The organism is Pseudomonas sp. QE6 (assembly GCF_041379005.1).
In the GTDB taxonomy this organism is placed as follows: domain Bacteria; phylum Pseudomonadota; class Gammaproteobacteria; order Pseudomonadales; family Pseudomonadaceae; genus Pseudomonas.
In genome coordinates this window covers 176,393-631,390 of sequence record NZ_CP166873.1, presented here as the reverse complement: position 1 = coordinate 631,390, position 454,998 = coordinate 176,393, and the positions used below count along the sequence as shown (strand labels likewise).

The 454,998-nt window shown below is 65.1% G+C and carries 402 protein-coding genes, 5 tRNA genes, 2 pseudogenes and 2 riboswitches (2 of these 411 only partly in view); of the genes and pseudogenes, 210 read left to right on the top strand and 199 right to left on the bottom strand.

Annotated features, from left to right (window positions below):
• Window positions 1-251, top strand: the 3' portion of a protein-coding gene (locus tag ACAW63_RS02860) for a hypothetical protein (protein WP_371231553.1). The gene continues 64 nt to the left of window position 1, outside the view; 251 of the gene's 315 nt are visible here — the last part of the coding sequence; its start codon lies off the left edge, out of view; it ends in the stop codon at window positions 249-251.
• Between the two features lie 173 nt (window positions 252-424).
• On the opposite strand, the gene ACAW63_RS02855 is transcribed toward ACAW63_RS02860, so the two are convergent.
• Both ACAW63_RS02855 and ACAW63_RS02850 read right to left on the bottom strand, forming a co-directional pair.
• Entirely contained in the window at window positions 425-1,621 is a 1,197-nt protein-coding gene (locus ACAW63_RS02855; protein WP_371231552.1) for a class I SAM-dependent rRNA methyltransferase, read from the bottom strand.
• A 92-nt stretch (window positions 1,622-1,713) separates the two neighbouring features.
• Complete coding sequence (locus ACAW63_RS02850) at window positions 1,714-2,253, bottom strand: type 1 glutamine amidotransferase domain-containing protein (RefSeq protein WP_371231550.1); 540 nt, start codon at window positions 2,251-2,253, stop codon at window positions 1,714-1,716.
• Window positions 2,254-2,448: 195 nt separating this feature from the next.
• On the opposite strand from ACAW63_RS02850, the gene ACAW63_RS02845 reads away from it, so the two are divergent.
• Entirely contained in the window at window positions 2,449-3,273 is an 825-nt protein-coding gene (locus ACAW63_RS02845; protein WP_371234556.1) for an HDOD domain-containing protein, read from the top strand.
• A gap of 164 nt (window positions 3,274-3,437) precedes the next feature.
• On the opposite strand, the gene ACAW63_RS02840 is transcribed toward ACAW63_RS02845, so the two are convergent.
• The 36 genes from ACAW63_RS02840 to ACAW63_RS02665 form a co-directional block, all read right to left on the bottom strand.
• Window positions 3,438-5,336, bottom strand: coding sequence for a beta-ketoacyl synthase (locus ACAW63_RS02840; protein ID WP_371231548.1), 1,899 nt, complete (start codon window positions 5,334-5,336; stop codon window positions 3,438-3,440).
• Window positions 5,337-5,596: 260 nt separating this feature from the next.
• Complete coding sequence (arcC, locus tag ACAW63_RS02835) at window positions 5,597-6,529, bottom strand: carbamate kinase (RefSeq protein WP_371231547.1); 933 nt, start codon at window positions 6,527-6,529, stop codon at window positions 5,597-5,599.
• A 72-nt stretch (window positions 6,530-6,601) separates the two neighbouring features.
• Window positions 6,602-7,612, bottom strand: coding sequence for an ornithine carbamoyltransferase (locus tag ACAW63_RS02830; RefSeq protein WP_371231545.1), 1,011 nt, complete (start codon window positions 7,610-7,612; stop codon window positions 6,602-6,604).
• Window positions 7,613-7,720: 108 nt separating this feature from the next.
• The gene (arcA, locus tag ACAW63_RS02825; RefSeq protein ID WP_371231544.1) at window positions 7,721-8,977 is read right to left on the bottom strand and encodes an arginine deiminase; all 1,257 of its coding nucleotides are present in this window, start codon (window positions 8,975-8,977) and stop codon (window positions 7,721-7,723) included.
• A gap of 16 nt (window positions 8,978-8,993) precedes the next feature.
• Window positions 8,994-10,442 (bottom strand): arginine-ornithine antiporter, encoded by a 1,449-nt coding sequence (arcD, locus tag ACAW63_RS02820; RefSeq protein WP_371231542.1) that lies wholly within the window; start codon window positions 10,440-10,442, stop codon window positions 8,994-8,996.
• A gap of 593 nt (window positions 10,443-11,035) precedes the next feature.
• Complete coding sequence (gene dctD, locus ACAW63_RS02815; protein WP_371231540.1) at window positions 11,036-12,427, bottom strand: two-component system response regulator DctD; 1,392 nt, start codon at window positions 12,425-12,427, stop codon at window positions 11,036-11,038.
• Window positions 12,424-14,235 carry an ATP-binding protein gene (locus ACAW63_RS02810; RefSeq protein WP_371231538.1) on the bottom strand — a complete coding sequence of 604 codons (1,812 nt, stop codon included), beginning with the start codon at window positions 14,233-14,235 and terminating at the stop codon, window positions 12,424-12,426. Before ACAW63_RS02810 ends, dctD begins: the two co-directional genes overlap by 4 nt.
• A 113-nt stretch (window positions 14,236-14,348) precedes the next feature.
• On the bottom strand, window positions 14,349-14,894 hold the full coding sequence (rfbC, locus tag ACAW63_RS02805; RefSeq protein WP_371231536.1) for a dTDP-4-dehydrorhamnose 3,5-epimerase: 546 nt from the start codon (window positions 14,892-14,894) through the stop codon (window positions 14,349-14,351).
• Window positions 14,891-15,775, bottom strand: a complete 885-nt coding sequence (rfbA, locus tag ACAW63_RS02800) for a glucose-1-phosphate thymidylyltransferase RfbA (RefSeq protein ID WP_371231534.1) — start codon at window positions 15,773-15,775, stop codon at window positions 14,891-14,893. The genes rfbC and rfbA overlap by 4 nt, the downstream gene beginning before the upstream one ends.
• Window positions 15,772-16,698 carry a dTDP-4-dehydrorhamnose reductase gene (gene rfbD / locus ACAW63_RS02795; RefSeq protein WP_371231532.1) on the bottom strand — a complete coding sequence of 309 codons (927 nt, stop codon included), beginning with the start codon at window positions 16,696-16,698 and terminating at the stop codon, window positions 15,772-15,774. The genes rfbA and rfbD overlap by 4 nt, the downstream gene beginning before the upstream one ends.
• Entirely contained in the window at window positions 16,674-17,732 is a 1,059-nt protein-coding gene (gene rfbB / locus ACAW63_RS02790) for a dTDP-glucose 4,6-dehydratase (protein ID WP_371231530.1), read from the bottom strand. The genes rfbD and rfbB overlap by 25 nt, the downstream gene beginning before the upstream one ends.
• Window positions 17,733-18,005: 273 nt before the next feature.
• Window positions 18,006-20,006, bottom strand: coding sequence for a polysaccharide biosynthesis protein (locus ACAW63_RS02785; protein ID WP_371231528.1), 2,001 nt, complete (start codon window positions 20,004-20,006; stop codon window positions 18,006-18,008).
• 28 nt (window positions 20,007-20,034) lie between these two features.
• Window positions 20,035-20,586 (bottom strand): sugar transferase, encoded by a 552-nt coding sequence (locus tag ACAW63_RS02780; protein WP_371231527.1) that lies wholly within the window; start codon window positions 20,584-20,586, stop codon window positions 20,035-20,037.
• A 112-nt stretch (window positions 20,587-20,698) separates the two neighbouring features.
• Complete coding sequence (locus ACAW63_RS02775; protein WP_371231525.1) at window positions 20,699-21,652, bottom strand: UDP-glucose 4-epimerase family protein; 954 nt, start codon at window positions 21,650-21,652, stop codon at window positions 20,699-20,701.
• A gap of 33 nt (window positions 21,653-21,685) precedes the next feature.
• Window positions 21,686-22,429 carry a glycosyltransferase family 2 protein gene (locus tag ACAW63_RS02770; RefSeq protein WP_371231524.1) on the bottom strand — a complete coding sequence of 248 codons (744 nt, stop codon included), beginning with the start codon at window positions 22,427-22,429 and terminating at the stop codon, window positions 21,686-21,688.
• 9 nt (window positions 22,430-22,438) lie between these two features.
• Complete coding sequence (locus ACAW63_RS02765) at window positions 22,439-23,713, bottom strand: hypothetical protein (protein ID WP_371231522.1); 1,275 nt, start codon at window positions 23,711-23,713, stop codon at window positions 22,439-22,441.
• A complete protein-coding gene (locus tag ACAW63_RS02760; protein WP_371231520.1) occupies window positions 23,700-24,845 on the bottom strand; it encodes a glycosyltransferase family 4 protein in 1,146 nt (381 codons plus the stop codon). The genes ACAW63_RS02765 and ACAW63_RS02760 overlap by 14 nt, the downstream gene beginning before the upstream one ends.
• A 55-nt stretch (window positions 24,846-24,900) precedes the next feature.
• A complete protein-coding gene (wecB, locus tag ACAW63_RS02755) occupies window positions 24,901-25,986 on the bottom strand; it encodes a non-hydrolyzing UDP-N-acetylglucosamine 2-epimerase (RefSeq protein ID WP_371231518.1) in 1,086 nt (361 codons plus the stop codon).
• 81 nt (window positions 25,987-26,067) lie between these two features.
• Window positions 26,068-27,300: a lipopolysaccharide biosynthesis protein gene (locus tag ACAW63_RS02750; RefSeq protein WP_371231517.1), complete on the bottom strand. Its 1,233-nt coding sequence runs from the start codon at window positions 27,298-27,300 to the stop codon at window positions 26,068-26,070.
• A 157-nt stretch (window positions 27,301-27,457) separates the two neighbouring features.
• Window positions 27,458-28,576 (bottom strand): DegT/DnrJ/EryC1/StrS family aminotransferase, encoded by a 1,119-nt coding sequence (locus tag ACAW63_RS02745; RefSeq protein ID WP_371231516.1) that lies wholly within the window; start codon window positions 28,574-28,576, stop codon window positions 27,458-27,460.
• A complete protein-coding gene (gene wbpD / locus ACAW63_RS02740) occupies window positions 28,577-29,161 on the bottom strand; it encodes a UDP-2-acetamido-3-amino-2,3-dideoxy-D-glucuronate N-acetyltransferase (protein WP_371231514.1) in 585 nt (194 codons plus the stop codon).
• Between the two features lie 7 nt (window positions 29,162-29,168).
• Complete coding sequence (gene wbpB / locus ACAW63_RS02735; protein ID WP_371231512.1) at window positions 29,169-30,119, bottom strand: UDP-N-acetyl-2-amino-2-deoxy-D-glucuronate oxidase; 951 nt, start codon at window positions 30,117-30,119, stop codon at window positions 29,169-29,171.
• Between the two features lie 72 nt (window positions 30,120-30,191).
• On the bottom strand, window positions 30,192-31,496 hold the full coding sequence (gene wbpA, locus ACAW63_RS02730) for a UDP-N-acetyl-D-glucosamine 6-dehydrogenase (protein ID WP_371231511.1): 1,305 nt from the start codon (window positions 31,494-31,496) through the stop codon (window positions 30,192-30,194).
• 97 nt (window positions 31,497-31,593) lie between these two features.
• Window positions 31,594-32,658: an LPS O-antigen chain length determinant protein WzzB gene (locus ACAW63_RS02725; protein ID WP_371231510.1), complete on the bottom strand. Its 1,065-nt coding sequence runs from the start codon at window positions 32,656-32,658 to the stop codon at window positions 31,594-31,596.
• Window positions 32,659-33,265: 607 nt separating this feature from the next.
• A tRNA-Thr gene (locus ACAW63_RS02720) sits at window positions 33,266-33,341 on the bottom strand.
• Between the two features lie 73 nt (window positions 33,342-33,414).
• Window positions 33,415-34,947 (bottom strand): DHA2 family efflux MFS transporter permease subunit, encoded by a 1,533-nt coding sequence (locus ACAW63_RS02715; protein WP_371231509.1) that lies wholly within the window; start codon window positions 34,945-34,947, stop codon window positions 33,415-33,417.
• Window positions 34,948-34,960: 13 nt separating this feature from the next.
• Complete coding sequence (locus tag ACAW63_RS02710; protein ID WP_371231507.1) at window positions 34,961-36,145, bottom strand: efflux RND transporter periplasmic adaptor subunit; 1,185 nt, start codon at window positions 36,143-36,145, stop codon at window positions 34,961-34,963.
• A 14-nt stretch (window positions 36,146-36,159) separates the two neighbouring features.
• The gene (locus tag ACAW63_RS02705) at window positions 36,160-37,641 is read right to left on the bottom strand and encodes an efflux transporter outer membrane subunit (protein ID WP_371231505.1); all 1,482 of its coding nucleotides are present in this window, start codon (window positions 37,639-37,641) and stop codon (window positions 36,160-36,162) included.
• Complete coding sequence (locus tag ACAW63_RS02700; protein ID WP_371231503.1) at window positions 37,638-38,117, bottom strand: MarR family winged helix-turn-helix transcriptional regulator; 480 nt, start codon at window positions 38,115-38,117, stop codon at window positions 37,638-37,640. The genes ACAW63_RS02705 and ACAW63_RS02700 overlap by 4 nt, the downstream gene beginning before the upstream one ends.
• 388 nt (window positions 38,118-38,505) lie before the next feature.
• Window positions 38,506-39,726, bottom strand: coding sequence for a methyltransferase (locus ACAW63_RS02695; protein WP_371231502.1), 1,221 nt, complete (start codon window positions 39,724-39,726; stop codon window positions 38,506-38,508).
• Window positions 39,727-39,792: 66 nt separating this feature from the next.
• Entirely contained in the window at window positions 39,793-40,485 is a 693-nt protein-coding gene (locus ACAW63_RS02690; RefSeq protein ID WP_371231500.1) for an ABC transporter permease, read from the bottom strand.
• Window positions 40,482-41,177, bottom strand: a complete 696-nt coding sequence (locus ACAW63_RS02685; protein WP_371231498.1) for an ABC transporter permease — start codon at window positions 41,175-41,177, stop codon at window positions 40,482-40,484. Before ACAW63_RS02685 ends, ACAW63_RS02690 begins: the two co-directional genes overlap by 4 nt.
• Window positions 41,178-41,233: 56 nt before the next feature.
• Complete coding sequence (locus ACAW63_RS02680) at window positions 41,234-41,986, bottom strand: ABC transporter substrate-binding protein (RefSeq protein ID WP_331319686.1); 753 nt, start codon at window positions 41,984-41,986, stop codon at window positions 41,234-41,236.
• Window positions 41,987-42,000: 14 nt separating this feature from the next.
• Window positions 42,001-42,774, bottom strand: a complete 774-nt coding sequence (locus ACAW63_RS02675) for an ABC transporter ATP-binding protein (RefSeq protein ID WP_207886302.1) — start codon at window positions 42,772-42,774, stop codon at window positions 42,001-42,003.
• 275 nt (window positions 42,775-43,049) lie between these two features.
• Entirely contained in the window at window positions 43,050-45,380 is a 2,331-nt protein-coding gene (locus ACAW63_RS02670; RefSeq protein WP_371231496.1) for an LTA synthase family protein, read from the bottom strand.
• 342 nt (window positions 45,381-45,722) lie between these two features.
• A complete protein-coding gene (locus ACAW63_RS02665) occupies window positions 45,723-46,025 on the bottom strand; it encodes a DUF4224 domain-containing protein (protein WP_371231495.1) in 303 nt (100 codons plus the stop codon).
• Here ACAW63_RS02665 and ACAW63_RS02660 point away from each other — a divergent pair.
• Window positions 45,972-46,184, top strand: coding sequence for a helix-turn-helix transcriptional regulator (locus ACAW63_RS02660; RefSeq protein WP_371231493.1), 213 nt, complete (start codon window positions 45,972-45,974; stop codon window positions 46,182-46,184). The genes ACAW63_RS02665 and ACAW63_RS02660 overlap by 54 nt on opposite strands.
• Here ACAW63_RS02660 and ACAW63_RS02655 read toward each other — a convergent pair.
• The 19 genes from ACAW63_RS02655 to ACAW63_RS02565 all read right to left on the bottom strand — a co-directional run bounded on the left by ACAW63_RS02655 (window position 46,168) and on the right by ACAW63_RS02565 (window position 59,857).
• Entirely contained in the window at window positions 46,168-46,779 is a 612-nt protein-coding gene (locus ACAW63_RS02655; protein ID WP_371231491.1) for a recombinase family protein, read from the bottom strand. The two genes, ACAW63_RS02660 and ACAW63_RS02655, sit on opposite strands and share 17 nt — an antisense overlap.
• Before the next feature lie 313 nt (window positions 46,780-47,092).
• Window positions 47,093-47,542: a DUF2280 domain-containing protein gene (locus ACAW63_RS02650; RefSeq protein ID WP_371231489.1), complete on the bottom strand. Its 450-nt coding sequence runs from the start codon at window positions 47,540-47,542 to the stop codon at window positions 47,093-47,095.
• On the bottom strand, window positions 47,539-48,168 hold the full coding sequence (locus ACAW63_RS02645) for a hypothetical protein (RefSeq protein WP_371231488.1): 630 nt from the start codon (window positions 48,166-48,168) through the stop codon (window positions 47,539-47,541). Before ACAW63_RS02645 ends, ACAW63_RS02650 begins: the two co-directional genes overlap by 4 nt.
• A gap of 187 nt (window positions 48,169-48,355) precedes the next feature.
• Complete coding sequence (locus ACAW63_RS02640) at window positions 48,356-49,123, bottom strand: hypothetical protein (RefSeq protein ID WP_371231487.1); 768 nt, start codon at window positions 49,121-49,123, stop codon at window positions 48,356-48,358.
• A 20-nt stretch (window positions 49,124-49,143) separates the two neighbouring features.
• Complete coding sequence (locus ACAW63_RS02635; protein ID WP_371231485.1) at window positions 49,144-49,944, bottom strand: hypothetical protein; 801 nt, start codon at window positions 49,942-49,944, stop codon at window positions 49,144-49,146.
• 16 nt (window positions 49,945-49,960) lie between these two features.
• Complete coding sequence (locus ACAW63_RS02630; protein WP_371231483.1) at window positions 49,961-50,140, bottom strand: hypothetical protein; 180 nt, start codon at window positions 50,138-50,140, stop codon at window positions 49,961-49,963.
• Window positions 50,141-51,185: 1,045 nt separating this feature from the next.
• The gene (locus ACAW63_RS02625) at window positions 51,186-51,584 is read right to left on the bottom strand and encodes a hypothetical protein (protein ID WP_371231482.1); all 399 of its coding nucleotides are present in this window, start codon (window positions 51,582-51,584) and stop codon (window positions 51,186-51,188) included.
• 52 nt (window positions 51,585-51,636) lie between these two features.
• Entirely contained in the window at window positions 51,637-51,909 is a 273-nt protein-coding gene (locus tag ACAW63_RS02620) for a hypothetical protein (RefSeq protein WP_371231481.1), read from the bottom strand.
• A complete protein-coding gene (locus tag ACAW63_RS02615; protein WP_371231479.1) occupies window positions 51,906-52,193 on the bottom strand; it encodes a hypothetical protein in 288 nt (95 codons plus the stop codon). The genes ACAW63_RS02620 and ACAW63_RS02615 overlap by 4 nt, the downstream gene beginning before the upstream one ends.
• The gene (locus ACAW63_RS02610; RefSeq protein ID WP_371234833.1) at window positions 52,190-52,363 is read right to left on the bottom strand and encodes a hypothetical protein; all 174 of its coding nucleotides are present in this window, start codon (window positions 52,361-52,363) and stop codon (window positions 52,190-52,192) included. The genes ACAW63_RS02615 and ACAW63_RS02610 overlap by 4 nt, the downstream gene beginning before the upstream one ends.
• A gap of 269 nt (window positions 52,364-52,632) precedes the next feature.
• Window positions 52,633-52,980, bottom strand: coding sequence for a hypothetical protein (locus ACAW63_RS02605; RefSeq protein WP_371231477.1), 348 nt, complete (start codon window positions 52,978-52,980; stop codon window positions 52,633-52,635).
• On the bottom strand, window positions 52,980-53,195 hold the full coding sequence (locus ACAW63_RS02600; RefSeq protein WP_371231476.1) for a helix-turn-helix transcriptional regulator: 216 nt from the start codon (window positions 53,193-53,195) through the stop codon (window positions 52,980-52,982). Before ACAW63_RS02600 ends, ACAW63_RS02605 begins: the two co-directional genes overlap by 1 nt.
• A gap of 103 nt (window positions 53,196-53,298) precedes the next feature.
• Window positions 53,299-54,141 (bottom strand): hypothetical protein, encoded by an 843-nt coding sequence (locus ACAW63_RS02595; protein WP_371231474.1) that lies wholly within the window; start codon window positions 54,139-54,141, stop codon window positions 53,299-53,301.
• Between the two features lie 10 nt (window positions 54,142-54,151).
• Entirely contained in the window at window positions 54,152-55,360 is a 1,209-nt protein-coding gene (locus tag ACAW63_RS02590) for a tyrosine-type recombinase/integrase (protein WP_371231473.1), read from the bottom strand.
• A gap of 208 nt (window positions 55,361-55,568) precedes the next feature.
• A tRNA-Phe gene (locus ACAW63_RS02585) sits at window positions 55,569-55,644 on the bottom strand.
• Window positions 55,645-55,722: 78 nt separating this feature from the next.
• A complete protein-coding gene (locus ACAW63_RS02580; protein WP_371231471.1) occupies window positions 55,723-55,995 on the bottom strand; it encodes an oxidative damage protection protein in 273 nt (90 codons plus the stop codon).
• The gene (gene mutY, locus ACAW63_RS02575) at window positions 55,992-57,059 is read right to left on the bottom strand and encodes an A/G-specific adenine glycosylase (RefSeq protein WP_371231469.1); all 1,068 of its coding nucleotides are present in this window, start codon (window positions 57,057-57,059) and stop codon (window positions 55,992-55,994) included. The genes ACAW63_RS02580 and mutY overlap by 4 nt, the downstream gene beginning before the upstream one ends.
• Window positions 57,056-59,284 (bottom strand): AsmA family protein, encoded by a 2,229-nt coding sequence (locus tag ACAW63_RS02570; RefSeq protein ID WP_371231467.1) that lies wholly within the window; start codon window positions 59,282-59,284, stop codon window positions 57,056-57,058. The genes mutY and ACAW63_RS02570 overlap by 4 nt, the downstream gene beginning before the upstream one ends.
• A 174-nt stretch (window positions 59,285-59,458) precedes the next feature.
• Complete coding sequence (locus tag ACAW63_RS02565; RefSeq protein ID WP_371231465.1) at window positions 59,459-59,857, bottom strand: acetyl-CoA sensor PanZ family protein; 399 nt, start codon at window positions 59,855-59,857, stop codon at window positions 59,459-59,461.
• Window positions 59,858-60,007: 150 nt separating this feature from the next.
• Here ACAW63_RS02565 and hisB point away from each other — a divergent pair, with 150 nt between their 5' ends.
• The 7 genes from hisB (at window position 60,008) to ACAW63_RS02530 (ending at window position 64,950) form a co-directional block, all read left to right on the top strand.
• Window positions 60,008-60,601, top strand: coding sequence for an imidazoleglycerol-phosphate dehydratase HisB (hisB, locus tag ACAW63_RS02560; protein WP_152226950.1), 594 nt, complete (start codon window positions 60,008-60,010; stop codon window positions 60,599-60,601).
• A complete protein-coding gene (hisH, locus tag ACAW63_RS02555) occupies window positions 60,601-61,239 on the top strand; it encodes an imidazole glycerol phosphate synthase subunit HisH (protein WP_371231463.1) in 639 nt (212 codons plus the stop codon). Before hisB ends, hisH begins: the two co-directional genes overlap by 1 nt.
• A gap of 3 nt (window positions 61,240-61,242) precedes the next feature.
• Window positions 61,243-61,503 carry a DUF2164 domain-containing protein gene (locus tag ACAW63_RS02550; protein WP_371231461.1) on the top strand — a complete coding sequence of 87 codons (261 nt, stop codon included), beginning with the start codon at window positions 61,243-61,245 and terminating at the stop codon, window positions 61,501-61,503.
• A gap of 40 nt (window positions 61,504-61,543) precedes the next feature.
• Window positions 61,544-62,281: a 1-(5-phosphoribosyl)-5-[(5-phosphoribosylamino)methylideneamino]imidazole-4-carboxamide isomerase gene (gene hisA, locus ACAW63_RS02545; protein ID WP_043256078.1), complete on the top strand. Its 738-nt coding sequence runs from the start codon at window positions 61,544-61,546 to the stop codon at window positions 62,279-62,281.
• A gap of 23 nt (window positions 62,282-62,304) precedes the next feature.
• Complete coding sequence (gene hisF, locus ACAW63_RS02540; protein ID WP_207886296.1) at window positions 62,305-63,075, top strand: imidazole glycerol phosphate synthase subunit HisF; 771 nt, start codon at window positions 62,305-62,307, stop codon at window positions 63,073-63,075.
• A 208-nt stretch (window positions 63,076-63,283) separates the two neighbouring features.
• The gene (locus tag ACAW63_RS02535) at window positions 63,284-64,042 is read left to right on the top strand and encodes a substrate-binding periplasmic protein (protein WP_371231459.1); all 759 of its coding nucleotides are present in this window, start codon (window positions 63,284-63,286) and stop codon (window positions 64,040-64,042) included.
• Between the two features lie 152 nt (window positions 64,043-64,194).
• Window positions 64,195-64,950, top strand: coding sequence for a substrate-binding periplasmic protein (locus ACAW63_RS02530; protein ID WP_371234554.1), 756 nt, complete (start codon window positions 64,195-64,197; stop codon window positions 64,948-64,950).
• Window positions 64,951-65,071: 121 nt separating this feature from the next.
• On the opposite strand, the gene ACAW63_RS02525 is transcribed toward ACAW63_RS02530, so the two are convergent.
• From ACAW63_RS02525 to gpmI, 4 genes are all read right to left on the bottom strand, one after another.
• Entirely contained in the window at window positions 65,072-65,857 is a 786-nt protein-coding gene (locus tag ACAW63_RS02525; protein ID WP_371231457.1) for a divergent polysaccharide deacetylase family protein, read from the bottom strand.
• Between the two features lie 3 nt (window positions 65,858-65,860).
• A complete protein-coding gene (locus tag ACAW63_RS02520; protein ID WP_371231456.1) occupies window positions 65,861-67,174 on the bottom strand; it encodes a S41 family peptidase in 1,314 nt (437 codons plus the stop codon).
• 29 nt (window positions 67,175-67,203) lie between these two features.
• A complete protein-coding gene (locus ACAW63_RS02515) occupies window positions 67,204-68,496 on the bottom strand; it encodes a murein hydrolase activator EnvC (RefSeq protein WP_371231454.1) in 1,293 nt (430 codons plus the stop codon).
• 138 nt (window positions 68,497-68,634) lie between these two features.
• The gene (gpmI, locus tag ACAW63_RS02510; protein ID WP_371231453.1) at window positions 68,635-70,170 is read right to left on the bottom strand and encodes a 2,3-bisphosphoglycerate-independent phosphoglycerate mutase; all 1,536 of its coding nucleotides are present in this window, start codon (window positions 70,168-70,170) and stop codon (window positions 68,635-68,637) included.
• Window positions 70,171-70,316: 146 nt separating this feature from the next.
• Here gpmI and ACAW63_RS02505 point away from each other — a divergent pair, with 146 nt between their 5' ends.
• The 3 genes from ACAW63_RS02505 to secB are packed head-to-tail and all read left to right on the top strand — an operon-like array spanning window position 70,317 to window position 71,518.
• Entirely contained in the window at window positions 70,317-70,739 is a 423-nt protein-coding gene (locus ACAW63_RS02505; protein WP_371231451.1) for a rhodanese-like domain-containing protein, read from the top strand.
• A 1-nt stretch (window position 70,740) separates the two neighbouring features.
• Window positions 70,741-70,995: a glutaredoxin 3 gene (gene grxC, locus ACAW63_RS02500; protein ID WP_275609056.1), complete on the top strand. Its 255-nt coding sequence runs from the start codon at window positions 70,741-70,743 to the stop codon at window positions 70,993-70,995.
• Between the two features lie 37 nt (window positions 70,996-71,032).
• Window positions 71,033-71,518, top strand: a complete 486-nt coding sequence (gene secB / locus ACAW63_RS02495) for a protein-export chaperone SecB (protein ID WP_275609055.1) — start codon at window positions 71,033-71,035, stop codon at window positions 71,516-71,518.
• A gap of 715 nt (window positions 71,519-72,233) precedes the next feature.
• On the opposite strand, the gene ACAW63_RS02490 is transcribed toward secB, so the two are convergent.
• Complete coding sequence (locus ACAW63_RS02490) at window positions 72,234-72,686, bottom strand: hypothetical protein (protein WP_371231449.1); 453 nt, start codon at window positions 72,684-72,686, stop codon at window positions 72,234-72,236.
• Between ACAW63_RS02490 and trmL the strand changes: the two genes are divergently transcribed.
• Complete coding sequence (gene trmL / locus ACAW63_RS02485) at window positions 72,685-73,146, top strand: tRNA (uridine(34)/cytosine(34)/5-carboxymethylaminomethyluridine(34)-2'-O)-methyltransferase TrmL (protein ID WP_371231447.1); 462 nt, start codon at window positions 72,685-72,687, stop codon at window positions 73,144-73,146. The two genes, ACAW63_RS02490 and trmL, sit on opposite strands and share 2 nt — an antisense overlap.
• 421 nt (window positions 73,147-73,567) lie before the next feature.
• On the opposite strand, the gene ntrC is transcribed toward trmL, so the two are convergent.
• From ntrC to ACAW63_RS02465, 4 genes are all read right to left on the bottom strand, one after another.
• Entirely contained in the window at window positions 73,568-74,998 is a 1,431-nt protein-coding gene (gene ntrC / locus ACAW63_RS02480; protein WP_371231445.1) for a two-component system response regulator NtrC, read from the bottom strand.
• Between the two features lie 2 nt (window positions 74,999-75,000).
• Window positions 75,001-76,077, bottom strand: coding sequence for a nitrogen regulation protein NR(II) (gene glnL / locus ACAW63_RS02475; protein ID WP_343578027.1), 1,077 nt, complete (start codon window positions 76,075-76,077; stop codon window positions 75,001-75,003).
• A gap of 207 nt (window positions 76,078-76,284) precedes the next feature.
• Window positions 76,285-76,863, bottom strand: coding sequence for a DUF4124 domain-containing protein (locus tag ACAW63_RS02470; protein WP_371234552.1), 579 nt, complete (start codon window positions 76,861-76,863; stop codon window positions 76,285-76,287).
• A gap of 11 nt (window positions 76,864-76,874) precedes the next feature.
• Window positions 76,875-77,420: a DUF4124 domain-containing protein gene (locus ACAW63_RS02465; RefSeq protein ID WP_371231443.1), complete on the bottom strand. Its 546-nt coding sequence runs from the start codon at window positions 77,418-77,420 to the stop codon at window positions 76,875-76,877.
• Between the two features lie 195 nt (window positions 77,421-77,615).
• Between ACAW63_RS02465 and ACAW63_RS02460 the strand changes: the two genes are divergently transcribed.
• The gene (locus tag ACAW63_RS02460) at window positions 77,616-79,820 is read left to right on the top strand and encodes a mechanosensitive ion channel family protein (protein WP_371231442.1); all 2,205 of its coding nucleotides are present in this window, start codon (window positions 77,616-77,618) and stop codon (window positions 79,818-79,820) included.
• A 294-nt stretch (window positions 79,821-80,114) separates the two neighbouring features.
• Here ACAW63_RS02460 and glnA read toward each other — a convergent pair whose 3' ends face one another.
• On the bottom strand, window positions 80,115-81,524 hold the full coding sequence (glnA, locus tag ACAW63_RS02455; RefSeq protein WP_371231440.1) for a glutamate--ammonia ligase: 1,410 nt from the start codon (window positions 81,522-81,524) through the stop codon (window positions 80,115-80,117).
• Between the two features lie 330 nt (window positions 81,525-81,854).
• On the opposite strand from glnA, the gene thiI reads away from it, so the two are divergent.
• The 10 genes from thiI to ACAW63_RS02405 all read left to right on the top strand — a co-directional run bounded on the left by thiI (window position 81,855) and on the right by ACAW63_RS02405 (window position 95,960).
• A complete protein-coding gene (gene thiI, locus ACAW63_RS02450; RefSeq protein WP_371231438.1) occupies window positions 81,855-83,309 on the top strand; it encodes a tRNA uracil 4-sulfurtransferase ThiI in 1,455 nt (484 codons plus the stop codon).
• 168 nt (window positions 83,310-83,477) lie between these two features.
• Entirely contained in the window at window positions 83,478-85,298 is a 1,821-nt protein-coding gene (gene typA / locus ACAW63_RS02445) for a translational GTPase TypA (protein WP_275609047.1), read from the top strand.
• A 233-nt stretch (window positions 85,299-85,531) separates the two neighbouring features.
• Complete coding sequence (locus ACAW63_RS02440) at window positions 85,532-89,257, top strand: DUF2339 domain-containing protein (RefSeq protein ID WP_371231437.1); 3,726 nt, start codon at window positions 85,532-85,534, stop codon at window positions 89,255-89,257.
• Complete coding sequence (locus tag ACAW63_RS02435; RefSeq protein ID WP_371231435.1) at window positions 89,254-90,615, top strand: DUF3999 domain-containing protein; 1,362 nt, start codon at window positions 89,254-89,256, stop codon at window positions 90,613-90,615. The genes ACAW63_RS02440 and ACAW63_RS02435 overlap by 4 nt, the downstream gene beginning before the upstream one ends.
• A 105-nt stretch (window positions 90,616-90,720) precedes the next feature.
• Entirely contained in the window at window positions 90,721-92,628 is a 1,908-nt protein-coding gene (estP, locus tag ACAW63_RS02430; protein ID WP_371231433.1) for an esterase EstP, read from the top strand.
• A gap of 120 nt (window positions 92,629-92,748) precedes the next feature.
• Entirely contained in the window at window positions 92,749-93,279 is a 531-nt protein-coding gene (gloA, locus tag ACAW63_RS02425) for a lactoylglutathione lyase (RefSeq protein WP_371231431.1), read from the top strand.
• A gap of 144 nt (window positions 93,280-93,423) precedes the next feature.
• Window positions 93,424-94,437 (top strand): class 1 fructose-bisphosphatase, encoded by a 1,014-nt coding sequence (locus tag ACAW63_RS02420; protein ID WP_275609042.1) that lies wholly within the window; start codon window positions 93,424-93,426, stop codon window positions 94,435-94,437.
• Window positions 94,437-95,045, top strand: coding sequence for a DUF924 family protein (locus ACAW63_RS02415; RefSeq protein ID WP_371231429.1), 609 nt, complete (start codon window positions 94,437-94,439; stop codon window positions 95,043-95,045). Before ACAW63_RS02420 ends, ACAW63_RS02415 begins: the two co-directional genes overlap by 1 nt.
• Before the next feature lie 73 nt (window positions 95,046-95,118).
• Window positions 95,119-95,373 carry an outer membrane protein assembly factor BamE gene (gene bamE, locus ACAW63_RS02410; protein WP_243804161.1) on the top strand — a complete coding sequence of 85 codons (255 nt, stop codon included), beginning with the start codon at window positions 95,119-95,121 and terminating at the stop codon, window positions 95,371-95,373.
• Window positions 95,374-95,408: 35 nt separating this feature from the next.
• A complete protein-coding gene (locus tag ACAW63_RS02405; protein WP_371231428.1) occupies window positions 95,409-95,960 on the top strand; it encodes a lipocalin family protein in 552 nt (183 codons plus the stop codon).
• Between the two features lie 143 nt (window positions 95,961-96,103).
• Here the strand turns inward: ACAW63_RS02405 and ACAW63_RS02400 are convergent, their stop codons facing one another.
• On the bottom strand, window positions 96,104-97,468 hold the full coding sequence (locus tag ACAW63_RS02400) for a formimidoylglutamate deiminase (RefSeq protein ID WP_371231426.1): 1,365 nt from the start codon (window positions 97,466-97,468) through the stop codon (window positions 96,104-96,106).
• A gap of 232 nt (window positions 97,469-97,700) precedes the next feature.
• On the opposite strand from ACAW63_RS02400, the gene hutC reads away from it, so the two are divergent.
• A complete protein-coding gene (gene hutC / locus ACAW63_RS02395; RefSeq protein WP_371234551.1) occupies window positions 97,701-98,411 on the top strand; it encodes a histidine utilization repressor in 711 nt (236 codons plus the stop codon).
• Entirely contained in the window at window positions 98,408-98,998 is a 591-nt protein-coding gene (locus tag ACAW63_RS02390) for a HutD family protein (RefSeq protein ID WP_371231424.1), read from the top strand. Before hutC ends, ACAW63_RS02390 begins: the two co-directional genes overlap by 4 nt.
• A gap of 137 nt (window positions 98,999-99,135) precedes the next feature.
• On the opposite strand, the gene hutH (ACAW63_RS02385) is transcribed toward ACAW63_RS02390, so the two are convergent.
• Window positions 99,136-100,665, bottom strand: a complete 1,530-nt coding sequence (gene hutH, locus ACAW63_RS02385; RefSeq protein WP_371231422.1) for a histidine ammonia-lyase — start codon at window positions 100,663-100,665, stop codon at window positions 99,136-99,138.
• 732 nt (window positions 100,666-101,397) lie between these two features.
• Here hutH (ACAW63_RS02385) and hutU point away from each other — a divergent pair.
• From hutU to ACAW63_RS02335, 10 genes are all read left to right on the top strand, one after another.
• On the top strand, window positions 101,398-103,065 hold the full coding sequence (gene hutU, locus ACAW63_RS02380; protein ID WP_371231421.1) for a urocanate hydratase: 1,668 nt from the start codon (window positions 101,398-101,400) through the stop codon (window positions 103,063-103,065).
• 112 nt (window positions 103,066-103,177) lie between these two features.
• Window positions 103,178-104,590, top strand: coding sequence for a cytosine permease (locus tag ACAW63_RS02375; protein WP_371231420.1), 1,413 nt, complete (start codon window positions 103,178-103,180; stop codon window positions 104,588-104,590).
• Window positions 104,591-104,664: 74 nt separating this feature from the next.
• Window positions 104,665-105,636, top strand: coding sequence for an ABC transporter substrate-binding protein (locus tag ACAW63_RS02370; RefSeq protein WP_371231418.1), 972 nt, complete (start codon window positions 104,665-104,667; stop codon window positions 105,634-105,636).
• 65 nt (window positions 105,637-105,701) lie between these two features.
• Window positions 105,702-106,556: an ABC transporter permease gene (locus ACAW63_RS02365; RefSeq protein WP_371231416.1), complete on the top strand. Its 855-nt coding sequence runs from the start codon at window positions 105,702-105,704 to the stop codon at window positions 106,554-106,556.
• Window positions 106,553-107,368, top strand: coding sequence for a glycine betaine/L-proline ABC transporter ATP-binding protein (locus ACAW63_RS02360; protein ID WP_371231414.1), 816 nt, complete (start codon window positions 106,553-106,555; stop codon window positions 107,366-107,368). Before ACAW63_RS02365 ends, ACAW63_RS02360 begins: the two co-directional genes overlap by 4 nt.
• A gap of 49 nt (window positions 107,369-107,417) precedes the next feature.
• Window positions 107,418-108,950, top strand: a complete 1,533-nt coding sequence (hutH, locus tag ACAW63_RS02355; protein ID WP_371231412.1) for a histidine ammonia-lyase — start codon at window positions 107,418-107,420, stop codon at window positions 108,948-108,950.
• Window positions 108,947-110,143: an imidazolonepropionase gene (hutI, locus tag ACAW63_RS02350; RefSeq protein WP_371231410.1), complete on the top strand. Its 1,197-nt coding sequence runs from the start codon at window positions 108,947-108,949 to the stop codon at window positions 110,141-110,143. Before hutH (ACAW63_RS02355) ends, hutI begins: the two co-directional genes overlap by 4 nt.
• A gap of 111 nt (window positions 110,144-110,254) precedes the next feature.
• Window positions 110,255-111,058, top strand: coding sequence for an N-formylglutamate deformylase (gene hutG / locus ACAW63_RS02345; RefSeq protein ID WP_371231408.1), 804 nt, complete (start codon window positions 110,255-110,257; stop codon window positions 111,056-111,058).
• A gap of 324 nt (window positions 111,059-111,382) precedes the next feature.
• Window positions 111,383-113,677, top strand: a complete 2,295-nt coding sequence (locus ACAW63_RS02340) for a M23 family metallopeptidase (protein ID WP_371231406.1) — start codon at window positions 111,383-111,385, stop codon at window positions 113,675-113,677.
• Window positions 113,674-114,255: a hypothetical protein gene (locus ACAW63_RS02335; protein WP_371231405.1), complete on the top strand. Its 582-nt coding sequence runs from the start codon at window positions 113,674-113,676 to the stop codon at window positions 114,253-114,255. The genes ACAW63_RS02340 and ACAW63_RS02335 overlap by 4 nt, the downstream gene beginning before the upstream one ends.
• 54 nt (window positions 114,256-114,309) lie before the next feature.
• Here ACAW63_RS02335 and ACAW63_RS02330 read toward each other — a convergent pair.
• Window positions 114,310-115,289: pseudogene (locus tag ACAW63_RS02330) on the bottom strand (LysR family transcriptional regulator).
• Window positions 115,290-115,353: 64 nt separating this feature from the next.
• On the opposite strand from ACAW63_RS02330, the gene ACAW63_RS02325 reads away from it, so the two are divergent.
• Genes ACAW63_RS02325 through ACAW63_RS02315 form a run of 3 tightly spaced genes read left to right on the top strand, consistent with a single transcriptional unit; the run spans window position 115,354 to window position 117,911 of the window.
• Window positions 115,354-116,598, top strand: a complete 1,245-nt coding sequence (locus tag ACAW63_RS02325) for a D-amino acid dehydrogenase (protein ID WP_371231403.1) — start codon at window positions 115,354-115,356, stop codon at window positions 116,596-116,598.
• A gap of 24 nt (window positions 116,599-116,622) precedes the next feature.
• Window positions 116,623-116,973, top strand: a complete 351-nt coding sequence (locus ACAW63_RS02320) for a RidA family protein (RefSeq protein WP_371231401.1) — start codon at window positions 116,623-116,625, stop codon at window positions 116,971-116,973.
• Window positions 116,974-117,011: 38 nt separating this feature from the next.
• Window positions 117,012-117,911 (top strand): transporter substrate-binding domain-containing protein, encoded by a 900-nt coding sequence (locus ACAW63_RS02315; protein ID WP_371231399.1) that lies wholly within the window; start codon window positions 117,012-117,014, stop codon window positions 117,909-117,911.
• Window positions 117,912-117,917: 6 nt separating this feature from the next.
• Here ACAW63_RS02315 and ACAW63_RS02310 read toward each other — a convergent pair whose 3' ends face one another.
• Together ACAW63_RS02310 and ACAW63_RS02305 are read right to left on the bottom strand one after the other, a co-directional pair.
• Window positions 117,918-118,394: an NUDIX domain-containing protein gene (locus tag ACAW63_RS02310; protein WP_371231398.1), complete on the bottom strand. Its 477-nt coding sequence runs from the start codon at window positions 118,392-118,394 to the stop codon at window positions 117,918-117,920.
• Window positions 118,391-118,819 carry a hypothetical protein gene (locus tag ACAW63_RS02305; RefSeq protein ID WP_371231396.1) on the bottom strand — a complete coding sequence of 143 codons (429 nt, stop codon included), beginning with the start codon at window positions 118,817-118,819 and terminating at the stop codon, window positions 118,391-118,393. Before ACAW63_RS02305 ends, ACAW63_RS02310 begins: the two co-directional genes overlap by 4 nt.
• A gap of 178 nt (window positions 118,820-118,997) precedes the next feature.
• Here ACAW63_RS02305 and pip point away from each other — a divergent pair, with 178 nt between their 5' ends.
• From pip to ACAW63_RS02270, 7 genes are all read left to right on the top strand, one after another.
• On the top strand, window positions 118,998-119,969 hold the full coding sequence (gene pip, locus ACAW63_RS02300; RefSeq protein WP_371231394.1) for a prolyl aminopeptidase: 972 nt from the start codon (window positions 118,998-119,000) through the stop codon (window positions 119,967-119,969).
• Window positions 119,966-120,403 carry a D-aminoacyl-tRNA deacylase gene (gene dtd / locus ACAW63_RS02295; RefSeq protein WP_207882060.1) on the top strand — a complete coding sequence of 146 codons (438 nt, stop codon included), beginning with the start codon at window positions 119,966-119,968 and terminating at the stop codon, window positions 120,401-120,403. Before pip ends, dtd begins: the two co-directional genes overlap by 4 nt.
• Before the next feature lie 201 nt (window positions 120,404-120,604).
• Window positions 120,605-122,167 carry a glucan biosynthesis protein G gene (locus ACAW63_RS02290; RefSeq protein WP_371231391.1) on the top strand — a complete coding sequence of 521 codons (1,563 nt, stop codon included), beginning with the start codon at window positions 120,605-120,607 and terminating at the stop codon, window positions 122,165-122,167.
• Window positions 122,160-124,736 (top strand): glucans biosynthesis glucosyltransferase MdoH, encoded by a 2,577-nt coding sequence (gene mdoH / locus ACAW63_RS02285; protein WP_371231389.1) that lies wholly within the window; start codon window positions 122,160-122,162, stop codon window positions 124,734-124,736. Before ACAW63_RS02290 ends, mdoH begins: the two co-directional genes overlap by 8 nt.
• 237 nt (window positions 124,737-124,973) lie before the next feature.
• The gene (locus ACAW63_RS02280) at window positions 124,974-125,771 is read left to right on the top strand and encodes a transporter substrate-binding domain-containing protein (RefSeq protein WP_371231387.1); all 798 of its coding nucleotides are present in this window, start codon (window positions 124,974-124,976) and stop codon (window positions 125,769-125,771) included.
• 72 nt (window positions 125,772-125,843) lie between these two features.
• Window positions 125,844-126,806 carry an amino acid ABC transporter permease gene (locus ACAW63_RS02275; protein WP_371231385.1) on the top strand — a complete coding sequence of 321 codons (963 nt, stop codon included), beginning with the start codon at window positions 125,844-125,846 and terminating at the stop codon, window positions 126,804-126,806.
• Complete coding sequence (locus ACAW63_RS02270) at window positions 126,799-127,533, top strand: amino acid ABC transporter ATP-binding protein (RefSeq protein WP_331317927.1); 735 nt, start codon at window positions 126,799-126,801, stop codon at window positions 127,531-127,533. Before ACAW63_RS02275 ends, ACAW63_RS02270 begins: the two co-directional genes overlap by 8 nt.
• Before the next feature lie 226 nt (window positions 127,534-127,759).
• Here the strand turns inward: ACAW63_RS02270 and ACAW63_RS02265 are convergent, their stop codons facing one another.
• From ACAW63_RS02265 to ACAW63_RS02245, 5 genes are all read right to left on the bottom strand, one after another.
• A complete protein-coding gene (locus ACAW63_RS02265) occupies window positions 127,760-129,778 on the bottom strand; it encodes a DEAD/DEAH box helicase (RefSeq protein WP_371231384.1) in 2,019 nt (672 codons plus the stop codon).
• Window positions 129,779-129,932: 154 nt separating this feature from the next.
• Entirely contained in the window at window positions 129,933-130,778 is an 846-nt protein-coding gene (gene metF, locus ACAW63_RS02260; RefSeq protein WP_207882072.1) for a methylenetetrahydrofolate reductase [NAD(P)H], read from the bottom strand.
• A 98-nt stretch (window positions 130,779-130,876) separates the two neighbouring features.
• Window positions 130,877-132,286, bottom strand: coding sequence for an adenosylhomocysteinase (ahcY, locus tag ACAW63_RS02255; RefSeq protein WP_275609016.1), 1,410 nt, complete (start codon window positions 132,284-132,286; stop codon window positions 130,877-130,879).
• A gap of 22 nt (window positions 132,287-132,308) precedes the next feature.
• A riboswitch (S-adenosyl-L-homocysteine riboswitch) is annotated at window positions 132,309-132,421 on the bottom strand.
• Between the two features lie 193 nt (window positions 132,422-132,614).
• Window positions 132,615-133,838, bottom strand: a complete 1,224-nt coding sequence (locus ACAW63_RS02250) for a CaiB/BaiF CoA transferase family protein (protein WP_371231383.1) — start codon at window positions 133,836-133,838, stop codon at window positions 132,615-132,617.
• A gap of 126 nt (window positions 133,839-133,964) precedes the next feature.
• The gene (locus ACAW63_RS02245; RefSeq protein ID WP_371231381.1) at window positions 133,965-135,146 is read right to left on the bottom strand and encodes an acyl-CoA dehydrogenase; all 1,182 of its coding nucleotides are present in this window, start codon (window positions 135,144-135,146) and stop codon (window positions 133,965-133,967) included.
• Between the two features lie 226 nt (window positions 135,147-135,372).
• On the opposite strand from ACAW63_RS02245, the gene ACAW63_RS02240 reads away from it, so the two are divergent.
• Complete coding sequence (locus ACAW63_RS02240; RefSeq protein WP_371231379.1) at window positions 135,373-136,281, top strand: LysR family transcriptional regulator; 909 nt, start codon at window positions 135,373-135,375, stop codon at window positions 136,279-136,281.
• Between the two features lie 105 nt (window positions 136,282-136,386).
• Window positions 136,387-136,794, top strand: a complete 408-nt coding sequence (locus ACAW63_RS02235) for an acyl-CoA thioesterase (protein ID WP_015479269.1) — start codon at window positions 136,387-136,389, stop codon at window positions 136,792-136,794.
• Window positions 136,795-136,808: 14 nt separating this feature from the next.
• On the opposite strand, the gene ACAW63_RS02230 is transcribed toward ACAW63_RS02235, so the two are convergent.
• Window positions 136,809-137,792 (bottom strand): YgcG family protein, encoded by a 984-nt coding sequence (locus ACAW63_RS02230; protein ID WP_371231377.1) that lies wholly within the window; start codon window positions 137,790-137,792, stop codon window positions 136,809-136,811.
• A complete protein-coding gene (locus ACAW63_RS02225; protein WP_371231375.1) occupies window positions 137,789-138,403 on the bottom strand; it encodes a LemA family protein in 615 nt (204 codons plus the stop codon). The genes ACAW63_RS02230 and ACAW63_RS02225 overlap by 4 nt, the downstream gene beginning before the upstream one ends.
• A 144-nt stretch (window positions 138,404-138,547) precedes the next feature.
• Between ACAW63_RS02225 and ACAW63_RS02220 the strand changes: the two genes are divergently transcribed.
• Together ACAW63_RS02220 and ACAW63_RS02215 are read left to right on the top strand one after the other, a co-directional pair.
• Window positions 138,548-139,378 (top strand): EamA family transporter, encoded by an 831-nt coding sequence (locus ACAW63_RS02220; protein ID WP_371231373.1) that lies wholly within the window; start codon window positions 138,548-138,550, stop codon window positions 139,376-139,378.
• Window positions 139,379-139,519: 141 nt separating this feature from the next.
• Window positions 139,520-139,987: a cytochrome c gene (locus tag ACAW63_RS02215; RefSeq protein WP_371231372.1), complete on the top strand. Its 468-nt coding sequence runs from the start codon at window positions 139,520-139,522 to the stop codon at window positions 139,985-139,987.
• Between the two features lie 210 nt (window positions 139,988-140,197).
• Here the strand turns inward: ACAW63_RS02215 and ACAW63_RS02210 are convergent, their stop codons facing one another.
• Window positions 140,198-140,584, bottom strand: a complete 387-nt coding sequence (locus ACAW63_RS02210; protein WP_371231371.1) for a DUF1090 domain-containing protein — start codon at window positions 140,582-140,584, stop codon at window positions 140,198-140,200.
• Between the two features lie 139 nt (window positions 140,585-140,723).
• Here ACAW63_RS02210 and ACAW63_RS02205 point away from each other — a divergent pair, with 139 nt between their 5' ends.
• Window positions 140,724-141,692: a PHB depolymerase family esterase gene (locus ACAW63_RS02205; RefSeq protein ID WP_371231369.1), complete on the top strand. Its 969-nt coding sequence runs from the start codon at window positions 140,724-140,726 to the stop codon at window positions 141,690-141,692.
• 3 nt (window positions 141,693-141,695) lie between these two features.
• On the opposite strand, the gene ACAW63_RS02200 is transcribed toward ACAW63_RS02205, so the two are convergent.
• Window positions 141,696-142,439 (bottom strand): metallophosphoesterase, encoded by a 744-nt coding sequence (locus ACAW63_RS02200; RefSeq protein WP_371231367.1) that lies wholly within the window; start codon window positions 142,437-142,439, stop codon window positions 141,696-141,698.
• A 175-nt stretch (window positions 142,440-142,614) separates the two neighbouring features.
• On the opposite strand from ACAW63_RS02200, the gene ACAW63_RS02195 reads away from it, so the two are divergent.
• Window positions 142,615-143,919: a ferric reductase-like transmembrane domain-containing protein gene (locus ACAW63_RS02195; RefSeq protein WP_371231365.1), complete on the top strand. Its 1,305-nt coding sequence runs from the start codon at window positions 142,615-142,617 to the stop codon at window positions 143,917-143,919.
• Between the two features lie 5 nt (window positions 143,920-143,924).
• Here ACAW63_RS02195 and ligB read toward each other — a convergent pair whose 3' ends face one another.
• The 3 genes from ligB to ACAW63_RS02180 form a co-directional block, all read right to left on the bottom strand.
• Complete coding sequence (gene ligB, locus ACAW63_RS02190; RefSeq protein ID WP_371231364.1) at window positions 143,925-145,592, bottom strand: NAD-dependent DNA ligase LigB; 1,668 nt, start codon at window positions 145,590-145,592, stop codon at window positions 143,925-143,927.
• A 148-nt stretch (window positions 145,593-145,740) separates the two neighbouring features.
• The gene (metK, locus tag ACAW63_RS02185; protein ID WP_371231362.1) at window positions 145,741-146,931 is read right to left on the bottom strand and encodes a methionine adenosyltransferase; all 1,191 of its coding nucleotides are present in this window, start codon (window positions 146,929-146,931) and stop codon (window positions 145,741-145,743) included.
• 17 nt (window positions 146,932-146,948) lie between these two features.
• Window positions 146,949-147,950: an ArsR/SmtB family transcription factor gene (locus tag ACAW63_RS02180; RefSeq protein WP_371231361.1), complete on the bottom strand. Its 1,002-nt coding sequence runs from the start codon at window positions 147,948-147,950 to the stop codon at window positions 146,949-146,951.
• A gap of 223 nt (window positions 147,951-148,173) precedes the next feature.
• On the opposite strand from ACAW63_RS02180, the gene tkt reads away from it, so the two are divergent.
• The 8 genes from tkt (at window position 148,174) to ACAW63_RS02140 (ending at window position 156,008) form a co-directional block, all read left to right on the top strand.
• The gene (gene tkt, locus ACAW63_RS02175) at window positions 148,174-150,171 is read left to right on the top strand and encodes a transketolase (RefSeq protein ID WP_371231360.1); all 1,998 of its coding nucleotides are present in this window, start codon (window positions 148,174-148,176) and stop codon (window positions 150,169-150,171) included.
• Between the two features lie 90 nt (window positions 150,172-150,261).
• Window positions 150,262-151,308 (top strand): erythrose-4-phosphate dehydrogenase, encoded by a 1,047-nt coding sequence (gene epd, locus ACAW63_RS02170; protein ID WP_371231359.1) that lies wholly within the window; start codon window positions 150,262-150,264, stop codon window positions 151,306-151,308.
• A 28-nt stretch (window positions 151,309-151,336) separates the two neighbouring features.
• On the top strand, window positions 151,337-152,500 hold the full coding sequence (locus ACAW63_RS02165) for a phosphoglycerate kinase (protein ID WP_371231357.1): 1,164 nt from the start codon (window positions 151,337-151,339) through the stop codon (window positions 152,498-152,500).
• A 160-nt stretch (window positions 152,501-152,660) separates the two neighbouring features.
• Window positions 152,661-152,996, top strand: coding sequence for an MliC family protein (locus ACAW63_RS02160; RefSeq protein ID WP_371231355.1), 336 nt, complete (start codon window positions 152,661-152,663; stop codon window positions 152,994-152,996).
• Between the two features lie 105 nt (window positions 152,997-153,101).
• Window positions 153,102-154,166, top strand: coding sequence for a class II fructose-bisphosphate aldolase (gene fba / locus ACAW63_RS02155; protein WP_371231353.1), 1,065 nt, complete (start codon window positions 153,102-153,104; stop codon window positions 154,164-154,166).
• A 69-nt stretch (window positions 154,167-154,235) separates the two neighbouring features.
• Entirely contained in the window at window positions 154,236-154,655 is a 420-nt protein-coding gene (locus ACAW63_RS02150; RefSeq protein WP_371231352.1) for a hypothetical protein, read from the top strand.
• A 36-nt stretch (window positions 154,656-154,691) separates the two neighbouring features.
• Window positions 154,692-155,462 (top strand): methyltransferase domain-containing protein, encoded by a 771-nt coding sequence (locus ACAW63_RS02145; RefSeq protein WP_371231351.1) that lies wholly within the window; start codon window positions 154,692-154,694, stop codon window positions 155,460-155,462.
• Window positions 155,463-155,513: 51 nt separating this feature from the next.
• Window positions 155,514-156,008, top strand: coding sequence for a M48 family metallopeptidase (locus tag ACAW63_RS02140; protein ID WP_371231350.1), 495 nt, complete (start codon window positions 155,514-155,516; stop codon window positions 156,006-156,008).
• On the opposite strand, the gene ACAW63_RS02135 is transcribed toward ACAW63_RS02140, so the two are convergent.
• Complete coding sequence (locus tag ACAW63_RS02135; protein WP_371231348.1) at window positions 156,002-156,331, bottom strand: hypothetical protein; 330 nt, start codon at window positions 156,329-156,331, stop codon at window positions 156,002-156,004. The two genes, ACAW63_RS02140 and ACAW63_RS02135, sit on opposite strands and share 7 nt — an antisense overlap.
• A 319-nt stretch (window positions 156,332-156,650) precedes the next feature.
• Complete coding sequence (locus ACAW63_RS02130) at window positions 156,651-159,089, bottom strand: penicillin-binding protein 1A (protein WP_371231346.1); 2,439 nt, start codon at window positions 159,087-159,089, stop codon at window positions 156,651-156,653.
• A 185-nt stretch (window positions 159,090-159,274) separates the two neighbouring features.
• Between ACAW63_RS02130 and ACAW63_RS02125 the strand changes: the two genes are divergently transcribed.
• From ACAW63_RS02125 to hemE, 11 genes are all read left to right on the top strand, one after another.
• The gene (locus ACAW63_RS02125) at window positions 159,275-160,339 is read left to right on the top strand and encodes a pilus assembly protein PilM (RefSeq protein ID WP_207882126.1); all 1,065 of its coding nucleotides are present in this window, start codon (window positions 159,275-159,277) and stop codon (window positions 160,337-160,339) included.
• A complete protein-coding gene (gene pilN / locus ACAW63_RS02120) occupies window positions 160,339-160,932 on the top strand; it encodes a type 4a pilus biogenesis protein PilN (RefSeq protein ID WP_275608990.1) in 594 nt (197 codons plus the stop codon). Before ACAW63_RS02125 ends, pilN begins: the two co-directional genes overlap by 1 nt.
• Window positions 160,929-161,579, top strand: coding sequence for a type 4a pilus biogenesis protein PilO (pilO, locus tag ACAW63_RS02115; protein WP_371231343.1), 651 nt, complete (start codon window positions 160,929-160,931; stop codon window positions 161,577-161,579). The genes pilN and pilO overlap by 4 nt, the downstream gene beginning before the upstream one ends.
• Window positions 161,576-162,100 (top strand): type 4a pilus biogenesis lipoprotein PilP, encoded by a 525-nt coding sequence (pilP, locus tag ACAW63_RS02110; RefSeq protein ID WP_371231342.1) that lies wholly within the window; start codon window positions 161,576-161,578, stop codon window positions 162,098-162,100. Before pilO ends, pilP begins: the two co-directional genes overlap by 4 nt.
• 53 nt (window positions 162,101-162,153) lie before the next feature.
• Window positions 162,154-164,292, top strand: a complete 2,139-nt coding sequence (pilQ, locus tag ACAW63_RS02105) for a type IV pilus secretin PilQ (RefSeq protein ID WP_371231341.1) — start codon at window positions 162,154-162,156, stop codon at window positions 164,290-164,292.
• A 35-nt stretch (window positions 164,293-164,327) separates the two neighbouring features.
• The gene (gene aroK / locus ACAW63_RS02100; RefSeq protein WP_371234550.1) at window positions 164,328-164,819 is read left to right on the top strand and encodes a shikimate kinase AroK; all 492 of its coding nucleotides are present in this window, start codon (window positions 164,328-164,330) and stop codon (window positions 164,817-164,819) included.
• A 50-nt stretch (window positions 164,820-164,869) separates the two neighbouring features.
• Window positions 164,870-165,976 (top strand): 3-dehydroquinate synthase, encoded by a 1,107-nt coding sequence (gene aroB / locus ACAW63_RS02095; RefSeq protein WP_371231339.1) that lies wholly within the window; start codon window positions 164,870-164,872, stop codon window positions 165,974-165,976.
• 6 nt (window positions 165,977-165,982) lie between these two features.
• On the top strand, window positions 165,983-167,668 hold the full coding sequence (locus ACAW63_RS02090; protein ID WP_371231338.1) for an AAA family ATPase: 1,686 nt from the start codon (window positions 165,983-165,985) through the stop codon (window positions 167,666-167,668).
• Between the two features lie 462 nt (window positions 167,669-168,130).
• The gene (gene gltB / locus ACAW63_RS02085) at window positions 168,131-172,576 is read left to right on the top strand and encodes a glutamate synthase large subunit (protein ID WP_371231337.1); all 4,446 of its coding nucleotides are present in this window, start codon (window positions 168,131-168,133) and stop codon (window positions 172,574-172,576) included.
• A gap of 27 nt (window positions 172,577-172,603) precedes the next feature.
• A complete protein-coding gene (locus ACAW63_RS02080) occupies window positions 172,604-174,022 on the top strand; it encodes an FAD-dependent oxidoreductase (RefSeq protein WP_088416086.1) in 1,419 nt (472 codons plus the stop codon).
• 205 nt (window positions 174,023-174,227) lie between these two features.
• Window positions 174,228-175,292: a uroporphyrinogen decarboxylase gene (hemE, locus tag ACAW63_RS02075; protein ID WP_371231335.1), complete on the top strand. Its 1,065-nt coding sequence runs from the start codon at window positions 174,228-174,230 to the stop codon at window positions 175,290-175,292.
• A 153-nt stretch (window positions 175,293-175,445) separates the two neighbouring features.
• On the opposite strand, the gene gabP is transcribed toward hemE, so the two are convergent.
• Both gabP and ACAW63_RS02065 read right to left on the bottom strand, forming a co-directional pair.
• Window positions 175,446-176,837 carry a GABA permease gene (gene gabP, locus ACAW63_RS02070; RefSeq protein WP_371231334.1) on the bottom strand — a complete coding sequence of 464 codons (1,392 nt, stop codon included), beginning with the start codon at window positions 176,835-176,837 and terminating at the stop codon, window positions 175,446-175,448.
• A gap of 244 nt (window positions 176,838-177,081) precedes the next feature.
• Window positions 177,082-178,401 (bottom strand): MFS transporter, encoded by a 1,320-nt coding sequence (locus ACAW63_RS02065; protein ID WP_371231332.1) that lies wholly within the window; start codon window positions 178,399-178,401, stop codon window positions 177,082-177,084.
• A 172-nt stretch (window positions 178,402-178,573) separates the two neighbouring features.
• Here ACAW63_RS02065 and ACAW63_RS02060 point away from each other — a divergent pair, with 172 nt between their 5' ends.
• Together ACAW63_RS02060 and ACAW63_RS02055 are read left to right on the top strand one after the other, a co-directional pair.
• The gene (locus ACAW63_RS02060) at window positions 178,574-179,482 is read left to right on the top strand and encodes a LysR substrate-binding domain-containing protein (protein ID WP_371231330.1); all 909 of its coding nucleotides are present in this window, start codon (window positions 178,574-178,576) and stop codon (window positions 179,480-179,482) included.
• Between the two features lie 77 nt (window positions 179,483-179,559).
• Window positions 179,560-180,327 carry a ParA family protein gene (locus ACAW63_RS02055; RefSeq protein WP_371231329.1) on the top strand — a complete coding sequence of 256 codons (768 nt, stop codon included), beginning with the start codon at window positions 179,560-179,562 and terminating at the stop codon, window positions 180,325-180,327.
• A gap of 50 nt (window positions 180,328-180,377) precedes the next feature.
• Here the strand turns inward: ACAW63_RS02055 and ACAW63_RS02050 are convergent, their stop codons facing one another.
• The 10 genes from ACAW63_RS02050 to ACAW63_RS02005 form a co-directional block, all read right to left on the bottom strand.
• The gene (locus ACAW63_RS02050) at window positions 180,378-181,184 is read right to left on the bottom strand and encodes a universal stress protein (protein WP_371231327.1); all 807 of its coding nucleotides are present in this window, start codon (window positions 181,182-181,184) and stop codon (window positions 180,378-180,380) included.
• A gap of 77 nt (window positions 181,185-181,261) precedes the next feature.
• Entirely contained in the window at window positions 181,262-181,705 is a 444-nt protein-coding gene (locus ACAW63_RS02045; RefSeq protein ID WP_371231326.1) for a YiiD C-terminal domain-containing protein, read from the bottom strand.
• A gap of 105 nt (window positions 181,706-181,810) precedes the next feature.
• Window positions 181,811-182,245, bottom strand: a complete 435-nt coding sequence (gene trxC, locus ACAW63_RS02040) for a thioredoxin TrxC (RefSeq protein ID WP_371231325.1) — start codon at window positions 182,243-182,245, stop codon at window positions 181,811-181,813.
• A gap of 74 nt (window positions 182,246-182,319) precedes the next feature.
• Window positions 182,320-182,568, bottom strand: a complete 249-nt coding sequence (locus ACAW63_RS02035) for a BrnA antitoxin family protein (RefSeq protein ID WP_371231324.1) — start codon at window positions 182,566-182,568, stop codon at window positions 182,320-182,322.
• On the bottom strand, window positions 182,546-182,824 hold the full coding sequence (locus ACAW63_RS02030) for a BrnT family toxin (protein ID WP_371231322.1): 279 nt from the start codon (window positions 182,822-182,824) through the stop codon (window positions 182,546-182,548). Before ACAW63_RS02030 ends, ACAW63_RS02035 begins: the two co-directional genes overlap by 23 nt.
• A 360-nt stretch (window positions 182,825-183,184) precedes the next feature.
• On the bottom strand, window positions 183,185-184,462 hold the full coding sequence (locus tag ACAW63_RS02025; protein WP_371231320.1) for a bifunctional O-acetylhomoserine aminocarboxypropyltransferase/cysteine synthase: 1,278 nt from the start codon (window positions 184,460-184,462) through the stop codon (window positions 183,185-183,187).
• A 123-nt stretch (window positions 184,463-184,585) separates the two neighbouring features.
• A complete protein-coding gene (gene selO, locus ACAW63_RS02020) occupies window positions 184,586-186,046 on the bottom strand; it encodes a protein adenylyltransferase SelO (protein WP_371231319.1) in 1,461 nt (486 codons plus the stop codon).
• Between the two features lie 58 nt (window positions 186,047-186,104).
• Window positions 186,105-189,461, bottom strand: a complete 3,357-nt coding sequence (gene mscK, locus ACAW63_RS02015; protein ID WP_371231318.1) for a mechanosensitive channel MscK — start codon at window positions 189,459-189,461, stop codon at window positions 186,105-186,107.
• 83 nt (window positions 189,462-189,544) lie between these two features.
• On the bottom strand, window positions 189,545-191,287 hold the full coding sequence (locus ACAW63_RS02010) for a potassium/proton antiporter (protein WP_371231316.1): 1,743 nt from the start codon (window positions 191,285-191,287) through the stop codon (window positions 189,545-189,547).
• A gap of 347 nt (window positions 191,288-191,634) precedes the next feature.
• Window positions 191,635-193,437 (bottom strand): acyl-CoA dehydrogenase, encoded by a 1,803-nt coding sequence (locus ACAW63_RS02005; RefSeq protein ID WP_371231314.1) that lies wholly within the window; start codon window positions 193,435-193,437, stop codon window positions 191,635-191,637.
• Between the two features lie 133 nt (window positions 193,438-193,570).
• Between ACAW63_RS02005 and ACAW63_RS02000 the strand changes: the two genes are divergently transcribed.
• Window positions 193,571-194,407, top strand: coding sequence for a 23S rRNA (adenine(2030)-N(6))-methyltransferase RlmJ (locus ACAW63_RS02000; RefSeq protein WP_371231313.1), 837 nt, complete (start codon window positions 193,571-193,573; stop codon window positions 194,405-194,407).
• A 189-nt stretch (window positions 194,408-194,596) separates the two neighbouring features.
• Here ACAW63_RS02000 and msrA read toward each other — a convergent pair whose 3' ends face one another.
• The 4 genes from msrA to aceE all read right to left on the bottom strand — a co-directional run bounded on the left by msrA (window position 194,597) and on the right by aceE (window position 202,661).
• Window positions 194,597-195,244: a peptide-methionine (S)-S-oxide reductase MsrA gene (msrA, locus tag ACAW63_RS01995; protein WP_371231311.1), complete on the bottom strand. Its 648-nt coding sequence runs from the start codon at window positions 195,242-195,244 to the stop codon at window positions 194,597-194,599.
• 132 nt (window positions 195,245-195,376) lie between these two features.
• Entirely contained in the window at window positions 195,377-198,076 is a 2,700-nt protein-coding gene (locus ACAW63_RS01990; protein WP_371231309.1) for a putative bifunctional diguanylate cyclase/phosphodiesterase, read from the bottom strand.
• Window positions 198,077-198,354: 278 nt separating this feature from the next.
• On the bottom strand, window positions 198,355-200,001 hold the full coding sequence (aceF, locus tag ACAW63_RS01985) for a dihydrolipoyllysine-residue acetyltransferase (RefSeq protein ID WP_371231308.1): 1,647 nt from the start codon (window positions 199,999-200,001) through the stop codon (window positions 198,355-198,357).
• Between the two features lie 11 nt (window positions 200,002-200,012).
• On the bottom strand, window positions 200,013-202,661 hold the full coding sequence (aceE, locus tag ACAW63_RS01980; protein ID WP_371231306.1) for a pyruvate dehydrogenase (acetyl-transferring), homodimeric type: 2,649 nt from the start codon (window positions 202,659-202,661) through the stop codon (window positions 200,013-200,015).
• 244 nt (window positions 202,662-202,905) lie between these two features.
• Here aceE and glnE point away from each other — a divergent pair, with 244 nt between their 5' ends.
• From glnE to ACAW63_RS01895, 17 genes are all read left to right on the top strand, one after another.
• The gene (glnE, locus tag ACAW63_RS01975) at window positions 202,906-205,851 is read left to right on the top strand and encodes a bifunctional [glutamate--ammonia ligase]-adenylyl-L-tyrosine phosphorylase/[glutamate--ammonia-ligase] adenylyltransferase (protein ID WP_371231304.1); all 2,946 of its coding nucleotides are present in this window, start codon (window positions 202,906-202,908) and stop codon (window positions 205,849-205,851) included.
• A gap of 308 nt (window positions 205,852-206,159) precedes the next feature.
• Window positions 206,160-207,203 carry a lipopolysaccharide heptosyltransferase II gene (gene waaF / locus ACAW63_RS01970; RefSeq protein ID WP_371231302.1) on the top strand — a complete coding sequence of 348 codons (1,044 nt, stop codon included), beginning with the start codon at window positions 206,160-206,162 and terminating at the stop codon, window positions 207,201-207,203.
• Entirely contained in the window at window positions 207,200-208,270 is a 1,071-nt protein-coding gene (gene waaC, locus ACAW63_RS01965) for a lipopolysaccharide heptosyltransferase I (protein ID WP_371231301.1), read from the top strand. The genes waaF and waaC overlap by 4 nt, the downstream gene beginning before the upstream one ends.
• On the top strand, window positions 208,267-209,388 hold the full coding sequence (locus ACAW63_RS01960; RefSeq protein WP_371231299.1) for a glycosyltransferase family 4 protein: 1,122 nt from the start codon (window positions 208,267-208,269) through the stop codon (window positions 209,386-209,388). The genes waaC and ACAW63_RS01960 overlap by 4 nt, the downstream gene beginning before the upstream one ends.
• Window positions 209,385-210,191 carry a lipopolysaccharide core heptose(I) kinase RfaP gene (gene rfaP, locus ACAW63_RS01955; protein WP_371231297.1) on the top strand — a complete coding sequence of 269 codons (807 nt, stop codon included), beginning with the start codon at window positions 209,385-209,387 and terminating at the stop codon, window positions 210,189-210,191. The genes ACAW63_RS01960 and rfaP overlap by 4 nt, the downstream gene beginning before the upstream one ends.
• On the top strand, window positions 210,191-210,925 hold the full coding sequence (locus ACAW63_RS01950; RefSeq protein WP_371231295.1) for a lipopolysaccharide kinase InaA family protein: 735 nt from the start codon (window positions 210,191-210,193) through the stop codon (window positions 210,923-210,925). Before rfaP ends, ACAW63_RS01950 begins: the two co-directional genes overlap by 1 nt.
• Window positions 210,922-211,677 (top strand): lipopolysaccharide kinase InaA family protein, encoded by a 756-nt coding sequence (locus tag ACAW63_RS01945; protein ID WP_371231293.1) that lies wholly within the window; start codon window positions 210,922-210,924, stop codon window positions 211,675-211,677. Before ACAW63_RS01950 ends, ACAW63_RS01945 begins: the two co-directional genes overlap by 4 nt.
• Window positions 211,674-213,152, top strand: coding sequence for a lipopolysaccharide kinase InaA family protein (locus ACAW63_RS01940; RefSeq protein ID WP_371231291.1), 1,479 nt, complete (start codon window positions 211,674-211,676; stop codon window positions 213,150-213,152). The genes ACAW63_RS01945 and ACAW63_RS01940 overlap by 4 nt, the downstream gene beginning before the upstream one ends.
• A gap of 15 nt (window positions 213,153-213,167) precedes the next feature.
• Window positions 213,168-214,925: a carbamoyltransferase gene (locus ACAW63_RS01935; protein WP_371231290.1), complete on the top strand. Its 1,758-nt coding sequence runs from the start codon at window positions 213,168-213,170 to the stop codon at window positions 214,923-214,925.
• On the top strand, window positions 214,909-216,039 hold the full coding sequence (locus ACAW63_RS01930; protein ID WP_371231288.1) for a glycosyltransferase: 1,131 nt from the start codon (window positions 214,909-214,911) through the stop codon (window positions 216,037-216,039). Before ACAW63_RS01935 ends, ACAW63_RS01930 begins: the two co-directional genes overlap by 17 nt.
• Window positions 216,040-216,070: 31 nt before the next feature.
• Window positions 216,071-217,669 (top strand): aldolase catalytic domain-containing protein, encoded by a 1,599-nt coding sequence (locus tag ACAW63_RS01925; protein WP_371231286.1) that lies wholly within the window; start codon window positions 216,071-216,073, stop codon window positions 217,667-217,669.
• Window positions 217,670-217,676: 7 nt separating this feature from the next.
• Window positions 217,677-218,420, top strand: coding sequence for a 3-deoxy-manno-octulosonate cytidylyltransferase (locus ACAW63_RS01920; RefSeq protein WP_371231284.1), 744 nt, complete (start codon window positions 217,677-217,679; stop codon window positions 218,418-218,420).
• The gene (locus tag ACAW63_RS01915; RefSeq protein WP_371231283.1) at window positions 218,420-219,091 is read left to right on the top strand and encodes an HAD family hydrolase; all 672 of its coding nucleotides are present in this window, start codon (window positions 218,420-218,422) and stop codon (window positions 219,089-219,091) included. The genes ACAW63_RS01920 and ACAW63_RS01915 overlap by 1 nt, the downstream gene beginning before the upstream one ends.
• The gene (locus ACAW63_RS01910) at window positions 219,088-219,990 is read left to right on the top strand and encodes a lipopolysaccharide core biosynthesis protein (RefSeq protein WP_371231281.1); all 903 of its coding nucleotides are present in this window, start codon (window positions 219,088-219,090) and stop codon (window positions 219,988-219,990) included. Before ACAW63_RS01915 ends, ACAW63_RS01910 begins: the two co-directional genes overlap by 4 nt.
• A complete protein-coding gene (locus tag ACAW63_RS01905; protein WP_371231279.1) occupies window positions 219,987-220,943 on the top strand; it encodes a glycosyltransferase in 957 nt (318 codons plus the stop codon). Before ACAW63_RS01910 ends, ACAW63_RS01905 begins: the two co-directional genes overlap by 4 nt.
• 15 nt (window positions 220,944-220,958) lie before the next feature.
• On the top strand, window positions 220,959-221,840 hold the full coding sequence (locus ACAW63_RS01900) for a glycosyltransferase family 2 protein (RefSeq protein ID WP_371231277.1): 882 nt from the start codon (window positions 220,959-220,961) through the stop codon (window positions 221,838-221,840).
• Window positions 221,841-221,854: 14 nt separating this feature from the next.
• Complete coding sequence (locus ACAW63_RS01895) at window positions 221,855-223,078, top strand: O-antigen ligase family protein (RefSeq protein WP_371231275.1); 1,224 nt, start codon at window positions 221,855-221,857, stop codon at window positions 223,076-223,078.
• Here ACAW63_RS01895 and ACAW63_RS01890 read toward each other — a convergent pair.
• Window positions 223,062-223,712, bottom strand: a complete 651-nt coding sequence (locus ACAW63_RS01890) for a lipopolysaccharide kinase InaA family protein (protein ID WP_371231273.1) — start codon at window positions 223,710-223,712, stop codon at window positions 223,062-223,064. The two genes, ACAW63_RS01895 and ACAW63_RS01890, sit on opposite strands and share 17 nt — an antisense overlap.
• Window positions 223,713-223,811: 99 nt before the next feature.
• On the opposite strand from ACAW63_RS01890, the gene msbA reads away from it, so the two are divergent.
• From msbA to ACAW63_RS01860, 6 genes are all read left to right on the top strand, one after another.
• Window positions 223,812-225,638, top strand: coding sequence for a lipid A export permease/ATP-binding protein MsbA (msbA, locus tag ACAW63_RS01885; protein WP_371231272.1), 1,827 nt, complete (start codon window positions 223,812-223,814; stop codon window positions 225,636-225,638).
• 10 nt (window positions 225,639-225,648) lie between these two features.
• The gene (locus ACAW63_RS01880) at window positions 225,649-226,545 is read left to right on the top strand and encodes a GNAT family N-acetyltransferase (protein ID WP_371231271.1); all 897 of its coding nucleotides are present in this window, start codon (window positions 225,649-225,651) and stop codon (window positions 226,543-226,545) included.
• A 109-nt stretch (window positions 226,546-226,654) separates the two neighbouring features.
• Complete coding sequence (locus ACAW63_RS01875) at window positions 226,655-228,067, top strand: PIG-L deacetylase family protein (RefSeq protein WP_371231270.1); 1,413 nt, start codon at window positions 226,655-226,657, stop codon at window positions 228,065-228,067.
• Window positions 228,068-228,154: 87 nt separating this feature from the next.
• A complete protein-coding gene (hldE, locus tag ACAW63_RS01870) occupies window positions 228,155-229,579 on the top strand; it encodes a bifunctional D-glycero-beta-D-manno-heptose-7-phosphate kinase/D-glycero-beta-D-manno-heptose 1-phosphate adenylyltransferase HldE (RefSeq protein WP_371231269.1) in 1,425 nt (474 codons plus the stop codon).
• A gap of 219 nt (window positions 229,580-229,798) precedes the next feature.
• Entirely contained in the window at window positions 229,799-231,082 is a 1,284-nt protein-coding gene (locus ACAW63_RS01865; RefSeq protein WP_371231268.1) for an acyl-CoA dehydrogenase family protein, read from the top strand.
• Between the two features lie 9 nt (window positions 231,083-231,091).
• Window positions 231,092-232,297: an acyl-CoA dehydrogenase family protein gene (locus tag ACAW63_RS01860; protein ID WP_371231267.1), complete on the top strand. Its 1,206-nt coding sequence runs from the start codon at window positions 231,092-231,094 to the stop codon at window positions 232,295-232,297.
• Between the two features lie 59 nt (window positions 232,298-232,356).
• Here ACAW63_RS01860 and ACAW63_RS01855 read toward each other — a convergent pair whose 3' ends face one another.
• The 4 genes from ACAW63_RS01855 to ACAW63_RS01840 form a co-directional block, all read right to left on the bottom strand.
• On the bottom strand, window positions 232,357-233,268 hold the full coding sequence (locus ACAW63_RS01855; RefSeq protein ID WP_371231265.1) for a metal ABC transporter ATPase: 912 nt from the start codon (window positions 233,266-233,268) through the stop codon (window positions 232,357-232,359).
• A 331-nt stretch (window positions 233,269-233,599) separates the two neighbouring features.
• Window positions 233,600-234,403, bottom strand: a complete 804-nt coding sequence (locus ACAW63_RS01850) for an aldo/keto reductase (protein WP_371231263.1) — start codon at window positions 234,401-234,403, stop codon at window positions 233,600-233,602.
• Window positions 234,400-235,575, bottom strand: a complete 1,176-nt coding sequence (locus ACAW63_RS01845; protein ID WP_371231262.1) for an NAD(P)/FAD-dependent oxidoreductase — start codon at window positions 235,573-235,575, stop codon at window positions 234,400-234,402. Before ACAW63_RS01845 ends, ACAW63_RS01850 begins: the two co-directional genes overlap by 4 nt.
• Before the next feature lie 170 nt (window positions 235,576-235,745).
• The gene (locus tag ACAW63_RS01840; protein ID WP_275608940.1) at window positions 235,746-236,078 is read right to left on the bottom strand and encodes a multidrug efflux SMR transporter; all 333 of its coding nucleotides are present in this window, start codon (window positions 236,076-236,078) and stop codon (window positions 235,746-235,748) included.
• 138 nt (window positions 236,079-236,216) lie between these two features.
• On the opposite strand from ACAW63_RS01840, the gene ACAW63_RS01835 reads away from it, so the two are divergent.
• Window positions 236,217-237,101, top strand: a complete 885-nt coding sequence (locus tag ACAW63_RS01835) for a LysR family transcriptional regulator (protein WP_275608939.1) — start codon at window positions 236,217-236,219, stop codon at window positions 237,099-237,101.
• Between the two features lie 179 nt (window positions 237,102-237,280).
• The gene (gene waaA, locus ACAW63_RS01830; protein WP_371231260.1) at window positions 237,281-238,552 is read left to right on the top strand and encodes a lipid IV(A) 3-deoxy-D-manno-octulosonic acid transferase; all 1,272 of its coding nucleotides are present in this window, start codon (window positions 237,281-237,283) and stop codon (window positions 238,550-238,552) included.
• A gap of 313 nt (window positions 238,553-238,865) precedes the next feature.
• On the opposite strand, the gene ACAW63_RS01825 is transcribed toward waaA, so the two are convergent.
• The 3 genes from ACAW63_RS01825 to ACAW63_RS01815 all read right to left on the bottom strand — a co-directional run bounded on the left by ACAW63_RS01825 (window position 238,866) and on the right by ACAW63_RS01815 (window position 242,099).
• Window positions 238,866-239,459: a helix-turn-helix domain-containing protein gene (locus tag ACAW63_RS01825; protein ID WP_371231258.1), complete on the bottom strand. Its 594-nt coding sequence runs from the start codon at window positions 239,457-239,459 to the stop codon at window positions 238,866-238,868.
• Window positions 239,460-239,634: 175 nt separating this feature from the next.
• Entirely contained in the window at window positions 239,635-241,584 is a 1,950-nt protein-coding gene (locus ACAW63_RS01820) for an FAD-dependent oxidoreductase (RefSeq protein ID WP_371231257.1), read from the bottom strand.
• A 164-nt stretch (window positions 241,585-241,748) separates the two neighbouring features.
• Window positions 241,749-242,099 carry an AraC family ligand binding domain-containing protein gene (locus tag ACAW63_RS01815; RefSeq protein WP_371231256.1) on the bottom strand — a complete coding sequence of 117 codons (351 nt, stop codon included), beginning with the start codon at window positions 242,097-242,099 and terminating at the stop codon, window positions 241,749-241,751.
• Between the two features lie 314 nt (window positions 242,100-242,413).
• Between ACAW63_RS01815 and ACAW63_RS01810 the strand changes: the two genes are divergently transcribed.
• Window positions 242,414-243,457, top strand: coding sequence for an ABC transporter substrate-binding protein (locus ACAW63_RS01810; RefSeq protein WP_371231254.1), 1,044 nt, complete (start codon window positions 242,414-242,416; stop codon window positions 243,455-243,457).
• Between the two features lie 70 nt (window positions 243,458-243,527).
• On the top strand, window positions 243,528-244,325 hold the full coding sequence (locus tag ACAW63_RS01805; RefSeq protein WP_371231252.1) for a class II aldolase/adducin family protein: 798 nt from the start codon (window positions 243,528-243,530) through the stop codon (window positions 244,323-244,325).
• Between the two features lie 363 nt (window positions 244,326-244,688).
• Here the strand turns inward: ACAW63_RS01805 and ACAW63_RS01800 are convergent, their stop codons facing one another.
• On the bottom strand, window positions 244,689-246,143 hold the full coding sequence (locus tag ACAW63_RS01800) for a TolC family outer membrane protein (protein ID WP_371231250.1): 1,455 nt from the start codon (window positions 246,141-246,143) through the stop codon (window positions 244,689-244,691).
• A gap of 173 nt (window positions 246,144-246,316) precedes the next feature.
• A riboswitch (TPP riboswitch) is annotated at window positions 246,317-246,423 on the top strand.
• Between the two features lie 111 nt (window positions 246,424-246,534).
• On the opposite strand from ACAW63_RS01800, the gene thiC reads away from it, so the two are divergent.
• Window positions 246,535-248,415, top strand: coding sequence for a phosphomethylpyrimidine synthase ThiC (gene thiC, locus ACAW63_RS01795; RefSeq protein WP_371231249.1), 1,881 nt, complete (start codon window positions 246,535-246,537; stop codon window positions 248,413-248,415).
• Between the two features lie 137 nt (window positions 248,416-248,552).
• Window positions 248,553-249,839 (top strand): putative hydroxymethylpyrimidine transporter CytX, encoded by a 1,287-nt coding sequence (cytX, locus tag ACAW63_RS01790; RefSeq protein ID WP_371231247.1) that lies wholly within the window; start codon window positions 248,553-248,555, stop codon window positions 249,837-249,839.
• A gap of 104 nt (window positions 249,840-249,943) precedes the next feature.
• On the opposite strand, the gene ACAW63_RS01785 is transcribed toward cytX, so the two are convergent.
• Window positions 249,944-250,696 carry an RsiV family protein gene (locus tag ACAW63_RS01785; RefSeq protein WP_371231246.1) on the bottom strand — a complete coding sequence of 251 codons (753 nt, stop codon included), beginning with the start codon at window positions 250,694-250,696 and terminating at the stop codon, window positions 249,944-249,946.
• Between the two features lie 207 nt (window positions 250,697-250,903).
• On the opposite strand from ACAW63_RS01785, the gene ACAW63_RS01780 reads away from it, so the two are divergent.
• The 11 genes from ACAW63_RS01780 (at window position 250,904) to ACAW63_RS01730 (ending at window position 263,366) form a co-directional block, all read left to right on the top strand.
• Entirely contained in the window at window positions 250,904-251,521 is a 618-nt protein-coding gene (locus ACAW63_RS01780; protein WP_275608927.1) for an NUDIX domain-containing protein, read from the top strand.
• Window positions 251,512-251,970: a DUF1249 domain-containing protein gene (locus tag ACAW63_RS01775; RefSeq protein WP_331317751.1), complete on the top strand. Its 459-nt coding sequence runs from the start codon at window positions 251,512-251,514 to the stop codon at window positions 251,968-251,970. Before ACAW63_RS01780 ends, ACAW63_RS01775 begins: the two co-directional genes overlap by 10 nt.
• A 158-nt stretch (window positions 251,971-252,128) precedes the next feature.
• Window positions 252,129-252,947 carry a 3',5'-cyclic-AMP phosphodiesterase gene (cpdA, locus tag ACAW63_RS01770; protein WP_371231243.1) on the top strand — a complete coding sequence of 273 codons (819 nt, stop codon included), beginning with the start codon at window positions 252,129-252,131 and terminating at the stop codon, window positions 252,945-252,947.
• 79 nt (window positions 252,948-253,026) lie between these two features.
• Window positions 253,027-253,650 (top strand): YqiA/YcfP family alpha/beta fold hydrolase, encoded by a 624-nt coding sequence (locus ACAW63_RS01765; protein WP_371231242.1) that lies wholly within the window; start codon window positions 253,027-253,029, stop codon window positions 253,648-253,650.
• Between the two features lie 11 nt (window positions 253,651-253,661).
• Window positions 253,662-255,560, top strand: a complete 1,899-nt coding sequence (gene parE / locus ACAW63_RS01760; RefSeq protein WP_371231241.1) for a DNA topoisomerase IV subunit B — start codon at window positions 253,662-253,664, stop codon at window positions 255,558-255,560.
• The gene (locus ACAW63_RS01755) at window positions 255,560-256,564 is read left to right on the top strand and encodes an esterase-like activity of phytase family protein (RefSeq protein WP_371231239.1); all 1,005 of its coding nucleotides are present in this window, start codon (window positions 255,560-255,562) and stop codon (window positions 256,562-256,564) included. The genes parE and ACAW63_RS01755 overlap by 1 nt, the downstream gene beginning before the upstream one ends.
• Window positions 256,565-256,599: 35 nt before the next feature.
• Window positions 256,600-257,085 carry a TIGR02281 family clan AA aspartic protease gene (locus tag ACAW63_RS01750; protein WP_371234548.1) on the top strand — a complete coding sequence of 162 codons (486 nt, stop codon included), beginning with the start codon at window positions 256,600-256,602 and terminating at the stop codon, window positions 257,083-257,085.
• Window positions 257,086-257,092: 7 nt separating this feature from the next.
• The gene (parC, locus tag ACAW63_RS01745) at window positions 257,093-259,357 is read left to right on the top strand and encodes a DNA topoisomerase IV subunit A (protein ID WP_371231237.1); all 2,265 of its coding nucleotides are present in this window, start codon (window positions 257,093-257,095) and stop codon (window positions 259,355-259,357) included.
• Between the two features lie 150 nt (window positions 259,358-259,507).
• Window positions 259,508-260,227 carry a membrane integrity-associated transporter subunit PqiC gene (locus ACAW63_RS01740; protein WP_371231235.1) on the top strand — a complete coding sequence of 240 codons (720 nt, stop codon included), beginning with the start codon at window positions 259,508-259,510 and terminating at the stop codon, window positions 260,225-260,227.
• 248 nt (window positions 260,228-260,475) lie between these two features.
• Window positions 260,476-262,050: an ArnT family glycosyltransferase gene (locus ACAW63_RS01735; RefSeq protein ID WP_371231234.1), complete on the top strand. Its 1,575-nt coding sequence runs from the start codon at window positions 260,476-260,478 to the stop codon at window positions 262,048-262,050.
• Complete coding sequence (locus ACAW63_RS01730; protein WP_371231232.1) at window positions 262,047-263,366, top strand: calcineurin; 1,320 nt, start codon at window positions 262,047-262,049, stop codon at window positions 263,364-263,366. Before ACAW63_RS01735 ends, ACAW63_RS01730 begins: the two co-directional genes overlap by 4 nt.
• Here the strand turns inward: ACAW63_RS01730 and ACAW63_RS01725 are convergent.
• Both ACAW63_RS01725 and ACAW63_RS01720 read right to left on the bottom strand, forming a co-directional pair.
• Window positions 263,280-263,816 carry a metal-dependent hydrolase gene (locus ACAW63_RS01725; RefSeq protein WP_371231230.1) on the bottom strand — a complete coding sequence of 179 codons (537 nt, stop codon included), beginning with the start codon at window positions 263,814-263,816 and terminating at the stop codon, window positions 263,280-263,282. The two genes, ACAW63_RS01730 and ACAW63_RS01725, sit on opposite strands and share 87 nt — an antisense overlap.
• A 36-nt stretch (window positions 263,817-263,852) precedes the next feature.
• Complete coding sequence (locus ACAW63_RS01720) at window positions 263,853-265,415, bottom strand: AhpA/YtjB family protein (protein ID WP_371231229.1); 1,563 nt, start codon at window positions 265,413-265,415, stop codon at window positions 263,853-263,855.
• Window positions 265,416-265,626: 211 nt separating this feature from the next.
• On the opposite strand from ACAW63_RS01720, the gene serB reads away from it, so the two are divergent.
• Window positions 265,627-266,847 carry a phosphoserine phosphatase SerB gene (serB, locus tag ACAW63_RS01715; protein ID WP_371231227.1) on the top strand — a complete coding sequence of 407 codons (1,221 nt, stop codon included), beginning with the start codon at window positions 265,627-265,629 and terminating at the stop codon, window positions 266,845-266,847.
• 179 nt (window positions 266,848-267,026) lie between these two features.
• On the opposite strand, the gene ACAW63_RS01710 is transcribed toward serB, so the two are convergent.
• The 6 genes from ACAW63_RS01710 to ACAW63_RS01685 form a co-directional block, all read right to left on the bottom strand.
• Window positions 267,027-269,099, bottom strand: a complete 2,073-nt coding sequence (locus ACAW63_RS01710) for an EAL domain-containing protein (RefSeq protein ID WP_371231225.1) — start codon at window positions 269,097-269,099, stop codon at window positions 267,027-267,029.
• A 64-nt stretch (window positions 269,100-269,163) separates the two neighbouring features.
• Window positions 269,164-270,960 (bottom strand): molecular chaperone, encoded by a 1,797-nt coding sequence (locus ACAW63_RS01705; RefSeq protein ID WP_371231223.1) that lies wholly within the window; start codon window positions 270,958-270,960, stop codon window positions 269,164-269,166.
• 128 nt (window positions 270,961-271,088) lie between these two features.
• Window positions 271,089-272,066 carry an HPP family protein gene (locus ACAW63_RS01700; protein ID WP_371231222.1) on the bottom strand — a complete coding sequence of 326 codons (978 nt, stop codon included), beginning with the start codon at window positions 272,064-272,066 and terminating at the stop codon, window positions 271,089-271,091.
• Between the two features lie 76 nt (window positions 272,067-272,142).
• Entirely contained in the window at window positions 272,143-273,012 is an 870-nt protein-coding gene (gene asd, locus ACAW63_RS01695) for an archaetidylserine decarboxylase (protein ID WP_275608911.1), read from the bottom strand.
• 3 nt (window positions 273,013-273,015) lie between these two features.
• Window positions 273,016-273,831: a thiosulfate sulfurtransferase gene (gene rhdA, locus ACAW63_RS01690; RefSeq protein ID WP_371231221.1), complete on the bottom strand. Its 816-nt coding sequence runs from the start codon at window positions 273,829-273,831 to the stop codon at window positions 273,016-273,018.
• Between the two features lie 136 nt (window positions 273,832-273,967).
• Entirely contained in the window at window positions 273,968-275,494 is a 1,527-nt protein-coding gene (locus tag ACAW63_RS01685; RefSeq protein ID WP_371231220.1) for an HDOD domain-containing protein, read from the bottom strand.
• A gap of 121 nt (window positions 275,495-275,615) precedes the next feature.
• Between ACAW63_RS01685 and motA the strand changes: the two genes are divergently transcribed.
• The gene (motA, locus tag ACAW63_RS01680) at window positions 275,616-276,467 is read left to right on the top strand and encodes a flagellar motor stator protein MotA (protein ID WP_275608908.1); all 852 of its coding nucleotides are present in this window, start codon (window positions 275,616-275,618) and stop codon (window positions 276,465-276,467) included.
• A gap of 3 nt (window positions 276,468-276,470) precedes the next feature.
• Window positions 276,471-277,532 carry a flagellar motor protein MotB gene (motB, locus tag ACAW63_RS01675; RefSeq protein WP_371231219.1) on the top strand — a complete coding sequence of 354 codons (1,062 nt, stop codon included), beginning with the start codon at window positions 276,471-276,473 and terminating at the stop codon, window positions 277,530-277,532.
• 423 nt (window positions 277,533-277,955) lie between these two features.
• Here motB and rsgA read toward each other — a convergent pair whose 3' ends face one another.
• Window positions 277,956-278,987, bottom strand: coding sequence for a small ribosomal subunit biogenesis GTPase RsgA (rsgA, locus tag ACAW63_RS01670; protein ID WP_371231217.1), 1,032 nt, complete (start codon window positions 278,985-278,987; stop codon window positions 277,956-277,958).
• Between the two features lie 89 nt (window positions 278,988-279,076).
• Between rsgA and orn the strand changes: the two genes are divergently transcribed.
• Window positions 279,077-279,619: an oligoribonuclease gene (orn, locus tag ACAW63_RS01665; RefSeq protein WP_371231216.1), complete on the top strand. Its 543-nt coding sequence runs from the start codon at window positions 279,077-279,079 to the stop codon at window positions 279,617-279,619.
• 84 nt (window positions 279,620-279,703) lie between these two features.
• Here orn and queG read toward each other — a convergent pair whose 3' ends face one another.
• Entirely contained in the window at window positions 279,704-280,765 is a 1,062-nt protein-coding gene (gene queG, locus ACAW63_RS01660; protein WP_371231215.1) for a tRNA epoxyqueuosine(34) reductase QueG, read from the bottom strand.
• Window positions 280,766-280,868: 103 nt separating this feature from the next.
• Between queG and ACAW63_RS01655 the strand changes: the two genes are divergently transcribed.
• The 12 genes from ACAW63_RS01655 to ACAW63_RS01600 all read left to right on the top strand — a co-directional run bounded on the left by ACAW63_RS01655 (window position 280,869) and on the right by ACAW63_RS01600 (window position 294,131).
• On the top strand, window positions 280,869-282,365 hold the full coding sequence (locus tag ACAW63_RS01655) for an NAD(P)H-hydrate dehydratase (protein ID WP_371231213.1): 1,497 nt from the start codon (window positions 280,869-280,871) through the stop codon (window positions 282,363-282,365).
• Complete coding sequence (tsaE, locus tag ACAW63_RS01650; RefSeq protein WP_371231211.1) at window positions 282,353-282,820, top strand: tRNA (adenosine(37)-N6)-threonylcarbamoyltransferase complex ATPase subunit type 1 TsaE; 468 nt, start codon at window positions 282,353-282,355, stop codon at window positions 282,818-282,820. Before ACAW63_RS01655 ends, tsaE begins: the two co-directional genes overlap by 13 nt.
• Before the next feature lie 8 nt (window positions 282,821-282,828).
• Window positions 282,829-284,259 (top strand): N-acetylmuramoyl-L-alanine amidase AmiB, encoded by a 1,431-nt coding sequence (gene amiB, locus ACAW63_RS01645; protein ID WP_371234545.1) that lies wholly within the window; start codon window positions 282,829-282,831, stop codon window positions 284,257-284,259.
• Window positions 284,256-286,166, top strand: coding sequence for a DNA mismatch repair endonuclease MutL (mutL, locus tag ACAW63_RS01640; protein WP_371231210.1), 1,911 nt, complete (start codon window positions 284,256-284,258; stop codon window positions 286,164-286,166). Before amiB ends, mutL begins: the two co-directional genes overlap by 4 nt.
• A gap of 98 nt (window positions 286,167-286,264) precedes the next feature.
• On the top strand, window positions 286,265-287,230 hold the full coding sequence (miaA, locus tag ACAW63_RS01635) for a tRNA (adenosine(37)-N6)-dimethylallyltransferase MiaA (protein WP_371231209.1): 966 nt from the start codon (window positions 286,265-286,267) through the stop codon (window positions 287,228-287,230).
• A 105-nt stretch (window positions 287,231-287,335) separates the two neighbouring features.
• A complete protein-coding gene (gene hfq / locus ACAW63_RS01630; RefSeq protein ID WP_015479145.1) occupies window positions 287,336-287,584 on the top strand; it encodes an RNA chaperone Hfq in 249 nt (82 codons plus the stop codon).
• 12 nt (window positions 287,585-287,596) lie between these two features.
• On the top strand, window positions 287,597-288,898 hold the full coding sequence (gene hflX, locus ACAW63_RS01625; protein WP_371231208.1) for a ribosome rescue GTPase HflX: 1,302 nt from the start codon (window positions 287,597-287,599) through the stop codon (window positions 288,896-288,898).
• Window positions 288,899-288,993: 95 nt separating this feature from the next.
• Window positions 288,994-290,163: an FtsH protease activity modulator HflK gene (gene hflK / locus ACAW63_RS01620; RefSeq protein WP_371231207.1), complete on the top strand. Its 1,170-nt coding sequence runs from the start codon at window positions 288,994-288,996 to the stop codon at window positions 290,161-290,163.
• Window positions 290,163-291,032, top strand: coding sequence for a protease modulator HflC (hflC, locus tag ACAW63_RS01615; protein ID WP_371231205.1), 870 nt, complete (start codon window positions 290,163-290,165; stop codon window positions 291,030-291,032). Before hflK ends, hflC begins: the two co-directional genes overlap by 1 nt.
• Window positions 291,033-291,373: 341 nt before the next feature.
• Window positions 291,374-291,559 (top strand): DUF2065 domain-containing protein, encoded by a 186-nt coding sequence (locus ACAW63_RS01610; protein ID WP_037012084.1) that lies wholly within the window; start codon window positions 291,374-291,376, stop codon window positions 291,557-291,559.
• Between the two features lie 31 nt (window positions 291,560-291,590).
• Window positions 291,591-292,769 (top strand): ATP phosphoribosyltransferase regulatory subunit, encoded by a 1,179-nt coding sequence (locus ACAW63_RS01605; RefSeq protein ID WP_371231203.1) that lies wholly within the window; start codon window positions 291,591-291,593, stop codon window positions 292,767-292,769.
• Between the two features lie 66 nt (window positions 292,770-292,835).
• The gene (locus tag ACAW63_RS01600) at window positions 292,836-294,131 is read left to right on the top strand and encodes an adenylosuccinate synthase (protein WP_275608894.1); all 1,296 of its coding nucleotides are present in this window, start codon (window positions 292,836-292,838) and stop codon (window positions 294,129-294,131) included.
• Between the two features lie 175 nt (window positions 294,132-294,306).
• On the opposite strand, the gene ACAW63_RS01595 is transcribed toward ACAW63_RS01600, so the two are convergent.
• Together ACAW63_RS01595 and ACAW63_RS01590 are read right to left on the bottom strand one after the other, a co-directional pair.
• A tRNA-Leu gene (locus ACAW63_RS01595) sits at window positions 294,307-294,393 on the bottom strand.
• Window positions 294,394-294,540: 147 nt separating this feature from the next.
• Window positions 294,541-294,627: transfer RNA gene (locus ACAW63_RS01590), tRNA-Leu, on the bottom strand.
• 204 nt (window positions 294,628-294,831) lie between these two features.
• On the opposite strand from ACAW63_RS01590, the gene rnr reads away from it, so the two are divergent.
• The 8 genes from rnr (at window position 294,832) to alr (ending at window position 303,310) form a co-directional block, all read left to right on the top strand.
• On the top strand, window positions 294,832-297,573 hold the full coding sequence (rnr, locus tag ACAW63_RS01585) for a ribonuclease R (RefSeq protein WP_371231202.1): 2,742 nt from the start codon (window positions 294,832-294,834) through the stop codon (window positions 297,571-297,573).
• Entirely contained in the window at window positions 297,570-298,322 is a 753-nt protein-coding gene (gene rlmB / locus ACAW63_RS01580; RefSeq protein WP_207882321.1) for a 23S rRNA (guanosine(2251)-2'-O)-methyltransferase RlmB, read from the top strand. The genes rnr and rlmB overlap by 4 nt, the downstream gene beginning before the upstream one ends.
• A gap of 270 nt (window positions 298,323-298,592) precedes the next feature.
• Window positions 298,593-299,009, top strand: coding sequence for a 30S ribosomal protein S6 (gene rpsF / locus ACAW63_RS01575; RefSeq protein WP_054906367.1), 417 nt, complete (start codon window positions 298,593-298,595; stop codon window positions 299,007-299,009).
• A gap of 29 nt (window positions 299,010-299,038) precedes the next feature.
• Window positions 299,039-299,269 carry a 30S ribosomal protein S18 gene (gene rpsR, locus ACAW63_RS01570; RefSeq protein WP_003095634.1) on the top strand — a complete coding sequence of 77 codons (231 nt, stop codon included), beginning with the start codon at window positions 299,039-299,041 and terminating at the stop codon, window positions 299,267-299,269.
• Between the two features lie 34 nt (window positions 299,270-299,303).
• Window positions 299,304-300,173 carry a hypothetical protein gene (locus ACAW63_RS01565; RefSeq protein ID WP_275608891.1) on the top strand — a complete coding sequence of 290 codons (870 nt, stop codon included), beginning with the start codon at window positions 299,304-299,306 and terminating at the stop codon, window positions 300,171-300,173.
• Window positions 300,174-300,194: 21 nt separating this feature from the next.
• Window positions 300,195-300,641, top strand: coding sequence for a 50S ribosomal protein L9 (gene rplI / locus ACAW63_RS01560; protein WP_371231200.1), 447 nt, complete (start codon window positions 300,195-300,197; stop codon window positions 300,639-300,641).
• A gap of 127 nt (window positions 300,642-300,768) precedes the next feature.
• Complete coding sequence (gene dnaB, locus ACAW63_RS01555; protein ID WP_275608889.1) at window positions 300,769-302,163, top strand: replicative DNA helicase; 1,395 nt, start codon at window positions 300,769-300,771, stop codon at window positions 302,161-302,163.
• A 70-nt stretch (window positions 302,164-302,233) separates the two neighbouring features.
• Complete coding sequence (alr, locus tag ACAW63_RS01550; protein ID WP_371231198.1) at window positions 302,234-303,310, top strand: alanine racemase; 1,077 nt, start codon at window positions 302,234-302,236, stop codon at window positions 303,308-303,310.
• On the opposite strand, the gene ACAW63_RS01545 is transcribed toward alr, so the two are convergent.
• On the bottom strand, window positions 303,311-305,182 hold the full coding sequence (locus ACAW63_RS01545; RefSeq protein ID WP_371231196.1) for a diguanylate cyclase domain-containing protein: 1,872 nt from the start codon (window positions 305,180-305,182) through the stop codon (window positions 303,311-303,313).
• Window positions 305,183-305,380: 198 nt separating this feature from the next.
• Here ACAW63_RS01545 and ACAW63_RS01540 point away from each other — a divergent pair, with 198 nt between their 5' ends.
• Window positions 305,381-307,636, top strand: coding sequence for a YgiQ family radical SAM protein (locus ACAW63_RS01540; protein ID WP_371231194.1), 2,256 nt, complete (start codon window positions 305,381-305,383; stop codon window positions 307,634-307,636).
• A 37-nt stretch (window positions 307,637-307,673) separates the two neighbouring features.
• On the opposite strand, the gene ACAW63_RS01535 is transcribed toward ACAW63_RS01540, so the two are convergent.
• A complete protein-coding gene (locus ACAW63_RS01535) occupies window positions 307,674-308,084 on the bottom strand; it encodes a bacteriohemerythrin (protein ID WP_371231192.1) in 411 nt (136 codons plus the stop codon).
• A 177-nt stretch (window positions 308,085-308,261) separates the two neighbouring features.
• Here ACAW63_RS01535 and ACAW63_RS01530 point away from each other — a divergent pair, with 177 nt between their 5' ends.
• The 9 genes from ACAW63_RS01530 (at window position 308,262) to ACAW63_RS01490 (ending at window position 318,366) form a co-directional block, all read left to right on the top strand.
• Window positions 308,262-309,509 (top strand): parallel beta-helix domain-containing protein, encoded by a 1,248-nt coding sequence (locus ACAW63_RS01530; RefSeq protein ID WP_371231190.1) that lies wholly within the window; start codon window positions 308,262-308,264, stop codon window positions 309,507-309,509.
• On the top strand, window positions 309,506-310,630 hold the full coding sequence (locus tag ACAW63_RS01525; protein WP_371231188.1) for an SO2930 family diheme c-type cytochrome: 1,125 nt from the start codon (window positions 309,506-309,508) through the stop codon (window positions 310,628-310,630). Before ACAW63_RS01530 ends, ACAW63_RS01525 begins: the two co-directional genes overlap by 4 nt.
• A 111-nt stretch (window positions 310,631-310,741) precedes the next feature.
• A complete protein-coding gene (locus tag ACAW63_RS01520; protein WP_371231185.1) occupies window positions 310,742-311,587 on the top strand; it encodes a mechanosensitive ion channel family protein in 846 nt (281 codons plus the stop codon).
• Window positions 311,588-311,865: 278 nt separating this feature from the next.
• Window positions 311,866-312,351 carry a GspH/FimT family pseudopilin gene (locus tag ACAW63_RS01515; RefSeq protein ID WP_371231183.1) on the top strand — a complete coding sequence of 162 codons (486 nt, stop codon included), beginning with the start codon at window positions 311,866-311,868 and terminating at the stop codon, window positions 312,349-312,351.
• A 23-nt stretch (window positions 312,352-312,374) separates the two neighbouring features.
• Window positions 312,375-312,830, top strand: a complete 456-nt coding sequence (gene pilV, locus ACAW63_RS01510) for a type IV pilus modification protein PilV (RefSeq protein ID WP_371231181.1) — start codon at window positions 312,375-312,377, stop codon at window positions 312,828-312,830.
• Between the two features lies 1 nt (window position 312,831).
• Window positions 312,832-313,782 carry a PilW family protein gene (locus ACAW63_RS01505; RefSeq protein ID WP_371231179.1) on the top strand — a complete coding sequence of 317 codons (951 nt, stop codon included), beginning with the start codon at window positions 312,832-312,834 and terminating at the stop codon, window positions 313,780-313,782.
• Between the two features lie 62 nt (window positions 313,783-313,844).
• A complete protein-coding gene (locus tag ACAW63_RS01500) occupies window positions 313,845-314,288 on the top strand; it encodes a PilX N-terminal domain-containing pilus assembly protein (protein WP_371231178.1) in 444 nt (147 codons plus the stop codon).
• A gap of 27 nt (window positions 314,289-314,315) precedes the next feature.
• Window positions 314,316-317,945, top strand: a complete 3,630-nt coding sequence (locus ACAW63_RS01495; RefSeq protein WP_371231177.1) for a pilus assembly protein — start codon at window positions 314,316-314,318, stop codon at window positions 317,943-317,945.
• 1 nt (window position 317,946) lies between these two features.
• Window positions 317,947-318,366 (top strand): type IV pilin protein, encoded by a 420-nt coding sequence (locus ACAW63_RS01490; RefSeq protein ID WP_371231176.1) that lies wholly within the window; start codon window positions 317,947-317,949, stop codon window positions 318,364-318,366.
• Window positions 318,367-318,407: 41 nt separating this feature from the next.
• Here ACAW63_RS01490 and ACAW63_RS01485 read toward each other — a convergent pair whose 3' ends face one another.
• The gene (locus tag ACAW63_RS01485; RefSeq protein WP_371231174.1) at window positions 318,408-318,995 is read right to left on the bottom strand and encodes a TIGR00730 family Rossman fold protein; all 588 of its coding nucleotides are present in this window, start codon (window positions 318,993-318,995) and stop codon (window positions 318,408-318,410) included.
• A gap of 370 nt (window positions 318,996-319,365) precedes the next feature.
• On the opposite strand from ACAW63_RS01485, the gene azu reads away from it, so the two are divergent.
• Window positions 319,366-319,812, top strand: a complete 447-nt coding sequence (azu, locus tag ACAW63_RS01480; protein ID WP_371231173.1) for an azurin — start codon at window positions 319,366-319,368, stop codon at window positions 319,810-319,812.
• 104 nt (window positions 319,813-319,916) lie between these two features.
• Entirely contained in the window at window positions 319,917-320,543 is a 627-nt protein-coding gene (locus tag ACAW63_RS01475) for a hemolysin III family protein (protein WP_371231172.1), read from the top strand.
• 39 nt (window positions 320,544-320,582) lie between these two features.
• Here ACAW63_RS01475 and nadE read toward each other — a convergent pair whose 3' ends face one another.
• Together nadE and ACAW63_RS01465 are read right to left on the bottom strand one after the other, a co-directional pair.
• Complete coding sequence (gene nadE / locus ACAW63_RS01470) at window positions 320,583-321,410, bottom strand: ammonia-dependent NAD(+) synthetase (protein WP_371231171.1); 828 nt, start codon at window positions 321,408-321,410, stop codon at window positions 320,583-320,585.
• 98 nt (window positions 321,411-321,508) lie between these two features.
• The gene (locus ACAW63_RS01465; RefSeq protein WP_371231168.1) at window positions 321,509-322,405 is read right to left on the bottom strand and encodes a LysR family transcriptional regulator; all 897 of its coding nucleotides are present in this window, start codon (window positions 322,403-322,405) and stop codon (window positions 321,509-321,511) included.
• Between the two features lie 120 nt (window positions 322,406-322,525).
• Between ACAW63_RS01465 and ACAW63_RS01460 the strand changes: the two genes are divergently transcribed.
• The 9 genes from ACAW63_RS01460 (at window position 322,526) to ACAW63_RS01420 (ending at window position 333,343) form a co-directional block, all read left to right on the top strand.
• A complete protein-coding gene (locus ACAW63_RS01460) occupies window positions 322,526-324,016 on the top strand; it encodes an aldehyde dehydrogenase family protein (protein ID WP_371231166.1) in 1,491 nt (496 codons plus the stop codon).
• Between the two features lie 162 nt (window positions 324,017-324,178).
• A complete protein-coding gene (locus ACAW63_RS01455; RefSeq protein ID WP_371231165.1) occupies window positions 324,179-325,462 on the top strand; it encodes an NAD(P)/FAD-dependent oxidoreductase in 1,284 nt (427 codons plus the stop codon).
• 401 nt (window positions 325,463-325,863) lie between these two features.
• On the top strand, window positions 325,864-326,997 hold the full coding sequence (locus ACAW63_RS01450; protein WP_275608873.1) for a branched-chain amino acid ABC transporter substrate-binding protein: 1,134 nt from the start codon (window positions 325,864-325,866) through the stop codon (window positions 326,995-326,997).
• Window positions 326,998-327,222: 225 nt separating this feature from the next.
• Window positions 327,223-328,137 carry a branched-chain amino acid ABC transporter permease LivH gene (locus ACAW63_RS01445; RefSeq protein ID WP_275608872.1) on the top strand — a complete coding sequence of 305 codons (915 nt, stop codon included), beginning with the start codon at window positions 327,223-327,225 and terminating at the stop codon, window positions 328,135-328,137.
• 5 nt (window positions 328,138-328,142) lie between these two features.
• On the top strand, window positions 328,143-329,444 hold the full coding sequence (gene livM, locus ACAW63_RS01440) for a high-affinity branched-chain amino acid ABC transporter permease LivM (RefSeq protein WP_371234544.1): 1,302 nt from the start codon (window positions 328,143-328,145) through the stop codon (window positions 329,442-329,444).
• A complete protein-coding gene (locus ACAW63_RS01435) occupies window positions 329,441-330,316 on the top strand; it encodes an ABC transporter ATP-binding protein (RefSeq protein WP_275608871.1) in 876 nt (291 codons plus the stop codon). The genes livM and ACAW63_RS01435 overlap by 4 nt, the downstream gene beginning before the upstream one ends.
• On the top strand, window positions 330,313-331,029 hold the full coding sequence (locus tag ACAW63_RS01430) for an ABC transporter ATP-binding protein (RefSeq protein ID WP_275608870.1): 717 nt from the start codon (window positions 330,313-330,315) through the stop codon (window positions 331,027-331,029). The genes ACAW63_RS01435 and ACAW63_RS01430 overlap by 4 nt, the downstream gene beginning before the upstream one ends.
• 114 nt (window positions 331,030-331,143) lie before the next feature.
• Window positions 331,144-332,067 (top strand): ornithine cyclodeaminase family protein, encoded by a 924-nt coding sequence (locus ACAW63_RS01425; RefSeq protein WP_371231161.1) that lies wholly within the window; start codon window positions 331,144-331,146, stop codon window positions 332,065-332,067.
• A gap of 514 nt (window positions 332,068-332,581) precedes the next feature.
• Entirely contained in the window at window positions 332,582-333,343 is a 762-nt protein-coding gene (locus tag ACAW63_RS01420; RefSeq protein WP_371231159.1) for an SDR family oxidoreductase, read from the top strand.
• Between the two features lie 242 nt (window positions 333,344-333,585).
• Here the strand turns inward: ACAW63_RS01420 and ACAW63_RS01415 are convergent, their stop codons facing one another.
• From ACAW63_RS01415 to ACAW63_RS01395, 5 genes are all read right to left on the bottom strand, one after another.
• A complete protein-coding gene (locus ACAW63_RS01415; RefSeq protein WP_371231158.1) occupies window positions 333,586-334,158 on the bottom strand; it encodes a HupE/UreJ family protein in 573 nt (190 codons plus the stop codon).
• A 43-nt stretch (window positions 334,159-334,201) separates the two neighbouring features.
• Window positions 334,202-334,816: an urease accessory protein UreG gene (ureG, locus tag ACAW63_RS01410; RefSeq protein WP_371231157.1), complete on the bottom strand. Its 615-nt coding sequence runs from the start codon at window positions 334,814-334,816 to the stop codon at window positions 334,202-334,204.
• Window positions 334,817-334,826: 10 nt separating this feature from the next.
• Window positions 334,827-335,504 (bottom strand): urease accessory protein UreF, encoded by a 678-nt coding sequence (locus ACAW63_RS01405; RefSeq protein ID WP_371231155.1) that lies wholly within the window; start codon window positions 335,502-335,504, stop codon window positions 334,827-334,829.
• Window positions 335,505-335,588: 84 nt separating this feature from the next.
• Window positions 335,589-336,089, bottom strand: coding sequence for an urease accessory protein UreE (gene ureE, locus ACAW63_RS01400; protein WP_371231153.1), 501 nt, complete (start codon window positions 336,087-336,089; stop codon window positions 335,589-335,591).
• A gap of 276 nt (window positions 336,090-336,365) precedes the next feature.
• Entirely contained in the window at window positions 336,366-337,001 is a 636-nt protein-coding gene (locus tag ACAW63_RS01395) for a TetR family transcriptional regulator (protein ID WP_371231151.1), read from the bottom strand.
• Between the two features lie 158 nt (window positions 337,002-337,159).
• Between ACAW63_RS01395 and ACAW63_RS01390 the strand changes: the two genes are divergently transcribed.
• Both ACAW63_RS01390 and ACAW63_RS01385 read left to right on the top strand, forming a co-directional pair.
• Window positions 337,160-338,260 (top strand): ferredoxin reductase, encoded by a 1,101-nt coding sequence (locus ACAW63_RS01390; protein ID WP_371231149.1) that lies wholly within the window; start codon window positions 337,160-337,162, stop codon window positions 338,258-338,260.
• 27 nt (window positions 338,261-338,287) lie between these two features.
• Window positions 338,288-339,364, top strand: coding sequence for a fatty acid desaturase (locus tag ACAW63_RS01385; RefSeq protein ID WP_371231147.1), 1,077 nt, complete (start codon window positions 338,288-338,290; stop codon window positions 339,362-339,364).
• A gap of 6 nt (window positions 339,365-339,370) precedes the next feature.
• Here ACAW63_RS01385 and ACAW63_RS01380 read toward each other — a convergent pair whose 3' ends face one another.
• Window positions 339,371-339,586, bottom strand: coding sequence for a hypothetical protein (locus tag ACAW63_RS01380; RefSeq protein ID WP_371231145.1), 216 nt, complete (start codon window positions 339,584-339,586; stop codon window positions 339,371-339,373).
• A 103-nt stretch (window positions 339,587-339,689) separates the two neighbouring features.
• On the bottom strand, window positions 339,690-339,932 hold the full coding sequence (locus ACAW63_RS01375) for a DUF6868 family protein (protein WP_371231144.1): 243 nt from the start codon (window positions 339,930-339,932) through the stop codon (window positions 339,690-339,692).
• A gap of 227 nt (window positions 339,933-340,159) precedes the next feature.
• Here ACAW63_RS01375 and ACAW63_RS01370 point away from each other — a divergent pair, with 227 nt between their 5' ends.
• Window positions 340,160-341,470, top strand: a complete 1,311-nt coding sequence (locus ACAW63_RS01370) for an MFS transporter (RefSeq protein WP_275608859.1) — start codon at window positions 340,160-340,162, stop codon at window positions 341,468-341,470.
• A gap of 80 nt (window positions 341,471-341,550) precedes the next feature.
• Here ACAW63_RS01370 and ACAW63_RS01365 read toward each other — a convergent pair whose 3' ends face one another.
• Both ACAW63_RS01365 and ACAW63_RS01360 read right to left on the bottom strand, forming a co-directional pair.
• Window positions 341,551-342,129: a phage infection protein gene (locus ACAW63_RS01365; protein ID WP_371231142.1), complete on the bottom strand. Its 579-nt coding sequence runs from the start codon at window positions 342,127-342,129 to the stop codon at window positions 341,551-341,553.
• 327 nt (window positions 342,130-342,456) lie between these two features.
• Complete coding sequence (locus ACAW63_RS01360) at window positions 342,457-343,116, bottom strand: hypothetical protein (protein WP_371231140.1); 660 nt, start codon at window positions 343,114-343,116, stop codon at window positions 342,457-342,459.
• Between the two features lie 534 nt (window positions 343,117-343,650).
• On the opposite strand from ACAW63_RS01360, the gene ACAW63_RS01355 reads away from it, so the two are divergent.
• Entirely contained in the window at window positions 343,651-345,729 is a 2,079-nt protein-coding gene (locus ACAW63_RS01355; RefSeq protein WP_371231138.1) for an AsmA family protein, read from the top strand.
• Here ACAW63_RS01355 and ACAW63_RS01350 read toward each other — a convergent pair.
• A complete protein-coding gene (locus ACAW63_RS01350) occupies window positions 345,723-346,178 on the bottom strand; it encodes a GyrI-like domain-containing protein (RefSeq protein WP_371231136.1) in 456 nt (151 codons plus the stop codon). The two genes, ACAW63_RS01355 and ACAW63_RS01350, sit on opposite strands and share 7 nt — an antisense overlap.
• Window positions 346,179-346,289: 111 nt before the next feature.
• Between ACAW63_RS01350 and ACAW63_RS01345 the strand changes: the two genes are divergently transcribed.
• A complete protein-coding gene (locus ACAW63_RS01345; RefSeq protein WP_371231134.1) occupies window positions 346,290-346,673 on the top strand; it encodes a termination factor Rho in 384 nt (127 codons plus the stop codon).
• A gap of 40 nt (window positions 346,674-346,713) precedes the next feature.
• Here the strand turns inward: ACAW63_RS01345 and osmE are convergent, their stop codons facing one another.
• From osmE to ACAW63_RS01330, 3 genes are all read right to left on the bottom strand, one after another.
• Window positions 346,714-347,052, bottom strand: coding sequence for an osmotically-inducible lipoprotein OsmE (gene osmE, locus ACAW63_RS01340; protein WP_371231132.1), 339 nt, complete (start codon window positions 347,050-347,052; stop codon window positions 346,714-346,716).
• 92 nt (window positions 347,053-347,144) lie between these two features.
• Window positions 347,145-347,363: a hypothetical protein gene (locus tag ACAW63_RS01335; RefSeq protein ID WP_371231130.1), complete on the bottom strand. Its 219-nt coding sequence runs from the start codon at window positions 347,361-347,363 to the stop codon at window positions 347,145-347,147.
• 131 nt (window positions 347,364-347,494) lie between these two features.
• Entirely contained in the window at window positions 347,495-348,760 is a 1,266-nt protein-coding gene (locus tag ACAW63_RS01330) for an Hsp70 family protein (RefSeq protein WP_371231128.1), read from the bottom strand.
• A 207-nt stretch (window positions 348,761-348,967) separates the two neighbouring features.
• Between ACAW63_RS01330 and ACAW63_RS01325 the strand changes: the two genes are divergently transcribed.
• Window positions 348,968-349,831, top strand: a complete 864-nt coding sequence (locus ACAW63_RS01325) for an oxaloacetate decarboxylase (RefSeq protein ID WP_371231126.1) — start codon at window positions 348,968-348,970, stop codon at window positions 349,829-349,831.
• A gap of 20 nt (window positions 349,832-349,851) precedes the next feature.
• Here the strand turns inward: ACAW63_RS01325 and ACAW63_RS01320 are convergent, their stop codons facing one another.
• Window positions 349,852-350,496 (bottom strand): hypothetical protein, encoded by a 645-nt coding sequence (locus ACAW63_RS01320; protein ID WP_371231125.1) that lies wholly within the window; start codon window positions 350,494-350,496, stop codon window positions 349,852-349,854.
• A gap of 177 nt (window positions 350,497-350,673) precedes the next feature.
• On the opposite strand from ACAW63_RS01320, the gene ACAW63_RS01315 reads away from it, so the two are divergent.
• A complete protein-coding gene (locus ACAW63_RS01315; RefSeq protein ID WP_371231123.1) occupies window positions 350,674-350,940 on the top strand; it encodes a DksA/TraR family C4-type zinc finger protein in 267 nt (88 codons plus the stop codon).
• An 83-nt stretch (window positions 350,941-351,023) separates the two neighbouring features.
• Here the strand turns inward: ACAW63_RS01315 and ureC are convergent, their stop codons facing one another.
• The 24 genes from ureC to ACAW63_RS01195 all read right to left on the bottom strand — a co-directional run bounded on the left by ureC (window position 351,024) and on the right by ACAW63_RS01195 (window position 378,511).
• Complete coding sequence (gene ureC / locus ACAW63_RS01310) at window positions 351,024-352,724, bottom strand: urease subunit alpha (protein ID WP_371231121.1); 1,701 nt, start codon at window positions 352,722-352,724, stop codon at window positions 351,024-351,026.
• A 200-nt stretch (window positions 352,725-352,924) separates the two neighbouring features.
• Entirely contained in the window at window positions 352,925-353,230 is a 306-nt protein-coding gene (locus tag ACAW63_RS01305; protein WP_371231119.1) for an urease subunit beta, read from the bottom strand.
• Window positions 353,227-353,784, bottom strand: coding sequence for an N-acetyltransferase family protein (locus ACAW63_RS01300; RefSeq protein ID WP_371231118.1), 558 nt, complete (start codon window positions 353,782-353,784; stop codon window positions 353,227-353,229). The genes ACAW63_RS01305 and ACAW63_RS01300 overlap by 4 nt, the downstream gene beginning before the upstream one ends.
• 31 nt (window positions 353,785-353,815) lie before the next feature.
• Window positions 353,816-354,118, bottom strand: a complete 303-nt coding sequence (gene ureA / locus ACAW63_RS01295) for an urease subunit gamma (protein WP_259757577.1) — start codon at window positions 354,116-354,118, stop codon at window positions 353,816-353,818.
• Between the two features lies 1 nt (window position 354,119).
• Complete coding sequence (locus tag ACAW63_RS01290) at window positions 354,120-354,953, bottom strand: urease accessory protein UreD (RefSeq protein ID WP_371231115.1); 834 nt, start codon at window positions 354,951-354,953, stop codon at window positions 354,120-354,122.
• A 319-nt stretch (window positions 354,954-355,272) separates the two neighbouring features.
• A complete protein-coding gene (locus ACAW63_RS01285; protein WP_371231114.1) occupies window positions 355,273-355,725 on the bottom strand; it encodes a GNAT family N-acetyltransferase in 453 nt (150 codons plus the stop codon).
• Window positions 355,726-355,883: 158 nt separating this feature from the next.
• The gene (urtE, locus tag ACAW63_RS01280; RefSeq protein ID WP_371231112.1) at window positions 355,884-356,582 is read right to left on the bottom strand and encodes an urea ABC transporter ATP-binding subunit UrtE; all 699 of its coding nucleotides are present in this window, start codon (window positions 356,580-356,582) and stop codon (window positions 355,884-355,886) included.
• Between the two features lie 172 nt (window positions 356,583-356,754).
• The gene (gene urtD / locus ACAW63_RS01275) at window positions 356,755-357,600 is read right to left on the bottom strand and encodes an urea ABC transporter ATP-binding protein UrtD (protein WP_371231110.1); all 846 of its coding nucleotides are present in this window, start codon (window positions 357,598-357,600) and stop codon (window positions 356,755-356,757) included.
• Window positions 357,597-358,676, bottom strand: a complete 1,080-nt coding sequence (gene urtC / locus ACAW63_RS01270) for an urea ABC transporter permease subunit UrtC (protein ID WP_371231109.1) — start codon at window positions 358,674-358,676, stop codon at window positions 357,597-357,599. Before urtC ends, urtD begins: the two co-directional genes overlap by 4 nt.
• Window positions 358,673-360,262, bottom strand: a complete 1,590-nt coding sequence (gene urtB / locus ACAW63_RS01265) for an urea ABC transporter permease subunit UrtB (protein WP_371231108.1) — start codon at window positions 360,260-360,262, stop codon at window positions 358,673-358,675. Before urtB ends, urtC begins: the two co-directional genes overlap by 4 nt.
• A 164-nt stretch (window positions 360,263-360,426) precedes the next feature.
• On the bottom strand, window positions 360,427-361,695 hold the full coding sequence (gene urtA, locus ACAW63_RS01260; RefSeq protein ID WP_371231107.1) for an urea ABC transporter substrate-binding protein: 1,269 nt from the start codon (window positions 361,693-361,695) through the stop codon (window positions 360,427-360,429).
• 237 nt (window positions 361,696-361,932) lie between these two features.
• Window positions 361,933-362,526, bottom strand: coding sequence for a MarC family protein (locus ACAW63_RS01255; RefSeq protein WP_371231105.1), 594 nt, complete (start codon window positions 362,524-362,526; stop codon window positions 361,933-361,935).
• Window positions 362,527-362,809: 283 nt separating this feature from the next.
• Window positions 362,810-365,605, bottom strand: a complete 2,796-nt coding sequence (locus ACAW63_RS01250; RefSeq protein WP_371231103.1) for a response regulator — start codon at window positions 365,603-365,605, stop codon at window positions 362,810-362,812.
• 125 nt (window positions 365,606-365,730) lie between these two features.
• Window positions 365,731-367,020, bottom strand: coding sequence for a phosphoribosylamine--glycine ligase (gene purD, locus ACAW63_RS01245; protein WP_371231101.1), 1,290 nt, complete (start codon window positions 367,018-367,020; stop codon window positions 365,731-365,733).
• 102 nt (window positions 367,021-367,122) lie between these two features.
• Complete coding sequence (gene purH, locus ACAW63_RS01240; protein ID WP_371231099.1) at window positions 367,123-368,724, bottom strand: bifunctional phosphoribosylaminoimidazolecarboxamide formyltransferase/IMP cyclohydrolase; 1,602 nt, start codon at window positions 368,722-368,724, stop codon at window positions 367,123-367,125.
• Window positions 368,725-368,811: 87 nt separating this feature from the next.
• Window positions 368,812-369,132, bottom strand: a complete 321-nt coding sequence (gene fis / locus ACAW63_RS01235; protein WP_275608834.1) for a DNA-binding transcriptional regulator Fis — start codon at window positions 369,130-369,132, stop codon at window positions 368,812-368,814.
• On the bottom strand, window positions 369,129-370,136 hold the full coding sequence (dusB, locus tag ACAW63_RS01230) for a tRNA dihydrouridine synthase DusB (RefSeq protein WP_331317598.1): 1,008 nt from the start codon (window positions 370,134-370,136) through the stop codon (window positions 369,129-369,131). The genes fis and dusB overlap by 4 nt, the downstream gene beginning before the upstream one ends.
• Before the next feature lie 222 nt (window positions 370,137-370,358).
• Window positions 370,359-372,023, bottom strand: a complete 1,665-nt coding sequence (locus ACAW63_RS01225; protein WP_371231097.1) for a DUF3426 domain-containing protein — start codon at window positions 372,021-372,023, stop codon at window positions 370,359-370,361.
• Between the two features lie 59 nt (window positions 372,024-372,082).
• The gene (gene prmA / locus ACAW63_RS01220; RefSeq protein WP_275608831.1) at window positions 372,083-372,961 is read right to left on the bottom strand and encodes a 50S ribosomal protein L11 methyltransferase; all 879 of its coding nucleotides are present in this window, start codon (window positions 372,959-372,961) and stop codon (window positions 372,083-372,085) included.
• A 171-nt stretch (window positions 372,962-373,132) separates the two neighbouring features.
• Window positions 373,133-374,482, bottom strand: a complete 1,350-nt coding sequence (gene accC / locus ACAW63_RS01215; RefSeq protein ID WP_371231094.1) for an acetyl-CoA carboxylase biotin carboxylase subunit — start codon at window positions 374,480-374,482, stop codon at window positions 373,133-373,135.
• A gap of 17 nt (window positions 374,483-374,499) precedes the next feature.
• Window positions 374,500-374,970 carry an acetyl-CoA carboxylase biotin carboxyl carrier protein gene (accB, locus tag ACAW63_RS01210; RefSeq protein WP_371231092.1) on the bottom strand — a complete coding sequence of 157 codons (471 nt, stop codon included), beginning with the start codon at window positions 374,968-374,970 and terminating at the stop codon, window positions 374,500-374,502.
• Between the two features lie 24 nt (window positions 374,971-374,994).
• Entirely contained in the window at window positions 374,995-375,438 is a 444-nt protein-coding gene (gene aroQ, locus ACAW63_RS01205; protein WP_015479055.1) for a type II 3-dehydroquinate dehydratase, read from the bottom strand.
• A gap of 161 nt (window positions 375,439-375,599) precedes the next feature.
• Window positions 375,600-377,459 carry a protein-disulfide reductase DsbD gene (locus ACAW63_RS01200; protein ID WP_371234542.1) on the bottom strand — a complete coding sequence of 620 codons (1,860 nt, stop codon included), beginning with the start codon at window positions 377,457-377,459 and terminating at the stop codon, window positions 375,600-375,602.
• Window positions 377,460-377,602: 143 nt separating this feature from the next.
• The gene (locus tag ACAW63_RS01195) at window positions 377,603-378,511 is read right to left on the bottom strand and encodes a LysR family transcriptional regulator (protein WP_371231089.1); all 909 of its coding nucleotides are present in this window, start codon (window positions 378,509-378,511) and stop codon (window positions 377,603-377,605) included.
• 110 nt (window positions 378,512-378,621) lie between these two features.
• On the opposite strand from ACAW63_RS01195, the gene ACAW63_RS01190 reads away from it, so the two are divergent.
• Together ACAW63_RS01190 and speB are read left to right on the top strand one after the other, a co-directional pair.
• The gene (locus ACAW63_RS01190) at window positions 378,622-379,725 is read left to right on the top strand and encodes a polyamine ABC transporter substrate-binding protein (protein ID WP_371231087.1); all 1,104 of its coding nucleotides are present in this window, start codon (window positions 378,622-378,624) and stop codon (window positions 379,723-379,725) included.
• Between the two features lie 155 nt (window positions 379,726-379,880).
• The gene (gene speB, locus ACAW63_RS01185; protein ID WP_371231085.1) at window positions 379,881-380,843 is read left to right on the top strand and encodes an agmatinase; all 963 of its coding nucleotides are present in this window, start codon (window positions 379,881-379,883) and stop codon (window positions 380,841-380,843) included.
• A gap of 129 nt (window positions 380,844-380,972) precedes the next feature.
• Here speB and ACAW63_RS01180 read toward each other — a convergent pair whose 3' ends face one another.
• Window positions 380,973-381,560: a methyl-accepting chemotaxis protein gene (locus ACAW63_RS01180; protein WP_371234541.1), complete on the bottom strand. Its 588-nt coding sequence runs from the start codon at window positions 381,558-381,560 to the stop codon at window positions 380,973-380,975.
• A 1,500-nt stretch (window positions 381,561-383,060) separates the two neighbouring features.
• A complete protein-coding gene (locus ACAW63_RS01175) occupies window positions 383,061-384,674 on the bottom strand; it encodes a diguanylate cyclase (RefSeq protein ID WP_371231083.1) in 1,614 nt (537 codons plus the stop codon).
• 287 nt (window positions 384,675-384,961) lie between these two features.
• Here ACAW63_RS01175 and ACAW63_RS01170 point away from each other — a divergent pair, with 287 nt between their 5' ends.
• The 4 genes from ACAW63_RS01170 (at window position 384,962) to speA (ending at window position 389,499) form a co-directional block, all read left to right on the top strand.
• On the top strand, window positions 384,962-386,026 hold the full coding sequence (locus ACAW63_RS01170) for a DUF2333 family protein (RefSeq protein WP_371231081.1): 1,065 nt from the start codon (window positions 384,962-384,964) through the stop codon (window positions 386,024-386,026).
• On the top strand, window positions 386,026-386,568 hold the full coding sequence (locus tag ACAW63_RS01165) for an NUDIX hydrolase (RefSeq protein ID WP_343576966.1): 543 nt from the start codon (window positions 386,026-386,028) through the stop codon (window positions 386,566-386,568). The genes ACAW63_RS01170 and ACAW63_RS01165 overlap by 1 nt, the downstream gene beginning before the upstream one ends.
• Before the next feature lie 386 nt (window positions 386,569-386,954).
• On the top strand, window positions 386,955-387,326 hold the full coding sequence (locus ACAW63_RS01160) for a translation initiation factor Sui1 (protein WP_275608821.1): 372 nt from the start codon (window positions 386,955-386,957) through the stop codon (window positions 387,324-387,326).
• Between the two features lie 259 nt (window positions 387,327-387,585).
• Entirely contained in the window at window positions 387,586-389,499 is a 1,914-nt protein-coding gene (gene speA, locus ACAW63_RS01155; protein ID WP_371231079.1) for an arginine decarboxylase, read from the top strand.
• Window positions 389,500-389,654: 155 nt separating this feature from the next.
• Here the strand turns inward: speA and ACAW63_RS01150 are convergent, their stop codons facing one another.
• Window positions 389,655-391,097 (bottom strand): PLP-dependent aminotransferase family protein, encoded by a 1,443-nt coding sequence (locus tag ACAW63_RS01150; RefSeq protein ID WP_371231077.1) that lies wholly within the window; start codon window positions 391,095-391,097, stop codon window positions 389,655-389,657.
• A gap of 258 nt (window positions 391,098-391,355) precedes the next feature.
• Here ACAW63_RS01150 and cbpA point away from each other — a divergent pair, with 258 nt between their 5' ends.
• A complete protein-coding gene (gene cbpA / locus ACAW63_RS01145) occupies window positions 391,356-392,312 on the top strand; it encodes a curved DNA-binding protein (RefSeq protein WP_371231075.1) in 957 nt (318 codons plus the stop codon).
• Window positions 392,309-392,611 carry a chaperone modulator CbpM gene (locus ACAW63_RS01140; protein WP_275608817.1) on the top strand — a complete coding sequence of 101 codons (303 nt, stop codon included), beginning with the start codon at window positions 392,309-392,311 and terminating at the stop codon, window positions 392,609-392,611. The genes cbpA and ACAW63_RS01140 overlap by 4 nt, the downstream gene beginning before the upstream one ends.
• Window positions 392,612-392,662: 51 nt before the next feature.
• On the opposite strand, the gene ACAW63_RS01135 is transcribed toward ACAW63_RS01140, so the two are convergent.
• On the bottom strand, window positions 392,663-393,223 hold the full coding sequence (locus ACAW63_RS01135) for an NADPH-dependent FMN reductase (RefSeq protein ID WP_275608816.1): 561 nt from the start codon (window positions 393,221-393,223) through the stop codon (window positions 392,663-392,665).
• A gap of 183 nt (window positions 393,224-393,406) precedes the next feature.
• Here ACAW63_RS01135 and ACAW63_RS01130 point away from each other — a divergent pair, with 183 nt between their 5' ends.
• The 3 genes from ACAW63_RS01130 to ACAW63_RS01120 are packed head-to-tail and all read left to right on the top strand — an operon-like array spanning window position 393,407 to window position 395,492.
• Window positions 393,407-394,147 (top strand): NAD-dependent epimerase/dehydratase family protein, encoded by a 741-nt coding sequence (locus ACAW63_RS01130; RefSeq protein ID WP_371234540.1) that lies wholly within the window; start codon window positions 393,407-393,409, stop codon window positions 394,145-394,147.
• Complete coding sequence (locus ACAW63_RS01125) at window positions 394,144-394,623, top strand: cupin domain-containing protein (RefSeq protein WP_371231072.1); 480 nt, start codon at window positions 394,144-394,146, stop codon at window positions 394,621-394,623. Before ACAW63_RS01130 ends, ACAW63_RS01125 begins: the two co-directional genes overlap by 4 nt.
• Before the next feature lie 23 nt (window positions 394,624-394,646).
• Window positions 394,647-395,492, top strand: a complete 846-nt coding sequence (locus tag ACAW63_RS01120) for an arylamine N-acetyltransferase (protein WP_371231070.1) — start codon at window positions 394,647-394,649, stop codon at window positions 395,490-395,492.
• A gap of 9 nt (window positions 395,493-395,501) precedes the next feature.
• On the opposite strand, the gene ACAW63_RS01115 is transcribed toward ACAW63_RS01120, so the two are convergent.
• The 5 genes and pseudogenes from ACAW63_RS01115 to ACAW63_RS01095 all read right to left on the bottom strand — a co-directional run bounded on the left by ACAW63_RS01115 (window position 395,502) and on the right by ACAW63_RS01095 (window position 399,073).
• The gene (locus ACAW63_RS01115) at window positions 395,502-395,957 is read right to left on the bottom strand and encodes a DUF2214 family protein (protein ID WP_371231069.1); all 456 of its coding nucleotides are present in this window, start codon (window positions 395,955-395,957) and stop codon (window positions 395,502-395,504) included.
• A gap of 86 nt (window positions 395,958-396,043) precedes the next feature.
• Window positions 396,044-397,393 (bottom strand): MATE family efflux transporter, encoded by a 1,350-nt coding sequence (locus tag ACAW63_RS01110; protein ID WP_371231067.1) that lies wholly within the window; start codon window positions 397,391-397,393, stop codon window positions 396,044-396,046.
• A 157-nt stretch (window positions 397,394-397,550) separates the two neighbouring features.
• Complete coding sequence (locus ACAW63_RS01105; RefSeq protein ID WP_371231066.1) at window positions 397,551-397,952, bottom strand: YkgJ family cysteine cluster protein; 402 nt, start codon at window positions 397,950-397,952, stop codon at window positions 397,551-397,553.
• A gap of 84 nt (window positions 397,953-398,036) precedes the next feature.
• Window positions 398,037-398,585: an isopentenyl-diphosphate Delta-isomerase gene (gene idi / locus ACAW63_RS01100; RefSeq protein WP_371231065.1), complete on the bottom strand. Its 549-nt coding sequence runs from the start codon at window positions 398,583-398,585 to the stop codon at window positions 398,037-398,039.
• Between the two features lie 42 nt (window positions 398,586-398,627).
• A pseudogene (locus tag ACAW63_RS01095) lies at window positions 398,628-399,073 on the bottom strand (DMT family transporter).
• A gap of 91 nt (window positions 399,074-399,164) precedes the next feature.
• Between ACAW63_RS01095 and ACAW63_RS01090 the strand changes: the two are divergent.
• Window positions 399,165-399,569 (top strand): SRPBCC family protein, encoded by a 405-nt coding sequence (locus ACAW63_RS01090; RefSeq protein WP_275608808.1) that lies wholly within the window; start codon window positions 399,165-399,167, stop codon window positions 399,567-399,569.
• Window positions 399,570-399,669: 100 nt separating this feature from the next.
• On the opposite strand, the gene ACAW63_RS01085 is transcribed toward ACAW63_RS01090, so the two are convergent.
• Complete coding sequence (locus tag ACAW63_RS01085) at window positions 399,670-401,712, bottom strand: FAD-dependent oxidoreductase (RefSeq protein WP_371231064.1); 2,043 nt, start codon at window positions 401,710-401,712, stop codon at window positions 399,670-399,672.
• Window positions 401,713-401,884: 172 nt separating this feature from the next.
• On the opposite strand from ACAW63_RS01085, the gene ACAW63_RS01080 reads away from it, so the two are divergent.
• The 8 genes from ACAW63_RS01080 to ACAW63_RS01045 all read left to right on the top strand — a co-directional run bounded on the left by ACAW63_RS01080 (window position 401,885) and on the right by ACAW63_RS01045 (window position 411,814).
• The gene (locus tag ACAW63_RS01080; RefSeq protein ID WP_371231063.1) at window positions 401,885-402,037 is read left to right on the top strand and encodes a hypothetical protein; all 153 of its coding nucleotides are present in this window, start codon (window positions 401,885-401,887) and stop codon (window positions 402,035-402,037) included.
• 186 nt (window positions 402,038-402,223) lie between these two features.
• Window positions 402,224-405,301: a formate dehydrogenase-N subunit alpha gene (gene fdnG, locus ACAW63_RS01075; protein WP_371231062.1), complete on the top strand. Its 3,078-nt coding sequence runs from the start codon at window positions 402,224-402,226 to the stop codon at window positions 405,299-405,301.
• Between the two features lie 8 nt (window positions 405,302-405,309).
• The gene (fdxH, locus tag ACAW63_RS01070) at window positions 405,310-406,242 is read left to right on the top strand and encodes a formate dehydrogenase subunit beta (protein ID WP_371231060.1); all 933 of its coding nucleotides are present in this window, start codon (window positions 405,310-405,312) and stop codon (window positions 406,240-406,242) included.
• Window positions 406,243-406,314: 72 nt separating this feature from the next.
• Window positions 406,315-406,941, top strand: coding sequence for a formate dehydrogenase subunit gamma (locus ACAW63_RS01065; protein ID WP_371231058.1), 627 nt, complete (start codon window positions 406,315-406,317; stop codon window positions 406,939-406,941).
• 126 nt (window positions 406,942-407,067) lie between these two features.
• Window positions 407,068-408,000, top strand: coding sequence for a formate dehydrogenase accessory protein FdhE (gene fdhE, locus ACAW63_RS01060; RefSeq protein WP_371231056.1), 933 nt, complete (start codon window positions 407,068-407,070; stop codon window positions 407,998-408,000).
• Window positions 408,001-408,161: 161 nt separating this feature from the next.
• Entirely contained in the window at window positions 408,162-409,568 is a 1,407-nt protein-coding gene (gene selA, locus ACAW63_RS01055; RefSeq protein ID WP_371231055.1) for an L-seryl-tRNA(Sec) selenium transferase, read from the top strand.
• Entirely contained in the window at window positions 409,565-411,526 is a 1,962-nt protein-coding gene (gene selB, locus ACAW63_RS01050; RefSeq protein ID WP_371231053.1) for a selenocysteine-specific translation elongation factor, read from the top strand. Before selA ends, selB begins: the two co-directional genes overlap by 4 nt.
• A 192-nt stretch (window positions 411,527-411,718) precedes the next feature.
• A tRNA-Sec gene (locus tag ACAW63_RS01045) sits at window positions 411,719-411,814 on the top strand.
• Between the two features lie 11 nt (window positions 411,815-411,825).
• Here the strand turns inward: ACAW63_RS01045 and ACAW63_RS01040 are convergent.
• The 3 genes from ACAW63_RS01040 to ACAW63_RS01030 all read right to left on the bottom strand — a co-directional run bounded on the left by ACAW63_RS01040 (window position 411,826) and on the right by ACAW63_RS01030 (window position 413,076).
• Window positions 411,826-412,134, bottom strand: a complete 309-nt coding sequence (locus tag ACAW63_RS01040) for an excalibur calcium-binding domain-containing protein (RefSeq protein WP_371231052.1) — start codon at window positions 412,132-412,134, stop codon at window positions 411,826-411,828.
• A gap of 122 nt (window positions 412,135-412,256) precedes the next feature.
• Window positions 412,257-412,460 (bottom strand): hypothetical protein, encoded by a 204-nt coding sequence (locus tag ACAW63_RS01035; RefSeq protein ID WP_275608798.1) that lies wholly within the window; start codon window positions 412,458-412,460, stop codon window positions 412,257-412,259.
• Between the two features lie 175 nt (window positions 412,461-412,635).
• Complete coding sequence (locus tag ACAW63_RS01030) at window positions 412,636-413,076, bottom strand: anti-virulence regulator CigR family protein (RefSeq protein WP_371231050.1); 441 nt, start codon at window positions 413,074-413,076, stop codon at window positions 412,636-412,638.
• A gap of 178 nt (window positions 413,077-413,254) precedes the next feature.
• On the opposite strand from ACAW63_RS01030, the gene ACAW63_RS01025 reads away from it, so the two are divergent.
• Window positions 413,255-413,833 (top strand): hypothetical protein, encoded by a 579-nt coding sequence (locus tag ACAW63_RS01025; protein WP_371231048.1) that lies wholly within the window; start codon window positions 413,255-413,257, stop codon window positions 413,831-413,833.
• Window positions 413,834-413,875: 42 nt separating this feature from the next.
• Here the strand turns inward: ACAW63_RS01025 and ACAW63_RS01020 are convergent, their stop codons facing one another.
• The 9 genes from ACAW63_RS01020 to ACAW63_RS00980 form a co-directional block, all read right to left on the bottom strand.
• Window positions 413,876-414,571: a M15 family metallopeptidase gene (locus ACAW63_RS01020; RefSeq protein ID WP_371231046.1), complete on the bottom strand. Its 696-nt coding sequence runs from the start codon at window positions 414,569-414,571 to the stop codon at window positions 413,876-413,878.
• Window positions 414,568-415,029, bottom strand: a complete 462-nt coding sequence (locus ACAW63_RS01015; RefSeq protein WP_371231044.1) for a glycine cleavage system protein H — start codon at window positions 415,027-415,029, stop codon at window positions 414,568-414,570. The genes ACAW63_RS01020 and ACAW63_RS01015 overlap by 4 nt, the downstream gene beginning before the upstream one ends.
• Complete coding sequence (locus ACAW63_RS01010) at window positions 415,026-415,400, bottom strand: DsrE family protein (RefSeq protein WP_275608792.1); 375 nt, start codon at window positions 415,398-415,400, stop codon at window positions 415,026-415,028. Before ACAW63_RS01010 ends, ACAW63_RS01015 begins: the two co-directional genes overlap by 4 nt.
• On the bottom strand, window positions 415,387-415,881 hold the full coding sequence (locus ACAW63_RS01005) for an N-acetyltransferase family protein (protein ID WP_371231043.1): 495 nt from the start codon (window positions 415,879-415,881) through the stop codon (window positions 415,387-415,389). Before ACAW63_RS01005 ends, ACAW63_RS01010 begins: the two co-directional genes overlap by 14 nt.
• 13 nt (window positions 415,882-415,894) lie before the next feature.
• Entirely contained in the window at window positions 415,895-416,467 is a 573-nt protein-coding gene (locus tag ACAW63_RS01000; RefSeq protein WP_275608790.1) for a DUF4136 domain-containing protein, read from the bottom strand.
• A 120-nt stretch (window positions 416,468-416,587) separates the two neighbouring features.
• Window positions 416,588-417,169, bottom strand: a complete 582-nt coding sequence (locus ACAW63_RS00995; RefSeq protein ID WP_371231041.1) for a DUF4136 domain-containing protein — start codon at window positions 417,167-417,169, stop codon at window positions 416,588-416,590.
• A gap of 54 nt (window positions 417,170-417,223) precedes the next feature.
• Window positions 417,224-417,994 carry a methyltransferase domain-containing protein gene (locus ACAW63_RS00990; protein ID WP_371231039.1) on the bottom strand — a complete coding sequence of 257 codons (771 nt, stop codon included), beginning with the start codon at window positions 417,992-417,994 and terminating at the stop codon, window positions 417,224-417,226.
• A complete protein-coding gene (locus ACAW63_RS00985) occupies window positions 417,991-418,308 on the bottom strand; it encodes a nucleotide pyrophosphohydrolase (RefSeq protein WP_275608787.1) in 318 nt (105 codons plus the stop codon). The genes ACAW63_RS00990 and ACAW63_RS00985 overlap by 4 nt, the downstream gene beginning before the upstream one ends.
• A 63-nt stretch (window positions 418,309-418,371) precedes the next feature.
• Entirely contained in the window at window positions 418,372-419,229 is an 858-nt protein-coding gene (locus ACAW63_RS00980) for a MaoC family dehydratase (RefSeq protein WP_371231038.1), read from the bottom strand.
• Between the two features lie 469 nt (window positions 419,230-419,698).
• Here ACAW63_RS00980 and ACAW63_RS00975 point away from each other — a divergent pair, with 469 nt between their 5' ends.
• The gene (locus tag ACAW63_RS00975; RefSeq protein WP_371231036.1) at window positions 419,699-420,706 is read left to right on the top strand and encodes an AraC family transcriptional regulator; all 1,008 of its coding nucleotides are present in this window, start codon (window positions 419,699-419,701) and stop codon (window positions 420,704-420,706) included.
• Between the two features lie 64 nt (window positions 420,707-420,770).
• Window positions 420,771-421,175 (top strand): EF-hand domain-containing protein, encoded by a 405-nt coding sequence (locus ACAW63_RS00970; RefSeq protein WP_371231034.1) that lies wholly within the window; start codon window positions 420,771-420,773, stop codon window positions 421,173-421,175.
• 265 nt (window positions 421,176-421,440) lie between these two features.
• Here ACAW63_RS00970 and ACAW63_RS00965 read toward each other — a convergent pair whose 3' ends face one another.
• Entirely contained in the window at window positions 421,441-422,796 is a 1,356-nt protein-coding gene (locus tag ACAW63_RS00965; protein ID WP_371231032.1) for a 3-oxoacyl-ACP reductase, read from the bottom strand.
• A 193-nt stretch (window positions 422,797-422,989) separates the two neighbouring features.
• Between ACAW63_RS00965 and ACAW63_RS00960 the strand changes: the two genes are divergently transcribed.
• Window positions 422,990-424,267 carry an acetyl-CoA C-acetyltransferase gene (locus tag ACAW63_RS00960; protein WP_371231030.1) on the top strand — a complete coding sequence of 426 codons (1,278 nt, stop codon included), beginning with the start codon at window positions 422,990-422,992 and terminating at the stop codon, window positions 424,265-424,267.
• 309 nt (window positions 424,268-424,576) lie between these two features.
• Here the strand turns inward: ACAW63_RS00960 and ACAW63_RS00955 are convergent, their stop codons facing one another.
• Window positions 424,577-425,023 carry an Lrp/AsnC family transcriptional regulator gene (locus tag ACAW63_RS00955; RefSeq protein WP_371231028.1) on the bottom strand — a complete coding sequence of 149 codons (447 nt, stop codon included), beginning with the start codon at window positions 425,021-425,023 and terminating at the stop codon, window positions 424,577-424,579.
• Window positions 425,024-425,200: 177 nt separating this feature from the next.
• Between ACAW63_RS00955 and yedA the strand changes: the two genes are divergently transcribed.
• The 7 genes from yedA (at window position 425,201) to ACAW63_RS00920 (ending at window position 433,370) form a co-directional block, all read left to right on the top strand.
• Window positions 425,201-426,088: a drug/metabolite exporter YedA gene (yedA, locus tag ACAW63_RS00950; protein WP_371234538.1), complete on the top strand. Its 888-nt coding sequence runs from the start codon at window positions 425,201-425,203 to the stop codon at window positions 426,086-426,088.
• Window positions 426,089-426,232: 144 nt separating this feature from the next.
• Complete coding sequence (locus ACAW63_RS00945; RefSeq protein ID WP_371231026.1) at window positions 426,233-427,129, top strand: acyl-CoA dehydrogenase family protein; 897 nt, start codon at window positions 426,233-426,235, stop codon at window positions 427,127-427,129.
• Between the two features lie 196 nt (window positions 427,130-427,325).
• Entirely contained in the window at window positions 427,326-428,345 is a 1,020-nt protein-coding gene (tauA, locus tag ACAW63_RS00940; RefSeq protein ID WP_371231024.1) for a taurine ABC transporter substrate-binding protein, read from the top strand.
• A gap of 135 nt (window positions 428,346-428,480) precedes the next feature.
• Complete coding sequence (locus ACAW63_RS00935; protein WP_371231022.1) at window positions 428,481-429,272, top strand: taurine ABC transporter ATP-binding protein; 792 nt, start codon at window positions 428,481-428,483, stop codon at window positions 429,270-429,272.
• The gene (locus tag ACAW63_RS00930; protein ID WP_371231020.1) at window positions 429,262-430,080 is read left to right on the top strand and encodes an ABC transporter permease subunit; all 819 of its coding nucleotides are present in this window, start codon (window positions 429,262-429,264) and stop codon (window positions 430,078-430,080) included. Before ACAW63_RS00935 ends, ACAW63_RS00930 begins: the two co-directional genes overlap by 11 nt.
• Before the next feature lie 86 nt (window positions 430,081-430,166).
• Window positions 430,167-431,003: a taurine dioxygenase gene (tauD, locus tag ACAW63_RS00925; RefSeq protein ID WP_275608776.1), complete on the top strand. Its 837-nt coding sequence runs from the start codon at window positions 430,167-430,169 to the stop codon at window positions 431,001-431,003.
• Window positions 431,004-431,330: 327 nt separating this feature from the next.
• Window positions 431,331-433,370 carry an OPT family oligopeptide transporter gene (locus ACAW63_RS00920; RefSeq protein WP_371231018.1) on the top strand — a complete coding sequence of 680 codons (2,040 nt, stop codon included), beginning with the start codon at window positions 431,331-431,333 and terminating at the stop codon, window positions 433,368-433,370.
• A 154-nt stretch (window positions 433,371-433,524) separates the two neighbouring features.
• Here ACAW63_RS00920 and betT read toward each other — a convergent pair whose 3' ends face one another.
• From betT to ACAW63_RS00900, 4 genes are all read right to left on the bottom strand, one after another.
• Window positions 433,525-435,483, bottom strand: coding sequence for a choline BCCT transporter BetT (gene betT, locus ACAW63_RS00915; protein ID WP_371234536.1), 1,959 nt, complete (start codon window positions 435,481-435,483; stop codon window positions 433,525-433,527).
• Window positions 435,484-436,042: 559 nt separating this feature from the next.
• Window positions 436,043-436,939, bottom strand: coding sequence for a sigma 54-interacting transcriptional regulator (locus ACAW63_RS00910; RefSeq protein ID WP_371231015.1), 897 nt, complete (start codon window positions 436,937-436,939; stop codon window positions 436,043-436,045).
• Between the two features lie 19 nt (window positions 436,940-436,958).
• Window positions 436,959-438,149 carry a PLP-dependent aspartate aminotransferase family protein gene (locus ACAW63_RS00905; protein WP_371231013.1) on the bottom strand — a complete coding sequence of 397 codons (1,191 nt, stop codon included), beginning with the start codon at window positions 438,147-438,149 and terminating at the stop codon, window positions 436,959-436,961.
• Window positions 438,150-438,267: 118 nt separating this feature from the next.
• Window positions 438,268-439,047, bottom strand: a complete 780-nt coding sequence (locus ACAW63_RS00900) for a MetQ/NlpA family ABC transporter substrate-binding protein (RefSeq protein ID WP_275608772.1) — start codon at window positions 439,045-439,047, stop codon at window positions 438,268-438,270.
• Between the two features lie 460 nt (window positions 439,048-439,507).
• Here ACAW63_RS00900 and ACAW63_RS00895 point away from each other — a divergent pair, with 460 nt between their 5' ends.
• The 3 genes from ACAW63_RS00895 to ACAW63_RS00885 are packed head-to-tail and all read left to right on the top strand — an operon-like array spanning window position 439,508 to window position 442,118.
• Window positions 439,508-440,947, top strand: coding sequence for a cytochrome ubiquinol oxidase subunit I (locus tag ACAW63_RS00895; RefSeq protein ID WP_275608771.1), 1,440 nt, complete (start codon window positions 439,508-439,510; stop codon window positions 440,945-440,947).
• A gap of 3 nt (window positions 440,948-440,950) precedes the next feature.
• Entirely contained in the window at window positions 440,951-441,958 is a 1,008-nt protein-coding gene (gene cydB / locus ACAW63_RS00890) for a cytochrome d ubiquinol oxidase subunit II (protein ID WP_371231010.1), read from the top strand.
• 10 nt (window positions 441,959-441,968) lie between these two features.
• Window positions 441,969-442,118, top strand: a complete 150-nt coding sequence (locus ACAW63_RS00885; protein WP_371234534.1) for a DUF2474 domain-containing protein — start codon at window positions 441,969-441,971, stop codon at window positions 442,116-442,118.
• Between the two features lie 141 nt (window positions 442,119-442,259).
• Here the strand turns inward: ACAW63_RS00885 and ACAW63_RS00880 are convergent, their stop codons facing one another.
• Window positions 442,260-443,471, bottom strand: a complete 1,212-nt coding sequence (locus ACAW63_RS00880) for an MFS transporter (RefSeq protein WP_371231008.1) — start codon at window positions 443,469-443,471, stop codon at window positions 442,260-442,262.
• Window positions 443,472-443,814: 343 nt separating this feature from the next.
• Between ACAW63_RS00880 and ACAW63_RS00875 the strand changes: the two genes are divergently transcribed.
• Genes ACAW63_RS00875 through ACAW63_RS00855 form a run of 5 tightly spaced genes read left to right on the top strand, consistent with a single transcriptional unit; the run spans window position 443,815 to window position 449,930 of the window.
• Window positions 443,815-446,646: a xanthine dehydrogenase family protein molybdopterin-binding subunit gene (locus ACAW63_RS00875; RefSeq protein ID WP_371231006.1), complete on the top strand. Its 2,832-nt coding sequence runs from the start codon at window positions 443,815-443,817 to the stop codon at window positions 446,644-446,646.
• Window positions 446,639-447,178, top strand: a complete 540-nt coding sequence (locus ACAW63_RS00870) for a (2Fe-2S)-binding protein (RefSeq protein ID WP_259757479.1) — start codon at window positions 446,639-446,641, stop codon at window positions 447,176-447,178. Before ACAW63_RS00875 ends, ACAW63_RS00870 begins: the two co-directional genes overlap by 8 nt.
• A gap of 2 nt (window positions 447,179-447,180) precedes the next feature.
• The gene (locus ACAW63_RS00865) at window positions 447,181-448,392 is read left to right on the top strand and encodes a cytochrome c (protein ID WP_371231004.1); all 1,212 of its coding nucleotides are present in this window, start codon (window positions 447,181-447,183) and stop codon (window positions 448,390-448,392) included.
• 3 nt (window positions 448,393-448,395) lie between these two features.
• Window positions 448,396-449,367 (top strand): XdhC family protein, encoded by a 972-nt coding sequence (locus ACAW63_RS00860; RefSeq protein WP_275608766.1) that lies wholly within the window; start codon window positions 448,396-448,398, stop codon window positions 449,365-449,367.
• A complete protein-coding gene (locus ACAW63_RS00855) occupies window positions 449,364-449,930 on the top strand; it encodes an NTP transferase domain-containing protein (RefSeq protein ID WP_371231002.1) in 567 nt (188 codons plus the stop codon). The genes ACAW63_RS00860 and ACAW63_RS00855 overlap by 4 nt, the downstream gene beginning before the upstream one ends.
• Window positions 449,931-450,110: 180 nt before the next feature.
• Here ACAW63_RS00855 and ACAW63_RS00850 read toward each other — a convergent pair whose 3' ends face one another.
• Together ACAW63_RS00850 and ACAW63_RS00845 are read right to left on the bottom strand one after the other, a co-directional pair.
• Window positions 450,111-450,974 (bottom strand): alpha/beta fold hydrolase, encoded by an 864-nt coding sequence (locus ACAW63_RS00850; RefSeq protein ID WP_371231000.1) that lies wholly within the window; start codon window positions 450,972-450,974, stop codon window positions 450,111-450,113.
• 64 nt (window positions 450,975-451,038) lie between these two features.
• Window positions 451,039-452,163 carry a methyltransferase gene (locus ACAW63_RS00845; protein WP_371230998.1) on the bottom strand — a complete coding sequence of 375 codons (1,125 nt, stop codon included), beginning with the start codon at window positions 452,161-452,163 and terminating at the stop codon, window positions 451,039-451,041.
• A gap of 194 nt (window positions 452,164-452,357) precedes the next feature.
• Between ACAW63_RS00845 and ACAW63_RS00840 the strand changes: the two genes are divergently transcribed.
• Window positions 452,358-453,134: a ferredoxin--NADP reductase gene (locus tag ACAW63_RS00840; protein WP_371230997.1), complete on the top strand. Its 777-nt coding sequence runs from the start codon at window positions 452,358-452,360 to the stop codon at window positions 453,132-453,134.
• Between the two features lie 57 nt (window positions 453,135-453,191).
• On the opposite strand, the gene mscL is transcribed toward ACAW63_RS00840, so the two are convergent.
• Window positions 453,192-453,599 (bottom strand): large-conductance mechanosensitive channel protein MscL, encoded by a 408-nt coding sequence (gene mscL / locus ACAW63_RS00835; protein ID WP_275608761.1) that lies wholly within the window; start codon window positions 453,597-453,599, stop codon window positions 453,192-453,194.
• A gap of 154 nt (window positions 453,600-453,753) precedes the next feature.
• Here mscL and ACAW63_RS00830 point away from each other — a divergent pair, with 154 nt between their 5' ends.
• The 3 genes from ACAW63_RS00830 to radA form a co-directional block, all read left to right on the top strand.
• The gene (locus tag ACAW63_RS00830) at window positions 453,754-453,996 is read left to right on the top strand and encodes a YdcH family protein (protein WP_371230995.1); all 243 of its coding nucleotides are present in this window, start codon (window positions 453,754-453,756) and stop codon (window positions 453,994-453,996) included.
• 76 nt (window positions 453,997-454,072) lie between these two features.
• On the top strand, window positions 454,073-454,312 hold the full coding sequence (locus ACAW63_RS00825; RefSeq protein ID WP_371230993.1) for a hypothetical protein: 240 nt from the start codon (window positions 454,073-454,075) through the stop codon (window positions 454,310-454,312).
• 54 nt (window positions 454,313-454,366) lie between these two features.
• Window positions 454,367-454,998: the start of a DNA repair protein RadA gene (radA, locus tag ACAW63_RS00820; protein WP_371230991.1), read on the top strand. 745 nt of this gene lie beyond the right edge of the window; 632 of the gene's 1,377 nt are visible here — the first part of the coding sequence; its start codon is at window positions 454,367-454,369; its stop codon lies off the right edge, out of view.

The window sequence follows — 454,998 nt, the reverse complement described above, 5'->3', positions numbered from 1 at the left end:
ACCAGGCCTGGCAGGCGCAGGACAAGCTGCAGCGCGAGACCTGCCTGGCGCTGAGTCATCTGCAGGACAAGAAGGTGCTGGGCGCGCCGGTGCTGTTCGATGACAGCGTGGGCTACACGGCGCTGATGATTGGTGGGACCTATTCGCAGAAGCACATGAAGGGCAAACCGGGCCGCGAGCTGTGCCTGTTCGAGCGCAAGACTGGCAAGGCGGTGCTCAGCGAAGCGGATTCGCTGATGCCGATGAAATAAGGACGCATACTCGGGATACGGTAATGGCGGATAAAGCGTTCCGCTTTATGCGCCCTACGTGGCTGTATACCCGTAGGGCGGATAACGCCCCAGGCGCTATCCGCCATCCGTCGCCGAAATGAAAAACGGGGCGCTCCCGCCAGGAAGCGCCCCGTTTTCCGTGCCGCAGTGCCTCAGCCGTTGGGCAGCAGGCGCACGGTCAGGCTCTTGATGTAGCGGGTCTCGTGGATTGCCGGGTGCACCGGGTGGTCCGGGCCCTGGCCGCCACGCTCGAGCAACTGGATGTTGCGGTCCAGGTGACGGGCGCTGCCCAGCAGGATGTTCTGCAGGTCATCCTCGGGCAGGTGCATCGAGCAGGAGGCGCTGACCAGCACGCCGTCCTTGGACAGCAGGCGCATGGCCTGTTCGTTGAGGCGGCGGTAGGCAGCCTCGCCGTTCTTCAGGTCCTTCTTGCGCTTGATGAAGGCGGGCGGGTCGGCAACGATCACGTCGAAGCGCTCGTCGGCGGCCTTCAGTTCGCGCAGGGCCTCGAACACGTCGCCTTCGACGCAGGCGACCTTCTCGGCCACGCCGTTGAGCGCGGCGTTGCGCTCCACGCCGTCCAGGGCGAAGCCGGAGGCGTCCACGCACATCACTTCGCTGGCGCCGAAGGCCGCGGCCTGGATGCCCCAGCCGCCGATGTAGCTGAACAGGTCGAGCACGCGCTTGCCCTGCACGTAGGGCTGCAGGCGCGCGCGATTCATGCGGTGGTCGTAGAACCAGCCGGTTTTCTGGCCGGCCAGCACCGGGGCCTCGAACTTCACGCCGTTCTCTTCCAGGGCGACCCATTCCGGGACTTCGCCGTAGGCGTTCGCCACGTAACGCTCCAGGCCTTCGGCGTCACGGGCGCTGGAGTCGTTCTTCCACAGCACGGCGCTGGGCTTGAGCACCTGCAGCAGGGCGGCGAGGACGTCGTCGCGGTGCTTTTCCATGGTCGCCGAGGCGAGCTGGACCACCAGCACGTCGCCGAAACGGTCGATCACCAGGCCGGGCAGCAGGTCGGAGTCGCCGTAGACCAGGCGGTAGAAGGGCTTGTCGAAGAGGCGATCGCGCAGGCTGAGGGCGACGTTCAGGCGGTGAACCAGCAGGGATTTGTCGAGAACGTGCTTGGTATCACGGGAAATCAGACGGGCGCAGATGAGGTTGTTCGGGCTCATCGCGACGATGCCCAGCGGCTTGCCGTTGGCCATTTCGAGGATGGCCTGTTCGCCGGCGCCGAAACCGTTCAGCGGGGTGGCCGCGACGTCCACCTCGTTGCTGTAGACCCACAGGTGGCCGGCGCGCAGGCGGCGCTCGGCGTTGGCTTTCAGACGCAGGCTGGGCAGGGTCATGGGGAAAGGCTCCGGCAAAAGAGCGCGATTATAGCGCAGCGGCACGCGCCGCCGGAGCCGGGCGCGTGCGCTTTTGGTCGATTCGGGGGTGGTCAGGCGGCGAGGGTTTCGATCAGCTGCTTGCTGAAGACCGGGATGTCGTCGGGCTTGCGGCTGCTGATCAGATGGCCGTCCTTGACCACCGGGCGGTCGACCCAATGGCCGCCGGCGTTGTTGATGTCGTCCTTGAGGGAGTTCCAGCTGGTCAGGGTACGGCCATTCACCAGTCCGGCGGAAACCAGCAGCCAGGCGCCGTGGCAGATCACCGCGATGGGCTTGCCGGCGTGGTCGGCGCGGCGCACCAGTTCCTGGGCCTTGGGCAGGCTGCGGATCTGGTCGGAGTTGATCACGCCGCCGGGCAGCAGCACGGCGTCGTATTCGTCGATGTGCGCCGTCTCGAAGGTGCCGTCGACCTTGAAGCTGTCGCCGGGCTTGTCATGGTTCCAGCCACGGACCATGTCTTTGTTGTCGGAAAGAATGCGAACCTTGGCCCCGGCCTGTTCCAGGGCACTGCGCGGGCCGGTCAGCTCCACCTGCTCGAAGCCGTCGGTAACCAGGATGGCGACAGTCTTGCCGTTGAGTGTCTGGGTCATGGCGAATCTCCCGTGTGGTCCTTTTGGGTGTAAAGATTCCGACACTGGCGCCGATGAAAGTTCAGTCTAAAACGCCGGTTTCAGAACGTTGCGCTCTGGGTAAACTGTGCGCCCCATCAACATTCAGCCTGCCGCCTTCTCATGTCCCAAGAACTTTCCGCCGAACAGATCCGTCAGGCCTTGCAGGGCATCAGTGTGCCGCCGCAGCCGCAGATCATGGTCGATCTGCAGATGGAGCAGTTGATGCCCAATCCGGACCTGAAGGCGATCGCCAAGCTGATCAGCCAGGATCCGGGTCTCTCCGGCGCGTTGTTGAAGCTGGTGAACTCGCCCTTCTTCGGGCTGGCCAACCGCATCACCTCGATCCAGCGCGCGGTGAACCTGCTGGGCAGCCGTTCGGTGATCAACCTGATCAATGCACAGTCGATCAAGGGCGAGATGAGCGACGACACCATCGTTACCCTCAACCGCTTCTGGGACACCGCGCAGGACGTGGCCATGAGCTGCCTGAACCTGGCCAAGCGCATCGGCTACGAGTCGGTGGACGAGGCCTATGCGCTGGGGCTGTTCCACAACTGCGGGATTCCGCTGATGCTCAAGCGCTTCCCGCACTACATGGCGGTGCTGGAGGAGGCCTACGCCAGCGCCAGTGACGAGCGCCGGGTGGTGGACACCGAGAACCGCGTGCTGAACACCAACCATGCGGTGGTCGGCTACTTCACCGCACGCTCCTGGCGCCTGCCGGAGCATGTCTGCGAGGCCATTGCCAACCACCACAATGCGTTGTCGATCTTCAGCGACGACAGCGTCCGCGATACCCAGCTGAAGAACCTGCTGGCGATCCTCAAGATGGCCGAGCACATCTGCGGCTCGCACCGCGTGCTGGGCAACCAGCCGGAAGATCACGAGTGGGACAGCATCCGCGCCAGGGTGCTGGATTACGTCGGGCTGTCGGAGTACGACTTCGAGAACCTCAAGGCCAGCATTCTCGAGCTGGGTGTGGGGCAAGGCACTTATTGACCGCTGTATAGGCTCTTCGTAGGAGCGAGCTTGCTCGCGAACGAAGTTTCCGGCAGCCCTGGCGTTGAGCGGTTCGCGAGCGGGCTCGCTCCTGCAAATCCGGCTGAGTCGTCAGAAATGAAAAAGCCGGGCATCTGCCCGGCTTTTTCGTGGAGCGGCGGCGATCAGTCGAGCATGTCGCGGAAGCGCTCGTCCTTCTTGTAGGCGATGGCCTGGCTGAAGCCCGGTACCTGTACGCCCTTGTCGCTGATCTCGATGGCCTGCTCATCGATCATGTCGTTGCCGAAGTTGTAGATGATGTCGAAACGGCCCTGGGTCGCGGCTTCGTCGTACTGGCGGGCGGCGGCGCGGGTGGCTTCGCGGCGGGTCTGGTAGTCGGCGAAGGCGGCATCGCCATGGCGCTTGCGCAGCATCTTCTCGGTGACGGCCGGGGACAGCAGCACGCCGGTGGCGTTGTTGCCGCCGAAGCCCTTGGAGTTGATGAAGCAGACTTCCAGATCGTCGCGGCGCACATCGGTGTTGGACAGGGCGATGTGGTCCTTGAAGACGTCGTCGGCGAACTTGTCCACGGTCTTGATGCCGGGGATCACGCCGTAGCGGAAGGTGCCCAGGGCGGAGATCAGCTGGTCGGCGCTGGCGGTGGCCAGGGAGTGGCCGACGAAGGCTTTTACCGCGGTGACGGGCCATTCGCTGATGCCGAAGGCGGTGGCGACGCGGTCGAGGATTTCCGATTCGGTGACGCGGTTGGCCGGGGTGCTGGAGCCGTGGGCGTGGACGAAGCTGTGCTGGCGCACGCTCTTTTCGCCGACGATCTGCGCGGCGGCGGCCACGGCCTTGGCCATGGTCAGGTAGTTGCCAGGGCCGGGGGCGGAGATGGACTTCTTGAAGCCGTCGGCGTTGATGAACACGTCCGGCACCGAGCCGTGGATCTCGGCGCCCAGCTCCAGGGCCAGCTCGTCATCCATCAGCACCACGTACTGCGCGGACTCGGCCAGGGTGAAGCCGCAGTTGTCGCCGAACGGGCGGCTGGCGCGGCGGAAGTCCACGTCGTCGCGGCCTTCGATGTGGCGCAGGCCTTCCTCGGTGGCCAGTGCGCCCATGGCGGCATAGCCCTCGATGATCTCGGAGGTGATCGGCGCCTCGGCATTGCCGACGATGGCCACGCGGGCCTGGCCGGTGGTGATGACGTCGATGCCTTTCTGCAGGTTATAGAGGAAGGTGGCGCAGGCGCCGGTGATGCTGCCGGTCATGCCGACGCTGCCCAGCACGTAGGCGTTGATGAAGTCGGTGGGCATGCTGTTGAAGCCCAGCGGCAGCTGCTTGGCCGACACGCGGTGGCCGCGCAGGCGCGATTGCAGCAGGCCACCGTAACCGTTCTCGTCCAGTTGGCTCATGATGCTGCTGGAGAACACGGCGATTTCGTCGGGCTGCACCTTGTCGCAGATGGTCTGCCAGTCGATGCCGACGGAGCGCACCGCGTCGGTGGCGGCGACCACGGACATCTGCAGGCCGCGCGGGTGGAAGCGCGAGTTGTACAGCTCGCTCGGTTCGAAGCCGGTGGGCAGCTGGCCGGCGGACTTCACCGGCAGCGCGCGATAGCTGTCGACCTTGAATTCGCAGCTGTCGTGCAGGGTGACGCGGACTTCGCCGCCTTCGAGTTCCTCCACCGACCAGTTGGCCGGCAGCGGCTCGGGCAGTTGCTTGCGCTGGGTGCTGAAGGTGACCGGGTTGCCGGCGGCACCGAGGGTGATGCTCTTGTGGCAGTGGGCGGCATCGACGTCGAGGTACTGCAGTTCGATGCGGCGGATCAGGGTGGACTGGCGGATCTGGTCGGCGAAGCGCTGTTCGATTTCGGCGAGGGTGAGGGTTTGGCCCTCGGCGTCGCGGTAGTGCCCGGCGTCGAACTTCACCAGCTTCATCATGACAGCGAGGCCGGCGAGGGTTTCCTGGCGAGCGGCGCTCTCCATGGATTCGAGGACGGTGCGGCGGAACCCGTGGTGGAACGAGCTGCGGCCCGCAGCGTTATACCCACCAAAACCAACGATGACCGGTAGTCGAGACATCTCTCGGAAACTCCTTCAGCAAGTCCATCTTGTGCGTTCGGGCGGTGATTGCCCAAGGCGGGGCGGCCCGATGGCACAAAGCCAGCGGTGGCTAGAGTGATTCGAATGCTTTAGCTGACGAGGATGATGACCGTCGAGTCACGCCAATGCCAGGATTTGGCGGAAGAAGACGACGAATTTCCGTACCGATGGAGCGAGAACTAGGGAAGGAGGGAGAACCGGGAGCCACGATGGGCTCCCGGGGATACTGCGGGTGTTGCTCAGCGGTACTCGATGCCAGCCTTTTTGGTGCTGACGCGGGTGCCGGACTTGCCTTCGGTGATGGCCACGATGTTTTCCAGCGAGCCGATCACCGCGTCCTTGCCGGTGTTGCGGGCGAACTCGATGGCCGCCATGACCTTCGGACCCATGGAGCCGGCGGCGAAGCCTAAGCGTTCCAGTTCGTCCGGGTGGGCCTGGGCGATGGCCTTCTGGGTCGGTTTGCCCCAGTCGATGTAGGCCGCGTCCACGTCGGTGGCGATGATCAGGATGTCGGCCGACAGTTCCTGGGCCAGCAGCGAGGAGCAGAGGTCCTTGTCGATCACCGCTTCGACGCCGGAGAGTTTCTTGCCGGCCTCGTCATACATGGTCGGGATGCCGCCGCCGCCCGCACAGATGACGATGGTGCCTTTCTCCAGCAGCCACTTGACCGGGCGGATCTCGAAGATGCGCTTCGGACGGGGGCTTGCGACCACGCGGCGGAATTTGTCGCCATCGGGCGCGATGCTCCAGCCTTTCTCCTTGGCCAGCGCTTCGGCTTCTTCCTTGGAGTAGACCGGGCCGATCGGCTTGGTCGGGTTCTGGAAGGCCGGGTCCTTGGCGTCGACCTCGACCTGGGTGAGGATGGTGGCGAACGGCACTTCGAACGGCAGCAGGTTGCCCATTTCCTGTTCGATCATGTAGCCGATCATGCCTTCGGTCTCGGCACCCAGGACGTCCAGCGGATACGGGGAGACCTTTTCATAGGCCGCGCCCTGCAGGGCCAGCAGGCCGACCTGCGGGCCGTTGCCGTGGGCGATCACCAGCTCGTTGCCCGGAGCGACCTTGGCGATCTGCTCGGCAGCGATCTTCACGTTGGCGCGCTGGTTGTCGGCAGTCATGGGCTCGCCACGACGCAGCAGGGCGTTGCCGCCCAATGCGACGACGATACGCATATTCATTACCTCCGAAAGAGTGGAAACGCCCCCGGACCGGCGACGGCGTCGCGGTCCGGGGACGGCTCGGCATTACATGTCGGCGAGGGTCGAAACGAGGATTGCCTTGATGGTGTGCATGCGGTTTTCCGCCTGCTCGAAGGCAATGTTGTACGGGGACTCGAAGACGTCTTCGGTGACTTCGATGCCGTTCTTCAGGTTCGGGTACTGCTCGGCGATCTGCTTGCCGACCTTGGTTTCGCTGTTGTGGAAGGCGGGCAGGCAGTGCATGAACTTCACGCGCGGGTTGCCGGCGGCCTTCATCATGTCCATGTTGACCTGGTAGGGCAGCAGTTCCTTGATGCGCTCGCCCCAGGCCTCCACCGGCTCACCCATGGAGACCCACACGTCGGTATGGATGAAGTCCACGCCCTTGACCGCCACTTTCGGGTCTTCGGTAATGGTGATGCGGGCGCCGCTCTCTTCAGCGAACTTCTTGCAGGCGGCGACGTGTTCGTCGGTCGGCCACAGTTCCTTGGGCGCGGCGATGCGTACGTCCATGCCCAGCTTGGCGCCAATCAGCAGCAGGGAGTTACCCATGTTGTTGCGGGCGTCGCCCAGATAGGCGTAGGCGATCTCGTGCAGCGGCTTGTCGCTGTGCTCGCGCATGGTCAGCACGTCGGCCAGCATCTGGGTCGGGTGGTATTCGTCGGTCAGGCCGTTGAACACCGGTACGCCGGCGTACTTGGCCAGTTCCTCGACGATCTCCTGCTTGAAGCCACGGTATTCGATGGCGTCGTACATGCGGCCGAGCACACGGGCGGTGTCCTTCATGCTCTCCTTGTGGCCGATCTGCGAGGAGTTCGGGTCGATGTAGGTGACGTTGGCGCCCTGGTCATAGGCGGCCACTTCGAAGGCGCAACGGGTACGGGTCGAGGTCTTTTCGAAGATCAGGGCGATGTTGTTGCCTTTGAGGTGTTGCTGCTCGGTGCCGGTGTACTTGGCGCGCTTGAGGTCACGGGACAGGTCGAGGAGGTAGCGCAGCTCGCGGGTGCTGTGGTGCATCAGGCTGAGCAGGTTACGGTTGTGCATGTTGAAAGCCATGATCTTTCTCCTTGGATGGAATTCTCGGCCTCGCCGCCGGCGTTAGCGGTTGGCGAGGTGGGCGGCCCTGTTCGGGCCGCCTGGCAGGGTTTTTGCGCTCAGTTCGAATCAGTAATCGACCGGATCACGGATGATCGGGCAGGTCATGCAGTGACCGCCGCCACGGCCCCGGCCCAGTTCGCCGGCGCTGATGGTGACGACTTCCACGCCAGCCTTGCGCAGCAGGGTGTTGGTGTAGGTGTTGCGGTCATAACCGACCACCACGCCCGGCTCCAGGCACACCACGTTGTTGCCGTCGTCCCACTGCTCGCGCTCGGCGGCGAAGCTGTTGCCGCCGGTTTCCACGACGCGCAGTTTCTTCAGGCCCAGCGACTCGGCGACGACGCTGATGAAGTCCTTCTCTTCGCGCTGGACGTTGATGCCGTAGGGGCTCTTCTCGTCCGGACGCAGGATGAAGGGCACGATTTCCTTGACCACTTCCGGGAAGACGGTGACCAGATCGCGGTCGCAGAAGGTGAAGACGGTGTCCAGGTGCATGGCGGCGCGGGACTTGGGCAGACCGGCGACGATGACTTTCTCGGCCGCGCCCTTGGCGAACAGGCTCTGGGCTACCTGGCCGATGGCCTGGCGGGAGGAACGCTCACCCATGCCGATCAGGACGACGCCGTTGCCGATCGGCATCACGTCGCCACCTTCCAGGGTGGACATGCCGTGGTCCTTGTCCGGATCGCCGTACCAGATTTCGAATTCGGCGTTGGTGAATTCCGGGTGGAACTTGTAGATGGCGGTGGTCAGCAGGGTTTCCTGACGTCGCGCCGGCCAGTACATCGGGTTCAGGGTCACGCCGCCGTAGATCCAGCAGGTGGTGTCACGGGTGAACTGGGTGTTGGGCAGCGGCGGCAGCAGGAAGCTGGAGTGGCCCAGGTATTGGCGGTACATCTTCAGCGCCTTGGCGCCTTCGCTGTCGGGGATGTCGTCAGCGGCCACGCCACCGATGAGGAATTCGGCCAGCTTGCGCGGCTCCAGGCTTTCCAGCCAGCCACGCAGTTCCTGGGTCAGACCTACGCCAACGCTGTCGTTGGTGATCTTGCGGTCGAGGATCCACTTCAGGGCCTCGGGATTCTGGACGGTCTCGGTCAGCAGGTTGTGCATTTCGAGGACGTCGATGCCACGCTCACGCATCTTGGTGACGAAATCGAAATGGTCACGCTTGGCCTGGTTTACCCAGATTACGTCGTCGAACAGCAACTCGTCGCAGTTGCTCGGGGTCAGGCGTTGGTGGGCGAGTCCAGGCGAGCAGACCATCACTTTGCGCAATTTGCCAGCTTCAGAATGAACGCCAAGTTTGGTTTTTTCCGTGCTCATGAGATGTCTCCAGGAGTTACAGAGTGAGGAAGCCGTCGTAGAGGCCGTAGGCCGCAATCAGTGCGCCGATGACGACGCCTGCGAAGATCAGCTTCTCGACATTGGTGAAGATGGGTTGGCCCACTTCATGTTTCGCCTTAGCGAAGAGGATGACGCCCGGCGCGTACAGCAGCGCCGACAGCAGCAGGTATTTCAGGCCACCGGCGTAGATCAGCCAGATGGCGTATATGACCGAGATACCGGCGATGATCAGGTCCTTGGAGCGGTCACCCGGGTCCTTGTCATAGGTCTCGCCTTTGACTGCCAGCAGCAGGGCGTAGGCCGCGGACCAGAAGTACGGGATCAGGATCATCGAGGTGGCCAGCAGCAGCATCTTGGTGTACGGGTCCATCCCGTCGGAGCTGCCCGAGGAGAAGAAGGTCACCACCAGGAAGATCTGCACGCAGATGTTGGTCAGCCACAGGGCGTTGGCCGGCACCTGGTTGGCGTTCTCCCGACGGAGGAACTCCGGCATGGTGTGGTCCTTGGCCGCGGCGAACATGATCTCGGCGCACAGCAGCACCCAGGAGAGCAGGGCACCCAGCAGGGAGATCAGCAGACCGACACTGATCAGCACCGCACCCCAGTGACCGACGACGTGCTCCAGTACCAGGGCCATCGACGGGTTCTGCAGCTTGGCCAGTTCCGGTTGGGTCATCACGCCCATGGACAGCACGTTCACCAGCACCAGCAGGAGCAGTACGGTGATGAAGCCGATCACAGTGGCCTTGCCGACGTCGGAACGTTTTTCCGCACGGGAGGAGAAGATGCTCGCGCCTTCGATGCCGATGAACACCCAGACGGTGACCAGCATCATGTTGCGCACCTGGTTCATCACGCTGCCCAGTTCCGGATTGCTCGCGCCCCAGATGTCAGCGGTGAAGATGTCCAGCTTGAAGGCGAACAGGCAGATCAGGATGAACAGGAACAGCGGAACGATCTTGGCGACGGTCGTGATGGTGTTGATGAACGCCGCCTCCTTGATCCCGCGCAGCACCAGGAAGTGCAGGGCCCACAGCAACACCGACGCGCAGATCACCGCCGCCAGGGTGTCGCCCTTGCCGAAGATCGGGAAGAAGTAGCCCAGGGTGCTGAATAGAAGAAGGAAGTAACCGACGTTGCCGAGCCAGGCGCTGATCCAGTAGCCCCAGGCTGAGGAGAAACCCATGTAGTCGCCGAAGCCGGCCTTGGCGTAGGCGTACACACCACCGTCGAGTTCAGGTTTGCGGTTGGCCAGGGTTTGGAAGACGAATGCCAGGGTCAGCATCCCGACCGCGGTGATGGCCCAACCGATAAGGATGGCGCCGACGTCAGCACTGGCGGCCATGTTTTGCGGGAGGGAGAAGATACCCCCGCCAATCATGGAACCGACGACCAGGGCAGTCAGCGCGCCGAGTTTTAATTTTTGGCTGCTTTCTTGCGACATTTAAGAATCTCCCTATAGGAAGTTGGAGAGTGTAGCTATTAGGCGCCGTCTGTCAGGGACACTCCCTGATGTAGGTCAATAGCTTGCTATCCAATGTATTGAGCGGTAGTCCAGCGCCGCTCACCCCGCAGACAAGATAGAAGGAAATTTCCGATAACGCCTGATTTAGAGAGGGTTTCGTGAAAATTTGATCGCGTTGTTGTGACCGCTTCGTGGCAGGTCTGGGGTGGGTCATTCAGGCAGGGCCTTGCTGGCGGCGGGCACTGGCCTTCCGGCGCGGCGGGGCTGGCGTAGGGCGGCTGGAACAATCGGATACAAGTGAAGGCCCCGGGATAGGGCCAGTGTCACGCAAAAGAGGGAATTGGCCGGGGCAGGATCGCTGCTCCCGGCGAAGCGCCGAAGGCGCCGGATGGCATGGAGGCCGAAGGACACCGCCGGGTTCGTGGCCCGGAGGGCGCGCCGCAAGCACGTGCAGCACGAAGCGATGCGCAGGGCGCACCGGCGAGTGAGCAGCAAGGGGTGTGCCAGTCCGCCAAGCCCCGATTTGCGGGCTTTGCCTGGGGAAATAGCCCGTCGAATAGGCGGATTCTTGCTCAGCCGTCGACGTCGTCGGCGGGATTCCCGCCACCGGAGAACAGCAGGCCGTGTTTGCGCAGCTTGTCGTGCAGGGTCTTGCGCGGCACTCCGAGGGCTTCGGCGAGGCTGCGCAACGAGTTGTGCGGACGGCTCATCTCGGCGGCGATCAATGAACGCTCGAAGGCTTCGACCTGTTCGTTCAAACCCGTGCCGACGGCGGCCGGCGTTGCCTGGGCGCCACTCTCGTCGAGCCCCAGGTCCAGTCCCAATGCATAGCGTTCCGCGGCGTTCTGCAGTTCGCGCACATTGCCCGGCCAGCCGTGGGCCAGCAGTTGCGCGCGTTGTGCGGAGTCCAGGGGGCGCGCAGTCAGGCCATGTCGCTGTGCGCCGCGCTCGGCGAAGTGCTGGAACAATAGAAGGATGTCGTCGCCGCGCTCGCGCAGCGGTGGTATGCGCAGGCTGGCGACGTTCAGGCGGTAATAAAGGTCGGCGCGGAAGCGGCCTTCGTCTGCGGCCAGGCGCAGGTCTTCCTTGGTCGCCGCGATGATGCGGATATCCAGCGGAATGAGCTGGTTGGAGCCCAGGCGTTCTACCGTGCGCTCCTGTAGAAGGCGCAGCAACTTGACCTGTACATCCAGGCTCATGCTTTCGATTTCATCGAGGAACAGCGTGCCGCCGTTGGCGTACTCGAACTTGCCGATGCGCCGCTTCTGCGCGCCGGTGAAGGCACCCTGCTCATGGCCGAACAGCTCGCTTTCCACCACCGATTCGGCCAGTGCGCCGGCATTGATGGCGACGAAGGGGCCGTCGCGGCGGTTGGACAGGTCATGCAGGGCGCGAGCGACCACCTCCTTGCCCGAGCCGGTCTCGCCGAGGATCAGCACGTCGGCCTGGATCGCCGCCAGCGAGGCGACCTGCTGCTGCAGGCGTTGCATGGGGGCGGACTGGCCGACCAGGCGGCCGCGCAATTCCTTCTGTTCGGACAGCGCCAGGCGCAGGCTGCGGTTCTCCAGCACCAGGCGGCGCACATCGAGGGCGCGGCGCACGCTGTCGAGCAGCGCATCGCTGGGAAAGGGCTTTTCCAGGAAATCGTAAGCGCCCGAGCGCATGGCCTTGACCGCCAGTGGGACGTCGCCGTGGCCGGTGACCAGGATCACCGGCAGCTCGGCGTCCTGGGCGTGCAACTGCTCCAGCAACTGCAGACCGTCGATGCCGGGCATGCGGATATCGCTGACGATCACGCCGGGCCAGTCGCGCGCCTGCTGCGTATCGAGCTGGCGCGCATCGGCCAGGGAGAGGACCTTGAAGCCAGCCAGGTCGAGGGTCTGGGACAGTGCCTGGCGCAGATGCGGATCGTCGTCGATCAATAGCACCTGGGTGGTGGAATCGAAGGGCGCGGCCAAACTCATGCGCGGGTTTCCTCCTGCGGCGTCGAAGTCACGCCGGGGATGCCCGGCAACAGGTGCAATTGTACGAGAGCGCCGCCCTCGGGGTGATTCCCCAATTCCAGGTGTCCGCCGAGAGTACGCAACAGGGTGTCGCAGATGGCCAGCCCGAGACCGAGCCCCTTGGCGCTGGTCTTGGTGGTGAAGAAGGGTTCGCGGGCGTGGGCCAGGGCCTGTTCGGAGAAACCGGGGCCGTTGTCGCGCAGGGACAGGATGATGCGCTCGGGCGTCTGCTCGGCGGTCAGCCAGATGCGTCGCGGCGGCGCTTTCTCGGCGAGCGCATCGAGGGCGTTGGACAACAGGTTGGAGAGAACCTGCCGCAGTCGCGTCTCGCCGGCCTGCACCCAGATCGCCGCATCCGGCAGGTCGCGCAGCAGCTCCACGTTCATCGCCTGCCGGCGCGGAGCGACCAGCGCCAGGGCATCGTTGATCGCCGGTTGCAGGGCGACGTTCTCCGGTGCGCGCCGTGCCCCGCGGGCATAGGCCTTGAGGTGGCCGATGATCGAGGACATGCGCCCGGTGAGTTCTCCGATCAGTTGCAGGTTGCCGCGCGCATCGTCGTAGCGCTCGTGATCGAGCAGTACGCGGGCGTTGTCGGCGTAGCTGCGGATCGCCGCCAGCGGTTGGTTGAGCTCATGGCTGATGCTGGCGGACATGGTGCCCAGGGCGGTGAGCTTGCCGGCTTGCACGACCTCGTCCTGGGCATGCATCAGCTCGCGCTGGGCCTGCTCACGGCTGCTGACTTCCTCCTGCAGGCGGCTGTTGGCATCTTCCAGCTCCTGGGTGCGTTCCTGCACGCGCAGCTCCAGTTCATGCTTGGCTTGCGCTTCCAGCTCGATGCGTTCGAGGTAGTGACGGCGGCTGATGGTCAGCAGCGACAGCAGCAGGAGCAGTGCGACGAGGGTGGCCGCGCCGATCAGCACGACGCTGCGCACCGGGCCGTCGACCTGGGTGCGCGGGGTATAGATGCTGACGGTCCAGCCGGTTTCCGGCAATTGGCGGCTCTGGCTGATCCAGCGGCGCTGGTCGATCTTCAGCGGTGCGGGATGCAGGACGGGGTAGGGGATGTTCTCGGCGATTTCGCGCTGCTTGGCCGGCGACAGCTCGCGGCTGGTATGGAAGCGCCAGGCCTTGTTGGACGACAGGATGACCACGCCGTCGGCATCCATCACCAGCAGCTGGTCGGGCGTGTTGCCCCACAGCTGTTCCATGTGTTCCAGGTCGACCTTCACCACCAGCACACCCAGCAGCGTATCCCCGTCGCGCACCTCGCTGGCGAAGAAGTAGCCGCGACGCTTGGAGGTGGTGCCCAGACCGAAGAAGCGCGCCGGGCGCCCCTGCATCGCTTCCTTATAGTAAGGACGGAACGAGAAGTTGCGGCCGACGAAGCTGTCGGGCTGGTCCCAGTTGGAGGCGGCACGGGTCAGGCCGTCTGGCTGCATCAGGTAGATGACGTCGGCGCCGGTGCGCCCGCGGATGCGCGCCAGTTCGAGATTGGCGGCGTTCTGTAAGGTCGGGTTGCCGGGAGACTGCAGCGCCGCTCGCAGGGTAGGCAGCTCACCGAGGATCGGTGGCAGATCCTCGTAGCGGCGCAGCGTGCCGAGCAGGTTGGCGACGTAGAGATCGAGGGTCTGCTGGTTCTGCTGGGCCAGTTGTTCGCTGTAGTAGCGCTCGGCGAAATGGTGCAGGGGCCAGAGCAGCGGTGCCAGCAACAGGGCGAGAAGAGCCAGCGAGCGCCAGCGGGTGAGGTGATGGTTCAAGTCGGCATACATCGTTTGGGGGCGTATTCGCTATGGATGCTACACCGATCAATGCCGGGCAGGTTGCATCCGGCGAACTGCTCAGCCCCTTGCGGCTCGCTCGCGGACAACTGTCTCTCGGGGCCTCAGTCGAAGAGTTCGGCGTCTGCCAGGCGGCGCCCTTCACGGTCCTTCCCGGACAGTATCGGCTCTGCGTCGAGGGGCCAGTCGATGGCGAGTTCCGGATCGTTCCAGGCGATGCAGCGCTCATGTTCCGGCGCCCAGAAATCCGTGGTCTTGTAGAGAAACTCGGCACTGTCGCTGAGCACCAGGAAGCCGTGGGCGAAGCCTTCGGGAATCCACATCTGCAACTTGTTCTCCTCGCTGAGAACCTGACCGACCCATTGACCAAAGGTTGGTGAGTTGCGGCGGATGTCCACGGCGACGTCGAATACCGTGCCCTGGACTACACGCACCAGTTTCCCCTGGGCCTGCTGGATCTGGTAGTGCAGCCCGCGCAGTACGCCACGGGCTGAGCGGGAATGGTTGTCCTGTACGAAATTGACCTTGCGGGCAATCGCTTGCTCGAATTTCTGCTGGTTGTAGCTTTCGAAGAAGAAGCCACGGCTGTCGCCGAAGACCTGAGGTTCGATCACCAGAACATCAGGAATGGCCAATGGAATGACTTTCATCGGTAGACCGTTTGAGTCAGAAGGCGCTGGAGATATAGACCGTACCCGCTTTTGGCCAATGGAGCGGCCAGGCGCTGCAGGTCTTCGGGGCTTATCCAGTCCTGGCGGAAGGCGATCTCTTCCGGGCACGCCACCTTGAGTCCTTGTCTGTGCTCCAGGGTTGCAATGAATTGGCCGGCCTCGAGCAAGGACTCATGGGTGCCGGTGTCCAGCCAAGCATAGCCGCGGCCCATGATTTCCACCGACAGATTGTCCTGCGCCAGGTAGGCACGATTGATATCGGTAATTTCCAGCTCGCCACGTGCAGAAGGGCGGAGGCCCTTGGCGATTTCGATGACACGCTGGTCGTAGAAATACAGCCCGGTCACCGCATAGTTGGATTTTGGCTGCGCGGGCTTTTCCTCCAGGCTGACGGCTTTGCCGCGCTGGTCGAACTCCACGACGCCGTAACGCTCGGGGTCATGCACGTGGTAAGCGAAAACGGTAGCGCCGCTTTCCCGTTGCGTGGCGTTGGCCAGGAGCTGCTGCAGGTCGTGACCATGGTAGATGTTATCGCCCAGTACCAAGGCGCTCAGGCTATCTCCCAGAAACTGCTCGCCGATCAGGAACGCCTGAGCCAGACCGTCTGGTGAGGCCTGCACGGCGTAGTGCAGCTCGATGCCCCACTGATTGCCGTTGCCCAGTAAACGCTTGAATTGGGGAGCGTCATGGGGGGTGGTGATGATCAGTATTTCTCGGATACCTGCGAGCATCAGAGTGCTGAGTGGGTAATAGACCATCGGTTTGTCGTAGACCGGCAGCAATTGCTTGGACACCGACAGTGTGGCCGGGTGTAGTCGGGTGCCTGCACCGCCGGCAAGGATGATGCCTTTGCGCTTCATGCGGATTTTTCTCCTGCCAGTTCAATCAGCATCCGCTTCACGTGAGTTTCCCAGGCAGGCAGGGTCAGACCGAAGGTCTCCCGCAATTTGCGGGTGTCGAGTCGAGAGTTGTGGGGACGCGTTGCCGGCAGTGGGTACTCCTGGGTCGGGATCGGCAGAACCTGCTCTGGCAAGGTGCGAAGTGGCAATCCCAGGCCGGCGGCCTGCTCGATCACGAAGCGCGCGTACCCGTGCCAGCTGATCGCGCCAGTCGCGGTCAGGTGATAGAGGCCGGCAAGTGATCGAGCATTAGGGCGATGGCGCAGTTGTGCGAACACCTGGGCGGTAACGTCGGCGATCAGCTCGGCACTGGTTGGTGCGCCGACCTGATCGGCAATCACGCGCAGTTCCTCGCGATCCGCTGCCAGGCGCAGCATTGTCCTGGCGAAGTTCGCACCGCGCGCGGCATAGACCCAGCTGGTGCGGAAGATCAGGTGGCGGCAACCGCTGGCGAGAATTGCCTGTTCACCTTCCAGCTTGGTCTGCCCATAAACGTTGAGCGGTCCGGTTGGATCGCCTTCACAAAAGGGCCGACTGCCGCTGCCGTCGAACACATAGTCGGTGGAATAGTGCACGAGCCAGGCATCCAGGTCGGCGGCAAGTTCAGCCAGCACTCCGACAGCCTCGGCATTCACCCGCCTTGCCCGGTCGATGTCGGCTTCCGCCTTGTCGACTGCGGTGTAGGCGGCCGCGTTCACGATGATCGCGGGGCGCTCTGTATTTATCAGGGCGCGCAGGCCCGCCAGGTTTTCCAGGTCGCCGCGCTGGCGATCGCAGACGATCAGCCTCCCCAGGGGGGCCAGGGCGCGCTGCAGCTCCCAGCCAACCTGGCCATTGGCGCCCAGGATCAGGATGTCGCTCACTTGTACTGCTTGTTCAGCCATTCCCGGTACGCTCCGCTGGCCACGTTCTCGACCCAGTCCTGATTATCCAGGTACCAGCGGACGGTCTTGGCAATTCCTGTCTCGAAGGTCTCCGCAGGTTTCCAGCCCAAGTCACGCTCCAGGCGCGTGGCATCGATGGCGTAGCGGCGATCGTGGCCGGGACGGTCTTTGACGAAGCGGATCTGTTCGCGGTAGCTGCGGCCATCGCTGCGCGGGGCTTCCTGGTCAAGCGTGTCGCAGATGCGGTGCACCACGTCCAGGTTGGACTTTTCGTTCCAGCCGCCCACGTTGTAAGTCTCGCCCACTAGCCCAGCCTCCAGCACGCGGCGAATTGCACTGCAGTGGTCCCTGACGTACAGCCAATCACGAATCTGCCGGCCGTCGCCGTAGATTGGCAGCGTCTCTCCGGCCAGGGCATTGCGGATCACCAGGGGGATGAGCTTCTCCGGAAAGTGGTACGGCCCGTAGTTGTTCGAGCAGTTGGTGGTCAGCACCGGCAGGCCGTAGGTGTGGTGGTAGGCGCGGACTAGGTGGTCGGAGGCCGCCTTGGATGCGGAGTAGGGACTGTTGGGCTGATAGGGGTGTTGTTCGGTGAACGCAGGTGCCCCAGGTTCGAGGGAACCGTAGACCTCGTCCGTGGAAACATGCAAGAAGCGGAAACCGGTCTTTTCCGCCGCGCTGAGAGTTCCCCAGTAGGCACGTACTGACTCAAGCAGGTGGAACGTCCCGACGATGTTCGTCTGTATGAAGTCCTCCGGCCCGCGGATCGAGCGATCGACGTGCGACTCCGCAGCGAAGTTGATTACGGCCCGTGGGCGGTGCTCGGCCAGCAGACGATCCACCAGTGCAGCGTCGCCGATATCGCCTGGCACGAAGGTATGGCGCGGGTTTCCTTCCAGACTCTGGAGGTTCTGCAGGTTGCCGGCATAGGTCAGTTTATCGAGGCTGACCACTGGTTCGTCATGGGCGGCGAACCAGTCCAGCACGAAATTGGCACCGATGAAGCCGGCGCTGCCGGTTACGAGGAGGGTCATGATGGATCCGATGGGCCGGGCCTGAGTGGTTCGGACATCTACATTCTGGCTGGATCGGAAGGGAGTGCAAGCGTTCCCGCTCCATAGGCCCCCGCCTTTCCTCGAGGGACTGGAAAGGCGGGGGCTATGGAGGGTTTGTGCATCAGGAGTAGGCCGCTGGTGCCCACGGTTTGCTTGAGGGCAGAACGGCGTGCGCTACAGCAGAACGTCTTGAGAGCGGAGTGCGGTGTTTACGTGGCAGCCACCTTGAAACTCGCTGATCAAACCATCCGCCTACACGTCCGTTCGGCGTTGGATATAGATGTGATCGACGATGTCTCCATCCGGGACATAACCGCTGACGGTTTCACGTAGCAGTTGCCGAACCTGAACGAAATCATCCGCCTCAACAGCCGCGAGCAATGCTTCCAGGCGCTCCTTGAGCACATCCCAGGAAAGGTATTCCTCATCGGCACGCATGATCATGGGGTGCTCGGTTGGCTGCACATTGTCGCCAATCAGGAGCTCTTCGTAGAGTTTCTCGCCCGGGCGCAATCCGGAAAACTCGATGGAGATATCCCCGTGCGGGTCGGACTCGGAGCGCACGCTAAGCCCCGACAACCTGATCATCTTCTCGGCCAGGTCGACAATCTTCACCGGGCTACCCATATCGAGCACGAACACGTCGCCGCCTTGCCCCATGGATCCTGCCTGAATTACCAGCTGCGCAGCTTCCGGAATGGTCATGAAGTAGCGTGTGATATTCGGGTGGGTAACAGTGACCGGCCCACCGCGCTTGATCTGCTCACGGAACAGCGGAATTACCGAGCCGGATGATCCCAACACATTGCCGAAACGCACCATGGTGAAACGGGTCTTGTTTACCTGGTGAACGCTACCGTCGCCATGCAATGCCGGTGCAGCTTCCCGGCTCAGCGCCTGCAGCACCATTTCCGCCAGCCGCTTGGTGCTGCCCATCACATTGGTCGGCCGCACCGCCTTGTCGGTCGAGATCAGCACGAAGTTCGCCACACCCGCCTTGATTGCCGACTGCGCGGTATACAGGGTGCCAAGCAGATTGTTCAGTACGCCCTCGGCGATGTTGTGCTCCACCATTGGCACATGTTTGTAGGCCGCCGCGTGATAAACAGTATTCACCTGCCAGGTTTTCAATACGTCTTGCAGTCGAACTGGATTGCGAATCGAGCCGAGTATCGGCACCAACTGGATTTTCAGCGATTCGCGAACGATGCGCCGTTCCAACTCGCTGTGAATGCTGTAGAGATTGAATTCGGAATGCTCGAACAGAATCAGCACCCGAGCCCCGGAAGACAGAATCTGCCTGCACAACTCCGAGCCGATCGAGCCGCCGGCTCCTGTAACCAGTACCGACTGCTTCTTGATGCAACGCTCGAACAACTCCTGTTGGGGCGGCACGGCATCGCGCCCGAGCAGGTCGGCAATATCGACTTCCTGCAGATCGTCGACCTTGACCTTGCCGCTGGCAAGGTCCACGACCCCCGGTACCGAACGGACATGCAGCGGATACGCTTCGAGCATTCCCAGCATTTCACGACGACGCACACGAGAGGCCGACGGAATAGCCAGGAGCACTTCGCTTGCCGCAGTCTCATCGATCAACTGCGCGATATGCTTGGGTTTGTATACCTGCAACCCAGCAATGACCCGTCCGGCTATGGATGAATCGTCATCGATAAATGCCACTGGCAACAGGGTGCGGCCCATGCGTAACGCAGCTACCAGCTGATTGCCCGCAGCTCCGGCGCCATAAATGGCGACGCGTATGCGCCCGTCACCTCGAGCGACATCAGTTCTTGTCCGAGGGTCGAACCAGTCACCCATGAAGAACTGGCGCATCGCCAGGCGTAAACCACCGAGCAGCACAAGGCTCAGCCACCAGTAGTTGAACACCATCGAACGCGGAACGCTCACCGGGCTTCCGCGGTACCAATAGACAACCAAGGACAGCAGCAGCGCCGAAAGCGAAACCGCCTTGGCAATGGCAACTAGCGCGTCGTTGCCCAGGTAACGCATCACCGCCCGGTACATGCCGAAACGAACGAAGAGCGGCAAAGCAATTAGCGGCGCGATAATGAACAACCATCCATGGCCATTGAAGGGGCGAACGGCATTGAATTCGCCCAGGCGAACGACGAAAGCCAGCCACAGGGCAATCCAGACCAGGAAGACATCGACAGTGACCTGGAGGATGCGCTTGTAGCGACGAGGTATCCGAAGCAAGCGCGTGCGTATTGAGTCAACTAATCCCAGCATGACAATATCTTATATAATTATATGGATTTTAATGCCGCACACGGTCGCCAGAGCCTTTTCCAACAATCGTTTGAATGATGAAGCTGAAGTAATTCCTCACGGACATTTGCTGGATCATTCTGGCATCGGTCTCCGCCAGAAGTTTGGGGGTGGACATATCGATCTCGTTTATCTGGGCCAGGCCGGTAATGCCTGGCCGGACGGCATAAATGCCCAGGGCTTCACGCTCGGCAATCAATTCATCCTGATTAAATAAATTAGGTCGCGGCCCGACAAGGCTCATGTCACCCTTCAGTACGTTCCACAATTGCGGCAGCTCATCGAGCTTGGTCTTGCGCAGAAAGCCTCCCAACTTCGTAATGGAGGAAGCTGATGCAAGATGGCTGGCAACAGAGGCGGTATCCACCTTCATGGTTCTGAACTTAATGAGGGTAAAAGGTTTTTTGGCTCGACCGACGCGCTCTTGTATAAATACCGGCGAACCAGTATCCAGTAAGCCAAGTACATAAATAACTAGCAAAATCGGAGATCCGACAATTAGTCCCAGTAGAGAAAAAACGAAATCAAAAAAGCGAATCATCAAGCACCCATTGAGTCCAATCCATTTAGAAACCTGGCAGAAGCCGATCCATGGTCTACACTCTACCTCGCTCTCCGGGCCTTACAACCCGCATCGCTCGAAGGAGCCCTATCTAGCGGCTGCAACGACGAGAGTATTCACCTCCCGCCTCCAGCAGTGCCTGGCGCGCCGACTTTTGGGGCTGCCATCCAAGCAGAGCCCGCGCCTTCGAGGCGTCAACTTGCAACGACTCGCACAATTGCGCATATAGGGCCTTCTTGCCAAGGAGGGTAGCCCCTATCGAGAGCAGGCGCATTGGTAGGGGGAAGAGCCGTGCCCGACGCCCCATCCCTTCTGCCAGAGTATGAACCAGCTCCGCAGTAGAGAGATCATCGCCATCCGCTGCCAGAAAAAGCTCCCCCGCCGCCGCCGGATGCACTGCGCATGTAGCGATCAAGTCAACCAGATTGTCCAGGGCGATCATGCTGCGCTGGTTGTTCAGGGCACTAAATGGCAGCGGTAAGCCCATCTTAACAATTCGCAGCAACCGGGCGAAGTTACCAGGCGCGTGCCCAGCATATACCAGGGGAGGGCGAATGATAGTCAGCTCCATGCTGTACTCGGCTGCAATCAATTGCAGTGCCTGCTCGGCTTCAAGTTTAGATTTCGCATAATCCGAATGTGGAGCGGGGGCCGTGTTTTCAACGAACGGCTCTGCACTCGTCGTAGCACCATTGACACCAATCGAACTCATGAACACGAAGCGACGAACTCCTGCCTTTGCCGCTTGCCGGGCAAGAATGACAGAAAGGTCGAGGTTAACCCTCCTGAAGCTGGCCGATGGATCACAAGCTTCGTCACTCAGTTGGTGAGCCCGCCCTGCAAGGTGGACAACGCAGTCCACCCCCTGAAGTGCCTTGTTCAGAAGCTTGGTATCAGACAGCTCGCCATGAAAGAAATTCAAACCAGTGCTGGGCTTGCTACGCCCAATTGCTCTGAGCTCATGTCCCTGTCCAAGCAAATAATTCGTTAGAGAACTCCCGATAAAGCCGGACGCCCCAGTAACAAGGATTTTTATTCTATTCACAAAAAACACGCTCGATGAAAATATTGCAAGATGTCAGTGGTACTTTCTAGAGTTTAACATTGCATATCTAATACAATAGAAAGCGGAGCGTATCAGAGAGAATCTCTCCATATTATGGTATATGTTCCAGAAGAAAGACAGCATCTTGAGCTTGTTTGACGATACAGAGCCTGAGACGATGCGGTAATCAGCTAATTCTCTTTGTATGCCTATAACACTATTTCCAGCTCGTAGCATTGAAAGCCATAGAGCATAATCCTCATGCCCGCATTTAGGGAAGCTAAGCTCTCCGAAGGCATTCCTATCATACATTAGCGTGAGGCACCCTATGGTATTCCCCTTGAGTAAACCTGAATAATTGTTACGCTCTGGAGGGTAAAAGCTACCAATTAGCTTGCCGTTAGCATCGATAACACTATATGCTGTGCAGGATATTACGGCGCCATTCTTTGTCATGCAATGCAATTGCTGGCTTAATTTATCCGGTCGCCACAAGTCATCTGCATCCAAGAACGCAATATATCGTCCTAGAGCCTGTCTTAATCCAAAATTTCTAGGTGCTGCAGGGCTGCCGCTATTCTTGTCGAGTCGGTGTAGTTTTATTCGAGACTCACTGCTATACCGCTCATGTATAAAATCGTAGGTGCCGTCGCTGGAACAGTCATCGACAATTATTAGTTCCCAGTCGGAGATTTCCTGATTTATGACAGAGTCTATAGCCATTCCAATATAACTAACAGAGTTATATGCCGGCATGATGATGGACACCAGAGCCATGCTCTCTCCCTACGCGGATTTTTTTACCAACTGCGGTTGCCAAAGAAATAAGTAAACCAGTAAAGGTAATAGTCCGCCGGTTAACAAAATAGTCAATGGGCTTGAGTTTAAAAGGTAGAAAATTGTTGGGACGAAAATAGAAAGTCTGATATTTATGGGCATGCTGGCCACCAGGCCATCGCAGATCTTAATCATGACCAAGATAATGAAAAAGTACAGAAAGCAACCCAGGCTGCCAAAATTTGCATAGCCATCGCCAATGAAATTCACATTCGCCCAGTCGCCATCGAAATAATAGTTTCCAATCAACTCCGGAGGCTGGATGCCGTAAGGATTTTCAAAAAAATATTTTAGGGCGCCATAGGATAGATACATGAGATTATTAGTAGAGAAATAATCCATGTAGTAAAGGCTCAGTACGGAGGGGGCAACTACCATTCGGTCGAATGTATATGGTGTAATCCGTCCTTGTCCTGATGTGAGGTCAATAGCCAGAATTAGGGTAAGTCCTGCTACAGCCAGTCCGATGAGTTTCAGTGCTGATAGTCGATTGCCGAATGTATAGAAGAAAATAATAAGGGCAGGTGCTATGAGTGCTGTTTTGTGGCCTGCCGCCATATATATTAAAGTAAATCCCAATAGGCCGACTAGCGCTGATAGGTATTGCCTTCTTAGTAGGCCGAAAACCAGTAGGACTGGCGAGGAAAATCCATATACCCAACCGGTAAGGTAGTTCAGAAGTGGTGCGGAGTACTCTTTGGCCAGAGCTCTTTTTGCGTATACTTCGTCTATCCCGACTAGGCTAATCTCTCCCTTGTAATATACTGAGAGATAAAGAATAAAACAGAGTAAAACGGAGCCAGGGAAAAGCCACCACCAGTCAGAAAAAGAAAAGAGACTTTTAACTTTTATGGTTGGCCAGTGGGAGTATAAAGAAAGAATTAAGGAGATGGTGATAAGTATAAAGAGCATTTCAGGTGAAAATATAATATTTTTCACCATGAAGCCAAGTAGAGTTGCTGGTGCGCACACCAATAATAAGAATAAGAGCGAGAAGAGCTTGTATATCGAGTTGATGGAATTATATTGGCCTAGCATCAATATAGAAGAAGCGCCTAGCCAAACACAGGTTACGGTAAGTATCGGCGTAGTGTTTTGATAGCCCGCCGAGAAGTAAAGACCAAAGTCAACGACTACGTAGCGATATAGTGCGTAAACTAGAAAAAGATAAGCGTATAGCAGTAGAAGCTTAATTAAAGTTCCTGTGCAATCACGGAGCGACATTGCCACATCCCTGAAGTAAAGAACGATAAGTCTGGATCATTTTTTTTGACTCGACCTCCCAGTTCAGGACGTCAAAGACTGCTCTTTTTCCATTGGTACCCATTTCCGTGCTTCGTTGAGGGTTTTCTAAAATCTCAAGCACCGCATCGGCAATGTTTTCTGGCGATTCTGGATCGACTAATATGCCACAGTCATATTTTTTGACTATTTCACGCCATAGCCTGAAGTCCGAAGCTATTAGAGGAATTCCGGCGGCCATATATTCAAAAAGCTTGTTCGGTTGGGCATTTATGTGATTGTTAGCCGGTAAAAAGGTAACCAGTCCGCAGCGTGCTCCGGATAAGAGTCGTGGGACATCATGCCTCTTCACTGGGCCGATAAAATCTACATGACGCCAGCCTTCTTCTAAGCTTAGCTCTTCCAAATGACCGCTTTCCTGAAAGAACCCCGCTAAGCGGAACCTCGCATGATCTTTCTCAGCATTAATGAGGTTGAGAGCACGAACAATGTTGTCGATGCCCCGAATTTTAGTTATGGCTCCTAGATATACAATATAGTTATTGTTCGTGCTGGAGGGAGAGGAGGCTGAACAGTCGAATTCACTTAGGGATGGATAGTTCTGTACCAGAACAGCCTTGTCAGAAGGGTAGCGTGACATTATGTCTGGTGTTGCAGCAAAGACCTTGTGGAAGAAGGGGAGGCATAGTTTTTCAAGAAAAACATAAGCGAATGAGATGGTTGAACGCAAAAAGCTAGGTATCCAGTATTTATCTTTGATGTCCTCTGGTACATTTTCATGCACGTCAAAAATAATACGAATTCCGCTCATGGATAAAGCACAAGCGACAAGCATAAGTTCAGGATCATGGAAGTGAACTACTTTCGGAGAGAGGCTTTTGGCGGTGCGATAAGCTTTGAAACCACTAACTAGAAATCTTAAGAATCGATTGTTAGGCTTTCCAAGGTCAACGATATTGTACTCGCTTCTCCCTTCGTCCCCGTGCCCGTCCGCAACCACCACTGTAACATCGAATTGGGGCTGTTTGCCTAGATCACGCGCTTGTTTGTGGAACACTCTTGTGTCTTCGCGAGAGTGAACTGTAGTCAATACAACGATTTTATCTTTATTCAACCCGCCATCCCCGCCTGGAAAAACTAAGTTTCTAAACTATGCACAGTCTAGATGATTAATGGTTGCGTAGCATCTCGTTGACTATATATTGGCTGGCTTCGCCTTTACCGTATAAGTCTGCCTTTTGAGGTGGGAGGGCTCTCGAAAAGTCAAAAAATGCATTTTCTATGTTTTCTGTCGAAGCCCCAACCAGTCGATTCCACCCCGTCTCAACTGTTTCCACCCACTCGGTTTCATCGCGTAAAGTAATGCATGGCTTGTTAAAGAAATAGGCTTCTTTCTGTAATCCGCCACTATCTGTCATGACGACATGACAATTATCGATCAGCCATATCATATTCAGATATCCTAGTGGCTCTATAAGGGTTAGCCCAGTTGTGTCGATCCCGGCAGTGGCGATGATCTTTTTTGTCCTTGGATGCAGCGGTAGTACTATCTGAATTTTTGAAGAAATTGATTTCAATGCGGAAATTATGCTCTTGAGTCTTTCCAGGTCATCCGTATTTTCGGCTCGGTGCAAAGTGCATAATACATATTCTCCTGAAAGTTTGACTTCTGCAGGTCTGCAAGATAAATTTCGGTAGAATATTGCGCCATCCAACATGACATCTCCGGAAATTGATGCTTCCGCTCCGCTACACCAACTGTCAATTCCTTCTTTTTGTAGGTTTTCATACGCAACTCTAGTCGGGCAAAATAGCTTTGAACTGATACGGTCAGTCAATATTCTATTGATCTCCTCCGGCATGTTCATGTTGTAACTCCGGAGGCCTGCTTCAATATGTGCAATCTTGATCTTTAATTTAGAGGCTGCGACGGCGCCTGCTAGTGTGGAGTTGGTATCGCCATATACCATGACCCAGTCTGGGGTCTCTTCACGTAAGATCTTTTCCACGCCCTCAATCATTCTTCCGGTCATGGCTCCATGTGTGTTGCCGCCAATCCCAAGATGATATGCAGGCTTGGGGATTTTCATTTCGCTAAAGAAAATTTCGCTCATATTTGCGTCATAATGCTGGCCGGTATGAACTATAATCTCTTCGATATTCGCGCCGGATGATGCTTGTTTGATTATTTCACGGCTTACCGATCCTGCCTTGATAAATTGAGGGCGCGCACCAAGTATTGTTAAGATTTTCATGGGGACTCCAAGTGTAAACTATAAATAAAAATAACTAATTAATGGGGTGTGTTTATAGTTGGCTGCGAATGTGCAGAAATACTATCCTCGCCGCCCCAGGCTGAAACGATAAGACATGACAAGATATATAAGATACAGTGCGGCATAGCTGACGCTATATGCTTGGAGTGCAAGCTTGTATTCTGAAATCCAAGCTAGGCATGCCAGTGTGACACCGAGCAAACCTATTTGCCATATCAGGTCAAGATGCTGCTTGTCTGCTATATAAACCATATAGCTCAATGGGCTTGCTATAAATCGCAATGCAAACATCGGAAGTAGCCAGATCGCAATCTTCCCTGCGTGGCTCCACTCTTGGCCAAATGCTAATATAAATAAGTTTTCACCTGATAGCACCATGGCGAAACAAAAAATAAGGGAGCCGAAAGTTAATGCGTAAAAGGTTTTGATGTACTCTTCTCGGCAGTCCCCGCGCTCGCGGTAGCTGCTAGCAGCATACCGAATAAAAACATCAAGCACTGACTTTCCAAGTAGGCCTATTGGTGCACCAAGTACTTTAATTGTCATTGCTAGTAGCCCTGCTATGTCGCTACCAAACCTTCCTGCAACAATTAAGACTGGTAGCTGAATGGCTGCTGTATTTATAAAGCTTGCAGGCAGGGAAAATATTGGGAACCTGCGGTGTTTCTTCCAGAAAATAATGGTATAGGCTAGTAGGTCAGATTTTTTAGGTAGATTACTCAGCGGAATTATGTATATTGCCAGAGCGAGCGAAAAAAACAGTCCTAGAAGCTGGGAAATCACTAGGGCGGCTGAGTTGGAAAACCACACGCCAGCTCCGATCTGAAATAGTGTGATTAAGCCGGTTTGAATAATTCGTATGTAAGAGAGTTTTCGGTACTCCCCTTCGGCTGCAGCCCAAGCCTGCCAGAGGTTGCTCGCTGCAAATAGAAAGGCAGTAGGCAGGCAAGTAGATACAAGTGTCGACGGGTATTTAGTTAGTAGGTTGGGAAATAAAATCGCCCCTATTAGTAAAGAGGCTGCCACTATGGCGCTGACAAGAGTTGTAGTGATAAGTACGGCAGCGACCGCAAGGCGGCGTGGTTGGCCATCCTCCTCAATCGCAAGTGTCATCTCAAAACGAAAAGTCAGAAACACGACCAACAGCATTACCAATCCCAGCCAGGCGGAAAAAATACCAAATTCGGCTGGCGCGAAAAGGCGAGTAATAACCAATGCTCCGAGCACGGGTATTGCCTGCGCTACAGCAGTGCCAGTAAGCACCGATATAACGCTTCTCCAATACTTATTCATTGGTAGAGCTCATTGCATATCCAATACAGTTTTTGCTTAAATTCTTGTCAAGAGAGTTCCTCTTTCTCCATACGAATCAGCGGAGAAAATGAATCTCATATTGCATCTGGCTATGCCGCGATCATTACTTGGGCAAAAGAGTACAGGGTGACGTTGCTCACCTTGCTAACGCCTGAATGATCTTTCGAATTACTGCCTCGCCCATGTACGGATGCATAGGTAGGCTCATCACCCTTTTCGCCATTTCGTCCCCAATAGGTAATCGTGCTGTCGTATCCGCTACTGCCGGTTGCTGATTCAGAGGGATAGGATAGTGCACCGCTGTTGGTATACCTGCTTCTCGTAGACGTTGCTGTACGCTATCGCGGTCGTCAACCTGAACGGTGTACTGTGCCCATGCACTTCTATTGTGTGCTTCTATGTAGGCTCCCCAAACCACTGAGTCTTGCTGTTTACCTGAGTTTCCAGCTTCAAAACGGTAGGGAGGGTATGCTTCGCTATACTTCTGGGCGACCTGATTGCGCAGGTCAATCTCTTCAGCAAGAATCTCCAGCTTGGGCAGTAAAATAGCAGCCTGCAACGTATCCAATCTGCTATTTACGCCCACGCGAATGTGGTGGTAACGACGATCCTGACCATGACGGGCGATCTGGCGTATGACTTTTGCCAACTCCTCGTCATTGGTGAAGATCGCTCCACCGTCGCCATAGCAACCCAAAGGTTTGCTGGGGAAGAAGCTGGTGCAGGCTATGGTACTGAGGTTGCAAGAGCGCTTTCCCTTATAGGTTGCCCCGAAGCTCTGCGCTGCATCTTCGATTACTGGAATTCCATGTTTAGCAGCGATGGCATTGATTGCATCGAAGTCCGCACACTGACCATATAGCGATACCGGGATAATCGCCTTGGTGCGTGGAGTAATGGCGGATTCCAGAAGATTGGGGTCAAGGTTGTATGTGCGTGGGTCTATATCCACGTAGACAGGCTTTGCACCTAAAAGAGCCACGGTTTCTGCCGTGGCTATATAAGTGAACCCGGGAGTAATGACTTCATCGCCAACGCCGATCCCTAGAGCCATCTGTGCAATCTGCAGGGCGTCGGTGCCGTTAGCACAAGTAATGCAGTATTTGGCTCCAGTGAAGGCGGCAAGCTTTTCCTCTAACTCCGTCACTTCCGGGCCGAGGATATATTGCCCATGAGCCAGAACCCGCTGAATGCCGGCATCAATCTTGTCCTTGATACGGGCTTGCTGAACTTTCAGGTCGATGAATTCAATCATTTACTGCACATCCAATTTATTCAGTCCCTTGCCGCTCAATACATAGCATGAACCCGTGTGCGGACAGACCGCCTGTCCTTCACCTTGAACCGGCAACTCCAGTTGCTCGCCAAACTCGCTCATCCAGCCGACTTGGCGCGCCGGTACTCCGACCATTAGCGCATAAGCAGGTACATCCTTGTTGATCACCGCACCTGCCCCGACAAATGCGAACTCGCCAATGGTCACGCCACAAACGATGGTGCAATTAGCGCCAAGGGTGGCGCCGCGCTTTACCAAAGTGTCCCGGTATTGACTCTTGCGCTCGATTAAAGAACGCGGGTTGTAGACGTTGGTGAAGACCATACTTGGGCCACAGAACACACCCTCTTCAAGGGTGACGTTGTCATAGACGGAGACGTTGTTCTGCACTTTGCAATGATCGCCAATTACCACCTTATTGCCGACAAATACGTTCTGGCCGAGAGAGACGCCCTTGCCAATGCGAGCGCCGCTACAAACGTGAACGAAGTGCCATACCCGCGAATTATCGCCGATCTGTGCGCCATCATCGATGATGGCAGAAGGATGTACCTGATAGCTCATGAGGACCTCAGCGATTCAGGTTCTTGAGGAACGGGTGGCCTTCATCGTTCTGTACGTCAGCGATCGCGGAGGAGCGAATGGTGTTGACGGTCTCCACGCAATGACGCGCATCCTCGATGCCATAGCCTCGTCCTGCGAGGATTTCCTGGTAGCTGGTGGTATGCAGATCCGTGAAGCCTTCCGAGAATTCCATTTCTTCACCATTGACAGTGATGGAGCGGTAAGTGGGCTTCTTTCCTTTTACCGAGTCAGGCAGATCATTGGCATCGATAGATAGGAACCAGCGGACCCGGGCCTTTTCGTATTCGAGATAACCGGCCGCCTTGTTCTCTGCGGTGAAGTGCACCACGTTGCGTTGCAACTTGCCGAAGATGAAGTGCAACATATCGTAGAAGTGCACGCCGATATTGGTTGCGACGCCGAAGGATTTGCGCGGATCGCCCTTCCAGCTCTCCATGTACCACTTGCCACGACTGGTGATGTAAGTCAGCTCCACATCGTACTTATGGCTGGCGTTTTCGCGGGCTACCTTGTTCTTCAGGTCGAGAATCGCCTGGTGGTGGCGCAGTTGCAGAATGTTGTAGACGCGCTTGCCGGTTTCTTGCTCGATCAACGCCAGTTCATCCAGGATTTCAGGCGTTGGAACCAGAGGTTTTTCGCAAATCACATCACAGCCCAGACGCAGGCCTGCGGCGATATGGGCATGGTGCAGATAATTGGGTGTACAGATCGAAACATAATCAAGCGCAGTTGCCGGATCGCGTTTGATGCGGTGGGCATGCTCCAGAAAACGCTCGAGCTCGGTAAAAAACTCACTTTGCGGCGAAATGCTGTCGATGATGCCGACCGAGTCGTTAATGTCGTAAGCAGAAACCAGCACGTTGCCGGTGTCCTTGATGGCGCGCATGTGGCGGGGGGCGATGTAGCCGGCCGCACCGATCAGGGCGAAATTTTTCATGGGTATTCCTTTCGAGTCGAGCGCCCTGCAAGGCAGTTGGACCTTGCAGTGCAGGAGTTGCTTGACGACAAATCAGGCCTTGATGATGTGCTCGGCCGGAGCCCGGTATTTACCACGGCTGTCGATGACCAGTCGGGCATGCTGCTTGATCAGTTCATAGTCGAACTTGTCGTGATCGGTGGCCAGTATCACGGCGTCAAAGCTGGCCAGGTTTTCGGCAGTCAATGCCTCGCTGCTCAGCTCGAAATGGTGTTCGCGCATTTTCGGGAAGACGGGCACATGCGGGTCGCTGTAGGCGACAAGACCCCCTTTCTCCTCAATCAACTCCATGATTTCCACCGATGGCGATTCCCGCATGTCATCGACGTTCTTCTTGTAGGCGATGCCTAGCACTAGAACACGGCTTCCCTTTAGCGCCTTGCCACTATCATTAAGCCCATCCATCAGCTTGCTAAGGACATACTCCGGCATTGCCCGATTGACCTCGCCAGAAAGCTCAATGAAGCGGGTATGCAGCCCATATTCACGAGCCTTCCACGTCAGGTAGAACGGATCGATGGGAATGCAATGGCCGCCCAGTCCTGGGCCGGGATAGTAGGCAGTGAAGCCGAACGGCTTGGTGGCGGCAGCATCTACCACCTCGAAGATATCAATACCCATCCGATCGGCCACAATCTTCATTTCATTGACCAGGCCGATATTGACTGCCCTGTGGATGTTCTCCAGCAGCTTGGTCATTTCTGCAGCTTTGGTCGAGCTGACTGGCACCACTTGATCGATGGCTTGCTCATAGAGAGCAATGCCAACCTCAAGGCACGCAGATGTATGTCCACCTATGACTTTTGGAATGGTGCGGGTTTCAAAGTTTGGGTTGCCCGGGTCTTCTCGCTCAGGCGAATACACGAGGAAAATATTTTCCCCTACCACCAAGCCACCCTCTTGTACGCGCGGCAAGAGTTCCTCTTCCGTAGTACCAGGATAGGTGGTGCTCTCAAGTGAGACGACCTGGCCTGCACGCAAATATGGCTTGATTGCATCGGTCGTATTGATCACAAAACTCATGTCCGGCTCACGGTATTTGTTCAGCGGCGTCGGAACACAGAGAATCAAAGCATCGCACTCGGCAACACGGCTGAAGTCGCTAGTCGCGGAAAATCCACTTGCTCGGGCTGCACAAATTTTCTCGGCTGGTATGTGCTCAATATAGCTCTCGCCCGAATTGAGCTTGGCTACTTTGCTTTCATCAATGTCGATGCCGAGTACATGGAAGCCAATTGCGTTGTAACGCAGCATCAGTGGCAAGCCAACGTAACCCATGCCAACTATGCCGATGACGGAGTCCTTGGACTTGAGGTGCTCAATTGTTGATTTATACATGTGTTAAAGTCTATTTAATATAATGGTAGAAAATTGCTTATCGGAGAAGGTCGAAACGATGCGTTCACCTTGAAGAACCGAATGATTGGCATCGTAATCAATATTCTTTCGCAGTTCGTCTAAGTAATATGGTGCGAATAAGCGCAACAAGCACTCCAAGCATACCGCCCAAGACCAATCCCAGTGCCACAATAAGTGCTTTCTTAGGTTTGATCGGGGTCTGTGCTACTTCCGCACTGCTGTCCAAGGTGTACACCGAAACGTTGTCCGGATTCACGTCCACGCCGCGGAGAAACGCCATTTGATTTTCCAGTCCGCGTAATTCGGGGATGAAAGGGTCATCATTCTTGCGCTTCTCCAGCACGGCCAACTCGGCACCTATGGCCTTGGCGCCGCGCATGTACATCAGGTTGCCATCCAGGAACTGAGCCAGATCGCCGTCGGAGGAGGTCTTGCCTGCCGTAACCTGGGGCGCTCCCATGCCAACGGTCTCGGCGACTTGTTGGGCCTCGCGTAAACGAACAATGCGATCTTCTCGGCGTTTCTGTGCACTGGCGCGTAGCACTTCGATCTGCCGCTCGATGGATTGCGCCTTGGTGCCGATCTCGGTCAACAGGTTGGCCTTCATATCGGCCTCGGTCTTCTCCTCCACCATGCTCACATAGCGGTTGGCCCAGTCAGCGGCGGTTTGCGGATCTTCATGTTGCACTGTGACAGTGAAGTAGTCGGGGTTGTTCTTGGCGTCCGGCGCCTTTACCACCAGCAGTTCGTTGAATCGGAGCCATAGCCGATCCTGAGCCTCATTTGCTACGGCCTCCTTCAAGCTGGGCAGATAAGCTTTCTGGAATAGTTCTCGCTTGACGCCGTCGGACAGCAGATTGAGCTTGAATACCCGATAAACATCTCCGACTTTGTACTCATCCAGGTTGGCTTCGCGTCGCCCCAGGTTGTAGCCGGCGATATCGCTCAGTCGCGGAGGCAACACCCCAGCGCTGGCCTCAAAGGTCGGCTTGCTGAGAAAAGCAAAAGCGGCAGCGCAGGCCACAGCAATGGCGGAAATGGCGGCAATAAGCCACTTCTGCGCCCAGAGCCCTTGGAATAACTCGATCAGATCGATCTCATCGCGCTGGTTGCTTTGGTTGGCCGGGGAATCGAGGTTCAACTTTGGCTCCGCTTCTTATAGGTATTGGCTCTGGCCACGGGCGTATCCCTTTGGGGTTTGTAGCCGACCGGGCTGGAACACAGGGTTAACGAGCGAGGCACTCTGCGGTGCCGCTGCGTCCCGCAACAAATGGGGACTCTCAAGGTATTTCAACCTCCACGACGCGACTTTCCGAGATGTACCGGTGTCGCTGTGCTTCTGCCAGCGCCTGCTTGGCCGCCGGACCTCCATGTACGATTCGTCGCTCTGGCGCCCAAGGGCGCTTGCCGGCAACGAAGCAAATAAATCCATTCTGATCCGCGTGAGCGGGCCACATATGATATGAACTTGCGCACAATTGTCATAGCACTGCCTGTCCATTTCCACGCAGAGGCTCTGGCTGCCGGCGAACCGGCGCTGCGCCTGGTGTCTGACGAGTGGGTGGGGAAGCTCACATCACCGCCGGTGATCATGAGGCTTGGCTGGTTGCTTTGACCTCGATTGGGTCAAAAAATGCGACGGGACGATGGCGGTGCCCGTTGAAGCGCCTCAGGGGGCAGCAATCTGCGAGCGTCAAGCAGAAAACACAAAGGCCCGCTGCGAGGCGGGCCTTTGTGTTTGGATCGGATGGTGCCGGCACCAGGAATCGAACCCGGGACCTACTGATTACAAGTCAGTTGCTCTACCAGCTGAGCTATACCGGCAAGGAGGGCCGCCATTATAGCGGCGCGGACTGGGGTGTAAACCACTGATTTTGCAGTGTGATGCAGCGCCCGATCAGTGTCCGCCCGCCGTGGCCGCGCCGGGTTTTGCGCCGAAGGGCGGCTTGGCCAGGCAGATGACCACCAGCATGGCGAGGAACAGCCAGCCGAGCAGGGTGAAGTAATCGATGGTCGACATCATGTAGGCCTGGCTCTCCACCATGCGCTCCAGCAGCGAAGCGCTGTGTTGGCCGGGGCCGCCGAGCTGATCGAGGGTCGCCTGGGTAGCCGGGTCGTACGGGCTGAGGTTTTCGGTCAGGTAGGCGTGGTGCATGGTGGCGCGGCGGTTCCACAGCCAGGTGGTCAGGGAGGCGGCGAAGCTGCCGGCCAGGGTGCGCAGGAAGGTGGCCAGGCCCGAGCCGTCGGCGATCTGGTCGGGCGGCAGGTCCGAGAGCAGGATGCTGAGGATCGGCATGAAGAAGAACGCCACGCCGAAGCCCATGAACATCTGCACCAGGGCGACGCGGGCGTAATCGACCTCGGTGGTGAAGTCTGCCCGCATGAAGCAGGTTGCGGCCATCGTCAGGAACGCAAGGCTGGCGACCACGCGCAGGTCGAAGCTTTGCGCGTAGCGTCCGACGATCGGCGAGAGGAAGATCGGCAGGATGCCGATAGGTGCGGCTGCCAGGCCCGCCCAGGTGGCGGTGTAGCCCATCTGGGTCTGCAGCCACAGCGGCAGCAGCAGGCCCATGCCGAAGAAGCCGGCGTAGCCGCCGACCAGGGCCAGGGTTCCGACGGTGAAGTTGCGGTGCACGAACAGTCGCAGATTGACGATCGGGTGACGGTCGGTCAGCTCCCAGATCACGAACACGGCCAGGGCGATCACCGCGACCACCGTGCCGCCGATGATGAAGTTGGATTCGAACCAGTCCAGGTCATTGCCCTTGTCGAGCACGATCTGCAGGGCGCCGACGCCCAGCACCAGCATCGCCAGCCCCATGTAGTCCATCGGCGCGTGCTTGATCACCACTGGGCGCTCGCGCAGTTGCTGGTAGACCACCATGGCGGCGAACAGGCCGATGGGCACGTTGATGAAGAAGATCCACGGCCAGCTGTAGCTGTCGGTGATCCAGCCGCCGAGGATCGGCCCGGCGATGGGGGCGACCACCGTCACCATGGCCAGTAGCGCCAGTGCCATCCCGCGTTTGGCGGGAGGGTAGATGGAGATCAGCAGGGTTTGGGTGATCGGGTAGAGCGGCCCGGCGACGAAGCCCTGCAGGGCGCGAAAGCCCACCAGCATGCCCATCTGCTGCGCAACGCCGCAGAGGAAGGAGGCGATCACGAACAGCAGGGTGGCGGCGATGAACAGCCGTACCTCCCCGACTTTCCGGCTGAGCCAGCCGGTCAGCGGCAGGGCGATGGCGTTGCTCACCGCGAAGGAGGTGATCACCCAGGTGCCCTGCTCGGAGCTGACGCCCAGGTTGCCGGAGATGGTCGGCAGCGCCACGTTGGCGATGGTGGTGTCCAGCACCTGCATGAAGGTCGCCAGTGACAGGCCGATGGTGGCCATCACCAGGCTGGGCGGGGAGAAACTGCTGTTCTGGCTCATGGCGTCGGGGGCATCAGCGCTGCGCGGTGCGATGGGTGGCGTCGGCCAGGTTGGCGTGGATCAGCTGTTCGATCAGTTGGTCGGCGGAGGCCAACTGCTGCTGATAGACGTCGGTGGAGAACAGCGCTTCGCGCGGTGACTGCTGGGCCAGGGCAGGGCCGCTCTGGTCGTGCAGGTTGACGTTGACGCTCATCGACAGGCCGATGCGCAGCGGGTGCTTGGCCAGCTCGTCCGGGCTGATGCGGATGCGCACAGGCACGCGCTGGACGATCTTGATCCAGTTGCCGGTGGCGTTCTGCGCCGGCAGCAGGGAGAAGGCGCTGCCGGTGCCGACGCCGAGGCTGTCGACGGTGCCGGAGTACTTCACTTCGCTGCCATAGAGGTCGGAGTGAATTTCCACCGGTTGGCCGATGCGCATGTGCTTGAGCTGGGTTTCCTTGAAGTTGGCGTCGATCCACACCTGGTCCAGGGGAATCACCGCCATCAGCGCGGCGCCCGGCTGCACGCGCTGGCCGACCTGCACGGTGCGCTTGGCGACGTAGCCGGTGACCGGCGCGACGATCACCGCGCGGGCGTCGTCCAGGTAAGCCTGGCGCAGCTTGGCGGCGGCGGCCTTGACGTCCGGATGGGAGGCGATGACGGTGTCGTCGATCAGCGCGCGGTTGGTGTCCAGCTGTTGCTCGGCGCTGGTCAGCGAGCTGCGCGCGGTGTCCAGGGCGTCGCGGGCGTGGGCCAGCTCCTCCTGGGAAATGGCGCCGTCGTTGGCGAGATTCTGCCGGCGCTTGAAGTCCGCTTCGGCCTTGGCCAGGGCGACCTTCTTCGCCGCCACGTCGGCCTTGTAGCCGTCGACGTTGCTGAACAGGCCGCGCACCTGACGCACGGTGCGCGCGAGGTTGGCTTCGGCCTGCTGCAGGGCGATGTCGGCATCGCTCGGGTCGAACTTCACCAGTACCTGGCCCTTCTGCACCAGGTCGCCGTCATCGGCGCCGATGCTGACCACGGTGCCGGTGATCTGCGGGGTGATCTGTACGACGTTGCCGTTCACGTAGGCGTCTTCGGTGTCCTCGTGCCAGCGGCCGTAAATGATCTGCCAGGCCACGCTCGCAAGGCCGGCCAGTACGACGACGGCGAGCAGGATCAGCAGCCAGCGCTTGCGCTTGGGATTGCCGTTCGGGATTTCTTGAGTGGGGGTGCTCATGTCGGGTGCCTCGTTCAATGCGCGGCGGCCGCGTTCGCCTGGGCGAGCGGGGCGGGAGTGGAGGTGGTATCGGGCTGGTAGCCGCCGCCCAGGGCCTGGACGAGCTGGACCGAGAGATCGATGCGTTGGGCGTCCAGATTGGCCAGTTGGCGTTCGGCCACCAGCAACTGCTGCTGCACGCTGAGGGCGTCGAGGTAGTTGCCGACGCCTTCGCCGTAGCGGCGCATGGCCAGATCGAAGTTGGACTTGGCGATGTCCCGGGCTTCGCGCTGGTCGGCGATCTGCTGCTCCAGCGAGCGCAGCCGGCCGAGGTCGTCGGTGACTTCGCCGAGGGCGTTGACCAGGGTCTTGTTGTACTGGGCGACGGCCAGGTCATAGTCGGCGTCTTTCCCGGCGAGGTTCGCGCGCAGGCGGCCGCCGTCGAAAATCGGCAGGGAAATCGCCGGGGCGATCTGGAAGAAGCGGCTCGGCGCCTTCAGCACGTCCTCGGTATGCATCGCGGCCAGGCCGACCATCGCCCCCAGGTTGAGGTTCGGATAGAACTCGGTCTTGGCCGACTGGATGTCCTTGGCGCTCGCCTCGACGCGCCAGCGCGCGGCGACGATGTCCGGGCGGCGCCCGAGCAGCTCGGCAGGCAGGTTCGAGGGCAGCGCCAGCGCGCCAGGCTTCAGTACCTGCGGGCGTTGCAGGCTCTGCCCGCGGTCCGGGCCCTGGCCCAGCAGCACGGCCAGGGCGATGCGGTCGCTGGCGATTTCCTGTTCCGCAGCGGCCAGTTGCTGTTTCGCGCTGGCGACCTGGGTCTGCGTCTGCTGCAGCTGGACCTTGCTGTCCAGGCCGGCGTCCATGCGCTTCTGGCTGAGCTGGTAGAGGTGCTGCGAGCGCTCCAGCTCGTCACGGGCCAGGTCGCGGACGACGAAGGCGTGGGCCAGGTTGCTGTAGGCGCGGGCGACGTTGGTGGAGAGTGTGATCGACGCGGCCTGGCGGTCGACTTCGGCGGCGTTGGCCTGGCCCAGGGCCGCTTCCCAGGCGGCGCGCTTGCCGCCCCACAGGTCCAGGTCATAGCTGAAGCTCAGCGACAGGTACTTCACTGCCGAATAACGCCCCCCCATCGGGGCGGGGAGCACGCTTTCGGGGGCGCGGATGCCGGCGTAGCTGGCGGTGCCCTTCACGCTGGGCAGGCGGTCGGCGTCCTGCGCCTGGGCGGCGGCGATGGCCTGGCGCGCGCGGGCGCTGGCGATGTCCAGGTCCGGCGTGCCGCGCAGGGCTTCGTCGATCAGACTGTCCAGTTGCGGATCGCCCAGACTGGTCCACCAGCGCTGGCTGGGCCAGGCGGCGGGGGACAATGCTGTGCCATCGAGTGTGGTTCCTGCTTTCAGACTGGCCGGATCGGTGGCCTGGCCGCTGGGCAGCAGTCCCGACGAGCTGACGCAACCCGCCAGACTCAGCGCCGCGCCAAGCACGCAGGTCGGCAGGCGGGCGATGCGCAAGGGCGTCATGCTCTGTTCTCCTGCGCTCGGTCGATGGGTAGCACGCCGTGGGCATGCAGGATCTTGTCGAGCAGGCTGGTCAGAGTGTGCAGTTCTTCGCGGGAAAGACTGCCGACCAACTCGTTCATCGCCGCCGCGGCGATCTGCGGGGACTGGGCATGCACTGCCTGGCCGGCCGCGCTGAGGTGCAGGCGTACGCTGCGCCGATCGTTCTGGCAGGGCTGGCGGACCAGCAGGTCCTTGCGCTCCAGGCGATCGAGCATGCGCGTCATCGAGCCGCTGTCGATGGAGAGTTCGCGACACAGCTCGGCCGGGGTATTGGCGCGGTCGTGGCCAATGAAGAACAGCACCTTGAACTGGGCCGCGGTGATGTCCAGGTGTGCCAGGTGCTTGTCCAGCAGGCGGTCCTTGAGAAGCGCGCTGGCTCCCAGGAGATGGCCGATGGAGCCCTTGAAGGGAAAATCCGCGACGTCGTAGTGATTCATGGCAAGACTAATAGCTGTCTAGGCAGGGATATATTTCGAAATATTACTGCTTAGGCAGGGATTGACAAGAGAGAATTGTCGCTGCCATGGAACAATCAATTCCATGAATCGAAATTGATCTGCTTGGAGCAACAAGTTCTATCAGGACTGGACGTCTAGAACGGGGCCTTATGCACAGTGCCCGGCGTTTTGCTGAAGAAATTGAATATTCATTGTGAGGTCCATCACGGCTTTTTCTAATTGCTTGTTTTTAAAGAATTTAAGAAGAAGTTCGGAAAATGGCCAAAGCGCCCCGGTGCCCTCTGGGCTGGGCTTGAGCGCGATTTTTCTCGAGGATTTCAACAGAGTTATCCACAGTCGCTGTGGATGGATGGCTGGAACGCCCGTCTCAGGTGCGTTCCGCGAGCAGGAGCAGATTGCGGGGTGTCATGCGCGGCTCGCAGAAGCCGCCGAGGGTGACCTTATAGCCGCGCTCCTGGAGAAAGAGCGCTCGATCCAGCAGCAGCCACAGTTCCAGTGGGCGACGGAACAGCCCGCGCAACAGTTCCAGGTTGCGCACCACGGCCAGGCGCTTCCAGCCCTGCGCCTCCAGGTCCGACCAGTCGCGTTCGGTGGGGGAGGGCAAGCCTTTCAGCGCGGCCAGGTCGCGGCAGTAGTCTGAGAACGGCTTGTCGAGCCAGGTCGGTGGGACCGAGGGGACCGGCAGGTAGTCGTCGGTCCCCCGCAGATCCCGTTGCAGCAGGTCGAAGGCCAGGCGGCGCGCCATCGAGCTGTCGCGCTGCCGGCGTACGCGCGCGCCGGCGGTGACGGTTTCGGCCAGCGGCAGGCGCAGGTCGTCCCGCGACAGCAGCAGTGTCGAGCCTTGTGCAGCGCCGGAGAGGGGTTGGTAGTTGTCGCTGTCGATGCGGTTATAACAGCAGGGCGCGACGGCCAGTTGGCGGCAGCCGCGCTCGCTGGCCAGTTGCAGCAGCCGAACGTGCAGGTCGCCGCAGGCGTGCAGGGCCACTGCCGTCTGCTCGCTTTCCAGGTGCTCGGCGGCATTGGCGGCAAGCACATCCTGCTGGCAGTGGATGGCCTGCAGCTCCAGTCGGTCGCTCAGGCGCTGCCCGTCTTCCACCAGGGCGGCGTCGTATTCCAGGCTGAGCAGCGGATTGCCATCGCGTGCCAGCAAACGGCCGAGATGGCCTTTTCCAGCGCACCAGTCGAGCCACTGGCGAGGTGACTGGGCGAAGCCCAGGCGGCTGGCGAATGCCTCGATCTGTTGCCACTTGCGGCCGGGCACATCGACGGTCAGGGCTGTGGGTAACTGACCGAGCGCGACGGCTGGCAATTCCCCGACGGCGGACAGCTGTGCGGCACGGGCTGCCAGTTCGGGAAAGGGTGCGGGAGCGGGCAGCTGTGCGGTGAGGTGGTGGTCCGCATCGGCCTCTTCCAGGCTGCGGCTACGAAGCCAGCCGGCCAGCTCCGGGTGTTCGCGCTCCCACGGCAGTTCGAGCACGGTGAATGGCTTCGGCCGCCAGAGCGCCTGGTGCTGCAGCAGATACTCGTCCAGCTGCAGAAAGCGCTGGAGCAGGTCGGTACCGGTCAGGGGAATGTCGTTCGGGTGCACGGTGCACGGCGGGCAAGGTCACGGGGCGCGCAGTATAGCGGCCCCGTGCCTCGCTGGGCGTGCCGATCAGCGGCCTTGCATCATGTCGACGCGCAGCCAGTGCTCGACCAGGCGGAAGATGCGGGTCAGCAGCAGCGTGATCATCAGGTAGAACACGCCGGCCAGGCAGAAGAACAGCATGGCCTCGTAGGTGCGCGCGATGATGGTGCGGGTCATGCCCATGATGTCGAACAGGGTCACGGTGTACACCACGGCGCTGGCCTTGAGCATGAGGATCACCTCGTTGCTGTAGGCTGGCAGGGCGATGCGCGCCGCACGCGGCAGGATGATGTGGAACAGCGCCTGACTTCGCGACATGCCCAGCGCGCGGGCTGCTTCCACTTCACCGACCGGGATGGCGTGGATGGCGCCGCGGAGGATTTCCGCGATGTAGGCCGCCGTGTGCAGGGTCATGGTCAACAGCGCGCACCAGTAGGGATCGCGCAGATAGGGCCAGAGACTGCTCTTGCGCACCGCATCGAACTGCGCGAGGCCGTAGTAGACCAGGGCCAGTTGCAGCAGCAGCGGTGTGCCGCGGAAGAAGAAGACGTAGGCATAGGGCACTGCGCGCACGTACCAGTGTCGCGAGGCGCGGGCGATGCCCAGCGGTATTGCCAGGCACAGGCCGGCGACCACGGCGATGGCCAGCAGCTCCAGGGTCAGCTGCACGCCCAGGAGCATCTTCGGCATCCACTTGATGATCAGCTCGAAGTCGGTCATAGCTCGTTCCTCACGAAGCCACGGCCGGCGCGGCGCTCAAGGTAATGCAGGGCGGCCATCACGAAGATGGTCAGACCCAGGTAGATCAGTGCGGCCACCATGTAGAAGGTGAAGGGTTCCTTGGTCGCGTTGGATGCGACGCTGGCCTTGCGCATGATTTCGTCGAGGCTGATCAGCGAAACCAGGGCGGTATCCTTCAGCAGGATCAGATAGAGGTTGCCCAGGCCTGGCAATGCCACGCGCCACACCTGCGGCAGCACCACGCGCCAGAAGATGCGCGGCGCGGAAAGCCCCAGCGCCTGGCCGGCCTCGCGATGTCCCTTGGGGATCGCCAGCAGCGCGCCACGGAACACCTCGGTGGCATACGCGCCGAAGCACAGGCCCAGTGCACAGGTACCGGCGGCGAAGGGCGACAGGGCGAACTCGGGGTGGCCGAACAGGTCACCCAGGGCGTTCAGTCCAGTCACGGTGCCGAAGTAGATCATCAGTACCCAGAGGGTCTCGGGTACGCCGCGCACCACGGTGGTATAGAAGCCACCGAGCATGCGCAGGAAACTGTTCTTGGACGTCTTGGCTACCGCGCCCAGCAGACCGAGGATCAGTCCGACGCAGACTGCGGAAAGCGAGAGCTTGAGTGTCATCCAGGTGCCGGCGATCAGCTGATCGCCAAAGCCGTGCAGGTCGAAAATCATGGGGAATCACGCCTGAGGGCGCGCGCCGCCCGAGTCCGGGCGGCGCGGCACGTGCATCAATAGATGCTGAAGGGGAAGTACTTTTCGTTGATCTTCTTGTAGGTACCGTCGTCGACGATTTCCTTCAGAGCGGCATTCAGCTTGTCGCGCAGCGGGTCACCCTTGCGCACGGCGATGCCGATCTTGTCGTTGTCGAACACCGGCTCGCCCTTGAACTCGAAGTCCTTGCCGGCGTCGCTCTTGAGCCAGTCGTACTGCACGAACTTGTCGGCCAGTACGCCGTCGAGGCGGCCCGAGGAGAGATCGAGGTAGGCGTTTTCCTGGGTGTCGTACAGCTTGATGGTGACGGTGTCGGACATGTTGTCCTCAAGCCAGGTACCGGCAACGGTTGCGCGCTGGGCACCGATCACCTTGCCTTTCAGGTAGCCCTTGTCGGTCTTGAAGTCGGTCGACTTGGGCGCCACGAACTGCAGCTTGTTGGTGTAGTACGGGCTGGTGAAGTCCACAGCCTGCTTGCGCTCGTCGGTGATCGACATGGAGGCGACGATGAAGTCGAACTTCTTGGCGTTCAGGGCGGGGATGATGCCGTCCCAGTCGGAGGTCACGACGTCGCACTCGGTCTTCATCTTGGCGCACAGTGCCTTGGCGATGTCGACGTCGAAGCCGATGACCTGGCCGCTGGCGTCGATGCCGTTGAAGGGCGGGTAGGCGCCTTCGGTGCCGATGCGCAGCTTCTCCGCGGCGATGGCGTTGCCCCCGATGGCCAGAGTGGCCGCGACAGCCAGGATGATCTTCTTATAGTTGTTCATGCAGTGATGCTCCGTTAGCGGTGGCTGGACATGAATTGTTTGCAGCGTGCCGATTGCGGGTTTTCGAATACCTGCTGCGGCGGTCCCTGCTCTTCTACCAGGCCTTGGTGGAGGAACACCACCTCGCTGGAAACCTGGCGGGCAAAGTTCATTTCGTGGGTGACCAGCAGCATGGTACGGCCTTCCTCGGCGAGCGCGCGGATGACGTTGAGCACTTCCTGGACCATTTCCGGGTCGAGTGCGGACGTCGGCTCGTCGAAGAGGATGACCTTGGGCTGCATCGCCAGGGTGCGGGCGATGGCGGCGCGCTGCTGCTGACCGCCGGAAAGCTGGGACGGGAAGCTGTGGCGCTTGTCGGCGATGCCGACCTTGGCCAGCAGCGCCTCGGCGATCTCGGTGGCTTCGGCGCGGGTCTTGCCCAGCACACGGCGCGGGGCCTCGATGATGTTGTCGAGGATGCTCATGTGTGGCCAGAGATTGAAGTTCTGGAAGACGAAACCCAGCTCGCTGCGCAGGCGGTTGATCTGCTTGCCGTCGGCGGCGACCAGCGATCCATCCTTGGCTTTCTTCAGCTTGAGTTCTTCACCGGCGACCAGGATCTGGCCCTGGTGCGGGTTCTCCAGCAGGTTGATGCAGCGCAGGAATGTGGATTTGCCGGAACCGGAGGAGCCGAGGATGGAAATCACATCGCCGTCGCGGGCAGTCAGGGAAATGCCTTTGAGCACCTCCAGGTCACCGTAACGCTTGTGCAGATTACGGATTTCCAGTGCGGGTATGGCCTCGGCCATAGGGGGCTCCTCTATTGTTATTAGGACGCTCTCGCAGCGGGGTACTGCAGAATCGGGGCCATCCTGGCGAGGGGCAAGCTAACACGCGTCCCAGGGGGCGCCAAGCGCTCATCCGTCGCTGTTCCCCGCGATGGCGGCAAGTTGTCGCATTGCCACAGTGTGTTGTCGCCTGGGCTGAACTCGCGGGGTGGGTAGGGGATCCGTCGCGGGGGCGCGATAGTGCCAGCTTCCGCTGAGGCGGAAAAGACCGGCGGCCTGGAGGCCGCCGGTTTCGATCATTGCATCAGCTGGCGCAGTTGCGGTGACGGATCGCTGATGACCTCGGCCGGCGTCACGTCATCCTCGGACTCCGGGGGCTGGCTGGCCATCAGGTTCGGGTGACCGGAGAGGCGGGGAATCGGCAGCACCTTGCCGTCAGCCAGATCTGTTGCGCCCGGCTCGCTGGCGTTGATCGGCGACTTGCGTGGTTGCGTCGTGACGTGGAAGTCGGTGATCTCGATGATGCCCTTGCCTTCGGCCAGCAGGTGGAAGGAGAAGGCCTTGCGTGCCTCCTCGTTGTCGAACGAGAAGGTGACCGCCAACGGCTCGTTGCGCTTCACCAGGGGGAATTCCGGCATCTGGATGGGGACCGGCTTCTCGAAGGAGCGGGTCTTGAGCGTGACCTTGGCGCCATTGGCGTCCATCTGGATGGCGCGAATCTTCAGGCTCACCGTGGTACGCGAGTTGGCCGGGAACTCGAGGTACTGAGCGCCGATCAGGTTGTCGGTGTACTCATTGTCGATCTGCGGCTTCAGGCGAATGCGTTCCTTGGTCGCGAACTGGTATTCGCGGGTCGACTGGGCGTTGACCACCGACTGGTCGAGGATGTCGGCGCGGGCGGTCATCAGGCGGGCATCGCGGCCACTGAAGCGGCCTTCGAACTTGGCGCTGTCGGCGATGAATCCATCGCTCTTGTAGCGCCGGCAGACCTGCTGGAAGTCGCACTCGGTGAAGGTGCTCTTGCCGTCGTGATAGCGCTGCATGCCATTGGTGAAGGAGACCATCTCCCGCCCTGTCTCGTACTCGCGGAACAGCGAGCGGCCGGCGATATCCTGCGGCGCCTTGATGGCGAAGTAATCGAGGACCGACGACTCCAGGTCCACGTGGCCATAAACACCGTCCTTCACCGGTGGCAGCGCGGCCTGCTCAGGAGCGAACACCAGGTTCAGGCCCCAGGCCGAGGCGAGACGCACATTGTCGATGCCGTGGGACTCGTCGGAGGTGACTATCACCAGGGTGTCCTTCAGCACGCCTTTCTCTTCCAGACCCTTGAGGAAGGCATCCACGGCGTCATCCAGATAGGCAATGGCGGCCTGGCGCGGGGTCGGGTACTTGGCCAGGTATTCCGGGGTGGCCGAATAGGGCTGGTGGGTGCCGACGGTCAGCAGGGTGAGCATCCACGGCTGCTTCTTCTGGCGCAACTGGCCGACGTAGTCCAGCGCACCCTCGAAGAAGGCCTTGTCGTCCATGCCCCAGGCGAATTCCAGGTACGGTTTCTTCTTGAACCAGTCGCGGCCCAGCGTCTTGTCGAAGCCCATGGCCGGCATGACCTTGTCCTTGGCCATGAAGCGCAGTCCGGCCCCTTGCAGGAAGTGGGTGCTGAAGCCGGCCTGGTGCATCTGCGCCGGCAGGCACTCGGCGGCGCGGGTCGGATTGCCCAGCAGTTCGACGCCCTTGGGCGTGCCGTTGTCCAGCTTGCTGTAGTCACCGCAGAGCATGGCGTAGAGGCCGCGGATGGTCTGGTGGCTGTGCACCACGTAATCCGGGGTGGTCATCGCCCGCTCGGCCCAGGTGCTGAGCTTGGGCATCATCGATTCTTCGTAGCTGCTGCTCAGCGCGGCGCGGTTGGTGGCGACGTAGGCGCCGGGAATACCTTCCATGGCGACGATCAGTACGTTCTTCGCCTGGCCTCGGCCGGTCAGCAGCGGTGTGCCATTGAGGTCGTGCTGGGTCAGGCCGGTGACGTCGGGTCTGACTTCCGGCAGGTCGCGGTCGCGCCAGTCCTGGTAGGCGATTTCGCCGCCGGTGATGGCGCGGGAAACCAGTTGGTGCGGCAGGTTGAACTGCTTCCACATCTCCGCGTCGCTGGGCTGGAAGTACTGCAGGCCGAAGTGGCCGGCCAGCAGTGCGGCCGGCAGCGCATAGGCGTAGCGCGGCAGCGGCTGCTCGCGACGGCGCCAGAGCAGGGCGCAGAGCAGGATGCCGATGCCTATGGCGATCGCCAGGTGCTGGTGATTCAGGCCGCCGCCTTCGGTGGAGTTGGCGACGAAGGTGGGATCGGCGAGGAAGTGCAGGTCTTCCGGCGCGGGCATGCGGCCCACCGCGCTGACCAGCTCGGCGGTGCCGATCACCGACAGCGCCCAGACCAGCATCACCGGGACGGCGATGAACAGTCGTCGGCTGTGCAGCGCGACGACGAGCAACGAGCCGAGCGCGAGATCGGACAGATAGCCCTGTGGTGTGCCCCAGCCAAGGCTATGGCGGCCAATCAGGGGGATCAGCAGGAAAAGGGCAGACAAGGTGGCCAGGTTGCCCCGTGAATTCCACCAGCGAGTGAGTGTGCGCACAGTGACTCCGCTATGAAACATCGAACTTCCGGAGGGTATCCCGCCAAAAAGGCCGGAGTCGTCCAGTTCGTCATGATTCTGAAAGAACAACCTGCTACGTGCCAGTAGACAGTGTAGATCGGCAAACATTCGACACGATTCGTGCGAGGGGGTGGGGGCGAGGAGGAATTTTTCGGGCGGAAACGAAAAAGCCCCTGAAATCTCGCGATTTCAGGGGCTTTCGGAAGGCTTGGTGCCAGGGACGGAATCGAACTTTTGCCTGTGGGCTGCGAACTTCAATGGTTTTTCTGTTTGTTCGCTGTGATCTACTCACAAATCTACTCACATTTGTGCAGATGACACCTACGGTACCTTGTTCGACTTCCACGGGATGGGGTCTGGCTCCTTGGTTTGCTCGCCCGTTACAGCGTGAACAGTCACTGCTGGCCAGCCATTCATTTTGATGTAGTGCCTGATCCCATTCTTCTTCAATACGCGCACCTGGCCCGCTTTAGTCCTGGCTCCGGTCAGTTCGCAGATTTCCTCGTGGGTTAAGAACTCTATGGGCATCGCCTTGCCTACCTTAGCTTTCTGAATGGCTTTGGAGGAAAAATGCCTGGAATAGAAGAAATAGACCGTTTGATGCGCCTTGACGAGGTGCTCCACAACACTGGTCTGGGCCGCAACACGGTTTATCGTCGGATGCGTGAAGGCACGTTCCCGAAACAGGTCAGACTTGGCCCAAAATCCGTTGCTTGGCGACAGTCGGACATCATGAAGTGGATTGAGAACCCATCAGCTTACGGAGTCACGCTGAATCTCTGATCCGCAATACCGTAGTGGTGCTGCAGTCGGCGTGTCTGGCTGTAGCACGGATCCCCAGGCCTGCCTTCAGCAGTTCCTTCACCCGCTTGTGCAGATCGGCATCCACAGGGCGCCCTTTGTACTTCCCTTCCGCCTTCGCCTTATCGATGCCCTGGGCCTGGCGTTCGCGGCGCTGCTCGTAATCCTTACGGGCGATAGCGGCCATCATCTCCACCAGCATCGAATTGATGGCGCTGAGCATGCGGCCGGTGAACTCGTCGCCCTTGGTGTCAGCCATGCCTTGATGGCTGGTGGGCAGGTCGAGCGCGACAATCCGCAGGCCCTTGGAGTCGATAGCTGCCTTCAGCTTCTGCCAATCCTCGGCCGGCAGACGGGAGAGGCGGTCGATGGACTCGACCAGCAGCACGTCACCCTTCTTCGCATCCTTCAGCAGGCGCAGCAGTTCCGGCCGGTCAGCCTTGGCTCCGCTGGCATTCTCCATGTACTCCGCGGCGATCGCCTGGTCATGGCTAGCGGCGAATTGCTCAAGGGCTTCGCGGGCACGACTGGCATCCTGCTCGATGGTGGAGGCGCGAAGGTAGGCGCGAATGAACATGATCCCTCTCCTGTATCACTTTGGGTGCTTCATAAATACTGTTGCACTTTGAGTGTTACTTATCAAGGGATAAAGCCAAAAAAACCTGAATCCGGCTGTATCTGCCCAGGTATGCCTTTAGGGGACAGTCGGTGAAGTGGTAACCAAGGGCGGTAACCAGTAGTGGTAACCACCAAAGGTAACCAGGCTGATCGCGCACCAGGAGTGCGTGAAGATGCTGCGTGATGAGTGCGTGAAATGGGCAAAAAAAGGGCCGGCAATGCCGGCCAAACCCTGATCTCCTTGAGGAGTTACCCCCGGGAGCCTGTGTGAATCAGGTGGTGCGGTGCGTGAATTCGACCGCAGCGCTAACGGGTACTGAATCGGCTGCGCTGTTCTCTACCCTGACCCGACGATTTGTGTAGAGCTCTCCGACCTCCATGGCGGCCTGGCGCAAGATCAGCAGGGCGAAGGCATAGTTCCTGCTCTCCTGGGCGCACTCAGCCATCCTGTTGAGGGTTCGCAGGCGGTAGGCGCGATTGGCGATGGCAACGTGCGCCATTTCGTCCTGGAACTGCTTGCGGGTGTCGTGGAAGAGGGTCACCCACTTGGCCGCCAGTCCTTTGCCGGAAACCTTGGTGGGGTCGTGCGCCTCGCACTGCTGGCGGGTGACGCTGACTCCGAATTGCTTCTTCACCGTGTCGGCAACTTGCGACGGGGTGTCAAAGCAGGCCAGGGCCTGAACGATGAAGGCCCTGACCTCTGCCGTCAGCCTTGCTCTCACGACTTCCCAGAGCTGCCAGGCTCGCGCTGCGGGAACTCAAAGGCTTGTTCAATGCGGATGCTGTTCCGGCGAATCTCGGCAATGAAGAACCGACCTCCTGCCGCGAACTCAGGCATCCGATCACGCGAGAGTCGGCTCTGGTGCTGGGCAAGAGTGATCATCCCTTGGCGATCCGCGCGGATACCCGTCGGAAGGTCTTCGCGGCACCAGAATGGCGCAATGTACTGACCAACGATCAGTCCGGACTGAGCGGTGTCTGCCCCAACTTCCCGACTGACTGAATACCCGACTACTTCTCCCTTAGCCGGCGAGTATCCGACCAGCACGAGATTGGCGCCGAGATGCTCATCCGGCGATTGGTGATGAACGCGGCAATGGTTGATGACATCCATGAGGAAGCGCGGCAGATCGTCAGCCAGTGCTTCCAACGTGCCCTTGAAGCTGACCAGATTGGGGCTCGCGGTCGCTTGGACGAAATCAAGTCCGCGGAACCCGATGACAGCATTGATGTGAGGAAGCGCAATCAGCTTGCAGCCATCCACGAAGGATCCATCTGGCATAGCTCCTTCGGTATCGAATCCCACCAGGCCTAAGTCAGGCGTGATAAATGCGTTGAGAATGCTCATCGTGCGCCGACCTCCTTGTTTTTTTCATCGATCCCGCCGGCAATGTCCTCCTTTGCTTCGAGGAGTAGGCCAATCTCCGCCGGTATTCCTGCAGATGCGAGAGGGCCAATCGGAGTGAAAGAGCCAACCGTGGCTCCAATAACGGCGCCTACTACTTGCCCGGTGCTCATGCCTTGTGTGCTCATGGTTATGCCACCTCTTCGGTAGGTTCATTGTCGTTATCGTTATCGCGAGAAAGACGATCCTGGACGCGATCGATGGTGATGGGGTGGACTCCGCTCACTAGGTCTTGAGCGCTCTCGCCTGCGGCATCGATGCGGTCATCCAGGTTGATCCCGCCATCTCCGGCGATGATGGAAAAGGCAGTGCGGACGGCTTCCTGAGCGTCTTCGGTAGCGAGAAGAAGCTCCTCGATCTCTTGGGCCTCGCGTGGGTTGGCGCGGATCAGGGCTTCGCGCTGAACCTTGGCGTACCAATCTGCACTGACCCCAGTGAGCTCACGAGGCAGACGAAGGGCTGCGTCCACGTAGCGCTTGTCAGTGCCCATGAACAAGATCGAAGTGCGCCGCTCTGGTGGCATCTCGCGCAACTGCGTGGCGAGCGCCAAGTCGATTTGAACGGTGGTGAAATCGCCGTCTCGATAGGGTTGGACAGCGGAGAGTTTGGAGGCTCGCTCCTGGATGGCGGTACGAGCCCCGTCCAGTTTTCGCTGAAGCTGGCCGAGGAAGGACAAGCGCTCCTTGGCGCTTTTCTGGCCGTCCTCAAGCTTTGCCAGGTCGGAGCGACGGGGATCACTCTGAATGTTCTGATAGGCGATCTGCAGGCCTGTGACGTGGTTTCTGGCGTCGCTCGCGATGGCGTAGAGCTCAGCGAAGACGCCGGTTTCCGGAAGGCGCCACATCCCGATGATGCGGTCCTTGCCACCCGAGGTGGCGCGAAGGGTTTTCACTGTCATGGTGTCCTCTCCATTGCCGCTCAGCGACCGGCTGCCTGTTCTTGCTCGATGCGATGACGCATCCCTGCGACTTGGGTGGGGGTGAATCCGAAGATGTCGAAACCGTTCTGTGCCGGCTCGAAGGGCGACTTGATCAAGGCGCGCAGGGTGTTCTCCGCCTTCCACCCAATAACGCGGCCGGCAATGCCAGCGATGTGTCCCATGCCGCGGCGGGCAATCTCGACGTGCTGTCGATCGAGCTGAATGCGCGCTGCGGTGTCGGGATCGGCTGAGCGCTTTGCCTCCTTCCACACCTCACGCATGAACTTCGTTTCGTGGTCCAGCAGGGCGAGCGGAGCGGGGGCGCGGAGGAGGGCGATCATTAGGCGCTCATGCTTCGCGGGATCACCTTGGACCTGGTCGAGCATCTGCAGGCGATCTTGGTTCTTCATGGAGCGCCACCAGTCGCGAATCTCACGATCCTCGATGGCGGCTACCGTGTGCCCCTGCTCAATGCTGGGGAGGGCATACAGGTGGTTTTCCGCGTTGGTGATGGTGTTCTCGAACAGTCGAATCTGACCGGCACCGGAGGCGATGCGCCCGACCAGCTCCGCTTTCACAGGATCGGACTTCTGCTCGACGCCCAGCGATGACAGGGTGCGGTCATCGCCGATTGCCTTCAGCTGGGTGATGGCCTCGCCGACGATGGGTAGGGAGTTGTGGAAGACCTGGATGGGGTAGGAAGTGAGATCGCCGTCGGTGATGACCGGCAACTCGAAGCGGTGGCCACCGAGCAGGTTTACGACGGTGCCGGAGTCGCTGCGTTCGATTTCAAAGCTCATGCGGGGCCCCTATGGATTACCGGCTCGCGCCGAGCGCTTCAGGAAGCTGGAGGAAGGGTTTGTTCTCGGCCAGCGCTACCAGGAGGGCGGCTGCCTGCAGGTCGCCAGCGTCGGCGGCGGAGCGGATACGCCCCCATGCCGTAGTGACTTCTGCTTTGGTGGGTCGGACCTGATGACCTCGGGTCTTGGTGTTCATCGTGATTCCCCTCTGAGTTACGAGATAACGTCACACCTCAAGGGCAAATTAGGCCTAATCTGGCTGTATATCCAGTGATTTTATGGTGTACCCCAGCTGATACACGGTATGGGACTGAATGGGACGATGGAGCCCAGGAAAATCGGATGAAGGGTTGGTCGATTCGTTGCACAAATTGTCGACCGCCCATAGTGATACGAGGCGTACACGTTTCGTGACCATGCGTGACGAAACCCAGAGGAAACCTATTCGGTTTGCCCTGGGTTAGCCTGGTGCTGATCTACGGATACCGCGGTGGTGAGACTGAAGAGCACACCTGGATGCTTTGCTGAAGCAATTAAGGCTGTTTGCGGTAAACCAACAAGCCAGCTTGTGGAAAACCAGCAAACTGGAATGGGGAAATTCCGCATCCTGATCTCTTGCATGGGGTTTGTTCCGCGAATCAGGGGCTGCCCCTTTAGGGACTAAAGAAACCCCTCGCGTACGCGTGCGCGCGTATTGGTCTCGAAACCCCCTTTAGGGACTCCGAAAACTCGATTGCATGGGGTGTTTCGCGAATGAGGGGGGGGCGAGGCGGTTTCGTCCAGAACTGTCCAGAATTCAACGGCCGGCAATGTCAGGTTTTGTCAGGTTGTACAGGCTGCCAAGTGGAGGTTCGCAGTACGCGCGTTGAGGGTGCGAAATTTTCGTGCGAACCAGTTGCGAACCTGTCAAAGCGAGCAGGCTGGTCCGAGTGGGATCTGTTGGTCTGCTTCGCTCTACTGTGGCGAAAACGCCTCAGTGAGGCGAGATTGGCACACTTTGCTGGGCTAAGCCGGCGCTCAACTCGCTTCAGAGCCGGCTCGGACAAAAATCCGAGGTCGGAAATTCTGCGCCGTGGGGCCGCGCGCACTTCTGAGCCCATTTTCGAGCTGTAGAACAGGTAGATCAGAAGAGCTTTTTCCCAGGCTGCGCCTGGTAGATCTAAGAAGGAGTCCACTTTCTGGACTAAGTTAACCCCCTCCATGAGTCCACTTTCTGGACCGATGGAGGGGATTTAAACACCTCAGCAAGCAGCCATGAGTCCATTTTCTGGACGCAATGCGTCCACTTTCTGGACTGGGTTTTTTGTTCTTTCGAGGCTGAATTTCCGTGGAGGTGTAGCGGTGGTGGAGACCTCAATCTTGCCGTCACACGGATCGATGGGCCTCCAGGTGACTGCGTATAAGGCGCAGCAGCCACCAGGCTTTATAAAGCGCCCCTCCCGGGTGCGCACGATCAGATCGCGCTCCTGAAGCTCTTCCAGGGCCTTGGCGAGCGTCGTGCGACTGTTCATCCCCCATTGCTTGGCTTGGGTGAAGGATGCGCTCAGGTCGCCGTTGTTCGCGCCGCGGTACTGCCGGAGCAGGCCGAGCAATACCTTGAGCGCGCCACCAGAGAGAGACCGGAAGTCTTCGCTGTCCATCACGGCGTGGGGGATGGCGGCAAAGCTTCCAGATTCTCGGCGACCTTTGGACTTAGCGAGGTTCCGGGCCACTGGCGCCGTCCTCGTACTGCTGTACCCTCTTCAGATGCTGTTCGAACCGATATCCGGTTTCACACAGGCCGCCAGCAATGACCTGCAGAGCAGAGAGTAGGCCGCCCAACTCATAGTCTCTGAGAAAGTCCTGCTGAGATTCATCAGCCTTGCGGCAGATGTCCTCAAGGATCAGCTTGCCGATGGTTTCGACGGCGTAACCAGCGTCGCGCATGAGTTTCGCGGACTCATAGCCGAGGGGATAGACAGTCATTGCTCACCCTCTTCTTTTTGTGCGGCGGCAAGCTCCTTATCCATGTCATCCGCGCGCTGACCGGAATAGGTCATAAGATCGTAGGTAAGGTAATTGACGAGCCCGACCAGGGTCTTGGCGCGCTCTACGCGGATTTCCAGTGAGGCGTTTCCGCCAGATAGCGCCTCGTTGATGCTCACCGAAATGGCGTTCAGCCAACTAGCCTGCTCCTTGCAATACCGGGCGTGCTCGATGCCGTCGTCCGCCACGCAGGAAATGTGCTGAGCTTGATCAGTCAGGTTCATTTGGCACCGCCTTGCGCTTCCAGGGCGCGAGCGCGGGCCATGGCTTCGTTGTAGCGAGCCAGACGGACAGATAGGGAAGAGTCAGCGTGGAGAGCGGCCAGAGCACATGCGCGATGGAAGCGAGCGTGGGCTTTGTACGGATTGAGGGTGAGGATGCGACGCTTGGTCATGGGAACAGTCCTTTCCATCGGTTTGATTCCCGCCGCCCAAACGCCAATTTGGGAGGGCAGGGCCGTGCGGGTTGGCGTACCGGGGAAAGGTCCGGCGTGCCCGAAGGCACCCACACACGGCCCGCCCATTGAAGGGTGCTGCCATGCCGCGGACACAAAAAAACCGCTCAGAGGCGGTGTGTCCGCCTTTCCCAACGGGACGCCAATCCCGACTGCCGAATTTGCGGCAGCAAGGCGACTATAGGACCAGGTTCGCGGGATCGCAAGAGTCATGCTGCGCGCCTCCGATCACAGACCATCATCGCCAGGGCGCGCTGGGCACGCTTGAGTTGCGATTGAGGGATGCTGTAGCGGATGACGTCGCAGTCCTTGCCCCAGTGGGTGGGAACACGCTCTGGCAGACGCTTGAACTCGATACCCCAGTTGTTGGCCAGAGCGCTGATGGTGGAGTTCAGGCAGTGATCGCCGATGCGCTCTGCTTCGAAGCGGTTGAGAGAGCCGCCAGCAACCAGGTGGGCAAGCACACGGCTGAGCTTGGTAGGGGCGTTGGCGACCGTGATATTATTACGTTGAGATACTTGAGGGCTGGCCTGTTGGTCGGCCTTTTTTTTGTCCATTAGGCGGCTACCCCGCGAGCTTCGGCGATGCGGGAGTCCATCCAAGCGTGAACCTCATCCTCTGACCAAACGACGGTCATCGGTCCGAGATTGATCTGTGGGGGAAAGGTGCCAGCAGCAATCCTGCGATAGAGATCTGACTTACTGAGAGAGGTGAGGGAAAGCACCTCTTTGATGCGGATGAAGCGAGCAGTGGGAGTTGTTTTGCTTGCCATCGCCTTAGCCTCCTTGGGGCTGATCGGGAGCGATGGCCGGAAGGTAAAAATCTAAGGAATGAGCGTCACCGCAGTTGCGGAAAGATAATTCGCAATTGCGGGATCAAGACTGCTCCGAGAGGGCCTTTTTTGCCGATGCAAAGATGGTCTCAAGGCTCCTTTTGCTAAGCCCTCTCATACCAGGGTATTTCTCAAGCAGTTCGGAAATAACGGCAGACTGATTCCTGCCTGATTGGCGTGGCTGTTTGAGCAGTTCGAGGAGGGCCGCTATGGCCAGCCTGTAGGATGGTGCTTCGTCATTGCTGATTCTTTCTCGGGCTGAATATCGATTGGCTACCCCGGTTCTGCAAATGGGATAGCTCTCAACCCAGTCTTCGATGGCAGTTACGAATCGAATTTTCTCAAACCCTGGAATGTTTATTGGGCTTCCAATCTGGATAGTTCCGCTAGTGCCGTCTTTGGGGGGGTGGTACTGGTCGGCTTGGTTCGCGATCCGTGCCACCTCGAATACCTCCTTGGCATGGAACCACAGATTCTCCAGCTCATACGGGTCTAGGCTAGCGAGGTCAGCTGATGAGTAGAGAGGTGCAAGATGCTCCGAGTTGCTGCGCATTTTGGCGCGACAGAAAAACAAGGGCTCACCTTCAGTCGTTCTGGCTTCAGGCATATGGATGCCGCCGAAAACGTAGATTGCAGTCGAAAGTCTCGGGATGCCTATTTCGCTAAAAGCATACGGTTCTGCGTCAGCGCCATTGTTGATCTCCACGGCGGACTCTTTCGAGAAACCTACTAACAGATAATCGCATCCGAGAAGGGGGCTCAAGAATCCATGATCTACCAGGCGGCCGATCATCTCGATGCTGACTTCTTCGCCCGATAGTGAAGAAAGAAGCTCGACGGTATCGGAAATGCTCAGTACTTCCCTGAATTTCAAGAACTTGCTCATAGTGCCTCCCTTACGCAGTTCGCCTTATTCCGACAACCTTACCGCCAGTGCAAAGCGCGTCGATCTCGTTCGCCCAGGCTTGCATCATCTGTCGGCGCTGATCGAGGTAGTGGGCGTGATTGTAGGTGTCGCGGATCTCGTTATCGTCACCGTGGGCTAGCTGGCGCTCGATCCAATCACGGTTGTAGCCGCGGTTGTTCAGCTCGGTGCTAAGCAGGTGACGGAATCCGTGGCCCGTTTGCCTGCCCTCGTAGCCGAGATTGCGCAGCGCCTTGTTAACGGTGTTCTCGGACAGGGGGCGGACAGGATTTGCCTTGCCAGCGAAGGCGAGTTCATAGCGCCCGGTGATCTCCTGCAGGTTGCGCAGCAGGTCAACCGCCTGGGTGGGCAGCGGAACGATATGGGGGCGTCGCGCCTTCATCCTTGCCGCTGGGATGGTCCAGATGGCGGCTTCCAGATCGAACTCACTCCAAGGGGCTTGGCGTAATTCGCCAGGGCGCACGCCGGTCAGCACCAGCAGACGAATAGCGATCTTGGTCGATGGATCGCAGGACGCACTGGAGAGTAAATCCAGTAAGGCTGGGAGCTCTGCCAGTGGGACATGCGGGTGATGCTTCGCCCGAGGTACGTGGGCGGCCACCACATCGAGATCTGTAGCTGGGTTGGTGGTCACCACGCCCTTAGCCAGGCCAAAGCGGAATATCTGGTTGAGCCATTGGCGGATTTTGCCGGCGGCGTTCAGGGTTCCACGGGCTTCAACCTTACGAACCAGCTCTACCACTTCAGGCCTGCTGATCTCCGACGAAGGCCGCTTCCCGATAGCGGGGATGATGTCGTTGTCCAGGTACAGACGCGCCTTGTAGGCAGTGGCTTCCGCCCATCGCGGAGCGCTGTAGTCGTACCACTCATTGGCTAGACGCTCGAAGGTGTACGCCTCAGCCTCTCTAGCGCGCTTCTCGGCTTGCTTGTGGTGGGATGGGTCTATCCCAGCGGCTACGTGCGATCGTGCAACGTCGCGCAATTCTCGGGCCTTGGCGAGCGTAACGGCCGGATAGGCTCCAAGGCTGATCATCTTGGGCTTGCCGGCGAAGCGGTACCGGAAGCGCCAGAGCTTGCTGCTGGTGGGGGTGATTTCGAGGCTCAGGCCCAGGGTATCAGAGATGCGGTAAAGCTTCTCGCGGGGCTTGGCTGTACGGACTGCGGAGTCTGTGAGAGGCACGGCATCCCTCTGAAAGCCACTCCGGGCGCCAATCTGGCGATACGGTGTGAGTAGAAAGTGAGGACCGAACTGCGTCTACTCACGAATCTACTCACAAAAATTTGGGCTTACAAGGGAACGATAGGGACCGGTAGAAACAAAAAAACCGGCTCAAGGGCCGGTTTCTCTGTGTTGCCTAGCATCGTGAGGACTGCTTGACACCTATGTTTGGTGCCCAGGGACGGAATCGAACCGCCGACACGGGGATTTTCAATCCCCTGCTCTACCAACTGAGCTACCTGGGCAACGTGGCGCGCATTAAAAGGGTTTTCGGAAAGGGTGTCAAGCGTGCCGCGAAAAAATTTTTCAAATAATACCGAAACTTACGCGTTGGGCGGGACGTAGCCCTCGGCCTGGGCGTATTCCTCTCCACTGAGGAACTTGTCCATCTCGGCGGTGAGGAACTTGCGATCCTCGGCGTTCATCATGTTCAGGCGGCGCTCGTTGATCAGCATGGTCTGGTGCTTCTGCCATTCGTCCCAGGCTTTCTTCGAGACGTGCTCGTAGATGTCCTGGCCCTTGGCTCCGGGGTAGGGCGCGCGATCGAGGCCGGGCAGCTCTTCTTTGTACTTGCGGCACATCACCAGTCGGGTCATGACATTTCTCCTGCATTCAACACGTCGGCGGCTCGTTTGAGCAGCTTCTTCACCGGGGCGGCAAGGCCGAGCCGCGGCGGGGTGGCGAGGTTATACCAGAGCCAGTCGCCCTCGGCCACGGCGGGGGCTGCGTCCTCGACGCGCACCAGCCAGGGCTCGATGGCCAGCTGGAAATGGCTGAAGGTATGGGTGAGGCCGGGCAGCTCGCGGCGATCCCCCAGGCGCAGGGCGTGGCGTTGGGCCAGTGGGGCGAGGGCGGCCAGGTCGTCCAGTTCGGGGAAGCTCCACAGTCCGCCCCAGAGGCCGGTAGATGGGCGGCGGTAGAGCAGGATGTCGCCTTCGCGGTTGGCCAGGATCGGCATCAGCGTGCGCTTGCGCGGCAGCTCCTTGCGCGGCTTGGGCACCGGGAAGTCGGTCTCGCGGCCCAGCAGGTGTGCGCGGCACCCCTCGCGCAGCGGGCAGAGCAGGCAGCTCGGCTTGCTGCGGGTGCAGAGGGTGGCACCCAGGTCCATCATCGCCTGGGTGTAGTGGTTGACCCGCGCATGCGGCGTGAAGCGCTCGGCGGCGTCCCACAGTTGCCTGGCTACCTTCGGCTCGCCCGGATAGCCGTCGCAGGCCAGGTAGCGCGCCAGCACGCGCTTGACGTTGCCGTCGAGGATCGGTGCGCGCAGGCCCATGGAGATACTGGCGATGGCGCCGGCGGTGGAGCGGCCGATGCCCGGCAGCTCGGCGAGCTGCTCGGCGTCGCGGGGGAATTCGCCGCCGTGCCGTTCCATCACTATTTTCGCGGTCTTGTGCAGGTTGCGGGCGCGGGTGTAGTAGCCCAGGCCCGTCCACAGGTGCAGCACTTCGTCTTCCGGCGCGGCAGCGAGGTCCGCCACCGTCGGCAGGGCGCTCATGAAGCGGTCGAAGTAGCCCATCACGGTGGCGACCTGGGTCTGCTGCAGCATGATTTCCGAGACCCACACCCGGTAGGGCGTGATGCCCTGTTGCCAGGGCAGGTCATGGCGGCCATGGCGGTCGAACCAGTCGAGTACCGCCGAGTTGAAGCGTTCCGGGGTCATTTCTTCTTGAGCAGCCCTTTGAGTGCGTCTTTGAGCTCGGGACTGACCTTGTCGCCGAACTTCTCTTCGAGTTTTTCGTTCAGCCGTTCCCCGGCCAGTTGTCCGGCGATCTTGCCGAGGCCGTCCTTGTCCAGGCGGCAGGCCTTGGCGCCCAGTTCCAGCGGGCCGCGGCAGCGCAGCGGCCATTCGATGCCGACGTAGCGCTTGTTCACCTGGCAGGCCGGGTCGGGCATGTCGCTCTTGTCGCCTTCGATGATCACGCCAACGCGGTAATCCATGCCCAGCACGCGCAGGTCGATGTCACCGTCACCCTTGACGGTCAGGCCGGGAATGCTCGCCTTCAGGTCCGGGTTGCTGGCCACGCCATTGCGGAAGGTCAGGTTGCCCTGCAGCTCGCGGAACGGCGTGTCCTTGCCGCCATGTTGCCCTTCGAGCGCCTTGCGGTTGAGGGTGGCGATGCCCTGGCACAGCTGCTGTTCCAGGTTGGCGTTTAGCAGCACGCCCTGGGTCAGGACGAAGTGCGCGGTGCCGTTGAGGTTGTCGATCCAGGCCTTCTGGCTGAGGCCCTGGGTGGTGATGTCGGCGTCCAGGTCGAGCAGGCCTTTCACCGGCGGCTTCTGGCCCTGGGATTCGAGCAGGCGGTCCACCGGTACGTCGGCGATATGCTTCCGTGCCTTGAGCAGCGGCACGTCCTGGCGTACGTCGAGGCTGGCGGTGGCGTTGAACTTGCCGTCGTAAAGCTCGCCGCGCATGTCGTCGAGGTTGAGCAGGCCTTCCTGGCCATGCAGCTTGAGATTGGCGTTCTCGATCGGCAGCTTGTCGAGGGTCAGCTGACCGAGCTGGAGCGCGACGTCCAGGTCGAGGGTGCGCAGTTTGGCGACCGGCAGCATGGGGGCGTCGCTCCAGGCCTGCTGGGTTGGCGCGTTGGGCAGCGGGCTGTCGCCCTGGACGGCGTTGCTGGTGGTGGCTTCGACCTCGGCCTTGCGCGCGGCGCTGGTGGCTTCCTGGGCCTTGGCGGCCTTGCCCGGCAAGTAGCGGTCGAGGTCCAGGCGGTCGCCGCTCAGCTGGGCGCGGATGGCCTGCTTGCTGAAGTCGGCGATGCCGAGGTTGCCGCTGAAGTTGCTGTCGTCGAGCTTCAGCTTGATGTCGCCCAGGTTCAGGCTGTTGCGGGTGCCGGCCAGGCGGGTGGACAGCTCCAGCTTGGTCAGGGTGTTGGCGTCGGCCATTTCCGGCAGGGTCTGGCCGATGCCATTGAGGAATTCGCGCAGGTTGAACGGCGCCAGCGACAGGCCGCCATCGAACTTGGGCTCCTTGTCCAGCTCGCGGGCCTTGAGCTCGCCGAGGGCGCGCAACTGATTGACGGTGATCTTCAGACCGTTCCACTCGGCGACCTGGGCGGCCTGGTCGAGAATCAACTGGCCCTGGGCGCTGTAGTTGGCGGTCTTGCCCTGCAGCGGATCACCGGAGACTTCGCCGGACAGCTTGGTGTCTTCCAGTTGATAGCGCTTGAGGGCGCGGTCGAAGCGCAGGTTGCCGGTCAGTTCGGTGCGGGCACGGATCACCGGCTGGTTGCTGCCCAGGTAGGCGCTGAACTTGACCGGGATGTTGCTGCCCTCGCGGATGGCGCCAGTGGTCAGTTCGATGCCCTCGGCCATGTAGTTCTTGCCGCTCTGCGCGTCGGCGTAGTCGATGCGTGCGTTCTTCACCGTCAGGCTGTCGATGTCGAGCTTCATCGCCTGGTGCGATTCGGCGGCGGCCGGCTTGGCCGGTTCGCTGGGCGCGGGCGCCGGCTGCGAGGCGGGTGTGCCGCCGGCCGGCTGGAGGGGCTTGCCGATGTTCTCCCAGTTGCCGGCGCCCTTCTTGTCGCGGCTCAGGCTCAGGTTCAGGCCTTCGACGCGGATGTCGCTCATCTGCAGCTCCTTGCGCAGCAGCGGCAGTACGCGCACCGACATGCCCAGCAGTTGCACGTCGGCGAAGGGCTGGTTGGGGGCCTGCAGGGTGGCGACGCTGGTGTCGTGCAGTTCCAGGCCCAGCCAGGGGAACAGGCTCCAGCCGATGTCGCCCTTGAGGTTCAGCTCGACGTTGGCCTTGTCGCGGGCCAGTTGGCGGATTTCGTCCTTGTAGTCGTTCGGGTTGAAGAAGTGGGTCAGCACGAAGCCAGCTGCGACGAGTAGCAATAGCAGGCCCAGCACAACGATGCCGAGAATTTTGCCGAACGCTTTCATGACGGGTCCTTGTTCAGGCGGCGGGTGGGGTAACGGAAAAGTATATCAACGTCACACCCGCGCCTCAGATGGGGAAAGGATGCAGGAGCTTCCAGATTTGAGCGGACGGTCGGCGCACGGTTCCCCGGAGTGCCGCTGCTGCCGAACCAGTCGCAGTAATGGGGCTCGCCCGGCTCAGGCTGGCAGCAGGGTAAGCCCGAGGCGTTCGGCGAAGGCCGCGGCGTCCGCTTGGTCGGCCGGCGCGCTCAGGCGCAGCGCGGCGCCCTGCAGGATGGCCAGGCGCTGGGCTTCTTCCAGAAGGCGCCGGGCCACGCCGCGTCCACGGGTAACCTTGCGTACGCACAGGCGCGAGAGGTTCCAGGTGTCGGCATTGCGCTCGATCCAGGCGGCACCCAGCAGGCGGTCGTTGAAGCGGCCGGTCTGCAGCAGGCCTTCGCGCAGGCCGTGGTCCACCAGCTCCTCGGCGCTGGCGAAGGGCGCCAGCAGCCAGTCCGGGGCGTCGGCATAGATCTTCAGCAGGTCCTGGCGGTCCTGGTCGCTGGGCTGGGTCAGGTGCTGGACGATGACGGGCATGGACGATTCCTCGGTGGCGGTCCGGCAGTGTAGGGAAAAGTGCTGTCGATCGGCCAGCGCCGACCACCGCCCATAGCCGCGCCGGGCCTGGCGCGCCTATAATGCTGCCCCTTCTTATAATTACGTGCAGTGTTAGCTGTGGAGCTGGTGATGGCCGAACGCAAGGCATCCGTCGCGCGCGACACCCTGGAAACCCAGATCAAGGTTTCCATCGACCTGGATGGAACGGGCAAGGCCCGCTTCGATACCGGGGTTCCCTTCCTCGAGCACATGATGGACCAGATCGCCCGCCACGGCCTGATCGACCTGGACATCGAGTGCAAGGGCGACCTGCATATCGACGACCACCATACCGTCGAAGACATCGGCATCACCCTCGGCCAGGCCTTCGCCAAGGCCATCGGTGACAAGAAGGGCATCCGCCGCTACGGCCATGCCTACGTGCCGCTGGACGAGGCGCTGTCGCGTGTGGTCATCGACTTCTCCGGCCGCCCCGGCCTGCAGATGCACGTGCCGTTCACCCGCGCCAGCGTGGGTGGCTTCGACGTCGACCTGTTCATGGAGTTCTTCCAGGGCTTCGTCAACCACGCCCAGGTGACCCTGCACATCGACAACCTGCGCGGGCACAACACCCACCACCAGATCGAGACCGTGTTCAAGGCCTTCGGCCGCGCGCTGCGCATGGCCATCGAGCTGGACGAGCGCATGGCCGGCCAGATGCCGTCCACCAAAGGGTGCCTGTGATGCAGACGGTAGCCGTCATCGACTACGGCATGGGCAACCTGCACTCGGTGTCCAAGGCGCTGGAGCGCGTGGGCGCCGGGCGCGTGCTGGTGACCAGCGACGCCAACGTGATCCGCGAGGCCGACCGCGTGGTCTTCCCCGGTGTCGGCGCGATTCGCGACTGCATGGCCGAGATCAAGCGCCTGGGCTTCGACAGCCTGGTGCGCGAAGTCAGCCAGGACCGTCCGTTCCTCGGCATCTGCGTGGGCATGCAGGCGCTGCTGGAGCACAGCGAAGAGAACGATGGCGTCGACTGCATCGGCCTGTTCCCCGGCAAGGTACGCTTCTTCGGCAAGGACCTGCACGAGGACGGCGAGCACCTGAAGGTGCCGCACATGGGCTGGAACGAAGTGGCGCAGAGCGTCGACCACCCGCTGTGGCACGACATCCCGGACAACGCGCGCTTCTACTTCGTGCACAGCTACTACATCGAGGCGGGCAACCCGCGCCAGGTGGTCGGTCGCGGCCATTACGGTGTCGATTTCGCCGCCGCGCTGGCCGACGGCTCGCGCTTCGCCGTGCAGTTCCATCCGGAGAAGAGCCATACCCATGGCCTGCAGCTGCTGCAGAACTTCGCCGCCTGGGACGGGCGCTGGTAAGCCATGGCCCGCCAGAAGGACAAGCCCGCGATCCTCGAGCTCGATGGCGCCCAGCGCCAGAGCGCGGCGCGGGCGATCCAGCGTTTCCTCGAAGACCGCTTCGAGCTGGACGTGGGCTCCTTCGAGGCCGAAGAGGCGCTGGAGTTCTTCATGCGCGAGTTCGGCCCGCTGTTCTACAACAAGGCGATCTTCGACGTGCAATCTCACCTGAAAGACCGGTTCGAGAGCATCGAAAGCGACTTGTGGGCGCTCGAGAAGAGCTGACCCGACCCCATTCATCTTTGGATTCGAGCAGGTTCAACCCATGCTGATCATCCCCGCAATCGATCTGAAAGACGGCGCCTGCGTGCGCCTGCGCCAGGGCCTGATGGAGGACGCCACCGTGTTCTCCGACGACCCGGTATCCATGGCCGCCAAATGGGTGGAGGGCGGTTGCCGCCGTCTGCACCTGGTGGACCTGAACGGCGCCTTCGAAGGCAAGCCGGTCAACGGTGAAGTGGTCACCGCCATCGCCAAGCGCTACCCGAACCTGCCGATCCAGATCGGCGGCGGCATCCGCTCGCTGGAAACCATCGAGCACTACGTGCGCGCTGGCGTCAGCTACGTGATCATCGGTACCAAGGCGGTCAAGCAGCCGGAGTTCGTCGGCGAAGCCTGCCGTGCCTTCCCGGGCAAAGTGATCGTGGGTCTGGACGCGAAGGACGGCTTCGTCGCCACCGACGGCTGGGCCGAAGTGAGCGAAGTGCAGGTGATCGACCTGGCCAAGCGCTTCGAGGCCGACGGCGTCTCCGCCATCGTCTACACCGACATTTCCAAGGACGGCATGATGCAGGGCTGCAACGTCGAAGCCACCGCCGCCCTGGCCAACGCCACGCGCATCCCGGTGATCGCATCGGGCGGCATCCACAACCTGGGCGACATCCAGAAGCTGCTGGACGCCCGCACGCCGGGCATCGTCGGCGCCATCACCGGCCGCGCGATCTACGAAGGCACCCTGGACGTCGCCGAGGCCCAGGCACTGTGCGACGCCTTCAAGGGCTGAGCTGAACCACGGGGAACCCTGACATGGCACTGGCTAAACGCATCATCCCCTGCCTCGACGTGGACAACGGCCGCGTGGTGAAGGGCGTCAAGTTCGAGAACATCCGCGACGCCGGCGATCCGGTGGAAATCGCCCGCCGCTACGACGAGCAGGGCGCGGACGAGATCACCTTCCTCGACATCACCGCCAGCGTCGATGGCCGCGATACCACCCTGCATACCGTCGAGCGCATGGCCAGCCAGGTGTTCATCCCGCTGACCGTGGGCGGTGGCGTGCGTACCGTGCAGGACATCCGCAACCTGCTCAATGCCGGTGCGGACAAGGTCTCGATCAACACCGCCGCGGTGTTCACCCCGGAGTTCGTCGGCGAAGCCGCCGCGCGCTTCGGCTCGCAGTGCATCGTGGTCGCCATCGACGCCAAGAAGGTCTCGGCACCGGGCGAGGCCCCGCGCTGGGAAATCTTCACCCACGGCGGCCGCAAGCCCACCGGGCTCGATGCGGTGGAGTGGGCGAAGAAGATGGAAGGCCTGGGCGCTGGTGAAATCCTGCTGACCAGCATGGACCAGGACGGCGTGAAGAGCGGCTACGACCTGGGCGTGACCCGCGCCATCAGCGAGGCGGTGAACGTGCCGGTGATCGCCTCCGGCGGCGTCGGCAACCTGCAGCACCTGGCCGACGGCATCATCGAAGGCAAGGCGGATGCGGTGCTGGCCGCCAGCATCTTCCACTTTGGCGAGTACAGCGTGCCGGAAGCCAAGGCCTACCTGGCCAGCCGCGGCATCGTCGTTCGCTGATCCCTTCCGGGGCGGGGTTCTCCCGGCCCTCGAGGGCCTGCGTCCCGTCGTCGCAGGCCCTTTTGCCACCGAATCCCGAGTGCTCGATACCGCTGGTCGAAGTGATGGCGTTTGGATGTGTGATTGCCATCTGTGCAGGGTTTCTTGGCGTCAATTCTCCGAGTAAGCTCTGCGCCTTCTCAGAATTGTCACACTCAGGAATTCCCAGATGCTGAAGCGCATTCTGCTCGCATGGATTGGCTGCGGCCTGCTGCTGGCCAGCGCGGCGAAAGCGGAAACGGAAGGTTCCGGCTACAGCATGGTGCTGCTGACCGAGAACTTCCCGCCGTACAACATGGCCATCAACGGCAAGAACTTCGCTCAGGAAGACAACATCGACGGAATCGCCGTCGACATCGTCAAGGAGATGTACAAGCGTGCCGGCGTTTCCTACAGCCTGACCCTGCGCTTCCCCTGGGACCGTATCTACAAGCTGGCGCTGGAGAAGCCCGGCTACGGGGTATTCGTCACGGCTCGCCTGCCGGAGCGGGAGAACCTGTTCAAGTGGGTCGGCCCGATCGGCCCGGACGACTGGGTCCTGCTGGCCAAGGGCGACAGCACGATCACCCTGAATAACCTGGAAGAAGCCAAGAAGTACCGCGTCGGCGCCTACAAGGGCGACGCCATGGCCGAATACCTGGCCAAGCACGGCTTCGAGCCGGTGCTGGCGCTGCGCGACCAGGAGAACGCCGGCAAGCTGCAGGAAGGCCAGATCGACCTGTGGGCGAGCGGCGATCCTGCGGGGCGCTACCTGGCCAAGCAGGTGGGGATTTCCGGTCTGAAGACGGTGCTGCGTTTCAACAGCGACCAGCTGTTCCTGGCGCTGAACCGCGAGACACCGGATGAGGTGGTGCAGAAGCTGCAAGCCGCGCTGGACAAGATGCGCGCCGAAGGCTTCGTCGACGACGTGCTCAACAGTTACCTGTAACACCCGAAGGCCGGCCACTCGCCGGCCTTTGTGTTTGGCGCCGACATCCCTTGGCGCCGGTTTTGCCACGGAAGGCAGACGAGCGAAGTATTCCGTCCCCTCTGCAGGGATGCCGCAAGCCCAATAACGATAACCAAGCGAGCGGTATGACCATGCTGAAAATCCTGATCAAGACCCTGACCCTGGGTCTGCTGTTGGGGACCGCCACGGCCCGCGCCGAGTTGCCCGCCGATTACAAGATGGTGTTGCTCACCGAGAACTTCCCGCCCTTCAACATGGCGGTGGACGACAAGAACTTCGCCCGCGACGAAGGCATCGACGGCATCAGCGCCGATATCGTCCGCGAGATGTTCAAGCGCGCCGGCATCCAGTACAGCCTGAGCTTGCGTTTTCCCTGGGATCGACTGTACAAGCTGGCCCTGGACAAGCCCGACTATGGGTTGTTCTCCACCACTTACACCCCCGAGCGCGTACCGCTGTTCAAGTGGGTCGGGCCGATCGCCAAGACCAGTTGGGTGCTGCTGGCGCCGCAGGGCAGCTCGATCAAGGTCAAGGATCTCAAGGACGCCGCCAGGTACAAGCTCGGTGCCTACAAGAATGACGCCGTCAGCCAGAACCTGGAGAGCCAGGGCATCCCGGTGGTCAACGCGCTGCGCGACCAGGAAAACGTGAAGAAGCTGACCACCGGCGAGATCGATCTGTGGGCCACCACCGATCCAGTCGGCCGCTACCTGGCCAAGCAGGAAGGCGTATCCGGCCTGCAGACCGTGCTGCGCTTCAACGAGGCGCAGTTGTACCTGGCGATCAACAAGGACACGCCGGACGAGGTGGTGGCGAAGCTGCAAAAGGCGCTGGACGAGATGCGCGCGGATGGCTTCATCGAGCAGGCGACCAATAACTACCTGTAAGGAAGGCCGGGCGGTCGCCGCCTGGATTCCGGATGTTCGCGAGCAAGCTCGCTCCTACGAAAAGCAGGCTCGCTGCTCTCTGTAGGAGCGAGCTTGCTCGCGAACCGCATCCTCTCGTCGTTTACCGGTACGTCCCATCCCGCCCATGCCCCTGCATGGCGCGGTTGGCGCGCTCGCCGATCATCAGCGTCGGCTGCACCAGCTCGAAGCCCTGTGCCTTGAGCCCGGGCAGCACCCGCCTGAGCACTGCCAGGGTCGCCGGCTTCGGGTGGCCGATCATCACCACAGTACCCTGCTTGCGCGCCAGTTTCAGGCCGCGCTGCATCTGCTCCATCACCGCCGCTTCGCTCGGATCGTCGTCCAGGAACACGTCCCGCGACAGGCTGGCGAGGCCGATCTTCTGCGCCTCGGCGGCGGCCACGGTGGCGGCGCTGGTGCGGCTGTCGAGCAGGAACAGGTGGCGACGCTGCAGCTCCGCGGCCAGCCAGGCCATGGCCGGGCGGTCGGCGGTCATGCGGCTGCCTTCATGGTTGTTCACGCCCTGGGCATAGGGCACCCGCGCCAGCGCCGCGTCGAGTCGGCGGGCGCGCTCCTCCTGGCTCAGCTCCGGACGCCAGGCGAACTCGCCGCCGGCCGGGTCCATGGGCATGTGCAGCATCACGGTGCGCCCCCGCATGTGCGCTTCGCGGGCCAGTTCGGCGGCGTGGGGCGTATCGGGGATGATCGCCAGGGCGATGGCGGGGGAGAGTTCGAGCACCTGGCGGTCGCGCGCCAGGTTCTGCCCGAGGTCGTCGATGACGATGCTGACCAGCGGTCTGGCGCCAGCCGGTGGCGGCGGCGCCGCCAGCACTGGCTGGTACAGCAGCGCGCCAAGGCCGAGGCCTAACAGCAGCCGGGCCCAGCGCATGGGTCAGTTGTTGCCGCGGCTGACGCTGAGTCCTTTCAGCAGGCTGAGGGCCTGGCCGAGCTGGTAGTCGCTTTCCTGCGGACGGTCTTCCGGGCGCTTGCCAGCAGCGGTGGGACGGTCCTTGCCGCCGTTGCCGTTGGCCAGGTGGCCCTGCAGGTCGGCTTCCTTGAAACCGTCGAACTCGCTCTGCTCGCGGGTGACCTTGGCGCGTTCCACCTCGATGTCCGGGGTGATGCCCTGGGCCTGGATGGAGCGGCCGTTGGGGGTGTAGTACAGCGCGGTGGTCAGCTTCAGGGCGCGGTCGTTGTTCAGCGGCAGCACGGTCTGTACCGAGCCCTTGCCGAAGCTGTCGGTGCCCATGAGGATCGCGCGCTTCTGGTCCTGCAGGGCGCCGGCGACGATTTCCGCCGCCGAGGCGCTGCCGCCGTTGATCAGTACCACCAGCGGTACGCCGTCGGACGGATCGGACGGGTCGGCGGAGAAGCGCAGCTCGGAGTTCGGGATGCGGCCCTTGGTGTAGACGATCAGCCCCTTGGTGAGGAAGGCGTCTGCCACTTCCACCGCCGACTGCAGTACGCCGCCGGGGTTGTTGCGCAGGTCTAGCACCACACCCTTGAGCCGGCCGTTGTTCTCCTTGCGCAGGCTGGTCAGCGCCTTGACGGTTTCCTCGCCGGTGTTGACCTGGAACTGGGTGATGCGCAGGTAGCCGTAGCCGGGTTCGAGCATCTGGCTCTTGACGCTCTTGACCTTGATGACGGCGCGCTTGAGCTCGACGTCGAACGGCTTGCCGCCGCCGCGCACGATGGTCAGGGTGATCGGCGAGCCGGCCTTGCCGCGCATGCTGTCCACCGCCTCGTTCATCGACTGGCCCTTGGTCGGCTTGCCGTCGATCTTGACGATCAGGTCGCCCGGCTGGATGCCGGCCTTGGCCGCGGGGGTGTCGTCGATCGGCGAGATCACCTTGACGAAGCCGTCTTCGCTGCCGACCTCGATACCCAGGCCGCCGAATTCGCCGCTGGTGCTTTCCTGCAGCTCGGCGAACTCTTCCGGGCCGAGGTAGGCGGAGTGCGGGTCGAGATTGCTGAGCATGCCCTTGATGGCGTTCTCCAGCAGGGTCTTGTCGTCCACCGGCTCGACGTAGGCGGCCTTCACTCGGTCCAGGACCTCGGCGAAGGTGCGCAGCTCATCGAGCGGCAGCGGAGCCTCCTTGCCGTTGGCCGCAGGGGCGGCTGCGGCCGGTGCGTCGGCGGCCTGTGCCGCACCGACGCCAAGCAGCAGTGCCAGGGCCAGGGTGGTGAGACGGAAAGCTTGCGACATGTTTGGGGCTCCTAAGGCGTGTTCGCCGCTTATCCCTGCGTGCGACACCAGGTAGAAGGGTCCGCCGGGCGGCCCTGATGGCGAATGGCAAAATATACCGCCGGGGTGCTCTGCCCACCGCTGGCACCTACGGTCGCGATGGGGTCGCCTGCTTTGACGGTGTCGCCGGCGTCCTTCAGAAGACTTTGATTATGCCCATAAAGGCTGAGGTAGCCACCACCGTGGTCGAGAATGACCAGCAGGCCGGCGCCGCGCAGCCAGTCGGCGAACACCACGCGGCCGCCGTGTACGGCGCGTACCGTGCTGCCGGCGGAGGCGCCGATCAGCACGCCGTCCCAGGTCGCACGGGGATCGTCGCCGCGCGGGCTGCCGAAGCGCGCCAGCACGCGGCCGTTGACCGGCCAGGGCAGTCGGCCCTTGGCGGCGTCGAAGGCGCCGCCGAAGCCTGCGCCGCTGGATACCAGCGGGCCGCTGTAGTCGGCGCGGGGTTTGCTCGGGGTTTCGGGCTTTTCACCGCGTTCGGCCAGTTCGCGTTCACGTTTGGCGCGCTCGCGCTCGGCGGCCAGGGCGCGCTGGCGCGCTTCCTCGGCTTCGCGGGCCTGGCGGGCCAGGGTTTCCTCGATGGTCTTGAGGACCTTGTTCAGGTCTTCCTGGCTCTGCTCGCGGTTCTTGAGTTTGCTATTGCTGTCCTTGAGGTCGCTGTCGAGCTTGGCCAGGGCCTCCTGGCGCGCCTTGCGGGCCTCGGCCAGTTCCTGGCGGCGTGATTCCAGCGCGCTCTGCTGCTCGACCTGCTGGTTCTTCTGCGCGGTGATGTCCTGCTCGACGGCGTTGAGCTGGCTCAGGGTCTCGTTGAACGCGCTGAGCTGATCCAGGCGGGCCTTGTTGATGTACTCGTAGTAGGTGAGGGTGCGGCTGAACTTCTCCGGATGTTCCTGGTTCAGCAGCAGCTTCAGGTATTCCTCGCGCCCGCTCTGGTAGGCGGCGCGGGCCTGGATGGCGATCAGGCGCTGCTGCTCAAGGCGCGCGCCCTGGAGTTTTTTTTTCTCCGAATCGAGGCGTTGCAGCTCTTCCTCGTTCTTCTTCATCTCGTCCTGGATCTGCTGGATCTGCTTTTCCAGGTCACCCATCTGGGTTTCCGTGGACTTGAGCTGCTTCTGCACCCCGGACTTTTCTTCCTGGATGTTCTTCAGGTTCTTTTTCAGCTCAGCGATGTCTTTCTGCGTCTGCTCCAGCTGGCGCTGGGTGTCGGCACGTTCGTCGGCACCGGCCGCAAGCGGGCTCAGGAGGCAGATCAGCAGCAGCGGGAGGAGGGCGCGAGGCATTGGGCGGCGGGAACCTGAATTCTGGGTCGGGCTAGTATGCCCGTGGCGGGCGCTAAAAAAAACGCCCCAGGCCGCATGGCGTGGGGCGTTTGCTCTGACCGACGGGAGATGGCTCACGTTCCCGTCAAATCGTCACCCTCAAAGCAGGGTGACGATCGAGGTGCCGGTCATCTCTTTGGGCTGCTCCAGACCCATCAGGGTCAGCAGGGTCGGCGCCACGTCGGCCAGCACGCCGCCCTCGCGGATGCTCAGCTTGCGCTTGCCGACGTAGACGAACGGCACCGGCTCGCAGGTGTGCGCGGTGTGCGCCTGGCCGGTCATGGCGTCTTCCATCTGCTCGACGTTGCCGTGGTCGGCGGTGATCAGGGCTTCGCCGCCGACCTTGTCCAGCGCCTCGACGATCCGGCCGACGCAGGTATCCAGGCACTCGACGGCCTTCACCGCGGCTTCGAACACGCCGGTGTGGCCGACCATGTCGCCGTTGGCGTAGTTGACGATGATCACGTCGTAGCGCTGCTGCTCGATGGCGTCGACGATCCTGTCGGTGACTTCCGGCGCGCTCATTTCCGGCTGCAGGTCATAGGTGGCGACCTTGGGCGAGGGGATGAGGATGCGCTCTTCGCCCTCGAACGGCTCTTCGCGGCCGCCGGAGAAGAAGAAGGTCACGTGGGCGTACTTCTCGGTCTCGGCGATGCGCAGCTGGGTCTTGCCGTTCTTGGCCAGGTACTCGCCCAGGACGTTGTCCAGGGTTTCGGGCTTGAACGCGCTGGGCGCCGGGATGCTCGCCGCGTACTGGGTCAGCATCACGTAGCTGGCCAGCTTCAGCTCGCGCTGGCGCGGGAATTCCTTGAAGCCCGGCTCGACGAAGGCGCGCGACAGCTCGCGGGCGCGGTCGGCGCGGAAGTTCATGAAGATCACGGCGTCGCCGTCTTCCACGCGCACCTGTGCGCCGATGCGGGTGGCCTTGACGAACTCGTCGCTCTCGCCGCGCTCATAGGCGGCATTCAGCGCGCCCACGGCGGTTTCCGCGGTGAATTCGGCGGCGCCTTCGGTGATCAGGTCGTAGGCGGCTTCGACGCGGTCCCAGCGGTTGTCGCGGTCCATGGCGAAGTAGCGGCCGATGATGCTGGCGGTGCGGCCCTTGCCGATGCGGGCGAAGGCGTCGTCGAGCAGCTTGAGCGACGGCTCGGCGCTCTTGGGCGGTGTGTCGCGGCCGTCGAGGAAGGCGTGCAGGTAGATTTTCTCGGCGCCGCGCTGGGCGGCCAGCTCGGCCATGGCGACCAGGTGATCCTGGTGGCTGTGCACGCCGCCGTCGGACAGCAGGCCGAGGATGTGCACCGCCTTGCCGGCGCCGGCGGCCTTGTCGACCGCTTCGGTCAGCACCGGGTTCCGGAAGAACTCGCCGTCGCGGATGGCCTTGGTCACGCGGGTGAAGTCCTGGTACACGACGCGACCGGCGCCCAGGTTCATGTGGCCAACCTCGGAGTTGCCCATCTGGCCGTCGGGCAGGCCGACGTCCATGCCCGAGCCGGAGATCAGGCCGTTGGGCTGGCTGGCCAGCAGACGGTCCCAGTTGGGCTTTTGGGCGGCGTAGATGGCGTTGTATTCCGGGCTATCGCTATGGCCGAAGCCGTCCAGAATGATCAGGACCAGCGGTTTGGGCGTTGCAGTCATAGGTACGGCTCTTTCCGAGAATAGGGGTCAGAAAAGGACCCACATTTTACCGATTGGTGCCGACAGACGCCATGATCCGCAGGGTGCAGCCGTCAGATACGCGCGTGTATACTGGCCGGCATTTTTACGTCTGGATGTCCTGTGCCATGTCCTCGTTCCTCCCTCGTCTGATCGAATTCGCCACCCATCACTACCTGCTGGTCGGTGCCTTGGTCGTGCTCCTGGTACTGCTGGCCCTGCATGAAATGCGCAAGGGCGGCCGCGCCCTGTCGACCCGCGAGCTGACCGCTCTGGTGAACGCCGAGCAGGCCGTGGTCCTCGATATCCGCCCGACCAAGGAGTTCTCCGCCGGCCATATCGTCGATGCGCTGAACATCCCGGCGGACAAACTGAACGCACGCCTTGCCGAGCTGGACAAACACAAGGCCAAGACCATCATCGTGGTCGACAGCATGGGCCAGCACGCGGGCACCTGGTGCAGCGTGCTGCAGAAGGCGGGCTTCACCGCCGCCAAACTGTCCGGCGGCATCGGCAGCTGGCGTGGCGACAACCTGCCCCTGGTGAAGTGAGATGCCGTCGATCTTGATCTACACCAGCGCATGGTGCCCTTATTGCATCCGCGCCAAGGCCCTGCTGGACCGCAAGGGTGTCGCCTACGAGGAGATCTCGGTGGACGGCAAGCCGGGCGTACGCGCCGAGATGGCTAGCAAGGCGGGCCGCACCTCCGTGCCGCAGATCTGGATCGACGAAGTCCATGTCGGCGGCTGCGACGATCTCTACGCGCTGGAACGCGCGGGCAAGCTGGATACGCTGCTCACGGCGTGATCCCCAATCCTGAAACGAAGCACAAGAAGGTCCCGAAATGACTGAACAAGCCAACGGCGCAGGCCAGCAAGACGATAACAATCCGCAGTTCTCGCTGCAGCGCATCTACATCCGCGACCTCTCCTTCGAAGCGCCCAAGGCGCCGGAAATCTTCCGCCAGGAGTGGCAGCCGAGCATTTCCATGGACCTCAACACCCGCCAGAAGCAGCTCGACGGCGACTTCTACGAAGTGGTGCTGACCGTTTCGGTGACCGTGAAGAACAACGAAGAAACCGCCTTCATCGTTGAAGTGCAGCAGGCCGGTATCTTCCTGATCAAGGGTCTGGACGCTTCCAGCATGAGCCACACCCTGGGCGCCTTCTGCCCGAACATCCTCTTCCCGTACGCCCGCGAAACCCTGGACAGCCTGGTTGTCCGTGGCTCGTTCCCGGCGCTGATGCTGTCCCCGGTGAACTTCGACGCGCTGTACGCGCAGGAAATCGCCCGCATGCAGGCTTCCGGCGAGATCCCGGCGGTTCAGTGATCCTGACTGCTGCATGAGAAAGGCGCCCCCGGGCGCCTTTTTCTTTGCCTGGGATTTGTGATTGGTCGAATTTTGATCAATATCGCGCAAGCCACGTGCTGCCTCGATTCCATACGGTTATCCACAGACTGTTCCTGAGGTTGCTCAGGAATGCTGTGGGTAAGCGGTGATGTTCTTCGTAGGAGCGAGCTTGCTCGCGAACAGCCGTGGCGTTGTCGCCGCCTCGAACAGCGGTTCGCGAGCAAGCTCGCTCCTACAGGAAAGCAGGCACTCCGGGCGTTCAAGTTTGGTGCGTGCGCACTAGAGGGGCGCAGGGAGGGGCGTACAGAACAAGTCCTGGAATCCCCAGCGCAGACACATGAACGGGGTGTTTAGGCTGACTCGGGATAACTCCCGAAGCCTCTTGTTTCGTGGCTTTCAGCCATGTCAGCAATGCGCGGGCAGCTACCCGGAGCGCCCTGCACGCAATCTTGGCACGCCCTCTGCAATACCCCTGACAACAGCGATTTCAGGGGCCTCGGTACAGGCAGGCTGGGGAACCCCTCTTTTACACCCCGCGGGTGCGCCGCTCGAAGCAGCGGCCGCCGCAACCGGTTTGGGGGTCCTGGTACAGGCAGGCCGGGTAAGCCCCCCTTTTATACCGGCGGCCATCCTTGTGGATGGCTTGCCCTCCGCTTCGGGGCCCCGGACCAGGCAGGCCGGGAACACCCCGCTTTTATTCGGGCCGCACCCTGACGTTCAGGTGCCATTGGCCCTCCACCTCGGCGCCGTCCCAGGCGCCTTGCAGTCGTCGGGTCGACAGCAACGTCAGCAGTACGCCTTGGCCTTGCGGTTCCAGCCTCCAGCGCACTGGCGCATCGCCGAGCCGCAGCTGGCCTTGCTGCGCCGTGCCGTTGGCATCGATCTGCAGGGCCAGGGCGCCTTCCAGATGACCGGCGCGCACCGCTGGCTGAGCATTCAGCCGAACGAGCAGGCCGTCTGCCGCCGGCTCTATGGCGAGGATCTGCGGTCGCCCGTCCACCGGCGGATGCACCAGGCGGCCGATCATCAGGCCCACCAGCAGCCCCAGCACGCACAGCGAAACCCAGACCTTCAGCAACGGCCTGGGCCGCATTTGCGCCTGCGCGGGAGTAGAATGCCCGCCGTTCTCAGGCTCGGAGCGCTGCATGTTCCACGTGATCCTTTTTCAACCGGAAATCCCCCCAAACACCGGCAACATTATCAGGCTGTGCGCCAATGCGGGCTGCAGCCTGCACCTGATCGAGCCGCTGGGCTTCGAGCTGGACGACAAGCGTCTGCGCCGCGCCGGCCTGGATTACCACGAATACGCCAGCGTGCGCCGCTACGCGACCCTGCAGGAGTGCCTGGAACAGCTCGCTCATCCGCGCCTGTTCGCCTTCACCACCAAGGGCTCGCAGCCGTTCCACGAAGTCGCCTACCAGCGTGGTGACGCCTTCCTGTTCGGTCCGGAAAGCCGTGGCCTGCCGGAAGAGGTGCGCGAAGCCCTGCCGCCGGAGCAGCGCGTGCGCCTGCCGATGCGTCCGGGCTGCCGCAGCCTGAACCTGTCCAACACCGTGGCGGTGACCGTCTACGAGGCCTGGCGTCAGCACGGCTTTGCGATGGACTGAGCGTTTTTCGATCGATCCGCGCAAAGCCGCGCCGGGCGGGGAGTACAGCGGCTTGCCCCAAGCTTATCCACAGCCGGGCGCACAGCGCTTGTGGGCAAACCGGAAATTCCTGCACAGAAACCGCGCAAACCCGCAGACCGCGCGTGCTCTGGGCTGTAGCACGTTCCTTCCCCGTTCCGTTCACAGTGTTATCCACAGGTTTTGGGGATAGATGCTGCGGGGAGGTGACGGAGCAGGCCGTCGCTCGGTAGCCGCCTTTGTAGGAGCGAGCTTGCTCGCGAACAGCATCACCGGACGGCACGGAAGTTGGGGCGTTCGCGAGCAAGCTCGCTCCTACAGGGGGCGTCGGCGGAGAACGCGTTTCGGGTAATGGCTGGGCATGAAAAAGGGGCCTTCCGGCCCCCCTCGTCATCGCAACACCTCAGTCGTCACCCTCATCGTCCGGGCCGTCGATCTTCATGCCCAGTTCCTTGATCTTGCGGGTCAGGGTATTGCGTCCCCAGCCCAGCAGCACGGCGGCATCGCGACGGCGGCCGGCGGTGTGCTTGAGGGCGGTCTCGATCATGATTCGCTCGAAGGCCGGCACGGCGGTATCCAGCAGACTCGACTGGCCGCGCCCGAGAGCCTGGTCGGCCCAGTGGCGCAGGGCCTGTTCCCAGTTGGCGGCGGGCAGGTTGTCCTGCGGCTGGGTCAGCAGCTCCGGCGGCAGGTCGTCGATGTGCACTTCGCGGCCGGACGCCATGACGGTGATCCAGCGGCAGGTGTTCTCCAGCTGGCGCACGTTGCCCGGCCAGCCGAGGTTCCGCAGATAATCCTCGGTTTCCGGTTTGAGCAGCTTGGGCTCCACCGCCAGCTCCTGCGCGGCGCGGGCGAGGAAGTGCCGGGCCAGCGCCGGGATGTCCTCGCGGCGGTCGGCCAGGCGCGGGATGTGGATGCGGATGACGTTCAGGCGGTGGAATAGGTCCTCGCGGAACTTGCCTTCGCGCACCAGGTTTTCCAGGTTCTGGTGGGTGGCGGCGATGATCCGCACGTCCACCTTCACCGGGGTGTGGCCGCCGACGCGGTAGAACTCGCCGTCCGCCAGCACGCGCAGCAGGCGGGTCTGGGTGTCGGCCGGCATGTCACCGATCTCGTCGAGGAACAGGGTGCCGCCGTCGGCCTGCTCGAAGCGACCGCGCCGCTGGTTGGCCGCGCCGGTGAAGGCGCCTTTCTCATGGCCGAACAGCTCGGACTCCATCAGGTCCTTCGGAATCGCCGCCATGTTCAGCGCGATGAATGGCGAGGCCGCGCGCGGGCTGTGACGGTGCAGGGCGTGGGCGACCAGTTCTTTACCGGTACCCGACTCGCCGTTGATCAGCACTGTGATATTGGAGTGGGAGAGGCGGCCGATGGCGCGGAACACCTCCTGCATCGCCGGCGCCTCGCCGATGATCTCCGGGGTGCGCGCCTGGTTGGCCGGCGCTTCCAGGCCCTGCTGTTCCTGGGCGTGCTGGTTGGCGCGCTTGACCAGGGAGACGGCCTCGTCGACATCGAACGGCTTGGGCAGGTACTCGAAGGCGCCGCCCTGGTAGGACGCCACCGCGCTGTCCAGGTCCGAATGCGCAGTCATGATGATCACCGGCAGGCGCGGGTGCAGCTCGCGGATCTGCGCCAGCAGGTCCAGGCCGCTGGTGCCGGGCATGCGGATGTCGGAGATGATCACGTCCGGCTGCTGGCGGCCGAGGCGGCTCATCACGCTGTCGGCGCTGTCGAAGCTGACGGTGATCATGCCCTCCTGCTGCAGGGCTTTTTCCAGCACCCAGCGGATGGAGCGGTCGTCGTCGACGATCCAGACGGTCTCAGATCGGCTCATGGTCAATGGACTCCTTGTTCCAGGGGCAGGAACAGACTGAATACGGTGTGGCCGGGGTGGCTCTCGCATTCGATCAAGCCCTGGTGCTGGCTGATGATGTTCTGGGTGATGGCCAGGCCAAGCCCGGTGCCCTCGGCACGGCCGCTGACCATGGGGTAGAAGATGGTGTCCTGCAGTTCGGCCGGGATGCCCGGGCCGTTGTCGATGATTTCCACCTTGCACACCAGGCGATGGCGGGTGTGGCCGATGGTGAACTGGCGCAGGGTGCGGGTGCGCAGGGTGATGCGGCCCAGCTTGAGTTCGTTCTGCGAGGCGATCGCCTGCATGGCGTTGCGCACGATGTTGAGCACCGCCTGGATCATCTGCTCGCGGTCGAGCAGCAGGTCGGGGATGCTCGGGTCGTAGTCGCGCACCAGCGGGATGCTGCCCTGAGTCTCGGCCTCCACCAGGCTGCAGACGCGCTCCAGCACTTCGTGGATGTTGGTGACCGAGAGCTGCGGCAGCTTGTTCGAGCCGAGCATGCGGTCCACCAGGTTCCGCAGACGGTCGGCCTCTTCGATGATGACGTTGGTGTAGTCCTTGAGCGACTCGTCCGGCAGCTCGCGGGACAGCAGCTGCGCCGCGCCGCGAATGCCACCCAGCGGGTTCTTGATCTCGTGGGCCAGGCCGCGCACCAGCAGCTTGGTGGTCTCCTGCTTGGACAGTTGCGCTTCTTCCTTGGTGATCCGCATCAGCCGGTCCCGCGGGTGGACTTCCAGCAGCAGCAGGGTCTCACGGCGATTGAGAATCGGCGTCACTGCGTAGTCCACGGTGATGCTCTGGCCGGTCAGCGAGGTCAGCGTCGCTTCACGCTTGGTGAAGGGGTGTGCCTCTTCCACCGCCTGGCGCAGCGAGTTCAGCGCCTCGGGCGACTCGGTGAACAGCTCGCTGATGAACTGGCCGTGGCTGCGTTGCCCGCTCACCGCCAGAAGCATTTCCGCCGCCGGATTCATGTATTCCAGGCGCAGCTCGGCATTGAGCAGGATGACCGCCGTGGTGAGGTTGTCGAGCAACAGGCGGAGCTGGGTTTCTGTAGGCATGGCGTAAGAGATGTCCCAAGACTGTGCGGGAAAATGCAAGAAACAAACCAGCCCCTGAAAGGTCGCGTATTTCGGCGCCTGGCGCTGGTTTGCGCGACACAGAGGGTCAATCTCGCCGGCGGGAGTGACCTGAAATGGGGAGAGTATAGAAAGTGGTGCAGAGCAATGCACCGATATGGTGCATTTGTGCCGGGGCGCACGCCGCCGTCAGTGACTGGCGGCGCTGAGTGGCTGGGTGGCGTCCAGGGCGGCCGACTCGGCCACCGAAACGCGGAACATGTGGAAGGGCTGGTTGGGTGTCTGTTCGATGGTGCGGCCCAGGGTATCGATGATCTCAACCGACAGCTGGTGCGTGCCGCGGTCGACGTTGTGCAGCGGGAATACCGGACTGCGGCCGGGCTCGCCCACCGGCTTGCCATCGAGCAGCAGGCGGTACAGGTGGCCGGGCAGCAGGGCCGGGTCGCTGGTGGCGGAAACGATCAGCGCACCGTCGTTGGCGCGGATGGTGGTATCGGGCTCCGGCACGAGGATGCGCAGCAACTGGTAGGCGGGCGGCCCCGGCGGCAAGGCCGGTGTGGCGGGTGCATAGAGCGGTGGCGGCATGCGCACACCAGGCTGGTTCGGCATCGCGTTGGGCGGCGTGAGCTGCAGCTTCTGCGCGTTGCCGCGCTGCGGCTGGTCGGTGAAGACGCGGTTGCCGTCCTTGTCGATGTAGGTGTAGACCTCGGCGTTGGCCGCGAAGCAGGCCAGCGCCGACAACAGGGCCGACACCATGAGAGTCGTCAGATGACGCATGCTCAGCCGCCCGTCCTGGGAGCCACCTGGGGCCGTTGTGGGCTGTTGGTGCTGATGCGCTGCAGGGTGAAGCTTGCCGTCGCGCTGGTCTGGATCACCCGGCTGCCTTGTACGACCTCGACGGCGAGGGTGTGCTCGCCCCGGTCGATGTTTTCCATGCTGATGCTGGTGTTGTGGGTTGGGGCACCGTAGGGCTGGCCGTCCAGCACCAGTTGCAGCTGGTGGTCCATGGCCAGCGCCGGCTGCACCACGACCTCGACGACGAAGGTACCGTTGTTGGCGCGCAGGGCCTCGTCGTTGGGCAGGTTGCTCAGCGCCAGGATTGTATAGGCGCCCTGGTCCTCGGCGGTGCCGCTCCCGGTGTCGGTGTTCACCGGTGCCTGCGGGGCCACGGTGTTGGTCGGGGGCAACTGCACCGGTTGCGCGCCGACGTTGCTCGGCGGCTGGTTGGTGAACACCGTCTTGCCGCTGGCATCGGTGTACTTGTAGATCTGCGCACTGGCTGGCAACGCGGCGGCGAGCAGCAGGGCGGTGAGGATCAGGCGCATGGGCGATCTCCGGATGGTCATGCCAAGCCTTGCACTGCCGACGACGGCTGGCAAGTTGCCTATTGTGAATCAGCATGGCAGCTCACAGTGTGCGCTGCCGCCCGCCGACGGACCTTTCATGCAGCCCCGTAGTCCATTGCCGGGCCCGAGACCTCTGTATGATGCCGGCGAGCGTTCCTTTATCTGCCTTGGGGTGTGCCCGTGACCGACCTGTTCCGTTCCTGTTTCCGTCAGTGCCTGCTGCTGTGCTGCCTGAGTCTCGGCTTGCTCGCAGGGCCCGCGCTGGCGGCGCTGCCGGGGCCCCTGGCGAATGTGACGGGGGGCGGCGACAAGGTCAGCGATGCGCAGTTGCAGCAGTCGCTGGACCAGGTCATCAAGACGCTGGAGAACGACCAGCAGCGGACCGACCTGCTGAAGAAGCTCAAGCAGCTGCGCGATGCGAGCAAGCAGAGCGCGGACGAGCAGGGCGGCGTGCTCGGCCTGATCGGCGACACCCTGGGCAGTCTGGAGAAACAGTTCGAAGGCGCCAACAGCCCGGTGCTGCGCTGGAGTTCGCTGTTCGCCCAGGCCCGCGACGAACTGGAGACCCGCATCCCGTCCTGGCAGGAGTGGTCGGGGATGCTCTTCGACTTCTTCCTGGTGACCCTGCTCTGGGCCTGCGTGGCCGTGGGGCTGCGCTGGGTGGCGCGGCGCATGCAGGAGCGCTTCGGCCTGGCCAACGAGCTTCCGCAGCATCCCAAGACCCGCGACCTGCTGCTGTTCGCCCTGCGCAAGCTCGGCCCCTGGCTGGTGGCGTTTCTGATCACCCTCTACCTGTCGGTGGTGCTGCCCAGCTCCCTGGGCAAGCTGCTGGCGATGGTGATGGCCTATGTGCTGGTGTGCGGCACGCTGTTCTCCGCGCTGTGTGTGATCTCCCTGTCGCTGCTCAGCGGCCCGCACCGCATGCGTGCGCTGGATATCCTGCGGCGGCGCGCCTTCCGCCCGTTGTGGCTGATCGGCAGCCTGGCGTCGCTGGGCGAGGTGATGCACGACCCGCGCGTCACCGACAGCCTCGGCCCGAGCACGGCGCTGTGCGTCGGCTCGCTGGCGAACATCTTCGCGGCCTTGTTCACCGCGCTGTTCGTCCTGCAGTTCCGCCGGCCGATCGCCCACCTGATTCGCAACCAGCCGCTGGAGCGCCGCCTCAAGCGCCGTGGCCTGCATGACCTGGTCGAGCTGGTGGGGTCGCTGTGGTTCCTGCCGGTCCTGGTGCTGGTGGGGATTTCCCTGTTCGCTACCGTGGTCACCGCTGGCGACAGCACCTACGCCTTGCGCCGCGCGCTGCTGTGCGCCCTGATCGCGGTGGTGGCGATGACCGTCAACGGCCTGATCCGTCGCGCCCACCTGCGCTCCTCGCGCCATGGCAGCCGCCGCAGCGCGCCCTATGTCGAGCAGTTGCAGAATTTCGCCTACACCCTGCTGCACATCGCCAACCTGCTGGTGTTCCTGGAGATCGGCCTGCGCGTCTGGGGCATGTCGCTGATCGCATTCACCGAAGGCGACGGCTCGGCGATCAGCCTCAAGCTGATCAGTTTCGGCACCACCCTGCTGGTGGCCTGGCTGGTGTGGATTCTTGCCGACACGGCGGTCCAGCACAGCCTCGGTCTGGGCGGCAAGAACCGCAACAACACCCGCGCGCTGACCATGCTGCCGCTGATCCGCAACGTGCTCTTCGTGACCATCGCGGTGATCGCGCTGATCGTCGCACTGGCCAACATGGGCATGAACGTCACCCCGCTGCTGGCGGGCGCGGGCGTCATCGGTCTGGCCATCGGTTTCGGTGCCCAGTCGCTGGTGGCGGACCTGATCACCGGGCTGTTCATCATCATCGAGGACTCGCTGTCCATCGACGACTATGTGGATGTCGGCGGCCACCTCGGCACCGTCGAAGGCCTGACCATCCGCACCGTGCGCCTGCGCGATCTGGACGGCGTGGTGCATACCATCCCGTTCAGCGAGATCAAGAGCATCAAGAACTACTCGCGGGAGTTCGGCTACGCGATGTTCCGCTGGCCGGTACCCGCCAGCATGCCGATCGACGATGCGGTGACGCTGGTCCATGAGGTGACCCGCGACCTGCGCGGCGACCGCACCATCAGCCGCGCCATGTGGTCGGCGCTGGAGATGCAGGGTGTGGAGAGCTTCGACAACGGCCAGGCGATCCTGCGCTTCCGCCTGAAGACCGCGCCGATCCGCCAGTGGGAAGTGCAGCGCGCCTTCAACCTGCGCCTGCGCCAGAAGCTGGACAAGGCGGGCCTGGAGCTGGCGATGCCGCGCCTGAACGTGCAGCTTTCGCGGATGCGCACCTCGCAACGGGAGGATGGCGACGGGCGTGGAGCGCCGGCGGACGGCGGGATCTGAGGTCTTCGTAGGGCGCACAACCGCTCGCGGTCGTGCGCCGATTCACCGCGTCCTGTCGTCGGTGCCGTGGCCTGCCCCGGAGTGGTCCGGGGCCAAGGTCAGGCGGCGCATGACGTCGAACGTTATACGCCCTACGCTCCGTGGTGTTCGCTTGTATGGCGCAGGGTAAGACCCGCTCAGGGGGGATCGTAAGCACGGCCCCGGTGTTTCCCCGGAACAGCTGTTTCATCCGCCCATAAAAAAGGCCTCCCGAAGGAGGCCTTAATGCTGACGCTATTTATAGGTATTCGTGGATCAGACGCTGTAGTACAGGTCGTATTCCAGCGGGTGCACGAAGGTGCGCACCTTGATTTCTTCTTCCGACTTCAGCTCGATGTAGGCATCGATGAACTCGTCGGTGAACACGCCGCCCTTGGTCAGGAACGCACGGCCCTTGTCGAGTTCTTCCAGCGCTTCCTTCAGGCTGCCGCAAACCTGCGGGATTTCCTTCGCCTCTTCCGGCGGCAGGTCGTACAGGTTCTTGTCAGCGGCATCGCCGGGGTGAATCTTGTTCTGGATGCCGTCCAGGCCGGCCATCAGCAGAGCGGCGAAGCACAGGTAGGGGTTGGCAGCCGGGTCCGGGAAGCGCGCTTCGATACGGCGGGCTTTCGGGCTGGATACGTACGGAATACGGATCGAGGCGGAACGGTTGCGGGCCGAGTAGGCCAGCATTACCGGAGCTTCGAAGCCCGGAACCAGACGCTTGTAGGAGTTGGTGGCCGGGTTGGTGAAGCCGTTCAGGGCCTTGCCGTGCTTGATGATGCCGCCGATGAAGTACAGGGCGGTGTCGGACAGGCCGGCATAGCCTTCGCCAGCGAAGGTGTTCTTGCCATCCTTGGAGATGGACATGTGAACGTGCATGCCCGAGCCGTTGTCGCCGTACAGCGGTTTCGGCATGAAGGTCACGGTCTTGCCGTAGGCATCGGCAACGTTGTGGATGCAGTACTTCAGGGTCTGCACTTCGTCAGCCTTGGCTACGAGGGTGTTGAACTTCACACCGATCTCGTTCTGGCCGGCGGTGGCCACTTCGTGGTGGTGAACCTCGACGACCAGGCCCATTTCTTCCATGGCGTTACACATGGCGGTACGGATTTCGTGGTCGTGGTCGACCGGCGGTACCGGGAAGTAGCCGCCTTTCACGCCCGGACGGTGGCCCTTGTTGCCCGACTCGATGTCAGCGTCGGTGTTCCAGGAAGCCTGCTCGGAGAAGATCTTGAACATCGAGCCGGAGATGTCGGACTTGAACTTCACTTCGTCGAAGATGAAGAACTCCGGCTCCGGGCCTACGAATACGGTGTCACCGATACCGGTGGACTTCAGGTATTCCTCGGCGCGCTTGGCGATGTTGCGCGGGTCGCGCTCGTAGCCTTGCATGGTGCTCGGCTCGATGATGTCGCAGACGATGATCAGGGTCGGCTCTTCGGTGAACGGGTCGAGCACGGCGGTGCTGTCGTCCGGGAGCAGGATCATGTCGGAGGCTTCGATGCCTTTCCAGCCTTCGATGGAGGAGCCGTCGAACATCTTGCCGGCTTCGAAGAAGTCATCGTCCAGCGCGTCGCGAGCCGGCATGGTGACGTGCTGCTGCTTGCCTTTGGTATCGGTGAAGCGCAGGTCAACCCACTTCACGTCATGATCTTTGATCAGTTGTTGCGACTTGTACGACATGCTGTCCTCCAGGAGGGATTAGAGCTGGGAGCTTTCTGTGCCCCAGTATCGGGTGATGCCGGCCGGATAGTCCGCCAGGGCAACCTGCCTCACAAGAGAGCAAGTTGCGTGCCAGTGCCCGCAATCGTGCAGAAGCGCTGATTTCCGGGGCTTTGGCGAGCGTAACCAGGAATTGCAGGGTAATTGTGCACCGTTTTAGTGCCTCATCATGGTGCATCCGTCCATTTTGGTGCGCCCGAAAGAAAGTCTCCGAATTCTGCTCAAGTCTTGAGCAATTTCGGATATAATCTTGCCCCTTTTTTTCTGTCCCATGGCAATCGCCCGGTCCGCATGAAACTCATCGTCAAGGTCTTCCAGGAAATCACCATCAAGAGCCGGCCGGTGCGCAAGCGCTTCATCCGCCAGCTGGCGAAGAACATTCGCACGGTGCTCCGCGACCTCGATCCCGAGCTGCGGGTGGAGGGCGAGTGGGACAACCTGGACGTCGAGACCCAGGTCACCGACCCGAAGGTCCTGCGCGAGATGATCGAGCGCCTGACCTGCACGCCGGGCATCGGCCACTTCCTGGAAGTGCACGAGTACCCGCTGGGCGACTTCGACGACATCCTGGAGAAGTGCAAGCTGCACTTCGCCGACAAGCTGCCGGGCAAGATCTTCTCCATGCGCTGCAAGCGCGCCGGCAAGCATCCGTTCACCTCCATCGACGTCGAGCGCTACGTCGGCGGCGGCCTGCGCCAGCAGTGCGGCGCGGCGGGCGTCTCGCTGAAGAATCCGGAAGTGCAGGTGCGGGTGGAAATCCGCTACGACCGCCTGTACGTGATCCACGCCCAGCACGAGGGCCTAGGCGGCTACCCGCTGGGCGCGCTGGAGCAGGTGCTGGTGCTGATGTCCGGTGGCTTCGACTCCACCGTGGCGGCGTACCAGATGATGCGCCGCGGCATGATCAGCCACTTCGTGTTCTTCAACCTCGGTGGTCGTGCCCATGAACTGGGCGTGATGGAAGTCGCCCACTATCTATGGGAGAAGTTCGGCCGTTCCCAGCGGGTGCTGTTCGTCAGCGTGCCCTTCGAGGAAGTGGTTGGCGAGATTCTCACCAAGGTCGACGACAGCTACATGGGCGTGACCCTCAAGCGCATGATGCTGCGCGCCGCCAGCCGCGTTGCCGAGCGCCTGGAGCTGGACGCGCTGGTGACCGGCGAGGCGATTTCCCAGGTGTCCAGCCAGACCTTGCCGAACCTCTCGGTGATCGACCGGGTGACTGACACCCTGGTGCTGCGCCCGCTGATCGTCAGCCACAAGCAGGACATCATCGACACCGCGACGAAGATCGGCACCGCCGAGTTCGCCAAGCACATGCCTGAGTACTGCGGCGTGATCTCGGTGAACCCGACTACCCAGGCCAAACCCTATCGCGTCGAGCACGAAGAAACCAAGTTCGACATGGCCGTGCTCGACCGCGCCCTGGAGCGCTCCACCCAGATGACCGTCGACCGCGTGATCGACGAGCTGGGCAAGGACCTGCCGGTGGAAATGGTCGACGAAGTGCTGCCCGGCCAGATCGTGGTCGACATCCGCCATCCGGATGCCCAGGAAGATGAACCGCTGGCGCTCGAAGGCATCGAAGTCCTGGCCATGCCGTTCTATGCGATCAACAGCAAGTTCAAGGAACTGGACCCCAACCGCCAGTACCTCCTGTACTGCGACAAGGGCGTGATGAGTCGCCTGCACGCCCACCACCTGGTCAACGAAGGGCACACCAATGTGCGTGTTTACCGTCCGCAATAAAGGCGCGGACCAACGCCGCCAGCCCGGACTGTTCGGCGGCAGCATCCGCCATCGACCACCCGACACATTCGGTGCGTAGGCTCACGCCCTGACCATTTGCACCGCCGCGCCACGGCCCGGCCCCGCTGCCAGAGAGGCAGCCGAAGATTCACTATCGAGACTGACACTGTGATCGAAAAACTGCGCAATATCGCCATCATCGCCCACGTCGACCATGGCAAGACCACCCTCGTTGACAAGCTGCTGAAGCTGTCCGGCACCCTCGACCGCAAAGAAGCGGAAAACGAGCGCGTGATGGACTCCAACGACCAGGAAAAAGAGCGTGGCATTACCATTCTGGCGAAGAACACCGCCATCAAGTGGAATGACTACAACATCAACATCGTGGACACCCCCGGCCACGCCGACTTCGGCGGCGAGGTAGAGCGCGTGATGTCCATGGTGGACTCCGTGCTGCTGGTGGTCGACGCCCAGGACGGCCCGATGCCACAGACCCGCTTCGTGACCCAGAAGGCCTTCAAGGCCGGCCTGCGTCCGATCGTGGTGGTGAACAAGATCGACCGTCCGGGCGCGCGTCCTGACTGGGTGATCGACCAGATCTTCGACCTGTTCGACAACCTGGGCGCCACCGACGAGCAGCTGGACTTCCCGATCGTCTACGCCAGCGCCCTGAACGGCATCGCCGGCCTCGACCACGAGAAGATGGACGACAACATGGACGCGCTGTTCCAGGCGATCATCGACCACGTTCCGGTTCCCCAGGTCGACGTCGACGGCCCGTTCCAGATGCAGATCTCCCAGCTGGACTACAACAGCTTCCTCGGCGTGATCGGCATCGGCCGCATCGCCCGCGGCAAGGTCAAGACCAACACCCCGGTAGTCGCCATCAGCGACGACGGCACCAAGCGCAACGGCCGCATCCTGAAGATCATGGGTCACTCCGGTCTGCAGCGCGTCGAAGTCGCCGAAGCCGAAGCCGGTGACATCGTCTGCGTATCGGGCATGGACGAGCTGTTCATCTCCGACACCCTGTGCGACCCGCAGAACGTCGAAGCCCGCCCGCCGCTGACCGTCGACCAGCCGACCGTGAGCATGACCTTCCAGGTCAACGACTCGCCGTTCGCCGGCCGCGAAGGCAAGTTCGTCACCAGCCGCAACATCAAGGAGCGTCTGGACAAGGAACTGCTGCACAACGTGGCCCTGCGTGTCGAGCAGGGCGACTCCCCGGAGAAGTTCAAGGTCTCCGGCCGTGGCGAGCTGCACCTGTCGGTTCTGATCGAAACCATGCGCCGTGAAGGCTTCGAGCTGGCCGTGGGCCGCCCGGAAGTGGTAATCATCGAGAAGGCCGACGGCGAGAAGCAGGAGCCGTACGAGAACGTCACCATCGACATCGAGGAACAGCACCAGGGTCCGGTGATGGAGCAGATGGGTCTGCGCAAGGGCGACATGACCAACATGATCCCCGACGGCAAGGGCCGTATCCGCCTGGAATACGTGATCCCGGCTCGCGGCCTGATCGGCTTCCGTAACGCCTTCCTGACCATGACCTCGGGCACCGGCATCCTGACCTCCACCTTCGACCACTACGGTCCGATCAAGGCCGGCGACGTTGCTCACCGTCTGAACGGCGTGCTGGTCTCCATGGCCACCGGCACCGCGCTGACCTACTCCCTGGAAACCCTGCAGGACCGCGGCAAGCTGTTCCTGTCCCCGGGCGACGAAGTCTACGAAGGCCAGCTGGCCGGTATCCACAGCCGCGACAACGACCTGGTGATCAACCCCACCAAGGCCAAGAAGCTCGACAACATGCGCGCTTCGGGCAAGGACGAGACCATCCAGCTGACCCCGGCGCTGAAGTTCACCCTGGAACAGGCTCTGGAATTCATCGACGACGACGAGCTGGTGGAAGTGACTCCGAAGTCCATCCGTCTGCGCAAGAAGATGCTGAACGAGAACGACCGCAAGCGCTACGAGCGCAGCAAGGTCTGAGTCGACCAGCAGCACGAAAGAGCCGGGCTTATGCCCGGCTTTTTCATGCCTGCGATTCCGGTGGCGGTGACGAATTCGTGGCCGATGTGGCCGCCGGGCCTAAAAGTTCGTCAGATATTTCGTAGTCGTGGGAAGTGCTGGGCATACCGCTGGGGCCCCGCCGATATACTCGGGGACTACATGGCTCTCACGGGCTGGGATGGATTCGTACAGAACTTCAAGGATTTGAAAGCATGCAATGGATTTTCATGCTGGTCGGTCTGGTCATCGGCGCCGCTGCGGGCGAGTCGATCATCGGCGCTGTAGTGGGCGCGGTCGCCGGCCTCGCCCTCGGGCAAGCCATTGCGCTGCAGGGGCTGAGGCAGGAGAACGCCAGCCTGCGCCGTGATCTGAAAGCCTTCGGCGAGCGCTTCGAACAGGGCACGCAGGCGTTGTACGAACGGCTGTTGCAGGTCGAGCACCGTGCGGAGCGGACACCGTTGTCCAGCGTCGAATTCGTCGCGCCCGAGAGTCCCGAGGCCCCGCTGGAGCCCGCGCCGGTACCCGAAGCGGTGCAACCCGTTGCCGAAACCTCCGCGCCGGAGCTGGAATGGGACATCGAGCTGCCTGCCGCCGAACCGTCGCCGGCGCCCGCGGCCGCCGCTCCCGCCGAGCCGGCCATCGAATGGTCCGAACTGGCCCTCGAACCGCTGGAAACGCCCGAGCCTTCCCCGAGCCAATCCCAGGCGCGTGCCGAGGCACCCCAGCCCCAGGTCGCACCCGCCGCTCCGCCGTCGCCGCCCAAGCCGCCGACGCCGTCCCTGTTCGATCGGGCCTTCGGCGCTGCCCGCGACTGGCTCTTCGGTGGCAACACCGTACTGCGCGTCGGCGTGGTGCTGCTGTTCCTCGGCCTGGCCTTCCTCCTGCGTTACGCCACCGAAGGCATGACCATGCCGCCCCAGGGCCCGTACATCGGCACCGCCTTCGCCGCGCTGGCGCTGCTCGGCCTGGGCTGGTGGCTGCGTCACCGGCGCCCGGCCTACGCGCTGGTCCTGCAGGGCACCGGCGTTGCCGTGCTGTACCTGACGGTGTTCGCCGGCATCAAGCTGTACCCGGCCATGAACCACGGCGAGGTGCTGATCGATCCGCAGGCCGGTTTCGCGCTGCTGGTGGCGGTCACCCTGTTCTCGGCGATCCTGGCCATCCTGCAGGACGCCCTCGGCCTCGCCGCCGCTGCCGCGCTGGGCGGCTTCGCCGCGCCGATCCTGGCGTCCTCCGGGGGAGGCAACCACGTCGCCCTGTTCAGCTACTTTGCCCTGCTCAACGCCGGCATCTTCGCCATCGCCTGGTTCAAGGCCTGGCGCATGCTCAACCTGATCGGCTTCTTCGGTACCTTCGGCATCGGCCTGGCCTGGGGGCTGCGCTCCTACAAACCCGAGCTGTTCGCCACCACCGAGCCGTTCCTGGTCCTGTTCTTCCTCACCTATGTCGCCATCGGCCTGCTGTTCGCCCGTCGCCGCCTGCGCGAGGCGCTCGGAGCACCGGAGGATGATTCCCGCGAGGCGCTGCTGCGCTGGTCGGCGCGGCAGACCGACTACGTCGACGGCACCGTACTGTTCGGCACGCCGCTGGTGGGCTTCGGCCTGCAGTACGGCGTCATCCGGCACCTGGAGTTCGGCGCGGCATTCAGTGCCCTGGCGCTGGGGCTGTTCTATATGGTCCTGGCGCGCCTGCTGGCCGGGCGCACCGCTGGCCGCGCATTGCTGCTGGTGGAGACCTGTCTGGCGCTGGGCGTGGTGTTCGGCACCCTGGCCATTCCGCTGGGCCTGGACGCACGCTGGACCTCCGCCGCCTGGGCCGTGGAGGGCGCCGGCATCTACTGGCTCGGCCTGCGCCAGCAGCGGCCGCTGGCGCGCATCTTCGCGCTGCTGTTGCAGATCGGCGCGGCCCTGGCGTTCCTCGCCGACCTGCGTTCCGACCCGCTGTCGCTGCACCTGCTCGAAGGTGCACCGCTGGGCGCGTTGATGCTCGGCGTGGCGCTGCTGTTCAGCTTCTGGAACCTGCGCAATGCCGATGCGCAGACGCTGCGCAGCTGGGAGCCGAACGTCCGCCCGCTGCTGGCGACCTTCGGCCTGGGCTTCCTCTACCTGATCGCGCCGCTGTGCCTGGGGGCCGACGGCACCGCGATGATCTGGGCGGTGGCGGGCCTGGCGACCTTGTTCGCCGGCCTGCGCCTGCGTTCGCGTACCTTCCTGGCCTGCGCCTTCGCGGTGCAACTGCTGGGCGGTGCGATCTTCCTCCTGCATCTGCGCGGAGCCGAGGCGGGGAGCGGTGTGCTTGGCTCGGGTTGGCGCGGACTGGTGACCGCCTCGTTGATCGGCCTCGCGCTGATTGCCGCCATGCTGATCGCCGCGCGGGATTCCCTGGTGCGCGACGACCGCCGGCTGATGCTCGGTCTGAGCGTCGTCCTGCTGCTGGGTCTGGCCTTCATCAACCTCGCCGTGCTGTTCGTGCTGCCGTGGCGCACCGCGGCCGCCGTCTGGGCCGGCAGCGGCCTGCTGATCCTCTGGCTGAGCCTGCAACTGCAGCAGCGTGCGGCCTTCGTCTTCGGTCTGGTGCTGCAGGTGATCGGTGCGGGCGCCTTCCTGCTCGGCGGCCCGGCGCTGTTCGGCGACCTGCCCGGCGAGGGGCTGAAGCCGCTGGCGCACATGGGCTTCTGGACTCCGGCGGTGCTGGCGCTGGCGGCGCTGGTCGGTGCCTGGCGCCTGCATCGGGCCAGCGCGCACGAGCGTCGTCTGGCGCTGGGTGGGCTGGGCCTGGAGCAACTGTCGCAATTGCTGTTGATCTGGGGCGCCGGCTGGTGGGCCCTGACCGCGCTGTGGGAAATCGCCCGCTTCGTGCCGGCGCCGATGCGCGAGCACGTGGCGCTGCTGGTGGCCGCCGTCAGCGTGGCGCTCTGGTCGCTGCTGGCGCGCCGCGAACAATGGCGTGCGCTGGCGTTGCTGTGCCTGGCGCTGTCGCCGCTGGGCGTGGTGGCGCTGGCCAGTGCCTGGAACCTGGAATACCACCCGCTGGCACAACTGGGCTGGCTTGGCTGGCTGACGCTGTTCGCCGTGCACTTCTTCGCGCTGCGCCGACTCGATGCGCTGCTGCCACGCGTGGCGGCGCGGGCGGCCCACGTGCTGGGTTGCTGGTTGATCCTTGGGGTGGCGGCGCTGGAGCTGCGTTACCTGTTCTTCGCCCTGGCCGAGCACTACAACGCCTGGCGCTGGCTGGGCTGGGCGCTGGTGCCGAGCTGCTACCTGATCCTGATGGGTGGCGTGCGGCGCCTGCCGTGGCCGGTGGCGGCCTTCGAGCGCGAATACCGGGCGCTTGTCGCCGTGCCGGTGGCAGTGGCACTGCTGGGCTGGTTCTGGCTGGTCAACCTGTTCAGCGACGGCTCGGCGGAGCCACTGCCTTACCTGCCGCTGCTCAATCCGCTGGAGCTGGGCATGCTGATCGTGCTGGCGGCGGTGTTCCAGTGGACACGCCTGGGCCTGCCGCAACTCGGGATCGCCGAAGCCCGGCTGCGTCTGCCGGTGCAAGCCGTGCTGGGCGCCTCGCTGTTCGCCCTGCTGACCATGGCGGTGTGCCGTACCGCGCATCACTGGGGCGGCGTGCCGTTCGAGGCCTTCGCCCTGCGCGAGTCGATGCTGGTGCAGGCGGGCCTGTCCATCGTCTGGGCGCTGATCGCGCTGGGTCTGATGATCGCCGGGCACCTGCGTGGTCGCCGCGATTTCTGGTTGGTCGGCGCGGCGCTGCTGGTGGTCGTGGTGGTCAAGCTGTTCCTGGTCGACCGCGCCAGCGGCGGCAGCCTGGAGCGCATCATTTCCTTCATCGGCGTCGGCGTGCTGATGCTGATCGTCGGCTACTTCGCGCCGTTGCCGCCGCGCCGGCCCTCGCCCGACGAGCAACCGCAACAGGAGCAACCTTCCGCATGAAGTTCAAAGCCCTCGTCCTGCTCGCCGTAGCCGGGTGCTGCGGCACGGCCGGCGCCGCGCCGACGCCGGCCGACTTCGCCAATCGCGTGCCGCTGGAGACGTCCGGCAATGGCCCGTGGTATCGCGTGCAACTGCCCATCGAGGTGCTGTTTGCGGCGCGTCATGGCGACCTGCGCGATGTACGCATCTTCAACGCCGAAGGCGAGGCACTGCCCTACAGCCTGCGTACCAGCGCCGCCAGCGAGAGCCGCGTGCGCAGCGAGGTGCAGGCGCGCATCTTCCCGCTGCGCGGGCAGAGCGGCAGCGCCGCCGCCGACAGCGTGAGAGTCGTACGCAGCACCACGGGCACCATCCTGGAAATCACCTCGAACGCGGCGGCCCAGGATTCGCAGCAGGCCCTGCGCGGCTGGCTGCTGGAAACCGGCAGCGGCGACCTGCCGCTGGATCGCCTGCAGCTGGACTGGACGGCCGATAGCGATGGCTTCCAGCGCCTGCGCATCGAGGCCAGCGACGACCTGGAGCACTGGCGTTCCCTTGGCGAAGGACAGTTGGCGCGGCTGGACTTCAACGGCCAGCGCATCGAGCAGAACGACATCGCCTTGCCTGACGAGACGGCGCGCTACCTGCGCCTGTGGTGGGAGTCGCCGCAGCAGGCCGCGCAGTTGACCGGTGCCACCCTGAGCGGCAGCCGCAACAGCAGCGGGCCGATCCCCATGCTGTGGTCGGCCCCGTTGGCGGCCAAGGCCGATGCCAACGGCGAATTCAACTGGAGCCTGCCGCTGGCGCTGCCAGTGGAACGGGTACGGATTCCGCTGGAGCAGGCCAATACCCTGGCGCCGGTGGTGGTCTCCGGTCGCCACGACGGCAATGTGCAGTGGACGCCGCTGGCGCGTGGCGTGCTGTATCGCTTGCCGGGGGAGAGCGGCGAGATCACCCAGGAGGAGCTGGAACTGCCGGGCAGCGCGGTCAGCCAATTGCGCCTGCAGCTGGACGCCCGCGGCGGCGGCCTGGGCGGCGCGACGGCGAACCTGAGCATTGGCGTACGTGCCACCGAGGTGGTCTTCCTCGCCCGTGGCGGCGCGCCCTATCAGCTGGCGGTCGGCAGTGCGTCGGCCACCGATGGCAGCCTGCCGCTGTCCACCCTGGTGCCGGGCTTCGACGCCAAGCGCTTGTCCAGCATGGGCGAGGCCCATCTCAAAGGCAACCTGCAGACCCCGGTGGTCGAGGCGCCGGGCTTACAGCCCAAGGCGGATGGCCGCTGGAAGCGCTATGGGCTGTGGGCGGTGCTGCTGGCCGGCGTCGGCCTGCTCGGGGTGATGGCGCTGAGCCTGTTGCGCAGCAGTCGCCCGCAAAACTGAGCAAGGTTCACGGAGATCGCTGCGAGATAGGGGCGCCGCCTGGGAAAACTCTGCTACTGTGAGGGCGTTCTGTCAGCCCAATAAAAACAAGCACGGAGTAGCAGGATGATCAGACAGGCGCTCACCCCGTTGGCGGCTGCCTGCGTATTGGCGATTGCCTCGCAGGCCTCGGCGGCCCCTTCCCCCTATTCGACCATGGTGGTGTTCGGCGACAGCCTCAGCGACTCGGGCCAGTTCCCCGACGCCGGCGGCCCGGCGGGCGCCTCCACGCGCTTCACCAACCGCACCGGCCCGACCTATCTGGAAGGCCAAGGCGAAGCCTTCGGGCCGACCGCGCCGATGATCCTCGGCGGCAAGCTGGGCGTCTCCTCGGCTGATCTCAACCCCTCGACCTCGCTGGTCGCCGGCACCCAGGACGGCAACAACTGGGCGGTGGGCGGCTACCGTACCGACCAGATCTACGACTCCATCACCGCGCCGGGGGGCTCGGTGGTCAGCGCCGGGGGCAATACCCGCACCCGCGACGGCTATCTGGTCGGGCGCCGGGCGGACCCGAACGCGCTCTACTACCTCACCGGCGGCGGCAACGATTTCCTCCAGCTGCGCATCACCAACGACCCCACCGCCCGTGCCGCGGCCGGGCGCCTGGTGGACAGCGCGGATGCGCTGCACAACGCCGGCGCACGCTACATCATGGTCTGGCTGCTGCCCGACCTCGGCCTGGCGCCGGCCACCAACGGTACTCCGTTGCAGTCCTTCGGCACCCAGCTGTCCGGCATCTTCAACGAGGAGCTGGTCAGCCAGCTCGCCGCGTCCGACGCCAACGTCATCCCGCTGAACATCCCGGGGTTGCTCAAGGAAGTCCTGGCCGACCCGGGTGCCTACGGCCTGGCTACCGGTACCAACCTGGTGGGTACCTGCTTCAGCGGCAACAACTGCCCGGAAAACCCGGTCTACGGACGCCACGGCAGCAACCCCGATCCGACCAAGCTGATCTTCAACGATGGCGTGCACCCGACCATCGCCGGCCAGTCCCTGATCGCCGACTACGCCTATTCGGTACTGGCCGCGCCCTGGGAAGCCACCCTGCTGCCGGAGATGGCGCTGGGTACCTATAACGGCTTCCAGGACACGCTGCACAGCCAGTGGCTGGCGGACTGGGAGAACTGGCAGGCCACGGGGCAGTGGCGCGGCTTCATCTCCGGAGGCGGCCAGCACCTGGACTACGACGACCAGGACAGCGCCGCCAGCGGCGATGGCTTCGGCTACAACCTGACCCTGGGCGGCAGCTACCGCCTTGACGACGCCTGGCGCATCGGCGCCGCTGCCGGCTTCTACCGGCAGAAGCTGGAGGCTGGCGCCGAGGACTCCGACTACAAGCTCAACAGTTACCTGGGCAGCCTGTTCGCGCAGTACCAGCAGAACCGCTGGTGGGCCGACGCCGCGGTGACCGGCGGCTACCTCGACTACGACGAGGCCAACCGCAAGTTCGCCCTCGTTGACCGCACCGTCGAGGAGAAGGGTGACACCAACGGCAGCCTGCTGGCCTTCAGCGGCCGCCTCGGCTACGACATCGCCCAGGGCGGCGAGAACTGGCACCTGTCGCCCTTCGTCAGCGCCGACTGGGCGCGGGTGAAGGTGGACAGCTACGAAGAAGATGGCGGCCATTCCACCTCGCTGGCCTTCGACGAGCAGGACCGCTACTCCCGGCGCCTCGGCGCTGGCTTGCAGGGCAAGCTCGACCTGTCCGCCGAGACCCAGCTGTTCGGCGAGGTGGCGGTGGAGCGCGAATACGCCGATGACACCCAGAACGTCGGGATGAACTTCACCAGCCTGCCGGCCAACGACTTCACCCTGCAGGGCTACACTCCGCAGAGCCACATGCAGCGCCTGTCGCTGGGTTTCTCGCAGAAGCTGACGCCGGAGCTGTCGCTGCGCGGCGGCTATAGCGCGCACCACAGCAGCGATGACCTGGCGCAGGGGGTCAACCTGGCGTTGAGTCTGGATTTCTGACGAGTCGAGAGGGCAGGGGAGTCCGGTGCGCGCCGGGTTCCCCTCGCCAGTAATACCCCGTTGTTACCCCGCCAGCCCCTCGTGTCGCTAGACTGCCGGTCCGTTATTCGAGGACCCGCCATGACCTTCACCACCGAACTGCAGCCCGGCGTCTGTGCCGAGCCGGAAGCCGTCACCCAGGACTACGTGTTCAACCACACCATGCTGCGGGTGAAGAACCCGGAGCCGTCGCTGGACTTCTACACCCGCGTGCTGGGCATGCGCCTGCTGCGTCGGCTGGACTTCGAGGAAGCCCGCTTCTCCCTGTACTTCCTCGCTCACACCAAGGGCCGCGCGGTGCCGGACGACACCGGTGAGCGCCAGCGCTATACCTTCGGCCGCGAGTCGGTGCTGGAGCTGACCCACAACTGGGGTACCGAGTCCGATGACAGCCAGTACCACAACGGCAACAGCGAGCCGCGCGGCTTCGGCCATATCTGCTTCTCGGTGCCGGATATCCAGGCCGCCTGCGCACGTTTCGAGGCGCTGGGCGTACCGTTCGTCAAGCCGCTGGAGCGGGGCATGAAGAACGTCGCTTTCATCGCCGACCCCGATGGTTATTGGGTCGAGATCGTCCAGGCTTCGCTCAACGGCGAGCTGGGACGCGGCTGAAGGCCGCAGCCGCGCTTCGGGCGGGGGAACTGCCCGTGGCTGGCGGGTTCCAAGCAATCGGCGCGGCCACCGTGCAGGAGGCAACGCGCCCGATTCCACGCTAGAATGCGCCCTGATTTTTCCCCTTCTCCCCTGGAGCCTTTCATGTCCCGCGTTACCCTGAGCCGCTATCTGATCGAGCAGACCCGCAGTCACAACACCCCGGCCGACCTGCGCTTCCTCGTCGAGGTGGTGGCGCGCGCCTGCAAGGAAATCAGCCATGCCGTGTCCAAGGGCGCTCTCGGCGGCGTGCTGGGCAGCATGGGCACCGAGAACGTGCAGGGCGAAGTGCAGAAGAAGCTGGACGTGATGTCCAACGAAATCCTGCTGGAAGCCAACGAGTGGGCAGGTAACCTGGCCGGCATGGCCTCCGAGGAGATGGACCATCCCTACCAGATCCCCGGCAAGTACCCCAAAGGCGCCTACCTGCTGGTCTTCGATCCGCTGGACGGCTCCTCCAACATCGACGTCAACGTCTCGGTCGGCACCATCTTCTCCGTGCTGCGCTGCCCCCATGAGTACCTGAGCCAGAACGACAGCCTGCGCGAGGAAGCCTTCCTCCAGCCGGGCACCACCCAGGTCGCCGCCGGCTACGCCATCTACGGCCCGCAGACCATGCTGATCCTGACCCTGGGCAACGGCGTCAAGGGCTTCACCCTGGACCGCGAGCTGGGCAGCTTCGTGCTGACCCACGAGAACATCACCGTTCCCACCAGCACCGCCGAGTTCGCCATCAACATGTCCAACGAGCGCCACTGGGAAGCCCCGGTGAAGCGCTACGTCAGCGAACTGCTGGCCGGCAAGGAAGGCCCGCTGGGCAAGAACTACAACATGCGCTGGATCGCCTCCATGGTGGCCGACGTGCACCGCATCCTGACCCGCGGTGGCGTGTTCATGTACCCGCGTGACTCCCGCGAGCCGGAGAAGCCCGGCAAGCTGCGCCTGATGTACGAAGCCAACCCGATGTCCTTCATCATCGAGCAGGCCGGCGGCGCCGCCACCAACGGTTACCAGCGCATCCTCGAAATCCAGCCGGAAAACCTGCACCAGCGCGTCGCGGTGTTCCTGGGCTCCAAGGAAGAGGTCGAGCGCGCCACTGCCTACCACAAGGAAGGCTGATGGCTGCAGAGTCTCCCTGGCAGGCACTGCTGGACTGGTGGTTCGGCAGCTCGCTGGACGCCGTCGAGGTGTCCGCGCAGCGTAACTCGCTCTGGTTCGGCAAGAGCGCCTGCCAGGACGTGGACTCGGAAAATCGTTTCGGCGGTCTGGTGCGCCAGGCCCTGGACGGCGGTCTGCAGGAGTGGGAGCGCGAGCCACAGAGTTGGCTGGCGCTGATCCTGCTGCTGGACCAACTGCCGCGCATGATCTTTCGCGACAACCCGCGCGCCTACGCCGGCGACGCCCGCGCCCAGCAGCTGGTGCGCCAAGGCCTGGAAGCCGGTTTCGACCGCCAACTGCCGCGCATCGAGCGGGTGTTCGTCTACATCGTGCTGGAACACGCCGAAGACCTGGCCAGCCAGGATGAGGCGGTGCGTCTGTACGAAGCGCTGCAGGCCGAAGCCAGCGCCAGCGAGAAGGTCCTGTTCGCCGGTTATCTCGCCTATGCACGCAAGCATCAGGCGGTGATCGCCCGTTTCGGTCGCTTCCCCCACCGCAACGCCATCCTCGGCCGTCCATGCAGCGCCGAGGAAACGCAGTTCCTCACGGAACCCGGCTCGCGTTTCTGACTCCAACACGGCGGCCGATTCGGTCGCCCTGTGCCAAGCTTGTTGGCATGTCCCTTAAACAATGGAGTTGTCGATGTCCTTCCGCCGCCTTGCGCTCGTCGCGTTCTGTGTCGTCCTGGCCGCCTGCAGCAAGATCAACCAGGAAAACTATTCCAAGATCAAAACCGGCATGACCAAGGCCGAGGTCGAGAGCCTGCTCGGCAAGCCGACCGAATGCTCCGGCGCGCTGGGCGTATCCAGTTGCACCTGGGGTGATGAGAAGGCGTTCATCAGCATCCAGTACGCCGGTGACAAGGTGCTGCTGTTCTCCGCCCAGGGCCTGAAGTAATCGCCCAGGCAGGGCAGGCAGCCAAGGAGGAGTGAATGCGTCGATCCATCACCTGGCTGGCCTGCCTCGTTGTTCTGAGCGGTTGCGCGGGCCCCATGCAGCCGCCGCAGACTGTACAGGTCGACCTCAGGCGCTATGAGGGAACCTGGTACGAGCTGGCGCGCAAGCCGATGTTCTTCCAGCGGCAGTGCGCCCAATCCGAAGCGCACTACCGCCTGCAGGACGACGCCAGCCTCGCCGTAACCAACCGATGCCTGACCAGGGACGGCGAATGGGACCAGGCTACCGGTCGCGCCGAGGCCCAGGTAGCAGGTCGAACCGACAAGCTCTGGGTGCGCTTCGACAACGCCTTCTCGCGGATCTTCCCGGGGCTCGCCAAGGGCGACTATTGGGTGCTTTACGTCGACGATGATTACCAGACCGCCCTGGTGGGTAACCCGAATCGTGAATACCTGTGGCTGCTCTCGCGTCAGCCGGTGGTGCCGGACGCGATCCGCATGCATCTGCTGGAGTTGGCCCATGAGCGCGGCTATCAGACTGACGACCTGATCTGGCGGGCAGCCGATTCCACTTCAGCGGCCCAATGAAAAAACGCCCCAAGGGGCGTTTTTTTCGTGGCGGCTATTCCGGTGGTACTGCCTGTGCGGGCTGTTTGTAGGAGCGAGCTCGCTCGCGAACCAGCCCCGCTGCGGAGATTGTTCGCGAGCAAGCTCGCTCCTACAGGGGCCTGTCAGTCCAGCAGTTCGCGCAGCACGCCAGCGAACGCCTGGGTGCTTTGCTCCTCAAGAGCATGCCGGCCTTCGCGCACCCGCCATTGTCCGGCGACCATCACATCGCGTACCTGGCGATCCCCGCCGGCGAACAGCCAGCGGTTGAGGAGGGCGTCACCGCGGGCGGTCTGCAGGTACGGATCGCCGCCATCGAGCACCAGCAGGTCGGCGCGCTTGCCCACCGCCAGCTCTCCGGTGGGCTGGTCGAGGGCCTGGGCGCCGCCGGCGAGGGCGCCGTCGAACAGGGTGCGGCCGACCATCGGCTGGTTGGCGCCATACAGGCGGTTGCGGCGCTGGTCGCGCAGGCGCTGGCCGTATTCCATCCAGCGCAGTTCCTCGACCACGCTCAGGGACACGTGGCTGTCCGAACCGATGCCGTAGCGGCCGCCCTGGGCGAGGTAGTCCACTGCCGGGAAAATGCCGTCGCCCAGGTTCGCTTCGGTGGTCAGGCACAGGCCGGCTACCGCGCCGCTGCGCGCCATCAAGGTCACTTCGTCGGCCTCGGCATGGGTGGCGTGGACCAGGCACCAGCGCTCGTTCACCTCGACGTTCTCGTACAGCCACTGCAACGGGCGGCGGCCGCTCCAGGCCAGGCAGTCGTCGACTTCCTTCTGCTGCTCGGCGATATGGATGTGCACCGGGCAGCCGGTGGAGTCGGCGCCCAGCACCTCGGCGATCTGCTGCGGAGTGACCGCGCGCAGGGAATGGAAACACAGGCCGAGGCTCTGCTGTGGCTGGGTCGCCAGGTGCGAGCGCAGGCCGTCGATCAGCTTCAGGTAGCCTTCGGTGCTGTTGATGAAGCGGCGCTGGCCTGCGCTCGGCGCCTGGCCACCGAAGCCGGCGTGGGAGTAGAGCACTGGCAGCAGGGTCAGGCTGATGCCGGCGTCGGCCGCGGCCTGGCTGACGCGCAGGGCCAGTTCAGCCGGGTTGGCGTAGGGCTTGCCGTCGGCGTCGTGGTGCACGTAATGGAACTCCGCGACGCCGGTGTAACCGGCCTTGAGCATCTCGATGTAGAGCTGGCGGGCGATCACCCCGACCTGCTCGGGCGACAGGCGGCCGACCAGGCGGTACATCAAGTCACGCCAGGTCCAGAAACTGTCGTTGGGATTGCCGGCGACTTCCGCCAGGCCCGCCATGGCGCGCTGGAAGGCGTGCGAGTGGAGGTTCGGCATGCCGGCGAGCAACGGGCCGGCAACACGCTCGGCGCCCGCATCGCTGGCGTCCGCAGTGATCGCGGTGAACAGGCCGTCGGCATCGATCTCGAAGCGGACATTGCGCGCCCAGCCGGAGGGCAGCAGGGCGGATTCGGCGAATAGGACGGACATGCGCGGGGCCTCGCAGGGTTCTTGGAATTTGTATATACATATACAGACGTTTGCCAAGTCCGTAAACTGCATGGCAACCCGACGGTCTGAGGACTTGTCTGCACGAGTCGAATCCGGTACATGCCGGAGTCATACCGCAGTCGCACCGTACTGTCGCCACGACAAGGAGTTTCCCGTGCCCGCATCGCCCACGCCTACCCCGCCCGTCGAGGGTTCGTCGCTCGCCGCGCAGATGGGGGAAATTCCCGCGCCGCTGTACGCGCGGGTCAAGCAGATGATCGTCCAGCAGATCCAGTCCGGCACCTGGCCGCCTCACCATCGAGTGCCATCGGAAGCCGAGCTGGTGGCGGAGCTGGGTGTCAGCCGGATGACCATCAACCGCGCGCTGCGCGAGCTGACCGCCGACGGCCTGCTGGTGCGCATGCAGGGTGTGGGGACCTTCGTCGCCGAGCCCAAGGGCCAGTCGGCGCTGTTCCAGGTGCAGAACATCGCCGAGGAAATCACCGCGCGTGGCCACAAGCACCACTGTGTGGTGATCCGTTTGGTGGAGGAGCTGGCCAGCGCCGAGCGCGCGCTGGCGCTGGACATGCGCGAAGGCCAGCGCATCTTCCACTCGGTGATCGTGCACTACGAGAACGATATCCCGGTGCAGATCGAGGACCGCTACGTCAACGCGGCCGTGGCGCCGGATTACCTGAAGCAGGATTTCACCGGGCAGACGCCGTTCGCCTACCTCACCCAGGTCGCGCCACTGAGCGAGGGCGAGCACGTGGTCGAGGCGGTGCTGCCCAGCCCCGAGGAATGCAAGCTGCTGTCCATCGACCGCCACGAGCCGTGCCTGCTGATTCGTCGGCGCACCTGGTCGGGACGCAATACCGTGACCAGCGCGCGCCTGCTCTATCCGGGGTCGCGCTACCGCCTGGAAGGACGTTTCAGCTCATGACCGATGTGAAGCTTTTGCGCGCCGCCGACTACCCGGCGATGCCCTGGAAGAACGGCGCAGGCACTACCCGTGAGATCGTCCGCGACACTGGCGACGGGCTGGAAGGTTTCGGCTGGCGCGTGTCCATCGCCGACGTTGGCGCCCCAGGGCCTTTCTCGGCCTTCACCGGTTACCAGCGCGTCATCAGCGTGCTGGAGGGCGAGGGCATGCGCCTGAACGTGGATGGCATCGATTCCCGTGACCTGCGCGTCCTCGATGCATTCGCCTTCGATGGCGCCAGTGCGGTGGATTGCACCCTGCTGGGCGGCGCGATCCGCGACTTCAACCTGATCTATTCGCCCACGCGCTACCGGGCACGTTTGCAGTGGCTGCGGTTGGACCGTGAAGCGCACTTCTTCAGCAGCGCGTCGACGGTGCTGCTGTTCAGTGCCGGCGAGGGGATTCACGCCAGCCTGAACGGCGCGGCCAGGGGCGTGCTGGGGCTGCACGACACGCTGATCGCCGAAGGCGACGGTATGCTGCGCGAGTGGCGGCTGACGGTGGCGGGCAGTGCGGGTATCTGCGTGATAGAACTCGAAGCACGCTGAACAGAAAAGGGCGCCGGGAGGCGCCCTTTTTGTTGGTGGGATGTTGATCCGTAGGGCGCATAAAGCGGAACGCTTTATCCGCCATCATGGCCGAGCGGCGGATAACGCCAAAGGCGTTATGCGTCCTACATCGTGGGTTACGAATACAACCGCTCGTAGCCAATCCAGCGGCTCATCACCCCCTCTTCGACCCAGGCCCGCGCCGAAGCGATGTCCGGGGCGAAGTAGCGGTCCTGCTCGTAGTGCGGCACCTGGCTGCGGATCAGCGTGCGCACTTCCTGCAATTGCGGCGAGCTCTGCAGCGGCGCGTGGAAGTCCACGCCCTGGGCTGCGGCGAGCAGTTCGATGGCGACCACCCCGGCGCTGTTGCCGGCCATGTCCAGCAGGCGACGGGCGGCGAAGGTAGCCATGGACACATGGTCTTCCTGGTTGGCCGAGGTCGGCAGGCTGTCCACCGAGGCCGGGTGCGCCCAGGTCTTGTTCTCCGAGGCCAGCGCCGCCGAGGTGACCTGGGCGATCATGAAGCCGGAGTTCAGGCCGCCTTCCTTGACCAGGAAGGCCGGCAGGCCGGACATCGCCGGGTCCACCAGTTGGGCGATGCGCCGCTCCGACAATGCGCCGATCTCGGAGATCGCCAGCGCCAGCACGTCGGAGGCCATGGCCACCGGCTCGGCGTGGAAGTTGCCGCCGGAGAGCACGTCGCCGTCGGCGCTGAACACCAGCGGGTTGTCGGAGACGGCATTGGCCTCGCGCAGGAACACCCCGGCGGCGAAACGCAGGTGGTCGAGGCAGGCGCCCATCACCTGCGGTTGGCAGCGCAGGGAATAGGGGTCCTGCACGCGCTTGCAGTCGATATGCGACTGGTTGATCGGGCTGTCATGCAGCAGCTCGCGGTACAGCGCGGCGACCGCGATCTGTCCCGGCTGGCCGCGCACGGCCTGGATGCGCGCGTCGAAGGGGACGAACGAGCCTTTCAGTGCTTCCACGGTCAGGCTGCCGGCGACCACCGCCGAAATGAACAGCTTCTCCGCCGCGAACAGCCCGCGCAGCGCCAGGGCGGTGGAGACCTGGGTGCCATTGATCAGCGCCAGGCCCTCCTTCGGACCGAGGGTCAGCGGCGTGGCGCCGGCAAGGGCCAGACCCTCCACTGCGTCGAGGATGCGCCCTTCATGGCGGACCTGGCCGACGCCGATCAGCGCCGAGGACAGGTGTGCCAGCGGCGCCAGGTCGCCCGAGGCGCCCACCGAGCCCTGGGACGGAATGCAGGGATAGACCCGCGCCTGGTAGAGCTTGAGCAGCGTCTCGATCACCGGCAGGCCGACGCCGGAGAAACCCCGCGCCAGGGAGCCGATCTTCAGCGCCATGATCAGCGCCACGCTGGCGTCGTCCAGCAAGGGGCCGGTGCCGGTGCAGTGGGAGAGGATCAGATTGCGCTGCAGGGTGGCAAGCTGGTCCTCGGGGATCGAGGTGCGGGCGAGCAGGCCGAAGCCGGTATTGATGCCGTAGACGGTGCGTTGGTCGGCGATGATCTGGCTGACCGTCTGGGCGCTGCGCAGTATGGTCTCGCGGCACTCATCGGCGAGCTGCAGGACGGGTTGGTGCTGATAGATGGCGCGCAGCTGGTCGAGGTCGAACTGGCCGGGCGTCAGGAGCAGGGTTTCGGACATGTCAGCTTCCTGGAATCGGTGAAGTGTTACTGCGGTCGTATCCTGTATATACAGGTATAGCAATCGCCGTGCCATGGCTTCGGGTATACGCCTGCCTCGGTCGGTGCTGCGTGCGGCCGTTCTCCAGCAAGTGAATGTTGCCGGCCGGGGCATTTCCAGTCCGATGGTCGTGATCTGCTGCGGGCCCCGGGGTAGTGGTATGCCCCACAACTCCCCTGAAGGGCTCCGGGGCTGGCGCGGATGTTTCGGCTGTTGCAGTTGCGACCTTGCTCCGCCGAAACGGTTTTTTCATCGGGGCGGTAGCGGTGACCACCAGCGGGCGATCAGCAAGATCGCAGCGGAATGGAGCGAATCGCCGGGCATGCGGGGTAACGGTGAGTAGCTTGTCTATACAACCTGCGTTTCTTCGTAACGGGTGGTGTTACCGAATGCCACGAAAGGGTGCAGATGAGCTTCTTCCTGGTGCGTTTGCCTTCGTTCCGAAACGCCTCTCAGTCGTTCCAATCTGGCCGATCAATAAAAATAAATTCTTATAAATCAATTGGTTAAATTTTAATTTGGACGCCCTTCGATTCAGTTTGAGCAAGGTTGGCCTTTCGTTTGCTTATACTTGTACATACAAGCATAGACATGAAGATTCTGAGCGATTCGCCTGACAGCTCGGAACCTTCGAACGAACCGCCCGAAGCTGCCCCCGAGCTTCCCGAAACCGAGCTATCGAAGGAGTCTCCCGTGACCAAGTTCCGTGACGTCGAAATCCGTGCCCCGCGCGGCACCCAACTGAACGCCAAGAGCTGGCTGACCGAAGCGCCGCTGCGCATGCTGATGAACAACCTCGACCCGGAAGTCGCGGAGAACCCGAAGGAGCTGGTGGTGTACGGCGGCATCGGCCGCGCCGCGCGCAACTGGGAGTGCTACGACAAGATCGTCGAGACCCTGAAAGCGCTGAATGAGGACGAGACCCTGCTGGTGCAGTCCGGCAAGCCGGTCGGCGTGTTCAAGACCCACGCCAACGCCCCGCGCGTACTGATCGCCAACTCCAACCTGGTGCCGCAATGGGCCAACTGGGAACACTTCAACGAACTGGACGCCAAGGGCCTGGCCATGTACGGCCAGATGACCGCCGGCTCCTGGATCTACATCGGCAGCCAGGGCATCGTCCAGGGCACCTACGAAACCTTCGTCGAGGCCGGCCGCCAGCACTACGACGGCAACCTCAAGGGCCGCTGGGTGCTCACCGCCGGCCTGGGCGGCATGGGCGGCGCCCAGCCGCTGGCCGCGACCCTGGCCGGTGCCTGCTCGCTGAACATCGAATGCCAGCAGAGCCGCATCGACTTCCGCCTCGCCAGCCGCTACGTCGACGAGCAGGCCAAGGACCTGGACGACGCCCTGGCGCGCATCGCGAAATACACCGCCGAAGGCAAGGCCATCTCCATCGCCCTGCTGGGCAATGCTGCGGAAATCCTCCCGGAACTGCTCAAGCGCGGCGTGCGCCCGGACATGGTCACCGACCAGACCTCCGCCCACGACCCGCTCAACGGCTACCTGCCGGCCGGCTGGACCTGGGAGCAGTACCGCGACCGCGCGCAGACCGAACCCGCCGCCGTGGTGAAGGCCGCCAAGCAGTCCATGGCCGTGCACGTCAAGGCCATGCTGGAGTTCCAGAAGCAGGGCGTGCCGACCTTCGACTACGGCAACAACATCCGCCAGATGGCCAAGGAAGAGGGTGTCGAGAACGCCTTCGACTTCCCCGGCTTCGTCCCGGCCTATATCCGCCCGCTGTTCTGCCGTGGCATCGGCCCGTTCCGCTGGGCCGCGCTGTCCGGTGACGCCGAGGACATCTACAAGACCGACGCCAAGGTCAAGGAACTGATCCCGGACGACGCCCACCTGCACAACTGGCTGGACATGGCCAAGGAGCGCATCAGCTTCCAGGGCCTGCCGGCACGCATCTGCTGGGTTGGCCTGGGCCAGCGCGCCAAGCTCGGCCTGGCGTTCAACGAGATGGTCCGTCGCGGCGAGCTGAAGGCGCCGATCGTGATCGGCCGCGACCACCTGGACTCCGGCTCGGTGTCCAGCCCGAACCGCGAGACCGAGGCCATGCGCGACGGCTCCGACGCGGTGTCCGACTGGCCGCTGCTCAACGCCCTGCTGAACACCGCCAGCGGCGCGACCTGGGTCTCGCTGCACCACGGCGGCGGCGTGGGCATGGGCTTCTCCCAGCACTCGGGCATGGTGATCGTCTGCGACGGCACCGACGAGGCCGCCGCGCGCATCGCCAACGTACTGACCAACGATCCGGGTACCGGCGTGATGCGCCATGCCGACGCCGGCTACCAGATCGCCATCGACTGCGCCAGGGAACAGGGCCTGAACCTGCCGATGATCACCGGCAAATAAGGCAGCATCAGCAAGTCAGGACCAGGGAGGGGCCGCCGCACGGCGTGGTGCGGCGGCCCGGTCCGTAGAGATGTACATCGACCGACAAGAATCCTTCGGGAGAACAATAACGATGTCCCAGGCCAGTGATAGCTCCAAACCCCTGATCGAGGTGCGCTCGATCAACTACATCCCCGAGGCCGAGCGCCACGGCAAGCTCTACAGCCAGTTCACCCTGTGGCTGGGCGCCAACCTGCAGATCACCGCCATCGTCACCGGCGCCCTGGCCGTGGTGCTGGGCGGCGATGTGTTCTGGTCGCTGATCGGCCTGCTGATCGGCCAACTGCTGGGCGGTGGCGTGATGGCGCTGCACGCCGCGCAGGGGCCGAAGCTCGGCCTGCCGCAGATGATCTCCAGCCGCGTGCAGTTCGGCGTCTACGGCGCGGCCATCCCGATCGTGCTGGTGTGCCTGATGTACCTGGGCTTCACCGCCACCGGCACGGTGCTCTCCGGCCAGGCGCTGGGGCAGCTGTTCGGCGTCAGCGACAGCATCGGCATCCTGATGTTCGCCAGTGTCATCGTGCTGGTGACCGTGCTCGGCTACCGGGTGATCCACGTCATCGGCCGCATCGCCAGCGTCATCGGAGTGATCGCCTTCGTCTACCTGTTCAGCCGCCTGATGAGCCAGACCGATGTCGGCGCCCTGCTGCAGATTCGCCACTTCAGCTGGAGCAGCTTCCTGCTCGCGGTGTCCCTGGCTGCCTCCTGGCAGATCGCCTTCGGCCCCTACGTCGCGGACTACTCGCGCTACCTGCCGAGCAAGACTTCCTCGCTGAAGACCTTCCTCGCCGTGGGTGCCGGTTCGGTGATCGGCGCCCAGGTGGCGATGATCTTCGGCGTGTTCGCCGCGGCCGGGGCCAACGGGCAGTTCGCCGGCCATGAAGTAGCCTACATCGTCGGCCTGAGCGGTAGTGGCGCCATCGCCGCGCTGCTCTACTTCAGCATCGCCTTCGGCAAGATCACCATCTCGACGCTGAACTCCTACGGCAGCTTCATGTGCATCGCCACCGTGATCAGCGGCTTCCGCGGTCACCTGGAAGTGAGCCGTCTGCAACGCCTGGCGTTCGTCCTGTTGATCGTCGGCGCCGCGACTTTGATCGCGCTGCTCGGCCAGCACTCGTTCCTCGGCGCGTTCAAGTCCTTCATCCTCTTCCTGCTGGCCTTCTTCACTCCGTGGAGCGCGGTCAACCTGGTGGACTACTACTGCATCACCCGCGAGCACTATGACGTGCCGGCGCTGGCCGACCCCGATGGCCGCTACGGCCGCTGGAACATCCCCGGCATCAGCGTCTACGTGATCGGTGTGCTGGTGCAGCTGCCGTTCATCTCCACCAAGTTCTACACCGGCCCGCTGGTGGACGCCCTCGGTGGCGTGGATATTTCCTGGATCATCGGCCTCGTGGTTCCGGCCGTTCTCTATTACCTGGTCGCCCGGCGCGTAACGCGGGCAGTACCGGACCGGCTGATCCTGCCGGCCCGCACCTGAACAGACCGGCCGGCCGCCTGCGCAAGGAGGCGGCCCTTGCACTGCCCAACCTCATTCACGTTTAGGAGCATCAGATGAACAACACCAAGAAGACGCTGCTGGGACTGTTCCTTTCCGCCGGTCTGCTGGGCGGCGCCATGGCTTCGGCCCAGGCTGCCGGCTGGTGCGAAAGTGGCAAGCCGGTGAAATTCGCCGGACTGAACTGGGAGAGCGGCATGCTGCTCACCGACGTCATGCAGATCATCCTGAAGAACGGCTACGGCTGCGAAACCGACAGCCTGCCGGGCAACTCCATCACCATGGAGCAGGCCCTGGCCAACAACGACATCCAGGTCTTCGGTGAAGAATGGATCGGTCGCAGCGACGCCTGGAACAAGGCCGCCGCCGCGAACAAGGTGGTCGGCGTGGGCGCGCCCATCGTCGGCGCCACCGAGGGCTGGTACGTGCCGCGCTTCGTGATCGAAGGCGACAAGGCGCGTGGCATCGAAGCCAAGGCACCGAAGCTGAAGGCCGTGACCGACCTTGGGCAATACGCCGAGCTGTTCCGCGACCCGGAAGAGCCGGGCAAGGGCCGCTTCTACAACTGCCCGGCCGGCTGGACCTGCGAGCTGGAGAACTCCGAGATGCTGAAGAAATACGGCCTCGAGGACAAATACACCAACTTCCGTCCCGGCACCGGCCCGGCCCTGGATGCCGCCGTGCTGTCGAGCTACAAGCGCAAGGAGCCTATCCTCTTCTACTACTGGTCGCCGACGCCGCTGATGGGCCAGGCTGACCTGGTGAAGCTGGATGAGCCGGGCGTGAACAAGGACGTGAAGATCCAGGTCGGTCTGTCGAAGACCTTCCACGATCAGGCGCCGGAACTGGTGGCCGTGCTGGAGAAGGTCAACCTGCCCATCGACCTGCTGAACCAGAACCTGGCGAAGATGGCCAAGGAGAAACTCACCTCCGAGCAACTGGCCAAGTCCTTCCTCAAGGAGCACCCGGAAGTGTGGACCACCTGGGTCAGCGAGGACGCTGCGAAGAAGGTCCAGGCGGCGCTCTGACGCTGCCGAATCCGGGGACCGTTAGTACGGTCCCCGGCGATGCCCACTCCTGACGAGTACGTGCCATGTTCCCCGAACGCTTCACCTTCTCCATCGCCGACTGGGTCAACGGTTGGGTCGATGCCCTGGTCACCAATTACGGTGACGTGTTCCGCCACATCTCCGATACCCTGCTGTGGGCCATCGTCAACCTGGAAGGCGTGCTGCGGGCCACTCCCTGGTGGCTGATGCTGGCCATCGTCGCCGGCATCGCCTGGCACGCCACCCGACGCGTCCTGCCGACCGTCGTGATCGTCGGGCTGCTGTTCCTGGTGGGCGCCGTGGGCCTGTGGGACAAGCTGATGCAGACCCTCGCACTGATGATGGTCGCGACGATCATTTCGGTGCTGATCGGCATCCCGCTGGGCATCGTCGCCGCGCGCAGCGACCGCTTCCGCGCCGTGCTGCTGCCGCTGCTGGACATCATGCAGACCATGCCCAGCTTCGTGTACCTGATCCCGGTGCTGATGCTGTTCGGCCTGGGCAAGGTGCCGGCGATCTTCGCCACCGTGATCTACGCCGCACCGCCGCTGATCCGCCTGACCGACCTGGGCATCCGCCAGGTCGACCGCGAGGTGATGGAAGCCATCACCGCCTTCGGCGCCAACCGCCGTCAGCAACTGTTCGGCGTGCAGCTGCCGCTGGCGCTGCCCAGCATCATGGCCGGCATCAACCAGACCACCATGATGGCCCTGTCTATGGTCGTCATCGCCTCGATGATCGGCGCCCGTGGCCTGGGCGAGGACGTGCTGGTAGGCATCCAGACCCTCAACGTCGGCAAGGGCCTGGAAGCGGGTCTGGCCATCGTCATCCTCGCCGTGGTCATCGACCGCATCACCCAGGCTTACGGCCGCTCGCGCCACCATGAGGCCAGCAAATGAGCAAGATCCAGGTCAAGAACGTCTACAAGATCTTCGGCACCAAGGCCGACGCTGCGCTGGCGATGATCCGCCAGGGCAAGAGCAAGGCCGAGGTGCTGGCCGCCACCGATTGCGTGGTCGGCGTCAACGACCTCTCGCTGTCCATCGAGGCCGGGGAAATCTTCGTCATCATGGGCCTGTCCGGTTCCGGCAAATCGACCCTGGTGCGCCACTTCAACCGCCTGATCGACCCCACCAGCGGGCAGATCCTGGTGGATGGCGAGGACGTCCTCGCCTACGACGCCGCCGCTCTGGAGAACTTCCGCCGGCGCAAGATCAGCATGGTGTTCCAGAGCTTCGGCCTGCTGCCGCACAAGAGCGTGCTCGACAACGTCGCCTACGGCCTGAAGATCCGTGGCGAGAGCAAGGCACTGTGCCAGGAGCGCGCGCTGCACTGGATCGCCACCGTGGGCTTGAAGGGCTACGAGAAATCCTACCCGCACCAGCTCTCCGGCGGCATGCGGCAAAGGGTTGGCCTGGCCCGTGCACTGGCCGCCGACACCGACATCATCCTCATGGACGAAGCCTTCAGCGCCCTCGACCCGCTGATCCGCGCCGACATGCAGGACCAGTTGCTGGAGCTGCAGAAGACCCTGCACAAGACCATCGTCTTCATCACCCACGACCTCGATGAAGCCGTGCGCATCGGCAACCGCATCGCCATCCTCAAGGACGGCCAGCTGATCCAGGTGGGCGCGCCCGCCGACATCCTGCACAAGCCTGCCGACGAGTACGTCGACCGCTTCGTCCAGCGCCGCGTGGCCGCGCTGTAACACCATTCGCCGGCGGGGAAGGGGGCTTCCCCGCCTACAGGAGTTCCGCATGTCGTCCTCTTCCACCATCACCTTCGGCAACGGCCCGCTGCGCTGGCAGGACCTGGTCGCGGTGGCGCGCCGGGGTGCACGCCTGCAATTGTCGACGGCCGCCTGGGCACGCATCGACAACGCCCACGGCATCGTCGAACGCATCGTCAGCCGGGGGGAGCGGGCCTATGGCATCAGCACCGGCCTGGGTGCGCTGTGCAACGTGGTGCTGCAGGGCGAGCAACTGGCGCAGCTGTCGCGCAATACCCTGCTCAGCCATGCCTGCGGCGTGGGCGAGCCGCTCAAGGACGAACAGACCCGCGCGATCATCGCCGCCGCCATTGCCAACTACAGCCACGGCAAATCCGGCCTGCACCGCCGCGTGGTGGAAGCGCTGCTGGCGCTGCTGAACCACGGCATCACCCCGCGTGTGCCGGCGCAGGGCTCGGTGGGCTACCTGACCCACATGGCCCACGTCGGCGTGGCGCTGCTGGGCATCGGTGACGTGAGCTACCGCGGCGAAGTCGTTCCCGCTGCCCGCGCCCTGGCCGCCGAAGGCCTGGAGCCGGTGCAGCTGGGCGCCAAGGACGGGCTCTGCCTGGTCAACGGCACGCCGTGCATGACCGGCCTGAGCTGCCTCGCCCTCGACGAGGCGACCCGCCTCGCGCAGTGGGCCGACGTGATCGGCGCCATGAGCTTCGAAGCCTTGCGCGGGCAGATCGACGCCTTCGACGCGGAGATCATCGCGCTCAAGCCGCACCCGGGCATGCAGAAGGTCGGCGCCAACCTGCGCGCGCTGCTCGAAGGCAGCGAAGTGATTGCCAGCAACAAGGGTATCCGCACCCAGGACGCCCTGAGCATCCGCTCCATGCCGCAGATCCATGGCGCCTGTCGCGACCAGCTGGAGCATGCGGCGAAGCAGATCGAGACCGAACTCAATTCCGCCACCGACAACCCGCTGGTGCTGGGCACGCCGGATGACTACCGGGTGGTGTCGCAGGCCAACCCCCACGGCGAATCCGTGGCCATGGCCGCCGACCTGCTGGCGATCGCCGTGGCCGAGCTGGGCGGGGTTTCCGAGCGCCGGCTGGACCGCCTGGTGAATCCGCTGGTCAGCGGCCTGCCGGCCTTCCTGGTCAGCCAGCCGGGCGTCAACTCCGGGATGATGATCGCCCAGTACGTGGCCGCCTCCCTGGCCGGCGAGAACCGCCAGCTGGCGCAACCCGCCGTGCTGGACAACTTCGTCACCTCCGGCCTGCAGGAAGACCACCTGAGCCTGGGCACCAGCGCCGCACTCAAGCTCGGCCGTGCCCTGGACAACAGCCGGCGCATCCTCGCCATCGAATACCTGCTGGCCGCCCAGGCCTTCGAATTCCTCAAGCCGCAGCGCTTCGGCGCCGGCACCGACTGCGCCTGGAGCCTGCTGCGCGAGCAGGTCCCGGCCTATGACAGCGACCGCTGGCTGGCGCCGGACATCGCCCGCGCCGCCGAGCTGCTGGCCAACCCGGCGGCCTTGCACAGCGTGGGTGCGAGTATCGGGAGACTGCAATGAAACACCTCTGGCAGCACTGTCACGCCGCGACCATGAAGGACGGGCGCTACTCGATCATCGAGGACGCCGCGATCATCACCGAAGGCGAGCGCATCGCCTGGATCGGCCCGCGCGCCGAATTGCCCGAGCGTCCGGTGCAGAGCACCGATCTCGGCGGCGCCTGGGTCACGCCCGGCTTCATCGACTGCCATACTCACCTGGTGTTCGGCGGCGACCGCAGCGGCGAGTTCGAGCAGCGCCTGAACGGCGTCAGCTATGCCGAGATCGCCGCCGCCGGTGGCGGCATTGCCAGCACCGTGCGCGCCACCCGCGAGGCCAGCGAGGACGAGCTGCTGGCCAGCGCCATCAAGCGCGCGCGCCCACTGCTGGCCGATGGCGTGACCGTGCTGGAAGTGAAATCCGGCTACGGCCTGGATCTGGAAAGCGAGCGCCGCATGCTGCGCGTGGCCCGCCGGCTGGAGCAGGAACTGCCGGTGACCGTGCGCACCACCTGCCTGTCGGCCCATGCGCTACCCCCGGAATACGCCGGCCGCGCCGATGAGTACATCGACCGGATCTGCACCCACATCCTCCCGGCACTGGCCGAGGAAGGGCTGGTGGACGCGGTGGACGCCTTCTGCGAACACCTGGCGTTCTCCCCGGCGCAGGTCGAGCGGGTGTTCCAGGCCGCCCAGCGCCTGGGCCTGCCGGTGAAACTGCACGCCGAACAGCTGTCCTCGCTGCACGGCTCCAGCCTGGCCGCGCGCTACGGCGCGCTGTCCGCCGACCACCTCGAATTCATGGACGAAAGCGACGCCATCGCCATGGCCGAGGCCGGCACCGTTGCGGTGCTGTTGCCGGGCGCCTTCTTCGTCCTGCGTGAAACCCAACTGCCGCCGATGGACGCTCTGCGCAAGCACGGCGTGAACATCGCCATCGCCAGCGACCTCAACCCCGGCACCTCACCCGCGCTGTCCCTGCGCCTGATGATGAACATGGCCTGCACCGCGTTCCGCATGACGCCGGAAGAAGCGCTGGCCGGCGTCACCCTCAACGCCGCGCGCGCACTGGGCATGGCCGACAGCCACGGCAGCCTGGAAGCGGGCAAGGTCGCCGACTTCATCGCCTGGGACATCCAGCGTCCCGCCGAACTCGCCTACTGGCTCGGCGGCGACCTGCCCAAGCGCGTCATTCGTCACGGCGAAGAGCTGTGATGTTGCTCTTTGTAGGAGCGAGCTTGCTCGCGAACCCAACCCCGCAGCGGGGCTGTTCGCGAGCAAGCTCGCTCCTACAGGTTCGTCTTCGCCCGGTTTGGAGATAGCCCCATGGACAACGTTCTCGAATTCAAACGCGGCCGCGTGCCGCTGCTGGTCAGCATGCCGCACCCGGGCATCCGCCTGACGCCGGCAGTGGAAAACGGCCTGGTCGACGAAGCCCGCGAACTGGCCGATACCGACTGGCATATTCCCAGGCTCTACGCCTTCGCCGAAGAGTTGGGCGCCAGCACCCTGGCCGCCAATTACTCGCGCTACGTCATCGACCTCAACCGCCCGGCCGACGACAAGCCGCTGTACAGCACCGCCACCACCGGCCTCTACCCGGACACCCTGTTCGACGGCCGCCCGCTGTTCAAGGACGGCCAGGCGCCGTCGGCCGAGGAGCGCGCGCGTTATCTCGCCGAAGTCTGGACGCCCTACCACCGCACCCTCGCCGACGAGCTGGCGCGCCTGAAGGCCGAGTTCGGCTACGCGCTGCTGTGGGATGCCCACTCGATCGCCTCGGTGATCCCGCACCTGTTCGACGGCAAGCTGCCGGACTTCAACATCGGCACCAACAGCGGCGCGAGCTGCGATGCGGAGCTGGCCGAGCGACTGGTCGCCGTCTGCGCCGACGCCCCGGCCTATCGGCACATCCTCAACGGCCGCTTCAAGGGTGGGCACATCACCCGCCAGTACGGCCAGCCGCAGGACAACGTGCACGCGGTGCAGCTGGAGCTCGCGCAGTGCAACTACATGGATGAGCAGGCGCCCTTCGGCTACCGCGAAGACCTGGCCGCCCCCACCGCACGGGTGCTCCGGCGCATGCTGGAAACCTTCATCGCCTGGGGCCGCGAGCACTACGGGCGCTGACCGTTTTACGCAGTCTCCTGCCGGAGCGGGAATTTGTCGGCGCGGCGCCGTCGGTCCACGCATCCCGGCGGCGCTTATCCCGTTCCGGCAGGGGGCTGTCTTTTCATTCGAAGCGGAGCTGCGCCAGCATCTTCAGCCGCAAGGCTTGGGGGCGAGGAGGCCACAGAATGCCGGCTGACAGTGCTCCGTAGAGTCATGCACGGGAACTATCCCCATATTTTGTCGAAAGTTCTGATCGATCATATCCCCCGGTAGCCGCGATGCAGGTGAGTGCTAGGTTCGGACCCCGACCTGACTCGCTGCCATCAAGGATGACGACTCCCGATGATCATCAGCCCTCCGTTTCTTCCAACCTCCAATCCGGGCGAACCGGATAGCGCTTACCTCGACCGCGCGATGCTGGAAGGTATTCCCGGCAATGGCGGCTTTCCGGTCAGCTATGACCTGAACTGGCACGGTGGCGTCCATCTGACCGCGCCAATGGAAAGTGGGGCGCCACTACCTGTTCGAGCAGTCGCCGACGGTACCTTGGCGTACGTACGTCAACCAACCGCGCGCAGCAGCGACGAGAACCATGCGCTCAACTACGGCGGTGCCTGGACCGACGACGGCTGCATCGTGCTTCGCCATGAAACCGAAATAGGTGAAGGTGATACCGCACATGTCGTGTTCTTCTCCGTGTACCAGCACCTTTCGACGATCAAACTGAGCGACCCAGTGGTGGGTGGGAAGATCTACCGAAAGGATGAGCTGGGGCAGGCTGGGTCCATCAGGGAGCCGGGTACGGCAAAGATTCATTTCGAGATCATCGCCGCTGAAGCCGCCTCATTGATTGGGCGTACCAGCGCCAAGCTGGACCACCAGAGCAGCGACGGACGCAAGGACAGTTGCTGGGGCGATGCGCATTTCCATCTGCCCCCCGAGGTCCTGTGCTACGAGCAGCGACCCGCGAGTTGGGTCAGCTCGGACAACTCCACAGCTGCCATTGTTACCAGGCCGGCGCAGAGCCTGTTCATCCGACTGCGCTATGCAAAAGGCCAATGCATGCTGACCACCATTGCGGAAGCCGGTGAGGTGCTGGGTGAGCGTGCGGAAGTCACAGACTTTGAATACGAGCTTTATCAAACGGCCTGCGACCGCTATCCGGCTTGCCCCAGTGCCGGTTACGAGTTGCTGCGCTGGGGCAGGGTGCTCGGGCCGGATCCCTTGAGACCCGCGCAAGCTGCCCATTGGCGGCAAATTTCCTTACCCAGCGGTCCTGCATGGGTCAACTTGAATGCCACAACCGTGACCTGTTTCAGCGACGCCGACTTTCCTCACTGGCTTGGCTGGCAACTGGTCGACGATGACACCGACGATGATTCGCACTGTCAGTCGGCCATTGTTCGTGCGGTGTTGAAGCTGGATGAAGATCCCCTTTTCCCCGACGGCACGGACGCAATCTCCATTGCCAACTCCCCGTCTTATGGCGGCCTGCCAGCCGAGGAAAAGGATTGGTTGGGCGAGCGATATGAAATCGAGCAGGCACGCAATGTCGTGAGGCTCGGCGAGCACTACCAGTACCTCAAGCGATTTGCCTTCAAGTTCCCTACGGAATGGCGCCACGAGGGCTTTGATGCTCGCTATGGCTGGTGGGCAAGGATTTTCCATAACGACGATGCCGCTGTGCGGAGCTACGAGAAGTTGAAGGCTCATCAGAAGGCGTTGGCGTTCTGGGAGGAGGCTGCACTGGATGGCATCGGGAGCACCCATTGGCACTTTCCGCCCCGGCAGTTCATTGAGGCATTTCGGAAATGTGGTTGGCTGAGCCAGACGGAACTGACTCAACTGCTACCGATGACTGCATTGCGTAAGGCACATGGGCAGTGGGTGTCGGAGCCTGTCAGACTTGCGGATCGGACGGCGACGCGATTGAACGAGCGTCGCCCTGAACTCAATAAATCATTGCGTATGCATGGTATTGCTGCTTCTCCGCTGCGACTCGCCGCCTTCTTCGGTAATGCAATGCAAGAGACTCAATGGTTTGCCAAGCTGCATGAAGATAATTCAGGGGCTTGGTACTACCCGTGGGATGGGCGTGGTTTCCTACAACTTACACATGCCGAGAACTACATAAAGTACTGGCGCTTCCGTGGGCGTGTTGTCAGTGAAGCTCTGCGGCAGCAACTCCGAAATGCTGCGGTGATGGCACATCAGCAACATAGCAACAACGCTCTGCGGGATAGCAATTTCTCGGGGTTGACACCAGAAATGATCCAGTGGAGAAAGGATGTTGAAGGTGATCCGATCGATGCAGCTTATAGTGCAGCGGCTTATTGGTCTTGGACGAAGGCTGCGACATTCGCAGATCAGTCACCTGCCATAGTCAGGCAAGTCGTAAGTGGAGCGGATACGTTTGTCTATTACAGCAGCATCCCATTTGGGCAGGTAGCGGCTACGGTTAACTTTGGGAGTCCGACGACTACCACCTCCGCCATATCGGGGGTCAATGGAATACAGGCTCGCTATCAGGCATACATTAGCGCGCTAATGGTGTTGTCCGAGGGGCTTCGATTCACTGATATCCATGGGCAGGAAAACGAACAGCCGGAAGCCTATATTCCAAGGAAAGAATTATGAAACGTCTTAGTTTTTTTGCCATTATTCTGTTCGGCGTGACCACTGGTGCTCGTGCAGACTTGTCAGAGAACGCTGTGCGTGAGGTGGAATTTAATGGGTGTCGGTTTAAGATATCAAACTTACATGGAGGGGAGTTGCGTGTAAGCCGATACTCCCCCCCAAAGATGGCATTTTATAGGTTTAACTCAAATCCTTACACTCCTCACACAACTGAAACCTCAATCGAATTCTATTGTGATAGCTCTAAGGGGGGGAAGGCTTTCTCCGATATGGGGTTAGGGCGTCACAATGGGACGTGGTATTTGATCCCGAATAAAAGTGACCCTGGCAATCTCTTAAATCAAAAGCTCTATGTTCTAGATAACAATGGATTGGAAGGTGCTGCGGCGACCGATGATCAGACTACTGGTGATGAGGAAAGGCGCGTTCAAGGCATTGGTTTTTGCCTCACGAATCAGAAACAAATCTTGTGCGGAACCAGTCAGGCTGTTGGTTATGTGGCCTATCCCCAACAGTCTAGTTTGCCGAAAGTCCTTGAGTTGCTGAAGAGCATCAAGTTCCTTGAGCCAACTGAATAGCCCTGCATTAGTTAGCGCAGATTGAGTAAGTCGCTGCGGAACTCCACCGATCAGCTACTCAAGACAATGCCGTGCCAGTTGCCACTCGGCATGCCGCACCAGCATCTCCAGGAGCAGCGCCTGGGTGTGTGGTGGGGTTTCGTCGGCGCGCGTAAGGGCGTAGAGGGTCACCTTCACGGTGGGCGACAAGGTGCGTTGCACCGTCAGGCGCTCGTCCGCGCCCAGCGCGGTGAAGGGATCGACCAGCGCCAGTCCCGTCCCGGCTTCCACCAGCGTGCGCGCCAGCGCGTAGGTCTGCACGGCGATACGCACCCGCGGCGGCGGTTCTATATTCGCCAGGTGGCCTTCCAGGCGTGCGGAAAGCGGGTCGGAAGTGGACAACCCGATCATCGGTTCGCCTGCCAGTTCGCCCAGTGTCAGGGGTTTGCCCAGGCGTTCTTCCGGCCAGTGCCCGCTCGGCGCCAAGGCCACCAGCGGGCCGCTGGCAATGGGCTGCGAGCGCAGGCCGGGGTGGTCGGTCTGCTGCAGGGTCAGCGCCAGGTCCAGTTCGCGCATCAGCAGGTTCTGCACCAGCTCCCGGGAATGCTGGGTGGCCAGTTCGCAGCTGCTTTGCGGGTAGCGGTCCGTCCATTCGCGGATCACCGGCGGCAGCAGCGACAGCGCCATGGCCGGCGTGGCGCCCACCCGCAGGCGGTATTCCGGTTGCCGGCGCAGACTCTGCGCCAGGCGGCGCACGCCCTGCAGGCTTTCGCTGACCTTGGCCACCTCGCGCTCCAGCTCCAGCGCCTCGGGCGTCGCCTGCAGTTTTCCGCGTACGCGCAGGAACAGCGGGAAGCCCAACTGCTGCTCGGCGTGCTGCAGCACCTTGGTCACCGCCGGCTGGGAAACGTGCAGCAACTGGGCGGCGCCGCTGATCGAGCCGGTCTCGCGGATGGCCTGGAACACTTCGATATGGCGCAGGCGCATGGGCCTCCCCCTTGTATGAATAACGAACGCGTATAACGCAAGGTTATGGGTTGCCCATCTTTATTCATTGTTCGCCACCTGTCATCCGGCCCTAAGGTCGAGGCCTGGAATCTCTCGGGTGGTGGGGCGTAAATGGCACAGCGGGTTTGCATCATCGGCGCGGGCGTGGTCGGACTGGCCACCGCCCAGGCGCTGGTCCTCGAAGGATTCGACGTCACCGTGCTGGAAGCGCGGGATGCGGCTGGGCTGGAAACCAGCTTCGCCAACGGTGGCCAGTTGTCCTACCGCTATGTGGCGCCGCTGGCCGATGCCGGCGTACCGCAGCAGGCGCTGGGCTGGCTGCTGCGCGGGGACTCGCCACTGCGCCTGCGCCCGCGCCTGGACCCGGCGCAGTGGCGCTGGCTGATGGAGTTCACGGCGGCCTGCCGGCGTTCGGTGAACCAGGCCAATGCGCAGCATCTTCTGCGCCTGGCGTTGTTCAGCCAGGCGACGCTGGCGCAGTGGCGAGTAGACGGTCTGGACGGTTTCGACTGGCGGCGCAACGGCAAGCTGGTGGCCTTCCGCGATGAAGGCAGCTTCCGCAGCGCACGGCAGAACCTGTCCGATCCGTCCGTGCAATTCGTGCTTTCGGCGCAGCAGTGCCGCGAACTTGACCCGGCACTGGAGCGTGCGCCCTTCGTGGGCGGCATCCACACGCCGGACGAGGAGGTCGCCGATTGCTTCCGATTCTGCCAGCGGCTGGCTGAGCGCCTCCAGGCCTCGGGTCGTTGCCGAATCCTCTACGGGCATCCGGCTTCGCGGCTGGTCCTCCGAAACGGCGCCGTGGCGGGTGTGGAGGCGGGCGGCGAGAGCTTCGAGGCCGATCACGTCGTGCTCGCCGCCGGCTACCGCAGCGCCGCGTTGCTGCCGGACGGGCCGCGCCTGCCGCTCTATCCGCTCAAGGGCTACAGCCTGACCGCGCCGATCCGCACGGACGACCACGCCCCTGACGTGAGCCTTACCGACTACGACCGCAAGGTGGTCTACGCGCGCATCGGCGACCGCCTGCGCATCGCCGCCATGGTCGACATCGTCGGCTTCGACCCGCGCCTGGAGCCTAAGCGGCTGGCGCTGATCCGCCAGCAGGCGATGGATACCCTGCCGGATGCCTGCGACTACGGCGCGACTATCGAATGGGCCGGCATGCGCCCGGCCACGCCTACCGGCGTGCCATTGGTGGGCGCCTGCGGGCCGCGTGGACTGTGGCTGAATCTTGGCCACGGCGCGTTGGGCTTCACCCTGGCCTGCGGCAGTGGGCAACTGGTCGCCGCGCAGATCGCCGGGCATTGTCCTGGCTTCGACACTACCGGCCTGACGCCTGAGCGCCTGGCCGGCTGACTGCATCGAATAGGGAGACTCACCATGCAACTCACCCGCATCGCCACCAACGACCGCCTTTCCGGCGCCATGGTCTTCGGCTCGCTGGTATTCCTCTCCGGACAGGTGCCCGGACAGGCCATCGATATCCAGGGCCAGACCCGCGAAGTGCTGGCGAAGATCGACGCGCTGCTGGCCGAGGCCGGCAGCGACAAGACGAATATCTTGAGCGCCACGATCTATCTGAAGGACATCGCCAGCGACTTCGAAGCCATGAACGGCGAGTGGTCTGCCTGGCTGCCGGAAGGCTGCGCGCCGACCCGCACCACGGTGCAGGCGCTGCTGGCGCGGCCGTCTGTGTTGGTGGAAATCACCGTAATTGCCGCGCGGCCCTGAATCTCAACCAATTCACAACAACAAGAAGGATCGAACCCATGAAATGCATTGCTCTGGGAATATTGGCGGCGTCCAGCCTGGTCTGCGCGCTGGCGCAGGCCGAGGAGGCACTGGACGGCACGCTGAAGAAAGTGGCCGAGCGCGGCACGATAACCCTGGGTTATCGCGATGCCTCGGTGCCGTTCTCCTACCTGGGCGACAACAGTGGCCAGCCCATGGGCTACTCGGTGGACCTGGCCGGCAAGGTGGTCGAGCGCCTGAAGCAGAAGCTGGACAAGCCCGACCTCAAGGTGAAGTACAACCTGGTGACCTCGCAGACGCGCATCCCCCTGGTGCAGAACGGCACCGTGGATCTGGAATGCGGCTCCACCGGCGTCACCGCCGAGCGCATGAAGCAGGTCGCCTTCTCCTACGGCTTCATCTATGTGAAGGGCCAGTTGCTGACCGCCAGGGACAGCGGCATCCACGACTTTGCCGACCTCAAGGGCAAGAACGTGGTGACCACCGCCGGTACCACCAACGAGCGCTACCTCAAGGCCTACAACGCCGAACACAAGCTGGGTATGAACGTGGTCAGCGCCAAGGACCACGGCGAAGCCTTCCTCATGCTGCAGTCCGGCCGCGCGGTGGCTTTCTATATGGATGACGCCTTGCTCTACGGCGAGAAGGCCAAGGCCCGTGACCCGCACCAGTGGGTGGTGGTGGGCGAGCCGCAATCGCGGGAGATCTATGCCTGCATGGTGCGCAAGGACGATCCGCAGTTCCTCGCCCTGGTCAACCAGGCGCTGGCCGATCTGTACGCCTCCGGCGAGATCAAGGGCATCTATCAGCGTTGGTTCGAGCAGCCGATCCCGCCGAAGAACCTCAACCTGGAATTCCCCATGACCGCCGAGCTGCAGGCGATCATCGCCAAGCCGACCAGCGAGCCCGTGCAGTAACCCTGGTCAGCGCTGCAGGCCGAGGTGGCGGATCGTCGGCTGCGCCTCGGCCAGGCGTTCCCAGACGTCGTCGAGCAATTCGGCGGGGTAGAAGGAGGGCAGGTGCGGCAGCTGCGCGCGCGGCACCCAGGCGACTTCGCGGATATCGAACTCGTCGCCACCCAGACCGCGCAGGTTGTCCAGGCTGACCCGGCCGTCCCAGGCATCGACGCGGTAGAACAGCTCCATGTGAAAGCGCCCGGCCACCGGTTCGGCGAACTCGCGCACGTACACCAGCGGGCCCACCTCGACCGCCAGCCCGGTTTCCTCCCGGCACTCGCGACGCACCGTGTCGCGGGTGGATTCGTCCTTGTCCGACTCGAAGCCGCCGCCCGGTGGAATCCAGTACACGTCCCCGGCCACCTCGTGGCGCACCAGCAGGATGTGTTCGTCGCGCACCAGCAGGCCGGCGGCGCGGATGCGGTGTTGCAGGGGGGAAGTCATTGCCAGTCGAGCCTCGCCAGTTTCCAGTCGGAGCCTTCGCGCCACCATTCCAGCTTCACAGCGTAGTGCGCGGCGCTGTCGGGAATCAGGTTCTCGGCGCCGGTGAGGGCGACCTGGGCCTGGGTGCGGCCGCGGCTGGAGTAGGTCGGGTCGAGCTGGCTGTCGCTGGAAAGGACTATCACCTTGACCTGCTGATGGCGCAGGAACATCAGCGTCATGGTGCGCCGCGCCCAGTCGCGGTCGAACTCGCCGTTGGCGCGGAAGTCGGCATGCAGCTGATCCATCACCGCCCCGCTATTCTTGGCTTCCAGATTGTCCTGCAATTGCTTGACGGCGGCGTCGAGTTGCACACGAGGGTCCTCGCGACCGCAACCGGTCAACGCCACCAGCAGCAATATCAGAGAAAGAAACAACTTCCGTGGCATGGCGCACTAACTCCCTTATGGGTTTTTCGCTGGCCCGAGTATCATGCCCGACACCGTGGGCGCCGAAGACCTTTGATAGAGATCGCGCTACGGCAATGCGACTTTCGACAAGTCGGTGCAGGCCCTAGGATGGTTACTGGCCCGGGAGCGACCGTATGCACTGATCCAGGAGCGAGCCATGCAATCTTTGTATCCGGAAATCAAGCCTTACGCCCGCCATGAACTGGCCGTCGAAGAGCCGCACGTCCTTTATGTGGACGAAAGCGGTTCGCCCGATGGATTGCCGGTTCTGTTCATCCATGGCGGCCCGGGCTCCGGGTGCGATGCCATGTCGCGCCGCTTCTTCGATCCCAACATCTACCGCATCGTCACCTTCGACCAGCGCGGCTGCGGTCGCTCCACGCCCTACGCGAGCCTGGAGAACAACACCACCTGGCACCTGGTGCAGGACATCGAACGCATCCGCGAGCAGCTGGGCATCGACAAGTGGGTGCTGTTCGGCGGCTCCTGGGGCTCGACCCTGTCGCTGGCCTACGCCCAGGCCCATCCCGAGCGCGTGCTGGCGCTGATCGTGCGCGGCATCTTCCTGTGCCGCCCGCAGGAGATCCACTGGTTCTACCAGGAAGGCGCGAGCCGCCTGTTCCCCGATTACTGGGAGGACTACCTGGCGCCGATCCCGGCAGACGAGCAGGACGACCTGGTGAACGCCTTCCATCGCCGCCTGACCGGGCCCGACCAGATCGCCCAGATGCACGCCGCCCGCGCCTGGTCCACCTGGGAAGGGCGCACCGCCACGCTGCGGCCGAACCCGGCGGTGGTCGATCGCTTCTCCGACCCGCATCGCGCGCTGTCCATTGCCCGCATCGAGAACCACTACTTCGTCAACCGCGGCTTCCTGGAGCCGGACCAGCTGCTGCGCGACATGCACAAGATCGCCCACCTGCCGGGCGTGATCGTCCACGGCCGCTACGACGTGGTCTGTCCGCTGGACAACGCCTGGGCACTGCACAAGGCCTGGCCCAACAGCGAACTGCAGATCGTCCGCGATGCCGGCCACGCGGCCAGCGAGGCGGGAATCACCGATGCGCTGGTGCGTGCGACCAATGAAATCGGCCGCCGCCTGCTGAACCTCCCGCCGGAGGCTGAATGAAGGGTTTGATCCAGCGGGTGCGTGGCGCCCGCGTCGAAGTCGAGGGTGAAGTGGTCGGTTCCATCGATCACGGCCTGCTGGTCCTGGTGGGCGTCGAGCCGCAGGACAGCGAGGAGTCGGTAAATCGTTTGTTGCACAAGCTGCTTAACTATCGAGTGTTTGGCGACGATGAAGGTAAAATGAACCTTTCGTTGAGCGATGTCGGTGGCGGTTTGTTGCTGGTTTCGCAGTTCACCCTGGCCGCGGACACCCGCAAGGGGCTTCGGCCAAGCTTTTCCAGCGCGGCGCCACCCGAAAGGGGCGCCGCGTTGTTCGATCTACTCGTGGAACAGGCACGAGCCCGTCATCCGCTGGTCGCCACGGGTCGTTTCGGCGCCAACATGCAGGTCCACCTGGTCAATGACGGGCCGGTGACCTTTCTTCTGGAGGCTTGAACGCGCGGCAGCTTGTCATAACGCCGTGGGATGATGGTTAGGGCATATGCATCTAGAACAATGCGTCTCCGGGAGCCGTAAGTACCCGTGGAAAATAGCGGGGAATCATTCAGGCTCACCGGGGTCGGAATTCAATCGCCGGCAAATTGGCATCGCCTTTGCTGGCCTTATCAGTTTTGTGTTCACGGACGAGGGGGACTCGTGATTTTCCGTTCCGTTCAACAACCTCTTGGCTTCCTGCGCGTGCTGGTCGGTTCCGCTCTTGTGGCGTTGAGCACCAGCCAGGCGTGGGCTTTCAATCTTGATGACGTGGCCGAGCGGGCCAAGTCGCTGGCGGGCGAAAAGTACAGCGCACCGACCAGCAACCTGCCATCGGAATTCAGCGAAATGAAGTTCGCTGACTACCAGCAGATCCGCTTCCGCAACGAGAAGGCCTACTGGGCTGGCGACAAGACCCCCTTCAAGATCAGCTTCTATCACCAGGGCATGCATTTCGACACGCCGGTGAAGATCAACGAAGTGACCTCCACCAGCGTCAAGGAGATCAAGTACGATCCCTCGCGTTTCGACTTCGGTACGCTGAAATTCGACGCCAATGCCACCAAGGACCTGGGTTACGCCGGCTTCCGCATCCTCTATCCGATCAATTCCCCGGAAAAACAGGACGAGATCGGCACCTTCCTGGGCGCCAGCTACTTCCGCATCATCGGCAAGGACCAGTGGTGGGGCCTGTCCGCCCGTGGCCTGGCGATGGACACCGCGCTGCCGTCCGGTGAGGAGTTCCCGCGCTTCCGCGAGTTCTGGATCGAGCATCCCAAGCCTGCCGACAAGCACCTGGTGATCTTCGCCCTGCTGGATTCGCCGCGGGCCACCGGTGCCTATCGCTTCATCATTCGTCCGGGCAACGACACCGTGGTCGATGTGAAGGCGCGCGTCTTCCTGCGCGACAAGGTTTCCAAGCTGGGCCTGGCGCCGCTGACCAGCATGTTCCTGTTCGGCTCCAACCAGCCGTCCGCCGAGCACAACTTCCGTCCGGAGCTGCATGACTCCACCGGCCTGCAGATCCACGCCGGCAACGACGAGTGGATCTGGCGTCCGCTGAACAACCCCAAACACCTGTCCGTCAGCGCCTACAGCGTCGAGAACCCGAAAGGCTTCGGCCTGCTGCAGCGCGGCCGCGAGTTCTCCCGCTACGAGGACCTGGACGACCGCTACGACCTGCGCCCGTCCGCCTGGGTCGAGCCGCAGGGTGACTGGGGCAAGGGCACCGTCGAGCTGGTGGAGATCCCCACCCCGGACGAAACCAACGACAATATCGTTGCCTTCTGGAATCCCGAGAAGCGTCCCGAAGCCGGCGAGCCGCTTGACTTCGCCTACCGCATGCGCTGGACCAGGGACGAAGAGGCGCTGCACGATCCGAAATCCTCCTGGGTCATGCAGACCCTGCGCTCCGTGGGTGACGTGAAGCAGAAGAACCTGATCCGCCAGCCGGACGGCAGCGTTGCCCTGGTCGTCGACTTCGTCGGCCCGACCCTGAAGGCGCTGGCCGGTGATGCGCCGGTGAGCACTCAGGTAAGCACGGACGACAATGCCGAGGTCAAGGAGAACAACCTGCGCTACAACCCGGTGACCCAGGGCTGGCGTCTGACCCTGCGGATCAAGGTCAAGGATCCGAAGAAGCCGACGGAAATGCGCGCCGCGCTGGTGAATGGCGGCCAGACCATTTCCGAAACCTGGAGCTACCAGCTGCCTGCCGATGAATAACTCCACCGCTACCACCGCGCCGGTGGCCGACTACCTCGCGCACCTGCCGCTTTCGGCGGCCGAGCGTGAGCGTCTGGCCCGGGCCGGGTCCTTCAGCGAGCTGCACGAGCAGCTCGCTGGCGATGATTCCCAGAGCGACGACGTCGCGCTGGCCTCGGTCGGGGCGCGCCTGCGCCACGGCTACGGCCAGGAGCTGGACGACGCCCGGATGCTGGGTATGGACGACAACGGCCGTACCTACCTCAAGGCCGCGCCGCCGATCCAGCGCACCAAGGTCATTCCCGAACCCTGGCGCACCAACCCGCTGATTCGCGGCTGGCGTCGCCTCACCGGGCGCAGCAACCCGTCCAGACCGGTTCGCGACCTGCCCAAGGCGCGCTGGCAGCGGGTCGGCTCCTGGCGCCGTTTCATCCTGGTGCTGCTGATGCTGGGCCAGACCAGCGTCGCCACCTATTACATGAAGGGCATCCTGCCGTACCAGGGTTGGGCGTTCGTCGATCTGGAAGAGATCAACCGCCAGACCTGGCTGCAGACCCTGGAGCAGGTGCTGCCGTACCTGATCCAGTTCGGCGTGCTGACGCTGTTCGCCATCCTTTTCTGCTGGGTGTCCGCCGGCTTCTGGACCGCCCTGATGGGCTTCTGGGAACTGCTCACCGGCCGTGACCGCTACCGGATTTCCGGCAGCAGCGCCGGCAACGAGCCGATCGCCCCGGAAGCGCGTACCGCGATCGTCATGCCGATCTGCAACGAGGATGTGCCGCGGGTCTTCGCCGGCCTGCGGGCGACCTTCGAATCGGTGGCGGCCAGCGGCGAGCTGGATCGCTTCGACTTCTTCGTGCTCAGCGACACCAACCAGCCGGACATCGCGGTGGCCGAGGAAAAGGCCTGGATCGAGCTGTGCAACGAGGCCAAGGGCTTCGGTCGCATCTTCTACCGCCGCCGCCGGCGCCGGGTGAAGCGCAAGAGCGGCAACATCGACGACTTCTGCCGTCGTTGGGGCGGCCAGTACAAGTACATGGTCGTCATGGACGCCGACAGCGTGATGAGCGGCGACTGCCTGACCAAGCTGGTGCGCCTGATGGAGGCCAACCCCGAGGCCGGCATCATCCAGACCGCGCCCAAGGCGTCGGGCATGGACACCCTGTATGCGCGCATGCAGCAGTTCGCCACCCGCGTGTACGGCCCGCTGTTCACCGCCGGCCTGCACTTCTGGCAGCTGGGCGAGTCGCACTACTGGGGCCACAATGCGATCATCCGCATGAAGCCCTTCATCGAGCACTGCGCCCTGGCGCCGTTGCCGGGCAAGGGCTCCTTCGCCGGTGCGATTCTCTCCCACGACTTCGTCGAAGCCGCGCTGATGCGCCGCGCCGGCTGGGGCGTGTGGATCGCCTACGACCTGGAAGGCAGCTACGAGGAATTGCCGCCCAACCTGCTGGACGAGCTCAAGCGCGACCGCCGCTGGTGCCACGGCAACCTGATGAACTTCCGCCTGTTCCTGGTCAAGGGCATGCACCCGGTGCACCGCGCGGTGTTTCTCACCGGCGTGATGTCCTACCTGTCGGCGCCGCTGTGGTTCTTCTTCCTGGTGCTGTCCACCGCGCTGCTGGCGGTGCACCAGTTGATGGAGCCGCAGTACTTCCTGGAGCCGCGCCAGCTGTTCCCGATCTGGCCGCAGTGGCACCCGGAAAAGGCCATCGCCCTGTTCTCCACCACCCTGACCCTGCTGTTCCTGCCCAAGCTGCTCAGCGTCATGCTGATCTGGGCCAAGGGCGCCAAGGGCTACGGCGGCGTGATCAAGGTGACCCTGAGCATGCTCCTGGAGATGCTCTTCTCCGTGCTGCTCGCCCCGGTGCGGATGCTCTTCCACACCCGCTTCGTGCTGGCCGCGTTCCTCGGCTGGGAAGCCCAGTGGAAGTCGCCGCAGCGTGACGACGACGACACCCCGTGGAGCGAGGCGATCCGCCGCCATGGCCTGCAGACCCTGCTGGGCCTGTGCTGGGCGCTGCTGGTGGCCTGGCTCAACCCGCGCTTCCTCTGGTGGCTGTCGCCCATCGTCGGCGCCCTGATGCTGTCGATCCCGGTCTCGGTGATCAGCAGCCGGGTCAAGCTGGGCCTGGCCTCGCGCGATGAAAAGCTGTTCCTCATCCCCGAGGAATACGACACCCCGCGCGAACTGCGTGCCACCGACGAGTACACCTATCAGAACCGCTGGCAGGCGCTGAAGGACGGCTTCGTCCGCGCCGCCGTCGACCCGGTGCTCAATGCCCTGGCCTGCGCCATGGGTACGGCCCGCCACGGCAAGTCCGACTCCATCGAGGCGATGCGCGCCGAGCGCGTGCAGAAGGCGCTGGAGGCCAGCCCCGAGCAACTGGACGGCAGCCTGCGCCTGGCGCTGCTGAGCGATCCGGTTGCGCTGTCGCGCCTGCACCTGGCGCTCTGGCAGGGCAACAAGGAGCAGTGGATCGGCCAGTGGCAGCAGTCGCTGCGGGCCGATAGTCACGCGCCGGCCGTGCCGCTGGCGCCGGTGGCCGAGCAGCCTGCGCTGACGCTGCCCGCCGCGCAGTCCTGACGTTCGCTCGCCCTCGTCCCGCCGTGGACGAGGGCGGCTGGCGAGTTTCCCTGTTTTCCCCGTGCGGCGCTGCTGGTACCCTGCGCCAGCTATCCAGAAAAGATTGAGATATCAGGCGCATGGGGTAGGCTTCCCACCCTTCCGATGCACAGTGCGCTGTATTGCCCGCCGTCATGGATGCGCGATTCGATTTCTGGAACAACAAGAAGACCTTTCTATTTGCTTGGGAGTTTGGGGATGAAAAAGTACCTGGCATCGCTGGTCATGGGCGTCTGCGCCCTGGTGGGCGTGGCCTCGGCGCAGGCAGGCGCCATCGATGAAGCGGCCAAGCGCGGCACCTTGCGCGTGGGCATGGACCCGACCTACATGCCGTTCGAGATGACCAACAAGCGCGGTCAGATCGTCGGTTTCGAAGTAGACCTGCTCAAGGCCATGGCCAAGGCCATGAACGTCAAGCTGGAACTGGTTTCCACCAGCTACGACGGCATCATCCCGGCCCTGCTGACCGACAAGTTCGACATGATCGGCTCGGGCATGACCCTGACCCAGGAACGCAACCTGCGCCTGAACTTCTCCGATCCCTTCATCGTGGTTGGCCAGACCCTGCTGATCCGCAAGGACCTGGAAGGCACCATCAAGTCCTACAAGGACCTGAACGATGCGAAGTACCGCATCACCTCCAAGATCGGCACCACCGGCGAGTTCGTCGCCAAGAAGCAGCTCGCCAAGGCCCAGTACCACGGCTTCGACAACGAGCCCGAGGCGGTTATGGACGTGGTCAACGGCAAGGCCGATGCCTTCATCTACGACTCGCCCTACAACGTCGTGGCCGTCAACAAGTTCGGCGCCGGCAAGCTGGTCTTCCTGGACCAGCCGTTCACCTACGAGCCGCTGGCTTTCGGCCTGAAGAAGGGTGATTACGACTCGATCAACTTCATCAACAACTTCCTCAAGCAGATCCACGAAGACGGCACCTACGATCGTCTGCATGACAAGTGGTTCAAGAGCACCGACTGGCTGAAGGACATGGAGTAATCCGCGTCTGACGCTGGTTGACCCGACGCGCAGGCCCTGGCCTGCGCGTTCGCATTTTCACGGTAGAGATTCGTGGCTAGAACGAAACGCGCAACCTGGCCCTGGCATGGGCTGACCGGCCTGATCATCCTGCTGATCGGCTTCGGGCTTTGGTACTCCACTTCGCTGATTTCCTACGAGTGGCGCTGGAACCGCGTCCCGCAGTACTTCGCCTACCAGGCGGAGGAGCCGCAGCGGGCCGAGGGCATCTCGCGGGTGGAGAGGATCGAACAGACCGGGCACGACGCGCGCGTCACTCTGCAGGGCGAGGATGGCCAGCAGCAGGTGCTGAGCGTGGCCGCCGACAGCCTGCAGTTCGCCGAGAATGACGATGTCGCCGAGGGCGATGTGGTCGGCGTGCAGCGCCATTGGGCGGCCGGGCCGTTGTCCTGGGGCCTGTGGACCACGCTGTGGATTTCCTTCATCTCCGGCGCCATCGGCCTGCTGATCGGCCTGCTGGCCGGTCTCTGCCGCCTGTCGAAGAACCCCACCCTGCACGACCTTTCGACCCTCTACGTCGAGCTGGTGCGCGGCACGCCGCTGCTGGTGCAGATCTTCATCTTCTACTTCTTCATCGGCACCGTGCTGAACCTCTCCCGCGAGTTCGCCGGGGTGGCCGCGCTGGCGCTGTTCACCGGCGCCTACGTTGCCGAGATCGTCCGTGCCGGTGTGCAGTCCATAGCCCGTGGCCAGGACGAGGCGGCGCGCTCCCTGGGCCTCAACGCCGCGCAGTCGATGCGCCACGTGATCCTGCCGCAGGCCTTCAAGCGCGTGCTGCCACCGCTGGCCGGGCAGTTCATCAGCCTGGTGAAGGACACCTCGCTGGTCTCGGTAATCGCCATCACTGAACTGACCAAGAGCGGCCGCGAAGCGATCACCACCTCGTTCTCTACCTTCGAGATCTGGTTCTGCGTCGCGGCGCTCTACCTTGTGATCAACCTGCCGCTGTCGCACCTGGCAGGCCGTCTGGAACGGAGGCTCGGCCAAAGTGATTGAAGTTCGTAACCTGACCAAGGTCTTCGATACCCGCGGCCAAGTCGTTCGTGCGGTCGATGACGTGACTACTGGCGTGACCAGGGGTGAAGTAGTGGTGGTGATCGGCCCGTCCGGCTCGGGCAAGTCCACCTTCCTGCGCTGCCTGAATGGTCTGGAGGAGTTCGATTCCGGCTCGGTGAGCATCGACGGCGTCGACCTGGCCAACCCGAAGACCGACATCAATGCCTACCGCCGCGAAGTCGGCATGGTGTTCCAGCACTTCAACCTGTTCCCGCACATGACCGTGCTGGAGAACCTGTGCCTGGCGCAGAAAGTCGTGCGCAAGCGCGGCAAGGCCGAGCGTGAGGAGAAAGCGAAGGCGCTGTTGGCCAAGGTCGGCATCGGCCAGAAGGCCAACGAGTACCCGTCGCGCCTCTCCGGCGGCCAGCAGCAGCGCGTGGCCATTGCCCGTGCGCTGTGCATGGACCCGAAGGTGATGCTGTTCGACGAGCCGACCTCGGCGCTCGACCCGGAGATGGTCGGCGAGGTGCTCGATGTGATGAAGACCCTGGCCGTGGAAGGCATGACCATGGTCTGCGTCACCCACGAAATGGGCTTCGCCCGCGAAGTGGCCGACCGCGTGCTGTTCTTCGATCACGGCAAGCTGCTGGAGGACGCGCCGCCCGCGCAGTTCTTCGCCCAGCCCCAGGACCCGCGTGCGCAGACTTTCCTGCGGCAGGTGCTCTGAGGCTCGGTGCCGTTGGGCAAAAAGCCGCCTTCGGGCGGCTTTTTTGTGCTTGTTCGGTGTGCGAGGGCGCGGCTCTTGTAGGAGCGAGCTTGCTCGCGAACAAGCTCCGCTGCGGACTCAGTTCGCGGGCAATCTCGCTCCTACGAAAAGCCTTCCGGTATCCAGGGAGCCCCATAACTCCCGGGCAAAAAGAAACCGCCCCGAAGGGCGGTCTCTCTAATCAGCATCAGTCGCGGTTGCGGGTCAGCAGCGCCGGACGCTCGGTCTTGCGGCGCGGTTCCAGCTCTTCCAGCTGCTCGGCAGTGGGGAAGCGGTCGCTGCGGACCAGGTCGCGCTTGTTGATTACCACCGGCTGGCGGGTCGGCTTGGCGGCACCGTACTCGCTCGGCTCGCGCAGCGGGGCATCGTTCATTCGCGAGGCCGGAGCCTTGCCGCCGCGCTTGCGCTGACCTGGCTTGCCCTGGCCGTTGCCGCCCTGGCCTTGGCCCTGACCGCGACCGCTGCCATTGGGTTTCTTCGCGGCCCGGCCCTGACCTTGGCCCTGGCCACGGTTCTGACCGTTGCCCTGGCCGCCGCCCTGACCACCCTGGCCGCGGGCGCGCTGTTGGCCCTGACCCTGGTTCTGGCCTTGGCCCTGACCACCACGGCGGCGCTGGCCGCGCGGCTGGTCCTTGTCCGGGAAGGGGCTGACGTAGTCGGCGCGGTTGCCGAAGTTGTCGAAATCGTCGTCGAGGAATTCTTCCGGATCGCGGTCCGGATCGACCTTCGGCGCGCGCTGGGGCTTCGGCTGCTGCTGTTGGCGGCCCTGGCCCTGCTGACGCGGCTGGGCATTGGCGTTGGGCTGGGCGTCGCTGCCCTGGCCGTCACCCTTCTTCTTGCCACGGCCACCACGGCGGCGGCGCTTGCCGGCGGGCTTGTCGCCTTCAGCGGCTTCACCGACAGCGGGAGCGGCGGTGTTCTGCTGCTCTTCGGCCTGCGGCTGCTGGGATTTTTCCTTGCTGCGGTCCTTGCGCTCGCCGCGCTTGGCCTTGTCCTTGCGCGGCTGGCGCTGCGGCGCCTCTTTCGGCTCGGGCAGCTGGACTTCTGGCAACACGGTGTCAGGGTCGAAGCCCTGCATGTCGCCGTCGGGGATGCGTTGCTTGGTCAGGCGCTCGATGGCCTTGAGCAGCTTGTCTTCGTCCGGCGCCACCAGCGAGATGGCCTCACCGGTACGACCCGCGCGGCCGGTACGGCCGATGCGGTGGACGTAGTCTTCCTCGACGTTGGGCAGCTCGTAGTTGACCACATGGGGCAACTGATCGATGTCCAGGCCGCGGGCGGCGATGTCGGTGGCGACCAGGATGCGCACATCGTTGGCCTTGAAGTCGGCCAGGGCCTTGGTGCGCGCGTTCTGGCTCTTGTTGCCGTGGATCGCGGCGGCCGGCAGGCCGTGCTTGGTCAGGTACTCGGCCAGGCGGTTGGCGCCGTGCTTGGTGCGGGTGAATACCAGCACCTGTTCCCAGGCGCCCACGGTCACCAGGTGCGCCAGCAGGACGCGCTTCTGTACGGCGGGAATGCGGAACACGCGCTGTTCGATGCGCTCGACGGTGGTGTTCGGCGGGGTGACCTCGATGCGCTCCGGGTTGTGCAGGAGCTTGTTGGCGAGGTCGACGATGTCTTTCGAGAAGGTCGCCGAGAACAGCAGGTTCTGGCGCTTGGGCGGCAGCTTGGCGAGGACCTTCTTCACGTCGTGGATGAAGCCCATGTCGAGCATGCGGTCGGCTTCGTCGAGAACCAGGATTTCCACGTGGGACAGGTCGATGCTGCCCTGGCCGCACAGGTCGAGCAGGCGACCGGGGCAGGCGACGAGCACGTCGACGCCCTTGGAGACGGCCTGGACCTGCGGGTTCATGCCGACGCCGCCGAAGATGCAGGCGCTCTTGAGCGGCAGGTCGCGGGCGTAGACCTTGAAGCTGTCATGCACCTGGGCGGCCAGCTCGCGGGTCGGGGTCAGTACCAGGACGCGCGCCTGGCGCGGGCCGTGGCGGTGTTCGCGGTCGGGGTGACCTTCGGGGAACAGGCGCTCGAGCACCGGGAGGGCGAAGCCGCCGGTCTTGCCGGTACCGGTCTGGGCGGCAACCATCAGGTCGCGGCCTTGCAGAACGGCGGGGATGGCGCGTTCCTGAACGGGGGTGGGGCGCGCGTAGCCGGCGGCTTCAACGGCGCCAGCCAGGGCCTCGGAGAGACCGAGGGAAGAGAAGGACATGCGGGGTTCCTGTAGGCCGGCGACCTGCCGGCTCGAGGGCGCGTGATTTCAAGCTCGGGGCGAGCGCTCAGCCATGGGCTGGGAGCACTCCGTCCACGATACGCCGGCTTTGCGCTGGCCGGGATCGCGGACGGTAAGCCCGGAGCAATGATCCTCAGCGGGGGAGCTTGAGGTTGTTCCAGAGCGCCAGACTGGGTTCAGCCTGGTTCAGGGTGTAGAAGTGCAGACCGGGTGCGCCGCCTTCGAGGAGGCGTTCGCACATTTCGGTGATGACCTGCTCACCAAAGGCCTGGATGCTGGCGATATCGTCGCCGTAGGCTTCCAGCTGCTTGCGAATCCAGCGGGGGATTTCCGCGCCGCAGGCGTCGGAGAAGCGGGCCAACTTGGTGTAGTTGGTGATCGGCATGATACCCGGTACGACCGGAATGCTGACACCAAGTTTCTCCGCACGCTCGACAAAATGGAAGTAGCTGTCGGCGTTGAAGAAGTATTGTGTGATGGCAGAGTCGGCGCCGGCTTTGACCTTGCGCACGAAATTCGCCAAATCATCCTCGAAATTGCGCGCTTGCGGGTGAACTTCCGGATAGGCGGCAACTTCGATGTGGAAGTGATCGCCGGTTTCGGCGCGGATGAACTCCACCAGCTCGTTGGCGTAGCGCAGTTCGCCGCTGGCCATGCCCATGCCCGAGGGCAGGTCGCCGCGCAGGGCGACGATGCGGCGGATGCCGGCATCCTTGTAATGGGCGAGCAGGGCGCGCAGTTCGGCCTTGGTGTCGCCGACGCAGGACAGGTGCGGGGCGGTGGAGATCTGCACTTCGCCGTCGAGCTGCAGCACGGTGCTCAGGGTGCGGTCGCGGGTCGAGCCGCCGGCGCCGTAGGTGCAGGAGAAGAAGTCAGGCTTGTACGCGGCCAGCTGGCGCGCGGTGGCCAGCAGTTTTTCGTGGCCGGCTTCGGTCTTGGCGGGGAAGAACTCGAAGCTGAAACGGCGTTCTTGAGACATATGGAGAAGGTTCCCTTCCCAGCGTCAAGCGTCAGCCTTCAAGCTGCAAGCCGGGCTGGGCCGGCTTGCAGCTTGTGGCGTGCAGCTTGCGGCTGCTCTTAGTAACGGTAGGTGTCCGGCTTGAACGGGCCTTCCACGGTCACGCCGATGTAGTCGGCCTGCTGCTTGGTCAGCTGGGTGACCACGCCACCGAAGCCTTTGACCATCTCCAGCGCCACTTCTTCGTCGAGCTTCTTGGGCAGCACTTCGACGGTCAGACGCTGGGCCTTCTCGGCGGCGGACAGGTTGGCGAACTTCTGCTCGAACAGGTGGATCTGCGCCAGCACCTGGTTGGCGAAGGAGCCGTCCATGATGCGCGACGGGTGGCCGGTGGCGTTGCCCAGGTTCACCAGGCGACCTTCGGCCAGCAGGATCAGGTAGTCGTCGTTGTGCGGATCGAAGCCGTCCTTGCCGGTACGGTGGATCTTGTGCACCTGCGGCTTGACCTCTTCCCAGGCCCAGGTCTTGCGCATGAAGGCGGTGTCGATCTCGTTGTCGAAGTGACCGATGTTGCACACCACGGCGCGCTTCTTCAGCGCCTTGAGCATGTTGGCGTCGCAGACGTTGACGTTGCCAGTGGTGGTGACGATCAGGTCGATCTTGCCCAGCAGGGCGGCATCAACGCTGGCTTCGCTGCCATCGTTCAGGCCGTTCTTGTAGGGGGAGACGACTTCGAAGCCGTCCATGCAGGCCTGCATGGCGCAGATCGGGTCGACTTCGGAGACCTTCACGATCATGCCTTCCTGACGCAGGGACTGGGCCGAGCCCTTGCCCACGTCGCCGTAGCCGATCACCAGGGCCTGCTTGCCCGACAGCAGGTGGTCGGTGCCGCGCTTGATGGCGTCGTTCAGGCTGTGACGGCAGCCGTACTTGTTGTCGTTCTTGCTCTTGGTGACCGAGTCGTTGACGTTGATCGCCGGGACTTTCAGGGTACCGGCCTTGAGCATGTCGAGCAGACGGTGCACACCGGTGGTGGTCTCTTCGGTGATGCCGTGGATCTTCTCCAGCATCGCCGGGTATTTCTTGTGAAGGATCTCGGTCAGGTCGCCGCCGTCGTCCAGCACCATGTTGGCGTCCCACGGCTGGCCATCCTTGAGGATGGTCTGCTCGATGCACCACTCGTACTCTTCCTCGGTCTCGCCTTTCCAGGCGAACACCGGGATGCCGGCGGCGGCGATGGCGGCGGCGGCCTGGTCCTGGGTGGAGAAGATGTTGCAGGACGACCAGCGCACTTCGGCGCCCAGTGCGGTCAGGGTCTCGATGAGCACGCCGGTCTGGATGGTCATGTGGATGCAGCCCAGGATCTTCGCGCCCTTGAGCGGCAGCTGGCCGGCGTACTTGCGGCGCAGACCCATCAGTGCCGGCATTTCGGACTCGGCGATGATCAGCTCGCGGCGGCCCCAGGCGGCCAGGGAAATGTCGGCGACTTTGTAATCGGTGAAACCGGCAGGCGTCATGACAGCGCTCATGCGTAACTCTCCATTCGTTGTCTGCGAATGGGCGCCGTTGATGCGTTTACAACACTGGTTATCAGTGTTGCGCGCGCGCTCCGTTCGAGCCTGACAAGTCATGGAGTGTGACCTGCTGCAGCGCCCCTCGGACGGAAGGCGGGAGCGACCGGGAAGTCGCTTGAGCGGGCGATTATAGCGGCGCCTTGGGCATCGCCCAAGTCCGGCGTGCGCCGCCGGTCTGCCGACGGTGATCTCCGCCGGCTTCCAGCGACGGGGCCGTGAAAACCCGGCGCTGGAAGCCAGTCAGGAGATGCCCGGTAGCGGCCCGCCTGTGCGGGCCGTGCAATCAGATGACGCCGCTTTCGCGCAGCTTGCCGATGGCCGCTTCGTCCAGGCCGAGTACGCCTTCGAGAATCTCGCGGGTGTGCTGGCCGAGGGTCGGCGGTGCGTTGCGGTACTCCACGGGCGTCTCGGACAGGCGGATCGGACTGGCCACCTGCGGCACCGTGCCGGCCAGCGGATGCGGCAGGTCCACGCGCAGGCCGCGGGCGATCACCTGCGGGTCGGCGAAGACCTGCGACAGGTCGTTGATCGGGCCGCACGGCACGCTGGCCTGCTCCAGTACGGCGATCCACTCGGCGGTGGTGCGCATCACGGTGGACTGGCGGATCAGCGGGATCAGCACGTCGCGGTGCGCCACCCGCGCCTGGTTCGTCGCGAAGCGCTCGTCGGTAGCCCATTCCGGGTGGCCCGCTAGCTCGGCGAACTTGCGGAATTGCCCGTCGTTGCCGACGGTGAGGATGAAGTCGCCGTCGGCGGTGGGGAAGTCCTGGTACGGCACGATGTTCGGGTGCGCATTGCCCAGGCGGCGCGGCGGGTTGCCGGTGGTCAGGTAGTTCAGGGTCTGGTTGGCCAGGCAGGCCACCTGCACGTCCAGCAGCGCCATGTCGATGTGCTGGCCGATGCCGCTGACATCACGGTGGGCGAGGGCGGCGAGGATCGCGGTGGACGAGTACAGGCCGGTGAGGATGTCGGTCAGCGCCACGCCGACCTTCACCGGACCGGCGCCTTCCTCGGCGTCGGAGCGGCCGGTGAGGCTCATCAGGCCGCCCAGGCCCTGGATCATGAAGTCGTAGCCGGCGCGCTTGGCGTAGGGGCCGAACTGGCCGAAGCCGGTGATCGAGCAGTAGATCAGCTTCGGGTTGATCGCTTTCAGCGACTCATAGTCCAGGCCGTAGGCCTTCAGCCCGCCGACCTTGAAGTTCTCCAGCACGATGTCGGCCTTGGCGGCGAGTTCGCGCACCAGGCGCTGGCCTTCGGGCTGGGTGAAGTCGATGGTCAGGGATTTCTTGTTGCGGTTGGCGGACAGGTAATACGCCGCTTCGCTGGTGTCGCGGCCCTCGGCGTCCTTGAGGAACGGCGGGCCCCAGGCGCGGGTGTCGTCGCCGCTGCCGGGGCGCTCGATCTTGATCACTTCCGCACCGAGGTCGGCGAGGATCTGCCCGGCCCAGGGGCCGGCGAGAACGCGGGATAGGTCGAGGACACGAATGTGCGAAAGGGCACCGGACATGGAGTCACCTGCAACGTGAGTGGGGGCGGGGAGGTCGCAGTGCGGGGACGCCACGGTCCTCCCCGGGGCCTCTCGGGAGAGAGGTAAAACGTGCGCCGATCCAGGTGCTGGATCGGCGCGAGGCGCTTAGAAGAACGCCTGGATACCGGTCTGGGCACGGCCGAGGATCAGCGCGTGGACGTCGTGGGTACCTTCGTAGGTGTTCACCACTTCCAGGTTGACCAGATGGCGGGCTACGCCGAACTCGTCGGAGATGCCGTTGCCGCCGAGCATGTCGCGGGCCATGCGGGCAATGTCCAGGGCCTTGCCGCAGCTGTTGCGCTTCATAATCGAAGTGATTTCCACCGCAGCGGTGCCTTCGTCCTTCATCCGGCCCAGGCGCAGGCAGCCTTGCAGGGCGAGGGTGATCTCGGTCTGCATGTCGGCCAGCTTCTTCTGGATCAGCTGGTTGGCGGCCAGCGGGCGGCCGAACTGCTTGCGGTCCAGGGTGTACTGGCGGGCGGTGTGCCAGCAGGCTTCGGCAGCGCCCAGGGCGCCCCAGGAGATGCCGTAGCGGGCGGAGTTCAGGCAGGTGAACGGACCGCGCAGGCCACGCACTTCAGGGAAGGCGTTTTCTTCGGGGACGAACACGTTGTCCATCACGATCTCGCCGGTGATCGAGGCGCGCAGGCCGACCTTGCCGTGGATCGCCGGGGCGCTCAGGCCTTCCCAGCCTTTTTCCAGGACGAAGCCGCGGATCTGGCCTTCGTCATCCTTGGCCCAGACCACGAAGACGTCGGCGATCGGGCTGTTGGTGATCCACATCTTGTTGCCGGTCAGGCGGTAGCCGCCGTCGACCTTGCGAGCGCGGGTGATCAGCGAGCCCGGGTCGGAACCGTGGTTCGGCTCGGTCAGGCCGAAGCAGCCGATCCACTCGCCGCTGGCGAGTTTCGGCAGGTACTTCTGGCGGGTGGCTTCGTTGCCGAACTCGTAGATCGGCACCATCACCAGGGAGGACTGCACGCTCATCATGGAGCGGTAGCCGGAGTCGACACGCTCGACCTCGCGGGCGATCAGGCCGTAGCACACGTAGTTCAGGCCGCTGCCGCCGTATTCGGTGGGGATGGTCGCGCCGAGCAGGCCGGTTTCGCCCATCTCGCGGAAGATCGCAGGGTCGGTCTGCTCGTGGCGGAAGGCTTCCAGTACGCGCGGAGCCAGCTTGTCCTGGGCGAACTGGTAGGCGCTGTCGCGCACCATGCGCTCTTCTTCGGTGAGTTGCTGATCCAGCAGCAGCGGATCTTCCCAGTTGAAGCTTGCTTTGGTGGCCATGGAGAAACCTCGGAACAGACAGTGAAGGACCCGACAAGTCTAGGCGGGTACGGTGTGGGCCATCCTAGTCAGCCGTCGGGAAGCCGGGCAACTGACTAATTCGCACGCTGTTGTGCTATTTTTTCACTCCGTCATTGCATTGCTGATGCGTGTTTATGCCTTGCTGCCTCTATTTAAGGCGTTTTGCGTGGCCCGCTCGCATCACGAGATTCCGAAGAGGCATTCGATGCGACGCAAGATCCCGACCACCGCTGCGCTGGTCGCCTTCGAATCCGCCGCCCGCCACGAAAGTTTCACCAAGGCCGCCGAGGAGCTGTCGCTGACCCAGAGCGCCATCTGTCGGCAGATCGCCGCGCTGGAAGAGTTCCTCGGCGTCGAGCTGTTCCGCCGTTCGCGGCGCGGGGTGAAGCTGACCGAGGCCGGGCTCAACTACAGCCGCCGGGTCGCTGCGCGCCTGGACGCGGTGGAACGCGACACCCTGGCGGTGATGGGCCAGCAGGGCGGCGGCGCGCTGGAACTGGCGGTGGTACCGACCTTCGCCACCCAGTGGCTGCTGCCACGGCTCAAGGACTTCAAGCGCCTGCACCCGGACGTGACGGTCAACATGACCAACCGCACCCGGCCCTTCCTGTTCGCCGACACCGAGTTCGATGCGGCGCTGTATTTCGGCGACGGCGTGTGGTCCGGTACTGTGGCCAACTTCCTCATGCACGAGAACCCGGTACCGGTCTGCAGCCCCGAGCTGCTCGGCGGGCGCAGGGAGCTGTCCGCCGCACAGATCGCCGAGCTGCCGTTGATGCAGCAGACCACCCGGCCCTACGCCTGGCGCCAGTGGTTCGGTTCGCTGGGCATGAGCGTCGCCCAAGACATGAGCGGCACCCGTTACGAGTTGTTCTCCATGCTCGCTCAGGCGGCCATGCACGGCATGGGCGTGGCGCTGATCCCGCCGATGCTGATCCAGCGCGAGCTGGCCGACGGGCGGCTTATCGTGCCGATGCAACATGCCTATTTGAGCGAAAATGCCTATTACCTGATGATTCCCGAACGCAAGGTGGAATCGGCGACCCTGGGTGCTTTCCGCGACTGGCTGGTCGATGAGGCCGCGCGGTACCGCGCCGAAGCCGGCCTTGGCTGAGCCAGGGCAGCACGAGCGGTGGCAATCCGGGCCAGACTTGCATAGCCGGCGGGGCTTCGCCCGTCATCGCGCTCACGAGGCGCAACCTCCCAAGAAGGAGCTTCCATGAATTTCCACACCCGCAAATGGGTCAAGCCTGAAGACCTCAACCCGAACGGCACCCTGTTCGGCGGCAGCCTTCTGAAATGGATCGACGAAGAAGCGGCGATCTACGCCATCGTCCAGCTGGGTAACCAGCGCGTGGTCACCAAGTTCATCTCCGAGATCAACTTCGTCAGTTCCGCGCGCCAGGGCGACATCATCGAACTGGGCATCACCGCCACCGAGTTCGGCCGCACCTCGATCACCCTGACCTGCGAAGTGCGCAACAAGATCACCCGCAAGAGCATCCTCACGGTCGACAAGATGGTCTTCGTGAACATCGGCCCGGACGGCCAGCCGGCGCCCCACGGTCGCACCGAGATCAAGTACATCAAGGACCAGTTCAAGGACGACGCCATCCCGCAGCCTTGACCGATCTGTGGCGCTTACCAGCGGCCGGAGGCCCCGCCGCCGCCGCTGGAACCGCCGCCACCTCGGAATCCGCCACCGCCACCACCGCGGCCACCGCCGCCGCGGCCGATTGAGCTGAGGATCGACATCAGCAGCTGCAGCACGCCCATGGTCAGCCACATCGGTGGAAGGAAGAAGATGTACAGCACCAGCGGGATCGAGAAGGCCCCGACCAGTTGATGCTGTAGCGCGTCGGGATTCGCTTCGCTGACCAGCAGCACCGCCGAGGCCGCGCCACCGACCACCAGGCTGCACAGCAGGTAGCGGCCCATGCTGCGCTGGCGCATCCACTGCACCGGCAGCAGCAGGCCGAGCAGGGGCACGCAGACCAGCAGGGCGAGCAGCCCGAGGAGGCGTGCGGGCGGGATTTCCTCGGCTGTACTGGTATTGCGGTTGGAATAGGCGTCGCTGTAGCTGGTCACCGGGCCCGTCTGCGGCAGTTGATCCGACCCGGCCTCCTCGGGCTCGGCTGGGGCTGGAGGTTCGATCAGAGCGATCAGGCTGTCTACGCCGGCCTGGATGCCGCCGGCGAAATCACCGTTGCGCAAGTGCGGGATCATGGTCTCGCGGATGATGCGCCCGGCCTGCACGTCGGTAATGGTGCCTTCCAGTCCGTAGCCGACCTCGATGCGCAATGCGCGGTCATTCTTGGCAACCACCAGCAGGACGCCGTCGTCCACGCCCTTGCGCCCCAGCTTCCACTGTTCGAAGGCGCGCACCGCGTATTCCTCGATGCTTTCGTCGCCGCTGCTGGGAATCATCAGTACCGCCAGTTGTGCACCCTTGCGCTGTTCCAGGGCGGCGAGCTGGCTTTCCAGTTGGCTGCGCTGCGCGCCGTCGAGCGTCCGGGTGAGGTCGGTGACGCGGGCGGCAAGCGGCGGGATGGCGACCGGCGCGGCCTGCAACAGGGCCGCCCAGCACAGCAGCAGGGCGGCCAGCAGCCCGCGCGCCAGGATCATTGTGCGGGCTGCGCCGGGGCGTTGCCGAAGTCCACTTTAGGCGCGGTCGAGATGGCGGCTTCGTTCTCCACGCTGAAGTTGGCCTTGGGCTGGTAGCCGAGGACTTTCGCGGTGATGACCTCCGGGAACTGGCGGATCAGCACGTTGTACGCCTGCACGGCTTTCACGTAGCGGCCACGGGCGACGGTGATGCGGTTCTCGGTGCCTTCCAGCTGGGTCAGCAGGTCCTTGAACAGGCCATCGGCCTTGAGCTGCGGATAGTTCTCGGAGACCACCAGCAGGCGCGAAAGCGCCGAGCTCAGCTCGCCCTGGGCCTGCTGGAAGCGCCGGACCGCCGCTTCGTCGCCCAACTGCTCGGCATTGAGCGTGGTACTGCCGACCTTGGCGCGGGCCTCGGTCACCTGGGTCAGTACGCTGGCTTCGTGGGCGGCATAGCCCTTCACGGTGCTGACCAGGTTGGGCACCAGGTCGGCGCGGCGCTGGTACTGGTTGAGGACTTCCGACCAGGCGGCCTTCACCTGTTCGTCGCCGGCCTGCATGGCGTTGTAGCCGCAGCCGGAGAGCAGGGTGACGAGGATATAGCAGGTCAGGAACTTGATCAGACGTGGCATGGCAAGGGCTCGTGCAGGCGGAAATGCCCAGTCTAGGCCAGTTCCGGCCGAGTACGCAGCGGGAAATGTCCGAAAGCGCGGGCGCTTGCCGGCGGTAGGGGCGCTCAGGGTAGAATCGATCTGGTATATACCAGGAGTCATTCCGTGCTCGCCACTACCCTGGTGCTGCTGGCCGCCCTGCTGCACGCCACCTGGAACACCCTCGTCAAATTCAGCAATGACCGCCTGCTGGTGGTCGCCTGCATGGACATGGTCGGCCTGGGCGCCGCGCTGGCCCTGCTGCCCTGGATCGCGATTCCGCCCGCCGAGGTCTGGCCCTGGCTGCTGGCCGCCGTGTCCTTGCAGCTGGTCTACCGGGTGCTGCTGATCCAGGCCTACAAGGTCGGCGACCTGGGGCTGGTCTATCCGCTGATGCGTGGTCTCTCGCCGTTGGTGGTGCTGGCGCTGACCCTGTATTTCGGCGGCGAGCAGCTGACCGGCAAGCAGATCCTCGGCATCCTGCTGATCCCGCTGGGCATGCTGTTCCTGCTCAAGGGCGGCGGCGGTTCGAAGTTGCCGTGGATCGCCTATCCCACCGTGCTGCTCATGGGCCTGTGCATCGGCAGCTACACCTGGATCGACGGCAACGCGCTGAAACTCTGGCCACGGCCGCTGGACTACCTGGTCTGGCTGTCGCTGCTCTCCGGCCTGCCGTTCCCGGTGATGGCCATGGTCGGCCGCACCCGCGCTTTCGCGAAATTCTGGATCAACGACTGGAAGCTCGGTATCAGCGTCGGTCTCTGCGTGCTGCTCAGCTACGGGCTGGTGCTCTGGGCCATGCAGCTGGGCTCCATCGCCGAGGCCGCGGCCCTGCGCGAGACCAGCGTGCTGCTGGTGGTACTGTTCGGCATGCGCTTCCTCAAGGAGCCCTTCGGCCTGCCGCGCTTGGCGGCGTGCAGCCTGGTGCTGGCGGGGATGCTGGTGATGAAGCTCTGATGGCTGGCTGAACGGCGGCTGAACGAAGTCCAAGCGGCTGCGGCGGATAGCCGCAGCCGCTTCCCCATGCTCTGGATCATTCGGAAATCGGGGCGGATAATCCGGCGCTTCCGTGTTTCGCCGTCCTACAAGAGTTCTCCCATGAAGCTGAAGACCCTGTTCGTTCTGCTGCTCGCCGGCGCGGCACTCGCCGGTTGCCATCGCCTGGACCCCAACTCGCCGGAAGCCAAGCGCCAGGTGGTGTTCAAGGAGATGCTCAAGACCAGCGAGGACATGGGCGGCATGCTGCGCGGTCGCATCCCTTTCGACGCGGACAAGTTTCGCGCCGGCTCGGCCAAGCTGGGCGAACTGGCGGACAAGCCCTGGCAGTACTTCCCCAGCACCCAGCCGCCGGCCGATCAGGTGGAAAACGAGGACACCCGCGCCAAGGCGGAAATCTGGCAGCGCCAGCTGGAGTTCCAGGCCGACGCCAAGACCTTCCAGCAGGCTGTCCGAGCCCTGGGCGAGAACACCCGCAACGCCGCGCCGACGCCCGAGGGCGTGCGCAAGGACTTCGCCGCGGTGGAAGACGCCTGCGAAGCCTGCCACAAGAAATTCCGCGCGCTCTGAGTCGATAGCGGGCGCGCCTGATTCGCGGTCGGTGCTCGCGAACCCGGACCGGGGGCGGATTACCCTGCGGACCGCTGACTGGGCCCTGCGAATATCCGGAACGTAGGGCGTATAACGTTCGACGTCATACGCCGTTTGACCTTGCTCTCAGGGCGCTCCGGAGTCGACCACGAGCCACGGCGTGACGACGTACACCCGCGAACAGACGCATCACTCCTCCAGTTCGCGCTTGGCCTGCTCCAGTTCGGCGCGGGCCTCGGCCAGCTTGTTCTTGCGCTTCTCGATCTTCTGCGCATCGCCTTTGTCCATCGCCTTGCGCAGGTCCTTCTCGCGCCGGCTGACGTCCTGCTCCGCATCCAGCACCCGCTGCTTGCGCTCCTGCGTCAGGCCGGCGTCGGTGCAGTAGGTTCTCACCTTTTCCAGCGCCGTCTGCAGGCCGGCCACCCGGTTGTCGTTGCCGTGGGCCTTGGCTTCTTCGAGCTGGCGTCGGATGGCGTCCTGCTTGGCGGCGCAGCCGCTCAGGGGCTCGGCGGCCAGCAGCGGCGTGGCACAGCCGAGGACGAGGAGGGCGGCCATGAGGGCGGGGCATCGGAACATTTTCGGATTCCTGGGTTACCAAAGACTAAGACGTTCGAATGTGACGGCTAGAGTTTGTCATGGAGTGACGCCGCGCGTGTTGTCCTGGACCAAGGCCGACGTTCACGAAGCCCGTGGGGCGGGCGAGGAGAGAGACGCCATGCGTATCGCAATTCGCGTCGTGCAGGGACTCATCCTGTTGCTCGTGATGTTGCTGCTGGTGGGAGTCTGGTGGTACCTGCCGGGGGAGCTGCGGCAACGACCGATGCTGAGTGGGACCAGCGAGGACTCCTCGATCCGCCTCGCTGAGCGGCGGCGCAGCTACGTGCTCTATGCGCCGCGGCAGCTCGCCGAGCGGCCGGCCTTGCTGGTGGTGCTGCACGGCTCCATGAGCAATGGCGAGCGGATGCGTCGTGACAGTGGCTATCGCTTCGATGCCCTGGCGGACCGCGACGGCTTCCTGGTGCTCTATCCCGACGGCGTCGAGGGGCACTGGAACGATTGCCGCAAGGCCGCCACCTACAGCGCGCGCCGCCTGAACATCGACGACGTCGGTTTCCTCTCGGCGATGATCGAGCGCCTGCAGCGCCAGCGTGGTGTCGATCCTGCGCGCGTCTTCATCGCCGGTTATTCCAATGGCGGGCAGATGGCGCTGCGCATGGCCGCCGAAGCCGCCGACAAGGTCGATGGCGTGGCCGCCATCGCTGCCAGTTTGCCGAGCGCGGACAACGATGCCTGTCAGCCCGCCCAGCAGCCCAAGGCAACCTTGCTGATGAATGGCACGCGCGACCCGATCAATCCCTACACAGGCGGCGTGGTGACGCTGTTCGGCTTCGGCAACCGGGGGCGAGTGCTGTCGGCGGAGGAATCCGCGCTGGCGCTGGCAAAACGTAACGGCCAGAGTGGCCAGCCAACCCAGGACCGGTTGACCTCGGTCGGGCCGATCTGGACGGAGCGGCAACGCTGGAACGTGACTGGCGCGGCACCGGTGGAGCTGGTGACGGTGCACGGCGGCGGGCACCTGCTGTCACAACCGGTGTATCGCCCGCCGCGCCTGCTGGGGCTGGCGGACCCGGACCTGGACGGCCCGGCGGAGATCTGGCGGTTCTTCAGCGAACTGCCGCGCTGAGGCTCAGAGGTCGATCACCCAGCAGGGGTCGAAGCCGCTGTCCTCGCCCGGATAGGCGCCGGGATTGGCCACCACCCGGGCCTTGCCGATGCGGTAGTCCTGGCGTTCGTGGACATGCCCGTGCACCCACAGGTCGCAGCGCTCCACCAGGGCTTCGAGGTTCGAGGCAAAGGCCGGCGACAGGCTGTCGTCGACATAGGGCTCGGGAATCGAACGGCCGCAGGGGGCGTGGTGGGTGACCACCACGGTGCGCCCGGCGAAGGGCTGCGCCAGTTCGGCCGCCAGCCATTCGCAGGAGGCTTCGCAAAGGTCGCGGCTCATTTCCGGCGTGAACGGCTGGGTGAAATAGTCCACGCAGCGGAAGTCCGGCATCAGTTGCAGCGCCTGCTCGACGGCAAGCTCCGCGCTACGTTCGCCATAGAGCTGGAAGTCGGTCCACAGGGTGGCGCCGAGCACGCGCACATCGTCCAGCACGACGGCGTCGTTCTCCAGGAAATGGATATCCAGCGCGCGGGCCAGGTTGCGCATGGACTGGGTCAGCTCCGGCAGGTCGGAGTGGTAGAACTCGTGGTTGCCGGCGACGTAGACGATCTGGGTGTCGGGAAACGCCTCGCGCGCCCAGTGCAGCCCCTGCAGGTGCTCGTGGATGTCGCCGGCTAGGATCACCACATCGGCAGCCGCCTCGGGCAGCGTGCGGCCGCCTGGGAAGTGTTCGTGGTGAAGGTCGGAAAGGATACGCAGGCGCATGGTCGGTCACGGAGCATCTGGGGGTGTTCATTCTGCGCGCGGCTTGCCTGGATTGCCCAGCCCTTGACTTGAGTCATGGCATGGCCAGTCCTGGGGTAAATCCCGTACGAAATTAAGGGATGATTCAGAAGAATCCTTCAGTTTTCGCTTGGAAAAGCAGTCTGGGAGGACCTCCATGAAACTCATCTGGATCATCCTGGCCGCCGTCGCGGCGGCCTTCGGCCTGGCTTTGCTGATCGACCCTCCGGCCACCCTGGACGTCTGGGTCGTCCGCAAGCAGGCCATCCTGTTCACCGGCGTCGCGGCCTTCGCCCTGATGTCGCTGATCATGTTGCTGGCGGTGCGCCCCGCCTGGCTGGAGCGGCCGCTGGATGGCTTGGACCGCATGTACCAGGCGCACAAGTGGGCGGGCATCCTCGCCATCGTGCTCGGCCTGCTGCACTACCTGCTGGAACTGGGCGGGCCGCTGCTCGCGGAGTTCTTCACCAAGCCGGCCAAGGGGCCGCGGGTGGAGACCTTCCTCGACGTCTTCCGTGGCTCGGCCAAGGACCTGGGCGAATGGTCCGCCTGGCTGCTGGCGGCCATGCTGGTGATCACGCTCTGGCAACGTTTCCCCTACCACCTGTGGCGCTACGTGCACAAAACCCTTGCGGTGGTTTACCTGGTGCTGGCCTTCCACGCCGTGGTACTGGCGCCGGCGGGTTACTGGGCGCAGCCGATCGGCTGGCTGGTGGCGGTCTGTGCGGCCGTGGGCAGCCTGTGCGCGCTCTGGTCGCTGAGCGGGCGGATTGGCCGCAAGCGCACCCATGAGGGTGTCGTGGTGGCGGTCGAGCGGCCCGGCGAGCGCATGCTCGAGGTCACCTGCAAGCTGCAGGGGCGCTGGCGGCATCGTGCCGGACAATTTGCCTTCCTGACCTGTGATCGCCTGGAAGGACAGCATCCCTTCACCCTGTCGTCCGCCGACCTCGGCAACGGCGAAGTGCGCTTCAGCATCAAGGCGCTGGGTGACTATACGCAGCGCTTGCAGGACAGCCTGCGAGTGGGCGACCCGGTGAAAGTGGAGGGGCCCTACGGTCGCTTCGACTTCCGCCGCGACAAGGGTGGGCGCCAGGTGTGGATTGCAGGCGGGATCGGCATCACGCCGTTCCTCGCCTGGCTGGAGTCCTTGCAGGGCAAGCCCGAGGACTGCCCGGAGGTGACGTTGCTGTACTGCGTGCGTGCCCCCTCGGACGCGATCTACGCGGGGCGCCTGCGTGACCTGTGCGGTGGGCTGCCGCGCATCGACCTGCGCATCCACTACAGCGAGAGCGAAGGTCGCCTGCAGGCGAGTGATCTCGAACTGCAGCCCGGCCCCCAGGGGCGCTGGCCGAGCGTCTGGTTCTGCGGCCCGCAGGGGCTGGCCGAACTGCTGCAGCGTGATTTGCGCCGCCAGGGCATGCCGCGCAACCGCTTCCATCAGGAAGCCTTCCGGATGCGCTGAGGCCCTCAGAAACCGGCAACGCCGACGTCGTGCAATTGTTTCCGCAGCTGTATGACGTCCGGCGTGTTGAAGAAGCTTTCCAGCTGGACGGCGCGCACCTTGCCGATGCCCGGTTGCGTCTGCCATTGCTCCGCACTGCGGGCGGCCAGGGCGGTCCAGCCCTCTCCCGGCGGCAAGGCGTCGACAGAGGGCGCACCGAGCGCACGCAACCAGGTGCTGAATGAGCGCTGGCGGGCCAGTTGGAACTGCTGGTGCAGCTTCGCCGCGCTGCGCTCGCCCAGGCCAGACACCTGCGACAGCTGATCGGGCGTCAACTCCAGCCAGTCGAGCATACCCGGTAGCAGTTCGGCTTCGTGCAGGCGCCGCCAGGTGCCCGGCCCCACGCCGGAAAGCGCGAGTCCCTGTTTGCCGCCCAGCCATTCCAGTCGAGCTAGAAACTGCTCTTCGCAGCCCTCCGTCGGTTGCCAGCAGGTCAGGGCGCCGTACTGCCCGTCCGCTGGCGCTGCAACGTCACGGCGCGTGGGCGAGCGCCAGACCACACCGTCCAGCCGTGGAATGGTCAGGCCGGCGAGGGCGATGGCGACCTGGTCGCCGGGTCGGATGTCGAGGTTGCGCCAGCGCTTCAGGGTGCTGGCGCTGACGCGCTGGATGCTGCGCCCATCCAGCTCCACCGGCTCCAGATGCAGCACGGGCGTTACCCGGCCGCTGCGCCCGACCTTGAATTCGACCCGGCGGACTTCGGCCAGTGCCTGTCGATGGGGGTATTTCCAGGCGACTGCCCAGCCCGGTGTCCGGGCGCTCCAGCTCCTGCCCGGCGGGCGCCGGCCCTGGCGGATGACGATGCCATCGCTGGCGAAGGGCAGTGGCTGGCGGTACCAGCCTTCGCGCCAGGCTTCGATCTCGCTGAATCTGGCGACAGGCTTCGTCAGATCGGCGCTGTCGGAAAAGCCCAGTTGCCGTAGACGTTGCAGGCGCTCCGGCATGTCCAGCGGGCCCTCCGGTAGCTCCCAGACGAACAGGCCGATCCGCTCGCCTTCGCCGCCGAGCGAGGTACGCGCCATCAGTCCGGCGGCTTTCCCGCGTGCACCCAGTCCACCCTGACGCTCCTGCACGTGCTGCGGCAGACGCCAGTAGAGCTCGCCTTGCAGCACCAGGCGGCCGCGCTCGCCGGGCAACTGCTGGGGAATCGCGGGAATCTGTCGTGCGTTGGCCGTCCAGTCCTGCCCCGCGATGCCATCGCCACGGCTGATCGCCTGGTGCAGCCGCCCATCTTGATAGACCAGGGTGACCGCGACGCCGTCGACCTTGGGCTGCACCCATAGGTCGCTGCGGTTCGTCAGCCACCCGCGCACGGCGGCGGCATCCGGGAGCTTGTCGAGGCCGGTATGGACGACCGGGTGACGGGCTTCACCGGCGCTGCTGGCCAGGGGCGCATCGGCGGCCGTTGGGATCTGCGGAAAGCAGGACTGCCATTCCCGCAGCCGTTCGCGTGCCTGGTCATACAGCTCATCGGCGACGGGGGAGTTTCCCTGTCTGTGATAGGCGTCGTCCCACTGTGCCAGTTGGGTCTGCAGGGCCTGTACTTCACTGGCGGCCTGTTCGGGCGTCCATTGCGGGCAGCCGAGAGCGGTCAGTGGCAGGTAAATCGATAGGGCGAGGATCAGGCGGCGCATGGCGAGCGTCCGTGCTGCGGGGAGACCGTCAGCCTAGAGGCCGCCCGTGGGGGACGATGCCGAGGAGCGCGCGGATTATTCGGTGCGCTGTGTCGGATGCCAGAAACGAAAAAGCCCCGCCGAGGCGGGGCTTTTCCGAAGACGGACCTTACAGGCCGGCAGCGTCACGCAGGGCGGCAGCCTTGTCGGTGCGCTCCCAGGTGAAGGCGGTGAAGGTGTCGTCGCCGTAGGTCATTTCGAACGGGTTGCGGCCGAAGTGGCCGTAGGCCGCGGTCGGCTGGTACATCGGGTGCAGCAGGTCGAGCATCTTGGTGATCGCGTACGGACGCAGGTCGAAGTGCTCGCGGACCAGCTGGACGATCTTCTCGTCGCCGATCTTGCCGGTGCCGAAGGTGTTGATCGAGATGGAGGTCGGCTGGGCCACGCCGATGGCGTAGGACACCTGGATCTCGCAACGCTCGGCCAGGCCCGCGGCAACGATGTTCTTGGCCACGTAGCGGCCGGCGTAGGCAGCGGAACGGTCGACCTTGGACGGGTCCTTGCCGGAGAACGCGCCGCCGCCGTGGCGAGCCATGCCGCCGTAGGAGTCGACGATGATCTTGCGGCCGGTCAGGCCACAGTCGCCCACCGGGCCGCCGATCACGAAGTTGCCGGTCGGGTTGATGTGGAACTGGGTTTCCTTGTGCAGCAGTTCGGCCGGCAGGACGTGCTTGATGATCAGCTCCATCACACCTTCGCGCAGGTCCTTGTAGCTGACTTCCGGGTTGTGCTGGGTGGAGAGCACGATGGCGTCGATGCCGACTACCTTGCCGTTCTCGTAGCGGCAGGTGACCTGGGACTTGGCGTCCGGACGCAGCCACGGCAGCAGGCCGGACTTGCGGGCTTCGGCCTGGCGTTCCACCAGACGGTGGGAGAAGCAGATCGGCGCGGGCATCAGCACGTCAGTTTCGTTGCTGGCGTAGCCGAACATCAGGCCCTGGTCGCCGGCGCCCTGGTCTTCCGGCTTGGCGCGGTCCACGCCCTGGTTGATGTCCACCGACTGCTTGCCGATGATGTTCAGCACGCCACAGGTGGCGCCGTCGAAGCCGACGTCGGAGCTGTTGTAGCCGATGTCGATGATGACCTTGCGCACCAGCTCTTCCAGGTCGACCCAGGCGGAGGTGGTGACTTCGCCGGCGATGATGGCCACACCGGTCTTCACCAGGGTTTCGCAGGCCACGCGGGCGTATTTGTCCTTGGCGATGATGGCGTCGAGCACCGCATCGGAAATCTGGTCCGCGATCTTGTCGGGATGGCCTTCGGAGACGGACTCAGAGGTGAAAACAGAGTATTCGCTCATCTAACGGTTCCTATCATTTACCGGTGGGTGAGGACGCTTCGCGAATCCGGTTTGGCGAAGTGCCGCACCTGGATCTGAAAGCCATTACGTAAACCAATGTACAAACTTTCGCCGGGCGCGAGCCCCGCGGAATCGGCCCAACGGGCCAGGTCTTCCTGTTCGAACCCAAGCCAGAGATCACCGCAGGCCTCGCGGGCCCAACTCTGGTCGTGGCTGCAGAGCTCCGTCACCAGCAGGCTGCCACCGGGCTTCACCAGGTGCGCCAGCTGCTTCAGGGCCTCCGCCGGTGCGGCGAAGTGGTGCAGCACCATGTTCAGTACCACGCAGTCCGCCGCGTCATCGGCGTCCTGCAGTGCGTCGGCCAGCCGTAGCCGGACGTTGTTCAAACCTTCGCTGGCGCAGCGTTGCCGCGCCATGTCGAGCATCGCCTCGCTGTTGTCCAGCGCGGTGACCTCGTCGAAGCGCCGGGCCAGCTCGGGGAGGAATCCACCGTCGCCGGGGCCGACTTCCAGCGCCGTGGCGCCGGGGGCGAAGCTCAGTGCATCGAGCAGCGCCAGCACGCTTTCGCGGTATTGCGGCAGTCCTGCGATCAGGTCCTGCGTGGCCTGGAACTTCTCCGCGCTACGGGCGAAGTAGGTGCGGCTCACAGCGGCGCGTTGGGCATGCACACCGACGATGCGCGCACTGACGTCCTCCGGCAGCACCAGGCTGTCGACCTCGTCGAGCAGCGCGCCATGCAGCGTGCCGCCAAGGCTGTCGGCCTGGGGCAGGGCGCGGCGATAGAAGATCGCGTTGCCTTCGCGCCGCGTGGCCACCAGCCCGGCCTGGGACAGCACCTTCAGGTGATGGCTCATGCCCGACTGGCGGACGCCGAAGATATGCGCCAGCTCCAGCACGCCGAACGAGTCGTTGGCCAGGGCGCGCAGCACGTTCAGCCGCAGCGGATCGCCACCAGCCTTGCACAGGGCAGCCAGCTGGTCGCAGTCGTCGTGGCGGATTTCGGGCAGGCGCAGGCTCATGGGGTGCGCAGTCTAGTCGCGGGCTACAGGGTGGGCAATAGCTGTATCAAAAAGTTTTGATATTGGCGGATGAGCGGTTTTTGATCAGTTGGCCGCCCCGGCCGGCTGCTCTGCATCAGGCTTCTGCCGATCTGTCATTGCCCCGCGGGGCCTGGCTGGGCGAAAATGCTGGCCTTTTTCATCCCTTCGAACTTTCGAAGCAGCCCCCGCAGGAGATTCAGCGATGCCCAGCCGTCGTGAGCGAGCCAATGCCATCCGCGCACTGAGCATGGACGCCGTCCAGAAAGCCAACAGCGGCCATCCCGGCGCCCCCATGGGCATGGCGGATATCGCCGAAGTGCTCTGGCGCGACTACCTCAAGCACAACCCGGGCAACCCGCAGTGGGCCGACCGTGACCGCTTCGTGCTGTCCAACGGCCACGGCTCGATGCTGATCTATTCGCTGCTGCACCTGACCGGCTACGACGTCACCGTCGACGACCTGAAGAACTTCCGCCAGCTCAACTCGCGCACCCCGGGCCACCCTGAATACGGCTACACCGCCGGCGTCGAGACCACCACCGGTCCGCTGGGCCAGGGCATCGCCAACGCCGTGGGCATGGCGCTGGCCGAGAAGGTGCTGGGCGCGCAGTTCAACCGCGACGGCCACACCATCGTCGACCACTTCACCTACGCCTTCCTGGGCGACGGCTGCATGATGGAAGGCATCTCCCACGAGGTGGCTTCGCTGGCCGGCACCCTGCGCCTGAACAAGCTGATCGCCTTCTACGACGACAACGGCATCTCCATTGACGGCGAAGTCGAAGGCTGGTTCACCGACGACACCCCGAAGCGCTTCGAAGCCTACGGCTGGCAGGTGATCCGCAACGTCGACGGCCATGACGCCGACGAGATCAAGACCGCCATCGACACCGCTCGCAAGAGCGATGCCCCGACCCTGATCTGCTGCAAGACCGTGATCGGCTTCGGCTCGCCGAACAAGCAGGGCAAGGAAGAGTGCCACGGCGCTCCGCTGGGCAACGACGAAATCGCCGCCACCCGCGCCGCGCTGGGCTGGAACCACGGCCCGTTCGAAGTCCCGGCCGAGATCTACGCCGAGTGGAACGCCAAGGAAGCCGGCGCCAGCCACGAGAACGAGTGGAACCAGCGCTTCGCCGCCTACCAGGCTGCGCATCCGGAACTGGCTGCCGAGTTCCTGCGCCGCGTCGCCGGTGAGCTGCCGGCCGATTTCGCCGAGAAGGCCGCGGCCTACGTCGCGGAAGTCGCCAGCAAGGGCGAAACCATCGCCAGCCGCAAGGCCAGCCAGAACGCGCTGAACGCCTTCGGCCCGCTGCTGCCGGAATTCCTCGGCGGCTCGGCTGACCTGGCCGGCTCCAACCTGACCCTGTGGAAGGGCTGCAAGGGCGTGAGCGCCGACGACGCCAGCGGCAACTACATGTTCTATGGCGTGCGCGAATTCGGCATGAGCGCCATCATGAACGGCGTGGCCCTGCATGGCGGCTTCATCCCCTACGGCGCGACCTTCCTGATCTTCATGGAATACGCCCGCAACGCGGTGCGCATGTCCGCCCTGATGAAGCAGCGCGTGCTGTACGTGTTCACCCACGACTCCATCGGTCTGGGTGAAGACGGCCCGACCCACCAGCCGATCGAGCAGCTGGCCAGCCTGCGCCTGACCCCGAACCTGGACACCTGGCGTCCGGCCGATGCCGTGGAATCCGCGGTGGCCTGGAAGTACGCCATCGAGCGCGCCGACGGCCCGTCCGCCCTGGTGTTCTCCCGCCAGAACCTGCCGCACCAGCCGCGCGACGCCGCCCAGCTGGCCGACGTGGCCCGTGGTGGCTACGTGCTCAAGGACTGCGACGGCGAGCCGGAACTGATCCTGATCGCCACCGGCTCCGAAGTCGGCCTGGCCGTGCAGGCCTTCGACAAGCTCAGCGCCGAAGGCCGCAAGGTGCGCGTGGTCTCCATGCCGTCCACCAGCGTGTTCGACCAGCAGGATGCCGGCTACAAGCAGGCCGTACTGCCGGTGCAGGTCGGTGCGCGCATCGCCATCGAAGCTGCCCACGCCGACTACTGGTACAAGTACGTGGGCCTGGAAGGCCGCGTGATCGGCATGACCACCTTCGGCGAATCGGCGCCGGCCGCCGCCCTCTTCGAGCACTTCGGCTTCACCGTCGATAACCTGCTGGAAGTGGCCGCCGAGCTGCTCGACGCCTGATCCGGCTCTTGTAGGAGCGAGCTTGCTCGCGAAGGGTTTTGCTCGGTTCGCGAGCAAGCTCGCTCCTACGAAGATCGACAAGGGATAACAATGTCCAAGCGCCCTTACCGAGTTGCCCTCAACGGCTACGGCCGTATCGGTCGCTGCGTGTTCCGTGCCCTGCACGAACGCCGCGCCAAGGCTGATTTCTCCATCGTCGCCCTGAATGACCTGGCGGACCTGGCCAGCCTGGAATACCTGACCCGCTTCGACTCCACCCATGGTCGCTTCCCCGGCGAGGTCAACGTGGACGACGGCTGCCTGCACATCGGCGGCGATTGCGTGAAGGTGTTCCGCGAGGCGACGCCCGAGGCCATCGACTGGCGCGCGCTGGACGTCGACCTGGTGCTGGAGTGCTCCGGCGTCTACCACACCCGCGCCGATGGCGAGCGCTTCCTGGCTGCCGGCGCACCGCGCGTGCTGTTCTCCCAGCCGATGGCCAGCGAGACGGACATCGACGCCACGGTGGTCTTCGGCATCAACCAGCAGGGCCTGACCGGCGCCGAGAAGCTGGTGTCCAACGCCTCCTGCACCACCAATTGCAGCGTGCCGCTGCTCAAGCTGCTGAACGAGGCGCTGGGCATCGAGTATGTCTCCATCACCACCATCCACTCGGCGATGAACGACCAGCCGGTGATCGACGCCTATCACCACGAAGACCTGCGCCGCACGCGCTCGGCCTTCCAGTCGGTGATCCCGGTGTCCACTGGTCTGGCACGCGGCATCGAACGCCTGCTGCCGGAACTCGCCGGGCGAATCCAGGCCAAAGCCATTCGAGTGCCGACGGTGAACGTCTCGGCCCTGGACATCACCCTGCAGGTCTCCCGCGATACCTCCGCCGAGGAGATCAACCGGGTGCTGCGCCAGGCCGCCACCGAAGGCCCGCTGAAAGGCCTGCTGGCGTACACCGAGCTGCCCCACGCCAGCTGCGATTTCAACCATGACCCGCACTCGGCCATAGTCGATGGCAGCCAGACCCGCGTTTCCGGCCCCCGCCTGGTGAACGTGCTGGCCTGGTTCGACAACGAGTGGGGGTTCGCCAACCGCATGCTCGACACCGCAGGCCACTACCTGCGCGTCGCCGCTACCGAACGTTAATCAAACAGCCCCAACAGGACTGACTGTCATGACCGTGTTGAAGATGACCGACCTCGACCTCCAAGGTAAGCGCGTACTGATCCGCGAAGACCTCAACGTTCCGGTGAAGGACGGTGTGGTCAAGAGCGACGCGCGCATCCTGGCCTCGCTGCCGACCATCAAGCTGGCCCTGGAGAAGGGCGCGGCGGTGATGGTCTGCTCGCACCTGGGCCGCCCGACCGAAGGCGAATACTCCGCAGAGAACAGCCTGCAGCCGGTCGCCGACTACCTGTCCAAGGCCCTGGGCCGCGCCGTGCCGCTGGTCAAGGACTACCTGGGCGGCGTCGACGTGAAGGCCGGTGAAGTCGTGCTGTTCGAGAACGTGCGCTTCAACAAGGGCGAGAAGAAGAACGCCGACGAGCTGGCGCAGAAATACGCCGCGCTGTGCGACGTGTTCGTCATGGACGCCTTCGGTACCGCCCACCGCGCCGAGGGCTCCACCCACGGCGTGGCCAAGTTCGCCAAGGTCGCCGCCGCCGGCCCGCTGCTGGCCGCCGAGCTGGAAGCCCTGGGCAAGGCCCTGGGCAACCCGGCGCGCCCGATGGCTGCCATCGTTGCCGGCTCCAAGGTTTCGACCAAGCTCGACGTGCTCAACAGCCTGGCGCAGATCTGCGACCAGCTGATCGTCGGTGGCGGCATCGCCAACACCTTCCTCGCCGCTGCGGGCCACAAGGTCGGCAAGTCGCTGTACGAAGCCGATCTGGTCGACACCGCCAAGGCCATCGCCGCCAAGGTCAGCGTGCCGCTGCCGGTGGACGTGGTGGTTGCCAAGGAATTCGCCGAGACCGCCGTCGCCACCGTCAAGGACATCGCTGACGTGGCCGACGACGACATGATCCTGGACATCGGGCCGAAGACCGCCGCCCAGTTCGCCGAGCTGCTCAAGACCTCCAAGACCATCCTGTGGAACGGCCCGGTGGGTGTGTTCGAGTTCGACCAGTTCGGTGAAGGCACCAAGACCCTGGCCAAGGCGATCGCCGAAAGCCCGGCGTTCTCCATCGCCGGCGGTGGCGACACCCTGGCCGCCATCGACAAGTACGGCATCGGCGAGCAGATCTCCTACATTTCCACCGGTGGCGGCGCCTTCCTCGAGTTCGTCGAGGGCAAGGTCCTGCCAGCCGTCGAAGTGCTGGAACAGCGCGCCAAGGCCTGAGGCCTTCGCCGCCGGGAGCAGGTCGATCAGTCGACCCGCTTCCATCCGTACAGCGCCGCCCTCGGGTGATCGTGGGCGGCGCTGGCGTTCCTGTTGTGGGCCGGGCAAGCTGGCACATTGGATGCTCGGCGGGTATGCCGCCTGAAGGGAGAGTTGCCCGATGCTGCGTTATGTTGTCCCGGCCCTCGCGCTGTCACTGGTCGCAGGATGCTCGAGCCATCCGTCCGGTGGCGCCGGCGGCAAAGAGGCTGGCTGGAATCGCTGGACCTGCGACAGCCAGGCCGAAGTCATCTGGCGTTACGTGGATGTCAGCAAGTCGGTAGTCGACCTGCGCCTGGGTGAGGATGACGTGGTTCATCACCTGGAGGAGGAACCCGGCGGTGCTGGCGCTTTCTATAGTGACGGACTGGTCGGATTCAGCATTACCGGCGAGCAGGGACTGATCTACTGGGTCGAGAGCAACGATCTCATCGGCCGAGGTTGCAAGGCGCGCTGACGCGCCGACTGTCCCGGCCGAGGCCTGGACACTTGAACACCGCCTGCCCCTGGGGCAGGCTTTTGAATAACTGAACGAGCCCGACTTCTGGGAGAAGCGAAAACCATGGCACTCATCAGCATGCGCCAAATGCTGGACCACGCCGCCGAGTTCGGCTACGGCGTTCCGGCCTTCAACGTCAACAACCTCGAGCAGATGCGCGCCATCATGGAAGCGGCCGACAAGACCGACTCCCCGGTGATCGTGCAGGCCTCCGCCGGTGCTCGCAAATACGCCGGTGCGCCCTTCCTGCGTCACCTGATCCTCGCGGCCATCGAAGAATTCCCGCACATTCCGGTGTGCATGCACCAGGACCACGGCACCAGCCCTGACGTCTGCCAGCGTTCCATCCAGCTGGGCTTCAGCTCGGTGATGATGGACGGCTCGCTGAAGGAAGACGGCAAGACCCCGGCCGACTACGAGTACAACGTCCGCGTGACCCAGCAGACCGTTGCCTTCGCCCACGCCTGCGGCGTGTCCGTGGAAGGTGAACTGGGCTGCCTGGGCTCCCTGGAAACCGGCATGGCCGGTGAGGAAGACGGCGTTGGCGCCGAAGGCGTGCTGGACCACAGCCAGCTGCTGACCGACCCGGAAGAAGCCGCCGACTTCGTGAAGAAGACCCAGGTCGACGCCCTGGCGATTGCCATCGGCACCAGCCACGGCGCCTACAAGTTCACCAAGCCGCCGACCGGCGACATCCTCGCCATCGACCGCATCAAGGCGATCCATGCGCGCATTCCGGGCACCCACCTGGTGATGCACGGTTCGTCCTCCGTCCCGCAGGACTGGCTGGCGATCATCAACGAATTCGGCGGCGAAATTCCGGAAACCTACGGCGTTCCGGTCGAGGAAATCGTCGAAGGCATCAAGTACGGCGTACGCAAGGTGAACATCGACACCGACCTGCGCCTGGCCTCCACTGGCGCCATCCGTCGCTTCCTGGCGAAGAACCCGAGCGAGTTCGACCCGCGCAAGTACTTCGCCAAGACCATCGAAGCCATGCGCGACGTCTGCATCGCCCGCTACGAAGCCTTCGGCACCGCCGGCCACGCCTCCAAGATCAAGCCGATCTCCCTGGAAGGCATGTTCCAGCGCTACGCCAAGGGTGAGCTGGAAGCGAAGGTCAACTGATCCCGGCCTGTTCGCCAAGAGCCCCGCATTGCGGGGCTCTTTCGTATCCGCCAGAAGGAGATTGATGGCATGTCGATGCTGCGTGCCGGGCTTGCCGCCCTGTCGCTGGCGCTGCTGGCCGGCTGTTCGCTGCGCCCGGCGCAACCTCCAGCGCCGCCACCCAAACCGCCAGTGAATCTGCCGGTGGACGCGCAGAACTGCCTGACCCATCAGGAATGCACGCTGAAGACTTCGCGTACCCTGCTGTTCGTCTTCGACTACGCCGAGGCTGGCGCTGCACTGGTGGAGAACGAGAGCCGTGTGCTCAGCACGCCGGAGAAGGCGCCGAAGAAGGGCTGGCCGGCGATCCGCATCCGGTTGCCCGATCCCGACGGCGGCCGCTTCGAGTTTTCCAGCGAATGCCGGCAGAAACGTTGCCGGATCAAGGCTGCGCGCCTGCTCAGCTGCTACCGTAGTTATCTCGATGGCAAGGCCTGTCGGTTCCGCTGAGCGCTTGTGCTCGGGCCGGCAGGCTCTGGAGGCGCGATGACGGATGTACATGGCAGTGCGCGGGAGGGTTATGCCCGCGAAGCGAAAGCCTATGCCCATGGGCGCCCGGACTATCCGGAGGCGCTGGTAGGATGGCTCGGCGAGGAATTGGAGATCGGTCCGGGCAAGGAGGTGGTTGACCTTGGCGCGGGCACCGGCAAGTTCACCGCCTTGCTGCAGCGTGCGGGCGCGCAGGTCACGGCGATCGAACCGGTGACAGCGATGCGCGAGCAACTGAGCGCGACTCTGCCTGCGGTGCGGGCGCTCAATGGCACCGCCCAGGCGATCCCCCTGGCCGCGGGGAGTCTGGATGCGCTGACCTGCGCCCAGGCCTTCCACTGGTTCGCTGATGGGCGGTCGCTGACCGAAATCCATCGGGTGCTGCGTCCGGGCGGGCATCTCGGTCTGGTCTGGAACGTGCGTGACGAGCGGGTCGACTGGGTGGCCGAGGTGGCGCGCATCGTCGAGCGCTACGAGGGCAGCACGCCACGCTTTCACACCGGCGAATGGCGTCGGGCCTTCGCTGGGGCGCGGTTCGCACCGCTGCGTTTGCGCGAGTTCAGCTACCAGCACATTGGCCCGCCGGAACAGGTGATCGTCGCGCGCATCCTCTCGGTCAGTTTCATTGCCGCGCTGCCGGACGAGCAGAAGCAGCGGGTCGCCGAGCAGCTGCGGGAGTTGATTGCCACCCATCCGGCCTTGAAGGGGCGCGCGGAGGTGGCATTCCCCTACCGCACCGAGGCCTACAGCACTCGCGCGCTGGGCTGAGTGGGGAATGAGGTAGACTGGTGGCCGGATTTCCCGCCAGTCTCCCGCCCCATGCAACCGCTCCGCTATCTCCAGGCCTACCCGCAACAGCTCCAGGACCAGGTTCGCCAGCTCATCGAGCAGGATCGCCTCGGCCAGTATCTGCAGCGCCGCTATCCCGGTCGTCATGACGTGCAGAGCGACAAGGCGCTGTATGGCTATGCCATGGACCTCAAGCAGCAGTACATGCGCACCGCGCCTGCGGTGGACAAGGTGCTCTACGACAACAAACTGGATGTGGTGCAGCGTGCTCTCGGCCTGAATACCGCGATTTCGCGGGTGCAGGGCGGCAAGCTCAAGGCGAAGAAGGAAATTCGCGTCGCTTCGCTGTTCAAGGACGCAGCGCCGGAGTTCCTGCAGATGATCGTGGTCCATGAACTGGCGCACCTGAAGGAGCGCGACCACAGCAAGGCCTTCTACCAGCTGTGCGAGCACATGCTGCCGGGCTACCACCAGCTTGAATTCGATTTGCGCGTCTACCTGACCTGGCGCGATCTGCCTCAGTAGTACAGGCGCGCCAGGTAGAACAGGCCGAGGCACCAGGGGAGCAGCAAGGCCAGGCCCAGATAGCGCAGCGTCGTTCGCCCCGAGCCCTCCCGGCCACCCAGCCAGCCGATGCCGGCGAGCGCCAGTGCGAAAACCACCAGCCCGATCAGAGCCAGCCAGTAGTGCTCCGGTGTGGGGGCGCTGGGTTCGAGTGCGACGTGGGTGAGGTGCCAGATGCAGAGCACCACGGCCGGCACCACCAGTGCGGCGGCAGCGACCAGGCGACCCGGCAGGCGGAGCAGGAAAGCGATCAGCAGGCCGGCCAGTCCCGCGCAGGCAATCAACGCTGTGAACAGCTGGTCCAGATAGACGAGATCAGGGGTGGGAGCAAGGGCGCGGGGAGCGGCCAGCAGGCCCAGTAGCGGCGCCCCCCAGTAGCAGCGCGATCAGGCAGAACAGCCAGCCAAGCAGGTCGCGCAGCATGTGAGCGTCCTGTTTTCGTTGCTGCGGGAAGCCCCTGACGCGCCGGATGGGGTCGGTCGTCCGGGGTTGTTCTCCGCCGCAAGTGCAGATTAATCAATGTCTTGGCGAAATGCCATGATTCTTTGGAAGTCATCCCTCTCAATGTAAAAGCCCCTCATGCGAGGGGCTTTTACTTGCCTGTCAGAACAGGTCTATCGGCGCTTCTTCTTCCGCCGGCATGCCGCTTCCCGGCGCGCTTCCCGGTGCCAGTTCGCTCATCGAAGGCGGCGTGTCTTCGTTCTTGAACAGCTCGAAGTAGGCGCCCGGCGTGCCCGGTGCCGCCGCGCGACCGGTAATCGGGTCGATACGCAGGCTGACCATGCCGGCGGGCTCGGGCAGCAGGTGCGACGGCTTGTCCTTCAGCGCAGCGCCCATGTAACGCATCCAGATCGGCAGGGCGACGTTGCCGCCGTATTCGGCGCGGCCGAGGCTGTCCGGCTGGTCGAAGCCGACCCAGACGGTGGTCATGTAGTCGGCGTTGAAGCCGGAGAACCAGGCGTCCTTGGACTCGTTGGTGGTGCCGGTCTTGCCCGCCAGGTCATCGCGCTTGAGCGCCAGGGCGCGGCGGCCGGTGCCGCGTTTGATCACGTCCTGCAGCATGCTGGTCATGATGTAGGCGGTACGGGCATCGATGATGCGCTCGGCGGCAGCCGGTTCGATGGTGGTCTTGGCCAGGCTCGGGTCGTCGTTACCCAGCTCGTTGGTGCCGCTGGGCTGAGCCGGGGCCTGGGCTTGTTCGGTTTGCGCCTCGTCATTGGGGACTCGCGGCGGATTGGCCTGGTAGACCACCTGGCCGTCGCGGCTTTCGATGCGCTCGACCACGTAGGGCGAAACCTTGAAGCCGCCGTTGGCGAAGGTGCTCCAGGCGGAGGCGATTTCCAGTGGCGTCAGGGTTGCGGTGCCGAGGGCCATCGACAGGTTCGGCGGCAGTTCGTCCTTGTTGAAACCGAAGCGGCTGATGTAGTTACGTGCGCGCTCGACGCCCAGCCCCTGGAGAATGCGGATCGACACCATGTTGCGCGACTTGTATAGCGCCTCGCGCATCGGGATCGGGCCGAGGAAGGTGTTGGTGTCGTTCTTCGGCCGCCAGACCTTGTCCAGGTACTCGTCGTAGAACACCACGGGGGCGTCGTTGATCAGCGAGGCGGCGGTGAAACCATTGTCCAGTGCGGCGCTGTAGATGAACGGCTTGAAGCTGGAACCGGGCTGGCGCTTGGCCTGGGTCGCGCGGTTGTAATTGCTCTGCTCGAAGGAGAAGCCGCCGACCAGCGCCATGATCGCGCCATCCTGCGGGTTCAGCGAGACCAGCGCGCTCTGTGCGGCCGGCACCTGGCTCAGGCGCAGCGAGCCGTCGTCGCGGCGCTGCACGCGGATCACGTCGCCAGGCTGGACCACGTCGCTGGGCTGACGAGGCATCGGGCCCATGCTGTTGTTGCTGAGATAGGGGCGTGCCCACTTCATGCCGTCCCAGCCGAGGGCTTCTTCCTTTCCATCGCGGGTCATCACCAGGGCGCCGCTCTTTTCCACCTGGACAACGATGGCCGGTTCCAGGCCGCCGAGCGGGCGTTGCTGAGCGATCGCCTGGCGCCAGGCATCACGGGTCTTGCCCGGCAGGCGGGTTTCCGGGCCGCGGTAGCCGTGACGCTGGTCGTATTCCTGCAAGCCGTCGCGCAGCGCGTTGTTGGCATCCTCCTGCAGGTCGCTGCGCACGGTGGTGTAGACGCGGTAGCCCTCGGTATAGGCATCGCCACCAAAGCGACCGACCAGTTCTGCGCGCGCCATTTCGGCGATGTAGGGGGCGGCCAGTTCAGGGCTCTGTACGTGATAGGAGGCTGCAATGGGCTCCTTGACCGCGGCTTCATAGCGCGGTTGATCGATGAAGCCCAGCTTGAGCATGCGCTCGAGGATCCAGTTGCGGCGCTCCAGGCTGCGTGCGGGGTTGGCCAGCGGGTTATAGCGCGACGGAGCCTTCGGCAGGCCGGCGATCATCGCCATCTGTGCCAGGCTCAGGTCCTTGATCGACTTGCCGTAGTAGACCTGGGCGGCGGCCTCCACGCCATAGGCGCGGTTGCCCAGATAGATCTTGTTGACGTACAGCTCGAGGATCTCGTCCTTGGTCAGCGACCGCTCGATCTGCAATGCCAGCAATATCTCATTGATCTTTCGGGAGAAGCTGCGTTCGTTGGTGAGGAAGTAGTTCTTCGCCACCTGCATGGTGATGGTACTGCCGCCCGTCTGGATGTGCCCGGTCTTCAATAATTGCGCGGCAGCACGCATCAGGCTTTTTACGTCCACGCCATAATGGTTGGCGAAGTTGTCATCCTCGGCCGATAGCAGTGCGTGGGTGAAATCCTGGGGAATTTCAGCAAAACGAATTGGCGTACGGCGCATCTCGCCAAACTCTGCTATCAATTTGTTATCGCTGCTGTACACCCGCAACGGCATCTGCAAACGCACGTTGCGTAAGGCCTCCACGGACGGGAGGTTGGGGCTGAGGTAGAGGTAGGCGCCGCTGAAACTGAGCAGCAATCCACAGATTATGGTGACGCAGGTCCACCACAGAAACTTCAGCAGGCGCATTGGAAGGTCTTGGATTTCCAGAGAAAAGAAAGAGTTAAGCGGATGGCGCGGTAAAAAGGGAAAAGCTGATCACATTATAAGCAGTTTTTTTCCCGGCGAGCCATTTGCGCAGGTGTCAAGTCTGGTATCTAATGTGAAAAAACATAAATCGTCCGTAAGTCTCGGATGCTGATAGGAAATCAGTCGTGCTAGGGCTATTCAATAAGAAAGCGAACACGCTGCTGGGGATAGACATCAGTTCGACTTCGGTCAAACTCCTCGAACTGAGCCGCTCGGGAGGCCGCTACAAGGTAGAGGCCTACGCCGTGGAGCCGCTCCCTCCCAATGCAGTGGTAGAAAAGAACATCGCTGAGCTGGAGGGTGTCGGCCAGGCGTTGTCACGTGTGGTCGCCAAGGCGCGCACCGGCGTGAAGACGGCTGCGGTCGCGGTCGCTGGCTCGGCGGTCATTACCAAGACCATCGAGATGGATGGCGGTCTCTCGGAAGACGAGCTGGAGAATCAGCTCAAGATCGAGGCCGACCAGTACATTCCCTATCCCCTCGAAGAAGTCGCGATCGACTTTGAAGTCCAGGGCGCATCCGCACGGAACGCCGAGCGTGTAGACGTACTCCTCGCCGCTTGTCGGAAGGAAAACGTTGAGGTGCGCGAGGCGGCTCTGGCGCTGTCGGGCCTGACCGCCAAGGTCGTCGATGTCGAGGCCTACGCGCTGGAGCGAGCGTTCAGTCTGCTCGGCGATCAGCTGGGTGGCAATGCCGACGAACTCACAGTTGCGGTGGTCGACATCGGCGCCACCATGACCACGCTGAGTGTGCTGCACCACGGCCGCACCATCTATACGCGTGAGCAGCTGTTCGGCGGGCGTCAGCTCACCGAGGAGATTCAGCGTCGCTATGGCCTGTCAGTGGAGGAAGCCGGTCTTGCCAAGAAGCAGGGCGGTCTTCCGGATGACTATGACAGCGAGGTTCTGCAACCGTTCAAGGATGCGGTCGTCCAGCAGGTCTCCCGTTCGCTGCAGTTCTTCTTCGCCGCCGGTCAGTTCAACGACGTGGACTACATCCTGCTGGCGGGCGGAACGGCTTCCATTCCGGACCTGGACAGATTGATCCAGCAGAAGATCGGTACTCCGACACTCGTGGCCAACCCCTTCACCGACATGGTGCTGAGCGGAAAGGTCAATGCGGGGGCGCTGGCAAGTGACGCGCCTGCGCTGATGATTGCCTGCGGTCTGGCGATGAGGAGTTTCGACTGATGACTCGCATCAACCTATTGCCGTGGCGGGAACAGCTGCGCGAGGAGCGCAAGCAGCGCTTCCTCGTGACTCTGGGGGCGGTGTTGCTGGCCTCGGGTGCGCTGGTCTTCCTGGGCGACCAGTACTTCAATGCAGCTATCGAGAACCAGAACGCGCGCAACGATTTCCTGCGCAAGGAAATCACCGTGCTCGATGCGCGGATCAAGGAGATCAGCGAACTGAAGACTCGCCGCCAGCAGTTGCTGGAGCGCATGAAGATCATTTCGGACCTGCAGGGCAACCGGCCGATCATTGGCCGGGTGTTCGATCAACTGGTCCGCACGCTGCCCGATGGCGTCTATTTCACCGACCTGAAGATGACCGGGAAATCCATTGCCATCGCAGGCGCGGCCGAGTCGAACAATCGGGTATCCAACCTGATGCGTAACCTGGATGCCTCCGAGTGGCTGAAGGCGCCGAACTTGACGGAAGTGAAGGCGGTGACCCAGGGCGCTGTGGACCAGGCGAACATCTTCCAGCTGACGGTTCAGCAGACCCAGCCCGGAGCGGAAGAGGCGGAGCAGAAGAACGTCGCGCAAGGAGCCAAGAAATGAGTCTGGCCAGTTCCCTCGAGAGCTTGCGCAAGATCGACATCAACGACCTCGACCTGAACAACCTGGGCTCCTGGCCGGCGGCGGTCAAGGTCATCGCCTGCATCCTGCTCACGGCCGTGGTACTCGCGCTTGGCTACAACTTCCATCTGAAGGACATGCAGGAACAACTGGATCGGCAGCGCGCTGAAGAGGAGACGCTCAAGCAGCAGTTTTCCTCCAAGGCGTTCCAGGCGGCCAATCTGGAAGCCTACAAGATTCAGATGCAGGAAATGGAAGAGTCCTTCGGCGCTTTGCTGCGGCAGCTACCCAGTGACACCGAGGTGCCCGGTCTGCTCGAAGACATCACCCGTACCGGCCTGGGGAGCGGGCTCGAGTTCGAGGAGATCAAGCTGCTGCCGGAAGTGACCCAGCAGTTCTATATCGAGTTGCCCATCCAGATCAGTGTCGTGGGCGGTTATCACGACCTGGCGACTTTCGTCAGTGGTGTGTCCAGCCTTCCGCGCATCGTCACCTTGCACGACTTCGAGATCAAGCCGGCCAGCGCCGACAGTACCTCCAGGCTGAGGATGACCATCCTGGCCAAGACCTATCGCTATAACGACAAGGGCACGAAGGTCAATGCCCCGAGCGCGGGAGCCAAGAAATGAGGGGGCGCCTGATCATTTGCGGTTGTCTGCTGCTGAGTTTGAACGGGTGTGGTGCTGGAGGCGACTTCAGCGATCTGCAGGCTTATATGGACGAAGTCCGTGCGCGCCCCAAAGGGGCGATCGAGCCACTGCCCAAGTTCCAGCCGTATGAAGCGTTCACCTACAGTGCCTCGGCATTGCGCAGCCCATTCCAGCCCCCGGTCAAGATCGATCTGGCGTTGAAGCAGAAGGGCAACAAGGTGGTCAAGCCTGACGAAGCCCGGGTCAAGCAGTTCCTGGAAGGCTTCAATATCGAGACCTTCGAGATGGTGGGGACCTTGTCCAGGGATAACCAGATGTTCGCTCTCGTGAAAGGTGCGGGAGGGGTGCACCGGGTGCGGATCGGCGACTACCTGGGGCGCAACGACGGCAAGATAGTTGCCATCAGCGAAGGCAAGATCGACGTGATTGAAATCGTTCCTGATGGTGAGGGAGGCTGGCTCGAGCGTCCGCGCAGCCTGACCCTCAAGGAACGCTCCTAAGGGCGGGGATGAACATGGATAACAAACTGCAGTCTGCACGACGGATTCAGACGATGAACAAAATGCTTTCCCGCCTGAGCATCTCCTTGCTCGCGGCAGTCTTTGCGCCGGCTTTGCTGGCGGCCAACTTGCAGAGCGTCGATGTGGCAGCCCTGCCGGGCGACCGGGTCGAGCTGAAACTGGGCTTCGACGGCCCGGTGGCGACGCCGCGCGGTTACACCATCGAGCAGCCGGCACGCATCGCGCTGGATCTGCCGGGTGTGCAGAACAAGCTGGGTAGCAAGAACCGCGAGCTGGGTGTGGGCAATGCGCGCAGCCTGACGGTGGTTGAGGCGAAAGATCGCACCCGCCTGATCGTCAACCTGGCCACCCTGGTGCCTTATACTACCCGGTCGGAAGGTTCGAATCTGTACGTCGTGGTCGGTGGGGCGGGAGCTGCGTCGAGCTCCTATGCTTCCGCTGCGCCCGCATCCACTCCGATTGCCAGGCCTGCACAGCCCAAGCCTTACGTTCCAGCCGGCAAGGCGATTCGCAATATCGACTTCCAGCGTGGCGAACAGGGTGAAGGCAATGTCGTGATCGACCTGTCCGATCCGACCGTCAGCCCGGACATCCAGGAGCAGGGCGGCAAGATCCGTCTGGAGTTCCCGCGTACCCAGTTGCCCGACAATCTGCGCGTGCGCCTCGATGTGAAGGACTTCGCCACGCCGGTGCAGTTCGTCAATGCTGCCGCGGCGGGCGACAAGGCCAGCATCACCATCGAGCCGACTGGCGTATACGACTATCTCGTCTATCAGACCGATAACCGGATGACCGTCAGCATCAAGCCGCTGACCCAGGATGATGCCGAGAAACGCAAGAAGGATGCCTTCGCCTATACGGGCGAGAAGCTTTCGCTGAACTTCCAGGACATCGACGTACGCTCGGTGCTGCAGCTGATCGCCGACTTCACCGACCTGAACCTGGTGGCGTCCGATACCGTTCAGGGCAACATCACCCTGCGTCTGCAGAATGTGCCGTGGGATCAGGCGCTGGACCTGGTGCTTAAGACCAAGGGGCTGGATAAGCGCAAGGTGGGTAACGTTCTGCTGGTTGCACCGGCGGAAGAGATCGCCGCGCGCGAGCGTCAGGAGCTGGAGGCCCAGAAGCAGATTTCCGAACTGGCTCCCCTGCGTCGCGAGCTGATTCAGGTGAACTACGCCAAGGCCGCTGACATTGCCAAGTTGTTCCAGTCGGTGACTGGACTAGGTGCTCCGGGTGCGCCGCAGGCGGCGGGTGCGGATAATCGTGGCTCGCTCACCGTTGATGATCGCACTAACGCGATCATCGCCTACCAGACCCAGGACCGCCTGGATGAGTTGCGTCGCATCGTTGCTCAACTGGATATCCCGGTTCGCCAGGTGATGATCGAGGCGCGCATCGTTGAGGCCGCTGTGGACTACAGCAAGAGTCTGGGGGTTCGCTGGGGGGGGGCGTTCAGTTCAGGCAATTGGGACTTCTACGGCAAGGATGGCGCGCGTACAGTCAGCGACGGCCAACTGTTCTTGCCCGGCACCGATACGATTGGCAACTTCAAGGCACAGGATGGCGTGGCGCCGGTCCCGTTCGTTGATATGGGTGTGGCCAACAGCACCTCGGGTATCGGCATCGGCTTCCTGAGCGATCACGCCATGCTCGACCTGCAACTGTCGGCCATGGAAAAGAGCGGCAACGGCGAAGTGGTCTCTCAGCCGAAGGTCGTCACCTCCGACAAGGAAACCGCGAAGATTCTCAAGGGCTCGGAGATTCCCTACCAGGAAGCCAGCTCCAGCGGCGCCACCTCGGTGTCCTTCAAGGAGGCCGCGCTGGCCCTGGAAGTGACCCCGCAGATCACCCCGGACAACCGCATCATCATGGAGGTGAAGGTCAACAAGGACGAGCCGGACTACGCCAACGCGCTGAATGGCGTGCCGCCGATCAAGAAGAACGAGGTGAACGCCAAGGTGCTGGTCAACGATGGCGAGACCATCGTGATCGGTGGTGTGTTCTCCAATACCCAGACCAAGGCGGTGGACAAGGTGCCGTTCCTGGGCGACGTTCCGTTCATTGGGCGCCTGTTCCGTCGCGATACGGTAACCGACAGCAAGAGCGAACTGCTGGTTTTCCTTACCCCGCGGATCATGAATAATCAGGCCTTTGCAGTCGGCCGTTGATCAATGTCGTGTCCAATTTGATTCTGGTAGGCCCGATGGGTGCTGGGAAAAGCACCATCGGGCGTCTTCTCGCCAAAGAGCTTCACCTCGTCTTCAAGGATTCGGATAAAGAGATCGAGCAGCGCTGCGGAGCCAACATCCCCTGGATTTTCGATGTGGAGGGCGAGGCGGGCTTCCGCGAGCGTGAGCAGTCGATGCTTGCCGAACTGTGCGCCGAAGGCGGCATGGTCATCGCCACCGGCGGCGGCGCAGTCATGCGCGACGCTAATCGCCAGATACTCAAGGCCGGTGGCCAGGTCATCTACCTGCACGCGTCGGTGGAGCAGCAGATTTCCCGCACCGCGCGCGACAAGAACCGCCCGCTGCTGCAGAAACCCAATCCGGACCAGATCCTCCGTGATCTCATGCAAGTGCGCGATCCGCTGTATCGAGAAATCGCCGATGTGATCATCGAAACCGACGAGCGGCCGCCGCGCCTCGTGGTTCTGGAGATTCTGGAGCGCTTGCGTGAGTTGGAGCGCCATTAACGGTGCTCCAATCTGCGGTATCCTAGTCCCCTTTCTTGCCTGGGGGTTTCATGCGCACACTCAACGTCGATCTGGCCGATCGCAGCTACCCGATCTACATCGGTGAAGGGCTGCTGGATGATCCGCGCTACTTCGAGCCGCATATCCGCGGTCGTCAGGTAGCCATCGTCACCAACGAAACCATCGCGCCGCTGTACCTGGATCGACTGCAGAAAACCCTGTCCGGCTACAAGATCACCTCGATCGTGCTGCCTGACGGCGAGGCCTATAAACAGTGGGAAACCCTGCAGCTGATCTTCGATGAGCTGCTCAAGGCGCGCCACGATCGCAAGACCACCCTGATCGCCCTGGGCGGCGGCGTCATCGGTGACATGACCGGTTTTGCCGCGGCCTGTTACCAGCGCGGTGTCGACTTCATCCAGGTGCCGACCACGCTGTTGTCCCAGGTGGATTCCTCGGTGGGCGGCAAGACCGGTATCAACCACCCGCTGGGCAAGAACATGGTCGGCGCGTTCTACCAGCCCCAGGCCGTGGTCATCGACACCGCCACCCTGCGCACACTGCCGCCGCGCGAGCTGTCCGCAGGCCTTGCGGAAGTCATCAAGTACGGCTTCATCTGCGACGAACCGTTCCTGACCTGGCTGGAAGCGCACATGGATGACCTGCTGGCGCTGGAGCCGATGGCGCTGACCGAGGCCATCGAGCGCTCCTGCGCCGCCAAGGCATGCGTGGTTGGCGCCGACGAGAAGGAAACCGGCGTCCGTGCCACCCTCAACCTCGGCCATACCTTCGGCCATGCCATCGAGACCCACATGGGCTATGGCGTCTGGCTGCACGGCGAAGCCGTCGGTGCGGGAACCGTGATGGCACTCGAGATGTCGCATCGCCTGGGATGGCTGACAAATGCCGAGCGCGATCGCGGTGTCCGCCTGCTGGCTGCGGCAAAGCTGCCGGTCGTTCCGCCGCAGGAAATGAATGCCGAGCATTTTCTCGAGCACATGGCCGTCGACAAGAAAGTGCTCGATGGGCGTTTGCGTCTGGTCTTGCTCCAAGGGCTGGGGGCTGCGGTCGTGACCGCCGATTTCCCCCGTGAGATTCTGGAAGAAACACTGCGCACTGACTACCAGGCACTGGTCGGTCAGGCAGGAGAACACTGAGGTCCCATGTCCAGTTTGCATGCCGACGAGGCCTTCCTGGCCCACTACCAGTTCAGCCATGACCCGTTCGCACCGCGGGTTCCCGGCTTCAAGTTCTTCCCGGCGCAGCGCAAGCCCGTACTGGGCCAACTGCACCACCTGGCGCGCTACAGCCACCTGCTGCTGGCCGTGACCGGTCCGCTGGGTAGCGGCAAGACGCTGCTGCGCCAGGCGCTGGTCGCCAGCACCAACAAGGACGCGGTCTCCAGCGTGGTCATCTCCGGTCGCTCGGTAACCGACGAAGCCACGCTGCTGCGCCAACTGGCCCAGGGCCTGGGGATCACCCAGACCAGCCTCGAGCCCATACTGGCCAAGGTCGCCCAGCTGGCGATCACCGGGCAGGACGTTTACCTGCTGGTGGACGACGCCGAGCAACTGCGCGATGACGCACTGGAAGTGTTGCTGCTCCTGGCGGCCGGCAACACCGAGGCGCGCCTGCACGTCTTCCTGTTCGGTGAACCGGCGCTGCTGTCGCGTCTGGAGGTGCTGTCCGAAGGCGAGGAGCGTTTCCACGCCATCGAACTGCAGCCCTACAGCGAAGAGGAAACACGCGAGTACCTGGCGCAGCGCCTGGAAGGTGCCGGGCAGGGAATCGAACTGATTTCCGCTGACCTGTTGGCCGACATTCACGAGCAGTCCGGCGGCTGGCCGGGAGCGATCAACCAGAGCGCCCGCGACGCCATGATCGAGGCGATGCTGGCTGACCGCGGTGGCGCTCGCAAGGCGGCTGGCCCAGGCTTCAAGCTGCCGAAAAAGCATCTGGCGATTCTGGGTGTGGTCGCCATCGGCGTCATCGCTGCCTGGTTCATGCAGGGCAAGACCAGCAAGCCTGAAACCGCCAATAACACCGCTGCGCAAAGCTCTTCCCAGCTGCCTCTGGGCGGTGCTGCTCCGCAACCGGGTGCCCAGCCGACGCCGGACGCCCAGGGTGCTGGCCCGTCGGTCGAGTTCGCTGGTTCCAATCAGCCGCTGCCGCTGCCTCTGGTGGGCGAGAGCCAGCCAGTGATCCGCGAGCCGATGGCCCAGGCCGGCGGTCAGGAAGATGCCGATGAGGGCGGTATGCCATCTGCGGCCATTCCGCCGACCGTGACGACCTCCGCGCCGCCGGTAACGCCGCTGGCCAGCAATGGCCCGGCTCCGCTGAATCCGGTGCCGCCGGCGCCGACCCAGTCGCAGCCAGTGGCCCAACCGACTCCGAAGCCCGCGCCGACCCAGGCCGCGGCTCCGCAACCGGTCAAGCCCGCCACCACGGCTCCGACGAAGCCTGCTCCGGCAGCCAAGCCGGCAGCGAAGCCCGCCACCGCCACCACCGTCGCCAGCGCCAAGCCGTCCACGACCAGCAAACCTGCAGCGGCCACCGGCAGCAGCAGTTGGTACCAGTCCCAGGCGGGGTCGCGCTACTCCGTGCAGGTGCTGGGCACCGGCTCGGAAGCCAGCGCCAAGGCCTTCATCAGCCAGCAGGGTGGTGGCGACTACCGCTACTTCCGCAAGAACCTGCAGGGCAAGCCGTTCTACGTCGTGACTTACGGCAGCTTCGCTGACCGCACGGCCGCACAGGCAGCGATCAAGAAGCTGCCGGCGAAGATCCAGGCTTCCAAGCCCTGGGCGCGTCCCTTCTCCAGCATCCAGCAGGACATCGCCGGGGCGCGCTGAAAGGTCGCACTGTCGCAATAATGAAAAAGCCGAGCCCCATACCATGGGGCTCGGCTTTTTTATTGGGTTGTTTCTTTCGCTACATTCTTATAAAAATGCGACATCGGGTGTCGGCAGTGCGTCAAAAAAATAAGTGACGTCAGTCGCGCCGTGTGTACAATGACCTCCCTTTGCCTATCGGAAACTTGCCGCCTGAGCGAGTAGACAGGCAAAGCGCTTGATAGAGGGTCTGCTGACGTTTCGTCATGGCCAGGACCGGAACCGCCGCCACGTTGGGTAAGACGTGGCAACTGACGCGGATCGGTCATTCCAGGTGAACCAGGGGCTGGAGCGGCGCTGCACGATAGATGCGGCCCGTGCCTTTGGGGTGCGCGGGAAACAAGCCAGCAAGGCGAAACAGGGCGATGGCGAAACGTCAGCAGACCCTGGAAATTAAAAAAGTTTTGCCGGTGAGAGTTCCCTATGAAAGCAGGTCTGTACCATCCTGAGACGTTCAAGGATAACTGCGGATTCGGCCTGATCGCCCATATGACGGGCGAGGCAAGCCATGAACTTCTGCAAACCGCCATCGAAGCACTGACCTGCATGACCCACCGAGGTGGGATCAACGCGGACGGGAAAACCGGGGACGGCTGTGGGCTGCTGATCCAGAAGCCCGACCAATTCCTGCGCGCCGTGGCCCAGGAAACCTTCGGTGTCGAACTGCCCGCGCAGTACGCCGTGGGCATGGTCTTCTTCAACCAGGACCCGGTGAAAGCCGAAGCCGCCCGCGCGAACATGAATCGCGAGATCGAGCGTGCGGGCCTGAAACTGGTCGGATGGCGCAAGGTGCCGATCGATACCAGCGTCCTGGGTCGCCTGGCGCTGGAGCGCCTGCCGCAGATCGAGCAGGTATTCATCGGCGGCGAAGGTCTGTCCGACCAGGAGTTCGCGGTCAAGCTGTTCAGCTCCCGTCGTCGCTCCTCCGTGGCCAACGCCGAGGACGCCGACCACTACGTCTGCAGCTTCTCGCACAAGACCATCATCTATAAGGGTCTGATGATGCCGGCGGACCTCGCCGCCTTCTATCCGGACCTCTCCGACGAGCGCCTGAAGACCGCCATCTGCGTCTTCCACCAGCGCTTCTCGACCAACACCCTGCCCAAGTGGCCGCTGGCCCAGCCGTTCCGCCTGCTGGCGCACAACGGCGAGATCAACACCATCACCGGCAACCGCAACTGGGCCCAGGCCCGTCGCGGCAAGTTCACCAACGAGTGGATGCCAGACCTGGACGAGCTCGGCCCGCTGGTCAACCGCGTGGGCTCGGATTCCTCCAGCATGGACAACATGCTCGAGCTGATGGTCACCGGCGGCATGGACATGTTCCGTGGCCTGCGCATGATCATTCCGCCGGCCTGGCAGAACGTCGAGACCATGGACGCCGACCTGCGCGCGTTCTACGAATTCAACTCGCTGCACATGGAGCCGTGGGACGGCCCCGCCGGCGTGGTGCTGACCGACGGCCGCTACGCCGTCTGCCTGCTTGACCGCAACGGCCTGCGCCCCTCGCGCTGGGTCACCACCAAGAACGGCTACATCACCCTCGCCTCGGAAATCGGCGTGTGGGATTACAAGCCCGAGGACGTCATCGCCAAGGGCCGCGTCGGCCCGGGCCAGATCCTTGCGGTGGACACCGAGACCGGCCAGCTGCTGCAGACCGAGGACATCGACAACCGCCTGAAGTCGCGCCACCCGTACAAGCAATGGCTGCGCCAGAGCGCGCTGCGCATCCAGGCCACCCTGGACGACGATCAGGGCGTGGCCAGCTACGATGGCGACCAGCTCAAGCAGTACATGAAGATGTTCCAGGTCACCTTCGAGGAGCGTGACCAGGTGCTGCGCCCGCTCGCCGAGCAGGGCCAGGAAGCGGTCGGCTCCATGGGTGACGACACCCCGATGGCGGTGCTGTCCAAGCGCATCCGCTCGCCTTACGACTACTTCCGCCAGGTCTTCGCGCAGGTCACCAACCCGCCGATCGACCCGCTGCGCGAAGCGATCGTGATGTCCCTGGAAACCTGTCTGGGCATCGAGCAGAACATCTTCGAAGAGTCCCCGCACCACGCCAACCAGGCGATCCTGACCACCCCGGTGATCTCCCCGGCCAAGTGGCGGACCCTGATGAACCTGGAGCGTCCGGGCTTCGACCGTCACCACATCGACCTGAACTACGACGAGTCCGTCGGCCTCGAAGCGGCCGTGCGCAACATCGCCGACCAGGCCGAGGAAGCCGTGCGCGCCGGCAAGGTGCTGCTGGTGCTGTCCGACCGTCACATCGCCCCCGGCAAGCTGCCGGTGCACGCGGCCCTGGCCGTGGGCGCCGTGCACCACCGCCTGGTGCAGACCGGCCTGCGCTGCGACTCCAACATCCTGGTGGAAACCGCCACCGCCCGTGACCCGCACCACTTCGCGGTGCTGGTGGGCTTCGGTGCGTCCGCGGTCTACCCGTTCCTCGCCTACGAGGTGCTGGCCGACCTGATCCGCACTGGCGAAGTGCTGGGCGACCTCTACGAGGTCTTCAAGTACTACCGCAAGGGCATCTCCAAGGGGATGCTGAAGATCCTCTCGAAGATGGGCATCTCCACCATCGCCTCCTACCGGGGCGCCCAACTGTTCGAAGCCATTGGCCTGTCCGACGAAGTCACCGGCCTGTGCTTCCCGGGCACCCCGAGTCGCATCCAGGGCGCGCGCTTCATCGACATCGAGAACGAGCAGAAGCTGCTCGCGTTCGAAGCCTGGAACAACCGCAAGCCGATCCAGCAGGGCGGCCTGCTGAAGTTCGTCTATGGCGGCGAGTACCACGCCTACAACCCGGACGTGGTCAACACCCTGCAGGCCGCCGTGCAGCAGGGCGACTACGCCAGGTTCAAGGAATACACCGCGCTGGTGGACCAGCGCCCGGTCTCCATGCTGCGCGACCTGCTCAAGGTGAAAACCTCCGAGCAGCCGCTGAGCCTGGACGAGATCGAGCCGCTGGAAGCTATCTTCAAGCGCTTCGATGCCGCCGGTATCTCCCTCGGCGCGCTGTCGCCGGAGGCCCACGAGGCCCTGGCCGAAGCCATGAACCGCCTGGGCGGTCGCTCCAACTCCGGTGAGGGTGGCGAAGACCCGGCGCGCTACGGCACGCTGAAAAGCTCGAAGATCAAGCAGGTGGCCACCGGCCGCTTCGGTGTGACCCCGGAATACCTGGTCAACGCCGAAGTCCTGCAGATCAAGGTGGCCCAGGGCGCCAAGCCCGGCGAAGGCGGCCAGCTGCCCGGCGGCAAGGTCAACGGTCTGATCGCCCGCCTGCGCTATGCCGTGCCCGGCGTGACCCTGATCTCGCCGCCGCCGCACCACGACATCTACTCCATCGAAGACCTCGCCCAGCTGATCTTCGACCTCAAACAGGTCAACCCGCAGGCGCTGGTATCGGTGAAGCTGGTATCCGAGCCGGGCGTGGGCACCATCGCCGCCGGCGTGGCCAAGGCCTATGCCGACCTGATCACCATCTCCGGCTACGACGGCGGTACCGGCGCTTCGCCGATCACCTCCATCAAGTACGCCGGTTCGCCGTGGGAGCTGGGCCTCGCCGAGGCGCACCAGACCCTGCGCGGCAACGACCTGCGCGGCAAGGTCCGCGTGCAGACCGACGGCGGCCTGAAGACCGGCCTGGACGTCATCAAGGCCGCCATCCTCGGCGCCGAGAGCTTCGGCTTCGGCACCGCGCCGATGATCGCCCTGGGCTGCAAGTACCTGCGCATCTGCCACCTGAACAACTGCGCCACCGGCGTTGCCACCCAGAACGACAAGCTGCGCAAGGACCACTTCATCGGCACCGTGGACATGGTGGTGAACTTCTTCACCTTCATCGCCAGCGAGACCCGTGAGTGGCTGGCCAAGCTCGGTGTGCGCAGCCTGGAAGAACTGATCGGCCGCACCGACCTGCTGGAAATCCTGCCGGGCGAGACGCCCAAGCAGGGCAACCTCGACCTCACGCCGCTGCTGGGCAGCGACCTGATCCCGGCCGAGAAGCCGCAGTTCTGCGAAGTCGAGAAGAACCCGCCGTTCGACCAGGGCCTGCTGGCCGAGAAGATGGTCGAACTGGCCCGCGACGCCATCGCAGGCGCCAAGGGCGGCGAATACGAGCTGGATATCTGCAACTGCGACCGTTCCATCGGCGCGCGGATTTCCGGCGAGATCGCCAAGGTCCACGGCAACCAGGGCATGGCCAAGGCGCCGATCACCTTCCGCTTCAAGGGCACCGCGGGCCAGAGCTTCGGCGTATGGAACGCCGGCGGCCTGCACCTGTACCTGGAAGGCGACGCCAACGACTACGTGGGCAAGGGCATGACCGGCGGCAAGCTGGTCGTCACCCCGCCCAAGGGCAGCCCGTTCAAGTCGCAGGAGTCGGCCATCGTCGGCAACACCTGCCTGTACGGCGCCACCGGCGGCAAGCTGTTCGCCGCGGGCACCGCGGGCGAGCGTTTCGGCGTGCGCAACTCCGGCGCCCATGCCGTCGTGGAAGGCACCGGCGACCACTGCTGCGAATACATGACCGGCGGCTTCATCTGCGTACTGGGCAAGACCGGCTACAACTTCGGCTCCGGCATGACCGGTGGCTTCGCTTACGTCCTCGACATGGACAACACCTTCGTTGACCGCGTGAACCATGAGCTGGTGGAAATCCAGCGCATCAGCGGCGAAGCGATGGAGGCCTACCGCAGCCACCTGCGCAAGGTCCTGGTCGAGTATGTGGCGGAAACCGCGAGTGAGTGGGGCGCACATCTGCTGGAGAACCTCGACGACTACCTGCGTCGGTTCTGGCTGGTGAAACCCAAGGCCGCAAGCCTCGGTTCCCTGCTGACCAGCACCCGTGCCAACCCGCAATAAGCGCCTGAAGTTTGATGAGGTCTGAAAATGTCTGAACGTCTGAATAACGACTTCCAGTTCATCGAAGTCGGGCGCAAGGATCCGAAGAAGAAGCTCCTGCGCCAACGCAAGCGCGAGTTCGTGGAAATCTACGACCTGTTCAAGCCGCAGCAGGCGGCTGACCAGGCCCACCGCTGCCTGGGCTGTGGCAACCCGTATTGCGAGTGGAAGTGCCCGGTGCACAACTTCATTCCCAACTGGTTGAAGCTGGTCTCCGAAGGCAACATCCTCGCCGCCGCCGAGCTGTCCCACCAGACCAACACCCTGCCGGAAGTCTGCGGCCGGGTGTGCCCGCAGGACCGCCTGTGCGAAGGCGCTTGCACCCTGAACGACGGCTTCGGCGCGGTCACCATCGGCTCGGTGGAGAAGTACATCACCGACACCGCCTTCGCCATGGGCTGGCGCCCGGACATGTCCAAGGTCAAGCCCACCGGCAAGCGCGTCGCCGTGATCGGCGCGGGCCCGGCGGGCCTGGGCTGTGCCGACGTGCTGGTGCGCAACGGCGTGACCCCGGTGGTGTTCGACAAGAACCCGGAAATCGGTGGCTTGCTGACCTTCGGCATCCCCGAGTTCAAGCTGGAGAAGCAGGTGCTGTCCCGTCGCCGCGAAGTCTTCACCGGCATGGGCATCGAGTTCCGCCTGAACACTGAGATCGGCAAGGACGTGACCATGGAGCAATTGCTCGATGAGTACGATGCCGTGTTCATGGGCATGGGCACCTACACCTACATGAAAGGCGGTTTCCCCGGCGAGGACCTGCCCGGCGTGCACGACGCGCTGGACTTCCTGATCGCCAACGTGAACCGCAACCTGGGCTTCGAGAAGTCGCCGGAAGACTTCGTCGACATGAAGGGCAAGCGCGTCGTGGTACTGGGCGGTGGCGACACTGCGATGGACTGCAACCGCACCTCGATCCGCCAGGGTGCGAAAGGCGTGACCTGCGCCTACCGCCGTGACGAAGAAAACATGCCCGGCTCGCGCAAAGAGGTGAAGAACGCCAAGGAAGAGGGCGTGAAGTTCCTCTTCAACCGCCAGCCCATCGCCATCGTCGGCGAGGACAAGGTGGAAGGCGTGAAGGTGGTCGAGACCCGTCTCGGCGAGCCGGACGCCCGTGGCCGTCGCAGCCCCGAGCCGATCCCGGGCTCCGAGGAAATCATCCCGGCCGAAGCCGTGCTGATCGCCTTCGGCTTCCGCCCGAGCCCGGCCCCGTGGTTCGACCAGCACCAGGTGGAAATCGACAGCCAGGGCCGCGTCATCGCCCCGGCGGCCGCGCAGTTCAAGCACCAGACCAGCAACCCGAAGATCTTCGCCGGCGGCGACATGGTCCGCGGGTCTGACCTGGTGGTGACCGCGATCTTCGAAGGTCGCACGGCTGCCGAAGGCATCCTCGACTACCTGGGCGTTTAAGCCGGACCTCTAGGAGCGAGCTTGCTCGCGAACCTGGCCCCGCAGCGAGGTTTGTTCGCGAGCAAGGACTAGGCGTCCCCCTCGGTCCTACGAAAAGCACTTCCAGCAGCGACCAAATGTCGCGCAAGACAAAAGGCACGGCACCCGCCGTGCCTTTTCGTTTGGGCTTTGCGAAAATGCCCGCACTTTTTTTCCGGATGCCGTTATGACTGCCCTGAAGAACGATCGCTTCCTCCGCGCCCTGCTCAAGCAGCCCGTCGATGTCACCCCCGTCTGGATGATGCGCCAGGCCGGCCGCTACCTGCCGGAATACCGCGCCACCCGCGCCAAGGCCGGTGACTTCATGAGCCTGTGCATGAACCCGCAGATGGCCTGCGAAGTGACGCTGCAGCCGCTGGACCGCTACCCGCAGCTGGACGCGGCGATCCTCTTCTCCGACATCCTGACCATCCCCGACGCCATGGGTCAGGGCCTGTTCTTCGAGACCGGCGAAGGCCCGCGTTTCAAGAAGGTCGTGACCACCCAGGCTGACATCGACGCCCTGCCGATCCCCGATCCGGAAAAGGACCTGGGCTACGTGATGGACGCCGTGCGCACCATCCGCCGCGAGCTGAACGGCCGCGTGCCGCTGATCGGCTTCTCCGGCAGTCCCTGGACCCTCGCCACCTACATGGTCGAGGGCGGTTCCAGCCGTGACTTCCGCAAGTCCAAGGCGATGCTCTACGACAACCCCCAGGCGATGCACGCCCTGCTGGACAAGCTGGCCCAGTCGGTCACCAACTACCTGAACGGCCAGATTCTCGCTGGCGCCCAGGCGGTGCAGATCTTCGATTCCTGGGGTGGCAGCCTTTCGGCGGCGGCGTATCAGGAGTTCTCCCTGGCCTACATGCAGAAGATCGTCGACGGCCTGATCCGCGAACACGAAGGTCGCCGCGTGCCGGTGATCCTCTTCACCAAGGGTGGCGGCCTGTGGCTGGAGTCCATGGCCAACACCGGCGCCGAAGCCCTGGGTCTGGACTGGACCTGCGACATCGGCAGCGCCCGCGCCCGCGTCGGCGACAAGGTCGCTCTGCAGGGCAACATGGACCCGGCGGTGCTGCATGCCAAGCCGGAAGCCATCCGTGCCGAAGTCGCGCGTATCCTCGGCGCCTTTGGTAACGGCAATGGCCACGTGTTCAACCTCGGTCACGGCATCACCCCGGAAGTCGATCCGGCTCATGCCGGCGCCTTCTTCGAAGCGGTGCACGAGCTGTCGGCGCAGTACCACTGAGCCTGCCGCTGAACTGAAAAGCCCCGCGGATGCGGGGCTTTTTCTTTCCTGCGATCGCGGACGAACAGCAGAAGGCTTTCCGCCATAAAAAAGCCCCGCTACATAGCGGGGCTTTCTCGTTCCCTATGGGGCATCACGCCCCGTCAGGATGCATCACGCAGCATCGCCCACCAACCCGGCGGCGCTCTGGGCCTTGCGACGGTTCGACACCAGCAGGCCGGAGCAGACCACCACGACGGTGAGCAGGGTGGTGGCGACTACTTCCATGCGGTGATCCGGGCGGATCAGCATGATCACCAGCGCACCGACGATGAACAGGATCACCGCCCAGGTCAGCCAGGGGAACAGCCACATCTTCAGCTTCAGCTGGTGACCCTGGGCGAGCAGCTTCTTGCGCATGCGCAGCTGCGACATCGCGATCACCAGGTACACCAGCAGGGCGATGGCGCCGGAGCTGGCCAGCAGGAAGTTGAATACTTCGGCCGGGGCCAGGTAGTTGGCGAAGGTGCACAGGAAGGCCATGGCGGTGGACAGCAGCACGGCGTACACAGGGGTGCGGCTGACGCTGGTCACCTGGGCGATCTTCGGCGCGTCGCCGCGCTTGCTCAGGGAGTACATCATGCGCGAGGCGGTGTAGAGCGCCGAGTTCAGGCAGCTGGTCACCGAGACCAGCACGATGATGTCGACGATCAGCTTGGCGTACGGGATGTGCAGGTGTTCCAGCACGGTCTGGTAGGAGCCCATGCTCACCAGGCGCGGGTCGTTCCACGGCACCAGGCAGACCACGATCAGGATCGACAGCAAGTAGAACAGCGCGATACGCCAGATCACCGAGTTGGTTGCGCGGGTGATCTGCTGCGCCGGGTCCTTGGACTCGGTGGCGGCAATGGTGACGATCTCCGAACCCATGAAGGAGAACATGGTGGTCAGCAGCGCGGCGAGCACGGCGCCCCAGCCCTTGGGCATGAAGCCTTCGCTGGTCAGGTGGCCGATGCCGGAGACTTCGCTGTTGGGCGAGAAGCCGAAGATGGCCGCGCAGCCCAGCACCAGGAAGGCGATGATCGAGACGACCTTGATCAGCGCCAGCCAGAACTCGAACTCACCGTAGTTCTTCACACTGAACAGGTTGGTGATGGTCAGCGCGGAAGTAATCACGAAGGCCAGCACCCAGATCGGCGCGCCGGGGAACCAGGCGTGGATGATCGCGGCGGCGGCGTTGGCTTCCAACGGAATCACCAGCACCCAGAACCACCAGTACAGCCAGCCGATGGTGAAGCCGGCCCAGTGGCCGATGGCGCGGTCGGCATAGGTGGAGAAGGAGCCGCTGTCGGGTTGCGCGACGGCCATCTCGGCCAGCATGCGCATCACCAGGACCACCAGCAGGCCGGCGACCAGATAGGAAATCATGACTGCCGGACCGGCCTCGGCGATGGCGTGGCCGGAACCTACGAACAGGCCCGCACCAATGGCGCCGGCAATCGAAAGCATCGTGACGTGACGATTTTTCAGGCCCTGGGACAGGCCGGACGAAGGAGTACTGCTCATGCTTTACCTACAACTTCAGGAGGGAATTGCGTACTGCGGGAGCCGAGGTCCGTTTCAGGAATCCAACAAGTCGTGCATTTTTCTTGACGCAAGGATCGCGCCATATTTTGTTACGACTTTGGTCGTAGATTGGGAAGAAGCGCTACAGCGCCCGCATGAAGGGCGCCGTAGGGAGAGATGAAATTATCCTGGTACGACCGTCTGATGTCGTTTTTGGATAAGTATTACAAGGTGTGTGTAGAAACTACCCGCGCCTGGCGAGCGCGGGCAGGTCGCGCGGTAACACTGCAAGGCGGGCCAGGTGCAATGCCACCAGCAGCGCAACCACCAGCAGGCCCGCAATGAACAGCCCCACGCCATTCCAGCCATAGTGGTGCCAGAACACCCCGCCGGCGGTGCCGGCAACGCTGGAGCCCACGTAGTAGCTGAACAGGTACAACGACGACGCTTGGCCCTTGGCTTTCAGGGCACGGCGGCCGATCCAGCTGCTGGCTACCGAGTGCGCGCCGAAGAAGCCGAAGGTGAACACCAGCATGCCGACCAGCACCAGGGCCAGCGGTTGCAGCAGGGTGATCAGCAGGCCGCCGAGCATCAGCGCGATCGTCGCCCAGAGCACCTTGCGCCGGCCCAGGCGGTCGGCCAGGGAGCCAACCCAGGCGGAGCTGTAGATGCCCGACAGATAGACCACCGAGAGCACGCCGACCACTGCCTGGCTCAGATGGTACGGATTCGCCAGCAGGCGGTAGCCGATGTAGTTGAACAGGGTGATGAAGGCACCCATCAGCAGGAAGCCTACGAGGAACAGCCAGGGCAGGCCTGCGTCGCGGAAATGCCCACGGAAGCCCTCGGCCAGTTGGCGCGGCTTGAGTGGTGCCGGGCGGAAGTTCTTCGACTCGGGCAGGATGCGCCAGAACAGCAACGCTGCGGCCAGGGCGAGCACACCCAGGGTGGCCAGCGCCACGTGCCAGTTCACGTAGTCCACCAGGACGCCACTGATCAACCGTCCGCTCATCCCACCGATGGCATTGCCGCCGATATACAGCCCCATGGACAGGCCGATGTGCTGCGGATGGATTTCCTCGGAGAGGTAGGTCATGCCCACCGCCGCCAGGCCGCTGAGCGACAGGCCTAGCAGCGCACGCATGGCCAGCACGCCGTGCCAGGTCGGCATGACTGCGCTGCCGAGGGTGAACAGCGCGGCGAGGATCAGCGAGGCGACCATGATCGATTTGCGCCCGATGGCGTCGGAAATCGGCCCGGTCACCAGCAGGCCGAAGGCCATGGTGATGGTGGAGATCGATAGCACCAGGCTGCTCTGTGCCGCCGTCAGCTCGAAGGCCTTGGACAGCACCGGCATCATCGGTTGCACGCAGTAGAGCAGGGCGAAGGTGGCGAAGCCGCCGGAGAACAAGGCCAGGGAGGTGCGCATGAAGGCCGGGGTGCCTTTCTCGATGTAGCGCTCGATCTCTTCGACCGCACTGACGACGCTGGCATTCGCCTGGCGTGCGGCATTGAGTAACTCGGGTTCGACTGGTTCTGGAGCCCGCAACACAGATTGACTCACAACTCACCTCGATTCGGCCCGCGCAGGGGCGGCAAAGGCCCGTACGACGGGGATGGCGGAAGATTCTGGAGTTGTTATTGGGCTTGTGCTGGCAAGGATAAGGAGCAGTCTTTATTATTTCCAATATATTAATCGACACGTTTGATATGTATTTCGAATTAATGGTGGTGGCATGGAACTGAGGCATCTGCGTTACTTCATTGCCGTGGCCGAAGAGCTGCACTTTGGCCGGGCCGCCGAGCAACTGGGCATCTCGCAGCCGCCCTTGAGTCAGCAGATCCAGGCGCTGGAGGAGGAGATCGGCGCGCGTCTGCTGGAACGCACCAATCGACGGGTGGCGCTGACCGAGGCGGGACGGCTGTTTCTCGCCGAGGCGCGACAGGTGCTGCAGCAGGTCGATCGCGCGGTGCTGCTGGCGCGCCGGGCGCACCAGGGCGAGCTGGGTGAGTTGAAGATCGGTTTCACCGCCTCCGCACCCTTCACCTCGACCCTGCCGCGCAGCATTCTGGCGTTCCGCCAGGCCTACCCGGACGTTCACCTGGAGCTGCAGGAGCTGAGCAGCGGCCAGGCCGTGCAGGCCCTGCTGGAGGAGCGGGTGCAGGTCGGGCTGATCCGGCCGATCGCGCTGCCGGAAACCCTGGAGGCGGTGGAGCTGTTCAGCGAGCCGCTGGTGGCGGTGCTGCGGGCCGACCACCCGTTGGCCAAGTCCAGCCTGGACGGCCTGGAGTTCGCCGCGCTGGCGGACGAGCCTTTCGTGTTCTTTCCCCGCAGCTATGGCACCGGCCTCTACAACCAGTTGATCGCCCTGTCGCGGCAGGCCGGCTTCAGTCCGCGCATCGCACAGGAGGCCGGCGAGGCAATGACCATCATCGGCCTGGTGGCTGCCGGGCTGGGTGTCTCCATGCTGCCGGCCTCGTTCCGCCGTACGCGGGTGGACGGTGTGGTTTATCGCACGCTGCTCGATCCGGGGGCGACCAGCTCGGTGTGGTTGGTGCGTCGGCGCGACGAGCGCTCCCCGTTGGCGCAGTCCTTCATCGACCTGCTGACCCGCGAAGTAGCCGCCTTGCGCGCGGAGGGCTGACCGTTCGACGGAGGGCTCGCCGTTGTCATGGCCATTGCATAGAATCCGGACACTCGAATGGCTTCGGAGGCAGGCTCATGCGGCGCGTGGTGTTCAATCAGAAAGGTGGAGTGGGCAAATCGAGCATTGCCTGCAACCTGGCGGCGGTCAGTGCGGCGGAGGGATACCGCACGCTGCTGGTGGACCTGGATGCCCAGGCCAACTCGACGCACTACCTGACCGGGCTGACCGGCGAGGAGCTGCCGGTAGGAATCGCCGACTTCTTCAAGCAGACCCTCTCGTCCGGCCCCTTCAGCCGCAAGGGCAAGGTCGATATCTACGAGACGCCCTTCGACAACCTGCACGTGATCACGGCGAGCCCGGAGCTGGCCGACCTGCAACCCAAGCTCGAGCAGAAGCACAAGATCAACAAGTTGCGCAAACTGCTGGACGAACTGGCCGAAGACTATGACCGGATCTACCTGGATACCCCGCCGGCGCTGAACTTCTACACCGTCTCGGCGCTGATCGCCGCCGACCGCTGCCTGATTCCCTTCGACTGCGACAGCTTCTCGCGCCAGGCGCTCTACGGGCTGCTGCAGGAGATCGAGGAGCTGAAGGAAGACCACAACGAGGACCTGGAAGTCGAAGGCATCGTGGTGAACCAGTTCCAGCCGCGCGCGACTCTGCCGCAGCAGTTGCTGGATGAGCTGGTGGAAGAGGAGTTGCCGGTACTGCCGGTGTACCTGATGAGCTCGGTGAAGATGCGTGAGTCGCACCAGGCGTGCACGCCGCTGATCTTCCTCGAACCACGGCACAAGCTGACCCAGCAGTTCGTCGAGCTGCACAACCTTCTGGAAGCCTGAGCTTCCAGCAGATCAGAGGTTCCCGTCGAGGGAGCGTGCTGGGCGCCGCCTCACTGCGAGATGAGAATGTCGCACGGCGGCCGACGCAGGAAGTAGCGCGTCGAACTGCCGAGCATGGCCTGCTCGATGGCGCCGCGACTGCGGCTGCCGAGTATCAACAGGTCTGGCGTCCAGTCTCCCAGCGCGCTCTCCAGTGCCTGCTGGAAGTTTCCCGGCTGTACCGCACAGAGCAGTTCTGGCCCTTCCGCCGGCAGATGAGCGCGCTCATCCTGCAGAGTCTGGCGCAGCAGTGAGCGCTGGGTCTCCAGATGCTCGTCGGCGCGTTCGGCTCTGCCCGGCTGGTAGGCATTGAGCGCCAGCAGCTGCGCGCCGCTCGGCAGCAGCCGGTAGCCGGCGCGCCAGGCCTGGCAGGAGCACAGTGACAGGTCCAGCCCGGCCAGTGCGCGGACGTAGGGTTCGGCGGATTCATTCACCGCCAGCAGGATCGGCGTGCGGCAATGGCGGGCGATCCGCTCCAGTGTGGTGCCGTCGAAGCGCTCAAGAATCTGCTGGTGATGCGCACCGATCAGCAGCAGGTCGGCCTTGAGCTCCTGTGCCGCCTGGGTGACGGTGGTCGCGGCGCGGCCCTGGCGGATCAGCAGTTGATAGTCGGTAATGGCGTTGGCCGCCACGGCATCGCGCAGCGCGACCTCGGCGGCCTCACGGACGGTATCCATCATGCGGTCGGGGAAGTACTCCTCGATCACATGCAGCAAGGTGACGTGCGCGCCATGCTGGCGGGCCAGTTGGGCGGCGCGGCGTACCGCGATGTCCGCTTCCACGCTGAGGTCGTGGGCGACGAGCAGGTTCCTGTACATGGTGGCGTCCCTCTGTGTCGCCACCACTGTCGCGCCACGTAGGAAATTTCACCTTGATACAGGACAACGGCCCGTCGTCAGCGGCTGCGCAATTGATAGACGGCGTGGCTCTCGGCGACCACGTCGCCGTTCTCATCCTTGAGTTGCAGATCGAGCACGAAGTTGGCCTTGCCGTGGGTGGTTGCCTCCTCGCCGATGCGCCGGATTTCGTCCTCGCTGAGCCGGGCGTCGACAGTCACGTCGCTGGCGGCAGGGCGCAGGAAACGCAGCCCGGCTTCCTTGACGATCGGGTAGAAGCGCCGAGCGTCGAAGCTGGTCATCATGAGCACGCCGCCCGGCAGTTCGGCCACGGTGAACAGGGCGCCGGCGTACATGTTGTGGATGTGGTTCTCGTTGCCCTTGAGCGGCATGCGCAGGCGCACATGGCCTGCCTCCAGCACCTCGGCCTTCAGGCCCGTGCGTTTGACGAAGGCGATGTGTTCTTCGGTGAGCTGGCGGATGAATGCTTCGGGGTAGGACATGGGCGCGCTCCGTTTCGCCTGTTTATCGTCTGCCCAAGACTAGCTGCGCCGCGCGGTCTGGCAATGACCGCGCGGATTGACCGGATCGCTCAGTGGAAAACGGCGTCAGATGCCGTTGCGGGCCAGCCAGTCGAGCAGCTGCGGCAGCGGCATGGCGCCGCTCTGGCGCGCCACTTCCTGGCCGTTGCGCAGCAGGATCAGGCTGGGAATCGAGCGGATGCCCAGGCGCGTGGAGAGGTTCGGGTTGGCATCGCTGTCCAGCTTGGCCAGGCGTACCTTGCCCGACAGTCGCGCGGCGGCTTGTTCAAAAATCGGCGCAAAGGCTTTGCACGGACCGCACCAGTCGGCCCAGACGTCCACCAGCAGCGGCAGGTCGCCCTTGGCCTGGGCGGCGAAGCTGGCCTCGTTCAACTCGAAGGGACGGTCGACGATGACCGGCGACTGGCAGCGGCCGCAGCGCGGCGCGTCGCCCAGGCGCTCGGCCGGTACACGGTTGAGGCCGCTGCACTGCGGGCAGGGGATGATCAGGGATTCGGACATGGCGAGGCTCCAGAGGCTACGACGCCAAGGTGGAGGCTCGCTGGTGAATAATCAACTGCAACGGGGTGTTCAGCTTAGTTGCGGTGGGCCTGCATATACTGGCGCAGGAGCTGATTGATGCGCGTCTGATAACCCGTGCCCTGGCTTTTGAACCACTCAAGCACATCGGCGTCCAGGCGGATGGTGACTGACTGTTTCGCCGGGATGTGCAGCTCGGCGTGCTTGAAGAAGTCTTTTCCCAATTCGGGGATTTCGCTTGTGTCGATGTCCTGGTCCTTCATTTCGCCCAGGCGCTTCCAGTCAGTTTTCGATGTTTTGGACATAGTATCCGGCCTCCTGTCTGGTGGCTTTTCGGGCGGAAATGACGCGGATCACATCGCCCTGCCGTTCGGTGTACACGACCACGCCAATCAATGACCTGATCCGTCCCAGGCTGATCCAGCGCTCCTCGCCGTAATCTTCACGGCCATCGCGCAGGGTCAGGAACGGGTTCTGGAAAAGCTCCGGTACATCGCTGAAGTCGATTCCATGCTTGCGGATGTTCGCCTGATTCTTGGCTTCGTCCCATTCAAACCTCATGGTGAACTCCGTATTTACGTTTGTACATACAGGATGTCGTTTGCCGGTGGTTTTCGTGTAGTTGCGTGATGGGGCAGCGCTTCTTGATGCAAGGAATCCCCGGTGTCTGGCGGGAACTCGCAAGCGAGAGTGGGCACTATCACCGAAGAACTCGCCGCTCATGGCCGACCTCGCATGGCGAGTGCGCGTGTGGGGCGGTCATTTTGCTGGGTTGAGGCAAACCGAATCGCGGCTGGAAGTGGATTCCAACATGTCCGGCAGGAGCTTGCGAAAGGACTGACGTGGGGGCGGTAAAGCGTGGGGTAGTTGCTGTAATCCGAGGCTGGCCTGAGGCGCCGGGCGGCGCCTCAGGTCCGGGTTTCAACCCTCGGCAGCGCGCAGCGCCTGGGCGAGGTCGGCGAGGATGTCGTCGATGTGCTCGATGCCGATGGACAGGCGCACCATGTCCCGCGGCACGCCGGCCTTCTCCAGTTCCTCGTCGTTGAGCTGGCGGTGGGTGGTGGAGGCCGGGTGGCAGGCCAGGGACTTGGCGTCGCCGATGTTCACCAGGCGTACCACCAGCTTCAGTGCGTCGATGAAGCGCGCGCCGGCTTCCTGCCCGCCCTGGATGCCGAAGGAGAGGATCGCCGCCGGCTGGCCGCCCATGTAGCGCTGGGCCAGGGCGTGCTCGGGGTGGTCGGCGAGGCCTGCGTACTTCACCCAGTTCACCTGTGGGTGCTCCTGCAGGTAGCGCGCGACCTTCAGGGCGTTGTCGCAGTGGCGCTCCATGCGCAGCGCGAGGGTTTCCAGGCCCTGGAGGATGAGGAAGGCGTTGAACGGCGACAGCGCGGCGCCGGTGTTGCGCAGCGGTACCACGCGGCAGCGGCCGATGAAGGCGGCGGGGCCGAAGGCTTCGGTGTAGGTCACGCCGTGGTAGGACGGGTCGGGGGTGTTGAGCAGCGGGAAGCGCGCCTTGTTCTCGGCCCAGGGGAACTTGCCGGAGTCGACGACGATGCCGCCGATGCTGGTGCCGTGGCCGCCGATGTACTTGGTCAGCGAGTGCACGACGATGTCCGCACCGTGCTCGAAGGGGCGGCAGAGGATGGGCGTGGCGACGGTGTTGTCGACGATCAGCGGCACGCCGTGGCGGTGCGCGGCGTCGGCCAGGGCCTGCAGGTCGACGATGTTGCCCGCCGGATTGCCGATGGATTCGCAGAAGACCGCCTTGGTGCGCTCGTCGATCAGCGCTTCCAGGGCGGCGATGTCGTCATGGGGCGCGAAGCGGGTCTGGATGCCGAAGCGCGGCAGGGTGTGGGCGAGCAGGTTGTAGGTGCCGCCGTAGAGCTTGGCCACCGAGACGATGTTGTCGCCGGCTTCGGCTACGGTCTGGATGGCGTAGGTGATGGCGGCCATGCCCGAGGCCACGGCCAGGGCGCCGACCCCGCCTTCCAGCGCCGCCACGCGTTCCTCCAGCACCGCGTTGGTGGGGTTCATGATCCGCGTGTAGATGTTGCCGGCGACCTTCAGGTCGAACAGATCGGCGCCGTGCTGGGTGTCGTCGAAGGCGTAGGAGCTGGTCTGGTAGATCGGCACGGCCACGGCCTTGGTGGTCGGGTCGGGGCTGTAGCCAGCGTGAATGGCCAGGGTTTCCAGTTTCATTGTTCGAGCATCCTTGTGGGCAGAAAGGCCGGAGGATGCGAGCGGCGCCGCCTCCTGGTCAATGACCGGGAGCAATACCGCCGGGTCGCCGCTAGATCGCTTTTCGCTGAGCTTATAACCGACTCAGGAGGAACAACTGATCTCCAGGTGCTTGCCCCAGTCCGGCGGACGGCGGGTGAAGGCTTCTGCACCCTGCTGTTCCTCGAAGGGTCGGCTGAGCACTTCATGCAGGCGGCGCACCACGCTGTAGTCGCCCTGCTCGGCGGCGCTGATGGCTTTCTGGGCGAGGTAGTTGCGCAGGACGTAGAGCGGGTTGACCGCGTGCATGCGCGCGCGCCGGTCCTCCTGGCTGCCGCCTTCGCGCTCGGCGCGGGTACGGTACTCGGCGGCCCAGGCGTCGAAGGTCGCCAGGTCGACGAAGTCCTCGCGCACCACCGCCAGCGCCTGCTCCGGCGCCTGTTCGCCAAGGCGGCGGAAGAACAGCGAGTAGTCCACCGCGCCCTTCTGCATGGCCTGCAGCAGGGTTTGCACCAGCTCCAGGTCGCCGTCTTCCGCCGTGGTCAGGCCCAGGCGGCGGCGCATCAGGTCGAGGTAGTGGGCCTGGTAGAGCGGCAGGAACAGGTCCAGGGTGGCGCGCAGGTCGTCGACTTCGACGAAGGGCGTCAGCGCCTGGCCCAGCGCGGCGAGGTTCCAGTGGGCGATGGGCACCTGGTTGCTGAAGGAGTAGCGGCCCATGTCGTCGGAGTGGTTGCAGATGTGGTTGGCGTCGAAGTCGTCGAGGAAGGCGTAGGGGCCGTAGTCGAAGGTGATGCCGAGGATCGACATGTTGTCGGTGTTCATCACGCCGTGGCAGAAACCGTAGGCCTGCCACAGGGCGATCATCTCGGCGTTGCGTTCGACCACTTCGCGGAAGAAGGCGAGGTAGGGTTTGTCGTCGCTCAGGCATTGCGGGAAGTATTCGCGCAGGACGAACTCGCCCAGGGTCTTCAGGTGCTCTTCCTGCTTCGTGTAGTAGAAATACTCGAAGTGGCCGAAGCGCACGTGGCTGGGCGCCAGGCGCAGAAGCATGGCGCCGGTTTCCTTGGTCTCGCGCCATACCGTGGTGCTGGAGCCGGTGACGCACAGGGCGCGGCTGGTGGGGATGCCCAGCGCATTGAGGTATTCGCTGGCGAGGAATTCGCGGATCGAAGAGCGCAGCACGGCGCGGCCGTCGCCCATGCGCGAATAGGGGGTCTGCCCGGCGCCCTTGAGGTGCAGGTCCCAGTGTTCGCCGGCGTCGTTCAGCACTTCGCCCAGCAGCAGGCCGCGGCCATCGCCCAGTCGCGGGTTGTAGGCGCCGAACTGGTGCCCGGAGTAGACCATCGCCCTCGGTTCGGCCGCGTCCCACAGCTTGTGACCGGCGAAGATTTCGGCGAACACCGGGTCGTCCGCTTCGCTCGGGTCGAGGTCGAGCAGCGCCATGGCCGAAGTGCTGGCGATGACCAGGCGCGGGTCGGCGATGGGGTCGGGCAGGACTTCGGTGGAGAAGACGTCGCCCAGGCGGGCGAAGCGATTATCGAAGGTCAGTTGATCGAGCTTTTTCACGGGGTAACTCCGGACAAGTCCGAGCATTGTGCTCGGACTTGTCCGGAGGCGTCCACCCTCAGGCCTTGCCGGCGTCGGGCTTGTCCTGCACGGGCTTGGCCTGAACCGGCGTGGCAGTGGGCTGCTGGCCGATGATCAACTGGGCTTCCTGACCCTGCAGGTTCTTCACGAACACGTCGACCTGGTTGAACGCCATGTCGATGCCTTTTTCGCGGAAGGCCAGGGCGATGCGGGTCAGGGTTTCGTCCACCGCCGGGTTGCGGTCGCCCAGTTCGCGCACGTGGAAGCGCAGTTCGTAGTCGAAGGTGCTGGCGCTGATGGTGGTGAAGTACAGTACCGGCTCCGGATCGCGCAGGATGCGCGAGTTGGCGTGGGCCGCGTCGAGCATGATCTTGCGCGCCAGGGGCAGGTCGCTCTCGTAGGCCAGGCCGATCTTGATGGTGACCCGGGTCACCGTGTCGCTCAACGACCAGTTCACCAGCTGGCCGGTGATGAAGGTCTGGTTGGGGACGATGATTTCCTTGCGGTCGAAGTCGGTGATGGTGGTGGCGCGGATGCGAATCCGGCTGACGGTGCCGGACAGGCTGCCGATGGTCACCACGTCGCCGATCCGCACCGGACGCTCGAAGAGGATGATCAGGCCGGAGACGAAGTTGGAGAAGATCGCCTGCAGGCCGAAGCCCAGGCCGACCGACAGCGCGGCCACCAGCCACTGCAGCTTGTCCCAGCTCACCCCCAGGGTGGACAGCGCGCTGACGAAGCCGACGCCGCTGATGGCGTAGGAGAGCAGGGTGGTGATGGCGTAGGCGCTGCCCTGGGCCAGGGTCAGGCGCTGCAATACCAGCACCTCCAGCAGGCCGGGAAGGTTGCGCGCCAGGGCGACGGTCACCGCGGCGATCACCAGGGCCATGAGGAAGTCGCCCAGGCTGATCGGCGTGGTGGACGCCGCGTCGCCGGTACCGCTGGTGTACTGGTAGAGGGTCACGTTGTCGAGGTAGGAGACCACGCTGATCAGGTCGGCCCAGACCCAGTACAGGGTGACCACGAAACCGATCAGCAGGCCCAGGCGGATCAGGCGCATCGACTGTTCGTTGATCTGCTCGATGCCCAGGGTCGGCTCCTCGATCACCTCGGTGCCTTCGATGCCTTCCTTGGGCGCGTTCTGTCGGTTCTTCAGGGCGCGCTGGTAGGCCAGGCGACGGGCGGCGACGCCCATGCCGCGGACGAAGGTGGCTTCCACCACCATCCAGAACATCAGCAGGAAGAGGGTGTCGATGAGGCGGTCGGTGAGTTTGAGCGCGGTGTAGTAGTAGCCGAAGCCCACCGCCAGGAACAGCGCCACCGGCAGCACGGTGAAGCCCAGGCCGACGATCATCTTGATCATCGAGGGGCGCTCGCTGGAGGGGCTGCCGAACAGCAGCTGGCCCAGTATCCAGGTCATCGCGGCGTAGCCGAACAGGACGATGGCGATGCCGATCACGTCGTCGGCCAGGCTGGCGGGCTGGTGCTCGGCGACGGTGACCACCGCGACCAGCGACATCACCACCAGGCCCAGTCGGCGCATCAGTTTGCCGAGGAACTGCACCTGCGGCTGGCTCCAGTGGAAGTGCCGCTCGGCGATACCGCCCGGACGCAGGATGCGGTGCGCGGTGTAGAACACCAGCCAGACCTGTGCCATTTCCAGCAGGGCGCTGCCGAGGGTGGCGTTCTGTCCGCGGGCGTCGAGCAGCAGGGCCAGGCCGCCGATGGCCAGCGCCAGGGTGCCGGGCAGCGCCAGCAGCACGGCGAGCAGCAGGGCCAGCGGGGTGTGCGCCTGGCTGTCGCGCTTGAAGTGGCCGATGTCGTCGTTCAGCGATTCCAGCTTGTCGTAGAGGAACCGGCGTTTCCACAGGAGGCCGGCGACCAGCAGGAGCAGCGGCAGGAACAGGAACGGCCGGTCGATCAGGCCCTCGCCCAGCTCCTTCACGCCCGAGCCCCAGGGTACTTCGGACAGTTGGTGATGCAGCAGTGCCGGGGTCATCTTGAACCACGACAGGTCCAGCGGACGGTTGCTGGGAATCCAGAACATCTGCTCGTCGAGGGTGTCGCGCAGCTTGTCGGCGGTTTCCTTGAGCTGCTTCTGGTTCAACTGCAGGGTGATCGCCTCGTTGAGCAGCGCGTTCAACTCGTGGTTGAGGCGGTCCATCAGCTCCAGGCGGGTATTGATCAGCTCGTTCAGGTCGCGGCGCAGTTGCGGGGTGATGCTTTCCTGCGGCTGCTGGGCCAGCAAGTTGTCGATGTAGACCTCGGAACTGTTCAGCTCATCGCGCTTCTGGTTCAGCTCGAACTGGTACAGGCGCAGGTCGGCGATTTCGTCGGCGAGATCGCGGTCGGTCCTGATCACCGGCAGCGACTGCTTCTGCTGGTAGAGGATCTTCGCCAGCAGCAGGCTGCCGCGCAGGACATTGATCTGCTCGTCCAGCGCCTGCTCGCCCTGGGTCAGGTTGTCGAGCTGCTGCTTGGCTTCGAGGTTGCGCCGGGTCAGGGTGTTGAGGCGGTCGGTGGTGCGCAGCAGGTAGTCCGAAAGCTTGAGGTTGGTGGCGCTTTCCTGGCTGACCAGGCTGTCGGTGCCGGCGGCCTGGTCGGCGTCCTTGGACAGCGCGGCGACGGTCTTCTCCGACTGCTCACGGCGCTTGCCGCTGATCATCGTCTGCAGTTCGAGGGTCTCCTGCTCCTCGCGGCCGATGCGTTCGGCCAGCAGGTCGCGCTGGCTGGAGGCGAGGTCGAGCAGCAGGTTGTTGCCGGCCAGCTGCTGGCGCAGCAGCTGGTTCTGCGCGGTGAGCGCGGCCTGCTCGGCCAGCAGCTCGTCGCGATGTTCGTCACCCAGCGGCTTGCCGCTTTCCTTGCCGGCCTTGAGGAGTCCTGCGATCTCCAGCAGGCGGGTCTGGTTCCTGCTCAGGTCGGCCTGGGCGCGCTCGGGGCGGGTTTGCGCGGTGAGCGCATCGCTCTTGGCGTCGGCCATCTCCTTCTGCCAGGCGGCCAATTGGGTGGATTGCTCGTTGAGCAGCATTTCCAGCTGGACGGTGTTGTAGCCGGCGTAACGCTGCGTGGCCGGTTTGTCGCTGCTGCCCTTGAGGCGGTTCAGGGCCTTCTGGTTCTCGCTGATCAGCCGGGGCGCATCATTCAGCCGGCCCTTGAGGTCGGCCAGCTGCTTCTCGCTGTCGCTCTTGGCCGCCAGTAGCTTGAGGGTGTTCTCGAGGCTCGCCTTGATCAGTTTTGCGTCGACATCCGGCAGCTTGCGCTCGGCCAGGCCGTCGAGGCTCTGCTGCACCTGGTCGGCGCTGGGCGGGGTGTTGTCGGCGGCCAGTGTGGGCAGGCCGGTGAGCGAGCCGCCCAGGAGGACGACGGTAAGCAGGGTACGCAGCAGGAATGACATGGTCGCGATCAGCGGCTCGTGCGGAAAATGGAGTGAGGTTAGTGCTGGCTGGCCGGCGCCCGCAAGCGAGCGCCGGTGGGCGGTCAGAGGAACAGACCGGGGCCGGGGCGGCCTTCGGGGAATTTGACCCCCACCTTGCGGATCTTGTTCCCGTCCAGGGCGGCCACGGTCCAGGTCAGGCCGTTCCATTCCACCTGGTCACCGATGATCGCCTGGCCGCCGATTTCGTGGGCGATGAAGCGGCCCAGCGTCTGCTCGCCGTCCACGCCTTCCAGCTTCAGGCCATACAGCGAGGACACGGCGGAGAGCTGGGCGTCGCCTTCGAGGACGAAGTCGCCGAAGAAGCGTGCGCCCAGGCCGCGGTCCGGCGCCTGGCTGAACAGTTTGCCCAGGGCGGGGAGGTCATGCTCGTGACCGATCACACAAAGGATGTCGTCGGCCTCGAGAATGGTGCTGCCGGACGGGTGCAGCAGCTGGGTGCCACGGAACAGCGCGGCGATACGGGTGCCCTCGGGCATCTTCAGCTCACGCAGGGCGGCGCCGATGCACCACTTTTCCTTGCTCAGGTGGTAGACGAACAGCTCCCACTCGCTGGTCGGGTGGACCTCCAGGCCGGCGCGGGAGATCGGCGCCGGGTCCGGCGGCACAATCACCCGCAGCAGCTTGGCGGCCCAGGGCAGGCTGGTGCCCTGCACCAGCAGCGAGACCAGCACGATGAAGAAGGCCACGTTGAAGAACAGCTGCGCGTTGGGCAGGCCGGCCATCAGCGGGAACACCGCGAGAATGATCGGCACCGCGCCGCGCAGGCCGACCCAGGCGATGAACGCCTTCTCGCGGCCATGGAAGGCGCGGAACGGAATCAGGCCGACCAGAACCGACAGCGGGCGGGCGAAGAGGATCATCCACAGCGCCAGGCCCAGCGCCGGCAGGGCGATGGGCCAGAGGTCGTGGGGCGTGACCAACAGGCCGAGGACCAGGAACATGCCGATCTGCGCGAGCCAGGCCATGCCGTCGAGCATGTGCAGAATGCCGTGGCGCGAGCGGATCGGCTGGTTGCCCAGCATCAGGCCGCACAGATAGATGGCAAGGATGCCGCTGCCGTGCACTGCGTTGGACACGGCGAAGATCAGCAGGCCGCCGCTGATCACCAGCAGCGGGTAGAGGCCGCTGGCCAGGTGGATGCGGTTGATCACCTGCAGCAACAGCCAGCCGCCGCCCAGGCCGAGCAGCGAGCCGATGCCGAACTCGCGCAGGAAATGCCAGAGGAAGCTCCAGCTCATGCCGCTTTCGCCGTGGGCGAGCATGTCGATCAGGGTGACGGTGAGGAACACTGCCATGGGGTCGTTGCTGCCCGACTCGATTTCCAGGGTGGCGGTGACCCGTTCGTTCAGGCCCTTGCCGCCCAGCAGGGAGAACACCGCCGCGGCGTCGGTGGAGCCGACGATGGCGCCGATCAGCAGGCCTTCCATCCAGCTCAGCTTGAACAGCCAGGCGGCGGCGATGCCGGTCAGGCCGGCGGTGATCAGCACTCCGGCCGTGGCCAGCGAGAGCGCCGGCCAGAGCGCCACGCGGAAGCTCGCCACCCGCGTGCGCAAGCCGCCGTCGAGGAGGATCACGGCCAGCGCCAGGTTGCCCACCAGGTAGGCGATGGGATAGTTGGAGAAGCCGATGCCGCCGGGGCCGTCGGTGCCGGCGACCATGCCCACGGCGAGGAAGATGACCAGGATCGGGATGCCCAGTCGCGAGGACAGCGAGCTGACCAGGATGCTCATGCCGATCAGCACAGCAGCGATCAGGAAATAGCTGTTGATGGCCACGGCATCCAAAGTGTCGACCTCCAGGGGAGTTGGGGAGTGGCGACGCTACTCGGGGATCAGGATGCAGGCCGCATGCCAAGAGATTCTAACCTGCGGATTTGCAAGGCTGTCAAAGGTTAGTTGAGGTTCGTTCAGCGACGATTTCCGGCCAGGGCGCGGCATCGTTCCAGGCGGGGATCGGGTTGGGGACGGACTGTGCCGCGTCGGGAGCGGGCAGGGCTGCCAGGAGGCTGTCCTCCCTGCCCTGTTGCGGGAGCAGAGATGAGGGAAAGAGGTCAGCCGGGTGCTATTGCGCCGTTCCGCGCGGCGGGCAAAAAAAGCCCCGGACGTGACCGGGGCAGAAAGGGCATGCAGGACTAGAACCAGGCGTCCTGCATGGTCGAACAGGTGTCGTCGCGAGCTTCGAGCAAGGCCAGTTCGTGGTGGCAGGATGGCACTTCCCAGGTCAGGAAGTAGCGTGCGGCCTGCAGCTTGCCACGGTAGAAGTCGGTGTCGGCTGCATCGCCACGCGCCAGGCCTTCCTCGGCGCGGATCGCCTGTTCCAGCCAGCGCCAGCCGATCACCGCGTGACCGAAGACCTTCAGGTACAGCGCGGAGTTGGCCAGGCCCTGGGCTACGCGGCCCTGCATCAGATCGCCGAGCAGGCTCAGGGTGGTCGCGGACAGGCGCGCCATCAATTGCTCCAGCGGCTCGCGCAGCTTGTCCAGCGACGGGTGCGCCTGGGCACGTGCGCAGCACTGGTTGATCAGGCGGGTCAGTTGCTTGAGGCCGGCGCCGTTGTTCTGCGCGAGCTTGCGCCCCAGCAGGTCCAGCGACTGGATGCCGTGGGTGCCTTCATGGATCGGGTTCAGGCGGTTGTCGCGGTAGTACTGCTCCACCGGGTATTCACGGGTGTAGCCGTGGCCGCCAAGGATCTGGATGGCCAGCTCGTTGGCCTTGAGGCAGAACTCCGAGGGCCAGGATTTGACGATCGGGGTGAGCAGGTCGAGCAGTTCGTGGGCCTGCTTGCGCTCCTCCTCGGTGGGCAGGGTTTCGCAGTCGTCCACCAGGCGCGCGGCGTACAGGCCGAGGTCGAAGGCGCCCTCGACGTAGGCTTTCTGGGTCAGCAGCATGCGCCGCACGTCGGCATGCTCGATGATCGCCACGGGGGCGGAGGTCGGGTCTTTCGCATCCACCGGGCGGCCCTGGGGACGCTCGCGGGCGTACTCCAGGGAGTAGAGGTAGCCGGCGTAGCCGAGCATGATCGCACCCATGCCGACGCCGATGCGCGCCTCGTTCATCATCTGGAACATGTAGGCCAGGCCGTGGTGCGGCTTGCCGACCAGATAGCCGACGCACTCGCCCTTGTCCCCGAAGTTCAGCGCGGTGGAGGTGGTGCCGCGCCAGCCCATCTTGTGGAACAGGCCGGCCAGGGCCACGTCGTTGCTCGCGCCGAGGGAGCCGTCGGCGTTGACCAGGAACTTCGGCACGATGAACAGGCTGATGCCTTTCACGCCGGGCGGCGCGTCCGGCAGCTTGGCCAGCACCATGTGCACGATGTTGTCCGACAGCGGGTGATCGCCGCCGGAGATGAAGATCTTGTTGCCGCGGATCCGGTAGCTGCCGTCGGCGGCGGGTTCCGCGCGGGTGCGGATGTCGGCCAGGGACGAGCCGGCGTGGGGCTCGGTCAGGGCCATGGTGCCGAACCAGCGGCCCTCGATCATCGGCTGGAGGAACAGGCGCTTCTGCTCGTCGCTGCCGAAGGTTTCGATCAGGTGGCTGGCGCCCATGCTCAGCATCGGGTAGGACGAGGTGGCGATGTTGGCCGACTGGAAGTGCGCGAAGCAGGCGCGCGACAGCAGGTGTGGCAGTTGCATGCCACCCTGTTCGAAGCTGCGCGAGGCGTTCTGGAAGCCGGCCTCGTTGAAGGCGTCCACCGCCGGCTTCACCTCCGGGATCAGCACCGCGCCGCCGTCGACGTACTGCGGTTCGTTCTCGTCGTTCTTGCGATTGTGCGGGGCGAACAGCTCTTCGGCGATGCCGCGGGCGGTGCCGAGAGCGGCGTCGAAGGTCTCGCGGTTGTGGTCGGCGAAGCGTTCGCGCTGGGTCAGGGCCTGCGCATCGAGCACTTCGTAGAGTTCGAAAGCGAGGTTGCGGGAGCTGAGCAGGGTCTCGGACATGGATCGACCTCCGTGGGAATGGCCGCAGTCTAGTCTGGTGAATGAACCTCGCACAGAATCATCCACGAGCGTGATAAAGGGCTAAAACACCTCGACTACGGCTACACTGCGCGCCTTGAGGAGTCTGCCATCCATGAACTACCGCCACGCCTACCACGCCGGCAACCACGCCGACGTGTTCAAACACATTGCCCTGGCGCGCATCTTCGCGCTGATGGCGCGCAAGGACACGCCCTTCGCCTATCTCGACAGCCACTCGGGTGTCGGCCTGTACGACCTGCTGGGCGACGAAGCCAGCCGCACCGGCGAGTGGGAGTCGGGCATCGGCCGCCTGTGGGAGCGCGAAGACCTGCCGGAACTGGTGCAGGACTACCTGGAGGTGGTGCGCGCGCTCAATCCCGACGGCGGCCTGGAGTTCTATCCCGGCTCGCCGGAGCTGGCGCGCCGCCTGACCCGTCCCCAGGACCGCGTGCTGCTCAATGAGCTGCACCCCGAGGATGGTCGCCTGCTCAAGGCCAACATGGGCGGCGAGCGTCGCATCGCCGTGCACCAGGGCGATGGCTGGCTGCTACCGCGCGCCTTCCTGCCGGTGTCCGAGAAGCGTGGCGTGCTGCTGATCGACCCGCCGTTCGAGCAGGGTGACGATCTGGAGCGCTGCGTGGCGGCGCTGGACGAGGCCATCGGCCGCATGCGCCAGACCGTGGTCGCCATCTGGTACCCGATCAAGGACCGCCGTCAGCTCAAGCGCTTCTACCAGCGCCTGGAGAAGAGTTCGGCACCCAAGCTGTTGCGCGCGGAGCTTTGCGTGCATCCGGCGGACACGGCCGAGCGCCTGAACGGCTCCGGCCTGATCATCGCCAACCCGCCGTGGCCGCTGGACGAGGAGCTGCGCGGCCTGCTGCCGTGGTTGGCGGATACGCTGGCGCAGAGCGAAGGCAGCTGGCAGTTGGACTGGCTGATCGCGGAATGAAAAAAGCCCCGGCAGTGCCGGGGCTTTTTTGTGGGAGCAACCATTATTCCTCTTGAAACGCTGTGCCGGCGTGTCCCCCTCTCCCTCAGGGAGAGGGCGCTGTCCGTGCCGGCTGACTGAGTCGTTTCCTCCTGCGCCGAACGGTCCCCTCTCCCGCTTGCGGGAGAGGGTTAGGGGGAGGGACTTTGGTTACGCCGGCAGGCACACGCCGGTGCCGCCCAGGCCGCAGTAGCCGTTGGGGTTCTTCGCCAGGTACTGCTGGTGGTAGGCCTCGGCGTAGTAGAACGGCGGCACCTCGCGGATTTCCGTGGTGATCTCGCCGTAGCCCTTGGCGCTCAGCTCCTTCTGGAAGGCCGCGCGGCTGGCTTCGATGGCGGCTTTCTGTGCCTGGTCGAACCAGTAGAGCGCCGAACGGTACTGGGTGCCGGTGTCGTTGCCCTGGCGCATGCCCTGGGTCGGGTCATGGGATTCCCAGAACACCTTGAGCAGCGCCTCGATGCTGGTCTCGCGCGGGTCGAAGACCACCAGTACCACTTCGCTGTGGCCGGTCAGGCCGGAGCAGACTTCATCGTAGGTCGGGTTCGGGGTCAGGCCACCGGCATAACCCACCGCCGTCACCCACACGCCCGGCTGCTGCCAGAAACGCCGCTCGGCGCCCCAGAAGCAGCCCAGGCCCAGCACGATCTGCTGCAGGCCGGCGGGGAAGGGCGCGGTCAGCGGACGGCCATTGACGTAATGCGCTTCCGGCACCGGCATCGGGCTTTCCCGGCCCGGCAGGGCCTGGGCGGAGCTGGGCAGTTCCAGTTTGTGGGCAAGTATTTGCGAGCGCAGGGTCATGGCATTCGTCTCCTCTGAACGGGGGCGGCAATAGACTCGGGTACTCGCCGAAGATTACAGCGTTTGATTCGCTTTGCGGGATGTTTGAGCGGATTCGCGGGCATGGCTGCGGGCACGCCGCGCCAGAGCGGTTCAATTCGGGCGGCAGGGATAGCGCTGCAGGCTGGAGGAGAGGTCGACGCCGGGAATCGGCCGATCGAACAGATAACCCTGGCCGATGTCGCAGCGGTTGCGCCGCAGGAACGCCAGCTGGGCGGCGGTCTCGACGCCTTCGGCGACCACCTGCAGCTTGAGGTTGTGGGCCATGGCGATCACCGCCGAGGTGATCTCCATGTCGTCCTGGTTGTCCGGGATGTCCTTGATGAAGCTGCGATCGATCTTGATCACGTCGATGGGGAATTTCTTCAGGTAGCTCAGCGACGAGTAGCCGGTGCCGAAGTCGTCCATGGCCAGGGTCAGGCCGAGGTCCTTCAGGCTCTCCAGTTGCTGGCGGGTATCGTCGGTGGCATCCAGCAGCAGGCTTTCGGTGAGCTCCAGCTCCATCTGGCCGGCAGGGATGCCTTCCTCCTGGAGGATCGCGGCGATGGAGCCGACCAGGTCCGGATCGCTGAACTGCTTGGGCGACAGGTTGATGGCGATGTGCAGCTCGCCCAGGCCCTTGGCGGCCAGTTCGCGCACCTGCCGGCAGGCCTGGCGGATCACCCATTTGCCGATGGGAATGATCAGCCCGGTTTCCTCGGCCACGCTGATGAACTGGTCCGGGCGGATCATGCCCTTTTCCGGGTGCTGCCAGCGCAGCAGCGCTTCCAGGCCCAGCAGCTGCCCGCTGCGCAGGCACAGCTTGGGCTGGTAGTGCACCGCCAGTTCGTCCTGTACCAGCGCGCGACGCAGGTTGCTCTCGACGAACAGCTTGTAGCTGGCCTCGGCGGTCATCGCTTCGGTGAAGGTCTGCACCTGGTGCTTGCCGTTGGCCTTGGCCTTGTGCAGCGCGAGGCCGGCGTGCTTCATCAGGGTCTGTGGGTCGTGGCCATGCTGTGGCGCGTAGGCGATGCCGACGGAGCCGGTGATGCTGATCAGCTGGTTGTCGACGAACAGCGGCTTGTCGAGCACATCGAGGATCTGCTCGGCGATCTGCTCGCCGCGGCCGGCCACCGATTCCTCCAGCAGCACGGCGAATTCGTTGCTGGCGAAACGCGCCAGGGTGGTGTTGTCGCTCAGGCTGCTGCGCAGGCGCCGGGCCAGGTTGGCCAGCAGCTTGTCGCCGGTCTGGTGGCCGAGGCTGTCGTTGATCCGCTTGAAGTTGTCGATGTCCACCAGCAGCAGGCCCAGCGAGTGCCGGCTGCCGGCTTGCAGGCGCTCTTCCAGGGCGCTGATGAAGAAGTGCCGGTTGGCCAGCCCGGTGAGGTTGTCGCGGTAGGCGAGCTTCTCGATGTGCTGCTGGGCCAGCTTGCTCTGGGTGATGTCTTCGTAGATGCCGATGTAGTGGGTCAGCTCGCCCCGGTCGTCGTGGACCTTCGACAGCGACAGCTGGCCCCAGTAAGGCTCGAGGTTCTTGCGCCGGCTGCGGAATTCGCCCTGCCAGCTGTTCTGGGTGACCAGAGTGGAGCGCGCATCGAACAGCAGCTCGCTGAGGTTGGCCAGGGCGGGCAGTTCCGGCAGGTGGCGGCCGCGCACTTCATCGGCGCCGTACTGGGTGATGGCGGTGAAGCTGGGGTTGACGTACTCCACCAGCCCGTCGCGGTCGATCAGCAGGAAGGCGCTGGCGCTCTGCTCGACGGCGCGCTGGAACAGGTGCAGGGCGCTGGAGACGTTGCGCCGTTCGTGGTTCATCAGTACCTGGGCGTACTGGTCGGCCAGCTCACCGGCGAAGGCGATCTCATCGCTCTGCCACATGCGCACTTCGCCGACATGCTCCAGGCAAAGCACCCCGACCACTTCGCCGCCAATGCGGATGGTGGCGTCGAGCATGGCGTTGACGCCCTGGGGGCGCAGGTAGCGCTTGGCCAATTCCTGGGTGCGCGGGTCCTGGATGGCGTTGTGGGCGTCGATGGCGCGGCCGCTGTGCACTGCGTCGAGGTAGTGCGGGAAGCTGCTGGCATCGATGTCCTGCGGCTTCTCGTACTGGTCGATGTCGCGGCGGTAGACGGTGACCGCTTCCAGGCGATTGTCCGGATGCAGACGCCAGATGCCGGCGCGGGCCACGTCGTAGACCTCGCAGGCGGCCTGGGCGATCAGCTGTGCGGCTTCCAGCAGCGGGTCGCTGGACAGGTAGCGGTGCCGCGCCAGGCGCACGATCAGGTTCTGCTGGGTGCGCGAGCGCACCAGGTGCTGCAGGTGCTCGTCCTGGGAGCGTTGGTACATCTCCAGGGACATCTTCAGGCGCAGGTTCTGCGCCTCCAGCTCCAGCAGCCGTGGGTCCGGCCCGGCAGCCTGGGCGTCGCCCTCGTCCTGCAGCAGGAAGCCGTGCAGCAGTTGCCGGCCATGCTGCTGGAAGGCCTCGCCGACCTCCAGGATGTTCAGCGGGCCGCGCGGCGAGTGCAGGCAGTAGCGCACCTGGTAGCGGCCGTCCTGCAGCAGTTGCTGCTGGACCTGCTCGTGCAGGCGATGCCGCGCCTCGGGCTCCATCAGGCTGGCGTAGGGGGCATCGAGGATGCCGCAGAGGTCCTGGGCCGGTACGCCGATCTGGCGCTCGCAGCCCGGGTCGAGGAACAGCAGGGTCCAGCTGGATTCGTTCAGGCGCTCGAAACGCAACATCCCCAGCCGCGAGGGGACGGGTAGCTGCGTGACAACCTCGGCCACCGAACGGCTGGCGGCATCGGGATGACTCTTCATGCGCGGCGTGATTTCCAGGTGCTGGCGAGGTGCATTGCCTCGGCCGAATTCTATGGGCGTTGGCAAGATTTGCATGAGGCGTGGGGCGCTGACAAGCCAGGACTGTATCGGCCGTCACGCAGGGAAGTTGAGGCGGACGCGGGACAGCGTCGATCGGAGTTGTGCGGACAAAAAGAAGCCCCGCCATCCGACGGGGCTGGAGAGAACGAGCGTGGCGTGCTCGTCGAGAGGAAAGGCCGGCGCGAGGCCGGCCTCTGCAACACTTACAAGCGCAGCACTTACAGCAGCAGGGTACGGATATCGCCCAGCAGGTCCGACAGGCGCTTGGTGTAGCGCGCGGCGGCCGCCCCGTTGATCACGCGGTGATCGTAGGACAGCGACAGCGGCAGCATCAGGCGCGGCTGGAAGGCCTTGCCGTCCCAGACCGGCTGCATGGTCGCCTTGCTGACACCCAGGATCGCCACTTCCGGCGCGTTGACGATCGGCGTGAAGCCGGTGCCGCCAATGTGGCCGAGGCTGGAAATGGTGAAGCAGGCGCCCTGCATGGCGTCGGCGGAGAGCTTCTTGGTGCGCGCTTTCTCGGCCAGTTCGGCGGCTTCGGCGGCGAGCTGCAGGAGGCTCTTCTGGTCGACGTTCTTGATCACCGGGACCAGCAGGCCGTCCGGAGTGTCCACGGCGAAGCCGATGTGCACGTACTTCTTGCGGATCAGCGCCTTGCCGCTGGGGGCCAGCGAGCTGTTGAAGTCCGGCATTTCCTTGAGCAGGTGGGCGCAGGCTTTCAGCAGGATCGGCAGCACGGTCAGCTTGACGCCGGCCTTTTCCGCGACGGCTTTCTGGGCCACGCGGAAGGCTTCCATCTCGGTGATGTCGGCCGAGTCGAACTGGGTCACGTGCGGCACGTTCAGCCAGCTGCGATGCAGGTTGGCGGCGCCGACCTGCATCAGTCGGGTCATCGCCACTTCTTCCACTTCGCCGAACTTGCTGAAGTCGACTTCCGGGATCGGCGGAATGCCCGCGCCACCGGTAGCGCCAGCCGGCGCGCCGGATTTGGCGCGTTGCAGTTGTTCCTTGACGAACGCCTGCACGTCTTCCTTGAGGATGCGGCCTTTCGGACCGGTGCCTTTCACCTCGGACAGCTCGACACCGAACTCGCGGGCAACCATACGCACGGCCGGGCCGGCGTGAACCTTGGCGCCGTCACGGCTGGGCGCGCCCACCGGAGCGACTTCCGCAGCCTTGGCCGGCGCGGCGGCAGCCGGTGCGGGAGCCGCAGCCGGTGCAGCAGCGGCCGGAGCCGGAGCGGCAGCCGGAGCTTGCGCGGCGGCCGGGGCGGCAGCGCCCGCGACCTTGAGCTTGAGGATCAGGTCGCCGGTGCCGACTTCGTCACCGATCTTGATCGACACGCTTTCCACCACGCCGGCAGCCGGCGAGGGGATTTCCATGCTGGCCTTGTCCGATTCCAGGGTGATCAGCGACTGGTCGGCCTCGACCGTGTCGCCGGCTTTCACCATGACTTCGATGACGTTGGCCTTGCCGGCGGAACCGATGTCCGGGACGTGGATGTCCTGGACGCTGGCGCCAGCGGCGGGCGCGGCAGCCGGCGCCGGGGCGGCGGCCGGAGCCTCTGCCTTCGGTGCTTCCGGAGCCGGTGCCGGAGCTTCGGCCTTGGGCGCTTCGGCGGCAGCCGAACCCCCTTCGACTTCCAGCTCGAGGATCTCGTCGCCTTCCTTCAGGGTGTCGCCCACCTTGACCTTCAGGCTCTTCACCACGCCGGCCTTGGGCGAGGGGATCTCCATGCTGGCCTTGTCCGACTCCAGGGTCAGCAGGCTCTGGTCGGCCTCGACGGTGTCGCCGACCTTGACCAGCAGTTCGATGACTTCACCCTGACCATTGCCGATGTCGGGTACACGAATCAGTTCGCTCATCGTGCCTCTCCTCAGCAGTCCAGCGGATTACGTTTTTCGGGATCGATGCCGAACTTGGCGATGGCTTCCGCCACGACCTTGGGTTCGATATCGCCACGATCGGCCAGGGCTTCCAGCGCGGCCAGAACGACCCAGTGACGGTCCACTTCGAAGAAGTCGCGCAGCTTGCGGCGGCTGTCGCTGCGGCCGAAGCCGTCGGTGCCCAGCACCTTGTACTCCTTGCTCGGAACCCACTGACGGATCTGCTCGGCGTAGAGCTTCATGTAGTCGGTGGAGGCGATGACCGGGCCCTTGCGGCCGCCCAGGCACTCCTCGACGTAGCTCTGCTTGGGCTTCTGACCCGGGTGCAGGCGGTTCCAGCGCTCCACGGCCAGGCCATCACGGCGCAGTTCGTTGAAGCTCGGTACCGACCAGACGTCGGCACCGATGCCGAAGTCGTTGCGCAGGATCTTCGCGGCTTCCTCGACTTCGCGCAGGATGGTGCCCGAACCCAGCAGTTGCACGTGGTGCGCGGCGTCCTTCTTGTCCTCGTCGAGGAGGTACATACCCTTGATGATGCCTTCTTCCACGCCCTTGGGCATGGCCGGCTGAACGTAGTTCTCGTTCATCACGGTGATGTAATAGAAGATGTCCTGCTGCTCTTCGATCATCTGGCGCGAGCCTTCGCGGATGATCACCGCCAGCTCGTAAGCGTAGGTCGGATCGTAGGTGCGGCAGTTCGGGATGGTCGCCGCCAGCAGGTGGCTGTGACCGTCTTCGTGCTGCAGGCCTTCACCGTTCAGGGTGGTACGGCCGGCGGTGCCGCCGATCAGGAAGCCGTGCGCGCGGCTGTCGCCGGCGGCCCAGGCCAGGTCGCCGATACGCTGGAAGCCGAACATCGAATAGAAGATGTAGAACGGCAGCATCGGCTGGTTGTGCGTGGAGTACGAGGTACCCGCGGCGATCCAGCTGGACATGGCGCCGGCTTCGTTGATTCCTTCCTCGAGGATCTGACCTTTCTTGTCCTCGCGGTAGAACATCACCTGGTCCTTGTCCACCGGCTCGTACAGCTGGCCGACGGAGGAGTAGATGCCCAGCTGGCGGAACATGCCTTCCATACCGAAGGTACGGGCTTCGTCCGGCACGATCGGGACGATGCGCGGGCCGAGTTCCTTGTCCTTGACCAGCTGCGAGATGATCCGCACGAAGGCCATGGTGGTGGAGATTTCGCGGTCGCCCGAGCCGTCGAGGATGGCCTTGAGGGTTTCCAGCGGGGGAACCGGGACCTGGAAGCTCTTGGCGCGGCGAACCGGCATCACACCGCCCAGCGCGGCGCGGCGGGAAGCCAGGTACTTGGCTTCGGCGCTGCCTTCTTCGGGGCGGTAGAACGGCAGGTTTTCCAGGTCGGCATCCTTGATCGGGATGTCGAACTTGTCGCGGAACGACTTCAGGGACTCGACGTCGACCTTCTTGACGTTGTGCGCGATGTTCTTCGCTTCGCCCGAACCGGTACCGTAGCCCTTGATGGTCTTGGCCAGGATGACGGTCGGCTGGCCCTTGTGGTTGACCGCCTGGTGGTAGGCCGCATAGACCTTGTAGGGGTCGTGGCCGCCACGGTTGAGTTTCCAGATCTCTTCGTCGGAGAGGTCCTTGACCATCTCCAGCAGCTCCGGACGCGCACCGAAGAAGTGCTCACGCACGTAGGCGCCGTCCTTGGCCTTGTAGTTCTGGTATTCGCCGTCGATGACCTCGTCCATGCGCTGCTGCAGCAGGCCGGCTTCGTCCTTGGCGAACAGCGGGTCCCAGAAGCGACCCCAGACCACCTTGTTGACGTTCCACTCGGCGCCACGGAACACGCCTTCGAGTTCCTGGATGATCTTGCCGTTGCCGCGAACCGGGCCGTCGAGGCGCTGCAGGTTGCAGTTGATGACGAAGATCAGGTTGTCCAGCTTTTCGCGGCCGGCCAGGGAGATCGCGCCCAGGGATTCGGGCTCGTCGCACTCGCCGTCGCCCATGAAGCACCAGACCTTCTGCTTGCCGGCGGGGATGAAGCCGCGGCTTTCCAGGTACTTCATGAAGCGCGCCTGGTAGATCGCCTGGATCGGGCCCAGACCCATGGATACGGTCGGGAACTGCCAGAAGTCCGGCATCAGCCAGGGGTGCGGGTAGGAGGACAGACCGTTGCCATCCACTTCCTGGCGGAAGTTGTTCAGCTGGTCTTCGCTGATGCGGCCTTCGAGGAAGGCGCGGGCATAGACGCCGGGGGAGGCGTGGCCCTGGAAGAACACCAGGTCGCCGCCGTGTTCTTCGGTCGGGGCCTGGAAGAAGTAGTTGAAGCCAACGTCGTACAGGGTCGCGGACGAAGCGAAGGAGGAGATGTGGCCGCCCAGATCCGGGTCGTTCTTGTTGGCCTTCATCACCATCGCCAGGGCGTTCCAGCGTACCAGCGAGCGGATGCGGCGCTCCATGAACAGGTCGCCGGGCATGCGGGCTTCGTGGGTGACCGGAATGGTGTTGCGGTACGGCGTGGTGATGGCGTAGGGCAGTTGGGTACCGGTACGGGTAGCCAGTTCGCCCATGCGGGTCATCAGATAGTGGGCGCGTTCCTCACCTTCACGGTCCAGGACCGATTCCAGGGCGTCCAGCCATTCCTGGGTTTCGACGGGATCAAGGTCTTGCATGGCTTGCTCCAGGGCGGAAAGGCTTCCAGAATCGGAAGCCAGTAGATCGTTGCCGATAGCTGCGCCAACCTCGTGGGCGACGCGGCGAATTCTTGGAAGTACACCGGGGGTGCGCCCGGCGGGTTGTAGTTTTACTACAAATCGCTGACAGATACATCCCTCTGCCAGAAAAAGTTAGTAGTAAAACTACAGGGGCGCGAAAAGACAGGAATGCCGGCGCCTCGCCGACCCCTCAGGATAGAACATGAGCCTGCCGTCCCTGGCCGCTGTGCCGGCCACCCTGAAGCCCCTCGCCGAACGGGCGGAGCAGAATTTCCGCACTGCGGTTTCCCAGCTTTCTCCCGAGCAGATCGCCAGTTTCGACGGATGGTCCGACGAGCGGCATGCCGATTTCGCCCGCGTGACCGCCGGCAGCGACTTCGTTGCCGAACAGGTGCAGCGTGATCCTGTCTTTCTATTGGAGCTGGCCGCGACCGGCGAGCTGGAGCGCAGCCTGCAACCGGGCGAAATGCGTGCGCAACTGGAAGCGCTGTTGCACGAATGCGCCGATGAGGACGAACTGGGCCGCCGCCTGCGTCGTTTTCGTCGGCGCCAGCAGGTGCGCATCATCTGGCGCGACCTGACCCGCCGTTGCGACCTGGCCGGCACCTGCCGCGATCTGTCCGACCTCGCCGACGCCTGCATCGATCAGGCCTACCAATGGTTGTACGCCCGCCATTGCCAGCAGTTCGGCACGCCCATCGGCAATCGCTCCGGGCTGCCGCAGCACCTGATCGTGCTGGGCATGGGCAAGCTGGGGGCGGGCGAGCTGAACCTGTCTTCGGACATCGACCTGATCTTCGGCTACCCCGAAGGCGGCGAAACCCAGGGCGCCAAGCGCGCACTGGATAACCAGGAGTTCTTCACCCGCCTGGGGCAGAAGCTGATCAAGGCGCTGGACGCCATCACCGTCGACGGCTTCGCCTTCCGTGTCGACATGCGCCTGCGGCCATACGGCTCCAGCGGCCCGCTGGTGTACAGCTTCGCCGCGCTGGAGCAGTACTACCAGGACCAGGGCCGTGACTGGGAACGCTACGCGATGATCAAGGCGCGGGTGGTCGGCGGCGACCAGGAGGCCGGCCAGCGCCTGCTGGAAATGCTGCGCCCCTTCGTTTACCGCCGTTACCTGGACTTCTCCGCCATCGAAGCGCTGCGCACCATGAAGCAGCTGATCCAGCAGGAGGTCCGGCGCAAGGGCATGAGCGAGAACATCAAGCTCGGCGCCGGCGGCATCCGCGAGGTGGAGTTCATCGCCCAGGCCTTCCAGCTGATCCACGGCGGCCGCGACCTCAGCCTGCAGCAGCGGCCGTTGCTGCGCGTGCTGGCGATCCTCGAAGGCCAGGGCTATCTACCGCCGCAGGTGGTCGCCGAGCTGCGCGAGGGCTACGAATTCCTGCGCTACGCCGAGCACGCCCTGCAGGCCATCGCCGACCGGCAGACGCAGATGCTGCCCGAAGACGAGCTGGAGCGTATCCGCGTGGCCTTCATCATGGGCTACGCCAACTGGTCGGCGTTCCATGAGGCCATCAATCACTGGCGCGAGCGCATCGACTGGCACTTCCACCAGGTCATCGCCGACCCCGACGAAGACGAGGACGGTAAGGTCGACACTACCATCGGCGGCGAGTGGATTCCGATCTGGGAAGAAGCGGTGGACGAGGAGTCCGCCTGCCGGCAGTTCGCCGATGCCGGGTTCGCCCAGCCGGCGGCGGCCTGGAAGCGTCTGACCGACCTGCGCCACGGTGCGCAGGTGCGCGCCATGCAGCGCCTGGGGCGGGAGCGGCTGGATGCCTTCATGCCGCGCCTGCTGAACATGATCGCCGAGCGCGGCCCGGCGGACGTGTTGCTGGAGCGTACGCTGCCGCTGATCGAGGCGGTGGCCCGGCGCTCGGCCTATCTGGTGCTGCTGACCGAGAACCCCGGCGCCCTGGAGCGCCTGCTGACCCTCTGCGCGGCCAGCCCGATGGTGGCCGAGCAGATCGCCAGGTTCCCCATCCTGCTCGACGAGCTGTTGAACGAAGGGCGCCTGTTCCGCCCGCCGCAGGCCGCCGAGCTGGGCGCCGAGCTGCGCGAGCGGCTGATGCGCATCCCCGCGGATGACCTCGAACAGCAGATGGAAACCCTGCGCCACTTCAAGCTGGCCCACGCCCTGCGTGTGGTGGCCTCGGAAATCGCCGGCACCCTGCCGCTGATGAAGGTCAGCGACTACCTGACCTGGCTGGCCGAGGCGATCCTCGAACAGGTGCTGGCGCTGGCCTGGGACCAACTGGTGCAGCGCCATGGACGCCCGACCCGCGTCGACGGCACGCCCTGCGATCCGGATTTCATCATCATTGGCTACGGCAAGTCCGGCGGGCTTGAGCTGGGCCACGGCTCGGACCTGGACCTGGTGTTCATCCACGACGGCGACCCGCAGAGCGAGACCGATGGCGAGAAGTCCATCGATGGCGCGCAGTTCTATACGCGCCTGGGGCAGAAGATCATCCACTTCCTTACCGCCCAGACACCGTCCGGTACGCTTTATGAGGTGGATATGCGCCTGCGCCCCAGTGGCGCTTCGGGCCTGCTGGTCAGTTCGTTGCGCGCCTTCGAGGCCTACCAGATGGGCGAGGCCTGGACCTGGGAGCACCAGGCGTTGGTGCGCGCCCGTGTGCTGGCCGGCTGCAAGCGGGTGGCCGGGGCCTTCGAGGCGATCCGCGCGAAAGTGCTGGGCCAGCAACGCGACCTGACCGAACTGCGCAAGGAGGTCAGCGAGATGCGCGCCAAGATGCGCGACAACCTGGGCACCCCCGGTACGGCCGCCGGCACCGCGAAAAATGCCTTCGAGGCCGCGTCGTCGTTCGATCTCAAGCAGGACGCCGGTGGTATCGTCGATATCGAATTTATGGTGCAATACGCGGCCTTGGCCTGGTCGTGGCAGCACCCGGAGCTGCTGGAGTTCACCGACAACATCCGCATTCTGGATGGCCTGGAGCGGGTTGGCCTGATGTCCGGTGAAGATGTCCTTCGCCTGCAGGATGCCTACCGGGCGTATCGTGCGGCGGCCCATCGACTGTCCCTGCAGAAGCAGCCGGGCGTCGTGAGCGGTGACCACTTCCATGCGGAGCGGCGCATGGTGATGTCGATGTGGAAGGCCTTCGAGCTGACCTGAATCGCTGCGGATTTCCCACGAAGTACCCAGCCTGCGGCAGGATGACGATCGCCGCAGCGGCTTGCGCTGTCGGCGTGCATTCGTTGTGGGGAGGGCTGGGTTGGGGAGTAATTGATGTCAGGAACAGGGCGCATGATGCGATTGCGCCATGTCACAGGGAGTGACGAAATCCGCCCGACCGGCGCGCCGGCTGGGCTAGACTGCCGGCATTCGATGCCCGGCACCCGACCGTAACGGCCCGCGCCGCACGGCTGGATGAATGGAGTACGGGGAGGCGAGAGCCTCCCCGGTCGTTTTTCGGAAAACGCATGAGAATTCTGATCGTAGGCCCCTCCTGGGTGGGCGACATGGTGATGGCGCAGACGCTGTTCCACTGCCTGAAGCAGCGCCATCCCGACTGTGTGATCGACGTGCTGGCGCCCGACTGGAGCCGGCCGATCCTCGAGCGCATGCCTGAAGTGCGCCAGGCCCTGAGCTTCCCGCTCGGCCACGGCGTGCTGGACATCGCCGCGCGCCGGCGCATCGGCAAGGCCCTCAAGGGACAATACGACCAGGCCATCCTGCTGCCGAACTCGCTGAAGTCGGCGCTGGTGCCGTACTTCGCCGGCATTCCCACGCGCACCGGCTGGAAGGGCGAGATGCGCTACGGCCTGCTCAACGACATCCGCACGCTCGACAAGGAGCGCTACCCGCTGATGATCGAGCGCTTCATGGCGCTGGCCTATGAGTCCGGCGCCGAGCTGCCGCAACCTTATCCACAGCCGCGCCTGTCCATCGAGGCGCAGAGCCGTGATGCCGCCCTGGCCAAGTTTGGCCTGAGCCTGGACCGCCCGGTGCTGGCGCTGTGCCCTGGCGCCGAGTTCGGCGAAGCCAAGCGCTGGCCGGCCGAGTACTACGCCAAGGTGGCCGAGGCCAAGATTCGCGCCGGCTGGCAGGTGTGGATCTTCGGCTCGAAGAATGACCATCCCGGTGGCGAGGACATCCGCTCGCGGCTGATCCCTGGTCTGCGCGAGGAATCGGTGAACCTGGCCGGCGAGACCGCCCTGGCCGAGGCCATCGACCTGATGTCCTGCGCGAGTGCCGTGGTCACCAACGATTCCGGCCTGATGCACGTGGCTGCCGCGCTGAACCGCCCGCTGGTTGCGGTCTACGGCTCCACCTCGCCGCAGTTCACCCCGCCCCTGGCCGAACATGTGGAAATCGTCCGCCTCGGCCTGGAGTGCAGCCCCTGCTTCGACCGCGTGTGCCGCTTCGGCCACTACAACTGCCTGCGCGAACTCAAGCCGCGTCCGGTGCTTGAAGCGCTGGACCGTCTGGTCGCCGACCCGGTGGACGTGGAAAGCGCGGAATGAGGGTGCTGTTGATCAAGACGTCGTCCCTGGGCGACGTCATCCATACCCTGCCGGCGCTCACCGACGCCGCTCGCGCCATTCCCGGCATCCAGTTCGACTGGGTGGTCGAGGAAGGCTTCGCCGAGATTCCCGCCTGGCATCCGGCGGTGGCCCAGGTCATCCCGGTGGCGATCCGCCGCTGGCGCAAGAACCTCTGGCAGACGATCAAGAGCGGCGAATGGAGCCGCTTCAAGCGGCGCCTGAAGGAAGTCGACTACGACCTGGTGATCGATGCCCAGGGCCTGCTCAAGAGCGCCTGGCTGACCCGCTACGTGCGCCGCCGCACCCCGGTCGCCGGGCTGAACCGCGAGTCCGCCCGTGAGCCGGCTGCCAGCCGCTTCTACCGCCGCACCTACCCGGTCGCCTGGGGCCAGCACGCCGTCGAGCGTGTGCGCCAGTTGTTCGCCCAGGCGCTGGACTACCCGCTGCCCAGCGGCACCGGCGACTACGGCCTGGATCGCAGCCGCCTGCTGGACTCGGTGGAAACCGAGCCTTACCTGGTCTTCCTGCACGGCACCACCTGGGTCACCAAGCACTGGCCCGAGGCCTACTGGCGCGAGCTGGCCGAGCGCATGGGCGAGCGCGGCTGGTCGGTGCGCCTGCCCTGGGGCAACGACGCCGAGCGCCAGCGCGCCGAGCGACTGGCCCAGGGCTTGGAAAATGCCTCGGTGCTCCCCAAATTAAGCCTCGCAGGCATGGCCAAGGTACTGGCCGGCGCTTCCGCCTGCGTGGCAGTCGACACCGGGCTCGGACACCTGGCAGCCGCGCTGGACGTGCCGACGCTCTCGCTGTTCGGCCCGACCAATCCGGGCTTGACCGGCGCCTACGGGCGTTCGCAGGTGCACCTGGCCAGCGACTGGCCCTGCGCACCCTGTTTGCAGAAGACCTGCACCTACCAGCCGACGGCCGAAGACAAGCGCCAATTCGACCTGCGGCATGAACAGCCCCTGTGCTTCACGCGCCTCAATCCGCAGCGCGTGGCGACGCAGTTGGAGGCTCTGCTGCTGGCCCCGGAGACGCTTCGATGACCCTGGCTTTCGTCCTCTATAAATACTTCCCGTTCGGCGGGCTGCAGCGCGACTTCATGCGCATCGCCCTGGAGTGCCAGAAACGCGGCCACGCCATTCGCGTCTACACGCCGATCTGGGAGGGCGAGATTCCGCCCGGTTTCGATGTGCGCGTGGCGCCGGTGAAGGCGCTGTTCAACCATCGCCGCAACGAGAAGTTCAGCGCCTGGCTGGCCGCCGATCTCGCGCGCTCGCCGGTGGACCGGGTGATCGGCTTCAACAAGATGCCGGGGTTGGACCTCTACTACGCCGCCGACGGCTGCTTCGAGGACAAGGCGCAGACCCTGCGCAACCCGATCTACCGTCGCTGGGGTCGCTACAAGCACTTCGCCGACTACGAGCGCGCGGTGTTCGCGCCCGAATCCAGGACCGAGATCCTGATGATCTCCGAAGTCCAGCAGCCGCTGTTCATCAAGCATTACCGCACCCCGGAAGCGCGTTTCCATCTGCTGCCGCCGGGCATCGCCCAGGATCGCCGCGCGCCGGCCAACGCCGCCGAGATCCGCGCCGAGTTCCGTCGCGAGTTCAAGCTGGCCGATGACGACCTGCTGCTGGTGCAGATCGGCTCCGGCTTCAAGACCAAGGGCCTGGATCGCAGCCTGAAGGCGCTGGCCGCGTTGCCGCGTTCGCTGCGCAAGCGCAACCGGCTGATCGCCATCGGCCAGGACGACCCCAAGCCCTTCCTGCTGCAGGTGAAGGCGCTGGGGCTGTCGGACAACGTGCAGATCCTCAAGGGGCGCAGCGACATCCCGCGCTTCCTGCTGGGCGCCGACCTGCTGATCCACCCGGCGTACAACGAAAACACCGGCACCGTGCTGCTGGAAGCGGTGGTGGCGGGGCTGCCGGTGCTGGTCACCGATGTCTGCGGCTACGCCCACTACATCGACGAAGCCAAGGCCGGCCGGGTAATGCCGTCGCCCTTCGAGCAGGACGCTTTCAACGTCCTGCTCAAGGACATGCTGGAGGACGATGCGGCGCGCGCCGAATGGTCGCGCAATGGGCTGGCCTTCGCCGACACCGCCGATCTCTACAGCATGCCGCAGCATGCCGCCGACCTGATCCTGCGGGAGCGCGCATGAAGCTCGAACTGCACGAGCCCTTCAAGACCCTCTGGGCCGGCAAGGACCCCTTCGCTGAGGTCGAGCGCCTGCAGGGCAAGGTCTACCGCGAGTTGGAAGGGCGCCGTACGCTGCGCACCGAAGTCGACGGGCGCGGCTACTTCGTGAAGATCCACCGTGGCATCGGCTGGGGCGAGATCGTCAAGAACCTGTTCAGCGTGAAGCTGCCGGTGCTCGGCGCGGGCCAGGAACAGCGCGCCCTGGAGCGCCTGCACCAGGCCGGCGTGGCGACCATGACCGCGGTGGCCTATGGCGAGCGCGGCGGCAATCCGGCCGCGCAGCACTCGTTCATCATCACCGAGGAGCTGGCGCCGACCACCGACCTGGAAGTCCTGTCGCTGGACTGGCGGCAGCAGCCGCCGGAGCCGCGCCTCAAGCGCGCGCTGATCGCCGAAGTGGCGAAGATGGTCGGCACCATGCACCGCGCCGGGGTGAACCACCGCGACTGCTACATCTGCCATTTCCTGCTGCACACCGATCGCCCTATCAGTGCCGATGACCTGCGCCTGTCGGTGATCGACCTGCACCGCGCCCAGACCCGTGACGCCACACCGCGCCGCTGGCGCAACAAGGACCTGGCGGCGCTGTACTTCTCCGCGCTGGACATCGGCCTGACGCGCCGCGACAAACTGCGCTTCCTACGCGATTACTTCGGTAAGACGCTGCGTGACATCCTGCGCGACGAGGCCGCGCTGCTGGCGTGGATGGAGCGCAAGGCGGCCAAACTGTACGACCGCAAGCAACGTTATGGAGACCTGCTCTGATGGCCGGCTGGGCACTCGAAGCCGACTACCGGCACCTGGCCGCCGACTTCGGCAGCCTGGATGCCGTGTTCGCCCTCGACGGCGATCGCATCACCAAGGATGCGATGTCCGATGTCATCCGCGTGGAGCGTGCGGGTGTGCGCTACTACGTCAAGCGCTACCGCAAGCCGGGCAAGGGCTTTCGCCGCTATCTGCCGCGCCCCCGGGTCAAGGCCGAGTGGCAGAACCTCAAGCAGTTCGCCAAGTGGGGCATCCCCACGGCGCAGGTGGTGGCCTACGGCTTGGAACGCGTGGACGGCGCCTTCGCCCGTGGCGCGATCATCACCCGCGAACTGGTCGGCACCGAGGACCTGCACGCCCTGGCCAAGCGCAACGACCCGCGCCTGCGCGACCGCGCCTGGGTCGAGCATGTCAGTCGGCAGCTGGCGAGCTACACGCGGATCATGCATGACCATCACTTCACCCATAACGACCTGAAGTGGCGAAACATCCTGGTGGATGAGGCCGGCAAGGTGTATTTCATCGACTGCCCGATCGGTGGCTACTGGGTCAGTTTCATGCTGCGCTACCGCATCACCAAGGACCTGGCGACCCTCGACAAGGTCGCCAAGTATCACCTTTCCTACACGCAGCGCCTGCAATTCTACCTGCTGTACCGGCGCCGCGACCGATTGAATGTGTCGGACAAGAAGCGTGTCCGGCAGATCGTCCATTTCTTCGAGGGACGCGAGTGAAGGATTTCATTGCCAGCGACGATCAGGCGCTGCTCGAGCGCAACGCCCTGGCCGATTTCGATGCCCTGTGGAACCTTGAGCTGCAGGCGGTGGACGAACCCAACACCGAGCGTGGTGGCTGGAGCAGCGTCTATCGCCTGGAACTGGACGGCACCGCCTACTATCTCAAGCGCCAGAGCAATCACCTGACCCGCAGCGTCCGCAAGCCCATGGGAGAGCCGACCTTCAGCCGCGAGTTCCGCAATATCCAGCGCTACCACCAGCTCGGCATCCCTTCGATGCAGGCGGCCTTCTTTGGTGCGCGGCAGGTCGGCGGCGAACGCCGGGCGATCCTGATGACCCGTGCCCTGGACGGCTGGCGCGATCTGGATAGCCTGTTGCAGGGCTGGTCGAACCTCTCCGCCGAGCGTCGCCAGGCCATCCTGCGGGCCTGCGGCATGCTTGCCCGTCGCCTGCACGAAGCCGGGCAGATGCATGGCTGCTTCTACCCCAAGCACATTTTTCTGCGCGAGACGGACGACGCCTATGAGGCGACCCTGATCGACCTGGAGAAGACCCGCCCGCTGTGGTTCGGCCAGCGCGACCGCGTGCGCGACCTCGAACCCCTGTTGCGCCGCGCGCCGGACTGGAACGAGACCGACGTGCGCAACCTGCTGGCGGCCTATCTCGGCACCTCGGCCAGCGGCCGCGAGGTCGATGACTGGTACCGCCGACTCGGCGCCCGCCGCAAGAAGAAGGAAGGCCGCGCATGAGGTTGTCTGCCCTGCGCGACGCCGGCCGCACTCCCGCGCTGCCGCTGCGCGTCGAGCTGGAGGATGGCGCCGGCGCCGCCGAACTGCGCCTGGACAGCCTGCTGCGGGTGCTGCCTGGGCAGCGCTATGTCGGCGCGGCCAATTGGCGCGGCCGCCCGGTGCTGGCCAAGTTGCTGGTCGGTGGCAAGGCCGCGCGGCATTTCCAGCGCGAGCGCGAAGGCGTGCGCCTGCTCGCCGAGCAGGGCCTGACCACGCCGGTGCTGCTGGCCGACGGCCTCAAGGACGGCGAGGGCGGCTGGCTGCTCTTCGAATTCCTGGATAACGCCCAGAGCCTCTGGGACGCCTGGCGCGCCGTGGAAGACCAGCCGGTGCTGTCCGATGAACAGACCGCGGTCATCGCCGAAGCCCTTACCGCTATCGCCCAGATGCATGCCAAGGGCCTGTGGCAGGAAGACCTGCACCTGGACAACCTGCTGCGCCACGGCGGCCAGCTGTACCTGATCGATGGTGCTGGCATCCGTGCGGAAACGCCCGGCCAGCCGCTGTCGCGCAAGCAGGTGCTGGAAAACCTCGGCGTGTTCTTTGCCCAATTGCCGGCCAGCCTCGATCCGTATCTCGAAGAGCTGCTGATCCACTATCTGCTGGCCAACGGCGAGCACGCGCTGCCGCTGGAAGCCCTGCAGAAGGAAATCGCGAAGATTCGACGCTGGCGCGTGGGCGACCTGATGAAGAAGATCGCCCGCGACTGCAGCCTGTTCAGCGTGTTCAAGGGCCCGTTCGGCCTGCGCGCGGTGCGTCGCGAGGAAGAGCCCGGCCTGCAGCCGCTGCTGGCCGATCCGGATGCTTTCATCGCCAAGGGGCACATCTACAAGACCGGTGGCGCGGCGACCGTCGCCAAGGTCGAGCTCGATGGCCGCCCCCTGGTCATCAAGCGTTACAACATCAAGAACCTGCTGCACTGGTTCAAGCGCTTCTGGCGCCCGAGTCGCGCCTGGGGCTCCTGGCGCGAGGGCAATCGCCTTGACTTCCTCGGCATCGCCACCCCGCGCCCGCTGGCGGTCCTCGAACGTCGTTGGTTCTGGCTGCGTGGCCCGGCCTTCCTGATTACCGATTACCTGGCGGGTCAGGATATAATCGCCCGTTTCAAACCCTACCTGGACCAACCGGAGGGGGGCGGCCTGCCGCCGGAATCGGACCTTGTGGCCCTGGACAGACTGTTCGCGGCGCTGGTGCGCGAACGCATCAGCCACGGCGACCTGAAGGGGCACAACCTGTTCTGGCAGGAGCAGGGCGAAGGCGGGCAATGGTCCTTGATCGACCTCGATGCCATGCAGCGCCACTCGCGAGAAGCGAGCTTCGCCCGCGCCTATGCCCGCGACCGTGCGCGCTTCCTGCGCAACTGGCCAGAGGGTAGCGCACTGCACCAGCTGCTCGACGAACGTTTACCGCGGGTGCCTGCGCACCCGCCCAGATGAAAGAGGCTAGACCCTGTGGCATTGACCATCCTCGGCCTGTCCGGCGCCGTAAGCCATGACCCTTCCGCCGCCCTGTACATCGACGGCAAGCTGGTCGCGGCCGTCGAAGAAGAGCGCTTCGTCCGCGACAAGCACGCGAAGAACCGCATGCCCTACGAGTCGGCCAAGTTCTGCCTGGAGCAGGCCGGGATCAAGCCGTCGGACGTTGACGTGGTGGCCATTCCCTTCGCCCCCATCAGCATCTTCGACAAGGCCCGCTGGCACTATGCCAAGCGTTACGCCTACGCGCCGGACCGCGCGCTGGACGCCATCCTGCTCGGCAACCGCCGCTACCACCGCTACTACAAGCGCATCCAGTGGTGCCTGCAGCAGCTGGGCTTCGACCTGAAGAAGACCAAGATCCAGCCGGTCGAGCACCACCTGGCCCACGCCTCCAGTGCCTATCACTGCTCGGGCTTCAAGGAGAAGACCGCGATCCTCGGGATCGACGGCAAGGGCGAGTACGCCACCACCTTCTTCGGCTACGGCGAGAACGGCAAGATCCACAAGATCAAGGAGTTCTACGATCCGGACTCCCTGGGCGGCCTGTATGGCGCGCTGACCGAATACCTCGGCTTCGACATGCTCGACGGCGAGTTCAAGGTCATGGGCATGGCGCCCTACGGCGACGCCAGCAAGTACGATTTCTCCCGCCTGGCCAAGTTCGAGAACGGCGAGCTGATCATCAACACCGACTACGCCAACGTCATCGGCTTCCGTCGCTACAAGGAAAAGGGCAAGGGCTACTACTTCTCGCCCAAGCTGATCGAGTGGCTGGGTCCCAAGCGTGAAGGCGACATCGCCGACGATCCGTACATCCACTACGCCGCCAGCATCCAGGCACTGTTCGAGAAGCTGGCGCTGGAGATGATGGATTACTACCTGGGCGACATCATCCGCGAGACCGGCAAGATCGCCTTCGCCGGCGGCTGCGCGCTGAACGTCAAGCTCAACCAGAAGATCATCGCCCGTCCCGAGGTCAAGGAGCTGTACGTGCAGCCCGCGGCCAGCGACGCCGGCACCGCCGTTGGCGCCGCCGCGTACGTGTCCTGGGAGCGCGGCGTGCCGGTCGAGAAGATGGAACACGTCTACCTCGGCCCGGAATACAGCAACGAAGACGTCATCGCCGCCTGCGCCCGCCACGAGGCCAAGCCGGTGTGGCGCAAGATCGACAACGTGCCCGAGCTGATCGCCAAGGTGCTGGTGGACGGCAACCCGGTGGCCTGGTTCCAGGGCCGCATGGAGTTCGGCCCGCGCGCCCTCGGTGGCCGCTCGATCATCGGTTGCCCGAGCGTGGCCGGCGTCGCCGACCGCATCAACGCGCAGATCAAGTTCCGCGAGCGCTGGAGGCCCTTCTGCCCGTCGATGCTGGATACCGTCGGCCCGCAGATGTTCAAGATCGACCATCCGGCGCCCTTCATGACCTTCACCTTCGAGGTCAACGAAGAGTGGAAGACCCGCGTGCCGGAAGTCGTCCATGAAGACGGCACCTCCCGCGCCCAGGTGCTCAAGCGCGAGTTCAACCCGCGCTACTACGACATGATGAAGGAGCTGGAGAAGCTCACCGGCAACGGCGTGGCGCTCAACACCTCGCTGAACCGCCGTGGCGAGCCGATGATCTGCTCGCCCACCGACGCGCTGAACATGTTCTACGGGTCGGACCTGCAATACCTGATCATGCAGGACATCCTGGTGGTCAAGGACGGCGCGGCGGCCTATGACTCGCTCGGCTGAACCGCGCGTCCTGCAGTTCTGCCACGGCTATGACGGGCCCTTCCTGGATTGCGCCCGTCAGTACGCCAGCCTGTTCGCCGGCACTGGCTACCGGGTCACCACGGTGTTCCTCACCGGCGCGCCCGATCCCGAGGTGGCGGCTGGTTGCGCCAGCGACGAAGTGCTGTTCCTCGACTACAGCTCGCGGGATATCCGCGGGCTGAAGCTCAAGGCGATCCGCGACCTGCGGGAGATCGCCCGCTCCCGCGATTTCCGCTTCTGCATTGCGCACCGCTTCAAGCCGACCTGGATCGCCATGCTCGGCACCCGGTTGCCGATCATCGGCGTGCACCATGGCTTCGGTGACTTCCAGCGCCTGGGGCGCAAGCTGTTCGCGCGCGTCTTCGCCCAGCGCCTGAGTCTGCTGGGCGTGTCCAATGCCGTGCGCGACGAAATCCGCGCGTGCCTGCCTGCCTGGCCGCAGGAGCGCATCGAGACCCTGTACAACCGGGTCGACGTCGATGCGCTGCAGGCCGCTCAGGTCGACCGCTACCCGGCACGTCAGCATCTGGGACTGGCGGACAACGCCTGGGTGGTCGGCAACGTCGGCCGCCTGCATCCGGACAAGGACCAGGCCACCCTGCTGCGTGGCTTCGCCCAGGCGCTGCCGCGACTGCCGCACAACAGCTTGCTGGCGGTCCTCGGCAAGGGCCGCCTGGAAGACGAGCTCAAGGATCTGGCTCGCGAACTGGGCATTGCCGAGCGCGTGCTGTTCCTCGGCCAGGTTCCCGATGCCAAGCGTTATTTCAAGGCGTTCGACGTGTTCGCCCTGAGTTCCGACCACGAACCGTTCGGCATGGTCCTGCTGGAGGCGATGGCCGCGGGGGTGCCGGTGATCGCGACCGCTGGCGGCGGCGCCGGCGAAGTGGTCGAGGGCGTCGGCATCCTGTTCCCGCTACGTGACGAGAAGGCCCTGGCCGAAGGCCTTGGGCATATGGCGGCGCTCGACCGCGGCCAGCGCGAGGCCTGTGCGCAGCAGATGGAGCAACGCCTGCAGACGCGCTTTTCCGATGGTGCGGTGCGTCGGGAGTTCTGGAGCTTGCCGCTGGTGAAGGCGCTCGTTGCCGAGCGCTGACCGTCGCTTTACCGCGTTGGAGGGACATGACGTGCGCGATTCGAAAGTCTTCTTGCTGGATTGCACATTGCGAGACGGCGGTTACTACAACAACTGGGATTTCGACGCGGATCTGGTTCGCGAATATCTGCAGGCTGTCGCCAGTGCGGGCATCGATTATGTCGAGCTGGGCCTGCGTGGCTTTCCCCGTCACGGTTTCCGCGGCGGATACGCCTACAGCAGCGATGCTTTTCTAGCCAGTCTGCCGCTGGTGCAGGGCGTCTGCTACGGCGTGATGGTCAATGCCAGTGAGTTGGTCCAGCATGCCGAAGGGCCGCTTGCTGCTGCTGCGCTTCTGTTTGCTTGCGCGCAGGAGTCCCCGATCGATCTGGTGCGCATCGCCAGTCATGCCCACGAGTTCCAGGCGGTATTGCCAGCCTGCCGCTGGTTGAAACAGCAGGGCTACCGGGTCGGCATCAACCTGATGCAGATCGCCGAACAGTCTGACGAAACCATCCTGCAATTGGCTGCATCGGCGCAGCAGTTCGGGCTGGACGTGCTCTATTTCGCTGACAGCATGGGCAGCCTTTCGCCCGCCGACGTACGCGCGATCATCGCCCTGCTGCGCCGCGAATGGGACGGCCCGCTGGGGATCCATGCGCATGATAATCGCGCATTGGCCCACGCAAACACGCTCGAAGCCATCGAGGCTGGTGCGACCTGGGTCGACGGCACCGTGCTTGGCATGGGGCGCGGACCGGGCAACGCACGCATCGAATACCTCGCCATGCAGCATGGCAAACGCAATCTCTCGGCGCTTCTGCAACTGGTGTCGAGGCGCTTCCAGCCGATGCAGCAGCGCTACGGCTGGGGCACCAATCCGTATTACTACCTGGCGGGAATGCATGGCATTCATCCCACCTACGTCCAGGAGATGCTGGCCGACTCGCGTTACAGCGATTCGGATCTGCTGGTTGCGATCCAGGCGTTGCGCACCAGCGGTGGCAAAAAGTACAACCCGGACACTCTCGAGGCATCGCGACACTTCTATCATGGTTCTCCCCGGGGAGAGTGGGCTCCGCAGGAGTGGCTGGCCGGTCGGGAGGTGCTGCTGCTCGGCAGCGGTGCCGGCGTGGCCAGGCACCGTGATGCCATCGAGCACTACATCCGCAAGGCCAACCCCGTGGTGCTGGCGCTCAATACGCAGACCGATATCTCTCCTGAGCTGATCCATCTGCGCGCGGCCTGCCATCCGTTACGCCTGATGGCCGATGGTGCCGAGCACGTGCAGCTGCCACAGCCGCTGATCACGCCGGCGAGCATGTTGCCCGAGGATGTGCTGAATTCCTTGAAGGGCAAAGCGCTTCTGGACTTTGGTTTGTCCATCGACAGGCAGGGCTTTGGTTTCCATGCCCGGCACTGTACATTGCCGACGTCGCTGGTGGCGGCCTATGCGCTGGCCATCGCCGCCAGCGGCAAGGCCCGGCGGGTTCTGCTGGCGGGTTTCGACGGCTATCCCGGCGAGGATCCGCGCAATGTCGAGGTCAACGACGTGCTGGAGGCTTATCAGGCTCAGCAGGCAGTGCCCGAACTGCTGGCGGTAACACCGACCCGCTATCAGGTTCCCTGTTCTTCCATCTATGCCCTTTGAGTCATCTATGTCCGCTCAGCTCGATTACGCCGTGATCATTCCCGCTCGCTACCAGTCCAGCCGCTTGCCGGGCAAGCCGCTGGTGGAGCTGAACGGCGTTCCGATGATCGTGCGCACCTACCGGCAGTGCCTGAAGGCCTGCCCGGCAGAGCGAATCTATGTTGCGACCGACGATGAGCGGATTCGCCAGGTATGCGAGGCGCACTCCATTGCCGTGCTGATGACCTCCGGGGACTGCCTGACCGGTACCGACCGTCTCGCCGAATGCGCGCAGCAACTCGATGCGGATGTGTTCATCAACGTGCAGGGTGACGAGCCGGTCTTCAACCCGGACGACCTGCTGCGCATGATCGAGGCCAGCGCCCGATGGCCGGACGAGGTGCTCAACGGATTCTGTGCCATCGAGCAGGAACTGCAGTTCCGTAGTACGAGCACGCCCAAGGTGGTCATGCGTCCCGATGGCCGCCTGCTCTACATGTCTCGCGCGACTATTCCCGGCACCAAGGCGGACGAGTTCATCAAGGCCTGGCGTCAGGTCTGTCTGTACGCCTTCCCGCGTGCCGCGCTCGAGGCCTTTGCCGCCTGCACGAGCAAAACACCGCTGGAGAGTCTGGAGGACATCGAGATACTGCGTTTCCTGGAGCTGGGTTGGGAGGTGCGGATGCTTGAACTGTCGCAGGACTCCATCGCCGTGGACAACCCTGAAGACATCGAGACGGCCGAGGCGGCCATTCGGGCGCGGGGACTGTGATGCTGCGCAATCTCGCCGACTACCGCTGCCTGGTGTTCGATTGCGATGGCGTCGTGTTGGACTCCAACGCAGTGAAGACCCGGGCTTTCCACGAAGTTGCACTGCCGTTCGGGGACAGCGCTGCGCAGGCCTTCGTCGATTATCACCAGGCCAACGGCGGCATATCCCGCTATCGCAAGTTCGAGTATTTCCTGCAGGACATCGTGAGGGCGGAGGACGTTCAGGCATTGCTCCCCGGTCTCCTCGAGCAATACGCTGCCGCCGTTCGCCAGGGATTGCTGGACTGTGCCGTGGCGCCGGGGTTGCAGGCGTTGCGAGCGCAGTTGCCCGATAGCCGTTGGCTGATCGTTTCGGGCGGCGATGAGGCCGAGTTGCGCGACGTGTTTTCCGCTCGCGGCCTGGACCACTTGTTCGATGGCGGCATCTTCGGCAGCCCGACGCCGAAGGACAGCATCCTTGCCCGCGAACTGGCCAGCGGCAATATCGCCGGCCCCGCCCTGTTCCTGGGTGACAGCCGCTTCGATTACCTGTGCGCCAATGAAGCTGGGCTGGATTTCATCTTCCTTGATGCTTGGAGCGAATTCCACGACGCAACCGCCTTCTTCGCTGACAAGTCCGTCACAGTGCGCCGTGATATCCAGGCGTTGCTCGGGATAGAAGAATCCCCATGAAGGTTGTGACTCTGGAGACCGGACCTTCCGGCGAGCGTACCTTGCACCTGCCTTCCGGGCAGGCGCGTCGTCTGCCGTCCTGGCAGCAGCTGCGCAACAGTCGCAGCGGGGCGGTCTTCATCATCGCCTCGGGGCCATCGGTGGCGGAGTTTCCCCTGAAGGATTACGCCCATGTACCGATGATCGCGATGAACGGCTCCATCGCCCGCTTCGAGCAGGAGGGTGTGCATCCGTTCTTCTACCTTTGCGACGATGCCGGTGTGGCCGAGAAGAAAAGCACTGCCGTTGCCAGTGGCATTCACCTGTCGCAATGGGCGGCGCTGGGGATGGAGGCCATGAAGCGGTTGTACGCAAAGGAGCCGCAGGCGCTACAGGCGGAGAGCCTTCTACTGATGGAACGTGTCAATCGTTGGGCGGATGTGCCCCAGCGCTCCGACCGCGCGTTCGCCTGGTCGGCCCGGAAGGACCCGGATTTCGTCATGAACTGGTCCCTGCTCAGCCAGGCTGCCAATCGCCTGGGTTTCAGCCGGAACTTCGGTCGGGGTTACTTCTCTGCTCGCACCATTGCCTATGTCGCCATTCAGTTGGCGTATTACCTGGGTTTCGACAAGGTGTTCCTCGTGGGCGTAGATATGAATTCGTCTCTCGGGCAATTCTACGATCCTGCCGGCGTCCAGGTAAAAAGCCGACTGGACGATGATTTCGACGGGCACATCCTGCCAAATTTCAGCCTGCTGGCCCGGCAGGTCATCGACTCCGGGTTCCAGGTGTTCAATCTTTCCCGCGAGAGCCGCCTGCCCGGCGAGCTGATCCCCAAGGTCAGCCTTGCTCAGGTCCATGAACTGTTGGCCTTGGCAACATCGCAACCATTGTCTCCTGAGGTGGGCAAGCCGGTATGAAGGTCCTGTTCCTGGTCCAGAAAGAACAACGTGCCATCCTCGATCGTCTGTATGAGGGGATCGCCGAGCATTGCGAGTGCGACCTGCGCTGGCTGACCAGTGACGAGCAGGCCAACCTGCGCCGTTACTTCCGCGAGCACGTGGATGTCTCGAAGTACGACCGCATCCTGTTCTTCCTGCGCTTCAAGAAGGAGATGCGCCAGGCTGCCTTCATCCGCAGCGTGCCCAACCTGGTCATCCTCGAACACGACGCCTACCAGAACTACATCCCCTGCAAGTACACCGGGAAATTCAGCGCCCACTACCGTCGCCTGCCGTGGGCACGGGTGATCAGCTCGGGCTTCATGGTCAGCGAGCGGCTGCGTCAGGAGGGCTTCGATGCGCTTTTCGTGCCCAAGGGCTACGACCAGGACCTGCTCCATGACCTGGGGCGCGAGCGCGATATCGAGCTGGCTTTCGTGGGTAGCACCGGCAGCGTTGCCTACAGTGGCCGCAAGGCGTTGCTGGACGAATTGGGCAAGGTGGAAAACCTGCTGGTTACCAAGACCAAGTCGGGCGAGGACTACCTGAACACCCTCAACCGCATTCGCTTCTTCGTCAGCGCGGATGTCGGCATGGGTGAGTACATGATCAAGAACTTCGAAGCCATGGCCTGCGGCTGCGTGTTGCTGGCCTATGACCAGGGCGAGGCAGAGAACCGTGCGCTCGGCTTGCAGGACATGCACAACGTGGTGCTGTACCGCGACGTTGCCCAGCTGCGCAGCAAGCTGCAGATGCTTCGAGAGGACCCGCAACGAGTGGCGCGGATCGCCGAAGCGGGGCGGATGCTGGCGCAGGAGGGTTTCGGTTTCGGGCAGATCGGCGCTCGGATCGTCCAGGCCATGACGCCTCCCCTGCGCGAGCGGCCTCAGCCCGGCATGCTGGAGCGCCTGCGCCTGGCGTTGAGGGTCTGACCCGTGGTCCATCCAATGGCAGCTGCCGAGGGAACCGTGGAATACCCGCTGATTTCAGTACTGGTGCCCTGTTACAACCGAGAGCGCTACATCGAAGAGACGCTGCTGAGCATTCTCGAGCAGGACTATCCGAACTTCGAGTTGATCGTGGTGGACGACGGTTCGCAGGATGCCAGTGTCGAGAGAATCCAGGCACTGCAGCAGCGCTTCGATTTCCAGTTTTACCGTCAGGCCAACCAGGGTGTCAGCGCTGCGCTCAACACGGCTTTGCGCCATGCCCGCGGCGAACTGGTGGCAACGCCGGACTCCGACGACATCATGATGCCGGGCCGCTTGAGCCTTCAGGCCAGCTACATGAAGGCGCACCCCGAGGTCGGCTGCCTCGGTGGGCGTGTCGTCTATATCGATGCTGATGGCAAGCGCCTGAAGGGCGAGCAACGCGATGGCATACGCAGCTACAGTTTCGACGACCTGCTGGGGCATGCCATCGCCATTGGTGCGACCGTGGCGATGTATCGCCGCGAGGCCATCGAGCGGGTCGGAGGCTACGATCCGGTGATTTGTATCCAGGATTTCCAGATGACCCTGAAAATCGCCCATCTGGGCTATCGGGTCGAAGTCCTGCCGGACGTGGTCAGCGGCTATCGCCGTCATGACGGCAACATGTCGAAGACCGCCTACCGGCGTCAGTTCGATTATGACTGCATGACGGTCGCTCCCTACCGTGACCATCCGGCGTATCTCGCGGGCATGACCTGCATCGTCAACAAGGCGCTCAAGCAGTCCGTCGTCGGGGACAAGGCTTATGCCTGGTCGCTGTTGCTGCAATTGCCGCCTTGGCGGTGGAATCGCGTCACCTGGCGGAGGATTCGCCACTTGTTGTTCAAGTTCGGGTAAGAAGAAGTTTTCCGATGAAGGATGTGATTGCGCACGCCTGGAGTGCCTGGTGCCCGCGTCTGACGCCGATGGGGGCGAGCCAGCGACGGGGTAGCCGAATCGCCGAGGCGATGCTTGGAGTCGGAGTGCTCTGGAGCATCGGCGGCGTGATGCTGACGCCGACCATGAAGTTCTACTCGCAGATGGTCATCCTGTTCGTCTACCTGCCGTCGCTGTGGCTGTGCATTGCCCGCCGACGGGAGCTCGGGCATCTGTTTCGGGCCCACAAGGAAATGTGGGTGCTGCTGGCGCTGTTCGGCTGGGCGGTCCTGTCGCTGCTCTGGTCCAGGGGGGGCGGAAATCCCCTGGGCTCATTCAAGGAGGCGGCGCTGTTCATGCTGCTTATCCAGGGCTGGGTGCTCTGGGGGCGCGCGGATGAGCGTCGGCTGCGCCTGGCCATGCTCTCGCTGGTACTGGTGATCGGCTGCTATAGCGTTGCCGCTTTGGTCCTGAAGCCAGGATATGGCAGCGGCCGCCTGAGCGGATTCGGCGGATTCCTCGACAACCCCAATGCGGCGGCCTATTCGATCGCCTTCGTCACGGTGATGTGCGTGCCCTTATTGCCACGCAGGGGCTGGCAGCAATTGCCCTGGGTGATCCTGCTGGCCGTTTCGCTGATCTACGTGGCGTTATGTGGGAGCCGGGGGGCGCTTCTGGCCCTGATGGTCACCGCGATCTTCAGCCTGAGCCTGGTGCCAGGCCGGATCGCCAAGCTGCTGCCCTTCTTGCTGTTGCTGGGGGGCGCGATCCTCTTCGTGGTCGAACCGGGGTTGCTGGCCCGCGGCGATGCCCAGCGCTTCGATCTGCTGCGCAATGCCTGGCCGCAGATACAGGAGCATCTCTGGACCGGGGTAGGGCTGGGAGCTGACTATTCGGTGTCCAGTGGCCGTAGCGTCTACCGCAACGGGGCGCACAACTTCCTGGTGCACACTGCCCTCCAGTTCGGCGTTCCGGCGCTGCTGGTGTTCCTGCTGCTGTGGGGCATGATCGGCCTCCATGCCTGGCGTTGCCGGACGCGTGCGCTGGGGCTGTCGGTGATGTTGCTCTGGGTATTCTCCAGCGTGGCCATGCAGTTCGACGTCTTCAGCCTGTGGGAGCGTACGCGCGCCATGTGGCTGATGCCCTGGGTGGTGATCCTGCTGGGGCTGTGCCTGGAGCGCTGGCCGCAGGAACGGCCGGCGGTCATGGGGCCGAGCTGAGGATCTGCTTGAGCTCCGGCAGGCTCCAGCGCACCGGGCTGCGCGCGAGGTAGGCCTTCGACAGGCTGTCGGTGTTGCCCTCCAGCAGCCACTGGCGGTCGTTGGCATAACGCAGCATATGGGCGAAGTTGCGCTTGCGTTGCAGACGGGACAGCGCCCGGCGCTGCTTCTTCATGTCGGCGAGGTCGATCAGGCCCAGCCTGCCTTCGGGCGTCCTCACCACGTTGCCCAGGTGCAGCGAGCGGAAGTACACGCCCTGGTCGTGCAGTTCGGCGATCAGGGTGCCCAGTTGTGCTGCCAGTTGCGTATCACCCTCGCCGGCGGCAATGACCTGGCGCAGCGTATCGCCCGGCAGCGGCCGGTAGTGCACGGCGTCGCGGGCGATATCGGCGATGCGATAGACCGCGATGATCTCGGGGCAGGGTACCGCCAGGCGCTGCAGCGTTCGGGTGTTGTCGGCGAACCGCTGCGCGTAGGGATAGAGCGCCGCCGAGGAAATCAGGCGCTTGCGCCGGAACAGTTTCAGGAAGTTGCCATCGGCCAGCCGCAGGACCTTGTCGCCGTGCTTGTCGGCTTCCAGCACCTGGGCGCCGGCGCGCAGCGATTCGTAGGCGGGGAGGGCAAGGTGTTGCATGGCGAGGTCCTGTTCGAGAGCCGGCTATAGTAGCCCAGCCGCCGGGCAAACGAGAGCGCTGTGTTATAATCTGCGCCCTTTTAAGCGTGCGATCCTTCCATGGCCGGTAACGAACCCCAGGCGCCTTCGAGCCTGAAGATCTACTTCCGACTGCTCTCCTACGTGCGCCCGTACGTGGGGATGTTCCTGCTCAGCATCGTCGGTTTCCTGATCTTTGCCGCTACCCAGCCCATGCTGGCGGGCATCCTCAAGTATTTCGTCGACGGCCTGGCCCATCCGGACGCCAAGCTGTTCCCCACTGCCCCCTGGGCCTGGTTGCGCGACCTGCAGTTGTTGTACGCCGTGCCGCTGCTGGTGGTGCTGATCGCGGTCTGGCAGGGTGTCGGCTCGTTCCTGGGCAACTACTTCATCGCCAAGGTCTCCCTGGGCCTGGTGCAGGACCTGCGCATCGCGCTGTTCAACAACCTGCTGACGCTGCCCAACCGCTATTTCGACAGTCACAACTCCGGGCACCTGATCTCGCGCATCACCTTCAACGTCACCATGGTCACCGGTGCTGCCACCGATGCGATCAAGGTGGTGATCCGTGAAGGCATGACCGTGGTCTTCCTGTTCCTCTCGCTGCTGTACATGAACTGGAAGCTGACCCTGGTGATGCTGGCGATCCTGCCGGTCATCGCCTTGATGGTGACCAGTGCCAGCCGCAAGTTCCGCAAGCAGAGCAAGAAGATCCAGGTGGCCATGGGCGACGTGACCCATGTGTCTTCCGAGACCATCCAGGGTTACCGCGTGGTTCGCAGTTTCGGTGGCGAGGCTTATGAGCGCCAGCGCTTCCAGAACGTGACCGACGAGAACACCAGCAAGAATCTGCGCATGAACAAGACCTCGGCGATCTACACGCCGATGCTGCAACTGGTGATCTACAGCGCCATGGCCGTGCTGCTGTACCTGGTGCTGCTGCTGCGCGGCGACGCCACCGTCGGCGACCTGGTGGCCTACATCTCCATGGCCGGCCTGCTGCCCAAGCCGATCCGCCAGCTCTCCGAAGTCAGCTCGACCATCCAGAAGGGCGTGGCCGGCGCCGAGAGTATCTTCGAGCAGCTCGACGAGCAGCCCGAAGTGGACCACGGCACCGTCGAGCGCGAGCGCGTGACAGGCCGCCTGGAAGTGAAGAACCTCAGCTTCACCTACCCGGGCACCGAGAAACAGGTGCTCAAGGACCTGAACTTCAGCGTCGAGCCGGGCCAGATGGTGGCGCTGGTCGGCCGCTCCGGCAGCGGCAAGTCGACCCTGGCCAACCTGATTCCGCGCTTCTACGACCACAGCGACGGGCAGATCCTGCTCGATGGCGTGGATGTCGAAGACTACAAGCTGACCAACCTGCGCAAGCACATCTCGCTGGTGACCCAGCAGGTCAACCTGTTCAACGACAGCGTGCTGAACAACATCGCCTACGGCGACCTGGCCAGCAAACCGCGCGAAGCGGTGGAAAAGGCCGCCGACGATGCCTTCGCCCGCGAGTTCATCGACCGTCTGCCCGAAGGTTTCGAGACCGAAGTCGGCGAGAACGGCGTGATGCTCTCCGGCGGCCAGCGTCAGCGCCTGGCGATTGCCCGCGCGCTGCTCAAGGATGCACCGGTGCTGATCCTCGACGAGGCTACCTCGGCGCTGGACACCGAGTCCGAGCGTCACATCCAGGCCGCTCTGGAGAAGGTGATGGAAGGCCGCACCACCCTGGTGATCGCGCACCGCCTGAGCACCATCGAGGCGGCGGACCTGATCCTGGTGATGGACCAGGGGCACATCGTCGAGCGCGGCAGCCACGAACAACTGATCGCGCAGAATGGCTACTACGCCCGTCTGCATGCGCGGCAGTTCGCCGACGAGCCGGCCGAGGCAGGTTCCAGTGCCGAGCAGTCGGTTTGATGTTCCTGACATGCTGAACCGACTGCGCCTTTTCCGCGAACGCGGCTGGACGCCCATTGCGGTGACTGACTATGCTGCCGCCTGGCAGGCCTTCGGCGGCAGCGTCGCCACCCATCCCGACGTGGTCGAGCGCCTCGCGGGTCTTGCCGGTATCCCGGTGCGCTACCTCGGCTGGTTCGAGGGCGACGAGCTGCGCGCCGCCGTGCCGACCTGGGGGCGCAATCTGGCGCTGTCCAAGGACGTGCTCAAGCGCGAGGGCAAGAAGGCGCTGTTCGACCTGGGCAATGCCGAGATCATCCTGCCCATCGCCGAAGGTGCGCGAATCGAGCTGCGGCACCGGGTTCGCTACCTCTCCGAGCTGAACCGCGAGCAGGTCAGCGACGCCCGCGAGCAGTCCGAGCAACTGGCGATGAACCGCGCGCCGGCCGATTTCTCCAAGAAGTTCCGCTACAACCAGCGCCGCGAGCAGCGCCTGCTGGAAGAGGCGGGGGGCGTGCTGCAGCCCATGAGCGAGCTGAGCCCCGAGGAGCAGGCGCGCATCTATGCCGACCTGTTCCAGCGCCGCTGGGACTTCGAGGTGCCGGGCAAGGCGCGGCTGGCGGAAGTCTTCGGCCTGATGCGCGAATTCATGCGCGGCTCCCTGGTGCGCCTGGACGGCGAGCCGGTGGCGATCCAGATTCTCTACCGGGTCGAGGCGCCGAAGTGGATCAGCGTGGAATACATCAACGGTGGCGTCGCCCCGGAAAATCGCGACTTCAGTCCTGGCAGCGTGCTCAGCTTCGTCAACACGCAGGAGGCCTGGGCCGACGCCGAGGCGCTGGGCAAGCCATTGCGTTATTCCTTCGGCCGCGCCGACCGCGAGTACAAGGACCGTTGGTGCCACCGCGTGCCGGTATTCCAGGTCTGACTTCAGGCTCTTCGTAGGAGCGAGCTTGCTCGCGAACAGCCCCGCCGCGACGATGGGTTCGCGAGCAAGCTCGCCCCTACAGCTCCAGCCGACTTGACGGAGAACCACCATGAGCGCCCGCAAGCAGCAACTGCTCAAACAGCACCGCCGCAAGAAGCGCGCGGTCCTGCTCATTGCCCTGCTGGCGCTGATCCTGCTCGGCATCCTCGCGCCCTGGTGGAGTGTGCCGCTGGCGGTGATCCTCGGTTGGGTCGCCCACGAAGCCTGGTTCGCCGACCACCTGTTCTACTCGCCGCGTGACGACTACCGCTACGACTTCCCGCAAGGCACTGTTGCCCTGCCGGCGTCCTTCGGCCCGCACGGCCTGCACATTGCCGATGGCGCGTTGCCGGCGGATGCGGAGACCCTGGTGCTGGAAATCGACCTCAAGGCCTCGCTGCTTGGCCGCTGGCTCGACCCGCAGGTGCTGATCGACGGCGTCGACAGCGACCGCCAGGACTTCGAACGCGGCGTCAGCGGCAAGCGCTACATCAACCTCTCCGGCCAGGGCGACGCCCTGCGCGCCGGCCATCTGCGCCTCCGCGGTCGTCATTGCCGCCTGGCGCAGCAGGGCGTGCTGCATGCCTTCCACAATCCCGATTACGCCCGCCAGCGCCTGCTGATCGTCGCGCCCCACGCGGATGACGCCGAACTGGCCGCCTTCGGTCAGTACAGCCGCTGCCCGGAGGCCTGGATCGTCACCCTGACCCAGGGCGAAATCGAGGCCGAGCACTACCAGCGCCTGGGCCTGGACACGGCCGCCGCCGCGCGCCTAAAGGGCCGCCTGCGTACCTGGGACAGCATTGCCGCGCCGCTCTGGGGAGGTGTGCCCGCCGAGCGCTGCCTGCAACTGGGCTACTACTGCCTGCAACTGCCGGCGATGGCCGCTGAGCCGAGCCAGGCCTTCGGCTCGCGGGAATCCGGTGAAAGCGATGTGCGCAGCGCGCGCGGCTTCAACGCGCTGCCGTTGCCCGCCGACCGTGACGGCGCGCCGACCTGGTTGAACCTGGTGGCCGACCTCGTCGCGCTGATCGAGCATGTCCGCCCCGACGTCATCCTCACCGCCCATCCGGAACTGGACCCCCACTCCGACCACGTCCACGCCACCCGCGCCGTGCTGGAAGCCCTCGGCCGCAGCAGCTGGAAGCCGCAGACCCTGCTGCTCTACGCCAACCACCTGCACGACAACGACCGCTGGCCCATGGGGCCGGCCGACGGCGGCATCGCCCTGCCACCTTGTATCGAAGCATTACCGGCCGATCCGCTGTGGAGCCCGGTGCTCGACGCGGCCACCCGCATCGACAAGGCCCAGGCCTTGGCCCTGCAGCACGACCTGCAGACCCCGCTCACCGGCAAGAAGCGCCTGCGTCGCCTGATCCAGCGCCTGCTCGCCGGGCGCCAGTGGCCGGTGACCGGCGAGGACGAGTTCTTCCGCAAGGCGGTGCGCCGCCACGAGCTGTTCTGGGTGCGCAAGCTCCCTTGAGCGAGGCGGTGACCGCCCGGTGCCCGACGCAAGTCGCACTGGGCGGCTATGGTATTATCCGCGGCGATTTCGACCTGCGGAGTTCCCATGAAACTGACCATGCCCCGATTCGATCAGGCCCCCGTGCTGGTGGTAGGCGACGTGATGCTCGACCGCTACTGGCACGGCGCGACCTCGCGCATCTCGCCCGAGGCGCCGGTGCCCGTGGTGCGGGTCGAGCAGCATGAGGACCGTCCCGGTGGCGCCGCCAACGTCGCGCTGAACCTTGCCGCCCTTGGCGCCCCGGCCTTCCTGGTTGGGGTCACCGGCGTCGACGAGGCCGCCGACAGCCTGAGCGACAGCCTGCAGGCAGTGGGCGTGACCACCCGCTTCCAGCGCATCGCCGGCCAGCCGACCATCGTCAAGCTGCGGGTCATGAGCCGCCACCAGCAACTGCTGCGCGTGGACTTCGAGGAAGCCTTCCGCACTGACGCCGTGGCCCTGTCCGCCGACGTCGAGGCGCTGCTGGATAACGTCCGCGTGCTGGTGCTCTCCGACTACGGCAAGGGCGCGCTGAAGAACCACCAGCAACTGATCCAGGCGGCCCGCCAGCGCAACATCCCGGTGCTGGCCGACCCCAAGGGCAAGGACTTCGCCATCTACCGTGGCGCCAGCCTGATCACCCCGAACCTCTCCGAATTCGAAGCCATCGTCGGCCGCTGCGCCGACGAGGCCGAGCTGGTCGCCAAGGGCCAGCAACTGATGACCGAGCTGGAGCTCGGCGCCCTGCTGGTCACCCGTGGCGAGCACGGCATGACCCTGCTGCGCCCCGGCCACAACGCCCTGCACCTGCCGGCCCGTGCCCGTGAAGTGTTCGACGTCACCGGCGCCGGCGACACCGTGATTTCCACCCTGGCCGGTGCCCTGGCCGCGGGTGAGGATCTGCCCCAGGCCGTGGCCCTGGCCAACCTGGCCGCGGGCATCGTGGTCGGCAAGCTCGGCACCGCCGCCATCAGCGCCCCGGAACTGCGCCGCGCCGTGCAGCGCGAGCAGGGCTCCGAGCGTGGCGTGCTGAGCCTCGACCAGCTGCTGCTGGCCATCGAGGACGCCCGCGCCCACGGCGAGAAGATCGTCTTCACCAACGGCTGCTTCGACATCCTCCATGCCGGCCACGTGACCTACCTGGAGCAGGCCCGTGCCCAGGGCGACCGCCTGATCGTCGCGGTCAACGACGACGGCTCGGTGACCCGCCTGAAAGGCTCGGGCCGCCCGATCAATAGCGTCGACCGGCGGATGGCCGTACTGGCCGGCCTCGGCGCGGTGGACTGGGTCGTCAGCTTCGGCGAAGACACCCCCGAGCGCCTGCTCAGCGAAGTTCGCCCGGACGTGCTGGTGAAGGGCGGTGACTACGGCGTGGATCAGGTGGTGGGCGCTGACATCGTCAAGGCATACGGTGGCGACGTCCGTGTGCTGGGTCTGGTGGAGAACAGCTCTACCACCGCCATCGTCGAGAAGATCCTGCACCAGGGCTGATCCTTTCCGTTTTTTGTAGGAGCGAGCTTGCTCGCGAACAAACCCCGCTGCGGACTCGTTCGCGAGCAAGCTCGCTCCTACAGATTTCCCTTGCCACTCGCCTTCGCGCGGACCTCCCACTGACCGCTCTGCCAGCGACCGACGGCAAAGCGGTCATGGTTCCCCCGTCGATTCCCGGCGCATGATCGATGGCATCCACCCTCCGCGGAGCGAGATGCCATGACCACCGATGTGCAGGGCCGCGCCCTGGCCGTGCTGAACCGCGTCGCCCAGGCCGACTGGCCGGATCGCCTGAAGCTGCGCAAACCCTTCGAGAAACTGCTCTACAGCGGCAGCCGTACGGGCTTTCGGATGGTCAGCGAGCGCGCCGCCAAGCAGGCCAAGACGCCGCGCAGGGTTGATCCGGACGGGCTGTTCGACCTGTCACTGTCCGACGAGCAGCAGATGCTGGTGGAAATGCTCGAAGGCTTCGCCGCCGAAGTGTTGCGCCCCGCCGCCCACGACGCGGATGCCAAGGCCAGCCTCAGCCTGGAGCTGCTCGCCCAGGCGCAGGAGCTGGGCCTGACTCACTACGGCGTCAGCGAAGTGCACGGCGGCATGGCCGGCGAGCGCACCGTGGTGACCAATGCGCTGATTGGCGAATCCCTCGCCCGAGGCGACCTGAGCCTGGCCGCTGCGCTGCTGGTGCCGCTGTCGGCGGCCAACTGCATTCGTCGCTGGGCGTCGGCCGAACAGCAGTCGCGCTGGCTGCCGGCCTTCGTTGCGGAGGACGCGGCGCCGCTGATTGCCATCGCGGTGACCGAGCCGCAATTGCTGGCCAATCCGCAACGCTTGTCCACCAAGGCGCGCAAGCGTGGTTCGACTTACACGCTGTCCGGCGAGAAATGCCTGGTCCTGCGCGGTGTGGACGCGCAGAAGCTGATCGTCGCCGCCGATGCCGGCGACGGCCCGGCGCTGTTCCTGGTCGATACCCGCGCCAAGGGCGTCGAGGTGCGCGCCGAGCCGGCCATGGGCCTGAAAGCCACTGGCACGGCGCGGGTGCGCTTCAAGAGCGTGAAGGTGCCGGCCGAACAGCGGCTGGCGGCGGAGCGCTTCGACTACCAGGCCTTCCTCGACTCCACCGCCCTGGCCTGGTGTGCGTTGGCGGTCGGCACCGGCCAGGCCGCGCTGGACTATGTGATCACCTACTGCAACGAGCGCGAGGCGTTCGGCGAGCCGATCAGCCATCGCCAGGGCGTGGCCTTCATGGTCGCGGACATCGCCATCGAGCTGGACGCCATGCGCCTGATGCTCTGGCGCGCCTGCGCGCTGGCCGAACGCGGCCAGGCGTTCCACCGCGAAGCCTATCTCGCGAAGCTGCTCTGTGCGGAGAAGGCCATGAAGATCGGCACCGACGTCGTGCAACTGCTTGGCGGCCACGGTTTCACCCAGGAACACCCGGCCGAGCGCTGGTACCGCGACCTGCGCGCGGTCAGTCTGATGGCCGGCGGCCTGCATCTGTAGGAGTTATCCATGTATCTCGAAACACCGAAGAAATTCCGTACCCTGCAGAACCAGGCCCGCCAGGTCGCCGAAAGCTACCTGCGACCGATTTCCCGCAAGTACGACAAGGCCGAGCACGCCTATCCCAAGGAGCTGGACCTGCTGGCCGCGCTGCTGGACGGCATGAATGCCGGTTCGCCGGACGCCGTCGGCGCCACTTCCGCCAGCAAGCGCAAGGCAGGCGCGGAGGAGGGCGTGAAGAACGGCGGCAACCTCTCCGCCTGCCTGGGCGTGATGGAAATGTGCTGGGGCGACACTGGCCTGCTGCTGGCCATGCCGCGCCAAGGGCTGGGCAACGCCGCCATCGCCGCGGTGGCCAACGAGGAGCAGCTCAAGCGCTTCTCCGGCACCTGGGCGGCCATGGCCATCACCGAGCCGGGCTGCGGTTCCGATTCGGCGGCGATCCGTACCACCGCCACCCGGGATGGTGACTATTACGTGCTCAATGGCGAGAAGATCTTCGTCACCTCCGGTGCCCGCGCCGACGCGGTAGTGGTCTGGGCGACCCTGGACAAGAGCCTGGGCCGCGCGGCGATCAAGTCCTTCGTGGTGGAGAAGGGCACGCCGGGCATGACCGTCACCCGCCTGGAGAAGAAGCTCGGCATCAAGGCGTCGGACACGGCGTCGATCAGCTTCAGCGACTGCCGCGTGCCGGCGGCGAACCTGCTGGGCAATGCCGAGATCGACGTGCAGAAGGGCTTCGCCGGGGTGATGGAAACCTTCGACAACACCCGTCCGCTGGTGGCGGCCATGGCCATTGGCGTGGCCAAGGCCTCGCTGGATCGCACCCGCGAGCTACTGAAGAAAGCAGGATGCCGCTTCGACTATCGCCAGCCGCTGCTGACCGCCAGCCACGCAGAAGCCACGTTGTATCGCCTGGAAGCCGAATGGGAAGCCGCGCGCCTGCTGACCCTGAAGGCCGCATGGATGGCCGACAACCGTTTGCCCAACTCCAAGGAGGCCTCCATCGCCAAGGCCAAGGCCGGGCGGGTGGCCAACGAGGTGACGCTCAAGTGCGTGGAGCTGGCGGGAGCGTTGGGTTACGGTGAGGAAGAGTTGCTGGAGAAATGGGCGCGGGATTCGAAGATTCTCGACATCTTCGAGGGCACCCAGCAGATCCAGTTGCTGATCGTGGCGCGGCGGCTGCTGGGCAAGAGTTCGAGCCAGCTGAAGTGAGGAGGGGCGCTTTTCTGTAGGAGCGAGCCCAGCCGCCGGGCCGGTTCAGATCGGTGGAGTCAGGCCGTGCGCCGCCCGCTGCCGGCATTGCCGGCGGCGGGCGGCCACTGCTCCATCCATTCGCGGAATCGGATGCGCTCTTCGCGCACCAGCCAGCCGTCCTGCTCGGCGAAACTTTCCGACAGCCACAGGCCACGGGTGCCGGCCTTGCACAGCTCGCCCTTGTTCAGGGTGTAGAGCTCGCCGGTGGGCCGGCCATGCTCCAGCGGCAGCAGGTAGAGATCCGGACGCCGACGGTCGAGGCGCGCCACCAGCGGGCCGCTTTCGAGTTTTTCGTCGACGTGGAACAGGCTGACGTCGCGGGCGTCCTTGGGCAATTCCATGCGCAGGTCATAGACCAGCTGCAGCGACGCGGTCGGCAGGTGCACGTAGGCCTGCGGACGCTCCAGCAGGCGCAGGGAGCCGGCCTGCACCGGACGCGAGGCGCCGGACAGCGGGGTCAGGGAGAAGTGGCTGTCTTCGCGGTAGCGCAGGGCGCCTTCATAGGGCGTCGGCAGCCAGGTGTCGCCGAAGCGCCCGCCGAGCCAACCGTCGGCGGTTTCCACCAGGCATTCCTCGGCCACTTCCTGGATCGCGGTGAGCAGTGGCAGGTTCAGTTCGTGGGCCGGCACGTAACCGGAAATCAGCTTGAGCACGGTGTCGCCACGGTCCAGGCGGCGCTGGCGCACCAGAATCCAGTGGTCGCGGCCCTGGAAGTTCAGGGTCAGGCGCACCGAGACCCCCAGATTCGCCAGCTCGGCGACGAAGCGCCCGCTGTCGTTAATCTGGATGGGACGGCGGCGTTCCAGCACCTGGGCGAAGTTCAGGGGCTTGCCGAGGGTCTGGTAGGCGAGGCTGTCCGTGCCGGCTTCCACCAGCAGGGGCAGGGTCTTGAAGGCGGTCGGGTCCTTGCGGGCGAGCGTACGGGGCATAGGGGGGGTCCTTCTCGTACAGGGCGCCGGGTTGCGCTGGCGCGTCCCTCTCCAGTTGACCAACTGGCGGGCGACGCCGACGCGAACGCTGACCGCCTGCTGGAGACGGTCCGGCCGATCGTTCATTACAGGGTCGCTACAACCTGGACAGCCTGACACCGATCCTGGTGTCATCGAAAATCAAAAGGATTTCCGGGTTTTTCCCTGAAAGGCTTGGTGATTCCGAGGCTTTTGCGTGGGAATCGCCGGTTGGCGACAGTTTCTGTGTCCCCAAGAGTATCCGGGGGAATCTGAGCATGGCACAGGAATAGGTCGTCCACATGACCGCTGATCAGCGGTCGAGCACCTCGGCGGCGATGCTCACGTTATGCGCGAGGTGTAGCGGATTGATGGTCCCGACGATGGCGCTGGCCACTCCCGGATGTCCCAGCACCAGCTCGAAACTGGCGCGCACCGGATCGACGCCGGGGGCGAGGGCGGCATGGCCGCTGGCCAGCGCCTTCTTGATCAGGATGCCACGGCCATGGGCCTGGGCGTGGTCGATCACGGCCTTTTCCGCCTGCTCCTTGAGGTTGTAGGTCACCATCGCGCAATCGCCGCGTTCCAGGGCCAGGAGGCCGCCATCGACGGTCTTGCCGGAGAAGCCGAAACCACGGATCAGGCCGTCTGCCTTGAGACGCTCCAGGGTCGCGTAGACCTCGGTGCCTTGCAGGATGTCCAGGTCGTTGCCATCCGAGTGCACCAGCACCAGGTCGATGTAGTCGGTCTCCAGGCGCCGTAGGCTGCGCTCCACCGAGCGACGGGTGTGGGCGGCGCTGAAGTCGAACAGCGACTGGCCATCGACGAATTCCTCGCCGGTCTTGCTGACGATCACCCATTGATCGCGCTGGCCGCGCAGCAACGGGCCAAGGCGTTCCTCGCTGTGGCCATAGGCCGGCGCGGTGTCGATCAGGTTGATACCGAGGTCGCGGGCCAGCGCGATCAGGTCGGCGGCCTCGCGGTCATCGGGGATGCGGAAGCCGTTGGGGTATTTCACGCCCTGGTCGCGGCCCAGTTTCACGGTGCCCAGGCCCAGCGGCGAGACTGTGAGGCCCGTGCTGCCCAGCGGGCGGTGCAGGTGGTGCAGGGTCTTCATCCGAGCAGTTCCTCCCACACCGGACGGGCCATGGCCGGGCGCGGCAGCTCGGGCAGCGCGGCGCTCGCCTTTGGGCGGATGCCGTGCTTTTCCAGGGATTCCAGCACGCGATCGGCGAAGTTCGGCGCCAGGGCCAGCTTGGTTGGCCAGCCGACCAGCAGCGTGCCATCTTCGGCGAGGAAGGCGCTGTCCGGGCGCAGCAGGTTGTTCTGTGCGGGCTCAGCGCGGTCCACGCGCAGGGTGGCCCAGCGCGCGACGGAGAGGTCGATCCAGGGCACCAGCTTGCGCAGCTCGTGCTGGGCCTCGGCGATCTGCTCGGCCTCGTTGCGGGCCACGCCCGCGGCTTCGGCGATGTCGCCGCCCAGGTACCAGACCCAGTCGCCATTGCTCAGCGGATGGGTGGTGACGGTGACGCGAGGCTTGGGACCGCCGCCCACGCAATGGGCATACAGGGGTTTGAGGGTCGGTGCGGTAACCAGCACCATGTGCAGCGGGCGGCGCTGCATCTCCGGGCGCTCCACGCCCAGTTCACGCAGCAGGGCCTCGTTGCCGGCGCCGGCGCTGAGCACCACGCGCTGGGCGCGGATTTCGCGACCATCCACGCGCAGGCCGACCAGTTTGTCGCCCTCGCGCAGCGGCTCGATGCGCTCGCCGGCCAGCAGGCTGTCGCCGGCCAGTTCGGCGAGGCGGGCGATCAGGCTGGGCACGTCCAGCACCAGTTCGGTGAGGCGATAGGCCTTGCCCTTGAAGGCCTTGTCCTGCAGCGCTGGCGGCAGCTCGGCGCCTTTCACCTGGGCCACGCGGCTGCGCACCGCCTTGCTGGCGAAGAAGCTGGTGAGGTTGCCGGCCAGGCCACCGGGCGACCACAGGTAGTGGGCGTCGGAGAGCACGCGCACGCCGCGCAGGTCCACCTCGCCGGTGCCGGCCAGGCAGTCGCGCCACAGCGCCGGCATGTCGGCGATGGCTTCCGAGGCGCCGGTCAGCGCGCCGTGCAGGGCGTACTTGGTGCCGCCATGAATGATCCCTTGCGAGCGCATGCTCTGCACGCCGCCCAGCGCGGTGTTTTCCACCAGCACGGTGGAAAAGCCGGCGCGCCGCAGGCGAGCGTTGAGCCAGAGACCGGCGATGCCGCCGCCGACGATGAGGATGTCGGTGCTCAGGGATTCGGACATGAAAGCGCCTCGAGGGGAAAACGAAGCGCGCAGTATAACGCTTGAGGGCGGCGGCAAACGCCCGTTGGCTCAGGCTGCTTTTGTAGGAGCGAGCCTGCTCGCGAACCAGCCCCCGCAGCGGAAGGCGTTCGCGAGCAAGCTCGCTCCTACAGAATGCCGAGGGCGCCGCATCAGTGGCCCGCGTTGCCGGAGAACAACTGGATCACCACGACCCCGCTGACGATCAGCCCCATGCCTAGCAGCGCGGCGGTATCGAGCTTCTGCTGGTAGAGCACCAGGGCTGCAATGCTGACCAGCACGATGCCCAGGCCCGCCCAGATGGCGTAGGCGATGCCCACCGGGATGCTGCGCACCACGATCGTCAGCATCCAGAAGGAGATGGCGTAGCCGACGATCACCAGCAGCAGCGGCAGGGGAGTGGACAGACCCTTCACCGACTTCAGCGAGGCGGTGGCGATGACTTCGGCGACGATGGCGATGGCGAGGTAGAGATAGCCGGGCATGACAGGTCCTCCCCTGAAGCGACGCGCCGCGGTGTGCGGCGCGTGGGTTGTGTTCGGTCTGGTGGGCATTCTAGTCATTCGGATGATGGGATAAAGTCATTACCTATCTGTATTGGAGATGGGTGACGGAGATAGGCCATGCAGTGGAACCTCGACCAGTTGCGACTCTTCGTCAGCGTCGCCGATCAATCTTCCTTTTCGGCGGCGGCGCGGCAGCTCAAGCGCGTGCAGTCGGCGGTGAGTTCGTCCATCGCGCTGCTGGAAAGCGACCTGGGTGTGACCCTGTTCGACCGCAGCAGCGGCCGCCAGCCGGTGCTGACCGCCGAGGGCCGGGCGCTGCTGGATGAGGCGCGGGAAGTGCTGCGCCAGTGCGAGCGGCTGGAGAGCCGCGCACTGTCGCTGGTTCGCGGTACCGAGCCGTTGCTGCGGCTGGCGCAGGACGAGGCGATGCCCTACCAGCCGGTGCTCTCCGGGTTGCAGGCGCTGGCGCAGGAATTCCCCACCCTGGAAGTGCAGCTGGCCAGCGGCGCCCAGGGCGATGTGGCGCGCAAGCTGCTGGAGCGGCGCGCGGACCTTGGCCTGCTGTTCCACCATGAGGGCATGCCGGAAGCGCTGGAGCGGCAGCGACTGGGCACCATCGAGATGGTCACGGTGTGCGGCGCCGGACATGAACTGGCGAAGCTGGATTATGCCGACCGCCGCGAACTGGCCCGCCATCGCCAATTGCTGATGGCGCCGCAGGACAGCCATTACCCCGGCGGCGAGCAGATCAGTCCGCTGGTGTGGCGCGCCGACAGCTTCTATGCGATGGCCGAACTGCTGATGCGCGACCTCGGCTGGGCCTGGCTGCCGACCCACGTGGCGCAGTACCCGGCCTACCAGCCGCTGCTGGTGGAACTGGCCAGCGACTGGACACCGCCGCCGCTGGTGGTGGAACTGGTCTGGCGCCGCGACGAGCCGCTGGGGCCGGCGGCGAACTGGCTGGGGGAGTGCTTCGCCAGGCACCTCGCCTCGCCGGTGTGATGCCACCCTCTTGTTGTAGGCGGGAAATGCTCTTCGTAGGAGCGAGCTTGCTCGCGAACAGGAGCCAATGGTTGCTCCGGGCATCAAGCGGTTCGCGAGCAAGCTCGCTCCTACAGAAACGGCGCTCCATTCAGGATTGTGCGGCGACCAAGCCCACGAATTTGCTACTCTCCGCCGCCATGAACCGGACCCTCTATACCCTGCTGTTCCACCTGGGCCTGCCGCTGGTCGCGCTGCGCCTGTTCCTGCGTTCGCGCAAGGCGCCGGCCTATGCCCGGCGCATCGGCGAGCGTTTCGCCATCGGCCTGCCGGCGCTCAAGCCCGGCGGCATCTGGGTGCACGCGGTGTCGGTGGGCGAGAGCATCGCCGCCGCGCCGATGATCCGCGCGCTGATGCAGCGCCACCCCGGCCTGCCGATCACCGTCACCTGCATGACGCCCACCGGCTCCGAGCGCATCCGCGCGATGTTCGGCGACCAGGTGCAGCACTGCTATCTGCCCTACGACCTGCCCTGGGCGGCGGCGCGTTTCCTCGACCGTGCGCGGCCGGTGCTGGGCGTGATCATGGAAACCGAACTGTGGCCCAACCACATCCACCAGTGCGCCAAGCGTGGCATTCCGGTAGCGCTGGCCAATGCGCGGCTGTCCGAGCGTTCGGCGCGGGGCTATGCGCGCTTTGACGGGCTGACCCGGCCGATGCTCGAAGACATGAGCTGGATCGCCGTGCAGACCGAGGCCGAGGCCGAGCGCTTCCGCCAGCTGGGCGCGCGCCCGGACTGCGTGAGCGTGACCGGTTCGATCAAGTTCGACCTGACCATCGATCCCGAACTGCTGGCCCGCGCCCATGAGCTGCGCGGCCAGTGGCAGGCGCAGCAGCGGCCGGTGTGGATCGCCGCCAGCACCCATGGCGGCGAAGACGAGATCGTCCTGGCCGCCCATCGCCAGTTGCTGGAGAAGCATCCGGATGCGCTGCTGATCCTGGTGCCGCGTCATCCGGAGCGTTTCAACCCGATGTTCGAGCTGTGCCAGCGCGAGGGCTTCAGCACGCAGCGGCGCTCCACCGGCGAACGGGTGGCGGCGCAGACCCTGGTATTGCTCGGCGACACCATGGGCGAGTTGCTGTTCCTCTATGCCCTGGCCGATGTCGCCTTCGTCGGCGGCAGTCTGGTGCCCAATGGCGGACACAACCTGCTGGAGCCGGCGGCGCTGGGCAAGCCCGTGCTGTCCGGCCCGCACCTGTTCAACTTCCTGGAGATCGCCGCGCAACTGCGCGAGGTCGGGGCGCTGCGCGAAGTGGTCGATGCGCCTTCGCTGGCGGTGGCCGTGGCCGCCCTGTGGGACGAACCGGCTTCTGCCGAGCGCATGGCCGAGGCCGGGCTGACGGTGATGAAGGCCAATCAGGGCGCGCTGGGACGGTTGCTGGATGGGTTGGGGCGGTTGATCAAGGGTTGATCGGCTTCGGCGCGGGGATTGCCCTCACCCTAGCCCTCTCCCAGGGGGAAAGGGGACCGTTCGCTGCGAGCGGTGACTTCGAGTCAGTCGGATCGCGCATCTTTTAAAAACTGCAGGCGGGTGGCGATGCCAAGCGCCTGCGCTGACCTACCCCCCTCTCCCTCCGGGAGAGGGCTGGGGTGAGGGGCGGCCGTGGCTCGGAAGCGTCCGGAACGACCTGTAGGAGCGAGCTTGCTCGCGAACTTGCCGGACCCCGGTATTGCTGCAAGAGCGTTCGCGAGCAAGCTCGCTCCTACAAAAGGCGCCGAAACACTCAGAACGTCGGCGGCGTAATCACCCAGATCACCACCGCATCCACCTCGCCCGGATTGCCATAACGGTGCGGCTCCTGGCTGGAGTAGCTGAAGCTGTCGCCTTCGTTGAGCAGGAAGTAGCGGTCCCCGACCCAGAGTTCGAACGTGCCGCTGAGCAGGTAGCCGGCTTCCTCGCCGTCGTGGCTGTAGCTCTGCTGGCTGTAGGTGCCCGGCGGGAAGCGCGAGTGGAGGATTTCCAGCTGGCGGCTGGGTTGTGGGCTGAGCAGTTCGTCGACGATGCCGTCTTCGTAATGCACGCTGGTGCGCGCGTTGCGCCGCACCACGTAGCCGGCGTCGGCCGGGTCGACCTGCACTTCGCTGGCGAAGAACCACTGGATGGTCACGCCCAGGGCGCGGGCGATGTTGAACAGCGCGGGAATCGACGGATAGGCCAGGTTGCGTTCCAGCTGGCTGATGTAGCCGGCGGTGAGGCTGCTCTGCTCGGCCAGCTCCGCCAGGGTCATGCCGCGCCGCTTGCGCAGGCCGCGAATGCGGGTGCCGAGGAACTGCGCTTCGGCGTTGGCGGGGGCGTCCTGCGGGGCTTTCTGGCTCATGCGGCGAGGGTCCTGGCGAGTGTCGTCGTGGGCATTCTAAACAATGCATCGCGCCTGTGGACCGATTGCTCTTCGTAGGAGCGAGGGGGACACCCAGTTCTTGCCCGCGAACGAATCTCCCGGCGACTTCGGCGCTGGGCGGTTCGCGAGCAAGCTCGCTCCTACAAAAAAAGGCTCAGATCGCCCAACCCGCTTTCAGGCCCTCGTAGATCGCTTCCTCCGCCGTGCGCGGCGCCAGGCAGTCGCCGATGCGGCGCACCTCGGCCAGGTCGGCGATCTCGTCGGCCAGCTCATCCACCGGCTGATGGCCCTGGCAGAGCACCAGGGTGTCGATGCCTTCCACCAGCATCGGCTCGCCGCTGGCGCTGTGCTGCAGGTAGACGGTGCTGTCGTCGACGCCATACAGGCGGGCATAGGTGGTGATGCTGATGCCCAGGCGATGCAGTTCGCCGGCCAGGTGGTCGCGCACGTAGAGCGGCAGGTTTTCGCCGACGTGGGTGCCGTTCACCGCCAGCTGTACCTGGTGGCCGTCGCGCACCAGGCGCTCGGCGATCCCGGGGGCGATCCAGTCGGCGCGCCAGTCGGTGACCAGCACGGAGCGGCCTAGCTTCACTTCGCCGCGCAGCACCTGCCAGGCGTCCACCACCTGCAGGTTGCCGGCTTCCTCGTAGGGCGGCCGGTAGGGTTTGGCGCCGGTGGCGACGATCACTACGTCGGGGCGTTCCTGCTCGACCAGGGCGCGGTCGACGCGAGTGTTGCGGCGCACTTCGACACCGGCCAGCTGCATCTCGCGCTGCAGGTTGGTGGAGGCGCCGCCGAACTCGGCGCGGCGCGGCAGCAGCTGGGCGAGGTTGACCTGCCCGCCGAGCTGGCCGGTGGCTTCGCAGAGGGTGACTTCATGACCGCGCTGGGCGGCGACAGCAGCGGCCTTCATGCCCGCCGGCCCGCCGCCGACCACCAGCACGCGCTTGCGCTGGGTCGCCATCTTGCGCTCGGCGTAGATCAGTTCGCGGCCGGTCTCCGGGTGCTGAATGCAGGAGATCGGGTAGCCGCGGTGGAAGTGGCCGATGCACGCCTGGTTGCAGGCGATGCAGGCGCGCACGTCTTCGACGTGGCCGCTTTCGGTCTTGCTCGGCATCTGTGGATCGCAGATCAGCGCGCGGGTCATGCCGCACACGTCGGCCTGGCCACGGGCGACGATCAGCTCGGCTTCCTGCGGCTGGTTGATGCGCCCGGTGACGAACAGCGGAATCTCCAGGCTGCGTTTGAAGTTGCCGGCCTCGTTGGCCAGGTAGGCGGCCTCGATGGCCATGGGCGGCACGATGTGGATAGCGCCGCCCAGCGACGCCGAGGTGCCGGCGACGATGTGCACGTAGTCCAGATCCTTCTGCAGCGCCTTCACGGCCTGCAGCGATTCGTCCTCGGTGAGGCCTTCCGCATCGCGCTCGTCGGCGGAGATGCGCAGGCCGATGATGAAGTCTTCGTCGGTGGCGGCGCGCACGGCGGCGATCACTTCACGGGTGAAGCGCAGGCGGGCGTCGAGCTCGCCGTTGTAGCCGTCGCTACGGCGGTTCACCCGTGGGTTGAGGAACTGCGCCGGCAGGTAGCCGTGGCTGGCGACCACCTCCACGCCATCGATGCCGGCCGCGTGCAGGCGGCGCGCGGCGGCGGCGTAGCCTTCGATGATCTCGTCGATCATCGCCTGGCTCAGCTCGCGGGGCATCACGCGGAAGCGTTCGTTCGGCGAGGCGGAGGCGGAGTAGGCCACGGCCAGCAGGCCGTCGCTGGACTCCATGATCTCGCGGCCCGGGTGGAACACCTGGGACAGCACCACGGTGCCTTCGGCGTGGCACGCCTCGGCGATGCGCCGGTAGCCGGGGATGCAGGCGTCGTCGGTGGCCATCAGCACGTGGGAGGTGTAGCGCGCGCTGTCGTGCACGCCGGCGACCTGCAGCACGATCAGGCCGACGCCGCCCTTGGCGCGGGCGGTGTGGTAGGCCACCAGCTGATCGTTGACCAGGTTGTCGGTGGGCATCGAGGTGTCGTGCCCGGTGGACATGATGCGGTTCTTCAGCGTCTTGCCGCGAATGCTCAAGGGGCTGAACAGGTGGGGGAACTGGCTCATCGGGCGACTCCGGATTCTTGTTGTAATTCAATGGTGGCTATCGATCGCGCGAGCTAGAGCGGAACAAGGCGGAAACCAGCGAGGCAGCGGAGTTGACTCCAGTCAATGAGCATGCCGAGCTGGTTTCCAACGCCGTTCCGCCGACGCGCAGCCGGTCGAAATATTCAGGCGTTGCGCGCCTGCCAATCCACCGGATAGAGGGCATAGAACACGCGGGCCTTTTCGCCTTCGTAGGCCAGCGGGGTGCGTTCGGGGACCCAGATCACGTCGCCTGGCGCGGCGTCGATCACGCGGTCGGCCAGGCGCAGGCGGAACCTGCCTTCGAGCACCACGATCAGTTCGTCATAGAGCACTGTCCACTCGATGGACACGCCATCGAAGCACGCCAGGCCCGCGCCCATGGTCTGGCTGTCGGTCGGGCCGATCAGGCGACAGATGGCCGCGCGCTCGACCGGTTCGCCAGCGTAGGACTGGAATTGCAGGGCGGATTGCTGGAAGTGGCGAACCTCGGACACGGGACTCTCCTGAAGTCGGAACGGGTCATTTAATCTGGTTCTATGAAAATTTACCGTCAGTAAAAAATCAACTTGTTTTTTTAAAAGTGACTGGGTAGTTTCATTTCCAGCCCGGTCCTCCGGGCTCAACCGCGACGTGCTCCACAACAACTACAAGAGGAGAGGCGCATGAACCGTCCCCTACGGTCCCCCCTCGCTTTGCGGGCTCGCCCGCTGGCCACCGATCTACCTCTGTCCGTTGTTTCGGCGCACCCATCCCGCGTGCGCGTGGTCCTCTGTGCTGCGCCCGTGACCTCCTATATGGGGTATGCCCAATGACTTTCCGTAAGAACGCTGTGCATTCGCTGCTGCTCGCCCTCGGACTCTGCTGCGCTGCCGCCCAGGCCAGCGAGAACATGGTGGTGGTCGGCTACGGCGGCGCCGGCCAGAAGGCCCAGGACGCGGCCTTCTTCCAGCCCTTCAGCAAGCAGTCCGGGGTCGGGGTGACCCAGAGCGAGTACAACGGCGAAATGGCCCGTATCAAGGTGATGGCCGACACCGGCCATGCCGACTGGGACGTGGTGCAGATCGAGGGCCCGGACCTGGCCCGCGGCTGCGACGAAGGGCTGTTCGTGCCGCTGGACTGGCAGCAGATCGGCGGCAAGGAGCAACTGATCCCCAACGCCGCCAAGGACTGCGGTTCCGCTGCGCTGGTCTGGGGCGTGGCGATCGCCTACGACGCCGACAAGCTCAAGCCGGCGCCGCAATCCTGGACCGATTTCTGGGACGTGAAGAAATTCCCCGGCAAGCGCGGCCTGCGCAAGCGCGCCGTCTACAACCTGGAATTCGCCCTGATGGCGGACGGCGTGAAGCCCGCCGACGTGTACAAGGAACTGGGCACCAAGGCCGGCGTCGATCGCGCCTTCGCCAAGCTCGACCAGATCAAGCCCTTCGTGCAGTGGTGGGAGGCCGGCGCGCAGCCCGCGCAATGGCTGGCCGCCGGTGACGTGGTGATGACCACTACCTACACCGGGCGCATCGCCGATGCCTTCAAGGGCGGGCGCAACCTGCAGCTGGTCTGGCCGGGCAGCCTGTACGGCATGGATTACTGGGCGATCATCAAGGGCTCGCAGCACGTCGATGCGGCCAAGCGTTTCATCGCCTTTGCCAACCAGTCCGATGCCCAGGTGGATTATGTGAAGCACATCCCCTATGGTCCGACCAACAAGCAGGCCGCCGAGCGGCTGCCGTCGGAGCTGGCCGGCTGGGTGCCGACCTCGCCGCAGAACCTGCCCCAGGGGCTGGCGATGGATGATGAGTTCTGGGTCGACCACGGCGAAGAGCTGGAAGAGCGCTTCAACGCCTGGGCCGCCCAGTGAGCGTGGCGCCGGGGAAGCGATTCCCCGGCGTTTCTCCATGAGAAGAGATCCGTGTGAGGAGGAGTGCACCATGACGTCGATGTCGGCGCAGGCCGTGAGCCGCGCCACTTGTCCGCCCGAGGAGTGGAAACTGCGCGAGGAGCTGGCGGCCTGCTACCGGCTGATCGCGCATTTCCGCATGAGCGACCTGATCTTCACCCATATCTCGGTGCGCATCCCCGGTCCCGAGCACCACTTCCTGATCAACCCCTACGGGCTGATGTTCGACGAGATCACCGCGTCGAGCCTGGTGAAGATCGACCTCTCCGGCCATCCGGTGGAGCCGACGCCGTACAAGGTCAACCCGGCCGGTTTCGTCATCCACAGCGCCATCCACGGCGCTCGCGAGGATGCGCAGTGCGTGCTGCACACCCACACCCGCGCCGGTTGCGCGGTGGCCGCGCAGGCCTGCGGATTGCTGCCGCTGAACCAGATGTCCATGGAGTTCTACGGACGGCTCGGCTACCACGAGTACGAAGGCATCGCCCTGTCGATGGACGAGCAGGCGCGCCTGGTGCGCGACCTGGGCGAGGAGCACATCGGCCTGATGCTGCGCAACCACGGCCTGCTGACCGTGGGCCAGACCGTGCAGCAGGCGTTCCTGCGCATGTACTACCTGGAGAAGGCCTGCGACATCCAGCTGGCGGCGCAGGCCGGCGGCGAACTGGTGATTCCGTCGGAGGCGGTCTGCCGGTATACCGAGCAACAGTTCAACGCGCCGCAGCGGCCGCTGGCCGAGGGCGAATTGAACGATACGGATGGCAATGACCTGGCCTGGGCGGCGCTGTTGCGGATGCTGGATCGGGTGTCGCCGGGGTATCGGGACTGAGCTGAAGTACGCACGAGCCAGCGAAGGCGTAGGGCGTACAACCGTTCGCGGTTGTACGCCGATACACCGTGCGTATTGCCGGCACTATGGCCATGTTCTTAGCGCCTTGAGAGCATTCGTCCCGGAGTGCCGTGGCGCCTGGGGCAAACGGCGTATAACGTCGAGCGTTATACGCCCGGTCCTGTGTCCGGTGCTGCCCTTGTAGGAGTGGACCTTGTCCGCGAAGGGATTCGCTTTCTGCCGGACTGTCCCGGACGTGTCGGTCGGGATTTCGCGGACAAGGTCCGCTCCTACAGGGTGCCGTGGCGTGACCAAGGCCCAAAGAAAAAGCCCCGCGATGCGGGGCTTTTGCGTAGCGCTCGGTCAGTACTTGGGACTGGACTTGAGCTGCGCCTCGGCGGCCTTGGCCAGGTCCGGCGGCAGGAAGTCCTTGTCCGGGTTGTAGTCGGGCTTGAGGTAGCTGCTCAGTGCTTCCAGGTCGCTCGGCGCCAGAGTGCCGGCGGTCTGCTTCAGGCGCAGGTTGTCGAGGATGTAGTCGTAACGGGTGTTGTTGTAGTCGCGCACCGAGTTGTACAGCGAGCGCTGGGCATCCAGCACGTCGACGATGTTGCGGGTACCGACCTGGTAGCCGATCTCGGTGGCTTCCAGCGAACTCTGGTTGGAGATGATCGCCTGGCGCCGCGCCTTCACCTGCTCCACGTCGGTGTTCACTGCGCGGTGCTGGTTGCGGGCGTTCTGCACCACCTGGCGACGCTGGCTTTCGCGCAGCTGCTCGCTCTGGTTCAGACGCTGGTAGGCCTCGCGGACCTGGGAGCTGGTCAGGCCGCCGGTGTAGATCGGCACGTTCAACTGCAGGCCGATGCTGCTCTCGTCGACCCATTTGCCATAGTGCGGATCACCGGGCACTCCGGTGTTGGAAAAGCCCAGAGCGTCGTTGTCGCCCTTCTGGTATTGCGCCACGGCGTCGACGGTCGGCAGGTGGCCGGCCTTGCGCTGACGCAGGGTCTCTTCGGCCGCGTCGACCGCATAGTTGCTGGCCTGCAGCGCCAGGTTCTGCTGCACCGAGGTATCCACCCAGGCCTTGGCGTCGTTGGGCATCGGCGCGACCACCGGCATGGTGTGCAGGATGCCTTCGAGGGCGCTGTATTCACGGTTGGTCAGGGTGACCAGGGCCTGGAAGGCGTCATCCACCTGCTGCTCGGCCACCAGGCGGTTGGCCCGCGCGGTGTCGTAGCTGGCCTGGGATTCGAGCACGTCGGTCTTGTCCGACAGGCCGACGTCGAAGCGTTCGTTGGACTGGTCGAGCTGGCGCTTGAACGCCGCTTCCTCGGCCTTGCTGGCGGCCAGGTTGTCCTGGGCGCGGAGCACGCCGAAGTAGGTCTCGGCGCTCTGCAGGATCAGCGCCTGCTGGGTCGCGGAGAATTCCAGTTGGGCCTGTTCGCTGACGTTTTCCGCCGCCTTGAGCTGGAACCAGCGGTCGGCGCGGAACAGCGGCTGGCTCAGGGTCGCCTGGAGCACCTGGCTGCTGCGGTTCAGCGTGGCGTTGGGTTCGTCCAGCGAGGTGCGGTTGCTGCCCACGTTGGCGCCGGCGTTGATCTGCGGCAGCAGGCCGGAACGTGCCTGCGGCACGGCTTCCTTGCGGGCCAGATAGTCAGCCTGCGCGGCGGCGAGGTCGGCGTTGTTGTCGACGGCGTCCTTGTAGACGCGGATCAGGTCCGTCTTGGTCGGCAGGGGAGAGGCGGCCGGAGCGGGCTGGGCAGCCCAGGCAAAGCCTGTCGTAGCAGCAACGGCGACAGCCAGGGAGAGTCTGCGCAGCATTCGTTCGTCCTAGAAAGTGATGCGAGGTGGAGCAAGGCTACGGTTGCCGCCGGGAGCGGTCAAGGCACCTTCGTACGAGCCTTCCGAGGCAGGAGTGTAGCTGCCTGCAGGTAATTGCATGGTTTTCGGTCAGACGGCATTGGCTAATCCTTGTGCACTTGATTAGACTGCGGGCGTTCTTGTCGGGGTGCCCCATGCGAAGGGCTGAGATCGGATAGTTCCGGATCCCGTTGAACCTGATCGGGTTAAGACCCGCGTAGGGAACAAGAAGTCCGCATCCCCGGCGCCTTTCCGCCCCGGCCCCAGCCCTTCAAGGGATGCGTCCTTTCGCCGCTCGGTGCGGCTCCTTCGGTCCAGGTTCTCCCCGGCAATCACCCCCAGGAGAGCCAGGATGAGCACCCAGAAAAACAACGTCACCCGCCTTGAACAGCTGGACCGCCAGTCGACCCAGCCTTTCCCGAATTCGAAAAAGGTCTACCTGACCGGCTCGCGCCCGGACATCCGTGTCCCCGTGCGGGAAATCTCCCTCGCCGATACCCCCACCGCCTTCGGTGGTGAGAAGAACGCGCCGGTGATGGTCTATGACACCTCCGGCCCCTACACCGATCCGGACGTACGCATCGACCTGCGCAAGGGCCTGCCGGACGTGCGTTCGCGCTGGATCGACGAACGCGGCGACACCGAAATCCTCCCCGGCCTGACCTCCGAGTTCGGCAAGTCCCGCCTGGCCGACCCCAGCCTCGACGCCCTGCGCTTCGCTCATGTGCGTACCCCGCGCCGCGCCAAGGCCGGCAAGAACGTCACGCAGATGCACTACGCGCGCCAGGGCATCATCACGCCCGAGATGGAATACATCGCCATCCGCGAGAACATGAAGCTGCAGGAAGCCCGCGCCGCCGGCCTGCTCGACGCCCAGCATCCGGGCCAGAGCTTCGGCGCCAGCATTCCGAAGGAAATCACCCCCGAGTTCGTCCGTGACGAAGTGGCCCGCGGCCGCGCGATCATTCCGGCGAACATCAACCACACCGAACTGGAACCGATGATCATCGGCCGCAACTTCCTGGTGAAGATCAACGGCAACATCGGCAACAGCGCGCTGGGTTCCTCCATCGAGGAAGAAGTGGAGAAGCTCACCTGGGGCATCCGCTGGGGCGCCGACACGGTGATGGACCTGTCCACCGGCAAGCACATCCACGAAACCCGCGAGTGGATCCTGCGCAACAGCCCGGTACCCATCGGCACCGTGCCGATCTACCAGGCGCTGGAGAAGGTCAACGGCATCGCCGAGGACCTGACCTGGGAAATCTTCCGCGACACCCTGATCGAACAGGCCGAGCAGGGCGTGGACTACTTCACCATCCACGCCGGCGTGCTGCTGCGCTACGTGCCGCTGACTGCCAAGCGCGTCACCGGCATCGTCTCCCGTGGCGGCTCGATCATGGCCAAGTGGTGCCTGGCGCATCACAAGGAAAACTTCCTCTACACGCACTTCGAAGAGATCTGCGAAATCATGAAGGCCTACGACGTCAGCTTCTCGCTGGGCGATGGCCTGCGTCCCGGCTCGGTGGCCGACGCCAACGACGCCGCCCAGTTCGGCGAGCTGGAAACCCTCGGCGAGCTGACCCGCATTGCCTGGAAGCATGACGTCCAGGTGCTGATCGAAGGCCCCGGCCACGTGCCCATGCACCTGATCAAGGAGAACATGGAGAAGCAGCTGGAATGCTGCGACGAGGCGCCGTTCTACACCCTCGGCCCGCTGACCACCGACATCGCGCCGGGCTACGACCACATCACCTCCGGCATCGGCGCGGCGATGATCGGCTGGTACGGTTGCGCCATGCTCTGCTACGTCACGCCCAAGGAGCACCTGGGCCTGCCGAACAAGGATGACGTGAAGACCGGCATCATCACCTACAAGATCGCCGCGCATGCCGCTGATCTCGCAAAAGGTCATCCGGGTGCGCAGATCCGCGACAACGCGCTGTCCAAGGCACGCTTCGAGTTCCGCTGGGAAGACCAGTTCAACCTCGGCCTCGACCCGGACACCGCCCGTGCCTTCCACGACGAGACGCTGCCCAAGGACTCGGCCAAGGTTGCGCACTTCTGCTCCATGTGCGGGCCGAAGTTCTGCTCCATGAAGATCACCCAGGAAGTCCGCGACTACGCCAAGGAGAATGGCCTGACCGATGAGCAGAAAGCCATCGAGGCCGGCTTCCAGCAGCAGTCCGCGCGCTTCAAGGAAGAAGGTTCGGTGATCTACAAGCAGGTGTGACCGGCGACACCCTTTAGGAGCGAGCTCGCTCGAGAACCGCGCCCGTCGGCGGCTCCGCTGCCGGGCTGTTCGCGAGCAGGCTCGCTCCTACATTTGAAGCAATCAAAATAAAACCAACACTAGGCCCTGCACGCATCGTGACCACCACCGCCACCAACTATTCCCCCACCGTCGCCGTCGACAGCGCCCAGCGCGTGCTCGGCCTGCGCGACGTGTTTTCCCTCTGGTTCTCCCTCGGCATCGGCCTGATGGTGCTGCAGACCGGCGCCCTGCTGGCGCCCGGCCTGGGTCTGGCCGGTGCGCTGGGCGCGATCCTGCTCGGCACCCTGGTCGGTGTGCTGCTGCTGGCCAGTGCCGGGGTGATCGGCACCGACACGGGCCTGGCGGCCATGGCCTCGCTCAAGCTGAGTCTGGGCAGCCACGGCGCCGCGCTGCCGGCGCTGTTCAACCTGCTGCAGCTGGTGGGTTGGGGCGCCTTCGAGATCATCGTCATGCGCGATGCCGCCAGTCTGCTGGCGGGCCGCGCCTTCGGCGAAGGCAGCGGCTGGACCAGTCCGGCGCTCTGGACCCTGGTATTCGGCGCGCTGGCGACCCTGCTGGCGGTCAGCGGGCCGCTCGCCTTCGTCCGCCGCGTGCTCCGCCGCTGGGGCATCTGGCTGCTGATCGCCGCCTGCATCTGGCTGACTTTCGATCTGTTCAGGCGCGCCGACCTGGCCGCGCTCTGGGCCAAGGCCGGCGACGGTTCGCTGCCGTTCGCCGTGGGCTTCGACATCGCCATCGCCATGCCGCTGTCCTGGCTGCCGCTGATCGCCGACTACTCGCGTTTTGGCAAGCGCGCCGGGCACACCTTCGGCGGCGCCGCGCTGGGCTTCTTCATCGGCTGCTTCTGGCTGATGGGCCTGGGCGTGGCCTACACCCTGGCATTCGCCGAGGGCAGCGACGCCAACGCGCTGCTGCTGGCGCTGGCCGGCGCCGGCATGGGCGTTCCGCTGCTGCTGATCCTGCTGGACGAGTCGGAGAAGGCCTTCGCCGACATCCATTCGGCGGCGGTGTCCAGTGGCATCCTGCTGCCGCTGAAGGTCGAGCACCTGGCGCTGGCCATCGGCGTGATCTGCACCCTGATCGCCTGGTTCGCACCGTTGGCGCAGTACCAGAACTTCCTGCTGCTGATCGGCTCGGTATTCGCCCCGCTGTTCGGCGTGGTGCTGGTGGACCACTTCGTCCTCCGTCGCCGCGCGCCGGCCGTCATTCCCCCCGGGCTGCGCTGGGGCTCGCTGCTGGCCTGGGCCGGTGGCGTGGTGGTCTATCACCTGCTGGCGAACTACCAGCCGGACCTGGGCGCGACCCTGCCGGCGCTGGTGGTGGCGGGCGTTCTGCAGCTGCTGCTGGGGCGTATTGGCGCGAAGGTGCCGGCGTCGGCGTGATGCGATTCGCGAGCAAGCTCGCTCCTACGAAGAGCGCGCCGCACGCCCTGTAGGAGCGGTGCTTGTCCGCGAAATACCGCCGGCCGCTCCGGCGGTGAGAAAAACTACTGCGCCCCACGCCCCGGGAAGTAATACGGCTTCACGATGCCATTCAGGCGCGGATAGGGAATCTTCAGCTCCGGGTGCCCGACCGAATGCGGCGCGATGCGGTCGATGTCGTACTTGAGCGTCAGCGCGCCGAAGGTCAGGGCGAAGTGCGGCGTGGGCTGGAACGGCCAGTCCTTCGAGAAGTTCGGGTCCTGCTCATCCAGCTTGTTCTGCAGCACCCATGCCTGGTGCGCCAGGCGCGCGGTCTTCCAGAAGGCTTCCTCCTGGCCGGGCAGAAGAATGTCCTGCAATGCCAACACCTTGTGCAAACGACGGTCATAATTGATGAAGGCCCGTCCCGGTTGACCGTACTCGCCGCCGGTGAAGCGATAGCTGGACAGCTCGATGATCACCAGACCGTCATGCTGTTCGCGAATCTTGGCTTGCAGGTAACTGCTCCAGCCGGGTTGGGCACCGTCCAGGAAGCGTTTCTCGTAGACCTCGAGGCTGGCCGGCACCGCGCCGTCCGGGCTGCGCGCGAGCTCCAGCAACTGCTGGTCGATCGCCGCGTTGAGCGCCGGCTCGTCGTCGAAGCTCAGGGTGTCCAGGTTGAACAGCGGACATTGCTCGCCCTGGCAGCCGGGCTCGAGGTGTTCGAAGCTGGTATGGCGAGCGGTCAGTGGTTCATCGAGGCCGGGCTTGAACAGGCCCTGGCAGGCCCCCAGTAACAGGCAGAGGCTGCCGAGGGCAGCGAGTTTCAGAAGACGCATGGGATTCCTTGTCGTCGCGGACTTGGGCGGGTTGGACCGTCATCGCGGCCGCCGGTTCGGCGGGCAGTATGAACCAGTCCGCCGCTTGGCGGCAGGGTACAGGCGCAGGTCTGCGCTGCCCGCCGGGCGGTCCGAGAAAGAGGCTGCGCCGCCTCAAGCGGCGCGATAGGATGGCGCGAAGTTCAATCGATCAGTGAGTGGAACGGGATGTCGGACACGTTCAAACCAGGCCCCCAGGATGTCGAGATCCAGAAGCGCGAACAGTGCTTCAAGGGCTTCTACAAACTCGACCGGCTGCACCTGCGGCACCGCCAGTTCGCCGGTGGCATGGGCCCGGTACTGACCCGCGAGTTGTTCGTGCGTCACGATGCCGTCTGCGTTCTGCCTTACGACCCGCAGCGCGACGAAGTGGTGATGATCGAGCAGTTCCGCGTCGGCGCCATGGACGCCGGGGTCAATCCCTGGCTGCTGGAGCTGGTCGCCGGCCTGATCGACAAGGACGAGGAGCCGGAAGAGGTCGCCCGCCGCGAAGCGGTGGAAGAGGCCGGGCTGACCCTCGGCTCGCTCTGGCCGATCGCCCAGTACCTGCCTTCGCCCGGTGGCAGCAACGAGCTGGTGCACCTGTTCGTCGGCCGCTGCGACAGCAGCGCCGCGGCGGGTATCCATGGCCTGGCGGAAGAGGGCGAGGACATCCGTGTGCACGTGCTGCCCTTCGAGGAGGCGCTGCAGGCCGTGCGCGACGGACGCATCAACAACGCGGCGAGCATGCTCGCCCTGCAATGGCTGGCGCTGAACCGCGCCGAGGTAAGGGGGTTATGGGTGTGAATCTGCTGCGCGAGCGCTATCGCGTCGACCTGGCGGGATTGCAGGCGACCTGCGAGGCGAACTACTTGCGCCTGATGCGCCTGTTGCCCGAGATGCGCGAGGCCCAGGTCTCGCGCCGCGTGGCGCTCAGCGAAGGCGAGCGACTGCTCGGCGTGCTGGCGCTGGACGTGGTGGAAGCCTGCCCCTACACCACCGTGCTGCAGGTGCGCCAGGAGCTGGGCCTGCCCTGGTTGCCGGCGCCCAAGCTGGAGGTGCGGGTGTACCACGACGCGCGCATGGCCGAAGTGGTCGGCGCGGAGCAGGCGCGCCGCCTGTTGGCGATCTATCCCTACCCGAACCAGGCGATGCATCAGCCGGACGAGAAGAACCAGCTCAACCTGTTCCTCGGCGAGTGGCTGAGCCATTGCCTGTCCTGCGGCCATGAGCTGGAGCCGGTGCTGCAGCGCTGATGCTGAAATAATGGCCACTGGCCATGATATGCTGCCCGTCCGTCGTCCACCCCGTCTCCCTAAATGTGATCTGTGACGCTTTCCCGGTTTGCCGGGGGGCGTGACTGTCACCATACTCATTCTCATCCGTGGACGCCCGCCTCACAGGAGAAGGCGCATTGCCTCCAGTGCCCGTACCCCCCTCCGATACCGAATCGGTCCTGCTGGTCCAGCTCTCCGACAGCCATCTGTTCGCCGAACCCGATGGTCGTCTGCTGGGCATGGACACTGCCGACAGCCTGAGCCAGGTGGTCCGCCTCGTTCGTGACGAGCAGCCGGACATCGACCTGGTGCTGGCCACTGGCGACCTGTCGCAGGATGCCAGCCTGGAGTCCTACCAGCGCTTCCGTGAGATCACCGCGCCCATCGCTGCGCCGATCCGCTGGTTCCCCGGCAACCATGACGAGCTGGAGCCGATGCGCGCAGCGACGGCGGGCACCGACCTGCTCGAGCCGGTGATCGACCTGGGCGCCTGGCGCGTCATCCTGCTCGACTCCACCATCCCGGGAGCCGTGCCGGGGCAGATGAACGATGCGCAGCTCGACCTGCTCGAACGCGCCATCCAGGCCGCGCCGGACAAGCACCTGCTGATCAGCTTCCACCACCACCCGGTGCCCATCGGCAGCCAGTGGATGGATCGCATCGGCATCCGCAATCCACAGCGGCTGTTCGCCGTGCTCGACCGCTACCCGAACGTCCGCTGCCTGCTCTGGGGCCACGTGCACCAGGAGATCGATCACATGCGCGGTGACGTGCGCCTGCTGGCATCGCCGTCCACCTGCGTGCAGTTCACTCCGGGCAGCGAAGATTTCTGCGTCGACAGTCCCGCACCGGGCTACCGCTGGTTGCGCCTGCATCCCGATGGTTCGCTGGAAACGGGTGTGTCGCGGGTGACCGGCATCGACTTCGAAGTCGACTACAGCATCAAGGGCTATTGAGGCCGGGCCTCGTACCAGTCGCCATCCTCGATTCGACCCACTTGCGGCATGCCGCTTGCAGCTTGTAGCCTCCCGGCCCATGACTGCATTCCTCTATATCCATGGCTTCAACAGCTCGCCCGCCTCGCAGAAGGCGCGCCAGTTCGTGGCCGCCCTGCAGCACCTGGGGCTGGACGGTAGGGTGCGCGTTCCCGCGCTGCACCACCACCCGCGCCAGGCCATGGCGCAACTGGAGGCAGCGATCGCCGAACTCGGCCAGCCGCTGCTGATCGGCAGCTCCCTGGGCGGCTACTATGCGACCCACCTGGCCGAGCGCCATGGCCTGAAGGCCGTGCTGATCAACCCGGCGGTGGCGCCGCACCGGCTGTTCGACGGCCAGCTCGGCCCGCAGACCAACTATTACAGCGGCGAGACCTGGGAGCTGACGCACGATCACGTCCAGGCCCTGGCCGAGCTGGAGGTTCCGGCACCGGTCGATGGCGCGCGCTACCAGGTGTGGCTGCAGACCGCCGACGAAACCCTCGATTACCGCGCCGCCGAGCGCTATTACCGGGCCTGCGCCCTGCGCATCGAAGCGGGCGGCGACCATGGCTTCCAGCGCTTCGTCAGCCACCTGCCGGCGCTGCTGGCCTTCGCCGGTATACCCTCCGACCTGTGGCGCGACGTAGACTTCTCGACCTTTGAACGCATTTCCTCTGATTAAGTAGGGACCCCATGGCCCAGCAGAACGCCTATAACGCAGACGCCATCGAAGTCCTCTCCGGCCTCGATCCGGTGCGCAAGCGCCCGGGCATGTACACCGACACCACCCGTCCCAACCACCTGGCCCAGGAAGTCATCGACAACAGCGTCGACGAAGCCCTGGCCGGCCACGCGAAAAGCGTGCAGGTGATCCTCCACGAGGACAACTCGCTGGAAGTGATCGACGACGGTCGCGGCATGCCGGTGGACATCCACCCCGAAGAGGGCGTGCCGGGCGTCGAACTGATCCTCACCAAGCTGCACGCCGGCGGCAAGTTCTCCAACAAGAACTACCAGTTCTCCGGCGGCCTGCACGGCGTGGGCATCTCGGTGGTGAACGCGCTGTCGACCCTGGTCGAAGTGCGGGTGAAGCGCGACGGCAACGAATACCGCATGACCTTCGCCGATGGCTTCAAGTCCAGCGACCTGGAAGTGGTCGGCAGCGTCGGCAAGCGCAACACCGGCACCACCGTGCGCTTCTGGCCCGACGCCAAGTACTTCGACTCGCACAAGTTCTCGGTCAGCCGCCTGAAGCATGTACTGAAGGCCAAGGCCGTGCTCTGCCCCGGCCTGCTGGTCAGCTTCGAGGACAAGTCCAGCGGCGAGCGCGTCGAGTGGCACTACGAGGACGGCCTGCGTTCCTACCTGGTCGACTCGGTTTCCGAGAATCTGCGCCTGCCCGACGAGCCGTTCTGCGGCTCGCTGGCCGGCAACAAGGAAGCGGTGGACTGGGCCCTGCTGTGGCTGCCCGAGGGCGGCGAATCGCTGCAGGAAAGCTACGTCAACCTGATTCCCACCGCCCAGGGCGGCACCCACGTCAACGGCCTGCGCCAGGGCCTGCTGGATGCGATGCGCGAGTTCTGCGAGTTCCGCAACCTGCTGCCGCGCGGCGTGAAGCTGGCACCGGAAGACGTCTGGGAACGCATCGCCTTCGTCCTCTCGATGAAGCTGCAGGAGCCGCAGTTCTCCGGCCAGACCAAGGAACGCCTGTCCTCCCGCGAGGCCGCCGCTTTCGTTTCCGGCGTGGTGAAAGATGCGTTCAGCCTGTGGCTCAACGCTCACCCGGAGTTGGGCCTGCAACTGGCGGAGCTGGCGATCAGCAACGCCGGTCGGCGCCTCAAGGCCGGCAAGAAGGTCGAGCGCAAGAAGATCACCCAGGGCCCGGCGCTGCCCGGCAAGCTGGCCGACTGTGCCGGCCAGGACCCGATGCGCGCCGAGCTGTTCCTGGTGGAGGGCGACTCCGCCGGCGGTTCGGCCAAGCAGGCGCGGGACAAGGAATTCCAGGCGATCATGCCGCTGCGCGGGAAGATCCTGAACACCTGGGAAGTGGATGGCGGCGAAGTGCTCGCCAGCCAGGAAGTCCACGACATCGCCGTGGCCATCGGCGTCGACCCGGGCGCGGCGGACCTGACCCAGCTGCGCTACGGCAAGATCTGCATCCTCGCCGACGCCGACTCCGACGGCCTGCACATCGCCACCCTGCTGTGCGCGCTGTTCGTCCGCCACTTCCGCCCGCTGGTGGAAGCCGGCCATGTCTACGTCGCCATGCCGCCGCTGTTCCGTATCGACCTGGGCAAGGAAGTCTTCTACGCCCTGGACGAGGCCGAACGCGACGGCATCCTCGACCGCCTGGCCGCCGAGAAGCGTCGTGGTAAACCGCAGGTCACCCGATTCAAGGGCCTGGGCGAGATGAACCCGCCGCAGCTGCGTGAAACCACCATGGACCCGAACACCCGCCGTCTGGTGCAGCTGACCCTGGAAGACGCCGAGGGCACCGTGGAAATCATGGACATGCTGCTGGCCAAGAAGCGCGCCGGCGACCGCAAGTCCTGGCTGGAAACCAAGGGCAACCTGGCGGAGGTGTTCGCCTGATGCGCTGGCTGCTGGCCGCCCTTGGCCTGTGCGCCAGCGTTGCCTTGGCCGATAGCGCGCCCGCGGTGGTGTCCAACACCCTGCAGTTCGTTTCCGAGCATCCGGTGGAGGGCATGCCCAAGGGCAACCTCTCGGGTCTGGCGAGCTGCGGTGGGGAGCTGTGGACGGTGTCCGATCGCGACGACGACCGTATCTACCGCCTGCTGCCCGACGAGCAGCCCGGCAAGGCCTGGCGGGCCACCGCCGAGCCGTTCGTATCGCCCGGCGTGCCGGACAGCGGGTTGTCCTGGGGCATGCGCGCGCGGGTCAGTGCCAGCAGCCTGGTGCGTGGCGGCGCGATGGATTTCGAGGGCATCAGTTGCGATCAGGCGGGTAATCGCTATGTGGTCAGCGAAGGCTATGCGGCCGTCCTGCTGCTGCCGGTTGCCGGCGAGGCGTCCTGGCTGCCGCTGCCGCAAAGCCTGCTGCGCCAGGCCCGCGCCAGTGGCCTGCTGATGGGTTTCAACGCCCTCTACGAAGGCCTGGCGATCGCTCCGGACGGCAAGCGCCTGTGGCTGGCGGCCGAGCGTCAGCGCCGTGGCCTGCTGCGGGTGCGCAACGACAATGGCACCTGGAAGTGCGATGGCAACTGCGTGCTGCTCAGCGAGGGCGGCACCATGCTGCCGCCGCCGGAGCTGGGCAGCGATCGTCCGCTGTCCATCGATTTCTCCGACCTTGCGCTGTACAAGGACAAGCTGTTCACCCTCGAACGCCTGGCGCACCAGATCTGCCGACGCGATGCCGACACCGGCGCGCAGGAGCGGTGCTGGTCGTTCGCCGCCGGCGCCCTGGCGCCGGAGCGGCGCTATGACCTGCCCTATGGCGTGGCCGAGGCGCTGCTGATCGACGACCAGGGTGCCTGGATCGGCCTGGACAACGGCGAGCACGCGCGCGCCGACGGCGATTCGCGGCCCTATGTGCTGCGCTTCGCCGCGCCGACCGGTGGCTGGCTGGGTGGCAAGTGAGCGACGCGGTGCCGGGACGGCGGATGGGCAAGGTCATGATGTTCCTCGCCTGGGGGGCGGGCATCCTGCTTGCCACCCACTATTTCGGCGCCTGGGAGGATCGTCAGCACAACCCCAACCCGCAGCCGCAGTCGGTACGAGGCAATGGCTATGTGGAAGTGCGCCTGCTCGGCAACCGCGCCGGCCATTACGTGGTCGACGGCAGGATCAATGGCGAGCCGGTGACCTTCATGCTCGATACCGGCGCCACCCAGGTGGCCATCCCGCAGCCGCTGGCCCGGCGCCTGGGGCTGCCGCTGGGGGCGCCGATCACCCTGAACACCGCCAATGGCCGCAGCGAAGGCTGGCGTACGCGCCTGTCGCAGCTGCAGCTCGGCGACATCCGTTTGAACGACGTGTCCGCGCTGATCGCGCCGGGCATGGAAGGCGACGAGGTGCTGCTCGGCATGAGCGCCCTCAAGCAACTCGATTTCACCCAGCAGGACGGCACCCTGGTGCTGCGCCAGCAATCTTCACCGTGAGGCACGCATGAGCGAAACCCTCGATCTGAGTCTGGAGGGCGTGGAGCGCCGGTCACTGGCCGACTTCACCGAACAGGCTTACCTGAACTATTCCATGTACGTGATCATGGACCGCGCCCTGCCGCACATCGGCGACGGCCTCAAGCCCGTACAGCGGCGCATCGTCTACGCCATGAGCGAACTGGGCCTGGACGCCGACGCCAAGCACAAGAAGTCGGCGCGTACCGTCGGCGACGTGCTGGGTAAATACCACCCGCACGGCGACTCGGCCTGCTACGAAGCCATGGTGCTGATGGCGCAGCCGTTCTCCTACCGCTATCCGCTGGTGGACGGCCAGGGCAACTGGGGTGCGCCGGACGATCCCAAGTCCTTCGCCGCCATGCGTTACACCGAGGCCCGCCTGTCGCGCTACGCCGAGACCCTGCTGTCCGAGCTGGGCCAGGGCACCGCCGACTGGGTGCCGAACTTCGACGGCACCCTGGAAGAGCCGGCCGTGCTGCCGGCGCGGCTTCCCAACCTCCTGTTGAATGGCACCACCGGCATCGCCGTGGGCATGGCCACCGACATTCCGCCGCACAACCTGCGTGAAGTCGCCGCTGCCTGCGTGCGCCTGCTGGATGAGCCGAATGCCACCGTTGCCGACCTGATCGAGCACGTGCCGGGCCCGGACTTCCCCACCGAGGCGGAAATCATCACCCCGCGCTCCGACCTGCAGAAGATCTACGAAACCGGCCGCGGCTCGGTGCGCATGCGCGCCGTGTACCGCGTCGAGGACGGCGACATCGTGGTCACCGCGCTGCCGCACCAGGTCTCCGGGGCCAAGGTGCTGGAGCAGATCGCCGGCCAGATGCAGGCCAAGAAGCTGCCGATGGTGGCCGACCTGCGCGACGAGTCGGACCACGAGAACCCGACCCGCATCGTCATCATCCCGCGCTCCAACCGCGTGGATGCCGAAGAGCTGATGACCCACCTGTTCGCCACCACCGACCTGGAAAGCTCGTACCGGGTGAACATGAACGTCATCGGCCTGGACGGCAAACCCCAGGTCAAGGACCTGCGCCAGGTGCTGAGCGAGTGGCTGACCTACCGCACCGACACCGTGCGCCGCCGCCTGCAGTTCCGCCTGGACAAGGTCGAGAAGCGCCTGCACCTGTTGGAAGGCTTGCTGGTCGCCTTCCTCAACCTCGACGAGGTCATCCACATCATTCGCACCGAGGACCAGCCCAAGCCGGTCCTCATGCAGCGTTTCGAGCTCTCCGAGCTGCAGGCCGACTACATCCTCGACACCCGCCTGCGTCAGCTGGCGCGCCTGGAAGAGATGAAGATCCGCGGCGAACAGGACGAACTGGCCAAGGAGCGCGCCAAGCTGCTGGCCATCCTGGGTTCCAACGCCAAGCTGCGCAGGCTGGTGCGCGACGAGCTGATCGCCGACGCCGAAACCTACGGCGACGACCGCCGTTCGCCCATCGTCGCCCGCGCCGAAGCCCGCGCCCTGTCGGAAACCGAGCTGATGCCGACCGAGCCGGTGACCGTGGTGCTGTCCGAGAAGGGCTGGGTGCGCTGCGCCAAGGGCCACGATATCGACGCCACCGGCCTGTCCTACAAGGCCGGCGACGGCTTCAAGGCGGCCGCGCCGGGTCGCTCGAACCAGTACGCGGTGTTCATCGACTCCACCGGCCGCAGCTACTCGCTGGCGGCCCACAGCCTGCCGTCGGCCCGCGGCCAGGGCGAACCGCTGACCGGCCGTCTGACCCCGCCGCCGGGCGCAACTTTCGATCGTGTTCTATTGCCGGAGGACGCGGCGCTCTATGTACTGGCGTCCGACGCCGGCTACGGCTTCGTGGTCAAGGGCGAGGACATGCAGGCCAAGAACAAGGCCGGCAAGGCCCTGCTCAGCCTGCCCAACGGTGCGCAAGTGATGGCGCCGCGTCCGGTCGCGGACGTGGAGCAGGACTGGCTGGCCGCCGTCACCACCGAAGGCCGCCTGCTGCTGTTCAAGGTCTCCGACCTGCCGCAACTGGCCAAGGGCAAGGGCAACAAGATCATCAGCGTGCCGGGCGACCGCGTGGCCAGCCGCGAGGAGTACCTGACGGACCTGGCGGTTCTTCCGACGGGCGCGACTCTGGTGCTGCAGGCAGGCAAGCGGACGCTCTCCCTCAAGGGTGATGACCTGGAGCACTACAAAGGTGAAAGGGGCCGTCGGGGCAATAAACTGCCACGCGGTTTCCAGCGAGTGGACAGTCTGCTGGTAGAATCGCTGTCTCAGGATTGAAACGCGGCTTGATACATTCTGCCGCTGGAGCTACGGCGTCGATTGAGGGATGATAGATCCTTTTGGCAATCGGCGCCGTTGCCCGTTGCCCTGAAGTTACTTGAAATGTTGGAAGTAACGCCGATTTTCGGCGAATGACGGTGATTCACGATGAGCGCTCTGCGCGTCCTGGCATGTCTTTCCCTCGTCAGCCTCCTCGGGCTGGCGGGCTGCACAGTGAATCGACCGACCCAGCTGTATCAACTGGATGCAGGTGCCGCGTCGGTTCCGACCCGCGAAAATGGTGTCGCTGTGCTCCTCGGTCCGGTATCCCTGGCCGACTATCTGAAACGTGAGACCATGGTCCAACGCCAGGCTGACGGCATCCTCAGTCTGTCCACCGAGGCCCGCTGGGCCGGTAGTCTGGAAACCAACGTCAGCCAGCAACTGCTGCGCCTGCTGTCGAGCCAGCTCGACAGCACCCGCCTGGCACTGTTCCCGGAGAAACCCGGCTTCACGCCGCAGGTGCAGGTCATGCTGACCATCAGCCGCCTGGATTCCGGCCCAAAGGAGCCGGCGGTGCTGGAGGCGCGCTGGCGCCTGCTCGACCAGAAGGGTGAGCTGCGCGACAGCCGCGTATTCCGCGAAGAAGAGGAACATTCGGGCAGTATCCAGGACCAGGTTCGAGCCCAGGGCGACCTGCTGCGCAAGCTGTCGGTCCAGTTGGCCAAGGACGTGCGTCCGGTGGCTGCGGCGGTAGCCGAGCAGTCGGCAGCGCCAGTAAAGAAGCCCGCGGTAGCCAATTCCGAGAAGGCCAAGCCCAAGGAAGAGGGGCCGAAGATCCCGCTGGTGGTGCCGATCCGCACCGACGTCGAGGTCTATCGCTTCTGACTTCAAGCGGCCTGGAAAGCTTTGTTTTCCGGGCCGTTTCACATTATGGCCGGTTCCCGGCGCGCCCCGCCCAGCTTGACATCTTCTTGACGCCCACAGTGGTATCAAAGGCGCCGTTTGCAGGTCGCGATCGCGCGGAAATCCTTCCGTAATGCGCCTGCCAGGGGCCCGGCGTGTCGTCGTCACTTTCACTTTCTCATTCCGGTCAGGCGGCTACCGCCTTGGCCCGGCAGGCGGCGTGCGTCGCCTTGGCGGCATTCGTGCTGTTCCTGCTGGGGGCCCATGGCGCCGCAGTGGTGGGCTTCGACTCGCGTTTCGTGCTGTTCGCCAAGGAAATGCTGCGCCACGGCCCCAGTGTGTTCCCCACCACCTATGGCGAGCCCTATCCGGACTATCCGGCGACTTCGACCTTCCTGATCTACCTGCTGTCGCTGCCGCAGGGGCGCGTCACGCTCCTCAGCGCCTGGCTGCCCACCGCCCTGGCGGCCGCCGTCATCGTCGGCCTGACCTATCGCCTGGTGGCGCCGCTTTCCCGGCGCTGGGCCGCGCTCAGCGTGTCGATGCTGCTGCTCACCCTGACCTTCCTGACCGAGACCCGGGCGGTGTCGCTCGATCTGCAGGTGGCGGCGGTGGGGATGCTGGCATTCTTCTTCGCGGTGCATGCCGAGCGCTACTCCCGCGTCGGTCTGCTGGCGCGCCTGCTGCCGTTGTTGCTCGCCGGTTTCGCGCTGCGCGGCCCGCTGGGGCTGGTGGTTCCGGCCGGCATGGTCTGCAGCCAGTTGCTGCTGGACCGCCAGTGGCGGCGCCTGCTGGGCTTTTCCCTGCCCGCGCTGCTGCTCCTGGTGGTCTGCACCATGCTGCTGCTGTCGGTGGCGCGTGGCGTTGGCGGCGACGCGTTCGCGCAGGATGTCCTGCACATGCAGGTGACCGGCCGCCTGGACGGCAGCGCGGGTGCCAGCGATGCGCTGTATTACTTCCACAGTTCTCTGGGCAACTACGCCCTGGCATTCCCGCTGGCGGTGCCGGCCCTGGCGCTGCTCTGGCGGCGCCGGTTCGATCCGGCGGCGCGGCTGGTCATCGGCTGCGCCCTGGCGGCGCTGGTGGTGATGGTCGGTCTTTCGCTGCCGCAGGCGAAGAAGGCCCGCTACATCCTGGCGATGACGCCGTTGGCGGCCATTGTCGCGACCTATCCCTTCCAGGTGAGTGACCGGCGTCTGGCCGCCTTCCTGCGGGGGCTGATCCAGGGGCTCTGGCTGCTGCTGCCGGCGCTCCTGCTGCTGGGCGTCTGGCTGGGCTGGCAGCGCTTCCCGCAGACGCTGCAACCGCTGGGTGGAAAAGTCTGGCTATGCGTGGTTGGCCTGGCTGGCCTACAAGTGTTCGCGCTGTCCCGGCTGTTCCGCCGCGAGCGACGCGCCGAGCTGATGGCGCTCTGCGCGGTGCTGGCGCTGTGGGGCAGTTACCTGCTGGTGATCGAGCCGGCGCAGCGGCAGTTGTATGACAGCCGGGCGTTTTCCCTGGCAGTGGACGCGGCGGTGCTCAGGGCGCCGGCGCCATTGGTGCTCTATGGCATGGGTCGCGATGCGCAGGCGATCAAGTTCATGGTCAACCTCGAGCGCGACATGCGGCCACTGTTCGCCAGCAATCCTGAGCAGCTTGCCGCGCTGCCGGGGCCGTACTACCTGATGCTGGACGAGGAGGATGCCGACCGTCTGCGCGCCGCGTATCCGGCCCTGGGCCTGCCGTTGCTCAGCGGAAGTTTCGACTACAACCCCTACTGCCTGCTGCGCGTGAGCGACGCCAGCCTGTTTGGTGCCGCGCGATGAAGTCGCTGTTGTCCGTCCTCGGGCTCGGCGTGCTGCTGTGCGGCTGCCAGGGCTCCGACAGCTCCCAGGAGGTCGCCCACGATCAGTCCTTCTTTCGCCAGCATCCCATACCGCCATTGCAGGTGAGCCCGCCCCCGGGGAGCTTCATCCTGCCCTTGTTGCCGGATACGCAGTTCTATTCCGAGAACAATCACCGCGAACTGCGCCTGTTCCGCAGCAACCAGCGTTTCCAGGGCTTGCCCTACGAGCCGGCGCTGGCCTTCTTCGCCCAGACCTGGTGGCTGGCGAAGAACGCCGAGGCGCTGCAGGTGTCGATGGTGGTGCATCTGGGCGATGTGGTGCAGAACGCCGGCACCCTCAGCCAGTGGCAGATCGCCAGTGGCGCGATGCGGGTGCTGGAGGAGGGCGGCGTGCCCTACAGCATCATGAGCGGCGACCGGGATATCCATGGCGCCGTCACGCCCGATGACCAGCGCTCGTTCCGCGACCGCTTCAAGGACCATTTCGGTCCGCAGCGCGCGGCCTGGCAGAGCACCTATGGCGGCAGCGACCCGCTCGGCCTTAGCCAGTACCACCTGTTTCGCAAGTACGGCCAGTCCTTCCTCCTGCTGGCGCTGGACTGGAGCCCGTCGAAGGCGACACTCGCCTGGGCGCAGCAGGTCATCGACGCGCATCCGCACATTCCGGTGATTCTCGCCTCGCACAACATCCTGTATGGCAAGGCGGGCGAGCCGCCGCGGCTGTCCCGCGAGGGTAGCGACAGCGGTTCGCTGCTCTGGGAGCAGCTGATTCGCCGCAACGACCAGATCTTCCTGACCGTCAGCGGGCACGTCGAAGGCTCGGCCCACGCGCGCATGCTCAATGACCAGGGCCACAGCGTGGACATGGTGATGGTCGACTACCAGGATGAATACCTGGGCGGTAACGGGCTGCTGCAGTTGCTGGAGCTGGATTTGCGGCGCAACCGCATCGATGCCCTGTCGCTGTCACCCTGGGTGTTGTGGAAGCGGCAGTTCTATCCGCAGGCTTTCAAGGGCTGCCCTTCCGATCAGGCCCTGCAAGGCTGCGACCAGTTGCTGCCGGCGCCATCGGCGGGCTGGGACAATCGTTTCCGCATCGATCTCGACTTCCGCGCGCGCTTCGCCAGTTTCCAGGGCTACACCGCGCAGTTCCCCGAAGGCGGGGCGGAGGGGCCTTCGCTGTTGCAGCAGGTCCAGGCGCAGTTCGAATCAGCGGCGCAAGCGCAGCAGGCAGCGCAGCGTGATGCCGCCAAGGGCAACGGCCAGGCAGGGTATCCAGACCCACTGCGCTTCTGACAGCAGCACCTGCGCACCGCGCGGGCTGAGAAAGCGCGACAGTCCGATGGGTGACACCTCGATGGGATGCAGCGGCAGGAAGTAGCGCTGGTCGTTCCAGGGCCAGAACCAGGCGACGCCCAGCCCGCCATCGGTCATGGCATCGAGCACGCTGTGCGAGGCGGTGGCCAGGCCGATCCACAGGCCAGCCTTCAGCGGCCCGCAGTTCAGCAGGCGGCAGCACAGTGCCCCAAGGAGTCCGATGCAGGCCGCGAACAGCAGGGAGTGGCTGAAGCCGCGATGACCGAAGGCGTCGCTATAGGCAATGCCCAGCTTGAAAGCGACCACGTCGAGGTCGGGCAGGCAGGTGGCGAGCATGCCCGCCAGCAGCAGGCGCGGCGGGATCACCCGCGAGCCGAGCGCCAGGCCGACGGCCAGCGCCGGCAGGGGATGGGTGATCAGGGTGGTCATGGAGTCCGTTCCATGCGGGGCCGGGTGGCCCCGTCATCAGCTGGTGCGCAGGGCGCGCATGCGCGAGAGCTGGCGCTCCAGCATCGAGGGATAAGGTTCCTTCAGCCATTCCACGCAGCAGGCGTTTTCCGGGCTGGCGATGGGGCGGATGCGTGCACGTTCGCGGACTTTCTCGTCATCGCCAATGGATTTCTCCACCAGCAGCAGGTTGCGGCTGTGCTGGCTGAGGGCGAGGGCGTTCTGCGCCGCCGACTCCTGCAGCAGTTCGGCCTGTTCGAGATCGGCGATGTCCTCGCCCAGCACCAGGCCCAGCTGCAGTTGCAGGGTGATGCCGCTGTCGGCCACCTCGATCTGCAGGGCGTGGCCCAGGGCGCGCATCAGCTCGCCGCAGCACAGGGCATTGGTGAGGAACTCCTCGTCCTGGTCGCGGCTGTGGAAGAGGATCAGGCTGCCGCCGTCGTTGAGGGTGTACAGCGTGCCCTTGTACAGGCGCGCGGCCTGCTCCAGGCAGTCGCGGTAGCGCTCCAGCAGGTCGACCAGGCGGGCGCGCGGCAGGCGACGCAGCTGTTCCTGGGCGCCGAGTTGAACGGCGAGAACGGCGCTGGTGCCGCTGGAAAGCGGTTCCGGCTCGGCTTCGGGCTCTTCCTCGACGTCGGCGTCGACTTCAGTCTCGGCCTCCACGGCCAGCGATTCGAACTCTTCCTCGGGGAAGTCGTCGTCTGCGGGTTCGGCGGTGCGGCGCGCCGCCGGGGCGGGGAGTTCATCTTCGGAGAAGATGTTTTCGTCGAATTCGTGCTCGTCGCTGGCGCCGGCTTCCTCCAGCACGGGCTCCTTGGCGGCAGCTTTCGCCGGCGCTTTCGGGCGCGGCGCGGGGGCGCCGACCACCGGCTCGGGGGCCGGCGGTTTCTCCGGCACCAGGCGCGCTTGCAGCTGGCGGGCCAGGTCGCCGATCTCGTTCTGCAGGCCGGCGCCCGGGGCGGGGTCATCCGGGTCGCGCAGCCAGACGCGAAGCTGTAGCAACGGGGTGGAGATCTGCCGGCCCAGGCGCAGGCCGAAGGTCAGGGTGAGCAGCAGCAGGATCAGGCTGATCAGCCCCATACTCTGCAGGCTGACGGTCATCGGCTGCTCGAACTGGTGCATGTCGAGGCTGATGCGCAGGTGGCCGGCGATCACTTCCTGGAAGGTGATGGGGGTGGAGTACAGGCCCTCGGCGTCGCCCAGCAGGCCCTGCTTGGGCCGCGTGCCGGACTCGGCGAGGATGCGGTTGTCCACGCTGTAGATCGCGGCATGGGCGACCAGCGGGTTCTTCGTCAGGTTGTTGAGCAGCACATTGAGGCTGAGGATGTCGTTGGACACCAGCAGCTCTGTGGCCGATTGCGCCGTCTGGGTCGTCAGGCTCTGGCCCAGGGCGTCGGCCTGCTGCTGCATGGCCTGCTTGAACTGCATACCCATGACCCAGGCGTAGATCACCAGGGCGGCGGCCACCAGCAACAGCGTGTGGATGGCGATTCGCAGGGCGATCGGCACACGGCGCTGGCGCAGGGCGTGGAAAAGCAGCAGGAAGAAATTGTCGGGCTTGACGGAGGTGGGCCGGGTCACAGCGGGCTCGGTCTTCAGTAGGGCAGATACGGGCCAGTATAACGAGCCCCTCCGGAGGGGCAAAGCGCCGCGGGCCCTGTCAATACGACCGAGGCCGGGTTGGGCGGGGAAGGTGCTCGCCAATCCGATCGGCGGCGATGCCCGGCAACCGGGCGGGCGCGGCGGAAAGCAGGTAGAATGTCGGCCTTTTTTACACGGCGGAGACAGCGCCTTGCGCGAAATCGTCCTGATCAATATCACCGGGGAAGACCGCCCCGGCCTCACCGCAGCCATCACCGGCGTGCTGGCCCAGGGTGGCGTGAACATCCTCGACATCGGCCAGGCGGTGATCCACGACACCCTGTCGTTCGGCATCCTGGTCGAGATTCCGGATACCGAACAGGCGTCCTCGGTGCTCAAGGACGTGCTGTTCACGGCCTACAAGCTCGACCAGCAGGTGCGTTTCACTCCGGTCTCGGAAGACGATTACCGGCAGTGGGTGGGTGGCCAGGGCAAACCGCGCCACATCGTCACCCTGCTGACCCGCCGGGTCACCGCCGAGCAGTTGCAGCGCGTCAGCTCGATCACCGCCAAGTACGGCCTGAACATCGACCAGATCGACCGCCTGTCCGGGCGCATGGCGCTGGACGTGCCGGCCGACCAGGGCAAGGGCTGCGTCGAGTTCTCGGTGCGTGGCGAGCCGGCCGACCCGGTGGCGCTGCGTGCGGAGTTCCTCAGCGTGGCCCAGGAGCTGAATGTCGATATCGCCTTCCAGCAGGACTCAGTGTTCCGCCGCAACCGCCGCCTGGCCGTGTTCGACATGGACTCCACGCTGATCGAGGCCGAGGTGATCGACGAGCTGGCCAAGGCCGCCGGTGTGGGCGACAAGGTTTCCGAGATCACCGAGCGCGCCATGCGCGGCGAACTGGACTTCCGCGCCAGCTTCAAGGAGCGCCTGGCGCTGCTCAAGGGGCTGTCCGAGGACGTGCTGGAAGAGATCGGCGCTTCGCTGCGCCTGACCGAAGGCGCCGAAACGCTGTTCGCCGAGCTCAAGCGTCTGGGGTACAAGACCGCGATCCTCTCCGGCGGCTTCAGCTACTTCGCCAGGCAGTTGCAGGCCAAGTTGGGTATCGACTACGTGTTCGCCAACGAACTGCAGATCGTCGATGGCAAGCTGACCGGCGTGGCCATCGAACCGATCGTCGACGCCCAGCGCAAGGCGGACCTGCTGCGCGAGCTGGCGGCGAAGGAAGGTCTGCAGCTGGAGCAGACCATCGCCGTGGGCGACGGCGCCAACGACCTGCCGATGCTCGGTCTGGCCGGGCTTGGCGTGGCCTTCCGCGCCAAGCCGCTGGTCAAGCAGTCGGCCAAGCAGGCGATCTCCACCCTTGGGCTGGACGGCATCCTCTACCTGCTCGGTTTCCGCGATCGCGAAGGTGCTGACGAACGCTGAGTTGTCGCCCTAACAAAAAAGCCGCCCCGAAGGGCGGCTTTTTTGTTGCGGTCGTTCCCGTCTCGCAGGCTCGAGTGCGCTTTTTGTAGGAGCGAGCTTGCTCGCGAACACGCCCAGCATTTGTGGTGCGGGTTGACTCTGTTCGCGAGCAAGCTCGCTCCTACAGGTTCCGTTCCGGATTATTCGTCCGAGGTGAAGTCGTAGTCCATCGCCTGACTCGGGCCTTGCAGGTAATGGCCCTGGATGTAGTTGGCGCCGGCTTGCCAGAGGGTCGCCAGGGCGCTGGCGGTTTCCACCATCGGCACGATGGTCAGCTTGGCCTGGGCGTGGAGGCTGGCCATCAGGGTCTTGAGGTTCTCCTGGTTTTCCGCCTTGCCCAGCTCCTGCACGTAGGAACCATCGACCTTCACGAAGTCGACGTTCATGTGCTTGAGCGTATTGAACGGGTTCAGCGCGCAACCGAACTGGCACAGGGCGATCTGGCAGTGCAGCTCGGCGAGCCCCTGGCTGAGCACCTTCGCCTGCTTGAGGTAACTGATCGCGTCCGGTTCGCTGATCTGGATGATCAGGGCATCGGCGGGCAGGCGCGATGCCTTCAGTGCCACGTTCAGCCAGGGCAGCAGCTCGGCGTCCTGCAGGCTGGAACTGGAAAGGTGCACGAACAGCTTGGTGTCATGGCCCTTTGTGCGGTGTTCGGAGAGCAGCTTGATCGAGTTGAGCAGGACCCAGCGGTCGATCTTCTCGGCCAGGCCGCCCGACTTGGCGGCGGCGAGGAAGTCCGCCGGCGGTACTTCCTCGCCCTGCGGATTGAGCAGGCGCAGCAGCACTTCGTAGTGTTCGTGGGTATCGCCGCGCAGGCTGATGATCGGCTGGAACAGCAGGCGGAAGCTGTTCTGCTCCAGGGCCTGGCGGATGATCGCCAGGGTGTCGCCGCGGTTGGCGGCGGCGGCCAGTTCATCGGCCGGGTCGTAGAGCTTCAGGCCGTTGCCTTCGCTCTGCGCGATTTCGTCGGCGCTGCGGTGCGCGCGCTCGATGACGTCCTGGGCGCGGGTGGTCTTCTCGTCCAGCCCGGCAATACCAATGGACAGGGTGACCTGGGCCGTGCGGCCGTGGATGTCGAACAGGTTGCCTTCGATCTTCTTCAGCAGGCTGGCGAACAGTGGCTTGGTCTGGTCCGGGGTGTGTCCCGGCAGCAGCACGGCGAACACGTCGTCGCTGAAACGAGCCAGCTGGGCTTCCTGGGGGAAGTGGGCGCGCAGCAGGTTGCCGAGGTCGGCAAGCAGCAGGTCGATGCTGGCGACGCCGAGGTTGAGCTGCAGCGTCTGGGCGCGGTCGAGCAGCATGTAGGCGAAGGTGGCCGGCTGGCTGGCGGTCACCGCGCGCTCCACGGCGCTGTCCATCAGATCGAGGAAGTGACCGCGGTTGTATAGGCCGGTGACCAGGTCCTGGCTGCTGACCTCACGCAGCTTTTCTTCGAGCTGGGCGTTGTCGCTGTCGGCGCGGATCACCACCTGGATGCACGGCTCGCCGTCATAGGTGGCCGGGGAGAAGGTCATGCGCGCACTGAAGGCCTGGCCGTCCACCTTGATGCCGCTGCAGGCCAGGTCGGCGTTGTTCTCGGTGGTCTGGTAGCCCTTCAGGAAATCCTTGAAGGTTGCCTGGTCGCTGCCGGCGATCAGGTCGATCATCGGCATGCCTTCCAGTTCTTCCGCGTCGTCGTAGCCGAACAGGTCGACGTAGGCGCGGTTGGCATAGATGTGCATGCCGTCGTGGACGTAGGTGATGGCGTCCACGGAGCTGTCCAGCAGCAGCTGGCAGCGTTTTTCCGTTTCCCGCAGGGCGACTTCGGCGGCGCGGCGTGCGCGACGCTCCTCGAGGTTGGCCAGTTCGCGCTTGGCGACCAGGATCAGACGCTCGTCTTCCCCTTGCGGCAGGGCGTCCTGGGCGCCCAGGGCAAGGGCTTCGGTCACCGCATCGGAGTCGTTGCCGGTGATCAGCTGGATGAACGGGATGTCCTTTGCCTGGCGGCGGATGCTGCTCAGGGCTTCGCTGGGAGCCATGGCGCTGCTGTCAGGCGCGGCGATCAGCAGATCCCAGCCCTGAGGGAGGATTTCCAGGAGGTCTTCACTGGACGTGATGCGATGGACACGGGTGGCGCGACCGGCATTGCGGAACAGGCTGACCAGGCGCTCGGCTTCGTTCTGGGAGTCTTCCAGGATCAGCAGGCGGACGGTCTTCTTTTCATTGGCCATGGGTGAGGCTGCTTATACCGCACTGGACGGCAGCAAATGGGCGATGAATGGGGTTCGTCGGAATCTACAGCGACTTCCAGAGTGAGTCAAAGTCTTCCTCCCCGCGCGGACTCGGCGCTGTGACAGGCTTATCGTTCGGTGCGGCGATGGTGTCGTGGGTCTGGTATTCGAACTGGGTGAAGCTGCCGGTCGCGGTGACCTTGCGCGTGAGGAGGGTGCGGCGCTCCTCGCCGTGCAGGTTGATCTGCACCTTGTTGCCTTCCTGGAAGGGCAGGCGCGGGGTGATCAGGGTGGCCGGTCGCGAGATCGCGGAGATTTCCGGCAGCAACAGGGCGCGCAGGTACTGGCTGCCCTGCTCGGTCTTGCGCAGCAGTTGCAGGCCGCACGGCTGGGCGAGCGGCGCGATCAGCTCGATGCCCATCTGGGTGCCGCCGCCACGGACCTGGCGAATCCAGCGCACCACTGCAATGCTCCAGCCCTGGTCCGGGACGTCCTGGATGCCCAGCAACTCGCCGGCCTGCAGTTGGCTGGGGATCTCCTTGGGCCAGGTCAGGCAGTAGCCGCCCGGACTGTGGTTGACGATGGGCAGGGTGAAGACCGGATACTCATCGCAGGGCGTCTCGGCGACGGTGGCGCCACTGTCGGTGGGGCTGATGGGGGTGTACTCGATTTCCTCCAGCGACATGCCGGGCTGCCATTCCTTGATCTGCCGCGCGTCGAAGGCGGTGGACCAGGCGTCCTTCACCTCGGTCTTGACCTTGGTGTTGAAGTCCGGGGTCTGGCTGCGCTTGAGCACATCGTTGAAATGCTGGCGACCGGCGAGGAAGTAGTGCAGGGCGCTCATGCCGATGCACAGGGTGAGCTGGCCCTGGCCGGTGGTGCGCTGGAAGGTCCGTTCGGCGATGTCGCCCCAGGCCGCGGCGAGGTGCTGCAACAGGTCGACGGAGACGCCTTCGGGCACCTTCAGGCGCGCCTGGTTGCGGTTCTCCGGAAGCAGCAGGAGGTATTCCTTGATCAGGTCTACCAGGGGCTGTGGATCGATCCCCACCCCGCCCGGCAGGTCGCCGTCCTTGAACAGGGTGCGGTAGCGCGGCGGGCCGTCCACCTGGGGGACGACGACGAACAGGGTCGACTGTGCATCGGCGCTCTGTACGCGAATCTGCGAGCTCCAGCCTTCCAGGGCTTCCGCCAGGCGGGCGATGTTGTGCTGGCGCATCTGGTTGCAGCGTGCCGAGCCGAGCATCAGCGCCACCAGGTAGGCCTGCTCGATGGTCAGGCCCTGGGCGTCGCGGGCCAGGCTGTCGCGCACGCTCAGTTTCTGCAGTCCGTGCTGGCGCGCCAGCTGGTACAGCTGGTGGAGTTCCAGCCATAGCCCTTCCGGCACCGGGCAATACAGCTGCGAGGCGCGGATCAGCGGTCCGCACAGGGCGCGGATGGCGCGCTGGATGGCGGCCGTCAGCAGTTGCGCGCGCTCGCGGGAAACACGGCTCGCTTCGCGCACGACGATCAGTTTGTAGCCTATGGCCAGGTGGTTCTGCAGGGCCTGGCAGAGGTTGGCGACCTTGCGCGGACGCTCGTCGAGGACGATGGACTGGTTGAGGAAGTGGCGTTCAAGGTGCTGGCAGACGAACTGGACTTCCGGGCGGAACAGCTCCAGCAGCTGCAGGCGGGTCTCCACGGGCAGCTTCAGCTGGTTCAGCTCGATCAGCCCCTGGTAGAGCTGGCGGGCGGTCTCGCCCAGATTGGCCTTGGGCAGGTGGTCCAGCCAGTATTTCAGCTCACGCGCGGTGGCGTTGCAGAAGCTCAGGCTCTCGTGTGTCGGGGTGGGGACCCGTAGAAACTGCTGGGGACTGTTGTCCATGGTTGGATCGGATTCTCCACAATCTGGGCCGTTCAGCGGACCTTTCGGTCGTCACGCTCGGCTTTTTCCGAACTCTAGCAGTATCCGTTGCGCACCGCAGCCCATCGCCGGATGGGTGCGCCGACGGGTCACGTGAGCGGTGTTTCGCCCTTGATCTGGCGCTGCAAGGCGTCCTTTGCGGAGGCCTGCGCGGTGACGCGCAGCCAGCCGTCGCCCTGCGGAATCACTGCGTGGGCGGCCCATTCGAGCATGTCCTGGCGGCGGCAGGCGCCGGTGTTGCCCTTGCCGGCGCCGGCGACCACCTTGTAGACCAGCTGGTCCTGGCGCGTGCGCTTGCCGGGATGGTCGTCGATCACCTGGCGCACCGCCCAGGCGTTGCCGCTCAGCGCATTGCTGTAGCAAGCGCCGAGGAGGATGTCGTCCGGGCCCAGGCGTTGGGCCTGGGCATGTTCCTGGGCCAGCTGGAGAATCTTCAGCAGGTCGTCGAACTGCACGTCGATGAACGAATCCATCTTGCGCAGCGCGTGGTAGAGGTCTTCCGGCGCGGGGCCCGCAGGCAGCTTCGGCGTTTCCGGCAGGCGCGCCAGCGGCGCGGGGTAGCGGCGCCAGGCGAACAGGCCGTTGAAGGCCACGGCCACGGCGAGGATCAGCACCACATTGAGCAGCACCGGGCTGAGCACGTAGTGGAAGCCCAGCGCGCTGATCGCCGGCCCGCCGGATACCGCCGCCAGGGCAGTGGCGCCGCCCGGGGGATGGATGCAGCGGGTGTAGTGCATGACCAGTATCGCCGCGCCGACAGCCAGGGCCGGAGTGAAGGCCTGGTCGGGAAAGAGTTTCTGGCAGATCACCCCGACGAAGGCCGACAGCACCTGGCCGCCGAGCACGGCCCAGGGTTGGGACAGCACGCCGTGGGGCACGGCGAACAGCAGCACGGCGCTGGCGCCCATGGAGGCTACGACCCAGATGGCCGCTTCGCTGGGCAGTACCCAGTGGGTGACGGCGTAGATGACGGCGATGCCGCACAGCGCTCCGATGGCGGAGAGCCATTTTTCAAGATGGCTGGTGGCGTTGGCACGCCAGCCCATGAGATGCAGGAAGCGTTTCATGGCAGGGAACTAGCACGATGAGGCAAAAAGCAGTGGCGGGCGGCTCGTTGGCCGCCCGCCTTATGGCAAGCGGGCGTCAGCCCTGGCGCGCGCCACCCAGGCGCTGGCCCATGCGGACCGGGCTGGTGGCTGCGAGGTTCTCGGCCCAGCTGACCTGCTCGGGTCCGAACAGGACGATGGCGGTGGAGCCCAGCTTGAAGCGGCCCAGTTCGGCGCCTTTCTCCAGGTGGATCGGCGCGCGGGCCGCTTCGCCGTAGGAGAAGGTCTTCAGCTCGCGCTTGGGCGGCGTCACCAGGCCGGCCCAGACGGTCTCGATGGAGGCGACGATCATCGCGCCCACCAGCACCACGGCCATCGGCCCGCGCTCGGTGTCGAAGATGCACACCACGCGCTCGTTGCGGGCGAACAGCTCCGGTACCTGCTCGGCGGTCAGCTGGTTCACCGAGAACAGCCGGCCCGGCACGTAGACCATCTCGCGCAGGGTGCCGGCCAGCGGCATGTGCACGCGGTGGTAGTCCTTGGGCGACAGGTAGACGGTGGCGAATTCGCCGCCCATGAAGGGCGCGGCGCGCTCGGCGTCGCCGCCCAGCAGTTCCATCAGGCTGTAGCTGTGGCCCTTGGCCTGGAACACGCGGCCGTGCTCGATCGGGCCGAGCTGGCTGATGGCGCCGTCGGCGGGGCTGAGCACGCTGCCTTCGCTCTCGTCCAGCGGACGGGCGCCGTCTTTCAGGGCGCGGGTGAAGAAGGCGTTGAAGTGCTCATAGGCGCGCAGGTCCTCGACCTGGGCTTCGCGCATGTCCACCTGGTAGCGGCGGGCGAACCAGGGAATCAGGCGATCCTTGAACCAGGGGGCGCGGCATTCGGCGGCGCAGCCGATCAGGCGCGACAGCAGGTGATGCGGCAGCAGGTACTGGGCGAGGATGAACAGACGATCTTTGAACGACATTCCTTAAACCTCTACAGGGGTGTCGGGGTGGTTGCCCCATTCCGACCAGGAGCCGGCGTAGCCCTTGACCCGCGGATAGCCGAGGGCCTTGGCCACCAGGTAGGTGAAGCCGGAGCGGTGGTGGGTCTGGCAGTGGGTGATCACTTCCTTGTCCGGGGTGATGCCCAGGTTCTTCAGAATCTGCGGCATATCGGTACGGATGCGCAGGGCGCGGGCCGGGTCCATGCCGGCGGTCCATTCGAAATTGACGGCGCCGGGCACGTGCCCGCCCTTCGCGGCGAGGACTTTCTGCCCGCTGTACTCGCTGGGGTTGCGCGCGTCCCAGATGGCCAGGTCGGCAGCGCCCAGGCGGCTTTGCAGATATTCGCGGGTGGCGGTGGGCTCGTCGTGCAGGGTCAGCGGCAACGGGTCACCGGCCGACGCCGGGACTTCCTGGCTCAGCGGCAGGCCATCGGCGAGCCAGGCGTGCAGGCCGCCGTCGACATAGTGGTACTGGTGGTGGCCGATCACGTCCAGCAGCCAGATGAAGCGGCCGGCCCAGCCGCCGCCTTCGTCGTCGTAGACCACGTAGACGGCATCGGGGTTGTGGCCCAGCTCGCCGAACAGCGCTTCGAGGTCGGCCTTGGCCGGCAGCAGGCCGGGCGCCGGGGTGCCGCCCAGCTGGGTACGCGCCGGGGCGACGAAGCGGGCGCCGGGGATGTGGCCTTCGGCGTAGCGCGCGGCGCTGGTCAGGTCGACCAGGATCAGTTCGGGGGCGTCGAGACGGCTGGCGAGGTCAGCCGGTTCGATCACCAGGGGCAGAGCGGAGAAGGCGGACATGTCGAGTCTCCCGGTACGGCGGACGGCCCACCGTGATGATGGCGGCGGCGTGAGCTGGCGGCCCTGGGCTGCCCATTGAGGGGCGATAGTCTAAAGGGGACGCAAGTGTACCGGAAATCCCGGCAATCGCCGCGGCTCAGGAGGCGCCGCGGGACATCTGCCGGACGGCATGTTCGATGCACTGCGCGGTGCGGCCGAAGGCCTGGGCGTGCAGGTCGCCCAGCGGCTGACCGTTGCGGTCGGCGGCCAGCAGCATGACTACCCGGCTGCCGTTGCCCAGTGAGCGCAGCAGCAGGTGTTCGCTGGGCAGCAGCGCCTTCAGCGCGCCGGGCAGCACGGCGGAAAAGTCGGCCATGTTCGCCGGACTCAGACGCAGCTGTCCGGGTTGTTGCAGGAGTTTGCGCAGCAGCGGGCTGGCGGCGACTTCCAGCTTGAGTTCGCCGGCCTCCGCCGCGAGCCCGAAGTGCCGGCGAGTCTGCAGCCAGCTGCCAGCCTTGTCGGCCAGCAGGATCAGGCCGCGTTGCAGTCCGCAGGCCTGCAGCGCCGATTCGGCGCAGTCGAGCAACTGCAGAGCGTTGCCGAACGGGCTGGGCGCCTGCAGCAGGCGCGCGCAGTGCTGGCGCCATTGGGCGAGGGTGTCGGGTGCCTTGGCCGGCTCCTCGGACTTCGGACCGTTGAGCCAGCGGCGGGCGTCCCAGGGCCAGAGCAGGGCTTCGGCCGGGTGCCAGAGCTGCGGCCGGGCATGCCGGCGGGCACTCTGCGCGGCCAGGCCGTGGACGGTCTGTTGCAGGTCTTCCAGTGGCATTTGCAGATAGAGGCTGGTCAGGCGTTGCCAACGCAGCATGTGTACGCCGCCCCAGGATTGATGGGCGGCTGTCGCTAGGCTGTTGGCCAGCAGAATGGTGTTGGCTGGGCGGGTCAGCCAGCGTTGCAGTTCCGGGTCGGCATCCAGGCGCTGTTGCTGGCCCAGCGGCCGGGTTTCGGTGTGGGCCACGTGCAGGGCGCGCACCAGCAGGCGCTTGTCATCGCTGAGCAGGGCGTAGCCCTGGGCGACCCAGTCCGGCAGTCGCCAGCGCTCGGCCAGCGCTCGGCACAGCGGTAGCAGGCGGGTGCCGAGCAGCTCCTGCTCGACCTCGCTGCTGCAGCGGCCCAGGCCGTAGACCTGGCGTTGCCAGGCCTCCAGCAGTTCCGGGCGGGCCGTGGCCAATGCCCAGAGCGGGGCGAGGGTGAACAGGCTGCCCCAGTGGATCTCCTGCCAGAGCCGCGCCAGGCGGTTGGCGAACAGGCCGCTGGCCTGCTGCATGGCGTGGCGGCTGATCAGCAACAACTGGCTCAGTGCGCGGGGCATCTGTGCCTCGGGCAACGCTGGCAGGCGATCGAGCAATTGGGTGACGCGCGCCAGTCCCAGACGATTGAGGGCGACTTCCAGGCTTTCCGCCGGATTGTCCTGGGCGCTCTGGGCGCGGTTGGCCTCGCGCAGGATGGCCAGGGCCAGGGTCGGACAGTCCTGCAGCAGGTCGGAGATGTCGCGGATCGAGCGACGACTGTCGTTCAGCGCCCGGCGAATCTCGTCGCGGTGCTCCTGGGGGACGGGCAGCGGCAGCTCTTCCAGCAGGGAGAGCCATTCCGCGAGACGCTCTGGGGTAGGCACGGGTTTGGGCATGCGTGAGGCGCCGAACTGGTTTTTAGTGTTTTCGGCCTATAGTCTTGCCCGAAATCTCCGATAACAACAGGGAGGCGGGAATCATGCCTCTCATTCTGTTCACAGTTTCAGTCCGGTCCCCATGTCAAAAATCATCGGCATCATCGTCATCCTGGGCAGCGTACTCGGCGGATATCTGCTCTCCGGCGGCAAGATCGCGGCCATCATCCAGCCGTTCGAAGTGCTGATCATCGGCGGTGCGGCCCTGGGCGCCTTCCTCCAGGCGAACCCGGGCAGCACCTTCATGACGGTGCTCAAGAAGGCGCCGAAGATGTTCAGCAACCGCTTCACCCACACCTTCTACCTGGAGGTGCTGGGCATGCTCTACGAGGTGCTCAACAAGAGCCGCCGCGAGGGCATGATGGCGATCGAGGCGGACGTCGAGGATCCGGGCGCCAGCCCGATCTTCAGCAAGTACCCGGCGGTGCTCAAGGACGACCGCATGACCGCCTACATCTGTGATTACCTGCGCATCATGTCCTCCGGCAACATGGCGCCCCATGAGCTGGAAGGCCTGTTCGACATGGAACTGGGCAGCCTCAAGGAAGACCTGGAGCATCCCGCCCACGCGGTAACCCGTGTCGCCGACGGCCTGCCGGGCTTCGGTATCGTCGCCGCGGTGCTCGGCATTGTGATCACCATGGCGCTGCTCGGCCAGGGCAGCCAGGCCGAGATCGGCCACCACGTTGCCGCGGCGCTGGTGGGTACCTTCCTCGGTATTCTCGCCGCCTACGGTTTCGTCGGCCCGCTGTCCAACGCCCTGGAGCATGACGCCAAGGAAGAGCTGAACCTCTACGAAGCCATCAAGGCCTGCCTGGTCGCCTCCGCCTCGGGCATGCCGCCGTCGCTGGCCGTGGAGTTCGGCCGCAAGGTGCTGCTGCCGGCGCATCGTCCCAGCTTTGCGGAGCTGGAGCAGGCTGTGCGCGGTCGCTAAACGATGGATAACAACCAGCCGATCATCGTCAAGCGCGTCAAGCGCTACGCCGCGGGCCACCATGGCGGTTCCTGGAAGATCGCCTTCGCCGACTTCGCCACCGCCATGATGGCGTTCTTCCTGGTGCTCTGGCTGTTGTCCTCGGCTACGCCGGAGCAGAAGAAGGCTATTTCCGGTTATTTCCAGGATCCGATCGGTTTCACCGAGAGCGCCAGTCCCTATGTGATCGACCTGGGCGGCACGCCGACTCCCGCGCCGGACAAGACCCTGAACCCGCAGGTCCAGGCGCAGCCCGAGGCGGACGAAACCCGCGTCAGCCCGCAGGACGAGGCCAAGGTCAATCCCGAGCAGGCGGAGAACATCGCCGAGAAGCTGGAGAAGGAGCGCCTGGAACTGTTGCTGCAGGAGTTGCAGAACAAGGTCGACGAGAACCCCACGCTCAAGCGCTTCAAGGACCAGATCCTGTTCGAGATCACCCAGGACGGCCTGCGCATCCAGATCGTCGACTCGGACAATCGGCCGATGTTCGACCTGGGCAGCGCGCGCCTGCAGCCGTACTTCGAGGACATCCTGCTGGCGCTGGCCGAGACCATCAAACAGGTGCCGAACAAGATCAGCATCAGCGGCCATACCGATGCCAAGCCGTACGCCGGCAATGGCGAGTTCGGCAACTGGGAGCTCTCCGCCAACCGCGCCAACGCCGCGCGCCGCGCGCTGGAGGCAGGCGGTTATCCGGAAGACCAGATCGCCCGCGTGGTGGGCTATGCATCGTCGGCGCTGTTCGACCGCGACCAGCCGCTGAACCCGGTGAACCGCCGCATCGACATCATCGTCCTGACCAAGAAGGCCCAGCGCGCCATCGAGGGGCAGGATGGCGGTGCGGGCAAGCCCGCCGATGGCGCCGCCGCTCCTGCAGCTCCAGGCGACGCCCAGCCCAACGCTGCACCCGCGCAGCCGGCAGCCGGGCAGGGTGAGCCGCTGCCGGCGGACCAGTTGAAGCAGAAGCTCAATCTGTTCGACGACGGCGGCACGCTGAAGCTCGACGAGCTGAACAAGCAGCAGTAAGAAACGAAAAGGCCAGCTGAGAAGCTGGCCTTTTTGTGGGTGGCATGCGCGCGATGAGGTAGGCAGCGCGGGCTTTCGTAGGAGCAACTGTCTTGTCCCGGCTGAATCTGTGCCAGGGCTTTCCCCCTCACCCCGGCCCTCTCCCTCAGGGAGAGGGAGCCAGATCGTGCCGGCTGACAGAGTAGTTTCATCCTGCACCGGACGGTCCCCTCTCCCCTGGGAGAGGGTTAGGGTGAGGGCCAACCCGAGCGCAGATGCATCTCGTAGGAACGGACCTTGTCCGCGATCCGGCCGATAGGCCGGCGATCAGGCCGCCAAAGGATGTCCCGGCTTCGCCGGGATTTCGCGGAGAAGCTCCGCTCCTACAAGGGAACTCCTACCTAATAGTGCAGGGCGAATAAAGCGGAAGGCTTTATCCGCGAATCAGTACTCGTCTTCCGGCAGGCTGGCGAGGATGTGCCGGTAGCTGGCCATCCGCTGCGGTGAGATCCGTCCTTCTTCCAGGGCCTTGAGCAGCGCGCAGCCCGGCTCGCGGTCGTGCTTGCAGTCGCGGAAGCGGCAGTGGCCGAGCAGGTCGTGGAATTCGATGAAGCCGGCTTCGACATCGTCGCGGCTCACATGGACCAGGCCGAATTCGCGGATGCCGGGGGAGTCGATCAGGTCGCCACCGGCGGGGAAGTGGAACAGCCGCGCGGTGGTGGTGGTGTGGGTGCCCTTGCCGGTGACTTCCGAGAGGTCGCCGACGCGGGTGTCTACGCCCGGCAGCAGCGCGTTCACCAGCGACGACTTGCCGACCCCGGACTGGCCGACGAACACGCTGACGTGCTCGTTCAGCGCGGCGCGCAGGGAATCCATCGCCAGGCCGTTGAAAGCCGAGACCTCCAGCAGCGGATAGCCCAGTTCACGGTAGGTGCCCAGCAGGCTGTCGATGAAGGGGGCGTTTTCCTCGTCGATCAGGTCGGCCTTGTTCAGCAGCAGCAGCGGCTTGATGCCGGCATGCTCGGCGGCCACCAGGTAGCGGTCGATCAGATTGGCGTGCGGTTCCGGGCGCGGGGCGAAGACGATCACGATGCGATCGACGTTGGCCGCCACTGGCTTGAGCACGCCGCGCATGTCCGGACGGCACAGCTCGGAGCTGCGCGGCAGTTGCGCGACGATCACGCCGATGCCCTGGTTGCCGGGGCGCCAGACCACCTGGTCGCCGGTCACCAGCGTCGGCAGGTTGGCGCGCAGGTGGCAGCGGAACACCTGGCCCGCGTGGTCGCCTTCGAGCGCCTCGACTTCCACCTGCACCCCGAAATGGGCAATCACCTGGCCGGTCTGCTCCGGGCCGAGGTCGCCGCCTTCCAGTTCCTCCAGGACGCGCGATTCGCGCTTGGCCGCGCGGGCAGCGCGCTCTTCCTGGACTTTTTCGATCCGCCAGCTCTGCCGGCGGGTGAGGTGACGCTTGGCCATAGGGTATCCACAGGGAAAATCGCCGCGGAGTTTAGCATGCGTATGCCCGCTTCCCGCTAAACTAGAGGGCTGAGCTGAGGAGCCCCATCATGCAGAACCCACAGAACCTGATCTGGATCGACCTGGAAATGACCGGTCTGGACCCGGACAAGGACGTCATCATCGAGATGGCGACCATCGTCACCGACAGCGATCTCAACATTCTCGAGGAAGGCCCGGTGATCGCGGTGCACCAGAGCGAGGCGCTGCTCGCCGGCATGGACGAGTGGAACACCCGCCAGCACGGCCAGTCCGGCCTGACCCAGCGCGTGCGCGAAAGCACCATCTCCGCCGCCGAGGCCGAAGCCATGACCCTGGCCTTCCTGGAGAAGTGGGTGCCCAAGCGCAGCTCGCCGATCTGCGGCAACAGCATCTGCCAGGACCGCCGCTTCCTCTACCGCTACATGCCGAAGCTGGAAGGCTACTTCCACTACCGCAACCTCGACGTCTCCACCCTCAAGGAACTGGCCGCGCGCTGGGCCCCGCAGGTGCGTGACGGCTTCAAGAAGGGCAACACCCACCTGGCCCTGGACGACATCCGCGAGTCCATCGCCGAGCTGCGTTACTACCGCGAGCATTTCATCAAGGTCTGATCTTGTAGGAGCGAGCCTGCTCGCGAACAACCTCCGCTGCGGGGCTGTTCGCGAGCAAGCTCGCTCCTACGAAAAGCCTTCGCGTCAAACGTTGTGCCGGCCCAGCGCCCACTCCACATGTTCGCGCACCAGTTCCGACGGGAACTCCCGGCGCGCCTTCAGCGCCTCGATCACCGGAATCGTGGAGGGCGCGTTGCCCAGGCCCACCGCCAGGTTCCGCAGCCAGCGTTCATAACCGGCACGCCGCAACGGCGAGCCTTCGGTGCGGCTGAGGAATTCCTCCTCCGTCCACAGGAACAGCTCCGCCAGCGCGGCGTTGTCCAGACTGTGGCGCGGTTGGAAATCGCCCTGGTCGGTGGCGCGGGCGAAGCGGTTCCACGGGCAGACCATCTGGCAATCGTCGCAGCCGAACACGCGGTTGCCGATCAGCGGGCGCAGCTCCTCCGGGATCGCGCCCTTCAGCTCGATGGTCAGGTAGGAAATGCAGCGCCGCGCGTCCAGCACGTAGGGCGCGACGAAGGCGGCGGTAGGGCAGATGTCCAGGCAGGCCGAGCAACGCCCGCAATGCTCGGTGCCGTGTGGCGGATCGATCGGCAACGGCAGGTCGGTGAACAGTTCGCCAAGGAAGAAGTAGCTGCCGGCCTTGCGGTTGAGCACCAGGGTGTTCTTGCCGATCCAGCCCAGGCCCGATTGCTCGGCGATGGCCTTCTCCAGTACCGGCGCGCTGTCGACGAAGGCGCGGAAGCCGAACGGGCCGATCCGTTGCTGGATGCGTTCGGCCAGTTGCTGCAGGCGCTTGCGGATCAGCTTGTGGTAGTCGCGGCCCAGGGCGTAGCGCGAGACGTAGGCCTTCTCCGGGTTGCCCAGTACCTGCGCCATGCGGGTGTCGCCGGGCAGGTAGTCCATGCGCAGCGAGATCACCCGCAGCGTGCCGGGTACCAGTTCGTCCGGCCGCCAGCGCTTGCTGCCGTGGGCGCCCATGTAGTCCATCTCGCCGTGGTAGCCCGCCTCCAGCCAGCGCTGCAGGTGCGCGCCGTGCTCCGCAAGGTCGAGGCCGGCGATGCCGACCTGCTGGAAGCCGAGTTCGCGCCCCCAGTCCTTGATGGAGCGGGCGAGGTCTTCATAGTCGAGCGTCGAATCGTGCATGGGGGCGGGAAAGCGCAGTCCGGGTAGGTATAATTCTGCCAGACCTTGCCGGCGCCGGCCCGTCCGCGCGCCAAGGCGACACATTCTGCCGCCCGGAACAGCGATGACTGCCTACGACGATCTGCCCCTGAATCTGTACAGCGCCCAGCAGGTGCGCGACCTCGACGCGCGCCTGATCGCCGCCGGCACCCCCGGCTTCGAGCTGATGCGCCGCGCCGCCCACGCCGCCTGGCGCGCCCTGCGTCGCCAATGGCCGGATGCCGGCGAGATCACCGTGCTGGCCGGTCACGGCAACAACGCCGGCGATGGCTACCTGATCGCCGCCCTGGCCCTGCGCGCCGGCTGGCGCGTGCGGGTGCTGGCGGTGGGGGATGTCTCGCGCCTGTCCGGCGACGCTGCCTCGGCCCATGGCGAAGCGCGTTCGGTCGGCGTGGATATCGAGGCCTGGAGTGACCGCGCCGAGCTGCGCGGTGTGCTGGTGGACGCGCTGCTGGGCACCGGCCTCGGTGGCGAGGTGCGCGAGCCTTACGCCTCGGCCATCGCGGCGGTCAACGCCAGCGGCCTGCCGGTGCTGGCGGTGGATATCCCCTCCGGCCTCAGTGCGGATACCGGCCAGGTGCTGGGCTGCGCCGTTCGCGCCGACCTGACCGTGACCTTCATCGGCCTCAAGGTGGGGCTGTTTACCGCAAGCGGGCCGGACCAGTGTGGCGAACGGGTATTCGACGGCCTGGACGCCGACCCGGCGCTGATCCCCGATGACTGCGTTGCCCGCCGTCTCGCGCCTGCCTCGCTCCCGCGTCTGGCGGCGCGCCCGAAGGCCGCGCACAAGGGCCTGTTCGGCCATGCGCTGGTGATCGGCGGCGATACCGGCATGGGTGGCGCGGTCCTGCTGGCCGCCGAGAGTGCGCTGCGCTGCGGTGCCGGGCTGGTGTCCCTGGCGACCCGCGCAGCCCATGTGCCCGCCGCCCTGGCCCGCCGCCCGGAGCTGATGGCGCGCGGCGTTTCCTCGTCTGCCGAACTGCTGCGCCTGGCCGAACGGGCCAGCGTGCTGGTGGTGGGGCCGGGCGTTGGCCGCGAGGCCTGGGGGCGGGTGCTGGTCAGTGCAGCGGCCAGCCTGGAGCGCATTCAGGCCTGGGATGCCGATGCCCTCAATCTGCTGGCGGAGGGCCTGGTTTCGCGCCCTTCCGGCGACTGGGTGATGACCCCGCATCCGGCCGAGGCTGCGCGACTGCTCGGCCTCTCCACCGCCGACGTCCAGGCCGACCGGCCGAAAGCCGCCCACGCGCTGGCGCGACGGTACCAGGCGGTCGTGGTGCTCAAGGGTGTCGGCAGCCTGGTCGCCGCTCCGGACGGGCGGCTGGCGCTGTGCAGCCACGGCCATCCGGCCATGGCGGGCGCCGGGCTGGGCGATGTGCTCTCCGGCATTCTCGGCGCGCTGCTGGCGCAGGGCCTGCCTGTTTATGATGCGGCCTGCCTGGCCGTCTGGCTCCACGCCCGCGCCGGCGAGTCGCTCGGTCCGCTGGGGCGGGGGCTGGCCGCCACCGATCTGATTCCTGCCGTTCGTCAGTTGCTCGAGGAGCTCAGCCCATGCCTGAACTGAATCTGTTCGCCGAGGGCGAAGAGGCCATGTACGACCTTGGCCGCCGTATCGCCGAGGCGACCGGCGGGCGCGGGGTGATCTATCTGCACGGCGACCTGGGAGCGGGCAAGACCACGTTGTCGCGCGGCATCCTGCGGGGGCTGGGCCATGGCGGGGCGGTGAAGAGCCCCACCTTCACCCTGGTCGAGCCTTACGAGATCGGCGACATCCGTGCCTTTCACTTCGACCTGTACCGCCTGGCCGATCCGGAAGAGCTGGAATTCCTCGGCATCCGCGACTACTTCGAAGGGGATGCCCTGTGCCTGATCGAGTGGGCTGAACGGGGCACAGGCATTTTGCCAAAGGCCGACATGGACATTACCATTAGTCCCCATGCGGGCGGTCGCATGCTGCGCCTGACGCCGCAAGGTATGCGGGGCGAAGCCTGGTGTGCCGCCCTGGCCACGGGAGCATGAGAAAAAAGATGGGTTGGGGGTTGCGCCTGCGGGCGTTGTTCACGGGGATGACTGTTTTGCTGGCAATGATTGCCGGCGAGGCTTTTGCCGCCACGCAAATCAAGAGCGTCCGCATCTGGCGGGCTCCAGACAACACCCGGCTGGTGTTCGATCTTTCCGGGCCGGTGCAGCACAGCCTGTTCACGCTCAGTGCGCCCAACCGCATCGTCGTCGATATCAATGGCGCCCAGATGTCCACGGCGCTGGACAAGCTCAAGCTCAATAACACGCCGATCACCTCGGTGCGCGCCGCCCAGCGCTCGCCCACCGACCTGCGCCTGGTGCTGGACCTGAAGAACCCGGTCACACCCAAGAGCTTCGTGCTGGCACCGAACCAGCAATACGGCAACCGCCTGGTCGTCGACCTGTACGACCAGGGCGCCGACATCGCGCCGGACGTTCCCGCCACGCCGACACCGAACGTACCCGCCGCGCCGGTCAGCCCCGTCCAGTCGGTGACCAAGATTCCTGCGCCCAGCAGCGGCGGCAAGCGCGACATCGTCATCGCCATCGACGCCGGTCATGGCGGTGAAGACCCGGGAGCCCTCGGCCCGAATGGCCTGCACGAGAAGAACATCACCCTGGCGATCGCCCGTGAACTGCAGCGCCAGATCAACCAGATGAAAGGCTTCCGCGCGGAGCTGACCCGCACCGGCGACTATTTCATCCCGCTGCGCGGGCGTACCGCCATTGCCCGCAAGAAGGGCGCCGACCTGTTCGTCTCCATTCACGCCGACGCCGCGCCCAGCCGCAGCGCCTTCGGTGCATCGGTGTTCGCCCTGTCCGATCGTGGTGCGACCTCCGAGACTGCGCGCTGGCTGGCCGACAGCGAAAACCGCTCCGACCTGATCGGCGGTGATGGCGGCGTGAACCTGGACGACAAGGACAAGATGCTCGCCGGCGTGCTGCTCGACCTGTCGATGACCGCCACCATGTCCTCCAGCCTCGATGTCGGCCACAAGGTGCTGACCAACGTCGGCCGGGTGACCTCGCTGCACAAGCGGCGCGTGGAACAGGCCGGCTTCATGGTGCTGAAGTCCCCGGACATCCCGTCGATCCTGGTGGAAACCGGCTTCATCTCCAACCCCAATGAATCGCAGAAGCTCTCCAGCGCCTCCCACCAGCAGGCCCTGGCGCGCTCCATTGCCGGCGGTGTTCGCCAGTACTTCGTGCAGACGCCGCCGCCGGGCACCTACATCGCTTCGCTGCGCGACGGCGGCCAGCTTCCTACCGGCCCGCGCGAGCACGTGGTGCGTCCCGGCGAAAGCCTGGGCATGATCGCCAGCCGCTATGACGTGAGCACCGCTTCCATCCGCAGTGCCAACGATCTCAAGACCGACAGCCTGAAGGCCGGCCAGGTACTGAAGATTCCGGGCACTGCCCTGGCGTCCCAACAATGAGCGAATTGCGTCGTATCCAGCTGCTGACGCCGCGGCTGGCCAACCAGATTGCCGCTGGCGAGGTGGTCGAGCGACCCGCCTCGGTCATCAAGGAGCTGCTGGAAAACTGCCTCGACGCCGGCGCCAAGCGCATCGACGTCGAGGTCGAACAGGGCGGCGTGAAGCTGCTGCGCGTGCGTGACGACGGCAGCGGCATTCCCGCCGAGGACCTGCCGCTGGCCCTGGCGCGCCACGCCACCAGCAAGATCCGCGAACTGGAAGACCTGGAGCGGGTGATGAGCCTGGGCTTCCGCGGCGAAGCACTGGCCTCGATCAGTTCCGTTTCGCGTCTGACCCTGACCTCCCGTACCGCCGATGCGGAACAGGCCTGGCAGGTCGAGGTCGAGGGGCGCGACATGGAGCCGCGCGTGCAGCCGGCGGCGCACCCGGTGGGCACCAGCATCGAAGTGCGCGACCTGTTCTTCAATACCCCGGCGCGACGCAAGTTCCTGCGCGCCGAGAAGACCGAATTCGATCACCTGCAGGAAGTCATCAAGCGCCTGGCCCTGGCCCGCTTCGATGTGGCTTTCCACCTGCGCCACAACGGCAAGACCATCCTCTCGCTGCACGAGGCGAAGGACGAAGCGTCCCGCGCCCGCCGCGTGGGCGCGGTGTGCAGTTCCGGCTTCCTCGAGCAGGCCATGCCCATCGAGGTCGAGCGCAACGGGCTGCACCTGTGGGGCTGGGTCGGCCTGCCGACCTTCTCGCGCAGCCAGCCGGACCTGCAGTACTTCTATGTGAACGGCCGCATGGTGCGCGACAAGCTGGTCGCCCACGCGGTGCGCCAGGCTTATCGCGACGTGCTTTACAACGGCCGTCATCCGACCTTCGTGCTGTTCTTCGAGGTCGATCCGTCGGTGGTGGACGTCAACGTGCACCCGACCAAGCACGAGGTGCGTTTCCGCGACAGCCGCATGGTCCACGACTTCCTCTACGGCACCCTGCACCGGGCGCTGGCTGAAGTGCGACCGGACGACCAGCTGGCGCCGCCGGGAGCGACCACCCTGACCGTGCCGCGCCCCACGGGGGCCGCCGCCGGAGAGTTCGGCCCGCAGGGCGAGATGCGCCTGTCGGAAACCGTGCTGGAAGCTCCGGCCGCCGCGCGTGCCTGGCAGCCCAGTCCGTCCTCGGGCGGCTCTGCTGGCTCGGGCGGTGGTGGCTACGGCTCTCCGCAGTCGCGCCCGGATATACCGCCGATCCAGGAAGCCCAGGGCGCCTACAAGGCCTACTTCGCGCCGCTGCCCGACCAGCCGCCGCAGGCGCTGCCGGAAAGCAGCCAGGACGTGCCGCCGCTGGGCTACGCCCTGGCCCAGCTCAAAGGCATCTATATCCTCGCCGAGAATGCCCATGGGCTGGTTCTCGTGGACATGCATGCCGCCCACGAGCGCATCACCTACGAGCGCCTGAAGACCGCCATGGCCAGCGAAGGCCTGCGCGGCCAGCCGCTGCTGGTGCCGGAGTCCATCGCGGTCAGCGAGCGCGAGGCGGATTGCGCCGAGGAACACGGCAGCTGGTTCTCCAGGCTGGGCTTCGAACTGCAGCGGCTCGGCCCGGAAACCCTGGCGATCCGCCAGATTCCGGCGCTGCTCAAGCAGGCGGAGGCCACCCAGCTGGTGCGCGACGTGCTCGCCGATCTGCTGGAGTACGGCACCAGCGACCGCATCCAGGCGCACCTCAACGAGTTGCTCGGCACCATGGCCTGCCATGGCGCCGTGCGCGCCAACCGCCGGCTGACCGTGCCGGAGATGAATGGTCTGCTGCGCGACATGGAGATCACCGAGCGCAGCGGCCAGTGCAACCACGGCCGCCCGACCTGGACGCAACTGGGGCTCGACGAACTGGACAAGCTGTTCCTGCGGGGCCGCTGATAAATCCCCTAAGGTGACGTTCAGCTTTCTGCAGTAAACTGTGCGCCAAACGATTCAGCAGCGCGCAATAACCAGCAGTACGTAATAACGAGCCCCCGATGTCCTCCCTGCCTCCCGCGATTTTCCTCATGGGCCCCACCGCCGCCGGCAAGACCGACCTGGCGCTGGAACTGGCGCGCCTGTTGCCGGTGGAGCTGATCAGCGTCGATTCGGCGCTGATCTATCGCGGTATGGATATCGGCACCGCCAAGCCCTCGCGCGAGGTGCTGGCCGAGTTTCCGCACCGCCTGATCGATATCCGCGACCCCAGCGAGGCCTATTCGGCGGCGGAGTTCCGCGCCGATGCCCTGGCTGCGATGGCCGAGATCACCGCTGCCGGCCGCATTCCGCTGCTGGTCGGCGGCACCATGTTGTATTTCAAGGCATTACTGGAAGGCCTGGCCGACATGCCCAGCGCCGATCCCGCGGTGCGCGCCGAGCTGGAAGCCTGGGCCGAGGCCGAAGGCTGGGACGCCCTGCACGCGGAGCTGGCGCGAGTAGACCCGGAGTCGGCTGCGCGGATCCATCCGAACGACCCGCAACGTCTCATCCGGGCACTGGAGGTGTACCGCGTAAGCGGTATGTCCATGACTGCACATCGCCAGCGCCAAGCGAGTGAAAATGCGGGTTTCGGCGCGCAAGGCGGCGGGCAATTGCCGTATACTGTCGCCCATCTGGCGATTGCGCCTCTGCAACGACAGGTACTGCACGCGCGTATCGCGCAACGATTTGACCAGATGCTGGAACAGGGCTTCATCGCCGAGGTCGAAGGCCTCCGCGCAAGAAATGACTTGCATGCGGGGCTGCCTTCCATACGGGCGGTGGGTTACCGACAGGTATGGGATTACCTCGAGGGCAAACTGTCCTACGCTGAGATGGTGGAGCGCGGCGTCATCGCCACGCGGCAACTGGCGAAGCGCCAGTTCACCTGGCTGCGTAGCTGGAGCCATCTACACTGGTTGGACAGCCAGGCAAGCGACAATTTGCCGCGTGCCTTGAAATACCTTGAGGCGGTCTCCATATAGGCTCGAGACCTTAATTTCGGCCGTCTATCCTTGGGGTTCAGGACGGCGTTAAGCCAAATTCACTACTACTAAATCAGTTTTTTACCCTTACAAGGAGTGCGGCATATGTCAAAAGGGCATTCGCTACAAGACCCTTACCTCAATACCCTGCGCAAAGAACGCGTCCCGGTTTCCATCTATCTGGTCAACGGCATCAAGCTGCAGGGCCAGATCGAATCCTTCGACCAGTTCGTGATTCTGCTGAAAAACACTGTCAGCCAGATGGTCTACAAGCACGCCATCTCCACCGTTGTTCCCAGCCGTCCGGTGCGTCTGCCCAGCGGTGATCAGCCGGCCGAGCCGGGCAACGTTTGACGGGAGTCCGCCTTGTTCTTTGAGCGCCCGGGTGGTGGGGAACGGGCCATTCTGGTCCATCTGGAAGGTCAGGACCCCGAGGCGCGCGAAGACCCGCAGGAGTTCCAGGAGCTGGCACGTTCGGCGGGTGCGGAATCGGTTGCTTTCGTCAGCATTTCGCGCCACCAGCCTTCAGCCAAGTACCTGATCGGCAGCGGCAAGGTCGAAGAGTTGCACGACCTCGTCCATGCCGAGAAGGTCGAGCTGATCATCTTCAATCACACCCTCACGCCGAGTCAGGAGCGCAACCTCGAGCGCGCGCTCGAGTGCCGCGTGCTCGACCGGACGGGGTTGATCCTCGATATCTTCGCCCAGCGTGCGCGTACCCATGAGGGTAAGTTGCAGGTTGAGCTCGCCCAGCTCGAACACATGAGCACGCGCCTGGTGCGCGGCTGGACTCACCTCGAGCGCCAGAAGGGCGGTATCGGCCTGCGTGGCCCGGGTGAAACCCAGCTGGAAACCGACCGTCGCCTGCTGCGTGGGCGCATCCGTCAGATCAAGTCGCGCCTGGAGAAGGTTCGCAGCCAGCGTGAACAGGCCCGTCGCGGCCGCCGTCGCGCGGAGATTCCCGCGGTATCCCTGGTCGGCTATACCAACGCCGGCAAATCAACGCTGTTCAACGCGCTGACCACTTCCGAGGTCTATGCCGCCAACCAGCTGTTCGCCACCCTCGACCCGACCCTGCGCCGCCTGGAGCTGGATGACGTGGGGCCGATCGTGCTGGCGGACACCGTGGGTTTCATTCGCCACCTGCCGCACAAGCTGGTGGAGGCGTTTCGGGCTACCTTGGAAGAGTCGAGCAATGCCGACCTGTTGCTGCACGTGATCGACTCCCACGAGCCGGAGCGTGATGCGCAGATCGAGCAGGTGCTGGCGGTGCTGCAGGAAATCGGCGCCAATGAGCTGCCGATGCTCGAGGTGTACAACAAGATCGACCTGCTGCCGGACATGCAGCCGATGATTCAGCGCGACGAACTCGGCAAGCCTGTCCGGGTCTGGGTGTCGGCGCGCGATTCGCTGGGGCTGGAGTTGGTGGAGCAGGCGATCGCCGAGTTGCTGGGGGAGGACATGTTCGTGGGAACGCTCTGCCTTCCGCAGCGCCTGGGGCGACTTCGTGCTCAGTTCTTCGAGCTGGGTGCGGTACAGTCCGAGGGGCATGACGAGCAAGGACGCGCCGTGTTGCAGGTTCGCCTGCCGCGTGTCGAGTTGAACCGCCTGGTCAGCCGTGAAGGCTGGCAGCCGGCGGAGTTCATTGCGCAACACACTTTGCAATAAAGCCTGGAACGCTGCTTTTGGCAGCGGCGGGGGCATTCGGTAGCATGGGTGGGCGCGCCGTAGGCGCGTTTTCGCGTTATCAGATGGAGAGCGCTATGGCTTGGAACGAGCCGGGTGACAACTCGAACAAGAACGATCAGGACCCTTGGGGTGGACGCCGTGGTGGCGGTCGCCAGGGCCCGCCTGATCTGGATGAAGCCTTCCGCAAGCTGCAGGACAGCCTGAACGGAATCTTCGGCAAGCCCAAGCGTGGCAGCGGTACTGGTGGTGGTGGCGGCAAGGGCGGCAGCCTGGGGCTGTTCGGCATCGGCCTGGGTATCCTCGCCGTGCTGTGGCTGTACAACGCCATCTACGTGGTGGACGAGCAGGAGCAGGCGGTGATCCTGCGCTTCGGCAAGTACTACGAGACCGTAGGTCCCGGCCTGAACATCTATTTCCCGCCGATCGACAAGAAGTTCCAGGAGAACGTCACCCGCGAGCGTGCCTACAGCAAGCAGGGGCAGATGCTCACCGAGGATGAGAACATCGTCGAGGTGCCGCTGACCGTGCAGTACAAGGTCAGCAACCTGCAGGACTTCGTGCTCAACGTCGAGCAGCCGGAAGTCAGCCTGCAGCACGCCACCGAGAGTGCGCTGCGCCATGTCGCAGGCTCCACCACCATGGACCAGATTCTCACCGAGGGCCGTGAGCAGATGGCCACCGAGGTGCGTGAGCGTCTGCAGCGGTTCATGGACACCTACAAGACCGGTATCGCCGTGACCCAGGTGAACATCCAGAGCGCCGCCGCGCCGCGTGAGGTGCAGGAAGCGTTCGACGACGTGATCCGTGCCCGCGAAGACGAGCAGCGCGAGAAGAACCAGGCCGAAGCGTACGCCAATGGCGTGGTGCCCGAAGCCCGTGGTCAGGCGCAGCGCATCATCGAGGAAGCCAACGGCTATCGCGATGAAGTGGTGTCCCGCGCCCAGGGTGAGGCGGATCGCTTCACCAAGCTGGCCGGCGAGTACCACAAGGCGCCGGAGGTCACGCGCCAGCGTCTGTACCTGGATACCATGCAGGATGTCCTCAGCCAGAGCAGCAAGGTGCTGGTCACCGGCCAGCAGGGTCAGAACAACCTGATCTACCTGCCGCTGGACAAGATGATGGACGGCCGTGGCTCGGCGACCCCGAGCAGCACGCCGGGCACGACCAGCAGCGCGCAAGACATCGGTTCGCGGGTGGCCAACGACCTGCAGCAGCGTGACATGCGTACCAGGGAGAGCCGCTGATGAGTAACAAGTCTCTGATTGCCCTGATCGCTGCCGTCGTTGCCGCGGTTGCGCTGTGGAGCAGCGTCTATGTCGTCCAGCAGACCGAGCGCGCCGTGCTGCTGCGCTTCGGTCGGGTGGTCGACGCCGATGTGAAGCCGGGCTTGCACTTCAAGATTCCGTACGTCAACCAGGTGCGCAAGTTCGATGGCCGCCTGCTGACCCTGGATTCGCCGACCCAGCGCTTCCTGACGCTGGAGAAGAAAGCGGTGATGGTCGACGCCTACGCCAAGTGGCGTGTCGCCGATGCCGAGCGCTTCTACACCGCGACTTCCGGCATGAAGCAGATCGCCGACGAGCGTCTGTCCCGCCGTCTGGAGGCCGGCCTGCGTGACCAGTTCGGCAAGCGCACCCTGCACGAGGTGGTTTCCGGTGAGCGCGATGCGCTGATGGGCGACATCACCGCTTCGCTGAACCGCATGGCGCAGAAGGAGCTGGGTATCGAGGTCATCGACGTTCGCGTCAAGGCCATCGACCTGCCGAAGGAAGTGAACCGCAGCGTGTTCGAGCGCATGAGCACCGAGCGTGAGCGGGAAGCCCGCGAGCACCGCGCCAAGGGCCGTGAATTGGCGGAGGGTATTCGCGCGGATGCCGATCGTCAGCGCCGCGTGCTGCTGGCCGAGGCCTATCGTGAAGCGGAAGAAACCCGTGGTGACGGCGATGCCAAGGCGGCGGCGATCTATGCCAAGGCCTACACCGCCGATCCGGAGTTCTACGCCTTCACCCGCAGCCTCAAGGCCTATCGCGAGAGCTTCGCGGACAAGAAGGACGTGCTGGTGCTTGATCCGAGCAACGACTTCTTCCGTTATCTGGAAAAAGCTAAACCGTAAGGGTCCGTCGACGCTTCGTCGTGACCGCGCCGAACCCCGTGTTGCGAGTTGTCCTGATGCCAAGTTGAGGCTCGGACGCCGCGCAACACGGGGTTCGTCCCTTCGGGTTGCGCGTCAAATCACGCCATGCGTCGTTGCGGGACTAGGCAAGGGCCGGCCATTACCGTCGTCCCGCGTCTAGCCTGGCGTGATTTGACGCGGCAACGCGATTCACGCCGAAACATCAACGGACCCTTTTAACTCTCCGGCGGGCGGCAGCGCCCGCCGGAGAAATCGTGTTATCATGGGTCAGCCGGGAAATCCCGGCTTTTTTGCGTCCGCTAGATTCATGTACGAGAGCCATGTGGCAGGAGTTCGGCAAAGCGTTCTGTCTGTTGCTGGTGCTGGAAGGCATCCTTCCGTTCCTGTATCCGCGTGGTTGGCGCGACGCCGTGAGCGGGCTCGGTCGTTTGGGCGACCGCAGTCTGAGACTCATCGGGCTGGGCAGCATGCTGCTCGGCACCGTCCTTCTTTACTGCATTCATTGAAGTGCCGCCCGGCTGAAAGGGGAGAGGCGACATGGCAACGGTAGACCGCTGGCTGCTGCCAGATGGGATCGAAGAAGTGCTGCCACCGGAGGCGGCGCGCGTTGAAGCAGCCCGCCGTCAGGTGCTGGATCTGTTCCAGCGCTGGGGTTACGAGTTCGTCGTCACCCCGCATATCGAATACCTGGAATCCCTGCTGACCGGTGCCGGCCAGGATCTGGACCTGCGTACCTTCAAGGTCACCGACCCGGCGTCCGGCCGCCTGATGGGCTTCCGCGCGGACATCACCCCGCAGGTCGCCCGCATGGACGCCCATAGCCTGCGTCGTGAAGGCCCGAACCGCCTGTGCTACGCCGGCAGCGTGCTGCATGCCCGCCCGCGTGCGCTGGCGACCTCGCGCAGCCCGATCCAGCTGGGGGCCGAACTCTATGGCGACACTGGTTCCGCCGGTGACGTCGAAGTCATCAGCCTGATGCTTGACATGCTGGAAATGGCCCAAGTGCCGGATGTGCACATGGACCTCGGTCATGTCGGCATCTACCGTGGTCTGGCCCAGGCTGCCGGCCTGTCCGGCGAAGTCGAGCAGCTGCTGTTCGACGCCCTGCAGCGCAAGGCCGTGGACGAAGTCGCCGCGCTGACCGAGGGTCTGCCGGGCGAGCTCTCCGGCATGCTGCGTGCGCTGGCCGAGCTGTGCGGCAGCCGCGAAGTGCTGGACCAGGCGCGTGAAGTGCTTGCTGGCGCCCCGGCTCCGGTGCAGGCCGCGCTGGCTGATCTGACCGCCATCGCCGATTCGCTGGCGTCGCGCTTCCCGCAGCTGCCGCTGTACTTCGACCTCGGCGAACTGCGCGGCTATCACTATCACACCGGCGTGGTGTTCGCCGCGTTCGTTCCCGGGGTTGGCGAGTCCATCGCCCAGGGCGGCCGTTACGACCACATTGGCGCTGACTTCGGTCGCGCGCGTCCGGCGACCGGTTTCTCCACCGACCTCAAGACCCTGGTCACTCTCGGCCGCGCCCAGCTCGACGAGCCGCGCACTGGAGTCTGGGCGCCGGCCGATGGGGCTGGCTTGTGGCAGGCGGTGCAGCAGCTGCGCCGTCAGGGCGTGCGCGTGGTGCAGGCGCTGCCCGGGCAGGATGCGGCTTCGGCTACCGAAGCGGGCTGCGACCAGCAACTGCTGGTTCGCGATGGCAATTGGCAGGTGGCGCCGCTCTGAGGCGCGCCACTTCGAGTTTTCGCCGGCCGCGGCCGGCACCGAACATCCACGATGGGGACAAGTGTTATGGGTAAGAATGTCGTAGTCCTGGGCACCCAGTGGGGTGATGAGGGCAAAGGCAAGATCGTCGACCTGCTGACTGACCAGGCTGCTGCCGTGGTGCGTTACCAGGGCGGCCACAACGCCGGTCATACCCTGGTAGTCGGCGGCGAGAAGACTGTTCTGCACCTGATTCCGTCGGGCATCCTGCGCGAAGGCGTGCAGTGCCTGATCGGCAACGGCGTGGTGTTGGCGCCCGATGCGCTGATGCGCGAGATCGCCAAGCTGGAAGAGAAGGGCGTACCGGTGCGCGAGCGCCTGCGTATCAGCCCGTCCTGCCCGCTGATCCTGTCCTTCCACGTGGCCCTGGACCAGGCTCGCGAGAAGGCCCGTGGCGACGCGAAGATCGGCACCACCGGTCGCGGCATCGGCCCGGCCTACGAAGACAAGGTGGCCCGTCGCGGCCTGCGCGTGGGCGACCTGTTCCACCGCGAGCGCTTCGCCGCCAAGCTGGGCGAGCTGCTGGACTACCACAACTTCGTCCTGCAGAACTATTACAAGGAGCCGGCCGTTGACTTCCAGAAGACTCTGGACGAGTGCATGGCCTATGCCGAAGAACTGCGCCCGCTGATGGCTGACGTGACCTCGACCCTGCACGACCTGCGTCGTGGTGGCGAGAACATCATGTTCGAAGGCGCCCAGGGTTCGCTGCTGGACATCGACCACGGCACCTACCCGTTCGTCACCAGCTCCAACACCACTGCTGGCGGCACTGCCACCGGTTCGGGTTTCGGTCCGCTGTACCTGGATTACATCCTGGGTATCACCAAGGCCTACACCACCCGTGTGGGTTCCGGCCCGTTCCCGACCGAGCTGTTCGATGACGTCGGCGCGCACCTGGCCAAGGTCGGTCACGAGTTCGGTGCCACTACCGGTCGTGCTCGTCGTTGCGGCTGGTTCGACGCCGTCATCCTGCGTCGCGCTATCGAGATCAACAGCCTGTCCGGCCTGTGCCTGACCAAGCTGGACGTTCTCGATGGCCTGGAAACCGTGCGCATCTGCACCGGCTACAAGAACGCCGCCGGCGAACTGCTGACCGACGCGCCGACCGACGCCGACAGCTACATCGGCCTGCAGCCGATCTACGAAGACCTGCCGGGTTGGAGCGAGTCCACCGTCGGTGTCCAGTCGCTGGAAGGCCTGCCGGCCAATGCGCGCGCTTACATCAAGCGCGTCGAGGAGTTGGTCGGTGCGCCCATCGACATCATCTCCACTGGCCCGGATCGCGCCGAGACCATCGTCCTGCGCCACCCGTTCGCCTGATCTGCGTTGTGTATCGCAACGGGCCGCTCATGCGGCCCGTTGTCGTTTCTGGGGTATGTCTTTCGTTGGGCGGCAAGACGAGATGCGGCGGGGCGGCGCGCCAGGTTGGAGAGGCTGGATTGCGGAAAGCCGAAAACGAAAAAGCCGAGCAGTGCTCGGCTTTTTCGTTTGAAGATGGTGCCCAGGAGAAGACTCGAACTTCCACGGTGTTGCCACCGCTAGGACCTGAACCTAGTGCGTCTACCAATTCCGCCACCTGGGCATGCTTTTCAGCATGGGGTGCGATGATCGCTCATCGTCTTGCGGTGATACAACCCTTGGTTGCATCGGGCGGTCTATCGTTCGGTTATCAGGGTTCCGAACCCGCCGGGATAAAACCTGTCACTGACTGGCTCTATCCTTGAATAAGTGGTGCCCAGGAGAAGACTCGAACTTCCACGGTGTTGCCACCGCTAGGACCTGAACCTAGTGCGTCTACCAATTCCGCCACCTGGGCACTGGATGTGATGATCGCTCATCGCTTCCGTGTTACAACGTCTGTCTGACGCTGTGGGCGCGAACTATACGGAGCTAGGTTTAGCTTGTAAACCCCTGATGCGATAAAAATTTATTCGTGCCCAAAGCTGACCGACGAGCGGATTTCGCGCTTCAATAAGCAGATGGCGAACCATCCCTATATAGATAAGGTGACCTCACTTTAATGGCCGATTGGCAAAACCTCGATCCCGAGGCCGCCCGCGAGGCGGAAAAATACGACAACCCCATTCCCAGCCGCGAACTCATTCTGGCGCATCTCGCCGAACGCGGCGCGCCCGCCACGCGGGCCCAGTTGCTCGATGAATTCGGGCTCTCCGGCGAGGAGCCGGAAGAAGCACTACGCCGCCGACTGCGCGCCATGGAGCGCGACGGCCAGCTCATCTATACCCGCCGTGGCGCCTACGCGCCGGTGGACAAGCTCGACCTGATCCTCGGCCGCATCTCCGGCCACCGTGACGGCTTCGGCTTCCTGATTCCCGATGACGGCAGCGACGACCTGTTCCTCAGCCCGACGCAGATGCGCCTGGTGTTCGACGGCGACCGTGCCCTGGCGCGCGTGTCCGGCTTCGATCGCCGTGGCCGCCGCGAAGGTGCCATTGTGGAAGTGGTCGAACGCGCCCACGAGACCATCGTCGGCCGCTACTTCGACGAGAGCGGCATCGGCACGGTGGTGGCCGACAACCCGAAGATCCAGCAGGAAGTGCTGATCCCGCCGGGCAAGGCCGGCAAGGCCAAGCACAACCAGTTCGTCCAGGTGCGTATCGATGTCTGGCCGAGCGTGCACCGCCAGGCCCAGGGCGAGGTGGTGGAAGTGCTCGGCGACTACATGGCGCCGGGCATGGAGATCGAAGTCGCCCTGCGTAGCTACGACATTCCTCACACCTGGCCCGAAGCCGTGGAGAAGGAAGCGGCCAAGCTCAAGCCCGAGGTGCTGGAGAAGGACAAGGAGAAGCGCGTCGACCTGCGGGCCCTGCCTTTCGTCACCATCGACGGCGAGGACGCCCGCGACTTCGACGACGCGGTCTACGCGGAGAAGCGCAAGGGCGGCGGCTGGAAACTGTTCGTCGCCATCGCCGACGTCTCTCATTATGTGAAGGTCGGCTCGGCCCTGGATGAGGAGGCGGCCAAGCGCGGCAACTCGGTGTACTTCCCCGAGCGGGTGATCCCGATGCTGCCGGAGATTCTCTCCAACGGCCTGTGCTCCCTGAATCCGCTGGTCGATCGCCTGGCCATGGTCTGCGAGATGAATCTCTCCAAGGCCGGCAAGATGACCGACTACCAGTTCTACGAGGCGGTCATCCATTCCCATGCGCGCCTGACCTACACCAAGGTCAGCCAGTACCTGGAAACCCCGGACAGCCCCGAAGGCCAGCGCCTGAAGGAGCAGCTCCCGGCGGTGGTGCCGCACCTGAACACGCTTTATGACCTGTACAAGGTGCTGGTCGGCGCGCGCCACGTGCGCGGGGCGATCGATTTCGAGACCCAGGAAACCCGCATCGTCTTTGGCGCGGACCGCAAGATCTCGGAAATCCGCCCGACCCAGCGTAACGATGCGCACAAGCTGATCGAGGAATGCATGCTGGCGGCCAACGTCGCCACCGCCAAGTTCCTGGAAAAGCACGCCATCCCGGCGCTGTACCGCGTCCACGACGGTCCGCCGCAGGAAAAGCTGAACAACCTGCGCCAGTTCCTCGGCGAACTGGGCCTGACCCTGTATCGCGGCAAGGGCGAGCCGACCCCGGCGGATTACCAGAAGCTGCTGGAATCCATCCAGGGTCGCCCGGACCTGCAACTGATCCAGACGGTGATGCTGCGCTCCCTGAGCCAGGCCGTGTACAGCCCGGAGAACAACGGTCACTTCGGCCTGAACTACGAGGCCTACACCCACTTCACCTCGCCGATTCGTCGTTACCCGGACCTGCTGACCCACCGCGCCATCCGTGGCCTGATCCGCTCCAAGGCGGCGTCGGAGCACGTACAGCGCGTCGGCGCCGCCAGCATGCCCAAGGCGCGCATCTATCCGTACGATGAGCCGCGCCTGGCGCAACTGGGCGAGCAGTGCTCGATGACCGAGCGCCGTGCTGACGAGGCGACCCGCGACGTCACCAACTGGCTGAAGTGCGAGTTCATGCGCGAGCGCGTGGGCGAGACCTTCCCCGGTGTGATCACCGCGGTGACCGGCTTCGGCATCTTCGTCGAGCTGACCGACATCTATGTCGAGGGCCTGGTCCACGTCACCGCACTGCCGGGCGACTACTACCACTTCGATGCCGTGCACCATCGCCTGAGCGGCGAGCGCACCGGTCGCAGCTTCCGCCTCGGCGATACCGTGGAAGTGGTGGTGGCGCGCGTTGACCTGGACGAGCGCAAGATCGACTTCGAACTCTCCGACAACGTGCTGAGCGCGCCCATCGGCCGCAAGAAGCGTGGCGAGAAGGCCGAGCCGGTCACCAAGGGTAAAGTGGCGAAGGGCAAGGCGCCCAAGGGCGCTGCAGCCAGAGAGAAGCCGGCCAAGGCTAGTCGCCAGGTGGCGGACGATCCGTTCTTCGCCCCCGACGTGGCCGTGGTGCCGTCGAGCCAACCGCGCAAGCGCAAGGTCGGCGTGGTCCAGGCGCTGCCGTCGGTGGCTCCGGAAATGCTCGCCAAGGCCGAGGAACTGCTCGGCAATACCGACGTACGCAAGAGCCGCGAAGTGAAGAAGGCGTTGCTCGAAGAAGCCAAGGTGGGCGGCAACAAGCCGGCCGCCGGCAAGGGCAAGTCCGCGCCCGCTGCGGGCAAGCCGCGCAATCCTTCGAAACAGAAAGCCCGGTCCGCCAAGCCGACCAAGCATCGCAAGGGCTCGTCCGTGCCCAAGGGCGGTGCGTCCGGTGGTGCTCCGGCCAGCAAGCGTAAGGCGAAGAAATGAGTCAGTGGGAAAAGGTCTACGGGGTCCATGCCGTAGAAGCGTTGCTGCGTCATCATCCCAAGCGGGTCAAGCAGCTGTGGCTGGCCGAAGGCCGGCATGATCCGCGCGTCCAGGCGCTGGTCGAGCTGGCCGGTCAGGTGCGCGTGCCGGTGGGCACGCGCGACCGCAAGGAGCTCGACGAGTGGGCCGAGGGTGTGCACCAGGGCGTGGTCGCCGAGGTCAGCCCCAGCCAGGTGTGGGGCGAGAACATGCTGGAGGAGCTGCTTGAGCGCTCTTCCGGCCCGGCTCTGCTGCTGGCGCTGGACGGCGTGACCGACCCGCACAACCTCGGCGCGTGCCTGCGCACCGCCGATGCGGCGGGCGCGTTGGCGGTTATCGTGCCGAAGGACAAGTCCGCCACCCTCAATGCCACCGTGCGCAAGGTTGCCTGCGGCGCCGCCGAGGTGATCCCGCTGGTGGCGGTGACCAATCTGGCGCGCACGCTGGAAAAGCTCCAGCAGCGCGGCCTGTGGATTGTCGGCACGGCGGGCGAGGCGACCCAGATGCTCTATGAACTCGATCTCACCGGGCCGACTGTGCTGGTGATGGGCGCGGAGGGCAAGGGCATGCGCCGCCTGACCCGCGAGCACTGCGACTACCTGGCCAAGCTGCCGATGCAGGGCAGCGTCAGCAGCCTCAACGTCTCGGTGGCCACCGGCGTGTGCCTGTTCGAGATTGTCCGCCAACGCCAGCTCAAGGCCGGCGCCTGAGTTCTTTTTTGTAGGAGCGAGCTTGCTCGCGAACAGTGGCGGTTCCGTGCTTGCCCGGTTCGCGAGCGAGCTCACTTCTACGAAGAGCCCTCGGCGCGCCAGCTGTACAAATAATCGTCAATTGCCTTGCGCCGCCTTCCCCCCTTCTCTAGAATGTCGGCCCTTGTCGTCCGGGCAGGCGTTCGCGCGTGCTTCCGAGCGGCAAGGTAAAAATCATTCACTCCTTGCCTGACCGCTTTGTCGGCAGGCTGCAATCCGTAAGGAGCATTTATGCGTCATTACGAAATCGTGTTCCTGGTTCACCCGGACCAGAGCGAACAAGTCGGTGGCATGGTCGAGCGTTACACCAAGGCCATCGAAGAAGACGGCGGCAAAGTCCACCGTCTGGAAGACTGGGGCCGTCGTCAGCTGGCTTACGCCATCAACAACGTGCACAAGGCTCACTACGTTCTGATGAACGTCGAGTGCACCGCCAAGGCCCTGGCAGAGCTGGAAGACAACTTCCGCTACAACGACGCCGTGATCCGTAACATGGTCATCCGTCGCGACGAAGCCGTTACCGGCCAGTCCGAAATGCTGAAGGCCGAAGAGAGCCGCAACGAGCGCCGTGAGCGCCGTGAGCGTCCCGAATCGAACGAGGGCGAGTCCGCTGACGGCGAAGATAGCCGCGACAGCGCTGACGAGTAATCCCGGACCAGTATTGAGGAGCCACACACATGGCACGTTTCTTCCGTCGTCGTAAGTTCTGCCGTTTCACCGCTGAAGGCGTGAAAGAGATCGATTACAAGGATCTCAACACCCTGAAGGCCTATGTTTCCGAAACCGGCAAGATCGTTCCGAGCCGCATCACCGGCACCAAGGCCAAGTACCAGCGTCAGCTGGCCACCGCTATCAAGCGCGCCCGCTACCTGGCCCTGCTTCCCTACACCGACAGCCACGGCCGTTGATCGGGCAGTCGACTGGGATTGATGGATAGATCGCATGCGCGCATTGGCTGAATTCGTCATGCGAGGCCGCATGCAGGCGACCCTGGTGGTCGTCGCAGCCGCGGTACTGCAGCCGTTGTTCTGGCTCGGTGCCGCAGCAGGCAGTCTGGTGCTGTTGCGCCGTGGCGCCGGCGATGCCTTTGGCATCCTGGGCTGGGCGCTGCTTCCGGCACTGGCCTGGTGGTACCTGGGTGACCCCAGCGTGAGTCTGGTTCTGGTGGGTAGTGCCGTGCTGGCGCAGGTTCTGCGCAGCAAGGTGTCCTGGAACCAGGTGATGCTGGCGAGCGTTGTGCTCGGTGCGGTGTTCGTGCTGCTGCTCAGCACGGTGTCGGCCGGGTTGGTCGCTGCTCTTGCCGATGCATTCGGCAAGGCACTGCCGCAGATTCTGGCCGAAGCCAAGCTTTCGCCGGAACAGTTGGCCGCCCTGCAGGCGGAGATGGTTCCGACCATCACCGGCCTGATGGCAGCCTCGCTGCAGACGATCAGCCTGATGTGCCTGATGCTGGCGCGTTATTGGCAGGCAGTGCTGTACAACCCGGAAGGGTTTGGCCGCGAGTTCCGCGCACTGCGCCTGTCGCCGGGCACGGCTATCGCGCTGCTGGTCGGCGTTGTGGCACTGCCCTTCGCAGGTCCCGCGGCCACCATGCTGGCGCCGCTGTGCATGATTCCGCTGCTGTTCGCCGGGATCGCACTGGGCCACGGGCTGGTCGCGCTGAAGAAGCTTCCGGGCTTCTGGCTGGCGCCGCTGTACCTGCTGGTATTCGTGCTGGGCAATGTGATCTGTCTTGTCGCCGTGGTCGACAGTCTGTTTGATTTTCGCGGTCGTCTGGCGAAGCGCCAGAAAGCTGCGAACGGTGAAGGTTAAAAGTTAAGAGGTAAGACTCAAATGGAAGTCATCCTGCTGGAAAAGATCGCCAAACTGGGCAACCTGGGCGACAAGCTGAACGTAAAGGGCGGTTACGCCCGTAACTACCTGCTGCCGCAGGGCAAAGCCACCGCTGCCACCGCTGCCAACGTCGCTGCTTTCGAAGAGCGCCGCGCAGAGCTGGAAAAAGCCGCTGCCGAGAAGAAAGCCGCTGCTGAAGCCCGTGCTGCCCAGCTGTCCGAACTGATCGTGACCATCGGCGCCCACGCTGGCGACGAAGGCAAGCTGTTCGGTTCGATCGGCACCCGCGACATCGCCGAAGCCGTTTCGGCTGCCGGCTACCCGCTGGAAAAGAGCGAAGTTCGCCTGCCCGACGGCGCCCTGCGCGCTGTTGGCGAATACAACATCGAAGTGCAACTGCACACCGACGTTGATGCAACCCTGCACGTGGTTGTAGTCGCCGAGTAAGCGATCCGTCGCTAGGACGATTCGCACGGCTTGCCTGTGTGAAGCTGTCCGCTAACAATGGGCACGGTGCCGATCCTCGGTCCGTGCCCTTTGTTTTTTCCGCCGTTTCATTCAACACGAAGAGCCCATGAACGACATTACCGTCCCCGAGCAATACGACCTGCAGACCGCTTCCCTCAAGGTGCCGCCGCACTCGATCGAAGCCGAACAGGCGGTGCTGGGCGGCCTGATGCTCGACAACAACGCATGGGAGCGCGTCTCCGACGCGGTGTCCGATGGCGACTTCTATCGCCATGACCATCGCCTGATCTTCCGTGCCGTCTACAAGCTCGCCGAAGGCAACCAGCCGATCGACGTGGTGACCCTCTCCGAGATGCTCGAACGCGAGGGGCAGCTGTCCCAGGTGGGCGGTCTTGCCTACCTCGCGGAGCTGGCGAAGAACACGCCCTCGGTAGCCAATATCAAGGCCTACGCGAACATCATTCGCGAGCGCGCCACCCTGCGGCAGCTGATCGGCATCAGCAGCGACATCGCCGACAGCGCCTTCAACCCGGAGGGGCGCAGCGCCAACGAGGTGCTCGACGAAGCCGAACGCAGGATCTTCGAGATCGCCGAAGCGCGGCCCAAGACCGGCGGTCCGGTGGGGATCAGCGACATCCTGGTCAAGACCATCGACCGCATCGACCACCTGTTCAACACCACCGAGGCGCTGACCGGGATTTCCACCGGCTTCACCGACCTCGACGAGAAGACCAGCGGCCTGCAGCCGGCGGACCTGGTGATCGTCGCCGGCCGTCCGTCCATGGGCAAGACCACCTTCGCCATGAACCTGGTGGAGAACGCCCTGATGCGCAGCGACAAGGCGATCCTGGTGTACTCCCTGGAAATGCCCTCCGACTCCATCGTGATGCGTATGCTCGCCTCGCTCGGCCGCATCGACCAGACCAAGGTCCGTTCCGGCAAGCTGGACGACGAGGATTGGCCGCGCCTGACTTCGGCGGTGAACCTGCTCAACGATCGCAAGCTGTTCATCGACGACACCGCCGGCATCTCGCCCTCGGAAATGCGCGCGCGTACCCGCCGCCTGGCCCGCGAACACGGCGAGATCGGTCTGATCATGGTCGACTACCTGCAGCTGATGCAGATTCCCGGCTCCGCCGGCGACAACCGGACCAACGAGATTTCCGAGATTTCCCGCTCGCTCAAGGCGCTGGCGAAGGAATTCAACTGCCCGGTGGTGGCGCTCTCCCAGCTCAACCGCTCGCTGGAACAGCGCCCCAACAAGCGCCCGGTGAACTCCGACCTGCGTGAATCCGGAGCGATCGAGCAGGACGCCGACGTGATCATGTTCGTCTACCGCGACGAGGTGTATCACCCGGAGACCGAGTTCAAGGGCGTGGCCGAGATCATCATCGGCAAGCAGCGTAACGGTCCCATCGGCACCGTGCGCGTGGCCTTCCTCGGTCGCTACAGCCGTTTCGAGAACCTCGCGCCCGGCATGTACAACTTCGAAGACGAGTGACGCAGCCGCATTTCCCGTGACCGACGGGCGCCTTAAAATGGGCGCCCGTTTCGTTTCAGGACCCGCAGCCATGCGTCCGCTCGTCGCCGTCGTCGATCTCTCCGCCATCCGCCACAACTATGCCGTGGCCAAGCGCTGCGCGCCGGGCCGCCAGGCGTTCGCGGTGGTCAAGGCGAATGCCTATGGGCATGGCGCGCGGGAGGTGGTCAGCAGCCTGCACGACGAGGTCGACGGTTTTGCCGTGGCCTGCCTGGAGGAGGCCGCGGAGGTGCGCGCGCTGCACGCCGATGCCCGCATCCTGCTGCTGGAAGGCTGCTTCGAGCCGAACGAGTATCTGATTGCCGCGCAACTGCGCCTGGATGTGGCCGTACAGGGCCCGGAGCAGGCCCAGGCGCTGCTCGCCGCGCAATTGCCGAGCGCGCTGAACGTCTGGATGAAGCTGGATTCCGGCATGCACCGCCTGGGCTTCTTGCCCGAGGCGCTGCGCGACTGGCATCCGCGCCTGCGCCAGGCCACGCAGGTGGCCGAACTGAACCTGATGAGCCACTTCGCCAACGCCGACCTGCGCGGCGATGAGCTGACCGAAGACCAGGTGGCCTGTTTCCTCGGTGTGCTCGACCTGGATTTCGACCAGCGCTCGCTGGCCAACTCGGCCGCGGTGCTGACCATTCCCGCCGCGCACATGGACTGGATTCGCCCCGGCATCATGCTTTACGGCGCCACGCCCTTCGCCGACATCGGCGCTGCCGAGCTGGGCCTGCGCCCGGCGATGAGACTGGAGGCGCAGTTGATCGCGGTGCGTGAGGTGCCGGTTGGGGAAAGTGTCGGTTATGGCGCGACCTGGGTGGCGCAGCGGCCGTCGCGTATCGGTACGGTGAGCTGTGGTTACGCCGACGGCTATCCGCGCCATGCGACCAGTGGCACACCTGTGCTGGTGGGCGGCCGGCGGGTGCCGCTGGCCGGGCGGGTGTCGATGGACATGCTGGCCGTCGACCTCACCGATCAGCCCCATGCCGCGGTCGGCGATCCGGTCGAGCTGTGGGGCGCGAACCTTCCGGTGGACGAAGTGGCGAGCCACGCCGGGACCATCGGCTACGAGCTGCTGACCAAGGTCACCGCCCGCGTACCGCGCCGCTACAGAAACTGATCAGGCGCTGCGTTCGGAAGCCTTGCTGCCGTCCTGCCAGAGTTCGCTGCCCTCGCTGCTTCTATCGTTGACGATGGCATAGCTCGCCCGGCCGTTGCCCTTCACGTCGTACAGTGCCTGGTCGGCGGCCTTGTACAGCTTGCTGAACTGCATCGCGTGGCTGGGGTAGATGGCCACGCCGATGCTGGGTGTGATGCGCAGTTCGAGTGCGTCGAAATGCACCGGACGCGACAGCTCGTTGAGCAGCCGCGTGGCGATCTCCCGGGCATGGCCTTCGGCGTCCGGACCGGCGATCAGCGCGGCGAACTCATCGCCGCCCAGCCGTGCCACGCAATCGCTGGCGCGCACGCACTGACGCAGGCGGTGTCCGACGTTCTGCAGCATGAAGTCGCCGGCATCGTGACCATGGGTGTCGTTGATCGGCTTGAAATGGTCGAGGTCGATCAGCATCAGCGCCAGGGTTTCGCCGTTCTGCTGGGCTCGTTCCAGCGCCTGCTCGGCGTGCTCGACCAGGAAGCGGCGGTTCGGCAGGCCGGTCAGCGGGTCATAGTGCGCCGCGTGCTGCAGCTGGGCCTCGCGCTCGCGCAACAGCTGGTTGCTCTGGGTCAGCTCGGCGGTGCGTTCGGCAACCGCCTTGGCCAGGTCCTGCTGCGCGCTCTGCATCATGGTCAGGCGCGCGTTCTTTTCGCGGTTGGCCTGCTCCACGGCCTGTGCCCGCTCGCGCTTGAGGCTGCGGATGCGCGAGGTAAGGGCGAAGGAAAAGAGCACCGACTCCATGGCGACGGCAATCGGGAAGATGTAGGTGGTCAATGGCTGCGGTTGCACCACGGCCAGGGCGCGCATCACCGAGATGCTCACGCTGCCCAGCACCAGGCCGAAACCGAGCAGGTACAGGAAGGCGGGCAGGGAGCCCTGGCGCCAGCGTGTCAGCGCCGCGCCCAGGGCTGCTGGCACGCCGACGAGGGTGACCACCACCAGCATCCAGCTGGCGACGCTGCGCAGTTGCAGTGCGCCGAGGAGGATGGTGAGCAGGTACAGCCCGCAGTTCAGGCTCAGCAGATGGTGTGCCCAGCGCACGTGCCGGCGGGTCTGCAGCAGGGTGATGGTGAAGCGGTGCACGCACAGGCCCCATAGCGACGGCAGGGTGATGCGGTCCAGCCACCAGGGCACCGCGTGCTCGGGCCAGAGGTACTTGAAGCCGTGGCCGGTCATGCCGAGGCTGAACAGCAGCGCCGCGGCGGTGGTCAGCACGTACCAGAGATAGGCTCGGTCGTGCAGGGTCAGCAGGATGAACAGGTTGTACAGCAGCAGGGCGGCGATCAGGCCATAGACCACGCCGAGGAACAGGTTGGTGTCGGCGCGGTGGTCCTGCAGGTCGTCCAGTGACCAGATGCGCAGCGGGAAGGAGTTGCCGGCGGGGTCATAGGTGCGCAGGTAGAGCCGCAGCGGTCCGGCACCCTCGGGCAGATGGAATACCGGGCGCCGGTAGCCCCGGTCGCGGCCGGCGGAGAAGGGCACCGATTCGCCGGACAGTCGCTCGACGTAGCGCTCCTGTTCGTCGGGCAGGTACAGGCGCAGGTCCTTGAGGTTGACGGCGTCCACTTCCAGCCACCAGCCGCCGGGCGGCGTCTGCCGGCGGTCGAGGTCCAGGCGCAGCCACCAGGCGCTGGAGCTCTGGCCGACGCTGGTGCGACCGTTGGCCGGGATGAAGTCATGGCTGCGCTGCACCTCGTCGAACGGCATCCCGCCGCTGCGATCCTCGAGGAGTTCCAGGCTGCCGTTGAGCCAGGTGCCACTGGCCTTTGAATCCAGCTCGACTGCGGCGGCCTGGCCGACCAGCAGTGCGAGCACCAGCATGAAAACATGACGCACGACGCGCACTCCCTGTGCCATGGGGCATCCCGGCACCTACTGCGGATAGTGGCTGGAGTATAGCCAGATGATGGCACTGGCAAACGACCGAACGCCGGTTAAATCTGAGTTCATCAGTCGGATTTGTACACTTTTTGTGCTATATTCCGCGCCCGCGTTTTTCCGCGATACCTACTTCGAGATACCCCGGTGCCCGTGATGCAAGCCGCCAAACCGCTGTTCGACTATCCCAAGTTCTGGGCCGAGTGTTTCGGCCCGGCGCCGTTCCTGCCCATGAGCAAGGAAGAGATGGATCAGCTGGGCTGGGATTCCTGCGACATCATCATCGTCACCGGGGATGCCTACGTTGACCATCCGTCGTTCGGCATGGCCATCATCGGTCGCCTGCTGGAAGCCCAGGGCTTCCGCGTGGGCATCATTGCCCAGCCGGACTGGCAGTCCAAAGACGACTTCATGAAGCTGGGCAAGCCGAACCTGTTCTTCGGTGTCGCCGCCGGCAACATGGACTCGATGATCAACCGCTACACCGCCGACCGGAAGATCCGCTCCGACGACGCCTACACCCCCGGCGGCAACGCCGGCAAGCGCCCGGACCGCGCCAGCATGGTCTACAGCCAGCGCTGCCGCGAAGCGTACAAGGGCGTGCCGATCGTCCTCGGCGGCATCGAGGCCTCGCTGCGCCGCATCGCGCACTACGACTACTGGCAGGACAAGGTTCGCCACTCGATCCTGATGGATGCCAAGGCCGACATCCTGCTGTTCGGCAACGCCGAACGCGCCGTGGTGGAAGTGGCCCAGCGCCTGGCCGCCGGCGAGTCCATCGAGTCGATCACCGACGTGCGCGGCACCGCTTTCGTGCGCCGCGACACCCCCGAGGGCTGGTTCGAGCTGGACTCCACCCGCATCGACCGTCCGGGCAAGATCGACAAGATCATCAACCCCTACGTGAACACCCAGGACACCGCCGCCTGCGCCATCGAGCAGGAAAAGGGCGAGCAGGACGACCCCAACGAAGCCAAGGTCGTCGAGTTGCTGCCGCACCCGCGCCTGGAACGCGAGCGCACGGTGATCCGCCTGCCGTCCTACGAGAAGGTCAAGAGCGACCCGGTGCTCTACGCCCATGCCAACCGCGTGCTGCACCTGGAGACCAACCCGGGCAACGCCCGCGCCATGGTCCAGCGTCACGGCGAGACCGACGTGTGGTTCAACCCGCCACCCATCCCGCTGACCACCGAGGAGATGGACTACGTGTTCGGCCTGCAGTACGCCCGCGTGCCGCACCCCGAGTACGGCGGCGCGAAGATCCCGGCGTACGAGATGATCCGCTTCTCGGTGAACATCATGCGTGGCTGCTTCGGTGGCTGCACCTTCTGCTCCATCACCGAGCACGAAGGCCGCATCATCCAGAGCCGTTCGGAAGACTCGATCATCCGCGAGATCGAGGAAATCCGTGACCGCGTACCGGGCTTCACCGGCGTCATCTCCGACCTCGGCGGGCCGACCGCGAACATGTATCGCATCGCCTGCAAGGACCCGGAGATCGAGCGTCACTGCCGCAAGCCGTCCTGCGTCTGGCCGGGCATCTGCGAGAACCTCAACACCGACCATTCCTCGCTGATCCAGCTGTACCGCCGCGCCCGCGACCTGCCGGGGGTGAAGAAGATCCTCATCGCCTCGGGCCTGCGCTACGACCTGGCCGTGGAGTCCCCGGAGTACGTCAAGGAGCTGGTGACGCACCACGTCGGCGGCTACCTGAAGATCGCCCCGGAGCACACCGAGGAAGGCCCGCTGTCGAAGATGATGAAGCCGGGCATCGGCACCTACGACGCCTTCAAGCGGATGTTCGAAAAGTTCTCCAAGGAGGCGGGCAAGGAGCAGTACCTGATCCCGTACTTCATCGCCGCGCACCCGGGCACCAGCGACGAGGACATGATGAACCTCGCCCTGTGGCTCAAGCGCAACGGCTTCCGCGCCGACCAGGTGCAGGCCTTCTACCCGTCGCCCATGGCCACCGCCACGGCCATGTACCACTCGGGCAAGAACCCGCTGCGCAAGGTCACCTACAAGAGCGATGGCGTGGAGATCGTCAAGGGCGAGCGGCGCCGCCGCCTGCACAAGGCCTTCCTGCGCTATCACGATCCGAACAACTGGCCGATGCTGCGCGAAGCCCTGAAGGAAATGGGCCGCGCCGACCTGATCGGCAACGGCAAGCACCAGCTGATCCCGACGCACCAGCCGAGCGGCGATGGCAGCTACCAGAGCGCGCGTCGCAAGAACTCCACTCCGGTAGGCAGCAAGAAGACCGGCAAGCCGCTGCTGACCCAGCACACCGGCCTGCCGCCGCGCGCCAGCGACGGCTCCAAGCCGTGGAACAAGGCCGAGGAAGGCAAGGCCACCGGCTACGCCAAGGGCAAGAAGCGCAGCACCAAGCGCCAGCCGAACATTCCGCGCTGATCGCTTCCTTCGGCCGGCTATCGAAAAGGCGTGACTGTCAGGCAGTCACGCCTTTTTCTTTGAAGAAGCCGACATAGGCCTTGTCCACCTTCAGGATGTGGTGGGACAGCCAATCCTTGAGCAGCTCCAGGGCCTCGACCGACACGGACTCGCCATCCTCATGGCGGTACAGCAGGTCGATGATCTGCCGGTTGAAGCGGTCGTGCTCGGCCCGGTGCGCCTCCTCGCTCGGGTAGCCCAGGCGCTGGAACAGCACTTCCTCCACGATGAAGTGGTTCATCGTGTACTCCACCAGTTGCTCCAGCAGCTCGCCGGTGGGCGGCCCCTGATCGTCCAGGCCCTGCAGGCGGTCATACAGCGCGTTGGTGAGGTCGACCAGCCAGCGGTGCTGCTCGTCGATCCGCTCGATTCCAATCACGAACTCGTCGTTCCAGGGCATGAAGCTCATCCGTGCACTCCTTCGGGTGGAAGCGCCGATCATCCTGATCCGCCGCCGCGAAACAGTGACGTCAATCAATCAAAGTGCGAAGTGTCTGAAGGGCTGGCGTGGCGCTGGATGTAGGAGTATTCTCGGTCAAAATTGGTACGATAGTTCCATATCATAAGAACAAGACTGGAGCCCGCCATGCGTCTCGCCACCCTCTCCCTTCTCGCATTCTCCTTCGCCCTGGCTGCCTGCGGCGAAGGCGACAAACCCACAGCCGCCGTCAGCACCGATTTCCAGAAGGACCTGCAGGCGCGCCTGATCAAGGCCAAGGCCGGCGACATCATCGACATCCCGGCGGGGACCTACCACCTCGACCGCAGCCTCAGCCTGAAGGTGGATGGCGTGACCATCCGCGGCGCCGGCATGGACAAGACCATCCTCAGCTTCAAGAACCAGAAGGCCGGCGCCGAAGGGCTGTTCGTCGACGCATCCGACTTCACCCTGGAGAACCTCGCCATCGAGGACACCAAGGGTGACGGTCTTAAGGTCATCGGCGGCAAGAACATCGTCATCCGCAACATCCGCACCGAGTGGACCAACGGCGCGTCCACCGACAACGGCGGCTACGGCATCTACCCGGTGCAGACCGAGAACACCCTGCTCGAAGGCAACGTCGCCATCGGCGCCTCCGACTCCGGCATCTACGTCGGCCAGTCGCGCAACGTGGTGGTGCGCAACAACCGCGCCGAGCGCAACGTCGCCGGCATCGAGATCGAGAACACCATCGGCGCCGACGTCTACGACAACGTCGCCACCGACAACACCGGCGGCATCCTCGTCTTCAACATGCCCAACCTGCAGCAGCCGGGGCGCGGCACCCGCGTCTTCAACAACGACGTGCAGGGCAACAACCACGACAACTTCGGCCACAAGGGCACGCCGGTGGCCAGCGTGCCGGCGGGCTCGGGCGTGGTGGTGAACTCCAACGACGACGTGGAGATCTTCGACAACAAGATCGGCAACCACAAGACCGCCAACGTCATCATCAGCAGCTACTTCAGCACCAACTATTCGGACAAGGCCACCCAGCCGAACTTCGACCCCTACCCCGAAGGCATCTACATCCACGGCAACACCTTCGGCCCCGGCGGCGACAGCCCCGATCACATGGAGCTCAAGGCGCTGAAGGTGGCCAAGTTCGGCCTCAACGGGCGCCTGCCGGACATCCTCTGGGACGGCTACTTCAACCAGCAGAAACTGGTCGACGGCAAGCTGCCCGAGGCGCTGTCGATCTGCATCGACAACGGCAACGCCGGCATCGTCAACGTCGACGGGCCCAACGGCTACAAGAACATCAGCACCGACCTGAGCGTGCACCAGTGCAAGCTCAAGCCGTTGCCGAAGATCGAGCAGGCCGGCCTGGGCGAGAAGGGCGGCAAGGCATGAGCGGACACGCTTCGTTCCTGTTGTCGCTCGCCCTGGCCATTGGACTGGCCGGGTGCGGGCAGGAGAGCAAGCCGCGCTATCAGCCCGAAGGCGACGATTACCCGGAAAAACTCAGTGGCTGGGGCATGCTGCACTTGGCGGACGGCCACCTGACGCCGGCGGCCGAGGTGCTGCCCTACGACCTGAACACGCCGCTGTTCACCGACTACGCGCACAAGCTGCGCACCATCTGGATGCCGGACGGGCAGGCCGCGCAGTACGCCGAGGACCGCTTCGACTATCCCGTCGGCACCGTGCTGACCAAGACCTTCTATTACCCCAGGGACGCCCAGGGCAACCTGCTGCAGAACAGCCAGGACGACCGTGACCCCAGGGCCGGCCTGGAGCTGGACAAGGTCCGCCTGGTGGAAACCCGCGTGTTGGTGCGGCAGAAGGATGGCTGGACGGCGCTGCCCTACGTCTGGGACCAGGAGCAGCGCGAGGCGCGCCTGGAGCTGGCCGGCGACACACAATCGCTGGAACTCACCGGGGAAGGCAAGCGGAAGGTCGCCTTCAGCTACATGGTCCCGGATGCCAACCAGTGCTCCGAATGCCACGCCGAGCAGAAGGGCGCCGGTATCGCACCGCTGGGGCCCAAGGCGCGCCACCTGAACAAGGACTTCGCCTATGCAGGCGGCAGCGACAACCAGCTGCAGCACTGGCAGGCGCGCGGCTTCCTCAAGGGCCTGCCGGCGCTGGCGCAGGTTCCGCAGAATGCACTCTGGGGTCACCCGCGCGCAGGCGAAACCCTGGACAGACAGGCACGCAGCTACCTCGACGCCAACTGCTCGCACTGCCACAACCCCAAAGGCGCGGCGCGCACCTCCGGGCTGTACCTCGATCCGCACACCCCGGTCTCCATCGCCTACGGCGTCTGCAAGCCGCCGGTGGCGGCGGGCGGCGGCACCGGCGGCCGGCTGGAGGACATCCACCCCGGCAGCCCGGAGAAGTCGGTGCTCAGCTACCGTGTCGGCAGCGACAGGCCCGGTGACATGATGCCCGAGCTGGGGCGCGGCCTCGTGCATCGCGAGGGGCTGGAAATGCTCAACCGCTGGATCAGCGAAATGCCCGGCGACTGCTGAGGCGAAAATGGCCCGGAGCCCGCCAGGGCTCTAGGCTGCGCACTACGCCGAGCAAACCGCCGGGGCCGTGCTAGCTTTCATCTGGTCCCTTTCTCTCGCAGGTGCGCTTCCATGGAAGATACGAACATCATCAATGTGGGTACGGAGAAGATCAACGCGCTGTGGGCGACGGTTTCGCAGTACGCATTCGCCTTCGGTATCAAGATTCTCGCGGCCATCGCCTTCTGGGTAATCGGTCGGTGGCTGATCGGCATGGCCGTGGGCATGGTGGAGAAGGCGCTCTCCAGGCAAAGCGTCGATCCCACGGTGCTGCGCTACGTCGGCTCCTTCATCACGGTCACCCTGAACATCCTCCTGGTGATCGGCATCCTCGGTTACTTCGGCGTGCAGACCACCAGCATCGCCGCGCTCATCGCAGCGGCGGGCGTCGCCATCGGCATGGCCTGGTCCGGGCTGCTGGCCAACCTGGCGGCAGGCGGCTTCATCATCGTGCTGCGGCCATTCAAGGTGGGCGACTTCATCACCGCCGGCGGCGTGACCGGAACCGTGAAGGAGATCGGCCTGTTCGTCACTGCGATCAATACCCCGGACAACGTGCTGACCCTGGTGGGCAACAACAAGATTTTCGGCGACACCATCCAGAACTACAGTCACAACGCCTTCCGCCGGGTGGACCTCAAGGCGCAGCTGTCCGCCGCGGCGGACTACAAGGCCGCCGTCGCCGTGCTCAAGCAGCGCATCGCGGCGGTTCCCAACGTGTTGAGCGATCCGCCGGTGGACGTAGAGATTCTCGAGTTCAACCTGGTCGGCCCGGTGCTGGCGGTGCGTCCGTACTGCCATAACGACAACTACTGGCAGGTCTACTTCGACACCAACCGCACCATCAAGGAAGCCCTGGGCACCGACTTCCCGGCGCCGATGCCGGCGCAGACGGTGATCGTGCAGCAGGGCACGTAGCCGCGGCGCGAGTCGTTCTTCAGAGAAAGCCACTCCCAGCAGTGGCTTTTTTTGTGTCTGGAGTCTGGATGAGCGGTTGTATTTTGAGGATGAACGGTATTTCAGTGGATTCCTACATGGATGCGAAATTCGCTGCACAAGTTTGACGGCAGATTCCTTCGGCGGTGTCGGATTGGTCTGGCCGACCATCCCCATACGCGCCTTGCACTCTAGACGGAGCTGCAGACAGGCCCCACCAGGCCACTGGATCTGCAGGTATCTCCTGCAAGGCGCCCCCCATGAACAGCTATGCACTGCGCAATGGATTCACCCTGGTCGAGTTGATGGTCACCGTCGCGATTCTGGCGATCCTGCTGGCCATTGCTGTTCCCAGCTTCACCACCACGATTCGCAACACCGGGGCGCAGACAGTCGCCAAGCAATTGGCCAATGCCTTCAACCTGGCGCGCAGCGAGGCGGTGATGCGTCGTGCCAATGTGCAGGTCTGTCCACGCAATGTGGATGCCACGGCCTGCGACCTGAAGGCTGAGTGGAATTCGGGCTGGCTGGTTATCAGTGGGAATTCGGTAATCAAGGCCTGGGATCCATTGCAGGGAGAGGACGGCATTGCAGCGGACAGTCAGGTGATTACCTACAACGCACAGGGGCGGGTCAGTCAGGAAGTCACTCTTCAGGTCGGGGCGCAGTGCCCGGATTCCCAACCCTTCGACGTTACCGTAAGCCCCGTGGGGCGAGTTTCCCTGACTCGGAGGGCATGCATATGAGCCGGGCGAGCAGACAGCAGGGCATGACCCTTATCGAACTCATGGTTTCCATCGTCATCCTGTCGATTGGACTGCTCGGGCTTGCCGGACTGCAGAGCACCGGTCTTGCGTCCAATTACAGCGCGTATTACCGCACTCAGGCTTCCTGGCTCGCATACGAGATGGCTGACCTCATGCGGGCCAACCTCAAGGCCGCGCGGGGTAGCGCCTACAACGTCGCATTTTCCGACGTTGCCAAGGGATGTCCGAAGGTCGTCGATGGCTCTCGGGCCCAGAGCGACGTGAGCCAATGGCTCAACAACATCTGTACCACCCTGGGCGGGACGGGGACAGGGTCGATTCAGGTAACCCAGGACGACAACCTCTTTAGCGCCACCATTTCGGTCCGCTGGAACGATGGTCGTGGCCGGATTCGGAAGGCTGATGAGGCCGACTCCGCCGGTGACCAGCAGACCTTCACCTATCACACGAGCCTTTGACATGCGGCCGACCTACCAGCGTGGACTCTCGCTCGTCGAGTTGCTGATCGCCATGACTCTCAGCTTGCTGCTGATGGCTGGCGTGCTCCAGGTCTTTCTTGCCAGCAAGAACACCTACCTGACCAACATGACGCTCGCGGAGCTGCAGGAAAACGGCCGTTTCGCGCTGGATGCCATTGCACAAGATCTGCGTAATGCGGGATTCAAGGGCGCCTGCCTGGCTGGAATGGGGAATGGCACCGGGTCGGACAGCGATCTGTATTCGCTCGAGAAGGCCGGCGTCGATGGCGCCGAGAAGAAGATGAACGCCGCCTGGGCTCCAGCAGGGCGCATCGCAGGAACTGGCGCCCTGCTGGTCAGGTATTCGACCGACGTGGGCCTCACGGCACAAGTGATTGCAGGCGATACCGTCACGCTGGCGAAGGGGAGTGCGATCCCGGGCGCGCGTTACGTGCTGTCCGACCAGCGATTCTGTCGAATCGTGAAAAACGCCAGCGAGGACGCAAGGAAAATAACTGCGGATATATCCCTCGACCATTTCCTGGAGACCGTGACCGAGGCCTACCCCTATCGATACGCCATCTACTGGATCGGCACGGGCACAGATGGCAGTCCGGCCCTGTTCATCACCGACAACAGCAATAAAGGCACCCAACAGACCAACGAATTGGTGTCTGGCGTCGCCAACATGAGCCTTCGCTTTGGCGTAAGGGCCGAGGACTCTGACGCTGTTGGGCAATACAAGGTGGCCGGAGATATGTCGCCTGACGATTGGCCGAACGTCCTGGCGGTGCAAATCAGCCTGCTGCTGCAGAGCTCTTCGCCGAATGCCGTGGATACCCCGATGAGTGTGGTCTTCGACGGCACGCAGGTGCCTGATCCGAAGGCCCCGGACCATCGGATGCGCCTGGTCGTAGGCAGCACCGTCGCCACCCGCAACTACCTGCCATGAAGAGGCGCGGACGAATGCACGGATCATTGCAGAAAGGGGCGGTACTCCTGGTCGCCCTCGTCATGTTGCTGCTGCTGACCATCATCGGACTGGCCGGCATGCGCGGCGCCAATCTAGAGGAGCGCATGGCCGGCAATCTGCGGGAGCAGATGATTTCTTTCCAGGCCGCCGAGGCAGCATTGCGGGCAGGGGAGCTGGCGAGTCGCGATGTCTTCAGAAGCATGCCGATCGAGCACTCGGCCTACGATGCCAAGGTCGGGGTGGAGCTGACCGGTTTCTCCTATCGGGGCGGGCCGGAGGACGACACGCCGGATGTTTCGAGAAAGCCCACGTACAGCCTGAAGTACCTCCGGGAGATCAACAACGAGGGGCTGGAGGTTGGCAAGGGCCTGTCCGCCTATGGCGCCGTCGTGCAGGTCCAGGCCACCGGGTACGGAATAGCGAAAAGCGATGAAGGCGACTCCGTCGCCAGCACCTTGCTGACCAGCTTTTATTTCCTTCGGTGATGCCGAGGGCTACATCAGGAGACGAGTGTGAAGCGTCGGAGTGTATGGAGAGGGCTGGGCGGCCTTGGCACCGGGATTATCATCGGCTTGAGCGGTTCGTTGCAGGCCGGCCCTGTCAGCCAGTCACCCTTGCAGGTCGGCGGAGGCAGCGTTCCGGGAAACCTGGTGCTGACTCCGTCCGTGGAATACCCCACGGTTGTCAGCGCGGCCAATATCGATGGCACCTACTCGGCGAGCAAGACATTCGCCGGGTACTTCGATCCGAACAAGTGCTACAGCTACCAGTACGGTTCAGCGGATGCCGATCGCTATTTCAAACCGGTTGGCCTTGCGGTCGGCCATACCTGTTCCGGTAACTGGAGCGGGAACTACCTGAACTGGGCCGCGACCCAGACCATCGATACCTTCCGGTCCGCCCTGACTGGTGGAGATCGCTTCATCGACACCGAGAAGCTGACGGTTCTGCAGAAGGCCCGAAGCTTCCAATGGGGGTTTCCCGATCGTTCCATTACCAGCAGTGAAGCAGGGGGAGCCATACCCCTTTCCGGAAGCGCGTTCTATACCCGCATCCGTCTTCAGGAGCGAAGCATGCTATTCAGCCAAAGCGCTGAATTCCCTGGCACTGCTGTTGATTACGTTCCCGGTACACCAATTGATCCCGCGAAGACTTACAGGATCTATGTCCGGGTGCAGGTCTGCGCCTCTGCCAATCTGCTGGAGGAGAACTGTCAGCAATATGGCAGCAACTACAAGCCGGAAGGATTGTTGCAGCAGTATTCGAAGAAAATGCAGTTCAGCGTTTTCAGTTATCTCAATAACAAGTACGGGTGGAGCGACGACAATAATATCAAGCGGGATGGTGGTGTACTGCGGGCGCGGCAGAAATTTGTGGGGCCGGTTCTGGACACGGGAGAAGACAATCCGAACAAGGAGTGGTCGCCGGTTACCGGGATTTTCCTTGAAAACCCCTCTCCGGACGATGCACTGGATTCCAGCCTCGTCGCCCCGGGCACTCCGGTGAGCAGAAGTGGTGTCGCCAACTACATCAACAAGTTCGGCGAGTTGGGCGGGAAGACGTTCGATAACGTCAGTGAGCTCTACTACTCAGCCATTCGCTATCTGAAGAAACAGGGGAATGTCCCTGAGTGGTCAGCCAGCCCAACCAGTAACGAAATCGACGATTTCCCGGTCATCACCACTTGGGATGACCCGATCAAATACTCGTGCCAGAAGAACGCCATCCTTGGCATCGGTGACGTCAACACGCACGCGGACAAGAACCTGCCCGGCGGTAACCGTACCCAGTACGAGCCTGCGTTGCCTGCCCTGGTCGCTGCAGACGAGAGCGTCAACGCGGAAACCTCGACCAGGCAGGTTGGAGTCATCGAAGGTGTGAACACCCTGACCGATCACAACAGCGGTGGCTCTCTTTACATTGCGGGTCTGGCGTATGACGCGCACGTTAAGGACATCCGCCCGGATCTCCCCGGCAAGCAGACGGTTTCCACCTATTGGGTGGACGTGCAGGAAGGTGGTGTTCTGACCAATCGTTCCCGGAACCAGTATTGGCTCGCCGCCAAGTACGGTGGTTTCACCGTACCGAAGGACTATGTCTACGACCGTAGTACGCCGCTGCCGATTGACTGGTGGCATACCAATCCGGACATCCTGAGCACCAAAGACCTGCGCCCGGACAACTTCTTCACCGGCGGCGACCCGGTGACCATGCGCGAGAGTCTGAAGAAGGCGTTCGCCCTGATTGCGGCGGACGAGTCGAAAAATACCGGAAACCTTTCGTTCAGTGGCTCTCGTCTTGCGGATGGATCCGGAATCTTCACCACGACTCTCAATCCCCATTACTGGAATGGCGACCTGCTGATGTGGAAGGCGAGTGTAGGTACAGAGGGAGCGGTTAGCTATTCGCAGGCCTGGACCGCAGGCAGCAAGCTCGATGCGTTGACTGACACCCAGCTTGATGGGCGAAATATCCTCACTGTCCGGCCGGCGACTGGAGCGTCGGGCAATTCGCCCAGCATTGCCACGCAAGGTAAGAGCTTTACCTGGAGCGATCTCTCTGCGGAGCAGCGTTCCGCGTTGGCTGCCGATCCGAACCAGGCGCAGGCCCTGCTGAACTATCTTCGTGGCTCGCGCGTGCAGGAGAAGATTTCCCCGGATGACATCTCCGCGGCCAGACCCTTCCGGCAGCGTGGCAGCCGCCTGGGGGACATCGTCAATTCCCTGCCGGCCTATTCCTGGCATGACCCGCAGCCCTATGGCTCCCTGGCAACCTCCGTGGGCAACGGGAAGACGCTGGGAAGCACCTATCTGGAATACCTGCAGTCCGACACCTATCAACGGCGCGTGCCTCTGGTGGTGGTCGGTGCCAATGACGGCATGCTGCACGGGTTCGACGCCAGCACCGGCGCTAGCGGTTCTGGCGGCAAGGAGTTGTTTGCGTATGTACCGGCTTCGGTATTCCCCAATCTGCATGAACTGGCCGATCCGGCATATACCCATCGCTACTTCGTCGACGGGACCCCGGTAATAGGCAATGCCTGGACTGGCAACGCGTGGAGGACCTTGCTGGTGGGTAGCACCGGGGCGGGTGGCAATAGTGTGTTCGCCCTGGATGTGACCGACCCGGAACATATGAGCCGGAACAGCGTCCTTTGGGAGTTCAGCCACCCGGACATAGGCTACACACTTGGTAAGCCGGTACTGGCCGCCCTGCGTTCGGGCAAGTTCGTGGTGATCGTGACCTCGGGTGCCCACGATCCGACTGCCAAGGATGGCTACATCTGGATACTCGATGCTGCCAATGGCTCAGTGCTGTCACGCGTGACGCTTAGCGGCGCTGGTGATCTGGGAACTGTCACCGCAATCAGCACCTCGGGAGGCGCCACAGCCAACCGTCTTTATGCCGGGGATAGCAAGGGCAATCTCTGGCGCGTGGACCTTGCGGGGGACGATGGAAATGCATCGGCCATTCCGGCGTCACTCAATGGTGGCCCGCTATTCAAGGCAGAACTGGCGGGCGGTACCAGGCAGGCAATCTCGGCGTCGGTGTCTGCTGCCTTCAATCGCAACGGCAACGTGATGGTGCTATTTGGCACGGGACGCTTCTATCGGGTCGGTGACAATGAACTGCCTCAGAAACCGAGCGTCGAAAGCCTGTACGCCATCTTCGACACCGGCTCGGCGATTTCGGGCCGTTCCACGTTGCAGCAGCAGGCACTCAATCCGAAGCCGGGTACAAACCCGCCCAATCCAATCGAAGCGACTGCTCAGGGCTGGTACCTAGACCTGCCGGTGAACGGCACGCGGGTAATCGAGAAGCCGCAAATCCTCGACATGCAGTTCGCGCTGTTCAACGTGATCACGCCCAGTGGCGATCCCTGCGACGGCGGAATCAGCCACGGCTCCATCGCTGCCGATCTGTATACCGGGGGGCAGCTGAACTACGCGCTATTCGATTCGGACGGTGATGGGGTGCCGGATACCAATGTGATCATGGGCAATTCCAGCGGAACTTCGACCCAGTCGGGGGATGGCGGGGCAATCCATATTACGGGGCTCGACAAGGATGGCAATCCGACCTCGAACAAGGTCGATCTCCCGTACGACGCCGGCCGCAAGGCCTGGCAGGAGTCCCGCTGACATGGACAAGCCATTGCGTGGAGTGGCCGGGTTCACCCTCATCGAAGTGATGATCGTGGTTGCCATCATCGGCATCCTCGCGGCCATCGCCTATCCCTCCTACGAGGAACATGTCCGCCAGACACGACGTGCCGATGCGCAGCGATCACTGGTGGAGTTGGCACAGTTCATGGAACGCTACTACACCAGCCGAGGCACCTACGTTGGTGCGACGCTGCCTTTTAGCGCATCCCCCAGGGACGGCGGAAAGGCGTTCTACACCCTGAGTTTCAAGGGGCAGCTTTCTGCCTCGTCCTACGTTTTGCAGGCGGTGCCACAGGACGTGATGGCAGAGGACGACTGCGGAACCCTGACGATCACCAATACGGGGCTCAAGGGACAGGCCGACGGGCAATCACTGGCTCGGTGCTGGAAGCGCTGATGCTGAAAAGGAAGGCCACTCCCGGGTGGCCTTCCTGCTCCTCAGGTCGGCGTACGATCCACCCACTTCGGCGCGGCCAGCGGCTTCCAGGCTTCCAGGGCGTCGATCAGTTCGGCAGGCGTGGCGCCGCGCTGGAGCATTTCGCGGTGTTGTGGGCGCACGAAGCGCTCCTGCACCAGGTGGTCGAGGAAGGTCAGCAGCGGTTCATAGAATCCGTTGACCTCCAGCAGGCCCAGTGGCTTGCCGTGATAGCCGAGCTGGCCCCAGGTCCAGACTTCGAACAGCTCTTCCAGCGTGCCCAGGCCGCCCGGCAGCGCGATGAAGGCATCGCTCAGTTCGGCCATGCGCGCCTTGCGGGCATGCATGCCGTCCACCACTTCCAGGCGTGTCAGGCCCTTGTGGCCGATTTCCGCCTCTTTCAGGCTCTGCGGAATGATGCCGATGACTTCTCCGCCAGCGGCCAGCGCGGCGTCGGCCACCATTCCCATCAGGCCGACCGCGCCGCCACCGTAGACCAGGCGGATGCCACGTTCGGCCAGATGGCGGCCGAGGGCTTCGGCGGCTTCCTGGTAGATCGGAGTGGCGCCGGGGCTGGCGCCGCAGAATACGCAGATGGAACGCAAGGACATGGAGAGCTCCCGGACTGATCAAGGACGTCAGGGTAGCGGCTGGAGCGGGAGCGACCAAGACTTGCGCGGCGGATTTCAGTCGTGCTGACCGCCGCCGGCCGAGGCGGCCAGTGCGTAGCTGGCGAGCAGGCTTTGTAACAGGGGATGAAGATTCACGGCGCGAACTCCTGTGGTACCGGGGTGTGGGGGCTATGCTAGACCGGGTGCGCTGATCTGCCTCGTTGAAGAACCGGATGGGGCTGATAGACATTTCAAGGCTTGCGCCGTGGCCAATCGCCCGTGCGTTGTTGACCTGGATCAGGGGAACTCGACCGACCATCGGGCAGTCTCCCCTTCAGGTTTCTCCGCCCAACCTGCCTAGGAGGCTTGTATGTTCCGTAAACTCGCTGCTGTATCCCTGCTCGGCCTGTTCAGTGCTCCGCTGCTGGCCGCCGAATGCTCCGTGGACATCCAGGGCAACGACCAGATGCAGTTCAGCACCAACGCCATCAGCGTCGACAAGAGCTGCAAGACCTTCACCGTCAACCTGTCCCACCCTGGCAGCCTGCCGAAGAACGTCATGGGCCATAACTGGGTACTGACCACCGCCGCCGACATGCAGGGCGTGGTGACCGACGGCATGGCCGCCGGCCTGGACAAGAACTACATCAAGGAAGGCGATACCCGCGTGATCGCGCACACCAAGATCATCGGTTCCGGCGAGAAGGACTCGGTGACCTTCGATGTGTCCAAGCTCAAGGCGGGCGATGCGTACGCCTTCTTCTGCTCCTTCCCGGGCCACTCCGCCATGATGAAGGGTACCCTGACCCTCAAGTGATCCGGACCTGGTTCCGGTACGAAAAGCCCGACTCAAGGTCGGGCTTTTTATTTCATGCAACGAAGATAGGGTGTCTCTGGTCGAATCCGTAGCGGGGGGATGCCATGTATCACGGTGAACGCTTCAATGCCTGGACCCATCTGATCGGCGCCGTGGCGGCGCTGGTCGGCGGCATCAGCCTGCTGGTCGCCACCAGCCTGCTCGGCGAGCCGCTGCGCATCGTGAGTGCGGCGGTGTATGGCACCACGCTGACCCTGCTCTACAGCATCTCCACGCTGTACCACAGCGTGCGCGGGCGGGCGAAGGTCATCCTGCGCAAGCTCGACCACCTGTCCATCTATCTGCTGATCGCCGGCAGCTACACGCCGTTCTGCCTGGTGACGCTCAAGGGCGCCTGGGGCTGGACGCTGTTCGGCATCGTCTGGAGCATGGCGGTGATCGGCATGCTCCAGGAGATCAAGCCGCGCTCCGAGGCGCGGGTGCTGTCGATCATCATCTACGCGGTGATGGGCTGGATCGTGCTGATCGCCGTCGGCCCGCTGTACCGCGCCCTGGGTGGCGCCGGGTTCGCCTGGCTGGTAGGGGGCGGCGCCTTCTACACCATCGGCATCATCTTCTTCGCCTACGACAGCCGCTTCCGCCACTGGCACGGCATCTGGCACCTGTTCGTGATCGCCGGCAGCCTGCTGCACTTCATCGCCATCTGGCGCTACGTCATTCCGGCGCGGTGAATCCGGCTGGCGCGGGATGGCTCCCGCGCCTTCGGCGGATCACGGGGTGGTCGGCAGCGCGCGCTTGTGGCGGGTTTTCTCGAAGGTGCGAACGATGATGTCGAAGGCCTCCTGGCTGACCTGCTCGCCGTGCAGGAAGGCGTCGATTTCCTTGTAGGTCACGCCGTGGGAGTGTTCGTCCGGCTTTCCGGGGGCGAGGTCTTCCAGGTCGGCGGTGGGCACCTTCTTCACCAGGTTTTCCGGCGCGCCCAGGGTGCGGGCGATGGTGCGCACCTGGTTCTTCACCAGGCCGGTGAGCGGGGCGAGGTCGCAGGCGCCGTCGCCGAACTTGGTGAAGAAGCCCATCACCGCCTCGGCGGCATGATCGGTGCCGACGACGAGACCCTGGCGGGCATTGGCGATGGTGTACTGGGCGACCATGCGGACGCGCGCCTTGGTGTTGCCCAGGGCGAAGTCGCGGGTGCCTGCGGGCAGGCCCTCCAGCGCCAGGGTCTGGGCGGCCAGCGCCTGCACCGACGGGCCGATGTTAACGGTGTGGCGCTCGTCCGGGGCGATGACGTCCACCGATTCCTGGGCGTCGTGTTCGTCGCCCTGCACGTTGTAGGGCAGGCGCACGGCGAGGAAGCGATAGCTCTGGTCGCCGGTCTCGGCGCGCAGGCCTTCCACCGCGCGCTGGCAGAGCATGCCGGCGGTGAGCGAGTCGACGCCGCCGCTGATGCCCAGCACCAGGGTCTTCATGCCCGAGCTCTTCAGGCAGTCCTGGATGAAGCGCACGCGGCGCTGGATTTCGGCCTGGACGTCGTCCGGGCCCTTGAACGGCGGCTGGACATTCAGCTCGGTCGCGATGGCTTGCTGGGTGGCTTTCATGGATGTACCTCGATCCGGACGGTGACAGGCCGATGCCTGTTGGAATGCAGGAAAAATACCAGCGACTGCGGCGCTGGGTCGATGGTCAATTGCGCCAATCAGGACGCCGCCAGGCGAGCCTGGATCCATTCCACGAAAGCCCGCACCTTGGGCACCGCCGCGGCGTGTTCGGGGTAGGCCAGATAATACCCGCTGCGGCTGGCCAGGCCGTGCTCCCAGGCGATCACCAGCTTGCCCTCGTCCAGCTCCTCCGCCACCAGGAAGCGCGGCAGCAGCGCCACGCCGCAACCGGCCTGCGCCGCGCGGATACACATGTAGAAGGTGTCGAAGCGCGGGCCGTGGTAGCTGTGCTCGCTGCGCCTGCCCAGGCTCTGGAACCACTCGTGCCAGGCCTCCGGGCGGGTGGCGTTCTGCAGCAGGACCAGTTCGGCCAGTTGGGTCGGGTCGCTCAGGGGCTGCTCCGGCAGGATGGCCGGCGAGCACACGGGCACCATTTCCTCGCCGAACAGATGCAGGCATTCCGCGCCGGGCAGGGTGCCGGCGCCGAAGAAGAAGGCGATGTCGCAGCGCGATTGCAGCAGGTCGCTGGGTTCCAGCTCCTGGCGCAGGTCCAGGTGGATGTTCGGGTGGCGGTGGCGCCAGCCATTGAGGCGCGGGATCAGCCAGCGTGCGCCGAAGGTGGGCGGCGTTGCCACCCGCAGCACCTCGGTCTCGCCGCCGTAGGAGAGCAGGTAGTGGGTGGACATCTCCACCTGGGTGAGGATCTTGCGCACCTCCTGCAGGTACAGCTCGCCCGCCGGGGTCAGTTGCAGGCGGCGGCGCACGCGGCGGAACAGCAGGTGCTGGAGCATTTCCTCCAGTTGCGCCACCTGTTTGCTGACCGCGCTCTGGGTCAGGTTCAGCTCTTCCGAGGCGCGGGTGAAGCTCAGGTGCCGGGCGACCGCCTCGAAGCATTGCAGGGCGGTCATGGACGGCAGGTGGCGTTTGCTCAGCATGGCGGGCAGTTCATGAATTTACGGAATGATGTGCATAGGAAACGTCGTTTGTTGTGCCTCGGCAAGCCGTTTATTACTGCTGGCATTCCAATGGGTTATCGCAATGACACAGGAGTCCGCATGATTTCCGCACTGCTCGAGTCCCTCGGCGTCGACGCTCGCCTCTACACCAATGGCGATCAGGTCATCCATTCTCCCATCGACGGCAGCCGCCTGGGCGCGGTGCGTCTGGAAAGCGCTGCCGAGGTGGAGCAGAAGATCGGCCGCGCCGCCCATGCCTTCGAGGCCTGGCGCACGGTGCCGGCGCCGCGTCGCGGCGAGCTGGTGCGGCTGTTCGGCGAGGAGCTGCGGGCGAGCAAGGCGGCCCTGGGCGAGCTGGTCTCCTGGGAGGCCGGCAAGATCACCCAGGAGGGCCTGGGCGAAGTGCAGGAGATGATCGACATCTGCGACTTCGCCGTCGGCCTGTCGCGCCAGCTCTACGGCCTGACCATCGCCTCCGAGCGCCCTGGTCACCACATGCGTGAAACCTGGCATCCGCTGGGCGTGGTCGGGGTGATCAGCGCCTTCAACTTCCCGGTCGCCGTGTGGTCGTGGAACACCGCGCTGGCGCTGGTCTGCGGCAACACGGTGGTGTGGAAGCCGTCGGAGAAGACCCCGCTCACCGCGCTGGCCTGCCAGGCGCTGTTCGAGCGCGCGCTGAAGAAGTTCGGCGACGCCCCGGCGCACCTGAGCCAGGTGGTGATCGGCGACCGCAGCGCCGGTGAGGCGCTGGTGGACGATGCCCGTGTCGCCCTGGTCAGCGCCACCGGCAGCACCCGCATGGGCCGCGAAGTGGGCCCGCGCGTGGCGGCGCGCTTCGGCCGCAGCATTCTCGAACTGGGCGGCAACAACGCCATGATCCTGACCCCCAGCGCCGATCTGGACATGGCCGTTCGCGCCATCCTGTTCAGCGCCGTCGGCACCGCCGGCCAGCGCTGCACCACCCTGCGCCGTTTGATCGCGCACAAGTCGGTGAAGGACGAGATCGTCAGCCGCCTGAAGGCCGCCTATTCCAAGGTGCGCATCGGCCATCCGCTGGAGGGCAACCTGGTCGGTCCGCTGATCGACGAGCGCAGCTTCCTGGCCATGCAGGGCGCGCTGGAGCAGGCGCGCGGGGAGGGCGGCGTGGTGTTCGGCGGCGAGCGTCAACTGGCCGACCGCTACCCGAATGCCTACTACGTGTCGCCGGCCATCGCCGAGATGCCGGAGCAGAGCGACGTGGTGCGCCACGAGACCTTCGCGCCGATCCTCTATGTGGTGCCCTACGAGCACTTCGAGGAGGCGGTGGCGCTGAACAATGCCGTGCCCCAGGGCCTGTCGTCCTGCATCTTCACCACCGACCTGCGCGAGGCCGAGGCCTTCCTCTCGGCGGTGGGCAGCGACTGCGGCATCGCCAACGTCAACATCGGCCCCAGCGGCGCGGAGATCGGCGGCGCCTTCGGTGGCGAGAAGGAAACCGGCGGCGGCCGTGAGTCCGGCTCCGATGCCTGGAAGGGCTACATGCGCCGGCAGACCAACACCGTGAACTATTCGCGGGAATTGCCGCTGGCGCAGGGCATAGTCTTCGACTGAGTTTGCTCTTCGCAGGAGCGAGCTTGCTCGCGAACGGAGTCCGGTTGGGCTTCAGCGTTATGCGGTTCGCGAGCAAGCTCGCTCCTACAGGAAGCCCCCGGCTCGCAATGGGGGCTTGCAGTACAGAGTCATTCACAAAGGTTCGCGTAGAAGGATCGCTGGATGTCGCTTCGCCAAGAGTGCCTGTGGGAATACCTGACCCCCGAACGCCCGGAAGCTCCGATGCTGCGGGGGGATCGCAAGGTCGACGTGTGTGTCGTCGGCGCCGGGATCACCGGCCTGTCCGCCGCGCTGCATCTGCTGGAGAAGGACCAGACGGTCTGTGTGCTCGACGCCCACGCCACCGGGCATGGCGGCTCCGGGCGCAACGTCGGACTGGTCAATGCCGGCCTGTGGATTCCCCCGGACGAGATCGAGGCGGGCATGGGCGCGGAGGTCGGCCAGCGGGTCAACCACATGCTCGGCAACGCGCCGTCCCTGGTGTTCTCCCTGATCGACAAATACGCCATCGCCTGCCAGGCGCGCCGCGAAGGCACCCTGCACATGGCGCACAACGCCCGTGGCCTGGCGGACCTGCGCAGCCGCTGCGAGCAGTGGAGTCGTCGCGGGGCGCCCGTCGAGCTGCTGACCGGCGCCGAGTGCGAACAGGCCTGCGGCACCGACAAGATTGCCGGCGCGCTGCTCGACCGCCGTGCCGGCACCCTCAACCCGATGGCCTACGTCAGCGGCCTGGCCCGTGCGGTGGTGGGGCTCGGCGGCGAGCTGTACCACCATTCCCCGGTGGTCGGGCTGGTGCGCGTGGGCAACGCCTGGAACGTGATCACCCAGGGCGGCGTGGTCACCGCCGAACAGGTGGTGATCGCCTCCAGCGCCTACACCGAAGGCGAGTGGACCGAGCTGCGCCGCACCTTCTTCCCCGGTTACTACTACCAGGTCGCCTCGCGTCCGCTGGAGGGCGCCGAGGCCGCGCGCATCCTGCCGGGCGGGCAGGGCTCCTGGGATACCCGCCAGGTGCTCAGCAGCATCCGCCGCGACGCCGACGGCCGTCTGCTGCTCGGCAGCCTCGGCAAGGGCACCGGCAAGCCGGCGTGGTTCCTGAAAAGCTGGGCCGACCGCATCCAGCAGCACTACTTCCCCAAGCTGGGCAAGGTGGAATGGGAATTCACCTGGACCGGCTGCATCGATTTCACCCCCGACCACCTCATGCGCCTGTTCGAGCCGGCGCCGGGGCTGGTCGCCATGAGCGGCTACAACGGCCGTGGCGTCACCACCGGCACGGTGGTGGGCAAGGCCTTCGCCGACTTCCTGCTGGGCGGTGATGCCAGCGTCCTGCCGATGCCGCTACGGCCGATGGAGGAGATTTCCGCCGCCGGCCTGCGTAGTCGTCTGTACGAAGCGGGCTTCTCGCTCTACCACGCCGGGCAATGCCTGCGGGTGGTGATCTGAGCCTGGCAATGCGTGGGCGGGGCCCTCCCGCCGCGTCTGCCCCAACGTTCGCTGCACTTTGGTCTAGCCTCTTATGGTGCGTTACCCCGACGGGTCTGCACCGCGGATGTGCAGTTCGGTGACAGCGATGGTTACGGATGGGGTTGCGCCTGTGGTGGCTGGATGTCTCAGCCCACGGGAAGGAAGGTTGCGCCTTTTCGATTGCGTGGTTGCACCTTCGGTTTTTGGTGGGTTGCACGTGTCTAGCACTGATACCTGCCAGCTCTGGCTGTTTTTGCTGTAGGACTTGGTTAATAACAAAAACGAATGGCACGCGGCTTGCTGTCGATAGCTCTCGTAATCAAGAGAGTCGCCAACATTAGTTCGTGTGCCATTACAAAAACCCTCAGGAGCAAAACTCCATGTCGCAGAAGATTTTCAGAAAAGGCTTTCTGGCCCTGGCGGTAACCACCGCGCTGGGCATGTCTTCCTTTGTAGAGGCTGATGTCGTTATCGGGGTCGCAGGGCCGCACACCGGGGCGAACGCCTCGTTCGGCGAACAGTACTGGCGGGGGGCTACCGAGGCCGCCAACGCGATCAACGCCGCTGGTGGCGTGAACGGGGAGAAGATCAAGCTGGTGAAGGCCGACGACGCCTGCGAGCCCAAGCAGGCCGTGGCAGTCGCCAACCGCCTGGTCGACCAGGACAAGGCCATCGCCGTGGTCGGTCACTTCTGCTCGTCCAACACCATTCCCGCCTCCGAGGTGTATGACGAGGCCGGCATAATCGCCATCACCCCCGGCTCGACCAACCCGAAGGTGACCGAGCGCGGCCTCACCGGCATGTTCCGCATGTGCGGTCGTGACGACCAGCAGGGCATCGTCGCCGGGAACTACATCGTCAACGTGCTGAAGGCCAAGAAGGTTGCGGTGATCCACGACAAGGACACCTACGGCCAGGGCCTGGCGGATGCGACCAAGGCGCAGCTGAACAAGCTGGGCGTCAAGGAAGTCCTCTACGAGGGCCTGACCCGCGGCGAGAAGGATTTCAACGCCCTGGTCACCAAGATCCGTGCCTCGGGCGCGGAAGTGGTGTTCTTCGGCGGCCTGCACCCGGAAGCCGGCCCGCTGGTACGGCAGATGCGTGAGCAGGGCCTGACTACCGTGTTCTTCTCCGATGACGGCATCGTCACCGACGAACTGGTCACCACCGCCGGCGGCCCGCAGTACACCAAGGGCGTGCTGATGACCTTCGGCGCCGACCCGCGACTGATCCCGGACGGCAAGGCCGTGGTGGACAAGTTCCGCGCCGGCGGCTTCGAGCCCGAAGGCTACACCCTCTACGCCTACGCCTCGGTCCAGGCGCTCGCCGCTGCCTTCAACGGCGCCGGCAAGAACGATCCCCAGGCGGCCAGCAAGTGGCTGCACACCAACCCGGTGCAGACCGTGATGGGCAAGAAGGAGTGGGACGAGAAGGGCGACCTGAAGGTCTCCGACTACGTCGTCTACCAGTGGGACGACAAGGGCAAATACCACCAGTTGGAAAAACAGAAGTAAGCGTCCGGACGCTGCCCTGGCTTCACCACGTACCGGCCAGGCCCTGTGGGGTCCGGTCGGTGACGGGCCCGCCCGAACAGCATCCATGCACCCGCTCCGACCTGCCGGCGCCGCCACGAGCGGTGCCGGCATCCCCGCAGGTCGGCGCTCGCCCGGCGACGGTCACGAGCCGTTCAGCCCGCTTGCCGCCCGCCTTCCCTGCCCTGTCTGTGTGAGTACCCAATCGTGGACGGTATCTTTCTCCAGCAAATGATCAACGGGCTGACCCTGGGGTCGGTCTACGGCCTGATCGCCATCGGCTACACGATGGTTTACGGCATCATCGGCATGATCAACTTCGCCCACGGCGAGGTGTACATGATCTCCGCCTACCTCTCGGCCATCGCCCTGGCGCTGCTGACCTTCTTCGGCCTCGAGTCCTTCCCGCTGCTGATCCTCGGCACCCTGGTCTTCACCATCTGCATCACCGGCCTGTACGGCTGGGTGATCGAACGCATCGCCTACAAGCCGCTGCGCAACTCCACGCGCCTGGCGCCGCTGATCTCCGCCATCGGCATGTCGCTGATCCTGCAGAACTACGTGCAGCTGTCCCAGGGCCCGCGCCAGCAAGGCGTGCCGACCCTGCTCGACGGCGCGCTGAAGTTCCACGTCGGCGAGGGCTTCGTGCAGTTGACCTACACCAAGGTGTTCATCCTCATCGCCGCCTTCGTCGGCATGGCCGTGCTGACCTACGTGATCCAGTACACCAAGCTCGGGCGCATGTGCCGAGCCACCCAGCAGGACCGCAAGATGGCCTCGATCCTGGGAATCAACACCGACCGGGTGATCTCCTACGTGTTCGTCATCGGCGCCGCCATGGCCGCGCTGGCCGGCGTGCTGATCACCATGAACTACGGCACCTTCGACTTCTATGCCGGCTTCATCATCGGCATCAAGGCGTTCACCGCCGCGGTGCTCGGCGGCATCGGCTCGCTGCCCGGCGCCATGCTCGGCGGCCTGATCCTCGGTGTGGCCGAGGCGCAGTTCTCCGGGATGATCAACACCGACTTCAAGGATGTGTTCGCCTTCGGCCTGCTGGTGACCATCCTGATCTTCCGACCGCAAGGGCTCCTGGGGCGTCCCCAGGTATCGAAGGTGTGAGCATGATGGCCGCTTCCCAGACCACCGCCGCGCCGAAGACTGCGCGCATCGATATCAAGAAGAGCCTCGTCGACACCGTGCTCGCCGGGCTGATCGCCCTGATCGTGTTCGGCCCCATCGTCGGCGTGGTGCTCGACGGCTACGGCTTCAACCTGCAACCCGAGCGACTCGCCTGGATGATCGGCGCGGTGATGCTCGGCCGCCTGCTGCTCAGCCTGTTCCTGCAGACCCCGTCCGGGGTGCGCGTGATGGAGCGCTTCGAAACTTCCGACTCGGGCATCACCGTACTGCAGCCGGGCTACAAGACCCGCCTGCGCTGGATCGTCCCGCTGCTGATCGTCGCCGCGGTGATCTTCCCGTTCTTCGCCAGCAAGTACCTGCTCACCGTGATCATCCTCGGCTTGATCTACGTGCTGCTGGGCTTGGGACTGAACATCGTGGTCGGCCTCGCCGGGCTGCTCGACCTCGGCTACGTGGCCTTCTATGCCATCGGCGCCTACGGCCTCGCGCTGGGTTACCACTACCTCGGCCTGGGCTTCTGGACGGTGCTGCCGCTGGCGGCCATCACCGCCGCGATGGCGGGGGCGCTGCTGGGCTTCCCGGTGCTGAGGATGCACGGTGACTACCTGGCCATCGTGACTCTGGGCTTCGGCGAGATCATCCGCCTGATCCTCAACAACTGGCTGTCCTTCACCGGCGGCCCGAACGGCATGCCGGTGCCCTCGCCGACCATCTTCGGCCTGGAGTTCGGCCGCCGGGCGAAGGAGGGCGGCACGCCGATCCACGAATTCCTCGGCATCGACTACAACCAGAACCTCAAGTTCGTGTTCATCTACGCGGTGCTGTTCGTGGTGGTGCTGCTGGTGCTGTACATCAAGCACCGGCTGACCCGCATGCCGGTCGGCCGCGCCTGGGAAGCGCTGCGCGAGGACGAGATCGCCTGCCGCGCCATGGGCCTGAACCACGTGCTGGTGAAACTCTCGGCGTTCATGCTCGGCGCCTCCACCGCGGGCCTGGCGGGCGTGTTCTTCGCCAGCTACCAGGGCTTCGTCAACCCGTCGTCGTTCACCTTCTTCGAATCGGCGCTGATCCTCGCCATCGTGGTGCTCGGCGGCATGGGCTCCACCGTGGGCGTGGTGATCGCCGCCTTCGTCCTCACCGTGGCGCCGGAGCTGCTGCGCAGCTTCGCCGACTACCGGGTGCTGCTGTTCGGCATCCTCATGGTGCTGATGATGATCTGGCGACCGCGCGGGCTGATCCGCATCAGCCGCACCGGCTTCGCTGTTCGCAAGGGGGTGGCGCCATGAGCGGAGACAAGATCCTCAGCGTCGAGCACCTGATGATGCACTTCGGTGGCATCAAGGCGCTCAACGACGTCAACCTCGACGTGGAGCGCGGCTCCATCACCGCCCTGATCGGCCCCAACGGCGCCGGCAAGACCACGGTGTTCAACTGCCTGACCGGCTTCTACAAGGCCACCGGCGGCAACATCCTGCTCAACACCCAGGGCCGCACCACGGACGTGATCAAGGTGCTCGGCCAGCCCTTCCAGGCCGCCGACTTCGTCAACCCGGCGCAGTTCGGCAACCGCGTCTTCTACAAGATGTTCGGCGGCACCCACCTGGTGAACCGCGCGGGGCTGGCGCGCACCTTCCAGAACATCCGGCTGTTCCGCGAGATGTCGGTGGTGGAGAACCTGCTGGTGGCTCAGCACATGTTCGTCAACCGCAATCTCATCGCCGGCGTGCTCAACACCCCCGGCTACCGTCGCGCGGAAAGCGAGGCGCTGGACCACGCCTTCTACTGGCTGGAAGTGGTGGACCTGGTGGACTGCGCCAACCGCCTGGCCGGCGAGATGTCCTACGGGCAGCAGCGCCGCCTGGAGATCGCCCGCGCCATGTGCACCCGGCCCGAGCTGATCTGCCTCGACGAACCCGCCGCCGGCCTCAACCCGGCGGAAACCCAGGCCCTGGCGCGCATCGTCCGCTACCTGCGCGACCACCACGGCATCACCGTGCTGCTGATCGAGCACGACATGGGCATGGTGATGAACATCTCCGACCACATCATCGTGCTCGACCACGGCGTGGTCATCGCCCGTGGCGCGCCGGACGAGATTCGCCACAACGACAAGGTAATCGCCGCCTATCTCGGCGCGGACGAAGAGGAGCTGGTATGACGGCGCCGATGTTGGAGTTCCGTGATGTGGATGTGTTCTACGGGCCGATCCAGGCGCTGAAGAAAGTCTCGCTGACCGTCAACGAAGGGGAAACTGTGGCGCTGATCGGCGCCAACGGCGCAGGCAAGTCCACGCTCTTGATGTCGATCTTCGGCCAGCCGCGCGCGGCTGCGGGGGGGATCTTCTACAAGGGCCAGGACATCCGCCACAAGTCGGCGCACTACGTGGCCTCCAACGGCATCGCGCAGTCGCCGGAAGGGCGCCGGGTGTTCCCTGACATGACGGTGGAGGAAAACCTGCTGATGGGCACCATCCCCATCGGCATGGACCACGCCCAGGAGGACATGGAGCGCATGTTCGACCTGTTCCCGCGCCTGAAGGAGCGGCGCAACCAGCGCGCCATGACCATGTCCGGCGGCGAGCAGCAGATGCTCGCCATCGCCCGCGCGCTGATGAGCCGGCCCAAGCTGCTGCTGCTCGACGAACCTTCGCTGGGGCTTGCGCCCATCGTGGTCAAACAGATCTTCCAGACGTTGCGCGAACTGGCGAAGAGCGGCATGACCCTGTTCCTCGTGGAGCAGAACGCCAACCATGCGCTGAAGCTGTCGGACCGTGGCTACGTGATGGTCAACGGCGAGATCCGCCTGAGCGGCACCGGCGCGGAGCTGCTGGGCAACCAGGAGGTTCGCAACGCCTATCTCGGCGGGCACTGACGCCTGTTGCTCTTGGTAGGAGCGAGCTTGCTCGCGAACATCTCCGCAGCGGGGCTTGTTCGCGAGCAAGCTCGCTCCTACAGGTTATCCCCTGCTTCCTGAAGAGGAGCTTTCATGCAAGACCTCCGCTTCCTTACCAACGCCGACGTCGCCGCACGCCTGAGTTATCCCCAGCTGATCGAAGCCCTGCGCATCGGCCTGGCCGGCGACTGCGAAGCCCCCGTGCGCGGCTGCCATGCGCTGCCGGACAATGCCTCGCTGCTGACCATGCCCGTGTGGCGCCCGGGGCAGGACATCGGCGTGAAGCTGGTCACCGTGTTCCCCGGCAACGGCGCGAAGAATCTGCCGGCGGTGGCCGCGCTGTTCTGCCTGTTCGATGGTCAGACCGGCCGCCCGCTGGCGATGCTCGAAGCCTCCGAGCTGACCGCCCGGCGCACCGCCTGCACCTCGGCGCTGGCCGCCGACTACCTGGTGCGCCGCGATGCGCGCCGGCTGCTGATCGTCGGCAGCGGCACCCTGGCGCCGCACATGGTCCGCGCCCACTGCTCGGTGCGCGAGTACGAAGACATCGCCATCTGGGGCCGTCATGACGACAAGGTGAAGGCCCTGGTGAAGCGCCTGCAGGACGAAGGCTATCCCGTGCACGCCTGCGCCGACCTGCGCGGCGCCGTCGCGGCGGCGGACTGCATCAGCTGCGTCACCACCTCCCGCGAGCCCATCGTCCTTGGCGAATGGCTGCGCTCGGGGTGCCACCTCGACCTGGTCGGCGCCTTCCTGCCGTCCATGCGCGAGACCGACAGCGAAGCCGTGCGCCGCGCGCGCATCGTGGTCGACACCCGCGAAGGCGCGCTGGAGGAGGCCGGCGACCTGCTGATTCCCATGGGCGAGGGCGTGATCGACGAAGGCGCCATCCACAGCCAGCTGTCCGATCTGCTGCAAGGACGCGGAGCGCGCCGGGACGAGAGCGAAATCACCCTGTTCAAGTCCGTGGGTTATGCACTGGAAGACCTGATTGCGGCCCGTCTTCTGGTGCACTGAGGTTGTCCAGAAAATCTGTGGGCCGGCCTGTGGATAAGGTTTGGGCGAATCCTTGCAGACCCCATGCCCAGAGGTTCTGCCAGGGCCGGCTGATTTCTGCTCGATCGCCCTGAAGGCCTGTATGGATGCACAGTTGCGGCTTTCCGGAAAAGTTCCCGAGGGCGCCCGGTTGTCCACGCCAGCCGTTGAAAGACTTGTGGATAACCTTGGGAAGAACTTCTCCGACGCAGGGCTGGCGCGGGTTGCGGCGCGGCGCTCGAAATTCGTCCAGCGAAAATGCGCCGTCACGTTTGCCCACAGAATCCGTGGAGCAGCCTGTGGACAAGGTGGGTGCAAGTGCGAACGGGCCCGCAGTGGCGGGGCTTTCGGCCAGCTGTGCGGGTTTTATCCAGCGCCGCTGTAGCGCAACGGGGCGCGACCGGGCTGTTATCCTGCAAGACACCGACAAGAATGTGCCCACCATGACACGCCGGCACCGACCGGCGGAACGAGGGCCAACCATGAGGATTCCCCGATGACTTCCACCCTGTTCATTACCGGCGCCACTTCCGGCTTTGGCGAGGCCTGCGCGCGCCGCTTCGCCCGCGATGGCTGGTCGCTGGTGATCACCGGCCGTCGCGAGGAGCGCCTGAACGCGCTGGCGCAGGAGCTCTCGGCGCAGACCGAGGTGCTGCCGCTGGTACTCGACGTGCGTGACCGCGCGGCGATGACCGCGGCGGTGGACGGCCTGCCGGAGAAGTTCGCCAAGCTGCGTGGCCTGATCAACAACGCCGGCCTCGCCCTGGGCGCCGACCCGGCACAGCACTGCTCCCTGGATGACTGGGACACCATGGTGGACACCAACGTCAAGGGCCTGATGTACGCCACCCGCCTGCTGCTGCCGCGCCTGATCGCCCATGGCCGCGGCGCGAGCATCCTCAACCTCGGCTCGGTGGCCGGTCACTGGCCCTATCCGGGCGGCCACGTCTACGGCGCCACCAAGGCCTTCGTCGAGCAGTTCTCCCTGAACCTGCGCTGCGACCTGCAAGGCACCGGCGTACGCGTCACGAATCTCGAGCCGGGCATGTGCGAGAGCGAGTTCTCCCTGGTGCGCTTCGGCGGCGACCAGGCGAAATACGACAAGACCTACGCCGGCGCCGAGCCGATCCAGTCCGAGGACATCGCCGAGACCATCCACTGGATCATGAACCAGCCGCCGCACATCAACATCAACACCCTGGAACTCATGCCGGTGAGCCAGGCGTGGGCGGGCTTTGCGGTGCATCGCAAGGGGTGATGTGCAGTCGGGATGTCCGTGCCGGGATTTCTCCCTCACCCCAGCCCTGGCTGCGCGCCCCGCTCCGAAGGGAGAGGGGGCCGTCCGAGCCGGCTGATACCGAGGCTTCATCCTGCACCAAACTGTCGTCTCACCCTCTGGGAGAGGGGGAGGGGCTTTTGATCTTGTAGGAGCGAGCTTGCTCGCGAACCAACCCCGCTGCGAGGCCGTTCGCGAGCAAGCTCGGTCCTACAGAAAGCAGGTCAGCCCGCCAGCAGCCACGCGCCGGCGCCGGCCGAAGCCAGCCCGGCGCAGCGCACCAGCGGCGCAGCGGCCTGCGGCAGCAGGCGAACGATCCCGTAACCCGCAGCATGCAGCGCCGCAGTGGCAACGACGAAGCCGGCCGCATACAGCCACGGACTACTCAGCTCCGGCAGTTCCAATCCATGGGCCACGCCGTGGGCGAGGGCAAACAGTGCGGTCGCGGCCATCGCCAGGAACAGCGGCGGACGCACCGCCAGCGCCACGCACAGCCCCAGCGCCAGTACCGAAGCGGCAATGCCGGTCTCCATGAACGGCACCTGCAGTCCCTCGAAGCCCAGCAGCCCACCGGCCAGCATGGCCGCGACGAAGGTGCACGGCAGCGCCAGTCGTGCCGCGCCTTGCTGCTGCGCCGCCCAGAGGCCGACGGCGAACATCGCCAGCAAGTGATCGAGACCGCCGAGCGGATGGGCGAGGCCGGCGATCAGGCCGTGGTCGCCGTGTCCGGGATGGGCGAAGGCCACCGCCGGGGTGAGGAACAGCGCGATGCTGTAGAGGGCTTTGCGCAGGTTCATGGTGTAGCTCCTTGGTCTTGTAATCGTCGGTCGTGGGGCGCGATCAGGCGGCGATCAGCAGGCCCTGGCGCTCGATGAAGGCGATGATCTCGGCCAGGCCCTGGCCGGTCTTCTGGTTGCTGAACACGAACGGCTTGTCGCCGCGCATGCGCGTGGCGTCCTGGTCCATCACCTCCAGCGAGGCGCCCACCAGCGGGGCCAGGTCGATCTTGTTGATCACCAGCAGGTCGGACTTGCAGATGCCCGGCCCGCCCTTGCGCGGGATCTTGTCGCCGGCGGACACGTCGATCACGTACAGCGTCAGGTCCGACAGCTCGGGGCTGAAGGTGGCCGACAGGTTGTCGCCGCCGGACTCCACCAGGATCAGGTCCAGCCCGGGGAAGCGGCGGTTGAGCTGGTCCACGGCTTCCAGGTTGATCGAGGCGTCCTCGCGGATTGCCGTGTGCGGGCAGCCGCCGGTTTCCACGCCGATGATCCGCTCCGGCTCCAGGGCCTCGTTGCGTACCAGGAACTGCGCATCCTCCTGGGTGTAGATGTCGTTGGTGACCACGGCGATGTTGTAGCGCTGGCGCAGGGCGCGGCACAGCGCCAGGGTCAGGGCGGTCTTGCCGGAGCCCACCGGGCCGCCGATGCCGACGCGAAGAGGTTGAGAGGTCATGGCAGTTCTCCTAGGAGCGGAACAGACGGCTGTATTGGGTTTCGTGGATCATGCTGGCCAGCGCCAGGCCGAAGGACGCGCCGCCCCTCGGCGGGTTGGCGAGTGCGCTGCGGCAGGCCTGGTCGAGGTCGGGGAGCAATTGCGAGGTGAGCTTCTGCGCGGCCAGTTGGCCCAGCGGCAGGGTCTTCATCAGCACCGCCAGCTGGTTCTCCAGCCAGCTCCACAGCCAGGCGCCCAGGGCTTGCTCCGGGGACAGCCCCCAGGCGCGGGCGGCCAGCGCCCAGGCGGCGGCGAAGGAAGGTTCGGCTTGCGCGGCGAGCCACTGGCGCGCGGGCTGGTCCAGCTCGGGCAGGGCTTCGAGCAACTGGCCGAGGGAGAAGCCCATCTGCCGGTTCTCCAGGCCCAGCTCGCGGGTCTCGCGGCTGGCGCGGTGACGCTCGACGGCGTCGCGCAGGGCTTCCCAGTCGGCGGCTTGCGCGGCGCGCAGCAGTTCGGCCAGCAGCGGGCCTTCGAAGCGCGCGAAGTTCAGCTGCAGTTGATCGGCAAGCCAGGTGCGGGCGGCGGCGGCGTCCTTCACCTGGCCCTGCTCGATGGCGCTTTCCAGCCCTTGCGAGTAGCTGTAGCCGCCAATGGGCAGCTGCGGGCTGGCCAGGCGCAGGAGCGACCAGAGTCTTGAAAGCTCAAGCATGACGGCAGGACTTCACAAGCGCAGCGGACGGCTCCCTCTCCCTGAGGGAGAGGGCTGGGGTGAGGGGGATGCGCTGACGCAAAGTCACACGCGCACACCGAACTGGTGCAGCTTCGGCGCGTAGTTGAATTCTTCCGCGCCATGGTGCGAGTGGTGATGTCCGCCGCCGTAGGCGCCGTGCTCGGGCTGGAAGGGCGCCTCGATGGCCTCCACCGTGGCGCCGAGCTGGTCGAGCATGGCCTTGAGCACATAGTCGTCGAGCAGACGCAGCCAGCCCTCGCCGACCTGCAGCGCGACATGGCGGTTGCCCAGGTGATAGGCCGCGCGGTTCAGCTCGCGGGGGGTGGCGCAGGTCACGTGGAGGAGCTTTTCCGGCGCCGCGCAGACGCGCACCACGCGGCCATCGTTGGCCAGCAGGCATTCGCCATCCGCCAGTGGCGGCTGGCCGCGTTCGAGGAACAGGCCGACGTCTTCGCCGGCACTGGTGAAGCAGCGCAGGCGGCTCTTGCTGCGCGCATCGAAGTTCAGGCGCAGTTCGGCGTCCCAGTGTTCGCGGGGTTCGGTACGTTGGTGGATGACCAGCATGGCAGCGTCCGGCAGTAGCAATGGCGGTGCTACAGCAAGGGGCTTGCCAGTGTGGCTAGCAGTCAGGGCTGGCGTGGCCTGGAGCGCTTGTCCGAACGATCAGGAATGGCTTGCGCGCCCGGCGATGGTGCGCACGAAAACGGTGCGCACCAAAGCGGGGCGATGCGTATCTTTGTAGGAGCGAGCTTGCTCGCGAACAAATTCCGCAGTGAAGCGGTTCGCGAGCAAGCTCGCTCCTACAGGTCGGGTACGGACTGGGGCGAAGGGCGGTCGGGCTCAGGGCCTTGAGCCTATCCCCGTCCAGTGCTTGGCGCCGATCATGATGAAGCGCAACTGCTGGGTCACCTTGGCCTCGGGCGACAGGTGCGTCGGCAGCGAGTCGGCCGGCGGGTCGATCAGCTCGGGCAGGGTGGCGAATACCGTCTTCACCACCAGGTCGGCGATCACGTCGAGGTCCTGGGCGTGCAGGTGCGGCAGCTTGTTCAGCAGCGCGAGGTCGGCGGCCAGGTCGTCGGTGATGCGCTGGCGCAGCTCGCCCACGGCCTGGCGGATCGGCAGCGAGCCGCCGTACTGCTCGCGGGCGAGGAAGAGGAACTGGGTGCGGTTGGCGCTGACCGCGTCGAGGAAGATGCGCACCGAGGCTTCGATCACGCCGCCCAGCTCGAACTCGTTGCGCCGCACCACGCGCAGGGTTTGGCGGAAGGTTTCGTCGACATCGGCCACCAGCGCAAGGCCGAGCTGGTCCATGTCGGTGAAATGCCGGTAGAAGCCCGCCGGTACGATCCCCGCCGTCTTCGCCACTTCCCGCAGGCTCAGGCTGCCGAAGCCGCGACCGCTGTCCATCAGGCTCCGGGCGGCATCCATCAGGGCCTGGCGGGTCTGTTGTTTCTGTTCGGCGCGGGGAGTGGACATACGGCGATGCGATCCATGGCGAGTGCAAGGGCGCAGGCACTCTAGCAAATGCCGGTCGGCACCGGGGGAGTTCCTGTGCAATACAGTGAACATCTGTTGACTGAAATCCGTCGTGCATGCGATTTTAGTGAACATCTGTTTACTGTCTGGTGTCCTTCATGTCGATCCTCCCTTTCGCCGGCTTGCGCCTGCTCCGGCCGCTGCTCGTGCCATTGCGTGCCCTGGTGCGTGGCCGGTGGCTGCGCGAGTCGGATGTCGATGCCGTGCTGTGTGCGCTCAACCCCGGCTGGGCACTGGACCGGGTGTACGCTCGGGTCGAGGCGCGGCAGTGGGTGGCGGACGACATGCTCGAACTGCGCCTGCGCCCCAACGCCCACTGGCGTGGGGCGCGGCCCGGCCAGCACGTGCAGCTGTACATCGAGCGCGACGGCGTGCGCTGTAGCCGCAGCTACAGCCTGACCCGCATCGCCGCGGACGGCTGCCTGGAATTCGCGGTGAAGCTGCAGCCCGGTGGCCGCGTGTCCTCCTACCTGCTGCACCAACTGGCGGTGGGCGAGGTGCTGGAGCTGGGCCGCCCGGACGGCGAGCTGAGCTGGCCTCAGGACGGGCAGGGCGTGTTGTTGCTGGCGGCGGGCAGCGGGCTGACGCCTTTGCTCGGCCTGCTGCGCGAGGCACTGGCGCGTGGCTACAACGGGCCGGTGACGCTGCTGCATTACGTTCGCGAACGCGGCCAGCGAGCGTTCGTCGCCGCGTTGGAGACGCTGGCGCGGCAGTACCCAAACCTCGAACTGCGCTGGGCCCTGAGTGGCGATGCCCTAGCTGATGGCGAGTTGCGCGGGCGTTTTCACCCCGGACATGTCGAGGGACTGGGCGACCGCCACGTGCTGGCCTGCGGCCCCGGCGGCTTCGTCGACAGCGTGCGCCAGGCGCTCGGCGCGAGCAGCCGCAGCCTGCAGGTGGAAAGCTTCAGTCCGCCGAGCTGGGACGAGGGCGAGCCGGCGCGGTCGGTGACCCTGCGTTTTGCTCGCAGCGCACGGGAGGTTACCGGCGACAGCCGCCGCAGCCTGCTGGAGCAGGCCGAGGCCGGCGGCCTGCGTCCGGCCCATGGTTGCCGGCAGGGTGTCTGCGCCAGCTGCACCTGCACCCTGGTCAGCGGCTGCGCGCGTGATCTGCGCAGCGGCGAGCTGTTCAGCGAACCGGGCCAGCCCATCCGTATCTGCGTCAGCGCGCCCCAGGGTGACCTGATCCTCGACCTCTGATCCAGCCATTCTTCCGGAAAAATCCCCATGCGCGACGACCGCGATCTGTCCGCCGCCGAGCTGGCGGCCTTCGGTGCCGAACTGGACGCCCTGCGCCAGCGCACCCTGCACGACCTGGGCGAGAGCGACGCCCGCTACATCCGCCGCATCCGCGCGACGGTGCGCTTCTGTTGCTGGAGCGGCCGTGCATTGCTGATGGCCGGCTGGTTCCCGCCCACCTGGCTGCTCGGTACTTTCCTGCTCGGGCTGGGCAAGATCCTGGAGAACATGGAGCTGGGCCATAACGTCATGCATGGCCAGTACGACTGGATGAACGACCCGGAATTCGCCGGACGCGCCTATGAGTGGGACATCGTCGGGCCTGCGGACTTCTGGCGGCACACCCACAACCACATCCACCACACCTACACCAACGTGCTGGGCAAGGACGACGACGTCGGCTACGGCGTGGTGCGCCTGTTCCCCGAGCAGAAGTGGAAGCCGTTCTACCGCTGGCAGCCGCTGTGGGTGACGATCCAGGCGCTGCTGTTCCAGTACGCCGTGGCGATCCAGCACCTGCGCCTGGACAAGTACCTGAAAGGCCGCATGAGCCGGGACGAACTGCGCCCGCTGCTGCGCCAGTTCAACGCCAAGGTGCTGCGCCAGTGGCTCAAGGATTACGCGGTGTTCCCGCTGCTGGGCCTGTTCACCGGTGCCTTCGGTGCGGTGCTGCTGGGCAACGTGATCGCCAACCTGATGCGCAATCTGTGGACCTTCACGGTGATCTTCTGCGGTCATTTCACCGAGAAGGCCGCGGTGTTCCCGCCGCAGGTGCTGGAGAACGAGACGTGCGGCCACTGGTATCTGCGCCAGTTGCGCGGGTCGAGCAACCTGGAGGGTGGGCGGCTGTTCCACATTCTCACCGGCAACCTCAGCCATCAGATCGAGCATCACCTGTTCCCCGACCTGCCGGCGCGCCGTTACGCCGAGCTGTCGCGCCAGGTGCGAGAGATCGCCGCGCGCTACGGGCAGACCTACAACAGCGGCAGGCTGTCCGCGCAATTCGCCACGGTCATCAGGCGGATCTGGATCTACCGCCTGCCCAATGCCGTCGCCAGCGCCTGACGCGGATCAGGCGCGCCGGCTTTGCGGCGCGTTGATTTCCTCGCGCAGGGCGCGCAGGTCGGTGGCGTCCTGGTTGAGGTGATGAATGGCCTTGAGCAACTTCTGCCGCAACAGGTCGTCCTGGACCTGATCGACGGCCCGCATGATTTCCAGCGCCGTGGCTTCGTTGTTGGCGGCAACGGAGTCGAGGGTTTTTCGCAGGCTGCGAGTAGAGTGGTGCACGGGGATCTCCTTCAAACTGCGTGCACCCTACGACACGAATATTTCCAATAAATTTCAGCACTTAGCTATTGGATGGGTGGTCACTTCGTCGCAGGGCGCGGTGTCAGTACAGCAGGCACAGGGCGATCAGCGGCACCAGGTTCAGCAACAGTGCGCCGATCTTGTAGACCGCCATGCCGCCATAGTGCAGGGCATCGAAACGTTCGACGGATATCCTGAACCAGCGCGAGTGCAGGCGATGCAGCGGGTCGTGGGCGAAGCTGAAGGCGGCGAACCAGATCAGCAGGACTGCGTAGTTGATCAGGGTGCAGTAGAGCAGGAAGGACTTGAGGTCGGCGGGTGTCATGGCGAATCTCCAGGCGCTTTCCCATTCGGAGCCTTCTCATTTGGAGAAGTCGGGCGACCAATGGTTTCACCCTGATGGCGGCGACGCCGGGCGCCGGTGATAATGCCCGGGGCGTCCGCGATGTGATCTTTGCCGCGCCGGGGCTGTCCGATATCGGGCGTTGGCCGGTTTCGCCGACGGCGCCTTGCTAACCTTCACCCATCCTCGAATCGCCTGCCGGACTCGCCATGTTCAGCCCGCTCGTCACCTTTCCCGCGCTCTATACCGCCACGCTGCTGATGCTCGCCGGCTCCGGCCTGTTCACCACCTACATGGGCCTGCGCCTGACCCAGGAAGGGGTGAGCGACCTGTGGGTCGGTGGCCTGATGGCCGCCTACTACTTCGGTCTGGTCTGCGGCGGCAAGTTCGGCCACAAGCTGATCGCCGGCTTCGGCCACATCCGTTCCTACGTGGCCTGTGCGGGCCTGGCGACGGTGATAGTGCTGATCCACGCCCTGGTATCGCAGCTGGAGGTGTGGGTGCTGCTGCGCTTCGTGATGGGCGCGGTGATGATGAACCAGTACATGGTGATCGAAAGCTGGCTCAACGAGCAGGCCGAGTCGCGCCAGCGCGGCAAGGTATTCGCCGGTTACATGGTGGCGGTGGACGCCGGGCTCGTGGTTGGCCAGGGCCTGCTGGCGCTGAGCCCGGCGCTGGATTACAAGCCGCTGCTGCTGGTCGCCATCTGCTTCTCTTCCTGCCTGATCCCGCTGGCGCTGACCCGCCGGGTGCACCCGGCCAAGCTGGTGGCGGCGCCGCTGGAGATCGGTTTCTTCTGGAAGCGCGTGCCGCAGTCGCTGGGCACCATCTTCGTCGCCGGCCTGATGGTTGGCGCTTTCTACGGTCTGGCGCCGGTGTACGCGGCGCGCAATGGCCTGGATACCTCGCAGTCAAGCCTGTTCGTCGGTATCTGCATCATCGCCGGCTTCTGTGCGCAGTGGCCGCTGGGCTGGCTGTCGGACCGGATGAACCGCAGCTGGCTGATCCGTGGCAACGCGCTGCTGTTGTGCGTGGCTTCGGTGCCGATGTGGGGGCTGGTCCAGCTGCCGTATCAACTGCTGCTGGCCAACGGCTTCGTCACCGGCATGCTGCTGTTCACCCTCTATCCGCTGGCGGTGGCGCTGGCCAACGACCACGTCGAACAGCCGCGCCGCGTGGCGCTCTCGGCGATGCTGCTGACCACCTACGGCGTCGGCGCCTGCATCGGCCCGCTGTTCGCCGGCGCGATGATGCGGCACTTCGGCCCGGGCATGTTCTACATGCTGGTGTCGGCCTATGCGCTGCTGCTGATCTTCTGGGTCCAGCCCAAGCGCGTTTCGGGTATGCACCGCGTCGACGAGGCGCCGCTGCACCATGTGCCGATGCCCGATACCGTCAGCCCGATGGCCGCGGCCCTCGACCCGCGCGTCGAGGAAGTGCCGGAGGAACTGGTGGTGGAAGCGCCGCCGACCATCGGCCGCTCCGACGGTGCGCCGGACAAGCCTGAAACCGGGGCCTGACGTCCCGTTCGGCGAACCGCGAAAATAAGAAAGCCCGGCGGAGGCCGGGCTTTTCTGGCGCCTTGCGGCGTACAGCGGGATCAGGCTTTCAAGTGGGCGTCGAAGACGATATCGCCACCGGACTCGGCAACCATGTTGCTGTGCAGGCGATCGATGGTGCGCTCGGAGCCATTCTCGGCCACGCGGGCTTCATCACTCATCTGCTTGTGCAGGCGGTCGATGGTGTGCTCGGAACCGTTGTCGGCTACACGGGCTTCGTCACCCATCTGCTTGTGCAGGCGGTCGATGGTGCGCTCGGAACCGTTGTCGGCCACACGGGCTTCATCACCCATCTGCTTGTGCAGGCGGTCGATGGTGCGTTCGGAACCGTTGTCGGCCACGCGGGCTTCGTCACCCATCTGCTTGTGCAGGCGGTCGATGGTGCGCTCGGAACCGTTGTCGGCTACACGGGCTTCGTCACCCATCTGCTTGTGCAGACGATCGATGGTGCGTTCGGTGCCGTTGGCGGCAACGTGATCTTCAACTTTCTGCTGCTTAAGCTGGTGCTCGTGCTGGTGGGTGGCGCGCGGGCCGTTGTTCAGGATGGCCGGTGCGGCGAAGGCGGCGCTGGCGGTCATCAGGGAAGTGAGTGCAAGGCTGAGGGCGATCTGGCGTTTCATTTTAGGTGGCTCCAAAGGGGGAGGAAGTTCTTGGCTACGGGTTCATTTTCCCTTCGGATTAATCGATTTAAAAACGATGCCACTTGATAGAGTGGATCAACGTTGTCGATTATTTAGGCGGCTAATTTCTACTATCGCTGCAAATGATGTAACGACGAAAAGCGCTCTAGGTCGGCGCTTTCGGGTGGTTTTAGCGGTGTTTTGAGTAGGATGCCGTTACAAAGCCGTACTGGCCTGGCATCGATGGAGCTGCGGCGGGGATCGGAACGGCATGAGAAAGCCCGGCAGTGCCGGGCTTTTCTGGCGCCTTGCGGCGTACGGCGTGGATCAGGCCTTGAGGTGGGCGTCGAAGACGATGTCGCCATCGGACTCGGCGACCATGTTGCTGTGCAGGCGGTCGATGGTCTGGCTGGAGCCGTTTTCGGCAACGCTCATCTCCTGATGTAGGCGGTCGACGGTCTGGCTCGAACCGTTCTCGGCGACACCCAGTTGCTTGTGCAGGCGGTCGATGGTCTGGCTGGAGCCGTTTTCGGCAACGCTCATCTCCTGGTGCAGACGGTCAACCGATTGGCTCGAACCGTTCTCGGCGACACCCAGTTGCTTGTGCAGGTGGTCGATGGTCTGGCTGGAGCCGTTTTCGGCAACGCTCATCTCCTGGTGCAGACGGTCAACGGTTTGGCTCGAACCGTTCTCGGCGACACCCAGTTGCTTGTGCAGGCGGTCGACGGTCTGGCTGGAACCGTTTTCGGCAACGCTCATCGCTTGGTGCAGACGGTCAACCGACTGGCTCGAACCGTTCTCGGCGATGCGCGCCTTGGCCGCGTCCAGTTGCTTCTGTTGTTGATCCAGGGTGCGTTCGGCGCCGTCCTGGACCAGCAGTTGAACGTGGCTGGCGTTCACGGCCGGGGATTCCTGCTGGGCGCCGGCGAAAGCGGCATTGGCAGCAAGTACGGAGAGGGCAAAGCCAAGTACGAGGGTGCGTTTCATGATTCGGCTCCAGAAAGAGTGGGGGAGTTCTTTGGACACGGGCTCAGTATCCGTTCTGGATTATCGATTTAAAAACGATGCCGGGAGATAGTCTGTATCGATGCCGATGATTGTTTATTTATCTGTTAAAAAACAAATAGTTAGTATTATTATTTGGCTTCTATCGATAGCCTTGATGGAGGTTATTGGCGTAATCGTTAATATCTAATTAATGGATTAATTGGCGATGAATTTCCCGGGAGTCGCTCTGGAACGCCACTTTCGTGGCCTCAGCGATGTTTGGCGAAGTTGTCCGGACGGCTCGGCACGCTCACGCTTCCGTCCCCATGCAGGGCGGTTCTATTCGCCTGATACAGGCCATTGCGTCGCCGATTGCGGGAGATTTCCCTCGTCACCGGTGGTCCAAACTCACGGACCAAGGGAGAATGCCGGCGCGGCGAGCTCCGGCGGCCGTGCTTTCATTGCAATCGATGCAGCGGGCCTGGCGCGGGGATGCCAGGCCTTTCACCGACGCGGCAACCAGGGAGTTCACGTATGACGCGCGGCCAGCGAATCTGCCTTTGGACCTTCACCGGCTTCGTCGCCCTTATCGCGGCAGCGCTGGTGTTCATCGCCACCTTCGACTGGAATCGGGTGAAGCCGATGATCAACGAGAAGGTGACCGCCGAACTGGGGCGCCCCTTCGCCATCAACGGCGACCTGCAGGTGCTCTGGCGCACCGAGCCGGAGGAGGGAGGCTGGCGTGCCCTGCTGCCCTGGCCGCACTTCAGTGCCGCCGACATCACCCTGGGCAATCCCGACTGGGCCGCCGGCAAGACTCCGCAATTCGCCCGCCTGGAGAAGGTGGAGTTCCGCCTGGCGCCGCTGCCGCTGCTCTGGCAGACCGTGAGCATCCCGCAGATCATTCTCACCCGCCCCAGCGCCGACCTGCTGCGCCTGGCCGATGGCCGCGCCACCTGGACCTTCGAGCTGCCGAAGAAGGACGAGGAGGCCAATCCCGAACCGTCGCCCTGGAAGCTGGATATCGGCGAGATCGGCTTCGACAAGGGGCGCATCACCCTCGATGACCAGCGCCTCAAGACCCGCCTGGAACTGCTGGTGGACCCGCTCGGCAAGCCGGTGCCCTTCGGCCAGCTGGCCGGCAAGGCGCTGGCCGGAGCGAACGCCGTGGAAACCCAGGATTACGTGTTCGGCTGGAAACTCAAGGGCGAGTACAAGGGCTTGCCACTTAACGGCTCCGGCAAGGTGGGCGGCATGCTGGCCCTGCAGGACACCGCCAAGCCCTTCCCGGTGCAGGCGGACATCACCGCCGGCAGCACTCGCGCCAGCGTGGTCGGCCGGCTGACCGATCCGCTGAACCTGGGGGCACTCGACCTGCGCCTGAAGCTGGCCGGCAGCAGCATGGCCAACCTGTTCCCGCTCACCGGCGTGACCCTGCCCGATACCCCGCCCTATGAAACCGATGGCCGCCTCACCGCTCAGCTGAAGGACCCCGACGGCGCGACCTTCCACTACGACGACTTCAACGGCAAGGTCGGCGGCAGCGATCTTCGCGGCAACCTGCTGTTCGTCAATCGCCAGCCCCGCCCGAAGCTCTCCGGCAAGCTGCATTCCGAGCAACTGCGGATGGTCGACCTGGGCCCGCTGATCGGCGCCGACTCGAACAAGGACAAGCAGGCGCGTGGCCAGGCCACCCGTCAGCCGGCGGACAAGGTGCTGCCGGTGGAAGAGTTCCGCACCGAGCGTTGGCGGGCAATGGACGCTGACGTCGAGTTCACCGGCAAGCGCATCGCGCACAGCGACAAGCTGCCGCTCAGCGACCTCTATACCCACCTGGTGCTCAACGACGGCCTGCTCGTCCTGGAGCCGCTGCGCTTTGGCGTGGCCGGCGGCACGCTGGATTCGCAGATCCGCCTGGACGGCGGCAAGACGCCCATGCAGAGCCGCGTCGAACTCAAGGCGCGCAGCTTCAAGCTCAAGCAGTTGTTCCCCAGCTTCGCGCCGATGCAGACCAGCCTCGGCGAGCTCAATGGCGACGCGGCGCTCAGCGGCACCGGCAACTCCGTGGCGAGCATCCTAGGCGGCGCCAACGGGCAGCTGAAGCTGCTGATGAATGACGGGCGGATCAGCCGGGGACTGATGGAGATCGCCGGCCTCAATGTCGGCAACTACGTGGTGGCCAAGCTGTTCGGCGACGACGAGGTGAGGATCAACTGCGCCGCCGCCGACGTCGGCATCGCCAAGGGGGTGGCGCAGCCGCGGGTGTTCGTATTCGACACCGAGAACGCCATCATCAACGTGCAGGGCACCGCCAACTTCGCCAGCGAGCAGCTGGACCTGGACGTGATTCCCGAGAGCAAGGGCCTGCGCATCTTCTCGCTGCGCTCGCCGCTCTATGTCCAGGGCACCTTCAAGAATCCCCGCGCCGGGGTGCACAGCGGTCCGCTGGTGCTGCGCGGCGCGGGCATGGTCGCGCTGGGCGTGGCGCTGACGCCAGCGGCCGCGCTGCTGGCGCTGGTGGCGCCCAGCCAGAACGACGACAACCAGTGCGGTCCGCTGCTGCAGCAGATGAAGCAGCCGGCGAAGGTGCCGGCACCCGCCAGGCGTCAGTAGATCGGAATGTACAGGTCGGTTTCCGAGGCCGGGTTCTCCGGGCCGAGGAAACGCTCGGTGTAGCGCTCCAGGTCGATGCCCTTGCGCGGTTCGAGTCCCACTCGGGCGAGCAGGCTGGAATAGATGGCCTGGAAGCTGTCGGCGATCCCCTGCACCGGGCCGATGTGGGTGAACACCGCGTACTTCTGCGCCGGCACTTCGAACTTCAGCATGCCCTCGGGCACCGCCGCGTCGGCTTCCACCGGCAGCGCCGCGATGTAGTGGAACTCGCCGCCCGGCAGTTGGGCGCAGACGCCATAGGCGTTCCTGTCCTTCGGGTTGACGCTGATCTCATGCTCGCGCGGCAGGAAACGCTGCCAGAGCTGGCCGATGCTGTCGCCGGGGGCGCTGCCCCGATAGTCCATGCCCACCACGGTGAAGGCGGGCAGCTCGACGATCCTGTGTTTCATGATGTGCGGCTCCTTGCTGAGTGTTCGCATGATAGACGGCGGCGCATTGCAGTGAATATTTCCGCGCAGGGCCGGTCCACTCTCGGTAGACCTTCGAACAAGGAGATCGTTATGTCGCGTGGAGACAAGAGCCTGTACAGCGCCAGCCAGAAGCGCAAGGCGGCGCACATCGAAGAGAGCTACCGGCACCTGGGAATGAGCCGCGAGGAGGCCGAGGCGCTGGCCTGGGCCACGGTCAATCGCCAGTCCGGCGGCGGTGAGCGCAAGGGCGGTGCCGGCCAGCGCAAGGGCGACGGGGCCAAGGCGATGGCCCGCAATGCCTCGGCGCGGCGCGCGGCAAAGAGCCGCCAGGGTGCGTCAACCAAGCCCGGAGGACGGAACCTGGCTCCGCTGGAGGCGCTGACCCGCGAGCAGTTGCTCGAACGCGCGAAGCGCAAGGGCATCAGCGGGCGCTGGCGCATGCGCAAGGATGAGCTGATCGAGGCGCTGCGCTGAACCATCGGCCCTCATCCGTCGGGGATGAGGGCCGGCGGGGTCAGTCGCTTTCGCGGCGCTCCAGGTCGGAGCAGGTCATGAAGCCCGAGCCGTCGACCTTGCCGCTGCTGTCGAAGCTGACGTAGAAGGCCTGCTGTTGTCCCTCCTTGGCGAGGATGTAGCTGTTGCAGCTGCCAAGGCCCTTCGCGCGCCTCTGCGTGGACGACGGCGGCCCGCCGACGCGCAGCACCTGCTCCTTGGTCATGCCCTTGTCGACGTCACGCACCAGCGGCTCGTTGCGGAAGGTGATGAAGTTGACCGGGTTCTGCACCTTGGTGTTGGAGGCACAGCCCGCCAACGACGCCAGTACGAGCAGGACCAGCAGTGATCGTTTATCCATGGTGCTCTCCTTGGGATTGAAACGGCTTGGATCGAGCATCGTGCTTGCACGATTTGGAGTGACAGCGCCGGCGAGCGTTCGAGAAAACTGCCCTACTGCGCGTCTTTCAGGGCGTCGTCCAGGCGTTGCTGGCTCTGCACGTTGGCCTGGTCAACCTGCTGCTTGAGCTGTTGCATCTGCTGCTGGGCCTGTTGCGCCTGCTGGGCCTGCAGGCTGGCTGCGGTGGTGGCTGTGGCGGCCGTTTCGCCCAGGCCGCAGGCGGTGAGCGCGCAGGACAGGCTGGTGAGGGCGACGAGGCGAGGGAGTGACATGGCGGCTTCCGGCGTGAGGTGATAATCCTCAACGCTAGCGCAAGGTGGGGCGGGCGTCAGTGCGCCCTGGCGCAATCCGCGCCCGTCGCTGGCCCCTGTCCGCAATGGACGAGGGGCCATTGGGGGCGCATTCAGCCGTAACGCTTCATCGCTTCGATGGCCAGGCCGCTGCCGATGCCGCCGAAGCGGTCGCCGTCGACATGGCGGGCGTTGGGCAGCATCGCCGCCACGCTCCGGCGCAGCGCCGGCACGCCGGACGAGCCGCCGGTGAAGAACACGGTGTCGACCCGCGCCGGATCGACATCGGCGGAGTTGAGCAGCTCGGTGATGCTGCCGCGCACGCGCTCCAGCAGCGGGCCGATCGCGCCTTCGAACAGTTCGCGGCTGAGTTCCGCGACCAGGCCGGGCTCGATGCGCGCGAGGTCGATGTCGCGCTGCTGGCTGTCGGAGAGCTCGATCTTGCTGGCTTCCACCTGCATCGCCAGCCAGTGGCCGGCGCGCTGTTCGATCAGTTTGAACAGGCGGTCGATGCCGGTGGCGTCGACGATGTCGTAGCGCATGTTCTGCAGTGCCAGCTGGGACTTCTGCGCGTACACCGCGTTGATGGTGTGCCAGGTGGCAAGGTTCAGGTGGTAGCTGGTGGGCATGAAGGCGTCGCTCTTCATACGGCTGCCGTAGCCGAACAGCGGCATCACGCCCTGGATGCTCAGCTGCTTGTCGAAATCGGTACCGCCGATGTGCACGCCGCCGGTGGCGAGGATGTCGCCGTGGCGGTCCGCCACTTCGCGGCGCTCCGGGGCCAGGCGCACCAGCGAGAAGTCGGAGGTGCCGCCGCCGATGTCGACGATCAGCACCAGCTCCTCGCGCTGGATGCTGCGCTCGTAGTCGAAGGCCGCGGCCAGCGGTTCGTACTGGAAGGAGACATCCTTGAAGCCGAGCTTCCGGGCCACCGCCACCAGGGTGTTCTGGGCTTCCTGATCGGCCTTGGGATCGTCATCGACGAAGAACACCGGGCGGCCCAGCACCACGGAATCGAATTCGCGCGCGGCCACGTTTTCGGCGCGCTTCTTCAGTTCGCCGATGAACAGGCCGAGCAGGTCCTTGAATGGCATGGCGCTGCCCAGCACGGTGGTCTCGCTTTTCAGCAGCGAGGAACCCAGCAGGCTTTTCAGTGAGCGCATCAGGCGGCCTTCGTAGCCTTCCAGGTATTCGTGCAGGGCCAGGCGGCCGTATACCGGACGGCGCTCCTCGACGTTGAAGAAGATCACCGAGGGCAGGGTGATCTTGTCGTCTTCCAGCGCGATCAGCGGTTCGGTGTCCGGGCGCCACCAGCCGACGGTGGAATTGGAGGTGCCGAAGTCGATGCCCAGGGCGCGGGCCGCAGTGGTCTGGAACATGGTGTGCGGGTGTCCGGAGAAAAAACGGCCGCGCAGTTTACGCGAGCAGGCTGGGAAAGCCAGGGTATCTGTCGGGAAACAATGGTGGCCAAGGGGCTTGGGGAGTAGCTTGTAGTTTTGCTACATTGTATTCCTGTAGTTTTCCTACAAGAGTTTGTTGCCCACTGATTTTTCTTTCCCACCCCGTATAAGCAGTTGGACCCCACCATGCACAGAGCCTCCTTCCACGAATTGCGCAAGGAATTCCGCGCCTTACTGACTTCTTCCTCCTGCTACCACACCGCTTCGGTGTTCGATCCGATGTCGGCGCGCATCGCCGCGGATCTGGGGTTCGAGGTAGGCATCCTGGGTGGTTCTGTAGCTTCACTACAAGTTCTGGCGGCACCGGACTTCGCGCTGATCACCCTCAGCGAGTTCGTCGAACAGGCCACCCGCATCGGCCGTGTCGCCCGCCTGCCGGTGATCGCCGACGCCGACCACGGCTACGGCAACGCGCTGAACACCATGCGCACCATTGTCGAGCTGGAACGCGCCGGCGTGGCCGCGCTGACCATCGAGGACACGCTGCTGCCCGCGCAGTTCGGCCGCAAGTCCACCGACCTGATCCCGGTCGAGGAAGGCGTCGGCAAGATCCGTGCGGCACTGGAAGCGCGCATCGACTCGGAAATGGCGATCATCGCCCGCACCAATGCCGAAGTGCTCGAAGTGGACGACGTGATCCGCCGCACCCTGGCCTACCAGGCGGCCGGCGCCGACGGCATCTGCATGGTCGGCATCCGCGACTTCGACCACCTGGAGGCAATCGCCCGCCACCTCTCCGTGCCGCTGATGCTGGTGTCCTATGGCAACCCGGCGCTGCGCGACGACCAGCGCCTTGCGCGCCTGGGGGTGCGCATCGTGGTGGACGGTCACGCTGCCTACTTCGCGGCGATCAAGGCCACCTACGACTGCCTGCGCGAGCAGCGCGGCGTCGACGCCTCCGACCTGACGGCCTCGGAGCTGGCGAAGAAGTACACGCTGCCCGAGGAGTACCAGATCTGGGCGCGCGAATACATGGAAGTCAAAGAATAGGTCCGCCTGTCCCGTGCCGCTCAGCCTGGCGGCAGATGCGCCAGCAGGTATTCGACCTGTGCGTTGAAGGGATAGAGCAGAGTGCCTTCGGGTTTCTCCGCCTTGCGCAGGTAGCGCCAGCGCGAGAGCAGGGAGTCCCGGCTGGCACCGGCGGGTAATGCCGCCAGGCGTTTGCCGATCAGTTCCTGCAGTTCCCCGATGCGTGTCGCATCCTCTCCGTGTCCCCTCCTCACTAACTGCCCATTGGCCCGCCGCGCCTCCAGCAGTGCCAGCTCGCGCAGCTCGTCCTCCAGCCCCTTCGGCGCCGGATCCCGTGCCAGGATGAAGGTGTCGAACAGCCCGGCCACTTCCCGCGTCTGTGCCACGGCGCGTTGCAGATCCACATTCTTCTGCGTGTAAGCCGCACGAACCTGCTCCAGCGTCTGTCGATAGAGCCGCCACAGATCCTGCAGGCTGGCGGCATTCTTATGCTGCGACAGTTGCTGCTCGAAGCCCGGCCCCAGTCCGTCAAGCCGGGCGAGGAAGCGCTCGTCGCCGGTGGCGCTGTAGAGCAGCAGGTAACGCTCCATGTCGCGCAGGCTGGCGTCCAGGGCGTCGGCATTGGCGGCGCGCGGCAGCAGGCCGGCGAGCAGGAGGCAGGCCGTCAGGATAGAGACGTGGCGCATGGCGTGGTTCCGGCAGAGAGAGGTCCGTCGATTCTTCGCAGCGCCCAGGCCGCCGACCATAAGACGCATCTGGTTTTGCCAGCGACGCACTCGTCGCTTCCCGCGCCATCGCCCTTGCAATCCCTTCCGGTGACCTGCATATCTTCAGGACACGCGAAGATTCCACGGGAGGTCGCCATGGCCAGTGGCTGGGCAAACGACGGAGCGGTTCAGGAGCAGATCGACAGCACCATCGAAGACGCTGTCGCACGGGCGCGCAACCAGTTGCCCAGGGGCGAGAGCCTGACCCATTGCGAGGAGTGCGACGCGCCAATCCCCGAGGCTAGACGCAAGGCCATCCCCGGCGTGCGGCTGTGCGTGAACTGCCAGGCCGAGCACGACAAGGCGTCGGCGGCCTACGCCGGCTATAACCGGCGGGGGAGCAAGGACAGTCAGTTGCGCTGAAGCGCTTCGGTCCGATCTTTTGCCGTAACGGAAGCCGGCAATCTGTCGCTGATTTCAGCGCCGGCCGTCGAAACGGCCGCTTTTCAGAACAGGAAGTACCGCTGCGCCATCGGCAGCACGTGCGCCGGCTCGCACCACAGCAACTGCCCGTCCGCGCGTACCTGGTAGTTCTGCGCGTCCACTTCGATGTGCGGCAGGTAGGCGTTGTGGATCAGGTCGGTCTTCTGCACGCCGCGGCAGCCCTTCACCACGCCGATGGCCTTGCGCAGGCCCAGTTCGTGGTGTACGCCGAGGTCGAACGCGGCCTGGCTGAGGAAGGTCAGGCTGGTGGCGTGGCGGCTGCCGGCGTAACTGGCGAACATCGGCCGGTAGTGCACCGGCTGAGGCGTCGGGATCGAGGCGTTGGCGTCGCCCATCAGGCTCGCGGCGATGGCGCCGCCCTTGAGGATCAGGCTCGGCTTCACGCCGAAGAAGGCCGGGCGCCAGAGTACCAGGTCGGCCAGCTTGCCCACTTCGATGCTGCCCACTTCATGGGCGACGCCGTGGGTGATCGCCGGGTTGATGGTGTACTTGGCGATGTAGCGCCTGGCGCGGAAGTTGTCGTTGCGCGCGCCGTCGCCCTCCAGCGCGCCGCGCTGCTGCTTCATCTTGTCGGCGGTCTGCCAGGTGCGCGTGATCACCTCGCCCACGCGGCCCATGGCCTGGCTGTCGGAGCTGATCATGCTGAACGCACCGAGGTCGTGGAGGATGTCCTCGGCGGCGATGGTCTCGCGGCGGATGCGCGACTCGGCGAAGGCCACGTCCTCGGCGATGCTCGGGTCCAGGTGGTGGCAGACCATGAGCATGTCCAGATGCTCGTCGATGGTGTTGCGGGTGAAGGGCCGGGTCGGGTTGGTCGAGCTGGGCAGCACATTGGCGAAGCCGCAGGCCTTGATGATGTCCGGCGCGTGGCCGCCACCGGCGCCCTCGGTGTGGTAGGTGTGGATGGTGCGGCCCTTGAACGCGGCCAGGGTGGTCTCGACGAAGCCGGACTCGTTGAGGGTGTCGGTGTGGATCGCCACCTGCACGTCGAGGCGGTCGGCCACGGACAGACAGTTGTCGATGGCCGCCGGGGTGGTGCCCCAGTCCTCGTGCAGCTTCAGGCCGATGGCGCCGGCGCGCACCTGTTCCTCCAGCGGCAGCGGCAGGCTGGCGTTGCCCTTGCCGGTGAAGCCGATGTTCATCGGGAAGGCATCGGCGGCCTGGAGCATGCGCGCCATGTGCCAGGGACCGGAGGTGCAGGTGGTGGCGTTGGTGCCGGTGGCCGGCCCGGTGCCGCCGCCGATCATGGTGGTGATCCCGCTCATCAGCGCCTCTTCGATCTGCTGCGGACAGATGAAGTGGATGTGCGTGTCGATGCCGCCGGCGGTAAGGATCATGCCCTCGCCGGCAATCACTTCGGTGCTGGCGCCCAGGGCGATGGTCACGCCGGGCTGGATGTCCGGGTTGCCGGCCTTGCCGATGGCGGCGATGCGCCCGTGCTTGAGCCCCACGTCGGCCTTGACGATGCCCCAGTGGTCGAGGATCAGCGCGTTGGTGATCACCGTGTCGACCACCTGTGCGGCGCACAGCTGGCTCTGGCCCATGCCGTCGCGGATGACCTTGCCGCCGCCGAACTTCACTTCCTCGCCGTAGAGGGTGAAGTCCTTTTCCACTTCGACCCACAGGCCGGTATCGGCCAGGCGCACGCGGTCGCCGACGGTGGGGCCGAACATGTCGGCGTAGGCTTGTCTGCTGATCTTCATCGGGGCTCCTTGGCGGTTGGCGTCATTCGGTTTTCTTGCTGAGCCCCAGCACGGGGCGGGACCACTCCCTCTCCCTAACCCTCTCCCTGAAGGGAGAGGGGACCGTTCGGCGCAGGATGAAATCAATGCATCAGCCGGCACGGACAGCTCCCTCTCCCTTCAGGGAGAGGGCGGGGGAGAGGGGCTCTTCTGGCACGGACTCACAGCGCGCCCATCAGCCGCCCGGCAAAGCCGTAAACCTTCCGCTCGCCCGCCAGCTCCACCAGCTCCACTTCGCGGCTCTGGCCCGGCTCGAAGCGCACGGCGGTGCCCGCCGGGATGTTCAGGCGCATGCCGCGCGCCGCGTCGCGGTCGAACAGCAGCGCGTCATTGGTCTCGAAGAAGTGGTAGTGCGAGCCAACCTGGATCGGCCGGTCGCCGCTATTGGCGACCGTCAGGCCGAGCGTGCGGCGGCCGGCGTTGAGCTCGATCTCGCCGCTCTGGATGTCGTATTCGCCTGGGATCATGGAGAACTCCGTGGGTCGAGGATCAGTTGCATGAAGGTCAGATCCAGCCAGCGGCCGAACTTCTGGCCGACCTGGGGCATCTGCCCGGTGATGGCGAAGCCCTGGCGCTCGTGCAGGCGGATCGACGCCGCGTTGCCGCTCTCGATGGCCGCGACCATCACGTGCAGGCCCTGTGCACGCGCGCGCTTGATCAGCGCCTGCATCAGGATCGGTCCCAGGCCCTTGCCGCGCTGGTCGGCGCGCACGTAGACCGAGTGCTCGACCGTCCCGCGGAAGCCGTCGAAGGCGCGCCACGGGCCGTAACTCGCATAGCCCAGCACTTCGCCGGCGTCTTCGGCCACCAGCACCGGGAAGCCCTGCTGCGCGCGCAGTTCCAGCCAGGCGCGGCGGTTCTCCAGGTCGACGGCGACCTCGTTCCAGATCGCGGTGGTGTTGAGCACGGCGTCGTTGTATATGTCGCGCAGACTGCCGAGGTCGGCTTGGCTGGCGTCGCGGATGAGCATGCTGGTTCCTCTATACGTAGGGCGAATGAAGCGGAACGCTTCATCCGCCATTGTCGCTGCCCCCCGGTTGGATGGCGCGCGATCAGGCGATGGGCTGATGCACGGTGACCAGCTTGGTGCCGTCGGGGAAGGTGGCTTCCACCTGGATCTCCGGGATCATCTCCGGAACGCCTTCCATCACCTGTTCGCGGCTCAGCAGCGTGGTGCCGTAGTGCATCAGCTCGGCGACCGTCTGGCCATCCCGCGCGCCTTCGAGCAGCGCGGCGGAGATCAGCGCCACGGCCTCCGGGTAGTTGAGCTTCACCCCGCGCGCGAGGCGGCGCTCGGCGACCAGGCCGGCGGTGAAGATCAGCAGTTTGTCTTTCTCGCGTGGAGTCAGGTCCATCTCAGGTGCTCCAGATTCTCGGGGGAACGGCCTCGCGGCCGAGCAGCGCGGGCCGCAGCCGGCGCCAGAGTTCGATGAGCCAGGCGCGGGCGTGCAGCGCCTCGACGGCGAGGCAGCGGGCGACCACCAGGCCGGGCAGTTGGGTGAGGTTGCCGCGGCCCTGGCAGGGCAGCGCGCGGCAGGCTTCGAGCAGCGCCGCATCGATCTGCCCGCTGGCGATCAGCGTCGCCATCACCGGATGCCCGGCGAGGCCGATGGGCGAGTCGAGCAGGCGGTCGTTGCCCTCCACGCGCTGGCGCTCGTGCCACAGGCGCTGGCCGTCGCGGCGAATGTCCAGGGCGGCGGTGAAGTGGCCGTCGTCGAAGCGCTCGCCGCTGGCCGGGCGGCCGAGGGCGACCACGTCCCAGTAGAACAGCCGGGCGTCGCCTTGCAGGTCGATGCCGGTGGTGAGCTCCGTCTGGGCGCCGGAGTAGACGATGGTTTCCTGCGGCAGCCATTCCAGCGTGGCGCCGGGCGCGACCCGCAGGTTCAGGCGCTGCTTTGCCGGGCACGAGGCGCGGTACCACTTTGCCGCGCCGGGGCTGGTGAGCTGCGCCCAACTGCCGGCGCCGGCGTGGATATCGAGGTCCAGCGTGTCACCGCCGGCGATGCCGCCGGGCGGGTGCACAATGATGTGCTGGCAGACCTGCGGCCCTTCCGCGTACAGATGCTTCTGCACCCGCAGCGGGCCCAGATGCCGCCGCGTGACCGGGCGCGTGCCGTCGCCGACGCGGGCATAAGCCAGCTCGAGCTCGGCGTGCCAGGCGGGGTGGAAGAGGGTGGCCGGTGCGTTCATGGGCAGCTTCGAAACGAAGGACGCTCAGGACAGAGCAAGCAGCGTGCCGGGATGCGCCAGGATAGTGCGCGGTGCCTGCACAGGGTACCGGAGGGCCCGTTCGGCGCGGGGTATGAGGTGCCCAGGGTGATTGTCTGATCGGTCAGGTACGGGCGCGGTTGCGGTGCGTTATCGAACCTTGCGCCCCATCTTGGTGCGTCGACTGTAGGGGCGAGCTTGCTCGCGAACGGATGATCAGACTAACGCTGGAAGCATTGGTTAAATCGGCGGTTCGCGAGCAAGAACTGGGCGTCCCCCTCGCTCCTACAAGAGCCGTGCCTCAGCCCAGTTGTTTGCGCATGTACACGCGACGGAATCCGTTCTCGACCTTGCGCGCGTATTCCTGGTAGCCGTTCTTCGCGTACAGCTCGATGTTCTCCACCATGCGCTCGTTGGTGTACAGGTACAGCGAGCTGAAGCCCAGCTGGGCGGCGGTTTCCTCGGCGTGGATCAGCAGCACGCGGCCGATGCCCTGGCCGGCGCACTCCGGCAGCACGGCGATGTTGTCGAGCAGGAAGCCTTCCTCGGTCTCGCGCATCACCAGCAGGCCGACCGGCGCGCCGTCCTGCTCGGCGATCAGCACGCGGTCCTCGGCGATGATGGCGTGATAGTCGTCCAGCATCGGTCCCGGCTTGCGGCCGAGCCTGGGAATCCACTGGGCGTAGGCGGCTGCCACGCAGACTGCGGCGAAACCGGCGTCGTCGTTGACGGCGGGGCGCAGGACGAGGGACATGACCAACTCCGGAAAAGCCGATACGGGCCTGGCAGCTTGCCACCCGCCTCGGCCGTTCGCCAGTGACAGGTCGTCTCGGTGTGGGCCTGGGTTCTCGAGCAAGCTCGCTCCTACAAGGAGCACCCATACTGATCCTGTAGGAGCGAGTTGCCCTCACCTCAGATCGCCACCAACCCGCGCACGCCCTCGGCTTCCATGTCCGCGCCGCGCCCCTGCTGGACGATCTCGCCACGGGACATCACCAGGTATTGGTCCGCCAGTTCGGCGGCGAAGTCGTAGAACTGTTCCACCAGCAGGATGGCCATGTCGCCGCGCTGGGCTAGCTTGCGGATCACCGCACCGATCTCCTTGATCACCGAGGGCTGGATGCCTTCGGTGGGCTCGTCGAGGATCAGCAAACGCGGTTGGCTGGCCAGCGCGCGGCCAATGGCGAGCTGTTGCTGCTGGCCGCCGGAGAGGTCGCCGCCGCGCCGCTGCTTCATTTCCTGCAGCACCGGGAACAGCTCGTAGATGGGCTCGGGCACCGTCTTGGCCTGGCCGGCGCTGAACCGCGACAGGCCCATCAGCAGGTTTTCCTCCACCGTCAGGCGGGGAAAGATCTCCCGTCCCTGGGGCACGTAGGCGATGCCGGCGTGCACGCGCTGGTGCGGCTTGAAGCCGGTGATCGGCTTGCCCTCCCAGCTGACCTTGCCTTCCCTGGCCGGCACCAGGCCCATCAGGCAGCGCAGCAGGGTGGTCTTGCCCACGCCGTTGCGGCCGAGCAGGCAGGTGACTTCGCCGATCTTCGCGTCGAACGACAGGCCACGGAGGATGTGGCTGCCGCCGTAGTACTGGTGCAGTTTGTCGACTTGCAGCATGGATTAGTTCCTGGGCTCTTGGCTTTGAGAACGCCGTTGTAAAAGGCCGTGATCGCGCCTGTGGATGCAAGGCGCCGGGCACTTCACCCAGCGGAGTTGCCGACTGGCAATGAGCATGGGGGAAGTGTCCGGCAACGCCGCAGACGCGGGTGCGAGTGCGGCCGATTCAGAACTAGCGGCCGAGATAGACCTCTATGACCTGTTCGTTGGCCTGCACGTCCTCGAGCGAACCCTCGGCCAGCACATGTCCCTGATGCAGCACGCTGACGTGGTCGGCGATGCTGCCGACGAAGCCCATGTCATGTTCCACCACCATCAACGAATGCTGGCCAGCGAGGGACTTGAACAGCTCGGCGGTGAACTCGGTCTCGGCGTCGGTCATGCCCGCCACCGGCTCGTCCAGCAGCAGGAGTTGCGGCTCCTGCACCAGCAGCATGCCGATCTCCAGGAACTGCTTCTGCCCGTGGGAAAGCAGCCCCGCGGGGCGATTGCGCGACTCGCGCAGGCGGATGGTGGTGAGCACCTCTTCGATGCGGTCCTTCTGTTCGCCGGACAGCTTCGCCCTGAGGCTCGCCCAAACCGACTTGTCGGCCTTCTGCGCGAGCTCCAGATTCTCGAAAACGCTCAGCGCCTCGAACACCGTGGGCTTCTGGAACTTGCGGCCGATGCCGGCCTGGGCGATTTCCACCTCGCTCATGCGGGTGAGGTCGAGGGTTTCGCCGAAGAAGGCCTTGCCGCTGTGGGGGCGGGTCTTGCCGGTGATCACGTCCATCAGCGTGGTCTTGCCCGCGCCGTTGGGGCCGATGATGCAGCGCAGCTCGCCGACGCCGATGTACAGCGTGAGATCGCGCAGGGCGCGGAAGCCATCGAAGCTGACGTTGATGTCTTCCAGCGTGAGGATGGTGCCGTGGCGCACGTCCAGCTGGCCGCTGGCGCTCGAACCGATGCCGATGGCATCGCGGCTGGCGCCCGACGGGTCGTAGGCCGGCTCCAGCATCAGGTGGGGGACCGCTCTCATTGTTCTTTCTCCCGCTTGATCAGGCCCAGGATGCCGCGCGGCAGATACAGGGTGACGACGATGAACAGCGCGCCGAGGAAGAACAGCCAGTACTCGGGAAAGGCCACGGTGAACCAGCTCTTCGCACCGTTCACCACGCCGGCGCCGAGCAGCGGGCCGATCAGCGTGCCGCGCCCGCCGAGGGCGACCCACACGGCGGCTTCGATGGAGTTGGTCGGCGACATCTCGCTGGGGTTGATGATGCCCACCAGCGGGACGAACAGCGCGCCGGCGAGGCCGCAGATCACCGCGCTCAGGGTCCAGACGAAGAGCTTGTAGCCGCGCGGGTCGTAGCCGCAGAACATCAGGCGGTTCTCCGCATCGCGCAGGGCGGTGAGCACCCGGCCGAACTTGCTGCGCGCCAGGGCGAAGCCGATGGCCAGGCTCGCCGCCAGCAGCAGGACGATGGCGATGAACAGCGCCACCCGCGTGCCCGGCGCAGTGATGGAAAAGCCCAGGATGCTGCGGAAGTTGGTGAAGCCGTTGTTGCCGCCGAAGCCGGTCTCGTTGCGGAAGAACAGCAGCATGCCGGCGAAGGTCAGTGCCTGGGTCATGATCGAGAAGTACACGCCCTTGATCCGCGAGCGGAAGGCGAAGAAGCCGAACACCAGGGCCAGCAGGCCGGGCGCCAGCACCACCAGGCACAGCGCCCAGAGGAAGTGCTGGGTGCCGGCCCAGTACCAGGGCAGCTCCGTCCAGGAGAGGAAGGTCATGAACGCCGGCAACTGGTCGCCGGCGGCCTCGCGCATCAGGTACATGCCCATGGCGTAGCCGCCCAGGGCGAAGAACAGCCCGTGGCCCAGCGACAGCAGGCCGGCGTAGCCCCAGACCAGGTCCAGGGCCAGGGCGACGATGGCATAGCAGAGGATCTTGCCGGTGAGCGTCAGCCCGTAGGCGGAGAGGTGCAGCGGATTGCTCTCCGGCAGCAGGTGCAAGAGCGGCAGGGTCAGCAGCGCGACGAGCGCGGCGCCGACGATGCCGGCGGTGAGTTTCGGGCCGGCCTTCTGCACGGCCGTGACGGTGAGTGGCTGGTTCAATCGATGACCCTCCCTTTCAGAGCGAAGAGCCCCTGCGGACGTTTCTGGATGAACAGGATGATCAGCGCGAGGATCAGGATCTTGCCCAGCACCGCGCCGATCTGCGGCTCGAGGATCTTGTTCGCCACGCCCAGGCCGAAGGCGGCCAGCACGCTGCCGGCGAGCTGGCCGACACCGCCGAGCACCACCACCAGGAAGGAGTCGATGATGTAGCTCTGGCCCAGGTCCGGGCCGACGTTGCCGACCTGCGACAGCGCCACGCCGCCCAGGCCGGCGATGCCCGAGCCGAGGCCGAAGGCGAGCATGTCCACGCGGCCGGTGGGCACGCCGCAGCAGGCGGCCATGTTGCGGTTCTGGGTGACGGCGCGGACGTTCAGCCCCAGCCGCGTGCGGTTGAGCAGCAGCCAGGTGAGCGCCAGCACGAACAGCGCGAAGCCGATGATGACGATGCGGTTCCACGGCAGCACGAGGTTGGGCAGCACCTGGATGCCGCCGGACAGCCACGCCGGGTTGGCGACCTCGACGTTCTGCGCGCCGAACAGCACGCGTACCAGCTGGATCAGCACCAGGCTGATGCCCCAGGTGGCGAGCAGGGTTTCCAGCGGGCGGCCGTAGAGGTGGCGGATCACCGTACGCTCCAGGGCCATGCCGATGCACGCGGTGACCAGGAAGGCCACCGGCAGCGCCAGCAGCGGGTACAGCTCCAGCACGCCAGGCGCGTAACGCTGGCAGAGCAGCTGCACCACGTAGGTGGAGTAGGCGCCGAGCATCAGCATCTCGCCGTGGGCCATGTTGATCACCCCGAGCAGGCCGTAGGTGATGGCCAGGCCCAGGGCGGCGAGCAGCAGGATCGAGCCCAGCGACAGGCCGCTGAAGGCCTGGCCGAACAGGTCGCCCATCAGCAGCCGGCGCTTCACCTGGCCGAGGCTGGTGGCGGCGGCGGTGCGCACCGAATCGTCGGGTTCGACGGCGGGATCGAGCAGGTTCTCCAGGCGGGTGCGCGCCTGCGGATCGCCGGATTCGCCCAGCAGGCGCACGGCAGAGAGGCGCACCGCCGGGGCCGGATCGGCCAGCTGCAGGTTGGCCAGGGCCAGTTGCAGGGCGGTCTTGACGCTGTCGTCGGATTCTTCGCCGAGGCGGTATTCGAGCAGCATGCGCTGCGCCGGGCGGGCGCTTTTCTGCAATTGCCGCGCGGCCTCCAGGCGCACCGCGGCGCTGTCGGCAACCAATTGGTGGCTGGCCAGGGCGGTGTTCACCAGGCCGCGCAGGCGGTTGTTCAGGCGCAGCTTGTCGGGCTCGCCGACCGGCGCGGCACCGCCCTCGGCGGCGTGGTACTGGTCGTCGTCACCGAGGAGGAACGCGCGGCCCTGCACATCGACGACGAGGCGGCCGGACTGGATGGCTTCCAGCAACGGCAAGCGGTCGGCATCGGGCGCGGCGGCCCATTGTTCGAGCAGTTGCGCGCGACCGTCGTTGTTGGCGCTGGCGAAGTCCTGCGCGGGGCTGGCGAAGGCGAGCTGCGGCAGCAGCGCGGTCAGTGCGAGGGCGCAGGCGCGGAGCAGGCGGTGGAAAAAGGCAGTGGGCATCGTTACATCCCGGCACACAGGAGTCTGGGATTCCCTCACCCCGGCCCTCTCCCAGAGGGAGAGGGGGAAGAGCGGACCGGAGCGCGGCCTTCCCGCCTGCGCCGAACGGTCCCCTCTCCCTCCGGGAGAGGGCTAGGGTGAGGGGGCTGTCATGCCGCCCCGGATCAGTTGCTGCGCACCGCGTAATCCGGCTTCTTGTCGTTGCCCGGAATGAACGGGCTCCACGGCTGGGCGCGGATCGGCTCGGGGGTCTTCCAGACCACGTTGAACTGCCCGTTGTCCTCGATCTCGCCGATCATCACCGGCTTGTGCAGGTGGTGGTTGGTCTTGTCCATGGTCAGGGTGAAGCCCGAGGGCGCTTTGAAGGTCTGCCCGCCCATGGCCTCGCGAACCTTGTCCACCTCGGTGCTGCCGGCCTTCTGCACGGCCTGCGCCCACATGTGGATGCCGACGTAGGTGGCCTCCATCGGGTCGTTGGTCACGGCGGTGCTGTAGTTGGGCAGGTTCTTGGCCTTGGCGTAGGCCTTCCAGTCAGCGACGAACTTGGTGTTTTCCGGGTTCTTCACCGACTCGAAGTAGTTCCACGCCGCGAGGTTGCCCACCAACGGCTTGGTGTCGATGCCGCGCAGTTCTTCCTCGCCCACGGAGAAGGCCACCACCGGTACTTCGGTGGCTTCCAGGCCCTGGTTGGCGAGCTCCTTGTAGAACGGCACGTTGGAGTCGCCGTTGACGGTGGAGATCACCGCGGTCTTGCCGCCGGCGGAGAACTTCTTGATGTCGGCGACGATGGTCTGGTAGTCGCTGTGGCCGAACGGCGTGTAGACCTCCTGGATGTCCTTGTCGGCCACGCCCTTGCTGTGCAGGAAGGCGCGCAGGATCTTGTTGGTGGTGCGCGGGTAGACGTAGTCGGTGCCCAGCAGGAAGAAGCGCTTGGCGGCGCCGCCGTCCTCGCTCATCAGGTACTCCACCGCCGGGATGGCCTGCTGGTTCGGCGCCGCGCCCGTGTAGAAGACGTTGGGCGACATTTCCTCGCCCTCGTACTGCACCGGGTAGAACAGCAGGCCGTTGAGCTCCTCGAACACCGGCAGCACGGACTTGCGCGACACGCTGGTCCAGCAGCCGAACACCACCGCGACCTTGTCCTGGGTCAGCAACTGGCGCGCCTTCTCGGCGAACAGCGGCCAGTTGGAGGCCGGGTCCACCACCACCGCTTCGAGCTGCTTGCCGTTCACCCCGCCCTTGGCGTTGATCTCGTCGATGGTCATCAGCGCCATGTCCTTGAGCGAGGTCTCGGAGATCGCCATGGTGCCGGACAGCGAATGCAGGATGCCGACCTTGATGGTCTCGGCGGCCTGGGAGCTGAACGGGAACAGACCGGTGAGCAGCAGGGCGCTCATGGCCAGCGTACTTTTCAACAGCGGACGACGTTTCATCGCGGCAGCCTCCTTGGCTATCCAGGGGCGGGGAGTTGCCGGTGCGGCAGCTTCCCCGGAAATGGGGCGATCCCCGGGCGGGATCGCAGCTGCCATCGCAGCATCCGTGCCAAACAGGCAAAAGCCTTGGCGCAGATGGGCTGGACGCGATTTTCTGTCGTAAGGGTAAGGTTTTTCAGTGCGCGGCTTTGGTGCGCCGAACGCGCGTTGGCGCACGACGCTCCCCAATGGTGCGCATTACTGCGGAACGAAGTAGCCGCGCACGCCGGTCATGATGATCTGTGCCGCCAGGGCGCAGACGAACAGCCCCATCAGCCGGCTGACGATCTGCAGGCCCTGCTCGCCGAGGATCTTTTCGATCTTGTCGGAGAGGTAGAGCGTAATGCCCAGGGTCAGGCAGGCGAGGAAGATCGCCGCGATGGCCAGCAGCTTGTTCTCCCATTCCTGGTTCACCCCCATGACCAGCAGCGCGCCGATGGTGCCGGGGCCGACGGTGATCGGGATGGTCAGCGGGACGATGGTGACGTCCTGCTGCACGTTGTCGCTCTGCACCGTCGAGCGACCCTGGGCCATGCCCAGCGCGGAGATGAACAGCACGGAGCCTGCGCCGATGCGGAATGCGTCGGCGGTGATGCCGAACAGGGTGAAGATGTAGCGCCCGAACAGGTACAGCAGCACGCTGGCGATCAGGGCCGCCAGGGCCACGCGCCAGGCCATCTGCTTGCGGTCGCGGGGACCGAAGCCACGGCTCAGGCTGATGAAGCAGGACAGCACGAAGAAGGGGCTGTAGAGCACCAGCATCTTCAGGTACACGCTGGACAACACATGCATGGGGGAAACTCGTCCGGATTGAGAGAGGTGTGGCAGGGCAAAGCATAGCGGGTGGGGCGGTGCGGGAGAAATGATCCAGCCTGGGAGTGGACGCTGTCCACGATTGGCATCGTATCGGGATCGCGGACGGAGTCCGCTCCTACGGTTGAGTCGCGTGCGAGGGGGAGGTGCTGCTTTCGTAGGAGCGGACCTTGTCCGCGAACAGCGCTTCGCTTCATGCCCAAATAACGGCAACGTGCGGTTCACGAGCAAGCTCGCTCCTACAGGAATCCTGATACGGGAATCAGGACGGCAGCGCGTCGCTCTGCTGGCGTAGGCGGCGGTCGCGCTCGCCCACCCAGTAGGCCACCAGCTCGCGTAGTTGCGACAGCTCCACCGGCTTGGCCATGTGGCCGTCCATGCCGACCAGGCGTGCGCGTTCCTTGTGCTCGCTGAGGATGTGCGCGGTGAGCGCCACCACCGGGGTGTGCGGGCGCTGCTCGGTGGCTTCCCAGGCGCGCAGGCGTTCGGTGGCGGAAAAGCCGTCGAGTACCGGCATCTCACAGTCCATCAGCACCAGGTCGTACTGCGTGGTCTTCATCGCCGCCAGGGCTTCCTCGCCGTTGCTGGCGGTGTCCGGCTGCAGGTTGAGCTTGCTCAGCATGCCGCGGATGACCTTGGTGGAGATGCTGTTGTCCTCGGCCACCAGGATGCGGAAATCGCTCGGCGGCGTCGCGGGCGCCGGTTCGCTGGTGGTTTGAAGATAGTTGCTCACGCCGCTGGGGCCGCGCCGCCCGAGTTCCTCGGCGAGGGTCGCCTTGAGGGTATAGCCCGCCACCGGTTTGGCGAGGATGCGCTTGATGCCGGCGTTGCGGGCGATGATCTTGCTCGGCGCGTTACTGATGCCGGTGAGCATGATCAGCAGGATGTCATGGTTGAGGTTGGGGTCTTCCTGGATCTTGGTCGCCAGTTGCATGCCGGTCATGCCGGGCATGTCCTGGTCCAGCAGGACCACATCGAAGTATTCGCGCAGGTGCGCCTTGGTGCGCAGCTGGGCCAGCGCTTCCTTGCCGGAGGAGACGGCGCTGACGCTCATGCCCCAGGCGCTGCACTGTTGCACCACCACCTTGCGGCAGGTCTGGTTGTCGTCCACCACCAGCAGGCGCGCGCCCTGCAGCGGGCTGTCGAGGTCGGCGTTGGGCTGCTGCAGTTGCTGCGGATCCAGCGGCAGGCTCAGCCAGAGCAGGTTGCCGGCGCCTTCGGCGCCATCGCCGCTTTCGATACCGAATTCGCCGGACATCAGGCGAACCAGCTGGCGCGCGATGATCAACCCGAGGCGGCTGCTCAGGCGGGTAGCGGAGAGGAAGTCGCGGCTGTGCAGCTCGGCGGTGAGCAGTGCCTGGCGGTCTTCGTCGTCCAGCGGGCGGCCGCTGTCCTGCACGGCGATGCGCAGGCGCGGGCGGTCCGGCGGACCGTCGAGCGCGACCACCAGCAGGATTTCGCCTTCGTCGGTCTGCTTGAAGGCATTGTCCAGCAGGCTCAGCACGGCCTGGCGCAGGCGTGTCGGGTCGCCGCTGACGATGCGCGGCACCTTCGGCTGGGTGAAGCTGATCAGCTCGACCCGCTGCTGTTCGGCCTTGGCGCGGAAGATCGCCAGGCAGTCCTCGATCAGCGCACCGAGGTCGAACTGCACTTCGTCCAGCTCGATCTGCCCGGACTCCAGCTTGGAGATGTCGAGGATCTCGTTGATCAGCGCCAGCAGCTCGTTGCCGGCGCTGTGGATGGTCTGCACGTAGTCGCGCTGCTTGGCCGACAGCGGGGTGCCGAGCAGCAGTTCGGTCATGCCCAGCACGCCGTTCATGGGGGTGCGGATCTCATGGCTGATCTTCGCCAGGAAGTCGCCCTTGGCCTTGAGCTCGGCGACGCTGGCGGCGCGCTGGCGGCTGGCGGCGAACTGCTCTTCCTGGAGTTTGCGCTGGCGCTCGGCGAGGGCGAGGCTGAGCAGGAAGCCGACCAGCGCGCTGAGTCCGAGCAGGCCGCTGCCCAGCCATTCGGCACGGGTCGGCAGGTAGCCCAGCAGCGAGGGCAGGCTCAGGCACCAGACCAGGACGAAGAGGCCCATGCCCACGGCGAACAGCCGCGCCGGCTGATAGGAGTGGGTCCAGTAGTAGAGCGCCACCGAGAGCATGCCCAGACTGACCAGGGTGATCAGGCCGTAGACCAGGTCGCTGATGGGGAGGGCGAGCAGCAGGTGGAGCGCGGTGCTCAGCGCCAGCAGGCCGGCGGTGCCACCCAGCAGCAGCCGCTTGAGCGGCAGGCGTGGGGTGAGGCCCCTGAAGAAGCTGGCGGTGTAGCCCAGGGCGCAGAACAGCGTCAGCACCAGGCTGAGCTGGGCGGTCAGGGGTTGCCAGGACTGGTGGGCGCCATACCAGGGACTCAGCAGGCCGAACAGGGTGAGGCAGGCCAGCAGCAGGCTCGCGTGCACGCCGGCCAGCCACAGGCCGCTGGGGACGCGGGTGTAGGCGAAACGCACGAGGTTGTAGACCAGCAGCATGGCGAGACAGCCGATCAGGATGCCGAAATGCAGCGGGCGTTGTTCGTTGTTCGGCTGGTTGGCGTCTTCGATGCTGATGTTCGGTCGCAGCGGCTGGCTGGAGGCCAGGCGCAGGTAAAGGTCGAGCGGTTCGGCGGCGTCGCGCAGCGGCAGGACCATATCGCTGCTCAGCAGCGGGCGTTGCAGCGGCGACAGGTTGCCGGCGCTCTTCTGCTCCAGCACATGCTGGCCGTGGACGATGAAGAGTTCGAAGCTGTCCAGGCTGGGGGCGAACAGGCGCAGTTGCCGAGGCGTTTCGCTGACGGGCAGGCGGTAGTGCAGCCAGGTGGCGCCGGGGCCGGCGGGGGCGTGCAGGTCGTTGATGTCGAGCGGGCTGAAGAGGGTGCTGTAGCGCGGGGAGAGGATGTCCTGCACTTGCAGGCGGGCGTCGCTGTCGTGGAGTTGCGACCAGCCGGGGTCCTGGCTTGCCGCGAAGGTCGGAGCACAGACCAGGGCGGCCAGCAGCAAGCTGACGAGGAGTCCTGTGGCAGTCCAGAGCCGGCGCACGGCGAAGTCCCTTCGGTAGTGAGTGGCCCGATTATAGCCAAGTGCGCAAAAGGCCGTAATCCACACGGGCACGCGGGGATGGGTTGCCGGAGACGTCACGATCGAACGCCTCCGGCAACCGGGCATCAGCCCTCGCCACGCTCGCGGGCAATGGCGCGGTAGCCGATGTCCTTGCGGTAGAAGCAGCCGTTCCAGCGGATCTTTTCCGCCAGGCGGTAGGCCTGTTCCTGGGCCGAGGACACGCTCGGGCCGATGGCGGTGGCGCACAGCACACGGCCGCCGCTGGTGACGACCTGGCCGTCCTTCAGCGCGGTACCGGCGTGGAACACCTTGCCGTCGAGCTGGGCGGCTGCGTCCAGGCCCTCGATGACATCACCCTTGGCGTAGTCGCCCGGGTAGCCGCCGGCGGCCAGCACGACGCCTACGGTGGGGCGCGGGTCCCAGGTGGCTTCCACCTTGTCCAGCGCCTTGGCCAGGGCGGCCTCGACCAGCAGGACCAGGGAGCTTTCCAGACGCACCATGATCGGCTGGGTTTCCGGGTCGCCGAAGCGGCAGTTGAACTCGATGACCTTCGGTGCGCCGCTCTTGTCGATCATCAGGCCGGCATACAGGAAGCCGGTGTAGACGTTGCCTTCCTCGGCCATGCCGCGCACGGTCGGGTAGATCACTTCGTCCATCACGCGCTGGTGCACGTCCGGGGTCACGACCGGAGCCGGGGAGTACGCGCCCATGCCGCCGGTGTTCGGGCCGGTGTCGGCGTCGCCGACGCGCTTGTGGTCCTGGCTGGTGGCCATGGGCAGTACGTTCTGGCCGTCGACCATGACGATGAAGCTGGCTTCCTCGCCGTCGAGGAACTCCTCGATCACTACGCGCGAACCTGCGTCACCGAAGGCGTTGCCGGCGAGCATGTCGCGCACGGCGTCCTCGGCTTCGGCCAGGGTCATGGCGACGATCACGCCCTTGCCCGCGGCCAGGCCGTCGGCCTTGATCACGATGGGCGCGCCTTTCTCCTTCAGGTAGGCCAGGGCCGGCTCGACTTCGGTGAAGTTCCGGTAGTCGGCGGTGGGAATCTTGTGACGCGCGAGGAAGTCCTTGGTGAAGGCCTTGGAGCCTTCCAGCTGCGCGGCGCCGGCGGTGGGGCCGAAGATGTCCAGGCCGCGGGAGCGGAACAGGTCGACCACGCCTTTCACCAGCGGCGCCTCGGGGCCGACGATGGTCAGCTGCACGTTCTTCGCGGCGAAGTCGGCCAGCTCTTCCAGGGCCAGCACGTCGATGGCGACGTTCTCGCACTTGGCTTCGGTGGCGGTGCCGGCGTTGCCCGGCGCGACGAAGACCTTCTGCACGCGCGAATCCTGCGCGACCTTCCAGGCCAGCGCGTGCTCGCGACCGCCGCTGCCGATGATGAGTACGTTCATTGGGGCTCTCCTTCGGAGAGAGCGGCAAGCGTCAAGCAACAAGCCGCAAGCGGAGCAGGGCTCTGGCTTGCGGCTTGCGGCTCGCGGCTCGCGGCTCGCTAATTAGTGACGGAAATGACGCATGCCGGTGAACACCATCGCGATACCGGCCTCGTCGGCGGCTGCGATCACTTCGTTGTCGCGCATCGAACCACCCGGCTGGATCACCGCGGTGATGCCGGCCTTGGCGGCGTTGTCGATGCCGTCGCGGAACGGGAAGAAGGCGTCGGAAGCCATGACCGCGCCCTTCACTTCCAGGCCGGCGTGCTCGGCCTTGATGGCGGCGATGCGGGCGGAGTTCACTCGGCTCATCTGGCCGGCGCCGACACCGACGGTCTGGCGGTTCTTGGCGTAGACGATGGCGTTGGACTTGACGAACTTGGCGACTTTCCAGGCGAAGATCAGGTCGTGGATTTCCTGCTCGCTCGGGGCGCGCTGGGTGACGATCTTCAGGTCGTCCGCGGTGATCATGCCGATGTCGCGGCTCTGCACCAGCAGGCCGCCGTTGACGCGCTTGAAGTCCCAGCCGGCAGGACGCTCGGCCGGCCACTCGCCGCATTCCAGCAGGCGCACGTTGGCCTTGGCGGCGACGACGGCGCGGGCGGCTTCGGAAACTTTCGGGGCGATGATGACTTCGACGAACTGGCGCTCGACGATGGCCTGGGCGGTCTCGCCGTCCAGCTCGCGGTTGAAGGCGATGATGCCGCCGAAGGCCGACTCGGTATCGGTGGCGTAGGCCAGGTCATAGGCCTTGCGGATGCCGCCTTCGTTTTCCGGAACCACGGCCACGCCGCACGGGTTGGCGTGCTTGACGATGACGCAGGCCGGCTTGACGAAGCTCTTCACGCACTCCAGCGCGGCGTCGGTGTCGGCCACGTTGTTGAACGACAGTTCCTTGCCCTGCAGCTGGACGGCGGTGGAGACACTGGCCTCGCCGCCCTCGACGTAGAACGCCGCACTCTGGTGCGGGTTCTCGCCGTAGCGCATGTCCTGGGCCTTGATGAACTGGCTGTTGAAGGTGCGCGGGAACTGCAGGCGGTTCTCGGTGGACAGGGTCTCGGCGTTCTGGTCGATGGTGCCCAGGTAGTTGGCGATCATGCCGTCGTAGGCGGCGGTGTGCTCGAACGCCTTGAGGGCCAGGTTGAAGCGCTGGGCGTAGGTCAGGCCGCCGTCCTTCAGGGCCGCGATGACGCCTTCGTAGTCGCCGGAGTTGACCACGATGGCGACGTCCTTGTGGTTCTTCGCTGCGCTGCGGACCATGGTCGGGCCGCCGATGTCGATGTTCTCGATGGCGTCAGGCAGGGTGCAGCCGGGCTTGGCCACGGTGGCGGCGAAGGGGTAGAGGTTGACCGCGACCAGGTCGATCGGCTTGATGCCGTGCTCCTGCATCACCGCGCCGTCGATGTCGCGACGGCCGAGGATGCCGCCGTGGACTTTCGGGTGCAGGGTCTTCACGCGGCCGTCCATCATCTCCGGGAAGCCGGTGTAGTCGGCCACTTCCACGGCGGCGATGCCGTTGTCCTTGAGCAGCTTGTAGGTGCCGCCGGTGGAGAGGATCTCCACGCCGAGGGCAACCAGCTCACGGGCGAAGTCGACGACGCCGGTCTTGTCGGAAACGCTGATCAGCGCACGGCGGATGGGCAGGCGGGTGGTTTGGTCGGTCATAACGGCTTCCACAAAGGCTTCGGGCTTTTCGCGTGTCAGGCGCGGGCCCGGCCGACCGGTCGGTCGCGGGCCCGCGCCTGCCACCTGTCAGAGAAGGTCGTACTGCTTGAGTTTCTTGCGCAGGGTCCCGCGGTTCAGGCCCAGCAGTTCGGAGGCTTTGGTCTGGTTCCCCTTCACGTAGTTCATGACGGTTTCCAGCAGCGGCGCTTCGACTTCGCAAAGCACCATGTTGTACACGTCCGTGACCGGCTGCCCTTCGAGATGGGCGAAATAGTTGTGCAGGGCCTTTTCCACGCTGTCGCGGAGGGTCTGGCCCTCCTGCGTCGGAGTGGTCAGGTGCTGCTTAAGGTTGGTGTTGTCGCTCACGGGTGTCATTCCACTCACTAATGTCTCGGTCATCGTTGTCATGCGGCCACCCCTTCTCCGTTATTGTGGCGCTCGGCGAAGAACTGCCTGACGCTGGCGCTCTGTGCATCCGTGTCCTGCAAACGATTGAACAGGGTGCGGAACTCCGCCGCACCCGGCAGGGTGGCGAGGTACCAGCCCACGTGCTTGCGGGCAATTCGCACACCCATGTCTTCCCCATAAAACGCATGCAATGCAGCGAGGTGTTCGAGCAGGATGCTCTCCACTTCGTGCAGACTCGGCGCCGGCAATGTTTCGCCGGTGCCCAGGTAATGATCGATCTCGCGGAAGATCCAGGGCCTGCCCTGGGCGGCGCGTCCGATCAGCAGGGCGTCCACCCCGGTCAGCTCGAGCACCTGCCGTGCCTTCTGCGGCGAATCGATATCACCGTTGGCGAAGACCGGAATGGAAACCGCCTGCTTGATCGCCGCGATGGTTTCGTACTCCGCTTCGCCGGTGTAGAGGTCGGCGCGGGTCCTGCCGTGCACCGCCAGCGCCTGGATGCCCGACTGCTCGGCGATCCGCGCCACCGTCACACCGTTCTTGTTCGACCGGTCCCAGCCGGTGCGAATCTTCAGGGTGACGGGCACCTCTACCGCCGCGACCACCGCCTCGAGGATGTCGGCCACCAGCCGTTCATCCTTCATCAGCGCGGAGCCCGCGGCCTTGTTGCACACCTTCTTCGCCGGACAGCCCATGTTGATGTCGATGATCTGGGCACCGAGCTCCACGTTGCAGCGTGCGGCTTCCGCGAGCATCTGCGGGTCGCCGCCGGCGATCTGCACCGAACGCGGCTGATCCTCGTTGTCGTGCTGCAGGCGCAGGCGCGACTTGCGGCTATTCCACAGGCGGACGTCGCTGGTGACCATTTCCGAGACCACCATGCCGGCGCCGAGGCGGCGGCACAGCTGGCGGAACGGACGATCGGTAACGCCGGCCATCGGGGCCAGGATCAGTCTGTTGGGCAGTGTGTAGGAGCCGATGCGTACCACCGACCTGAGTTCCATGGTTAATGGGGCGGGAACACCGATGCGCCGCGCGCTGTAAGACTCGCGGGAGCGTTTCGGGGCCTGCCACCGGTGCTAGCAAAAAAGGGAGGGCATGATACCCGCTCTCGATGACCGGATAAAGGCGAATTTGGATAAATTCTGAACAGCTCGCGGCTTATCACCCAAGGTAGGAAGACGAGCGGAACTGGCGCTGGGCGGCCTTCTGGGCTACCCGCCGGATCACTCCGGCGAGTGGAAGCTCAGACTGTAGTTCACGGCCTTCGGACCCGGATCGAGGATGTCCAGGGAGATGTGGATCGGCGTCTGCGGCGGCATTTCGCTTTGCCCGGCCAGCTCGCCCGAGAGGTATTCGCTGGGCTTGAAGCGGCGGCTGGCGATCAGCTGGCCGTTCAGGTCGGCGAAGCGCATTTCCAGCAGCGGGAAGGGCTGGGAGAAGTTCGCGCGGTTGTAGATGATCGCGTCGACCACCAGGGCGCCGCTGAAGTCCGGATGGCTGCGCACCACCAGGTTGCTGCTGCGGATCTGTTCCACGTCCACCTTGGAGGGCAGGGTGCAGCCCAGTTCCGGGCAGGCCTGGGCGAACCAGGGGCGGTACTGGTCCTGGCGCGCCAGTTCCTCGAAGTGGTAGGCGATGTACTGCCCGGCGAGGGCGGCCAGCGCGAGCAGGATCAGCAGCAGCCAGAACAGGTTGCGGCCCCAGCGGCGCTTGGGTTTCTGCCAGTCCAGTTGCAGCGGTTCGTCGCTCAGGTCGTGCAGGCCGTCGTTGCGCAGCGCGGGTTCGGCGCGGCGACTGCCGGTCCGTGTGTCGACGGCGGGTTCGTCGTCGTGATCGTCCTCGGCGTGCTCGGGCTCATCGTCGTCGCGGCGGGCGCTGAAGGTGGGCAGCTTTTCCTCGTCGTCTTCGGCGCTGAGCGGAGCCGGTTCGATCCGCGGCTCTTCGTCCGGTTCTTCCTCGGGCTCTTCCTCGGGTTCCTTGTCGGCCACGAGGCGAGCGCTGGGGGCGGGCTCTTCCGGCTCATCGGCCGGCAGTTGTCCGAGGTCGGGTTCCTGGCGGGCGGCGCGATTGCCGGCAGGCTGTTCCGACTGCAGCAGGGCTTCGGCCCAGCGCTCGTCGTGCGGGTCGCGCTTCTCTTCCTGCCTGATCTGCAGGGCCTCGCTGGGGGCGGGCGCGCGATCGATGCTGAGGAATTCCTGGGATAGCTCGAACTCGTCCAGCTTGGCCAGCTCTTCGTCGAGGTTGAGGCTGTCCAGGTCCAGGTCGTCGTGGATCCACAGCGTTTCGTCCTGCTTCGCCGGCGCGGTTTCGGCCTTGGCCGGCTCGCCGGATGCGGCTACTGCAGCGGCCGGGACCGATACTGCTGGAGCTGGAGCTGGAGCTGGAGCTGGAGCTGGAGCTGGAGCTGGAGCTGGAGCTGGAGCTGTTTCGGGGCGGGGCTCCGGCAGGATGGCCGGTTTGGCTTCCACCTTGGGCTCGGGGACGGCGGGCTTCTCCGCGACGTCGCTGGAGTGCCGCGCCGCATGAGGTGCCAGCGGCCAGCCGAGGGTAGCCGTGCCGGGGGCGGGCGACGGCTTCGGCATTTCCGGGGCGACGGTGGCAGCGGCCGGCGTGGGGGCGGGGGGCGCGACGGTCGGCGCGGCCGGCTCCTCCACGGGGTTCGCTGCCGCTACGGGCGCCGGCTCCGGCTTCGCGGGCGCGGCCGGTGGCGGAACCACGGTGGTCAGGGTCGGCGCCGCCATCGGCTCGTCCAGCATGTTCTGCGGGGCGTTGAATACCTTCAGGCAGGTTCCACAGCGCACGTTACCGCTGGCCGCGCCCAATTGCGCCGAGTTGACGCGGAAGCGGGTCTGGCAATGGGGGCACTGTGTGATGAAGCTGTCGCTCATGCGGCGGTCCGGCGGAAAAACAAACGATTAGTCTAACCCAAGCCCCTTGCAGCGGGCAGTCAGCGGCGGCGACCCGTAATGCGGATCCAGCCTTCCTGCTCGGCGGTCGGGTCGAGGTCGAAGGCGCCGGCATAGGCCGCGCGCACTTCCTCGGCCTGCTCGGCGAGGATGCCCGAGAGGGCCAGGCGGCCACCGGACTTGACCAGTCCGGTGAGCTGCTCTGCCAATGTGACCAGCGGACCGGCCAGAATGTTCGCTACCAGGACGTCCGCTGGCTCCTTTGGCAGATCAGCGGGCAGGTAGACGGGGAATTTGGCCGGGTCGATGCCGTTGCGCGAGGCGTTGTCGCGGGAGGCTTCCAGCGCCTGCGGGTCGATGTCGGTGCCGGCGGCGCGCTCGGCGCCCAGCAGCAGCGCGGCAATGGCGAGGATGCCTGAGCCGCAGCCGAAGTCCAGCACGTACTGGCCGGCCAGCTCCTGGCTGTCCAGCCACTGCAGGCAGAGCGAGGTGGTCGGGTGGGTGCCGGTGCCGAAAGCCAGGCCCGGATCGAGCAGCAGGTTCACCGCGTCCGGTTCCGGGGCGTCGTGCCAGCTGGGGACGATCCACAGGCGGCGGCCGAAACGCATCGGCTTGAAGTTGTCCATCCAGCTGCGTTCCCAGTCCTGGTCCTCGATGCGCTCGATCTGGTGCTGCGGCAGCTCGCCGCCGGTCAGCAGGGACAGGTGGGCGACCAGCGCGGTCTCGTCGGTGTCGGCCTCGAACAGCGCGAGCAGATGGGTGTGGCTCCACAGCGGGGTGGTGCCCAGGTCCGGCTCGAAGATCGGCTGGTCTTCGGCGTCCATGAAGGTCACCGATACGGCGCCGACTTCCAGCAGCGCATCTTCATAGGTTTCCGCCTGTTCCGGGGTGATGGCGAGTCGGACTTGAAGCCAGGGCATGGGGCGGTACCTCGATGGTGCTGGAAAGACAGCGGGCCGCCTGGGCGGCCCGCAGATAAAGGCGGCAAGCTTACTGCACGGCACCTTGCCATGCCAGCTCGCAGGGGCCGCAAAGCACAAGGGCCGCCCGGAGGCAGCCCTTGTGGTGGAGCGCGGCGGAGCGGGACACGCTTAGTGCTTGTCCATGCCCAGCTTCTTCTCCAGGTAGTGGATGTTCACGCCACCCTTGCAGAACTCCTTGTCGCGGACCAGATCCTTGTGCAGCTCGGTATTGGTCTTGATGCCATCGACGATCAGCTCGTCCAGGGCATTGCGCATGCGCGCCAGGGCTTCATCGCGGTCCTTGCCGTAGGCGATGATCTTGCCCACCAGCGAGTCGTAGTTCGGCGGTACGGCGTAGCCGCTGTACAGGTGCGAATCCACACGCACGCCGTTGCCGCCCGGTGCGTGGAAGTGCTTCACCTTGCCGGGGCTGGGCATGAAGGTCTTCGGGTCTTCGGCGTTGATCCGGCATTCCAGCGCATGGCCACGGATGACCACGTCTTCCTGCTTGATCGACAGCTTGTTGCCCGAGGCGATGCTGAGCATCTCCTTGACGATGTCGATACCGGTGACCATCTCCGACACCGGATGCTCCACCTGGACGCGGGTGTTCATCTCGATGAAGTAGAAGCGGCCGTTCTCGTAGAGGAACTCGAAGGTGCCGGCGCCACGGTAGCCGATTTCCACGCAGGCCTGGACGCAGCGGGCCAGCACTTCGGCGCGAGCCTGCTCGTCGATGCCCGGGGCTGGGGCTTCTTCCAGCACCTTCTGGTGACGGCGCTGCAGGGAACAGTCGCGGTCGCCCAGGTGGATGGCGTTGCCCTGGCCGTCGGAGAGCACCTGGACTTCCACGTGACGCGGGTTGGTCAGGAACTTCTCCAGGTAGACCATCGAGTTGCCGAAGGCCGCGCCCGCTTCGGTGCGGGTCAGCTTGGCGGACTTGATCAGGTCTTCCTCGTTGTGCACCACGCGCATGCCGCGACCACCACCGCCACCGGCGGCCTTGATGATCACCGGGTAGCCAACCTCGCGGGCGATGGCCAGCGCGGTTTCTTCGTCTTCCGGCAGCGGGCCGTCGGAGCCCGGTACGGTCGGAACGCCGGCTTTCTTCATGGCATCCTTGGCGGACACCTTGTCACCCATCAGGCGGATGACGTCGGCGCTCGGGCCGATGAAGGTGAAGCCCGAGCGCTCGACCTGCTCGGCGAAGTCGGCGTTCTCGGCGAGGAAGCCGTAGCCGGGGTGGATGCCCACGGCGCCGGTGACCTCGGCCGCGGCGATGATCGCCGGGATGTGCAGGTAGGACTGCGCAGCCGGGGCCGGACCGATGCAGACCGCTTCGTCGGCCAGCGACAGGTGCATCAGCTCGCGGTCGGCGGTCGAATGCACGGCCACCGTCTTGATGCCCAGCTCCTTGCACGCGCGCAGGATGCGCAGCGCGATTTCGCCGCGGTTGGCGATCAGTACTTTTTCCAACATCGCAGGTTCCCCGCGGCTTAGACGATGGTGAACAGGGGCTGGTCGAACTCGACCGGCTGGCCGTTCTCCACGAGGATCTGACCGATCACGCCGCTGGTCTCAGCCTCGATGTGGTTCATCATCTTCATGGCTTCGACGATGCACAGAATGTCGCCTTTCTTCACGCTCTGGCCGACTTCGACGAAGTTGGCGGAAGTCGGCGAGGCTGCGCGGTAGAAGGTGCCGACCATCGGCGAGCGCACGGCGTTGCCGTTGAGCGCCTGTGCAGCCGGAGCGGCTTCGGCAGCCGGGGCGGGAACGGCGGCAGCGGCCGGAGCGGCTGCGGCAGGAGCCGGAGCGTAGGTCGGGGCGGCGGCGTAGATCGGGGCCGCAGCGGTCTTGCTGTGGCGGCTGATGCGTACGGACTCTTCGCCCTCTTTGATTTCCAGCTCGTCGATGCCGGATTCTTCGAGCAGTTCGATCAGTTTCTTGACTTTACGGATGTCCATCAGTGTTCGCACTCCCAGGTGAGGTCACGGGCGTTCAAGTTGTTCAAGGGCGGATTCCAGGGCCAGGCGGTAGCCTGTGGCTCCCAGACCGCAGATCACCCCTACCGCCACGTCGGAGAAGTAGGAGTGATGCCGGAAAGGTTCACGTTTGTGCACGTTGGAAAGGTGCACTTCGATGAATGGGATGCTCACAGCGAGCAATGCGTCACGTAGGGCGACACTTGTATGCGTGAACGCGGCCGGATTGATGAGGATGAAGTCCACGCCTTCGTTGCGCGCGGCATGGATCCGGTCGATCAGTTCGTACTCGGCGTTGCTCTGCAGGTGCATCAGGTGGTGGCCGGCCTCGCGGGCGCGGCGCTCCAGGTCCTGGTTGATCTGCTCGAGGGTGACGGAGCCGTACTTGTCGGGCTCGCGGGTGCCCAGCAGGTTGAGGTTGGGCCCGTGCAGTACCAGTAAGGTCGCCATCTGGATGCTCTTGTCCTTCTCTTAGGCGGAAAAAGATAGGGCGGGACTATGCCGGAAAGCCGGCGTGACTGTCCAGTCATGCAGGTTTTGCCGTAGATGTCGGCATGTTGCCAGCCGATTACGGCAAAACCATTGCAGCGGTATGAGTGGGGCGGGCGTTTTCAGCCGCGCGAAGAGGCCTGGCGCAGACGTTCGGCGAGGGTCGCGGCATCCGTCTCGCCGATGATGCGCAGATCGCTCCATTCGTCGCCTTTTGCCGAGAAGAACAGCATGGCCGGCGGGCCGAACAGGTTGAAGCGGTCGAGCAGGGCGCGCTGTTCCTCGGTACTGGCGGTCATGTCGAAGCGCAGCAGGACGAAACCGGGCAGTTGCGCCTGGACTTCCGGGGTCGGCAGCACCTGGCGTTCGATGATCTTGCAGCTGATGCACCAGTCGGCGTACCAGTCCAGCAGCACCGGGCGACCGGCGGCCTGGGCGCTGGCCAGGGCGGCATCGAGCTGGGCGGGGGTGGTGATGTTCTGCCAGTCGCCCGGGGTGGAAGTCGGCGGGCCGGCATGCAGACCCGGCGTGCTGCGCCCCAGCGGGTGCATCGGGTCGGACTCGCCGCGCAGGGCGCCGGTCCAGGCGACCACCGCATAGACCAGCAACATCAGGCCGAGCAGTTGGCCGGCGCGTTGCAGCGGCTTCTTCGGACCCAGTTCCAGGGTGCCCATGGCGATGGCGACGCCGCCGGCCAGGGTGCCCCAGAGGGTCAGCGCCACAGGACCTGAAACCAGGCGTTCGAGCATCCAGATGGCCACCGCCAGCAGCATCACGCCGAAGATGTTGCGCACGCCGTTCATCCAGGCGCCGCTCTTGGGCAGCAAGGCCCCGCCGCCGACGGCGAAGATCACCAGTGGCGTGCCCATGCCCAGGCCCAGGGAGAACAGCAGCAGTCCGCCGCCCACCGCATCGCCGGTGCTGCTGATATAGAGCAGCAGGCCGGCCAGCGGAGCGGTGACGCAGGGCGACACCAGCAGGCTGGAAAGCACGCCCAGGGTGGCAGCGCCGGCGATGGAGCCGCCGCGGGTATTGTTGGCCATGTTGTCCAGGCGTTCACGCAGGAAGCCCGGCAGGCGCAGTTCGAACACGCCGAACATGGCGATGGCGAAGACCACGAAGAAGGCCGCGAAAGGCACCAGCACCCAGGGCGATTGCAGCATCGCCTGCAGGTTGAGCTTGGCGCCGAACAGGCCCATCAGGGTGCCGAGCACCGCGTAGCAGGCGGCCATCGGCAGCACGTAGGCCAGCGACAGCGCCAGTCCGCGCGCGCCGCCCGGACGGCCGCGTAGGACCACGCCGGAAAGGATCGGCAGCATCGGCAGCACGCAGGGGGTGAAGGTCAGCGCCAGGCCCAGCAGGAAGAAGATCACCAGGGCGCGGCCGAGCTTCTTGATCTTGCCCGGCTCGTGGTCGCCCAGCAGGCTGGCCAGAGGATTGTCGCTGGTGGCGGCCTTGGCGGCGCTGCCACTGGCGGAGGCGGCGGCCGCGGTGACCACGCTGGCGGCCTGGCCGTCGGCGATCTGCAGGCGGGTGGTTTCCGGCGCGTAGCACAGGCCCTTGTCGGCGCAGCCCTGGTAGCTCACCACCAGGGTGAAGGGCTTGTGCTGCGGGTTGTTCAGCGGCACATCGAGGTCGGTGATGGCGTAATAGACGACGGTGTCGCCGAAGTAGTCGTCATGGTGCTGCTTGCCCGGCGGCAGCTTCACCTCGCCCACGGTCACGCCGCTGTCGGCCGGCTCGACCTTGAAGCCGAAGCGGTGCTGGTAGAGGTAGTAACCGTCGGCATTGATGAAGCGCAGCTTCACCTGCTGGCTGTCGCTGTCCTCGACGCTCAGGCGGAAGGCCTCGGCCACCGGCAGGAAATCGCCCTTGGCGGGTTGCCCGACGGCGAAGCCGCCCTTGTCGGCGGGTTTGTCGAACAGGCCGGCGGAAGCGGGCAGGGCAACGAGGAGCAGGAGCAGGGTGAGCAGGCGGCGCATGGACATCTCACGGACTACGTAAGTGGCGGGCATGATAGCGGAAAGCTTCCGGCGCGGCCCGTGACGCCGCCGGATGAGCTGTGACAAGAGATGAGCGGGCGCCTGGACTCCGCCGCCGGGCGGGGGTTCGCTCGTCTGCTGCGTCAATCGGACGCGGGCTGGCCGAAGGCGTCCAGCAGGTCGCTGGCGAACGCCTGCTCCGCATCACCGGGGTGACGGCCGCGGTGGCGGGTCAGGCTGAAGGCCACGTCGAAGCCCAGCTCGCCGGGCAGCAGCTCGCGCAGTCGGCCCCGCTCCAGCCAGGGCGCGGCGATGTGTCTGGGCAGGTAGCCGACGTGCGCGCCGGAGAGGATGAAGGCCAGGCTGCCGTCCACCTGCTCGCTGCGTGCGCTGCTGCGGCGGGTTTGCAGCGGCTCGTCGGCGGCGATGAAGCGATAGGGGTGGTGCACCTCGTCGGCGTTGGCCAGGGCCGCGCGGCTGACCGCCGGATCATCGAAGGTCGGATGGCCGAGCCCGCAATACAGGCCTTGGGGTTCGCTGAATAGAGGCACGTGCTCCAGCGCCGCCTGGGTGCCAGCGAAATAGCCGATGGCCAGGTGCAGGCGGTCCTGCAGCAGCAGGCGCTCCAGCTCGGCGGGTGTGGTGGTCACCAGTTCCAGCGTCACCGCCTCGTTGCGTCGGCGGAAGCGCCGCACCGCCTCGGACAGCTGCGCCAGCACCCGCTCGTCGAGGGCCTCGGACAGGCCTAGGCGCACTTCGCCGAGCAGCTTGTCGGCGACCCCGCGGGCCTCATGGCGAAAACCTTCGATGGCGATGAATAGCCGGCGAGTCGCCTGCAGCAAGTGCTCGCCCTTGGGCGTCAGGCGGAAACCGCCCTTGCCGCGCTCGCACAGGCGATAGCCCAGGCGCGTCTCCAGCTTGGCCATCTGGATGCTGATGCTCGGCTGGCTCAGCCCCAGCTCGCCTTGCGCCGCGCTGAAGCCGCCGCACTCGACCACGGTGACGAACAGGCGCAGCAGTTGCAGGTCGAGGTCGCGCAGTTGGCTGAGCATCGGCTGGTCCCAATCATTGGCTTTGGATAATGCCAAAGTAATTAACTTTGTATTTTTGCAAAGTAAAGCCCCCGGCATGCTCGCCCCATAACCACAACAAAGCCGAGGCGATGATCATGCGTGCGTTCTACCGGGCAGCTCTGGCGGCCCCCCTTGCGGCGTTGCTCGCGGCCATGCCCCTGCAGGCGCAGGAGCGGGTGCTCAACCTGTACAACTGGGCGGACTATGTCGGCGCCGATGCGCTCAAGCGCTTCCAGGCCGAGACCGGCATCCGCGTGAAGTACGACACCTTCGACAGCGCCGAGGTCCTCGACAGCAAGTTGATGACCGGCGCCAGCGGCTACGACGTGGTATTTCCCGCCAGCAGCGGCCTGGCCCGGGCCATCCAGGCGAAAGCCGTGCAGCCGGTGGACGACGCGCAACTGAAGAACTTCGCCAACCTCGACCCGGAACTGCTGGCCAAGCTCGCGGCCATCGATCCGGGCAACCGTTTCGGCGTGCCCTATACCTGGGGCACCGTGGGCCTGGCGATCAACAAGGAAGCGGTGCTCAAACGCATTCCCGACGCCGCGCTGGATAGCCTCGACCTGCTGTTCAAGCCCGAGTACGCCAGCCGCCTGGCGGACTGCGGCATCTCGCTGATCGATTCGCCCCAGGAAGTCATCAGCGTCGCGCTGAATTACCTGGGCAAGCCGCCCTACAGCACCGACCCGGCCGACCTCGCCCAGGTCCGCGAGCTGCTGGCCAGGCTGCAGCCCAATGTGCGCTACGTCGCCAGCGGCAAGCACATCAATGACCTGGCCAACGGCACCCTCTGCGTTGCCCTGACCTATACCGGCGATGCGCTGATGGGGGCCGCGCAGGCGAAGCAGGCGAACAAGCCGTTCGAGGTGATCTACCGGATTCCCAGGGAAGGCACGCTGATCTGGTTCGACACCATGGCCATCCCGGCGGACGCGCCGCACCCGCAGGAGGCGCGGGCCTTCATCGATTTCATGCTGCGCCCCGAGTCCATCGCCGAGCTGACCAACACCCTGTACTTCGCCAACGCCAACCAGAAGGCCACGCCGCTGCTCTCCGCCGAGGTGGCGGGCGATCCGGACATCTACCCGCCGGCGGCCATGCGGCAGAAATTGTTCGGCGAACAACTGCTGACCCTGAAGCAGCAGCGCGAGCGCACCCGGCTGTGGTCGGCGTTCCGCACGCGCACCTGACGAACATTGCAATACGTGCGCTTTCGTAGGGCGCATAACGCGCCAGCGTTATCCGCCGCCTAGAGGCCGGCGCATAACCTGTTCCAGGTTATGCGCCCTACGGAAGTGACCGTTCCCAGCAAGCGTGATCAACCGATAACAACGACGAGGACGCCATGGATCAAGCCCACGACAACGACCAGGCCATCACCCGCGACAGCCTTTATGGCACCGCTGCCGAATCCACCTACGCCGGCATCACCAGCTTCATGCGCCGCCGCTACAGCCGCGACCTGCGCGGCGTCGACCTGGTCGTGAGCGGCGTGCCCTTCGATACCGCCACCACCAACCGCCCCGGCAGCCGCTTCGGACCGCGCGCGATCCGCGCCGCCTCGGTACAGATGGCCTGGGCCCGGCACTTCCCCTGGGAGTTCGACCCCTTCGACCACCTGGCGGTGATCGACTACGGCGACTGCTCCTTCGATCACGGCGTGCCGCAGGAAACCCCGGAAGTCATCGAGGGCCACGCCGCGCGCATCCTCGATGCCGGCTGCGCGCTGCTGACCCTGGGTGGCGACCACTTCATCAGCTATCCGTTGCTCAAGGCCCACGCGAAGAAGCACGGCCCGCTGTCGCTGATCCACTTCGACGCCCACAGCGACACCTGGCCGGACGAGGACTGCCAGCGCATCGACCACGGCACCATGTTCTACCACGCCGCCCGCGAAGGGCTGGTGGACCCGTCGCGCTCGGTGCAGGTCGGCCTGCGCACCACCAACGACGACGTGATGGGTTTCCAGGTGCTGGATGCCCGCGAGGTGCACCGCACAACGCCGCAGGCCATCGCCGAACGCATCCGCGCGCGGGTGGGGGACAACCCGGTGTACCTGACCTTCGACATCGACTGCCTCGACCCGGCCTTCGCCCCCGGCACCGGCACGCCGGTGTGCGGCGGGCTGAGCTCGCACCAGGCGCTGGAAATCCTCCGTGCGTTGCGGGGAATCAACCTGGTGGGGATGGACGTGGTGGAAGTGGCGCCGCCCTACGACAACGCCGAGATCACCGCCCTGGCCGGCGCGACCCTGGCGATGGAGATGGTTTGCCTGTACGCGGCGCGGCACAAGCTGGGCGAGCGCTGATAGCTCGCTCCTGCAATCACGGGGAGACTCGGACGTAGGATGGCGTGGAGCGAAGCGATACCCATCGGTTTCGCTCACAGCATGGGTATCGCCTAGGCTCCACTCATCCTACGACGAGCCTGCGCGAACTCACACCCGGAACGCCCGCACGGCGGTGTGCAAGGCGCCGCCCAGCTCCTGCAACTGCTCGCCCTGGCTGCGGCCCTGGCCGATCAGGCGCAGGTTCTGGCTGCCCAGTTCGTGGATGCGCTCGCTGTGGGAGCGGATCTCGCTGACCGCGCCGCTCTGCTGCGCGGAGCTTTCGGCGATGCGTTCGGCCATGCTGGCGATGGTGCGGATGGCGCCGACCACTTCGTCCAGCGCGCATTCGGCGGCGCCGGCCTGGTTGGCGGTGACTTCCGCGTGTTCGACCTGGCTGCGCATCGCCTCCACCGACTCTCGTGCGGCCTGTTGCAGGCGTTCGGTGAGCTGCTGGATTTCCTCGGTGGCGCCGGCGGTGCGCAGGGCCAGCGAGCGCACTTCCTCGGCCACCACGGCAAAGCCACGGCCTTGTTCGCCGGCACGCGCCGCCTCGATGGCGGCGTTGAGGGCGAGCAGGTTGGTCTGTTCGGCGATGGAGCGGATCACCCCCAGCACGTTGCCGATGGTGGCCGATTCCTCGGCCAGGTTCTCGATGGCCTGGGCGCTGCTCTGTACCTCGTCGACCAGCGTGCGCATACCGGCGAGGCTATTGCCGATCACCCGTTGCCCCTGTTCCACCGCCATGCCGGCGGCCTGGCTGGCCGAGGCCGCCTGGCTGGCGTCGCCGGCGACCTGCTGGATCGCCGCTTCCATGTGGCCCAGCGCATCGCGGATTTCCCCGGTGTCGCTGGCCTGGCGCTCGGCGCCGGCGTGCAGGCCGCCGCTGAGCTCGGCCAGGGCGCGGCTGCTGCCGGCCACTTCCTCGGCGCGCTGGTGGATGGTGCCGACCAGGGTGCCGAGGAAGTCGCGCAGACGGTTCAGCGACTCCTGCAGCTCGATCAGGTCGCGGGTACGGGTGGCCAGGGCGATGGGGTTGTTGAAGTCGCCACGGGCCCAGGTCGACAGCGCCGGCACCAGTTGACCGAGTACGCGCGCCAGGCGACGTTGCAGCGTATCGATGAGCAGCGCGGTGGCGAGGATCAGGGCGATCAGCGCGCCCTGGATGAGGCGCACCTGCGCCTGGATCTTCGAGCGCTCCTCGCGCACCTGCGGCTCCAGCGTCGCCAGGGCCTGCTGCACGGCGCCCAGGCGCTGGGCCGTGGCGCTGGCCAGCTGCTGGCGCTGGGCGATCAGTTGGCGGGTGCGATCCAGTTCGTCGGGGTAGCGGCGCAGTACGCCAGCCAGGTCGCGCTTGAGGCCGACGCCACGGTCCTCGCTCTGCTGCTCGGCGGCGGGCTGGGAGTCCAGGCCCATCATCGCGGCGAAGTCGTCGGAGGCCGAGGCCTGCTGTTGCAGGACGCCGAGCAGGGGCAGGGCGTCGATGCGCCCGGCCAGCTGGCGCAGGCTGTCGAGTTCGCGCTGGATGTCCTCGGCCAGTGCCGGGTTGCCGCTTTCCACCAGCTTGGCGCGGGCGTGGGCCAGACGGGTCAGGTGCAGGCCGGCCTGCAGCAGTGGCGCGCGGTACTCGGCGGCGGCGGGGTTCTGGCTGGCGTCGGCGTAGGCGCCGAGCTGGTCCAGGGCGGCCAGCAGGTCACGCTCGGCCTGCAGCAGCAAACCCTGCGGGTCACCCGCCAGCTTGCCGGCGGCGAGCAGCTGGTTGCCGCTGAACTGGCGCAGCTCGTCGAGGCTCGCGCCCAGCAACTGTCCCAGGCTCTCCGGCAACTGCGGAAGCTCCGTGGCCAGTTCGTCCAGCGCCTGCTGGGCGGCCTTCTGCTTGAGTGCGTCACCGCTGCCCAGGTACGCCTGGATATTCTGCGCCACCTTGCGCTCGAAGCCCTGGGAGAGTTCCAGGTAACGGTCCATCAAGGTGAACGGGCGCTCCAGCGCGCGCTGCGACCACCACAGGGTGGCGCCCAGCGCGAGGCATACGAGCAGGAGCAGGAAGGTGTTGAGGTTGGTCAGCAGCTTGAGGCGCATGGCAGGTCTCGACCGACAGCGAAGAACGGCGAGCCCTGACCCTATTGCAGTTTCGTTACTGGCTGATGACAAGGTGCCAGTGTCTGGTCGGAAAATCGCGCGGCAGAGCGCGCGAACACCTCAGTCGAATACTTCCACCCGATTGCGCCCGCCATGCTTGGCCCGGTACAGCGCCTCGTCGGCCTGCTTGGCCAGGGTCTTGATGTCCATTGCCTCGTCCAGCTCGGCGATGCCGCAACTGAAGGTACAGGTGAGATCGCCGGGTTGCGCGGGGTAGCGGATCTCGGCGAATCGCTGGCGGATTTCTTCCAGCACCCGGCGCGCCGTGTCGGCGTCGGTATCGGGCAGCACCACGGCGAATTCCTCGCCGCCGTAACGGCCGATGTGGTCGGTCTTGCGCAGGCGCTGCTTGAGGAATAGCGCCAGGCTCTTGATCACCCGGTCGCCCATGGGATGGCCGAAGGTGTCGTTGACCCGCTTGAAGTGGTCGATGTCGAGCATCGCGAAGGTCAGCGGCCGGCCCTCGCGGCGCGCGCGGAAGCGGGCGTCGTCGAGCAGTTGCAGGGTATGGGTGTGGTTGTACAGGCCGGTGAGGCTGTCGCGCACCATCCGCGCCTGCAGGCTGCGCGCACGGGCGGCGCGGTTGCGCACGGTGGCGATCAGGTGGCGCGGCTTGATCGGCTTGGTGAGGAAGTCGTCACCGCCTTCGCTCATGGCGTCGAGCTGCTTGTCCAGGTCGTCCTCGGCGGACAGGTAGATGATCGGCACGCTGACGTAGCGCTCGTGCTGGCGGATCACCTTGGCCAGCTCCGTGCCCAGGCATTCGGGCATGTACATGTCGAGGATGATCAGGTCCGGCTGGAACTCGGCCAGCTCGGCCATCACCGACAGCGGCGCGGTGAGCGCGCGGGTGACGATGCCGGCGTTGTTCAGGACCCGTTCGGTGTGCGTGGCCTGGGCCCGGGAGTCTTCGACGATCAGCACGCGGAAGGGCTCGTAGTGCGCCACGCGGCTCAGGGTCTCGATCTTCTCCAGCACCGCGGAGGCGTCCAGCGCCCCGGTGAAGAAGTCCTGGCCGCCGGCGCGGGCGGCGGCCATGCGGGTCGGGGTATCGGTCTCGTCGTGGCTGAAGAACAGTACCGGCAGCTTCTGCCGCAGCCCGGTCTGGACTTCGTTGGCCAGCGTCAGGCCCTGGCCCGCGCCGGCGAAGTCGATCTCCATCACGATGGCCGCCGGATGCCGCTCGGCCATGGCGGCGCGGAAGGCATTGGCGCTCTCGCAGCGCTGCGCGGCCATGCCGAAGAATTCCAGCTGCTGGGCCAGGCGTTCGGCGCGCTCCTGGTCCTGCAGGGCCAGGTAGACCGGCTTGCGCAGCGGCGGCAGGCTGATCTGCTCGTACTGGTCGCCATGACGTAGCCCGGTGCGCGACAGGCGCTGCATCAGGCCGTTGAGTTCGCTGATCAGAGCGCTGGACAGGCGTCCGCGGTTGTCCTGCACGGCGCGCAGGCACTGGTCGACAGCCCGGGCCAGGTCGACGTGCTCGGCCTGCCCGAAACGTTCGGCGTAGCGTTGCAGGAGCAGGCAGGCGTCGGTCAGTTCGGCCATGCCGACGGCGCTCCATTCCGAGCGCGACAGGCGCTGCCAGACTTCGAGCAGATGGCGGGCCTGGTGTATCACACGCTGAGCGAAATGCTGCTTGAGGCGGTCGAGAGGCGGATCGTCGAGCTCGTTCATGGCGCGCTTCTTTATCTGTCCGTAGGGAGGGCGTGCGAGCGAAGTGTTTCTGCCGTGATACACGATGATGGCCCTATGCTACCAATCCTTGATGGCAATAACAGTGCCGTCGGTCAAACGACATGCGCTTTGTAATTCGCGACGTTACCGCGCACCATGCGCAGGGTGGGCTGCGCTGAGCCGCCGGGTGCGGCATGCTTGCACGGCAGGATCGTTCCGCCGGGGCACCCCTGGGGCGGAATCGGGTCCAACCCCCTCTTCGTTTTCGAGATGCTAAGGACTTTGCCATGTGGAACTGGAAGAAACGCGGCTCCGTGCGCGATCGCGTCGATGACTCGGTGGACGACGTGCGCGCCTACTTCGGCGGGCCCTGGCTGAGCCGTGTGCTCGGCGGTCTGCTGGGCGTCTACCTGCTGATCTGCGGTGTGATCGGCTGGTACTGGAGCCAGGAGCCGGACCTCTTCCCCGTGCAGCAGAACGCCCAGGCCGCGGCCGAGCGCGCCGGCCGGCAGATGGTGGTCGGCTACACCACGGTGGAAACCCTCAAGGAAGTGGTGGCCACGCTGCTGAACAAGCCGGGCGGCTATCTCTCCAACGACATCTTCCCGCCGGGTGTCTGGCTGGACAACATGCCCAGCTGGGAATACGGCGCCCTGGTTCAGGTGCGCGACCTGTCCCGCGCGCTGCGCAAGGACTTCGCCCGCTCCCAGTCGCAGTCCACCGAGGACGCGGACCTGGCTCGCGCCGAGCCGCGCTTCAACTTCGACAACAAGAGCTGGGCGCTGCCGTCCTCCGAGTCGGAGTACGGCGAAGGCATCAAGTCGCTTGACCGCTACCTGGCGCGGCTGTCCGCCGATCCTGCCGGTGCGCAGTTCTATGGACGCGCCGACAGCCTGAACAACTGGCTGGGCGACGTCTCCACCCGCCTGGGGTCGCTGTCCCAGCGTCTCTCGGCCAGCGTCGGCCGGGTGAAGCTCAACACCAACATCAAGCCCACCGCGCCGGTGGTGCCGGGCGAGGCGCCGCAGGTCGAGGAAGAGCTGCAGGAAACCCCCTGGCTGCAGATCGACAACGTGTTCTACGAAGCCCGTGGCCAGGCTTGGGCGCTGTCGCACATCCTGCGTGCCATCGAGGTGGACTTCGCCGACGTACTGGCGAAGAAGAACGCCACCGTCAGCGTGCGCCAGATCATCCGCGAGCTGGAGGCCGCCCAGGCGCCGCTGTGGAGCCCGATGGTGCTCAACGGCAGCGGCTTCGGCGTGCTGGCCAACCATTCGCTGGTGATGGCCAACTACATCTCCCGCGCCAACGCCGCGATCATCGATCTGCGCCAGCTGCTGGCCCAGGGTTGATGATGGACGGGATCAGCGACAAGGAAGCCGCCCATCGGGCGGCTTCGGACGCCGAACTGGTCGCCTGGGTCAACCGGGACGATGAGCTCAGGGGCAGCCTGCCGCGCGCGGAGCTGCGCGAGCGCGGGCTGATCGGCCGGGGCACCTTCATCCTGCTGTTCAATACGGCTGGCGAGCTGTGCGTGCACCGCCGCACCCTGAGCAAGGCGATCTATCCCGGCTACTGGGACCCGGCCGCTGGGGGCATGGTGCTGGCGGACGAGAGCTATGCCCAGTCCGCCGCCCGTGAGCTGGAAGAAGAGTTGGGGATTTCCGGGGTCGAGTTGCGCGAGCATGGCTCGTTCTTCTTCGACCAGCCGGACAACCGCCTGTGGTGCGCGGTGTTCTCCGCCGTCTCCGATGCGCCGCTCAGGCTGCAACCGGAAGAGGTGCTGGAGGCGCGCTTCATCGACCCGCACCAGGTGCTGGCCGAAGCGAAGGCGGGTACGCCGTACTGCCCGGATTCGCTGGCGGCGTTGCGCAAGTATCTGGTGAGTTTCTGACGCCCGGCCTAGTGCTGGGTGGCTCCTACAGATCCCTCCCCCGCCGGCCCATGTCGCCAAACTACCGATCAATGACGCAATTCTGCTCTTAGCATTTGCCTTCAATGCTGCTAAATTGCGCGACCTTTCCGGCAGGGTCCTCCGCCGGGAATGCGCAGCCCCTGCCTGAGTGGGGCGTCGCGGTCGGCGCCAGCCGATCATTCGTTGACCTGGCCCGGCAAGACCGGTTCAGGGGCGGCGAGCTAGAGCGGAACAAGGCGGAAATCGCCGAGGGAGCGGAGTTTACGTGAGTAAATGAGCATCCCGAGACGATTTCCAAGCAGGTCCGCCGACGCGCAGCCGACCATGAACAGTGTCTTTGAGGCCAATCCTGGGGAAAAAGCCCGGTGGTCAAGAAAGCATCCTCCCTGTCCGCCCTTGGCGGGCTCGTCTATTCCACTGATGCCGGTCGGCACTGCCCGGACTGCAATCAGCCCATTGGCGCGTGCATCTGCAAGCAGGCCGGGATTCCGGCCGGCGACGGCATCGCTCGCGTGCGTCGTGAAACCAAGGGGCGCGGCGGCAAGACCGTGACCACGGTGAGCGGCGTGCCGCTGGCGGCCGATGCGCTGAAAGACCTGGCCACCGCGCTGAAGAAGCGTTGCGGCACGGGTGGCGCGCTCAAGGACGGCGTCATCGAGATCCAGGGCGACCACGTCGACCTGTTGCTCGAAGAGCTGCAGAAGCGCGGCCTCAAGGCGAAGAAATCCGGCGGCTGAGCCGTCTCTTTCGACAGATTCTCCTCTGCAGAGAAGGGGTTCCAGGCGATGCGCAGCCCGCGCATGGCCGGCAAGCCCTTTCCCTAGATGGGAGATTTATCGGCGCGCCCTGGCGCATCGTCGGAATTTCCTAAACTTACCGCCGGAGCCGGCGGTCAACACGGCAACGTCACACCAGCCGACTAGGCTTTGACGACTCACCCGCTCGCCGGGCGGGGCGCCTGCATTCATTTCGAGACATTTGAGGAGACCACCCCGCATGGCCGCTAGACGGACCCGCAAAGACGACGGCAGCAACTGGACCGTGGCAGACAGCCGCAGCATCTACGGCATTCGCCACTGGGGCGCCGGCTATTTCGCCATCAACGACGCCGGCAATGTCGAGGTACGCCCGCAGGGCGCCAATGCCCAGCCGATCGATCTGCACGGGCTGGTCGACCAGCTGCGCGAAGCCGGCCTGTCGCTGCCGCTGCTGGTGCGTTTCCCGGACATCCTGCAGGACCGCGTGCGCAAGCTGACCGGCGCCTTCGACGCCAACATCGCGCGTCTGGAATACGGCAGTCGCTACACCGCGCTGTACCCGATCAAGGTGAACCAGCAGGAAGCGGTGGTGGAAAGCATCATCGCCACCCAGAACGTCTCCATCGGCCTGGAAGCCGGCTCCAAGCCCGAGCTGATGGCCGTGCTGGCGCTGGCGCCCAAGGGCGGCACCATCGTCTGCAACGGCTACAAGGACCGCGAGTTCATCAAGCTGGCGCTGATGGGGCAGAAACTCGGCCACAACGTGTTCATCGTGATCGAGAAGGAATCCGAGGTGCAACTGGTGATCGAGGAAGCCGCCGTGATCGGCGTGCTGCCCCAGGTCGGCCTGCGCGTGCGCCTGTCCTCGCTGGCCTCCTCCAAGTGGGCCGACACCGGTGGCGAGAAGGCCAAGTTCGGCCTGTCCGCCGCGCAGCTGCTGTCGGTGGTCGAGCGCTTCCGCGCCGCCGGCCTGGACCAGGGCGTGCGCCTGCTGCACTTCCACATGGGCTCGCAGATTGCGAATCTCGCCGACTACCAGCACGGCTTCAAGGAGGCCATCCGCTACTACGGCGAACTGCGCGCGCTCGGCCTGCCGGTCGACCACGTGGACGTCGGCGGCGGACTGGGCGTCGACTACGACGGCACCCACTCGCGCAACGCCAGCTCGATCAACTACGACATCGACGACTACGCCGGTGTGGTGGTGGGCATGCTCAAGGAATTCTGCGACGCGCAGGGCCTGCCGCATCCGCACATCTTCTCCGAGAGCGGCCGCGCGCTCACCGCGCATCACGCGGTGCTGATCACCCAGGTCACCGACGTCGAGCGTCATAATGACGAAGTGCCGAAGATCACCGACCTGGCCGAACAGCCGGAGATCGTCCAGTGGCTGGCCGACCTGCTCGGCCCGACCGACGCCGAGATGGTCACCGAGACCTACTGGCGCGCCACCCACTACATGAGCGACGCCGCCGCGCAGTATGCCGAGGGCAAGATCAGCCTGGCGCAGAAGGCCCTGGCCGAGCAGTGCTACTTCGCCATCTGCCGCCGCCTGCACAACCAGCTCAAGGCGCACCAGCGCTCGCACCGCCAGGTGCTCGACGAGCTGAACGACAAGCTGGCCGACAAGTACATCTGCAACTTCTCGGTGTTCCAGAGCCTGCCCGACACCTGGGCCATCGGCCAGGTGCTGCCGATCCTGCCGATCCACCGCCTGGGTGAGGAACCGACCCGCCGCGCGGTGCTGCAGGACCTGACCTGCGACTCCGACGGCAAGATCACCCAGTACGTCGACGAGCAGAGCATCGAGACCAGCATGCCGGTGCACGACGTGAAGGAAGGCGAGGACTACCTGATCGGCACCTTCCTGGTCGGCGCCTACCAGGAAATCTTGGGCGACATGCATAACCTGTTCGGTGACACCGACTCGGTGAACGTCTACCAGAACGCCGACGGCAGCTACTACCACGCCGGCATCGAGACCCACGACACCATCGAGGACATGCTGCGCTACGTGCACCTGTCGCCCGAGGAACTGATGACCCACTACCGCGACAAGGTCGCCGGGGCCAAGCTCACCGCGCGCGAGCGTACGCAGTTCCTCGATGCGCTGCGCCTGGGGCTGACCCGGTCGGCTTACCTGTCGTCCTGACAGACTGGTAGCGCGCGTAAACGAAAGCCCCGCCTCGGCGGGGCTTTTTCTTTCTAGCCTCCCGCTCGGATGATCGACTGTAGGAGATCAAAAGCCCCTTACCCTGATCCTGGCTGCTCTGAGAGGATGCATAGGCACGGTGAAGACAGTCGCACCTACAAGGTTCCAACCTCCATCGCCTGCGCCACCCGCTCCGCCAACCGCGCCGCCATCGGCTGGTCCACCACATTGGTGAAGCTCATCACCAGCGCCGGCTCCCGCCGCGCCTCCGTGCACCACGCATTGAGCGCCTGCAGGCCCAGCCCGTCGGCATGGGCGCGGGCGGCGATGGCGAGGTCGTCGCCGTCCACTGCCCCTATCAGGTTCAACCCGCCGGGCGTCTCGGCGAAGCGCAGATGCTCGCCCAGTCGAGTCTCCAGCGCCGAGCGCAGCCACTGCCGACGCTGCGCGTAGAGCGTGCGGGTGCGCTTGAGATGGCGGGCGAAATGACCCTCCTGCATGAAGTCGCACAGCGTCGCCTGCAACAGTTCGGCGCAGCCGGAGGCGAACACCTGCTGGCTGCGCACGAAGCTTTCCACCAGCGCCGGCGGCACCACCAGGTAGCCCAGGCGCAGCGCCGGGTAGAGCACCTTGCTGAAGGTGCCGGTGTAGAGCACGCGGCCGGCGCGGTCGAGGCTCTTCAGCGCCGGCAGCGGGAAGCCGGCGTAGCGGTATTCGCTGTCGTAGTCGTCCTCGATGACCCAGGCCTTGGCGCCAGCCGCCCAGTCCAGCAAGGCAAGGCGGCGGGGCAGGCTGAGGGCGACGCCGGTGGGGCTCTGCTGCGAGGGCGTGACCAGGGCGAAGCGGGCGTCCGGCGCGCGGGCGATGCCGTCCTCTACCCGCAGGCCGTCGTCATCCACCGCCACTGCAACCGGCACACCGCCGGCGCGGCGCAACAGCTCGCGGCCGCGGGGGTAGCCCGGGTCCTCGTGCCAGAAACCCTGGCCGGGTTCGAGCAGAGTGCGGCTGATCAGGTCCAGCGCGCCTTGGTAGCCGGCGCAGATGAACACCTGCGCGGGATCGCAGACGATCCCTCGGGACACCCCCAGGTAGCCGGCCACAGCCTCGCGCAGCGGGCCATAGCCGCAGGGTTCGGGATAGGCCAGGGTCGCCGCACCCTGCTGGCGCAGGCGGCGCGCGCACAGGCGCGACCAGAGCGCGCGGGGGAAGGCGTCCAGCGCCGGCAGGCCGAGCTGCAGCGGCCTGATGGCCGGGCCATGGGCGATCACCCCGGGCAGGCTGCGTTCCACCGTGGCCGGGTCGAGCGCCACCGGCGGGGCTGGCGAGGTTCGCCCGGCGAGCTGCGGCGAGACCACAGTGCCGGCCGGTCCGCGCGCCTGCAGGTAGCCCTCGCTGGTCAGCAGCTGGTAGGCCAGCTCCACCGTGCCCCGCGCCACGCCCAGTTCGCCGGCCAGCCCGCGTACCGGCGGCACGCGCTCGCCGGGGCGCAGCGCGCCACGGGCGATGGCGTCCTTGATGCGCTCGTAGAGCTGGCGGTAGATCGGCAGCGCCTGGCTGGGGTCCAGCGGCTGGCGGAAGGAGTCGATGGGCGCGGTCATGGCCTCTGCGGTTCGCGGCGAAGTGAAAGAAATGACTATGCCATGACCCGCATCAGGTCGCTCCGGCAAATGCTGTGCAGGATCAGCGTCTAGGCTGATGGGCAGTGTTGAAAATCGGGCGCGCCGTCTCCATCTGTAAGGCACGACCCGCTTTTTTCCCCACCTGTTCGCCTCGCTGTGCGCGCAGCGGCCTCGGCTGCCTGCGCGATCCCCTTGTGTCTTCAGGCGCCGACAGGTCCAACGCATGTGAGGAGATCAATGGAATTCAAGGATTACTACGCGGCGCTCGGGGTTGAACCCGACGCCGACGAGAAGGCGATCAAGACCGCCTACCGCAAGCTCGCGCGCAAGTACCACCCGGACGTCAGCAAGGAACCGGATGCCGAGGCGCACTTCAAGGAAGTCTCCGAAGCCTATGAGGTGCTCAAGAGCCCGGAGAAGCGCGCCGAGTACGACGAGCTGCGCAAATACGGCCAGCAGGGCCCGCAGTTCGAGGCGCCGCCCGGATGGCAGCCGCGCGGTGGCTTCGATGGCCCGCCGCCGGGGCACGAGCAGGATTTCTCCGACTTCTTCGAGCAGATCTTCGGCGCCCGTGGCGGAGCCGGTGCTGGTGCGCGTCAGTCGCGCGCCCACCGCGGTCAGGACGTGGAAATGGAGGTGCCGCTGTTCCTCGAGGAAGCCCTTTCCGGCGACAGCCGGCCGATCAGCTTCAGCCTGCCCAGCTACGACGAGTACGGTCGCAAGCTGCCGCCGCAGAGCAAGACGCTGAGCGTGAAGATCCCGGTGGGTACCACCGACGGCGAGCGCATCCGCCTCAAGGGGCAGGGCGCGGCGGGGATCAACGGCGGGCCGGCGGGTGACCTGTACCTGGTGATCCGCCTGGTGCCGCACCCGGTGTTCGACGTCGATGGCCGCGACCTGGTCGTCACCGTGCCGGTGGCGCCCTGGGAAGCCGCGCTGGGCGCCAAGGTGGAAGTGCCAACCCTGGGCGGCCGGATCAACCTCGGCATCCCCGCGTCGAGCCAGGCCGGGCAGCGCCTGCGCATCAAGGGCAAGGGCCTGCCGAACAAGGGCAGCGCCGCGCCCGGCGATCTCTACGCCGTGCTCAAGGTGGTGATGCCGAAGAACGCCGACGAGGCGACTCGTAAACTCTGGGAAGAACTGGCGGCCAAGGCGGCCTTCGATCCCCGTGCCGATTGGGGGAAACGCGCATGACGACGACAGTGATGGTGGTGGACCTCGACGAGCTCTGCCAGTCGGTGAACCTGCCCCGCGACGTGCTCGTCGAGATCGTCGAGGTGGGCATCGTGGAACCCTGCGAGCAGCGCGGCGGCCGTTGGGTCTTCGATTACCAGGCGGTCGGCGTGGTGCGTCGCGCGGTGCGCCTGCGCCGCGAATTCGAGCTGGACTGGCCGGGCATCGCCCTGGCCCTGCGCCTGCTGGATGAGGTGGAGGAGCTGCGCGCGGAGAACCGCTACCTGCGCCAGCGCCTGGCGCGCCTGCTGGAGGACTGAGGCGGAAGTGAAGGGCGTGCGCCGGCTCGCGAGGGCCGGCGCACTGTCGTGTCAGCGCGGCTGGTTCTGCTCGATCCAGCGGGCGAAGGCGTCGATGATGCTTTGCAGGAAGGGCTGGGTTTTCTCGGAGAGTTTCCCGGCCTCGTCGAAGAAGCTGCCGGCGCCGCCCAGGTAGGCCTCCGGTTGCTGCAACACCGGCATGTTGAGGAACACCAGGGACTGGCGCAGGTGATGGTTGGCGCCGAAACCGCCGATGGCGCCGGGCGATGCGCTGACCACCGCGCACGGCTTGCCGTTCCAGGCGCTCTTGCCATAGGGGCGCGAGCCCACGTCGATGGCATTCTTCAGCACGCCGGGCACCGAGCGGTTGTATTCCGGGGTGACGAACAGCACCGCGTCGGCGCGGCGGATGCGTTCGCGGAAGGCCGTATAACTGGCCGGCGGCGTAGCGCTGTCGTGCTCCTCGTTGTACAGCGGCAGATCCCCGATCTCCACGATCTCCAGCTTCAGGCTGGCCGGCGCCAGTTGGATGAAGGCCTTGGCGATCTTGCGGTTCAGGGATTCCTTGCGCAGGCTGCCGACCACGACGGCGACATCGAAGACTTGGCTCATGACGACTCCTTCAAGAACGGGTATTGAGCCGTTTGTTATAGACGATGACGGCGGTTCTGCGCGGACCTGGATCAAGACTCATGACCGCATGTCCCAGTGAGTTCGAGCGATCTTGGCTCTGTGGAGTGGGGCATGGCTTGGCTAGATTGGGCCCTGTCCCGTCTGCCCGTTTCGAGGTCGATCATGTGCATGAAAGTGTTCTTCGCTGGCGCCAGCGGTGCCATCGGCAAGCGCCTGTTGCCGCTGCTGCTGGAGCGCGGTTACCAGGTGCTCGCCGTGAGCCGTTCGCAGCAGCGCGCCGCCGCGCTGGAGGCGGCGGGCGCCCGGGCGATGGTGCTGGATGTCTACGACGCTGCGGCATTGCATGAGGCCATGGGGGCGTTCCAGCCGCGCTGGGTCATTCACCAGCTCACCGACCTGCCGGCGGGCCTGGACCCGGCGCAGATGCCCGCCGCCCAGCCGCGCAATGCCCGGTTGCGCCGCGAAGGCACTGCCAACCTGGTGGCCGCCGCCCTGGCCGCCGGCGCCGAGCGCATGGTGGCGCAGAGCATCGCCTGGGCCTATGCACCGGGCGAACTGCCACTGCATGAGGAACAGCCGCTGGACCTTGGGGCGGACGGCAACCGCGCCATCAGCGTCGGCGGTGTGGCCGCGCTGGAAGCCGCCGTACTCGGTGCCGCGCCGATGGAAGGCATCGTGCTGCGCTACGGCCGGCTGTATGGACCGGGCACCGGCAGCGAGACGCCGGACCCGCGCCTGGCCGTGCATGTGGACGATGCCGCCCGCGCCGCGTTGCTGGCGCTGGAATGGGGCGTACGGGGTTGCTACAACGTGGCCGAGCAGGACATCGAGGTCAGCTCGATCAAGGCTCGCCATCGCCTGGGCTGGCAGCCGGGTTTCCGTATGCAAGGGGCTCGCCCGTGAACCTCGCGCTGGGCCGTGAATCCCGTGTCGGACTGCTGGTCGCCGCCGTGGCGGCCGGTGCGCTGCTCTGGCAGCCCTGGTCGCGGCCCCAGGTGCAACTGGCCGACAACCCCGCGCAGTCCCAGGCCGGCGCCCGGCCGACCACCCAGGTCAGCCGCCTGTCCTGCGAGCCGCTGGCAGAGCTGCCCGGCAAGGTCGTCACCACCTTGCGGGTGGACTTCCCGCCCAACGCCCATACGCCGGCGCACCGGCACCCCGGCGCGGTGACCGCTATCGTCCTGTACGGCCAGGTGCGCTCACGGATGCAGGGCCTGCCGGCGCGGACCTACGGCCCCGGGGAAACCTGGTTCGAGCCCACTGGCGAGTTGCACCTGTTCGCCGAGAACCCCAGCGCCAGCGAGCCGGCCCGGCTGCTCGTGGTGATCGTCAGCGACGAGCATTGCGGCCCGCTGCTGATCCCCGAACCTACCCATTGAATGCTTTGCGAAAGGAGATTCGCATGACCCCGCTCACCCCCTTCAGCGCTGCCCAGCTCGACGCCACCCTGGCCCGCCTCGGCCTGCCGGTAGAGCGCCCGGCGCCGACTCTGGCGAATCTCGATCGGCTGATCCACGCCGCACTCCACCTGCTGCCATTCGAAAACCTCGACGTGCTGCTGGAAAAGGACGTGGACATCGATCCGCAGGCGGTCTTCGCCAAGGTGGTGGAACAGCAGCGTGGCGGCTATTGCTTCGAACTGAACAGCCTGTTCGCTCGCTTGCTGAGCAGCCTCGACTACCGGGTGACGCTGCTGGTCGGACGGGTACGCTGGGGCTTGCCGGCCGATGCGCCGCTGACCCCGCAGTCGCACCTGCTGCTGCGGGTCGACCTGGACGAAGGCGTGTATCTGGTGGACATCGGCTTTGGCGGCCCGGCATCGCCCCACGCCCTGCCGCTGCGGTTGAACGAGGAATTACCCGGCGGCTGGCGCCTGACCGGCGAGCCGGACGGCGAACTGGAGATGGCGGCGCGCTCCAGCTCCGGCTGGCAAACGCTCTATCGCTTCACCCTGCAACCGCAGTCGTGGATCGATTACGCCATGCGCAACTGGTACACCTCGACCCATCCGCAGAGCGTGTTCCGCCTCTCCTTGCGCGTGGCCATCAGCGAGGACGGAGCGCGGCTGTCGTTGTACAACGGCCAGTTCACCCGGCGTACCGCCGCCGGTGAAGTCGAGCAGCGCGCCATCGAGGATGCGGATGCGTTGCTGGTGGTATTGCGCGAGCGTTTCCGCCTGTGGCCGACGGAGCGGGACGTGCCGGCCTTGCATCAGCGCCTGGCGGAATTGCTCGCGCCACAGGGGTGAGCGTTGGGATCAGTCGATCATTCCGTAACCACGCGCCATCAGGGTGGCCAGCAGCGGCAGGATCAGCAGGGCCAGCAGCTCCAGGCGGATGGTCATGGTCACCAGCTTGCACTGGCGCGCGCTGACCTGCGGGATGCGGCCGGCCTTGAGGTCGTTGCGCCAGTTGAGGAAGGTCATGGTCGGCAGGATCGACAGCAGCGCGACCAGCACGAACAGCCCGACCTTGGCGTGGAACAGGCTGTTGTGCAGGTAGAAATCGGCGCCCTTGGCGAACCACAGCACCCGCGCCGCGCCGGTCAGCAGCACCACGCCGGCGCAGGCGCCATAGGCGATGTCGATGACGATCAGGCTGCGTGCGCGCTCAAGGTCCAGCGGCAGGCGGAACAGGCGGTGCTCCAGCACCAGCAGCGCGAACAGGATGAAGATCGACAGGTAGTGCAGGTAGGCGGCAATGGCTTGGGCCATGGAGCGGGTCCTTCTGGTGGGGCCTTCGGTGGGTGGAGGGTGTAGTGGAATCGGCCTGAGATGTGAAAAACGCAGGCGCCAGCGTCTCACGTCTCGGCGGGCACCTGCCAGGCATCGTGGCGCGTCAGCCGCCAGGCATAGGCCCCGAGGATCAGCCCGCGCAGCAACATGAAGCATAGGAAGGTCAGCCACAAACCGTGATTACCGAATGGTTGCAGCAACAGGCCCAGCGGCAGGCTGGCCGCGCAGGCCAGGAGCATGGCATTGCGCATCTCGCGGGCGCGGGTGGCGCCGATGAACAGGCCGTCCAGCAGGTAGCTCCACAGGCCGATCAGGGGCAGGCAGGAGAGATAGGGCAGGTACTGGTCGGCGGTGGCGCGCACTTCGGGAATGTCGCTCTGCAGGGCGATGAACAGGTGCCCGCCGAAAGTGAAGAAGGCCACGAACAGGAGACTGGCGATCAGCGACCAGCCGCAGGCCACCACCAGCGAGCGGCGCAGCGCGGTGCGGTCGCGGCCGCCGATGGCGTGGCCGCACAGGGCTTCCACCGCGTGGGCGAGGCCATCCAGGGCGTAGGAGGTGATCATCAGGCCGTTGAGCAGCAGCGCGTTGGCCGCCACCGTGGCGTCGCCCAGGCGCGTGCCCTGCACGGTGAGCAGGAAGAACACACCCTGCAGCGCCAGGCTGCGGATGAAGATGTCGCGGTTGACCATCAGCAGCGGCCGCCAGCTCGCCCAGGCACGCAGGCGCGTCCAGTCCGGCTGGCCGGGGTAGCGCCGGAGCGCGCCACGGGTCAGCGCCAGGCCGAGCAGGGCGCCGCTCCATTCGGCGATCACCGAGGCCCGCGCGGCACCGGCCACGCCCCATTCCAGGCCGATCACGAACCACAGGTCGAGGGCGATGTTGATCAGGTTGGTGGTGAGCAGGATCGCCAGCGGCGCGCGGGCGTTCTGCGTGCCGAGGAACCAGCCGACCAGCGCATAGGTGGCCAGCGCCGCCGGCAGGCCGAGCAGGCGGATATGGAAGAACTGGCGGGCCAGGGTGTCGAGCTCGGCGGAAGGGCGCATCAGCGCCAGCGCCGGATCGGTCAGCGGCAGCGCCAGCAGACCGAGCAGCAGCGCCAGACCCAGGGCGAGCAACAGGCCCTGGCCGAGAATCCGCCGCAGCGCACCGCCGTCACTGCGGCCGGCGGCCTGGGCGGCGAAGCCGGTGGTGCCCATGCGCAGGAAGCCCAGTACGCCCACCAGCAGGGTGTAGAGCCCGCCGCCTACGGCCACGGCGCCGAGCTGGTGGGCGTGCGGCAGGTGGCCGATCACCGCGCTGTCCACCAGGGTGACCAGGGGCACGGAGACGTTGGAAAGGATCATCGGCGCGGCCAGCGCCCAGACGCGGCGGTGGGTTGGCTGGTGACGCCAGGCTTCGAGCAGGGGATTCATGCGGGGCTCCTGAACAGGCCCGCAGTATAGCGAGCCACCTCAGGGGCTGTAGGAGCGAGCTTGCTCGCGAACCGCATAGCACCGTGCCTTGCAGGTTCGCGAGCAAGGGCTAGGCGCCCCCCTCGTTCCTACGAAGAGCAGAAAGCGCCGTGGGCGCTCAGGCGGTCTTCTTGCGGTACGCGCAGTAGCCGGGGCGCGGGCCGACCTGCGGGTGGTTGCGGCAGGTGTCCGGACGCTTGGCGTAGACGGTGCACAGGCGCGTCTTGCGGTCGAGGAAGTAGCAGTCGCCGTTGCTGGTGCGGGTCAGGGTGAAGATGCCGCTCTTCTGGTTGAAGCGCTCGACGACACCTTCCTTCAGCAGGCGCTTGGCGATGTTCTTCGCCGGTTCGTCGCGCTCGAATTCGTCGACGACGCCGATGCGGATCAGGTCGTTGACGTTGACTTCCGCCGGCATGGTGCAGCAGGTGGCGTTGCAGTCCTTGCACAGGCCCGAGCTGTACTTGGCCCAGGTTTCCAGGCGGTCGAGTTCGGCGTTGGCGATCAGCGGCGGTTTTCTCATGGCGGCATTCGGCAGGGTGGAGCGAGGCGCGCATCATAGTGGCCGGCGCGAAGAATTGCGCGGCCTTTCGACGAACAGGGGCTATCAGGCCGTCGAGAAGGCCGCGAGCCCGCCGTGGTCCTGCAGGTACTGGCGGAAGTCCGGGTAGCAGAGGCGGAACCAGGGCGTGAAGCGCTCCGGGTGGGCGGCCATCTCGGCTTCCAGGTCGGCCAGGGCGATGTAGCGGAAGTCGTCGGCTTCCTCGGGATCGGGCTGCGGCGGCTGTTCGTCGATGGCGCCGAACAGGTGGCCGTATTCGTGCTCGGTCATGCCGTTGGCCAGCTCCAGGCGATAGCTGAACTCGAACAGCTTGCGCAGCGCGACCTGGACGCCCATTTCCTCGCGCAGCCGGCGCTCGGCCGCGTGCTGCGCCGACTCGTCGGGGTACGGGTGGCCGCAGCAGCTGTTGCTCCACAGTCCGCCGCAGTGGTACTTGCCCAGCGCGCGGCGTTGCAGCAGCAACTCACCGGCGCGGTTGAACAGGTATACCGAGATGGCCCGGTGGCGCAGCCCCAGGTGGTGCGCCGCGTGCTTCTCCATCGTGCCGGTCGGGTTGTCGTGTTCGTCGACCAGGATCACCTGGATTTCGGTCATGGGACTCTCCTGCGAGCGTGCTGTTCGCTGTCCTCCAGCTTATCAGCCCTTGCGGATCATCCAGATGCCGACGGCGATGGCGGCCATGCCGGCGATCTTCAGCCCGCTGACCGGCGCTTCGCGGAAGCCGGCCCAGCCGAAGTGGTCGAGGGTCATGGCCATGCCCAGCTGGCCGGCGAGCACCAGCACCATGAACATCAGTGCCCCGACGCGCGGCGCGGCGAAGGCGGCGATGAAGATGAAGAACATGCCGAGGAAACCGCCGCACCATTGCCACCAGGGCAGCTCGCGCAGGGCATTGAGGCTGGGGAACTCGCGGTTGGCCAGGGTCAGTACCAGCAGGCCCATGGTGCCGACGAAGAAGGAGATCAGCGCGGCGGCCAGCACGCTGGATACCTGCTTGGCCAACTGGCCGTTGATGCCGGCTTGCAGGGGCAGGCGCCGGCGATCAGGGGTAGTACGAACATCCACCAGGGCGGCGTGGGCATGGAATGACTCCTGGGCAATCGAAGCGAAAAGGGCAGCCGGCTAGTATGCACCAGACTGGAGCATCTCTCTGCCCGATTCCTGGAGCCGCACATGATGACTTTGCCCTCCCGCACCCTGAGCGTCCGCATCGAGCGACGTTGGGGCGAGGCCTACGAGTTTCTCGCCGCACCGCAGAATTTCCCGCGCTGGGCCTCGGGGTTGTGCCATGCGATCGAACCGCTGCAAGGCGACCTTTGGCTGGCGCAGACACCACAGGGGCCGCTGCGGGTGCGCTTCTCGCCGCACAACGCCTTCGGCGTGCTGGACCACGCGGTGCTGCCTGAGGACAGCCCGGCGATCCACATTCCCTTGCGGCTGATCGCCAATGGCGATGGCTGTGAATTGCAGCTGACCCTGCTGCGCCAGCCGCAGATGGACGACGCCACCTTCGAGCGCGATGCGCAGTGGGTGGAGAAGGATCTGCAGGCGATCAAGGTGTTGCTGGAGTCTGCGTGATGCCGGTGCGTCCCCTGTAGGAGCGAGCTTGCTCGCGACCCCCTGCACCGCAGCAGGCGGGAAAACTGTTCGCGAGCAAGCTCGCTCCTGCGAAGAGCCGTCAAAGGCGTGCTGCCAACTCCGCGCCCTCGCGGATCGCTCGTTTGGCATCCAGCTCCCGTGCCACGTTCGCGCCGCCGATGACGTGGTAGCGCAGGTTCTCCGCCGCCAGCGTCGGCTGCAATTCCAGCAACGGCTCCTGCCCGGCGCAGATCACCACGTTGTCTACCGCCAGGCACTGCTCCCGGCCTTCGATCCGCAAGTGCAGGCCGTCATCGTCGATGCGCAGGTACTCCACGCCGCCGAGCATGTGCACGCCGTACTGCCTGAGGTGCGCGCGGTGCACCCAGCCGCTGGTCTTGCCCAGTCCGGAGCCGGGCTGGCCGGGCGTGCGCTGCAGCAGCCAGAGTTGCCGGCGCGGCGCCACCGCGATTGGCGGGATCAGCCCGCCCGGCGTGGCGTTGTCCAGGTCGATGCCCCACTGGCCCAGCCAATCGCCCAGCGGCTGCGGGCCGTCGCGCTCGGCGAGCAGGAAGCTGGCGACGTCGAAGCCGATGCCGCCGGCGCCGATCAGCGCGACCTTCTCGCCCACTGGCGCGCCGCGCAGCACGTCGAGGTAGCTGAGCACCTTGGCGTGGGCGATGCCCGGAATCTGCGGCGTGCGCGGACGGATGCCGGTAGCGACTATCACCTCGTCGTACTCGCCCTGCAGTTCGCCTTGGGCGATGCGCCGCCCCAGTTGCACCTCGACGCCCAGCTCGCGCAGGCGCACGGTGAAGTAGCGCAGCGTTTCGTGGAACTCCTCCTTGCCCGGCACCCGCTTGGCCAGGTTGAACTGCCCGCCGATCTCCTCGCTGGCCTCGAACAGCGTCACCCGGTGCCCGCGTTCGGCGGCCACGCAGGCGGCGGAAAGCCCGGCAGGGCCGGCGCCGATCACCGCGATACGCTTGTGCACCCGCGCCTTGCGGTAGCGCAGTTCGGTCTCGAAGGCCGCACGGGGATTCACCAGGCAGCTGGCGCGGCGGTTGGCGAAGGCGTGGTCGAGGCAGGCCTGGTTGCAGGCGATGCAGGTGTTGATCGCCTCGGCGCGGCCGGCGGCCGCCTTGGCCACGAACTGCGGGTCGGCCAGCAGCGGGCGGGCCATGGAAACCAGGTCGGCGTGCCCCTCGGCGAGCAGCCGCTCCGCTACGTCCGGGGTATTGATGCGGTTGCTGGCGATCACCGGCACCCGCAGTTCGCGGCGCAGGCGCGCGCTGATTTCGGCGAAGGCCGCGCGCGGCACCGAGGTGACGATGGTCGGCACCCGCGACTCGTGCCAGCCGATGCCGGAGTTGAGCAGGTCGATGCCGGCGCCCTCCAGTGCGCGGGCGACAGTGCGCACGTCGTCCCAGCTGTTGCCGCCTTCCACCAGATCCAGCAGCGACAGTCGATAGCTGATGATGAAGCGCTCGCCCAGCGCGCGGCGGATGCGCCGGACGATCTCCAGCGGCAGGCGCATGCGGTTGCCCAGGTCGCCGCCCCAGCGGTCGCGGCGCTGGTTGGTGCGCGGGCAGAGGAACTGGTTCAGCAGGTAGCCCTCGCTGCCCATGATCTCCACGCCGTCGTAGCCGGCGGCCTGGGCCAGCTTCGCGCAGCGGACGAAGGCAGCGAGGGTGCGCAGGATGCCGCGCTCGGAGAGTTCGCGCGGGCTGAACCAGCTGATCGGCGACTTGATCGGCGAGGCGGATACCACCAGCGGGTGATAGCCATAGCGCCCGGCATGCAGAATCTGCAGCAGGATCTTGCCGCCCTCGCGCTGCACCGCCTGGGTCAGGCGCCGGTGCGCCGGCACCTGCAGGCCGCTGGTGAGGCTACTGCCCAGCGGCAGCAGCCAGCCTTCGCGGTTGGGTGCGAATCCGCCGGTGATGATCAACCCGACGCCGCCGCGCGCCCGCTCGCGGTAGTAGGCGGCAAGCTTGCCGAAGTCCCACAGGCGGTCCTCCAGCCCGGTGTGCATCGAGCCCATCACCACGCGGTTGCGCAGCTGGGTGAAGCCCAGGTCGAGCGGGGCGAGCAGGTGAGGGTAGGGTGAGGCGGGCGTGGACATGGAAGCAACCGTGGGCATTGGAGTTCACATCACCCTATTGGCTTGCCGTGCGTCGGTGAACGGCCCGGATGCCATGCCGTTCGGGCATTTCGGTCAAGCCAGCGGTTGACAGCGGGCGTATCGGACGCAGACTTTCCGCTATGGCAGGGCTTCGTGCCCCGAACGCAAGCTGAAGTGACGGGAGGACGTCATGAAAGCGATAAGAAGAAGACATGCGCGCCATTACCTGCTCGCGATTCTCATCGGGCTGGCCCTTCTGGGGCTGCATGAGTCCCTCCAGACCGACCGCCAGCAGTCCGCGTGCCGCCCCGACGGCAGCAGTCTCTCCTGCGCCTACCCCTGATGCTCCTTTGGGAGTATTGCCCCGTCCGCTCCCGGTGACGGACTGACGCGCGTCAATGCGCCGCAAAAGCCCAGCGTGCATGGTCTGCCCCGCTCAAGCTGGCGCATCGGCCCGGCTTGGCTATCTTTTAAGCAGCAAGGGTCCGGCCATGTACCGGACGTCCGCTGCCTGATCAGGAGACGCACGATGGATATGAACCGTCGGCAATTCTTCAAGGTTTGCGCTGTAGGCCTTGGAGGATCGAGCCTGGCGGCACTCGGGGTTGCGCCCCCGGATGCATTCGCCGACCAGGTCCGCCATTTCAAGCTTGCGCGCACCGTCGAGACCCGCAACACCTGCCCGTACTGTTCGGTGGGCTGCGGCATCCTCATGTACAGCCAAGGGGATGCGGCGAAGAACGTTGCGCAGAACATCATCCACATCGAGGGTGATTCCGATCACCCGGTGAACCGCGGCACCCTCTGCCCGAAAGGCGCGGGCCTGCTCGACTTCGTCCACAGCCCCAACCGCCTGAAGTACCCGGAAATCCGCGAGGCGGGTTCCAGCGAGTGGAAGCGCATCGGCTGGGACGAGGCGCTGGACCGCATCGCCAAGCTGATGAAGGAGGACCGCGACGCCAACTTCATCGAGAAGAACGCCCAGGGCCAGACGGTGAACCGCTGGCTGACCACCGGCTTCCTGGCCGCGTCGGCGTCTTCCAACGAAGCGGGCTACATCACCCACAAGGTGGTGCGCTCCCTGGGACTGCTGGCGTTCGACAACCAAGCGCGTGTCTGACACGGCCCGACGGTGGCAAGTCTTGCCCCGACGTTTGGCCGTGGAGCCATGACCAACCACTGGACCGACATCAAGAATGCCGATCTGGTTCTGATCATGGGCGGCAACGCCGCTGAAGCGCATCCGTGCGGCTTCAAGTGGGTGACCGAGGCCAAGGCGCACAACAAGGCGCGCCTGCTGGTGGTCGACCCGCGATTCACCCGTTCCGCTTCGGTGGCCGACTATTACGCGCCCATCCGCACCGGCACGGACATCGCTTTCCTCGGCGGCCTGATCAACTACCTGCTGGAAAACGACAAGTACCAGAAGGAATACGTGCACAACTACACCGACGTCTCCTTCATCGTGAAGGAAGGCTTCGGCTTCGAGGACGGCCTGTTCAACGGCTACGACGCCGAGAAGCGCACCTATCCGGACAAGTCCTCCTGGCAGTACGAGCTGGGCGAGGACGGCTTCGCCAAGGTTGACTCGACCCTGCAACACCCGCGCTGCGTGTTCAACCTGATGAAGCAGCACTACAGCCGCTATACGGCGGATGTGGTGAGCAACATCTGTGGCACGCCCAAGGACATGATGCTCAAGGTGTGGGAAGAGATTTCCACCACCGCCGCACCGGACAAGGTGATGACCATCATGTACGCCCTGGGCTGGACCCAGCACTCGGTGGGTGCGCAGATGATCCGCACCGGCGCGATGGTCCAGCTGCTGCTGGGCAACATCGGCATGCCCGGCGGCGGCATGAACGCGCTGCGTGGCCACTCCAACATCCAGGGGCTGACCGACCTCGGGCTGCTGTCCAACTCGCTGCCGGGCTACCTGACTTTGGCCGGCGACGCCGAGCAGGACTACAACGCCTACATCGCCAAGCGCACCGCCAAGCCGCTGCGCCCGGGCCAGCTGTCCTACTGGCAGAACTATCCCAAGTTCCACGTCAGCCTGATGAAGTCCTGGTTCGGCAAGTCGGCCACCAAGGAAAACAACTGGTGCTACGACTGGCTGCCCAAGCTGGACATGCCGGGCGCCGGCTACGACGTGCTGCGCTACTTCGACATGATGTACCAGGGCAAGGTCAACGGTTACTTCTGCCAGGGATTCAACCCCATAGCCTCCTTCCCCAACAAGGCCAAGGTCAGCGCCGCGCTGGCCAAACTGAAGTGGATGGTGGTGATGGACCCGCTGGCCACCGAGACCTCCGAGTTCTGGCGCAATGCCGGCGAGCACAACGACGTCGATACCAAGTCGATCCAGACCACCGTGTTCCGCCTGCCCACCAGCTGCTTCGCCGAGGAAGACGGCTCCATCGTCAACTCCGGCCGCTGGCTGCAATGGCACTGGAAGGGCGCCGAGCCGCCGGGCGAGGCGCGTACCGACATCGCAATCATGGCCGGCCTGTACCACCGCCTGCGCAATGCCTACGCCAAGGACGGGGGCAAGTTCCCCGATCCGATCCTCGGCCTGGACTGGAGCTACCTGAAACCCGACGAACCCGGCCCGGACGAGCTGGCCAAGGAGTACAACGGCAAGGCCCTGGCGGACCTGGTCGACCCGGCCAACGGCATGGTCCTGGCGAAAGCCGGCGAACAGCTGCCGGGCTTCGCGCTGCTGCGCGACGACGGCAGCACCGCCAGCGGCTGCTGGATCTTCGCCGGCTCCTGGACGCAACTGGGCAACCAGATGGCCCGCCGCGACAACAGCGACCCCTACGCCATGGGCCAGACCCTGGGCTGGGCCTGGGCGTGGCCGGCCAACCGGCGCATCCTTTACAACCGCGCCTCCGCCGACCCCAGCGGCAAGCCCTGGGATCCGGTGAAGAAGCGCCTGGTGTGGTGGAACGGCAAGGCCTGGGGCGGCACCGACGTGCCGGACTACAAGGTCGACGTGGCGCCGGAAGCGGGGATGAACCCGTTCATCATGAACCCCGAAGGCGTGGCGCGGTTCTTCGCCGTCGACAAGATGGCCGAGGGTCCGTTCCCCGAGCACTACGAGCCGTTCGAGACGCCCATCGGGATCAACCCGCTGCACAAGAATCCGCAGGCCATCAGCAGTCCGGCCGCGCGGGTGTTCAAGAACGACATGGAACTGTTCGGCAAGGCCGACGAGTTCCCCTACGCCGCGACCACCTACCGGCTCACCGAACACTTCCACTTCTGGACCAAGCATTGCCGTCTGAATGCCATCGTCCAGCCGGAACAGTTCGTCGAGATCGGCGAGGCGCTGGCCAAGGAACTCGGTATCAAGGCCGGCGACCGCGTGAAGGTCTCCTCCAACCGCGGCTACATCAAGGCGGTGGCGGTGGTGACCAAGCGCATCCGTCCGCTGCAGGTCAACGGCAAGACCGTGCACCACGTGGGCATCCCCTTGCACTGGGGCTTCTCCGGGGTGGCGCGCAACGGCTACCTGACCAACACCCTGACCCCCTTCGTGGGCGACGGGAACACGCAGACTCCGGAGTTCAAATCCTTCCTCGTCAACGTGGAAAAGGCGTGAGGTGAAGCATGAGTAGCCAAGACATCTACGCCCGCTCCGCCACCACCACGCCGATGCCCTCGGTGCGGCGCGAGGAGGAAGTGGCCAAGCTGATCGACGTGTCCAAGTGCATCGGCTGCAAGGCCTGCCAGGTCGCCTGCTCGGAATGGAACGAGCTGCGCGACGAGGTGGGCCACAACCATGGCACCTACGACAACCCGATCGACCTGACGGCGGAATCCTGGACGGTCATGCGCTTCACCGAATACGAAGCGCCGGCCGGCAACCTGGAGTGGCTGATCCGCAAGGACGGCTGCATGCACTGCGCCGAGCCGGGTTGCCTGAAGGCCTGCCCGAGCCCGGGGGCTATCGTCAAATACGCCAACGGCATCGTCGACTTCAACCAGGACCACTGCATCGGCTGCGGTTACTGCATCACCGGTTGCCCCTTCAACATCCCGCGCATCTCGCAGAAGGACCACAAGGCGTACAAGTGCACCCTGTGTTCCGACCGCGTGGCGGTGGGCATGGAGCCGGCCTGCGTGAAGACCTGCCCGACCGGCGCCATCGTCTTCGGCACCAAGGAGGACATGAAGGAGCATGCCGCCGAGCGCATCGAGGACCTGAAGTCGCGCGGCTTCGAGCACGCCGGCCTGTATGACCCGGAAGGCGTGGGCGGCACCCACGTGATGTACGTGCTGCACCACAATGACCAGCCGTCGCTCTACGCCGGTCTGCCCGACAAGCCGGCGATCAGCCCGCTGGTCAGCCTGTGGAAAGGCATCACCAAACCGCTGGGCCTGCTGGCCATGGCGGGCGTGGTGCTGGCCGGGTTCTTCCACTACACCCGCACCGGTCCCAACCGGGTGGAAGAGGACGAACCGGGCGGTGCCGATCCGGAGGCGCCGGTGCACAAGGTCGACCCGTCGGTGCATCGCTATGACCCACGTGAGCACCCATGACACCCCAGGCAGTCGCTTTTGCCCCCTCTCCCTCGGGGAGAGGGCTGGGGTGAGGGCTACGAGGATCGAGACATGAAGAAAGACATCCAGCGCTACAACGCCAACGAACGGAGCAACCACTGGATGGTGGCCATCCTGTTCTTCCTCGCCGGCCTCTCGGGGCTGGCGCTGTTCCACCCGGCCATGTTCTGGCTGACCAACCTGTTCGGCGGCGGCCCGTGGACGCGCATTCTCCACCCCTTCCTCGGGGTGGCGATGTTCCTGTTCTTCCTCGGGCTGGTGGTGCGTTTCGCCCACCACAACCTGGTGGAGAAACGCGACGTGCAATGGCTCAAGCAATGGCGCGACGTGGTCGCCAACCGCGAGGAAAACCTCCCGGAAGTCGGCCGCTACAACGCCGGGCAGAAGCTGCTGTTCTGGATCCTGCTGCTATGCATGCTGGTGCTGCTGCTGACCGGCTTCGTCATGTGGCGGGCCTACTTCAGCCAGTGGTTCGGCATCGACATCATCCGCCTGGCGTCGCTGCTGCACGCCTTCGCCGCCTTCGTGCTGATCTGCAGCATCCTGGTGCATATCTACGCCGGGATCTGGGTGAAGGGCTCGATGGGCGCCATGCTCTACGGCTGGGTCAGCCGCGGTTGGGCGCGCAAGCACCACAATGGCTGGCTGAAGGACGTGGAGAAGGGCAAGGGCCACTGAGTGTCGACGTAACCGCCGGCTGGCACTGACTTGCCAGCCGGCACGGACAGTCCCCTCTCCCTTCAGGGAGAGGGCTAGGGAGAGGGCCCTTTCTGGCCCCGCTCCGAACCCAACAAGGAGTCCTGCGTGTCAGGCCGAATTCTCGAACCCGGGCAGATCGAAGCTGCCGCCAACATCCCTCCGCTGTTCAACCTGCCGTCTCCCGATCTCTTCACCCGCCGCGCCGCGCGCCTGCGCGAACTGGCGCCGGGTAATCCGCTGCAGGGCTACCTCGAACTGATCGCCGGCGTCTGCGACGCGCAGCAGGCGCTGCTCGATCGCAAGCTGCCGCTGCCAGGGCCTGACGCCACCGCTCTGGCCCGCAGCCATGAACACCGCATGCCGCCGCTGGCCTACGAAGTGCTGGTGCGTGAAGGCGCCTGGTTGCCGCTGCTGGACGCCTTCCTCGACGCCTATGAACCCACCGCCAACCCGGCTATCGTCCAGGCGCTGAAGGCCCTGGGCGGCGCCGACGAAGGCCAGCGCAAGGCCTGGGCCCTGGGCCTGCTCAACGGCCAGTTCGACCTGCTGCCGCCAGCCCTGGTGCCCTTCCTCGGCGCCGTGCTGCAAGTCGCCTTCAGCCAGTGGTTGCTGCAACTGCCCGAGGATGCCCTGGCGGAAACCGACAGCCAGACCCTCTGCCCGGCCTGCGGCGCGCCGCCAGTGGCCGGGATGATCCGCCATCAGGGCAAGCACGCCGGCCTGCGCTACCTGTCCTGCTCGCTGTGCTCCTGCGAATGGCACTACGTGCGGGTCAAGTGCAGCCACTGCGCCGAGAGCAAGGGCCTGGCCTATTACTCGCTGCAGCGCGAAGGCGTCGCCAGCGACCAGGCGCCGCTCAAGGCCGAGACCTGCCCCGGCTGCCAGTCCTACCTCAAGCAGTTCTACCTGCAGCACGACAAGCACGCCGAGGCCCAGGCGGACGACCTCGCCAGCCTTGCGCTGGACATCCGCCTCGCCGAGGACGGCTACCTGCGCACCGCGCCGAACCTGTTGCTGGCGCCAGGCGGCTCCTCGTAGGGCGTACAAGGCTCCGTCTTGTACGCCGTCTGGCCTCGGCATCACTGCGCTCCGGGGTCAACCCCGGTGCAGATAAGGGCCGAGGTGCATCGGCGTATAACCGCGAACGGTGATACGCCCTACACTGACTCCAGCCATTGACTCCGCATTAAGGCCCGTCCATGACCTCGGTACGCCTGCCCTCCATCGACCGCCTGCTGCGCAGCCCGGCCTGCCAGCCGCTGCAGCAGCGCTATGGCCGCGAGGCCCTGCTCAAGACCCTGCGCGATCTGCTCGACGAACTGCGCGAGCCCGCGCGCCACGGCCAGCTGGCCGCCGTCGAGCTGGAAGAGTCCGTGCTCGCCGGCCGCGCCGGCGAACGCCTCGCGGCGCACCATGCCAGCCATGTGCGGCGGGTGTTCAACCTCACCGGCACCGTACTGCACACCAACCTCGGCCGCGCGCTGTTGCCGGAAGAAGCCATCGAAGCCATTACCCTGGCCGCGCGCTACCCGCTCAACCTCGAATTCGATCTCGCCACCGGCAAGCGCGGCGACCGCGACGACCTCATCACCGGGCTGATCCGCGAGCTGACCGGCGCCGAGGCCGTCACCGTGGTCAACAACAACGCCGCCGCCGTGCTGCTGGCGCTCAACAGCCTGGGGGCACGCAAGGAAGGCATCATTTCCCGCGGCGAACTGATCGAGATCGGCGGCGCCTTCCGCATTCCCGACATCATGTCCCGCGCCGGGGTGAAGCTGGTCGAAGTCGGCACCACCAACCGCACCCACGCCAAGGACTACGAAGCCGCCATCGGCCCGCGCTCTGGCCTGCTGATGCGTGTGCACACCAGCAACTACAGCGTGCAGGGCTTCACTGCCAGCGTTGCCACCCCGCAGCTGGCGCAGATCGCCCACGCCCACGACCTGCCGCTGCTGGAAGACCTCGGCAGCGGCACCCTGGTCGACCTTACCCGCTGGGGCCTGCCCAAGGAACCGACCGTGCAGGAAGCCCTGCGCGACGGCGCCGACATCGTCACCTTCAGCGGCGACAAGCTGCTCGGCGGCCCGCAGGCCGGGCTGATCCTCGGCAGCAAGGAACTGATCGGCAAGATCAAGAAGAACCCGCTCAAGCGCGCCCTGCGGGTGGACAAGCTGACCCTCGCCGCGCTCGAAGCTGTGCTCAATCTCTACCGCGATCCGGATCGCCTCGCCGAACGCCTCACCAGCCTGCGCCTGCTCAGCCGCCCTCAGACCGACATACGCGCCCAGGCCCAGCGCCTGGCGCCGACCTTGGCGAACCTGCTTGGCGAGGTCTGGAGCGTCAGCGCCGAAGACGCACTGGGCATGATCGGCAGCGGCGCCCAGCCGGTCGCCCGGCTGCCCAGCGCCGCATTGTGCCTGCGCCCGAACCAACCCAAGCGCCAACGCGGACGTGCATTGCTCGACCTGGAAGAACGCCTGCGCTGCCTGCCCATCCCCGTGCTCGGCCGTATCGACGACGACGCCCTCTGGCTCGACCTGCGCCAGCTCGACGACGAGCCCGGCTTCGTCGCCCAACTGCCGCTGCTGGCTGAGGACAAGGCGTGATAGTCGGAACCGCCGGACACATCGACCACGGCAAGACCTCCCTGCTGCGCGCCCTCACCGGCATCGAGGGCGACCGCCGCCCGGCCGAGCGCGAGCGCGGTATCACCATCGATCTGGGCTATGTCTACGCCGACCTTGGGGATGGCACGCTTACCGGCTTCATCGACGTGCCGGGCCACGAGCGCTTCGTCCACAACATGCTCGCCGGCGCCAGCGGCATCGACCTGGTTCTGCTGGTGGTCGCCGCCGACGACGGGGTGATGCCGCAGACCCGCGAGCATCTCGCCATCGTCGAACTGTTGGGCATCCGCCGTGCCATCGTTGCGCTGACCAAGGCCGACCGCGTACCTGCCGAGCAGGTGGAACACGCTGCGCGTGACGTACAGGAACTGCTCGCCGAAGGACCGCTGGCCGGAGCTCCGATCTTCCCGGTCTCCAGCGTCAGCGGCGAAGGCATCGACGCCTTGCGCGAAGCGCTCGGCGAAGCCGCGCGCGAAACCTTCGAACGCGGAGCGTCGGGCGGCTTCCGCCTGGCGGTGGACCGAGCCTTCAGCGTCAGTGGTGCGGGGATCGTCGTCACCGGCACTGCCTTTGCCGGCACTGTCCGCATTGGCGACGAATTGCTGCTGGGCAATGCGGGGCGACGCGTGCGAATTCGCGGCCTGCACGCGCAGAATCGCGAGGCTCAGCAGGCCCACGCCGGCCAACGCGTGGCGCTGAACATCGCTGGCGAGCGTTTGAGCCTCGAGCAGATTCATAGGGGCGACTGGCTGATCGCGCCGGAGCTGCACGCACTCACCACGCGCATCGATATCGACCTGCACCTGCTGCCCAGCGAGACGCGGGCCTTCGTGCATTGGACGCCGGTTCATGCGCACCTTGGCGCCCAGGACGTCACGGGCCGCATCGCCCTGCTCGAAGATGAGCGCCTGCCGGCGGGTGAGCGCACCTTCGCGCAACTGGTCCTCAACGCCCCCAGCCATGCCGTCCACGGCGACCGCCTGGTGCTGCGCGACCAGTCCGCCCAGCGCACCCTCGGTGGTGGCCGCGTGCTCGACCCCTTCGCCCCGGCGCGCAACCGCCGCAACCCTGAACGCCTGGAGCAACTGCGTGCCTTGCAGAGCGATAGCCTGGAAAGTGCCTTGCCGACCCTGCTGGCACACGCCAGCAACGGGCTCGACCCGGCGCTGCTGGCGCGGCAGTTCAACCGCCCGCGAGAGACCTGGGAGCTTCCTGCCGGGTTGGTCGAGGTTGGCACCCGTCTCGGTCCGCGCCTGTTCTCGGCACAGCGCTGGAGCGCCCTGCAACAGCAGGTGATCGACGCCCTGCAACGCTTCCATGAAGAAGCCCCCGACGAGCTCGGCCCCGACCGCGACCGCCTGCGCCGCTACGCCTTGCCGCAGTTGGAGCGCCCCGTCTTCATCGCCCTGCTGGAAAGCCTGCTGACGGATAAACGCATCGACAGCAGCGGCCCCTGGCTGCACCTGCCCGATCACCGCGTACAACTGGGCGAGGCAGACGAGCGCTTGCGCGAGCGCCTCTGGCCTTTGCTGCTCGCCGGCGCCTTCGATCCGCCTTGGGTACGCGACCTGGCCCGCGAGCTGGCGGTGGAGGAGGGCGACATACGTCTGCTGCTGCGCAAACTCGCCCGCCTGGGGCAACTGCACCAGGTGGTGAAGGACCTGTTCTACCCGGAAGAAACCCTGCGCCAACTCGCCGCCCACGCCCTGCATCTGCGTGACGACGCCGGCATCATCCGCGCCGCCGCCTTCCGCGACCGCATCGGCATCGGCCGCAAGCGCTGCATCCAGCTGCTGGAATACTTCGATCGCATCGGCTTTACCCGGCGTTTCGGCAACGAGCGGCGGATTCGGGAGGATTCGGCGCTGGCGAGCGCTGCGCCGGAGGGCGGCTACGGTAAGGTCCTGAAAGCCAGGATCAACGCTGATCGAGCTTGAATGGCCGCCGGAGAAGGGCGGTCGAAGCGGCTCTAGTGGCAAGCAAGGCCAGGGGAATGGGCCACGGATCGAAGTAGGTGAAAGGCTATTCAAGCCTCCTGCGGCATCGCTGCGCTGGCGCCGTTCAAGGCAATGATGGCAACATCCAGGCTCCCGATCCGCCGACGCACTCCAGTGCCGGCACCAGTCCAGGGAAGGCAAGCACGCCCGGTGGCGTGGCCGGGCTTCAAACCCGGTGGGGGACGGCAGCCGTTCCTGGGTGGGTTCGACTCCCACTGCCTTCCGCCACTTTCCCTTGGTTACATCCGGCACCACTGTTCTTCGCAGGGAATGCCGTCACCGTCGCCATCCATCTTCATGCCAGGACAGCTTCGCAGGAAAGCTTTGGCCTCCGCGCAGGAGGTCATTTGCGAGCAGTACTGGCGACCGTCGCAGCGTACGTTGGGAGTTGTTTCGATGCTGGCGGCTGGGGGGAGTGCCGTTTCGGTGGGCTGAGGGCTCATTGGCGGAGCGGAGGATGAACGAAAGAGCCGGGACTGCCAATCCGGATTGTCCATGTATTGCCAGGCGAGCAGCGCCAGAGCTGCGAGGAAGATCCATTTCTTCATGGGGGCCACCAGAATTGTGTTGCTTGCAATTCTAGTGGTCGAACCCATTGGATTCCTATGGCGCTCGGGGATCAGCCGCCACAGCGGTCGTCACCGCGGCGTGTCGAGGTCGCGCAGTGTCACTACTGCCCCCACATCATCCGCTGCTGCTGCGCCGAGTAATCGTCGCTCTGCAGCTGGATGCGTGTGGGCTGGCGTTCGAGGTTGTCTTCGCCGAAGGATTCCCGCACGGGCGATTCGATGGCGCTGAAATGGTTGTAGTGCGGGGCGTCGGCGCAGCCGGCGAGGGTGATGCAGGCGATGGTGACCACGGAGAGCTTGAGCATGGGAGAGTCCTCCTGGAGTGAGCTTCGAGAGTCGGCCCGGAGGATTAACGGTGGATTAAGGGGGGCAGCTTGTGGCGAGTGCGGCGTTCCAGTGTTGGACAGAGGAGGGGCCTGCGGTAGCGCCCCATGTTCGCGAGCTGCGTCCTTGGGGCGCTGCAGGAATCGCCCGGCGGAATCAGTCCAGCACGTTGCTCAGGACTTCGTAGATGACGCCGGTGGCGATGGTGACCAGGAGCAAATCGGTACCGGCCTGCTGCCACTCGTAGCCGTCGTAGCGGGGGAGGCGGCCGATCAGGCGACCGTCGAGTTTCTTGGCGATGCCGGGCGGCAGCGGTTTGCCGCGGGCGAGGTTCTTCCGGATGCCCGGCGGCAGGGCGGCGCCCGGGCTCCAGTAGTCGCGGTTGTGATCGAGGATCACGCGAACACCGCCGATATCGATCTGCGGGCCGCCTTGCCAGTTGTTGCCACCTTGTCCCTGGTAACCCTGATTGCCGTGCTGCGCGTTCTTGCTGTGGCTGTTGCCCTTGCCGTTGCCCGGGTCGGCCAGCAGCATCGGGCTGGCGCCGAACAGGGCAAGGCCAAGGGTCGTTGCCAGCAGGGTATTGAGTCTGGGCATCTCCATGTTTCCTCCGTCCTGGAATCCTGTTGTTGCTGAGCGTAGCCGCTGTTATAGCTTTCAGGTCCTGTGTGAGTTGGTACACATGTGCTTACATTTCGTCGGAAAGCCCCGAACCATTGGAGCTCTAGTCCTGTCAGAAGGGTATCTCAACCCCGCCCCTGGAGGCGTCTTGATCATGAAGAAAACCCTGGTTGTTGCAGCAGTCTGTGCTTTCGCTCTCGGCGCCACAGCCATGCTGCCCGCCGACCTCTCGCCGATTGGTTCGGTTTATGCCAAGGGCAATGGCGGCGGTGGTGGCGGTAATGGTGGTGGCCACGGCGGCGGTAACGGTGGTGGCAATGGCAGTGGTCATGGCGGCGGCAACAGTGCCGGCCACAGTGGTACCAATGGTGGCGGTGATGGCGATGGAAATGGTCACGGCAATGGCAAGGGCAAAGGCGCTCTTGGCCATACCAGTGACCCGTCCGACGGTAGCTCCGGCATCCACGGCGCGAAGCGCAATGGCAAGGTCGAAGGCGTCGAACACGCCGGCAAGGCCACTCGCGACCATGGTGTGAGCGGCAATCACAACGGCAGCACCAAGAACGACAGCAAGGGCCATGGCGCGACGACTTCGTCCGTGGCCCATTCGAAGGATACCCGTGGCCTGTCCAAGGCAACGGCAATTTCCGACACCACGCCGGGCACCCACAATACCAAGGGCCTGGACAACGCTTCCGATAACTCCACCAAGAACGACCACGACGACGATTGAGTCGTCTCGCGGCCAGGGACGGCCGCTATCCCTCTCCCTTTCTTAGCGCACCGGAAAATCGAAATAGGTCGCGGGATAAGGCTCGGCTTTCAGCCGGTAATGCCACCATTCCGCAGCGTAGGGTTCGAAGCCGTGGCGCAGCATGGCCTGGCGCAGCGTCTCGCGGTTGCGGGTCTGCTGCACGCTGGCCAGCGGCGTGCCATGATGGGAAATGGGGCCGAAGAAGTCGAAGCGGCTGCCCATGTCCAACTCCTCCCCCGTTTTTGCATCCACCAGCGTCAGGTCGACGGTACTGCCGCGCGAGTGCCCGGAGTGCTGGGCGATGTAGCCGTCGCGGAACAGCGCGCGCTTGTCCTGGTCCGGGTAGTAGCGGGCCTTCTGCCGGGTATCCTGCGGATCAGCGGCCCAGCGCTTGAAGGCTTCCACGGCACGCTGTGGCCGATAGCCATCGAAGATTTTCAGGGCCAGGCCGCTCAGGGCGAGGTCCTGTTCCACGGCGGCCAGCGCAGTGGCGGCTTCGCGGGTGAGGATGATCCGCGCTGTCTGGTAGCCGTCGATGGGCTCGCCGACGAAGTTGTTGGAGCCGGCGTAGCGCACGTCGTAGCGGGCGGATTTCAGTACCTGGTCGAGGTAGACGAAGCCGGGTTGCGCCGGTTGATCGGCACGCAGTGGCAGGCAGGCGAACAGCAGCAGCGGGAGCAGGAGGCGCCAGCGTTGTGCCGTGCCTGCGCGGCTCACGGGCGTAGGGCCTGCACCCCGTCGTCTTCGGGGTCGTAATTGTCCAGGTACATGCGTCGGGCGAAGGCGTCCAGCGCGGCCTGGCCTTGCAGGAAGCGGCCGCGGACGGCGGCCCAGTCGTCGGGCTTCAGGCGCACCATCCAGCCCTCACCGTAGCAGTCCTGGTTGATCAGGCCCGGTCGGCGCACCACCGCGTCATTGCTGGCGAGGATATGGCCCGCCAGTGGACTCCGCGCGGAGGAGGCGGCCTTGGCGAATTCGACCACGCCGAAGCTGCGGTCGCTCTCGATGTGCCAGCCGTCGCGCTTGGGGGTGAAGGCGAAGATCTGTCCGTAGAGGGCGCAGCCGTAGGCGGTGAGGCCGAGGGTCACCGCGCCGCCGGACTCCTCGCGCAGCCAGAGGTTGTACTCGGGGGCGTACAGGCGGTCGTTAGGAAACTCCAGACCGTGCAGCTTCACAGGGTCAGCACCCGGTCGTATTCGAGGATCATCCGCGCCAGCTCGCCGCCGCTGGCGATCTCGTCGACTTCCTCGATCAGCCGGCTTTCGTCAATCGGCACGCCCGGCGCGCGGCACATCAACAGGCGTGCGCCGGCTTCCTTGGCCTGCTGGATGAAGTGGCTGATGGGCTCGCCACCCTCGGCGGCGTAAAGGTGGTCGGCGACGTCCTGAAAGGCCAGGCGGGTGCCTTCGCCGCTGAGGAACAGGGTCACCTGGGCGTCCATGCAGGCCAGCAGGGTGGCGGTGTAGAAGGGCGCCGCGCAGCGCGCCGGGGTGCTCGGGCCGCTGCTGACGATGATCAGCACCCGCTGCCGGTCAGATGGGGTCAAGGGCTTTCTCCAGTTGTACCAGGGCGATGCGCCGGCCCTGCGGGTCGGCGCGCTCGACGATGGCCTGCGGCCGATAACCCAGCCGAGTGTAGAGCAACAGCCCGGCGGCGTTGGCGTTGAAGCAGGACACTTTCATCACCCGCGCCTTGTACTGGTCGCGGGCGAGTTGCTCCATGATCTCGATCAGGTACTGGGCCACGCCGTGCTGGCGCGCCCAGGGGGCGACCATCATGTTGCCCAGCGCGCAGTACTCGCGCGGTTGCCACTGGTAGAAGTTGGCGAAACCCGCCACGCGGCCGTCCAGCAGGGCGAGGGTGCTGCCGCGGCGCTCGGCCATGGCGGCGGCGAGTTGGCCGACGGTCAGCGGCCAGCTTGCCTTGGGGTAGCAGTAGAAAAGTTCGTCGCGATCCTGGGGAAAGCGCACCACCTCGTCGAGGTCGCCAGCGGCGGCAGGGCGGTGGCTGAGGACTGGATGTTCCACGCTCGCTCCCGGCTCAGTGCGGTGGGTACTGGGCGATGACTTTCTGCACCGTCTCGCGGATCGCCGCCTCGCGTTCGGCGGGCGTGGGCGGGCTGCTGCGCATGACCTGCTCGCCGCTGCCGCGCCAGACCAGCTTGCCGTCCTTGCCGTCGAACAGATCGACCTGGATGGTGGCGACCTTGTAGGTGACGGTGCGGGTCTCGGCCATCGGCGGCGGGCCCCAGTAGCCACCCCAGTAGCCGTTCCAGTAGCCACCGCTGTAGGAGGTGATCTGGTCCTGGCGCTGGTCGACGATCAGGTAGGCGCGCACTTTCACGTCGCCGATGTTGCCGTTCTGGGCCTGGCGCAGACCGCGTTGGTCGAACTCGTCGGCGACGGCCTGGCTGATGCGTTGCTCGGTGAGGTCGCTCTTGATGCGCGGATCGTCCGGGCGGTACTCGAACGAGGGTTGCGCCCAGCTCCAGGTCAGGTAGCGGGAGAAGTCGCGGGTGGTGTCGTAGTCGCGGCTGACGCTGGTGGTTTCGCACGCTGCGAGGCCCAGCACCAGGCCTAGAAACAGTGAACGGCACAGCAAACGGCGGATCATGGTGGATTACTCCTGATAGAGCTTCCATCCAAGCGCAGAGTCCGCGCAAAGGCAAGCGGCAGAGCGGTTGCGGGTGCCTGCGGAGCCGTTCGGCCGGCAACTTCCCTGGCCGCTGCCGGCTCAGCCCGGTGGGTAACCATCCATGGCCTTGCGCGCGGCCTCGCGCAGCGCGCGGGCCTGGTCGCTCTGGCTGCTGCCGTTCTCGTATTCGGCGCTGCCGTTCCACACCTCCTGATGGCTATGGGCGTCGAGCAGAGTGATGCGCACCACGCTGACGGTGACCACGTAGGTGCGGACGACCGGGTAGTAACCGCCGCCGTACCACGGATCACCCCAACCGCCGTAGTAGCCGCCGCCGTAGTAGTCGGTGGTCTGCCGGGTGCGTTGCTCGCTGGAGAGCTGGGCGCTGACCAGCAGGTCCGCCGGGGCATTGTTCCTTGCCGGGCGCAGGCCGCGCTGGTCGAGGGCTTCGCTGACGGCATCCTGCAGCGGGCCACCGAAGCCGGTGCCGTCGGCCCAGCTCCAGGAGCGGTAATGCCCGTAGTCCATCGGCGCGGCCGGGTAGCTGCCGGGGTCGAGCCCCGGGTGGGCGGCCGAGGCCGGCGCGGGCGGCATCGGCAGCGTGGTGGCGGTATAGGGATTCGGGCTCTGGCAGGCGGCCAGGGCAGCGAACAGCGTCAGGATCAACAGGTAACGCGGCATGACGGACTCCCGCACGCCCGGACCGGTCGGCGTGCGCACCCGCAGACTATGCACCTAATCCTGCGGCCGGCACAGCCAGTGCAGGTAGCGGCCCAGGCCGGCGAAGGCGGGATGTCGACGGTATTGCAGTTCCATCTCAACCAGGTCCAGGGGCTCGGCCTTGTGCTGGAACTCCACCGGCATGTAGTCGTGGAACACCCGCACGCCGCTGCGTGCCTCGATACGCCAGTGCCCGTCCATGGCTGCTTCCAGCGTGCGCGGGTCGAGCGGTTCCTGCGGGGTCAGGCTCTGGCCCTCGCCGGAAAAACGGTTCTTGCGCAGCTTGCGGAAATGCCCTTTGAGCAGGTTGCGGTAGATCAGCGCATCGCGGTTGTAGAAGGCCAGGGACAGCCAGCCGTCGCTGCGGACCAGCTGGTGCAGCACGGGGAGAATGGCCAGCGGCTCGGCCAGCCACTCCAGCACGGCGTGGCAGATCACCAGGTCGTAGGGCTCGTTGAGCTGGCCGAGCAGGTCCTGCCAGGGGGCTTCGATGAAGGTGGCGTGGAGTCCGGCTTCGGCGAAGCGCTGGCGGGCGCCTTCGAGCATTGGTGCGGCGGGTTCGGCGAGGGTGACGTCATGGCCGCGCCCGGCCAGCCAGAGCGACATGTGGCCCAGGCCCGCACCGATATCCAGCACGCGCAGCGGCCGTTCCGGCAACGCTTCGGCAAGGTCGGCCTGGAGCACCGCGAGGCGGATCGCGCCCTTGGCGCCGCCGTAGATCTTCTCGGCGAAGCGCGTGGCCAGCTCGTCGAAATGACGGTCGCCGGTCTTTGGGGAGCCGCTCACTTGGCGCCCCCCTCGATGAAGCGCCGTTCGCTGTCGGCTAGTTTGGCGAGCACCGCCTGCTCCATGTCGATGCCCAGTTCCGCGCACAGCAGCAGCAGGTAGAGCACGATGTCACCGACTTCCTGGCCGGCGTGGGCCAGTTTTTCCGGTGGCAGCTGGCGCGATTCGTCTTCGCGCAGCCACTGGAAGATTTCCACCAGCTCGGCCATTTCCACGCTGGCGGCCATGGCCAGGTTCTTCGGGCTGTGGAAGCGACTCCAGTCGTTGTGATCGCGGATGGCGTGCAGGCGCGTGGTGATGGCTTCGAGATTCATATAGCTTCGAGGTTCATGCAGATGGGGCTCCAACGTGAGCCCCATAGCTTCAAGCCTCGCGCATCAAACGTCCAGCGGGCTCCAGCTGCCGGCCATGTGTGGCAGGTCGTCCTTGCCGCGCAGGCTGAACTGCCCGGATGGCGCCGGTTCGCTGGCCAGCAGGTTGACGGAGGCGGGCAGCAGCACCGGCTTCTGGAAGCGCACCTCGACCCTATAGCCGGCCATCGGCAGCTGCTCGCCCAGTGCCGCCAGGCTGCGTGCCTTGTTCCACAGGCCATGGGCGATGGCGCGGGGGAAGCCGAACAGTCGGGCGCTGGCGGCGGACAGGTGGATCGGGTTGTAGTCGCCGGCGACGCGGGCGTAGCGCCGGCCGATGTCCGCCGGGCAACTCCAGGCGTCGATCTGCTCCAGCGGCAGTTCGGCGCTCTCCTCCCGTGCCGGCGGCGTGCCGTCCAGGCGCATGCCGCGGAACAGGATGCGGCTGTCGCCCTCCCAGAGCAAGCCGAGCTGGTCATGGAGCTGGGTGATGATGCTGAAGGTCACGCCCTTCTCATGGGGTTGCAGGTTGTCCACCCGCACGCTGACGTTGAACGGCCCGAGCCCGCCCAGGGGCCGCAAGACGCTGATACGGTTCTCCAGGTGCACCAGGCCCAGCAGCGGGAAGGGGAAGCGTGCATCGGTGAGCAGCCCCATCTGCAGGCCGAAGGCCAGGATGTGCGGGTAGGTGGGCGGCAGCACGTGGTTGTCGGGGAAGCCGCAGACCTTGCGATAGCGCTCAAGGTGCTTCGGATCGACCGTGACCGGGCAGCGCAGGCCGCGGGTCGGCAGGCTGCGGCCACGCACGCCACGGCGCAGGGCGGCGCGGACGAACAGGCCGGTGAGAGCGGGGGGAGCGGACAGGTCGAGCCAATCGCGGGGCATCGGGTATCTCCTGAGGGGCAAAAGGGGCTGCTGGCGTTTCGGCGCGAGCCGCGTTGCTGCGTCAAATCACGCCAGGCTAGACGCGGGGCGACGGTAATGGCGTTCCCTTGCCTAGCCCCGCAACGACGCATGGCGTGATTTGCCGCGCAACCCGAAGGGACGGGCCGCATTTTGCGCAGAGCGTCGTTACTCGTCGTTCATTTGGAATGACCAAACCACACTCCTCGCGCCTAGCCCTGCGCAAAATGCGGCGCCTTCGCGGCCGTGCCGAAACGTCAGCAGCCCCTTATCAGCTTAGCCAGTGCTCTGCATCGGGCATTGGCCGTGGTAACGCGGCGCGCGGCAGGCAAGTCAATCTGACCGCCCGGTCGCCCGGAGATTTCATTCAATGGCCTTCCTGATTCTCTTGAGGGGGGAGAGAAAAGCTGCCTAAGATGGGCCCGCCTCATGGATAACTAGAAAAAACACCATGCGTGATCTGACCGACGATGTGGCGCTGATGCGCCCGGTGATCGACGCCCTGCGCGCCAGCGGCACCGACCCCGACCGTGTACTGGCGCGCGTCGGCCTGCCCGCCGGCAGCCTGCCCGCCGGACGTTTCCCTCACAGCGCCCAGAACCTGTTCTGGAAGGCCGCCGCCGAAGAGTGTGGTCAGGAGCACGTCGGCCTCCACCTCGCCGGCCACCTGCCGGCGTTCCACGGCCTGCTGCTGGAATACCTGTTCCTTTCCAGCTCGACCTTCGGCGAAGGCCTGCGCCATGCCCTGCGCTACGCACGCCTGCTCTCCGACACCCTCAACGCGCGCCTGGAAATCGAGGGCGAGCGCGCCGTGTTGCTGCTTGGCCATGTGGCCGGGACCAACCGACATTTCCCGGAAATGCTCGCCGGCGCGGTGGTCCGCCTGTTCCACGCCCTCACCGAGGGGGACTTCAAACCCTACGAGGTGCAACTGATGCACGAAGCGGGTGCGCCCGCCGAGCGCTACCAGGCGGTCTACGGCTGCCCGGCGGTGCTGGGGGCCGAGCGCTACGCCCTGGTGTTCGACGCCGCCGTGCTGGACAAGCCTTCGCGCCATGCCGCGCCGGAGCTGCTGCGCATGCACGAGTCGCTGGCGCGCCGGCAACTGGCGGAGGTCGAGCGCCTGGACCTGGTGCGCAAGGTGCGCGAGCTGATCGGCGTGCTGCTGGTGGACGGTGGCGCAACCCTGGAGCAGGTCGCCGCCCGCCTGGACATGCCGGCCCGCCGCCTGCGCGAGCGCCTGGCCATGGCGGGGGTGCGTTTCAACGACCTAGTCACCGACTACCGTTGCCGGCTGGCCAAGGACCTGCTGCTCAAGACCGATGAACGCATCGAGGTGATCGTCGAGCGCACCGGGTTCTCCGAGCCGAGCACCTTCTACCGCGCCTTCAAGCGCTGGGTCGGCGAGACCCCGGTGGAGTTCCGGCGCCGGGGCCGGCCGCAGACTCCGGCGGAGTGATCGAACATCTTCGAGTGGGCTGCTGAGTAGGCTTTGCGCGCTTTTTCCACCTGAGGAGTTCTTGATGCAAAGCCGAATCCGCAACGCTCTGCTGTGCGGCGTCATGCTGTTGGGTAGCCAGCAGGCGTTGGCCGGCGAAACGGGCGACACGGCCTTTTCCCGCCTGGACCGCGATGCCAATGGCTACATCGAGGCCAGCGACATGGCGGCGATGCGCGAGCGCATGTTCCGTCGGCTGGACCGTGACGCCGACGGCTTCCTCAGCCGCCAGGAGCTCACCCCGCCGAGCCAGAGCAACCATCCTTCACCTGCCGCCGTGGTCTGGCCGGACAGCGACGGTGACGAGAAGATCAGCCCGGCCGAGTTCATGGCCCAGGAGCCGGCGCTGATCCTGCGCGGCGACCGCGACGGCGACCATCGGCTGAGTGCGGAGGAGTTCCAGCAGTTGATTGCGGCGCGGGGGAAGTGAGTCTGGGGCGGGGTTAGGCCCGGGCATCTGTGGGGGCTACGGTGTGCATGGCCGTTGTCCGCGATGGTCGGTGAGATTTCGCGGATAAGATCCGCTCCTACAAACGCGCGGGCTCCGGCGACGAGCAGGAGCGTAGGGCGTATAACGTTCGACGTTATACGCCGTCCAGCGATGGTCCCAGAGCGCTCCGGGATCGACCTTGGCGCCATCCGATCGGTCGAGGTGTATCGGCGTACAACCGCGAACGGTTGTACGCCCTACGGGATCACGCCCCCAGCAGACTCTGACCACACACCCGCAGTACCTGGCCGCTCACCGCACCCGACCCCGGCTGGGCGAACCAGGCCACGGCTTCGGCGACGTCCTGCGGCAGGCCGCCCTGGCCCATGGAGTTCATGCGCCGGCCGGCTTCGCGGATGGTCAGCGGGATAGCGGCGGTCATCTGAGTTTCGATGAAGCCCGGCGCCACCGCGTTGATGCTGATGCCCTTCTTCCCCAGCACCGGTGCCCAGGCCTGCGCCAGGCCGATCAGGCCGGCCTTGCTCACCGCGTAGTTGGTCTGCCCCATGTTGCCAGCGATGCCGCTGATGGAGGCGAGCAGCACCACGCGGCCATCGTCGTGCAGCTTGTTGGCGTCCAGCAGCGCCTGGGTCAGCACCTGCGGGGCTTTCAGGTTCACGTCGATCACCGAGTTCCAGAAGGCTTCGCTCATCTTGGCGACGGTCTTGTCGCGGGTGATGCCGGCGTTGTGCACCACGATGTCGACGCCGTCGGGCAGCGCTTCCACCAGTTGCACGCCGGCATCGGCGGCGCAGATGTCCAGCGCCACGCCGCGACCGCCAAGGCGCGCGGCGAGGGCGTCGAGGGCGTCCTTGGCCGGCGGCACGTCCAGCAGCACCACCTCGGCGCCGTCGCGGGCGAGGGTTTCGGCAATCGCCGCGCCGATGCCACGGGCGGCACCGGTCACCAGCGCGCGCTTGCCCACCAGCGGACGGCTCCAGTCCTGCACCTGCTTGTCGTAAGCGGCCAGGCGCACCACCTGCCCGGAGACGTAGGCGCTCTTGGGCGAGAGGAAGAAGCGCAGGGCGCCTTCGAGCTGGTCCTCGGTGCCCTTGCCGACATACACCAGCTGCACGTTGCCGCCCCGGCGGATCTCCTTGCCCAGGGAGCGGCTGAAGCCTTCCAGGCTGCGCTGCACGCTGGCGGCGATGGGGTCTTTGATCGATTCCGGCGCGCGGCCCAGGATCACCACATGCGGGCACTTGTCCAGGCCCTTGAGCGCACCCTGGAAGAAGGTGCGCAGCTCGAGGGTCTGCTCGAAGCGGGTCAGGCCGCTGGCGTCGAAGACGATGGCCTTGAGCTTCGGACCGTGCTCGGCGGTCCAGCGCGGCAGGCCGTACTGGCCTTCGGCGAAGGCGAAGATCGAATCGGTCAGGCGCCCGGAAAACGCCAGCACGGCATCGTTCAGGTTGCCCTCGCCACCGAGCAGCAGGGCCCCGTCCACTGGCCGCGTGCGCCCGGCGCTCCAGCGCTCCAGGCGGACCGGCGCAGGCAGGCCGAGGGCTCCGACCAGGCGGCGGCCGACGTTGGAGTTGGCGAAGGCGATATAGCGATCGGTCATGGAAGGGCTCCTGCGCGGGGTCTCGAAAGTGCTGACCACTCTACGCAGGCACAGGTTCGGCGCAATTGACCGCGCTGCCCTGCGCAACGGCGGGGCGGCCAATGCGACACGAACGGCTAAGGTTAGGCTCTGTACGCAAAGTTGCCGAGCCTGGCCTTGGCCGCACTTCAACGCTCACCCTTAGGAGCCCTGCATGACCCAACTGCGCCGGGTCGCCATCGTCGGCGGCAATCGTATTCCCTTCGCCCGCTCCAACACCCTGTATTCCACGGCGAGCAACCAGGAGATGCTGACCTCCGCGCTGGACGGCCTGATCGAGCGCTACAAGCTGCACGGCGAACGCCTGGGCGAAGTGGTCGCAGGCGCCGTGCTCAAGCATTCCCGCGACTTCAACCTGACCCGCGAGTGCGTGCTGGGCACGCGCCTGGCGCCGGAAACCCCGGCCTACGACATCCAGCAGGCCTGCGGCACGGGCCTTGAGGCTGCCATCCTGGTGGCCAACAAGATCGCCCTCGGACAGATCGAGTGCGGCATCGCCGGTGGCGTGGACACCACCTCCGACGCGCCCATCGGCGTCAACGAGGGGCTGCGCAAGATCCTGCTGGAGGCCAATCGCGGCAAGTCCAACGGCGAGAAGATCAAGAGCCTCTTGAAGATCCGCCCGCGCCACCTGATGCCGCACATCCCGAAGAACGGCGAGCCGCGCACCGGGCTGTCCATGGGCGAGCACTGCGAGCTGATGGCGCAGACCTGGGCCATCCCCCGCGACGAACAGGACAAGCTCGCCTTCGAGAGCCATCACAAGCTGGCCGCCGCCTACGACGAGGGCTGGCAGAACGACCTGATGACGCCGTTCCGCGGCCTGGTGCGCGACCAGAACCTGCGCCCGGACATCAACCTGGAGAAGATCGGCACGCTCAAGCCGGTGTTCGAGCGCGGCCCGCGCGGCACCCTGACGGCGGCCAACTCCACGCCGCTCACCGACGGCGCTTCCGTGGTCCTGTTGGCCAGCGAGGAGTGGGCGAAGGCGCGCGGCCTGCCGATCCTGGCCTACTTCAAGGACGGCGAGGCGGCGGCGGTGGACTTCGTCGGCGGCCGCGAAGGGCTGCTGATGGCTCCGGTCTATGCGGTACCGCGGCTGCTGGCGCGCAATGGCCTGACCCTGCAGGACTTCGATTTCTACGAAATTCACGAGGCCTTCGCCGCCCAGGTGCTGTGCACTCTCAAGGCCTGGGAGGACGCGGATTACTGCAAGGAGCGCCTGGGCCTGGACGCGCCGCTGGGCTCCATCGACCGCAGCAAGCTCAACGTGAAGGGCAGCTCGCTCGCCGCCGGCCACCCGTTCGCCGCCACCGGCGGGCGCATCGTCGCCAACCTGGCCAAGCTGCTGGACGCCGCCGGCAAGGGGCGCGGGCTGATCTCGATCTGTGCGGCCGGCGGCCAGGGTGTGACCGCAATCGTCGAACGGTAATCCAATACAGCGGGACCGGCGTTTGTCGATCCCACGATGTAGCAACTCCGTGACTTCAGGCGGTGCCGCGCAAGCGGCGCCGCCTTTTTTTTCACGTCGGGTGGGCGTTACCTGTAGGAGCGAGCTTGCTCGCGAACCGCCCCAGCCTCGGTGCCGGCCGGTGTTCGCGAGCAAGCTCGCTCCTACCACTACCGGTGAGCGCCGAGCACCCTTGTAGAGGCCCCCATGCGCGCGATCGCGGGCATGGCCCGTTCCTACAGTTGAGACCGTCGCTCGGGGCTGGGCGCAATTTCCTTCTAGAACCCCACCTCAACCGCCCTGCAACATTCCCGGATGGATGCGCGCCGTGAACGGCGTGGACAGCACCAGCGACGTCTTGCTGGTACCGAACTGCGCCAGGCGGTCGATCAGCTCTTCCAGTTCCTGGGTGCAGCTCACCGCGACCTTGAGCATCACGCAGGCTTCGCCGGTGATGCGGTAGCAGTCGATGATCTGCGGAATCTCCATCAGCGGGTCGAGCATGCTTTTGCTGCGATGGTCGTTCAGGCGCATCTCGATCAGGCACTGGATCGAGCGGCCCATCTTCGACAGGTCTACGCTGGCGTGGTAGCCGGTGATCACACCCTCCGCTTCCAGGCGGGCGACGCGGTCGGCCACCGCTGGAGGGGAGAGGTTGATGCGCCGGGCCAGCTCCGCGAAAGACATCCGGCCGTCTTCCAGCAGGGCGGTGAGCAGGGCACGGTCGTATTTGTCCATCGGTTTCACCTTGGCTTTTGGGTCTGAACGGATTCAACGGAAATAGGCCAAAAAATCCATCGATTGAAAAGTGTTACGCCCGTATTGGCGTTGTCTGTGCCTTATCCGCGTGTAATCACCTGCATAAAATGAATCGCCCCACCTTCCTTGTCGAGCCCCGTCATGACCACCCTGACCATGCCCAGAGCCCGCGTTTCCCTGACCCTGATCGCCGCGTTCTTCGCCCTGTATTTCATCTGGGGCTCGACCTACCTGGTGATCCGTATCGGCGTCGAATCCTGGCCGCCGATGCTGATGGCCGGCTGCCGCTTCATCATCGCCGGGACCCTCATGTTCGCCTGGATGCTCTGGCGCGGCGCGCCGCTGCCGAGCTTCAGGCAATGGCTCTCGGCGGGCGCCATCGGCATCCTCCTGCTCAGCTGCGGCAACGGTGGGGTGACGGTCGCCGAGCACTGGGGCGTGGCCTCGGGCGTGGCGGCGCTGGCGGTGGCGACCGTGCCGCTGTTCACCCTGGTGTTCGGACGCTTCTTCGGCAACCGCACCACGGCGCTGGAATGGGCCGGTATCGCCCTGGGCCTGTTCGGCATCGTGTTGCTCAACCTCGGCTCCAACCTGCAGGGCAGCCCGGCGGGTGCGGCGCTGATCCTCTTCGCGGCGGCCGCCTGGGCCTTCGGCTCGGTGTGGAGCCGGCGCCTGTCGCTGCCGGCCGGCGCCATGGCCAGCGCGGTGGAGATGCTGGTGGGCGGCGGCGTGCTGCTGCTGGGCAGCGTCCTCAGCGGTGAGCGCATGGAGCAGATGCCGACGGCGGCAGGCTGGGGCGCGCTGGCTTACCTGGTGGTGTTCGGTTCGATCATCGCCTTCAGCGCCTACATGTACCTGCTGGCCAATGTGCGACCGGCGGCGGCGACCAGCTACGCCTACGTCAACCCGGCGGTGGCGGTGCTGCTCGGCGTGGTCTTCGCCGGCGAACACATCGGCCTGGCCGAGTCCCTGGCGATGGCGGTGATCATCAGCGCGGTGGTGCTGATCGGCCTGCCGCAGTGGCGACGCCAGGACGCGGCATGAGCTAAGCCCGAAAGGTTATTTCGCCCCGCCCTGCGACTTCGCTAGGGTATGGAATGGCCTCCGCAGGGAGGCCGTTTTCCTTTCTTCAGTACACCCGCGCGCCATACGCTCAGGCCACTGACCGACTCACTCGATGAGGTGTGCATGAACCTGGCGGCGACCGCTTCCCTTCCCGATCTTCCCTCTGCCCGCTGGAGCCGCGCGCTGCGCGCCTCCGGCCTGCTCGACCTGTCGGTGCCGCGCGACTACGGCGGACGCGGTGCCCCTTGGGATGAGGTGCTGCAGACCCTGCGCGACCTCTCCGAGCGCGACGGCACCCTGGCCCGGCTGTTCGCCGTGCATCACCTGCAACTGGCCAGCGTGCTGTTGCTGGGCAGCCGCGAGCAGCGTGAACGTCTATTGCCCCTGAGCGTCACGCGCGACTGGCTGTGGGGCGAGGCGGTGGACCATCACGAACGTCGCCTGCTGGCGCGGGAGCATCGGCGCGGCGGCTTCCTGTTGCAAGGCGGGCGTCACGACTGCTTTGGCACCGAGGCGGCCGACTGGCTGCTGATCTCGGCCTGGCACGCACCCAGCGAGGGTTTGCTGATCGCCGCGCTGCCGGCCGACCGCGACGGCCTGGACCGCTTCGAACCCAACGGCGGCGGACTGCTGCGCTGCCATGAAGTGCGCCTGCATCCCGAGGACATCCTGCTGCCGCCGGGCCTGCCCTGGACGCCCCGCGCGCAGCTGCGCGGCAGCCTGTCGGCGCTGCTGCAGGCGAACATCGCGCTGGGCCTGGCCATGCAGGCGTGCGATGCACTGCCGACGCGAGCGGCGGCGGACGGGCTGCGGCGTTTGCTGGGGCTGGGCCTGCGCCTGTCCGAGCAGTCCGCCGCGGCCTTCGAGGCGGCGCTGGCGGCGGGCAGCGGCTTGACCTTCACCCGCAGCGCCGCGCTGGCGACCCTGGTGGCGGAAACCTCCGCCGTGGCGAAGCAGGCGGTCGAGGAGGGTTTGCGCCAGGAGGGTGTGCGTGCGCGAGTGCTCGCTGGCGCGACGTGAGGCGCCTTGTATCGGCGACGGAAGCCCTTGCGAGCGCTCATAAGTTAAGAACCAAATATTATTTATTGCGAGTTTTTTATATCGTTAATCTAGCTTCTACCGGACCACCGGACACCGTTTCAACCCACCGAATCCCGTCCCGTGGTCCGTCCCCTCTCTGGAGGCCGGCACCGCCGTTACCTTCAGAGGAAACACCATGAACAAACCTCGTTTCGTGCGCCGTGCCCTGGCCGGCGTCGCTGTTGCGGCCGCGCTGTTCTCCCAGAGCGCCGCGTTTGCCGACATCGTCCTGGGCTACCAGACCGGCATCGACCCGACCAAGGTCCCCCAGGCCGACGGCACCTACGAAAAAGTCATCGGCGAGAAGCTCGACTGGCGCCGCTTCAACAGTGGCCCGGAAGTGATCGCCGCCATCGCCTCGGGCGACGTGCAGCTGGGCAACATCGGCTCCAGCCCGCTGGCCGCCGCCACCTCGCGCGGCCTGCCGATCGTGGCCTTCATCGTCTCCGCGCAGATCAACTCGGCCGAGGCCCTGGTGGTGCGCAACGGCAGCAGGATCGAGAAGCCCGAGGACCTGGTCGGCAAGACCATCGCCACGCCCTTCGTGTCCACCTCGCACTACAGCCTGCTGGGCGCGCTCAAGCACTGGAAGATCGACCCCACGAAGGTGAAGATCGTCAACCTCAACCCCACCGAGATCGCTGCCGCCTGGCGCCGTGGCGACATCGATGGCGCTTTCGTCTGGTCGCCCGCCCTGGGCGAGATCAAGAAGTCCGGCAAGGTGCTGACCGACGCCGCCGAAGTCGGCCAGTGGGGCGCACCGACCTTCGAGGTCTGGGTGGCCCGCAAGGACTTCGCCGAGAAGCACCCGGAGGTCATCGCCAAGTTCGCTCGCGTGAGCCTGGATTCCTTCGCCGACTACAACGCCCACAAGGCCCAGTGGACCGCCGATTCCGAGCAGGTGAAGAAGATCGCCAAGCTGACCGGTGCCGATCCGCAGGACGTGCCCGAGCTGCTGGCCGGTTCGGCGTTCCCCGAGTCCCAGGCGCAGCTGTCGTCCGCGCTGCTGGGCGGCGGTACCGCCAAGGACATCGCCGGCACCGCCGAATTCCTCAAAGAGCAGAAGCGCGTGCCTTCGGTGCTCAAGGACTACTCGCCCTACGTCAGCGCCGACTATGTGCGCCAGGCCCAGAGCGTGCAGGTCGGCCAGCGCTGAGCAATTGCCTTTCGTAGGAGCGAGCTTGCTCGCGAACCGCCCTGGCTTCGGAGCCGACAGGTGTTCGCGAGCAAGCTCGCTCCTACAAGAGCAAACAGCGCCACGCATTTCTTCTCACCCTACGGAGGGCAGAACATGAGCCGTCTGACGGCCGAGGCGGTCAGCCTCACTTTCCAGCAGCGCGGACGCGAGCGCGTCGTGCTGCAGGACCTCACTCTCAGCCTGGCCAAGGGCGAATCCCTGGTGGTGCTCGGCCCGTCGGGCTGCGGCAAGTCCAGCCTGCTCAACGTGCTGGCAGGCTTCCAGGCGCCGGACAGCGGCCGCGTGCAGATCGACGGCCGTACCCTGAGCGGCCCCGGTGGCGAGCGCGGCGTGGTGTTCCAGGATGACGCACTGATGCCCTGGCTGAGCGCGCTGGACAACGTCGCTCTCGGTCTGCGCATCCGTGGCGTCGGCACCGCCGAGCGCAATGCCCGCGCCCATGAAGTGCTGAAACTGGTGGGCCTGGGCGAGCATGCGGACTACCGCATCTCCCAGCTCTCCGGCGGCCAGCGGCAGCGCCTGGGCCTGGCCCGTGCACTGGCGGTGGAGCCGGACTTCCTCCTGCTCGACGAACCCTTCGGCGCCCTCGATGCGCTGACCCGCGAGCGCATGCAGGTGCTGACCCTCGACCTGTGGCGCAAGACCGGCAAGGGCCTGTTCCTGATCACCCACAGCGTCGACGAAGCGCTGTTCCTGGCCACCGACCTGGTGGTGATGGATGGCCCGCCGGCGCGCATCGTCAAGCGTCTGCCGCTGGACTTCGCACGCCGTTATGCCGGGGGCGAGCCTGTGCGCTCGATCAAGTCCGACCCGGAATTCGCGCGTCTGCGCCAACTGCTGCTGGATGAGTTCCTCGAAGAACCGGAGGCCGAGCATGTCCACTGAAACCCTCGCCACCAAACTCCCGGCTGCCGCGCCGAAGTCCCGCAGCGTGCCGGGCGACTACCGCCGCTGGGCCGCTGCCGGCAGTGTCGGAGGACTCTTCGTGCTCTGGTGGCTGGCCACGCACCTGGGCTGGGTCGACACCCTGTTCCTGCCCGCGCCGGAGCAACTGGTGGAAGCCTTCCAGCGCCTGCTCGCCGAGGGCTATGTCGATGCCTCGCTGTGGCAGCACGTCGGCACCAGCCTGCTGCGCGTGCTGCTGGCGCTGGGCGCGGCGGTGCTCACGGCTATCCCGCTGGGCATCCTCATGGGCCTCAACCCGTTGGTGGGCGCGGCCTTCGATCCGCTGGTGGAGTTCTACCGCCCGGTGCCGCCGCTGGCCTACCTGCCGCTGATCGTCATCTGGTTCGGTATCGGCGAGCTGTCCAAGGTGCTGCTGATCTATCTGGCGCTGTTCGCGCCGCTGCTGATCGCCACCGCCGCCGGCGTGCGCCGCGTGGACAAGTCGCGCATCCAGGCCGTGCGCTGCCTGGGCGCCAACCGCTGGCAGGTGGTGCGCCATGTGATCCTGCCCAGCGCGTTGCCCGAAGTCCTCACCGGCCTGCGCATCGCCCTGGGCGTGGGCTGGTCGACCCTGGTCGCCGCCGAGCTGATCGCCGCCAACCGTGGCCTGGGCTTCATGGTGCAGTCCGCGGCGCAGTTCCTCGCCACCGATGTGGTGGTGCTGGGGATCCTGCTGATCGCCGCCATCGCGCTGAGCTTCGAGCTGGGTCTGCGCTGGCTGCAGAGGCGCTTCGCTTCCTGGGAATAAACACATCGATCCGACGCCCTCGCCACGCAGGCGAGGGGCAGGGGAGAGAGCGCCTCTTCCCGTGAATCTCACGAGAGCACACGAACATGACCACCCTGAGCATCGAACCTATCAGCCCGGCCCTGGGCGCCGTCGTTTCCGGCGTGCGTCTGGCCGACCCACTGGACGACGCGGCGCAGCGCCAGATCGAGCAGGCCCTGCTCGATCACCAGGTGCTGTTCTTCCGCGACCAGCCGTTGACGCCGACCCAGCAGGCGAACTTCGCCGCGCGCTTCGGCGACCTGCACATCCACCCGATCTACCCCAGCTCGCCGGAGCAGCGCGAAGTCATCGTGCTCGACACCGCCGTTACCGACGTGCGCGACAACGCCATCTGGCACACCGACGTGACCTTCCTGGAAACTCCGGCGCTGGGTGCCGTGCTGGCCGCCAAGCAGCTGCCGCCCTACGGCGGCGACACCCTGTGGGCCAGCGGCATCGCGGCTTTCGAAGCGCTGTCCAAGCCGCTGCAGCGTTTGCTCGACGGCCTCACCGCGACCCACGACATCAGCAAGTCCTTCCCCCAGGAACGCTTCGGCGCCACCGATGCCGACCTCGCGCGTCTGGAGGAAGCCCGCAAGAAGAACCCGCCGCGCAGCCATCCGGTGATCCGTACCCACCCGGTCACCGGGCGCAAGGCGCTGTTCGTCAGCGATGGCTTCACCACCCGTATCAACGAGCTGGAGCCGGCGGAAAGCCGAGCCATCCTCGACCTGCTGTTCGCCCACTTCAGCCGCCCGGAGTTCACCGTGCGCTGGCGCTGGCAGGAGAACGACGTGGCCTTCTGGGACAACCGCGTGACCCAGCACTATGCGGTGGACGACTACCGCCCGCAACGGCGGGTGATGCACCGGGCGACGATCCTGGGGGACAAGCCGTTCTGACTTGAGGGGCGGCACCTGTAGGGCGCATGACCCGGAACGGGTTATCCGCCGCCGTGGCGGATAACGCCATAGGCGTTATGCGCCCTACGGAATTTTTGTGTAGGAGCGAGCTTGCCAGCGAACCGCATAACGCAGCTCTCATCGGTGAACCCGTTCGCGAGCAAGCTCGCTCCTACAGGTTCGGCAACAGCCTGGAATTTCCCGTCATCCCCATGACTTGCGGCAACAAAGCCGCACCGCAGACCGCATTCGTCGCCATTCCAGGTCGCGGCGGATGGCTCACTGTCCTACGCTTTGGCAGTTCCGCTTTATGAAGAGACTGCCTACATGCAAGAAAGGATTCCCGACGAGTCCAACCTCGCCGAGCTGACGGTTCGCGGCCTGATTCTCGGCGCGCTGATCACCGTGGTGTTCACCGCTTCCAACGTGTACCTCGGCCTCAAGGTCGGCCTGACCTTCGCTTCGTCGATCCCCGCGGCGGTCATCTCCATGGCCGTGCTGCGCTACTTCTCCGGCTCCAACATCCTCGAGAACAACATGGTGCAGACCCAGGCCTCGGCCGCCGGCACCCTGTCCTCGATCATCTTCATTCTTCCCGGCCTGTTGATGATCGGCTACTGGAGCGGCTTCCCGTTCTGGCAGACCGCGGCCATCTGCTCCATCGGCGGCATCCTCGGTGTGCTCTACACCATCCCGCTGCGTCGGGTGATGGTGGTGCAAAGCAACCTGCCGTACCCCGAAGGCGTGGCGGCGGCGGAAATCCTGCGCGTCGGCAGCCATGACGAAGAAGAGGAGACGGCGGGCAAGCCGGCGAAAACCGGCGGGCCGGGCCTGCGCGACATCCTCGCCGGTGGCGTGATCGCCGCCGCCTTCAGCCTGCTCAGCAGCGGTTTCAAGGTGCTCGCCGAAGGCTTCAGCTTCTGGCTCACCGCAGGGCAGGCGGCGTTCCGCCTCTCCACCGGCTTCTCCCTGGCGCTGGTCGGCGCCGGCTACCTGATGGGCATCACCGCCGGTATCGCCATTCTCATCGGCGTGGTGATCGCCTGGGGCGTGGCGGTGCCGTTGCTCTCGGTGAACAGCGTGCTGGCCGCCGGGCAGAGCCTGCCGGAGCTGGCCACCAAGCTGTGGAGCAGCCAGGTGCGCTTCCTCGGCGCCGGCACCATCGGCATCGCCGCGCTATGGACCCTGGCCACCCTGTTCAAGCCCATGGTGCAGGGCGTCTGGTCGTCGCTCAGCGCCGTGCGGGGGCGTGGCGAGGTGAGTGACCTGCGTACCGAGCAGGACCTCTCGGCGAAGTGGATCGTGGCCATCGCCGCCGTCCTGCTGGTGGCGCTGTTCGTGGTGTTCGCCTTCTTCCTCGGCGAGGCGGCGCCGGATCTGCACGGCTTCGCCTTCTGGGGCCTGGTGGCGGCCTGCGTGATCTTCGCCTTCTTCTTCGGCTTCCTGATCGCCGCCGCCTGCGGCTACATGGCCGGCCTGGTGGGCTCGTCCAGCAGCCCGATCTCCGGCATCGGCATCATCGCGGTGATCCTGGTGTCGCTGCTGATCCTCGGGGTCGGCTCCCTGGAGGACGGTTTCCTGGCGCTGGAAGGCGGCAAGCTCGCCATTGCCCTGGCGCTGTTCACCACCTCGGTGGTGATCGCCATCGCGGCGATCTCCAACGACAACCTGCAGGACCTGAAGACCGGCTACCTGGTCGGCGCGACCCCGTGGCGCCAGCAGGTGGCGCTGATCGTCGGCTGCCTGGTGGGCGCGCTGGTGATTCCGCCGGTGCTGGAATTGCTGTTCAACGCCTACGGTTTCACCGGCGCCCTGCCGCGCGAGGGCATGGACCCGAACGCCGCGCTGGCCGCGCCGCAGGCGACGCTGATGACGGCCATCGCCAGCGGGATTTTCCACAATGCGCTGAACTGGAACATGATCCTCATCGGCGTGGCGCTGGGCATCGCGCTGATCCTGGTGGACGTGCTGCTGCGCCGCACCGGCAAGGCCAGTCTGCCGGTCCTCGCGGTGGGCCTGGGCATCTACCTGCCGCCGACCATCGGCATGACCCTGGTGGTCGGTGCGGTGCTCGCCTGGCTGCTGGAAACGGCACTGAAGAAGCGCGCCCTGGCGGCCGGCATCAACGAGGAGAAATTCTCCGACGAGCCCAAGCGTCGTGGCGTGCTGCTGGCTTCGGGCCTGATCGTCGGCGAGAGCCTGATGGGCATCCTGCTGGCGGCCATCATCGGCACCACCGGCAAGGACGCGCCGCTGGCGCTGGTCGGCGCTTCCTTCGAAGACGCCGCGCAATGGCTGGGCCTGGTGGTGTTCGTGGCGATCTGCGTGCTGTTCTACCGCAAGGTGCTCACCGGCACGCGCGGCTGATCCTGAGCGGTGATGCGAAGGCGCCTGCGGGCGCCTTTCGCATTTGGGTTTTTCGTAGGAGCGAGCTTGCTCGCGAACGGATTCACTGGCCGCTCCGATGTTGGGCGGTTCGCGAGCAAGCTCGCTCCTACAAGCGTGTGCGCAGGCGCTTGGCTTAGCGCACCAGATGCAGGAACTGCAGGTGCCGCTCGTACTGGTCGAGCATGTCGTTGATGATCTGTTCCTTGCTGTAGCCCATCAGGTCGTAGTCCTGGCTGCCCTCGGAGAGGTGCACCTCGGCGCGGAAGTAGCGGCGGTTCTTCAGGTGCAGGCCGCCCATGCCGGCGCGGGCGAAGGAGGGCGTGAAGTAGCCGCGCATCGACACCTGGTAGAGGAACGGATGCTGTTCGCCGTGACCGATTTCCAGGCCGATCTCCAGGTTGCCCAGATCCAGGTCGGAATCCACCTGCAGGCCCTTCTCGCGGAACACCTCCGAAACCTCGGCAATCGCCGGGCTGACCACGTCGACCATGAAGCGATACACCTCATCGCGAGTGGGGAAGTGCACCGCCTGGGAGATGCGTCGCTTCCAGCCACCGGTCTTGGTCGAGGGCGGTGGCGCGAGCGAGTGGGTGCGTGCCCGCTGGCGCTGCGATTCGAGGTAGAACGCCTTGTGCAGACCCCACATCATCAGCAGCAGGATCAGCGAGAAGGGCAGTGAAGTGAGCACCACTGCGGATTTGAGCGCATCGATGTTGCCGGCGAACAACAGCCCGCCGGTGACCAGCGCGGTGGCCACGCCCCAGAACACCCGCAGCCATTTCGGGCCGTCGTCGTCGGCGCTGCCGCCGTGGGCGGACAGGGTGGAGAGCACCACGGTGCCGGAGTCGGCCGAGGTGACGAAGAACACGAAGCTGACCAGCACGGTCACGGCGATCACCACGCGGCTGCCGGGGTAGTTCTGCAGCAATTGGTAGAGCGCCATGGAGGGCTCTTCGACGGCCATCCGGCCCAGTTCGCTGAAGCCGTGGTTGAGCACCTGGTCCAGGGCGCTGTTGCCGAAGATCGACATCCACGCCAGGGTGAAACCGAGCGGGATGAACAGCACGCCGAAGACGAATTCGCGGATGGTCCGCCCGCGCGAGATGCGCGCGATGAACAGGCCGACGAAGGGCGCCCAGGCGATCCACCAGGCCCAGTAGAACACTGTCCAGCCGCCCAGCCAGTCGCTGCCGTCCTTGCCGTAGGCGTAGAGGTCGAAGCTCTTGGTCGGTAGGCTGCCGAGGTAGTCGCCGATGTTCTGCACCAGGGTGTTGAGCAGGTGCTGGGTGGGCCCGGCGAACAGGACGAAGAGCAGCAGCGCACAGGCCAGGACCATGTTGATGTCCGACAGCAGGCGGATGCCCTTGTCGACGCCGGAGACGGCCACCAGGATCGCCGCACCCATCATCAGCGCGATCAGCGTCATCTGCACCGGGTGGCTGTGGGCGATGCCGAACAGGAAGTCCAGACCGGCATTGAGCTGGAGCACGCCGAAGCCCATGTCCGCGCCCAGGCCGAACACCGTGGCGATGATGCCGAAGCAGTCCACCGCATAGCCGATGGGGCCGTTGATGCGCTTGCCGATCAGCGGGTAGAGCGCCGAGCGCAGCGCCAATGGCAGGTTGTGGCGGTAGGCGAAGTAGGCCAGCGCCATCGCCACCAGGGCGAACACGCCCCAGCCGTGCAGGCCCCAGTGCAGGAACAGCAGCTGCATGGCCTGGCGCGCGGCTTCCTGGGTGCCTGCCGCGCCTTGCGGTGGCTGCTGGAAGTGCGTGAGTGGTTCGGAAACGCAGAAGAAGAACAGGGTGATGCTGATGCCTGCGGCGAAGAGCATGCCGGCCCAGGACAGGTAGCTGAATTCCGGCTCGTCGTGGTCGGCACCGAGTTTGATCTTTCCATAGCCGGAAAGCGCGGTGACCACCACGAAGATCAGGTACAGCGTCATCGCCAGCAGGTAGTACCAGCCGACGGTCCCGGCGGCCCAGGTCTGGGCGGCTAGCAGCCAGTCACCTGCGCGTTGCGGCAGGCCGAGGACGAGGAGTGCGAAGAGAAGGATCAGCGCCGCCGCACCGTAGAAGACCGGTGGGTTCATGCGCATGGAGGGGCTGGGTGTTACGGACGGAGTAGGGGATTGCGGTGCAGACAAAACGGGCGGGGTCCCTCGTGTTTTTCCTTGAACAATCATTCAATGAAAACACGATACGGCCGTCGAAGGCCAATCGGTGGGACCGATGGTCCCGCCGCCGGCCCTGTACGAGGGCCGAGCGGAGCGGGTACTGCTTTACTTGCGGCGGGCTTTCTTCGCTTGGCGAATCTCACGGCGTTCCGGGTCGACCTGCGCAGGTACGTTCAGGAAGGCGGTGGCGGCGAAAAAGCTGGCAAGAGCGGCAAAGCTGGTCACGATAGTCTCCAAAGGCTCGGGGAAATTGGGTCCCGACTGCCTGATAGCCATTTTCCCTGATATTTATGACAAATATAAGTGAATGGTCTTTATGGTTGATATTGATCTGGTCGATGGGTCTGCCTTGCTGGGTTTTTGCAGGATAAAATCCTGAAATTGATAGCTTGCTCAGGATTCTCTGCTGTCGTCTAGAGAGGCGGCGAATCGTTTCACTGCGACCATTCGTCGCCTCAAGTGAAACGGTTCAGCGCTACGCCTCGTTCAGCAGCGTTCGCAACCGTTCGCGGACACCCGGTCGACGCAGCAGTGCCCGCAAATCGGCTTCCGTGCTGTCCGGCAGGTTCAGGTGCTCCGGCTCGATTTCCGAGCCGGGGCTGACCAGCAGGGCGAAGTGGATGACGTTCTCCAGCTCGCGGATATTGCCCGGCCAGGGGTAGCTTTCCAGCACCCGCTGGGTATCGCTGGTGATCTGCGGCACCGGCAGTTCCAGGCGTTGCGCGTGCACGCCGAGGAAGTATTCGGCCAGAGGCTGGATATCGCCGATGCGCTCGCGCAGCGGCGGCAAGGTCAGGTTGCCGTCGTGCAGGTACTGCTGCAGGCCTTCGAGGAATTTCCCCGCCTTCACCGCCTGGCCCAGATCGAGGCTGGTGGCTGCGACCAGGCGCACGTCCACCGGCACCGGTTCGCGGGCGCCGACGCGCAGCACTTCGCGTTCCTGCAGCACGCGCAACAGCTTCTGTTGCAGCGACAGCGGCAGGTCGGCGATTTCGTCCAGGTACAGGGTCCCGCCATTGGCCGAGCCGAACCAGCCGGCGCGGCTGCCCACCGGGCCGTTGTGCGCGCCCGGCGCGTATCCGAACAGCTCGGCCTCGGCGTAGTTGCGGCTCAGGGCGCTGCAGCTCACCGCGACGAACAGGCCGGGGCGCTCGCTGGCGCGGTGGATGTGGCGGGCCAGCAGTTCCTTGCCGGTACCCGTTTCGCCGTGGATCAGCACCGGTTGCGGCAACGGCGCCAGGCGTTCCACTTCGTCGCGCACTTCGTGGGAGCGCGGGTCGAAGAACACCAGCGCCTTGGCGCGGATGCTCAGCGGGCTCTTGTCTGCGTCGGGGAAGGTCAGCAGCGGCAGCGGCGCGTGGGGTGCGTTCATGGTGTTTCTCCTTTTGCTCCTACAGCGCGTCCAGCGCCTGCAGGAAGTCCTGGACGATATCTTGGCTGTCCTCGATGCCCACCGAGACTCGAATGGTGCCGTCGTGGATGTCCAGTGCGGTCAGGGCATCGGCGGACAGCGCGCGGTGCGAGGTCTTGCCAGGGTGGGTGATGCTGCTGGCGACGCCGGCGAGCGAGGGGGCGAAGGCGGCCAGTTGCAGATGACCGATCAGGCTGTCCACCTGGTCGAGACCGCCTTTGAGGGTGAAGCTCAACATGCCCGAATAGCCTTTGCGGAACAGGCGCTGGGCAAGTGCGTGATCCGGGTGCGAGGGCAGGCCGGGGTAGTAGACGCGTTCGACCTGCGGGTGCGCTTCGAGGGCTTCGGCCAAGGCCTGGGCGTTCTGCGAATGGGCGCGCATGCGCAGGGCCAGGGTCTTGGCCCCGCGGAAGTTGAGCCAGCTCTCGAAGGGGCTGGCGCTGCCGCCGGCGTTGATCTGGAAGCGCCGGGCGGCGGCGATCCACTGCGCGTCGCCCACCAGCGCGCCACCCATGGCGTCGCTATGGCCGTTGAGGTACTTGGTGGTGCTGTGGATCACCAGGTCGGCGCCGTCGCGCAGCGGCTGGTAGAGCACGGGCGAGAGGAAGGTGTTGTCCACCAGCAGCTTGAGTCCGTGGCGGTGGGCGAGGGCGGCCAGCGCCGGCACGTCGCTCACCCGAACCAGCGGGTTGGAGGCGGTCTCGGTATAGATCAGCTTGGTACTCGGGGTGATCGCTGCTTCCACGGCGGCCAGGTCATTGAGGTCGAGCAGGGTGGAGGCGATGCCGAAGCGCGCCAGCTCCTTCTCGATCAGGCTCTGGGTGGTGCCATACAGCTCGCGGCTGGCGATCAGGTGGTCGCCGGCGTTCAGCACGCCCAGCAGGGCCGCGGAAATCGCCGCCATGCCGGAGGCGGAGAACAGCGCGTCCTCGCCGTCTTCCAGCTCGCGCAGCAACTCCTCCACGGCGCTGTGGTTGGGGTTGCCGATGCGCGTGTACATGTAGTTGTCGGGGTTGCCGGCGAGGAAGTCGTCGACCTGCTCCAGGGAGTCGTAGACGAACACCGAGCTCTGGTAGATCGGCAGGCTCTTGGCGCGGGTGGCCATGCGCCGGTCGACGTCGTGCCCGGCGTGCACGGCGCGGGTGGAGGGGCCTTTGGGGGATTCGCTCATGACGAGTACCTCGAAAAGAAAAACGCCGGTGGAACCTGCCCACCGGCGTCAAAGCGGGTGCGCCGAAAGCGCGCCCAGCGTGGGAGTCGTAGCGCCCGGCCGCAGCCGGGCGACCGGATCAGAAGGCAGGCACCACGGCGCCGTTGTACTTCTTCTCGATGAAGGCTTTGACTTCCGGGCTGGTCAGGGCGGCGGAGAGCTTCTTCAGCGCATCACTGTCCTTGTTGTCCGGACGCGCCACCAGGTAGTTCACGTAGGGCGAGTTGCGGTCTTCGAGGATCAGCGCGTCCTTCACCGGGTTGAGCTTGGCCTCCAGCGCGTAGTTGGTGTTGATCAGGTCCAGGTCGACCTGGTCCAGCACGCGCGGCAGCAGGGCCGATTCCAGTTCCTTGAACTTCAGGTGCTTGGGGTTCTCGGCGATGTCTTTCGGGGTGGCCAGGGCGTTGCTCGGGTCTTTCAGCTTGATCACGCCGGCCTTCTGCAGCAGGAGCAGCGCGCGGCCGCTGTTGCTGCCTTCGTTGGGGATGGCGACGGTGGCGCCGTCCGGCAGCTGGTCAATGGACTTGTATTTCTTCGAGTAGCCGCCGAAGGGTTCGACGTGCACGCCGGTCACGGTGACCAGGTGGGTGCCCTTGCCGGCGTTGAAGTTGTCCAGGTACGGCTTGGTCTGGAAGTAGTTGGCGTCCAGGCGCTTCTCGGCGACCTGCACGTTGGGCTGCACGTAGTCGGTGAAGACCTTGATCTGAAGGTCCACGCCCTCTTTGGCCAGGGTCGGCTTGATCAGCTCGAGGATCTCGGCGTGGGGAATCGGGGTTGCGGCGACGATCAGCTTTTCATTGGCGAAAGCCGAGGTGGTGAAGGCAGCGGCGAGGGCGGTCAGAAGCAGCAGCTTTTTCATTGCGATGTCCTTGTGGGGCAGATGACCGCTGGCGTCCGGGCCGGCCGGGATGGGGCCTTCGTACGGGCGGTGGATTCTTTTTCCGCAGCGCCAGTGGCCGCGGTTGAGGCAGAAGTTACCGGCCTTTTTTATTCCAATAAAATATTAATTTTTCATTTTGATATTCGATTTTGTTCATATGGCTGCGCACGAGCGACCTGAGACAAGCTGTCGCGCGACACCCCGCCGCGCGGCAACCCACCACGGCGGTGCGCACGGGTTGGCGGCGTAAGATCGAGTTGCTTCATTGAGCGGCATCAATGCAGATCACGGTCCATTCTGAATGGGCAGCAAAAATGAAGCCGAACCGACATCAGATCGGTGGCTCGAAACACAGACTCACGCAAGAACGCCCTGCGCATGCGCAAGGCAAGGTGCCTGGCCACTGGCGTGGCGGGCGTCAGCCTGAAGAGGAATCGTCATGTTCGGATTAGAGGCGCTCGACCTGGCTCGGATCCAGTTCGCCTTTACCGTCTCCTTCCACATCATCTTCCCCGCCATCACCATCGGTCTCGCCAGCTATCTGGCGGTGCTCGAAGGCTTGTGGCTGAAGACGTCGGATGAGGTCTACCGCGACCTCTATCACTTCTGGTCGAAGATATTCGCCGTCAACTTCGGCATGGGCGTGGTCTCCGGCCTCGTCATGGCCTATCAGTTCGGCACCAACTGGAGCGCCTTCTCGGCCTTTGCCGGGAGCGTCACCGGCCCGCTGCTGACCTATGAAGTGCTCACGGCGTTCTTCCTGGAGGCCGGCTTCCTCGGCGTCATGCTGTTCGGCTGGCACCGTGTCGGTCCGGGCCTGCATTTCTTCGCCACGGTGATGGTGGCCATCGGCACGCTGATCTCCACCTTCTGGATCCTCGCCTCCAACAGCTGGATGCAGACCCCGCAGGGCCACGAGATCGTCAACGGCGTCGTGGTGCCGGTGGACTGGGTCGCCATCATCTTCAACCCGTCCTTCCCCTATCGCCTGCTGCACATGGCGATCGCCTCGTTCGTCGCCACCGCCTTCTTCGTCGGCGCCTCGGCGGCCTGGCACCTGCTGCGTGGCCGTGACAACCCGGCGATCCGCAAGATGCTCTCGATGGCCATGTGGATGGCGCTGATCGTGGCTCCCATCCAGGCCATGGTGGGCGATGCCCACGGTCTCAACACGCTGAAGCACCAGCCGGCGAAGATCGCCGCCATCGAAGGTCACTGGGACAACAGCGAAGGCGGGCCGACCCCGCTGGTGCTGGTCGGCTGGCCGGACATGGAGCGCGAGGAAACCCGCTTCAAGATCGAAATCCCGGTACTCGGCAGCCTGATCCTGAATCACAGCCTGACCGAACCGATCCCGGCGCTGAAGGACTTCCCGAAGGCGGACCGTCCCAATTCCACCATCATCTTCTGGTCGTTCCGCATCATGGCGGGGCTGGGCATGCTGATGATCCTGGTCGGCCTGTGGAGCGTCTGGCTGCGCCTGCGCAAGCGGCTCTATGAGAACCGTGCGTTCCTCAAGCTGGTGTTGTGGATGGGACCGTCCGGCCTGATTGCCATCCTCGCCGGCTGGTTCACCACCGAGATCGGCCGCCAGCCGTGGGTCGTCTATGGCCTGATGCGCACCTCCGAGGCGGTGTCCAACCACAGCGTCACGCAGATGAGCCTGACCCTGGTGATGTTCGTGCTGGTGTATTTCACCCTGTTCGGCGTGGGCATCGGCTACATGATGCGTCTGGTGCGCAAGGGCCCGGTCACCCACGAAGGTCGCGAAACCAGCCATGGCGGCGCCGGCCAGAAGCGTACTCCGGCGCGGCCGCTGTCGGCTGCCGAGGACGACTTCGACGACGATGACAACGCTAGCCCGGCAGGGAGGAACTGAGCCATGGGAATCGATCTTCCGCTGATCTGGGCGATCATCATCATCTTCGGGATCATGATGTACGTCGTGATGGATGGCTTCGATCTGGGCATCGGCATGCTCTATCCGTTCTTCAAGGACGAAGGCGACCGCGACGTGATGATGAACACCGTGGCGCCGGTCTGGGACGGTAACGAGACCTGGCTGGTGCTGGGTGGCGCCGCGCTGTTCGGCGCCTTCCCGGTGGCCTATTCGGCCGTGCTCTCGGCGCTCTACCTGCCGCTGATCCTGATGCTGGTGGGGCTGATCTTCCGCGGCGTGGCCTTCGAGTTCCGCTTCAAGGCGCGGCCTGCCAAGCGGCACCTGTGGGACAAGTCGTTCATCGCCGGTTCACTGGTGGCGACTTTCTTCCAGGGCGTGGCGCTGGGTGCCTTCATCGAGGGCATTCCAGTGGAAAACCGCGCCTTCGCCGGTGGCGCGCTGGACTGGCTGGCGCCGTTCCCGCTGTTCTGCGGCCTCGGCCTGGTGGTCGCCTACACGCTGCTGGGCTGTACCTGGCTGATCATGAAGACCGAGGGGCGTCTGCAGGAACGCATGCACGACCTGGCCAAGCCGCTGGCGCTGGTGCTGCTGGCGGTGATCGGCATCGTCAGCCTGTGGACCCCGCTGGCCCACGAGGAAATCGCCCAGCGCTGGTTCAGCCTGCCCAACCTGTTCTGGTTCCTGCCGGTGCCGCTGCTGGTGCTGCTGACCCTCTATAACCTGCTGCGCTCGGTGGCCAGCAACGACCATGTGAAGCCCTTCGTGCTCACCCTGGTGCTGATCTTCCTCGGCTACAGCGGACTGGGCATCAGCCTGTGGCCGAACATCGTGCCGCCGTCGCTGTCTATCTGGGACGCCGCGGCGCCGCCGCAGAGCCAGGGCTTCATGCTGGTGGGCGCGCTGTTCATCATCCCCTTCATCCTCGGCTACACCGCGTGGAGCTACTACGTGTTCCGCGGCAAGGTGAAGCATGGCGATGGCTACCACTGAGGTGCGCGGCATGACTCACGACGAGCAGGAGAAGGCGCCGCTGCGCAAGCGGCTCGGCTGGCTGGTGCTGATCTGGGCGCTGAGCGTGGCCGGCCTGGGCGTTGCGGCCTGGCTGATGCGCCTGTTCATGAGCGCGGCGGGGCTGGGCACGCCGCACTGACAGATCCCATCCGGGCGCCTTCCCCCGGCGCCCGTTCCCACATCCCTCGCACGGTTTCGTGCGGGGGATTTTTTTGTCTGGTGTTCGGGATTGGGCTTTATGTAATTGAGCAAGCTCGCTCCTACAAGGAGCGATGGGGGCTCAGTGCAGCTTGTCCCGCTTGGCCAGGGTAGGGAACAGCTTCATCCACGCGCCAGTGACAATCAGCGTACCGACTCCACCCAGCACCACCGCCGGCACGGTGCCGAACCAGTGGGCGGTGACGCCCGACTCGAACTCGCCCAGCTGGTTCGAGGCGCCGATGAACAGGCCGTTCACCGCGCTGACCCGGCCGCGCATCTCGTCCGGGGTTTCCAGCTGCACGAAGGCGCCGCGGATGACCATGCTGATCATGTCCGCCGCGCCCAGCACCACCAGCACCGCCAGGGAGAACCAGAAGGAGGTCGACAGGCCGAAGGCGATGGTGGTGACGCCGAAGATGCCCACCGAGAGGAACATGATCCGTCCGACGTTGCGCTCGATGGGGAAGCGCGCCAGCCAGAACGACATCAGCAGCGCGCCCACCGCCGGCGCCGAGCGCAGCAGGCCCAGGCCCCAGGGTCCGGTGAGCAGGATGTCCTTGGCGAACACCGGCAGCAGCGCGGTGGCGCCGCCGAGCAGCACGGCGAACAGGTCTAGGGAGATGGCGCCGAAGATATCCGGGCGGCTGCGGATGAAGCGGATGCCGGCCAGCAACGATTCCAGCGTGGCCTTGCCCTGGACGGCGGGAGCCTGGCGCGAGGGTAGGGTGAGCACCAATATGCAGGCAATGAAGTACAGCACGGCAGTGGGCGTGTAGACCCAGAAGGCGCCGAAGGCATAGAGGAAGCCGCCGAAGGCCGGCGCCGCGATGGTCGCCGCCTGCATGGCCGAGGCGGAGGCGGCCACGGCGCGGGGGAACAGCGCGCTGGGCACGATGTTCGGCAGCAGCGCCTGGGTGGTCGGCATCTCGAAGGCCCGAGCGGTACCCAGCAGGAAGGCCATCACGAAGATCATCTCGCGGGTCACGCTGTCGGTGCTGGCGCCCACCACCAGCGCTACCGCCACCAGGCCCTGGCCGATCTGGCAGAGCGAGGCGATGCGCCGGCGGTCGTAGCGGTCGGCGACGTGGCCGGTATGCAGCATGAAGATCACGCGCGGGAGGAATTCCACCAGGCCCACCAGGCCGAGGTCGAGCACGTTGTGGGTCAGCTGGTAGATGTGCCAGCCGATGGCCACGGTGATCATCTGGAAGGCGCTGGCGGTGCAGACGCGGGCGAGCCAGAAGGCGAGGAAGGGGCGGTGACGCAGCAGGGACGTGGCTTCGGCAGACATGGCGGAGGCTTTCGCTGGAGGAGTCGTTAGGGGGCTAAGCAAAGGCTGCGAAGCGTAACACGATGTAGCACTTCCCCGGTTGTGCGGTGCGGAATGGGCGGGCTTGAGCGTCCGCGGCACAGATGGATGGCAGGTCGTCCGATTGGCTGACAGCGCGACAAGTTGCCTGCTTGACTTTGCCTGGAAGGATGCAGATGGGTTAAAGTTGACGAAAGGGTCAGGTTTTACAGCAAGAACACCCTTCGGCGTCACCTTCGAAACGCCCCCCGATTGCGCACCCTTCCAGTTTTATTCAGCACCAGAAATCGACATGGGCGGGCCTTCACCGTCCAGAGGATGAACCATGTCCAACCGTGATATTTCCCGGCGTGCCTTCCTGCAAGGCGGGCTGATCGCCGGCGTCAGCGTGACGCTGGCGCCGCTCGGCAGCCGGGCTTTCGCTGCCCTGATGGAGAACTCCGTCACCGTCTCGCCCCAGCAGTGGATGGGCCACGACGGCAAGGTGCGTTTCCGCAACGACGCACTGTCCAAGGTCTGCGGCAACAAGGTGTTCGCCCGCGACATCCGTTCCAAGGACATGCCCGGCTGGCCGCAGCAGCAGGGCCATGCCATGTTGCTCAAGACCATCAAGGCCGACCGCATCTTCGACGGCATCGATCTCGCCTGGCTGGGCGCCGAGCTGCAGCCTGACCGCATCGTCACCGCCGAGGACCTGGACAAGGACGGCATCGTCTTCCCCGAAGCCCACGCCCCGGACCCGCTGCTGCCGCGCGGCAAGGTGCCGATGTTCATCGGCCATCCGGTGGCCATCCTGATCTGGAACGACTTCGAGCGCTTCCGTCAGGCCAAGCTGAAGATGAAGTTCAACGACAAGGCGATCCGCTACGGCGCGCAGGCTCCGCTGTATCAGGGCGATCCCTACGGCAGCTTCCGCTACGTGCGCGTCGGTGGCGCGACCTCGGCCGATCCGGACGAGTTCTCCAGCCTCAAGGACTCGATCCTGTTCCCGATGATCCGCGAGCGCAAGCCGGTGTGGAACCAGCAGCCCAACCAGCACGGCGACCTCACCGAGCAGGGCCTGTTCTACGCGCAGAAGATCAAGGAGCAGATCGACAACCCGCCGGAAAACTGGCTGGTCTTCGACGAACGCTACAAGACCCCGTCCATCGAGCCGGCCGCCATGGAGCCGGACAACGGCAACGGCTGGTACGACCCGGCGAGCAAGACCCTGCATTTCGTGGTCGCCACCCAGTGCCCGTTCGAGGCGGCCTATGAGACGGCGCACATGATCGCCCCGTCGCGCTTCGGCCTGGCCAAGCTGAACATGCACCCCGGCTACACCGTGGGCTACGGCTCCAAGGACCACAACATCTTCGTCTTCTACGCGGCCCTGGCTGCGCTGTACGGCAACGGCGTGCCGGTGCGCCTGGCCAATGACCGCTACGAGCAGTTCCAGAGCGGCATCAAGCGCCACCCGTTCGACATTCGCTACCAACTCGCGGTGGACAAGAAGGACCTGACCTTCAAGGTATTCCGCACCGAGATGAGTGTGGACGGCGGCGGCCGCATCAACTACAGCCCGTCCGTGGCCGCTGTGGGCGCCACCGCTGCGCAGTCGATCTACTACATGCCGCAGAACGACCTGCAGGTGACCGCCTACCATTCCCGCGCCGTCGAGGCCGGTTCCATGCGTGGCTACGGCACCCTGCAGAGCATGGCCGCCACCGAGATGATGGTGGACGAGATCGCCGGTCGCCTGGGCGTCGACGCCATCGAGCTGCGCCGAGTCAACGCGCTGAAGTCGGGCATGAAGAACACCCAGGGTGCGATCCCCGCCGGCGCCCTGCGCCTGCACGAGATCCTCGACAAGGCCGCCGCCCATGAGTGGTGGAAGACCCGCGATGCGCGCAAGAAAGAGATGGATGCCAAGGACCCGGACCACTGGTACGGCGTCGGCTTCGCCATCTGCCAGAAGGACTTCGGCACCGGTTCCGAAGCGCCCATGGCGAGCATCGAGTTCGATGCCCAGGGTAAGGTGCACATGCGCCACATCGGCATCGAGATCGGCACCGGCATGTCCACCTCTCAGGCGCTGGTGGTGGCCGACTTCCTCGGCAAGCCGGCGGACGAGATGAAGACCGCCGAAACCGAGTGGCCGGAGCTTCAGCTGCTCAGCGGCGAAGACCCCTACACCATGAGCCAGCCCACCCAGGACGAGAAGCTGCGCAACCCGCGCTGGGTCGGCAAGTACGCTTCGGCGTCGTCGGCGACCAACTCGGCTTATTACTTCAGCCACGCCACTCGCGAAGCGGCGCGTGTGCTGTTCAACCACGGCCTGTGGCCGGCGGCCCTGGAAATCTGGCGCCGCGGTCCGTTCAACGGCGCCGCCAACCCGCTGGTGGTGCGCCGCGAAGACGCCCACTGGGTGGACGGCAAGCTGACCGCCAACGGCCTGCAGCCGCTGTCGTTCGCCGAGCTGGCGCAGGTCGCTCACGAAAAAGGCCTGGTTACCGGTGCCACCGTCCACGGCTTCAACCGCTGGAGCTGGGCCGAGTGCGATTTCGTCATCGACGGCGTGCGTGACCGCCTGCCCCTGGACGCCCTGGCCGTGAAATACGGCGACGGCGCGCCGGGGGTGAAGAAGGCGCAGATGAACAGCGCCGGCTTCCACCTGCTGGATCGCCAGAACGTGGCCTACCCGCCGGTGCAACTGAACAACGCCGCGGTGACCTACTACAGCCCGGTAGCGACCATCGTCGAGCTGAAGGTGAACAAGGGCAACGGTGAAGTCAGCGTGCTCAACCACCACAGCTGGATCGAGTGCGGCCGCGTGCTGGTGCCGGAGCTGGTGAAAGGCCAGATCGAAGGCGGCACCGCCATGGGCATCGGCCATGCGCTGCTGGAAGACATGCCGCTGTACGAGGGTGGCCCGGGCGAGGGCGACTGGAACTTCAACCGCTATCGCCTCCCGAAGGCGAAAGACGTGGCCGTCTGGCAGCAGAGCTCGGAAATCCTTCCGCCGCTCTCGCCCAGCGACCCGTCCAAGGGCATCGCCGAAGTGGTGATGATCCCGGTGGTCGGCGCCATCGGCAACGCCGTGGCCCACGCCATCGGCAAGCGCGTCCGCGACCTGCCCATCACCCCCGCTCGTATCAAGGAGGCCCTCAATGGCTAACCGTCCGCTCAACCTGACCCTCAATGGTCAAACCGTCGGTCCGGTCGAGGTTCCCGAGGACCTGCCGATGATCGACTACCTGCACGAATACCAGAACCTCACCGGTTCTCGCCTGGGCTGCGGCCAGGGCATCTGCCACGCCTGCGTGGTGATCGTCGACAACCCCGACGGCACCAGCGAGGAAGTGCGCACCTGCATCACCGGCGCGCACTACTTCGAGGGCAAGAAGGTGCGCACCATCGAGGGCCACGCCAAGCGTGAGGAAGACGGTTCGGTGAAGGAGCTGAACCCGATCCAGCAGAAGTTCGTCGACCGCTTCGCCTTCCAGTGCAGCTACTGCGCACCGGGCTTCGTCAACGCCGCCACCGTGCTGGTGGAAAAGGCTCAGCGCCAGCCGCTGAAGAAGAGCGAGCTGGAGGCGACCATCGAGGCCAGCCTGGGCCACCACATCTGTCGCTGCACCGGGTACGTGCGTTACTACGACGCCACCCGCGAAGTGCTGACCGATCTCGGCCTGGTCAAGGAGGGCTAAGCATGCAGCGTATTCTTTCCGGCCTCGCGCTGGCTGCCGGCCTCGGCCTGGCGGTTGGCGCCCAGGCGGCAGATCAGGAGCAGATCAAGCGCGGCGAGTACGTCTCCCGCGCCGCCGACTGCATGGCCTGCCATACCGCCGAGGGCGGCGCGCCGTTCGCCGGCGGCCTGCCAATCCACTCGCCGTTCGGCACCATCTACGGCAGCAACATCACTCCGGACAAGGACTTCGGCATCGGCGGCTACAGCGCCGACGAGTTCTTCGCCGCCCTCACCGAGGGCAAGCGCAAGGACGGCGCCAACCTCTACCCGGCCATGCCCTACACCTCGTACCACCTCATCACGCGCGAGGACAGCGATGCCCTCTACGCCTACCTGATGAGCCAGACGCCGGTGCACCGCGCCGCGCCCGAAACCAGCCTGAGCTTCCCGTTCAACGTGCGCCTGGGTCTGACCGGCTGGAACATGCTGTACGGCAAGAGCGTCCAGCTGGACAGCACGGAGGGCAAGAGCGACGCCTACAAGCGCGGCCAGTACCTGGTGGAAGTGCTCGGCCACTGCGGCGAGTGCCACACCCCGCGCAACCAGATCGGCGCGCTGCAGCAGGACAAGCGCCTCACCGGCGGCCTGCTCAACGGCTACAGCGCTCCGAGCCTGCTGGCCCAGGATCTGGCCGAACGCGGCTGGACCAGCGCCGATCTCACCGGCTTCCTCAAGCACGGCATGAGCCCGCAAGGCAGCATGTTCAACGAGATGTTCCCGGTGATGCACCTGAGCACCCAGCACCTGGGTGACGAGGACCTGGCCGCCATGTCCACCTACCTGCTCGGCGATCAGCCGCCGCAGGCGAAGGTTGTGCAGGCGGTTGCCCAGGACCAGCTCGGCGACAGCGCCAAGCGTGGCCGCCAGCAGTACCTCAACGTCTGTGCCGGCTGTCACGGCAATGACGGCGAGGGCAAGCCGCACATTGCCGTGGCGATGCAGGGCAACACCACCCTGCGCCTGGCCGATTCGCGCAACCTGGCCAAGGTCATCGTCGAGGGCATCCGCGAGCAGCAGTTCACCGGTTTCGAGCGCATGCAGCCGATGCCGGGCTTCGCCGACAAGCTCAGTGACGAGCAGCTCACCGACCTGATCAACTACCTGCGTCAGGCCTGGGGTGGCTTGCCGGGCGACATGGGCGTACAACAGGTCGCTCAACTCAAAGCGGAGTGAGTCGTGCAGCATCTCGATCTGCAAGTGGTCCGCCAGGCGCTCCAGTGGTCCAGCGCCGGCCAGCGCGTGTGGTTGTGCAGCGTGCTCTTCACCTACGGCTCGGCGCCCCGCGCGCCGGGCTCGCTGCTGGCGGTCAACGCCAGCGGCCAGTGGGTGGGCTCGCTGTCCGGCGGCTGCGTCGAGGATGACTTCCTCGAACGCGTCGCCGAGGGCGAGTTCAGCGAGCCGGTAGTCGTCGTGCGTTATGGCGACGGCACCGACACGCGCTCGAACATCCGCCTGCCCTGCGGCGGCATCCTCGATGTGCTGGTGGAAAACCTCGCGCCCGATTGTGAGGTCCAGGCGCACCTGCGCGAGCTGGAGTCGGCGCTGCTCGGCCAGCGCCGCCTGCTGCGTGAAGTGAGCCTGGTCGACGGCTCTCGCCGCCTGAGCGATGACCACGACCACGGCCCGCGCGTAGAGCGTGACGAAGCCAACGTGCGTCTGCGCGTTGGCGCCGCCCAGCGCCTGCTGCTGGCGGGTTATTCCAGTGTCGCGCATTTCTGCGCGGAGTTCGGCAAGGGCCTGGGCTTCGAAGTCATCCTCTGTGACCCCCGCGAGGAAGCGCTGGAGGGTGTGGTACTGGACGGCATCGAAATCCGCCGCGAACTGCCGTCGATCTTCATCGCCGATGGTGGCTGCCACGCGGATACCGCCGTGGTCGCCCTGACCCACGACCCGAAGATCGATGACCTGGCGATGCTCGAAGCCGTGCGCACCGAGGCCTTCTACATCGGCGTGATGGGCTCGCGCACCACCTCCGAGAAGCGCCGCGAACGCCTGCACCGTATCGGCGGCCTGAACGAGGCGGAGCTGGCGCGCATCCACGCGCCCATCGGTCTCAACCTGGGCAGCAAGACCCCGGCGGAAATCGCCCTGGCAGTGCTCGCCGACATCCTGCGCACCCGCAGCGGCATCGCACGCGAGGCGCTGTGACGGTCGTCGCGCTGGTCCTGGCTGCCGGCCTGGGCTCGCGCTTCGGCGCGGACAAGCGCCGCGCGATGCTGCCCGACGGCCGCAGCCTGCTGGCGCACAGTGTCGAGCGGGCCCAGGCGGTGTTCGATGAAGTGCGTGTTGTGCTGCGTGAGGGCGAGCGGGCGGAGGATTTCGGTCTGCCTGCCGGCTGCCGGGTTATCCACAGCCCGCAAGCGGCGCTCGGCATGGGCCACAGCCTGGCTGCCGGCGCTGTTTCCCTGTGCGACAGCGACGCCCAGGCGGTCGCCATCCTGCTCGGCGACATGCCGTGGATCGCCCCGGAAACCCTGCGCCAGTTGGCCGATGCCGCCACGGCTTCGACCATTCTTTTCCCGCTCTTTGATGGCCAACGGGGGCACCCCGTGGTGTTTGGGCGCGACTTCTGGCCGGCGCTGACGCAACTTATCGGCGACGAAGGTGCCCGCACCGTGGTGCAGGCCAATCGTGATCGTTGCGTGCTTGTCGATGTGAATGACGCGGGCGTGCTGCGCGACGTCGACACTCCGGCCGCATTGGGCTCCTGATCGGTTCGCGTGCAAGCTCGCTACAGGTTGGTGCCGGCGTTTCCCTTGTAGGAGCGAGCTTGCTCGCGAACCCCAGCGACACCGAGCCTCATGGTTTTTGTAGGGCGGATAACGCGCCAGCGTTATCCGCCGCGAACGTGCCGGCGGATAACCTGTTCCAGGTTATGCGCCCTACGGTGATCAATGCTGGCCCAGCCACTGGGCAATGCGCGGCCAGATTTCCAGGCTGGCATTGCGCGACAGCAGCAACCGGTTATGGCTGTAATCCTCTCGCGCACCGGTCGCCAGTCCGAACAGCTCCAGCGCCGCATCACGCCCGCCGAACGCCTTCACCAGCGCTTCGCACCCGGCGACAGGCGCAATGAAGGTATCGCCACTGCCTGCTACTCCCAGCACCGGTAGTTCGACGTCAGCAAGTCCCGCCAGATAATCGAAACCCGCCAGCGAATCGAAGCGCCGCCGCAGGTTCCATTGGCACCACTGCCGCATCAGCCGTGCGCTCTCCGCCTCCGGCCCGACATTCTTTGGCCGGCTGGGCGCGACACGCCGCCAGCGCAGCATCCAGTCGAACCCCAGGATCGCCAGCCGGTGCTGCAGGCTGGCTCCGGCCGCCGTGGCCTGGGAGCCGATCAGTACCGTCGAGCGCAACCGAGGTTTCGCCAACTCCGGGTTGCGCGCCGCCCACATGGAGACGATCAGCCCGCCGCCGGAATGGCCGATCCAGTGCAGTGCCGTGTGTCCGCTACGCTGGCTCACCGCATCGAGAATCGCCGGCACGTCCTGATCGGCTACATCATCAAAGCTGTGGATAAAGCCGTTGCGCCCACTGTCGCCATGCCCGCGCCAGTCGAACAGCCAGCAGGCGAAGCCACGGCTGCCAAGATAATTGGCCAGGCCCAGGCAACTGCGATGGTTGGAGAAGGTGCCGTGGGTCAGCACGACCGGTACGCCGTCCGCCGGCCCCACGAGACGCAGCGCCAGGTTGACGCCATCGGCGGTACGGACGAGCTCCGGGAGGGGCAGGGCGGGTGCTTGTGCGGTCATGGCGTGCGTCCTGGAGGGGCGATCCATGCTGCTCCGGCGCTGCAGCCTGCGCAATCCCGCCGGCTTATTTGGTCGCTTTCAGCACCACGAATTTCGGATTTGCCGCCACCTGCTCGACGCCGCGGAACAGGCGTTTGAGCTTGGCGTGGTAGCCCAGGTGGCGGTTGCCGACGATCCACAGTTCGCCGCCGGTGACCAGCGCGGCGCGGGCCTGCTGGAACATGCGCCAGGCGAGGAAGTCGCCGACCACCTGCTGCTGGTGGAAGGGCGGGTTGCACAGCACCAGGTCCAGCGAATCCGCCGGCTGGCTGGCGAGACCGTCGTCCGGACGGATATCCACAGGGCGATCGCCGAAGGCGGCCTGCCAGTTTTCCCGCGCAGACTGTACGGCCATGTAGGACTCGTCCACCAGCGTCAGTTCCGCCGGCGGATTCAACTGGGCGAAGGCGATGGCCAGCACGCCGTTGCCGCAGCCCAGGTCGGCGGCGCGTACTGCGTGGTGGTATTGCGGCAGGTGCGGGAGGAAGGCGCGGGTGCCGATGTCCAGGCCTTCGCGGCAGAACACGTTGGCGTGGTTGACCAGCGTCAGCGCGGGTTTGTCCAGGCGGTAGCGGGTGGGGTAGGGCGACGCCGGCGCCGGACGTTGCTCGGCGCTGGCGACCAGCAGGCGGGCCTTTTTCACCGCCAGCGAGGCCTGCATCGGACCGATGTACTTCTCCAGCAGGTCGCCGGCGGCGCGCGGCAGGTGCTTGATCATGCCGGCGGCGACCACCTTGGCCCCCGGCGCGAGCTGGCCATGCAGGCGGATCAGTTGCTCCTCCAGCAGCGCCAGGGTCTTGGGCACCCGCACCAGTACGTGGTCGAACGGGCCTTGCGGGGTTTCGCTGGCGGGCACGAAGGTCAGCGGCGCGTCTGCCAGCCCGTTGAGTTCCAGATTGCGTTGCAGGGCGATGAAGCCCAGGTGCGAATCGCCGCTGCTGGTCACGCGCACATGGGGGGCGAGGCTGGCGGCGAGGGCACCAAAACTGTCGTTGAGCACCAGGACCCGGGTGTCTGCGCCGACGCCTTGCTCATGCAGGTGGTTGAGCAGGTACTCGTCGGCCGCGTCGAAGGCCTGCAGCGGGTCTTCGCGCTGTTCGGGGTGGCGGACCAGGTCGAGCTGGGCGAAGGGGCTGGCGAGGACAGGCATGGGGCTCTCGAACGGGTGTTTCGGATGGATGGCTCCGGCAACCGTCGCAGGCCGGCCGGAAACCGGAAATTATCGCCTATCCGCGAGGCTTTCGTCTGCGTTGTGCGCAGGCGAGCGATGACCACAAGCCTTGCGGGTGTTTCTCGCGCCGCCAATACGGGAAAATGGGTCGGTTCTTGTGAAAGGAGCGGACGATGACCGCCAGCGAAGAGAAGTTCACCCGCCAGACCCTGCTGGACGTGCAGACGCTCACGCCGAGCCTGTTCACCCTGCGCACCACCCGCGACAGCGGCTACCGCTTCCGCGCCGGGCAGTTCGCCCGCCTGGGCGTGTACAAGCCCAGCGGCAGCATCGTCTGGCGCGCTTACTCGATGGTTTCGGCGCCCCATGACGAGTTCCTCGAATTCTTCTCCATCGTGGTGCCGGACGGCGAATTCACCAGCGAACTCAGCCGCCTGCAGGTCGGCGACCAGTTGCTGGTCGACCGCCAGGCCTTCGGCTTCCTCACCCTCGACCGCTTCCCCGACGGTCGCGATCTCTGGTTGCTGGCCACCGGCACCGGCCTTGCGCCCTTCCTGTCGATCCTGCAGGACTTCGAGGCCTGGGAGCGCTTCGAAAGCATCAAGCTGGTCTACAGCGCCCGCGAAGAGAAGGAACTGGCCTACCGCGAGCTGATCGCCAGTTTCAGCGCGATGGAGCACCTGGCGGAGCACATCCACAAGCTGCAGTTCATCCCGGTGGTCACCCGCGAGAGCGTCCCCGGCTGCCTGAATGCGCGGATCACCACGCTGATCGAGAATGGTGAGCTGGAGCGCGCCGCCGGTCTGGAGCTGAGCCCGGAGCACTCGCGCGTGATGCTCTGCGGCAACCCGCAGATGATCGAGGACACCCGCGCCGTACTGAAGGCGCGCGGCATGAGCCTGGCGCTGACCCGCAAGCCCGGGCAGATCGCGGTGGAGAATTACTGGTAGGGGGGGCGCTGGAGAGAGGTTTGCTCACCCCGCCGATGCGACGGGGTGAGCCGGGGCTCAGGACGAGCGGTTGCGCTGTTCCTTGAGCAGGTCGCGGATTTCGCTCAGCAGTTCCTGGTCCTTGGTCGGCGCAGCCGGCGCGGCCTCTTCCTCGCGCTTGAAGCGGTTGATGGCCTTCACGCCCATGAAGATGGCGAAGGCGACGATCAGGAAGTCCAGGCAGGTCTGGATGAATTTGCCGTAGGCCATCACGACGGCTGGCGTATTGCCCTCGGCGGCCTTGAGGGTGATGGCCAGGTCGGAGAAGTCCACGCCACCGATCAGCAGGCCGATGGGCGGCATGATCACGTCGCCGACGAAGGACGAGACGATCTTGCCGAAGGCGGCGCCGATGATGATACCGACGGCCATGTCGACCACGTTGCCCTTGACGGCGAAGGCCTTGAACTCGCTAAGCAGACTCATGCAGGAACTCCTTGTAACAGAGGGGGACAGGTGGGCAGTTTAGCGGCCTGTCGCCACCTGATCATCCCGAATCGTTCAATGACCGGCGGTGCTGGGCGCTTTTACCGGGTGGTCTAGGCTTAACGGGCAACCCATCCATTCAAGGAGGTCCGCCATGCCGCTCGAGCATCATCCGCTGTCCCGCGAATTTCCCGACCAGAAGGCACTGATGACCCGCTTGCACGGGAAGGACGCCACCTTCACCCGCCTCGCCGCCAGCTACGAGGAGCTGGACCGGAAGATCTACGACATCGAGGACGGTCGCCAGGCGATGGACGACCTCTCGCTCAATTCACTCAAGCTGCAGCGCGTGACGCTGAAGGACGAGATCGCCGACCTGCTCAAGCGATCCAGCTGAGCTTGATCGATATCAAGGGTGTGGGTTGGAGCGAGGCGTAGGCTCCTGTCATCCTTTTCCAACTGGTGCCACCGCCATGCGTAAATCCCTCTCGTCCTCTGGCAAGTCCGTCACCAACTCTCAACGTAACGCCGAAGTCCTCCGCGCCCAGGAGCGCCTGGTTCGCCTGAAGCTGCAGTACGAGCTGCTGGACCAGCGCATCGGTCGGGTGGAGGAGGGCGTCGAGCGTCCCGACGGGACCCTGGCGTCGCTGCGCATGCGCCGCGAAAGCCTCAAGTACGATATGGAGTGTCAATATCGCCGCCTGGCGGGCTGATGCACCTGGCCCGATTGGCTATGATGCGGGCTTTGTCTTCGACGGAGTCCGCTCATGGCCAAGGCCAAGCGCATGTACGGCTGCACCGAGTGCGGCGCCACCTACCCGAAATGGGCCGGCCAGTGTCCTGATTGTGGTGCCTGGAACACCCTGGTCGAGACCGTCGTCGATACCACGCCCACCGGCGGCTCCGGCGGCAGTTCCGGCCGTGGCGGCTGGGCTGGCCAGCAGGCCAACATCAAGACCCTCGCCGAAGTCAGCGTCGAAGAGATGCCGCGCTTCACCACCGCCTCGGCGGAGCTGGACCGCGTGCTCGGCGGCGGCCTGGTCGACGGCTCGGTGGTACTGATCGGCGGCGACCCCGGCATCGGCAAGTCCACCATTCTCCTGCAGACCCTCTGCAACGTCGCCGCGCGCCTGCCGGCGCTCTATGTCACCGGGGAGGAATCCCAGCAGCAGGTCGCCATGCGCGCCCGCCGCCTGGGCCTGCCGGAAGACAAGCTCAAGGTCATGACCGAGACCTGCATCGAAAGCATCATCGCCACCGCGCGCCACGAGCAGCCGAAGGTGATGGTGATCGACTCGATCCAGACCATCTTCACCGAACAGTTGCAATCGGCCCCCGGCGGCGTCGCTCAGGTGCGCGAGAGTGCGGCCCTGCTGGTGCGTTTCGCCAAGCAGAGCGG

Bases quoted from the DNA above. Each gene is read 5' to 3' on its own strand.
- ACAW63_RS02855 (WP_371231552.1), bottom strand. From the start codon at position 1,621: ATGACCCTGCCCAGCCTGCGTCTGAAAGCCAACGCCGAGCGCCGCCTG.
- ACAW63_RS02850 (WP_371231550.1), bottom strand. From the start codon at position 2,253: ATGACCCAGACACTCAACGGCAAGACTGTCGCCATCCTGGTTACCGAC.
- ACAW63_RS02840 (WP_371231548.1), bottom strand. From the start codon at position 5,336: ATGTCTCGACTACCGGTCATCGTTGGTTTTGGTGGGTATAACGCTGCG.
- arcC (WP_371231547.1), bottom strand. From the start codon at position 6,529: ATGCGTATCGTCGTCGCATTGGGCGGCAACGCCCTGCTGCGTCGTGGC.
- ACAW63_RS02830 (WP_371231545.1), bottom strand. From the start codon at position 7,612: ATGGCTTTCAACATGCACAACCGTAACCTGCTCAGCCTGATGCACCAC.
- arcA (WP_371231544.1), bottom strand. From the start codon at position 8,977: ATGAGCACGGAAAAAACCAAACTTGGCGTTCATTCTGAAGCTGGCAAA.
- arcD (WP_371231542.1), bottom strand. From the start codon at position 10,442: ATGTCGCAAGAAAGCAGCCAAAAATTAAAACTCGGCGCGCTGACTGCC.
- dctD (WP_371231540.1), bottom strand. From the start codon at position 12,427: ATGAGTTTGGCCGCGCCCTTCGATTCCACCACCCAGGTGCTATTGATC.
- ACAW63_RS02810 (WP_371231538.1), bottom strand. From the start codon at position 14,235: ATGTATGCCGACTTGAACCATCACCTCACCCGCTGGCGCTCGCTGGCT.
- rfbC (WP_371231536.1), bottom strand. From the start codon at position 14,894: ATGAAAGTCATTCCATTGGCCATTCCTGATGTTCTGGTGATCGAACCT.
- rfbA (WP_371231534.1), bottom strand. From the start codon at position 15,775: ATGAAGCGCAAAGGCATCATCCTTGCCGGCGGTGCAGGCACCCGACTA.
- rfbD (WP_371231532.1), bottom strand. From the start codon at position 16,698: ATGGCTGAACAAGCAGTACAAGTGAGCGACATCCTGATCCTGGGCGCC.
- rfbB (WP_371231530.1), bottom strand. From the start codon at position 17,732: ATGACCCTCCTCGTAACCGGCAGCGCCGGCTTCATCGGTGCCAATTTC.
- ACAW63_RS02785 (WP_371231528.1), bottom strand. From the start codon at position 20,006: ATGCTGGGATTAGTTGACTCAATACGCACGCGCTTGCTTCGGATACCT.
- ACAW63_RS02780 (WP_371231527.1), bottom strand. From the start codon at position 20,586: ATGATTCGCTTTTTTGATTTCGTTTTTTCTCTACTGGGACTAATTGTC.
- ACAW63_RS02770 (WP_371231524.1), bottom strand. From the start codon at position 22,429: ATGGCTCTGGTGTCCATCATCATGCCGGCATATAACTCTGTTAGTTAT.
- ACAW63_RS02765 (WP_371231522.1), bottom strand. From the start codon at position 23,713: ATGTCGCTCCGTGATTGCACAGGAACTTTAATTAAGCTTCTACTGCTA.
- wecB (WP_371231518.1), bottom strand. From the start codon at position 25,986: ATGAAAATCTTAACAATACTTGGTGCGCGCCCTCAATTTATCAAGGCA.
- ACAW63_RS02750 (WP_371231517.1), bottom strand. From the start codon at position 27,300: ATGAATAAGTATTGGAGAAGCGTTATATCGGTGCTTACTGGCACTGCT.
- ACAW63_RS02745 (WP_371231516.1), bottom strand. From the start codon at position 28,576: ATGATTGAATTCATCGACCTGAAAGTTCAGCAAGCCCGTATCAAGGAC.
- wbpD (WP_371231514.1), bottom strand. From the start codon at position 29,161: ATGAGCTATCAGGTACATCCTTCTGCCATCATCGATGATGGCGCACAG.
- wbpB (WP_371231512.1), bottom strand. From the start codon at position 30,119: ATGAAAAATTTCGCCCTGATCGGTGCGGCCGGCTACATCGCCCCCCGC.
- wbpA (WP_371231511.1), bottom strand. From the start codon at position 31,496: ATGTATAAATCAACAATTGAGCACCTCAAGTCCAAGGACTCCGTCATC.
- ACAW63_RS02715 (WP_371231509.1), bottom strand. From the start codon at position 34,947: ATGAGCCAGAACAGCAGTTTCTCCCCGCCCAGCCTGGTGATGGCCACC.
- ACAW63_RS02710 (WP_371231507.1), bottom strand. From the start codon at position 36,145: ATGAGCACCCCCACTCAAGAAATCCCGAACGGCAATCCCAAGCGCAAG.
- ACAW63_RS02705 (WP_371231505.1), bottom strand. From the start codon at position 37,641: ATGACGCCCTTGCGCATCGCCCGCCTGCCGACCTGCGTGCTTGGCGCG.
- ACAW63_RS02700 (WP_371231503.1), bottom strand. From the start codon at position 38,117: ATGAATCACTACGACGTCGCGGATTTTCCCTTCAAGGGCTCCATCGGC.
- ACAW63_RS02690 (WP_371231500.1), bottom strand. From the start codon at position 40,485: ATGACCGACTTCGAGCTGATCATCAAGTGGATGCCGAAGATGCTCCTG.
- ACAW63_RS02685 (WP_371231498.1), bottom strand. From the start codon at position 41,177: ATGATTTTCGACCTGCACGGCTTTGGCGATCAGCTGATCGCCGGCACC.
- ACAW63_RS02680 (WP_331319686.1), bottom strand. From the start codon at position 41,986: ATGAACAACTATAAGAAGATCATCCTGGCTGTCGCGGCCACTCTGGCC.
- ACAW63_RS02675 (WP_207886302.1), bottom strand. From the start codon at position 42,774: ATGGCCGAGGCCATACCCGCACTGGAAATCCGTAATCTGCACAAGCGT.
- ACAW63_RS02660 (WP_371231493.1), top strand. From the start codon at position 45,972: ATGCCTGGAATAGAAGAAATAGACCGTTTGATGCGCCTTGACGAGGTG.
- ACAW63_RS02655 (WP_371231491.1), bottom strand. From the start codon at position 46,779: ATGTTCATTCGCGCCTACCTTCGCGCCTCCACCATCGAGCAGGATGCC.
- ACAW63_RS02645 (WP_371231488.1), bottom strand. From the start codon at position 48,168: ATGAGCATTCTCAACGCATTTATCACGCCTGACTTAGGCCTGGTGGGA.
- ACAW63_RS02640 (WP_371231487.1), bottom strand. From the start codon at position 49,123: ATGACAGTGAAAACCCTTCGCGCCACCTCGGGTGGCAAGGACCGCATC.
- ACAW63_RS02635 (WP_371231485.1), bottom strand. From the start codon at position 49,944: ATGAGCTTTGAAATCGAACGCAGCGACTCCGGCACCGTCGTAAACCTG.
- ACAW63_RS02630 (WP_371231483.1), bottom strand. From the start codon at position 50,140: ATGAACACCAAGACCCGAGGTCATCAGGTCCGACCCACCAAAGCAGAA.
- ACAW63_RS02625 (WP_371231482.1), bottom strand. From the start codon at position 51,584: ATGGACAGCGAAGACTTCCGGTCTCTCTCTGGTGGCGCGCTCAAGGTA.
- ACAW63_RS02620 (WP_371231481.1), bottom strand. From the start codon at position 51,909: ATGACTGTCTATCCCCTCGGCTATGAGTCCGCGAAACTCATGCGCGAC.
- ACAW63_RS02615 (WP_371231479.1), bottom strand. From the start codon at position 52,193: ATGAACCTGACTGATCAAGCTCAGCACATTTCCTGCGTGGCGGACGAC.
- ACAW63_RS02610 (WP_371234833.1), bottom strand. From the start codon at position 52,363: ATGACCAAGCGTCGCATCCTCACCCTCAATCCGTACAAAGCCCACGCT.
- ACAW63_RS02605 (WP_371231477.1), bottom strand. From the start codon at position 52,980: ATGGACAAAAAAAAGGCCGACCAACAGGCCAGCCCTCAAGTATCTCAA.
- ACAW63_RS02600 (WP_371231476.1), bottom strand. From the start codon at position 53,195: ATGGCAAGCAAAACAACTCCCACTGCTCGCTTCATCCGCATCAAAGAG.
- ACAW63_RS02595 (WP_371231474.1), bottom strand. From the start codon at position 54,141: ATGAGCAAGTTCTTGAAATTCAGGGAAGTACTGAGCATTTCCGATACC.
- ACAW63_RS02580 (WP_371231471.1), bottom strand. From the start codon at position 55,995: ATGACCCGACTGGTGATGTGCCGCAAGTACAAAGAAGAGCTGCCCGGC.
- mutY (WP_371231469.1), bottom strand. From the start codon at position 57,059: ATGACCCCGGAACGCTTCAACTCGGCGGTACTCGACTGGTTCGACCGC.
- ACAW63_RS02570 (WP_371231467.1), bottom strand. From the start codon at position 59,284: ATGAAAGCGTTCGGCAAAATTCTCGGCATCGTTGTGCTGGGCCTGCTA.
- ACAW63_RS02565 (WP_371231465.1), bottom strand. From the start codon at position 59,857: ATGCCCGTCATCGTCCAGCACCTGACCCAGCCCAGCGACCAGGACCGC.
- hisB (WP_152226950.1), top strand. From the start codon at position 60,008: ATGGCCGAACGCAAGGCATCCGTCGCGCGCGACACCCTGGAAACCCAG.
- hisH (WP_371231463.1), top strand. From the start codon at position 60,601: ATGCAGACGGTAGCCGTCATCGACTACGGCATGGGCAACCTGCACTCG.
- ACAW63_RS02550 (WP_371231461.1), top strand. From the start codon at position 61,243: ATGGCCCGCCAGAAGGACAAGCCCGCGATCCTCGAGCTCGATGGCGCC.
- hisA (WP_043256078.1), top strand. From the start codon at position 61,544: ATGCTGATCATCCCCGCAATCGATCTGAAAGACGGCGCCTGCGTGCGC.
- hisF (WP_207886296.1), top strand. From the start codon at position 62,305: ATGGCACTGGCTAAACGCATCATCCCCTGCCTCGACGTGGACAACGGC.
- ACAW63_RS02535 (WP_371231459.1), top strand. From the start codon at position 63,284: ATGCTGAAGCGCATTCTGCTCGCATGGATTGGCTGCGGCCTGCTGCTG.
- ACAW63_RS02530 (WP_371234554.1), top strand. From the start codon at position 64,195: ATGCTGAAAATCCTGATCAAGACCCTGACCCTGGGTCTGCTGTTGGGG.
- ACAW63_RS02525 (WP_371231457.1), bottom strand. From the start codon at position 65,857: ATGCGCTGGGCCCGGCTGCTGTTAGGCCTCGGCCTTGGCGCGCTGCTG.
- ACAW63_RS02520 (WP_371231456.1), bottom strand. From the start codon at position 67,174: ATGTCGCAAGCTTTCCGTCTCACCACCCTGGCCCTGGCACTGCTGCTT.
- ACAW63_RS02515 (WP_371231454.1), bottom strand. From the start codon at position 68,496: ATGCCTCGCGCCCTCCTCCCGCTGCTGCTGATCTGCCTCCTGAGCCCG.
- gpmI (WP_371231453.1), bottom strand. From the start codon at position 70,170: ATGACTGCAACGCCCAAACCGCTGGTCCTGATCATTCTGGACGGCTTC.
- ACAW63_RS02505 (WP_371231451.1), top strand. From the start codon at position 70,317: ATGTCCTCGTTCCTCCCTCGTCTGATCGAATTCGCCACCCATCACTAC.
- grxC (WP_275609056.1), top strand. From the start codon at position 70,741: ATGCCGTCGATCTTGATCTACACCAGCGCATGGTGCCCTTATTGCATC.
- secB (WP_275609055.1), top strand. From the start codon at position 71,033: ATGACTGAACAAGCCAACGGCGCAGGCCAGCAAGACGATAACAATCCG.
- trmL (WP_371231447.1), top strand. From the start codon at position 72,685: ATGTTCCACGTGATCCTTTTTCAACCGGAAATCCCCCCAAACACCGGC.
- ACAW63_RS02490 (WP_371231449.1), bottom strand. From the start codon at position 72,686: ATGCAGCGCTCCGAGCCTGAGAACGGCGGGCATTCTACTCCCGCGCAG.
- ntrC (WP_371231445.1), bottom strand. From the start codon at position 74,998: ATGAGCCGATCTGAGACCGTCTGGATCGTCGACGACGACCGCTCCATC.
- glnL (WP_343578027.1), bottom strand. From the start codon at position 76,077: ATGCCTACAGAAACCCAGCTCCGCCTGTTGCTCGACAACCTCACCACG.
- ACAW63_RS02465 (WP_371231443.1), bottom strand. From the start codon at position 77,420: ATGCGCCTGATCCTCACCGCCCTGCTGCTCGCCGCCGCGTTGCCAGCC.
- glnA (WP_371231440.1), bottom strand. From the start codon at position 81,524: ATGTCGTACAAGTCGCAACAACTGATCAAAGATCATGACGTGAAGTGG.
- thiI (WP_371231438.1), top strand. From the start codon at position 81,855: ATGAAACTCATCGTCAAGGTCTTCCAGGAAATCACCATCAAGAGCCGG.
- ACAW63_RS02440 (WP_371231437.1), top strand. From the start codon at position 85,532: ATGCAATGGATTTTCATGCTGGTCGGTCTGGTCATCGGCGCCGCTGCG.
- ACAW63_RS02435 (WP_371231435.1), top strand. From the start codon at position 89,254: ATGAAGTTCAAAGCCCTCGTCCTGCTCGCCGTAGCCGGGTGCTGCGGC.
- estP (WP_371231433.1), top strand. From the start codon at position 90,721: ATGATCAGACAGGCGCTCACCCCGTTGGCGGCTGCCTGCGTATTGGCG.
- gloA (WP_371231431.1), top strand. From the start codon at position 92,749: ATGACCTTCACCACCGAACTGCAGCCCGGCGTCTGTGCCGAGCCGGAA.
- ACAW63_RS02420 (WP_275609042.1), top strand. From the start codon at position 93,424: ATGTCCCGCGTTACCCTGAGCCGCTATCTGATCGAGCAGACCCGCAGT.
- ACAW63_RS02415 (WP_371231429.1), top strand. From the start codon at position 94,437: ATGGCTGCAGAGTCTCCCTGGCAGGCACTGCTGGACTGGTGGTTCGGC.
- bamE (WP_243804161.1), top strand. From the start codon at position 95,119: ATGTCCTTCCGCCGCCTTGCGCTCGTCGCGTTCTGTGTCGTCCTGGCC.
- ACAW63_RS02405 (WP_371231428.1), top strand. From the start codon at position 95,409: ATGCGTCGATCCATCACCTGGCTGGCCTGCCTCGTTGTTCTGAGCGGT.
- ACAW63_RS02400 (WP_371231426.1), bottom strand. From the start codon at position 97,468: ATGTCCGTCCTATTCGCCGAATCCGCCCTGCTGCCCTCCGGCTGGGCG.
- hutC (WP_371234551.1), top strand. From the start codon at position 97,701: ATGGGGGAAATTCCCGCGCCGCTGTACGCGCGGGTCAAGCAGATGATC.
- ACAW63_RS02390 (WP_371231424.1), top strand. From the start codon at position 98,408: ATGACCGATGTGAAGCTTTTGCGCGCCGCCGACTACCCGGCGATGCCC.
- hutH (WP_371231422.1), bottom strand. From the start codon at position 100,665: ATGTCCGAAACCCTGCTCCTGACGCCCGGCCAGTTCGACCTCGACCAG.
- ACAW63_RS02375 (WP_371231420.1), top strand. From the start codon at position 103,178: ATGTCCCAGGCCAGTGATAGCTCCAAACCCCTGATCGAGGTGCGCTCG.
- ACAW63_RS02370 (WP_371231418.1), top strand. From the start codon at position 104,665: ATGAACAACACCAAGAAGACGCTGCTGGGACTGTTCCTTTCCGCCGGT.
- ACAW63_RS02365 (WP_371231416.1), top strand. From the start codon at position 105,702: ATGTTCCCCGAACGCTTCACCTTCTCCATCGCCGACTGGGTCAACGGT.
- ACAW63_RS02360 (WP_371231414.1), top strand. From the start codon at position 106,553: ATGAGCAAGATCCAGGTCAAGAACGTCTACAAGATCTTCGGCACCAAG.
- hutH (WP_371231412.1), top strand. From the start codon at position 107,418: ATGTCGTCCTCTTCCACCATCACCTTCGGCAACGGCCCGCTGCGCTGG.
- hutI (WP_371231410.1), top strand. From the start codon at position 108,947: ATGAAACACCTCTGGCAGCACTGTCACGCCGCGACCATGAAGGACGGG.
- hutG (WP_371231408.1), top strand. From the start codon at position 110,255: ATGGACAACGTTCTCGAATTCAAACGCGGCCGCGTGCCGCTGCTGGTC.
- ACAW63_RS02340 (WP_371231406.1), top strand. From the start codon at position 111,383: ATGATCATCAGCCCTCCGTTTCTTCCAACCTCCAATCCGGGCGAACCG.
- ACAW63_RS02335 (WP_371231405.1), top strand. From the start codon at position 113,674: ATGAAACGTCTTAGTTTTTTTGCCATTATTCTGTTCGGCGTGACCACT.
- ACAW63_RS02325 (WP_371231403.1), top strand. From the start codon at position 115,354: ATGGCACAGCGGGTTTGCATCATCGGCGCGGGCGTGGTCGGACTGGCC.
- ACAW63_RS02320 (WP_371231401.1), top strand. From the start codon at position 116,623: ATGCAACTCACCCGCATCGCCACCAACGACCGCCTTTCCGGCGCCATG.
- ACAW63_RS02315 (WP_371231399.1), top strand. From the start codon at position 117,012: ATGAAATGCATTGCTCTGGGAATATTGGCGGCGTCCAGCCTGGTCTGC.
- ACAW63_RS02310 (WP_371231398.1), bottom strand. From the start codon at position 118,394: ATGACTTCCCCCCTGCAACACCGCATCCGCGCCGCCGGCCTGCTGGTG.
- ACAW63_RS02305 (WP_371231396.1), bottom strand. From the start codon at position 118,819: ATGCCACGGAAGTTGTTTCTTTCTCTGATATTGCTGCTGGTGGCGTTG.
- pip (WP_371231394.1), top strand. From the start codon at position 118,998: ATGCAATCTTTGTATCCGGAAATCAAGCCTTACGCCCGCCATGAACTG.
- dtd (WP_207882060.1), top strand. From the start codon at position 119,966: ATGAAGGGTTTGATCCAGCGGGTGCGTGGCGCCCGCGTCGAAGTCGAG.
- mdoH (WP_371231389.1), top strand. From the start codon at position 122,160: ATGAATAACTCCACCGCTACCACCGCGCCGGTGGCCGACTACCTCGCG.
- ACAW63_RS02280 (WP_371231387.1), top strand. From the start codon at position 124,974: ATGAAAAAGTACCTGGCATCGCTGGTCATGGGCGTCTGCGCCCTGGTG.
- ACAW63_RS02265 (WP_371231384.1), bottom strand. From the start codon at position 129,778: ATGTCCTTCTCTTCCCTCGGTCTCTCCGAGGCCCTGGCTGGCGCCGTT.
- metF (WP_207882072.1), bottom strand. From the start codon at position 130,778: ATGTCTCAAGAACGCCGTTTCAGCTTCGAGTTCTTCCCCGCCAAGACC.
- ahcY (WP_275609016.1), bottom strand. From the start codon at position 132,286: ATGAGCGCTGTCATGACGCCTGCCGGTTTCACCGATTACAAAGTCGCC.
- ACAW63_RS02250 (WP_371231383.1), bottom strand. From the start codon at position 133,838: ATGTCCGGTGCCCTTTCGCACATTCGTGTCCTCGACCTATCCCGCGTT.
- ACAW63_RS02245 (WP_371231381.1), bottom strand. From the start codon at position 135,146: ATGGCCACCAAAGCAAGCTTCAACTGGGAAGATCCGCTGCTGCTGGAT.
- ACAW63_RS02240 (WP_371231379.1), top strand. From the start codon at position 135,373: ATGCGACGCAAGATCCCGACCACCGCTGCGCTGGTCGCCTTCGAATCC.
- ACAW63_RS02235 (WP_015479269.1), top strand. From the start codon at position 136,387: ATGAATTTCCACACCCGCAAATGGGTCAAGCCTGAAGACCTCAACCCG.
- ACAW63_RS02230 (WP_371231377.1), bottom strand. From the start codon at position 137,792: ATGATCCTGGCGCGCGGGCTGCTGGCCGCCCTGCTGCTGTGCTGGGCG.
- ACAW63_RS02225 (WP_371231375.1), bottom strand. From the start codon at position 138,403: ATGCCACGTCTGATCAAGTTCCTGACCTGCTATATCCTCGTCACCCTG.
- ACAW63_RS02215 (WP_371231372.1), top strand. From the start codon at position 139,520: ATGAAGCTGAAGACCCTGTTCGTTCTGCTGCTCGCCGGCGCGGCACTC.
- ACAW63_RS02210 (WP_371231371.1), bottom strand. From the start codon at position 140,584: ATGTTCCGATGCCCCGCCCTCATGGCCGCCCTCCTCGTCCTCGGCTGT.
- ACAW63_RS02205 (WP_371231369.1), top strand. From the start codon at position 140,724: ATGCGTATCGCAATTCGCGTCGTGCAGGGACTCATCCTGTTGCTCGTG.
- ACAW63_RS02200 (WP_371231367.1), bottom strand. From the start codon at position 142,439: ATGCGCCTGCGTATCCTTTCCGACCTTCACCACGAACACTTCCCAGGC.
- ACAW63_RS02195 (WP_371231365.1), top strand. From the start codon at position 142,615: ATGAAACTCATCTGGATCATCCTGGCCGCCGTCGCGGCGGCCTTCGGC.
- ligB (WP_371231364.1), bottom strand. From the start codon at position 145,592: ATGCGCCGCCTGATCCTCGCCCTATCGATTTACCTGCCACTGACCGCT.
- metK (WP_371231362.1), bottom strand. From the start codon at position 146,931: ATGAGCGAATACTCTGTTTTCACCTCTGAGTCCGTCTCCGAAGGCCAT.
- ACAW63_RS02180 (WP_371231361.1), bottom strand. From the start codon at position 147,950: ATGAGCCTGCGCCTGCCCGAAATCCGCCACGACGACTGCGACCAGCTG.
- tkt (WP_371231360.1), top strand. From the start codon at position 148,174: ATGCCCAGCCGTCGTGAGCGAGCCAATGCCATCCGCGCACTGAGCATG.
- epd (WP_371231359.1), top strand. From the start codon at position 150,262: ATGTCCAAGCGCCCTTACCGAGTTGCCCTCAACGGCTACGGCCGTATC.
- ACAW63_RS02165 (WP_371231357.1), top strand. From the start codon at position 151,337: ATGACCGTGTTGAAGATGACCGACCTCGACCTCCAAGGTAAGCGCGTA.
- ACAW63_RS02160 (WP_371231355.1), top strand. From the start codon at position 152,661: ATGCTGCGTTATGTTGTCCCGGCCCTCGCGCTGTCACTGGTCGCAGGA.
- fba (WP_371231353.1), top strand. From the start codon at position 153,102: ATGGCACTCATCAGCATGCGCCAAATGCTGGACCACGCCGCCGAGTTC.
- ACAW63_RS02150 (WP_371231352.1), top strand. From the start codon at position 154,236: ATGTCGATGCTGCGTGCCGGGCTTGCCGCCCTGTCGCTGGCGCTGCTG.
- ACAW63_RS02145 (WP_371231351.1), top strand. From the start codon at position 154,692: ATGACGGATGTACATGGCAGTGCGCGGGAGGGTTATGCCCGCGAAGCG.
- ACAW63_RS02140 (WP_371231350.1), top strand. From the start codon at position 155,514: ATGCAACCGCTCCGCTATCTCCAGGCCTACCCGCAACAGCTCCAGGAC.
- ACAW63_RS02130 (WP_371231346.1), bottom strand. From the start codon at position 159,089: ATGCGCCTGCTGAAGTTTCTGTGGTGGACCTGCGTCACCATAATCTGT.
- pilN (WP_275608990.1), top strand. From the start codon at position 160,339: ATGACTCGCATCAACCTATTGCCGTGGCGGGAACAGCTGCGCGAGGAG.
- pilO (WP_371231343.1), top strand. From the start codon at position 160,929: ATGAGTCTGGCCAGTTCCCTCGAGAGCTTGCGCAAGATCGACATCAAC.
- pilP (WP_371231342.1), top strand. From the start codon at position 161,576: ATGAGGGGGCGCCTGATCATTTGCGGTTGTCTGCTGCTGAGTTTGAAC.
- pilQ (WP_371231341.1), top strand. From the start codon at position 162,154: ATGAACAAAATGCTTTCCCGCCTGAGCATCTCCTTGCTCGCGGCAGTC.
- aroK (WP_371234550.1), top strand. From the start codon at position 164,328: ATGGGTGCTGGGAAAAGCACCATCGGGCGTCTTCTCGCCAAAGAGCTT.
- aroB (WP_371231339.1), top strand. From the start codon at position 164,870: ATGCGCACACTCAACGTCGATCTGGCCGATCGCAGCTACCCGATCTAC.
- ACAW63_RS02090 (WP_371231338.1), top strand. From the start codon at position 165,983: ATGTCCAGTTTGCATGCCGACGAGGCCTTCCTGGCCCACTACCAGTTC.
- gltB (WP_371231337.1), top strand. From the start codon at position 168,131: ATGAAAGCAGGTCTGTACCATCCTGAGACGTTCAAGGATAACTGCGGA.
- ACAW63_RS02080 (WP_088416086.1), top strand. From the start codon at position 172,604: ATGTCTGAACGTCTGAATAACGACTTCCAGTTCATCGAAGTCGGGCGC.
- hemE (WP_371231335.1), top strand. From the start codon at position 174,228: ATGACTGCCCTGAAGAACGATCGCTTCCTCCGCGCCCTGCTCAAGCAG.
- gabP (WP_371231334.1), bottom strand. From the start codon at position 176,837: ATGAGCAGTACTCCTTCGTCCGGCCTGTCCCAGGGCCTGAAAAATCGT.
- ACAW63_RS02060 (WP_371231330.1), top strand. From the start codon at position 178,574: ATGGAACTGAGGCATCTGCGTTACTTCATTGCCGTGGCCGAAGAGCTG.
- ACAW63_RS02055 (WP_371231329.1), top strand. From the start codon at position 179,560: ATGCGGCGCGTGGTGTTCAATCAGAAAGGTGGAGTGGGCAAATCGAGC.
- ACAW63_RS02050 (WP_371231327.1), bottom strand. From the start codon at position 181,184: ATGTACAGGAACCTGCTCGTCGCCCACGACCTCAGCGTGGAAGCGGAC.
- ACAW63_RS02045 (WP_371231326.1), bottom strand. From the start codon at position 181,705: ATGTCCTACCCCGAAGCATTCATCCGCCAGCTCACCGAAGAACACATC.
- trxC (WP_371231325.1), bottom strand. From the start codon at position 182,245: ATGTCCGAATCCCTGATCATCCCCTGCCCGCAGTGCAGCGGCCTCAAC.
- ACAW63_RS02035 (WP_371231324.1), bottom strand. From the start codon at position 182,568: ATGTCCAAAACATCGAAAACTGACTGGAAGCGCCTGGGCGAAATGAAG.
- ACAW63_RS02030 (WP_371231322.1), bottom strand. From the start codon at position 182,824: ATGAGGTTTGAATGGGACGAAGCCAAGAATCAGGCGAACATCCGCAAG.
- ACAW63_RS02025 (WP_371231320.1), bottom strand. From the start codon at position 184,462: ATGAAACTGGAAACCCTGGCCATTCACGCTGGCTACAGCCCCGACCCG.
- mscK (WP_371231318.1), bottom strand. From the start codon at position 189,461: ATGTCATTCCTGCTGCGTACCCTGCTTACCGTCGTCCTCCTGGGCGGC.
- ACAW63_RS02005 (WP_371231314.1), bottom strand. From the start codon at position 193,437: ATGTCCGAGACCCTGCTCAGCTCCCGCAACCTCGCTTTCGAACTCTAC.
- ACAW63_RS02000 (WP_371231313.1), top strand. From the start codon at position 193,571: ATGAACTACCGCCACGCCTACCACGCCGGCAACCACGCCGACGTGTTC.
- msrA (WP_371231311.1), bottom strand. From the start codon at position 195,244: ATGACCCTGCGCTCGCAAATACTTGCCCACAAACTGGAACTGCCCAGC.
- ACAW63_RS01990 (WP_371231309.1), bottom strand. From the start codon at position 198,076: ATGAAGAGTCATCCCGATGCCGCCAGCCGTTCGGTGGCCGAGGTTGTC.
- aceF (WP_371231308.1), bottom strand. From the start codon at position 200,001: ATGAGCGAACTGATTCGTGTACCCGACATCGGCAATGGTCAGGGTGAA.
- aceE (WP_371231306.1), bottom strand. From the start codon at position 202,661: ATGCAAGACCTTGATCCCGTCGAAACCCAGGAATGGCTGGACGCCCTG.
- glnE (WP_371231304.1), top strand. From the start codon at position 202,906: ATGAGCCTGCCGTCCCTGGCCGCTGTGCCGGCCACCCTGAAGCCCCTC.
- waaF (WP_371231302.1), top strand. From the start codon at position 206,160: ATGAGAATTCTGATCGTAGGCCCCTCCTGGGTGGGCGACATGGTGATG.
- waaC (WP_371231301.1), top strand. From the start codon at position 207,200: ATGAGGGTGCTGTTGATCAAGACGTCGTCCCTGGGCGACGTCATCCAT.
- ACAW63_RS01960 (WP_371231299.1), top strand. From the start codon at position 208,267: ATGACCCTGGCTTTCGTCCTCTATAAATACTTCCCGTTCGGCGGGCTG.
- rfaP (WP_371231297.1), top strand. From the start codon at position 209,385: ATGAAGCTCGAACTGCACGAGCCCTTCAAGACCCTCTGGGCCGGCAAG.
- ACAW63_RS01950 (WP_371231295.1), top strand. From the start codon at position 210,191: ATGGCCGGCTGGGCACTCGAAGCCGACTACCGGCACCTGGCCGCCGAC.
- ACAW63_RS01940 (WP_371231291.1), top strand. From the start codon at position 211,674: ATGAGGTTGTCTGCCCTGCGCGACGCCGGCCGCACTCCCGCGCTGCCG.
- ACAW63_RS01930 (WP_371231288.1), top strand. From the start codon at position 214,909: ATGACTCGCTCGGCTGAACCGCGCGTCCTGCAGTTCTGCCACGGCTAT.
- ACAW63_RS01920 (WP_371231284.1), top strand. From the start codon at position 217,677: ATGTCCGCTCAGCTCGATTACGCCGTGATCATTCCCGCTCGCTACCAG.
- ACAW63_RS01915 (WP_371231283.1), top strand. From the start codon at position 218,420: ATGCTGCGCAATCTCGCCGACTACCGCTGCCTGGTGTTCGATTGCGAT.
- ACAW63_RS01910 (WP_371231281.1), top strand. From the start codon at position 219,088: ATGAAGGTTGTGACTCTGGAGACCGGACCTTCCGGCGAGCGTACCTTG.
- ACAW63_RS01905 (WP_371231279.1), top strand. From the start codon at position 219,987: ATGAAGGTCCTGTTCCTGGTCCAGAAAGAACAACGTGCCATCCTCGAT.
- ACAW63_RS01900 (WP_371231277.1), top strand. From the start codon at position 220,959: ATGGCAGCTGCCGAGGGAACCGTGGAATACCCGCTGATTTCAGTACTG.
- ACAW63_RS01895 (WP_371231275.1), top strand. From the start codon at position 221,855: ATGAAGGATGTGATTGCGCACGCCTGGAGTGCCTGGTGCCCGCGTCTG.
- ACAW63_RS01890 (WP_371231273.1), bottom strand. From the start codon at position 223,712: ATGCAACACCTTGCCCTCCCCGCCTACGAATCGCTGCGCGCCGGCGCC.
- msbA (WP_371231272.1), top strand. From the start codon at position 223,812: ATGGCCGGTAACGAACCCCAGGCGCCTTCGAGCCTGAAGATCTACTTC.
- ACAW63_RS01880 (WP_371231271.1), top strand. From the start codon at position 225,649: ATGCTGAACCGACTGCGCCTTTTCCGCGAACGCGGCTGGACGCCCATT.
- ACAW63_RS01875 (WP_371231270.1), top strand. From the start codon at position 226,655: ATGAGCGCCCGCAAGCAGCAACTGCTCAAACAGCACCGCCGCAAGAAG.
- hldE (WP_371231269.1), top strand. From the start codon at position 228,155: ATGAAACTGACCATGCCCCGATTCGATCAGGCCCCCGTGCTGGTGGTA.
- ACAW63_RS01865 (WP_371231268.1), top strand. From the start codon at position 229,799: ATGACCACCGATGTGCAGGGCCGCGCCCTGGCCGTGCTGAACCGCGTC.
- ACAW63_RS01860 (WP_371231267.1), top strand. From the start codon at position 231,092: ATGTATCTCGAAACACCGAAGAAATTCCGTACCCTGCAGAACCAGGCC.
- ACAW63_RS01855 (WP_371231265.1), bottom strand. From the start codon at position 233,268: ATGCCCCGTACGCTCGCCCGCAAGGACCCGACCGCCTTCAAGACCCTG.
- ACAW63_RS01850 (WP_371231263.1), bottom strand. From the start codon at position 234,403: ATGAAGACCCTGCACCACCTGCACCGCCCGCTGGGCAGCACGGGCCTC.
- ACAW63_RS01845 (WP_371231262.1), bottom strand. From the start codon at position 235,575: ATGTCCGAATCCCTGAGCACCGACATCCTCATCGTCGGCGGCGGCATC.
- ACAW63_RS01840 (WP_275608940.1), bottom strand. From the start codon at position 236,078: ATGCCCGGCTATCTCTACCTCGCCATCGCCATCGTCGCCGAAGTCATC.
- ACAW63_RS01835 (WP_275608939.1), top strand. From the start codon at position 236,217: ATGCAGTGGAACCTCGACCAGTTGCGACTCTTCGTCAGCGTCGCCGAT.
- waaA (WP_371231260.1), top strand. From the start codon at position 237,281: ATGAACCGGACCCTCTATACCCTGCTGTTCCACCTGGGCCTGCCGCTG.
- ACAW63_RS01825 (WP_371231258.1), bottom strand. From the start codon at position 239,459: ATGAGCCAGAAAGCCCCGCAGGACGCCCCCGCCAACGCCGAAGCGCAG.
- ACAW63_RS01820 (WP_371231257.1), bottom strand. From the start codon at position 241,584: ATGAGCCAGTTCCCCCACCTGTTCAGCCCCTTGAGCATTCGCGGCAAG.
- ACAW63_RS01810 (WP_371231254.1), top strand. From the start codon at position 242,414: ATGACTTTCCGTAAGAACGCTGTGCATTCGCTGCTGCTCGCCCTCGGA.
- ACAW63_RS01805 (WP_371231252.1), top strand. From the start codon at position 243,528: ATGACGTCGATGTCGGCGCAGGCCGTGAGCCGCGCCACTTGTCCGCCC.
- ACAW63_RS01800 (WP_371231250.1), bottom strand. From the start codon at position 246,143: ATGCTGCGCAGACTCTCCCTGGCTGTCGCCGTTGCTGCTACGACAGGC.
- thiC (WP_371231249.1), top strand. From the start codon at position 246,535: ATGAGCACCCAGAAAAACAACGTCACCCGCCTTGAACAGCTGGACCGC.
- ACAW63_RS01785 (WP_371231246.1), bottom strand. From the start codon at position 250,696: ATGCGTCTTCTGAAACTCGCTGCCCTCGGCAGCCTCTGCCTGTTACTG.
- ACAW63_RS01780 (WP_275608927.1), top strand. From the start codon at position 250,904: ATGTCGGACACGTTCAAACCAGGCCCCCAGGATGTCGAGATCCAGAAG.
- ACAW63_RS01775 (WP_331317751.1), top strand. From the start codon at position 251,512: ATGGGTGTGAATCTGCTGCGCGAGCGCTATCGCGTCGACCTGGCGGGA.
- ACAW63_RS01765 (WP_371231242.1), top strand. From the start codon at position 253,027: ATGACTGCATTCCTCTATATCCATGGCTTCAACAGCTCGCCCGCCTCG.
- parE (WP_371231241.1), top strand. From the start codon at position 253,662: ATGGCCCAGCAGAACGCCTATAACGCAGACGCCATCGAAGTCCTCTCC.
- ACAW63_RS01755 (WP_371231239.1), top strand. From the start codon at position 255,560: ATGCGCTGGCTGCTGGCCGCCCTTGGCCTGTGCGCCAGCGTTGCCTTG.
- ACAW63_RS01750 (WP_371234548.1), top strand. From the start codon at position 256,600: ATGATGTTCCTCGCCTGGGGGGCGGGCATCCTGCTTGCCACCCACTAT.
- parC (WP_371231237.1), top strand. From the start codon at position 257,093: ATGAGCGAAACCCTCGATCTGAGTCTGGAGGGCGTGGAGCGCCGGTCA.
- ACAW63_RS01740 (WP_371231235.1), top strand. From the start codon at position 259,508: ATGAGCGCTCTGCGCGTCCTGGCATGTCTTTCCCTCGTCAGCCTCCTC.
- ACAW63_RS01730 (WP_371231232.1), top strand. From the start codon at position 262,047: ATGAAGTCGCTGTTGTCCGTCCTCGGGCTCGGCGTGCTGCTGTGCGGC.
- ACAW63_RS01725 (WP_371231230.1), bottom strand. From the start codon at position 263,816: ATGACCACCCTGATCACCCATCCCCTGCCGGCGCTGGCCGTCGGCCTG.
- ACAW63_RS01710 (WP_371231225.1), bottom strand. From the start codon at position 269,099: ATGGCCAATGAAAAGAAGACCGTCCGCCTGCTGATCCTGGAAGACTCC.
- ACAW63_RS01705 (WP_371231223.1), bottom strand. From the start codon at position 270,960: ATGGACAACAGTCCCCAGCAGTTTCTACGGGTCCCCACCCCGACACAC.
- ACAW63_RS01700 (WP_371231222.1), bottom strand. From the start codon at position 272,066: ATGAAACGCTTCCTGCATCTCATGGGCTGGCGTGCCAACGCCACCAGC.
- asd (WP_275608911.1), bottom strand. From the start codon at position 273,012: ATGTCGTTCAAAGATCGTCTGTTCATCCTCGCCCAGTACCTGCTGCCG.
- rhdA (WP_371231221.1), bottom strand. From the start codon at position 273,831: ATGTCCGCCTTCTCCGCTCTGCCCCTGGTGATCGAACCGGCTGACCTC.
- ACAW63_RS01685 (WP_371231220.1), bottom strand. From the start codon at position 275,494: ATGCCCAAACCCGTGCCTACCCCAGAGCGTCTCGCGGAATGGCTCTCC.
- motA (WP_275608908.1), top strand. From the start codon at position 275,616: ATGTCAAAAATCATCGGCATCATCGTCATCCTGGGCAGCGTACTCGGC.
- motB (WP_371231219.1), top strand. From the start codon at position 276,471: ATGGATAACAACCAGCCGATCATCGTCAAGCGCGTCAAGCGCTACGCC.
- rsgA (WP_371231217.1), bottom strand. From the start codon at position 278,987: ATGGCCAAGCGTCACCTCACCCGCCGGCAGAGCTGGCGGATCGAAAAA.
- orn (WP_371231216.1), top strand. From the start codon at position 279,077: ATGCAGAACCCACAGAACCTGATCTGGATCGACCTGGAAATGACCGGT.
- queG (WP_371231215.1), bottom strand. From the start codon at position 280,765: ATGCACGATTCGACGCTCGACTATGAAGACCTCGCCCGCTCCATCAAG.
- ACAW63_RS01655 (WP_371231213.1), top strand. From the start codon at position 280,869: ATGACTGCCTACGACGATCTGCCCCTGAATCTGTACAGCGCCCAGCAG.
- tsaE (WP_371231211.1), top strand. From the start codon at position 282,353: ATGCCTGAACTGAATCTGTTCGCCGAGGGCGAAGAGGCCATGTACGAC.
- amiB (WP_371234545.1), top strand. From the start codon at position 282,829: ATGGGTTGGGGGTTGCGCCTGCGGGCGTTGTTCACGGGGATGACTGTT.
- mutL (WP_371231210.1), top strand. From the start codon at position 284,256: ATGAGCGAATTGCGTCGTATCCAGCTGCTGACGCCGCGGCTGGCCAAC.
- miaA (WP_371231209.1), top strand. From the start codon at position 286,265: ATGTCCTCCCTGCCTCCCGCGATTTTCCTCATGGGCCCCACCGCCGCC.
- hfq (WP_015479145.1), top strand. From the start codon at position 287,336: ATGTCAAAAGGGCATTCGCTACAAGACCCTTACCTCAATACCCTGCGC.
- hflK (WP_371231207.1), top strand. From the start codon at position 288,994: ATGGCTTGGAACGAGCCGGGTGACAACTCGAACAAGAACGATCAGGAC.
- hflC (WP_371231205.1), top strand. From the start codon at position 290,163: ATGAGTAACAAGTCTCTGATTGCCCTGATCGCTGCCGTCGTTGCCGCG.
- ACAW63_RS01610 (WP_037012084.1), top strand. From the start codon at position 291,374: ATGTGGCAGGAGTTCGGCAAAGCGTTCTGTCTGTTGCTGGTGCTGGAA.
- ACAW63_RS01605 (WP_371231203.1), top strand. From the start codon at position 291,591: ATGGCAACGGTAGACCGCTGGCTGCTGCCAGATGGGATCGAAGAAGTG.
- ACAW63_RS01600 (WP_275608894.1), top strand. From the start codon at position 292,836: ATGGGTAAGAATGTCGTAGTCCTGGGCACCCAGTGGGGTGATGAGGGC.
- rnr (WP_371231202.1), top strand. From the start codon at position 294,832: ATGGCCGATTGGCAAAACCTCGATCCCGAGGCCGCCCGCGAGGCGGAA.
- rlmB (WP_207882321.1), top strand. From the start codon at position 297,570: ATGAGTCAGTGGGAAAAGGTCTACGGGGTCCATGCCGTAGAAGCGTTG.
- rpsF (WP_054906367.1), top strand. From the start codon at position 298,593: ATGCGTCATTACGAAATCGTGTTCCTGGTTCACCCGGACCAGAGCGAA.
- rpsR (WP_003095634.1), top strand. From the start codon at position 299,039: ATGGCACGTTTCTTCCGTCGTCGTAAGTTCTGCCGTTTCACCGCTGAA.
- ACAW63_RS01565 (WP_275608891.1), top strand. From the start codon at position 299,304: ATGCGCGCATTGGCTGAATTCGTCATGCGAGGCCGCATGCAGGCGACC.
- rplI (WP_371231200.1), top strand. From the start codon at position 300,195: ATGGAAGTCATCCTGCTGGAAAAGATCGCCAAACTGGGCAACCTGGGC.
- dnaB (WP_275608889.1), top strand. From the start codon at position 300,769: ATGAACGACATTACCGTCCCCGAGCAATACGACCTGCAGACCGCTTCC.
- alr (WP_371231198.1), top strand. From the start codon at position 302,234: ATGCGTCCGCTCGTCGCCGTCGTCGATCTCTCCGCCATCCGCCACAAC.
- ACAW63_RS01540 (WP_371231194.1), top strand. From the start codon at position 305,381: ATGCAAGCCGCCAAACCGCTGTTCGACTATCCCAAGTTCTGGGCCGAG.
- ACAW63_RS01535 (WP_371231192.1), bottom strand. From the start codon at position 308,084: ATGAGCTTCATGCCCTGGAACGACGAGTTCGTGATTGGAATCGAGCGG.
- ACAW63_RS01530 (WP_371231190.1), top strand. From the start codon at position 308,262: ATGCGTCTCGCCACCCTCTCCCTTCTCGCATTCTCCTTCGCCCTGGCT.
- ACAW63_RS01525 (WP_371231188.1), top strand. From the start codon at position 309,506: ATGAGCGGACACGCTTCGTTCCTGTTGTCGCTCGCCCTGGCCATTGGA.
- ACAW63_RS01520 (WP_371231185.1), top strand. From the start codon at position 310,742: ATGGAAGATACGAACATCATCAATGTGGGTACGGAGAAGATCAACGCG.
- ACAW63_RS01515 (WP_371231183.1), top strand. From the start codon at position 311,866: ATGAACAGCTATGCACTGCGCAATGGATTCACCCTGGTCGAGTTGATG.
- pilV (WP_371231181.1), top strand. From the start codon at position 312,375: ATGACCCTTATCGAACTCATGGTTTCCATCGTCATCCTGTCGATTGGA.
- ACAW63_RS01505 (WP_371231179.1), top strand. From the start codon at position 312,832: ATGCGGCCGACCTACCAGCGTGGACTCTCGCTCGTCGAGTTGCTGATC.
- ACAW63_RS01500 (WP_371231178.1), top strand. From the start codon at position 313,845: ATGTTGCTGCTGCTGACCATCATCGGACTGGCCGGCATGCGCGGCGCC.
- ACAW63_RS01490 (WP_371231176.1), top strand. From the start codon at position 317,947: ATGGACAAGCCATTGCGTGGAGTGGCCGGGTTCACCCTCATCGAAGTG.
- ACAW63_RS01485 (WP_371231174.1), bottom strand. From the start codon at position 318,995: ATGTCCTTGCGTTCCATCTGCGTATTCTGCGGCGCCAGCCCCGGCGCC.
- azu (WP_371231173.1), top strand. From the start codon at position 319,366: ATGTTCCGTAAACTCGCTGCTGTATCCCTGCTCGGCCTGTTCAGTGCT.
- ACAW63_RS01475 (WP_371231172.1), top strand. From the start codon at position 319,917: ATGTATCACGGTGAACGCTTCAATGCCTGGACCCATCTGATCGGCGCC.
- nadE (WP_371231171.1), bottom strand. From the start codon at position 321,410: ATGAAAGCCACCCAGCAAGCCATCGCGACCGAGCTGAATGTCCAGCCG.
- ACAW63_RS01465 (WP_371231168.1), bottom strand. From the start codon at position 322,405: ATGCTGAGCAAACGCCACCTGCCGTCCATGACCGCCCTGCAATGCTTC.
- ACAW63_RS01460 (WP_371231166.1), top strand. From the start codon at position 322,526: ATGATTTCCGCACTGCTCGAGTCCCTCGGCGTCGACGCTCGCCTCTAC.
- ACAW63_RS01455 (WP_371231165.1), top strand. From the start codon at position 324,179: ATGTCGCTTCGCCAAGAGTGCCTGTGGGAATACCTGACCCCCGAACGC.
- ACAW63_RS01450 (WP_275608873.1), top strand. From the start codon at position 325,864: ATGTCGCAGAAGATTTTCAGAAAAGGCTTTCTGGCCCTGGCGGTAACC.
- livM (WP_371234544.1), top strand. From the start codon at position 328,143: ATGGCCGCTTCCCAGACCACCGCCGCGCCGAAGACTGCGCGCATCGAT.
- ACAW63_RS01435 (WP_275608871.1), top strand. From the start codon at position 329,441: ATGAGCGGAGACAAGATCCTCAGCGTCGAGCACCTGATGATGCACTTC.
- ACAW63_RS01430 (WP_275608870.1), top strand. From the start codon at position 330,313: ATGACGGCGCCGATGTTGGAGTTCCGTGATGTGGATGTGTTCTACGGG.
- ACAW63_RS01425 (WP_371231161.1), top strand. From the start codon at position 331,144: ATGCAAGACCTCCGCTTCCTTACCAACGCCGACGTCGCCGCACGCCTG.
- ACAW63_RS01420 (WP_371231159.1), top strand. From the start codon at position 332,582: ATGACTTCCACCCTGTTCATTACCGGCGCCACTTCCGGCTTTGGCGAG.
- ACAW63_RS01415 (WP_371231158.1), bottom strand. From the start codon at position 334,158: ATGAACCTGCGCAAAGCCCTCTACAGCATCGCGCTGTTCCTCACCCCG.
- ureG (WP_371231157.1), bottom strand. From the start codon at position 334,816: ATGACCTCTCAACCTCTTCGCGTCGGCATCGGCGGCCCGGTGGGCTCC.
- ACAW63_RS01405 (WP_371231155.1), bottom strand. From the start codon at position 335,504: ATGCTTGAGCTTTCAAGACTCTGGTCGCTCCTGCGCCTGGCCAGCCCG.
- ureE (WP_371231153.1), bottom strand. From the start codon at position 336,089: ATGCTGGTCATCCACCAACGTACCGAACCCCGCGAACACTGGGACGCC.
- ACAW63_RS01395 (WP_371231151.1), bottom strand. From the start codon at position 337,001: ATGTCCACTCCCCGCGCCGAACAGAAACAACAGACCCGCCAGGCCCTG.
- ACAW63_RS01390 (WP_371231149.1), top strand. From the start codon at position 337,160: ATGTCGATCCTCCCTTTCGCCGGCTTGCGCCTGCTCCGGCCGCTGCTC.
- ACAW63_RS01385 (WP_371231147.1), top strand. From the start codon at position 338,288: ATGCGCGACGACCGCGATCTGTCCGCCGCCGAGCTGGCGGCCTTCGGT.
- ACAW63_RS01375 (WP_371231144.1), bottom strand. From the start codon at position 339,932: ATGACACCCGCCGACCTCAAGTCCTTCCTGCTCTACTGCACCCTGATC.
- ACAW63_RS01370 (WP_275608859.1), top strand. From the start codon at position 340,160: ATGTTCAGCCCGCTCGTCACCTTTCCCGCGCTCTATACCGCCACGCTG.
- ACAW63_RS01365 (WP_371231142.1), bottom strand. From the start codon at position 342,129: ATGAAACGCCAGATCGCCCTCAGCCTTGCACTCACTTCCCTGATGACC.
- ACAW63_RS01360 (WP_371231140.1), bottom strand. From the start codon at position 343,116: ATGAAACGCACCCTCGTACTTGGCTTTGCCCTCTCCGTACTTGCTGCC.
- ACAW63_RS01355 (WP_371231138.1), top strand. From the start codon at position 343,651: ATGACGCGCGGCCAGCGAATCTGCCTTTGGACCTTCACCGGCTTCGTC.
- ACAW63_RS01350 (WP_371231136.1), bottom strand. From the start codon at position 346,178: ATGAAACACAGGATCGTCGAGCTGCCCGCCTTCACCGTGGTGGGCATG.
- ACAW63_RS01345 (WP_371231134.1), top strand. From the start codon at position 346,290: ATGTCGCGTGGAGACAAGAGCCTGTACAGCGCCAGCCAGAAGCGCAAG.
- osmE (WP_371231132.1), bottom strand. From the start codon at position 347,052: ATGGATAAACGATCACTGCTGGTCCTGCTCGTACTGGCGTCGTTGGCG.
- ACAW63_RS01335 (WP_371231130.1), bottom strand. From the start codon at position 347,363: ATGTCACTCCCTCGCCTCGTCGCCCTCACCAGCCTGTCCTGCGCGCTC.
- ACAW63_RS01330 (WP_371231128.1), bottom strand. From the start codon at position 348,760: ATGTTCCAGACCACTGCGGCCCGCGCCCTGGGCATCGACTTCGGCACC.
- ACAW63_RS01325 (WP_371231126.1), top strand. From the start codon at position 348,968: ATGCACAGAGCCTCCTTCCACGAATTGCGCAAGGAATTCCGCGCCTTA.
- ACAW63_RS01320 (WP_371231125.1), bottom strand. From the start codon at position 350,496: ATGCGCCACGTCTCTATCCTGACGGCCTGCCTCCTGCTCGCCGGCCTG.
- ACAW63_RS01315 (WP_371231123.1), top strand. From the start codon at position 350,674: ATGGCCAGTGGCTGGGCAAACGACGGAGCGGTTCAGGAGCAGATCGAC.
- ureC (WP_371231121.1), bottom strand. From the start codon at position 352,724: ATGAAGATCAGCAGACAAGCCTACGCCGACATGTTCGGCCCCACCGTC.
- ACAW63_RS01305 (WP_371231119.1), bottom strand. From the start codon at position 353,230: ATGATCCCAGGCGAATACGACATCCAGAGCGGCGAGATCGAGCTCAAC.
- ACAW63_RS01300 (WP_371231118.1), bottom strand. From the start codon at position 353,784: ATGGCGGATGAAGCGTTCCGCTTCATTCGCCCTACGTATAGAGGAACC.
- ureA (WP_259757577.1), bottom strand. From the start codon at position 354,118: ATGGACCTGACTCCACGCGAGAAAGACAAACTGCTGATCTTCACCGCC.
- ACAW63_RS01290 (WP_371231115.1), bottom strand. From the start codon at position 354,953: ATGAACGCACCGGCCACCCTCTTCCACCCCGCCTGGCACGCCGAGCTC.
- ACAW63_RS01285 (WP_371231114.1), bottom strand. From the start codon at position 355,725: ATGTCCCTCGTCCTGCGCCCCGCCGTCAACGACGACGCCGGTTTCGCC.
- urtE (WP_371231112.1), bottom strand. From the start codon at position 356,582: ATGCTGCAAGTCGACAAACTGCACCAGTACTACGGCGGCAGCCACATC.
- urtD (WP_371231110.1), bottom strand. From the start codon at position 357,600: ATGAGAGCGGTCCCCCACCTGATGCTGGAGCCGGCCTACGACCCGTCG.
- urtB (WP_371231108.1), bottom strand. From the start codon at position 360,262: ATGCCCACTGCCTTTTTCCACCGCCTGCTCCGCGCCTGCGCCCTCGCA.
- urtA (WP_371231107.1), bottom strand. From the start codon at position 361,695: ATGAAACGTCGTCCGCTGTTGAAAAGTACGCTGGCCATGAGCGCCCTG.
- ACAW63_RS01255 (WP_371231105.1), bottom strand. From the start codon at position 362,526: ATGCATGTGTTGTCCAGCGTGTACCTGAAGATGCTGGTGCTCTACAGC.
- purD (WP_371231101.1), bottom strand. From the start codon at position 367,020: ATGAACGTACTCATCATCGGCAGCGGCGGTCGCGAGCACGCGCTGGCC.
- purH (WP_371231099.1), bottom strand. From the start codon at position 368,724: ATGACCGACCAAACCACCCGCCTGCCCATCCGCCGTGCGCTGATCAGC.
- fis (WP_275608834.1), bottom strand. From the start codon at position 369,132: ATGACAACGATGACCGAGACATTAGTGAGTGGAATGACACCCGTGAGC.
- dusB (WP_331317598.1), bottom strand. From the start codon at position 370,136: ATGGAACTCAGGTCGGTGGTACGCATCGGCTCCTACACACTGCCCAAC.
- ACAW63_RS01225 (WP_371231097.1), bottom strand. From the start codon at position 372,023: ATGAGCGACAGCTTCATCACACAGTGCCCCCATTGCCAGACCCGCTTC.
- prmA (WP_275608831.1), bottom strand. From the start codon at position 372,961: ATGCCCTGGCTTCAAGTCCGACTCGCCATCACCCCGGAACAGGCGGAA.
- accC (WP_371231094.1), bottom strand. From the start codon at position 374,482: ATGTTGGAAAAAGTACTGATCGCCAACCGCGGCGAAATCGCGCTGCGC.
- accB (WP_371231092.1), bottom strand. From the start codon at position 374,970: ATGGACATCCGTAAAGTCAAGAAACTGATCGAACTGCTCGAAGAATCC.
- aroQ (WP_015479055.1), bottom strand. From the start codon at position 375,438: ATGGCGACCTTACTGGTACTGCACGGGCCCAACCTCAACCTGCTGGGC.
- ACAW63_RS01200 (WP_371234542.1), bottom strand. From the start codon at position 377,459: ATGCGCCGCCTGCTCACCCTGCTCCTGCTCCTCGTTGCCCTGCCCGCT.
- ACAW63_RS01195 (WP_371231089.1), bottom strand. From the start codon at position 378,511: ATGCTCAGCCAACTGCGCGACCTCGACCTGCAACTGCTGCGCCTGTTC.
- ACAW63_RS01190 (WP_371231087.1), top strand. From the start codon at position 378,622: ATGATCATGCGTGCGTTCTACCGGGCAGCTCTGGCGGCCCCCCTTGCG.
- speB (WP_371231085.1), top strand. From the start codon at position 379,881: ATGGATCAAGCCCACGACAACGACCAGGCCATCACCCGCGACAGCCTT.
- ACAW63_RS01180 (WP_371234541.1), bottom strand. From the start codon at position 381,560: ATGCGCACGCTGGTCGACGAGGTACAGAGCAGCGCCCAGGCCATCGAG.
- ACAW63_RS01175 (WP_371231083.1), bottom strand. From the start codon at position 384,674: ATGAACGAGCTCGACGATCCGCCTCTCGACCGCCTCAAGCAGCATTTC.
- ACAW63_RS01170 (WP_371231081.1), top strand. From the start codon at position 384,962: ATGTGGAACTGGAAGAAACGCGGCTCCGTGCGCGATCGCGTCGATGAC.
- ACAW63_RS01165 (WP_343576966.1), top strand. From the start codon at position 386,026: ATGATGGACGGGATCAGCGACAAGGAAGCCGCCCATCGGGCGGCTTCG.
- speA (WP_371231079.1), top strand. From the start codon at position 387,586: ATGGCCGCTAGACGGACCCGCAAAGACGACGGCAGCAACTGGACCGTG.
- ACAW63_RS01150 (WP_371231077.1), bottom strand. From the start codon at position 391,097: ATGACCGCGCCCATCGACTCCTTCCGCCAGCCGCTGGACCCCAGCCAG.
- cbpA (WP_371231075.1), top strand. From the start codon at position 391,356: ATGGAATTCAAGGATTACTACGCGGCGCTCGGGGTTGAACCCGACGCC.
- ACAW63_RS01140 (WP_275608817.1), top strand. From the start codon at position 392,309: ATGACGACGACAGTGATGGTGGTGGACCTCGACGAGCTCTGCCAGTCG.
- ACAW63_RS01135 (WP_275608816.1), bottom strand. From the start codon at position 393,223: ATGAGCCAAGTCTTCGATGTCGCCGTCGTGGTCGGCAGCCTGCGCAAG.
- ACAW63_RS01130 (WP_371234540.1), top strand. From the start codon at position 393,407: ATGTGCATGAAAGTGTTCTTCGCTGGCGCCAGCGGTGCCATCGGCAAG.
- ACAW63_RS01120 (WP_371231070.1), top strand. From the start codon at position 394,647: ATGACCCCGCTCACCCCCTTCAGCGCTGCCCAGCTCGACGCCACCCTG.
- ACAW63_RS01115 (WP_371231069.1), bottom strand. From the start codon at position 395,957: ATGGCCCAAGCCATTGCCGCCTACCTGCACTACCTGTCGATCTTCATC.
- ACAW63_RS01110 (WP_371231067.1), bottom strand. From the start codon at position 397,393: ATGAATCCCCTGCTCGAAGCCTGGCGTCACCAGCCAACCCACCGCCGC.
- ACAW63_RS01105 (WP_371231066.1), bottom strand. From the start codon at position 397,952: ATGAGAAAACCGCCGCTGATCGCCAACGCCGAACTCGACCGCCTGGAA.
- idi (WP_371231065.1), bottom strand. From the start codon at position 398,585: ATGACCGAAATCCAGGTGATCCTGGTCGACGAACACGACAACCCGACC.
- ACAW63_RS01090 (WP_275608808.1), top strand. From the start codon at position 399,165: ATGATGACTTTGCCCTCCCGCACCCTGAGCGTCCGCATCGAGCGACGT.
- ACAW63_RS01085 (WP_371231064.1), bottom strand. From the start codon at position 401,712: ATGCCCACGGTTGCTTCCATGTCCACGCCCGCCTCACCCTACCCTCAC.
- ACAW63_RS01080 (WP_371231063.1), top strand. From the start codon at position 401,885: ATGAAAGCGATAAGAAGAAGACATGCGCGCCATTACCTGCTCGCGATT.
- fdxH (WP_371231060.1), top strand. From the start codon at position 405,310: ATGAGTAGCCAAGACATCTACGCCCGCTCCGCCACCACCACGCCGATG.
- ACAW63_RS01065 (WP_371231058.1), top strand. From the start codon at position 406,315: ATGAAGAAAGACATCCAGCGCTACAACGCCAACGAACGGAGCAACCAC.
- selA (WP_371231055.1), top strand. From the start codon at position 408,162: ATGACCTCGGTACGCCTGCCCTCCATCGACCGCCTGCTGCGCAGCCCG.
- ACAW63_RS01040 (WP_371231052.1), bottom strand. From the start codon at position 412,134: ATGAAGAAATGGATCTTCCTCGCAGCTCTGGCGCTGCTCGCCTGGCAA.
- ACAW63_RS01035 (WP_275608798.1), bottom strand. From the start codon at position 412,460: ATGCTCAAGCTCTCCGTGGTCACCATCGCCTGCATCACCCTCGCCGGC.
- ACAW63_RS01030 (WP_371231050.1), bottom strand. From the start codon at position 413,076: ATGCCCAGACTCAATACCCTGCTGGCAACGACCCTTGGCCTTGCCCTG.
- ACAW63_RS01025 (WP_371231048.1), top strand. From the start codon at position 413,255: ATGAAGAAAACCCTGGTTGTTGCAGCAGTCTGTGCTTTCGCTCTCGGC.
- ACAW63_RS01000 (WP_275608790.1), bottom strand. From the start codon at position 416,467: ATGATCCGCCGTTTGCTGTGCCGTTCACTGTTTCTAGGCCTGGTGCTG.
- ACAW63_RS00995 (WP_371231041.1), bottom strand. From the start codon at position 417,169: ATGCCGCGTTACCTGTTGATCCTGACGCTGTTCGCTGCCCTGGCCGCC.
- ACAW63_RS00985 (WP_275608787.1), bottom strand. From the start codon at position 418,308: ATGAATCTCGAAGCCATCACCACGCGCCTGCACGCCATCCGCGATCAC.
- ACAW63_RS00980 (WP_371231038.1), bottom strand. From the start codon at position 419,229: ATGCCCCGCGATTGGCTCGACCTGTCCGCTCCCCCCGCTCTCACCGGC.
- ACAW63_RS00975 (WP_371231036.1), top strand. From the start codon at position 419,699: ATGCGTGATCTGACCGACGATGTGGCGCTGATGCGCCCGGTGATCGAC.
- ACAW63_RS00970 (WP_371231034.1), top strand. From the start codon at position 420,771: ATGCAAAGCCGAATCCGCAACGCTCTGCTGTGCGGCGTCATGCTGTTG.
- ACAW63_RS00965 (WP_371231032.1), bottom strand. From the start codon at position 422,796: ATGACCGATCGCTATATCGCCTTCGCCAACTCCAACGTCGGCCGCCGC.
- ACAW63_RS00960 (WP_371231030.1), top strand. From the start codon at position 422,990: ATGACCCAACTGCGCCGGGTCGCCATCGTCGGCGGCAATCGTATTCCC.
- ACAW63_RS00955 (WP_371231028.1), bottom strand. From the start codon at position 425,023: ATGGACAAATACGACCGTGCCCTGCTCACCGCCCTGCTGGAAGACGGC.
- yedA (WP_371234538.1), top strand. From the start codon at position 425,201: ATGCCCAGAGCCCGCGTTTCCCTGACCCTGATCGCCGCGTTCTTCGCC.
- ACAW63_RS00945 (WP_371231026.1), top strand. From the start codon at position 426,233: ATGAACCTGGCGGCGACCGCTTCCCTTCCCGATCTTCCCTCTGCCCGC.
- tauA (WP_371231024.1), top strand. From the start codon at position 427,326: ATGAACAAACCTCGTTTCGTGCGCCGTGCCCTGGCCGGCGTCGCTGTT.
- ACAW63_RS00935 (WP_371231022.1), top strand. From the start codon at position 428,481: ATGAGCCGTCTGACGGCCGAGGCGGTCAGCCTCACTTTCCAGCAGCGC.
- ACAW63_RS00930 (WP_371231020.1), top strand. From the start codon at position 429,262: ATGTCCACTGAAACCCTCGCCACCAAACTCCCGGCTGCCGCGCCGAAG.
- tauD (WP_275608776.1), top strand. From the start codon at position 430,167: ATGACCACCCTGAGCATCGAACCTATCAGCCCGGCCCTGGGCGCCGTC.
- ACAW63_RS00920 (WP_371231018.1), top strand. From the start codon at position 431,331: ATGCAAGAAAGGATTCCCGACGAGTCCAACCTCGCCGAGCTGACGGTT.
- betT (WP_371234536.1), bottom strand. From the start codon at position 435,483: ATGAACCCACCGGTCTTCTACGGTGCGGCGGCGCTGATCCTTCTCTTC.
- ACAW63_RS00910 (WP_371231015.1), bottom strand. From the start codon at position 436,939: ATGAACGCACCCCACGCGCCGCTGCCGCTGCTGACCTTCCCCGACGCA.
- ACAW63_RS00905 (WP_371231013.1), bottom strand. From the start codon at position 438,149: ATGAGCGAATCCCCCAAAGGCCCCTCCACCCGCGCCGTGCACGCCGGG.
- ACAW63_RS00900 (WP_275608772.1), bottom strand. From the start codon at position 439,047: ATGAAAAAGCTGCTGCTTCTGACCGCCCTCGCCGCTGCCTTCACCACC.
- ACAW63_RS00895 (WP_275608771.1), top strand. From the start codon at position 439,508: ATGTTCGGATTAGAGGCGCTCGACCTGGCTCGGATCCAGTTCGCCTTT.
- cydB (WP_371231010.1), top strand. From the start codon at position 440,951: ATGGGAATCGATCTTCCGCTGATCTGGGCGATCATCATCATCTTCGGG.
- ACAW63_RS00885 (WP_371234534.1), top strand. From the start codon at position 441,969: ATGACTCACGACGAGCAGGAGAAGGCGCCGCTGCGCAAGCGGCTCGGC.
- ACAW63_RS00880 (WP_371231008.1), bottom strand. From the start codon at position 443,471: ATGTCTGCCGAAGCCACGTCCCTGCTGCGTCACCGCCCCTTCCTCGCC.
- ACAW63_RS00875 (WP_371231006.1), top strand. From the start codon at position 443,815: ATGTCCAACCGTGATATTTCCCGGCGTGCCTTCCTGCAAGGCGGGCTG.
- ACAW63_RS00870 (WP_259757479.1), top strand. From the start codon at position 446,639: ATGGCTAACCGTCCGCTCAACCTGACCCTCAATGGTCAAACCGTCGGT.
- ACAW63_RS00865 (WP_371231004.1), top strand. From the start codon at position 447,181: ATGCAGCGTATTCTTTCCGGCCTCGCGCTGGCTGCCGGCCTCGGCCTG.
- ACAW63_RS00850 (WP_371231000.1), bottom strand. From the start codon at position 450,974: ATGACCGCACAAGCACCCGCCCTGCCCCTCCCGGAGCTCGTCCGTACC.
- ACAW63_RS00845 (WP_371230998.1), bottom strand. From the start codon at position 452,163: ATGCCTGTCCTCGCCAGCCCCTTCGCCCAGCTCGACCTGGTCCGCCAC.
- ACAW63_RS00840 (WP_371230997.1), top strand. From the start codon at position 452,358: ATGACCGCCAGCGAAGAGAAGTTCACCCGCCAGACCCTGCTGGACGTG.
- mscL (WP_275608761.1), bottom strand. From the start codon at position 453,599: ATGAGTCTGCTTAGCGAGTTCAAGGCCTTCGCCGTCAAGGGCAACGTG.
- ACAW63_RS00830 (WP_371230995.1), top strand. From the start codon at position 453,754: ATGCCGCTCGAGCATCATCCGCTGTCCCGCGAATTTCCCGACCAGAAG.
- ACAW63_RS00825 (WP_371230993.1), top strand. From the start codon at position 454,073: ATGCGTAAATCCCTCTCGTCCTCTGGCAAGTCCGTCACCAACTCTCAA.